Here is a 456,664-nt window from a genome sequence, read left to right on the forward strand (position 1 = left end):
CGCGGCGGAGCCGCTGTCGGACGCAGCCTGGACGAAGAAGGTGTCCTGCATCTGGCGGGCCGGGTGCCCCCGAATCGGGGGCGCAGCCCCCGCCCCCACCACCGCCTCAGTCCACCAGGTCCCGAACCACCGCATCGGCCAGCAACCGCCCCCGCAGGGTCAGCACAGCCCGCCCCTCCCCATAAGGCCCCTCCGCAAGCAGCCCCTCCCCCAGCGCCCGCCGGGAAGCGGCAAGCCCGTCCGCCTTCAACAGCGACAACGGGCACCCTTCCCGAAGCCGAAGCTCCAGCAGAATCCGCTCGACCCGCCGGTCCTCCGCGCCCAGCACCTCGCGCCCGGCCCCCGGCGACCGCCCCGCCGCCAGAGCTCCCGCGTACGCCCCCGGGTGCTTGACGTTCCACCACCGCACCCCGCCCACATGGCTGTGCGCCCCGGGCCCGGCGCCCCACCAGTCGGCCCCGCGCCAGTACAGCTCGTTGTGCAGACACCGCCCGGCTTCCGTCGTCGCCCAGTTGGAGACCTCGTACCACTCGAATCCGGCGGCCCCCAGCACCTCGTCGGCGATCAGATACCGGTCCGCGTGCTCGTCGTCGTCGGTCATCGGCACCTCACCGCGCCGGATCCGCCGCGCGAGCTGCGTGCCCTCCTCGACGATCAGCGCGTACGCGCTGACATGGTCGGGCCCGGCCCCCACGGCTGCCGCCAGCGAGGCCCGCCAGTCCTCGTCGGACTCCCCCGGCGTCCCGTAGATCAGATCCAGATTCACATGCTCGAACCCGGCCGCCCGCGCCTCCGCGACGCACGCCTCGGGCCGCCCCGGCGTATGCGTACGCTCCAGCACCTTCAGCACGTGCTGCCGCGCGCTCTGCATCCCGAAGGAGATCCGGTTGAAGCCTCCCTCGCGCAGCTCCGCCAGATACGCCGGGTCGACGGAGTCGGGATTGGCCTCGGTGGTGACTTCCGCCCCCTCGGCAAGCCCGAACTCGTCCCGTACGGCCGCCAGCATGGTCACCAGATCGCCCGCGGCAAGAAGCGTCGGCGTACCGCCCCCCACGAAGACGGTCTGCACGGGCCGCGGGTCGTCCCCCATCACCTTCCGCGCGAGCCGGATCTCGTCGACGACCATCTCGGCGTAGTTGTCCCGGGAGGCCAGCACACCGCCCGAGCTGCGCAGCTCGCTCGCCGTGTAGGTGTTGAAGTCGCAGTACCCGCAGCGCGTGGCGCAGTAGGGCACGTGCAGATAGAAACCGAGCGGCCGCGCACCCGCGCCTTCGAAGGCGGCAGGGGGCAGCGCCCCGTCCTCGGGCATGGGCTCACCATCGGGCAGTACGGAAGGCATGCCCCCATTGTCCGTCACCCGCGGCCGTCACCCGGCCGCGGTCACTCGGCCCGGAGCACCAGCAGCGCCAGATCGTCGTCGAGCGGCTTGTCCCCGAAGTCGTACACAGCCCGTCTGATCCGCTCGGCCACCCCTTGCGCGGTCAGTCCCGCGCACCCGGCCAGTACCTTCGTGAGCCCGTCCGCGTCGTCGAACATCCGCGCCCCGGCGCGCCGCTCGGTGACCCCGTCGGTCACGCACAGGAGCGTGTCGCCCGGCAGCAGATCGAAGCTCTCGCTCTCGTACGTGACGTCGTCGACGACGCCGATAAGGACTTGCGGCGCCGCCGCGGGCTCCACGCTCCCGTCGGGATGCAGCAGCAGCGGCAGCGGGTGGCCGGCGCTGGCGAGGGTGCAGCGCACTCCGCCGCCGGGGCCCTCCAGCGGCACGAGCTCTCCGTAGAGCATCGACAGGAAGCGGGACTGCGGGCCTTCGGACAGGTCCTGCCCGCCGGCCACGGCGACCATCCGCGCCGCGGCCTCCGCCGTCTCCATCGCCTCGTCGACCAGCAGCTTGTTGAGGCGGTCGAGGACCTCGGCGACCGCGTATCCCTCGCGGGCCAGGAGCCGCAGCCAGGGCCGGGCGAGGCCCGTGACGACCGCCGCCTCGGGGCCGCTGCCCTGTACGTCACCCAGCGCGAAGCACCAGCGGGTGCCGGAACCCGAGCCGGGAAAGACGTCGTAGAAGTCGCCGCCCGCGAGGCCTTCGCCCCTCGGCTCGTACACCAGCGCACTGTCCACACCGGGGATCTCGGCGACCGAGCTCGGCAGCAGTCCCCGCTGGAGGACCCGGCTGATGGTGGCCTGGCGGGTGTACTGCCGCGCGGAGGCGATGGCAAGCGCCACCCGGCGGGCGAAGTCCTCGACCAGACCGGCCACCTCGTCGGGGGTACGCGTCAGTCCCTCGCGACCCAGCATCAGCGTGCCGAGCGGACGCCCTCCCGCGATCAGCCGGTACGCGAGCGCCGCCCCTTCGATCTCGGTCGGATCGCCTATGGGCGGCCAGGGCACGGCCACTCCGCCGCCGCGCGCGGACTCCAGAAGCCTCGGCGGCTCCTTCTCCAAGGCGATGCGCAGCTCCTCGATACGGCTCTCGCGGGCGTGCCAGACCCGGGAGAGCCGCGGCGAGCGCAGGGTGCCGCCCGACTCCGGTTCGAGCCAGATCGCACACCAGTCGGCGAGCCGGGGCACCAGGAGCTGCCCGGCCAGCGCGGCGATCATGTCCTCGTCGAACTGTCCGGCCAACAGGTCGGAGGCCTCGGCGAGGAAGGTGAGCGCGCCCCGGTTGATCCAGTCCCGGTCGTCGCGACCGGAGCGCCGGGTGGCGGGCGCCAGGATTTCGGCGGCCCGCAGACCGCGCTGGAGCATCTGGTCGCTGCCGGGGGCCGGGTGCGGTTCGCCCGGGTCGACGACGAGGCTGGCCCAGACCGTCTTCAGTCCGGTGCGGTAGGTGATTCCCCAGCATTCGGCCAGCGTCCCGACGAGACGGAGTCCACGCCCGTACTCCGGAATGCCCCGCTCCGACTGCGCTGCTTGCGCCTCGTTGCGTACGGCTCGTGAGGGATGGTGGTCGGAGACCTCCAGGACCAGGGAGGGCAGGCCCGCGAGGTCGTCGGGCGGCGCCTCCTCCAGCCGGCAGAGCAGCTCGACGGTGGTCCCGGCGTGCACCACGGCGTTGGTGGTCAGCTCGCTGACCACCAACGCGGCGTCGTCCGCGAGCCGGTCGGTGAAGCCCGCGGCCGTCGGCAGCCCGAGCGCGGTCCAGTCGGCCAGTGCGGCGCGTACGAAGCGCCGGGCGGCCGACGGAGCCATCGGGTTGCCGGGAAGACTCGTGCGTGCGACAGAGGGCACGTCAACACCCGCTTCAGAAGCGTGAGTTGAGGGGATAGTGATATCCCGCTGCATTGGAATGGACCCCACGTGCGGCTCCCTGACCAGTTCTAGCAATGCGCCGCTTGCGACACCGACAGAGTGACAGACTGAGCCTGCCCATAAGCACCGAGTCACCGAAGTGGGCCAACATGAACGAAGAAAGTGCTATGCCTCTCTCCGGCGGCGACTGGGTCCGCGCCTCGGAGCTCCGACCGCTGCTCGCCGCGATGACGGCGCTGCGCGACGGGGACTTCCGTATCCGGCTACCCGAAACCCATGAAGGTATGCCGGCCGAACTGGCCGCCGCCTTCAACCACATCGCCGTACGGAACCAGCACTTCACGGACGAGCTCACGCGCGTACGCCGCGAAGTCGTCCGGCACGGCCGCCTCGACGAACGACTCTCGGCCAGCCCCGGGCAGGGCGCCTGGGCCGCCGGTGTCTCCAGCGCGAACACGCTGCTCGACGCCCTGGTGGTCCCTGCGGCCAACGCGACGCGCGTCCTCGACGCGGTGGCCGGCGGCGATCTGACCCAGCGGGTCGACCTGCACGACGGCAACCGCCAGCTGCGCGGCGATCTGCGCCGGCTCGGCCGCGCCGTCAACAAGATGGTCGACCAGCTGTCCCTCTTCACGGGTGAAGTCACCCGGGTGGCCCGCGAAGTGGGTACGGAAGGACGGCTCGGCGGACGCGCCAAAGTCCAGGGCCAGGCGGGCAGTTGGCGCGATGTGACGGAGGCCGTCAACACGATGGCGTCCCGCCTCACCGCCCAGGTGCGCGACATCGCCGCGGTGACCACCGCGGTGGCCCGGGGCGACCTGACCCGTACGGTCACGGTCGAGGCGACCGGTGAGCTCCTGGAGCTGAAGCTCACCGTCAACACGATGGTCGACCAGCTCTCCGCCTTCGCGGACGAGGTCACCCGCGTGGCCCGCGAGGTCGGTACGGAAGGGCAGCTGGGCGGCCGCGCCCAGGTCCGCGGTGTGTCCGGGGTCTGGAAGGACCTCACGGACAACGTCAACTTCATGGCCTCCAACCTCACCTCCCAGGTCCGCAACATCGCCCAGGTCACCACCGCCGTCGCCAACGGCGACCTGTCGCAGAAGATCACCGTCGACGCCCAGGGCGAGATCCTGGAGCTGAAGCTGACCATCAACACGATGGTCGACCAGCTCCTCGCCTTCGCGGACGAGGTCACCCGCGTGGCCCGCGAGGTCGGCACGGAAGGAAACCTCGGCGGGCGCGCCCAGGTCCGCGGTGTCTCCGGGGTCTGGAAGGACCTCACCGAGAACGTCAACTTCATGGCGGACAACCTCACTTCGCAGGTCCGCAACATCGCGCTCGTCTCGACCGCCGTCGCCCAGGGCGACCTCGGCAAGAAGATCACCGTCGAGGCGAAGGGCGAGATCCTCCAGCTGAAGTCGACGATCAACACGATGGTCGACCAGCTCTCCGCCTTCGCCGACGAGGTCACCCGCGTGGCCCGCGAGGTCGGCACGGAGGGAAACCTCGGCGGCCAGGCCCAGGTCCGCGGCGTCTCCGGGGTCTGGAAGGACCTCACCGACAACGTCAACTTCATGGCCTCCAACCTCACCTCCCAGGTCCGCAACATCGCCCAGGTCACCACCGCCGTGGCCAACGGCGACCTCTCCAAGAAGATCGAGGTCGACGCGCGCGGCGAGATCCTGGAGCTGAAGGACACCATCAACACGATGGTCCAGCAGCTGCGCGCCTTCGCGGACGAGGTCACCCGCGTGGCCCGCGAGGTCGGCACCGACGGCCGGCTCGGCGGCCGCGCCCAGGTGCTCGGTGTGTCCGGGGTCTGGAAGGACCTCACCGACAACGTCAACTACATGGCGGACAACCTCACTTCACAGGTCCGCAACATCGCCCAGGTGGCGACCGCGGTGGCCCAGGGCGACCTCTCCAAGAAGATCGACGTGGACGCACGCGGCGAGATCCTGGAGCTCAAATCCACCATCAACACCATGGTGGACACGCTCTCCTCCTTCGCCTCCGAGGTCACCCGCGTGGCCCGCGAGGTCGGCTCCGAGGGCCAGCTCGGCGGCCAGGCACGGGTCGAGGGTGTGTACGGCACCTGGAAGCGTCTGACGACGAACGTCAACGAGCTCGCCCTCAACCTCACCACCCAGGTGCGCGCGATCGCCGAGGTCGCCTCCGCGGTGGCCCAGGGCGACATGACCCGCGCCATCACCGTCGAGACCCGCGGCGAGGTCTCCGAGCTCAAGGACAACATCAACCTGATGGTGTCCAACCTCCGCGAGACCACCCGCGCCAAGGACTGGCTGGAGTCGAACCTGGCCCGTCTGGCCGGGCTGATGCAGGGCCACCGCGACCTGATGGAGGTCGCCGACCTCATCCTGCGCGAGCTGACCCCCCTGGTGAACGCCCAGTTCGGCGCCTTCTTCCTGGCCGATCCGGACGCCGACGGCTCCCTCTCCCGTACGACCAGCTCCATCAAGGGCCTGGCCTTCATCGCCGGTTACGGATCCGCTCAGGGCGCCACCGTCGACACCCACGGCATGCCGGGCCACGGCCTGGTCCGCCAGGCGGCCCTGGAGAAGAAGCGCATCCTCGTCGAGGAGGTCCCGCCCGAGTACATCAAGATCAACAGCGGTCTGGGCGAAGCGACCCCGGCCTCCGTCGTCATCATCCCGATCCTCTTCGAGGACAAGCTGCTCGGCGTCATCGAGCTGGCGTCCTTCTCCCGCTTCTCCGACGTCCACCTGGCCTTCTTCGACCAGTTCGTGAACACCATCGGCGTCGCGATCAACACCATCATCGCCAACTCCCGTACCGAGTCCCTGCTGAGCGAGTCCCAGCGTCTGGCCATCCAGCTCCAGGAGCGCTCGAACGAACTCCAGGGCCAGCAGGCGGAGCTCCAGCGATCGAACGCCGAACTGGAGGAGAAGGCGGCCCTGCTCGCCACCTCGTCCCAGTACAAGTCGGAATTCCTCGCGAACATGTCGCACGAGCTGCGCACCCCGCTCAACTCGCTCCTCATCCTGGCCCGGCTGCTCTCGGACAACCCCGACAGCCATCTCTCCGACCAGGAAGTCCAGTTCGCGACGACGATCCACCGCTCGGGCTCCGACCTCCTCCAGCTGATCAACGACATCCTCGACCTCTCCAAAATCGAGGCCGGCCGGATGGACGTACGCCCCAAGAAGCTCCCCCTCATCAAGCTCCTCGACTACGTCCATGCCACCTTCCGCCCCATCACCCTCGACCGCGGCCTGGCCTTCGAGGTGGCGGTCGCCGAGGACGTGCCGCGCGAGGTGTACTCCGACGAACAGCGCCTCCAGCAGATCCTGCGCAACCTCCTGTCCAACGCCATCAAGTTCACCTCGGCGGGCCGCGTGGAACTGCGCGTGGGCCGGGTCAGGGATCCCGACGACAAGCTCCTCAAGGGCACCGACGACCTCATCGCCTTCTCGGTGCGGGACACCGGCATCGGTATCGCCGCGGAGAAACTCCCGGTGATCTTCGAGGCGTTCCAGCAGGCCGACGGCACGACGAACCGGAAGTACGGCGGCACGGGCCTGGGCCTGTCCATCAGCCGTGAGATCGCGGGTCTCCTCGGCGGGCGCATCATCGCCGAGAGCCAGCCCGGCAAGGGCTCGGTCTTCACGCTGTACGTCCCCATGGTCTACCCGGGCCATGTGATGGCCCCCGAGGGCAGCGCCCACACCCACGAACTCACGCTCACCGCACCGGAACGGCTCTCCTCCGACCACGTCCTGCTCCCGGACCAGGACGACGGCTGGCCGACGACCACGAAACTGGAAGAGTGGCGTTCGGGCCGGGCGGGAACTGTTCTGCCGGGGCGTCGCGTCCTGATCGTCGACGACGACATCCGCAATGTCTTCGCCCTGACCCACGTACTGGGCCGGGTCGGGATGCCGGTCCTCTACGCGGAGAACGGCAGGGAAGGCATCGAAACTCTGGAGCGCAACCCTGACATCCAGCTGATCCTGATGGATATCATGATGCCGGAAATGGATGGGTACGAAACGATCGAAGCCATCCGCCGCAGCCCGCTCTGGACCGACCTGCCGATCATCGCCCTCACCGCGAAGGCGATGCCGGGAGACCGGGAGAAATCCATCGCCCAGGGCGCAAACGAGTACGTGCCCAAGCCTGTTGATGTGGACCGTCTGCTGTCCGTCGTCTGCGCTCTCCTGGACCCTGAGGGTGAGAGCGAGGATCCGGATGACACCATCTCGGCCGATCCCGTAGTCCCAGGACAGACGAGCGGCGCCGGGGAGCCCGCCGTCCCTCCGCCGAACCAGTGAGGCAGACGAGAGCATGACCACAGAGGTACCGACCGCACATGACCGGGCGAGCATCCTCCTCGTCGACGACATGGAGGACAATCTCATCGCCCTTGAGGCGGTCCTCGGTTCCCTCAACGAGCCATTGGTACGCGCACGTTCGGGCGAGGAGGCGATGAAGGCCCTGCTGCGGCAGAGCTTCGCGGTGGTCCTCCTCGACGTCCGGATGCCCGGCATGGACGGTTTCGAGACGGCGTCCAACATCAAGCGGCTCGACCAGACCAAGGACACCCCGATCATCTTCCTGACCGGGTCCGAGGGCGACGGCGGCTATGCGTTCCGGGGGTACGCCACGGGGGCCGCCGATTTTCTGACGAAACCTTTCGACCCCTGGGTGCTGCGCGCCAAGGTGAACGTCTTCATCGATCTGCACCGCAAGAACCGGCAGTTGGAGCGGATGCTCGCCCAGGAGCAGGCGCAGCTGGGCCAGTTCGCGGAGCGCCTCTCGGTGATCGAGAGCCAGCTGGCCGTCGGGGACCGGGGCGAGGACCCCGAGGTGCGCCGGCAGCTCGCCCGGATGGAGGAGATCCTGGCAGAACTGCGGCGCGGGCGGGGCCAGTAGCCCCGCCCGCGCCGCACCTGCCGCTGTCTGTCCGCTCCCGGGCTCAGGCCTCGCGCGATCCGGCGTACATGTCCTCGATGAGGCTCTTGTACTCACGCTCGACGACCGGCCTCTTCAGCTTGAGGCTGGGCGTCAGTTCGCCGTGCTCGATGTCCAGATCGCGCGGCAGCAGACGGAACTTCTTGATGGTCTGCCAGCGCTGCAGCCCCTCGTTCAGCCGCTTCACATAGCCCTCGACGAGCGCCAGGGTCTCGGGCGCCGCCATGACGTCGGCGTAACTCTTCCCGCCGAGCCCGTTCTCCTTGGCCCAGCCCATGATCGTCGGCTCGTCGAGCGAGATGAGGGCGGTGCAGAAATTGCGGTCCGCGCCGTGCACCAGGATGTTGGAGACGAACGGGCAGACCGCCTTGAACTGCCCCTCGACCTCGGCCGGCGCGATGTACTTGCCGCCCGACGTCTTGATGAGGTCCTTCTTGCGGTCGGTGATCTTCAAGTACCCGTCCGCGGACAGCTCACCGATGTCCCCGGTGTGGAACCATCCGTCGCTCTCCAGGACTTCGGCGGTCTTCTCCGGCAGCCCGTGGTAGCCCTGCATGATGCCGGGGCCACGCAGCAGGATCTCGCCGTCGTCGGCGATGCGCACCTCGGTGCCGGGGAGCGGCTTGCCGACCGTGCCGGTGCGGTAGGCCTCGCCCGGGTTGACGAAGCTGGCGGCGCTGGACTCCGTCAGGCCGTATCCCTCGAGGATGTGGATCCCGGCGCCGGCGAAGAAGTAGCCGATCTCCGGTGCGAGGGCGGCGGACCCGGAGATGCAGGCGCGCAGGTTCCCGCCGAACGCCTCACGGATCTTGGAGTAGACGAGCGCGTCGGCGACCTTGTGCTTGGCGGAGAGGCCGAAGGGCGCGCTCGCGTTGCCGGTGCGGCGGAAGTTGTCCTGGGTGACCTTCGCGTACTCGCGCGCGACCTCGGCCGCCCACTGGAAGATCTTGTACTTCGCACCGCCGCCGGCCCGCGCCTTGGCCGCGACCCCGTTGTAGACCTTCTCGAAGATCCGCGGCACGGCGGCCATGTAGGTCGGCTGCACCACCGGCAGGTTCTCGATGATCTTGTCCACGCGCCCGTCCACGGCGGTGACATGACCGACCTCGATCTGCCCGGAGGTCAGCACCTTGCCGAAGACGTGCGCGAGCGGCAGCCAGAGGTACTGCACATCGTCCTGGGTGACGAGCCCGGTCCCGGCGATCGCCTTCGCCATGTACGACCAGTTGTCGTGCGGCAGCCGCACGCCCTTGGGCTTGCCGGTGGTCCCCGAGGTGTAGATCAGCGTCGCGAGCTGGTCCGCCTCGATGGCCCCGATACGCTCCTGCACCGCTTCGGGGTTCTTCTCCAGGTACGCCGCTCCGCGGGCCTCGAGCTCCGCCAGGGTGAGCACCCAGCCGCTCTCGTCCGCATCGACGCCCTGCGGGTCGATGACCACCACATGGGTGAGCTCGGGAAGGTCGGCCCGCCGCTCCAGCGCCTTCGCCAGTTGCGCGGCGTCCTCGGCGATCAGGACCCTGCTCCCGGAGTCGGAGAGGATGAACGCCGACTCCTCGGTGTTGGTCGAGGGGTAGATCGTGGTGGTGGCCGCACCCGCGCACATCACCCCGAGGTCGGCCAGAATCCATTCGACCCGGGTGCTCGCGGCGAGCGCGACGCGGTCCTCGCTCTGCAGTCCGAGATCGATGAGGCCGGCAGCGATGGCGTACACCCGCGTGGCGGCCTGCCCCCAGCTCAGCGACTTCCACTCGTCGGCGCCCGCCCCGGGCGCGGCCGGCACCGGGTACCGGTAGGCCTCCGCATCCGGTGTATCGGCCACGCGCCGGGTGAAGAGGGTCGCCACGGAAGGCGGTCGGTTCTCGATCAATGTCTGTGTGTCGCTCACGACGTCGTCCTCCGGGCCCGCGGCAGTTCTGCGCGACTGGCTGGTATTTAACTGGCGAGTAACTAGTGATCAGAGTAGAGCGCCGGGGTCCGCCACGTAAGAGGGGGGTTCATAACGAACGGGCCCCTGCGCTGCTGCGCAGGGGCCTGTTCGCGGGATGGGCCGGCTCAGATGTGGATCAGTGCGTTCAGGCCCGCGGTGATGTCGGCCACGACGTCGAGGTCGACGCCGACGTTGGCCTGGGTGTTGACGCTGGCGTCGGCCGTGGCCGAGCCGGTGCCGTGGTGCTTGCCGGGACCACCCTTGTGGTGGCCGTGGCCCGCCGAGTGACCACCGACGGTGGTGTGGTCGACGGCACCGATGTTCAGCAGACTGCCGACGCTGACACCGACACTGCTGTCGCTCTTGACGAGCGGCCCCTCGTCGGCGGAAGCCGAAGCGGCACCCGCACCTACGAGCAGAGCAGCGGCAAGGGCCGTACCGGCACAACGGGCAATTACGTTGGGATTCATGGTTGCCGCCTCCTTCAAACAGGATCGGTAACCCGAATTCCAGGAACGTAACGCAGAAAATTCTACTCAGGCGATCAAACACCCGGTGAGCCCATTAAGCAGATAGAAGCGGGCCCGGTGCATTGCACCGGGCCCGCTTTGAATTCACGCTGCCACAGCTCGAGGAAGCGGCAGTGCGTTAAATCGGGGAGATCAGCCGCCGAGCGGCAGGCCACCCATGGTCGGGCCCGCAGCGTTGCGCGCGCCGACGACGCTCTTGGCGGCAGTGTCCTGCGTGGCCTTCAGCTTGTCGGTCGCCTTGGTGACGGCACCGACGACAGCGTCGATGTTGATGTTCGGCTTCTTGACGACGTTCTTCGAGACCGTGTCGCTCTGGACCAGGTTGTCGGAACCAGCGGCCGTCATGCCGTTGCTGTTGTCCACGTCGTCGGCGAAGGCCGGCGAGGCAACGCCGAGGGCCATCACAGAGCCGGCGACAACAGCAGCAACCTTGGCGTCCGTCACGGTCACGACCGTCGTGCCGCCCGAGCGTCTTGCTGGCCGCTCGGAACACCGCTTTCAGTATTCGTAACGGGGGGACCTGGTCTGCGGAAACTATTAATCCGGGCCCTTTTTGCTGATCACCCAAATGCACGCAGGAGCTTTTCCAATGCTCACACAACCGCAAAAAGCGCCCGTCCGTGTCCGGAGGGCGCTTTTGCGGGGGTATTGAACTGCGGCGGCCTACTTCTTCGCCTTGCCCCCGGAGTCGTCGCTGGAGAGGACCGAGATGAAGGCTTCCTGCGGGACCTCCACGCTGCCGACCATCTTCATGCGCTTCTTGCCCTCCTTCTGCTTCTCGAGCAGCTTCCGCTTACGGGAGATGTCACCGCCGTAGCACTTGGCGAGGACGTCCTTGCGGATGGCGCGGATGGTCTCGCGGGCGATGACGCGCGAGCCGATGGCGGCCTGGATGGGGATCTCGAAGGCCTGGCGCGGGATGAGCTTCTGCAGCTTGGCCACGAGGCGCACCCCGTACGCGTAGGCCGCGTCCTTGTGCGTGACGGCGGAGAAGGCGTCGACCTTGTCGCCGTGCAGCAGGATGTCGACCTTGACCAGGCTGGCCGCCTCCTCGCCGGTGGGCTCGTAGTCCAGGGAGGCGTAACCGCGGGTCTTGGACTTCAGCTGGTCGAAGAAGTCGAAGACGATCTCCGCGAGGGGCAGCGTGTAACGGATCTCGACGCGGTCCTCGGAGAGGTAGTCCATGCCCAGGAGCGTGCCGCGGCGGGTCTGGCAGAGCTCCATGATCGCGCCGATGAATTCGCTGGGGGCGAGGATCGTGGCCTTGACGACCGGCTCGTAGACGTCCGAGATCTTGCCCTCGGGGAACTCGCTCGGGTTGGTGACCGTGTGCTCGGCCCCGTCCTCCATGACGACGCGGTAGACCACGTTGGGAGCCGTCGCGATCAGGTCGAGCCCGAACTCGCGCTCCAGGCGCTCGCGGATCACGTCCAGGTGCAGCAGGCCGAGGAAGCCGACGCGGAAGCCGAAGCCCAGGGCCGCGGAGGTCTCCGGCTCGTAGACCAGGGCCGCGTCGTTGAGCTGGAGCTTGTCGAGGGCCTCGCGCAGGTCGGGGTATTCCGAGCCGTCCAGCGGATACAGACCGGAGAAGACCATGGGCTTCGGGTCCTTGTAGCCGCCCAGGGCCTCGGTGGCGCCGTTGTGCAGGGAGGTGATGGTGTCACCGACCTTGGACTGCCGTACGTCCTTCACGCCGGTGATGATGTAGCCCACCTCGCCGACGCCGATGCCGTCGGAGGGGGTCATCTCGGGGGACGAGACGCCGATCTCCAGCAGTTCGTGGGTGGCGTTCGTGGACATCATGCGGATGCGCTCGCGCTTGTTGAGCTGGCCGTCGATGACCCTGACGTAGGTGACGACACCGCGGTACGAGTCGTAGACCGAGTCGAAGATCATCGCGCGGGCGGGGGCGTCCGCCTTGCCGACCGGGGCCGGGACGTCCCTGACGACACGGTCGAGCAGTGCCTCCACGCCCATGCCGGTCTTGGCCGAGACCTTGAGAACGTCCTCGGGCTGGCAGCCGATGAGGTTCGCCAGCTCCTCGGAGAACTTCTCGGGCTGGGCGGCCGGCAGGTCGATCTTGTTGAGCACCGGGACGATGGTGAGGTTGTTCTCCATCGCCAGGTAGAGGTTGGCGAGGGTCTGCGCCTCGATGCCCTGGGCGGCGTCGACGAGCAGAACCGTGCCCTCACAGGCGGCGAGCGACCGGGAGACCTCGTACGTGAAGTCCACGTGACCAGGGGTGTCGATCATGTTGAGGATGTGGGTGCTGCCCACTCCCTCGCCGCCGGTGGGCGCCCAGGGCAGCCGTACGGCCTGGGATTTGATCGTGATGCCGCGCTCGCGCTCGATGTCCATACGGTCGAGGTACTGAGCACGCATCTGCCGCGGGTCGACGACTCCGGTCAGCTGGAGCATCCGGTCGGCGAGCGTGGACTTGCCGTGGTCGATGTGCGCGATGATGCAGAAATTGCGGATCAGCGCCGAGTCGGTACGGCTCGGCTCGGGCACGTTGGTAGGAGTCGCGGGCACGCAGGGTCTCGTCTCGGGCGATGGTGGGCAATCGATACGTAGCTGCCATCGTCCCACGATTGGCGACCAGGGCCTGGTTTGGGCTGGTAGGGGGACGGCTGGTAACGTAGACAGCTGTGTCTGTTGTCCTCACGGACGCTGGACACTCATCGAAAATCATCGAACCTGAAAAGGCTCTTTCGTGGCGAACATCAAGTCCCAGATCAAGCGCAACAAGACGAACGAGAAGGCGCGCCTGCGCAACAAGGCCGTCAAGTCCTCGCTCAAGACCGCGATCCGCAAGGCCCGTGAGGCCGCTGTCGCGGGCGACGTCGAGAAGGCCACTGTGGCCGCTCGCGAGGCGTCGCAGAAGCTCGACAAGGCTGTCAGCAAGGGTGTTCTGCACAAGAACGCCGCTGCCAACAAGAAGTCGGCCATCGCCAAGCGCGTTGCCGGTCTCTCTGCCTGATCAGGTTCCGATCCGTCGGTCTGGATCCAGCGGCCCCTCTACCGCTCCGGACCGGCATCCCGCCTCATACACGGCCGCGTTCGCCACGCGCGTATGAGGCAGCACAGCTTGTACGACGAGGCCCCGTTGCCGCCCTTCCCCAGGGCGGAAAGCGGGGCCTTCGTCGTGCGCCCGGCTGCCTACTGACGGGGCCTGCGGGCCGCGTGGGCCACGGCGACGACCGCCTTCTCCAGTGCGTACTCGGGGTCGTCACCGCCACCCTTGACGCCTGCGTCGGCCTCGGCGATCGCCTTGAGCGCGTCCGCTACGCCGTCCGGTGTCCAGCCGCGCATCTGCTGCCTGACCCGGTCGATCTTCCACGGGGGCATGCCCAGCTCCCGCGCGAGATCCGCGGGGCGGCCGCCGCGGGCCGAGGAAAGCTTGCCGATGGCGCGCACGCCCTGTGCCAGAGCGCTGGTGATCAGTACGGCGGCCACACCGGTCGACAGCGACCAGCGCAGGGCCTCCAGGGCATCGGCTGCGCGCCCCTCGACGGCCCGGTCGGCGACGGTGAAGCTGGAGGCCTCGGCGCGGCCCGTGTAGTACCGGCCGACGACCGCCTCGTCGATCGTGCCCTCGACGTCCGAGCAGAGCTGGGAGACGGCGCTGGCGAGCTCGCGCAGATCGCTGCCGATCGAGTCGACCAGCGCCTGGCAGGCCTCGGGGGTGGCCGAGCGGCCCAGGGTGCGGAATTCGGAGCGTACGAATGTGAGCCGCTCGGCCGGCTTGGTCGTCTTGGGGCAGGCGACCTCGCGGGCCCCGGCCTTGCGGGCGGCGTCGAGCAGCCCCTTGCCCTTGGCTCCGCCGGCGTGGAGGAGGACCAGGGTGATCTCCTCGGCGGGCGCGTCCAGATAGCCCTTGACGTCCTTGATCGTGTCCGCGGAGAGGTCCTGGGCATTGCGGACGACGACGACCTTGCGCTCGGAGAAGAGCGAGGGGCTGGTCAGCTCGGCGAGCGTGCCGGGCTGGAGCTGGTCGGGCGTGAGATCGCGTACGTCCGTGTCGGCGTCGGCGGCCCGTGCGGCCACCACCACCTCGCGCACGGCGCGGTCGAGGAGCAGGTCCTCCTGCCCCACGGCGAGGGTGACGGGGGCGAGAAGATCGTCGGTCGAACTCTTTCTGGTGGCCATCGCGGTCCAGCATCCCATGGGGCACTGACAGTCCCGTACGTGACGGAGAATGGGCAGGTGAGCGACGTACGACGACATGTGCTTGTGCTGCCGGACCGGGATGCGGCCGAGGAGGCGGCGGGCGAGCTCGCCGACCGTTTCGGGGTCGGCGAGGAGCCGCAGCTGGTGCGTGACGCACTGGCCGGCGAGGACGACGCCGAGGACGCGCAGTGGCTTCTCGTGATCGAGGATCCGGGCGGCCGGCTCGATCCGGCGGACCTCGACGCCTTCGCGGCGGAGTACGAGGGGTGGCTGGAGGCCCCTTAACCGGCCTTCTTCACGATCTGGATGTCCAGGTCGATGGTGATGCTGTTGCCGACCACCGCGATGCCACGGGCCAGCATGGTCTGCCAGCTGACCGTGAAGTCGTCGCGGTGCAGTTCGGTGGTGGCGCGGCAGGCCGCGCGGGTCTCGCCCTCCATGCCGTTGCCGAGGCCGAGGTACTGCGTCTCCAGGGTGACCGTGCGGCTCACGCCGTGCAGGGTGAGCGCCCCGGTCACGCCCCAGCGGGTCCCGCCGCGGTGGATGAAGCGCTCGCTGTAGAACTCCAGCGTCGGGAAGCGCCCCACGTCGAGGAAGTCGCCCGAGCGCAGGTGGTCGTCGCGCATCTGGACATTGGTGTCGATGGATGCCGCGTCGATGATGACGTGCATCGCGGAGTTCTCCATACGGTCCGCGATGCGGACGGCGCCGGCAAAGGTGTTGAACCTGCCGTGGATGCGGGCGAGACCGATGTGACGGGCCGTGAACCCGATCTGGGAGTGCATCGGCTCGATGTCCCAGTCACCCGGCTCGGGAAGCACGGGTGGCGGGGTGATCTGGAGGCTGACGTCACCGAGGCCGGAGTGGCCGCTCTCGTTGACGGTCACGTTCGCGTGGTACGGGGTGAAGCCCTCGGCGGTGACGGCCAGTCGGTACTCGCCGCCGGGGACGGTCGCCATGACACTGCCGAAGGGGTCGGTCTCACCGCCGACGACCTTGCGGCCGACGCTGTCGGTGAGCACGAACTCGGCCTGCTGGACGGGCTCGTTGACCGGGTCGATGACACGGCAGCTGAGGACTCCGGCCCGGGGCGGTATCTGCAGACCCCCCAAAATCCCGCCGCCACGTGTCACTCCGCTCGAACGCTTGCTCAGCAGTCGACTGAACACCTTCACACACCCCCGGTATCGAACTACCCCGTACAACCCTCATTACCGAAGATGTATTCGATCACTGCTGGGGCGTTCTGGGCAAACAGAGATGCTTCCGCCCTAGTCGTACCGGAAGGTAATCTTCCGCACAGTGGGGACCTGTTCGAGCACGAGACCGAAGTGGTCGCGATAGGCGGCGAGGATCTCGGCGTCGGACCCCAGAAGCTCCTCGTGGCGCTCGCCGTTCACGGTGGTGACCAGCTTGTCGCCGCTGAGGGTGATGCGGCCTTCCTCGGTGAGCCGTGAGCAGACCAGGGACCGGGTGAAGTGCGAGGCGGGCGAGGTGCGGTTGAACCAGGCACCCACCTCGAACTCGTCGAGATCACGACGGTGCAGGTCGACGCGGTACTGCGGCTTGCCGTCCCGGTGGACATCGAGATCGCCGTTGGGTGCGTCGAGAATCGCGAACCGGCCGCCGGGGTCGTCCTGTTCACGGTCCGTGCCGAGCGCGAGCGGGAAGTGGCTGTGCTCGCCGAAGCCGACATCGACGAGCCAGGGGCCCGAACCGTCCTCGCCGTCCACGCGCAGAGCGAGGTGGTCGAACGGGATGCCCAGCTTTCCGCCGGGGCCGAACACCCGGGCCTGCAGCAGGACGACCCGGTAGCCCAGGGCCCGCAGCAGTACGGCGAATGCGCCGTTGAGTTCGTAGCAGAAGCCGCCTCGGCGGGCCGACACGATCTTGTCGAGAAGAGGCTGGTCGGCGAGCACGATGTCCTCGCCGAGATGGATCGAGAGATTCTCGAACGGAACGGCCAGCAGGTGCTTGTGGTGCAGCACGCGCAGGAGTTGGGCGTCGGCCTGCAGATGGCGGACCGCGTCGTCGCCCGCGTCGATGCGGTCCAGATACGCGAGGATCTGCTGACGGTCCGGTGGCTGCGAGGTGTCCATGGGGCCAGTCTCGCCCTCGGGCGCCGTCGTGCGCCACGGGGGCCGCCCGGGTCAGCGGCCCGCGGGTATCGCGGTCAGGGCCGGTGCCGGACCGGTCACCGCGATCGCCCCGTCCCGGTCCGTGCGGAGCACCAGGGCGCCCTCGGCGCGGAGCGCCCCGAGGGTGAGGGGCGACGGGTGGCCGTAGGGGTTGTCCTCGCCGACCGAGATCAGCGCGAGCCGGGGGTGCACGGCACGCATCAGCGCGGGGTCCTGGTGCGCCGATCCGTGATGGGCGACTTTCAGCACATCGACCGGTGGCAGCGCGGGAAAGCTGCGCAACAGGCCGCGTTGTGACGGCGGTTCGAGGTCCCCGAGAAGGAGCAGGGTCAGTCCCGCTGTGCGGACGAAGAGCGTGACGCTGGCGTCGTTGGGCCCGTCGGGGACGGGGGCCGGTGCGCCCGGAGGCCAGAGCACCTGCCAGTCGAGCGGGCCGATACGGCGCCGCTCCCCAGGGGCCGCGCGCGCGACGGGCACATGGGCCGCGGCTGCCGTCCTGCGGACGAACGCGCTCTGGTCCTGCGGGTCCTGGAAAGTGGTCGTCTCGATCAGACCGACGCTCCGGCCGCGCAGGACACCGGGCAGGCCCGCCACATGGTCGGCGTGGAAGTGGGTGAGGAGCAGGAGCGGGACGCGGGTGATGCCGAGGTCGCGCAGACAGCGGTCGACCAGGCGGGGTTCGGGGCCGGTGTCGATGACCACGGCGGTCCCGTCGCCTGCGGCCAGGACCGTGGCGTCACCCTGGCCCACGTCGCACATCACGAACCTCCAGCCGGGCGGCGGCCAGCCGGTGACGATGCGGGCGAGCGGGGCCGGACGCAGGATCGCGAGGACCAGCAGAAGTGCGCAGCCCGCACCGATCCAGGGGTGACGGCGCAGACGGCGGGCGGTGAACAGCACGGCGACGGTGACCGCGGCGAGCAGCAGGGCGCCTCCCCAGCCGCCGGGCCACCGCACCTCGGCGCCGGGCAGCGATGCCCCCTTGCGGGCCACGGAGGCGATCCAGCCCGCGGGCCACCCGGCACAGCGGGCCAGCAGCTCGGCGACCGGCATCGCCACGGGGGCCGCTGCCAGTGCCGCGAAGCCGAGGACGGTCGCAGGACCCACGGCGAGTTCGGCCAGAAGGTTGCAGGGGACGGCGACCAGACCGACCCGGGAGGCAAGCACGACGATGACGGGCGCACACACCGCCTGGGCCGCGGCGGCCGCGGCCAGCACCTCCGCGAGACGGGGCGGGACACGGCGGCGCTGCAGCGCACCGCTCCAGCGCGGAGCAAGGGTGAGCAGGGCCCCGGTGGCCAGTACGGAGAGCAGGAAGCCGTAACTCCTGGCCAGCCAGGGGTCGTACAGCACCAGCAGCAGTACGGCGGCGGCCAGTGCGGGGATCAGTGAGCGACGCCGGCCCGTGCCGATGGCCAGGAGTGTGACCAGTCCGCAGGCGGCGGCCCGCAGCACGCTGGGGTCGGGGCGGCAGACGGTCACGAAGGCGAGCGTCAACGCCCCGCCGAGCAGCGCGGTGGTACGCAGAGAGATGCCCACGCGGGGGGCCAGGCCGCCGCGTTCGGCCCGCAGAGCCCGGCCGGGCGGACCGATCAGCAGGGCGAGAACGAGCGTGAGGTTGGAACCGGACACGGCAAGGAGATGGGTGAGGTCGGTGGTCCGGAAGGCATCCTGAAGGTCCGGTGGAATCCGGGAGGTGTCCCCGACGACCAGTCCTGGCAGCAGGGCGCGTGCATCGGGGTCCAGCCCCTCGCTTGCGCTGCGCAGCCCGGCACGGAGGTCTCCGGCCGTGCGCTGGAGGGCACTGGGCGCCGCGATGATCCGCGGTGGCTCGTCGCCCGGCACCCGGAGCACGGCGGCAACGCGGTCGCCGTCGCGGAGCGGGGGTGCGAGACGGGCGGTCAGCCGCAGCCGGGTGGACGGCAACAGCCGCTGCCAGCCGGCGCCATGGGCGATGACCAGGACCGGGGTCCGTACGCCGGAGGCCGAACCGTCCCGTGCCGTCACGCGGGTGACGTCGGCGCCGACGACGATCGAGGCGACCGTCGCGCGGTCCCCGCGCACCCGTGGCCGGGTCGGGCGGGGATCGGACGTCACGGTCAGCTCGACGTCGGCCCGGGCGTACTGGCGGGCCAGGGCGGGCACCGGGCCCCGGCGCACATCGGCGCCCTGCAGCCCGGCGGAGGCCGCGCCCGCCGCCGCGCAGAGAAGGACGGCCGCGACGGCCGGGGCACGGACCGATCCGCGCCGGAGCAGCAGAACGGCCCCTGCGGCACAGGCCGTTGCCACCGCCGCGGCCAGAGCCCACCACCCCGGTTCCGCCACCGTCAGCGCCGCCGTGGCCCAGACCGCGAGGGCGGGTGGTAGGAGGCGACAGTCGGCGGGGCCCTCCTGATGCGGGTCGGATGCGCCCAGGCGATGTGCGGAAGCGGTGTGGACGGCAGAGCGGGTCATAGCCGCACGAGGGGCGACAGATCGCTGAACCGGCGGTCACCGATCCCGTTCACCTCGCGGAGTTCGTCCACGGAGCGGAAACCGCCGTGCTGCCTGCGGTACTCGACGATGTGCTGGGCCAGTACGGGACCGACCCCGGGCAGGGTGTCGAGCTGTTCGGCAGTGGCGGAGTTGAGACTGACCGGGCCGGCCGGGGCGCCCGGCGCACCGGACCCTGCCGTGCCCGGAGCGGGGGCATCCTGCGGCAGCGGGCCACCCACCACCACCTGTTCACCGTCCATGAGCAGACGCGCCCGGTTGAGCCCGGGTGCATCCACATCTCCCTTGATCCCGCCTGCCGCACGCAGCGCGTCGGCGACCCGGGATCCCGTCGGCAGCCGGTGGATCCCCGGCCGTCGGACCTTGCCGCTCACGTCGACGACGATCTGGCCGCCCTGTGGTTCCTTCGGAGCCGGACCGGGAGACGGCTGAGGCAGCGGCTGCGCTTCCGCACCGGCCGGGCGGCCGCCCACCGCTTGGGGGACGCGTACGGACTGGGGCCGCCCGGACCAGAAATGCTGGACGGCGAAGCCCACGGCGATGATCAGTACGACGCCGAGCGCGGCCAGGGTCCTGGGAGCAAGCCCGCAGCGTGCCTGCACCCACACCGGCAGCCTCTCCCGCAGCGCGGCCCACCCGCCGGCAGGCGACGGCGGAACACCGGGCTCCGTCCGCTCAGGAGCAGCCGGAGCTGACGCCGACGCAGGGGCAGGGGCAGGAGCAGGAACCAAAGGCGGCCCCGGCGGGGCTCCCGCACGCGGGAACAGCGTCTCCGCCCGCCCCCGCATGGCCAGCTCGGATGCGTACACCCGCTGTCGGCGCCGGGTCCGCGCCGGGCGGACGCGACCGTCCGAGGCCGGCGCACGACCGGGACCGCTGGTTTCTGAACGTGATCGAAGTGCCATGGCAGAAGACCGTAGGCACCTCGGCGCATTCCTGCCGATCATGGCCAATTACTGTGGAAAAGGCAGCAGTTGTGGATAACACCGCCACTCTCACGGGTGAGTCAGCGGTACGAGACCACAGCCGCGAGCAGCCCGGGCCCCGTGTGCGCACCGATCACCGCGCCCACCTCGCTGACATGCAGGTCGACCAGTCCGGGCACTCTCTCCCGCAGCCGCTCGGCAAGCGCTGCCGCCCGCTCCGGAGCCGCGAGATGGTGCACGGCGATGTCGACCGGAGCCGCCCCCGCACGGTCAGCGGCGATCTCCTCCAGCCTGGCGATGGCCTTGGACGCCGTACGCACCTTCTCCAGCGGTTCGATGCGGCCCCCGTTGAGCTCCAGGAGCGGCTTCATCGCAAGTGCCGAACCGAGCAGCGCCTGGGCTGCCCCGATCCGCCCGCCGCGCCGCAGATAGTCCAGGGTGTCGACATAGAAATACGCGAAGGTTCCCCCGGCGCGCTTCTCCGCCGCGGCCACCGCCTCGTCCAGCGATCCGCCCGCATCCGCGACGTCGGCGGCGGCCAGCGCGCAGAAGCCCAGCGCCATCGCGACCATGCCGGTGTCCACCACTCTGACCGGCACCGGAGCGTTCTTCGCGGCCAGCACGGCAGCGTCGTGGGTACCGGAGAACTCGGACGACAGGTGGAGGGAGACGATCGACTCCGCTCCCGCCTCCGCAGCCGCACGATAGGTGGCCGCGAAGGCCTCGGGACTCGGTCTCGACGTGGTCACCGAGCGCCTCTTCTGCAGCGCCTGCGCCAGCGAACGTGCCGAGATCTCCGTGCCCTCCTCCAGGGCCTGGTCCCCCAGAACCACAGTCAGCGGCACAGCGGTGATACCGCGCTGCACCAAGGTCTGCGGCGGCAGGTAGGCCGTTGAATCGGTGACGATCGCGACATGGCGGGACATGAGCGGGAGGTTACCCGCCAGGGGCGCCCCACGGCAGTGCGGGCCGTCACAGTGATCCACTTCAGGACGACTTCAGGCGGTGCTCTCCGGCCGCGAGGACTTCTGCCACGGGTAGTTCGCACGCGGCTGGCTCTGGTCCCTTCCGTTGATCGCCTGAGGCGGGGTATCCACCGGAGAACCAGCCGGGGCGGCCCCGCCCGGAGCGGCCTCGCCCCGAACGCCCTCGGTCTCCACCGGAGTCCAGTGCCGCAGCGCCCCCGCCTCGACGTCGATCTGCGCGACCAGCATCTCCAGGTCGTCGTCGGCGAACCTGCGCGCCCGGTCCCGGGTCACCCACCGCAGCGAGTCCGCCGAGTGCGTGATCCTTTCCGTACGCTCCCGGAGTCCGGGCAGCCGCTCGCCGAGCCGCGCCTTGTCCGGCTCGCGCTCCAGCCGCCTCAGTTCCTCGTCCAGCTCATGGCCGTGCTCGCTGAGCCGCGCGAAGAGCCCGAGCGACTCCTGCAGCGAGGCGTCCTCGGCCGCCCCCGCCTGGAGCGCGTCCTGGGTCGCCCGCATGGAGGTCCGCAGAGACAGCCTGAGCTGCGCGACCTCACCGCCCACCCCCGGCTGTCCGTAACTCTTCGCCCGCAGCGTCGTGTCCTCCACGGTGCGCCGTGCCTGGGTGACGGTGCGCTCCACTCCGCGCTTGGCGGCGGTGACCACCTTGACGGTCACGAACACCCCCAGCGCCACAAAAGTGATGAAGAGCAGCGCCAAGATCGCGATGACGGCTTCCATGGGCGCCCCTCGGCTAGCGGTTTCGGGTCACTCCACGGTAAACGGAACAGGCAGGCCGAGGGTTCCATCGGAACCCCCAACCTGCCCGTAGGGGAAAGCCCTCACACCCTGCCGCGGGAGTTACGCGGGAACGATGTTCACCAGCTTCGGCGCCCGCACGATCACCTTGCGGATGCCCGCGCCTCCCAGTGCGGCGACGACTGCCGCGTCGGCCAGCGCCAGCTTCTCCAGCTCCTCGTCCGTGATCGAGGGCGAGATCTCCAGGCGCGCCTTGACCTTGCCCTTGATCTGCACGACGCAGGTCACGGTCTCGTCCACGACGTACGCCGGGTCCGCCACCGGGAAGTCCTGGTGCACCACGGACTCGCTGTGACCCAGCTTGCGCCACAGCTCCTCCGCGATGTGCGGGGCCAGCGGAGCGATCAGCAGCACCAGCTGCTCGGCGACCGGTCGCGGCAGCGGGCCGCCCGCCTTGGTCAGGTGGTTGTTCAGCTCGGTGACCTTGGCGATCGCGGTGTTGAAGCGCAGCCCCGTCATATCGGCACCGGCGCCGTCGATGGCCTTGTGCAGGGCACGCAGCGTGTCTTCGCCGGCCTCCGTGTCGACGACCGTGACCTCGCCCGTCGTCTCGTCGACGACGTTGCGCCACAGCCGCTGCAGCAGTCGGTACTGACCGACGACGGCACGCGTGTCCCACGGACGCGAGACGTCCAGGGGGCCCATCGCCATCTCGTACAGACGCAGGGTGTCCGCGCCGTACTCACCACAGATCTCGTCCGGAGTGACCGCGTTCTTCAGGGACTTGCCCATCTTGCCCAGGACCCGGCTGACCTTCTCGCCCTCGTAGAAGAACGCGCCGTCGCGCTCCTCGACCTCGGCGGCCGGCACCGCGATCCCGCGGCTGTCGCGGTAGACGAAGGCCTGGATCATGCCCTGGTTGTACAGCTTGTGAAAGGGCTCCACGGACGAGATGTGGCCCAGGTCGTGCAGCACCTTGGACCAGAACCGCGCGTACAGCAGGTGCAGCACCGCGTGCTCCGCGCCGCCGACGTACAGGTCGACGCCGCCGTGCGGCTGGCCCTCGCGCGGGCCCATCCAGTACTGCTCGATGGCCGGGTCGACCAGCTTCTCGCTGTTGCGCGGGTCCAGATAGCGCAGCTCGTACCAGCAGGAACCGGCCCAGTTGGGCATGGTGTTGGTCTCGCGGCGGTACTTCTTCGGCCCGTCGCCCAGGTCCAGGGTGACGTTCACCCAGTCCTCGTTGCGCGACAGCGGCGGCTCCGGGACGGTGTCCGCGTCGTCGGCGTCGAAGGTGCGCGGCGAGTAGTCCTCGACCTCGGGCAGTTCCAGCGGCAGCATCGACTCGGGCAGCGAGTGGGCGATGCCGTCCTCGTCGTAGACGATCGGGAAGGGCTCGCCCCAGTAGCGCTGGCGGCTGAACAGCCAGTCGCGCAGCCGGAAGTTGACCGTGCCCTCGCCGATGGAGCGCGCGGCCAGCCAGTCGGTGATCTTCGCCTTGGCCTCGACGACGCCCAGTCCGTCCAGCGAGATCTCATCGTTGGCGGAGTTGACCAGCTTCGCTTCGTACGAGGCGAAGGCGTCGTCCCAGACCGAGGCGTCCGTGCCGCGGTCGTCCGAGGGCTGCACGACGCAGCGCATCGGCAGCTCGAAGGCGCGCGCGAAAGCGAAGTCGCGGGTGTCGTGGGCGGGTACGGCCATGATCGCGCCCGTGCCGTAGCCCATCAGCACGTAGTCGGCGATGAAGACCGGGACCTGCTCGCCGCTGACCGGGTTGGTCGCGTACGCGCCGGTGAAGACGCCGGTCTTCTCCTTGGCGTCGGCCTGGCGCTCGACGTCGGACTTGGAGGCGGCGAACGCGCGGTACTTGGCGACGGCCTCGGCCGGGGTGGCGTGGCCGCCGGTCCACACGTCGTGCGTGCCCTCGGGCCAGGCGGCCGGGACGATGGCGTCGACCAGCTCGTGCTCGGGGGCCAGCACCATGTAGGTGGCGCCGAACAGGGTGTCCTGGCGGGTGGTGAAGACGGTGATCTTCTCGGGGCCCGCACCCACGGCGAAGTCGACCCGGGCGCCCTCGGAGCGGCCGATCCAGTTCCGCTGCTGCAGCTTGATCGCCTCGGGCCAGTCCAGGCCGTCCAGGTCGTTCAGCAGCCGGTCCGCGTAGGCGGTGATGCGCATGTTCCACTGGCGCAGCTTGGCCTTGAAGACGGGGAAGTTGCCGCGCTCGGAGCGGCCGTCGGCGGTCACTTCCTCGTTCGCCAGTACGGTGCCCAGGCCCGGGCACCAGTTGACGGGTGCATCCGAGGCGTACGCCAGCCGGTACTCGCTCAGGACGTCGGCGCGCTCAGCGGCGCTCAGCGCACTCCAGGAGCGCCCGCCGGAGACGGCGCGCTCCCCGCTCTCGAACTGCGCCACCAGCTCGGCGATCGGCCGCGCGGTCTGCGCCTCGGTGTCGTACCAGGAGTTGAAGATCTGGACGAAGATCCACTGGGTCCACTTGTAGTACTCGGGGTCGATCGTCGCGAACGACCTGCGCTTGTCGTGGCCCAGACCCAGCCGGCGCAGCTGGACCTTCATGTTCTCCATGTTGGCCTCGGTGGAGACCCGGGGGTGCGTGCCGGTCTGCACCGCGTACTGCTCGGCGGGCAGGCCGAAGGCGTCGAAGCCCAGCGTGTGCAGCACGTTGTGGCCGGTCATGCGCTGGTGGCGGGCGTAGACATCGGTGGCGATGTAGCCCAGCGGGTGTCCGACGTGCAGGCCCGCACCGGAGGGGTACGGGAACATGTCCATGATGAACTTCTTGGGCCTGGCGGCCAGTGCGGCGTCGCCGCCCAGCTCCCCGTCACCCGGGTTCGGCGCCTCGTACGTGCCCTCGGCGTCCCAGAAGTCCTGCCAGCGTGCCTCGATGTCGGCCGCCATGGCAGCCGTGTAGCGGTGGGCGGCGGCCGTCTCGGCGGCAGCGGAATTCTCGCTCATGATCCTCAAAGCTCCATCGATCGTCTCTGCCAGCAGCGCCTGCTTCAGGAAATGAAAAAACCCCTCACACAGGAGGGGGCGCCGCACCGACTTGGTTCGTGGTCAGTGCGGCTCGCTAAGCAGAAGGCGTACGGCACGCATGGCGTCAGGGTACCGCAGGCCCCGCGGCGCCCGCACAGGCGTATCGCGGGGGCGAGGTTACTCCGCGTACCGGGCCCTTATGGGGCAAGCGTCCAAACGCCGTACTGCCCGGTACGGGGCGAGCTAGCGTGCCGCAACGGGACTGCATTGCCGAAACGAAACATTCGGAACCTCTGGAGTCGCCTCCCATGAACGCCCACATCCCCCGTCGCGTCCTCCCCGTCGCGTTACTCCTCCTCGTCCCCCTGTTCGCGCTGGCAGGGAGTGACGAGGTCCGTGCCGCACTCGACTTCACCACCGGCGTCCTCACCCTGGTCTCGCTCACCGCCGCCGTCGTCTGGGGGCTGATCGCCACCGACCGCCTGCTGCTCTCCTCCCGGCAACGACTGGTCGCCCAGGCCGTCCACCGCACCGTCTCGGTCGGCTCGATCGTCTTCCTGATCCTGCACATCACGGTCAAGATCGCGCTCGGTCATACGGGCCTGATCGGCGCCCTCATCCCCTTCGGCCTCGGCTTCAGAGGCACAGCCGGCCTGATCGGCCTCGGCTCGCTCGCCGCGTATCTCATGATCACCGCAGGCGCGACGGGCGCCCTGCGCAGCGCCTTCGCCGCCCCCGGGGGGATCGCGGTCCGCTGGCGCGCGCTGCACATGCTGGCGTATCCGGCCTGGTGCACGGGGCTGCTGCACGGCCTGTACGCGGGCCGGCCGCCCAAGACCTGGGTGGTCGTGATGTACGCCCTCTCGCTGACCGCCGTCACCGGCGCGCTCTCCCTGCGTACGCTGCCCCGCCGCACCAAGCGCCGTATCGCCGACCGCATCACCGCGCTGGCCAGGCCCGCTCCCGCCCCCCTCGTCCAGGAGCCGCCGCCTGCCGCCGAGGCCCCGCCGCCCGCACAGCCCCGGCCCGAGCCCTGGCCGGATCCGGGCCCCGCGGCCCCCGCTCCCCCGCTGTACGCGTCCCCCACGCACCCCGCCCCCGGGCTCCCCTCCTCCGCCCGCTGGCCCGCCCCCGCCCCGCCGCCGCCCGCCCAGGCTCCGCCGTACCGCCCCCCGTACGACACCGGCCTTTCCGCGTACGACACCGAACCCCCGTCAGGACCCTTCCAGGCCCCCGCGCCCGGCGAGCCCTGGCACACCCCCGCAGGAGACCGACCGTGAACGTCCCCCTCCCCGACGTCCCCGAGGTCCGTGTCGTCGGGCTCCCCCAACTGACCTCAGGATTCGACCTCGTCGAGCGGCTCGATCTGTCCCTGCACCTCAAGGTGCACGGCCCGCTGAAGCCCCTGACCGGCGAGCACGTGGCCCAGCTCGCCGACGCGATATCGCTCCGCGGCCGGGGCGGGGCGGGCTTCCCCTTCGGCGAGAAATTACGCGCGGTCGCGAAATCCGCGATCCGCCGCGGGGTGCGCCCCGTGATCGTCGTCAACGCCAGCGAGGGCGAGCCGGCCTGCCGCAAGGACACCGTCCTGGTCAACCGCGCCCCTCATCTGGTCCTGGACGGGGCTCTCCTGGCCGCCGAAGCCATCGGCGCCCGCACGCTGGTGGTCGGCCTCACCCGTAACTCCACCGAGGCATCCATGCGCCGGGCCTTCAGCGAGCGCGGCCTGGCCGACCGGCGCGGCCGCTCGCTGCGCGCCCGGATCATCCGCACCCCCGAACGCATGGTCTCCGGCGAGGCATCCGCCCTGATCCGTGCCATCGACGGCGGCCCCGCCCTGCCGCCGGGCCGCCGCACGCGCGCGGCCGAATCGGGCGTGGGAGGCGCCCCCACCCTGCTCTCGAACGCGGAGACCTTCGCCCAACTCGCCGTCGCCGCGCGCCTGGGACCGCAGCGCTACGCCCACACCGGCCTGCCCACCGAGCCCGGCACCGTGCTGCTGACAATTTCCGGCGCGGTCGCCCGCCCGATGGTCGTCGAGGTCCCCACCGGAGTCCCGCTGCGTTACGTCCTCCAGCTGGCCGGCGCCCCGCCCCTGCCCCAGGGCGTGCTGACCGGCGGCTATCACGGCAGCTGGCTGGACGCGTCCGCCGCGCACGACGCCACGGTCTCCCGGGCGTCGCTGGCCGCACTCGGCGGCGCGCTGGGCGCGGGCGCGATCCTCCCGATCGGCTCCGAGACCTGCCCGCTCGGCGAGGCACTGCGCATCGCCAACTGGCTGGCGGCCGAGACCGCGGGCCAGTGCGGCCCCTGCAAACTGGGGCTGCCCGCAGCCGCGGGCGGCCTCTCCGACGTACTGAACGGCGGTGGCCCGGCAGCCCTGGAGGCGCTGCGCGAAGTCACCCAGGCCGTGAAGGGCAGGGGCGCCTGCAAACACCCCGACGGCTCGGCACGCTTCCTCGCCTCCACCGTCTCCACCTTCACCGACGATCTCGCCGCGCATGTGCTCGGCGGTGGATGCGGCCGGGAAACACTCGGCGTGCTGCCGCTGCCGGGACCCGAGGGTTACGCGGAGAAGTCCCTGCCCAGCGGCGAGAAACTGGCCGTCGACTGGACGCTCTGCCAGGGCCACGGGCTCTGTGCCGACCTCGTCCCCGAGCTCATCAGGCTCGGCCCCGACGGCTACCCGGCGCTCGCCGACGCCTCCGTGCCGGTCCACTTGAGGGGGCGTGCGCAGCGCGCCGTACGCCGGTGTCCGGCGCTCGCACTACGGATCGAACAACCGCCCGCCGAGCGCGCACCCCTCCCCGCGCTCCCCGCCGCCGACCGCAAGGCCCTGGGCAGCGGCCGGAGTTGACGGCATACGAGAAGAGGGCCACCCGATCCGGGTGGCCCTCTTCTTCACTGTGGAGCTAAGGAGAATTGAACTCCTGACCTCCTGCATGCCATGCAGGCGCTCTACCAACTGAGCTATAGCCCCTCGATGCGTGCCTCTTTCGCGGGTTTCCCCTTCGGCTTCGCCAACATTACACGGTCGCTGCGGGCCGCCAAAATCCATATCCCCGCCCCGGCCGGCTCCACCCGGCACGCCCGGTACTGTCGCCCTTCGTGACCGTGATCGCACTCCCCGTAACGCGCCTGCGCTCCCTTCCCACCGCTGCCGCAGCCTGCCTGCTCTCCTTCACGGTCTTCTGGTGCGCACAGCGCGCCGCCGACGTCTCGATGATCGACCTGATGGTCTACCGGGCCGAGGGCGGAGCCGTCCGCGCAGGCCAGGACCTCTACGCCATGCGCACCACCGCCGCCCGCCTCCCCACGACGTATCCGCCCTTCGCAGCGCTGCTGTTCACCCCGCTCACGCTGCTCGGCGTCGCGGAGATGCGGGCACTCGTGACGCTCGAGAACCTCGCCCTGCTCGTCGCGCTCGTCCATCTCTCGCTGCGGCTGGCAGGCCGCCGGGCCCCGGAATCCACGCTCTGGATCTCGGCACTGGCCGTCTGGTGCGAACCCGTCTGGACGACGCTGCGCTACGGACAGATCAATCTGCTCCTCGCGGTCGCCGTCCTCTGGGACCTCACCCGCAAGGACGGCCACCGCTGGGCCGGAGTCGCTCTCGGTCTGGCGGCCGCCGTGAAACTCACCCCGGCGTTCTTCGTGCTCCACCTCCTGCTCGCGGCGGTCGTACGACGCCCCTGCCGGCGCCCGGCGGCGCTGGCCGTTGCGGTCTTCACCGCCGCGACCTTCACGGCGGCGGCCGTCCTTCCGTACGACTCGCAGCGCTTCTGGACGGATGCCGTCTTCACCGCGAGCCGGGTGGGCCACGCCGAGGACACCGCCAACCAGTCGCTGCGCGGGGTCCTGGCGCGCCTGCTGCACACCGGCGATCCGGGCCTGTGGTGGGCTGCTGCCGCCGCACTGGCCGCCGCGGCCGGGCTGACGGTGGCCGTACGGGCCGAGCTGCGCGGGGAGCGCGCCGCGGCGGTCGCCGCCTGCGCGGCCACCGCCCTACTCGTCTCGCCGGTCTCCTGGTCCCACCACTGGGTCTGGTGCGTCCCGGTCCTGGTGCTCCTCGGTACGTACGCACGGGGCCCGGCGGCTGCGGCCTGGCTGCTCTTCTGCAGCTACGCCCTGTGGTGGGTGCCGCACGGCCCCGCGCGTCCTGAACTCGCCCAGAACATTGGCCAGATGACGCTGTCCGCGCTCTACCCGCTGACGGCGGTGGCCCTGCTGGTGGGGTTGTGGCGCGCTCAGGCCGTGGCGAAGGAGTAGAACCGCTTGAGGGTGCAGTGCTCGTCGAGCAGCCGCCCGTAGATCGGCTCGCCCTCAAGCTCCCGGTAGGTCTCGATCGGGTCGCCCTTTATGACCAGCGCCCGCGCGCATTCCTCGCACCAGTACTGGAAGTCGGGGTTGATCGGGTCCATGTCCCTGACGATGGGCGTACCGCTGCCGCACCAGTCGCATTTTCTCCTGTGTGCACCCACGTCAGTTCCAGCTGTGGCCGCAGGCCGTGCATACGCAGGAGGTGCCGCCGTTGTCCCCGAGGACCTGGGCGACACGGACGGAGCCGCAGGACAGGCACGTCAGCTTGCTCGCGGGCATGCGCTCTCCCTCCCCGTCTCGGACCGTCGTCCCCCTCCGGCCGTCCGATTCTGCCATGGCCCCGCAAGGGGGTCAGCGGCGTCGGCGTACCAGTCCGGCCACACCACCGGCGATCGCCGCGATTGCCAGCGCAACGGTGCATACCCAGAGCGCATCGGCGGACGCATGCGCCCCCGGCGCATCCAGCCGGTTGAGGAAGAGTGTGCCGAAGGCCGCGACGCCGATCAGCTGTCCCAGCTGGGTGACGGTCGCCAGCAGCCCGCTGGCATCCGCCGCGTCCTCGGGCCGTACGTTCGCGAGCGCGCCCGCGAAGGTGGGGCTGAAGGCGGCGGAGAGCCCCGCACCGATCCCCGCGTACGCGACGAAGATCCAGACGCCTCCGTTGCTCCCGTCCTTGAGGACCCGTCCCACCGCCAGCGCCGATACGGCGGTCAGCACGAACCCGGCCGGTATCAGGTGCTTGAGAAGCACGGCCGGCCAGCGCCGCCAGGTCAGCCCGACCGCGCCGAAGACCACCGCGGTCGGGGCGAAGGTCAGTCCGGCACGCATCGCGCTGTAGCCGAGCCCGCCCTGGATGTGCAGGGTGAGCGCGAAGAGGAAGCCAGCGTTCACCGCCATGACCGCCATGATCCGTGCCACCGCCAGGCCCATGCCGGGAATCCTGAGCACCCTGGGTGCGATCAGCGGGGCGCCCCCGCGCCGCGCCAGGGCGGATTCGTAGGCGAAGAAGGCGGCGAAGAGCACCACGCTGGATCCGAGCGAGAACCAGGACCAGAGGGGCCAGTCGAGCTCCTGGCCGAGAACCAGCGGAACGGTGAGCAGGCAGACGGAGGCGGCGAGAAGGACGAGACCCGGCAGATCGAGACCGCGGGAGCGCTCCGGCTCCTGACGGCGGTCCTTGGGCAGGACTCGGGCGCCCAGAACCAGCAGCGCTGCCCCCATCGGTACGTTCACCAGAAAGACCGGGCGCCAGCTCGCACCGAAGAGGTCGGCGCTGACCAGCACACCGCCGACCACCTGACCGGCAGCGGCGCCGGTGGCGAGCACCGCGGAGTAGAAGCCGAGGGCCCGCATCCGGGCAGGTCCGGTGAAGTTGCGCTGGATGAGCGAGAGCACCTGGGGGATCATCAGGGCCGTGCCGGCGCCCTGGACGAACCGGAAACCGATCAACTCCCCTGTCCCCTGGGCCAGTCCGCAGGCGAGCGAGGCCAGGGTGAAGAGCGCGAGACCGCCGAGATACATCCTTCGATGGCCCAGCAGATCACCGAGTCTGGCTCCGGTGATCAGCAGCACGGCGTAGGCGATGGAGTATCCGGCGACGATGAGCTGCAACCCGGCGCCCGAAGCGTGCAGTTCGGTGCGGATGGTGGGGGCGGCGACATTCACGATGAAGACGTCCAGGAGCGCCATGAACTGGGCCGCGAGCACGACGGCGAGCAGCCACCCGGACCGTTTGTCAGTGCCAGGGGCTTTACTGAGTACAGGAGTTGCCGGGGTCGTTGTCGTCATGATGTCGAGCGTGACGGCGATCCGGTACAGGTAATGAGAGCCCAGCGATGCTGGTACTGACAGCACCTGGCAACGATGGGGCTCTGCAGGGACCATGGGGGTGTGACGACGATGGCCGCATCGAAGGATCGCAGACGACTGGAGTTGGCCGCGTTTCTGCGCAGCCGCAGGGCAAGGGTGACACCGGCGGACGTGGGCATGCCCGGAGGGCTGCGGCGCCGCACCCCCGGACTGCGCCGCGAGGAGGTCGCACAGCTCTCGGGCGTCGGTGTGACCTGGTACACCTGGCTGGAGCAGGGCCGGCCGATCAACGCCTCGGCCCAGGTCCTGGACGCCGTCTCGCGCACGCTCCGCCTCGACGAGGCCGAGCGCGAGCATCTCTACCAACTGGCCGAAGTCCCCTTCACCCCGGACCGCGAGCGGGACGCCTCGTCCGTCGGTGCCGACATCCAGGGCATCATCGACGCCCTCGACCCGCACCCGGCCGTCGTCTACAACGCGCGCTACGACATCCTCGCCACCAACCCCGCCTACCGCGATCTCTTCAACGTCCCGGAGCTCACCGAAGGCGGCTCGCGCAATGTGCTGTGGACCCTCTTCACGGTCCCTGAGTGCGACTGCCCGGTCCTCTTCCGGGAGAAGGAACTGCCCGTGATGGTCGCGACGCTGCGCGCCTCGTACGGCCGCCATGTGGGAGAGCCCGCCTGGGAGTCCTTCGTCGCCCGCCTCTCGGCCTCCAGCCCCTTCTTCGCCACGCTCTGGCAGAGCGGTGACGTGGTTCCGCCGGGCCCGCGAATAAAGACCTTCCGCCATGATTCGGTGGGCGAGATCCGGATGACGTCGGTCTCGCTCTCGATCAATGGAATGCCCGAGTGCAGGATCGTCGCGTACACCCCGAGCGATGACGAGAGCAGCCTGCGGACCAGGACACTGCGCGACAACAGGGTGAAGCTCTGGGCCTGAGCCGCGGGGATGGAAAACAGAAGATCCCGGCGCCTTCGGTGGAAGGAACCGGGATCTTGATTGTGGAGCTAAGGAGAATTGAACTCCTGACCTCCTGCATGCCATGCAGGCGCTCTACCAACTGAGCTATAGCCCCGCTGTTCGCTGTGTGCTCCGCACTTTCTGCGGTTCCGCGCTGCGAACAAGAGGAACTTTAGCCTGTGACCAGCCGGAAAGTGAAATCCGCTAGTCGTCGTCCCCGAGCACCGGTTCCGGAAGGGTTCCGGCGTTGTGCTCCATCAGTCGCCAGCCGCGTGCGCCCTCGCCCAGAACCGACCAGCAGCAGTTGGAGAGCCCGCCCAGGCCCTCCCAGTGGTGGGACTCCAGACCGAGCAGCCGGCCGATGGTGGTGCGGATCGTGCCGCCGTGGCTGACCACGACGAGCGTGCCGCCGTCGGGCAGTTTGTCGGCGTGCGCGAGCACGACCGGAGCGGCCCGGTCGGCGACCTCGGTCTCCAGCTCGCCGCCGCCCCTGCGCACCGGCTCGCCGCGCTTCCACGCGGTGTACTGGTCGCCGAAGCGCGCCACGATCTCCTCGTGGGTCAGCCCTTGCCAGTCGCCCGCGTACGTCTCGCGCAGGCCGGAGTCGTGCGTGACCTCCAGACCCGTGACGGCCGCCAGCTCGCCGGCGGTGGCCGCGGCCCGCTTGAGGTCGGAGGCGATGATCGCGTCCGGCTTCAGCGAGGCGAGCAGCCTGGCCGCCCGGGAGGCCTGGGCCACGCCGGTCTCGGTCAGCTCGATGTCCGTGGAGCCCTGGAAGCGACGCTCCAGATTCCACGCGGTCTGGCCGTGCCGCCACAGGACGATGCGGCGGCCCCGGCCGCCCTTGGTGCCGTTCAGCTCAGCTCACCGTCCATGTCCAGGCCGCTGCCGGGGGCCTGCCCGTTGAGCTCGGCGTGCTCCGCACCCTTGCCGCGGGTCTTCACCGCGTCCTCGGGGAGGGGCAGCTCGGGGCAGTCTTTCCAGAGCCGCTCGAGGGCGTAGTAGACACGCTCCTCGCTGTGCTGGACGTGGACGACGATGTCGACGTAGTCGAGGAGGATCCAGCGGGCGTCGCGGTCGCCTTCACGGCGCACCGGCTTGGCGCCGAGCTCCTTGCTGAGGCGCTCCTCGATCTCGTCGACGATCGACTTGACCTGGCGGTCGTTGGGCGCGGAGGCGAGCAGGAAGGCGTCGGTGATCGACAGCACATCGCTGACGTCGTACGCGGTGATGTCGTGCGCGAGCCGGTCTGCGGCCGCCTGAGCGGCGGCGTTGATGAGCTCGATGGAGCGGTCCGTGGCGGTCACAAGCAGGCTTTCGTCGGCGGTCGTGTAGACCTCAAGGGTCTCACGTACCGCCGACGACCCGGTCAGGAAGTCTTGATCTTGTAATCCTGACCGAGAACGACCGTGACATCGGCGTTCGGGGCGGCTGTGCCCTTCTTTACCGCGCCGGCGGAAAGCCCCAGTGTCTTGGCGACCTCTTCCGCCTTCGCCTTGTCCGCTACGTCACCATAGGTGACCTGCGACGATGCGACCGAACTCGTCTTTCCGGCGTCCACGAAGGCGTACCCGCCGTTGACGACCGTGACCCTCGCGGACTCCTTGGCGCCCGACTTTCCGGTGGCGTCCTTGATCCCCACACGGGTCGTCGAGTCCTTGTCCGGAGCCTTCACGGCGCCGCCCAGGATGTCCTTGACCACACTGTTGCTCGCCGCCGCGGTGAGCGTGCCGTCGGACTGGACCGGCAGCAGCGCCGTCTTGTACGCACCCTTCTTGGCGTGCTCGGCGAGCTTGGCGAGCGTGGCTCCCAGGTCGGCGTCCGTCAGAGAGGGGTCCAAGACCTGGTTCAGGTTCTTGACCACGGTCGTCGCGGCCTCGGGCACGGAGGTGAACTTCTTCAGTACGGCCTGCATGACCTGCCCGAGACGCTGCAGCTGCGCCGCCTCGGCCTCGCCGGGTGCCCGGTAGGTGGCGTACGCGACGGCCATCGTGCCGCTGAGCGACTGGGCCTTGCCCTTCTTCACCAGGGGCTGGGCGCCCTTCTTGGTGTCGGGCACCTGGATGTCGGTGTCGACCTCGATGGCGCCGACGGCCTCGACCAGGTTCTCCAGATAGGGGGTGTCCAGCCGCCAGGTGCCGCCGATCTTGGCGCCGAAGAGCGTGTCGAGCGATTCCCTGGTGCCGTCCGAACCGTCGTCGTCCACCGACTTGGCGAGCGTCGTGGAGGTGCCGTCGTCGGTCGTCACCATGAGCGAGTTGGGGAGCAGGACGGTGCTGCCCTGCTGGGTGGTGGTGTTGTCGACGAGCAGCAACGTGGAGGTGGGGGCGCCCTGCTTGTGCAGGTGCATCACGATCACGTCGCGCTTCTCCGCGCCCGTGGCGACCGCACCCTTCTCCTCCTTGGAGCCGGCAAGACCGGGGATCTTGTCCGTGTACCAGAGGTAGCCCGCACCACCGACGACCAGCAGGGCCAGCACGACTATCAGCGAGGTGACGCGGTTGCGGCCGCGGCGCTTGGCCTCCTCGCGCCGCTCGGAGCGGCTCTCGGTGAACGCCAGCCAATCGATGACGTCCTCGGAGTCCTCGTCGGGCTCTTCGGTGAAGGCGAACTGGCCGGTGTCGTACTCACCGCCGCCGGGGGCGGGCCGCCGCTGCTCGGGCACGGTCGGCTGCGGTGCGGGCGGGGCCTGCTGGGGCTGCTGACGCTGCTGCTGCGGTTGCTGCTGCGGAGGCGCGGCCCACTGCTGCGTGCTGTCGACCGCGGGCTGCTGACCGGTGCCGTAGTCCTGGCCATAACCGTCGTACCCCGGCTGCTGGTACGGCTGTTGAGGCTGGGGGTGCTGCTGCGGCTGGGCGTACGGGTCGTAGCCGTACCCCTGCTGCGGCGGCTGCTGCACGGGCTGGGACTGCTGGGACTGCTGGGGCTGCTGCTGCTGCCCGTACGGGTCATAGCTCTGGTACACCGGCTGTCCGTACTCGTCGTACCCGACGAGCTGCATCGGCTGCCCGTACTGGTCGTACTGGACGTACGGGTTCTGTCGGTCGTTCAACGGTGCCCCTCTCCGCGGCTCATTCGCCGCGGTACAGCTGGCGCTTGTCGATGTAGCGCACCACACCGTCCGGAACCAGGTACCAGACCGGATCTCCCTGCGCGACGCGCACGCGGCAGTCCGTCGACGAGATCGCCAGTGCCGGCACCTCCACCAGGGAGACACCGCCCTCGGGGAGCCCGTCGTCCGTCAGGACGTGACCCGGCCTGGTCACGCCGATGAAGTGGGCGAGCGCGAAGAGTTGTTCCGCGTCGCGCCAGGTGAGGATCTGGGAGAGCGCGTCGGCACCGGTGATGAAGAACAGGTCCGCGTCGGTGTTGGCGTCGCGCAGATCCCGCAGGGTGTCGTGGGTGTACGTCGCCCCGCCGCGGTCGATGTCGATGCGACTGACCGAGAACTGCGGGTTCGACGCCGTCGCGATGACGGTCATCAGATAGCGGTCCTCGGCCGGGGACACCGCCTTGTGGCTCTTCTGCCACGGTTGTCCCGTCGGTACGAACACCACCTCGTCCAGATGGAACTGCGAAGCCACCTCACTGGCGGCCACCAGGTGCCCGTGGTGGATCGGGTCGAAAGTCCCGCCCATCACGCCGAGACGCCTCTTCTGCTCTCCCATGCGTGCAGACCCTACTGGTCGTGGCTGAGGACCAGGAATCAGCGGTCGCGGTTGAAGCGCGTGGTGATCCACAGAAGGAGGATCAGAGCGACGAAGGCGCCACCGCCTGTGATGTAAGGGCTGAGCGATTCGTGGTTTCCGCCCTTTTCGGCACCCTCTGCGAGGGACACGAGGCTGGCGGCGGTGGTGTGGAGGCTCATCGGCAGGACCTATCCGGGAGTCGGAGCGGGAACTTCAACTTCGGCACATCGTATGCGGGCCCTGCGGGCACGCTCACGCCGACTCAGTCGTTGTTGCGGTATCCACGCAGCAGAATCCAGGCAAGCAGCCCAGCTCCGACAATCGAGACGACGAGCACCACACGGATCACATTGCCCGGGCCCTGCGCATCGGATGCGGCCGCAAGCAGCGCCAACTGGTCTGACATGTCGGGTGTGCCTCTCAGAGTTTGTCCACAGCCCCCGGCTCAACGGTAGACCCAGGGCATACGCTGAAGGCCGTCAGGGGGACGAGCAAGGACTCGCAGACAACAGGGGGACCACCGATGACCGACGACACCAGCGGGACCACCGGCAGCAGCGACAAGGTGCCCAGCAGGCAGCGCAAGCGCTTCCCCGGCATCTCCTCGCGCGCCTACGAGCACCCCGCGGACCGCTCGGCACTCGTCGCGCTGCGCAAGCTCACGGGCTTCGACACGGTCTTCAAGGCGCTCAGCGGTCTGCTGCCCGAGCGGAGCCTGCGGCTGCTCTTCCTCTCCGACTCGGTGCGCGTGAGCGACGCCCAGTTCTCCCACCTCAACGACATGCTGCGGGACGCCTGTTACATCCTGGACCTGGAGAAGGTCCCGCCGATGTACGTCACGCAGAACCCGCAGCCCAACGCCATGTGCATCGGTCTGGACGAGCCGATCATCGTGGTCACCACGGGTCTGGTCGAGCTGCTCGACGAGGAGGAGATGCGCGCGGTCATCGGCCACGAGGTCGGCCACGCCCTCTCCGGGCACTCCGTGTACCGCACCATCCTGCTCTTCCTCACCAACCTCGCGCTCAAGGTCGCCTGGATCCCCCTCGGCAACGTCGCGATCATGGCGATCGTGACGGCGCTGCGCGAGTGGTTCCGCAAGTCGGAACTGTCCGCGGACCGGGCCGGGCTGCTCGTCGGCCAGGATCTCAAGGCGTCGATGCGCGGGCTGATGAAGATCGCCGGCGGCAACCACCTGCACGAGATGAACGTGGACGCGTTCCTGGAGCAGGCCGAGGAGTACGAGGCGGGCGGCGATCTGCGCGACTCCGTACTGAAGATCCTCAACATCCTGCCGCGCACCCACCCCTTCACGACGGTGCGCGCCGCCGAGCTGAAGAAGTGGGCCGAGAGCCGCGACTTCCAGCGGATCATGGACGGGCACTACCCGCGGCGCGACGCGGACAAGGACACCTCGGTCTCGGACTCCTTCCGCCAGTCGGCGTCCAGTTACGCCAGCGACGTACGCAACTCCAAGGACCCGCTGATGAAGCTGGTCGGCGACATAGCGGGCGGTACGGCGGACATGGGCGGGAAGCTGCGCTCCAAGTTCACCGGTGGCAACGGCGGAAACAGCGGAAACGGCGGATCGGGCAGCACCGGGACGGCCAAGGGCGAGGCTACGAACGGCGAGGAGCCGGGCTCGGCTGAGAGCTAGCCGCGAGCGTCCCGCACAGCGAGGCGGTGGCCTGCCCGGTGGCGTACGGATCCGTGCCCGCCGGTCCCTGGGCCGTCGCCTGCTTGCCGGCGAGCAGCGGCCTCAGCACGGCGGCCGCATCGTCCGAGCAGGCCTGCGGACCGGCCTGTACGTACGCGATCCGGAGCTCCAGCCGGTGCTGGCGCAGGTCCTCCTGGTCGAAGCGGAAGTGCAGCTCACGGCGGACGGTGAACAGCGAGACGCCGGTGGCGGCGCCGGTCCCCGCGCCGGCGGGCCGCAGCGCGTACGTGAAGGTGTGGTCCGCGACCACTTCGAGCACACCCGCGCTCGCCTCCGCGTAGGCCAGCGTGCCCTGTACCCGTACCCGGTCGGCGAGTGTCACCTTCGACGCGTCGAAGCGCACCAGCCAGCCGGTCGCCGCATGACGCCCGTCGTCGGCCGGTGCGTCGAAGCTCCGGTCGAACTGCTCGAACTGGTCCGGGGCGAGCAGCACCCGGACCGGGCGCACCACGCCGCCGATGAGCACATCGGGATCGAGCGAGGACTCCACGATGTAGTCCTTGGCGGTGGTCAGCGCGGTCGTGACCTGGCTGTCGGCGAAGTGGTCGGTCCGCCGGACCGCGGGCAGATTGACCCCCTCGGCGCCGATCCTGAACTGGGCGGCCGGGCTGCGCGCGAAGAGGTCGGCGGCACTGCCGCCCTGGACCGCGCCCTGCGGCGCCAGCGGGATCACGGTCATCCGGGCGGGTTCGGCCTTCGGGGTCTCCGGGGTCACGTAGGGGTGGCGCACGCCCATGTAGATCGCCGTGCCGAAGGCCATCAGCAGGAGCACCACCAGGACGAAGGCCTGCTTGGGTCCGCTCCGCAGCGAGAAGGCGGAACGGCTGCGCACGGCCCGGGCGTGGTGGCCCATCCGCTCCTGGGCGGAGAATTCCTGCAGCCGGGCAGCGCGGACGAACGATTCGTCGAAGACGACGGACCGGTACTCGTCCTCGCCACCGCTGGGGAGGCCTTCAGGTGTTCCCTCGGGTGGCTCTCCGCGCCCCGTCATACCTTCAGAGTAGGTCGCGGAACGGGAAGGTAAACGCCCTGGTACACGACAAGTTCGGACGAGTTCTCACGCGGCGGCTCAAGGGGTGCGCGGGACCGCGGACACAGCGGGCACGGAGTAGTCCGCGGATGCCGAAGGGGCCGCCGCTCCCGGCGTATCGATCCCGCTGGACGCGGGCAGCGGCACCTGGCTGTCGCGGCTGGCCGCGGCGCCGCGGTAGACCGCGGCGAAGGCCAGCGCGACCATGCCCACACCCAGCACCAGAGCCAGCATCCAGGCGATGGGCCGGTGCCAGCGGGCGGAGCCGCGGTACGGGCGCAGCACGCCGCCGTGCCGTCCATAGGGTCCGGTGTCCGGGGCGTTCAACTCCCCCGCGCCGTACGCGTCGTAGCCGACGCCGCGGCGGTAGTCGTCGTAGGGGTCCTCGTCGCCGGGTATACCGCCCGCCCGGGCCCGGGCGGCCTCGGCCGCGGCCCGCGCCTCCGCGGCGGCCAACAGCCGCTCCACGGCGCTCGGTTCATGTATCGCGGCGGCCCGTACGAACTCCTCGTCGAACACCACGGAGGCGAATTCGTCGTCCGCACCCCCGCGGTCGTCGTCGGGCCTGTTCCCCACGTCGTCCGGCACGGATTCAGAGTAGACCGGGACGGGCGTTTTGGGCAGGGAGAGTACGAAGTTGACCGCCCCGAAGGCCTGTTAGCGGATGTGGCCGTCCCCGGTCACGATGTACTTCGTCGACGTCAGCTCGGGCAGTCCCATCGGGCCACGCGCATGCAGCTTCTGCGTGGAGATCCCGATCTCCGCCCCGAAGCCGAACTGGCTGCCGTCGGTGAACCGCGTGGAGGCGTTCACCGCGACCGTCGTGGAGTCCACGAGCTGCGTGAAGCGCCGTGCCGCCTGCTGCGAGGTGGTGACGATCGCCTCCGTGTGCCCCGAGGTCCACAGCCGGATGTGGTGCACGGCCGCATCGAGCGAGTCGACGACGGCCGCCGCGATGTCGTACGAGAGGTACTCCGTCTCCCAGTCCTCGGGCGTGGCCGCCACCACCGTCGCCTTGGACCCCTCGGCGTAGGCGACGAACCGCTCGTCGCCGTGGACCGTCACACCCGCCTCGGCCAGTGCCTCCAGCGCCAGCGGCACGAAAGCATCGGCGATGTCCCGGTGGACCAGGAGCGTCTCGGCCGCGTTGCAGACCGAGGGCCGCTGCGCCTTGGAGTTGATGAGGATCTCGACCGCCATGTCGAGGTCGGCAGCCGCGTCCACGTACACATGGCAGTTGCCGGTGCCGGTCTCGATGACCGGGACGGTCGACTGCTCGACGACGGTACGGATCAGGGAGGCGCCGCCGCGCGGAATGAGCACGTCCACCATGCCGCGCGCCCGCATCAACTCCCCCACCGATTCCCGGGATTCGCCCGGCACCAGCTGCACGGCGTCCGCGGGCAGCCCGGAGCCCCCGACGGCGTCGCGCAGCACCCGTACCAGCGCCGTGTTGGAGGCGTACGCGGACGACGAGCCGCGCAGCAGCACCGCGTTGCCCGACTTCAGGCACAGCGCGGCGGCGTCCACCGTGACGTTGGGGCGGGCTTCGTAGATGATCCCGACGACACCCAGCGGCACCCGCACCTGGCGCAGATCGATGCCGTTGGGCAGCGTGGAGCCGCGTACGACCTCGCCGACCGGGTCGGGCAGGGCCGCCACGTCGCGCACATCGGCGGCGATGGCGCGCACCCGCTCGGGGGTGAGGGTGAGCCGGTCGAGAGCCGTCTCGGCGGTGCCCGCGGCCCGCGCCTTCGCCACGTCCGCCGCGTTCGCCTCGACGATCTCGGCGGTCCGCACCTCCAGCGCATCGGCCATGGCCAGCAGCGCATCGTCCTTGGCGGCACGTGGCAGCGGTGCCAGATCGGCCGCTGCGGCGCGGGCGCGGTAGGCGGCCTGGATGACCGGGGACTGGTCGGAGAGCGGCGAGAGCGAGGTCATGCACGCAGACTAATGCGCCCGCTCCGGCCGTCCGACCGCAATCCCAGCCTCCGAGACAGCCTGCGAGACTCAGAAGGGGTGGACGCCCACCGGCGCGGCCGGCGGCGGTCCGTACCCCTCGGCGATCCGCTGGTGGTACGTCTCGCGGTCGATGACCTCCAGGCCGACGATCTTCCACGGGGGCAGCTGTGCGGTCTGCCGGTGCTCGCCCCACAGCCGCAGGGCGACGGCCGCCGCGTCGTGCAGATCGCGCGCCTCCTCCCAGTAGCGGATCTCCGCATGGTCGCCCGCGTACCGGCTGGTCAGCAGGAACGGGTGGTCGTGGGCGAGCTGTTCGAGGCCGCGCCTGACCTCCTTCAGCGGGGCCTCGGCCCCGGAGACGCTCAGCGTGATGTGCCACAGCTTGGACAACGCTGTGGTCTCCGCGGACTCTCCCCGCGAGCCCTCGTCGGGCTCCGACTGCGGGCTCTCCTCATAGCCGGTTCCCGCACCGACGCTGGTCAGGGTCCGCTCCCCGGCCCCTCGGGGCGGTGACCCCGGGCGCGCTCGTCTCACCGGCGGCCTCCTGTGCTGCTGTGTTGTGGCGTGCTGCTTGTGCCCCCGAGACAAAGTTGACCAGCCCGACGGGGGTCACGGGGCGGTTTCCGTAAAGGTTCCTGTCAAAAGGCTGGACTTTCAGCCGTTTCAGGGCTTCAGCAGGACCAGATCGTCTCTGTGTACGACTTCACGCTCGTACGCGGGGCCGAGTTCCTTCGCCAGGTCCCGGGTCGAGCGGCCGAGCAGCTGGGGCAGCTCCTTGGCGTCGAAGTTGACCAGACCGCGGGCGATCGCCCGCCCCTGGGTGTCGCGCAGCTCGACGGGGTCGCCGGCGCTGAACTCGCCCTCCACGGCGGCGATTCCGGCCGGCAGCAGCGAGGAGTGCCGCTCCAGGACGGCCCGCACCGCCCCGTCGTCGAGCGTCAGGGCGCCCTGCGGGGTCGAGGCGTGCTGCAGCCAGAGCAGCCGGTCGGCGGAGCGGCGTCCGGTGCGCAGGAAGTACGTCCCCGTGGAGCGGCCCGCGAGGGCGTCCGCGGCCTGCGAGGCCGAGGTCAGTACGACCGGGATGCCGGCGGCGGCCGCGATCCGTGCGGCCTCCACCTTGGTGACCATGCCGCCGGTACCGACGCCCGCCTTGCCCGCGGAGCCGATGGTGACGTGCGCGATGGACTCGGGGCCCGCGACCTCGTCGATACGGGTGGTGCCGGGCTTGGAGGGGTCGCCGTCGTAGAGCCCGTCCACGTCCGAGAGCAGGACCAGCAGGTCGGCGCGGACGAGATGGGCGACGAGGGCGGCGAGGCGGTCGTTGTCGCCGAAGCGGATCTCGTCGGTGGCCACCGTGTCGTTCTCGTTGACGATCGGCAGGGCGCCCATGGCCAGGAGCTGGTCCAGGGTCCGGTAGGCGTTGCGGTAGTGGGCGCGGCGGCTGGTGTCGTCGCTGGTGAGGAGGACCTGGCCGACCCTGATCCCGTACCGCGCGAAGGAGGCGGTGTAGCGGGCGACGAGCAGCCCCTGGCCGACGCTGGCTGCGGCCTGCTGGCGGGCGAGGTCCTTGGGACGGCGGGTCAGTCCGAGCGGCGCGAGCCCTGCGGCGATCGCACCGCTGGAGACCAGGACGATCTCTTTCTCGCCGCCGCTGCGCACCTTGGCGAGTACGTCGACGAGTGCGTCGACGCGGTCGGCGTCGAGCCCGCCCGAAGCGGTGGTGAGGGAGGAGGAGCCGACCTTGACGACAATCCTGCGGGCGTCAGCGACACCCTGCCTTGCGCCTGCCACCGCGTTGCCCCGTCCCTGCTGTCCGACCCTGGAGTCCCGGCCAGCAGCGTACGTGAGGCTGCGGGCCGGGTGCTCCGGGTTATCAGCGGGTGGGACGGTGCTTCAGCTGCGCACGGAAGGAGACGCAGTCCTCGTACTTCGGCAGCAGTCCCTGCGCCTCGGCTTCGGCGAGCGTCGGCGCCTGCTCGTCCTTCGGGGAGAGCAGCGGTGCGATGTCCGCCGGCCAATCGATGCCCAGATCGGCGTCGAGCGGATTGATGCCGTGCTCGCGGGCGGGGGCGTACCCCTCGGAGCAGAGGTAGACGACGGTCGCGTCGTCGGTCAGCGCGAAGAAGGCGTGGCCGAGGCCCTCGGAGAGGTAGACCGCGTGGTGGGTCTCGTCGTCGAGACGGACGATCTCCCACTGCTTGTACGTCGGGGAGCCGGTCCGGATGTCGACGATCACGTCGAGGATCGCACCGCGCACGCACTTGACGTACTTGGCCTGGCTGGGCGGGACATCCGCGAAGTGGATGCCGCGCAGGGAACCACGCTTGGAGACCGAGCAGTTGGCCTGGACGAGGTCGAGGTCCTGGCCGGTGGCCTCACGGAAGTCCGCGCCGCGGAACCACTCGTGGAAGCTGCCCCGGTCGTCGGGGAAGACCTTCGGCTCGTGGACCCAGGCGCCTTCGATGGAGAGAGGTCGCATGATGTGTCGCAATTCCTTTGTGCGTCTTTGTCCGTGGAGGGGTGCTGTGGAGGCTACTTCACCAGAGTGCGCTTGATCCGCCCGGCCACCCGGCGCAGCAGCGACCGCTTCCTGGGCGCGGGCTTGGAGCCCTTCCCGGCAGCGTTCACCGCCGCCGTCGTGGTGACGGTCGCCGTGCCGTCCGCGGTGACGGCCAGGGCGACCGGCAGCACCGTCCAGCGCGGGGCGCCGCGCTTGGCCGACGGCAGTCCGAGCTCGATGCGCACCCGGCGGCCGGCGAGGGCTGCGGACGGCAGGGCGGCCGACAGGACGGCGCTCTCCGCGCCCTCGGCCAGCGTCGCGTCCGCCTCGACGGGCGTGCCGCCCCCGGGCGAGGTGAAGCGCACCTGCACCGCTTCGGTCCCCGACACGGCGATGCGCAGCGGCAGTTCGATACGGCCGTCCTCGATGGTCACGTCCTTCGGGGTGATCGCCTGGACGTCCTTGGTGAACTTGCTGGTGGCCTGGTCGACGTCGAGCGACAGATTGCCCGGGCCGTCGGTCCAGTACGGAAGGACCAGACGGCGCGGCTCGCCGGTGAGCGCTCCCCTGCGACTGTCGGTCACGCTGTCGGGGTGCAGGGAGCCGAGCCGGGCGGTCTTGGTCCAGGCGGCGATGTTCACCCGCAGGAAGACGTCCCAGATGCTGCTGGAGAGCGGTGCCCCGTTGGCCCCGGTCTCCGGATCGATGGTCGCCCGCACCCGGAGGAAGAAGCGGAAGGACCCGTCCTCGTTCTCCTCCCGCACCCGGGTGAGCTCGACCGGCTGATAGAACTCCGCGGCGGAATCCCGCTCCCGTACGACCAGGTCGACGCTGTTGCGGTCCAGCGCGAACGCGACGTCGGCCCCGAGCGCGGTGAACGTCTCCAGGCGGTCCCCGTCGTCCTCGCGGCGGAAGGCGAGCGGCTTGTCCTCGTACGTGTACTCGGCGGTGAAGCCGGCCTTGAGCTTCCCGCCCTCCCAGTCCAGGCTCTCCAGCCGCCCGACGGGCCGCATCTGCGCCTCGCACTCGGCGAGTTCGATCAGCTCGGGAAGCTTGTCGGCGACGATCAGCTGGACCACGGCCTGCTGGATCGGGGACATGCCGCCCACCACCCCGGGGCCGAAGCGCTCGTCGACGACGGCGCGGATCTCGGTGAAGAGCTCGGCGCGGTAGTCCTCCGGGAGGTTCAGCAGCCGCTGCCCGCGCAGCCGTTCGACCATCTCGTTGCGCAGCCAGCGGCGGTGGAGCATGTCGCGTACGGAACCGGGCTCGGTGTGCCGGTCGACGACGTCCAGGGCCTCGCGGAGGTTTTTGAAGTAACCCACCGGGTCGAAGCGCTGGAAGCCCGCGTTCGAGGCGTCCTCGCGCTTGATGTGGTAGTAGCAGAGGTAATCGCTGAGCACGGCGACATTGGAGGCCAGCAGATAGGCCTCGGCGACGAAGACATGGTCCTCGAGCCGCCTGCGGCCCTCCTTGAAGCGGAGATCGTGCCGGTCCAGGAATTCCTTGCGGAACATTTTGTGCGGGGTCAGGCTGCCGATGAGTCCGGAATTCCTGACGGACATACGCGGCTGATTCGTACGGAAAAGCGCGAGCGGGACGGGACGCCCCTTCCCTGCCATTTTGCCCAGGATGACATCGGCCTCGTTCTCGACGCCGTACGCGTACATCCGCTCCAGCGCCTCGTCGCCGAGCCAGTCGTCGTTGTCGACGAACATCACGAACTCGCCCTTGGCGGCGGCGATCCCGACATTCCGCGGCTTTCCGGACCAGCCGGAGGGCTCCTGGTGGATGACCTGCATGTGCGGGTGTTCGGCGGCGAGCGCGTCAAGGCGGGCCGGCGTCCCGTCGGTCGAGCCGTCGTTCACGAAGATCGCTTCGTACTCGTCGTCCGGCAGGCTCTGGCGGAGCAGCGAGGCGATGCAGTCCTCGATGTACTCGCCCGGGTTGTACACCGGGATGACCACGCTCACCTTGACGGCCATGCAGAAACCTCATCTGGAATCAGGGTCTTCGGCGCCGGATCGAAGCAAGTGCGCCCGACCCCAAGGATATCCGCTGAAAACATGAACTCCGCCGGGCCCGAGAGGGCACCGGCGGAGCAATGGGTCACACTGTGTATTTACTGTGCGACGGACCGCTTTCGCGTCCCGTCAGGAAATCGCCTCGATCTTCCGGCGCACGTCGGTGAATGCCGAACGCGAGCGCCGCAGATTACGGGCACGGATCAGACCCGGCCAGAAATCGGCACGGAGCAGCGAGTCCGGAGAAACAGCGGTCTTGCGCGACAGAATTTCCGCGGGAACGTCCTGCGGATCGGAGACGACGTACTCCTCCAGAATGGAGTCGTACTTCGACTTCAGTACGGTGCTCTCCGGGTCGGCACCGAAAATGAGCACCTGACCGGTCGGCGCGGTGTCCACCTCGACGACCACCAGGTCGGGCCGGAAGCGCCGGAGCACGGTCGCCACCTTGTAGACGTCGCCCGTCCACGCATCGGTGTGCCGGTCCCGGGCGGCCTCGTCGATATTGCGCGGCAGCATGTCGTCGAGGACGATCACGCTCGACCAGTGCGAGTGGCGCTCGACGTTCATGAAGTCGCGCAGCGCGTACTCGAAGATGTGCATGCCGTCGATGAACGACAGTTCCAGCTTCGGGTCGCCGCCGAGCAGATGCAGCGGATCCCTGCGGGCCAGCGCACGGAACGGATTGCGGCCGGTCCGCAGATGCAGCAGCGGGTCCTTGCGGGCAAAGAAGTCGTCGCTGGTCGCCTTGACCAGGTGGACGTCGCAGCTGAGCGAGGTCACCACCTTGAAGGCAGGGTCGACCGCAACCGTCGGAACCCGGGAAAGGGCCAGGCTACGACCGTCGTTGACCCCGATCTCCAGATAGTTCCGGGGCTTGTACACATGGTGAAGTTTGCGCAGAAAGTCATGGCGGTGCAGTGGAAACAGCCCCTTCGCCAAAAGTCAACTGGCTTGATTCCGGATGAACTTACTGCGTACTGGGGCCGCCCGTAAACACCTGCAGGTCAGTGACGTGGGAGAAGATCGGGAAAGGCTTCGCAAAGTGCCTCTGACCAGTCCCTGATCGGCTCGATTCCTGCCGCAGCCCAGCGATCATGGCCCAGCACGCTGTATGCGGGACGCGGAGCAGGCCGCACAAAAGCCGAACTGGTGGTCGGCCGTACGCGCTCGGGGTCGGCACCCAGCGCCTCGAAAATGGCCCGGGTGAAGCCGAACCAGGTCGTCTCGCCGCTGCTGGTGCCGTGGTAGACACCGGCCGGCGCGGTCCCCGCGAGCGCGCCCTGACCGAGGCGGACGAGGCGGTCGGCGAGGTCGGCGGTCCAGGTGGGCTGGCCGCGCTGGTCGTCCACGACGTCCAGGGTGTCCTTGATGCCTTCGAGCTTGATCATCGTACGGACGAAGTTGGGGCCGCCCGCGCCGTACAGCCAGGCGGTGCGGACCACGTATCCGGTCTCGGGGAGCAGTTCCAGGACCGCCTCCTCCCCCGCCAGCTTGGTCCGTCCGTACGCGCTGCGCGGTCCGGTGGGAGCGTCCTCGGCGTACGGCTTCTCCCCGTCGCCCGCGAAGACGTAGTCCGTGGAGACCTGCAGCAGCACGACGCCCTGCTCCGCGCAGGCCTCGGCGAGGCGACGCGGCCCGTCCCCGTTGATCGCGAGCGCCTCGGCCTCGCGGGATTCGGCGTCGTCGACGGCCGTCCAGGCGGCGCAGTTGACCACGGCGGCGGGGCGGTGCTCGGCGAGAGCGGCACGCACGGCGGCCGCGTCCGTGATGTCCAGCGCCGCACGGTCGAGCCCCACGGCCTGCACCCCGTCCCCGGCCAGCCTGGCCAGGACGTCCTGCCCGAGCATTCCGCCCGCTCCGGTGATCAACCACGTGCCGCTCATACCGCTCCCGCTTTCCTCATGTTCCTGCGTACGGCACCGAGCCTAGGGGGTGTCCGGCGGATCATGCCGCGGTCGCGCCGGTCTGGCACGCACACCTGCCGCGTTGTCGTCAATCACCATCGCTCCGCGATGCCTCAATCCTCCGCCTTGCAGCTGCACGCACCAGACCACCGCTCACCAGCAGTGAAAGCATCAACGCCGAGCAAGAGCGACCTGATCCGCCGGACACCCCCTAGTCAGCCCAGCACATACCCGAACCACGCGGCCGTGGCAGGCGCGCCCAGTGCCTTCGGGCCGAAGAGCAGCGCGGCGTCGGTGGTGAGGCCTTCGGGGCGGCCGCGCAGCAGCCAGACGGCGCCGTTCTTGGCGTCCTCGTACGTCGCCGATGCGGCCAGGTCGGCGTATCCGTTGCCGTTGATGTCGACGAGGTGGACGGCGGAGCCGAAGGCATCGCCCTTTTCGGCAGCACCGGGGACCCCGGCGGTGTCCTGGCTGAAGGACTGGGAGCCCGTCCCGGTGAGCCCGCCCTTACTCCCCTTCAGCACGGTCACCGCGCCCGTGCCTTCGATGGTGCCGATCGCCTCGCCGGGCGCGCCCACCGCCACGTCGTCGATGCCGTCGCCGGTCACGTCGCCGACGGCCACGGATTCGCCGAAGCCGTCCTCGCCCTCGGAGGCTCCGGGAACTCCCGCGGTGTTCTGGTTGATCGTCGAAGTGCGGCTGCTGAGGCCGGACGCCGCACCGTAGGCGACCACGACATTGTTGTTGGTGTCGCCTGCGACGAAGTCGTCATAGCCGTCGCCGTTCACATCGCCCAGCGCGGCGGTCCCGTTCGCCCCCGGGGGCCTCTCGTCGCTGGCATGGGCCGAGAGCCCGGAGGCGCTGCCGTAGACCAGATAGGTGTTGTCGCTGCCCTCACCGCTGTACGCACCGATCGCCAGGTCCGCGTACCCGTCATGATTGACGTCCCCGCTCACGGCCGTGGTGATCTCGGTGGCCGAGGCCGCGTCGGTCGCGGTGGTGCTCGCGGGCTTCCCCGCCCGGGAAATGGGCCCGTTCCAGACCACCGCGCGCGTGCCGGAGGGATCGTCCATCCCTATGTGGATGGTGTCGAAGAGCGCGAGGTCGGTTCTGCCGTCCCCGTTGAAGTCGCCTGTCTGCGAGAGCGAGCCGTAGTGCGGTACGGCGGTGCCGCCCGAGAGCCCGTTCGCCGAGCCCCAGACGATGACCGAGTCCTCGCCGCCGCCTCTGTTGCTGATGACCAGGTCCGCGTAGCCGTCGCCGTCCAGGTCGCCGTGGGAGAGGGCGTAGCCGAAGCCGACTCCTGTCTCCGGGTCGCCCGGGATTCCGGCGGTGGCGCGGCTGATGATCGTGCGGCTCGCGGTGGACAGACCGTGCGGACCGCCGTAGGTGACGGCCGCGTACCCCGCGTCTGCCAGACCGCTCACCGTGCCTCTGGTGCCGCTGATCGCGAGGTCCGCGTAACCGTCACCGTTGAAGTCGTCCTGTACGGAGGCCTTCTGGACCGGGGCCTCCGTGACCGCGGATGCCGCTCCGGTGCCGCCCGCGACGAGGAGTCCGGCAGCACCGGCTGCGAGCAGGGACAGACGCGTTCGGTTCCGTTGCATGGAACAGCCTTCCGAAGACATGTATGGGCCACCCAAAAGGACACGCCGGGGCGGAAGTTGGTTGCACGGAAAAGGAGTGCAGTCTTCCGCCCCGGCGTGCGGGGGTCCCTCACAGGTCGCGTCAGCTGAGCGCGGCGCGCTCCTTCAGCGGCTCCCACCAGGCGCGGTTGTCGCGGTACCACTGCACCGTCTCGGCCAGGCCCTGCTCGAAGCTCTTGCGCGGTACGTAACCGAGCTCCTCGCGGATCTTGGTGCAGTCCACCGAGTAGCGGCGGTCGTGGCCCTTGCGGTCCTCGACGTACTCCACGCTCTCGTCCCAGCTCGCGCCGCACGCGTCGAGCAGCAGCCCGGTGAGCTCCTTGTTGGAGAGCTCGGTGCCGCCGCCGATGTTGTAGACCTCGCCCGCGCGGCCCTTGGTGCGGACCAGCTCGATGCCCTGGACGTGGTCGTCGATGTGCAGCCAGTCGCGGACGTTGGCGCCGTCGCCGTACAGCGGGACCTTCTTGCCGTCCAGCAGGTTCGTCACGAAGAGGGGGATGACCTTCTCCGGGAAGTGGTGGTGCCCGTAGTTGTTGGAGCAGCGGGTCACCCGCACGTCGAGACCGTGCGTGCGGTGGTACGACAGCGCGATCAGGTCGCTGGACGCCTTCGCCGATGAATACGGCGAGTTGGGCTCCAGCGGGTGGGTCTCGGGCCAGGAGCCTTCGTCGATCGAGCCGTAGACCTCGTCCGTGGAGATGTGCACGAAGGTCTTGATGCCGGCCCGGTGGGCGGCGTCGATCAGGGTGTGGGTGCCCACGACGTTCGTACGGACGAACTCGGCGCCCCCGTCGATGGAGCGGTCGACGTGCGACTCGGCTGCGAAGTGCACCACCTGGTCGTGGTCGGCCATCAGCTTGCCGACGAGCTCGGGGTCGCAGATGTCGCCCTCGACGAAGGCGAAGCCGGGGTGCTCGCGCACCTCGTCGAGGTTGGCCGGGTTACCGGCGTACGTGAGCGCGTCGAGCACCGTGATCGCCACGTCGCCCGGGCCCTGGGGGCCGAGCACCGTACGGACGTAGTGCGAGCCGATGAAGCCGGCGCCGCCGGTCACCAGGATCTTTGTCGTCATGAAGAAATCTGCACCTTGCTGTGGTCGCCGAGCACGAGTCGGTGGGCTGCGGGGTTACGGGGAGCGGGGGTCACCTCGACGTCGCGGCCGATGAGCGAGGCCTCGACGCGGCGTACGCCCGTGATGGAGGCGCCCCTCAGGACGATGGAGTACTCGATCTCGCTGTCCTCGATCCGGCAGCCGTCGGAGACGGAGGTGAAGGGACCGACGTACGCGTCGCTGATCACCGTGTCCGCGCCGATGATCGCGGGTCCGACGATGCGCGAGCCGGTGACCCGGGCGCCCGCCTCGATGCGGACGCGGCCGATGATCTCGCTGGCCTCGTCGACGATGCCTTCGACGGCCGGCTCCACGGTCTCCAGGACGGACCGGTTGACCTCCAGCATGTCGGTGACATTGCCGGTGTCCTTCCAGTACCCGGAGATGGTGGTGGAGCGGACGTCGCGCTTCTCGTCGATCAGCCACTGGATGGCGTGCGTGATCTCCAGCTCGCCGCGGCCGGACGGCTCGATGGACCGCACGGCCTCATGGATGGCCGGGGTGAAGAGATAGACGCCGACCAGCGCCAGGTCGCTCTTGGGGACCTTCGGCTTCTCCTCCAGGGCCACCACACGGCCGCCGGCGTCGAGCTCGGCGACACCGAAGGAGGTGGGGTTGGGGACCCTGGTGAGCAGGATCTGCGCGGCGGGGCGGTCCGCCCGGAATTCCTCGACCAGTCCGGTGATGCCGCCGACGATGAAGTTGTCACCGAGGTACATCACGAAGTCGTCGTCGCCCAGGAAGTCCTTGGCGATGAGCACGGCATGGGCCAGGCCCAGCGGCGCGTCCTGCGGGATGTAGGTGACCTTCACGCCGAAGCGGGATCCGTCACCGACCGCCGCGCGGATCTCGTCCGCGGTGTCGCCCACGACGATCCCGATCTCGGTGATGCCCGCGTCGGCGATGGCCTCGATGCCGTAGAAGAGCACCGGCTTGTTGGCCACCGGCACGAGCTGCTTGGCCGAGGTGTGCGTGATGGGGCGCAGGCGGGTGCCCGCACCGCCGGAGAGTATGAGTGCCTTCACGATTCCTGTTCCATCCGCAGTCGTGGCCGGGAGTTCATCATTCGTCCCTCGAATTCTATCCGCGCCATATGAGAAGCGGCTGTGGCCGCCTGCGCGAATGAGCACAGACGGCCACGGTCGATCACACAGCGTTATATTTCGTTCAGCCTGCGACGGCTGTGTCGACCCCGGTGGCGTCGACCCCGGTGGTGTCGGAGTCGTTGAGACCCGGGGCCGCGAGGGGTTCCGCGGCCCGCTGCTCCAGACGCTGGTTGCGCCCCTCCGCCTTGACGGCCAGGTCGCGTACCGCAGCGTTGAACTGCTCCATCGACGTCGGCTCGTCCGGGCCGAGCAGGTACTGCTTCAGCTCGCGCCGCTCGCCGGCCAGCGGGTCGGTGGCCGAGCCGTTGATCGCGTCGAGCAGCGCGTCGATCTCCACTGCCGAGTTGGAGAGGATGACGGCGGCGCGCACGGCGGTGTTCTGCCGCTTGAACTCGTCGACGCCCAGCTCGGCGGAGTCGGTGACCGCGTACGGCTTGCCGCTCGCGATGAAGTCCGAGACGACGCTGGAGATGTCGGAGACCATGCCGTCGGACTCGTTGAAGCAGTCGTAGAGATGGGGCTCGGCGCCGGTGACGACCTTGTGCTCCCACCACCCGAACGAGTCCCAGTACGCCGCGTTCCACTGCCTCTTGAGGGTGGCGATCTCCTCTTCGCGGGCCGGGTCGGCGAGCGCGACGCGCGATTCCTCGGCCTCGTCGCCCGCGTTCTCCACCGCACCGGCCAGCTCGGCCAGCCTGGCCCGGATGCGGACCAGTTCGGCCTGGGCCGCGACACGGTCGCCCTGTCCCGCGGCGGCCTCCTTGGCCCAGCGGGCGTCGGTGGCCCGCTCGGCCGCGGCCTTCTCCACCATCGCGGTGATACGGGCGTGGGCGCCGGCGGCCTTGGCGCTGCGGGTGCCGGTGAAGGGGTGCGGCTTGTAGAGCACCCGTACGGGCCGGTCGGCGGCGAGCAGCCGCTTGACGATGTTCTCGCCGGCCAGCAGCAGGGAGGTGTTGCCCGGGTTGTCGTCCCAGCCCTCCCAGGTGGGGGCGTACAGCACGGTCGGGACGGTGCGCCTGGGGGCGCCGGTCCAGGTCGCGATGGGCGCCAGCTGCGGGCGGCCCACCTCGACGATGTCCTCGTCGCGCACGCCGACATCGGCCAGGGCGTAACGGTCGCGGCCGGCCCGGCCCGCGGTCCACACCTCGTCGTACACCTTGCTGAACGGGTTGACGCTGGCGAGCTTGTCGCTGTCGCCGTGCCCGATGAAGACGTGCTTCATGCTGGGCACCCGGAGCAGGTGGATGTTCTTGCCGACGTTGGCGGCGTACAGCGCCACGCGCACCGTGGAGAGGTTCATGTTCATCAGGTGCACCCCGCCCGGCACACAGATGACCGGCACCGCGGTCGAGCCGAGCTGCGGGACGATGTTGCGCTCGCGCAGGATGATCAGCGGCCGGCCCTCGACGCGGCTCATCGTCTCCAGCCACATGTTGGCCTGGTAGGCGGATTCCTTCGAGCCCGAGAAGTACAGCACCACGGTGGGCCGGTACTCGGTCAGCCACTTGTCGATGACCTTCAGCACCGCGGGGGCACCGGGCACCCGGCGGCCCTTGCGGATGTACGGCAGCAGTACGGCGATGTAGAGCGCGCCGAGGCCCAGGGTGAGGCCGATGCCGACGTATCCGTAGGTGTGGTTGCCGGCCTGGGCCGCGATCAGGAGTCCGGCGACCGCGAAGATGTCGAGGTGGAGCACCTTCTCGGCTGCGCGGTCGAGCAGGCTGTTCGGCGGTGCGGGCGGGATACGGATCCCGGCGAGGTCCACGTTGCGGGTGACCACCGGCATGGTCCGGCGCAGCCGGATGAGGGTGGTCAGGGTGCCGTGGGCCGCCTGGATGCCGTAGAAGACCAGGAAGCAGGCGACCGCCGCGTAGTAGACGTTCGTCTCGGCGAGGTCCAGGCGCGCGAGCAGCAGGATGAGCAGCAGCTCACGCAGCAGAAAGCGGATCGACAGCCCGGCCCGCACCTTGGCCAGACGGTTGATGAGATAACTGCCGCGCTGGTGCAGATACCAGTCGGCGGCATACGTCACGACGGTGGCCGCGGCGAAGAACCAGATATTCGGAATCAGCGCGGCGATCATCACGCACGGGTAGCCCAGCCCCATGAGGACTGCGGCAACGAGCTCTGCGCCACTGCCCACACGGGCCAGTCGAATGGCTGTCGAAATCACTTAGAAACCTGCTCCAGGGGGGTCACACTTTGTGGGTTATGTGAAGGTGGAGCTTCACGAATTCGGGCCTCTGCGATCGGCGCGGGAAGCGATCACAAAGGCCCGATGAATTCACTAATTCAGCGATTATTACACATCTTCCTGTCGGTCCAGGACCGAGGCCAGGGCTGCTTCGAAGTCGGAGGTCTCGCTCGCCTCGCGCGTCGGGTCCTGCTGCCGTACGTCGATGACGTGGCCCGTGAGCTCGGAGAGCAGCACGTCGAGGGAGGTGCGGGCCACCGCCTCGGAGGACAGCAGGGAGCCCTCGGGCTCCTGGCCGAACGCCTTGGTGCGCATCGGCGTGGCGGTGCGCTCGGGATTGACGCAGTTCACCCGGATCGAGTCCGCGGCCCACTCGTCGGACAGCGCCTGGGTGAGGTTGACCATGGCGGCCTTGGTGGAGGAGTACAGGCTGTACTCGGCGCGGCCGCGGGTGTAGCTGGAGGAGGTGTAGAGCAGCAGCTGGCCCTGGGTCTCGGCCAGGTACTTGTACGAGGCGCGGGCGATCTGCACCGGCGCCAGGTAGTTGACGCGCAGCGCCTCTTCGATGGTGGCGTTGTCGGTCTCGGCCAGCTTGCCGATACGCAGGACGCCCGCGGTGTTGACGACGAAGTCGACGCGGCCGGTCTCGGCGTACGCCTTGGAGAGCGCGTCGTCGACATGCTCCGGGTTGTCGACATGGGTGCCGGTGGTGGAGCGGCCCAGGGCGTAGACGCTGGCGCCGTAGCTCTTGGCGAGGTCCGCGATGTCCGCGCCGATGCCGTACGAACCGCCGAAGACGACCAGCGTCTTGCCTGCGAGCAGTTCGCGGTAGGCGGCCTCGTCGGCCTGGCGGGGGGCGGCGGTGGAGGCCAGCTGGAAGAGCTTGTCGGCGATGAAGACGTCGACGGGCTGGGTGACCTTCATGTTGTACTCGTCGCCCGCGACGACGTAGATCGGCACGTCGGGCAGGTACTTCAGGACCACGGTGCAGTCGTCGGTCGCCTGGAAGTTCGGGTCTCCGTCGGCGATCTCGTACGCCCTGCGGATCGTGGAGAGCTTGAAGGCCTGCGGGGTCTGGCCGCGGCGCAGCCGGGAGCGGTCGGGGACCTCGGTGATGAACTCGCCGTCCTCACCGTGCGTACGGGTCACGATGATCGTGTCCGCGGACGGGATGGCGACGTCGACGGCCTGGTAGCGCTCCAGCGCGTCCACACAGTCCTTGATCACGCGCTGCGACAGCAGCGGACGGACCGCGTCATGGAAGAGGACGTTGCGGTCCTCGCCCTCCGCGAGCCCCTCGCCGAGGGCCGAGATGGCACGCTCGGTGGTCTCGTTGCGGGTCGAGCCGCCCTCGATGATCCGGGTGACCTTGGTCAGCCCCGCCTTGGCGACGATCTTCTCGACGTCCGGCACATAGCCCGGCGCCATCAGCACGATCACGTCGTCGATGTCTTCGGCATTCTGGAAGATCGAGAGCGTGTGCTCGATGACAGCCTTGCCGGCGATCTTCAGCAGCTGCTTGGGGATGGACAGACCCACGCGCTGACCGGTACCACCGGCCAGCACGACTGCTGTAGTGCGGGGCTTGGTTGCTTTGTGCTGCACAGACACAGACGACCTACCTTGCGATGACGAGGGAACAAGTGCGATCGTCGCACTCTCCGTGACCGTCTCGCAAGGCGGACGCCAACCGCCCACAACCCTTGCGATACCGGGCGTTCACCCCCTGGTCAGGGCAGCACCCCGATCACCGTCACCACAGGGCGTGACTGACGCCACATCCATGGATGCCCGGCTCATCGCAATGAACCGGACATCCAGGACAAGCCCCTGCTGGAAGGGCTTGAACTCGTCGTATTCCTTCTGCGACTCGTCCCGCTCCGCCTCGCGGACCACTCCTCCACGCCCCCCTCGCAGCGCTCGGCCCCGGAGGGGCCTCACACGCTTCGAGCGGCTGCGCCGGACTCCGTCCGCCGGGCTCGGCCTAGAAGGGCTTGAACTCGTCGTATTCCTTCTGCGACTCGTCCCGCTCCGCCTCGCGGTCCTTGCGACGCGTGGTCGCGGGGCGCGGCGCCTCCAGGCGGTGGTCCTCGCCGCGGCGGCCCAGCATCTCGGCGCCGGCCGTCATCGACGGCTCCCAGTCGAAGACGACGGAATTCTCGTCCGAGCCGATCGCGACCCCGTCACCGGACTTCGCGCCGGCCTTGAGGAGCTCGGTCTCGACGCCGAGGCGGTTGAGGCGGTCGGCCAGGTAGCCCACGGCCTCGTCGTTGTTGAAGTCGGTCTGGCGCACCCAGCGCTCCGGCTTCTCGCCGCGCACCCGGTAGATGCCCTCTTCGTCCAGCGCGACGGTGAAGCCCGAGTCGTCCACGGCCTTGGGCCGGATGACGATACGAGTCGCCTCCTCGGCCGGCTTGGCCGCACGCGCCTCGGCGATGATGCCGGCGAGCGCGAACGACAGCTCCTTGAGGCCGGTCCGTGCGACGGCCGACACCTCGAAGACCTGGTACCCGCGCTCCTCCAGCTCCGGCCGGATCATCTCCGCCAGGTCCTGCCCGTCCGGGATGTCGATCTTGTTGAGAACGACGATGCGCGGCCGGTCGTCGAGCCCGCCGTACTGCTTCAGCTCGGCCTCGATGACATCGAGGTCGGAGACCGGGTCGCGCTCGGACTCGAGCGTCGCCGTGTCCAGTACGTGTACGAGCACCGAGCAGCGCTCGACGTGCCGCAGGAACTCCAGGCCGAGGCCCTTGCCCTGGCTGGCACCGGGGATGAGCCCCGGCACATCGGCGATGGTGTAGACGGTCGAGCCCGCGGTGACGACACCGAGGTTCGGGACCAGGGTCGTGAACGGGTAGTCCGCGATCTTCGGCTTGGCGGCGCTCAGCACCGAGATCAGCGAGGACTTGCCCGCGCTCGGGTATCCGACCAGCGCCACGTCGGCGACGGTCTTGAGCTCCAGGACGATGTCCCGGGACTCGCCGGGCTCACCGAGCAGCGCGAACCCGGGCGCCTTGCGCCGCGCGGAGGCCAGCGCGTGGTTGCCCAGGCCCCCTCGCCCGCCCTGACCGGCGACGAAGGTCGTGCCCTGACCGACGAGGTCGGCCAGTACATTGCCGTCCTTGTCGAGGATGACCGTCCCGTCCGGCACGGGCAGGACCAGGTCCTGCCCGTCCTTGCCGGAGCGGTTGTCGCCGGCGCCCGGCTGGCCGTTGGTGGCCTTGCGGTGCGGCGAGTGGTGATAGTCGAGCAGAGTCGTCACGGCCTGATCGACGACGAGGATCACGTCGCCGCCGCGCCCGCCGTTGCCGCCGTCGGGTCCACCGAGCGGCTTGAACTTCTCACGGTGTACGGAGGCGCAGCCGTGGCCTCCGCTACCCGCGGCGGCATACAGCTCGACGCGGTCCACGAAGGTGGTCATGGGTGTGCCTCCAGGAACAGGGAAAAACAGGGGTTCAAACGTCTATAACACGACAAAGGCGGACCGGTATTCCCGCTGCGCAGTGCACAACGGGAAACCTGGTCCGCCTTCGACTATCGCTCTACAGCAGTGACGCGGCCCGAAATCAGGCTGCGGCGACGACCGGAACGATGTTGACGACCTTGCGGCCACGGTGCGTGCCGAACTCGACCGCACCGGCGTTCAGCGCGAACAGGGTGTCGTCGCCACCGCGACCGACGCCCGTGCCCGGGTGGAAGTGGGTGCCGCGCTGGCGGACCAGGATCTCACCGGCAAGCACGACCTGACCGCCGAAGCGCTTCACGCCGAGCCGCTGAGCATTGGAATCGCGCCCGTTCCGAGTGGAAGATGCGCCCTTCTTGTGTGCCATGTCTCAGTCCCTTCCCTTACTTCGCAGCCGCGGGGATGCCGGTGACCTTGATCGCCGTGTACTGCTGGCGGTGGCCCTGGCGACGGCGGTAGCCGGTCTTGTTCTTGTAGCGAAGAATGTCGATCTTCTGGCCCTTGTGGTGGTCCACGACCTCGGCCGTGACCTTGATACCGGCCAGGACCCACGGGTCGCTGGTCACAGCGTCGCCGTCGACAACGAGCAGCGTAGAGAGCTCTACGGTGTCGCCAACCTGGGCGGTGGGAATCTTGTCAACCTCAACGATGTCGTCGACAGCAACCTTGTGCTGACGACCACCGCTGCGCACGATGGCGTACACGGATCTCTCTTTCGCTCGGAACCGGTACCTCTGAAGCCAGCCGCCCGCGCAGGCCAGAAGCCCACGACGATCCGGATTGGATGGACGGCCTCCCCCGCGAGAATCGCCGGGAGGTGAGTTGCTCAAAGGTGCGACGCTTAGGGAAACACGCCGACGGTCCAGGTTACGGGGCCCGGTCCGGGGGGTCAAACCAGGCTGTGCGCCCCGGTTTGACCTGAGGCGGTCGCCATACTGGACTGGCCCTCTCGCGCGCGCACTTATGAGGTCCGTCCATGCCACGCCCCGCCGCCTTTTCCGGTCGCCCCTGGCTGCTTCTGCCCCTGATCGTCTGCGGGGTGTACGTACTGCTGCAGTTCGCGGCCGGATCCTCGTGGACGCTCTATCCCGACTCCTACCGCTACGCCAGGTCCGCGGAGCAGCACCTCGGCGCCTCCAGGGCCGAAGCACACCGCACCGCGCTGGCGGCGTACTGCGCGAGCCGCGCCGATGCGGCCGCGGCGACGCACCGCCTCGACCCCCTGGCCACCGGGCAGCCGTCCACCGGGAGCGCGAGCGCCTGTGTCGCACGCTGGGCGGACGCGCCGGACATCACCACGGGTGACTCCAGATACCAGGCGATCTTCTCCTCGCGCCCGGGCTATCCGCTCCTCGCCGCCCCGTTCATCGCGGCCTTCGGGGTGCTGGACGGAATGCGGGTGCTGGGGGTGGTCCTGGCCCTGGCCGGTTCGCTGCTCGTGCTCGGAGTGCTGCGCAGCGCCGGGCTCCCGCCTCCCGCCGCCGTTCTCGGCCAGATCGCCTTCCTCGTCACGCCTCTCGGCTGGTGGAGCCTGCAGGCGCTCAGCGAGGGACTGGTGACGGTCTGCGTCCTCGGCGTGATCTGGGGCGGGCTGCTGCTGATGAACAAGCGGCCCCTGCCCGGGGTGCTGCTGTTCGCCGGCTCCCTCGCCGCCTGCACGGTCACCCGATACTCCACGGCCCTGGTCCTCGCCGCGCTGATCGCGGCGACGGCGTTCATCACCTGGTGTGTACGCCGGTCCAGGGGCGCCCTGCTGCTGACCGCGGTGGCGGGCGCCGGCGCGGCTGTCGTGGCGCTCACGATGAGGCTGCTCGACCTGCCGTCCACGCAGGTCACCCTGCAGGACACCTTCACCCGCCACTTCCGCTCCCCCAAAGTGCCCGACCCCTGGTCCCGCCTCGCCGACCTCGGTCTGACGTACTGGCGGCACTGGCTGGCCGAGCAGACCGCGATGCCCTTCTTCCTCGTACTGACGGCGGCTGCGATCTGGGCGCTGTGGCGGTACGGCCGCGGTCTGACCCCGCTCGCCTGCGCCGCGTTCCTCACCGGCGTCTCGCAGATCACCGCCCACCCGCTGGCCCAGGAAGCCGACCGGCTCGGCGTGCTGATGTGGGTTCCCGTGGTGCTCGGGGCGCCGCTGATCGTCCTCTCCCTGCCGGACTTTTCATCGGGCCGTATGGCCCGTACGGTCCGAGGTCCCGCCTCAACCGTGGAGCCGTCCCGTGCCGATGCCGCAGATTCCCGATGAACTCCTGGCCAACGTCGCCCGCAGGGCAATCGCGCGCGTGCCTCGCGCCAGACGGCCGTTCATCGCGGAGCGGATCGTGGGGGTCTCAGGGCACCGTATAAACGACACGCGGCTCAAGGCCGACGTGCTCGCGGAGGCCGCCGAGGCCCAGCTCTCCCGGGGCGAGACACCTCGCCATCTGATCCAGGCCTACGCCGCCGAGCTCGTCTGCGCGGACGAACACTTCGCCGCGGGCCGCGTCAAGGAAGCGGCGGCCTCCGCCGCCAAGGCGCTGCTGCTCGCCTCTCACAAGGTGGCCCACTTCAACGGGCTCTCCTCGCCCCTGGCCGAGTCGCCCTCCCGGTTCTCCGCTCCCCTGCGCCGGAGCCGGACCATCACGGCCGTACAGACCAGGCGCACACGGCGTGAGCCTGCTGCTCCGCTCCCCACCGACCGCCCGGTGCGCGTGCTCTTCGCGTACAGCAGCAACGCCAACTTCCTCCCGCTGATCACCAGCCACTTCACCGAGCACCCCGGCACCAAGATCCGCACCCTCGACACCGCATCCGATCCCCGACTCGCGCCGCTGGCCAAGGGGATGGGCCGGATGATCGAGCGCTCGCTCGGCGGCCAGGCCGCATACGGGCGGCAGGCCGAAGCCGTACTGCGCCCCCATCTGGACTGGGCCGACGTCGTGTTCGTCGAATGGTCCACGGCGGCGGCGGGGTTCTTCACCCTGGTCGATCCGGGGACGACCCGCGTGATCGTGCGGCTGCACAGCTTCGAGGCGTTCACGTACTGGCCGCAGATCACCGGCTTCTCGCGGGTGGACGACCTGGTGTTCGTCAGCGAACATCTGCGGGACCTGGCGGTGGAGGCGGTGCCCCGGCTGAAGAAGCCCGGCGGACCGCGGACCCATGTCGTCGCCAACGCCGTCGAGTTGCCCCGGTTCGCGCTGCCCAAGCCGCCGGAGGCCCGCTTCACCATCGGTCTCGTCGGCGTCGGCCAGGTGGCCAAGGACGCACGCTGGGCGCTGGAAGTGCTGCGGCTCGTACGCAAGCGGGATCCGCGCTACCGGCTCCAGCTCGTGGGGGGACTCCCGGACCCCGAGAGCAGCCCTGCCACCCGCGCCTATCACGAGCTGTTCCTGGAGGAGCTCGCACCGCTCGAAGCGGCCGGCGCGGTCACCCGGGTCGGGCATACCGCCGATGTGCCGGGCGCGCTGACGCGGATCGGCACCCTGCTCAATTCGTCCGTACGCGAAGGATGGCCGCTCAGCGTCGTCGAAGGGGCGGCGAGCGCCGCCGTGCCCGTGGTGCGCGACTGGCCGTTTTTTGCCGGCGCGGAACACGGCGCCCGCACGGTCTTCCCCGCCGACTGGGTCGTCACCACACCCGCCCAGGCCGCGGAGCGGATCCTCGCGACGACGGCTTCGGAGGAGGGCTGGCGCAGCGCCGGGGCCGCGGCCGCCGCGCACGCGATGGCCGCCTGGGACTGGGAGGCGGTGGTGAGCAGCCGTTTCGACGAGCTGCTGCTGGGTGCGGAGGCGAACGTAAACTCACCAGTCGACGACGCCCCCGGAAAGGCAGAAATTAAGTGAACTACAGGGTCCAGCCCACCGCCCAGGTCGACGAGACGGCCGAGATCGGTTCCGGCAGCAGCGTCTGGGAGCTCGCTCAGATCCGTGAAAAGGTCAGCCTCGGCGAGGGATGCGTGGTCGGCCGCGGCGCGTACGTCGGGCCCGGCGTGCAGATCGGCAACAACGTAAAAATCCAGAACTACGCCCTCGTCTACGAACCCGCCGAACTCGCGGACGGCGTCTTCATCGGTCCCGCCGTGGTGCTCACCAACGACCACAACCCCCGCTCGGTCGACCCCGACGGCAAGCAGAAGCGCGGCGGCGACTGGGAGGCCGTCGCCGTGAAGATCGCCGAAGGGGCCTCACTCGGCGCCCGTTCGGTCGCCGTCGCTCCGGTCCACATCGGCCGGTGGGCCCTGGTCGCCGCCGGTGCCGTGGTGACCAAGGACGTCCCCGACTTCGGCCTGGTCGTCGGTGTTCCGGCCCGCCGCGTCGGCTGGGTCGGCCGCGCCGGAGTGAAGTTGGTCGAGCGCGAGGGCGAACCGGGCCTGTGGGAGTGCCCGAAGACCGGTGCGCTGTACCGCGAGACCGGATCGGACACCCTCGTAGAGGGCTAACCCATCGGTTTCCCATCGACTTGATTAAGGAATGATTGATTCCGCCCAAGGCCTCCGTTACCGGACATTCACATCTCGTACACTCGTCCCATTCTTGGGACGACGTGCAGGGAGTGACCCTCCGTCTCAACGGGGGGCAGATCTCATGGACCGGAAATCGCGTCGCACCGCTCTGGGTGTGTTCGGCGTCAGTACTGCGGCACTTGCCGGTTACACCTTCAGGGGCGGAAAGAAGTCGGAGGCGGCGGCACAGTCACCGTCACGGCCTGCGACCGCATTTCGCGCACCCGGCTCAAGAGACGCGCGGAAGCTGCTCAATTCGTGGGGAATACCCCAGGCGGGGACACACCTCACCAACGACCGCAAGCCCGGGATACACGGCTACGCCTCGGCCACCTCGGTGGCCCGTGGCGGAGCCGTGGATTTCCATGTCTCGGTCGACCGTCCGCAGAAGTTCACCGTGGCGGTGCACCGCATAGGCCGGCAACAGCCTTCCGGGACCGAACCGTTGGCAAGCAGCCCCGCACTGGACGGACACCGGCGCGCCATCCCCGAAGCCGCGGCCGGCACCGGTCTCATCGCCTGCGACTGGCCCTCCTCCTGGCGGCTGCACATTCCCCAGGCGTGGACGTCCGGCCTCTATCTGGCCGTGTTCACCGCCGAGGACGGGTACCGCGGGTACACCCCCTTCGTCGTACGGGACACCGGGCGCCGCTCGGACATCCTGGTGGTCGTCCCGTTCACCACGTACCAGGCCTACAACATCTGGCCGTTGAACGGGCGTACCGGCAAGAGCCTCTACAAGGGGTACAAGAGCCCGGGCAATCTGGGCGGCGCCCCGGAGCGCGCCGCCAAGGTCTCCTTCGACCGGCCGTACCACCACTCGGGAATTCCTGCCTGGTTCGAACTGGACGCGGGTTTCGCCCAGTGGGCGGAAGGCCACGGTTACGACGTCACCTATGCGAGCAGCATCGACCTTCACCAGGGTCGCGTGGACACGTCGCGCTACAAGGCCGTGGTCTTCCCCGGCCATGACGAGTACTGGTCGAAGCCGATGGTGGATTCCATAAAGAAGTCCGATGCGGACGGAACCCATCTCGCCTTTTTCGCATCCAACAACATCTATTTCCATGTCCGGCTGGAAGCATCGGCGCGCGGAACGGCCGGACGCGTGGTCGCCTGCTTCAAGAAGGACAACGATCCGGAGCTCGACACGACCGGTGCGACCATCCGGTGGCGCAAGGTCATCGACGACGGGAGCCTGGCCGAGCAGGGCGTGATCGGGACGCAGTACAACGGGATCGTGAAGACACCCGTACCGCTGGTCGTACGCAAGAGCGACCACTGGATCTGGGCCGGGACCGGCCTGCGCGACGGCGACGAACTCCCTTACCTGGTGGGCATAGAGGCCGACGGGTACGACCCGCTGATGCCCAGCCCCACCGGCTACCGCCGCACCCTGCTGTCCCACTCGCCGTACATCGACAAGCGGCCGGATCAGCCGCCGAACAACCTCCAGTCCACCTGCATCAGCGAGAACAAGCACGGCGTGCTGCGCTTCGCCGCCGGCACCTTCTTCTGGTCCCTGGCGCTCATGGACAAGAGACTGCCGAGCGAACAGGTGGGCAAGGTGACCAAGAACCTCCTCGACCGGATGGTCAAGCCCGCTCAGCAGTAGGGGTGTTCCGCCGCCGCGCCCACTCCATCCCCGGCTCCACCGCGTACCGCATGACACGGCGTACGGGCCGGGTGCACAGCAGCGTCACGACCGTCGCCGCCGCCAGCGTCACCGCGACCTCGCCCAGCGGGGTCGCGAGCGAAGCCCTGTCGTACCAGCCGAGGTTGGCCGCGCCCCGGATGACGAACCCGTGCAGCAGATAGCCGTAGACGGTGCCGGCGCCCAGGCCGGTCATCCACAGCCGGCGGCCGGGCACCCAGGCGAGGAAGCACGCGCTGAGGATCAGTGCGCAGCCGAAGAGGACCAGGGTCATCAGGGCGCCCATCCAGGCGGGCGACCCCAGTTCGTGGGCGCTGTAGCGGTGGAAGAACCACGACGTCGTCATACGGGGGGCCGCCCAGTACGACACCGCCAGCGCGAGGAGGCAGACGGGCACGGCGGCGATCCGCACGCTCCAGCGGCGGACCAGCGCGAAGTGGCGCGGCTCCAGGTTCAGCCCCAGGACGTAGAACGGCAGGAACTGCAGCACCCGCTGGAGTTGCAGATCGTCGCCGACACCGGTCGCCATCGTGGCGAGCGCCGCCACGCCGAGGGACACGGCCACGGGCCACCGGACCTGCTGCCAGAACGGCGTGGTCAGGCGCCAGAGGAAGAGCGCGGGCAGGAACCAGAGCAGCCAGTACGGGTCGGCCGGGGTGAAGGGGAACGAGCCGTCCTTGGTCGCGCGGTGGAAGAGCGTATAGGCCACTTCGAAGACCGCGTACGGCACCACAAGGCTGGTGACCAGCCTCCACACCCGGTCCCGCCGCAGATCGAAACCGCGGGAGAAATAGCCCGCGACGATGATGAACACCGGCATGTGGAAGGCGTAGACGACGGTGTACAGCGCCTCGACGATGCGTCCGCCTCCGGGCAGGGGCTCCCAGGAGTGGCCGATCGCCACCAGAACGATCGCCAGGTACTTCGCGTTGTCGAAGAACGGGTCACGCCGCTTCGCCGGACGACCGGCCGAAGGCGTCGAGGGCGTCACGGCGGTGCGCGCGTGCGGTATCGGTGAAGTCACAGGGGCCACTCGGGCACCCTAGCCGCCGCTGTGCCCCCGCTGTCATGCACCTGTGCGAAGGGCCGGATACACCGGAATTGCCCGGTGTATCCGGCCCTTCGCCGGTGGCGGGGATCAGCCGCCGATGACGACGCGGCGCACGCCTTCCCAGCGGGCCGGGTCCGTGGTGCGGCGGCCGTCGACCAGGACGCGGACGTCCGGCAGGTCGGTGGCGGCCAGTTCGCGGTACTCCGCGTGGTCGGCCTGGAGGATCGCGGCGGTGACGGTCTCGCCGGCGTGCGGGGTCAGCCCGTGCGCGGTGAGCTCGTCGGCCGTGTACATCGGATCCGAGACATAGACCGTCGCGCCCCGCGCCTTGAGCGCCTCGACCGTCGGGAAGACGCCGGAGAAGGCCGTCTCCTTGACTCCGCCACGGTAGGCGGCACCCAGCACCAGGACACCGGCGCCGGTCAGGTCGCCGTAGGCGGCGGCCAGCAGGTCGACCGCGTACCCGGGCATCTCGGCATTCGCCTCACGCGCCGAGCGGACGACGGTCGCCGTCGGGTCGTTCCACAGGTACATCCGCGGGTAGATCGGGATGCAGTGGCCGCCGACGGCGATGCCCGGCTGGTGGATGTGGCTGTACGGCTGCGAGTTGCAGGCCTCGATGACCTTCAGGACATCGATGTTCTGCTGGTCGGCGAAGCGCGCGAACTGGTTCGCCAGACCGATGTTGACGTCGCGGTACGTCGTCTCGGCGAGCTTGGCGAGCTCGGAGGCCTCGGCGGTGCCCAGGTCCCAGACGCCGTTGGGGCGCGGCAGGTCCTCGCGTACGTCGAAGTCCAGCACGGCCTCGTAGAACTCGACGCCGTGGGCGGCCGAGGCCTCGTCGATGCCGCCGACCAGCTTGGGGTAGCGGCGCAGGTCGGCGAAGACCCGCCCGGTCAGTACGCGCTCGGGGGAGAACACCAGGTGGAAGTCCTCGCCCGCCGTGAGGCCCGAGCCCTCTTCCAGCATCGGGGCCCAGCGGGTGCGGGTGGTGCCGACCGGCAGGGTGGTCTCGTACGAGACGAGCGTGCCCGGCTTGAGGCCGGCCGCGATCGCCTTGGTGGCGGAGTCCATCCAGCCGAAGTCGGGCGTGCCCTCGGCGTCGACGAAGAGCGGCACGACGACCACGACGGCGTCGGACTGGGCGACCGCGGCCGTGGTGTCGGTCGTGGCGGTGAGCAGCCCCGCGCCGACCGTCTCCTTGAGCTTGACGTCGAGGTCGTGCTCGCCCGGGAAGGGTTCGGTGCCGGCGTTGACCAGCTCGACGACCTTCTCGTTGACGTCGGCGCCGATCACCCGGTGGCCCTTGGCGGCGAACTGCACGGCGAGCGGCAGTCCGATCTTGCCGAGGGCGACTACACAGATGTTCATAGGGAGTTACTTCCTCTTGGAGCGCGTGGCGCGGGTCAGCAGGGAGCGCAGTCGCGACCCCAACGGTGTCTTGGGCAGGTAGAGCGGACCGGTGGCGAGCACCATGCGGCCCTTGGCGTTGACGGTCACCGCGGCCCGGTACGGATTCGCACCGCGCCCCCAGCGTCGTGCGAGCGGCATCGGCAGGTCCTGGCCGCGCACCGGGATCTCGTACGTGGAACCCGCGACGTCCACATAGACGCGCACCCCTCGCGACATGGACTGCCGCTGCAGGGGGATGCGGGCCCGCAGGATCGTGGCCGTGTCCCCGTCCGCGGGCTCATGACCGAACCGGCCCTCGGCAGCGGCGAGTTCATGCCCGTCGGGCAGCCTTCGGGCCCGCGCCTTGTCGGCGCTCGCGGGCATCGCGCCCTGAGCGAGGCGGACGACCAGGGATTCCGTGTCGCCGGTCACCCCTGCCCGTATGACGAGGGAGAGCGACAGCTCATCGCCGTCCTGCTCCCAGCCCGATTCGAGCAGCTCCGTGCCTGCGGCGAGCCGGCCGGGAACCTTCTCGCCCACGAGTTCGAAGTCCCGGTCCTTCAGGCCGAGCCGGGGGTCCCGGAAGCCGGGATAGCGGGCGAAGGCCCGGTCGCCCTCCAGGTGGAACGCGGGCGCACCGAGGGCGTACTCCTCCGTGATCGCACGGCAGAGCTCATCGACGGCGCCGGCCTGGGCCAGCCGCAGGCGGGCGCGCTGCTGGACACCCAGCCAGTCGCTGATCCCGTCCGTCAGATAGGCGTCGGCCAGGCGCTTGATGCCCGCGCAGACCTCGTCCCGCGTCTCCGCGTCCAGGTCGGGGAAGTCCTTGTGGATCAGCTTGGACAGTTCCCACTTGAAGTGGCGCTTGAATATGGCGTCGCGGTGGGGACCTGCCTCGATCAGCCCGGCCGTGTGGTCCATGATCTTCGCGGTGCAGCGCAGCCGGGCCAGGTGATTGGCCCGGTAGGTGATGTTGCTGGCGTCGCCTCGCTTCACCGCGTAGTAGCAGGTGTAGTCCGCGACCACGGAGATCTTGCGGGCGCGGACACATGCCTCGATGGTGAACGGCTGGTCGCTGCCGACCGGGACGTCCTCGGGGAAGCGCAGCTTGTGCTGCTCCACGAGCTCACGCCGGAAGAGCTTGGTGTTGGCGAGCGCGAAGGGCAGTTCCTTGCCGTACAGACTGACGTCCGGGTCGTTCTCCTTGTAGAGCGACTGGCGCACATAACGGCCGTTGGTGCCGACCATCTTGCCGACCACGACGTCGGAACCGTTCTCGTCGGCGCAGGCCACCATCCGCTGCAGCGCCTCTTCGCCCAGATAGTCGTCGGAGCCGATGAAGTAGACATAGCGCCCCGTCGCCTGCTCCAGAGCCCTGTTGCTCGGCACCGCGGGTCCACCGGAGTTGGCCTGGTGGATCACCTTGACGGTGTCCGGGTAACGCTCGGCGAAGCGGTCGAGCTCGGCGCCGCTGTCGTCGGTCGAGCCGTCGTCGACGGCGACGACCTGAAGGCGGTCGAGGCCGATGCTCTGGCCGACGAGCGAGTTCAGGCACTCGGTCAGGTACGGCATCGTGTTGTACACGGCCACGACGACCGTCACATCGGGAACCACGGGGGTGGTGCTCACGGTGTCACCTCGGCACTCTTGCGCTTACCTCCGGGAAGCAGCCTCGAGTACACGCTGTCGAGCACCAAGGCCTGGGCTTCCCACGTCCACTGGTCGAGCAGTCCCGGTTCGTCGTAGACGTCCCGGTACTTCTTCGGTTCCGCCAGTACCGCCGTCGCCGCGCGGACGTAGTCGTCCACGTCCTCGGCCTTGAAGACCTCGCCCTGACCGGTCTTCGCGACCATCTCGCCCATCGTCTTCACATCGCTGACCACGAACGGCAGTCGTGCGTGCGAGTACTCGAAGAACTTCGTGATCAGCGCGATCTCGTGGTTCGGCCAGTGATGGATCGGGATGACCCCGAAGTCCGCCGTGGAGAGGAAGGGCACGACCTGGTAGTGCGGCACGTACGGAAGGATGTGCACCCGGTCCGCGACACCCAACTCCTGGGCGCGGTCCGCCAGTTCCGTCATGTACGCCGAGGTCGGACGCAGCACCACGAAGGCGACGTGCAGTTCCGGTATCCGCGGCAGCGACTCGACCATGATGTCGAGACCGCGCTGCGGGGCCGCCGCACCGCTGTACACGGAGAGCGGCACGTCCGGACCGATACCGCACAGCTCGCGCAGATCCGGTACGGGCTCGGCGGCCTGCTCGGGCGAGACCTCCGCGTCGGGGGCGTTGAGCACGACCTCGGGCGTGGCACCGAGACCGTGCCGCTCGACCAGCATGTCGGCGAGGGTCGCGGAGACGGTCGTCACGGCGTCGGCGTACTTGGCGTACGACTGCTCGTGAAGGATCTGCGCGACGTGCCAGCGCGGGTGCGGGCTCCAGGGCTTGATGCCCGGCAGGAACTCGTGCGCGTCCCAGACGAGCTTGACGTCACGCTTGCGCGCACGCGCCCGCAGCGTGGCACGCGCGCCGACGCCCAGCATCCGGAAGTCGTTGGCGTGGATCAGATCGGGCTTCAGCTCGTCGATCACCTTGCCGTAGGCGAGCTCCATGTCGAGCAGGAAGGGGTCGAGCTTGCGCCAGGCCCGCTCCCCCATCAGCCGCTGCCACATGGACGTGGTGAACCGGTCGAGCGGTGCGTCCATCTGCTTGCGGCGCTTGTCCAGCGCGCGCGTCTGCCGGTGGCGCGCTCCGACCCAGCCGCTGAGCACCTTGGCACTGATCCGGGGCACCACAAGGCGTGCCTTGCCCACGGACGACTTGGCCGAAGTCGCCTCGATGAGGCGGATGTTGAGATCGGCCCGCCAGGCCTTCATCTTCTGCTTGCGGTAGCCGGCCAGCGGACCGGGGCGGTACGCGAGCGGGGCGCGCAGCGGCGCGCGGCGGTACTCGTAGCGCCGCCTGTTCATCGGCCCGGGCACCGGGATCAGCCGGACCTCGGCGTCGCCGAGCTTCCAGGTCTGCTCGCTCTTGCCCGGAGACTTGCCGAGAAGGATCACGTCCCAGCCGGCATCTGCCGCCGAACGTGCCTCCTTCTGCACCCGGGAGTCGCCGTTCACGCCGTTGTCGACCAGCATGACGATCCGGCCGCGGCTGCCGACGCGCGGCTCCGGGAGATTTTCAGACGCCATCAGATGCGGGTTCCCTCGTCTGGACCGTCATTCCGGTCTTGGCGGATTCCAGCACCGCCGCGGCCACCTCGACCGTACGCAGTCCGTCGCGCAGTGTGCAGATGTCCCGGTCCTCGCCGCGTACCGCATCGCGGAAGAGCTCGTGCTCGACCAGCAGCGGCTCGCGCTTGGGGATCGCGTAGCGGATCATGTCGCCCTCGGAGACTCCGCGGAACGCCTGCAGCGCCTCCCACTCCGTCGCCACGGCGGCGTTCGAGTGGAACGTCAGGTCCGCGGTGAGGGTGTCGGCGATGAAGGTGCCGCGCTCGCCGGTGACCGAGGTGAAGCGCTCCTTGAGCGGGCTCAGCCAGTTGACGAGGTGGTTGACCATGGTGCCGTCGGTGAGCAGGCCCACCGCGGAGACCATGTCCTCGTGCGCGCGGCCGCTCTTGTGGACGGTGTGGGCGGAGATCGAGACGTACTGCTGTCCGGTCACCCAGCCCGTCAGGTCGATGTCGTGCGTCGCGAGGTCCTTGACCACGCCGACGTCGGCGATGCGATGCGGGAAGGGGCCCTGACGGCGGGTGACCACCTGGAAGACCTCACCCAGCTCGCCCGCCTCCAGACGGGTGCGCAGGGACCGCAGCGCCGGGTTGCAGCGCTCGATGTGGCCGACGCCGGCGACCAGGCCGCGGGTCTCGAAAGCCTCGACGAGGCGGCGGGCGCCCTCGACAGTGTCGGCGACGGGCTTCTCGATCAGCGCGCAGACGCCGGCTTCGGCGAGCTTGAGGCCGACCTCTTCGTGCAGTGCGGTGGGGCAGGCCACCACCGCGTAGTCGATGCCGAGTTCGAGCAGTTCCTCGACGGTCGACAGCACGGGGGCACCCTGCGCCCAGCCGTTCTTGTCGCCCATCGGGTCGACGACGCCGATCAGCTCCACGCCCTCGAGACCGGCCAGCACGCGTGCGTGGTGGCGGCCCATCGAGCCGAGGCCGACGAGTCCGGCTCTGAGAGGTGCGGTCACTGGTTGTCCCCCAGCTCGTTCACGGCAGCGGCGATGCGCTCCAGGTCGTCCGCGGAGAGCGAAGGGTGCACCGGCAGCGAGACGACCTCGGCCGCGGCGCGCTCCGTCTCGGGCAGGTCCCAGCTGCGGCCGGCCTTCTGGTCCGGCTCCCAGTACGGCTTCAGGCGGTGGATCGGGGTCGGGTAGTACACGGCGTTGCCGATGCCCGCCTCGGAGAGCTTCGCCATCGCGGCGTCGCGGTCGCCCTGTATACGAACGGTGTACTGGTGGTACGCGTGCCGCACACCCTCGGCGAGCGGCGGCGTGGTGACGGCCGGAGCGGTGATGTGCTGGTCGAGGTAGGCGGCGTTCGCCTGGCGCTGCGCGGTCCAGCCGAGCACCTTGCCGAGCTGTACGCGGCCGACGGCGGCCGAGACGTCCGTCATGCGCATGTTGGCGCCGACGATCTCGTTGGCGTACCGCTGCTCCATGCCCTGGTTACGGAGCAGCCGCAGCGTGCGCGCGATCTCCGCGTCGGCGGTGGTGACCATGCCGCCCTCGAGGGAGTGCATGTTCTTGGTCGGGTAGAAGCTGAAGGTGCCGCCGTCGCCGAAGGCGCCGACCGGCGTGCCGTTCAGAGCCGCGGTGTGCGCCTGGCAGGCGTCCTCCACGACCGCGAGCTTGTGCTTCTGCGCGATCGGCATGAGCTTGTCCATCGCGGCCGGGTGGCCGTACAGGTGGACCGGCATGATCGCGGCGGTGCGCGGCGTGATCGCCGCCTCGACGGCGGCCGGGTCCAGGCCGAAGCTGCCGGGCTCGATGTCGGCGAAGACGACGTCGGCGCCGACCAGGCGGACCGCGTTGGCGGAGGCCGCGAAGGAGAAGGACGGGACGATGACCTCGTCACCGGGTCCGATGCCCAGGGCGAGCAGAAGAAGGTGGAGGGCAGAGGTGCCCGAGTTGACGGCGACGCAGTGACGGCCGTCGACCAGCTCGGAGAAACCTTCCTCGAAGGCGGCCACTTCGGGGCCCTGGACGACGCGGCCGCTGCGCAGTACGCGTACGGCGGCCTCGATCTCCTCTTCGCCGATCACTGGCCGGGCAGCAGGGATCGGCTCCCTGATAACGCTCGACATGGACGTCCTCCTTCAACACCGCAAGAGCTGTGAATGGCAAAGGTTTCGAGGCGGTCGGACGTCTGACGAGGCCCTGCTACCCCCGGCGCATGGCCGACTCTGTACCAATTTTTTGCGCACAAACCACCCACTCCCCCCAAAGGGGATGACCTGCGCAGGGTCTTTTGGGCCGGTCTGTGGTGAAACGACCCGGCCCGCCCGATCGGAGTATCCGTGGCCAAACCACAGGCGGCAGCGATCGGCGACACATTATCAGGGTTTTCATAGCAGGTTTCGTGGAGGTAAAGGGCAAAACCACGGAGAACGCCGAAGAGGTGCGGTCCCCCACAGGGCACCGCACCTCTTCGTCACTGTCTGGACGGCTCCGGTCAGTCCTCGGTGGAGGCCGAGACCGCCGGCAGCGCCTGCTGCTCGGCCGCCGCGGTCTTCTTCGTGGCCGCCTTCTTCGCCGTCGTCTTCTTCGCGGCCGTCTTCTTCGTCGCCGCCGCCGTCTTCTTGGTGGCGGCCTTCTTGGCCGTCGCCTTCTTGGCGGTCTTACGGGCGGCCGTCTTCTTGGCCGGAGCCTCCGGCTCCGCCTCGGCGGACGGGGCGTCGACCACGACCACCGCGGCCTCGGCCGTACCCGAAGGGGAACCCGCGGGAGCGGTCGCCTTGCGCGTCGCCCTGCGGCGGGCACGCGGCGGAGCCGCATCGGCCGGCGCCTCGTCGGCGACGGGCGCGGCCACCGGCTCGGGAGCGGTCTCGGCCTTGGGGGTCTCCGTCACGACGACCTCCGCGACCTCCTCCGCGACCTTGGGCGCACCGGCCGGAGCCGAGGCCTTGCGGGTCGCGCGGCGGCGGCCACGGGCCGGAGCGGCCTCGACGACCGGCTCGGGCTGCGTCTCGACGACCGGCTCGGGAGCGGACTCCACGACCGGCTCGGGCTCGACGACCGGCTCCGGCGCCGCCTCGACGACGGGCTCGGCCGCCATCTTCGGCGTACCGGCCGGGGCCGACACCTTGCGGGTCGCCCGGCGGCGGCCACGGCCGCGACCGGCGGCGGCCTCCGCCTCGGCGGCGCTGCTGTACAGCTCCTCGTCCGGGGCGAACGGCTCCGGAAGCGCGACGGGCTCCGCCACCTCGGCGGCCAGCTCGGCCTCCGTCTCGTGCGTCTCGTACTCGTCGTGGTCGTGCTCGTGCGTGTGCTCGGTGTGGTCCGCGTGATCCGAACCGCCCCTGCCGCCACGCTTCTTGGAGCGCTTGCCGCCACCGCCGCCGCCCGAAGCCGTCGGCTGCTCCATGTGCACGATGACACCGCGACCGTTGCAGTGGACACAGGTCTCGGAGAAGGACTCGAGGAGACCCTGGCCCACGCGCTTGCGCGTCATCTGGACCAGGCCCAGCGAGGTGACCTCGGCCACCTGGTGCTTGGTCCGGTCACGGCCCAGGCACTCCAGGAGCCGGCGTAGGACCAGATCGCGGTTGTTCTCCAGGACCATGTCGATGAAGTCGATGACGACGATGCCACCGAGGTCGCGCAGCCGCAGCTGGCGCACGATCTCCTCGGCCGCCTCGAGGTTGTTCTTCGTGACGGTCTCTTCGAGGTTGCCGCCCTGACCGGTGAACTTGCCGGTGTTGACGTCGACGACGATCATCGCCTCGGTCTTGTCGATCACCAGCGAGCCGCCCGAGGGCAGGTAGACCTTGCGGTCCAGCGCCTTCATCAGCTGCTCGTCGATCCGGTACGTCGCGAAGACGTCGACCTCCGAAGTCCAGCGCGAGAGCCGGTCCTTGAGGTCGGGGGCGACGTGTGCGACGTATCCGTAGATCGTCTCCCACGCCTCGTCACCGCTGACGATGACCTTCGAGAAGTCCTCGTTGAAGATGTCGCGGACGACCCGGACGGTCATGTCCGGCTCGCCGTAGAGCAGGGTCGGGGCGTTGGACGCGCCGCCGCTCTTCGCCTTCTTCTGAATGTCCTCCCACTGCGCCTGCAGACGCTCCACGTCACGGCGCAGCTCGTCCTCGCTGGCGCCTTCCGCGGCGGTACGGACGATGACGCCCGCGTCCTCGGGGACGATCTTCTTGAGGATGGTCTTCAGGCGCGCGCGCTCGGTGTCGGGCAGCTTGCGGCTGATCCCGGTCATCGAGCCCTCGGGCACGTAGACCAGATAGCGGCCGGGCAGCGAGACCTGGCTGGTCAGGCGGGCGCCCTTGTGGCCGATCGGGTCCTTGGTGACCTGCACCAGGACCGACTGGCCGGACTTGAGCGCGGTCTCGATGCGGCGCGGCCCGTGGGCCATGCCGAGCGCCTCGAAGTTGACCTCACCGGCGTACAGGACGGCGTTGCGGCCCTTGCCGATGTCGACGAACGCGGCCTCCATCGAGGGGAGCACGTTCTGGACCTTGCCCAGGTAGACGTTGCCGACGTACGAGGTCGACTGCTCCTTGTTGACGTAGTGCTCGACGAGGATGTTGTCCTCGAGGACGCCGATCTGCGTGCGCTCGCCGTGCTGGCGCACGACCATCACGCGCTCGACGGCCTCGCGGCGCGCCAGGAACTCCGCCTCGGTGATGATCGGCACCCGGCGGCGGCCCTGCTCGCGGCCTTCGCGGCGGCGCTGCTTCTTGGCCTCCATGCGGGTCGAGCCCTTGATGGACTGGACCTCGTCGAAGCCGGTGCCGGGCTCGCGCTCGGCTTCCTTCTTGCGGGGCTCACGGACCTTGACGACCGTACGCTCCGGGTCGTCCGACCCCGACGTACCGTCGTCGCCCGAAGCATCTCCGCTGCGACGGCGCCGGCGACGGCGGCGACGGCTGCTGGCGGAACCCGACGCGGAGCTGTCGTCCTCGTCGTCCTCCGGCTCCTCGGCCTCGGTCTGCGCCTCGGCGTCCTCGGACTCGCCGTCCGCGTCGTCGTCGTTGCGCTCGTCGGAGTCGGCGCTCTCGCCCCGGCGACGGCGGCGGCCTCCGCGGCGGCGGCGGCGCGAGGGCCGGTCGCCGTACTCGTCGGTCTCCTCGGCGTCCTGGCTGTCGTCGGCCTCGGCCTCGACCTCGACCTCCGGCTCCACCTCGGTGGCAGCCTCGGCTGCGGGCGCCTCCACGGGAGCGGGAGCCGCCTCGACGGCTGCCTTCTCGGCCTCGGCGGGCTCGCCGCGCCGGCGACGGCGGCGGCTGCTGCGCGAACCGGCCTGCGGCGCGGGCTGCTCGGCGGGAGCGGCGGCCTCGACGGCCGTCTCCTCCACCACTTCTTCCTCGTCCTCGACCTCTGCGGGCCGGGATGCGGCAGCCGCGGCGGCGGACTCCAGGGTCTGGAACATCGGCTCGGTGAAGACCGGGGCCTGGAACACCGCGACGGCGGGGCGCTGGGCCCTGCGGCGCGAGCGCCCGTTCTCCTCCGGCTGCTTCTCCTCGGCCTTCGCGGTGAACTGCGGGGCCTCGGCGCGACGGCGCTTGCGGCTGCGCGACGGCGAGTCGTTCTCCTCGGCCAGCGTCTCGGCGACGGCCTCGGGCAGGCTCTCACCGGCCGGCTCGGACTGCGGGGCGGCGGCGGGCGAGGTGGCCCGGCGGCGGTTGCGGCCACGGGGTGCGGGCTCGTCGCTCATGACGGCCGGGGCCTCGGCGGCCACGGGCTCGTCGCTCACCGCGGCAGCGGTCTCGGCGGCAGCGGCCTTGGGCGCACCGGCAGGCGCGCTCGCCTTACGGGTCGCACGGCGGCGGGAAGGAGCGGCAGCGGGGGCCTCGGCCGGCTCGGCCTCAGCGGCGGGAGCGGCGTCCGGCACAGCGGCCACGACGATCTCGGCGGGCTCGGCAGCCTTGGGGGCGCCGGCGGGCGCACTGGCGGAACGGGTCGCACGGCGGCGGGAACGCGCCGGAGCAGCAGCCTCGACCGGCTCGGCGGCGACTTCCTGCGCCACGGTCTCCGCGGGCGCGGGGGCCGCTGCGACCTCGACGACCCCGGCGGCTTCTGCGGCCTTGGGCGCACCGGCGGGCGCGCTCGCCGAACGGGTCGCACGGCGGCGGGAACGCGCCGGAGCGGCGGTCTCGACGGCGGGCTCCGCGTTCTGCGCGGGCTCGGTGTTCTCTGCGGGCTGCTCCGCGGCTACGGCGGCCTCGGCCGTCGGCGCACCGGCCGGCGAGGAGGCGCGGCGGCGGTTGCGGGTACGGGGTGCGGGCTCGTCGCTCGCGACGGCCGGGGCCTCGGCGGCCACGGGCTCGTCGCTCACCGCGGCAGCGGTCTCGGCGGCAGCGGCCTTGGGCGCACCGGCGGGCGCGCTCGCCTTACGGGTCGCACGGCGGCGTACAGCAGGCGCGGAAGCCTCGGGGGCCTCGGCCGCGGTACCCTCCGCGGCCGTTATGGCCGGCGCAGCCGACTCGGCTGCTTCGGCCGATCCGGTGGCCCCGCCGACCGGCGGACCGGCCGGACGCGACGCCGCACGGCGCCGACGGCGCGGCGGCAGCGTGTCGCTGGGTGAGGTGTGGTCTTCGGTTGCTCCGGCGTTGCCGGATTCTTCTCGCTCGAGCATGCGGGCGGTTCTCCCGTCACGCTCCCGGGCGCCGCGTCTGTGTCCGGTCCGCTGCGGTCCGCGTCATGTGCGCGGTTCCGCTCGTCCGGGGCGCGGGCGCCGCACGGGAGCTGATGTCTGGCTCGCCGGTTCCGTACGCTCTTTTGCGTACGGCCTGGCGAAAGTCTCCTGGTCAGTGCGCTGCCCGACCCAGGTGGCTCCCGGATACAAGGGCTGCGCTACAACGACTGTCCTTACGCGGCGGGACCATCCGGCGCCGTCGCGGCGGCAGTCCCGGCGGCCGTGGGTGGAGCGGCCGGGGCAGCCTCGCGGTCGGGCGCGAGCGGGTCGGTCACCGTGCCGGACTCTTCGTCGAAGAGCCCCTGCGCCAGCCTCGTCACCGCTGCGGGGACGGGCGGCGCCAGGTCGGCCACAACGTGGAGACCGGACAGGACGTCGTCGGGTCGTACAGCAGGTGTCACGTGCCGAACAACCAGCCGCAGTATCGCACAAGGCCCGTCCACCGGCCTATCAGGCTGTGGACGAACGACCTGCAGATCCGCTACGGCACCCCGCGCGTCGAAGGTCCGCAGACCGTTCTTCGCACGCCGCTGGACCTCGACCGACTCCGCCGCGTTGAAAGCCGCGACGGCCTTCTCCGCGTCCTCGAACTCGACGCCGTTCAGGGTCATTTCCCATACGGACGCGGTCAGCCGGTCGGCGAGACCTGACGTCCGTGCCTCGACCGCGTCGACGATGTCGAGGCCGGTCGGCATCGACTCGTCGAGGAGCAGTCTCAGCTTCTCCGGGTCCCGCGCCTCGGTGAGGGCGATCTCCAGGAATTCGGACTCGCTGCCCGTGCCGGTGGGTGCGGCATTGGCGTAGGACACCTTGGGGTGCGGGGTGAAGCCCGCCGAGTACGCCATGGGCACCTCGGCACGGCGCAGCGCCCGCTCGAAGGCGCGCTGGAAGTCACGGTGGCTGGTGAACCGGAGGCGGCCGCGCTTGGTGTAGCGCAGTCGGATGCGCTGCACCGCCGGTGCGGGCGGCGGGCCTTCGGGCTGTCGCTTGCCCAGTGGTTCTTCTCCTCGGTGCGGGACGGAGGCGGGAGGCGCACCGTCCTACGGCGGGGTTCCCGGGGCACCGGCCTGCCGGTTCACCCCTGCTTGTGCAGGGAGATCTCGGGTTCGGGTGCCGCCTCGGGGACAGTCGTTGTACTACCCAGAGTACGCGCCCGGGCCACTGATGGTTCCCGGGCCTCCACCGGGGCCGCTCCGCCGAAGAGCGCCCGCCACATCTCACGCCTGGTGTCCCGCACGGTCTGCCGTACGGACGCGAGCGCCGCCCGCACCCCGCGTCCCGCCTCGGCGACCGCCCGGCCGACGGGCGCGAGGACGTAGGTGCGACTCCACCGCCAGGTCGCCCGCACCGGCCGCCCCACCAGATTCCAGCCGAGCCACTTCAGCCCGCGCCCGATGGCCCGCGAGATGTACCCGGCGATCCGCCAGCAGACGCCGATCGCCTCGCCGATCTCCCGCACGACCACGCGCAGCCCCCGGCCCAGCGGCACCAGGACGTACCGCCACAGCACGATGAAGGGGAAGGCGATCGCGATGCCGAGCGGGGTGAGCACGAAGCGGTACGTCTGCACGCCCAGCCATCCCAGGACCGCCCCGAGGCCGAGCACGGCCCAGGTGATCGCACGGCCGACGGGCGCCAGGATCCACGCGTACACCCAGCGGGCGACCGGCACCACCACGTACCGCCAGAGCGCGACCCACGGCCAGACGAACAGCGCCCGGCCCACCCACCCGAGCGCGATCCCCGTCCAGCGGCCCAGCGCGGCGATCGCGTGTCCGACGGGCGTCAGCACCCAGCGGTAGAGCCAGCGTGCGGGGATTCCGACGAGGGTGCGGCCGAGCCAGCCCAGGGCGATTCCCGTCCCGCGGACGACGGCGGCGATGCCGTGTCCGAGCGGCGTCAGGACGTACCGGTACAGCCAGCGCGCCGGCGGGACGACCACGTAGCGCCAGAGCGCGACCCACGGCCAGACGAACAGCGCCTTCGCCACCCAGCCGAGCGCCCGCCCCAGCGGCGTCAGCACATAGCGGTGGAGCCGGCGCCCCACCCAGGAGAGCGCATCCCACACCACGCGCACCGGGAGCACGACGAGCAGCACCACGATCCGCACCGGAATGCGGATCGCCGCGGTCAGACAGCCCTCGGGCTCGGGCCTGCGCTCCAGTTCCACTGTGTTCCCCACGTCTCCCCAGACGAAGCGGCCCGGTCACGGAGTTCCGTGACCGGGCCGCCAATTCTCTTACCGGCGAAGCTACTTGACGACCGTCAGCGGCAGCAAGGTCTTACCCGTCGGGCCGATCTGGATGCTCGTGTCCATCTGCGGGCAGACGCCGCAGTCGAAGCACGGGGTCCAGCGGCAGTCCTCGACCTCGGTCTCGTCGAGCGAGTCCTGCCAGTCAGCCCAGAGCCACTCCTTGTCGAGACCGGAGTCCAGGTGGTCCCAGGGCAGGACCTCTTCGTACGTGCGCTCACGCGTCGTGTACCAGTCGACGTCCACACCGAAGTCCGGCAGCGTCTTCTCGGCGGCCTGCATCCAGCGGTCGTAGGAGAAGTGCTCGCGCCAGCCGTCGAAGCGGCCGCCACTCTCGTAGACGGCGCGGATGACGGAGCCGATGCGGCGGTCGCCGCGCGAGAGCAGGCCCTCGACGATGCCGGGCTTGCCGTCGTGGTAGCGGAAGCCGATCGAGCGGCCGTACTTCTTGTCCCCGCGGATCTTGTCGCGGAGCTTGGTCAGGCGGGCGTCGGTGTCCTCGGCGCTCAGCTGCGGTGCCCACTGGAAGGGCGTGTGCGGCTTGGGCACGAAGCCGCCGATGGAGACGGTGCAGCGGATGTCGTTCTGCCCGGAGACCTCGCGGCCCTTGGCGATGACGTTGGTCGCCATCTCGGCGATCTGCAGGACGTCTTCATCGGTCTCGGTGGGGAGGCCGACCATGAAGTACAGCTTCACCTGGCGCCAGCCGTTGCCGTACGCCGTGGAGACCGTACGGATCAGGTCCTCCTCCGAGACCATCTTGTTGATGACCTTGCGGATGCGCTCCGAGCCGCCCTCGGGCGCGAACGTGAGGCCGGAGCGGCGGCCGTTGCGGGTGAGTTCGTTGGCCAGGTCGATGTTGAAGGCGTCGACGCGGGTGGAGGGGAGGGACAGGCCGATCTTGTCCTCGGTGTAGCGGTCGGCCAGCCCCTTCGCGACCTCGGCGATCTCGCTGTGGTCCGCGGACGACAGCGAGAGCAGCCCGACCTCCTCGAAACCGGTCGCCTTGAGACCCTTCTCGACCATCTCGCCGATGCCGGTGATGCTTCGCTCCCGTACGGGGCGCGTGATCATGCCGGCCTGGCAGAAACGGCAGCCGCGGGTGCAGCCGCGGAAGATCTCTACGGACATCCGCTCGTGGACGGTCTCCGCGAGCGGTACGAGCGGCTGCTTCGGATACGGCCACTCGTCCAGGTCCATGACAGTGTGCTTGGAGACCCGCCACGGAACCCCGGACCGGTTGGGTACGACACGGCCAATACGCCCGTCCGGCAGGTACTCGACGTCGTAGAAGCCCGGGACGTACACCCCGCCGGTCTTCGCGAGCCGCAGGAGCACCTCCTCGCGGCCACCGGGACGGCCCTCCGCCTTCCAGGCGCGGATGATCTCGGTGATGGCCAGGACGGCCTGCTCGCCGTCGCCCAGGACGGCGCAGTCGATGAACTCGGCGATCGGCTCGGGGTTGAAGGCGGCGTGGCCTCCGGAGAGCACGATCGGGTCGTCGATGGTGCGGTCCTTGGCGGCGAGCGGGATGCCCGCCAGATCCAGGGCGGTGAGCATGTTGGTGTAGCCGAGCTCGGTGGAGAAGGAGAGCCCGAAGACGTCGAAGTCCTTCACCGGCCGGTGCGCGTCCACCGTGAACTGCGGGACCTGGTGCTCGCGCATGAGCGCTTCCAGGTCGGGCCAGACGCTGTACGTGCGCTCGGCGAGGACGCCTTCGCGCTCGTTCAGCACCTCGTAAAGGATCATGACGCCCTGGTTGGGGAGTCCGACCTCGTACGCGTCCGGGTACATCAGCGCCCAGCGGACGTCGCACGCGTCCCAGTCCTTGACGGTGGAATTCAGCTCCCCGCCGACGTACTGGATGGGCTTCTGGACGTGCGGAAGAAGCGCTTCCAAGCGGGGGAAGACCGACTCGACAGGCATGGTGGCGTCTCTCATGAGCGGGCAGGGGTGACCATCCAGCGTACCCCGCGCGCGGAAGCCTCCTTCCACACTTCCGGCAGCTCGCGTTCGCGGTCGGCCGCCGCCGCCTCTTCCTGCCCGTACAGAAGACCCCAGGTGAAGGCCGTCTCCCCCGCCGCGTGCGCCTGGATCGCCAGCGTGCGCAGGGCCTCCCTGGCCACGACGCTGTCCTGGTGGTCGCCGAGGACGGTCTGCACCGCCTTCATGCGCTTCGCGAAGCGTTTCGCGGATGTGCCGAGTGCGGGGGCCGCCGCTTCTCCCGCGTACCTGGCGCGTTTGGCCGCTTTACGGGCCTCGTGCAGCGCCAGGTCGCGTGCGGCTCCCGGGGGCAGGGTGAGCGCGTGCTCGATGCGAGTGGCGAGGCGGGCGTGGTCCTTGAGGACCGCCTTCGGCAGCGCCTTGACCGCGGGCTGTGCGGCGGCGGGCAGCAGCGGGGGCGCGGCGAGGAGCGCGTCGAGCGTCTCCAGGAGGGCGAGGTAACGCCGGCCGTCGAGTACGGCGAGGGTGTGGCGGCGCGATCCGGTGCGGTGGGCCACGGTCCAGATGCGCAGGCGGCCGCGGACGGGGCCGAGCAGGAGGGTCCTGGGGACGGTGTCGATGCGCGCGGTGAGGCGTTCGGTGAGCACCTCCTGGTCGCGGTCGATGCCCAACTCGCTTGCCAGCCACTTGAGTTCCTCGCCGATCGGGTCGGTGACGGCGCGGTCGACGATCTTTCCGTACGTACGGAGCGCGCTGCGCAGCCGGCGGGTCGCGACGCGCAACTGGTGTACGGAGTCGGGGAGATCGCGCCGTACGGCCGGGTCGTACGCGAGGATCGCGTCGACCTGGGCGCGGAGGTAGGCCAGGACGTGACCGCCCGCGGAGTCCTGCGCCGGGGCGGCCTCGCTCCGGGGCGCGGGGATCGCAGGGGCGGTCTCGGCGAGGGCACGGGCGAGCTTGGAAGCGGAGGACGAGCGGCGGATGCCGGCCTTGCGCAGGCGCTTCTCCACGGCGTCCAGGACGGCCGGGTCGGCGTCGTCGGCCAGTTCGACCTCGATCTCCGTCCAGTGCGACTCCCCCGGGCCGCCGGCGAGCCGCTCGGCGCGTACGGCGTCGATGCTGAGCTCCGCGATCAGCGTGCCGTCGGCCGCCGTCAGATGCCGTACGTCGCGGGAGGACAACAGGCGTACGACAGGGACCAGTTGGGCGTCACGGGTACGGGAGCGGGCGAGCCCGGCCAGGGCACGCGGGACCATGTCGGAGAGCGGGGCCCGTATCTCGTCGCGCACGTCCGGGGCGACCGGGAACTTCAGGTGCCAGCCCGCGTCGTCACCGCCGGTGCGCCGGCGCAGTGTGAGCGAGGCGGCGGCCAGCCGCTGGTCGGTGGTGTCGTAGTAGACCGCGTCGAGTTCGGCGACGCCTTTGTCGATGACGGCCGAGACTCCGGGGACTCGGGTCAGGTCGGGCAGCTGGTTGTCGTCGGTGGCTTCGTACTTCCGCTCGATCTCGCGCTTCGTGTCCGCCATGGACCGAATTTACTCGGGCCCGCATGGCGGAGTCCATGGCTCCAACTGCGCGTGGCCTGCTCGAACTGCTGGGGGTCCGGGGGTCGCCCCCGGGGAAACGCAGCGTGCCCCGGCGTCAGGCTGTCATCGGGCGTTGCACACGGATCGACTGGAGCAGACCGATCGCGACCCAGACCGCGAACATGGACGAGCCGCCGTAGGAGACGAAGGGAAGCGGAAGGCCGGCGACGGGCATGATGCCCAGCGTCATGCCGATGTTCTCGAAGGCCTGGAACGCGAACCAGGCGATGATCCCGGCCGCCACGATCGTCCCGTACAGCTCGGTGGTCTCGCGGGCGATCCGGCAGGCACGCCACAGCACGACGCCGATGAGGACGAGGATGAGACCGGCCCCCACGAAGCCGAGTTCCTCGCCCGCGACGGTGAAGACGAAGTCCGTCTGCTGCTCGGGGACGAACTGCCCGGTGGTCTGCGAGCCATGGAAGAGGCCGGTGCCGGTGAGGCCGCCCGAACCGATGGCGATACGCGCCTGGTTGGTGTTGTAGCCGACGCCCGCCGGGTCGAGCGCCGGGTTGGCGAAGGCGGCGAAGCGGGCGATCTGGTAGTCGTCGAGGAGGCCGAGCTGCCAGACCGCGATCGCGCCGAACGCGCCCGCGGAGAGCAGTCCGAGCACCCAGCGGTTGGAGGCGCCGGACGCCAGCAGGACGCCGAGGACGATCATCGCCATCACCATGACCGAGCCGAGGTCCGGCATCAGCATGACGATCATTATCGGGACGGCGGCCAGGCCGAGGGATTTGGCCACCGTGCGGTGGTCGGGGTGGGCCTGGTCGCCCGCGTCCACCCGGGAGGCGAGGATCATCGCCATCCCCAGGATGATCGTGATCTTGGTGAACTCGGAGGGCTGGAGGGAGAATCCGCCGCCGATGACGATCCAGGCGTGGGCGCCGTTCACGGTCTGTCCGAGCGGGGAGAGGACCGCGAGGATCAGGACGACGGAGAGGCCGTAGAGGATCGGGATGGCGCCGCGCAGCGTGCGGTGGCCGAGCCAGATGGTGCCGATCATCAGGGCGAGGCCGATGCCGGTGTTCATGACGTGGCGCAGCAGGAAGTAGTACTGGTCGCCGTGGGTGAGGCTGGTGCGGCCGCGGGTCGCCGAGAGGACCAGCGCGGAGCCGATCCCGGAGAGGGCGAGCGCGGCAAGGAGCAGCGGCCAGTCGAGCCTGCGGACCACGGAGTCGCGGGCCGCGAGCTTGGACCAGGCGCCGCGCTCGGGTGCGTAACGCGAGACGGAGAAACCGGCCATGGTCAGTCCCTCCTGCCGATGCGTGCGGCGAGCTGCTGGTCGCCGGTCTTGGCCGGCGCCTTCTGGGAGTCCGGGTCGTAGTCGCTGATCTTCGGGGAGTCGATCGAGCCATCCGAGGCGATCTTCGGCAGGGACTTCTGGGGGGTGGGGAGCAGTGCCTTCTTGTTGTCCACGGAGCCGTCGGACTGGACGCCGTACAGCGCGTTGTAGATCTTGCGCACCGCCTCACCCGAGGCTCCGGAACCCGTACCGGCCTGGGCGATCGTCATGACCACCGTGTAGTCCTTGGAGTACGTGGCGAGCCATGACGTCGTCTGCTTGCCGTAGACCTCGGCGGTACCCGTCTTGGCGTGCAGCTCGATCTTGTCCTGCGGCCAGCCCTGGAACTTCCAGGCGGCCGTACCGCTGGTGACGACGCCTGCCAGGGCCTTGTCCATGCCCTTGAGCGTGGCCTTGCTGACCGGGAGCTTCGCCTTGACCTTCGGCTTGATCTCCTGGACCGACTTGCCGTCGGCGCTGACGACCGCCTTGCCGATGGTGGGGACGTACTCGGTGCCGCCGTTGGCGAGCGCGCCGTAGATCATGGCCTGCTGGACCGGGGTGACGAGGGTGTCACCCTGGCCGATGGAGTAGTTGATCGAGTCGCCCTCGCGCATCTTGTTGCCTTCGAGGCAGTTCTCGTACGCGATCTTCTCGACGAAGGTCCCGTTCTTCTTGCCTTGCTGGCACCAGATGTTCTTGTTGGCCTTCCAGAACCGCTGCTTCCACTCGCGGTCGGGGACGCGGCCTGTGACCTCGTTGGGCAGGTCGACGCCGGTCTCCTTGCCGAGGCCGAACTGGTGGGCGGCCTTGTAGAAGTAGTCCTTGGGCTCGCCCTTCTTCGGGTTGATGCCGCCGTCCTTCTTCCACTGCGCGTCGGCGAGACCGTAGAAGACGGTGTCGCAGGAGACCTCGAGGGCGCGGCCGAGCGAGATGGGGCCGAAGTTCTCGTTCTCGAAGTTCTTGAACACCTGGTTGCCGACGCTGTACGAGCTGGTGCAGGGGTAGCCGCCGTCCCACACGTAGCCCGCTTCGACCGCGGCGGCCGTGGAGACCACCTTGAACGTCGAACCCGGCGCGGACTGACCCTGTATGGCCCTGTTGAGCAGCGGGTAGTCGGAGTTCTTGCCGGTGAGCTTCGCGTAGTCCTTCGCGGAGATGCCGCCGACCCAGGAGTTGGGGTCGTACGTCGGCGCGGAGGCCATGGCGACGATGCGGCCGGTCTTCGCCTCCATCACGATGGCGGCGCCGGAGTCGGCCTTGTAGTTCGTGCCCGTGATCTTGTCGAACTGCTTGCGGGCGATCTTCATGGCGGCGGCGAGCTCGTACTCGGTGACCCGCTGGACCCGGGAGTCGATGCTGGTGACGAGGTTCGCACCGGGTTGTGCGGAATCGGAATCGGCCTCGCCGATGACCCGGCCGAGGTTGTCGACCTCGTAGCGGGTGACGCCCGCCTTGCCGCGCAGCTGCTGGTCGTACTGGCGCTCCAGGCCGGAGCGGCCGACCTGGTCGGAGCGCAGGTAGGGCGATTCGGAGTCCTTGGCCTTGGTGATCTCGTCGTCGGTGACGGGCGAGAGGTAACCGAGCACCTGGGCGGTGTTGGACTTGCCGGGGGCGGGATAGCGGCGCAGCGCCTGGGGGTCGGCGGAGATGCCGGGGAAGTCCTCGGAGCGCTCGCGGATCTGCAGTGCCTGCTGGGTGGTGGCCTCGTCGGTGACGGGGATCGGCTGGTAGGGGGAGCCGTTCCAGCAGGGCTTGGGGGTCTTGGAGTCGCAGAGGCGGACCTTGTCGATGACGTCCTTGGGCTTCATCTTCAGGACGCCGGCGAGGCGGGTGAGGACGGCCTTGCCGTCGTCCTTCATCTTCAGCAGGTCGGTGCGGGACGCGGTGACCACCAGGCGGGTCTCGTTGTCGGCGAGCGGCACACCGCGCGAGTCGAGGATCGAGCCGCGCACGGCGGGCTGGACGACCTGCTGGACGTGGTTGTTCTTGGCCTCGTCGGTGTACTCCTGGCCGTTGCGGACCTGGAGGTACCAGAGGCGGCCGCCGAGGGTGAGCAGGAGGGAGAAGACGAGGATCTGGATGACGACGAGCCGGATCTGGACCCGTGAGGTCCGCCCCGTTTCGGGGATGTTGGTCATTGCGGGGCCCCCGTCGTTGTCTTCCGGCCGGAGGTCCGGGGGGTGCCCCCGGGAGAATGCAGCGTCACAGCCGCTTGACCCCCTTGATACGTCCGGCCTTGGCCGCCCGGGACTTGGCGGCCTTCATCCGGAATCCCCCGCGCTGGTTGCCGATCCGCAGACCCGTGCCGGCCGACGAGATCCAGCCTGCGGCGACATTGCTGCTGCCGCCCTGGGTGTCGGCGAGCGGGTCGTTCTCCGCGCGTCTGGCCAGCGCCATGATGAACGGGACGGTGAAGGGTGCAAGCAGCAGGTCGTAGACCGCCGCGCTGAACAGCAGTGAGCCCAGGCCCACATGGCGGGCCGCGGTGTCGCCGACCAGGGCGCCCACACCGGCGTACAGCAGGGTGGTGCCGATCGCGGCGGCGACCACGACGAGCATCGGCACGGTCGCGGACCGCATCCGGCCGCTCTCGGGCTTGGCGAGACCGGCGAGGTAGCCGATCACGCACAGCACGAGCGCATAGCGCCCTGCGGCGTGGTCGGCGGGCGGGGCGAGGTCGGCGAGGAGTCCCGCGCCGAAGCCGATGAGGGCGCCCGTGACATGTCCGTAGACCATGGCAAGGCCGAGGACGGTCAGCAGGAGCAGGTCCGGTACGGCGCCGGGGAGTTGAAGTCGGGCGAGCACGCTCACCTGGATCACCAGGGCGACCACCACCAGTGTGGCCGAGAGCAGCATCCGGTTGACACGCATGCGGATCAGCTCCTACTGCTGGGGATAGCCGGCGGTGCCCGTGGGCGTCGCCGTGACGGTGACGGTCGGGGTGGGCTTCGGCTTGGCCGGTTTCTTGGGCAGGACCTCGTCGCGCGGGTTGGTGCGCGGGGCCTGGACGACGACACCGACGATGTCGAGCTTGGTGAAGCCGACGTACGGCCGTACATAGACGGTCCGGGTCAGATCGCCGCCCGAGGGGTCGACGCGGGTGACCACACCGACCGGGACACCGGGCACGAACGGCTTGTCCGACTGGGAGCCGAAGGTGACGAGGCGGTCGCCGGGCTTGACCTTGGCCTTGCCGTTGAGCAGCTGCACGGAGAGCGGGCGGTCGCCCTGGCCGGTGGCGAAGCCGAGTTCGTCGGTGTTCTCCATGCGGGTGCCGACGGTGAAGTCGGGGTCGTTGGCGAGCAGTACGGTCGCGGTGGACGGGCCGACGGTGGTGACGCGGCCGACGAGTCCGTCGCCGTTGAGCACGGTCATGTCGCGCAGGATGCCGTCGTTGGATCCGGCGTCGATGGTGACGGTCCAGGAGAAGCCCTGGGCTGCTCCTATGGCGATGACCTGGGCGCCCTTGATGCCGTACTGGCCCTCGCCCGCGGTCTTGAGCATGGTGTCGAGCTGGCGCGTCCGGCTGCGGTTGCGGTCGTCGCTGCCGAGCTTCTGCTTCAGAGCGGCGTTCTCACGCTCCAGTGCGGAGATGCGGTTGTGGCGCTCTCCGGAGTCCCGTACGGCGCCGATCGCGTTGCCCACCGGGTCGACGGCGGATGCGACGCCGTTCTCTACCGGACCGAAGACGGTGGCGGCGGCCTGCCGGGCGCCGTCGACCGGGGAGTCCTCGCCGCCGCGGATGTCCACCGTGATCAGCGCGAACGCGATCGCGATCAGCAGCACCAGGAGCAGCCGGCTCTCTCGTGTGTCCCTCACGTGCGGAGGCCGTGCCTTCCTCGTCGGGGTCGTTGTGCACTTTTGTATATCAACGATCCGCCGTACGAGTCGGCAGTGGGCCGTACGGCGGATCGATGTGTTCCGTTATCGGCGGGGCTGTGCGTCCAGCACCTGCTGCAGTGCCTCGAACTCCTCGACACACTTGCCGGATCCGAGCGCGACGGAGTCGAGCGGGTCCTCGGCGATGTGGATCGGCATGCCCGTCTCGTGGCGCAGCCGCTCGTCGAGTCCGCGCAGGAGCGCGCCGCCGCCGGTGAGGACGATGCCGCGGTCCATGACGTCGCCGGAGAGCTCCGGCGGGCACTTGTCCAGGGTCGTCTTCACCGCGTCGACGATCGCGTTGACCGGCTCCTCGATGGCCTTGCGGACCTCGGCGGCCGAGATCACCACGGTCTTGGGGAGTCCGGAGACGAGGTCGCGGCCGCGGATCTCGGTGTGCTCGTCCTTGTCCAGGTCGAAGGCCGAGCCGATGGTGATCTTGATCTGTTCGGCGGTCCGCTCACCGAGAAGGAGGGAGTACTCCTTCTTGATGTGCTGGATGATCGCGTTGTCCAGCTCGTCGCCCGCGACGCGGATCGACTGTGCTGTGACGATTCCGCCGAGCGAGATCACGGCCACCTCGGTGGTGCCGCCACCGATGTCGACCACCATGTTGCCGGTGGCCTCGTGGACCGGCAGGCCCGAGCCGATGGCCGCGGCCATGGGCTCTTCGATGATGTGCACCTGGCGGGCGCCGGCCTGGGTGGAGGCCTCGATGACGGCGCGGCGCTCGACACCTGTGATGCCGCTGGGCACACAGACGACCACGCGCGGGCGGGCCAGGTAGCGGCGCTTGTGGATCTTGAGGATGAAGTAGCGGAGCATCCGCTCGGTGATTTCGAAGTCGGCGATCACGCCGTCCTTCAGCGGCCGTACGGCAACGATGTTGCCCGGCGTACGGCCGATCATCTTCTTCGCCTCGGAGCCCACCGCGAGGATCCCGCCGGTGTTGGTGTTGATGGCGACGACGGAGGGCTCATTGAGAACGATCCCTCGACCTCTGACGTACACCAGCGTGTTGGCAGTCCCGAGGTCGATAGCCATGTCACGGCCGATGAACGACATTTTCGAGTTCCCTCTGTTCCCCATGAGGATGCGTCGGGCCTTCCCAAGTGGAGCGATTGGCTTTTTGGTAGGCGAGGCGAGCGCTGCGGGCTTGAAGGCTCCATCGTAGTGCGACCGGTACGACCGCGGCGCGAGGGTCCTTCGCCAGTTGGACGGAACGAGTGCCCGCCTCCACCATGGTGACGCTGTGTCGGAGGCTAGCGTTCCCGGGATCGTCATACATATACCGAAGGGCGACCGAATTAATTCGGTCGCCCCAGGTCATGAGCGCTATATGGCTGACGTTCCGTCAGAAAGAGGAGGGGAAGAAGATCTTCAGTTCTCGCTCTGCGGACTCCTCGGAGTCCGAGGCGTGGATGAGGTTCTCCCGGACGATCGTCCCGAAGTCCCCACGGATGGAGCCAGGGGCCGCGGCAATCGGGTCCGTGGGGCCGGCCAGGGCGCGGACGCCCTCGATGACCCGGTCGCCCTCGACGACGAGAGCGACGATCGGGCCCGACGCCATGAACTCGACCAGGGGCTCGTAGAACGGCTTGCCCTTGTGCTCGCCGTAGTGCGCTTCCAGGGTGTCCTGGTCGAGGGTGCGCAGCTCCAGCGCCGAGATGGTCCAGTTCGCCTTGCGCTCGATACGGCCGATGACCTCGCCGATCAGGCCACGGCGTACGGTGTCGGGCTTGAGCAGGACAAGCGTGCGCTGGCTCACGGTGCGGGCTCCTTCAAGGTGCGGTGTGCGGATCTCAGAGGCTACAGGGCGACACCCTGCACCCATTACGCAGCGTCAGGTTCGGCGGATGCCTGGGCCGCCCAGCGGGCCTTTGCCTCGTCGATCTTGCGGCCGTAGGTCACCGAAGCCCACCACAGGGCCGCGAAGACCACGCCGAGGATGAACATCATCGGGACCACGAAGCCGCTCGCGATCAGCGCGATCTGCAGGCCCCAGCCGATCTGGACCGCACCGGGGCGGCTGAGCATGCCGCAGAGCAGGACCGAGAGCAGCATCGCGATGCCGCAGACCGTCCAGACCACCGCGCCCGAGATGTCGCCCTTCATAGCGACCAGGCCCGCGAAACCGATGACGAAGAACTCGCCGATCAGTGTGGATGCACAGAGCGTGCGCATGTGTCAGCCCCTCCCGAGGAGCAGTCGGGCCTCGCCGACCGTGATGACCGAACCGGTGACCAGGACGCCCGCTCCGGCGTACTCGTCCTCTTCCTCCGCGAGGGTGATCGCCGCTTCCAGGGCGTCGTCCAGGCGGGGTTCGACGACGACGCGCTCGTCGCCGAAGACCTCGACGGCGATCGCGGCGAGGTCGTCCGCGCTCATCGCGCGGGGCGTGGAGTTCTGCGTGACGACGATCTCCGCGAAGATCGGCTCGAAGGCCTCCAGGAGGCCTCGCACGTCCTTGTCGCCACTGGCCCCTACCACGCCGATCAGACGCGAGAAGTTGAACGCCTCCGTGACGCCCGCCGCGGTCACCACCGCACCCGCCGGGTTGTGCGCGGCGTCCAGGACGACGGTCGGCGAGCGGCGCACGACCTCCAGGCGGCCCGGGGATGTCACCGAGGCGAAGGCCTTGCGGACCGTCTCGATGTCGAGGGAGCCCGCGTGCTGGGCGCCGATGCCGAAGAACGCCTCGACCGCCGCGAGGGCGACGGCCGCGTTGTGCGCCTGGTGGGCGCCGTACAGAGGAAGGAAGATCTCCTCGTACTCGCCGCCGAGGCCGCGCAGCGTCAACTGCTGGCCGCCGACCGCGATCTCTCGGGTGGTGACCCCGAACTCCATGCCCTCGCGGGCGACCGTCGCATTGACCTCGACGGCCTTCTTCAGCATCACCTGGGCGGCGTCCACCGGCTGCTGCGCCAGGATGACCGTCGCGTCCTGCTTGATGATCCCGGACTTCTCGACGGCGATCTCGCCGGGGGTGTTGCCGAGGCGGTCCGTGTGGTCCAGGGAGATGGGGGTGACGACGGCGACCGACGACTCGATGACATTCGTCGCGTCCCAGCTGCCGCCCATGCCGACCTCGACGACCGCGACATCGACCGGCGCGTCCGCGAAGGCCGCGTACGCCATGCCGGTGAGCGCCTCGAAGAAGGAGAGGCGGTGCTCCTGGGAGGCGTCCGTCATCTCCACGTACGGCTTGATGTCCGCCCACGTCTCGACGAAGCGCTCGGCGGCGATCGGCACGCCGTCCAGGCTGATGCGCTCGGTGATCGACTGGACGTGCGGCGAGGTGTAGCGGCCGGTGCGCAGCTCGAAGGCGCCGAGGAGCGTCTCGATCATGCGGGCCGTCGACGTCTTGCCGTTGGTGCCGGTGATGTGGATGGAGGGGTACGCCCGCTGGGGGTCGCCCAGGAGGTCGAGGAGTGCTTCCATCCGTACGAGGGACGGGTCGAGCTTGGTCTCGGGCCAGCGGCCGAGCAGCTCCTGCTCCACCTCGCGCAGCGCCTTGTCGACCTCGGGGTCGGCCGGGCGGGCCGGTACCTGGTCGCCCTGCGGGGTGCCCGACTGGGTGCGCAGGGTACGGCTTCCTGCCTCGATCACCGCCAGGTCGGGATCGCGGTTTGTCTCTGCGTCGACGATCTCGTCGAACCTGTCGTCCATGGGCTCCGGCTCACTCACACCCCTCAGTCTACGGAGCCCCTCGGACACTCGATGTCGGGACCAAAGTCCCACGCGTTTCACAGCATCGACAGGCAGACTGGTCGATCATGGACATAGGTATCGATCTCGGCACTGCCAATACGCTGCTCTACGCCCGCGGCCAGGGGATCGTGCTCAACGAGCCGTCCGTGGTGGCGGTTCACGGGGACAGCAGAAAAGCCCTGTCGGTGGGCACCGAGGCCAAGCAGACCATCGGGCGCACGCCCGGTTCGATCACCGCGATCCGGCCGCTGCGGGACGGGGTCATCAGCGACTACGAGGCCGCCGAGGAGATGATCAGGCACTTCGTGCGCAAGGCCGTGCCCGGCCGGCGGCCGCGCACCCGGATGGTGGTCTGCGTGCCCAGCGGGGTGACCCCGGTGGAACGCCGCGCCATCGTGCACGCCTCGCAGCGGGCCGGGGCGAAGTCCGTCCATCTCATCGAGGAGCCGATGGCCGCGGCGATCGGGGCGGGGCTCCCGGTGTCGGATCCGCGCGGGTCGATGGTCGTCGACATCGGCGGCGGGACGACGGAGGTGGCGGTGATCTCGCTCGGCGGGATCGTCACGTCGCAGTCGCTGCGGGTGGGCGGTGACCGTCTCGACGCCGCCATCACCGACTACGTACGCAAGGAGCACGGGCTCCTCATCGGCGAGCGGACCGCAGAGGACGTGAAGGTCGCGATCGGCTCGGCGTGGCCCGTGCCCGGAAACGCTGAGCTGGAGGAACTGACCTTCACGGTGCGCGGCCGCGAGAAGGTCCGCGGACTGCCCAAGACCGTGGATCTGCGGGCGCGGGAGGTGCGCGCGGCGCTGGACGAGCCGGTGGAGGCGATCATCGCGGCGGTGCGGGCGACGCTGGAGGAGTGCCCGCCGGAGCTCTCGGGCGATGTCATGGAGTACGGAATCGTGCTGACCGGAGGCGGGGCGCTGCTGCCCGGGCTCGATCTGCGGATGGCATCGGCGACCGGGATCCCGGTGTTCGTGGCGGACGATCCGCTGGACTGTGTGGTGCTGGGCGCGGGCAAGTGCGCGGAGGACTTCGAGGGTCTGGAGAAGGTGCTGCGGGCCGCGTGAGAGGCGCGCTCAGGAGGGGAACCGGGCCACGACGCGGTACGTACCGTCTTCGCGGCCCGTGGTGAGCGTGCCGCCGACGCTGCTCATCCGCTCCTCCATCGAGAGGTGCCCGGTGCCCGTGGAGACCGGGGCGCGGGAGGGGGCTGCGGCCGGGAGGGGGTTGCTGATCTCCGCCCGGTCGGCGGTGACCGTGACGGTGACCTGCTCGCCGGGGGCGTGCTTGGCCGCGTTCGTCAGGCACTCCTGGACCACCCGGTGGAACGCGGCCTGGCGCAGCGGCGACAGGGCCCTGGCCTCCTGGGCGACGGTCAGCCGTACGGGACTGCCCACCCGTCCGCTCTCGGCGGCCAGGGCGGGGAGGCCTTCGAGGCCCGGGGTCGCGCCGCGTTCGTCCGTACGCCGCACGATGATCTCGTTGAGGAGGAGATGGGCGCTGCGGGCCGTCTCGGAGAGCTCGTCGAAATCGGCCTCGTGGGCCGTGCCCCGGGAGCGTACGGCCAGCACCTCCGAGCGCACGGTCAGCATGGTCAGCTCGCGTCCGACCAGGTCGTGGACGTCGCGGGCCACGGCCTGGCGCTCTTCCTGGACGGCGTGGAGTGCCGCGGTCTCGGCGCGCTGGGCCTCCAGTTCGCGCACCAGGTCCTGGCGGTAGGCGGCGATGCCGACGGCGGCGGCGAGCACCCCGATCGGTACGACCAGGCTGAGGAAGGAGCTGAGGGTGTCGCCTCGGTTCTCGGGCCAGCCGGGCATCGCGAAGAGGGCGCAGGCCAGCGCGATGTAGAGAGCCGTAGCGGTGATTCCGGCCCGGCGGCCACGGAAGCGGCCCAGCGAGTAGAGCGCGAACTGGATCAGGGTCACCTGGTGCAGCCAGGCCAGGAAGACCAGAGCGACGAGGTACGTCAGCCAGGGTGCGCGGCGCCGCAGCAGCAGGGAGGCGGCGCCGATGGCGAGTACGCAGGTCGCCGTCAGCCCGGTGAGGGAATTGTCGGCCGCCGCCAGACCGGGTACGTCGAGGATCATCAGCGCGAAACAGCTCGCGGCGGTGAGGACGTCCAGCGCGAAGGGGCTGCCCGCGTACCGGCGCAGGAGCGCGGCGGTGGAAGCGGGCATCTCGGGCATGCGTTCCATCATCCAAGGTCTTTGGACCCATTTCGACCCGCTTAGGTCACTGATCGAGTGATATGCCGCACCCCTGGGTCCGGCTCGCCCGGATGCAGGACGCCGAGTCCTCCGCCGACAATGCAGAGGTAAGGAGGCCCGAGAGCCATGCTCACTGTGCTCGTCGTCGAGGACGACCCGGATGTCGCGCTGCTGCTCTCCGTGCTCTTCAAGCGCAGCGGCTGGCGGACGGTGCACGCGGCCGACGGGCGGAGCGCGCTGCGGCTGCTGCACGAGACGAATCCCGATGTGATGGTCCTGGACATCGGGCTGCCGGGTCTGGACGGCTGGCAGGTCCTCGAACGCGTACGGGACATGAGCGATCTCCCCGTGCTGATGCTCACCGCGCACGGCCAGGAGTCGGAGCGGGTGCGCGGACTGCGGGCCGGCGCCGACGACTATCTGACCAAGCCCTTCTCCAACCAGGAGCTGGTGGCCAGGATCGAGGCGCTGCTGCGGCGGGTGCCCGCGCACGCGGCGCTGCCGAGGACGTACGACGACGGGGTGCTGACCCTCGACGCGGTGACCCGGCAGGCGATGTGGCGGGAGCGCCCGCTGGAACTGAGCGATCTGCAGTTCCGGCTGCTCCATGCGCTCGCCCAGCAGAAGGACACCGTCGTCACCCCGGAGCAGCTGCTCGGCAGGGTGTGGGGCGACGCGGGCGGCGGCAGCGGGGACCGGGTGAAGTTCGCGGTGCTGCGCCTGCGGCGCGCGATCCAGGAGCTGGACCCGGACGCCGATCCCATCGAGTCGGTACGCGGCGTGGGCTACCGCTACCGGACCTGCTGACCCTGCGCTCCCCCCTTCCCTGCGCGATGATCGATCCGTGGTCGACACCGCCTCCCTCTACGACCCGGGCGCCACGCCCCCGGGCAGCACCCGGTTCTCGTCCGTCGCGGACTGGCCGGCCGGCGAGAGCGTCCACCGGCTGCTGCGGCGCCTCTTCCGCACCCTCGCGGGGCCGGAAGGGCCCGCCCCCGCGAGCGGCGATCCGTACCTCCCCTACCCGCAGGACGTGCTGCGCCTGACCGGCGCCCTCTCCGCCTTCGGTACCGCCCGCAGCGCCTCCACCGCGCCCGTGGCGGTGCGGTTCACGGCCCCGGGGCAGCTGCCCCGCTTCCTCGTGGTGACGGCGTTCCGGCCGCCGTGCCCCGCGGACGACGACGCGATCATGCTGTACGCCGCCGACATCACCCAGGCGGAGGAGGCGCACGCGCAGCTCGCGACCGAGCGCGTCCAGCTCCACACTCTGCTCGACTCGCTCGACACGGGCATCCTGCTCACCGACGGCGACTTCCGGGCCCTGCACATCAACCGGCGGGCGGCCGAGTGGCTCGGTCTGCCCTTCCCCGTGCCGCTGTCCCGGATCCACGTGCCCGCGCTCGTGAGGACGGTCTCCGAGAGGCTCGTCGACCCGGCGGACTTCCAGCGGCTGGTCGATCTCTCGCGCCCCGGGAACCGGGCCGCCTTCCGCGATCTCCACTTCACGGACGGCACGATCAGGCGCATGTACTTCCGGCCGGTGTACGCCGGGACCGAACGGCTCGGCAATCTCTGGGTGCTCGAGAACATCACCGACCAGTACGCCGTGGAACGAGCCCTGACCGAACGCGCCGAGGCACTGGCCGAACTCGCCGACCAGCGGGCCCGTTTCACCTCGGCGGTCAGCCACGCACTGCGTACGCCGCTCACCTCCATCGCAGGCTTCGCCGAGCTGCTCACCACCACCGAGCCGGGACAACTCCCCACCGAGGAACAGCAGTTCGCCGCCGGGATCCAGCGCAACACCGCACTCATGCAGTCCCTGATCGAGGACCTTCTGCTGGTCAGCGGGCTCGAAACCGGGTCGCTCCCGCTGCACATCGCCTCGCTGGAGGTGACCCACCTGCTCGCAGGGGCCGCCGAGGAGGTCCGCGGGACCGCGCGGTCCAGAGACGTACGCGTGGAGCACCTGGCCCCGCCCCGCCTGCCGATCCGCTGCGACCGCGACCGGCTGCACCATGCCCTGGTCAACGTGCTGAAGAAGGCCGTACGGTTCGCCGCCGAGGGCAGCGAGGTGCGGATGCGGGCCGAGGCCGAGGCCGACGGGAGCGCCTGGAACATCACCGTGCACAGCGGCGGCCTGGCCGTCTCCGAGAGCGAGCTCGACGACCTGGCCCTGGGCCGGCTCCTCGACCCGAGCACCGGCGCCGCCGACGTCCTCGGTCTCGCCGTGACCCGTGCGGTCGTCGAGGCGCACGGGGGCAGCCTGCGGGCCGTGCGCGCGCAGGAGGGCGGGATCACCTTCCTCCTGCGGCTGCCCCGGGGGCTGAAGGACCCCGCCCGACGCGCCTGACCGCCCGACGCCCCCTCCCGTCGTAGCGTCGGGGCCGGTTCCGATCCCCGCCCCCGGGAGGCCGTGCATGCAGGACGAGTACACCGACGATCTCGCCGCGCTCTACGCCCCGGACACGCCCCCGCTCGCCCTGCGTTCCCGCCAGGCCGTGATCCCGCTGAAGCTCCCCTGCCGGGCGTACGAAGCGTGTGCCGCGCTCCTCGCAGCCCTGGAACACGACGAGCCCGACGCGTATCCGCAGCTGGCGGAGCGCGACGTCCACCCGCTCGACTCCGCCGCACTGAGCGCCGCGCTGAAACGCTTCTCCGACGACCCGGATCTCGACCGGCTGGACACGCTGATCGTGCGCATCGGCGCCCCGGGCCGCCTCCGGCGCCTGATCCTCGGCATCACGCTGTACCGCGACGCCCCCGCGCCCGCCCTCCTCTTCGCCCGCGTCTTCGAGTCCACGGAGCTCCACGAGACGCGCTTCAGGCACGCCGCCGAGGTCACCCGGCTCGCCGAGCTGATCGATGTCCTGGAGGACGGGGTGATGCTCACCGACGGCCGGTACAGGCTGCGGCTGATGAACTCCGCTCTGGTCGACCTCGCGCACCTGCAGGACGTCGCCCCCTTCGAGCGCGGCACCGACGTCCACCGCGTCGAAAGGGCCATGCTCCGGCTGCTCGCCGATCCGTCCGACCCGCGGCTGCAGTCCGTCGACCGCCTCGTCGAACGGTGCGCGCCGCACTCCGAGCCGTTGAAGCTCGCCGACGGGCGCACCGTCCGGCGCACCTACGTACCGCTCTTCAGCGGGGACACCTACATCGGCAACCTCTGGCTCTTCCGCGACCTCACCGAGCAGCAGAACGCGCTCGGCGTACTGCGGGAGCGCAACCAGGATCTGACCCAACTGGCCGACGAACGCGCCCGGTTCACCGCCGCCGTCTCGCACGACCTGCGCACCCCGCTCACCACCATCAGCAGCTTCTGCGAGCTGCTGGCCACCGACGAACAGTCCCCGCTCACCGAGGAGCAGCTGCGCCACCTCGGCGTCATCGAGAAGAGCGCCGCACGGATGCTGCGGATCATCCGCGACCTGCTGGTCATCACCAGCCTGGAGAACCACGCGCTGGAACTGGAGCTCGCCGACGTCGACGTGCCCGGGCTCTGCACCACGACCGTCGCCGAAATGGAGCCGCTGGCGGCCGCCGCACACCTCACGCTGCGCTGCGACGCCGGGGCAGGGCCCGTCCTGAGCGCCGACCGCTACCGCCTGCGGCAGGTCCTCGACAACCTGCTGGGCAACGCGATCAAGTTCACCCCGGCGGGCGGCGAGGTGTCCCTGAGCTGCCGGTACGAAGCGGCCCGCCACCAGTGGGTGCTGACCGTCGCCGACACCGGCATCGGCATCCCCGGGGACCAGCAGGCCGACATCTTCGACCAGTTCCAGCGCGCCTCGAACACCGGAGGCCATCAGGGCAGCGGTCTCGGTCTGTCCATCGCCCGCGGTCTGGTCGAACGGCACGGCGGCACCATCGCCCTGACCAGCACGGTCGGCATGGGGACGACGGTCACGGTGACACTGCCGCTAACGCCGGTGGAGCCCGGTCAGAGGTGAGCGGGGGCGGATCGCGCTCCGGATGGCAGGGACCGCCGACCGCCCCGATCATGGCCTTATGAGCCATCCGGACCCCGCCGCCGGCATCCCCAGCGCCTTCGAGATCGGACTGCGCGACCACCACTCGCACTTCGATCTCATCGAGCTGCTCGCCCTGCTCCCCTTCGCGAGCGGCGCCGAGCCCTGGTCGCGCTCGGCCAGCCTGGACCGGGTGAGGTCCGGCGGGATCCAGCTCCCCGAGGGCGCCGAGATCGTACGCCACAGCCGCGACAAGAACCGCGCCTGGATGCTGGCCCGCGGCAAGGGCTGGACGGTGCGGATCAGCCGCTGGTTCGCCGAGGACACCAAGATCACGGTCACCGCCGTCGAACTGGCCACCGCGGAGCGCATCCTGGCCGAGCTCGTCGAAGCCCTGGAGGACACCGAGCCGCCGCCGGCCGGCACCACCGAGATGGGCTTCTGGTACTGGTCGGCCGACCGCGGCGGGGTCCACAGCAAGCGCCGTATCGAAGCGGTCGAATGGTCCGAGGCCCACACCAACTACAGCGCCGAACCCGCCCGTCAGCTCTCGCTCCTGATGGCCATGGACCCCGAACAGGTCAGCGGCCGCCTGCTGCTTCTGCACGGCCCGCCCGGCACCGGCAAGACGTCCGCGCTGCGCTCGCTGGCGCTCGCCTGGCGCGACTGGTGCCAGATCGACTGCGTACTCGACCCGGAACGCCTCTTCGACGACGCCGGCTATCTCATCGGCATCGCCATGGGCGAGGAGGGCGAGTCCGACGCGGACGACGAACGCTGGCGGCTGCTGGTCCTGGAGGACTGCGACGAACTGATCCGCGCCGACGCCAAGTTCGCCACCGGGCAGTCCCTGGCCCGCCTCCTCAACCTCACCGACGGCATGCTCGGCCAGGGCCGCAAGGTGCTGGTCGCCATCACCACCAACGAGGACCTGGGCCGGCTGCACCCGGCGATCGTCCGCCCCGGCCGCTGTCTGGCCCGTATCGAAGTCGGACCGCTCAGCCGCCAGGAGGCCGGGGTGTGGCTCGACGGCGCGGCCACCGCTCCCGAGGAGGGCGCGACACTGGCCGAGCTGTACGCGCTGCGGCGCGGCGGCGACCCGCTGCTGCCGGGCGATCCGCGTCTCCCGAACGGCAACTACCTCTGAGGCGTACGAGACGCGGGAAGGCCCCCGGATCGCATGGATCCGGGGGCCTTCACCTGTGCGTACTGTGCGTACTAGGCCTTCGGCAGGCCCTCGATCTGTGCGGTGATCCGCTCGATGTCGGCGTCCGCCTTGGTCAGCCGGGCACGGATCTTGTCGACCACGTTGTCCGGAGCCTTGGCCAGGAAGGCCTCGTTGCCGAGCTTCTTGTTGGCGTCCGCCTTCTCCTTCTCGGCCGCGCCCAGGTCCTTCGTCAGACGCTTGCGCTCGGCCTCGACGTCGATCGTGCCTGACAGGTCCAGGGCGACCTTGCAGCCCGCGATCGGCAGCGAGGCGGTGGCGTGGAAGTCCTCGCCCGCGGGCTGCAGTCGCAGGACCTGGCGGATGGACGCCTCGTGCGGAGCCAGCGCCGTCCCCGTCAGGTCGAGCTCGGCCGGGACCTTCTGGCCGGGCTGCAGGCCCTGGTCGGAGCGGAAGCGGCGGACCTCGGTGATCACCTGCTGGACGAGGGCGATCTCCTGCTCTGCTGCGGTGTCGCGGAAGCCCGAGTCGACCGGCCAGTCGGCGATGACCAGCGACTCCTTGCCGGTAAGCGAGGTCCAGAGCGTCTCCGTGACGAAGGGGACGATCGGGTGGAGCAGGCGCAGCAGCTTGTCCAGGACCTCGCCGAGGACGCGGGCGGAGACCTTCGCGGGCTCGCCGCCCGCGAAGAAGGTGGTCTTGGACAGCTCGACGTACCAGTCGAAGACCTCGTCCCACGCGAAGTGGTAGAGGGTGTCGGCCAGCTTGGCGAACTGGAAGTCGTCGTAGTACGCGTCCGCCTCGGCGACGACCGCGTTCAGGCGCGAGAGGATCCACCGGTCGTTCGCCGACATCTGCTCGGCGTGCGGCAGTTCGCCCTCGACGGTCGCGCCGTTCATGAGCGCGAAGCGGGTCGCGTTCCAGATCTTGTTGGCGAAGTTACGGGACGCCTTGACCCAGTCCTCGCCGATCGGGACGTCGGCGCCGGGGTTGGCGCCGTTGGCGAGGGTGAAGCGGACGGCGTCGGAGCCGTACGCGTCCATCCAGTCGATCGGGTCGACGACGTTGCCGAAGGACTTCGACATCTTCTTGCCGTTCTCGTCGCGGACGAGACCGGTGAACGCGACCGTCTTGAACGGGACCTGGTCGTCCATCGCGTACTGGGCGAACATCATCATCCGGACGACCCAGAAGAAGATGATGTCGTGGCCGGTGAGCAGGACGTCGGTCGAGTAGAACTTCGCGAGGTCCGGGGTCTGTTCGGGCCAGCCCAGCGTGGAGAACGGCCACAGGCCGGACGAGAACCAGGTGTCGAGGACGTCCTCGTCCTGGGTCCAGCCCTCGCCCGTCGGCGGCTGCTCGTCGGGACCGACGCAGACGACCTGGCCCTCGGGGCCGTACCAGATCGGGATGCGGTGGCCCCACCACAACTGGCGTGAGATGCACCAGTCGTTGAGGTTGTCGACCCAGTCGAAGTACCGCTTCTCCATCTCCTTGGGGTGCAGCGCGACCCGGCCGTCGCGGACCGTGTCACCGGCGGCCTTGGCGAGCGTCTCGACCTTGACCCACCACTGGAGGGACAGGCGCGGCTCGACGGTCGTCCTGCAGCGCGAGCAGTGCCCGACGGAGTGCGTGTACGGGCGCTTCTCGGCGACGACCCGGCCCTGCTCGCGCATGGCCTCGACGATGGCGGAACGGGCCTCGAAGCGGTCGAGCCCCTGGAACGGTCCGGGGACCGTGATGATGGCGCGCTCGTCCATGACCGTGATCATCTCGAGGCCGTGGCGCTGGCCGATCGCGAAGTCGTTCGGGTCGTGGGCGGGGGTCACCTTGACCGCGCCGGTGCCGAATTCCGGGTCGACGTGGGCGTCGGCGACGACCGGGATCGTACGGTCGGTCAGCGGCAGCTTGATGCGCTTGCCGATGAGGTGGGCATAGCGGGCGTCGTCGGGGTGGACGGCGATCGCGGTGTCGCCCAGCATCGTCTCGACACGGGTGGTCGCGACGACGAGGGTCTCGTCGCCCTCGCCGTACTTCAGCGAGACGAGCTCGCCGTCGTCGTCCTGGTAGTCGACCTCGATGTCGGAGATCGCGGTCAGACAGCGCGGGCACCAGTTGATGATGCGCTCGGCGCGGTAGATCAGCTCGTCGTCGTAGAGCTTCTTGAAGATCGTCTGGACGGCCTTGGAGAGGCCCTCGTCCATGGTGAAGCGCTCACGCGACCAGTCGAGACCGGCACCGAGGCGGCGCAGCTGGCCGAGGATCCGGCCGCCGTACTCCTCCTTCCACTGCCAGGTCTTCTCGACGAAGGCCTCGCGGCCGATGTCCTGGCGCGACTTGCCCTCTTCGGCGAGCTGCTGCTCGACCTTGTTCTGGGTGGCGATGCCGGCGTGGTCCATGCCGGGCAGCCAGAGGGTCTCGTAGCCCTGCATGCGCTTGCGGCGCGTGAGGGCGTCCATGAGCGTGACCTGGAAGGCGTGGCCCAGGTGGAGGGCGCCGGTGACGTTCGGCGGCGGGATGACGATGGTGAAGGGAGGCTTGTCGCTCTTGGCGTCGGCCTCGAAGTAACCGCGCTCAACCCAGCGCTCGTACAGCTTCCCCTCTACCTCGGCCGGTGCGTACTGGGTCGGCAGTTCTGGGTTGCTGTCTGCGGGCTGCTGCTGAGCGATGTCGGTCACGGGGCCAGTTTAGAGGTGTCACCGGGCCGTCATGAAACGGGAATCTTCGGTAACGATGCACCCCCTGCCACCCCACGCCCCACAGGCGTCCGCGAGGATGTTCGCATCGCATAAGTTTCTGGAGGGGGAACCCAGACCATGAGCCACAACCAGCCCGGCCCGTACGACCAGCAGCCGCAGGGCCAGCCGAACCCTTACGGCCAGCAGCCGCAGCAGCCCCAGGGGCAGCCCGGCTACGGCTACCCGCAGCAGGCCCCGCAGGGCGTCCCGCCGCAGCAGCCCCAGGGCCAGCCCGGCTACGGCTACCCCCAGCAGCAGCCCCAGGCCCCGTACGGCCAGCAGGCCCCCTACGGCCAGGTCCCGCCCCCGCCGGACGGCCCGCGGTCGAAGAGCAAGGCGCCCCTCATCGTGATCGCGGCCGTCGTGGCGGTCGCCGTGATCGGCGGCGGCGTGTGGCTGCTGACCAAGGGCAACAGCAGCAGCGACGGCGGTGGCGGCAGCGGCTCGGTCACCTCGGACGGCAAGAAGTACACGCTCGTCGCCCCGGCGACGGTCATCGGCGGCACGTACAAGAAGAGCGCCGACGGCGACTCCTCCAGCAGCGACCTGACGGACAGCGACGTGAAGGACTTCGAGAGCTGGGGGGTCGCCGACCCCAAGGCGGCCAACGGGTCCTACACATCCGGCTCGGCGACGACGCAGAAGATTCTGGGCTTCAGCGGGGTCTACGGGACCGTCAAGGACCCCGAGAAGGTCATCGACGCCATGTTCGCGAAGGTCAAGTCCGAGTCGGACAAGGACAAGGGCGACGCGAAGACCAAGGGCGAACTGGTCGGCAGCCCCCAGGCCTTCACCCCGGACGGATTCAAGAACGGCATCATGAAGTGCCAGGAGGCGAAGGTCACCGAGACGAGCACCGGTGGCAAGTCCTTCTCCGTCCCCATGTGCATCTGGGGCGACAACAGCACGATCGCGTACGTCAACAACATGGACCTGGGCGCGATGATGGGCACGGGCAAGAGCCAGTCGCTGGCGGACGCCGCGGCACTTGCTGCCAAGCTCCGCAACGATGTACGTGTCGAGGCCAAGTAAGCAGGAGGAACCCCGCCGATGAGCCACAACCAGCCGGGCCCGTACGGCCAGCAGCCCCCGCAGCAGCCCGGCCCGTACGGCCAGCCGCCGCAGGGCCAGCCCGGTCCGTACGGCCAGCAGCCCCCACAGCAGCCCGGCTACGGCCAGCCGCAGCAGGCCCCCCAGGGTGTCCCGCCGCAGCAGCCGCAGGGTTACGGCTACCCCCAGCAGCCCCCACAGCCGCCGCAGGCGCCGTACGGGCAGCAGCCCCCGTACGGCCAGGCCCCGCCTCCGCCGCAGGCCGCCAAGAAGAAGACGGGCCTCATCGTCGTCGCGGCCGTGGTGGCGCTCGCGGCGATCGGCGGCGGTGTCTACTTCCTGACCAAGGGCGGCGGCGACAGCGGCAGTTCGGTGTCTCTGACCGCACCGGACACGCTCCTCGGCGGCCAGTTCAAGAAGACCAGCTCAGGCAATGGCCCGGCCATGAGGAGCCAGGACGTCAAGGAGTACAACTCCTGGGGTGTCAGCGACCCCAAGGGCGTCCAGGGGAAGTACGGAGCCGGTTCCGGCGCGACACAGAAGCTCCTGACCTTCAGCGGGGTGTACGGCGACGTCAACGACCCCGAGAAGGTCGTCGACGCGCAGTTCGTGAAGCTCAAGTCGGTGATCAGCACGGACAATGGGACGACGAAGACCGAAATGGTCGGCGCCCCGAAGGCCTTCACACCCGACGGGTTCAGCGACGGGGTCCTGAAGTGCCAGGAGAGCAAGCTGAGTTCCTCCGGTACGGGAGAGGGTGCCGTCACCGTGCCGTACTGCGTCTGGGCCGACGACAGCACGGTCGGCTTCGTCAGCACCACCGACGCGGCCGCCATGGCGGCAACGGGCAGGAGCGGGACGCTGGAAGCAGCCGCTGCCAACGCGGCGAAGATCCGCAGCGAAGTCCGCGTCGACAAGTAAGCAGCGCTCCGAGCCCGGAACGCACCGCATTCGGAGGGGAATCCCACCCATGAGTTACAACCAGCCGGGCCCGTACGGCCAGCAGCCCCCACAGCAGCCCGGCCCGTACGGCCAGCCGCCGCAGGGCCAGCCCGGTCCGTACGGTCAGCAGCCCCCACAGCAGCCCGGCTACGGCTACCCGCAGCAGGCCCCCCAGGGCGTCCCGCCGCAGCAGCCCCAGGGCCAGCCCGGTTACGGCTACCCCCAGCAGCAGCCCCAGGCCCCGTACGGCCAGCAGCCTCCCTACGGACAGCAGCCCCCGTACGGACAGCAACCCGCGTACGGATACGGCCAGGTGCCGCCCCCGCCGCAGGCCCCCAAGTCGAAGACGGGCCTGATCGTCACCGCCGTCGTCGTGGCGGTCGCGGTGATCGGCGGCGGTGTCTTCTTCCTCACCAAGGGCGGCAGCAGCGGTTCCAGCAGCAACAGCGACGTCGCGGACACCACCAAGGGCTACAAGCTCGTCGCCCCCATCGGGGTCGGCGCGTACTCGAAGAGTGCACTGGCCACCGCGGCCAAGCCCATGACCGACGCCGAGAAGGCGAAGGCCAAGGAGATCGGCATCGACGACGCCGAGCAGGCTAGCGGGACGTACACGGCCGGTTCTGCGGCCGACGCCAAGATGCTGTCCTTCACCGGGTTCTACGGCGAGGTCAACGACCCCGCGAAGGCCATCGACGACGCCTTCTCGCGGGGGACGGCCGGCGGCGGGACGGCCAGTGGCGGCACGTCCAAGCTCATCGGCAGCGCCAAGGTCTACCAGCCGTCCGGGTTCTCGGGCGCCCTCATGAAGTGCCAGATCTCCGAGACGGCCCTGAGCACCTCGGTGAAAGCGAAGAGCATGCAGATCCCGATCTGCATCTGGACCGACTACAGCACGGTCGGCATCCTCACCGCCGTGGACCCCGCGCAGGTCACAGGCGGCGGCAGCGGGATGTCCACCGACGACCTCGCGGAGCTGACGGCCAAGATGTACAACGCGGCACGCGTCAAGAAGTAGCCGCCGGCAGAGACAACACGCAGGGGCGCCCGGCCAGTTGGACTGGCCGGGCGCCCCTGTGTCGTACGTGTGCCGCGCGCCTACGCGGACTTCTCGTGCCGCCCGTCGTTGCCGATGATCCGCGGCTCGCGCGGGACCAGCGTCGGGTTCACGTTGTTGCGGACGACGTCCGCCGTGATGACGACCCGGGCGACATCCTTGCGGGACGGCACCTCGTACATCACCGACTGGAGGACTTCCTCCATGATGGCGCGCAGACCGCGCGCGCCCGTCTGGCGCAGGATGGCCTGGTCGGCGATGGCTTCGAGCGCCTCGCGGTCGAACTCCAGCTCCACGCCGTCGAGTTCGAAGAGCCGCTCGTACTGCTTCACGAGCGCGTTGCGCGGCTCGATCAGGATCTGCAGCAGCGCTTCGCGGTCGAGGTTGTGGACCGAGGTCAGGACGGGCAGCCGGCCGATGAACTCGGGGATCATCCCGAACTTCACCAGGTCCTCCGGCATGACCTCCTGGAACTGGTCGCTCGCCTCGATCTCCCGCTTGGAGCGGATGGTCGCGCCGAAGCCGATGCCCTTCGCGCCGGAGCGGGACTCGATGATCCGCTCCAGCCCGGAGAAGGCGCCGCCCACGATGAACAGGACGTTCGTCGTGTCGATCTGGATGAACTCCTGGTGCGGGTGCTTGCGTCCGCCCTGCGGCGGGACCGAAGCTGTCGTGCCCTCGAGGATCTTCAGCAGCGCCTGCTGGACGCCCTCGCCGCTCACATCGCGGGTGATCGACGGGTTTTCGCTCTTACGGGCGACCTTGTCGATCTCGTCGATGTAGATGATGCCCGTCTCGGCCTTCTTGACGTCGTAGTCGGCGGCCTGGATGAGCTTCAGCAGGATGTTCTCGACGTCCTCGCCCACATAGCCGGCCTCCGTCAGCGCCGTCGCGTCCGCGATGGCGAACGGGACGTTGAGCATCCGGGCGAGCGTCTGCGCGAGCAGCGTCTTGCCGGAGCCCGTGGGGCCGAGGAGCAGGATGTTGGACTTGGCCAGCTCGATGGCGTCGTCGCGCCCCTGGGCGCCGCCGTTCTCACCGGCCTGGACGCGCTTGTAGTGGTTGTACACCGCGACCGAGAGGGCCTTCTTCGCGGGCTCCTGGCCCACGACGTAACCCTCCAGGAACTCATAGATCTCGCGCGGCTTGGGGAGTTCCTCCCACCGCACCTCGGAGGTCTCTGCGAGCTCCTCCTCGATGATCTCGTTGCAGAGGTCGATGCACTCGTCGCAGATGTACACACCTGGACCCGCGATGAGCTTCTTCACCTGCTTCTGGCTCTTCCCGCAGAACGAGCACTTGAGCAGGTCGCCGCCATCACCGATGCGTGCCACGAGGTGCTTCCCCTTCGCCTGGGACCCGCTCGCGATCAAGCGGATCCTGGTGCCTCATATCCGACGGTACCTTGCCGGGCCCCCCGTTCGGGCCCCCCTTGGCAGGGTTCACTTTGACGTGGACCGTGCCAAGGGGAGGCAGAGCTCCTCAGAGCCGTCAGGCGAGCATGCCCGCCGCGGTCTTGCGAGTCGACACGATCTGGTCCACCAGACCGTACGCGAGAGCGTCCTCGGCCGTGAGGATCTTGTCGCGCTCGATGTCGTCCCGGATCTTCTCGATCGGGGTGGAGGAGTGCTTGGCCAGCATCTCTTCCAACTGGGCGCGCATACGCAGGATTTCGTTGGCCGCGATCTCCAGGTCGGAGAGCTGCTCGCGACCGGTCGACGAGGACGGCTGGTGGATCAGCACACGGGCGTTCGGGAGCGCCATGCGCTTGCCCGGCGTACCGGCGGCGAGCAGGATCGCGGCGGCGGAGGCCGCCTGACCCATGCAGACCGTCTGGATGTCGGGCTTCACGAACTGCATCGTGTCGTAGATGGCCGTGAGGGCCGTGAACGAGCCGCCGGGGCTGTTGATGTAGATCGAGATGTCGCGGTCCGGGTCCATCGACTCCAGGCACAGGAGCTGCGCCATGACGTCGTTGGCGGAGGCGTCGTCGATCTGCACGCCGAGGAAGATCACGCGCTCCTCGAAGAGCTTCGCGTACGGGTCGTACTCACGCACGCCCTGCGAGGTGCGCTCGACGAAGCGCGGGACGATGTAGCGGTTGTCCACCTGCGGGCCGGTGTAGAGGCCGTTGGCGGAGGCATTGACCTGGAAGTTGCTCATAAGAGGGTTCACCATCCTGGTGGCGTTCTGCGTCTGTGGTCGTCGGTCGGGCAGTGCGGCGTACGTACGGAGCCTCAGGCCCCGGTGCCGCCGCCGCCCGGAACGCCCGAGGCGGAGGTGATGATCTCGTCGATGAGGCCGTAGTCCTTGGCCTCTTCCGCGGTGTACCAGCGGTCGCGGTCACCGTCGCGGATGATCGCTTCCATGGTCTGGCCGGAGTGCCGGGCGGTGATCTCCGCCATGCGCTTCTTGGTGCGCAGCAGCTGCTCGGCCTGGATCTTGATGTCCGACGCGGTGCCGCCGAGGCCGGCCGAGCCCTGGTGCATCAGGATGTCGGTGTTCGGGAGCGCGAAGCGCTTGCCCGCGGTGCCGCCGGTGAGCAGGAACTGGCCCATCGAGGCCGCGAGGCCCATGCCGATGGTGACCACGTCGTTCGGGATGTACTGCATGGTGTCGTAGACCGCCATGCCTGCCGTCACCGAGCCGCCGGGGCTGTTGATGTACAGGAAGATGTCCTTGTCGGGGTCGGCCGCGAGAAGGAGCAACTGTGCGGTGATCTTGTTGGCGATGTCGTCGTCGACCTGCTGGCCGAGGAAGATGATCCGCTCGCCGAGCAGTCGGTTGTAGACCTGGTCGCCGAGGCCACCACCGAAGTTGGGCTCGCCGGCGGCGTAAGGCATCAGATTCGTCACGTATCCACCTGCTCGTCTCTGACGGCTTCTACCGTCTCAGCGTCTTTATTCAGGAAGGCCCGGACACTCCCGTGCTCTCCTATTCATGGACCCTAACGCGCAGGTAGGACAACGCCATCCCGCTTCCCGAACTGTTCGCTCGGAGCGCAAGCTAGCGCCCCCCTGAGGGCCTGTGCGTGTGTACGAAAACGGGCCCGGACGCGTGCTGCGTCCGGGCCCGTTCCACGGGTTCAGGCGGAGGCTCAGGCCTCGGTCTTCTCCTCGGACGGGGCGGCGTCCTCGGCCACGGCGTCCGTGGTCTCGGCGGCCTCGTCCTCGTCGTCGCTCAGGTCGACGACCTCACCGTCGGTGTCCTTGACCGTGGCGGCCTCGACGACGACCGCGAGGGCCTTGCCGCGGGCGACCTCGCCGACGAGCATCGGAACCTGGCCGCCTTCGACGACGGCCTGGGCGAACTGGTCGGGGGACATGCCGGAGGAAGCAGCGCGCCGCATGAGGTGCTCGGTGAGCTCCTCCTGGTTGACGTTCAGCTTCTCCTTGTTGACGAGCTCATCGAGGATGAACTGCGTCTTGATGCCCTTCTCGGCCTGCTCCTTGGTCTCGGCGATGAACTCTTCCTCGGTCTTGCCCTGGATCTCCAGGTACTTGGCGAGGTCGAGGCCCATCTGCTCGAGCTGGTGGTGCTCCAGGTTGTGCTTGCGGGTGTTGATCTCGTCCTCGAGGAGCTTCTCGGGGATCGGGACCTCCGCCAGCTTCAGCAGCTCGTCGAGGACGCGCTCCTGGGCCTGGGTGGCCTGGTCGTACTGCTTCATGTTCTCGAGGCGCGAGCGGCTGTCGGCGCGCAGCTCCTCAAGGGTGTCGAACTCGCTCGCCAGCTGCGCGAAGTCGTCGTCCAGCGCGGGGAGTTCACGGGCGGCGACGGCGGACACCTTGACGGTGACCTCGGCCGGCTTGCCCTCGGCGGATCCGCCCTTGAGCTCGGAGGTGAAGGTGGCCTCGCCACCGGCCTCCAGGCCCTTGACGGCCTCGTCGATGCCTTCGAGCAGCTCGCCGGAACCGATGGTGTACGAGACACCCTCGGCGACGCCGTCCTCCAGGACCTCGCCGTCGACCTTGGCCTCGAGGTCGAGCGTCACGACGTCGCCGTCTTCGGCGGCGCGCTCGACCGGGTTGGTGGACGCGAAGCGACCACGCAGGTCCTCGACGGCCTTGTCGACGTCCTCGTCGGAGACGGAGACAGCGTCGACCTCGACCTCGATACCGGTGTAGTCCGGGATCTCGATCTCGGGCCGGATGTCGACCTCGGCGGTGAAGGCCAGCAGCTCGCCGTCCTTGAGCTCGGTGATGTCAACCTCGGGCTGGCCGAGAACGTTCAGCTCACCCTCGTTGACAGCCTCGGTGTAGAACTTCGGGAGCGCGTCGTTGACGGCTTCCTCGAGCACAGCACCACGGCCGAACCGCTGGTCGATGACGCGGTTCGGGATCTTGCCCTTACGGAAGCCCTTCACCGTGACCTGCTGGTTGATCTTCTTGTACGCCGCGTCGAGGCTGTCCTTGAGCTCCTCGAAGGGCACCTCGATGCTGAGCCGAACCCGAGTCGGGTTCAGGGTCTCCACGGCGCTCTTCACGGTTGGGTCTCCTTGGTGGGCTGATTTTGGGATTCTGCCCGGTTCAGAGACACGCGGGCACGCAGCTTGCATAGTAACGGCAAGCGGTCGATGACCCACAATGCGATCTTGATCGTGGGCCTGGAAGGCCTGGGGGGCCTGATGTGGTCGGGGTGGCCGGATTCGAACCGACGACCTTCCGCTCCCAAAGCGGACGCGCTACCAAGCTGCGCCACACCCCGTCGGTGCGAGACGTAGGGTACATGCCCGCCCGTAGTGGGGTGGCTGCATTTATGCGGTGTGCGGGAAGGGCGTGTGACCCGCTACGATGCATCTCGTGCCGCGGTCGTTCCGACCTGCGGTGCGCTTGTGCGGGCGTAGCTCAATGGTAGAGCTCCAGTCTTCCAAACTGACTACGCGGGTTCGATTCCCGTCGCCCGCTCCATACGGACTTCGGCCCGGCCGGTGATCACTCACCGGCCGGGCCGAAGTCGTTTCAGGCCGAGCGCCTCAAAACTTGATCTGGTTGATCGTGTCCGCTATCGAGTTCAGGAACCGGTCGATCGACGGGGCCATGCCCGTGGACGCGAGGAAGAAGCCGAAGAGTACGGCGACTATCGCCGGCCCGGCCTTGATGGAGCCCCCTCGTATCAACACCACCAGGACGATTGCCAACAAGAGCACCACGGACAGTGAAATGGCCACAACTGATCACACCCTCGGTCGGTCCGCCGTTCCGGCCCGGAAGCGCGCAGCCCAGCACGCATCCGCATGTTCCATCGTGCCACCAACGAGCCTGTGGTTGTTGCCTGGTGACGAATCGTCGCCGATCGGATCACGCCATCCGCGCGCTCGGTGCGCGCCGGGCGCACACGGGGTGTGAGGGCGCCCCCTGGCGCGACGCGGCGTCACGTATACCCCTTGCAGCAGTGAATATGCATGCCGAATATAGAGAGAAGCGAGGGTGCTGAAATGCCCCAATTAAGGGGGCTTCGGGCGAGCATAGTCGGACATAATTGATGAACCCGGGAAGAGTTTTACGGAATCCCGAGTGCAACGCTAGGGTGCGTCGAATGGTTCACGCTCCCCCCGGATATCAGCGAGCTCCGCTTCCCCCGGCAAAGAAGCCGGAACTCGACGCCCCAAAGACGCTGAACACACGGCGCGATGCCTTCTTCGACAACGCCAAGTACCTGGCGATCGTGCTGGTGGCCATGGCCCACTCGTGGGAGCCCGTCATGGACGGCAGCCGCGCGACGCGCGCCCTCTACATGGTCGTCTACACCTTCCACATGCCGGCCTTCATCGTCATCTCCGGCTATTTCTCCCGGACCTTCGACATGCGGGCGGACCGGCTGAAGCGGCTGGTCACCGGTGTCGCGGTGCCCTACGTCGTCTTCGAGGTGACGTACTCGCTGTATGAGCGGTGGATGAGCAATCCGCAGCACGAGATCAGTCTGCTCGACCCCTTCTTCCTGACCTGGTTCCTGGCCGCCCTCTTCATCTGGCGGCTGACGACGCCGCTGTGGAAGCTGGTGCGCTGGCCCGTGCCGGTCGCGCTCACGATGTGCGTACTGGCCTCGGTCGCCCCGAGCATCGGGCCCGACTTCGATTTCATGCGGGTGCTGCAGTTCCTGCCGTTCTTCGTGCTGGGGCTCAATCTGCGGCCCGAGCACTTCGCGATGGTCCAGCGGCGTGCCGTGCGGGTGGCCGCCGTACCGGTGTTCGCGGGTGCGCTGCTCTTCGCGTACTGGGCTTCGCCCCGGATGAGTCTGCGGTGGTTCTACCGCAGTTTCGCGGTGCAGGAGCTGGCCGTGTCCTGGTGGGTCGGGATCCTGGTGACGCTGGCCCTCTTCGGCTGCTCGCTGGTGCTGACCGCGTGCTTCCTGGCCTGGGTGCCGCGCCGCAGGACGTGGTTCACGGTCCTGGGCGCGGGCACGATCTGCGGCTATCTGCTGCACGGACTGCTGATCAAGACCATCGACTACACCGGGTGGTTCGAGAAGTACCACTGGCTGAGCGAACCGCTCGGCGAGGTCGTGGTGACGCTCTCGATCGTCGTCGCGGTGACCGCGTTCTGCACGCCGCCGGTACGCAGGGTGATGCGATGCGTCACCGAACCGGAGATGAACTGGGCCTTCCGTAGGCCGAGTTGAGCAGGTGGCGTGAAATCGACTGGTTTGGTTACGCGGCCACCCGTGCGTAGGCCGGGGCGGTGAGCGCCGTCATCCTGGACGCGATCTGCGGGGCGGTGGCGCGCGGGAGGCTGTCGGCGATCTCGCCGTCGGCCAGGAAGAGGACGCGGTCCGCGTAGGCGGCCGCCGCGGGGTCGTGGGTGACCATGACGACGGTCGCGCCGAGCCGGTCCACCGCGTCGCGCAGGAGGGCCAGGACCTCGGCGGCCGTCGTGGTGTCCAGGGCGCCCGTCGGCTCGTCGGCGAAGATCACGTCGGGGCGGGTGACCAGGGCGCGGGCGATCGCCACGCGCTGCTGCTGGCCGCCGGAGAGTTCGCCGGGGCGGCGCTTCCCCTTGCCGTCCAGCCCTACCTGGGCGAGGAGTTCGGCCGCGCGTCGGCGGTCCTGGCGCTCTCCCGCCAGCCTCATCGGGAGCAGGATGTTCTGCTCGACGGTGAGGGACGGCAGCAGGTTGAACGCCTGGAAGACGAAGCCCAGGCGGGAGCGGCGCAGGGCGGTGAGCTTGTTCTCGCTCATGCCGGTGATCTCGGTGGAGCCGAGGCGCACCGACCCGTCGGTGGGCCGGTCCAGGCCGGCGGCGCACTGCAGGAACGTCGACTTGCCTGAGCCCGAAGGGCCCATGACCGCGGTGAAACTGCCCCGCGGGAGAGAGATGTCGACGCCGCGCAGGGCGTGGACGGCCGAGGAGCCGCGGCCGTACTGACGGCGCACACCGCGGAGTTCGACCGCCCAGTCGGTGACCGCGCCGGCCGCACCGGGCGCACCGCCCGTGCTGGTGGCGTGCAGGTCGCCCCGGTCCCGCTTGCCGCGTCGCAGCCCCATGGTGTTGTCCGCCTTCCGGATCCGCCCGATGTCTGTGTTTCTACGCTTCGACGCTACGGATCAAGGGGGCCGGGGAACCATGGCGGCTGCTGGCGGATCGGGGGTGGGGAAAGCCCTACCAAGGGGCCCGCCTCCGGGTCAGAGGACCGGGCCCGCGTCGCTGTCGCGGCAGATCAGCAGCAGCGCGCGGTCGTCGTTGACGTCCTTGGCCACCGCCTCGATCAGGTGCCAGGCCGCGCCCTCGAAGGTCGAGGACACATAGCGGTCCGCCTCCCCCGTCAGCCGGTCCATGCCCTCGCTGATGTCGCGCTCCGGCGATTCGACCAGGCCGTCCGTGAACATCATCAGGACGTCGCCCGGGCGCAGGCTCCCCTTGACGGGGTCGAACTGCGCCCCGTCGTAGACACCGAGCAGGGGCCCCTCCCCCGACTTCTCCTCCCAGCGGCCGCTGCCCGCGTGCAGCTGGAGGGCGGGAAGGTGGCCCGCGGAGAGCAGTTCGTAGTCGCCGGAGTCCAGGTCGAGCACCAGGTGGATCGAGGTCGCGAAGCCCTCGTCCCAGTCCTGGCGCAGCAGATAGCCGTTGGCCGCGGGAAGGAATCCGTGCGGGGGCAGCGAGCCGAGGAGGCCGCCGAAGGCGCCGGACAGGAGCAGGGCGCGGGAGCCCGCGTCCATGCCCTTGCCGGAGACGTCCGTGAGGACCACTTCGAGGGTGCGGCCGCTGTTGCCCGTACGGGCGGCGACCACGAAGTCTCCGGAGAAGGACTGGCCGCCGGCCGGGCGCAGGGCCATCTCGCGGTGCCAGCCCTGCGGGAGGCGCGGCAGCTTGCTCTGTACGCGGATCCGCTCACGGAGGTCGAAGAGCATGGTCCCGCCGCGCCGCCACGGAACCCCGACCCGGCTGCGGAACTGCGCGATGAGCAGCCCGAAGAGCCCGCAGGCCGCGACCGTGAGGACCGTTCCCGGGGTCACCCTGCCCGGGCCTTCCGTGTACGGGCCGAGCAGCACGGACTCCACGATGAGCGCCGCCGCGGCAGCCGCGTACAGGCCGAGCAGGCTCGCGGGGCGCAGCAGCAGACCGCCGGCCACGATGGGCAGGACCAGGGCTGAGGGTGCGCACCAGACGGGCATCGCCATCGTCAGCGCGGCGATCGCGGGGACGGTGAGGAGCAGTGCGGACAGGGCCATCCACTCGGAGCCGTCGCCGCGGAAGTAGTCCACACCGGATTTGCGCACGCCGACCCTGACCCGATGCAGCCTCATGCGCATCCGGGCCGTGAAGGACTCCGCTCCGCCGCCGGTCATTCCTCGGACCTTATCCACCCGGGCCGGGTCCGCGCAGGGGGACCCCTGTGACATTGCGTTCGAAATCGGCTCGCCCGGCGCGGTGGGTCCTGGTAGGCATGGCATATGACGACCGAGCTGCGGGTGCTGCGTCCGGACGAATGGGCCGACTGGTACGGCAAGTTGGAGCGCGCCTTCGGAGGCGTTCTGGAGTCCGACGAAGAACGTGATCTCTACCGGGACCTGACCGAGCACGAGAGGTTCATCGGCGCCTGGGACGGTGACGAGTGCGTCGGGACCGCCGGGGTCTTCCGCTTCCGGGTGAGCGTGCCCGGCGGGGCTTTCGTGCCGGCCGCCGGCGTGACCATGGTCAGTGTCGCCGCGACGCATCGCCGGCGCGGGGTGCTCACCTCGATGATGCGCAGGCAGCTGGACGACGTACGGGCGTGGGGCGAGCCCCTCGCCGTGCTGACCGCCTCCGAGCCGGCGATCTACGGGCGCTTCGGCTACGCGGCCGCCACCCGCCAGTTGAAGGCGGAGATCGATACGCACCGTGTGACCTTCACGATGCCCCCAGGGGTCGACGGCGTACGGCTGCGGTATGCCGATCCGCGGGCGGCGGCCGCGCAGTGCGAAGCCGTCTACGCGGCGTCGATCGGCTCACGGCCCGGAATGCTCGCCCGCACCCCGGGCTGGGAGCGGCTGCCGCTGCTCGACCCGCCCGCCGACCGCGAGGGCGCGTCGCCGGTCCAGTGCGTGCTGGCGGAGCGGGACGGGGAGGTGGTGGGGTACGTACGGTTCCACACCAAGCCCGAGTGGGATGTGAGCGGGCCCAAGGGGACGGTGACGCTCCGGGAACTGGACGCCCTGGACCCGGTGGCGTACGCGGCGCTGTGGCGCTTCCTCTGTTCGATCGACCTGACGTCGACCGTGCGGGTGGGCAACCGCCCCGTCGACGACCCGTGGCAGTACCTCGCCTCCGACATCCGGCGGTGCGCGCTGCGGGAGCGGGACTCGCTGCATGTGCGGCTGGTGGAGGTGGGGGCGGCGCTGGAGGCGCGGACGTATCAGACGCCGGTGGACGTGGTGTTCGAGGTGGACGACGCGTTCTGCCCGTGGAACAGCGGGCGTTGGCGGCTCAGCGGGGACGCGAAGGGGGCTTCGTGCACGCGGACCGGGGATGCGGCCGATCTCGCCCTGTCCGTGCGGGAGTTGGGTGCGGCGTATCTGGGCGGGGTGTCGCTGTCGGCGCTGGCGGGGGGCGGTCTCGTACGGGAGGTGCGGGGCGGGGCGCTGGGCGAGGCGTCAGTGGCCTTCGGCTCCGATGTCGCGCCCTGGCTGCCTCACGGCTTCTGACAGGTGGGGCACCAGAAGAGGTTGCGGGCCGCGAGAGGCGCCGTGCGGATCTCGGTGCCGCAGAGGTGGCACGGCATGGACGCCCGGCGGTAGACGTAGACCTCGCCGCCGTGGTCGTCCACCCGGGGGGCGCGGTTCATCGCCTCCGGGGTGTGTTCGGGGCGGACCGTGTCGATGCGGTTGTGGCGTACGCCTTCGCGCATCAGGGCGGCCAGGTCCGCCCACATCGCGTCCCATTCCGCGCGGGTGACGTCCTTGCCCGCGCGGTACGGGTCGATGCCGTGGCGGAAGAGGACCTCCGCGCGGTAGACGTTGCCCACTCCTGCCACGACCTTCTGGTCCATGAGGAGCGCCGCGATCGTCGTGCGGGAGCGGGAGATACGGTGCCAGGCCTTGTCCGGGTCGTCCCCGGGACGCAGCGGGTCCGGGCCCAGGCGGGCGTGTATCGCCTGCTTCTCCGCGTCCGTGATCAGGGCGCAGGTCGTGGGGCCGCGCAGGTCCGCGTAGTCGGATTCGCCCAGCAGGCGCAGGCGGACCGTGTCCGTGGACGGCGGCGCGGGGGTCGTACCGAAACCCAGCTTGCCGAAGAGGCCCAGGTGGATGTGGATCCAGGCGGGGCCGTCGAAGCCGAGGAAGAGGTGTTTGCCGTGCGCCTCGGTGGACGTCATGGGGCGGGCGTCGATCAGTGCGGCGCCGTCGGAGAACTTTCCCTGCGGGCTGGACGCACGCACAGGCCGGCCGCCGAACCTCTCGTAGTGGTCGGCGGCCAGTCGGTGGATCGTGTGACCCTCGGGCACGGGGGTTTCTAGGCCTCGGGCTGCGGGTGGTGGGCCGGGACCGGGGGGAGGACGCCCGTCTGCTCGTACGCCGAGAGCATGTCGATACGGCGCTGGTGGCGCTCCTCGCCCGTGAAGGGGGTGGCGAGGAAGATCTCGATGAACTTCGTCATCTCGTCGAGGGTGTGCATCCGGCCGCCGATCGAGATGACGTTGGCGTCGTTGTGCTCACGCCCGAGCGCCGCTGTCTCCTCGCTCCAGGCGAGGATCGCCCGTACGCCCTTGACCTTGTTCGCGGCGATCTGCTCGCCGTTGCCGGACCCGCCGATCACGATGCCGAGGCTGTCGCTGTCCGCGGCCGTCTTCTCGGCGGCACGGAGGCAGAACGGCGGATAGTCGTCCACGGCGTCGTAGATGTGCGGACCGCAGTCCACGGGCTCGTGGCCATGGGCCTTGAGCCACTCGACGAGGTGGTTCTTGAGTTCGAAACCGGCATGATCGGAGCCGAGGTACACGCGCATGTGTCGAGTGTGGCATGGCGGGTAGGCGCGACGCCTGGTCGGGGCACGTATGGCGCGCCCCGTCTCCGACATTAAGGACAGACCGCATGGCGACCACTCCCCCTGTCGAGGTTACGGAACGCCCGCCGGCCGGGGACTCCCCCGACGGTCTCCAGGCCGGGCTGAAGAACCGGCATCTGTCGATGATCGCGATCGGCGGCGTCATCGGGGCGGGCCTCTTCGTCGGTTCGGGTGCGGGTATCGCCGCCGCCGGGCCCGGGATCCTGCTCTCGTACGCGCTCACCGGGCTGCTCGTCGTGCTCGTGATGCGGATGCTGGGCGAGATGGCCGCGGCCGACCCGGTCTCGGGGTCCTTCTCGACCTACGCGGACCGCGCGCTCGGGCGGTGGGCGGGCTTCACCATCGGATGGCTGTACTGGTTCTTCTGGGCCGTGGTGCTCGCCGTCGAGGCGACCGCCGCGGCGACCATCCTGACCGGGTGGGTGCCGGGCATCCCGCAGTGGGGCTGGGCGCTGCTGGTCATGCTGGCGCTGACGGGGACCAATCTGGTCTCGGTCGGGTCCTTCGGGGAGTTCGAGTTCTGGTTCGCCGGGATCAAGGTCGTGGCGATCGTCGCCTTCATCCTCATCGGGGCGCTCGCCATCTTCGGACTGCCGCCGGGCGACGACGCGGTGGGCATGGCGAATCTGACGGGGCACGGCGGATTCCTGCCGAACGGGCCCGGGGCGATTCTCTCGGGGATGCTGCTGGTCGTCTTCAGCTTCATGGGCTCGGAGATCGTCACCCTCGCGGCCGCCGAATCACCCAATCCGGTGGACGCCGTCCGCAAGGCCGTCAACAGCGTCATCTGGCGCATCGCGCTCTTCTACATCGGGTCGATCCTGGTGATCGTGACGCTGCTTCCGTGGGACTCGGCGGCCGTGAAGGAGAGCCCGTACGTCGCCGTGCTGGACTCCCTCGACATCAAGGGCGCGGGCACCATCATGGACATCGTCGTCCTGACCGCCGTGCTCTCCTGCCTCAACTCCGGTCTGTACACGGCCTCCCGGATGGCCTTCTCGCTCGGGCAGCGCGGGGACGCGCCGAAGTCCTTCGCGACCGTCAACAGGGGCGGGGTGCCGGCCGTGGCGATCTGGGCCTCGGTCGCCTTCGGGTTCGTCGCGGTCGGCTTCAACTACGTCTCGCCGGACACCGTGTTCAAGTTCCTGCTGAACTCCTCGGGCGCGGTCGCGCTCTTCGTCTGGCTGGTCATCTGCCTCTCGCAGCTGCGGATGCGGCGGAAGATCGAGCGCGAGACTCCTGAGCTGCTGACCGTGAAGATGTGGCTGTACCCGTATCTGACGTACGCGACGATCGCGCTCATCCTGTTCGTCGTCGGATACATGGTGTACGACAAGGACGGGCGACCCCAGATGATCATGTCGGTCCTGGTGGGCCTGCTGGTGCTGGGAGTTGCTCTGGCGCGCGAGCGCAGCCGCGCTCAGAGCGGGGTGAAGGACGACATCACCCCGTCGTAGGTGCGCAGGGCGGAGGTCTCGGTGCTCGCGTCGTACCAGATGTTGACCTGGTACGACTTGCCTCCGGCGTCGAAGCCCGTCTGGCGGGCCTTCCAGGACGTGCCGTTCTGGGTGAAGAAGTACTCCCAGATGATCGCGGGCCGGTCCTTGAACGTGGTGTTCTCCAGCCGGATCTTCTTGTAGCCGGGGACGTCGTGCGAGCCGCGTTCGGCCTTGATCCACTGGGTCATGAGGTCGCCGCCGGAGGCGAGCCCGTATGTCCCCGAGGTCTCCTGCAGCCCGTCCGGCGAGTGGTAGTGGACGTTCGACGGGGACTTGGCGTTGCGCGTCCAGCCCTTGGGCGGCGTCCAGGCGAAGCCGGTCTCGCTCTGCGTGCCGGGCGGGACGGCGGCTGTCGTGGTCGGGGGGCGCGAGGTGCCCGCGACCGTGGGGGCGGGCGAACTGGTGCTGCCCTTCGAGGAGTTGCCCGAACCCGGGTCCCCTGACGTGAGGATCATGACGACGGCGACCGCGGCGGCCGCGGCCGCCGTGGCGGCCACCAGGATGCGGTTGCGCCTGCGGTTGCGGCGGGTGCCGGAGTCCGGCGCGGACGGTGCGCGTGGGGGCGGTACGGTCCTGCGCACGGTCAGCGTCGGGTCGCCCGAGGGACCTGGCCGGGGCTGCGACTGCGGCCCCGGCTGCGCCTGGGGCGGCGCGGAGCTCTCCTGGGACGACGGCGGGTGCTCGGCAGCCGCCTGCGGAGGCGGGGGCGCGGGCCTGGTGGGCGCCGACTGGGTGGGCAGGGCGTCCTGGGGTACGGGGGCGGGCGCCCGGACCGTGGGCGGTGCCGCGATCGGCTCCAGGCGCTCGTACACCGCGTCCAGGCTGGGGCGCCGCTCCGGTTCCTTGACCAGAAGGGCCGCCAGGACGGGGGCCAACGGGCCCGCCGCGCTGGGCAGTTCGGGCTCCTCGTACAGCACCGCGTGGAGCGTGGCGAGCGTCGTGGGCCGCGAGAACGGCGAGGTGCCGGCGACCGCGGCACAGAGCGTGGCGCCCAGCGACCAGAGGTCGGACGGCGGGCCCTGCGGGCGGCCGCCGACCCGCTCGGGGGCCATGTAGTCGGGCGAGCCGACCAGCATGCCGACGACGGTGAGCGAGGTGGTGTCCTGGATGGCCGCGATACCGAAGTCGGTGAGGACGATCCGGCCGGTGGGGCCGAGCAGGACGTTGCCCGGCTTGATGTCCCGGTGCAGCACGCCCACCGCGTGCACCTCACGCAGCGCGGCGACCAGCCCCATGCCGACCCTGGCCGCCTCGCGCGGGCTCAACGGGCCGTCCTCGATGAGGACTTTCTCCAGGGAGCGCGAGGCGACGAGCTCCATCACGATCCACAGCCGGTCGCCCTCCTCGACCACGTCGTAGACCCTGACCACGTTCGGATGGTCGATCCTGGCGGTCGCACGGGCCTCGCGCAGGGTCCGCTCGCGCCGGATACGGCTGTCCTCGGCGTCGAGATCGTCGATGCGCATTTCCTTTATCGCCACACGCCGGTCGAGTATCTCGTCCGCCGCCTGCCACACACGCCCCATCCCTCCCTGGCCGATGATTTCGCCCAGTCGGTAACGGGTCGCGATCAATAACCCCTGCACCCCGCCGCTCACATTCCCCGGCATTCACGCCCACCCCCTCAGTACCAGCTGTGATCAGCACAGAAGCATGAACTTGCCACCATGACAGCATAGTTCTACGAGATCTTGTGGTACCCCTTCAATACTGCTGCATCCTGCGCGGTTGAGGGGGATGGGGAAATGCAAGGAAAACGTTTCGGGGCGTTAATTGCCGCCACTGCTGCGGCTGTTCTATTTCTGCCTTTCACGGCTGCCGCCGACGACCCGGGAAGCGGTCAGGGCGGCAAGGCGGGGCCGAGCGTGCCTGCCGGGGTGAAGCTGACCACCGAACTGCCCAAGCAGATCAAGGTGGACAACAAGGCGGGGACGACGAGTGGTCTGACCGCGAAGGTCTCCAACGGCGGGACGAAGGACAGCGGTCCGATCACGCTGTCGGTGCTCGGCCTCGGCGGGATGAAGATCACGGGGGTCGACGGCTGCATCGCGATCCCGAAGGGGAGGCTGCTCAAGGGGGTCAACAGCGGATTCGCCTGTGTCATGGACAACTTGGCGGCGGGCAAGAGCAAGTCGTACCAGGTGTCGGCGACTTATGACCTGAAGGCCAAGGGCCAGATCTGTCTGCCGGTGACCGAGGGCACCAGCGAGAAGGTCTTCTGGCAGCAGGGTCCGATCCCCTTCGGGACGACGAAGCCGACGCCGAACGCGCCGGACACTCCGCTGCTGCTCGGCACGGACAACGTTCCGGCCGGTCCCGCGCAGCCTTCCGAGGCTCCGGGTTCGGGCGGCGGACTGCCCAAGACGGGGGCCGGGGTGGCTCTGCCCGCCGGGCTCGTCGGCGGGGCGCTGCTGCTGGTGGGCGGCGGCGGGATCTGGTGGACCACCAGGTCGCACAGGGCGGCGCGTCACTGATCAGTGCGTACGGACGTACGAGAGAGGGCCCGTGTCCCTTGGGGGATGCGGGCCCTCTTCGGTGCTCAGGTGCTCGGGTGCTCAGGTGCCTGGCGTCAGCCGCGGCGTCCTGCGAGCTTCCAGGCGGACGGCAGCGCGCCCATGGCGAGGGCCGCCTTCACGGCGTCGCCGATCAGGAACGGGGTCAGGCCCGCCGCGACGGCGGCGGTCAGGGACATCCCGGTGGAGAGGGCCAGGTACGGGACGCCGACGGCGTAGACGAGGGCCGAGCCGAGGACCATCGTGCCCGCGGTGCGCAGCACCGAGCGGTCGCCGCCGCGGCGCGCCAGCGCACCGACCACGGTGGAGGCGAGCAGCATGCCGAGGACGTAGCCGAAGGTGGCGCCGCCCGGACCGGAGGTGCCGTTCTGGAACCACGGCATGCCCGCCATGCCGACCAGCGCGTACAGCGCGAGGGCCAGGAAGCCCCGGCGGGCGCCGAGGGCCGCGCCGGTGAGCAGTACGGCGAAGGTCTGGCCTGTGATGGGGACCGGGGACCCGGGGATCGGGACGGCTATCTGCGCCGCGATGCCGGTGAGTGCGGCGCCGCCGACGACCAGGGCCGCGTCCACGGCGTACCGGACACGCGTGGCGGGCATCGCGGGCAGCAGGTCGGCGAGGACCGCTCCGGGGCGGGTGGTGGCAGCAGTGCTCATCGGGACTCCGCGGTGGCTGGCAGGTGGGGACAGGGTGACGTTAGCCGACAGGCCAGGGCGCGATCACCATCTGTGGCCCACAAAGCGGAGGTTGGGACCTTGGTGGGGTTCGCACAAAGAGCGGGAAGTACACCTCGGCGGGAGTGACGCTGGTCACTGGAGGTCCAAGGGGGTGTATCGGTTTTGCGGAACGGGGCAGTCCGTGGGGAGACTGTAGGTTCCCGATAAATCATCCGAGAGTGACGAGCACCATGTCCGACGCACCGCCCGCCGGCCCTCCCACCGGGGCCGAGCCCCTCTCCCACGGACTCAAGCAGCGCCACCTGACCATGCTCGGCCTCGGCGGGGTGATCGGCGCCGGCCTGTTCGTGGGTTCGGGTGCGGGGATCGAGGTCGCGGGCCCGGGAATCGTGCTCTCGTATCTGTTCGCGGGCACCCTCGCGATGCTGGTGATGCGGATGCTCGGCGAGATGTCGGCGGCGATCCCCGCCTCCGGGTCCTTCTCCGTGCACGCCGAGCGTGCGCTGGGGCGCTGGGCCGGATTCACGGCGGGGTGGCTCTACTGGTTCCTGCTGGTCGTCGTGCTCGCCGTGGAGGCGACCGCGGCGGCGCAGATCGCCAATCAGTGGGTGCCGGGGGTCGCGCAGTGGCTCTGGGTGCTGATCTTCATGGTGGTCTTCACCGTGGCCAACCTGGCGGCCGTGAAGAACTTCGGCGAGTTCGAGTTCTGGTTCGCGGCGCTGAAGGTCGGGGCGATCGTCCTCTTCCTGATCCTCGGCACGCTCGCGGTCTTCGGCCTGCTCCCCGACACAGATCCCGTGGGCCTCACCAACCTGACCGGCCAGGGCGGCTTCCTGCCCAACGGCTGGCACGGCGTCGTCTCCGGTGTCCTGACCGTCGTCTTCGCCTTCGGCGGCCTGGAGGTCGTCACGATCGCGGCGGCCGAGACCGACGACCCGGCGCGCGCGGTCAGCCGTGCGGTGCGCAGCGCGGTCTTCCGGATCCTCTTCTTCTACGTCGGCTCGATGCTGGTCATCGTGACCGTGCTGCCGTGGACGGCGCAGCACGCGGGGCTCTCCCCGTACGTCACCGTGCTGGACGCGATCGGCATTCCGTCGGCCGGGACCATCATGAACATCGTCATCTTCGTGGCGCTGCTCTCGGCCCTGAACGCCAACCTCTACGGCTCCTCGCGCATGATCTTCTCGCTGGCCGAGCGCGGTGAGGCACCGCGCGGGCTGCTCAAGGTCTCGGGGAACGTCCCGCGCCGTGCGGTGCTCGCCTCGGTGGCCTTCGGCTTCGTCTCCGTACTGCTCAATCTGAAGTGGCCCGACTCGGTCTTCCTCTACATGCTGAACGCGGTCGGCGCGGTGCTGCTCTTCGTCTGGGCGATGATCGCCGCCTCGCAGCTGCGGCTGCGGCGCAAGATCGAGCGGGACACCCCAGAGCTGCTGCAGCTGCGCATGTGGGCGTTCCCGTGGCTGACCTGGGCGACGCTGGTCGCGCTCGCGGCCGTATTCGTGCTGATGCTCACCGACCGGGCGGCGCGGCCGCAGTTGCTCTGGTCGCTGGGGGCGACGGCCGCCGTGCTCGTGGTCGCAGGCCTGAGAGAGCTGCGCGGTCGGGAGCCGCGTGGTCACCGTCGGTGAGCCAGGTGTCCGCATAGCGGGCGTTCACTACCGTTGAGCGGTGCACGACTTCAGACTGTGGGACCGTCCCCCGTCTCACGTACTGAACAGGCACGACCATGACTCGGACAACAGCGCCCGAAAAGGCGAAGACTGATACGACCCCGGAGACCCCGGAGGAAGCGTCGGGTTCCGCCCTGACGCACGGTCTCAAGCAGCGTCACCTCTCGATGATCGCCCTCGGCGGCGTCATCGGCGCCGGCCTCTTCGTAGGCTCCGGCGCAGGCATCGCAGCGGCAGGTCCGGCCATCGTGCTGCTCTTCGCGGGTGCTGGTGCGGTCGTCATGCTGATCATGCGGATGCTCGGCGAGATGTCCGCGGCCCGCCCCGCGACCGGCTCCTTCTCGGTGCACGCGGAGAAGGAGATCGGCGCCTGGGCCGGGGTCACCTCGGGCTGGATGTACTGGATCATGCTCTGCTGCGGCGTGGCCGCCGAGGCCACAGCGGCCGGCGCGATCATGCACGGCTGGGCCGGCTTCATCCCGGCATACGGCTGGGTCGCGATCTTCATGGTCTTCTTCTGTCTGACCAACCTGGCCGCCGTGAAGAACTTCGGCGAGTTCGAGTTCATCTTCTCGGGCATCAAGGTCCTGGCCATCTCGGCCTTCCTGGTCATCGGCATCCTCGGCATCTGCGGCGTCTTCGGCGACGCGCCGGGCGACGCGTACCTGACCGGCGACGGCGGCTTCTTCCCGACTGGTACGTCGGGCCTGATCGCCGGGCTGCTGACCGCGGTCTTCGCGTACGGCGGCCTGGAGACGGTCACCATCGCCGCGGCCGAGTCCGACCACCCGCGCAAGAACGTGGCGCGCGCCGTACGCACCGCCGTGTGGCGCATCGCGATCTTCTACGTCGGCTCGATGGCTCTCATCGTCACCCTGGTCCCGTGGGACGACCCGAACGTGGCCAAGAACGGCCCGTACGTCACCGTGCTCCAGGACCTGGACATCCCCGCCGCCGCCACGATCATGAAGATCGTGGTCCTGATCGCGCTGCTCTCCGCGATGAACGCCAACATCTACGGCGCCTCGCGCATGTCCTACTCGCTGGTCGCCCGAGGCCAGGGCCCCCGCTTCCTGGGGAAGGTCGTCAAGGGCGTCCCGATGCCCGCCGTGATCGCCTCCTGCGTGTTCGGCTTCGCGGCCGTCGAGGCCGGAGTCCTGTGGCCCGACACGGTCTTCACCTGGCTGATGAACACCACCGGCTGCGCCGTCCTGGTCGTCTGGGCCTTCATCTGCTTCACCCAGCTGAAGATGCGCCGCCGCCTGGAGCGCGAGTCTCCCGAGCTGCTGACCGTGAAGATGTGGGGCTTCCCTTATCTGACCTGGGTCGCGATCGTCGCGATCGCCGGAGTCTTCGTCGCGATGGCCACCACGTCCGGCGGCCGCGACCAGCTCTATGTCTCGGCCATCCTGGTCGCCGCGCTGGCCGGCGGGGGCTACGCCAAGCAGCGCCGCGACGCCGCGAAGTCGGCGTACGCCGCCTGATCCCGTAACGCCACGCACCACCACGACACCCCCTGGACCCCTCGGTCCAGGGGGTGTTTTTTAATGCTGCTAGCCTGCACTTGCACATTGGTTGCAATAACTAGCAGGTAGCAGCAGTCGGAGGGCTCGGCCATGGCGACGTACACACTTCCTGAACTTCCGTACGACTACGCGGCACTCGAACCGGTCATCAACCCGCAGATCATCGAGTTGCACCACGACAAGCACCACGCGGCGTACGTGAAGGGCGCGAACGACACCCTGGAGCAGCTCGCCGAGGCGCGCGACAAGGACCAGTGGGGGTCGGTCAACGGCCTGGAGAAGAACCTGGCGTTCCATCTCTCCGGCCACATCCTGCACTCCATCTACTGGCACAACATGAGCGGCGACGGGGGCGGCGAGCCCCTCGACAAGGACGGCGTGGGCGAGCTCGCCGACGCGATCGCGGAGTCCTTCGGATCCTTCGAGAAGTTCAAGGCCCAGCTGACCAAGGCCTCGGCGACCACGCAGGGTTCGGGCTGGGGCGTCCTCGCGTACGAGCCGCTCAGCGGGCGCCTGATCGTCGAGCAGGTCTACGACCACCAGGGCAATGTCGGCCAGGGTTCGACCCCGGTTCTCGTCTTCGACGCCTGGGAGCACGCCTTCTATCTGCAGTACAAGAACCAGAAGGTGGACTTCATCGAGGCGATGTGGCGGGTCGTCAACTGGCAGGACGTGGCGAGGCGTTACGCCGCGGCCAAGGAGCGGGCGGACGTCCTGCTGCTGGCGCCGTGAACCAGTGAGGCACTAGGAACGTCCTGCTCGTGATCGTCTTCTCAACTGTCGCGTGCAGGCGGATGGAACGGGTGGCCCCCGCGAGGACATGACTCGCGGGGGCTGTCTGTTTTCCTCCTGTCGCGCCCCTCCCCGGCGTCATAGACTCCGGCCTCCGGAGAGCCGAGGAGGCAGCATGGCGAGCTCCAGGGAACTGTCGTGCAGCACGTGCAAGAAACGCGAACCGCACCGCTGGCTGAACACCGCCGAGAAGAAGCAGCTCAGGGCGGCGACCGGCCGGAAATACGTGGACGACTTCCTGGTCTGCTCGGCCCCCGGCTGCGGCACCCTGCGCACCGGTCTCAGCGAGAATCCGTTCGATCAGCCGCGGAAGCTGCGCCCTCCGGAATGACCGCTCCGGTGGTGCCCCACACCGTGAACTCCCTTGCCAGGCCCGTCTCGTGGAGGCGGGCGAAGGGAGTGAAGGGGACTCCGCACTCGGTCTCGCCGCGGTCGAAGTTCCAGCTCTTGTGGAGCTGGAAGCGATAGCCGCAGACGGTCGGGCCGCGCTCGGTGACCCGGACCGTTCCGGTGAGGCGGTATTGGATTCCGCGCAGCGCCAGCCACCAGTCCGTATCGGCGCTGCGGGAGATCAGGACGCCGCGCCAGACCGTGTCCGCCTCGTAGGTGCCGGGGACCTCGGGTGCCTCTGCGAGCCAGCGGGCCAGCTGGGTGTCGACCGCGCGGTGGACGGGCGGCAGGGCCAGGACCGCTTCGGCCTCGATGCGGTACGGGGCGCCGGTGGCCGCCAGATAGTGGCGCATCGCGCCGGCCGCCTGGCGCAGCCCGATGGCCTGCCAGAGGGCGGCGAGGGCACGACACCCTGCCCGTACGACCCGGTCGGTCGGGCGCACGGGCAGGGTGGCAAAGGGGGCATTGCCGTTCGGAAGGGCGGGGTCGTCGCGGCCGCCGTCGCTGCCGATCTTCATACGGCGACCGTAGGACAGATCGGGCGCCTCCGCCCGCTCAGCGGGTCGGCTGCCGGTGGGCCGTCAGTCGAAGATCGGGCCCTGGGTGCGGGTGCGCTTGATCTCGTAGAACCCGGGGATGGAGGCCACGAGCAGGGTGCCGTCCCAGAGCCTGGCCGCCTCTTCGCCCTTGGGTGCGGGGGTGACGACCGGACCGAAGAAGGCGATCTGCTCGCCGTCCGCGCCGGGGACCGCGATGACCGGGGTGCCGACCTCCTGGCCGACCTTGTCGATGCCCTCCTTGTGGGAGGCGCGCACCTGGGAGTCGTAGGTGTCCTTGTCGGCGTACTCGATCAGGTCGGCGGGCAGGCCGACGTCGGCCAGGGCGCCGGCGATCGCTTCGAGGGTCGGGCCCTCCTCCTTGTTGTGGATGCGCGTGCCCAGCGCGGTGTACAGCTTGCCGACGACCTCGTCGCCGTGCAGCTCACGGGCCGCGGTGACCACGCGGACCGGACGCCAGCCCTTGGGGCCGAGAAGCTCGCGGTAGCGCTCGGGCAGGTCGTCGATCTTGTCCTCGTTGAGGACGGCCAGGCTCATGACGTGCCAGCTGACCTCGACCGGACGGACCTTCTCCACTTCGAGCATCCAGCGCGATGTCATCCAGGCCCAGGGGCAGAGCGGGTCGAACCAGAAGTCGACGGGGGTCTTGCTCTCAGACATGTCTCTCCTCGGAGCGCGCGGATCGGTCTCGACGGACGGAACGTACGGGAGGGGCCAGGGCATTCCCGGGTGCTGGGTGCCGGAGGTGCATGGGAGTATTCGAACCACGGAACGTATACACAAAGGAGTGCCCGTGCCCGGTGAGAATCTGTCCCGTGACGAAGCCCGGGAGCGGGCCGGACTGCTGTCCGTCGACGGGTACGAGGTCGTGCTCGACCTGCGGTCCGCGGTCGGGGAAGGACCGGCACAGGGGCCCCGCACCTTCCGGTCGGTGACCACGATCCGCTTCCGGTCATCGACGGTGGGCGCCTCGTCCTTCGCCGACCTGGTCGCGCCGTCCGTGAACGCGGTGACGCTCAACGGGCAGCCGCTGGACGTGGCGGCCGTGTTCGACGGGGTGCGGATCGCGCTGGACGGGCTGCAGGCCGAGAACGAGCTGGTCGTGGACGCGCAGTGTGCGTACAGCCGCACCGGTGAGGGCATGCACCGCTTCGTCGACCCGGAGGACGACGAGGTCTATCTGTACACGCAGTACGAACCGGCCGATGCGCGCCGAGTGTTCGCCAATTTCGAACAGCCGGATCTGAAGGCGCCCTTCCGCTTCGAGGTGACCGCGCCCGACGGGTGGACGGTCTGGAGCAACGGGGCGGGCACGGCCGGGGACGGCGGGGCGTGGAGCTTCGAGGAGACCAAGCCCATCTCCACGTACATCACGTGTGTCGTCGCCGGGCCCTATCACTATGTGACCGACAGCTACCGGCGGACCTTCGAGGACGGCACGGAGCTGGAGATCCCGCTCGGGGCGATGTGCCGCAAGGGGCTCGCCAAGCACTTCGACGTCGACGACATCTTCCTGGTGACCAAGCAGGGGCTCGACTTCTTCCACGAGCACTTCGACTACCCGTACCCCTTCGGCAAGTACGACCAGGCCTTCGTGCCGGAGTACAACCTCGGGGCGATGGAGAACCCGGGGATGGTGACCTTCCGCGAGGAGTACATCTACCGCGGGAAGGTGACCTCGGCGTCGTACGAGCGGCGGGCCAACGTCATCCTGCACGAGATGGCGCACATGTGGTTCGGCGACCTCGTCACCATGGTGTGGTGGGACGACCTGTGGCTCAAGGAGTCCTTCGCGGACTTCATGGGGACCTTCTCGATGGTGGGCGCGACCCGCTTCGAGAACGGGTGGATCACCTTCGCCAACAACCGCAAGTCGTGGGCCTACCGGGCCGACCAGCTGCCGTCCACGCACCCGATCACGGCCGACATCCGTGACCTGGAGGACGCCAAGCTGAACTTCGACGGGATCACGTACGCCAAGGGTGCGAGCGTGCTGAAGCAGCTCGTCGCGTACGTCGGACAGGACGCCTTCCTGGAGGGCGCGCGGCGCTACTTCAAGCGGCACGAGTACGGGAACACGCGGCTGGGCGATCTGCTGGCGGTGCTCGAGGAGACCAGCGGGCGCGACATGACGACGTGGTCGCAGTCGTGGCTGCAGACGGCGGGGGTCAACTCCCTTACTCCGGTCGTCACTTACGACGCGGCGGGGAAGATCACCGAGCTGGCCGTGGTGCAGGAGGCGGCGGAGTCGCACCCGGAGCTGCGGCCGCACCGGGTCGCAGTGGGGCTCTACCGGCGCGAGGCCGGGTCCGACGAGCTGGTGCGGTACGCGCGCGCCGAGGTGGATGTCGCCGGGGCGCGTACGGTCGTGGGCGAGCTGGCCGGGGCCGAGAAGCCCGATCTGGTGCTGGTCAACGACGACGACCTGACGTACTGCAAGATCCGCTTCGACGAGGGGTCGCTGGAGACGCTGCGGAGTCATCTGGGGGACATCACCGACCCGTTGGCGCGTGCGCTGTGCTGGTCGGCGCTGTGGAACCTGACGCGTGATGCGCTGATGCCGGCGCGGGACTTCGTGGGTCTTGTGCTCAAGTTCGCGGGGCGCGAGACGGACATCGGTGTGCTGCAGATGCTGCACTCCTGGGCCCAGTCCGCACTCATGCACTACGCGGCGCCCTCGTGGCGCGAGGAGGGCGGGCGCGAGCTGGCGGAGGGCGCGCTGCGGGAGCTGCGGGTCGCCGAGCCGGGGAGCCAGGAGCAGCTGACGTGGGCGCGGTTCTTCGCGGCGGTGGCGGCGAGCGATGCCGACTTCCAGCTGCTGCAGGGGCTGTTGGAGGGGTCGGCGAAGATCGACGGGCTCGATGTCGACCAGGAGCTGCGGTGGGCGTTCCTGTCGCCGCTCGCCTCGCACGGGCTGGCCGACGAGGGCGTCATCGGCGCCGAGCTGGCGCGGGACAACACCGCTTCGGGCAAGCGCCACCAGGTGCGGTGCCTCGCCTCGCGGCCGTCGGAGGCGGTGAAGGCGCAGGCGTGGGCTGCGGTCGTGGAGTCCGACGCGCTCTCCAACACGCTGGTGGAGGCGACGATTTCGGGCTTCGAGCAGGCGTCGCAGCGGGCGCTGATCGCGCCGTACGGGGAGAAGTACTTCGCCGCGATCGAGCGGGTGTGGGCTGAGCGGTCGATCCAGATCGGGATGCTCGTGGTGAAGGGGCTCTTCCCGGGGCTGCAGGATGACCGGGCGACGCTGGATGCGACGGATGCGTGGCTGGCGGGGCATGAGGGTGCGGCTCCCGCGCTGCGGCGGCTCGTGCTGGAGGCTCGCGACGACCTCGCGCGGAGCCTGCGGGGCCAGGCCTGCGACGAGGCGGCGGCGGTCTGACGGGGTAGGGCGGGGCGGGTGCGGACGCGGCTGGCCTGCGGCGCCGTTCCCCTACCCGCCCCTTCCCGAACCGGGGCTACGCCCCGGACCCCGTAAGCGACCTTCGGCCGCTTGTCCTCAATCGCCGGACGGGCTGCGTTTTGCTGAACCTGGCTCGCACGCGCGGCAAAAGAGCATGCACCCGCGCACGCAGGCGGACAGCGGGCAACTTCAGCGGTGCGGGTCCGCCCCCGACTCGTTCGGCGTAATCGACCCTGCGTGATCGACCCCTGACGCTGCGATATCAGCGCAGGTCCCCGCCCCCTATCGGCACCCGAACACCCTTGCTTTAGGACGGCGTTGTCCGCAATTGTCGACGGCCGTGTAACAGGGGTTAGCGACCGGGATCATCGCGGGAATCCCCCTCGCATGAACCACAACACCCCCCTCTCCCCCCGCCCCCTCAGCCACCTCTCCGACGTACAGCGACGCGTCCTCTCCGCCGCCCAGCTCCGCGCCCACGGCGTCAGCGCCGCCCGGTCCGCCGCCAAGTGCCGGCCCGGCGGGCCCTGGCAGCAGCTCCTGCCGGGGGTTTTCGTGCTGCACCCGGGACCGCCCACCAGCGAAGAGCGGCTGCACGCGGCGCTGTTGTACGCGGGGCGGCCCGCCGAGGGCACGGCCAGGACCGTGCCGGCACAGCCTGTACCGGGGCAGCCCGCGGCGGAGGTCGTGCCGGTGGCGTACGGCGACACGATGGTCACCGGGCTCGCGGCGCTCGCGCTGCACCGCTTCTCCTCCGCTCCCCCGCTCCTCTCCCTGGACCGCATCGACGTCCTGGTCGCCAGGACCCGGCGGCTGCGCTCCACCGGCTTCGCCCGCCTCATCCGTGCCCACGCACTCCCCCGGGCGCAGCAGATCACCGGCGTGCCCGTCGCCCCCGTACCGCGCGCCCTCGCGGACGCCGTCGCGCAGCTCACCGACGCCAATGCCGTACGGCGCCTGCTGACCGAGGCCGTACGCGGCGGACACTGCGAACCGGCCGCCATCGTCAAGGAGTTGAACCAGGCGCGGCTGCTCACCCGCGCCCATGTCGTCGACGCCGTGGACTCGCTCCTCGCCGAGGGCCGGGCCATCGCCGAGGACCGGCTGTACGCGCTGGTGCGCGAGCACGGGCTGCCCGACCCGCTCTGGAACGTGGATCTGCGCCTGCCCGGCGGCCCGCACCTGGGCGGTGTCGACGCGTACTGGGCCGATCAGGCCGTGGCCCTGGAGCTGGACACCAGGGCGCCCCGCCATGACGAGGACGCCATGTGGTCGGAGTACGCCCGCAAGCGCGAACACCTGGAGCGGCTCGGCATCACGGTCGTGCACATCACGCCGAAGAAGCTGCGGGACGCGGCCGAGCAGCAGGCGACGGTCGTACGGACCGCCCTGATGGCGTCCGGGGACCGCGAGCCCGCCGCGTACGTGGTCGTACTCCCCCGATAGCCCCGGTCAGTGCGCGGCCGCCCGCCCCAGCAGCGGCCGCTCGCGCCACAACTCCAGCCCTACGTCGACGAGTTCGACCCGCTGGAGCTCGTCGACCGCCGCCAGGGGGTGCCAGGCGGCGAGGTCGGTGGAACCGCCCTCCTCGGGGCGCAGTTCCCCGCCGGTGATCCGGCCCTCGTAGACGATGCGCAGCCCGTGGAAGTCCGCGAACATGCCGAGCTTGCGCGGATAGCGCCGGGTGATCGAGTCGATACCGAGCAGCCGCACGGGCTCCACGGTGTAGCCGGTCTCCTCGTCGACTTCACGGACGACCGTGTCGATGGGGTCCTCGGCGTGGTCCATTCCACCGCCCGGCAGCGTCCAGCGTTTGGTGCCGTCCCCGGCCACCCAGCGGGCGAGGAGTACCTGTTCGTCGCGTACGCAGACGGCGTACGCCGCCACCCTGAGCTCCTTGTTCATTTGTTGAGGCTAGGGGGTGTCCGGCGGATCAGGTCGCCCTTGCTCGGCGTCAAACCTTTCGCTGCTGGTGAGCGGTGGTCTGGTGCGTGCACCTGCAAGGCGGAGGAGGGCGGCAACGCGAATGGGGTCTCCCCTGCTCTTTAAGAGCTTGGGGAAGTTGGCAACTGACGACAACGCCGCAGGTGTGCGCCCGCCGCGAAGCGGCTGATGTCACTGCGACCGGCGCGACCGCGGCATGATCCGCCGGACACCCCCTAGTACGGGAGCGGCGGGTTGGCTGGGGAGTAGTCGGGGGCGGACCAGCGGAGGGGGGCGGCGGACGGGGTCTGGACGGTCTCCTCGATCGTGAAGTGCATGCGGCGCTCGCCGGTCGAGGCGTCGAAGGCAGTGCGGGCACGTCCGGTCAGCTGGAGTGTGCTGCCGGAGGTCCAGTCGAGGAGGAGGAGTCCGGCGCGGGGGTCGGTTTCCAGGTTTCCGAGGGTCAGGAACATCGCGTTGCCGGGATAGTCGCGCCAGCTGATCACCGAGGGGGACTCCACGGTGACGAACCCCGGATTGCCGCCGCGATGGCTGGCGTCCACGCCGTCGGCGGCGACGGTGGCGATGAAGAAGGTGTCGGCGGCGCGGAGGAACTCCTCCTGGTCGGGGGTGAGTTGTCCACCGCGCCGCGCGGCACCGGCCTGTGGGAGTTCCGCGGATGCGAGGAGATCGCGGCGCTGGATGTACTTGGGGCAGTTGGCGAAGACCTCGTCGGCCTCGACGGCAAGGCCGCGCGGGGTGGTGCGGGCTGTTCCGTTGAGCCGCATACGGCGGCGGGTGCGCGGGTCGAGGGCGATGGTGCCGACCGGTCCTTCGAGGGCGCCGGACAGCGGGTCGTCCTCGCGCGGGCCGCCGGTCACCGAGATCTGGCGGGGGCCCGTGGCCCGTACGAAACCGGGAGGTCCGGTGAGCAGCGAGGCCCACATCCGGCCCGCGCCGTCCGCCGCGCCGATCACCAGCATCGGCTGGAGTCCGAGGAAGGCCGCGGCCACGGGCTTGATGTCCTGACCGATGGAACGGCCGACGTGCTCGGCCTGCTCGCGGAGACCAAGGCGGTCCTGCACGGCGCGTGATCCCTGGTGGTACGTGGCCACGGGGGGCCTCCTTCTAGAAGAAGCCGCAGGTGGGTGCGGTGGCGGAGGGGGCGGGGGCCTCCTCCGCGCCGGTCGGGGCGTAGATCTCCAGACGGGTGCCGTCCGGGTCGCGGAAGAAGATGCCGCCGGAGGCGCCGCCCTCACGGTGGGCGACCACGCCCTCGTAGGCGAACTCGGTCCCCTGGGCGCGGAGTTGCTCCTCGGCGGCCCGGACGTCCTCGATCGCCGGGACCTCGAAGGCGAGGTGGTGGAGGCCTGCGCGTGCCGGGTCGTAGGCGGCGCCCGCCTGCTGCCAGAGCGTGAGGACGAGGGCGCCGTCCTGACCGAGGAAGGCGTAGCGGCTCTCGCCCTCCTTGCCTTCGCCGATCACCTGGAAGCCGAAGAGGTCTGCGTAGAAGGCCAGCGAGCGGTCGATGTCGGTGACGTTCAGGCCGATGTGGCCGGTTCGCAGCGTGCTGGGCATGGAGTGCCTCCGTCGATGGGATATCTAACCTCTCATTTTGATTTTAGAGGTTAGTGGCGGCGAGCGTCAACCGGTCACGTACGCTTGAGTGGTTAGCGTGGAAAGGAAGCAAGCCATGACCGTCGCCGACCCCCGCCCGCTCACCGGCGAGCCGGTCTCCCTCGACCTGCTCAACACCCTCTGGATGCACGAAGGCGTACGGCAGGACCTGCTGACCGGCGTCGACGGCCTCGGCACCTGGCTGGCGAGCACAGGCCTCGACGGCCGTTTCGCCGCCGACGGGGCGACGCTGAAGAATGTGCTGAGCGCGCGCGAGGCGCTGGCCGGGGTCGTCGCGGGCCCGGACGACGCCCACGCCGTCGCGCGGCTCGATGCCGTACTGGACCACGGCCGCATCCGCGCCACGCTCACCGCCGAAGGGCCCGGCGAGCGGCCCGAGTTCGCGGACCCCGCCTGGGGTGCGGCCTGGACGGCCGCCCGCGACTATCTCGACCTGGTGCGCGCCGCCCCCGACCGGATCCGGTCCTGCGCGCACGAATCGTGCATTCTGCACTTCTTCGACACTTCGCGGAACGGCACCCGCCGCTGGTGCTCGATGGCCGGCTGCGGCAATCGCGCCAAGGCCTCACGGCACTACGCGCGCACCCGCGACCACTGACGGCAACCACCGCCCCGTACGCACCAATTGCACCGCCATGCCCCCGATGACGCATGGCGGAAATACGCCATGGCTCCATCCCGCCACGGTCAACTCTCCCCAAAACAGGTCGTCTAGGTAAAGCTGAGCGGTCATCCGGCACCGTATTCCGGACCCTAATCGACACCTCCAGGGATGCTGATGACCTCCGAATCCCCTCGCTCCATACCCGGGGCGAGACGCGCGGCCCGTATAGCGGCCGCAGCCGGTCTGGTGGCCGCACTGGCCGCCTCCGGCGCCGCCCCCGTGTTCGCCGCGAACACCGACGACCCGGCCCCGGCCACCCCGAAGTCCTCGGCCGACAAACTCGGTTCGTCCGACCAGAAACTGCTCGACGAAGCCCAGGCGAAGGGCGAGAAGACCATCACGGTCATGGTCGCCACCGCCCCCGGCGCCACCGAGCAGGTGAGCAAGCAGCTCGACGCGGTCCAGGGCGCGAGCGTCGGCAAGACCGACGACAAGCTCGGTTACGTACGGGCGACGATCCCCACCGCGAAGGCGGACGCGGCGATCAAGGCGGCGGAGAAGCTGTCGGCCGTCAACGGCATCGACCTCAAGCACGCGGTCGAGCTGGACGACCCGACGCCGGCCGCCGACACCGCCAAGGGCGCCAAGTCGCAGGCCAGCTCCGGTTCGTACGGCGCTCCGGGGAAGGACACCCCCGCGAAGAACCCGTACAACCCGTCCTTCGAGACGGGCGCGGTCGACTTCGTGAAGCAGCACCCCAAGGCCGACGGCCGCGGAGTGACCATCGGCATCCTCGACTCGGGCGTCGACCTCGGCAGCCCGGCGCTGCAGAAGACCTCCACCGGCGAGCGCAAGATCGTCGACTGGGTGACCTCGACGGACCCGATCCTCGACGGTGACGGCAGCTGGCGCGCGATGGTCACCTCGGTGACGGGCCCGACCTTCACGTACGGCACCCGGACCTACAAGGCCGCTGCGGGCTCGTACCAGATCAGCACCTTCAAGGAGGCCGTCACCGCCGGCGGTGACGAGGCGGGCGACGTCAACCGTGACGGCGACACCACCGACAGCTGGGGCGTGCTGTACGACGCCAAGGCCGGCACGGTGACCGTCGACGTGAACGACAACGGCGACTTCACCGACGACACCCCGATGAAGCCGTACAAGGACGGCTTCCAGATCGGGTACTTCGGCAAGGACGACCCGGCGACCGACGTCGTCGAGCGCATTCCGTTCGTCGTCGAGATCCGCAAGAGCGTCCCGATGGACCCCTACGGCGGCGACTGGGTCGGCAAGAAGGCCGACTTCGTCAACATCGGCATCATCGCCTCCGAGCACGGCACGCACGTCGCGGGCATCACCGCGGCCAACGGCCTGTTCGGCGGCAAGATGAACGGCGCCGCCCCCGGCGCGAAGATCGTCTCCTCGCGCGCCTGCACCTTCGGTCCGGGCTGCACGAACGTCGCGCTGACCGAGGGCATGATGGACCTCGTCGTCAACCGTCACGTCGACATCGTCAACATGTCGATCGGCGGCCTGCCGGCGCTCAACGACGGCAACAACGCGCGCGCCCTGCTCTACAAGCGCCTCATCGACACCTACGGTGTCCAGCTGGTCATCTCGGCCGGCAACGAGGGCCCGGGTGTCAACACCATCGGTGACCCGGGCCTCGCGGACCACGTCATCTCGGTCGGCGCGACCATCTCCAAGGAGACCTGGGCGTCCAACTACGGCTCGGGAGTCTCCAAGTCGTACAACATGATGCCGTTCTCCTCCCGCGGCCCGCGTGAGGACGGCGGCTTCACGCCGACGCTCTCCGCCCCGGGTGCGGCGATCAACACGACGCAGACCTGGCTGCCCGGTTCGCCGGTCAAGGAGTCGGGTTACTCCCTGCCGGCCGGCTACTCGATGCTCCAGGGCACCTCGATGGCCTCCCCGCAGGCGACCGGCGCGACCGCGCTGCTCATCTCGGCCGCCAAGCAGCAGCACATCGAGCTGCCCCCGGCCGACCTGCGCACCGAGCTCACCTCGACGGCCAAGCACATCCAGGGTGTTCAGGCGTACGCCGAGGGCGCGGGCCTGATCAACATCCTGGGTGCCTGGGACGCGATCAAGGACGGCGCGACCGCCCACGAGTACACAGTGCAGGCCCCCGTCAGCACCGCGATCTCCTACGCGCTCGCGACGCCGAACGTCGGCACCGGCGTCTACGACCGCGAGAGCGGTCTGAAGGCCGGCCAGAAGAAGACGTACGACGTCACCATCACCCGCACCACCGGTCCCGACCGCGCGGTGAAGCACAAGCTGTCGCTGAAGAACAACGACGGCACCTGGCGCATCCTGGGCGACGACGAGGTCGCGCTGCCGCTGGGCACGCCGGTCACCGTCAAGGTCCAGGCCCACCCGGGCTCGGGTGGCGTGCACAGCGCCATCCTCGAGGTGAACGACAAGCGCACCGAGGGCGTCGACCAGCAGATCATGGTCACGGCCATCGTCTCGACGCCGCTCGCCTCGCCTTCGTACACCTTCAAGGACTCGGACTCGGTGCAGCGCAACAGCACCAAGTCGTACTTCGTGACCGTCCCGGCGGGCGCCAAGACCCTTGAGGTCGGCATGAGTGCGCTGCGCTCGGGCAGCCAGACGCGGTTCATCGCGATCCACCCGTACGGTGTCGCGGTCGACGACACGTCGACGCCGAGCTGCTACCCGAACTACGACAACCCGGCCAACACCTGCCGTCCGGACCTGCGTTCCTACGCGAACCCGACGCCGGGCGTCTGGGAGATCGAGGTCGAGTCGCGGCGCACCTCGCCGTACCTCGACAACCCGTACAAGCTGGACGTCGCGCTCCTCGGCGCCTCCTTCGACCCGGCGGTCAAGGTGATCCCCGAGGCGAAGATCGGCACCCCGGCAGCGGTGGACTGGAAGGTCACCAACAACTTCGCCGCCATCAGCGGCGGCAAGCTGAAGGGCGGCTCGCTCGGCTCCGCGAAGGTCGCCAAGCCGACCATCGCGCAGGACGAGACACAGACCTCCACGGTCACCATCGGTGCGGGCGTCGAGCGTCTGGACGTCGCCATCGGCGGCGTCTCCGACAACTCGGCCGACCTGGACCTGACGGTCTACAAGGACGGCGTGCAGGTCGCCCAGTCCGCGGACGGCGACTCGGAGGAGGCGGTCAGCCTCGCCAAGCCGGCCGCCGGTACGTACACCATCGAGGTGGCGGGTTACTCGGTCCCGGCCGGGACGACGACCTTCAACTACCGCGATGTGTACTACGCCCCGTCGCTGGGCTCGGTCTCGGTCGACTCCTCGAAGGCCATCACGCTGGCCAACGGTGCATCGGCCCAGGTCAGCGCCAACGTCACCGTCGCCGGTGCGGCCCCCGAGGGCCGTGAGTTCTTCGGCGAGGTGCAGCTGCTGAACGGCCGCGGCACCGTCGCGGGCTCCGGCAGTGTCCAGATCGAGAAGGTCACGCCGTAACGGCGGAGTCTTCCTGAGCGGTACGGCAGCGGGGCGGGCGCTCTTCGGAGCTCCCGCCCCGCTGTGCGATCCCCGTCACCTTCGCCGTCCGGTCCCCGGACAATGGATTGGACAAGGCGCCCGGGGACATACGCATCATGGAACAACACGCTGGTCAGCAGTCACGTACGGAGGAGTCACCGTGAGGGTCGGAATCGTCGGAGCCACCGGTCAGGTCGGCACAGTCATGCGCAAGATCCTCACGGAGCGAAACTTTCCGGTGAAGGAGCTGCGGCTGTTCGCCTCGGCGCGCTCGGCGGGCACGGTCGTGGACGGTGTGACGGTCGAGGACGCCTCCGTCGCCGACTACTCCGACCTGGACATCGTGCTCTTCTCCGCCGGCGGCGCCACCTCCCGGGCGCTCGCGGAGAAGGTCGCCTCGCAGGGTGCCGTCGTGATCGACAACTCCTCCGCCTGGCGCGGTCACCCCGAGGTCCCCCTCGTGGTCTCCGAGGTCAACCCGCACGCGATCCGCAACCGCCCCAAGGGCATCATCGCCAACCCCAACTGCACGACCATGGCCGCGATGCCGGTCCTGCGCCCCCTCCACGACGAGGCCGGTCTGACCGCGATGGTCGCCACCACCTACCAGGCCGTCTCCGGTTCCGGCCTGGCCGGCGTGGCCGAGCTGCACGGCCAGGCCTGCAAGGTCGCCGAGGCCGCCGACCAGCTGACCTTCGACGGCGGGGCCGTGGACTTCCCCGAGCCCGCCGTCTACCAGCGCCCCATCGCCTTCAACGTCGTGCCGCTCGCGGGTTCGATCGTCGACGACGGCTCCTTCGAGACCGACGAGGAGCAGAAGCTCCGCAACGAGTCCCGCAAGATCCTGGAGATCCCCGAGCTCAAGGTCTCCGGCACCTGCGTCCGCGTCCCGGTCTTCTCCGGCCACTCCCTCCAGGTCAACGCCCGCTTCGAGCGCCCCCTGAGCGTGGAGCGCGCCTACGAGCTGCTGAAGGACGCCCCCGGCGTCGAGCTCTCGGAGATCCCGACCCCGCTCCAGGCGGCCGGCAAGGACGCCAGCTACGTGGGCCGCATCCGCACCGACGAGACCGCCGAGAACGGCCTCGCGCTCTTCCTCTCGAACGACAACCTCCGCAAGGGCGCCGCGCTCAACGCCGTCCAGATCGCCGAGCTCGTCGCCCTGGAGCTGCAGGGCTAGCTCTCCTGGGGCTCTGCGCCCCTGCGCACCTCGAACTGGAAGCAGCCGTACTCGACGGCCCTGATGTGCACCAGGGCCACCTCCGGGTCGGCGAACGCTTCCGCGAGGGCGCTGTCGAATCCCTCGGCGGCCGTCTCCGGTATTTCCAGGAGGCGGCCGCCGGCTATGTGTCCCTCGGCGTTGTAGCGGCGGAGCGTGCGCAGGGCGCCGGGGCGGCTGAAGGGGTACTCGACGAGGTCGGCGGCCGGACCCCCGCACTCGTCGGCATGGATGAACACCGGGCCCTGCTCGTCGTACGCCCCCGGCCTGGCCCAGGTCTCGGCCGCCCAGCGGCGCAGCGGTGCGTACGAGACGAGGGCGATCTCCTCGCCGGCCCGGACGGGCCGCAGGCAGCAGCGGAGCGGCGAGCCGCCTTCGGTGGCGGTGTACGGAACGCAGGGGCGGTCCGCGTCGTCGGTGGCGCGGAGTTCCTTGAGGGCCGCCGGGGAGATCGGGAGTGCGGTGTAGTTCGTCATGACTCCAGACTCCTTCCGGCGGGACGCCGTTTCCGGCGGTATTCGGACGCGGTGCTCGGTGGCGGTCGGCTGCGCTCAGGCCTTGGAGACCCGGGCCCGGGCGCGCTCGGGGTACCGGGCGGTGAAGGCCGCGGCGACCGCGAAGCCCGCCACCTGGACGGCGGTGGAGACTCCGCTGCCGAGGTCATTGGCGTACACGGCGATCAGGACCGCGGCCGTCACGGTGAAGGAGGCCGCCCAAAAGGCGGTGATCACCACATTGATGCGGCGGAAGAGCGGGGTGTGCCAGACCTCCTGCGGGGCCTGCTTGCGGGCTATGCCGGTGGTGAAGGGGCGGCCCACGGCGAGCGTCGCCCAGGCGGTCACCGCCAGCCAGCCGAAGGAGAGCGTCCCGCTGTAGTCCTGGAGGCCGCTGTCCGGGCGGGCGAAGGCGAAGGCGGTGAGGGCCGTGAAATAGGCGACGGTGCTGATCTCCAGGATCTTCGCTCCGGCGGTCTCGCCGGCCTGCCTGTCCTTGATCAGCAGCCAGGCACCGAGGGCGAGAGCGGTCAGCGCGCCCCACTGCCAGCCCGCGGAGGAGACGACGGCGAAGGCGATCCACGGGATGAAGCCGCGCAGGTAGTTCATGAGAGAGCCCCTCGTTCGGTGATCCGGCCGCGCATTCCAAGTTCGACATGTCAAAAGTAGAAGGTCCTGTATTGACGTGTCAAGAGTGGAAGGTAAAGTGATGTCCATGAGCCTTCGTCACGCTGTTCTCGGACTGCTCGCCGAAAAGCCGGCCAGCGGCTACGACCTGATGAAACTGTTCGAGTCCTCGCTGGCCAACGCCTGGCCCGCGACCCAGAGCCAGGTGTACGGAGAGCTGGGCAAGCTCACCGACGCCGGCCTCATCGAGGTGGCCTCGGAAGGCCCCCGCGGGCGCAAGGAGTACACCCTCACCGAGCCGGGCCTCTCCGAGCTGCGGCACTGGCTGACCGAGGTCGAGCCCACCCGCGTCCGACGGAGCGATCTGCTCCTGCGCGTCTTCTTCCTCGGCGTCCTCACCCCGCTGGAGGCCAGGACGTATCTCGCGACCGAAGCGGCCAGGGCCGAGCGGCAGAGAAAGGCACTGAAGGAGCTGGACTCCTCGATCGACTGGGGCGACGACCCGATCTCGGTGCACGGGCGTCTCGCGCTCGAGTACGGACTGCGGATCAGCGCCGCCCAGGAGGAGTGGGCCCACTGGGCTGCCGAGCAGCTCGGGTCCCCCTGAGTTCAGCCGAGGGAAATACCCTCTGCTCCGGCCCCTCCCGGCGTGGAAGGATGGCCGGAAACGTCACATACCGAGGAGATGCCCAGGTGCCTGGCACGAATCTGACCCGCGACGAGGCGCAGGAGCGGGCGCGCCTGCTCACCGTCGACTCGTACGAGATCGACCTCGATCTGAGCGGCGCACAGGAGGGCGGCACCTATCGGTCCGTGACCACCGTGCGCTTCGAGAGCGCGGAGGCCGGGGCCGAGACGTTCATCGACCTGGTCGCGCCCGCGGTGCACGAGGTCGTGCTGAACGGCGACGCGCTGGACGCGGGCGCGCTCTTCAAGGACTCGCGCATCGCGCTGGCCGGACTGCTCTCGGGCCCGAACGAGCTCAGGGTCGTGGCTGATTGCGCGTACACCAACACCGGTGAGGGGCTGCACCGCTTCGTCGACCCGGTCGACGAACAGGCCTATCTCTACACGCAGTTCGAGGTGCCGGACGCACGGCGCGTCTTCGCGTCCTTCGAGCAGCCGGACCTCAAGGCGACCTTCCGGTTCACCGTCAAGGCCCCCGAGGGCTGGACCGTGATCTCCAACTCGCCGACGCCGGAGCCCAAGGACCACGTGTGGGCCTTCGAGCCGACGCCGCGGATCTCCTCGTACATCACCGCCCTGATCGTCGGTCCTTACCACTCGGTGCACAGCAGTTACGAGAAGGACGGGCAGTCGGTCCCGCTCGGCATCTACTGCCGTCCCTCGCTGGCCGAGTTCCTCGACTCGGACGCGATCTTCGACGTCACCCGGCAGGGCTTCGACTGGTTCCAGGAGAAGTTCGACTACGACTACCCCTTCGCCAAGTACGACCAGCTCTTCGTCCCGGAGTTCAACGCCGGTGCGATGGAGAACGCGGGCGCGGTGACCATCCGCGACCAGTACGTCTTCCGCTCGAAGGTGACGGACGCGGCGTACGAGACGCGCGCCGAGACGATCCTGCACGAGCTGGCGCACATGTGGTTCGGCGACCTGGTCACCATGGAGTGGTGGAACGACCTGTGGCTGAACGAGTCGTTCGCCACGTACACCTCCATCGCCTGCCAGGCGTACGCGGAGGGCTCCAAGTGGCCGCACTCGTGGACGACCTTCGCCAACTCCATGAAGACGTGGGCGTACCGCCAGGACCAACTGCCGTCCACCCACCCGATCATGGCCGACATCCGCGACCTCGACGACGTGCTCGTCAACTTCGACGGGATCACCTACGCCAAGGGCGCGAGCGTCCTCAAGCAGCTCGTGGCGTACGTCGGCATGGACGAGTTCTTCCGGGGCGTGCAGGCCTACTTCAAGGCGCACGCCTTCGGGAACACCCGCCTCAGCGACCTGCTCGGCGCCCTGGAGAAGACCTCCGGGCGTGACCTGAAGACCTGGTCGAAGGCATGGCTGGAGACCGCCGGCATCAACATCCTGCGCCCCGAGATCGAGGTCGACGCCGACGGGGTCTTCACCTCGTTCCACGTCAAGCAGGAGGCGCCCGCGCTGCCCGCCGGTGCCAAGGGTGAGCCCACGCTGCGGCCTCACCGCATCGCCATCGGCTTCTACGACCTCGACGCGGACGGCAAGCTCGTCCGTACGAACCGCATCGAGCTCGACGTCGACGGGGAGCGCACCGAGGTCCCCGTCCCCGCCGGGACGAAGCGGCCCGACGTCATCCTGCTCAACGACGACGACCTCACCTACACCAAGGTCCGCCTCGACGAGGAGTCGCTGCGGGTCGTCACCGCGCACCTCGGCGACTTCAGCGAGTCGCTGCCGCGCGCGCTGAGCTGGGCGTCCGCCTGGGACATGACGCGCGACGGCGAGCTGGCCACCCGCGACTACCTGGCCCTGGTGCTTTCGGGCGTCGGCAAGGAGTCGGACATCGGTGTGGTGCAGTCGCTGCACCGCCAGGTGAAAATGGCGCTCGACCTGTACTCCGCACCGGAGTGGCGCGACGCCGGTCTGACGCAGTGGACGGACGCCGCGCTGGCGCACCTGCGGGGCGCCCAGCCGGGCAGCGACCACCAGCTGGCCTGGGCCAGGGCCTTCGCCGCCACGGCCCGCACGCCCATCCAGCTGGACCTGCTGCAGGGGCTGCTGGAGGGCACGGAATCGGTCGAGGGACTCGCCGTCGACACCGAGCTGCGCTGGGCGTTCGTGCAGCGGCTTGCCGCTGTCGGGCGCTTCGACGCGGAGGAGATCGAGGCCGAGCTCGTACGCGACAAGACGTCGGCCGGCGAGCGGCACGCCGCGTCCGCTCGGGCCGCGCGGCCCGTCGAGGCGGCGAAGGCGGAGGCGTGGGCCTCCGTCGTGGAGTCCGACTCGCTGCCCAACTCCCTGCAGGAGGCCGTGATCGGCGGCTTCGTGCAGACCGACCAGCGCGAGCTGCTCGCCCCGTACACGGAGAAGTACTTCGCCGCGGTCAAGGGCGTGTGGGACTCGCGCAGCCATGAGATGGCGCAGCAGGTCGCGATCGGGCTCTACCCGTCGCTGCAGGTGTCGCAGGCGACGCTGGACGCGACGGACGCCTGGCTGGCGTCCGCCGAGCCGTCGGCCGCGCTGCGCCGGCTGATCTCGGAGTCGCGGTCGGGTGTGGAGCGGGCACTGAAGGCTCAGGCGGCGGACGCGGCGAACGGGTAGGGGCTGCTGGGCGGGGTGGGCCGGTGCGGGCTCCGCTGCGCGGGGCCTGTTCCCCCACCCCGCCCCTCAATCCCCGGCGGCGCTAGATATTGCGCGCCCGCAGCGCCGCCGCACCCTCCTCCGTCAGCACCCCGTGCAGACGCATCCGCGCCACTCCCCCGTCGGGGAAGGTGTCCAGGCGTACGTGCGTCGCGATCGCCTGGGACGGCAGGGCGAAGCGGTGGAGGGTGTCGGGCTGGAGCTTGGTGCGCGGGATGATCTCGAACCACTCCCCCGACTCGCCGTTGCGGCCGCTCAGCGCGATCCAGCCGGCCGAATTGCCCTTCAGGTACGCCGTGTCGATCTCCACCGCGCGAATCGCGCCCTGGGCCGCCAGGCGGAAGCGGACCCAGTCGTTCGTACCGCGCACACGGCGCCTGCGGTTCTCCCAGCCGTCGTCCATCTTGCGCGAGGTGCCGGGCAGGATGATCTGCGTCGGTGAGGAGTAGAAGCGGTCCGATGCGTCCTCGCACGCGCCTCCGTTGAGGACCGAAATCAGGTCGATCGTGCCCAGCAGGTCCAGCCACTCCGGGTCCGGGACGACCTCGCCGTGCACCCGCAGCCGGGCCACGCCTCCGTCGGGGTGCTGGTTGAGGCGCAGGTGGGTCCAGCGGCGGGTGGAGGTGATCTCGAAGCCGTTGGCGGCGTGACCCCGTACGGGCGTCGGCGGGATCAGCTCCTCCCACTTCACGTCGTCGGCGAGCAGTTCCTCCGGGCTGGGCGAGCCCTCCACCGACGCGGCCAGGACCGACACCCGCTGCGGGTAGTTGCCGCGGAAGTGAGCGGTGTCGACGACGATGCCGCGGATCACGCCGGGAGCGCCGAGCCGGATCAGCGCCCAGTCGTGGTCCTCGGGCGCCGGGAAGGGGTCGGCGTCGGTGCCCCGGCGGCGGCGTGTCTCCCAGCCGTCCATGATCTTGCCTTTGTGGCCGAAGCGCTCGGGGTCGAAGACCGCCGCCTCGCGGACCAGGAGATTCTCGCGCTCGGCGAAGAACTCGTCGTTGGCGGCGACGACTCCGGCTCCCAGTCGGCGGTCGGCCAGGTCGACCAGTTCCGTGAAGGGGTGCTCGAAGGTGCGGTAGTCGGCGTACGGGTCGCCTCCGCCATAGGGGGCTGCGTCGTTGGCGTGCGGGTTCTCGGCGTGGTGGTCCGGCTGCGTCGTCATGCCTTCGACTTTCGCAGCCCACGACATCACAGGTCCATCGAAAGTTTTCGTATGGTTCTTTCAGCTGTGCTGAACGTTCTGGAGGGCGGTGAGCACCCGCGCCACCGCCGTCCCCTCCTCCGACCCCCTGCGCACCGCCGCGATCACATGGCGGCGCGGCTGGTCGGCGCTGAGGACCCTGGTGACCACTCCCGTACGGCGTTCCGCGGCCGCCATCCTCGGTACGAGCGCGACCCCCATGCCCGCCTCCACCATCGCCAGGATCGCCGTCCACCCCGCCGCAGAATGCGCCTGCTCCGGTACGAATCCCGCTGCCTCGCAGGCCGTTCTGGTGATCTCCGACCAGGGGCCGCTGCCCCCGAAGATCCAGGGTTCGTCCGCGAGATCGGCCAGGCGCAGGCCGGGCGTCGCGGCCAGCGGGTGGGCCGCGGGGAGCGCCACGTCCAGGGGGTCGGCGAGCAGGGGCACGCGGGTGAAGCGCGCGTCCCTGGCCGTCGGTGCGTGCGCCGCGAGGGACAGCGCCAGGTCCACGTCCCCGGCCGACAGGAGCGCGTACGACTCCGCGGCCTCCGCCTCCCGGACCCGTACCTCCAGCGCGGGATGCGATGCGCGCAGCGCCCGTACCGCCGGAACGACCAGCGCGGGCACGGCAGTCGAGAACGCCCCGACCCGCACCTCGCCCGCCTCCCCCTGGAGATAGCCCGACAGCTCGGCGTCCGCCCGCTCCAGCTGGGCGAAGACGGCCTCGGCGTGGCGCAGCACGAGATGCGCCGCGTCCGTGAGGCGGACGCGGCGGCCGTGCGCTTCGAGGAGCGTGACACCGAGCTGTTTCGACAGGTTGGAGAGCTGCTGCGAGACGGCCGACGGCGTCATCAGCAGCGCCTCGGCCGTCGCGGTCACGGTGCCCTTCTCGTTCAGGGTCCGCAGGATGTGCAGCTTCTTGATGTCCCAGTCGGTCATGGGGCGCAACCTACCTACCTGCGCGCGCCGAGGGTGACTCCGCCGAGGATCAGCGCCATGCAGGTCAGCTGCAGGGGGCCTGTGCTCTCGCCGAGCAGGGGGTACGACAGGAGCGCCACGCAGACCGGCTGGAGGTAGTAGACGACTCCGGCGCGGGCGGCGCCGATCGTCGCGATCGCCTTGTTCCAGGCGAAGAAGGCGAGGGCGGAGGAGAAGACTCCGACGTACAGGAGCGGGCCCACCGTGCCGGTGGTGGGGGCGAAGCCGCCTTGGGCGGTGAGGCTGATGACGTACGCGGGGAGCAGCATCAGCGCGCCGAGCACGAAGGTGGTGAACAGGAAGGCGGGGCCGCTCAGTTCGGCCGGCTTGCGGCGCAGGAGCGCGCTGTACGAGGCGAAGCAGCAGGCCGCGGCGAGCATCCAGAGGTCGCCGGTGGAGAAGTCGGGGGTGAACGAACCCTTGCCGACCAGGAGGATCACCCCGGTGCAGGCGATCAGCATTCCTGTGGTGCGGCGGGCGCCGAGGCGCTGTCCGCCGAAGCGCTCGATGACGGCCATCAGGACCGGCGATGCAGCCATGATCATGCCCATGTTGCCTGCGGAGGTGGAGAGTCCGGCCTGGTTGACGAGGGTGTTGTAGACCGTCACGCCGAGGAGCGAGGCGAGGGCGATGAACCCGAAGTGGCGGCGGATCAGGGCCCGTTGGCGCCAGGCGGACCTGGCGGCGAAGGGGGCGACCGCAACGAGGGCGACGATCCAGCGCCAGAAGGCGGCCTGGACGGGGGGAACCGAGTCGTGGAGTGCGCGCGAGGCCACGAAGCTGCCGGACCAGACGACCGTGGCGAGGGCGGCGAGTGCCAGGCCGACGCCTGCTGCGGAGTTTCCCGTACGGGGGCGGGGGCGGGCGGGGCTCTGGGTCGTGGTCGCGGTGCGGTCGGGGGCCAGGACAGCCACGGTGTATTCCTCCTCGGTGGGTGATGCCCCTACCGTCGCAGCCCGGAAAGCATCGCGTCCATCGAAACTTTTCGCGCATTCCTTTCAGTTTCACTGAAAGGTTTACGAGCTGCGAGCTGCCCGGAGAGCGTCGCCCCGAAAGCGATCGCCATCCCCGTGACCTGCAGCGGGCTCAGCGTCTGGCCGAGTGCGGCCCATCCGATGACGGCCGCCGTGAGCGGCGAGAGCGGGCCGAGGAAGGTGACGGAGGTGGCGGTGAGTCTGCCGATGCCGCGGAACCAGAGCCAGTACGCGACGGCCGTGTTGACCAGGGCGAGGTACCCGTACCCGACGAGGTTGCCGCCGTCCAGCGCGGGCGGCGCACCCTCCGCGAGGAAGGCGACCGGCGCGATGAGCAGCCCGCCCGCGGTGAGCTGCCAGCCGGTGAGGGCGAGCGGGCCGACACCGTCGGGACGGCCCCAGCGCTTGGTGAGGACGGTGCCCGCGGACATCGCGGCAGAGGAGGCGAGGGCGGCCATGACGCCGACGAGGTCGAAGGCGCCCGCGGACTTGAGCACCACCAGGCTGACGCCCAGCGCGGCCGCGACACCGGTCAACAGGGTCCGGGTGGTGGGGCGTTCGGAGAGCAGGAGAGCGGCCAGAGCGGCGACGAAGAGCGGGCCCACGGACCCGACGACGGCGGCCATTCCGCCGGGCAGGCGGTAGGCGGAGAGGAAGAGGAGCGGGAAGAAGGCGCCGATGTTCAGGGCCCCGAGGGCCGCCGACTTCCACCACCAGGCGCCGCGCGGAAGGGTGCGGGTGACGGCGAGGAGGGCGAGCCCGGCGGGCAGGGCACGTACAAGAGCGGTGAACAACGGCCGGTCGGGCGGGAGGAGTTGGGTCGTCACGGCGTAGGTGGAGCCCCAGGAGACGGGGGCGAGGGCGGTGAGGGCGACGGTCGCGGCGCGGTTCATGAGCGGGTCCTTTTCCGAGTGGGGGTTACGCGGCTGCCGCGACCCGGGCCGGGCGGGAGGAGCCCGCCGCGACCACGGGGGCCGTCGGGTGAACGGCGGCCTTGGGCAGCGCGCGCTCCAGCCGGAGCAGCAGCACGGCCGCCGCCAGCGAGGTCAGCGCCAGCAGCAGCCAGGGCAGCCGGCCGTCGACGTCGAGCAGTGCGGTGAACAGCGAGGGGGCGACAGCGGCGGAAAGGGACCAGGAGAGCTGGTACGCGGCCATGTAGCGACCCCTCAGTTCGGCAGGAGCCGCAGCCACGGACAGGGCGCCGGCCGCCGGGCTGTGGACCAGTTCGCCGAGCGTGTAGAGGACCGTGACGACGAGCAGGGCCGCGCCGATCACCCACGCCGAGCCGGGGCGGAGCGTGCCGAGGACCACCAGAGCCACGAAGGACGAAGCGAAGAGCACCGAGCCCAGCGCCGCCGACCGGGTGCGCCGTGCGCCCCGCCTCCGTACCCGCGCGGCCACCAGCACACCGCCCGCCGCGCACAGGATCGTGTTGAGCGTGAAGGCGGCGCCCGACATCGCGGCGGGGCCGCGCAGCCAGGTGGTGATGTAGAGCGGGAAGAGGATGGCGAGGGCCGCATAGCCCAGCGCGTTCAGGAAGTTGGCGAAGGTCAGGGCGAGGAAGGGGCGGTCGCGCAGGACCAGGCCGTAGCCCGCCTGGGCGCGGGCGGCAGGGCCGGCGGGGGCGCGCCGGATCACGCGTACGCCGCGCATCAGCAGGGCCGCCGCCGCGAAGCTCACCGCGTTCAGCCAGGCGGCCGCGGTGAAGCCGGTGTCACCGGCGAGGGCCACGATCAGCGAGGCGAGCAGGGCGCCCGCGCCGAGGCCGCCGTTGCGCAGGGCGCGCGAGGAGGCCTGGAGGCGGTCACCGTCGGCGCCCTGGGCGATCTCGCCGATCAGCGACTGCTGTACGGCGGGGAAGGCCCGGTCGCCGAAGGCGGTCATCAGGGCGACGGCGGCGAAGGCGGGGAGCGAGTGGGCGAAGGGATAGAGAAGGAAGCCCGCGCCCCGGATCCCGTACAGGACGAGCTGGACGCGGTGGGCGCCGAAGCGGTCGACCGCCGAGCCCGCGAGCGGCAGCGCGCCGAGCCCGACCAGGCCGACGACGGTCAGGACCAGCCCGACCGCGGCGAAGGAGAGGCCGGTGACGTGGTGGAAGAAAACCAGGCTGAAGGGGACGTACATGCCGGAGCCGGTCGCGTCGACCGCCATGGCGAGAAGCATCCGGCGTTCGCCGGGTATGCGGGTGGTTCGAGACATCGGGTGCTCCCCCAGTGGCGGAAGTTGCTTGATGGGAAGTAGCTTACCGCTAAGCGACTTACCGTCAAGCTACTTTCTTGCAAGCGATCGATACTTGGGCGACACTGGATGCCATGAGCAAGGACCCCGTGGACGCGATCACCGCGCAGTGGGCCGCAGTGCGGCCCGATCTCCAGACCGTCCCGATGGCCGTCTACGGCCGCATCTACCGGATCGCGCGCACCATGGGCGACCGGATGGAGCGGGAGTACGGACGGTTCGCCATCTCCCGCGGCGAGTTCGACGTGCTGTCGACGCTGCGGCGCTCCGGAGAGCCCTACACACTCTCGCCACGCCAGCTCTCCGCGACGCTGATGCTGACCACCGGCGGGATGACGGGCCGGCTCGACAAGCTGGAGAAGGCCGGGCTGCTGCGCCGCGAACCCGATCCCCACGACCGGCGCGGACTGCGCGTGGTCCTCAGCGACAAGGGCCTGAAGGTGATCGACGAGGCGGTGGCGGCCGGCCTCGAAGTGCAGCGCGAGGTGCTCGGCGCGGGGCTGGACGACGATCAGGCGCAGCAGCTCTCGGAGCTGCTGAAGCTGCTGCTCGCGGCGGAGGAGAAACACTGAAGGCGCGGGCGGGCCGCGTGGTGAAGCGGCCCGCCCGCGCCTTCAGGAAAAGCAGGGCGGAGCTGGATAAAGCGTGGTGCGTCAGGCCTTCTTGGACTTGTCGAGCACCATGACCAGTCCGGCGATGATCACGAACAGGGCGATCGGCGCGACCACGAAGAGACCGATCGTGTCGATCACACTCAGGCCGGGACCCGGGTCGTCACCGTCGTCGCGCGTGAGCGCGAGCGCGGGGGACGACATGAGCAGCATCATCAGCGTCGTACCGGCTGCTACGGCTCCGGCGCGCAGGGCGTTCTTCTTGTCCACGACCCAAACGTAGCGAACGCCTAAGAAGGACGCGCGTCCGGGGGTGCCGTACGGGGTGCGAACTCGCTCAGGAGCCGGTGCAGCCGGGGCGACGTCGCCAGCTCTTCCAGGGTGACGGGGCGGCCCGTCGCATCGGCGACGGGCAGACGCCAGTTGGGGTACTGGTCCCAGGTGCCGGGCAGGTTCTGCGGGCGCCTGTCGCCCACCGCGTCGGGGAGCCAGATGCCGATCATCCGGGCCGGGGTGCGCAGCAGGAAGCGGTAGACCGCGCGGATCTCGCCCTCCTCGTCGCCCGCGCCCTCGGGGAGCATGCGCAGCCGGGTGAGGTACGCCAGCCAGTCGGCGACCTCCGCCTTGTCCTCGGTCTGCTCCTGGGCGAGCGGGCGGGTCAGGAGACCGAGGCGGTGGCGCAGGGCGACATGTTCGCCGGTGAGGCGGGCGGCGGTGGACGGCAGGTCGTGGGTGGTGGCGGTGGCCACGCAGCCCGTACGCCACTGCTTCGGGGGCAGCGGCCGTCCCGTGCCCGTCCAGTCGCGCTCGAACCAGAGGACCGAGGTGCCGAGGATGCCACGCTCGGACAGGGTCTCGCGGACGCCCGGTTCCACCGTCCCCAGGTCTTCGCCGATGACGGCGGCGCCCGCCAGGTGGGCCTCCAGGGCGAGGACGGCGAGCATCGCCTCGGCGTCGTACCGGACGTAGGTGCCGGCGGTCGGGGGCCCGCCCTGCGGGATCCACCAGAGGCGGAACAGGCCCATGACGTGGTCGATGCGCAGGGCTCCCGCGTGGCGCAGGAGTCCGCGCAGCAGATCGCGGAACGGGGCGTACCCGCCGGCGGCCAGGACGTCGGGGCGCCAGGGCGGCAGGCCCCAGTCCTGGCCGCGGGCGTTGAAGGCGTCGGGCGGGGCGCCGACCGACATGCCTGCGGCGACGGCATCCTGCTGGGCCCAGGCGTCGGAGCCGTCCGGATGGACTCCGACGGCCAGGTCGTGGACCAGGCCGATCCCCATCCCCGCGTCGCGGGCGGTCTGCTGGGCGGCGGCGAGCTGGGTGTCGGTGAGCCAGGCCAGCCAGGAGTGGAAGTCGACGCGCTCGGCGAGTTCGCTGCGGGCGCGGGCGGTCTGCGCGGAGCGCGGGTCGCGCAGGGCGGCGGGCCAGGTGTGCCAGTTGGGGCCGTGCACCTCGGCCAGCGCGCACCAGGTGGCATGGTCGTCGAGCGGCTGTCCCTGCTCGGCGAGGAAGTCGGCGTAGGCGGCGCGGCGGCCGGGTCCCAGAGGCACGCCGCGGATCAGCTCCAGGGCTTCGCGCTTCAGCGCCCACACCGCGTCGCGGTCGATGAGCGCGTCCTCTTCGAGGACGGATGCGCGCAGGACGGCGGCCTGTTCGAGCAGCGGGGCCAGGTCCGCCGTCAGGTAGGCGTACTCCTCGATCGCCTCGATGCGCAGATGTACGGGATCGGGGAAGCGCCGGGACGAGGGGCGGTAGGGCGACGGGTCGGTGGGGTCGCCCGGCACGGCGGCGTGCAGCGGATTGACCTGTACGAATCCGGTGGCGTGCACCCGGCCCGACCAGGCGGCGAGTTCGGCCAGATCGCCCAGGTCGCCCATGCCCCAGGAGCGCGCGGAGAGCAGGGAGTACAGCTGGACCAGGAAGCCGTGGCTGCGGGCGGGCGGCTGCGGTACACCCTCGGGGGCGACGACCAGGGTGGCCGTGGCGGTGCGTCCGTCGGGGGCCCGGGCCTGCAACCGGTGCACGCCGAGCGGGAGTCCGGCGGCGCGGGACAGCGTGGCGCCCTGCTCGGTCTCGACGCGCAGCACGGTGCCTTCGGGCAGCCCGCGCAGCGCCTCGGGCTCCGCCGCGCCCCGTACGACCACGGTCGGCGGCAACAGGCGCCCGGACGCGGCCTGTTGGGCCCGGTCCAGCGCGGCGCGGATCGCGGCGGGGGTCGAGGCGTCGACGCCCAGCGCGGCGAGCACGGCGACGACGGTGGCGTCGGGGACCTGGACGGTGACGTCACCGGACGGCGCGTAGGAGGTGGCGACTCCGTGCAGCTCCGCTAACCGGGCCAGGGCCATTCAGAGCCCCGCGGCGGTTCCGTACGAGGTGGGTTCGCTGGTGAGGGGTGTCATATCGGCGAGTGGCGGTTCGCTGGTGAGAGGGGCCACATCGGAGAACGCGGGCTCGCTGGTCAGCGGCAGCTCCATGGAGCTGGTGGTGCACAGATCCGCGTACTCGGGAAGGTCGGGGAAGTCCGGGAGGGCGGGCTGGACCGGCTGCGGCACCTGTTTGGAGAGTGCGGACAGCAGAAGCTGAGCTGATGCGGCCACGACTGGCCTCCTGTACGTGTCGACGACGAGGACGCATGCAGCCCTACCCAGCAGGCGCGGACGCATCCATGTGCAAAGGGACAACGTGCGCCGGGTCACATTCCGTTCCCCCGGCGGACGGTGCGATTGTCACAGCACGCCGGGCAATTCCGGCACACCGGCCACTTGCGTTGACACTCCCCGCCCCGCGGTGGTGGGGTCGGCAGTCACGGAACCCGGGAGGCGACGGCGAGAGGCGGGAGAAGTGCAGCTCGGTCGCAGAAGAAGGACGACGGCCGTCGCGGTCGCCATGCTCGGCGGGCTGCTCGGCGTCGCACCCGTCGCCGTCGCCGCCCCGAACGACCCTGACACCGGCTCGGACGCGGGCGCCGCCACGGCCAAGGACCGCACCGACAGCGCGCTGCCGCCCGTGTGGCCGCGCCCTCAGTCGATGCGGGCCGCGGGGCAGTCCTTCGCGCTGGGCTCCGAAGTGACGCTGGAGGCCGCGCCCGACGCCGATCCGTACGCCGTCGAAGCCCTCAGGGACGTCCTGGCGCAGGCGGGCGTACGGACCGTGTCCACCCGGCTCCCCGGCCACGGCCCGCTCGTGCTCCTCGGCGGGGCCGGCGCCGAGGACGGCCTGCGCGCGCTGCGCGCCCCCGACCGCGCCGATCTGCCCTCCGGCGGCTACCGCATCGCCTCCGGGCAGGCCGCAGGGCGCGACACCGTCGCCCTCGACGGCGTCGGCCCGGACGGGCTCTTCCACGCCGTCCAGACACTGCGCCAGCTGATCAGGGGCGGCGAGGTCCCGGGCGTGGCCGTGCGCGACTGGCCGGGGACGGCCGTACGCGGCATGACCGAGGGTTTCTACGGACAGCCGTGGACCCGCGAACAGCGCCTGGCCCAGATCGACTTCATGGGCCGTACGAAACAGAACCGCTACCTCTACGCGCCGGGCGACGACCCCTACCGCCAGGCCGGCTGGCGCGACCCCTACCCCGCCGCCCAGCGCGCGGACTTCCGCGCCCTGGCCGAGCGCGCCGCCCGCAACCACGTGACGCTCGGCTGGGCCGTCGCGCCCGCGCAGGCCATGTGCATGTCCTCGGACGACGACCTGAAGGCGCTCAAGCGCAAGGTCGACGCGATGTGGGCGCTGGGCGTGCGCTCCTTCCAGCTGCAGTTCCAGGACGTCAGCTACAGCGAGTGGCACTGTGCGGCGGACTCCGACACCTTCGGCTCGGGTCCCGAGGCCGCCGCGAAGGCGCAGGCGCGCGTCGCGGGCGCCCTCGCCCGGCACCTCGCCGCCTCTCACCCCGGCGCCGACCCGCTGTCGCTGATGCCGACCGAATACTTCCAGGACGGCACGACGGACTACCGGCGCGCGCTGGCCGAGCAGTTGGACCCCGGCGTGCAGGTGGCGTGGACCGGTGTCGGCGTCGTGCCGAGGACGATCACCGGATCCGAACTGGCCGGTGCGCGCGCCGCGTTCAAGCATCCGCTGGTCACCATGGACAACTACCCGGTCAACGACTACGCGCCAGGCCGGATCTTCCTCGGCCCCTACACCGGCCGTGACGCCGCCGTCGCCGGCGGCTCGTCCGCCCTCCTCGCCAACGCCATGCAGCAGCCGTCGGCCTCCCGCATCCCGCTCTTCACGGCCGCCGACTACGCCTGGAACCCCAAGGCCTACGACCCGCAGGAGTCGTGGAAGGCGGCCGTCGAGGACCTCGCGGGCGGCTCCGCGAAGAGCCGCGAAGCCCTCACGGCGCTCTCCGCGAACGACTCCTCCTCCGTCCTGGGCGGGAGCGAGTCCGCCTATCTGAAGCCGCTGATCGCCGCCTTCTGGGCTTCGCGTACGACGACCGACCGGGCGGCGCAGGACAAGGCCGCACGGGACCTGCGCGCCGCCTTCACCGTCATGAGCGAGGCGCCGAAGCGGCTCAAGGACACGGCGGGCGGGGCGCTCAAGGGCGAAGTGGGGCCCTGGATCGATCAGTTGGCGCGGTACGGGCGGGCGGGCGAACTCGCCGTCGACATACTGCAGGCGCAGGCGCACGGGGACGGGGCCGCGGCCTGGAAGGCGCAGCTCGCGCTGGAGCCGCTGCGGAGGGCAGCCAGGAACAGCACGGTCACCGTCGGCAAGGGCGTGCTCGGGCCGTTCATCGACCGGGCCGCCGCGGCCTCCGATGCCTGGACGGGCGCGGACCGCACGGCGGGCACCGTCACCCACGACGCGACGTCCTACACGGTCGCCTTCGACCGCGTGCACCCCCTCGATGCGGTCACCGCTTCGGTCGTCCCCCGTACCCATGAGAACGCCTCGGTCGAGGCACACGTTCCCGGGCAGGGCTGGCGCAGGATCGGCGCCCTCTCCCCCGCGGGCTGGACCCAGACGGCGGCCAGGGGGCTGGGGGCCGACGCGGTCCGCGTCACGTGGGCGGCAGGTCAGGAGGCTCCGTCCGTACGCCATCTGACGCCGTGGTTCGCGGAAGGGCCGCAGGCCGCTTTCGCCCTCGTACGGGACGAGGCCGACGCCGAGATCGGCGGCGGCCCCCAGCGGGTGCAGGCCAGGCTCACCGCCGAACGCCCCGCCGATGTGCGCGGCGCGCTGAGCGCCAAGGCGCCCAAGGGCATCCGTGTCGAGGTCCCGGAGCAGGCGACGGTCCCGCGCGGCGCCCGTACGACCGTCCCCTTCGACGTCACGGTCGACCCGAAGACCCCGGCCGGCGCATACCGCGTCCCGGTCACCTTCGACGGCGAGGAGCGCACCCTCACCGTGCGGGCCTATCCGCGCACCGGGGGCCCCGATCTGGCCCGCGCCGCGAGCGCGACCGCGTCCTCCTCAGGGGACGAGACCCCGGACTTCCCGGCTGCGGCAGCTTCCGACGGCGACCCGAAGACCCGCTGGTCCTCGCCCGCCGAGGACGGCGCGTGGTGGCAGACGGACCTGGGCAAGCCCGTACGCCTGGGGCAGGTGGTGCTGCGCTGGCAGGACGCGTACGCGAGCGCCTACCGCGTCCAGGTCTCGGCGGACGGCCGCACCTGGCGTACGGCGGCCACGATCAGGGACGGCAGGGGCGGCACGGAGTCGGTCCGTATGGACGCGAAGGACACCCGCTTCGTCCGCGTCCAGGGCGACCGCAGGGCGACGCGCTTCGGCTACTCGCTCTTCTCGGTGCAGGCCTACGCGGTGGCCGGGTGACCCCCCTGTACCCATGAGCGGGGGAAACCCGGCACCACCACAGCAAAAGCCCGGATCCTCAGGCTGAGATGCCGTCGATCCGGGCCAGGGCGTCGTCCGCGCCGAATGGTTGCAGGTAGGGCAACCAGCGCGGATCCCGGTGCCCGGTCCCGATGATGCGCCACGCGAGCCCGCTCGGCGGTTCGGGCTGATGACGCAGTCTCCAGCCCAGTTCCAGCAGGTGCCGGTCGGCCTTGACGTGGTTGCAGCGGCGGCAGGCCGCCACCACGTTGTCCCAGCGGTGCTGTCCGCCGCGGCTGCGCGGAATGACATGGTCGACGCTGGTTGCGACGCCACCGCAGTAGGCGCAGCGTCCGCCGTCGCGGGCGAAGAGCGCACGGCGGGTGAGAGGAACGGGCCCCCGGTAGGGGACCCGCACGAACCGCTTGAGTCGTACGACGCTGGGAGCGGGGACGATGCGGGTGGCACTGTGCATGAAGGCGCCGGATTCCTCGAGGCAGATGGCCTTGTTCTCGAGGACGAGGACGAGCGCGCGGCGGAGCGGTACGACGCCGAGGGGCTCGTACGACGCATTGAGGACCAGGACGTGCGGCACGGTGGATGCCTCCTTGTACGCCGGCGGCGCGTGGCTCGCGCCGGGACGATCTGGCTTCAGTCTCTCCTCATGCCTGGTCGAAGCGCCACCATCACCAGGTAACGGGCTCGAGGTGTTTTAGACCACAGCAGGGTTATCCCCAGGTGAGGGGCGTCTCTCCCCCACGCACGACAACAAGCCTGTGTCTGTCCCCCGTTAGGGTGGAGGGTCTGCCCGCACATACGGAGGTTTCAGCCGTGAGTGAGCCCCGAACGGCCGCCACCCTCGATCAGGCCCAGACGACGGCGAACAACGCCGCCGGCTGGGTCGAGCAGAACTGGTCCACCTGGCTCTCGGTCGGCCTGCGCATCATCCTGATCCTGGTCATCGCCATGGTCCTGCGCACCGTCATCCGCCGCTCCCTGACCAAGCTCATAGACCGGATGAACCGCCACGCGACGGCGGTGGAGGGCACGGCCCTCGGCGGTCTGCTGGTCAACGCGGAACGCCGCCGCCAGCGCTCAGAGGCGATCGGCTCGGTGCTCCGTTCGGTCGCGTCCTTCGTGATCCTCGGCACAGCGGCTCTGATGATGCTCTCCACGCTCCAGATCAATCTGGCCCCGCTGCTCGCCTCGGCTGGTGTCGCGGGTGTGGCGATCGGTTTCGGCGCCCGCAATCTGGTCACGGACTTCCTCTCCGGAGTCTTCATGATCATGGAGGACCAGTACGGGGTCGGGGACTCGATCGACGCCGGGGTCGCCTCCGGCGAGGTGATAGAGGTCGGCCTGCGCGTGACGAAGCTGCGCGGTGACAACGGCGAGATCTGGTACGTACGCAACGGCGAGATCAAGCGCATCGGCAACCTCAGCCAGGGCTGGGCCACGGCGGCCGTCGACGTACAGGTCAAGCCCACAGAAGACCTCGACCGGCTGCGCGAGGTGATCGGCCAGGTCGCCGAGGAGCTCGCCAAGGCGGAGCCGTGGAACGAGCGCCTGTGGGGTCCGGTGGAGGTACTCGGCCTCGACTCGGTCCTGCTGGACTCGATGATCATCCGGGTCTCGGCCAAGACGATGCCCGGCAAGGCGCTGGGCGTGGAGCGCGAACTGCGCTGGCGCCTGAAGCGCGCCCTGGACGACGCGGGCATCCGCGTGGTCGGCGGCCCGGTCCAGGTCGACACCGAGGAGCCCCCGGTGGACTCGGCAGCCGCGATGGCGGCCCCTTCGGCGCTCGCGAACCCGACGTCCCCCCAGTCCCTCGCGACGAACCCGATCCCGCCGCCCACCATCTCGAAGTAGGCCGCTCCCGACGGCGCGCACCGTGCCCCGTATCTCCGTAGGTAACGCTTTGGTTGCCTGTGGGGTACGGGGCATTGACGTGCGGCTGACGTGCGGCCTACGTTCCTCTCACTGAATAGGAAAGTTTCCTAACAGTGCCCGAGGGGTGGGTGGGGCAGGTGGCCGGAGGAACGATCCCGGGTACACCGCGTGTACTGCGGGCCATGAACGACCGCGCCGCGCTGGACCTGCTCCTTGAGCACGGCCCGCTGTCGCGGACCCGGATCGGCAAGCTCACCGGGCTCTCCAAGCCGACCGCGTCGCAGCTGCTCGCCCGGCTCGAAGCCGCCGGGCTCGTCGTCGCGACCGGGACCAGCGAGGGCCGTCCCGGGCCCAACGCCCAGTTGTACGCAGTGAATTCGCGTGCAGCTTACGCCGCCGGGCTCGATGTGAACCCCCAGCGGATCAGGGCCGCCGTCGCCGACGTCACCGGGCGCACGGTCGGCACCTTCAAGCTGGAGACACCAGGGCGGCGCAATGTCAGCGCCGTGCGCCAGGTCGTCGACGCGCTCGACGGGGCGGTCAAGGCCGCGGGGCTCTCCCGGGGCGACGTACGGCGCGTGGTCATCGGCACCCCCGGCGCCTTCGACCCCAGCACCGGGCGCCTGCGCTACGCCTCCCACCTGCCCGGATGGCACACGCCCACGCTGCTCGACGAGCTGGCCGCCGCGCTGCCCATGCCGGTGGAGTACGAGAACGACGTGAACCTCGTCGCCATCGCCGAGCAGCGCCTCGGAGCCGCCCAGGGCCACGAGGACTTCGTCCTCCTCTGGAACGAGGAGGGCGTCGGCGCCGCCGTCGTCCTCGGTGGCCGGCTGCACCGCGGCTTCACCGGGGGCGCGGGAGAGGTCGGGTTCATGCCCGTACCCGGTGCGCCCCTGATGCGACAGGTGACCAAGTCCAACGCCGGCGGGTTCCAGGAGCTGGCCGGCTCCCACGTACTGGTGCGCCTCGCACGGGAGTTGGGGATCGACGACATCGGGAGCGGCGAGTACCCCGAGGTGGCCGCGGCCCTCGTGGAGCGCGCGGTGCGGACGGAGTCCGGCCCCTACCGGCAGCTCCTGCAGACGTACGCGACCGGGCTCGCCACCGGGCTCGCCTCGATCGTCTCCGTGCTCGACCCCCAGCTCGTCGTGCTGTCCGGTGAGGTGATCACCGCCGGGGGCGAGGAGTTGCGCGATCTGGTGGAGAGCGAGCTCGGTGAGCTCGCCGCCTCCAGGCCCCGGCTCGTGCTCGGCGACGTACAACAGCATCCCGTTCTGCGCGGCGCGCTGGAGAGCGCGCTCGCCACCACCCGCGACGAGGTCTTCGACACCTCGACCCGCTAGGCCCACAGACCCCCGCACCGCCCCCGTACAGCCCCAGAACCGCCAGAGGGAGACCCTGTCATGCCCAGAAACCGCCGCCTGGCCGCAGCCGGAGTCACGGCCGCCGCCATATCCCTGCTCGCCTCCGCCTGTACGGGGTCGAACGACGCCGGTGCCACCGACGACGCGTCGAAGGACACCACCATCACCTTCTGGCACGGCTGGAACGCCCCGGGCGAGGTCAAGGCGATCCAGGCGAACGTCGCCGCCTTCGAGAAGGCGCACCCCAACATCCATGTGAAGGTCGTCGGCGGCCTCAACGACGACAAGATCAACCAGGCGGTGCGCGCGGGCGGTTCGAAGGCCCCCGACGTGGTGTCCTCCTTCAGCACCAACAACGTCGGCCAGTTCTGCTCCTCCAAGTCCTTCATCGATCTGAACCCCTTCCTCAAGAAGGACAAGATCGACCCGGCGAAGACCTTCCCGAAGACCATGAACGAGTACACCCAGTACCAGGGCAATCAGTGCACGCTGCCGCTGCTCGGTGACGCGTACGGGCTGTACTACAACAAGACGGCCTTCGACGCGGCCGGCATCAAGGAAGCGCCGAAGACCTGGTCGCAGTTCCTCGCCGACGCCAAGACGCTCACGAAGACCAAGGGCGACAGCTTCGAGCAGCTCGGCTTCATGCCGACCTACCACGGCTACGAGTCGACGACCGAGCACTACTTCGGCCAGTGGTCCCCGACCTACTTCGACGCGAGCGGCAAGTCGAACATCGCCAAGGACCCCGCTCTCGTCAAGGGGTTCACCGAGCAGAAGAAGCTGGTCGACGAGCTCGGCGGCTTCTCCAAGCTGGAGAAGTTCCGGTCCGGCTTCGGTGACGAGTGGGGCGCCAAGCACCCCTTCCAGACCGGCCAGGTGGCCATGCAGCTGGACGGCGAGTGGCGGCTCGGCATGACCCAGGACGCCAAGGTGAAGTTCGAGGTCGGTGTGGCCCCGCTGCCCGTCCCCGACGACCAGGCCGACCAGTACGGCAAGGGGTACGTCACCGGAACCATCGTCGGCATCCCCGCCACCTCCACGAAGCAGAACGCCGCGTGGGAGCTGGTCAAGTTCATGACCACCAACACGGACGCGGTCGTGAACTTCGCCAACGCGATCCACAACGTGCCCTCCACCTTCGAGGCGCTCAAGTCGCCGAAGCTGAAGTACGACCCGCGCTTCAAGACCTTCCTGGACATCGCGCAGAACGCCCACAGCACCACCACCCCCGCGTCCCCCAACGGCGGCGCGTACCTGGTGTCGATCCAGAACCTCGGCTTCGCCTTCGAGAAGGGCAAGCAGAAGGACCTCCAGGCCGGTCTGCAGCAGACCGCCACGGAGATCGACAAGGCCATCGAGCAGGCGAAGTAGCCTGAAATGAGCGCCACTTACACGCTCCGTTCGAAGCGCCGCCGTTCGGCGCTCCGGACGCTGGCCTTCATGTCTCCCTGGCTGATCGGCTTCGGTGTCTTCTTCGCCTACCCGCTGATCTCCACGGTCTACTTCTCCTTCACGCAGTACAACGGCATCGGCGCCCCGACCTTCAGCGGCCTCAAGAACTGGGACTACGTCTTCAACGACTACCCGCTCTTCTGGCCGGCCCTGCGCAACACGCTGTGGCTGGTCGTGGTGATGGTCACCTGCCGGGTCGTCTTCGGTCTGGGGATCGGGCTGCTGATCACCAAGATCAAGACGGGCACGGGGTTCTTCCGCACCTTCTTCTATCTGCCCTACCTGGCCCCGCCGGTCGCGGCGACGATGTCCTTCGTCTTCCTCCTCAACCCCGGTACGGGCCCGGTCAATTCAATCCTGGAGAAGGTCGGGATCTCGGCCCCCGGCTGGTTCACCGACCCCACCTGGTCGAAGCCCGCGCTCACCCTGCTCGCGGTGTGGGGCATCGGCGACCTGATGGTCATCTTCATGGCGGCACTCCTCGACGTACCTCGTGAGCAGTACGAGGCCGCCTCACTGGACGGCGCGTCGGCGCTGCAGCGGTTCCGCTTCGTCACCCTGCCGAACATCTCGCCGATCGTGATGTTCGCGGTCGTCACCGGGATCATCCAGACGATGCAGTACTACACCCAGCCGCTCGTGGCGGGGAAAGTCGCGTCCGGCACCATCGGCGGCTCGGGCCAGCAGTTCGAGCCGGGCTACCCCGACAAGTCGACGCTGACGCTGCCGCAGCTGGTCTACAACCTCGGCTTCCAGACCTTCAACTACGGCGCGTCCTGTGTGGTCGCCCTCGTGCTGTTCGCCCTCGCCATGGTCTTCACCGCACTGCTGATGCGGCGTCGCGGCGGACTGATCCAGGCTGGTGAGTGAGTTGACGCAAGTACTCGACACCCCGCGTGTCACCGAGCGGGCGGACAACCCTGCCGCCCGGGTGGCCCGCCGCAAGGCGGCCCTGGAGTGGATCGCCGTGCACGCGCTCGGCGTCGCCGCGGCACTCTTCTTCGTGCTCCCCTTCGTGTTCGTGGTCCTGACCTCGCTGATGAGCGACCAGCAGACCCTGACACGCGACCTGGTCCCCACCCACTGGGAGTGGTCCAACTACCGCCAGGTGCTGGACACTCCGGGCTTCCTGAGCTGGTGGCGGAACACCCTCCTCTACGCGGTCCTCGGCACCGTGCTCACCGTCGCGTCGTCGCTCCCCGTGGCGTACGCCCTCGCCAAGTTCCGCTTCCGCGGCCGCAATCTGTCGATGATGCTCGTCATCTCGATGATGATGCTGCCGCCGCAGGTCATCATCATCCCGATGTACCTGTTCTGGGCGAAGCAGCTCGATCTGAGCGGGACGCTCTGGCCGCTGATCATCCCGATGGCCTTCGGCGACGCGTTCTCCATCTTCCTGCTGCGGCAGTTCCTGCTGACGATCCCCAACGAATACCTCGATGCGGCCAAGGTCGACGGGTGCAGTGAATTCCGTACGCTCATCAGGGTCATCGTGCCCATGGCCAAGCCGGGCATCGCCGCCGTCGCGCTCTTCCAGTTCTTCTACGCCTGGAACGACTACTTCGGCCCGCAGATCTACACCTCGGAGAACCCGGGGGCCTGGACGCTGAGTTACGGCCTCGAGTCCTTCAAGAGCGCACACCACACCGACTGGAATCTGACCATGGCCGCGACCGTACTGGTCATGGCCCCCGTGATCCTCGTCTTCTTCTTCGCACAGAAGGCTTTCGTCGAGGGCGTCACACTGACCGGAGTAAAGGGCTGATTGACATGAAGCTCGCAGTAGTGGGGGGCGGGTCCACCTACACCCCCGAACTCATCGACGGCTTCGCCCGGTTGCGGGACACGCTGCCGATCAGTGAACTGGTCCTCGTCGACCCGGCCGCCGACCGGCTGGACCTCGTCGGCGGGCTCGCCCGCCGCATCTTCGCCAAGCAGGGCCACCCGGGCACCATCACCACCACGTCCGACCTGGACGCGGGTGTCGCGGACGCCGACGCGGTGCTGCTCCAGTTGCGGGTCGGCGGGCAGGCGGCGCGCCTCCAGGACGAGACGTGGCCGCTGGAGTGCGGCTGCGTCGGCCAGGAGACGACGGGAGCGGGAGGCCTGGCGAAGGCGCTGCGTACCGTCCCTGTGGTCCTGGACATCGCCGAGCGCGTACGCCGCTCCAACCCCAATGCCTGGATCATCGACTTCACCAACCCGGTGGGGATCGTGACGCGTGCGCTGCTGCAGGCCGGCCACAAGGCGGTCGGCCTGTGCAACGTCGCGATCGGCTTCCAGCGGAAGTTCGCGGCGCAGCTGGACGTGGCGCCCTCCGAGGTCTTCCTCGACCATGTCGGCCTCAACCACCTCACCTGGGAGCTGGGCGCACGGCTCGGCGGCCCCGAGGGCAAGGACGTCCTGCCCCAGCTGCTCGCCGAGCACGGCGACGCGATCTCCCACGACCTGCACCTGCCGCGGTCGGTCGTGGACCGCCTCGGCGTGGTCCCCTCGTACTACCTGCGCTACTTCTACGCACACGACGAGGTCGTACGGGAGCTGGGCACCAAGCCGTCGCGTGCCGCCGAAGTGGCGGAGATGGAGCGGCAGTTGCTGAAGATGTACGGCGACCCGACGCTGGACGAGAAGCCGGAGCTGCTCGCCCAGCGCGGCGGCGCCTTCTACTCGGAGGCGGCCGTCGACCTGGCGTCTTCGCTGCTGGTCGGGGGAGGTTCGAGGTACCAGGTGGTCAACACGTACAACAACGGCACGCTGCCCTTCCTCCCCGACGACGCGGTGATCGAGGTCCAGGCGACCGTCGACGGGACGGGTGCCACACCGCTCGCGGTCCCGGCGCTCGACCCGCTCTACTCCGGCCTCATCGCCAACGTCACCGCCTACGAGGACCTGGCGCTGGACGCCGCACTGCGCGGCGGCCGCGACCGCGTCTTCAAGGCGCTGCTCTCCCACCCGCTGATCGGCCAGTACGCGCTGGCCGACGACCTCACGGACCGGCTCGTCGCGCACAACCGGGAGCACCTCGCGTGGGCGTGACGGCAAGTGTGCTGGCGATCGATGCCGGCAACAGCAAGACGGACGTGGCGCTGATCGCCACGGACGGAACCGTCCTGGGGACGGGGCGGGGCGGCGGGTTCCAGCCCGCTTCCGTGGGAGTCGAGGCCGCGGTGGACGTGGTGGCGCAGGCGGTGGAGAAGGCGGTCGCCGCGGCCGCTCCGCCGTACGCCTCCCATGTCTCCGCCTGTCTCGCCAACGCCGATCTCCCGGTCGAGGAGCGGGAGTTGGCGGCCGCGCTGCTCGCACGCGGCTGGGGTGCGACGGTGGAGGTGCGCAACGACACCTTCGCGATCCTGCGCGCGGGCATCGAGGAGCCGCGGGGCGTCGCGGTCGTCTGCGGCGCCGGCATCAACTGCGTCGGCATGACCCCGGACGGCCGCACGGCCCGCTTCCCCGCGATCGGCCGGATCTCCGGCGACTGGGGCGGGGGCGGCGGCCTGTCGGAGGAGGCGCTGTGGTGCGCGGCACGGGCGGAGGACGGGCGGGGCGGGCCGACGGCTCTCGCCCGCACGCTCCCCGGCCACTTCGGACTGCCGACGATGTACGCACTGATCGAGGCGCTGCACCTGGGCCACATCGCGCCCGAACGCCAGCACGAGCTGACGCCGGTGCTGTTCGCGACGGCGGCGGCGGGCGATGCGACAGCCAGGTCCCTGGTTGACCGCCTCGCGGAGGAGGTGGTCGCCATGGCGACGGTGGCGCTGACGCGCCTGGACCTCCTCGACGAGGCGGCGCCGGTGCTGCTGGGCGGCAGCGTACTGGCGGCACGCCACCCGCAACTGGACGACCGGATAGCGGAGTTGATGGCCGCGCGGGCGCCGAAGGCGACGATCCGGGTGGTGACGGAGGCCCCGGTGATGGGGGCGGCCCAACTGGGCCTCGACCATGTGGGGGCTTCGGCGGCGGCGCATGCGCGGCTGAGGGCGGCGTACGCGTAACGCCGTCTCTAACGCCGAGGCGAGGTGGGCGGCTCTCCGGCAAACGGGTTGCCGTGGCCGGGAAGTTGCCCACCCGGCGGCACATGGCGCAGCCTGCCTGTCCGGTCGGCCGCCAGGGTGAACCCGGCGGCCTCCAGCAGGGCCGTGTACCTGCTCGTGGAGCGTCGGCTGTACCTGACCCCGAAGGGAATGAGGCCCATCATCAGGGTCCAGGCGACGCCGCCGATGATGAAGGATTCCGCGTCCGGACCAAGCTGGAGGGCGACGCACGCGGCCAGCACGGTGCCACCGACACCGGCGATGATCAGCTTCTGCTTCTCGGTGAGCCCGGCGGTGAGGTCCAAAGTGATCCGGGCCTCGAGCAGTTCGACGGCCTCGGGCGCGAGGGGCGGGAGTGCGCCCCCGTCCGCGGCGTCCGGGTACCGCGCCCGGTCCCGCGCGGCACGCTCCCGGGCCTGCGGGCTGGGGTCGGGCACGATCAGGATCGTGTACCCCTGTCCCTGGGCCCCGCCTCCCTGCCAGGCGTTCGCGTACTCGTACCCGAACTGCTGCGCAACGGCCGCGAGTTGAGTGACCTTGTCCACGGACCCCATGCCGCTGACGACCCGAACCGGCTCCCCGCTCGCCATTTGGCTCAGCATCTTCTGTACGTACCGACTGCTCATGAGGCCCCCACCACCGAGAAGTGGGGACAGCCTCGCACGAGGGCGGGTCCCATGTGAGCGCGGACCGCACCGAATTGACGCGACTTTTACGGTCGCATCAGCGGCCTCCTCCGCTCCTTCCGCACCTCTCGTCCCTCAGTCAGACGACCCCGTGCGGTCGCGACGGCCGTTCGACCCGTATGAGGTCAGATGCCGGTGGAGAGCGCCACGTGCCTCCATTCCCCGAGTTCACGCCGTACGAGATCGAGCTTGGCCTCGACGCGCTCGACCGCGTCCGCGCCCAACTGCAGCCGCAGCGGCGGTTCCGCGGCCTCGGTGATGTCGACGATGGCCTTGACCCCCTTCACCGGATCTCCCGGCTGCAGGCCATCGTTCCGGCCCATCGCCTCGCGCACCGGTCCCGCGCCGGCGGTGTAGTCCTCGATGGAGGCGGGTTCGACGTGCAGGCTGGCGGCATTGAGGAAGTCGGTGCGAAAGCCCCCCGGCTCCACGATCGTCACGTGCACGCCGAGCGGCGCCAACTCCCCGTGCAGCGCCTCGGAGATTCCCTCGACGGCGAACTTCGTCGCCCCGTACAGCCCCACACCCGGCGCGGTGGCGAAGCCGCCGACCGAGCTGATGTTCAGGACGTGCCCGGACCGCTGGGCACGCAGCGTCGGCAGGGTGGCCCGCAAGGTGTTGAGCACGCCGAAGACATTCACGTCGAACAGGTCCCTGGCAGCCTTGTCGGAGACCTCCTCGACCGCGCCCACCAGCCCGTAACCGGCGTTGCCGACCACCACGTCGATCCGCCCGAACGCCGCGATCCCGGCCTGCACCGCACCCTCCAGCTCCTCCTGCCGGGTCACGTCCGCGCTCACCGCCAGCAGCCCCTCCGGCTGGTCGGGATACGCGTCGAGCACCGCTGCCGCGTCCCTGGCCGTGGCGATGACGCTGTGCCCCCGGTCCAGCACCTGACGGGTGATCTCCGCGCCGAGTCCACGCGATGCACCGGTGACAAACCAAACGCTCATGCTCTCCCCCAAGTCCCAGCATTCCCATGGCCCGACGGGTGGACGGGCCGACAGCTGAACGCTAGAAGCTAGAGTCGGGTCTAGATCAAGGGCTGGACGACAGGGGGCGGCCACTGATGGACCTGAGCATCGGCGAGGTGGCGGAACGCAGCGGGCTGAGCGTGCACGCACTGCGGTTCTACGAGCGCGAGGGCCTCTTCGCCAATCCCGTGCGCCGCCTGTCCAACGGCCGCCGGATCTATCACCCGGAGGATCTGGAGTGGCTGGCGATCTGCACGAAGCTGCGCTCCTCCGGCATGTCACTGGCCACGATCCGCCAGTACGTCGAGCTGGCCCGCCAGGGCTCGGGCAATGAACACGAGCGGCTCGAGCTGCTGCGCGAGCACGCACGCCACGTGGAGGCCCAACTCCGCGAGCTGAACGAGGCCTTGGAAGTGATCCGGTTCAAGGTGCGGATCTACGAGGACCACCTCGCCCGGGGCGAGGCCGACCAGCTCTGGAACCCGTCCCACCAGGACACCGCCCGCGCGGACACCGGCCAGGAGCGGGACGGGGCCTGAAGCCGAGCGGCCGTCCTGCCCGGCGGGGCCCGCTCAGGCGACCCAGTGCGGACGCCGGTCCGCGGAGGCGGGCGACAACCCCTGGGCGAGGGCGGCGGCCATGCGGCGTACCGCCTCGCGCAAGGTGTCGGGGTCCGTGGTGTACGGGATACGGAGCCGCTGCTCGAAGAGGCCGGGGTCGGTGGCGAAATAGGCGCCGCCCTCGATGCGTACACCGTGCTCCAGCGCCATCTCGGCGAACGCCGAGCCCACAGGCTCGCCCAGGTCGACCCAGAGCGAGAGCCCGCCGGGCGGTGACCGCCAGGTCCACTGCGGGATGTGTTCGGCGAGGGCGTCGGACAGCGCGGCGCGCTGCAGACGGGCCTGTTCCAGGCGGGCGGGGAGCAGGTGGTCGGCGCGCTCCAGCAGTTCCAGCGCGAGGAGTTGGTCGATGACCGAGCCGCCCATGTCGGTGGCGACGCGCTGTCCGGCCAGCTCGGTGACGAGCTTCGCGGGGGCGCGCAGCCAGCCGATGCGCAGACCGCCCCAGTGGGTCTTGCTCATCGAGCCGAGGGTGATGACCTGCCCGGACGGGCCGTACGACGCGAGAGGCAGCGGTGCGGGGACGTCGAGGGCGAGTTCGGCGAGGGTCTCGTCGACGATCAGCCAGGTCCCGGAGCGCTGGGCGCCGCGCAGGACGCGTCCGCGGTCCTCCTCGCCCATCAGGCACCCGGTCGGGTTGTGGAAGTCCGGGATGAGATAGGCAAGTTGGGGCACGGTCTGGCGCAGGGTCGACTCGACGATCTCGATGTCCCAGCCCTCGTCGGTGACAGGGACGGAGACGGTACGCAGCCGGGCGCGGCGCATGGCGTCCAGGGCGTTCGCGTACGACGGGTTCTCGGCCATGATGCGGTCGCCGGGCCGCCCGAGCAGCCCGAGGACCAGCGAGAGCGCGTGCTGGGCGCCCGAGGTGACGAGGATCTGCTCGGGGACGGTGGCGAGCCCGCGCCGGGTGAAGCGCTCGGCGACGGCGGCGCGGAGTTCGGGCAGGCCGTAGGGGTGGTAGCCGGGGGTGTGCGCATGTTCGGCGAGCTGGGGGCCGACCTGGGCGAGGGCGTCGGTGAGGGCCTGCTCGGGGAGGCCGGGGGCAGCTCGGGCGAGGTCGATGGCGGTGTCGAGCGGCCCGAGGAGGCGCGTGATCCCGCGGTGGGTGCGGCCCTCGGGGAGGGTCGTCCAGGTGCCGGCCCCTTGCCGGCTGTGTGCGTACCCGCTCTCGCGGAGCAGGTCGTACATGGCGGTGACGGTGGTCCGGCTGGTGCGGAGCGCGGCGGCGAGCTCGCGCTCGGCGGGGAGGCGGACGTGCAGGGCGATGCGGCCGTCGAGGACGAGAGCGCTGGCGGCCTGGGCGAGGTGGCGGTAGGCGGGGCGGGCGTCGGCGGGGTCGGGGAGCATCGCGGCGAGCTGTCGACTGCCCAGGGTCCGATCCATACCACTCTCCGAGAATTGGCCATGCAGTCCGGGCCAATGACTTTACAGACTGCCGCTCATTGGCCCTGCTCCACCCAAGAGACGGCAGCACATGAACCAGACGATCACGGACCGCTTCGAGCGCGACCGGCAGCGCACCCACGAAAGCGACCGGCCCCGGCGCACTCCCCGCCCGCTCCCCCCGCTGACGTACGTCGGCCTCACGGAAAGCCCCCTGAGGCGCCTGCCCCAGCTCTTCGCGGGCCTGGCGCTGTACGGATTCAGCCTGGCGCTGATGATCCGCTCCTCGCTGGGCCTGAGCCCGTGGACGGTCCTGAACGAGGGCCTGATGCAGCGCACATCACTGAGCTTCGGCACGATCACGGCGCTGGTGGGCATCGCCGTACTGCTCCTGTGGATCCCGCTGCGCCAGCGCCCGAAGTTCGGCACGGTGGCCAACATCCTGGTCCTGGCGGTCGCATCGGACCTGGGCCTGGCCCTGATCCCGGACGGCCGGTCCCTCCCGTCCCGGCTGGCCCTGCTCCTCGCGGGCATCGCGCTCAACGGCCTCTCGATCGCGGTCTATGTGGGCGCCCGCTTCGGCCCGGGTCCCAGGGACGGCCTGATGACGGGCACGTCGGCGGCGACGGGCCGCTCGATTCGCGCGATCCGCACGGCGATCGAGATCACCGTGCTGGTGGCTGGCTGGCTGCTGGGCGGAAGCGTGGGTGCGGGCACGGTGCTGTACGCCCTGGCGATCGGCCCGGTCACCCAGCTCTTCCTGCCCTGGTTCGCGTACCGGAGCGCAACCGACCCGCGATGAGCCGAGACACTCACCTCGATATGCGGTCATATTTCTTCGATCACCGTGTTTGTTCACCTTCGTGATCGTTTCGACTTCGGAGCGGGGCACGCTCCTTGGTCATCCGGGCGCCTGCGCCTGTTCAGAGAAGGCAGCGAAACAGCTGTGGAATCGAAGAATCCGCCCGTCCACCACGGGCCTTGGCTGGTCACCGCGTTTCAGACGAAGGCACGTGAGGACGCGGAGAGAGAGCTGGTCCAGTCGATCCGTGAGCTGCGGGCCCGCATCCTCTTCGATCACGGCCGACGTCCGGCGTTCCGGGACTCGGCGGGTGCGCACGTCGACGACCAGGACCTGGACTACGGGGCGTGGCACTTCGTCGCCCGCCGGGAGCCGGAGGGGCCGCCGGTCGGTTACGTACGGCTGTCCACCCCACAGAGCGGGGAAACGTTTCAGTCGCTCAGCTATCTGGGGGCGGAACGTTACGGCGAGGTGCTCAGGGAGCACGGCTTCGGTCCCGGGGAAGTCTTCGAGCACAGCCGCCTGGTGGTGGAGCACCACGCCCGCAAGCTCGGCCTGGGCGTGTATCTGAACGCGATGGCGATCGGCGCCGCACAGTATCTGGGTGCGAAGGCGATGATCGGCACCTCGGGTACGGCGGACGGGCAGGATCGTTTCCACCACCGGTTCGGTTTCCGTCCGGTGGACGGGACCCGCCGGTACGTCGAGCAGTACACCGAGGACGTGGTGGTGCTCCTCTACCAGGCCAGGGACGGCGCCGGTCAGTACACCGCCCTGGTCGACGAGCTCCAGGGCACCTTCCCCAGCATCATCACCCCACCTCGGCAGGTCCGGCTCTCGGCCCGTCGCCCGCACCACGCGCACCCGCCCGCGGCCCTCGCCGCCCATCGTGCGGCGGACGAAGGCGTGTGGCAGCCGGTGCTGTACCAGCCTGCGGACGACGGCGGTTACAGCGCACTGGCCGCCCTGCTGGGGTCGGGACAGGTCGCCGAGGTGTGCGACACCATCGACACCCAGCTGACGGAGCTGGTCACCAGCCGGCAGCCGGAGCGCCGCTTCGCACCGGACGAGCTGCGTACGGCCCTGGACGAGCAGCTCGCGGGCCGCGCGACCTGGGAGTACGGCGCCTGGGCCTGGTACCCGTGGGCCCGGCGACTGGTCCACGTACTGCCCCGCGAGGAGTTCCGGCTGGTACGCACCGACCGCAACCGCGGCCGGATCGACCGCCGCGAGCAGCGTGATCTCTTCACCCGTCGCATCGGCATCATCGGCCTGTCCGTGGGCAGCAGCGCGGCGCTCACCTTCGCCATGGAGGGGATCGGGGGCGCCTACCGGCTCGCCGACTTCGACGAGCTGAGCCTGTCCAACCTGAACCGGCTGCGGGCCGGGGCCCATGAGCTGGGGCTGAACAAGTCGGTCATCGCGGCCCGGCAGATGCTGGAGATCGACCCGTACCTGGACATCGAGATCTTCCCGGCGGGACTGACCGACGAGACGATGGAGGACTTCTTCCGCGGCGGCAGCGGCAGCGATCGCAGCGGCGCCATCGACCTCCTGGTCGAGGAGTGCGATGCCCCGTACGTGAAGTTCGCCGCCAGGGAACGGGCGCGCGCGCTCGGCATCCCGGTGGTCATGGACGCCAACGACCGGGGCCTCCTCGACGTGGAGCGCTTCGACCTGGAACCCGAACGGCCGCTGCTGCACGGGCTCCTCGGCGAGACCACCTCCGAGGACCTGCGGCATCTCACCTTCGCGCAGAAGGTCGACGCCATCCTGACCATGGTCGACCGCGACCGGATCAGCCCTGAACTGGCCGCCGCCATCCCCCAGATCGGCGCCACGCTGAGCAGCTGGCCCCAGCTCGCCTCCGGAGTGGCCCTGGGCGGTGCGCTCACCGCGCACGCCGCCCGCCGCATCCTGCTCGGTTCGGAATGCCCGTCGGGGCGCTACTACACCGACTTCGACACCCTGATCAGCGCAGAGCGGAGCACGGTCGCATGACCCTGACGCAGGACCTCCCCGTGGCAAGCCTCCAGGGCACCGGTCTGCCCGTGCCCTTCGCCGTGACCGGAACCGGCGTCCACCTTCCTCCGGCGGTCGTCACCAACCAGGACCTCACCCGGCTTCTGGACACCACCGACGAGTGGATCGTCGACCGCACCGGCATCCGTGAGCGCCGCCGCCTCGCTCCCGAACTGGCCACCTCCGACATGGCCTCGGACGCCGCCCGCCCCGCCCTGGCCGCGGCCGGTCTCACCCCGGCGGACCTGGACGCGATCATCGTCGCGACGTACACCTGGGACCAGCCGCTGCCGTCGACCGCGCTGATCGTGAAGGACGCCCTCGGTGCCTCACGCGCGCTGACCCTGGACATCACCCAGGCCGCCTGCGCCAACGGCATCCAGGCCGTACTCCTCGCCGCCCACCTGCTGCAGAACCCCGCGTTCACCCACATCCTCGTCGTGGCCGCGGACTGCGCCTCCCGCGTCACGGACCCCGCGGACCGCACCACCGGGGTCTTCTTCGGCGACGCGGCCGCGGCGGCCGTCCTCACCCGTACCGGCACCCACGGCTCGGGGCTGCTCTCCTTCGACCTGGGTTCCCATCTCGACTACGGCGTCCAGATCCCCGCCGGCGGCTCCCGGCTCCCCACCAGCGACGCCACCGCGTCAGCCGGGAAGCACCACCTGGCCATGGACGGCCGGGCCGTCTGGAACACGGCGACCGCCCGCATTCCCCAGAGCATCACCAACGCCGCACGCCACGCCGGACTCTCACCCGACCAGATCCAGCACTTCTTCCTGCACCAGGCCAACCTCAACATCCTCACCGCGACCATGAACCAGCTCGGCGTCCCGCTGGACCGCGCCCCCATCACCCTGGACCGCATCGGGAACACCGGGGCCGCAGGCACCTTCACCGCCCTCCACCACGCCCTCACCCACGGCGAGCTGAAGCCCGGCGACACCTACGTCCTCTCCGCCATCGGAGCCGGCTTCCAGTGGGGCACTCTGTGCCTGCGGCACGGCTGAAAGGGGCCGAACGGGAACCGAATTGATCCCTGCGGCGTATTCATGGTGGGGAGGCAGCGGGGGCTGAGGGCACCAGGTTGATCAAGATCCAGTCAATCCTGGTGTGCATGTCAGCACCTGCGGCCATACTGCTCGCCGGAGCAACCGTCCACGACCCAGGGGGAGGTCAACGTGGCACACCCGCCGACCACGGGCGCAGAAGCACCCGCGCCGGTGCAGTCCAGCGCACCCGTGCCCGCACCGGCGCCCGCGCCGCGGCGCAGCGCCTGGTCAGAGTCGGTGGACCAGCTGCGTGCCGCCGCTGTCACCGAGCCCGGGCGGCTGCGGATCATCGGGGCCGTGATCGCCGTGCTGGTCGTGGCCTTCGGGGCCGTGGCCGCGTTCGAGATCTCCGACCGGTCCGCCGCCGCCGACGACGTGGTCAGCCGCAGTCAGCCGCTGAGCGCCGACGCCGCCAACATCTACCGGTCGCTGGCCGATGCGGACACCGCCGCCGCAAGCGGGTTCCTGGCGGGGGCGATCGAGCCCGCCGATGTGCACGCCCGGTACGACAAGGACATCGCCACCGCGTCCCGGCTGCTCGTGAAGGCCGCCGCCAACACCGACAGCTCCAGTGATTCCGGTCAGCAGATCGCCCAGTTGAACGAGTGGCTCCCCCGGTACACCGGGCTCATCGAGCGCGCCCGCGCCAACAACCGGCAGGGGCTCCCCCTCGGCGGCGCCTATCTGCGGTACGCCAACCAGCAGATGACCACCCAGCTGCTGCCCGCGGCAGAGAAGCTGTACGACGCCGAGACCGGCCGACTGTACGAGGACTATGACTCGGCCGAGGTCTGGCCCTACTTCGCGATAGCGGTCGGGCTCCTCGCGCTGGGCGGACTCTTCTACGCACAGCGGCGTAACTACCGCCGTACCAACCGCGTGTTCAACCACGGGCTCGTCGCCGCTTCCGCAGCTTCCGTCGTCGTACTGCTGTGGCTCGTCGTCGGGCATGCCGTCGCCCGGTCCGATCTCTCCACCTCCCGGACCCACGGGCAGGAGTCGTTGAAGGTGCTCAACGACGCCCGCATCAACTCGCTCAAGGCGCGCGCCAACGAGAACCTCACACTCGTGGCCCGCGGGGCCGTGCTCACCAAGGACGGCAAGCAGGATCAGTACGAGGCCGATTTCGGCGGCGAGATGAAGTCGCTGCTCGCCGGTCTCACCCAGGCGAAGGGGCTCGCCAAGGACGACTCGACGGGCTTCGCCCCGGTGAAGCTCGCCACCGACAGCGCCGTCATCTGGAAGGGGCGGCACACCGACGCCCGCAAGACCGACGACAACGGCGACTACAACGGAGCGCTGGAAGCCGTCATCGGGCTGAAGGATCCGAAGAACTCGACCGGGGCGTGCTTCGACCAGGTGGATGCCGCCATCCAGAAGGCGATCGACCACGAGCAGCAGCAGTTCACCACCGCCGCCCAGGACGGGCGCGACGCGCTGACCGGGCTTCCCATCGGCGCTGCGGTGCTGGCCGTTCTCGGGGCCGCGGGTGCGGCCGTCGGGATCAGCCGCCGGCTTTCGGAGTACAGGTGAGGAGGGACACGCCGATGGCGAAGAAGCCGAGACTGCGCGGCTGGGGCGGCGTCACGGGGATGGCCGCGGCCTGTGTGCTGACGGCTGCCGTGACTCTGGGGCCGATCGCCTACGGAAGCGGGGGCGGCGACGACGACGGCGCCCGGCTCGGGGGGCAGGGCATCGGGCAGGGCGTTGCCGTACAGGCCGACGACTGCACCGATCCTGAGGCCAGCCTGACGCCTTCCGGTGCCGACGGGCCCACCATCGACAAGATCAAGCAGGCCGGGAAACTGGTCGTCGGGGTCGACCAGAACAGCTTCCGGTGGGGTTACCGCGATCCCGCGACGGGCTCCCTCGAAGGCTTCGACATCGATCTCGTGAAGGCCATCGCCCAGAACATCCTGGGAGATCCGGACGCCGTGATCTATCGCGCCATCCCGACCAACCAGCGCATCGACGCCATACAGAAGGACAAGGTCGACATCGTCGTGCGGACGATGACGATCAACTGCGCCCGGATCAAACAAGTCGCCTTCTCCACCGCCTACTTCCAGGCCGGACAGCAGGTTCTTGCGCCCAAGGGGTCCTCGATCACCGGGTACGACGACTCGCTCAAAGGCAAGAGGGTCTGTACCGCCACCGGGTCCACCGCGTACGACGCTCTGAAGGCGAAGTCCTTCGGGGCCGTCTTCGAGGACACCGCCGACGTCAAGCGCACGGTGCCCAACCAGCTGGACTGTCTGGTGAGGCTGCAGACGGGCGAGGCCGACGCCGTCGTGACCGACAACGCCCTCGCCGCCGGGCAGGCCGCGCAGGACCCGGCCGTCGAGCTCAAGGACAAGCCCTTCACCACCGAGTACTACGGAGTCGCCACCAAGATCGGCAAGGATGATCTGGTGCGGCGCATCAACCAGGTGCTGGTGGACTACCGCAAGGGCGGCTCCGACAGCCCGTGGATGAAGGCCTATCGCACCTGGCTCGCCAGTGACCTGAAGGGGATATCGGGGCCACCTCCCCCGAAATACCGCTGAGCATAAGCTGAGTTGAGGGTGGGGAAACGCAGGATGAGAGCTGGCAGCAGCAGAGCGGAGAGGTGATCGATGGGCGTCGCGGGTTCCACTGGGCCGGTAATGGACCGGGACGAGGTGGACCGTGCGCTGGCGCGGCTCGGGGCGGAGCACGAGGCGATCGAGAGTTCGCTGCTCGCGCTCCAGGACCATGCGGGCCGCAGACTCCTCGAAGGGGCCGCGCTGACCGGTCTCACCAAGGACCGCTGGGCTTCCACCGAGCAGTCGATCACCCTGCTCTGGGCCTACTTCGACGCCTACGCCGGTGCACTGGACGATGCGCGCGGTGTGCGTGAGCGCAAGCGGTGGCCCGGGCGCGAGGAGCTCGTCGAGCTCACCGACCTGCTGCGCGGCCAGGGCGTCACGCTCTCCGGTGCCGCCACCCACTCGGCGCCGACCATCGGCGCGGGGATCTCAGGGCCCGCCAAGCTCACCGAGCGGTTCACGCTCGTGGAGCTCGTCTCGCGGATGAACGAGCTGTACGCGAAGTCACTGGACATGGTCGTCGCATCGGACTCCGTATGGTCCGCGCTGCCCGCCCGGATAGATCTGCTCAGTGCCGAGCTGGGGCGCACGAGCTCGCTCGCCCACTCCGTCGGCGTACGGCCCGGGGAACATCCGGCCGGGGACGACCTGGAGGCGATCACCGCCGAGCTCACCGCGCTGCGCGCCCAGGTGATAGCCGACCCGCTGGCCTTCTGGCAGTCCGCGCCCGGGAGTTCGGCTCCCGGCGGCGGCCGGCCCGACACCGCACGGTACGACCGTGCGGCCCGGGCGCTGGAGGAGATCCGGCGTGAGATCGAGGCCGTCCTGACCGTGCGCCAGGACGCCGAACAGCGGCTGCTGCAGCTGAGGGACGTCCTCTCCCGGGCCGACAGAACACTGACCGAGGCCCGTTCCGCGCGTGGAGAAGTGCTGGCGAAGATCGCCGCATCCGAGGTGCCCGCCGTGAGCGGACCGCCCACCGTGCTGCAGGAGCGCCTCGCCACCGCGGCCGAGTACCGGCGCCACGCGCAGTGGCACCGGCTCTCGCCCCTGCTGGAGACCCTGGAGCGCGAGGCCGAGGACGAACTGCTGCGCGCCCGCGAGTCGTTGAGCGCCGTCACCGCGCCGCTGGCCGTGCGTGCCGAACTGCGCGGGCGGCTCGACGCGTACAAGGCCAAGGTCGCCCGGCACGGCATGGCCGAGGATTCGCTGCTCATCGAGCGGTACGACGTGGCGCGCCGGATGCTCTGGAGCGCGCCCTGCGATCTGCGCGCGGCCGAGCAGGCGGTGCTGCGCTATCAGCAGGCAGCGGCGGAGGTACTGGTGCCACGGCAGTCCGGGCCCACTGACCGCAGGGGGGATCACGCATGAGTGAAGAAGAGCAGCAGAAGTGTCAGCGGCCCGACTGCGAAGGCAGTTACGAGGACATGGGCGGCGGGGAACTGTACTGCGACGCCTGCGGGCTCGCCCCCGACGGGCCGTCCACCGGTACGAGCGGCACAGGAGGTTCGAGCAGCTCCAGTAACTCCAGCAGCTCCGCCTCCGCCGAAAGCCGTGCGTCGGCCTGTCAGCGGCGCGGCTGCGAAGGCACGTACGAGGACATGGGCGGCGGCGAGCTGTACTGCGACACCTGCGGGCTCGCCCCCGTCGTGTCGCCCACCGGCATGGTCACCTCGCCGCCGACCGGGATCGCGGCCGGCGGGCGCGGCAGCAGCAGGGGCAGCAGCTCCAGTTCGCGGGCCTCCTCGCGCGCCTCGTCCCGGTCGTCGTCGCGCTCGTCGACCTCCCGGCGCTCCGTCTCCGGGCGTCTTTCGCGCGCGCTGTCGGGGGCGAGCGGCTCGCGGTCCGTCACGGTCCGCGCCTCCGGCGCGTCGGCGAGCGCCTCGGGCCGCAACCGCCTGGGCGCGGGCCTGGTCTCCATCCCCGAAGTGCCGCGCCCCGACCCGCAGTCCGCGGTGATGGAGAACCCCGAGGTCCCCGAGCGCAAGCGGTTCTGCTCCCGCTCCGACTGCGGCGCACCGGTGGGCCGCGCACGCGGCGAGCGGTCCGGCCGCACCGAGGGGTTCTGCACCAAGTGCGGCCACCCGTACTCCTTCGTGCCCAAGCTGACCACCGGCGACATCGTCCACGGGCAGTACGAGGTGATGGGCTGCCTGGCCCATGGCGGGCTCGGCTGGGTCTATCTCGCCGTCGACCGCGCGGTCTCCGACCGCTGGGTCGTACTGAAGGGCCTGCTCGACACCGGCGACCAGGACGCCATGGCCGCCGCCATCTCCGAGCGCCGCTTCCTCGCCGAGATCGAGCACTCCAACATCGTCCGCATCTACAACTTCGTCGAGCACCTCGACCAGCGCACCGGCTCCATGGACGGCTACATCGTCATGGAGTACGTGGGCGGCAAGTCGCTGAAGGAGATCGCCAACGACCGGCGCCAGAGCGGCGGCAAGCGCGACCCGCTCCCGGTCGAGCAGGCCTGTGCGTACGGCATCGAGGCCCTGGAGGCGCTCGGCCACCTGCACAGCCGCAACCTTCTCTACTGCGACTTCAAGGTCGACAACGCGATCCAGCAGGCCGACCAGCTGAAGCTCATCGACATGGGCGCGGTCCGCAGGATGGACGACGACGAGTCCGCGATCTACGGAACCGTCGGCTACCAGGCCCCCGAAGTCGCCGAGGTGGGCCCCTCGGTCGCCTCCGACCTCTACACCGTGGCGCGCACCCTCGCCGTGCTGACCTTCGACTTCCAGGGCTATACGAACGTCTTCTCCGACTCCCTCCCCGACCCCGACAACATCGAGGTCTTCCGGACGTACGAGTCCTTCTACCGCCTCCTGGTGCGGGCCACCGACCCGGACCCGGCCCGCAGGTTCTCCTCCGCGGCGGAGATGACCGAGCAGCTCACCGGCGTCCTGCGCGAGGTCGTGGCGATCCAGTCGGGCCGGCCGCGCCCCGCGCTCTCCACCCTCTTCGGACCCGAGCTCAGGGTCACCGACTCGACGCTCTTCGCCGAACTGACCGATGATGTCTCGGCGTTGGGCGCGCGCGTCCTCCCGCCGCCCCGGCGCGCGCTCAAGCGCGGCAGGGCGACGTACGCAAACGGCGACAGCCGCGCGAACGGCGCGCCCGCCGCCATGGCCACCGCCCTCGCGACCGCGGGACCTCCGCCACCCCAGCTCCCGCCCGCCGGCTACGTCCCCACCCAGACCGTGATCCCGGCCCCCCGCCATCCGGCGGCCGGCGTCGACCTCAGCGGCTCGCGGCCCCATCCGGCGACGACCCCGTTCACCGCCACGCTCGACACCCGCGCCACCTCGCTCGCGCTCCCCGTGCCCCGGGTCGACCCGAACGACCCGAACGCCGGCTTCCTGGCAGGCCTCCTCGCCTCCGCGCCCACCGAGGTCATCGCCGCCCTGCAGGCCGCACCGAGCGGTTCGCTGGAGCTGCGGCTGCGCCAGGTGCGCGCCTGGCTGGAGAACCTCGACCTGTTCACGGCCGTCGAGGACCTCCAGCAGCTGGAGGTGCAGCACCCCGACGACTGGCGCGTCGTCTGGTACCGCGGCCTGGCGTCGCTGGTCACCGGCGACCACGAGACGGCGGCCCTCGCCTTCGACGCGATCTACGACGCGTTCCCCGGCGAGCCCGCCCCCAAGCTGGCGCTCGGCGTCTGCGCGGAGGTCCTGGGCCAATTGGACAATGCCGCCGAGTACTACCGCCTCGTGTGGGCCACCGACCCCAGCTATGTGAGCGCCGCCTTCGGTCTGGCCCGCGTTCAGCTCGCGGCCGGTGACCGCGTCAGCGCCGTACGGACCCTGGAATCCGTCCCCGAGGCGTCGATCCACTTCACGGCCGCACGCGTGGCCGCCGTGCGGGCCAGGCTCCGGCGGCGTAATCCCGACGAGCCGCTCCTCGACGACCTGCGGGCGGCAGCCGCGCAGGTGGAAGCGCTGCAGGGCTTCGGTCTCGACGCCGTGCGCCGCGAGCAGTTGTCCACCGAGGTACTGGGCACGGCGCTCGACTGGGTACTCTCCGGGGGCCGCGGCGGCCAGGTCGTCGAATCAGCGACGCTGCTCGGCCAATCACTCGACGAGCGGGGCCTGCGCCTCGGTCTGGAACGTTCGTACCGGGTACTCGCCCGGCTCGCCCAGCGGGGCGAGGAGAGGATCGACCTGGTGGAGCGGGCCAACCGTTTCCGCCCCCGGACGTGGGTGTGAAGTGATGTCGCAGACGAACCAGCCGGTCGCCACGGGGCGTTGCCCCGGCTGCGAGGAGCCTGTGGACACGGGCGACTTGTTCTGCGGTGCGTGCGGATACGACCTGTCGGCGGTGGCCGCGGCCACGCCCCAGGCCGACCACCCGACCGTCGCGATCAACGGCGCGGCAGCGGCGGCCTCCTGGCCCCCGGCCCCCGCCGAGACCGCCTCCGCGGCCGTACAGGCTCCGTCGGACCTCTCCGGCACGACGTCGGGCGGCACCGAACTGCCCTCTGCCGTACGGACCGACGACCCGCCCGCGCCCGGCGAGTACCCGCTGCCCGACCCGCGCACGGTGGAGCCCACACCCGCCGCGGGCACCAAAATCTGCGTCGCCTGCCGCTCCGGCCGTATCGACGAGGACGGCTACTGCGAGAACTGCGGCCACGCGCAGCCCCGCGAGCGCGACCACATGGAGGAGGAGCTCGGCGCGGTCGCCGCCGTCTCCGACCGCGGGCTGCGCCACCACCGCAACGAGGACGCGTACGCGGTCTCCTCGACGGCCCTCCCTGACGGCTCCCCCGCCGTGATCGCCGTCGTCTGCGACGGGGTCTCATCGGCGACCCGCCCCGACGAGGCATCGGCGGCCGCCGCCGTGGCCGCCAACGAGACGCTGCTCGCCGCGCTCCCCCGGGGCACCCACCCCCAGCAGGCGATGCACGAGGCGATCCTGGCGGCCGCCGAGTCCGTCAACTCCCTTGTCACCGAGCCGGGCCAGGCCCAGGAGCACGACCCGAACCGCCACACCAACGCCCCCGCCTGCACCATCGTCTCGGCGATCGTCGCGGGCGGCCTGCTGGTCGTCGGCTGGGTCGGCGACAGCCGCGTCTACTGGGTGCCCGACGACCGCACCGCCCACCCCTCGCGCCTCACCGAGGACGACTCCTGGGCGGCGCAGATGGTCGCGACCGGCCTGATGAACGAGGAGCAGGCGTACGCGGACGAGCGCGCGCACGCCATCACGGGCTGGCTGGGGGCCGACGCGTACGAGCTGGAGCCGCACACCGCTTCCTTCAAGCCCGACAGGACGGGTGTGGTGGTGGTCTGCACGGACGGCCTGTGGAACTACGCGGAGGCCGCCGAGGAGATGGCCGCCGCGGTCCCGGCCGATGCCGGCGCCCGCCCGCTGCACTGTGCGCAGGTCCTGGTCGGCCATGCGCTCGACGGCGGGGGCCACGACAACGTAACAGTGGCCGTACTGCCGTTCCTGGTGCCTCCGACAGGGGCAGGATCCGCCTACGACGGCGCGTGAAATCCCTCTTTATCTTCCTTGTCCGCTTAAGGAGCCGGTGAAATGGCCAACTTCTCCAAGTCCAACGTGCCGCAGTTCTCCGTGGACGTGTACCAGAACGAGTACCTCCCGGAGGGCGGCCGCGAGGTCAACGCCATCGTCACGGTCACCTCGACCGGCGGGGGCACCAGCGGCGCCTCGCTGACCGGTGCGGGCGCGTCCCCGTCCTCCATACCGGGACAGGTGTCCGGCGCCGCCGTGGTGATCATGGTGGACTGCTCGGGGTCGATGGACTACCCGCCGACGAAGATGCGCAACGCCCGCGACGCCACGGCAGCCGCGATCAGCACGCTGCGCGACGGCACGGCCTTCGCGATCATCGGCGGTACGCACATCGCCAAGGAGGTCTACCCCGGCAACGGCGGCCTTGCGATAGCCGGCGACGCCACCCGCGGTCACGCCAAGGACGCGCTGCGCAAGCTGAGCGCGGGCGGCGGGACGGCCATCGGCACCTGGCTGCGGCTGGCCGACCGCCTGCTGGCCTCGGCGGACGTACCGATCCGGCACGGCATCCTGCTCACCGACGGCCGCAACGAGCACGAGTCGCCCGAGGACCTCAGGGCCGCGCTCGACGCCGCCGCGGGCCGCTTCACCTGCGACGCCCGCGGTGTGGGTACGGACTGGGAAGTGAAAGAGGTCACAGGCATCGCCTCGGCGCTGCTCGGCACCGCCGACATCGTGGCCGACCCCTCGCATCTCGCCGCGGACTTCACGCAGATGATGGAGAACGCGATGGGCAAGGAGGTCGCGGACGTGGCACTGCGGCTCTGGACCCCGGTCGGCGTCGAGATCAGGTTCGTGAAGCAAGTGGCGCCCACCGTCGAGGAGTTGACGCTGCGCCGCACCGAGGTCGGACCGCGCGCCGGGGACTACCCCACCGGCTCCTGGGGCGACGAGTCCCGCGACTACCACGTGTGCGTCGCCGTCCCCGAGGCCGGAATCGGGCAGGAGATGCTGGCCGCCCGCGTCTCTCTCGTACTCCCCGATCCTCTCGGCGGTACGCCGCAGACGCTCTCGCAGGGTCTGGTGCGGGCGGTCTGGACGGACGACATGGCGGCCTCGACCTCCATCAATCCGCAGGTCGCGCACTACACAGGCCAGGCGGAACTGGCACAAGTCATCCAGCAGGGCCTGGATGCCCGCAAATCGGGTGATGCGGACGGCGCGACGGCCAAATTGGGGCGGGCGGTTCAGCTCGCGGCGGCCTCGGGGAACGCAGATACTGCGAAACTGCTTTCGAAGGTGGTCGACGTCGTCGATGAGGCGACAGGTACTGTGCGGCTGAAGGCGAAGGTCGCGGAAGCGGACGAGATGACTCTCGAAACACGCTCCACCAAGACTGTTCGCGTAAAGAAGTAGAAGGGGATCGACTCCATGGCGACCTGCCCGAACGGACACCAGTCGGGTTCCGACGACTGGTGCGAGGTCTGCGGCCATCGCATGGGCGCCGTGCCGCCGCCCCCTCCGCCCCCGCCGTACGGGGGTGGCGCGCCCCAGCAGCCCGGTTACGGATATCCGCCGCAGGGCGGCGATCCCACCGCCCAGGCAGAGCTCTGCCCGCAGTGCCGTACGCCCCGCGAGGCGATGGCGCCGTACTGCGAGGAGTGCCGCTGGAACTTCCTCACCAACACCGCGACCTCCTACACCCCGCTGGCACCGCAGCCGCCGCAGCCTTCACCGGGGCTGAACCTGCCGCCGGGCTTCCAGGCCCAGCAGGCTCCCCCGCCGCCGCCCTCGTTCCAGCAGCAGCCTCCGCAGCAGCCCGCGCCCGGGACCGCTCCGGATCCGTACGAGTACCAGAGCTCGCGCCCCTCGCAGATGAACCGGCCGGCCGAACCGCTGAACGCCGATCCGTCGATGCGCCAGAGCCCGCCGCCCCCGCCGCCCGCTTTCCAGCAGCAGCCGGGTCCGCCCCCGCAGGGATTCCAGCAGCAGGCGCCCCCGCCTCCGCCCGCCTTCCAGCAGCAGCCCCCGCAGCAGCAGTTCCAGCCGCAGCAGCAGGAGTTCCAGCAGCAAGCACCCCCGCAGCACACGGCGCCGCCGCAGCAGCCGAACGGCGACGACTGGTTGCTGCCCCCGCCGTCACAGCAGGAGCAGCAGCAACAGCAGCCCCCGCAGCAGGAGTTCCAGCCACAGCAGCAGGAATTCCAGCAGGCGCCGCCGCATCAGCAACAGCCTCCGCAGCACCAGGAATTCCAGCAGCAGGCGCCGCCGCATCAGCAACAGCAGCCGCCGCAACAGGAGTTCCAGCAGCAGCCCCAGCACACGCAGCAGCCCCAGGGATCGCTCGCCTGGTCGGCCACCATCGGCCCCGACCGCGAGTACTTCATGGCGATGATGCACCGCAGCGGCCCCGACGCCGCAGGCCTCAACCTGCCCGCGTACTCCCCGGAGCAGCAGCGACCGCTGCTCGGCAACCAGGTCACCATCGGCCGCCGCCGCCACTCCACCGGCGAGTCCCCCGACATCGACCTGTCGGTCCCGCCGGAGGACCCGGGAGTCTCGCACCAGCACGCGGTTCTGGTGCAGCAGCCGGACAACAGCTGGGCGGTCGTCGACCAGAACTCCACCAACGGCACGACGGTCAACGGCGGCGAGGAGCCGATCCAGCCCTACGTCCCCGTCCAGCTCCAGGACGGCGACCGGGTCCACGTGGGTGCCTGGACGACGATCACGATCCACCTCGGCTGAGGGTCCCGCCCAGCTCCCACACATAGGGACCGCCCGGATCGTCCAGCCAGGCCCACTGGCCGCCGCCCCGGAGCGTCACCCCGAATCTCTCCCTCTGCGGGCGCTTCTCGCGCTCCCAGAGGGAGAGCGCTTCCTGGGGGTCCAGGCTGCCCGCGGTCAGCGTCAGCAGGAAGCGGAACAGCCCGTTCTGCAGCGCCTTCCGAGGCAGCCCGCCGATGTGCTGGTACACGCTCTCGCCCCCGCCCCGCAGCGGCACGAAATACGCGGGCGTGTCCAGGAACCGCCCCTCCGCGTGCGTCGCGTCCCGTACCTCCAGCAGGATCAGCCCGGTGGAGAGCGGCGCCAGAATCCGCGCGCCCGCCCGGCACTGCGCCAGCCATGCGTGCGGTACGGAAGGGAGCGTGCAGGTCGCGATGATCCGGTCGTACGGAGCCCGGGCCCGACACCCGCGCGCCCCGTCCCCCGCCACCACCTCGGGCGCGAACCCCGCTGCGGCCAGATGGGCCCGCGCCGATTCCGCGATCTCCACATCGAGTTCGACGCTCGTCACACAGCGCTCGCCGAGCCGGTGCGAGAGCAGCGCCGCGTTGTACCCACTGCCCGCCCCGATCTCCAGCACGGCGTCACCGTCCCGCACTTGGAGGTCCTCCAGCATCCGGGCCATCAGCGAGGGCTGGCTGCTGGAGGAGACGAGCTCGCCGTCGCGCATCCGCGTCGCCAGGGGTTCGTCCGCGTACACGCCCTTGAGCCAGCGCTCGCGGCGCACGGGATCGGGATCCTCGCCCCAGAGCCGCTCGGGGACCCCGGGCCGCCCCGTGAAGAAGTACGGCACGAAAAGATGCCGGGGCACCTCGGCGAAAGCAGCCCGCCAGGCGGGATCGGCCAGGCCACCGCCCCGGACGATTCCGCGCACCAGGGCTTCCCGCAATTCCCGGTGTGTGCTCATGTGTCCACTGTGCGCCGTCATGGTCGTAGGACCAAGGTCCTCCGCCGCGCCGTCTGAGACGATGGTGGTGTGACAGAGATCCCGCACGGCACCCTCCAGGAGCAGACCTTCTACGATCTGGTCGGCGGCGAGCCGACCTTCCGCCGGCTGGTCCACCGCTTCTACGAAGGCGTCGCCGAGGACCCGCTGCTGCGCCCGATGTACCCGGAGGAGGACCTCGGCCCGGCCGAGGAGCGCCTCGTCCTCTTCCTGATCCAGTACTGGGGCGGCCCGCGCACCTACAGCGACAACCGCGGCCACCCCCGCCTGCGGATGCGCCACGCGCCCTTCGCGGTCGACCGGGCGGCGCACGACGCCTGGCTGCTCCATATGCGGGCGGCCGTCGACGAATTGAAGCTGCCGGCGGAGTACGAGGAGCAGCTCTGGCGGTACTTGACCTATGCCGCGGCCTCCATGGTGAACACCGAGGGCTGACCACGCTGGGCTGACCACCGCACACCACCCCGTCACGCGATGCGGAATCCGGACTTCATACGCCGCATTCCGGTCACGATCGCGTCAAGGTCGCCCTGCAAGCGGTTACCCCGGACCCCTGCTGTCTGAAAGCATCCCGAAAGACGTTTCGGGGGCGTGGGTCGAGGGGGCCGTGTGACGGGGTTTGTTTTTCTGCGGGTGCGTGCGCACCGGCTTCTGCTGGCAGCAGCTCTGCTGGCCGTCCTTCTGACCACCTCGGTGCTCGCCACCCTGGCCGCGTTCTCCGGCTCCATCGGTGACGCGGGCCTGCGCAACACCCTGCACGCCCGCAGCGCCGCGGCGGCCACGCTGGTCGTCAAGGCCGAGCTGCCGCCCGACCGGCAGAAGGCGGCGGACGCGGCCGTACGACGCCATGCGGCCGAGGCGTTCGACGGGCTGCCCGTCACCGTACGGAAGCTGTCCCGGTCGGGTCCCTACGCCCTGCCGCGCACGCTCCAGGCCCCTTCGGCCCGCGGCGGCGACCCCGATCTGACCTTCTTCTCCTCGATCGACCGCTCCCGGGTACGGCTCGCCTCCGGGAGCTGGCCGCACGCCACCACCTCGGGCGCCGTGCAGACCGCGCTCCCCGCGACCGTGGCCAAGCTGCTCAAGCTGAAGCCGGGCGCCCACCTCACGCTCATCGACCGGCTCGGCGCCAACAAGAAGGTGCAGGTGCAGGTCACCGGCGTCTACCTGCCTGCCGACAGCTCCGAGCCGTACTGGCAGCTCGACGACCTGGGCGGCCGCGGCACCCGGACCGTCAGCTTCACCACGTACGGCCCGCTGCTCACCGACCCCGGCGACCTCGCGACCGGCCGCGTCAGCGCCGGCACGACGGCCTGGCAGGCCGGAGCCGACTTTTCCAGGATCACCACCGACCGGATCGACCGGCTGACGGCGACGGCCACCGCAGCACCGAAGAAGCTGACCGGCGACAAGGCGTTCGCCGGCGCGGGAACCGTGACCACCGAGCTGCCCGAGGTCCTCGGCCAGGCGAAGCGGGCGCTGCTCGTCTCCCGTTCGACGCTGCTGATCGTCGCGCTGCAGCTGGTGATGCTCGCCGGTTACGCACTGCTGCTCGTGGCCCGTCTCCTCAGCTCGGAGCGGGCGGGCGAGAGCGAAGTGCTGCGCGCACGCGGCGGGTCCAAGGCCCGTATCACCGCGCTGTCCGCGATCGAGGCGCTGCTGCTCGCCGTCCCCGCCGCGCTGTGCGGCCCGCTGCTCGCCGGTCCGCTCACCCGGCTCCTGGGCGGGCAGGGCGCACTGTCCCGTATCGGGCTGAAGCTGGACTCCGGCGCGAGCGGCACCGTCTGGCTGGTGGCGGCGGTGGTCGCGCTCGGCTGCGCCGCGGCCGTCGTCGCGCCCGCGCTCTCGGCGGGCCGCAGCAGCCGCGGCCGGGCCGCATCGCTGCCCGCCCCGGTGCGTGCGGGGGCCGATGTGGGTCTGCTGGTCATCGCCGGTGTCGCGTACTGGCAGCTGGACCGCCAGACTTCCGGCAGCGGTGCGCTGAGCGGCGACCAGAGCGGCAAGCTCGGCATCGACCCGCTCCTGGTGGCCGCGCCCGCACTCGCGCTGCTCGCCGGAACCGTCCTCACCCTGCGTCTGCTGCCACCCGTCGCGAAGCTCGCCGAGCGCAGGGCCGCAGGCGGTCGTGGGCTTCCCGCGGCGCTCGCGGGCTGGCAGTTCAGCCGCCGGCCGCTGCGCAACGCGGGCCCGGTCCTGCTGCTCGTGCTCGCCCTGTCGATGGGCATCCTGGCGATCGGCCAGGGCGCCTCCTGGGACCGTTCGCAGTCCGACCAGGCCGACTTCCGCTCGGGCGCCTCCATCCGGGTGCTGGGCAGCGACACCACCCAGTTCGGTCAGGCCGGTCTCTACGGTGAGCTGCCCGGCGTACGGGACGCGGCGCCGGTCTCCCGCTCCTTCGTCAGCCTCTCCGGCAGCAAGCTCGCGACGGTCCTCGCCGTCGATCTCGCCCACGCCCCGGACCAGTTGATGCTCCGCGGCGATCTCGCCGGCCGGCAGCGCGCGAAGCTGCTGCGGTCCATCACCGCCAAGAAGGCCGCCGCCGTCGGTGCGCTGCTGCCCGGGGACACCTCGGCGGTACGCCTGGAGCTCCGCCTCACCTCCGTCAACGCTCCGCAGGGCAGCTCGACCCAGGGGCTGACCATCCCGGTGTCCCTGCTCGTCGAGGACCGCTACGGACTGCCGTACCGGCTGCAGCTCGGCAACCTCCCCGCCGACGGCCGGCCCCACGTCCTGACCGCCGACGTGGCGAAGGCGGCCGAGTCGCCCGCGGGCAGGGCCGCGCAGCCGCTGCGGGTCACCGGCCTGGAGACCGATCCGTCCCAGGCGACGGAGTCCGAGACCGACCGCCTCGACGTCAAGGGGATCCGCTCCGTCACCGCCACGGGCACGGAGCGCCCGGTGACGCTCCCCCGGCTCGCGCAGTGGAGGGCCGTGGATTCCACGTCCGGAGGCCTGGATCCGATCCCCGACACCAAAATCCCGCTCTCCTCCCCGGCAAAGTCTCTCCTGTCCCTCACGTTCACGACGGATGCCGCCTCGTTCGCCACCTGGCCCCCGCCGCCGACGCAGACCATCCGCGTCGCCGCGGTGCGTCCCCCCGCACCACGGCTGACCGCCCTCGCCACCGACAGCTATCTGCGCTCCACGGGGGCCAAGGTCGGGGACACGGTGGACGTGACCCTGGGCGGCCAGTCCCCGAAGGTGCGGATCGTGGGCTCCGTACGTGAACTTCCGACCACCGGAACCGGCGCCTCCGGACAGTCCACCGCCCAGCAGAGTGCCGACCAGAACCAGGGCGGCGCACTGCTGCTCGATCTGAGCGCGGTCAACCAGGCGATCGCCGTGACACCCGACGCCTCGGTCGCCCCCACCGAGTGGTGGCTGTCGACCGACCGCGGCAAGGGGGCTCAAGTGGCCGCCGCCCTGCGGGAGAGGCCCGACATGGACCCCGGCCAGATCGTGGTCCGCGACGAGGTCGCCGAGGAGCTCCTCGACGATCCGCTCGGCGCGGGACCGCAGTCCGCGCTCACCGCGGCTGCCCTGGTCGCCGCGGCCCTGGCCGCGGTCGGCTTCGCGGTGAGCGCCATGGGTTCGCTGCGCGAGCGGTCCGAGGAGTTCGCCGTACTGAAGGCACTGGGCGCCCCGCGCCGCCAGTTGGCGCGGATGATCGCCGCCGAACAAGGGGTGCTGATCACCATCGCCCTGACGGTGGGCCTGGCCCTGGGCACCGTACTCACCAGAGCCGTCGTCCCGCTGATCGTGCTGACGGGCCAGGCCGCCCAGCCGGTGCCCCCCGTCCTGGTCCAACTGCCCGCGGGGCAGGTCGCCTTGACGCTGCTCTCCGTCGCCGCCGTACCCCTGCTGATCGTCGCCGCGATCGCCATGCGGCGCACCGATCCAGCCGTGTCCCTTCGCCACCAAGGAGGCAACTGACATGCCGGCACCAGCTGTTGCCCCCTGGGTACGGACCCGGCTGCGCACCGCACCGGGCGCAGCGGCCGCGCTCGCCGTGCTGGTCCTGCTGACCAGTTGTCTCGCCGCGGCGTTCCCGCGCGGCGTCGACACCTACGAGGACAAGGGCCTGCGGCACGCCGTCGCCACGGCCTCGGCGTCCAAGGCCGTCATCGGGGTGTCCGTACCGGGCAACGACCTCAGGCTCGACCCGGACGAGCGCGATGCGAAGATGCGCCCCGACTCCATGGCCAAGCTCTACCGAGGGCTGACCCGGACGATCCCCGCACCCCTGCGGGTGGACGAGAGCCAGGCGGCGTACGGCACCCGCTCGGTAAAGCCGCTCACCACCACCGACCCCTGGCTGCCCAGGCCCGAGGGCCTCCAGGCGCAGATCAGCGTCGCTTCCCAGTCGAACCTCTCCCAGCACGCCCGGGTCGTCGAGGGCCGGCTGCCCACGACGAAGGGCCCCGTCTCCGCCTTCTCACCGGAGGGCGAGGCCGCGGTGACCTCCGCGACCGCCAAGTCGCTGCACATCAAGGTGGGTTCGGTGATCCACACGCCGACCGAAAGGGGCAACGAGGTCGGCTTCCGTATCACCGCGATCGTCGAGCCGCTCCAGCCGCAGGGCAGCTACTGGTCCGTCGACCCGACCCTCCGCACGCCCTCACTGGTCCCTGTCCCCTCGAAGGACCCGGTTCCGCTCAGGTACTGGCTGGGCGGCCTGCTCCTGGCGCCCGAGGCGGCCCCGATGCTCCTGGGGGCCGCCGCAAATCCGGAGCTGTACTGGAACCTGCCTCCGGTCACCACGGGCCTGCCCTCGCACGAACTGGACCGGCTGACCTCGATGGTCGCCTCCATGGAGAGCGGGCCGCTGCTCCAGAACATGAAGCGCGTCACCGGTGAGCTGACCGAACTGACCACCGGCCTCGAGGAGATCTTCGACTCGTACCGCACGATCCGGGACTCCGTCAGTCCGGTGGTGGCCGTCGCCGCCTTCGGCACCGGGACGGTGGCCGCGATCGTGCTGCTGATGGCGGGCGGTCTCGCCACCGCACGCAGGCGGTCCGAACTGGCCCTGCTGCGCTCGCGCGGCGGATCCCTGCCGGGCATCGGCGGGCGCCTGGTCGCGGAGACCGCTGTGGTCGTGGTCCCCGCCGCGGCACTGGGCCTCGCGGCCGCCGTACTGGCCGTGCCCCAGGGCCGGATGGGCAGCGCCCTGCTCTGCTCGGCCGTGGTGGCCGCGCTCGCCACGCTCGGCCTGCCGCTGCGCGCGATGGGCGAACACCGCAGGCCGCAGGTGAACGGCGACCGCCAGGACGTCGCGTCGGCCCGGCCCTCCCGACGCCGTACGGTCGTCGAACTGACCCTGCTCGTCCTGGCCGTCGGCGCCGTCGTCGCCCTGCGCAGACGCGGCACGGCGGCCGGGGCCGACCAGCTGGTGAGTGCGGCCCCGGTGCTCGTCGGGATCATCGCCGCGCTCGTTCTCGTACGCCTGTATCCGCTGCCTCTGCGCTGGGCCGCACGCCCTGCCGCCCGGATGCGTACGGCGATCGGGTTCCTGTCGCTGGCCCGGGCCGGACGTTCCGCCGGGAGCGGGGCGCTGCCGCTGCTCGCGCTGCTGACCGCGCTGACGACGGCGGCGTTCGGCGGCTCCGTGCTGGCCGGGGTCGCGGACACCCGCGACCGGGCGGCGCTGATGAGTGTCGGCGCGGATGCCAGGGTCAGCTCCCTCGGAACGCTCCCCGCCCGGCTGGCAGATCGGGTCTCCAAGCTGCCCGGGGTCACGTCCGTGGTCCAGGTCGACACCGAGTACGACACGGTCTTCTCCGATGCGGATACTCACGCCCCGGTCCTGGGCGTGGACCCGGCCTCCTATGCCGAGCTCGCCCGCACCACCGGCCTCGGTGCTTTCCCCGCAGGGCAGTTGGCGCACCGGGGAGGCGAATCGGGCACGCTGTCCGCCCTCGCTTCGCCCGCGGTCGCCGCGCATCTCGGCCGTGGTCCCGTGACGGTCCGGGTGGGCGGTTACAACCGCACGCTCAAGATCGTCGCCGTACGCGATCGCACACCAGGCCTGCCGGGCGAGGACTTCCTGGTGGTCGACGCTTCAGGGCTCGGCAGACCGGCCCCCAACAACCTCCTGATCACCGGGGACCCGGACAGCAAGGCGCTGCGGGCTGCCGCACACGGCGTGCTGGGCGGCGTACAGATCCGCGCCGAGGAGCGCGGCACGCTCGTCGACTCGCCCGTGCAGTCCGGCGCCGAGCGGATGTACACCCTTGCCGTCCTGGCGGGCGCGGGCTTCGCCGCTCTCTCCCTGCTGCTCGCCCTGCTGCGGGCGGCCCCCGAGCGGGCCGCGCTCCTGGCCAGGCTGCGCACGATGGGCCTGACCCGGCGCCAGGGCCGCAGACTGCTCGTCATGGAAGCCCTGCCGCAGGCACTGCCGGCCGCGGTCGGCGGGGCGCTCACCGGATGGGCGGCGATCCGGCTGCTCTCGTCCGGGGTGAACCTGGACGGACTCGCGCTGGCCGGCGGCACGCTGGTGCCCGAAGGCGGCGCACAACTACAGCCCGACACATGGTCGTTGGCGATCCCCGCACTCTGTGTGGTGGCGCTGGCCGTGGGCGTGGCCGCTCTGCAGGCCTGGTGGAGCGGACGGCGTGGATCGATCACCGAACTCAGGGCAGGGGACGCACGATGACCGACACCTCGACGACGACACTCGCCGATCTGGAACAGCGCGCATCGGCGCTCCGCAACAGGCCCTCCTACGGCCATGACGCACTGATCGCCTGCGACCGTCTGGTACGGATCTTCTCCACCGACGGGGTGGAGGTACAGGCCCTGCAGGGGCTCGATCTCCTGGTCAACCAGGGCGAGTTGATGGCCCTGGTGGGCGCTTCGGGCAGCGGCAAGTCGACGCTGATGAACATCCTGGCCGGCCTGGACGTGCCGACCGCGGGCGCGGCCAGTGTCGCGGGCTGCGATCTGCTCGCCATGGACGCGAAGGCGCGGCTGCGCTACCGCCGCGACGCGGTCGGCTTCGTCTGGCAGCAGACCGCGCGCAATCTCCTGCCGTACCTCACGGCGAGCCAGAACGTGGCGCTCCCGATGCAGCTGCGCGGCCGCTCCGCCAAGCGCGCCGAGCGGGCCGAGTCGCTGCTGACGATGCTGAGCGTCGCGCACTGCAAGGACCGGCGCCCGCACCAGATGTCGGGCGGCGAGCAGCAGCGCGTGGCGATCGCGGTGGCGCTGGCCAACGAGCCTTCCGTACTCCTGGCGGACGAGCCGACCGGCGAGCTGGATTCGCACACCGCCGAGCAGATCTTCGGTGCGTTCCGCACGGCCAACGAGGAGTTGGGCACGACGATCGTGATCGTCACCCATGACCAGGCGGTGGCGGGCGAGGTCCGCCGTACGGTCGCGATCCGCGACGGCCGCACGTCCACGGAGGTGCTGCGCCGCACGCATGTGGACGCGGCGACCGGCGAGGAGTCGGTGGTGGCGCGCGAGTACGCGATGCTGGACCGGGCGGGCCGACTCCAGCTCCCCGCGGAGTACACCGCGGCGCTCGGGATGGAGCACCGGGTGGCGCTGGAACTGGAGTCGGACCACATCGGCATCTGGCCGGACGGTTCAAGCCCGTCCGGCGATTGAGGACATCCTGAACAGAAGCCCCATTCACCCGCGCCAAGGCCCCAACACCCGCCCGGCGTCAGCTACTTGGCGTCGGCCCGCACCATGTCCGCACACTTCTCGCCGATCATCATCGTCGTGATGCACGGGTTGACGGTCACCAGCTCCGGCATCACCGACCCGTCGCACACCCGCAGTCCCTGGACCCCCTTGACCCGCAGCCTGGCGTCCACCGGCGCCATCACGTCGTCGTCGGCACCCATCTTCACCGTGGAAGCCGGGTGGTAGACGGTGTTGTGGGTCTTGCGGATGTAGTCGAGGAGCTCGTCGTCGGTGCGGACATCGGGCCCCGGCGCCAGCTCAGCGCCCTTCCACGCGCTCAGCGCGGGCTGCTCGGCGATCCGGCGGGCGAGCTTCAGTCCGTACGTCATGACGCGTTCGTCGTGCTCATGGGTGAAGTAGCGCGGGTCGACCATCGGCTTGTCCCGGTAGTCGCGGGTCCGCAGCCGCACCGTTCCGCGTGAGCGCGCCTGCGTCACATTGGGCGTGAGGCAGAAGGCGTTCTCGGTGGTCGGGTAGCCGTGCCTGGCGGTGTTCATGTCGAACGGCACCTGCCCGTAGTGGAACATCAGGTCGGGCCGCTCCAGGCCCTCTTCGGTGTCGGCGAAGATACCGATCTCCCACCACTGGGTGGAGGCCGTGGTCATGGGCTGCACGGCCTCCCACATGATCACGCCCTCGGGGTGGTCCTGCAGGTTCTCGCCGACGCCCGGGGCGTCCACCACGACGTCCACGCCGACTTCGCGCAGATGGGCCGCGGGTCCGATGCCGGAGAGCATCAGCAGCTTGGGGGTGTCGATCGACCCGCAGGAGACGATGACTTCGCGCCGGGCGGTGACCGTACGGCTGTGAACGAGGTCCGGGTCGAGATACTCCGCGCCCGTACACCTGCGGTCGGCGTCGATCAGCAGCCGCTTGGCGCGCACCCCGGTGCGTATGGTCAGATTCGGCCGCTTGCCCATGATCGGGTGGAGGTAGGCCACCGAGGACGACTGGCGGACGTTGTTCTCGTCGGAGTTGATCTGGAACCAGTTTGCGCCCCTGACGACCGTCTCGCCGGAGTTGAACTGCGTGGTGGGGATGCCCTCTTGGGCACAGGCCTCCAGGAGCGCCGCACCGCAGGCGTCCGCGGACTTCACGTTGCGTATCTTCACCGGGCCCGTGCGGCCGTGGTGGGCGCCGGGCGCGTCGTTGGTCTCCAGGCGCTTGTAGAGGGGGAAGACGTCGTCCGCGCCCCACCCCGTACAGCCTGCCGCCGCCCAGCCGTCGAGGTCCTGCGCGGGGGCCCAGAAGGCGATGCAGGAGTTGTGCGAGGAGCAGCCGCCGAGGACTTTGGCGCGGGCGTGGCGCATGAAGCTGTTGCCCTTGGGCTGCGGCTCGACGGGGTAGTCCCAGTCGTAGCCGGAGTCCAACAGGCCCATCCACCGGTCGAGTTGGAGAATGTTGTCGTCACCGACGTCCGAGGGGCCCGCCTCCAGGACGCAGACGGTGACCGAGGGGTCCTCGCTGAGCCGGGCGGCGACGACGTTTCCGGCCGTGCCGCCGCCGACGATGACGTAGTCGAACGTTTCCGTGTCGAATTCTTCAGAGGACATGCTCGGTCTCCCTTTCGGCGGCGACTGCGGCGTGGCTTTCGAGGACTCCGGTGCGCCCCCGCTGCACGAACCAGTAGTAGGCGAAGCCGCCGAACAGGACGATCCCCACGATGAGGAAGGCGCCCCAGCGCAGGTACCAGTGGTACGGCGCGGCCGCGTTGTAGACCTCGGGGCGCGGCCAGGCGAGGTTGAGGGTCATGACGCCGCCCCAGACGACGGCGACCAGGTTGACGGGCAGACCCCAGCGGCCGAGCGAGAACTTGCCTTCGCCGGCCGGGGTCCACTTGCCGCGCAGCCTCGCCACCAGCATGGGTGCGGTGACCAGCAGATACGCGACGTAGATCATGATGATGCCGATGGAGGTGACCACGGAGAAGATCTGCGGCTGACGGATGTTCACCAGCAGTACGGCCAGGGCGAGTACACCGACGATGACCGCGGGCAGCACGGGCGTCTTGAAGCGCGGGCTGACCTTCGCCATCAGGGATGCGGCGGGCAGGTTGTTGTCGCGGGACATCGCGAAGGCGAGCCGGATGGCGGCGGTGTGCACGGCGAGCGCGCAGACGGTGACCGCGATCAGGACGCACCAGAGCATCAGCTTGCCGCCGGTGTCGCCCAGTACGTCCAGGACGACGTACTGCAGCCCGTCGGTGGTCAGCCCCTTGCCGTCGAGGCTGCTGACGCTCATCAGCGCGAGGATCAGGATGAGCCCGCCCAGCACGAAGGAGGCGAGCAGCGCGCGCAGGATGGCACGGGGCGCGTTGCGCGAGGGGTCGACGGACTCCTCGCCGAGGGAGGCCGCGGTGTCGAAGCCGTACATGACGTACGCGGAGGCCAGCGAGGCGGTCAGGAAGGCGCCCATGTAGCCGAAGGTCTGGCCGTGCCCGCCCCCGTGGCCGTGCGTGTCGAGTACGACGTCGGGGCCGCGTACGACGTGGACGGCGAAGAGCACGATCAGGACGACGGTGGCGATCAGTTCGAGGAAGACGCCTGCCGTGTTGATACGGGCCATGAGCTTCACGCCGAAGGCGTTGACCAGGGTGGTGAAGAGGATCAGGACCGCGGCCAGGATGACGGCGTTGGTGGCGACGTCGTACTTCCCCGTGCCGTCACCGACGATCTGGAAGGCCGCGGATATCTGCGGCAGCGTCGCCTGGTAGGCGAGGGCGACGGCGGCGATCGACACGATGGAGGCGATCAGCATCATCCAGCCGGCGAGCCAGCCGACATGCGGGCCGCCGAGCTTCTTCGCCCAGTTGTAGACGGAGCCCGCGACCGGGTAGCGGGCGGCGAGTTCGGCGAAGCAGAGGGCGACCATCAGCTGGCCGACGAAGACGACGGGCCAGGACCACCAGTAGGCGGGTCCGCCGAAGCCGAAGCCGAAGTAGAAGAGCTGGAAGGTGCCGGTGAGGATCGATATGTAGCTGATGCCGGCGGCGAAGGTGTGGAAGTTGCCCAGCGTGCGCTTGAGTTCGGGTCTGTAGCCGAACTCGGTGAGCTCGGCATCATCTTTGGTCATGCTCATGACCAGACTCCAAGTGTGCAGGGGTGTGGGGGGTGTTGAGGCGGCATTACGGGGCTGCGCTCAGCCCGCGAACCAGTGCTGCGGCTCCGGTGCGGTGTTGCGCCAGATGTGCTTGGTCTCCTGGTACTCGGCGAGCCCGGCGGGACCGAGTTCACGGCCCGTACCCGACTGCTTGAAGCCGCCCCATTCGGCCTGGGGCACGTACGGATGGAAGTCGTTGATCCAGACCGTGCCGAGCCGCAGGCGGGCGGCGACGCGCGCGGCCTTCGCCTCGTCGGTGGTCCAGACGGCGCCGGCGAGTCCGTACACCGTGTCGTTGGCGAGGCGCACGGCCTCCGCCTCGCCGACGAAGCGCTCGACGGTCAGGACGGGCCCGAAGGACTCGTCGCGCACGACGGACATCTCGCCGCGGCACTCGTCGAGCACGGTCGGCGGGTAGTAGTAACCCCCGTGCAGCGCAGGGTCGTCGGGCCGCTCGCCGCCGCACCGCAGCACGGCACCCTCGGCGATGCCCGCGGCGACGTACGCCTCGACCTTCTCGCGGTGCGCGGCCGAGATCAGCGGTCCGGTCTCCGCCTGCTCGTCGAACGGGCCGCCCAGCCTGATCAGTTGGGCCCTGCGGACCACCTCGTCCACGAAGCGGTCGTGCAGCGAGTCCTCGACGAGCAGCCGGGCACCTGCCGAGCAGACCTGACCGGAGTGCAGGAAGATCGCGGTCAGCGCCATGTCGACGGCCGTCTCGAAGTCGGCGTCCGCGAAAACGATATTGGGGTTCTTGCCGCCGAGTTCCAGGGCGGTCTTCTTCACGGTGGGCGCGGCGGCGGCCATGATGCGGCGCCCGGTCAGCAGCCCGCCCGTGAAGGAGACCAGGTCCACGTCGGGGTGCTCGGAGAGCGGCGCCCCGGCCTCGGGTCCCGCGCCGAGCACCAGGTTGGCGACGCCGTCGGGCAGCCCTGCCTCCTGGAGCAGCTTCATCAGGTGGACAGCGGTGTGCGGGGTCAGTTCGCTGGGCTTCAGTACGAAGGTGTTGCCCGCGCCGAGCGCCGGTGCGACCTTCCAAGCGGTCTGCAGCAGCGGGTAGTTCCACGGGGTGATCAGCCCGCAGACCCCCACCGGTTCCTGCACCACACGGCTGTCGACGACCGGATTCCCGGTGTCGACCACCCGCCCGGCCTCCTGTGCGGCGACCAGATTCCCGAAGTAGCGGAAGCAGTTGGCGATGTCGTCCATGTCGTACGCCGACTCGACGAGCCGCTTGCCGGTGTCGAGGGACTCGGCGCGCGCGAGCAGGTCCTTGTCGCGTACGAGCAGATCGGCGACCCGCAGCAGCAGGGCTGCCCGCTCGGCCACCGGCGTACGGGGCCAGGGCCCGTGGTCGAAGGCGTCACGGGCGGCGGCGATCGCGGCGGCGGTGTCCTTGGGGCCTGCCTCGTCGACGGTCGCGACCAGCGAACCGTCGGCGGGGCACCGGATGTCACGGGTCCGCCCGTCGACGGCGGCGGTCCACCGCCCACCGATGAAAAGCTCGGGCATGTCTCGGATCCTCCGGAGTGTGCTGGGACAGGGCCGTTCCGGGCCCTGCCCCTTCTCACGGGGATCATTCCGATGAACTCACCCAAAGTGACAACGGCCACTTTGGGTACACGCCTCTTGCGCGGCGCCCGGCTATGCGGGCGTGACGCTCAGCCCGCCGGGCGCCGACGCCTTGCGGACGGCGATCGATCCGTACGGGGTGCGCAGCCGCAGCCACATGCCGGCGGCCAGCAGGACGAACGACTGGTCCTCGCCGGGCCCGCCGGCGGCGGCCATCGCCCTGACGGGGCGCAGGAAGCCGAGCGACTGGGCGGCGTGGGCGGCCCGTACGGGAAGCTCGGTGGTCCCCAGGGTCCGGGACCAGATCTCGCGGCCGATGCGGTCGAACTCCGCGCGCGTCCGGTGCTGGGGCGGCAACTGCTCGCTCCGCGTGCGGAATTCGGCGACGACCGCCGCGATCTCGGTCCGTACCGCATCCGGCGAGGGCAGCCCGTCGATCTGCTGCCAGCCGCCGCGGGGCGGCAGCACTCCGGCCCACGGGGGGCCGGTCACGGCGGCGGGGACCTCTGCCGTACCCGCCGACTCGTCGACGGATTCGAGCAGTTCACCCGCGGAGACGGTCGTATCGAGGTCGACCGGGTCCGCGAGCCGCGCCGTGCGGATGGCCAGCACCTCGAAGGACGGCGGCCGCCCGAAGACGGCGACCGCGCCGTTCGCCGCCTGCAGCCGCACCGCGGCGGCGCGGTCGTAATGGATCAGCCGGGCGAGGAAGGCGGCGAGATCCGCAGCCTCCCCCGCGTCGGCGAACGCGAGCCGCACGCTCATGCGGCGAGCGCTCCCGGCTCGTCCAGATACTCCTGGAGGAACAGCTTCTCCTCGGCGGTGATCCGCCGCGGAACCTGCGCCTGCAGGTTGAACGGCACCACCACGGTCGAAGCCCTCACGTATACCTGCTCGGGGTCCTTGACCTCGTAGGCGATGGTGAGCGAGGCGGCGCCTATCTTCGTCACCCACGACTCGATGGTCACCGGCGCGTGCCGGTGGACCAGCGGCCGCACATAGTCGATCTCGTGACGGGCCACGACGGACCCGCCCGAGAAGGACGGCGACCCGTCCCCCGGCGCCAGCCGGAACATGAAGTCGATGCGCGCTTCCTCCAAGTACCGCAGGAAGACCACATTGTTGACATGCCCGAAGGCATCCATGTCCGACCAGCGCAGGGGGCACGAGTAGATGTGTCGCACGATCAGCCTCGGGTCAGCTTCTTGTACGTGGCACGGTGCGGGCGGGCGGCGTCGGCGCCGAGGCGCTCGATCTTGTTCTTCTCGTACGACTCGAAGTTGCCCTCGAACCAGTACCACTTGGATTCGCCCTCGTACGCCAGGATGTGCGTGGCGACCCGGTCCAGGAACCAGCGGTCGTGGGAGATGACCACGGCCGCACCCGGGAACTCCAGGAGCGCGTTCTCCAGCGAGGACAGGGTCTCGACGTCCAGGTCGTTGGTGGGCTCGTCGAGGAGCAGCAGGTTGCCGCCCTCCTTGAGCGTCAGCGCCAGGTTGAGACGGTTGCGCTCACCACCGGACAGCACGCCCGCGGGCTTCTGCTGGTCCGGACCCTTGAAGCCGAACGCGCTGACGTACGCACGCGAAGGCATCTCGACCTGGCCGACGTTGATGTAGTCCAGCTCGTCGGAGACGACGGCCCACAGCGTCTTCTTCGGGTCGATGTTGGCGCGCGACTGGTCGACGTAGGAGATCTTGACTGTGTCGCCGACCTTGATGGCGCCGGAGTCCGGCGTCTCCAGGCCCTGGATCATCTTGAACAGCGTGGTCTTGCCCGCACCGTTCGGACCGATGATGCCGACGATGCCGTTGCGCGGCAGCGTGAAGCTGAGATCGTCGATCAGCACCTTGTCGCCGAAGGCCTTCGAAAGGTTCTCGACCTCGACGACGATCGAACCGAGGCGCGGGCCCGGCGGGATCTGGATCTCTTCGAAGTCCAGCTTCCGCATCTTGTCGGCTTCGGCGGCCATCTCCTCATAACGGGCGAGACGGGCCTTGGACTTGGTCTGACGCCCCTTGGCGTTGGACCGCACCCACTCGAGCTCTTCCTTGAGGCGCTTGGCGCGCTTCTCGTCCTTCTTGCCCTCGACCTTGAGGCGGGTGGCCTTCTTCTCCAGGTACGTGGAGTAGTTGCCCTCGTAGGGGATCGCGCGGCCGCGGTCGAGCTCGAGAATCCACTCGGCGACGTTGTTCAGGAAGTAACGGTCGTGAGTGACGGCGACGACGGCGCCCGCGTACTTCGAGAGGTGCTGCTCCAGCCAGTTCACCGACTCGGCGTCGAGGTGGTTGGTGGGCTCGTCGAGGAGCAGCAGGTCGGGGGCCTCGATCAGCAGCTTGCAGAGCGCCACACGACGCTTCTCGCCACCGGAGAGGTTGGTGACAGGCCAGTCGCCGGGCGGGCAGCCCAGGGCGTCCATGGCCTGCTCCAGCTGCGCGTCCAGGTCCCACGCGTTGGAGTGGTCCAGGTCCTCCTGCAGCTTGCCCATCTCTTCGAGGAGCGCGTCGGAGTAGTCGGTCGCCATGAGCTCGGCGACCTCGTTGAAGCGCGCCAGCTTGCCCATGAGTTCGGCAGCGCCGTCCTGCACGTTCTGCAGTACGGTCTTGCTCTCGTCGAGCTTCGGCTCCTGCATGAGGATGCCGACGCTGAAACCGGGCGAGAGGTACGCCTCACCGTTGGACGGCTGCTCCAGGCCCGCCATGATCTTCAGCACCGTGGACTTACCGGCGCCGTTGGGGCCCACGACACCGATCTTCGCGCCGGGCAGGAAGTTCAGGGTGACGTCGTCGAGAATCACCTTGTCGCCGTGCGCCTTGCGCGTCTTGCGCATGGTGTAGATGAACTCAGCCAAGAGAAACCGTCCGGCAATAGATGTGTGGGCAGATACACCCCAGTCTGCCGTACGTCCATCCCCTGACGAAAACGGCCCCGGTACGCCAAGGGCATACCGGGGCCGCGGTGAACGACTGACTACTCAGCGTTGCCCGTGCTCTTCTTGCGGCGGAGGAGGAAGACCGCGCCGCCGCCCAGGACCACCAGCGCGATCGCGATGCCCGCGATCATCGGGGTGGCGCTGGAGGAACCCGTCTCGGCGAGGTTGTCCGTACCGCCCGTGGTGGCGCCGCCGACCGAGGCCGGGCTCGGCTGCGGTGTGGGCGTGCTGCCGCCGGTCTGGGCCGCGGTCTTGCAGTCCAGGACGCCCTGGAACTCCTTCTTGAAACCACCGGGCCCGGTGATCGTGAAGTCGTACGCCTGGTCCTCGGCGACCGGGATGGTCACCGTGCGCGACTGCCCGGCACCGATCGTGTAGGACGTGCCCGCCAGCTCGAAGGTGAAGTCCTCGTCGCCGGTGTTGGCGGCGGTGATGTCCACCCCGCCCTTGGCGCAGTTCTTCTGGGCGGAGACGGCCGGGATGGCGCCCTGCTTGCCCCAGGTCGCGGTGGCACCGGCGGAGACGGTCGACTCGCTCGATCCGGCGAGGATCTGCGTCTGGCTTCCGGTCCCGCTCGCGAAGGCCCGGCCGACCGGCACCCGGGTGGTGGCCTGCACGGTCAGCGAACCGCTGCCGGGCTGGGCGTTCGCCGGGACGTCGAAGAACAGCTTGGCGCCGTTGCCCACCGGAGCGGTCACGGGCTTGCCGGCCGCGTCGACCACCGTGACACCGCTGTCCGCGAGGCCCGCGCCCTGCGCGACGGTGACGCTGTCGGCGTCGGTGTGCACGGTGACCGGGCCCAGCTTCTCGCCGGCCTTCCCGGAGACCGCGGTCCGGTCGAGGGTCAGCGAGGCCTTGGGCTCGCCGACGTTCGCCGCCTTCGCCGCCTCCGTGGTCAGCCAGTCGGCCAGCATCTCGGCCTGCTTGTCGCCCGCGTCGACCTTCACGTGGTCGGAGTAGCGCCAGATCGCGACCTGGGTGCCGGCGGCCGCGGTCTTCTCGCTCAGCTCACCGGCCCCGGCTTCCTTGGCGAGCTTGGCAAGATCGTTGACCTGCGGGAAGGAGTTCTGCAGGATCCAGCGGATCTTCCCGGCGTCACTGTTGGCGCCGAGCGAGGTCTGGGCCCAAGGGGTCTCCAGGTACGGCGCCTGCTGCTTGGTCGGGTTGTGGATGTCGATGCAGTACGTCGACAGCTTGCCGCCGCCGTTCACCGTCATCTCGAACAGCCCGGCCGACACCTTGCGGTCTCCGCCGTCCTCATGGATCACGGCGCTGTCGTACGTCTTCAGACCGTCGATCGTGGCGGCCGCACCGCCCAGTTGCTGCACCGGCGGAGCGTCGTCCGCAGCGGCCGCACCCGCTCCGGCCACCACACCCGCCCCGATCAGACCCGATACGACGATCGCGGTGGTGAAACGGGCGACAGCCCGCCTGCCTATGGCAGAAAACACAGAATTCCCCTCCGGGCGAGGCTCTTTCGCGCGGTGCGCGCAGTGGGGAGTGCCTCGCCTGCAGACTCAAATGCCTCAGTGAGTACCCGCAGATCCTAGAGACGCAGCCGCAGCGGAGTCCCCCTCAATGCGCGCTACAACCATTCCGACTCGGAATCGTTATCGCGTAACACCCCACCCAACACCCCCTCCCACCAGGGCCGATTGCCGCATTTTCACGTCCGGGCCGCAAACGGAACAGAATCTTTCGGGCGCTCCGTCAGAAATGACTCCACTTTCACGACCCGTTTGAATGCCGAGGTTCCGCGCGCGAGATCGTGCCCCACCGTCACCGCGTCGACATCCGCCGAGCACCGCCAGCGCCCGTCCCTCTCCTCCTCGCGCACCCGCAACCTGCCGTGCACGATCACGGGTTCGCCGATGGAGAGGGAACTGGAGAGATTGGCGGCGAGAGCCCGCCGCGCCCACACCGTGTAGAAACTGGGCGGCACATCCACCCACTGCTCCTGCTGCCGGTCCCAGCGTCGCGGCGCCACCGCGAGCCGGAACCGGGACACTTCGCCGTCCCCACTGCCGTGCTGCTTCACTTCCGTGGCGACATTGCCCACCAGCGTCACCAGAGTGTCGTTGCTCATCTCGGCCTCCCCGTCGGGCTCTTGCCCGGTCCTCGCCCTGTCCCAGCCCTGCGATCGATCTGTGATCCCATGCTGGACCGGACCGGGAAAACCCGCCGGAGCCTGTGGATTACTGCCCGGTTGTGGACAACCCCGCCACCGTCGCGTACTGCTCCCGCACCTCGCGGTAGCGCAGCAGCTCCGCCGAGATGGGGTCCAGGACCTTCGCCCGCCCGCACCCGGCCGCAGCCTCGCGCAACCGCCGCTCGGTCTCCTGCCCGTACCGCCGGGCCGGGCCGCGCGCCGCCGCCGAGCACGCCCATTCCACCAGCGGCCCACCGATCGTCCCGGCCAGCAGCACGAGCAGGGGCGTCTTCAGCGATACGTCTAGCAGCCCGCAGACCGCGGCGAACAGCCAGAGCACACCGAGCACTTGGTGCACCGACATCAGCACCTGGGCGAGCACCGCGCTGGGCCACCAGGCGGGCCGCACCGGCCGCCCATTGCCCGCCGCCTCGACCGCCAGCACGTCCAGCGCCGCCGGCAGCTTCTCGGCGCCGCGCACCGCCGCCTCGCGCACGGCCTGCGCCCAGGGCGCGGGCAGCCCGGCGGACGCGTCGTCCGCGACGGTACGTACCGCCTGCTCCACCCGCTGCCTGGCGGTCAGTTCCGTCTCGGGCGCCTCGGTCTCCGGCTCCACCAGCGGCTCGGGGCCGCCGGGGGCGCGCGAGGCCTCGTACCAGCGCCAGAGCCGCAGCCAGGGGGTCCCGCACGCCTTGACGGCGTTCCTGCGCCACTCCCGCTCCGCCGCCTCGCCGGCGGCCACCGCCCCCACCGCCTCGCCGAGACCCGCGCCGAACTCCTCACGGGCCAGCTCGTCGAGACCCGGATGCCCCTCGGCGACGTACACCGGACGCAGCTCCTCGGCCGCGGCGTCCACGTCGGCGGCCAGCCGCCGGGCCGCCGCCCCGCGCTCACCCACGAACTGGCCGAGCATCTCGCGCAGTTCACCGACGCCGTCCCCGGTCAGCGCGGAGAGCGCCAGCACGGTCGCGCCCGGCTCACCGTGCTCGCCGAGCGCCATCCCGTCCTCGTCGAGGAGCCTGCGCAGATCGTCGAGCACCTGGTCGGCGGCGTCGCCCGGCAGCCGGTCGACCTGATTGAGCACCACGAACGTCACTTCCGCGTGGCCCGCGAGGGGCCGCAGATAGCGCTCGTGCAGCGCGGCGTCGGCGTACTTCTCCGGATCCACCACCCACACCACCGCGTCGACCAGCTCCAGCGCCCGGTCGACCTGTTCCCGGTGGACGGTGACCGCCGAGTCGTGGTCGGGCAGGTCGATCAGCACGAGCCCGTGCAGTTCGTCGCCCGGTCCCGCCCCCTGCCACGGCCTGCGCCGAAGCCGCCCCGGGACGCCCAGCCGGTCGAGCAGCCCTGCCGCACCGTCCGTCCAGCTGCAGGCGACGGGCGCCGAGGTGGTCGGCCGGCGCAGACCGGTCTCCGAAATGGTCACCCCCGCAAGGGCGTTGAAGAGCGTGGACTTGCCGCTGCCGGTCGCACCGGCGATCGCGACGACGGTGTGCTGCGAGGAGAGCCGCTGCCGGGCGGCCGCCTCGTCGAGCACCCGCCCGGCCTCGCCGAGAGTCGTGCCCTCGAGCCGTGTCCGCGAGAGCCCGACCAATTCCCGCAGAGCGTCGAGGCGTACGCGCAGATCACCGGTGTACGAGGTCGGGCGCGGCAGATCCGCGTACGCCTCGGGCAGCGGCCGCGCCATCCCCTCGCGCGCGGTGCCGCGATCGCTGGCGCGCCGGGCGATGAACCCGTCGTCCCAGCCCTTCGAGGGGCCGCCCCCGGCGCCCTCCTCAGCTACCTCAACAACTACTTCAGCCTCAACACCAGCTACAACCTCATCCACATCTGTCATCTCAACAACCTCAGCCGTGTCACCGGTCGCCGTCGTCCCGCTCACCACTCACCACTCCTTCTTCAGCAACGACAGCGCGGCAATCAGTTCGGCCTGCGACTCGGGCCCGACATCGAGCGCGTCGAGCGGCGCGAGCCGCCGGTCGCGCTCCCCGTCCAGCACCTGGTCGATGCAGTCCCCGACCAGCACCGCGCCCTTGTCCCGCAGCCTCAGCGCGCCCTGCGCGCCGATCCGCATCGCCAGACGCTCACCCGCGCGGCGCGCGCGCCGGCCGCCGAGCAGCGCGGCCGCGAGCAGCGCGGCCACCGACTCGGGGTCGGGCGCCGCCGAGCGCTCCAACTGCCGTACCTCTTCCTCCGCGAGCTCCTCCAGGACGCGCCGCCAGCGCCGTACGATCACGCCGATCCGCTCCCGGGACTCACCGGCCCCGGGGCCAGGGGCGCCCAACTCCGCGCGCTGCCAGGCCTCGCGCACGCCCTCGTCGGCGGCGGCCACGGCGCACTCCAGGAGCGCGGTCAGGCTCTCCACGAGCGCGTCGAGCAGTTCGCCCGCGGTCGAGTCGACCGGGTAGCCGCGCCAGCGGGTCCTGGCGTCCCCGGCGAGCACCGCACCGGCCTTGAGCTCGCGGCGTACCCGCTTGCCCTCGCTCCCGTACGCCTCCTCGACCGTCGCCGCGAGCCGCACGGCCGCGGCGTACTGACCGGAGACGGCCGCGGCCAGCTCCGGCATCCGCGAGTGCAGCGAGGAAATGACTCCGCTCGCCGTCCGGTCCAGCGCCTGCTGGCGGGCAGCGGGATCCTGCGCCCGATGGGTGAGCCAGGCCCGCAGCGGCGCGACGGCGGTGGTGGGCAGCAGCCCGCTGCCGCCGCCTGCGGACTCGGGCAGTTCGGGAATGGTGAAGCGGGGCACTTCCCCGAGTCCGGCCCGGGTGAGCAGCGCCCCGTACTGTCGCGCGACTTCCGCGATCACCTGATGGGGCACCCGGTCGAGGACGGTCACGAGCGTCGCGTTGTACTCCTTGGCGGTACGCAGCAGGTGCCAGGGCACCGCGTCGGCGTACCGCGAGGCCGTGGTCACCAGCACCCACACATCGGCGGCGCAGATCAACTCGGCGGCCAGCGACCGGTTCCCGGCCACCAGCGAGTCGATGTCCGGTGCATCCAGCAGGGCAAGCCCGCGCGGCAGCGTCCCGGCCACCTCGACCTTCAGCTCACACCCGGGGACGACCCGCTCCCCGTCGCCGTCCTCCCCCGGCTCCTCCTGATGAGGCAGCCATACGCGGGTGAGCTGGGGCAGCACCCGCAGCCCCGCGAACCAGTGGTGGTCGTCCGGGTGGCAGACCAGCACCGGAGTCCGCGTGGTGGGCCGCAGCACGCCCGCCTCCGTCACGCGCCGCCCCACCAGGGAGTTGACGAGCGTGGACTTCCCGGCACCGGTGGAACCGCCGATGACGGCGAGCACCGGCGCGTGCGGATCTCTCAGCCGGGGCACCAGATAGTCGTCGAGCTGCGCGAGCAGTTCGGTCTGCGTCTGCCGCGCGCGCGGCGCCCCGGCGACAGGAAGCGGAAGGCGCACGGCGGCCACCCGGTCGCGCAGGACGGAGAGAGCGTCGATCAGCTGGGGCCGTACATCCAAGGTCACCACATGGGAAGAATGCCCGTTTTTAGTCCCTTTTTGAAGCGTATGGCCGTTTCTGCGCGCCGATCAGGGCCATCCAGAGGCATCTGGAACGCTTCAGGCACCCGGGACAGACGGGACGAGTGGGACAGGGGCATAACGAGTGCACAACACCCGGCGCGTGAGGCGCAAAAAGCGCTGCAAGAATCGCACCTGCCTGCGATTATCGGTTCGCTTCACTGAACCTCCACATCGTGCCACGGAGGTGAAGCAACCGGGACGAGGGGAACGGAGCCCTATCCTTGTCCCCGGCAAGGTCACGCGCCCGTCCAACCCGGTGCTCCAGGCCGCCGAGGCCACCATCCGGCCCCCGTAGCTCAGTGGATAGAGCAGGTGCCTTCTAAGCACTTGGCCGCAGGTTCGAGTCCTGCCGGGGGCACACACGCCCAACCCTGCGAGGCCCTCCCACCGGGAGGGTCTTTTTGCTGGTCACGGGACCATAGCGCCGGGCGGGTATCGACAACGTAAGCGCCGGCCCCTCCCCTGGTCACGGCGGATCGGGACCGACGCTGTCCGGCTGTCACCGGGTTTTTGCGAGTGGCTGGGTCGAATACGGGTCGAAGTTTCCGGCGGTGGGTCAGCCGGCGTCGGCAGCGTCGGGGAGGTCCCCGGCAGCCTCAAGCCGCTTCTTGAGATCGGGCAGCTGCCCATCAACACAGCGGGCGTAGGTGGCGAGCAGCACAGGCACGCTGTTGCCGGCCCACTCGGCTACCTGCGCGGGCGGGATGCCGTCGTTGAGCCACTTCGTCAGACGGGTGTGGCGGATGTCGTAGATCCGCTTCCCCATCGGCGACTTGTACCCCCGATCGGTCAGCTCCGCCTTGCGGACGCTCCTCCATGCCCGACGGGTCACAGAGCCAGCGAGGAACCCTCCGTTCTCGCCCTGGAACAGCCGGTCGCCGGGCTTGAGCTTCCGCTCCTGGATGTGCGCTCGGAGGATTCTTGTCAGAGCGAGTCGACCGGGCACGACGCGGGTGTCGTCCTCGGCGCGCCCCTTCAGCCCGCGCTCTTCGCGGATCTCACCGTCGTCGGTCCAGTTCTTTCCGACCTCCGGTTACGCGGTGTGGAACAGCACATCGCACCACTGATCTTCAGCGCCCGCAGGGGGCAACGTGACGTCCTCCACATACAGCGCCACGGCTTCCTCGGGGCGTGGCACGGTGTAGTAGACCGTGGCGAAGTACCCGTACAGCCTCCGGCCGCCGCGGGGTCGTCTCCGGATACTGGCGAGCATGCGCGCCATCCGTTTCGGATGGATCAGAGACCGCCGGTCAACCGCGTTGGACGTCTGTGGGGTCGCGCCTCTCCCCTTGGGGAGCGGGTTGCTGTCCAGGGTCCGGTGCTTGATGGCGTACTCCATGGCCACGTTCAGCACCCGGCGATTGCGCTTGACGGAGCTAGCTGCCGCCCGCTTGCCGTCGAGCTTCATGTCGACGGCCCGGAGGGTCTCCTCAACCTTGGCCGGGTCCCCTCATGCGGCCATGGAAAGGGTGTTGCGTTCCACCCACTTGAGGATCGCGGCTACCTCGGAGGGTGCCTCGTTCCGGCGTCCTTTGTTGAACGCGAACTCCCGCAACGCGGTGCGTACATCGACCGGCTTGAAAGCGGTCGGTTCTGTGCGCAGCAGAGCGATGGTCGTCGCCATCAAGACCTTGGCGGTGACCTTGCGGCTGTTGCCTGCCGTTCGATCCCGACCGTCTGGTCAGGCCAGGCCTGAAAACAACCGGTCAGCTACAAGACAAGCTATCCGGGGTGTCCAGAAACAGACGGGCTAGCCGGCGGGGCCGACTCTCCAAGTTGCACGCCATTCCCCTCAAGCAATCAGGGACCGGTTAGTCGAGAGACCGGGTCAGGGTCAGGGTTCCACGACACCATCTGCTGAACCATGCTGGAAGTTGGAAATCTTTGAGATTCCTGGCCAGCTCGGTTCTAGTGAACGGCTCACCCCTGTTACTCATCTCTACTCCAGGCATCCTCGACTGGTCACGCGTTGCAATTACCCGCGCAAACCAGGCAAGCCCGTGAATTCCCTGCACCACTTCATGGAACGCGTGCAAGCTCGGCGAGCTGTACTCGTACAGCGCACACGAAATCCAGAGCAGGAGCGGGCGAAGCCTTCCCTCTGCATCAATCTCAACCAATTGCTGAGGAGTGACTTCTTTCAGGAACTTCGAGAGGTCTTCCAGAGTCTCAGATAGCCCCTCGGGATCATAACTGCACCACTTACCGAGATCTTGAGTCGCCGCCCAGTCGATTAGAGGGAAATCTCCTGTACCGCCCCCCAACCAGACAGCTTGAAGGATCTCCACAGAAAGCGGCCCAGCAGAATACTCCCCAAATATCCCAAGATGGGTCAACCAGCCAGGAGGCTTGGGGAAATCAAGTCCACCAATTTCGACGACGCCATCTTGAAGTAGGTACGCCTGTACCACAACGTCTTCCGGCCATTCAGTTGCGTAAATTCGCGACGCCAAGTCTGCCATTTGCGGAACCCAGCCCGCATCAAAATAGCCGCTTCTCTGCGAAACAGAAAAGCGGGCCCACCGCGCCAGAACCGCACGAGCTGGGCCAGAATCGCCATTATCAATTCCCGAAACGAGAAGCGAGTACAGTCGATTTCGCGGATCGCGATAAAGATCAAAGACCTCAGCCGACGAAACACTCGTATCATTAATGGGTGTTCGGTTCCAGAACTCGAACAGGGCTGCGAATATTGCATCGGTTGTGCGCTTGGGCATTGGGGCCGCATTAAGCACTCTGAGACTCAGCGACACGTAATTGCTCGCGGTCGCTTTACCAAGGGAGCGTGTCTTGTCAAGCAACCCGGAGACAATTGCCTCCGCCCCTCGATCATGCTTCTCATCCGCGCACTGAACGATTACATCAGCCAGGACCGAGCTTGAGTCCCGTTCGTAAGCTTTCACTACTTCGCCCACCAAATCCGTCATGGAGTCAGCTCTACGGACAATCTCTTCCGCCGAGAAATACTCCATGAAGGTTCGATGCGTGAATCCGAAGATTCGCTCGCCTCGATCTGTAGTTCCTTGCGAAGTCAAAAGCCATGCGCGATCCGCACAGAAATCCAGAAACGCCTGAGCACGGCGAGCCCCTTCCTCTTGTTCCACGGACCCCGTATCCGTGAAGAAGTTGGAGATAACTTTTCGCAGTTGCCCCTCCTCAACACCGCTTTGAGCTGATTGGCTCCTATAGAAGAAGTAGGCGAGATCCTGCATGAGTCGAGTTCCATATTGGCGATGATCCATAGGCTGTTCGATCTGCCGCATTGAGTCCCAACGCTGGAAAAGTAGATCTGCGCAGGATTTGTATACCTCTCGTCTATTGTGAGGGATGTAACCTCGTGCACGATAGAGAGCGCAGAGCAACGACAGCATCAACGGGTTGGTGCAGACATCGTGAATATTTTGCGATTCACGCCGAAATGCTTCCTGTTCCTCCTCGCTCCTATCCGTCGCCGAGAACCATTTACGGACGTACTCCTCGACCTGCTCTTCGCTGAAGTCATCAAGCTCATAAAGGGTAAATTCATTGGCCCGAAATGGCGCCTTTTGGTAACCCACGCGGCGCGCCGTAACCAGAATAGATGAAAGCGGATACCTCACCGCAAATTGCTCAATAGCCTTAACGAAAGTCAACCTTCGATTTATATCAATAATCTCATCAATTCCATCAAATACAACTAGCGCCCTCCCAAGGGTGAGGATGTCTCCAAGGGTAGATTTTTCAATGTCGAGCTGAAGGTTTTCGCGAATTGAGCGAGTTATCGCGTCGAGAATGTAGGTACTCGAATCTGCACCTGCGAATTCTCGACATTGTATGACCAGCGGTGCAAAGTCGCTACCATCCGCAGAGCTGGAAGAGCTTACTTTATGAACCAAGTGCTGCACCATAGTGCTCTTGCCAACGCCGGGATTCCCGATCACGACACAGCGGGGTCGGTTAAATGGGCGGGCCAAGAACTCATCGGTTCTGAGATCCGTGGAATTGTGTCGACGCAGGCTTCGGGTTACATAAAGGACGCCGTTATCAAATCGAAAAGACTCCTGTGCGTGACCAAAGGTGTGAGCCAGATTGACCTCTGAATAAAAGCCCGCCGAAGCCGTACGCACGTCGTATAGCGCAAGGCGTGCGGATTCGAATCTACGTCGATCCCCCGCGATATCCGCGAGTTCGCGGAATGCTACGTTCGCGGGCTGGAGACGTCCTTCAATTAGCGAGGTGGAACCTACGTAGGAAGACAGTCTTTTCTGCTCATCGGCAGTGACAAAGGATGAGAGTTCAGCCATTGGGAATACCTGATCCAGGGACCCAACCAGAAGAGACCAGAGCAGTCCAGAGAGGTTTGACCAGTTGAAATTATTCTTGTCGCAATGAATTTCAACCAGTGAGCCGAAAGCATCCTCAAATTCCTCAACGACTGTCACGTATGCACCTTCCGCCCTACTGCCAAACTTGACAATTAGGAGGAATTGCGTGAGAGCCGTACACTCTGGCGACTCCATCAGTTCGACGATCTGGTTCACTTGATCCTGAGTTAGAATCGTCGCCACTTCGCCACTAGCGGGATCGTTCAGAGTTAGCCCACCTCGATAATCTATCTCCTCATCCCAGACGGGAAAGTGATGGCTGCCCAAGGCGTCATTGGACGTGCTCCCGCCAGTGAGTGATTTGAAGGATTTCTGCACGACGCCACCAGCGAGTCGTCCAGCTATTCCTGCCATCATGGGGTCCACAGATTCTCCCGTGCGCAGCGCCGAAAACACCCACGTTAGCTCGCGAACCAAGTGGAGAGGAGGCGTTTGGCAACGTTCGGCTGCTGCCTCTCTCCAGCCATCGGTGAACCTGCCAGTGGGCGATACGCGGGCACGACGTGGTGGTCCCGCCGCGCCTCCTGACGTAGCGGCAGGTTCGGCATGCCGTGAGCCCTGCTCAACAACCCCGTCGTGAGGCCAACCGAGCGCTCCGAGAGGTCGCAGAGAGTCTCTCCCCCGAATACATCCCGCAGTCGAGTGTGAGTCCTCCGGCTGAGGAGGTATAGATGCTGGTCCACGCCAAGATCCCGCTGTACTGGATCACTCTCTTCTAAGCACTTGGCCGCAGGTTCGAGTCCTGCCGGGGGCACACACGCCCAACCCTGCGAGGCCCTCCCAACGGGAGGGTCTTTTTGCTGGTCACGGGACCATAGCGCCGGGCGGGTATCAACAACGTAAGCGCCGGCCCCTCCCCTGGTCACGGCGGATCGGGACCGACGCTGTCCGGCTGTCACCGGGTTTCTGCGGGTGGCCGTGTCGAATACGAGTCGAAGTTTTCGACGGCGGTCAGCCGGCGTCATGAACGTCGGGAAGGTTGCTCATGTGGCGGCGCAACAACCGGAGTGCCAAGTCATGGTGATACCTCTCAGCCAGAGCGAGCGGTGTCTGACCACCGGGAGCGCCCGACAGCCTCGGGTCTGCGCCGTATGCCAGAAGAACGGCCGTGGTGGCCACAGTGAGCGGGCCCCCACTTTGCAGTGCGCTGTCACCTTCGACGTCGATGGCGTGGAGCAACAGCGTCATTCCCCGATAGATCTCATTGGGATCAGCGCCGTCGTCCAACAACCGGGCCAGGAGCTCAACGTCCTGCAGTTCAACGGCCTGGCGGACTGGCGACCACTCATCTTCCGGAGGCTCTGCGCTGTAGCCCGGGGCGGCGGAGGTGGTCACGAGCCCTCCAGGCGAGTCCTGGTGCCCTGGACTGCTGCACTGAGATACGGCCTGGCCTTCGCGATCGCGGTGTGCACCCCGCTGCCCGACTCGGCTGGCAGGTCACGTTGTTCTGCCTCATACACGGCGCCGGAGTGGTGAGCGACCTCCCGGACGAGCCGCGATGGCGCGCCCAGGATCTCCAAGTGGCGTGCCCCGTCGAGTGGGTGGAGGCCTGCGTCCCGCGCGAGTGGAGCTACGGTCCGAGTGTGCAGCCAGCGGTTCCCGAGTGAGGGCAGCAGAGACTTGGCCGCTCCCTGGGGCGTGTCCGGTGCAGAACGCATGCTGGGCACGGTAGCCGAGTCATCCGGTGGGCCGACGGGACGGCACCGGACGTTCCTGATCATCACGCGGACAGAGTTTCCCTACGTCATTCAAGACGGCCTGAAGCGAGTCCGCCGACGTCAGCCGTCCGGGGCCCCGGGCACGCACGCCCAACCCGGCTCAGCTCAGTTGCTCGGCGAGGCCGACGATGATGCCTTCCGGGCCTCGGACGTAGCAGAGCAGGTAGCTGTCCTCGAAGCGGGCCATCTCGCCGACCAGTTCGGCGCCGTGAGGGCGCAGGCGGGCCACCGTGTCCTTGATGTCGTCCACGGCGAACATGACGCGGTGCGTGCCCAAGATGTTGTGGGGCTTGTTGCGCGGCTCGGTGCCGGTCGCCGTTGGGCTGCGGTACTTCGCCAGTTCCAGGCGGCTGTGGCCGTCCGGGGTCCGGACCATCGCGATGTCGCAGTGGACGCCGTCGAGGCCGGTGCACTGGTCGGCTACCGGGCCCTCTACCTGCGCCCTGCCCTCCAGCTCCATGCCCAGTTCCACGAAGAACGCGACTGCGGCATCCAAGTCCTCGACGACGATGCCGACGTTGTCCATCCGCTGGATTGCCATGGTGGATTCTCCTTCTTTCTCGTGCGGCCGGTGGTGGCCGCTGATGCCCCTGGGACGGAGCCGGGGGCGCGTTCTCGACATGCCCCGAGCGACGGACTCCGAAAAATCCGGGCGCGGCTCAGGTTCGGTTCCGTGCGTCGTGACCGCGCGCCGCCATGAGGAGCAGGACCAGGCCCGCGAAGCCGATCAGGAGCGTCGTCCACTGAGGCAGGCCGGCTGCCCGCAGGAGGGCGGCGGCGCCGAAGCTCGTGTTCCATCGCGCCTCCGTGATGGCGGAGCCGAAGCCCTGGATCACGAGGATGGCTCCGAACAGCCACAGCAGTCCTCCGCGTGAGTTGGTGTTCGTCCTCACTAGCTCTTCCTCCCAGTGTCGGCATTTCGTTCCGATGCGCTTGCATCACATCGTGCCGTGGCACCGGATATGATGCAAGTGCATCAGGATGAGCGAGGAGTGGACCGTGCCCAAGCAGGTCGATTACGAGGAGAGGCGCCGGCACATCGCCGAGGCGGTCTGCACGCTGATCGCGTCTTCCGGCATGGAGGCCGTCAGCCTTCGTGACGTCGCCGCTCAGGCCGAGGTGTCCATGGGCTCTGTCCAGCGGTGCTTCCGTACCAAGCAGGACATGCTGCTCTTCGCTCTGGAGCACATCAGCCAGCAGGTCGGCGAACGCGCCAACCGGCGTATCGCCGCGACCTCCACGCCCCAGGCCGCTGCGACCCTGCTCTCCCACACCCTGGCCGAAGTCGCCCTGCTGGACGAGGGGTCAGCGACGCAGGCTCGGGTGTGGATGGCCTTCGTCGCTCAAGCGCCTGCCGGCGAAACGCTGACCGCGGTGCTGCGCGAGACCTATGGCAAGCTCCACGACCTCGTCGTGTGGCTCATCCGCTACGGGCAGGACACGCGGGAAGTCCGGCGGCAGCTGGACGTCGAGCTGGAGGCGCACACGCTGCTCGCCCTGGCCGACGGGCTCACGGCCCACGTCCTGGCCGGCCATCACACCTCGGCTGCGGCGTCGGCCGTCCTCCAGCGCCACATCGATCAGCTGCTGGAACAGCCGCCCGCCGAGGACTGACACCGCTGCCTACGTGGCCTGCTGCGCGCCGGGGATCGCGCCGAGCGGGTTCGACCTGTGGGCACCGCGCCTCACGCCAGGGACGAGCCTGCCGTCAGGGCGAAGGACGCCGTCGTCACGGCCGTACGGGCCAGGTGGAGGCGGTTCCACCTTGCCTCGAAGGCTGCGCGGGTCTCGCTCGCCGACGCGGTCGACTTCTCGAGCGCCACGTTCAGCGGGATGTTGCCGGCGATCGTCACCAGGTGGCTCACCGCGGCGCACACCAGGCCGGCGACGAGCAGCAGGCGGGCGTCGTCCGTGCGTCCGTCCACGGGGACGGCCAGGGCGGCCGCAGGGAGTGCCACGAAGCCCAGGAAGACCAGCAGGAACACGGGGCCCGGCACCTTGTCGTTGATGCGGCGCATGGCCGCCACGAACTGCTCGTCGTCCAGGAGCTTCAGGCCGGGCATGACACCCGACGCGAAGGCGAACATGAAGCCTGCGTAGAGCCCGGTAGCGATAACGGCGAGGACGAGCAGCGTGGTGGCCATGCGAGACATGATGGCCGGGGCGGACGGATTGTGCAGCCGGTTATGGGGGCTGCTTCAGCCCTTCAGCCCGTTCGCCTCCTTTATCGCCGTTGCCAGGTCTCGCACCTGGCTGTCCTCCGAGGTGTTGGCCAACACCTCGGCGCGGTCGGCGAGTTCGCTCAGGCTCGGTGCGGACGGCAGGGACCTGCCCCGCAGTTCGTCCGCGAAGTAGGCGGCCAGCGCTGCCACTTGGAGGCGGGTGCTCGTCTCGGACCAGAGTGTGTTCTGCAGGGCGTCCGTCTCCACCATTCCGCTCTGCTCGTGCGGAGCCCGGTCCTCGGGGTCCAGCCAGCGGACGCTCGCCGTCGCCACATGGCCACCGGCCCCCTCCCGCAGGCGTACCGCGTACAGCGCCGTCACCGTGTGGCCGGGGCCCACCTCGCCGCCGTCCACCCCGTCGTTGCGGAAGTCCTTGTCGGCGACCTTCCGGTTGTCGTAGCCGATCAGCCTGAACTGCTGCACCGTCTGCGGGTCGAACGCCACCTGCGCCTTGGCGTCCCTGGCCGTCAGCTCGATGTTGGCGGGGAGCTGGTCGCAGAAGACCTTGCGGGCCTCCGCGCGGGAGGCGACGTACGTCGTGTGGCCGTCGCCCTTGTCGGCGAGGCGTTCCATCAGCGCGTCGCCGTAGTCGCTGCCCACGCCGACGCCGAAGAGGGTGATGCCGTGGTCGCGGCGTGCCCCGTCGATCCGCTTGAGGATCTTGTCGGCCGACGTCTCGCCGGTGTTGGCGAGTGCGTCCGAGAGGAGGACGACCCGGTTGGTGGCGCCCTTCCTGTGGCCCTCGACCGCGACGTCGTAACCGGTCCGTATGCCCGCCTCCAGATTGGTGGAGTCGGTCGCCTCCAGGCTGTCGACGATGTCGTGGATACGGTTCCTGTGGTCCTTCACGCGGGTCATCGGCAGCCGCGTCTCGGCCCGGTCGCTGAAGGTGACGATGGCGATCGAGTCGTCGTCGCGCAGCTGGTCGGTGAGGACGCCGAGCGAGTCCCGCACCAGGTCGAGGCGGCTGCTCTCGCCCATCGACCCGGAGATGTCGACGACGAAGGTGAGGGCGGCGGGCGCGCGTTCGGCACCCTCCGCCTGACCTCGGGTGGCGAGTCCGACCCGGACCAGCGACCAGCCGTCGCCGCCCGTCCTGGCGCCGTCGACCGTCACCGTGAAGCCGTTGCCGTCGGGGCGCTTGTAGTCCTGCCGGAAGCTGTTGACGAACTCCTCGGGCCGTACGGTGTCGGCCGCCGGGAGCTTTCCGTCGGCGAGGGTGCGGCGTGCGTAGCCGTACGACGCGGTGTCCACGTCGAGCGCGAAGGTGGAGAGGTAGTCGGGTGCGGGTGTCGGCGCGATGTCCTTCTGTTCGCCGTCCGCGCCGTTGGCGCGGTCCGTGTCCGCCGCTCCTGTCGGCTGGGCGGGGGCGGGCAGCGGGCCGTTGTAGCCCCCGCCACCGCCCCCCTTGCTGCTGCTCTTGCTTCCGTCCGAATGGCTGCCGCCCGCCCCGCATCCGGCGGTGAGCAGCATCCCGCCGGCCAGCATCGCGGCCAGCACACCCCTGTAGGTCTTTCCGCTGAGCTTCATGTCCATGAGACTCGCGAGGCCCCTTCATGGAGCCGACGAAGGAGTTGCGGCTGCGTCTCGATGCGGACACAGCAGTCACGGACCGGCTACGAGACGATGTCCTTTCGGGCGAACCCCCGGAAAGCCAGGGCGAAAAGCACGATTGCGTACGTCACCGAGATCGCGGACCCCTTCAGCATTCCGCCCCATTCGAGGTGCGGCTGCAGCGCGTCCGCCCAGGCGAACTGCCAGTGCGCGGGCAGGAAATCGCGCCAGGAACCGAGCGCGGTCACCGCGTCGAGCACATTGCCCACGATCGTCAGACCGACCGCTCCGCCGACCGCGCCCAGCGGTGCGTCCGTCTTCGTCGAGAGCCAGAACGCCAGGGCGGCGGTGACCAGTTGGGAGACGAAGATGAACGCCACCACGATCAGAAGCCGTGGAATCGCCTCGCCGGCCGTGATCGACCCGCCGGTCGGCAGCTCCAGGGGACCCCAGCCGTACGCGACCGAGCCCGCGATCAGCGCCACGAGCGGCAGCAGCACCATCGCCGCCAGGCTGAAGCCCAGGGCCACCGTCAGCTTGCTCAGCAGCAGCCGCACCCGGGGCACCGGGGCGGCGAGCAGATACCTCAGCGAGGACCAACTGGCCTCCTGCGCCACGGTGTCGCCGCAGAACAGCGCCACCGGCACCACCAGCAGGAACCCCGCGGAAACGAAGAGACAGGTCGCGGCGAAGTTCGCCCCCGACGCGGTGGCGGTGTCCATCAGCGTCACGCGCCCGTCGCGCCCGCTGGGCGTCCCGCCGATCGCGAAGGCGGCGATCAGGATGAACGGCAGCGCCACGAGCACCGCCCCCATGACCAGGGTCCTGCGCCGCTTCCACTGCCGCATCGCCTCGACGCGCAGCGGCAGCGTGCGGTGGGGGTGGTAGCCCGGCGCGGTCTGTACGAGTGGGTCGCGGGTGTCGATGGTGCTCATTCGCCTCCTCCTCCGATCAGCGTGAGGAACGCGTCCTCGAGACGGCGGTGCGGTCCCACAGCGGTCAACGGCACGTCCAGGCGCACCAGTTCGGTGATGAGCTCGGCGGGGCTCGCCCCGTCGAGCCGCACCAGGAGCCCGTCCTCGGTCCGTACGGCGGATCCGATCCCCGGCAGTACGGCCACCTTCTCGGCCAGCACCTCCGTGAACTCCGTCTCCGCCATGACCAGCAGGGTGTCCCCGCTGCCGGTGATCTCGGCGACGGGTCCGGCCTGGATGAGCCGGCCCCGGTCCATGACGACCAGATGCGTACAGGACTGCTCGACCTCGGCGAGGAGGTGGCTGGAGACGATCACCGTGCGGCCGTCGGCCGCGTACCGGATCATCACGTCCCGCATCTCGCGGATCTGCGGCGGGTCGAGCCCGTTGGTCGGCTCGTCGAGGATCAGCAGGTCGGGCAGACCGAGCATCGCCTGGGCGATGGCGAGCCGCTGCCGCATTCCCTGCGAGTACGTACGCACCGCACGCTCCAGGGCGTCGCCGAGCCCGGCGATCCGCAGTGCGTCCTCGACATGCGAGTCCTCGGCCGGCCTGCCGGTCGCCTTCCAGTACAGGTCGAGGTTCTCGCGCCCGGTGAGGTGCGGCAGGAATCCGGCGCCCTCCACGAAGGCCCCGACGCGCGAGAGGACGGGCGAGCCCGGCTGGATGGCGTGCCCGAAGACCCGGATGTCGCCGCCGTCGGGGGTGATGAGCCCCATCAGCATGCGCAGGGTGGTGGTCTTGCCCGCGCCGTTGGGCCCGAGCAGCCCCAGGACCTGCCCCTTCTCGACGCGGAACGACAGGTCACGAACCGCGTACCGGTCGGAGGACTTGGAGTACTTCTTGGTCAGTCCGGTGATCTGGAGCGGCACCACGGCCAGCTCGGCATCTGGTGCCGGCACGGACTTCCTGCGCGTGACCAGGAGGCCCGCCGCGATCACCAGCGCCAGGGCGGGCAGCCCCCACACCCACCACGGCAGCGGGGCCGCGGCGGTCTTCACCGCAGGGTCGGTGGGCACACTCAGCCCGCTGCTCCCGTCGAGCGCGATGCTGTACGTCGCCGGGGCGGCCGGGGACGCGTACCCGAGGTCCGTCGAGGCGAGCACAAGACGCAGCCGGTGACCGGAGTCGACCTGGTGATCCACGGCGGGAAGGGTCAGTTCGACGGTCCTGCCCGCGCCACCCGTGCCGGTGATCCGCACCGGGGCGACCAACTGGCTGGGCAGCACCTGCTGCTTCCCGTCGGGCCCGACGTCGTACACCTTCCCGAAGAGCACCGTCTCGTCGCTGCCCTCGGACTTCACCTTGACCTTGACGGTCGGTGTCCCGGTGATCCGCAGGTTCTGCTTCAGCGGCGCCGAGTCGAAGTGCGCGTACTGCCCGGGGAAGTCGAGCGAAAGCCCCACGCCCAGACCGGAGAGCTGCGACAGCGCGCCCACACCCGGGACCGCGGAGATCGCGGGCGGGTTGCCGCCCGCGGGGTTCTCGACGCGCTGCTCGCGGCCGGTGAGCGCGACCGTGCGGTCCCCGCCGACCAGACCCGGATAGCTGTCGGAGCTCGCGCCCCTCAACTGGGCCGCCCCGTCGGTCGAACTGACCCCGCCCGTGCGCGTCACCCGGAAGGCAGGACCGGTGCCGACGCCCTTGTCGTCCTTCAGATACCGCCCGAACCAGTCCGCGATCCGCCCGTCGACACGGCTCGTCTCGCGGTCCCCGCCGTCGTGCCCGCCCGCGATCCAGTCCACGGCGACAGGCGCGCCGTTCGCCTTGACCGCCTTCGCGGCGGCGTCGGCCTGCCCCAGCGGGAACAGCGAATCGGTCTGCCCCTGCACGATCAGCGCGGGCACCTTGATCCGGCTGCCCACGGCCTGCGGACTGCGCTCCTCCAGCAGCTTCGTCGCCGCCGCGTCCGGCTTCCCGGCCACCGCGACCCGCTGGTACATGTCGCACAGCTGCTTCTCGAAGTGCGAGCAGCCACCGCCGGTGTTGATGAAGATCCCGGCCCAGAGCTTCTTGAAGACCCCGGCCGGGAAGAGCGCATCCGCAAGATTCCAGTACGTGATCTGCGGGGCGACGGCGTCCACCCGCGAGTCGTACCCCGCCGCGAGCAGCGAGATCGCACCTCCGTACGAAGAACCGGTGACGCCGACGCGCGGGTCACCGGCCTTGTCCAGCTGGACCTCCGGCCGCTTCGCCAGCCAGTCGATCAGTCGCGAGACGTCCTTGACCTCGCCGTCCGGATCGTTGAGCCCGACCTTCCCGGTCGACTTCCCGAACCCCCGCGCGGACCAGGTCAGTACGGCATATCCGTCCCGCGCGAGCTTCTCGGCCTGCCCCTTCACATCGGCTTTCGAGCCGCCGAACCCGTGCCCGATCAGTACGGCGGGCCGCCGTCCGTCGCCGCCCGCGGTGAAGTACGAGGTGTCGAGCGACACCCCGTCCACCGCCATCGTCCGGTCCTCGCGGTGCACGGGCGCGGGCCCGTCGGAGGCGACGGCCGTCCACGTCCCCGCCCCCACGAGGACGGCGAGCGCGGCGACCGTACCGGCGACAACCCGGCTGCGCCTGCTGCGGGGCTTGCGTAGCTTCATAACTGTCAACCCTAAGCGGCAGCTATGACACCCGATGCTGCCATCAGGTGGAGCTCGCGGTAGCACTCGGGGAGTACGGGGCCACCACCCCGTACCGCAGCAGGAGTAGAGAGGCAGCGCCCATGTCCGATCACCTGGAGATCCGCCGCGCGACCGACCCCGCCGAGCTCGTCGCGGCCCAGCACCTCTTCGACGGTCCTGCCCGCCACGAGTGGTCCCTGGCCTTCCTTGCGGCCCCCGGCCATCTGATGCTCCTCGCGTACGTGGAGGGGCGGCCTGCCGGGTTCATCACGGGCATCGAGATGCTCCACCCGGACAAGGGATCGGAGATGTGCCTGTACGAACTGGGCGTGGACGAGCCGTACCGCAGACGCGGTATCGCCCGCGAGCTCGTCGCGACGCTGGCGGAGGTCGCGCGCGACCGCGGCTGCTACGACATGTGGGTTCCCGTCGACGCGGACAACGAACCGGCGCTGGCGCTCTACCGGGCGACGGGCGCACAGCCGGACGGCGCGATCGCGATCCTGACCTGGGAGTGGGACTGAGGTGCCGCGGGCCCTACGATCACGTCCATGCCCTCAGCCCTGGTCCTGATAGACCTGATGCCCCGCATCGTCGCCCTGCCCGTCGCCCCGCACTCCGGCGAGGAGGTGCTGGCGCGCTGCCGGCTCCTGGCCGACGCGTTCAGGGCGGACGGCCGCCCGGTGGTGCTCGTACGGGTGGACCGCCCGGGCGTCGCCGAGCAGCCTCCGGGCAGCGGCTTCGCCGAGGGTCTCGTACAGCCCGGCGACATCGAGATCGTCAAGCACACGGTGGGGGCGTTCCACGAGACGGGCCTGGACGGGGAGTTGCGCAAACGCGGCGTGGACACCCTGGTCCTCGGGGGGCTGGTCACCACCATGGGCGTGGAGTCGACCGCGCGGGCGGCGAGCGACATCGGCTACGAGCTGGAGTTCGTGGCCGACGCGATGTCGGGGCTCGCGGCGGACGAACACGACTTCGCGGTGGAGCGGACCTTCCCCCGGTTCGGTGAGGTACGCAGCACCTCGGCCTACCTCTGAGACCCGCCCGCTCAGGTGCGCACCCACAGACAGAACGGGTGCCCCGCCGGGTCGAGATGGACCCGTACGTCGTCCTGCGGCTGATGGCCGGCGAGCCTCGCCCCTGCGGCGACCGCGTGGGCACTCGCACCGTCCAGATCGTCCACCTCGATGTCCAGATGCAGCATCATCTGCTGCTCGCGGGGATCGGCGGGCCAGACGGGCGGTACGTAGTCGGGCTCGCTCTGGACGGAAAGGCCGGTCCCACCGCCCTCGGGTACGAGCTTGACCCAGCCGGGCTCCTCCTGCGCGACCTCCCAGCCGAGGAGCCGCCGGTAGAACGCGGCGAGCTCCGCGGCGTCCGGCGCGTCGAGGACGACGGCGGTGAACGTCATACGCGGCCGGGGGGTCACTCGCCCTCCTCGACCAGGAGCAGCCGCGCATAGTTCCCCAGGGACCGCTGATAGCGCGGCAGATGCGGCGCGAGCGCCCCGAGCGCCAGCGATACGGCTTCGCGCTCCCGGCCCACGTCGGTCAGCGCGAGTGCGAGGAACGCCCTTACGGCATCGTCGAGTTCGTCGCTCGCGGCGTGCACCTCGGCGGTGAGCAGGACGACGCTCTCGTCCGAGCGCCCCAGATTCCGCAGCGAGCTGGCCATCTGGATCACCGCACGCCGCCGACGGATCCCGGAGAGCCCAGCCTTCAGCGCCTCCTCGTACAGAGGCACGGCAAGATCGGAGTGCCCGGTCGAGTCGAGGGCGGCGGCGCGCTCGAAGATCCCGACGGGCTCTCCGTCCGGCAGCTCCGCCACGAGCCGGTCGACGATCGCCCGGAACTCCTTCTCCTCGTACGAGTCGATGGACGCATAGGCGTCGACGATGCGCTGGTCCCAGTCCGCGTTCATTGCGCCACCTTATGGATCACCTCCTGCGGCGTCCATGTCATACCTGCTGAGTAGAGATCCGTGCGTCCGTGCTCGACAGCAAGTCGGCGGACCCGACGCAGGGCCGCATGAAGGAGGAGATCGGCACGGCCACCGTCTCCATCACCTACACGAAGTTCGGCCCTGCCAAGCGCGTGCCCGTACCGCCGGCCTCGGACACTGCCGACCTGACGGCCGCCATAAAGAAGGCCGCGAAGAACAAGCCCTGACCTGCCCGCGTGGAGTCACAGCGGCAGGAGGCCCGCGGACGTGGGGCGGAATCCGCACGCCGCGTAGAACGGTTCCAACCCGGCCTCGTAGTCGACGTGCAGCCAGTGCGCACCGCGCGCCCGCGCCTCGTCGGCGGCCGCGTGCACGAGCCGGACGCCGAGCCCTCGCCGGCCTTCGTCGGGATGGACGGTCGTGTCCAGGATGAAGGCGTGCACGCCACCGTCGCCCGCCACATTGACGTACCCCACCAGCCGCTCGCCCCGATGCGCCGCGATCCAGACGAGGCTCCGCGCCATCACCGGCGCGAAAGCCGTCGTCATGTGCCGCATCATTCCGTACGGTTGCGCGCCCGGTGCGCGGCCACTGTCGTACGGCTCGCGCAGGTGTTGGAGCAGAAGCGGCGGCTGCGGTTGCGCGACTGGTCCACGAAGAAGCGCGCGCAGCCCGTCGCCCGGCAGCGGCCGACCGTGACCTCCGGGGCGCCGCTCGCGACATGGGCGAGCGCCGCCGCGCAGGTACGGCCCAGCCAGCGAGCCGGGGGTTCGCCGTCGGGGGCGTAGTGGAGGTGGGCGGTGCCGGGGCCGTCGTGGGCGCTGAGGTGGAGGCGGGGCGGGAAACGGGTCAGGAGCTGGTTGACGGCGGTGACATCGCCCCCGTCGGCGACCGCCGCCACCGCTGCGCGGAGCGGGGCCAGCAGGGGTGCCAGTTCGGCCCAGGCGGTCAGGGTGACCTGGTGTTCGTTCATCATCTGCCGTGTGTGAGTGGTCAGTTCGGCCTCCGACCCGGCGTTCGCCACCTCCACGGCCACCCGTGCCACGTTTCCCATGTAGTCCTCGTAACGCACTTGACCGCCTACCTCTCCGCTGCGACCGTAGCCACCATGATGCTTGATGCCGCCTACTCGGCGCGCACACTCCAGCGGGCCGGCCAGTGGGATGCCGCACTCGCGCTGCTTCCTTACACCTCCGAAACCGCCGCCGTGCGCGCCGAGATACTCGTCGACCGGCACACCTGGCGGCTCGATCCCGTCGACGAGGCGCTCACCGCCGTCCACGGAACGAGCGAGGCGCAGCCGCGGACCGCAGCCTTCCTCCTGGCCCAACTGGAGTACTACCGCCGGATGTTCGGTCTCGGCACACAGCCTCTCTGCGACGACCCCGTCGAGGTGTTCGCCGCACTGCCGCCCACGGGCTGGGCGGTCTTCTGGTGGTCCGTGGCCCAGGAGAACCTCCGCCAGGACAAGGACGCGGCCGCCGAGGGACTGGCCCGGGCGCGGGCGCTCGCCGTCGCGGACGGGGACCTCTTCCTGGAGTCGTACGCCGTACGCCACGAAGGCGCGCTGCTCCACTTCGAGAAGGGCGACCCCGCACGCGGCCTCCCCCTCCTGCGCCGCTCGCTGAACCTGCGCGCGGCCTGCGGGGCACGTCCCCAAGCAGCCGCGGCACAGCGGACGTTGGCCGAAGCCCTCGGCCCGGGCGAGGAGAGCGACGAGCTCCGGGAGATCTCCGCGGCGACCGCCGACGAACTGGGGCTGACCTGGCTCAAGCGGGCCGAGGACTGACCCTCCACGGCTGGGCGAGGGCGGCGATCAGGGCGCGCGCCGGGCCGCCTTCGCCCAGCCGTGTGTGCAGCACTTCCGTACGATGCGCGATCCGGGGCGTCACGATCCGGATCGCGACCGTCCCGGGGAGCGCCTCCGCGACCGTGGCGGGCAGCACCGTCAGGCCGTGGCCCGCCGCCACCAGGGCGCCGAGTGCGAGGACGTCCGTACCGTCGATGACCGTGTACGGGCGGAAGCCGTCGACGCGTGCGGTGGCCCGGAGTTGGGCCAGCGGGATGCCGGTGTCCGGGGCGTCGATCCAGTGCGCGTCGGCCAGGTCGGACAAGCCGACCGCGCTGCGCGTGGCGAGCGGGTGGCCTGCCGGGAGCAGTACCGCCAGGGGCTCCTCCGCCACCGGCGCGGTCGTCAGAGCGTCCGCGTCCGGGACCGGCAGCGGGTCGGACGGGGCGGCGGCTCCGTCCACGAAACCCAGGTCGGCCTCGCCTGCCATGACCGCCCCGGCCACCTCGGCGCGCGACACCATCCGCACAGTGGATCCCGAGGGCAGCAGGGCGGCCAGGCGCCCGGTGAGCGCGAGCGGCGTGCAGCCCACGGTCAGGGTCTTCGCCGGCCCGGCACCCAGCCGGGCCATGTCCGCCCGGGCCGCGTCCAGACGCAGGAGCAGGGGACGGGCGTGTTCGAGGAGCCGGGCACCCGCCTCGGTGGGGGCGACCGGGCGTCGGGTGAGGAGCGGGGTGGCGAGGTCCGCCTCCAGTGCGGCGATGTGCTGGGAGACCGCGGACTGCGTATAGCCGAGGACGCGGGCGGCCTCGGAGAAGGAACCGTGGTCCACGACCGCCGTGAAGGTGCGCAGGAGGTGGGTGTCCATGAGCATCAGTATTGCTGATGCCGCATGCAGGAATCATCGTTGGACGTGATGTGGGCGGCGGGGCGATGCTCCTCGTATGCCGAATCCCGTACGCAATCGCCCGGCCCGCGTCGCTCTCGTCGGCGACAGGTCGCCCCACGTCCGCTCACACACCCGCATCCCTGTCCTGCTCGATGCCCTGCGCGAGCGGGACCGGCTCGACCTGGACGCGTACTGGATCCCCACCGAGGACGTGGAAACCGGCGGCGTCGAGGGCTTCGACGCCGTCTGGCTGCTGCCCGGCAGCCCGTACCGCAGCGAGGCGGGCGCGGTGGCCGCCGTCCGCACGGCCCGCGAGCACAAGATCCCTTTCCTCGGTACGTGCGCGGGCTTCCAGCACGCGCTCCTGGAGTACGCCCGCACCGTCTGCGGCCTCACCGAGGCCGGCCACGCCGAGAACGACCCGGACGCCGAGGACCAGGTCGTCGTCCCGCTGGCCTGCTCACTCGTCGGCCATGAGGGGACGATCCGGCTCACGGCCGGCTCGCTGGCCGGTGAACTCCTGGGCACAGAGCAGAGTTTGGAGCGATTCCACTGCGCGTACGGGCCCAACCCGCTCCACCTGGACACGCTCCGCGAGCACGGCCTGCGCTTCACCGGCAGGGACAGGGACGGCGAGGTCCGCATCGCCGAACTCCCCGGCCACCCCTTCTACCTGGCCACACTGTTCCAGCCGGAGCTCGCAGGGAACGGCACGCGGGCGCATCCGCTGATCCGCGGCTGGGCGCGTGCGGCGGCCGAACACGCGTGAGCCCCCGGACCCTTGCAGGTCAGGGGGCTCAGGCAACACGCAGCGGTCAGTGGTTGCGCGGGAAGCCCAGGTCCACTCCGGTCGCCGCATCCGCCGGGTCCGGCCAGCGGGTGGTGACGACCTTGCCGCGCGTGTAGAAGTGCACGCCGTCGTTGCCGTAGATGTGGTGGTCGCCGAAGAGCGAGTCCTTCCAGCCGCCGAAGGAGTGGTAGCCCACCGGGACCGGGATCGGGACGTTCACGCCGACCATGCCGGCCTCGATCTCCAGCTGGAAGCGGCGGGCCGCGCCGCCGTCCCGCGTGAAGATCGCGGTGCCGTTGCCGAACGGGGAGGCGTTGATGAGGGCGACACCCTCCTCGTAGGTCTCCGTGCGCAGTACGCACAGCACCGGGCCGAAGATCTCGTCACGGTACGCGTCCGAGTCCGTCGGTACGTGGTCCAGGAGCGAGAGGCCGATCCAGTGGCCCTTCTCGTGGCCCTCGACCGTGAAGTCCGAGCCGTCCAGGACGACTTCGGAGCCCTGGGCCGCCGCGCCCTTCACGTACGAGGCCACCTTGTCGCGGTGGGCGGCCGTGATCAGCGGGCCCATCTCGGAGGCCGGGTCGTTGCCGGGGCCGATCTTGATCTTCTCGGCGCGCTCCTTGATCCGGGCCACGAGGTCGTCCGCGATCGAGCCGACCGCCACGACCGCGGAGATCGCCATGCAGCGCTCGCCCGCCGAGCCGTACGCAGCCGAGACCGCGGCGTCCGCCGCCGCGTCCAGGTCCGCGTCGGGGAGGACCAGCATGTGGTTCTTGGCGCCGCCGAGTGCCTGGACGCGCTTGCCGTTCGCCGAGGCAGTGGTGTGGATGTGGCGGGCGATCGGCGTCGAGCCGACGAAGGAGACGGCGGCGATGTCCGGGTGGGCGAGGAGCGCGTCGACCGCGACCTTGTCGCCGTGCAGGACGTTCAGGACGCCGTCCGGCAGGCCCGCCTCGGACGCCAGCTCGGCCAGCTTGACCGCGGCCGAGGGGTCCTTCTCGCTCGGCTTCAGCACGAAGGTGTTGCCGCACGCGATGGCGATGGGGAACATCCACATCGGCACCATCGCGGGGAAGTTGAAGGGCGTGATGCCCGCGACGACACCGAGCGACTGGCGGATCGACGACACGTCGACCCGGCTGGAGACCTGGGTGGAGAGCTCGCCCTTGAGCTGGGTGGTGATACCGCAGGCCAGCTCGACGATCTCCAGGCCGCGGGCCACCTCGCCCAGCGCGTCCGAGTGGACCTTGCCGTGCTCGGCGGTGATCAGCTCGGCGATCGCGTCGCGGTTGGCGTCGAGCAGCGCGCGGTACCGGAAGAGCACCGCGGTGCGGGCCGCGAGGGAGGCTGTGCCCCAGGTCGCGTACGCGGCCTTCGCCGTGGCGACCGCCGCGTCGACCTCCTCGACCGAGGCGAGCGCGACCTGCGTGGTCACCTCGCCGGTCGCCGGGTCGGTGACCGGACCCCAGTTGCCCGACGTGCCCTCGACGGCCTTGCCACCGATCCAGTGGTTGACGGTCTTCGTCGTCATGATGACTTGCTCCTCAGTACCTTTTAGAGATGGCGGCGTCGGGCGGCGACTTGCCTGTCGTACTCCTCCCGGGCCTTGACCGCCGACGGGCGGGTCGCGGTCTCGGCCACGGGCACATCCCACCACGCCTGGGCAGGGGGCGGGCCCGACACTGTGTCTGCCGTTTCGGTCTCCACGTAGACACATGTGGGAACGTCGGCCGCCCGAGCCGTGGCCAGGGCTTCGCGCAGGTCGTCGCGGGTCTTCGCGCGTAGTACGGACATGCCCAGGGAGGCCGCGTTGGCCGCCAGGTCGACGGGGAGCGGATCGCCGGTCGCATAGCGATACGCCGTGCCCAGGCGCTCCGCTCCGACCGACTCCGAGAGGCCGCCGATGGAGGCGTATCCGTGGTTCTGCAGGATGACGATCTTGATGGGGAGCCCCTCCTGGACGGCCGTGACGATTTCGGTCGGGTTCATCAGATACGTACCATCGCCGACCAGCGCCCACACCGGCCGCCCGGGCGCCGCGAGCTGGACGCCGATCGCGGCGGGGATCTCGTAGCCCATGCAGGAGTAGCCGTACTCGACGTGGTACTGGTCGCGGGAGCGGGTGCGCCAGAGCTTGTGGAGGTCGCCGGGGAGGGAGCCCGCGGCGTTGATGAGGATGTCGTCACCCGTCACCAACTCATCGAGCACACCCAGGACTTGGGCCTGGGTGGGACGGGCGTCCGCTGCCCCGCCCCCGTAGGCGGCGTCGACCCGTGCCTCCCACTCCGCCTTCGCGTCCGCGTGCCGCGCCGCGACCCGGTGTCCGTCCAGCGCCGACGTCAGCGCCTCCAGCGCCGCGCGCGCGTCCGCGACCAGCGTGAGCCCCGCCATCTTGTGGGCGTCGAAGGGCGCGATGTTGAGGTTGAGGAAGCGGACGCCCGGGGCGGAGAAGAGGGTCGCTGACGCAGTCGTGAAGTCGGACCAGCGGGTGCCGACGCCGATCACCAGGTCGGCCTCGCGGGCGAGCCCGTTCGCGGTCGCCGTCCCCGTGTGACCGATCCCGCCGACGTCGGCGGGGTGGTCATGGCGCAGCGACCCCTTGCCCGCCTGGGTCGAGGCGACCGGGATGCCGGTGGCGTCGGCGAAGGCGCGCAGGGCGTCCTCGGCTGCGCTGTGGTGGACGCCGCCGCCCGCGACGACCAGGGGCCGGCGGGCGTCGCGGATCGCACGGGCCGCCTCCGCCAGTTCGTACGGCTCGGGGGCCGGCCTGCGCACATGCCAGACGCGGTGCGCGAAGAACTCCTCGGGCCAGTCGTACGCCTCCGCCTGCACGTCCTGCGGCAGGCAGAGCGTGACGGCACCCGTCTCCACCGGGTCCGACAGGACCCGCATCGCGGCCAGCGCGGCAGGGATCAGCGCCTCGGGACGGGTGATCCGGTCGAAGTACTTCGAGACGGGCCGCAGACAGTCGTTGACCGACACATCGCCCGCGTAAGGGACTTCGAGCTGCTGCAGCACCGGGTCGGCCGGACGTCCCGCGAAGGTGTCGCCGGGCAGGAGCAGCACCGGCAGGTGGTTGATGGTGGCGAGGGCGGCCCCGGTGACCAGATTGGTGGCGCCGGGCCCGATCGAGGTGGTGACGGCGTGCGCGGACAGACGCCCGCTCTGGCGGGCGTAGCCGACGGCCGCATGCACCATGGCCTGCTCGTTGCGGCCCTGGTGGTACGGCATGAGCTCGGGCCCCGCCTCCACCAGCGCCTGCCCGACGCCCGCCACATTGCCGTGCCCGAAGATGCCCCAGGTGGCTCCGACGAGCCGATTCCGTACGCCGTCCCGCTCGGTGTACTGCGCGGCCAGGAAGTTGATCAGCGCCTGCGCGGTGGTGAGCTTCACCGGTACCTCTCCTCGTGATCGGGGTGGAAGCTGATCTGCCACTCGCGCAGCTCGCCGGGGCCTGCCATCACATTCAGGTAGTACATGGTGCGGCCCGGCGGCGCGATGGAAGGCCCGTGCCAGCCGTCGGGGATCAACACCGCGTCGCCGGTGGCGACTTCGGCGAGCAGATCGGTGCCGCCCTCGCGGGAGGGCGAGACGCGCTGGTAGCCGAGGCCGCCGTCCTCGAACTCGTAGTAGTAGATCTCCTCCAGTACGGACTCGGCGCCCGGGCGGTGCTCGTCGTGCTTGTGCGGCGGGTAGGAGGACCAGTTGCCGCCGGGGGTCAGGACCTCGACGGCGATCAGCCGGTCGCAGTCGAAGCTGTGGGCGGCGGCGAAATTGTGCACGCGCCGCGCGCAGTTGCCGCTGCCGCGCTCTTCGACGGGTACCTCCGGCGCGGGGCCGTAGCGGGCGGGGAGTCGTCGCCCGCACCTCGCTCCTGCCAGGGCGAAGCGGCCTCCCGCACCGGAGGCGATCTGGGCGTGGGCGTCGCGCGGTACGTACACGAAGTCGCTGACTCCGTCGAACACACCTGTCCTGCCCCGCAGTTCGAAGATCTCCCCGTCGACGAGGACCGTACAGCCACCCTGCAACGGCAGCACGATCCACTCGCTGTCGCCCGCGGAAAGAAGATGTGAACCTCCGGCGTCGAGTTCGAGCACGCGCAGCGAGGAGTGGCCCCAGCCGGCCCGCTTGGGGTCGATATCGAGGGCGTACGGGCCTCGGGCCGCGCTTCCCGCCCGTACGACGAGCTGGTCGTCCTTCATGATCGCCTCCTGTGGGGCGGAGAGAGTTAGAGCAGTCCGACGGCGGTGTCGACGGCCGCCGCCACGTCCCCGTCACCGGGGTAGAGCAGCGAGCGTCCGGCCACCAGCCCCTGAACTGTGGGGAGTTGGAGCGCCTTGCGCCATTTCTCGTACGTACCGTCCTGGTCGCCACCGGTCTCGCCGCCCAGCAGCACGGCGGGCAGGGTCGAGGTCTCCATGACGCGGGCCATCTCGTCGGGGTCGGCGGTGACGGGGACCTTCAGCCAGGTGTACGCGGAGGTGCCCGCGAGCCCCGATGCGATGGCGATGGAGCGGGTGACGGCGTCGGCGGTGAGGTCGGTGCGGAGCGTCCCGTCCGCCCGGTCCCGGTGGCAGATGAACGGCTCGACGAAGACGGGGAGCCTGCGGGCCGCCATGGCGTCGATGGCGCGGGCGGTGGAGTGGAGCGTGGTGAGCGATCCGGGGTCCTCGTAGTCGATACGGAGCAGGAGCTTGCCCGCGTCGAAACCGAGGCGGGAGAGGTCCTCGGGGCGGTGGCCGGTGAACCGGTCGTCGAGCTCGAAGGAGGCTCCGGCGAGCCCGCCGCGGTTCATCGACCCCATGACGACCTTCCCCTCCAGGGCGCCGAGGAGGAGCAGGTCGTCGAGGATGTCGGCGGTGGCCAGCACGCCGTCGACGCCGGGTCTGGAGAGGGCGAGGCAGAGGCGTTCGAGCAGGTCGAGGCGGTTGGCCATGGCGAGTTGGCGGGCGCCGACGGCGAGGGAGCCGCGGGCGGGGTGGTCGGCTGCGACGATCATCAGCCGGCCGCTGTCGCCGAGGAGCGGGCGACGGGTGCGGCGGGCCGCGGCCTCCGCGACGGCCTCGGGGTGGCGGCTGCGGATCGCGACGAGGTCGGCGACGGAGATCACGGCCGTGGGGTCCCCCCGTCCAGGAGCGCCTCGACCTCGGGCGGGTAGGGCATCGCGGTGGAACAGGCGAGGCGCGATGCGACGATGGCGCCGGCGGCGTTGGCGTACCGGACCGTGCGGTCCAGGTCCCAGCCGGAGAGCAGGCCGTGGCAGAGCGCACCGCCGAAGGCGTCGCCGGCGCCGAGGCCGTTGACGACTTCGACGGGGACGGGCGGGGCTTCGACGGTGGTGCCGTCGCGGTGGAGGGCGAGGACGCCCTTGGGTCCTTGCTTCACGACGGCGAGTTCGACGCCGTGGTCGAGCAACGCGTGGGCGGCGGCGAGGGGTTCGCGCTCGCCGGTCGCGATCTCGACTTCGTCGATGTTGCCGATGGCGATGGTGGTGTGGGCGAGGGCGGCGGCGTAATGAGGGCGCGGGTCTTCCCCGCCCCAGAACATGGGCCGCCAGTCCAGGTCGAACACGGTGGCGCTACGGGTCGCCTGCGGAGGGCCGGATTCCCCCACCCCGCCCCTTCCCGGCTGTGACATTTTGCGGCTCCGCCGCGGGGGGGCTCCCGCCCCGGACCCCGAGCCCCGGAGAGCGGGGGCTCCGCCCCCTGCACCCCCGAACGCGGCCTCCGGCCGCGTGTCCTCAATCTCCCCCAAGCTCTCAACTTCGTTCGAGCAGGGGGGACCCCCTTGACGGGCTTGATTTTGCTGAACTTCACTCAGGAGACCGGGGTCCGGGGCGGAGCCCCGGCGGGGGTGAACACCCGCCCCCCTCGCCCGCATCGCAGCCAGCGTCGCCCCCCGGCTGGGCTCCGCGCACAACCCCGTCCCCGTCACCCAGAAGATCCGCGCCGCCCGCACAGCCTCCAGGTCCAGCTCCCCCTCCTCGATCACCAGATCAGGAGCCACCGGCTGCCGGTAGAAGTACAGCGGAAAATCGTCGGGCGGAAAGATCTCGCAGAACGTCACCGGCGTCGGCAGCCCGTCCACCACCCCCACCCACCGGTCGTCCACCCCGAACTCCCGCAGTTCCCGCCGCAGATACTCCCCGAACGGATCCGCCCCGGTCCGGGTGATCACCGCGACCCTGCGCCCCAGCCGCGCCGCGGCGACCGCGACGTTCGTCGCCGAGCCGCCGAGGAACTTCCCGAACGTCTCGACCCGCGCGAGCTCCACACCCACCTGGAGCGGATACAGATCCACGCCGATCCGGCCCATCGTGATCAGGTCGTACACCCGCACGCCCTCCTCGTCGCCGCCGCCAGGACTGCCACCGCCCCCCAGGTCTAATCCCTCCCCCACCCCCTGTCAACGCAATGTCCGGACATTCGGACCAACCCTTGACACCCCTCCCGCCCCCCGTCCAGCCTGGCCACATGACGCGTATCCGGATCGGTTCGGCCCCCGACTCCTGGGGGGTCTGGTTCCCCGAAGACCCCGCCCAAGTCCCCTGGCCCCGCTTCCTCGACGAGGTCGCGGACGCGGGCTACGAGTGGATCGAGCTCGGCCCCTACGGCTACCTCCCCACCGACCCCGCCCGCCTGGCCGGCGAGCTCGCCGCCCGCGGCCTCCGCGTATCCGCCGGAACCGTCTTCACCGGCCTCCACCACGGCCCCGCCGTCTGGGACGCCACCTGGAAACACGTCGCGGACGTCGCCGCACTCGCCCGGGCCACGGGCGCCGGCCACCTCGTCGTCATCCCGTCCTTCTGGCGCGACGACAAGACGGGCAAGGTCATCGAGGACCGCACCCTCACCCCCGCCCAGTGGCGCCAACTCGCCACCCAGACCGCCCGCCTGGGCCGCGAGGTCCAGGACCGCTTCGGCCTGCGCATCGCCGTCCACCCGCACGCCGACACCCACATCGACACCGAGGCGAACGTCAGCCGCTTCCTGGATGCGACCGACCCCGACCTGGTCTCGCTCTGCCTGGACACCGGCCACTACGCCTACTGCGGCGGCGACAGCGTGCAGCTCATCAAGACGTACGGGGAGCGGATCGGCTATCTCCACCTCAAGCAGGTGGACCCGGCCGTCCTCGCCCAAGTGCGCGCGCACGAGACCCCGTTCGGCCCCGCCGTCGCCCAGGGCGTCATGTGCGAACCCCCGAACGGCATCCCCGCCCTGGAACCGGTTCTGGCCGCCGCCCGCGCGCTGGACCGCGAGGGCGGCCTCTTCGCCGTCGTCGAGCAGGACATGTACCCCTGCCCGCCCGACCGCCCGCTCCCCATCGCCCGCCGCACCCGTGCCTTCCTGCGCTCCTGCGGAGTTTGACCTGTTGTTCGAACTCTGAGTCGACAACGAGGAGCAGCACATCTTCATGCGTACGCAATGGACAGCGGCCGCCGTCACCGCCGCGGCCGTACTCGCCCTGATGTCCACCACCGCCCACGCCGGCGAGCAGGTGCCCACCGCCGACACCGCAGCCGCCTGCGCCTTCTACGACGGTGACGCGCTCACCGTGTACGGGCAGCGCGGCGAGAGGGTGTCGCAGATCCAGTGCATGCTCGCCAACCGGCGCTACCTCCCCTGGAAGGCGGTCGACGGGATCTTCGGCGACCGGACCCTGGCGGCCGTCGAGCGCTTCCAGCGCGACCATCCGCCGCTGGCCGCGGACGGCATGGTGGGGGCGCTCACCTGGAACGCGCTCTGGTACGCGTAACCACCCCACCCCAGGAGCCGGATCAGGGCCGCACGGCCCGGATCCGGCTCTTTCCCTTTTGTCGTACAACACCCCATGTGACGCATGTGTCACAGCAGTTACCCTCCCGTCACGCATGTCTCCATTACGCGGGCTTTCCGTCACAGGAGATCGACAGCCATACCTCCGACCTCACTCTCCGTCGTTCACCGGGCACAGGCTGAGTGATCGCCAGCGTCCGTGCCGCGACTCCCCCGCCGGCCCCCAGGCCGACGTCGCGGCGTACGCAGGGAGGTGCCCGCATGACCGACCGAAGGCTCTGGTCCTACAAGGAGATTGCAGCTCACATCCGGGTGCAGCCGGACACGGTGCGCTCGTACCGCAAGCACGGACTGCTCCCGCCGCCCGACCTCGTGGAGAACGGAAAGCCGTACTGGTTCGCGGACACGATCCGCGCCTGGCAGGCCCGCCGGCCGGGCACGAGAGGCAGCAGGGACAAGTACTGATCCGGCCGCCCGGGGCCTGCACCGGCGTAACGCCGGTGCAGGCCCTGCGGGTTCAGCGCTGGGGTTCGACGACCGTCACACCGCCCGCGCCGCCACGCGCCGTCCCCATCGCCGAGAGGGCGGCGGGGGCCTCGTCCAGGCCGATCACCGAGGTGACCAGCAGGTCGGGGCGCAGGGCGCCGGAGGCGACCATCGCCATCATCGGGGCGTACGCGTGCGCCGCCATCCCATGGCTGCCGAGCAGCTCCAGCTCCCAGCCGATCACCCGTTCCATGGGGATCACCGGGTCCCCCGCGGCCGACGGCAGCAGGCCGACCTGGACGTGGCGGCCTCGCCTGCGCAGGCTGCCGACAGAGGCCGCGCAGGTACGCGCAGAGCCCAGCGCGTCCAGCGAGAGATGGGCTCCGCCGCCGGTCAACTCCCGTACCGAGGACGCCGTATCGCCACCCTCGGCCAGTACGCACTCCACCGCCCCGAACCGCCGCGCCAGCTCCAGCGCCCCCGGCGCCACGTCCACCGCCACCACCCGCGCGCCGGAGGCCGCCGCGATCATGACCGCGGAGAGGCCGACCCCGCCGCAGCCATGGACCGCCACCCACTCGCCGGGGGCGACGCGCCCCTGCGCGACCACCGCCCGGAACGCCGTCGCGAAGCGGCAGCCGAGGCCCGCCGCTGTGGCGTACGCGAGGTCGTCGGGGAGCGCGATGAGATTGATGTCGGCGTTGTCCAGGGCCACGTACTGGGCGAAGGAACCCCAGTGGGTGAAGCCCGGCTGCGTCTGGCGCTCACAGATCTGGTGATCCCCTGCGGCGCAGGACGCGCAGCGGCCGCAGGCGCAGACGAAGGGGACGGTGATCCGGTCGCCGGGCAGCCAGTTGGCGACCTCGGAGCCCACCGACTCGACGACACCGGCGAGTTCATGGCCGGGGACGTGCGGCAGCGTGATGTCCGGGTCGTGGCCCATCCAGCCGTGCCAGTCGCTGCGGCACAGCCCCGTCGCCTCGACGCGGATCACGGCGCCGTGGCGCGAGGGCTCGGGATCGGGGACATCCCGTACCGCGGCGGGCTGTCCGTACTGCTCGTAGACCACTGCGCGCATCATCCCGACACCGTACTCACCAGGCCGTTCACCAGGATTCCGCGCCCTGGATCGGCCCGTTGGGCATCGTCCTCGCGCCCCTCCCCGCCCGGATCCTGAGCGCGATCAGCGGGAACACCAGTACGGAGACCATGCCCGCCCCGACGAGCGCCGCCGCCTCGCCCGCGTCAAGGACCTTGTCCTCGACGCCGATCGTGGTGATCGCCACGACCAGCGGCAGCGCGGTCGAGCCGAAGAGGGTGAGCGCCTTGCGGTCCTTGCGGCTCAGGTCGCGCGGGGCGAGGAACCAGATCGGTCCGCCCCGTACGACGAGGAACAGCACCAGGAACACGGGCAGCAGGATCAGCGCACGGCCGCCGTCGAGCAGCGCGCGCAGGTCGAACTCGATCCCGGTGACGATGAAGAAGATCGGTACGAGGAAGCCGAAGCCCATCGCCTCGACCTTCTCCAGGATCTCCCCGCTGCTCTCGGGGACCGCGCCGTGCAGGACGAGGCGGGTGACCATCCCGGCCGCGAAGGCGCCGAGCAGGACGTCGAGACCGAGCGCCTGGGAGAGTCCCAGCATCGCCGCGAGCACCAGCACCACGAAGCGGACCGCGAACTGGCCGCTGGAGTGGAGGGTCTTGGCGATCACGCTCGCGAACCAGGGGGCCTTGGGCCGCATCGCCCAGAAGACCGCACCCGCCGTCAGCGCGGCGAAGGCGGCGAGCAGGGCGGTCGATTCGCCGGGGTTGCGGCCGCTGAGCAGGAGCGCCATCGCGATGATCGGCCCGAACTCCCCCACCGCGCCGACCGCCATCATCACCGAGCCGAAGCGGCTGTGCAGATCGCCGGAGTCGCGCAGTACGGGCAGCACGGTGCCCAGTGCGGTGCTGGTCAGCGCGGTGCCGATGTAGACGCCCTTGCTGAAGCCGCCGCTCGAGAGCAGCACGCCGATCGTCAGGCCGAGTACGAGCGCGATGACCCAGGCCCAGCCCGCCCGTTTCAGCGTGTCGCCGCGGACCTTGTCGAACTCGATCTCGTAACCGGCCAGGAAGATCAGCATCGCCAGGCCGAGTTCGGAGAGTCCGTCGGTCGCCGCGTCCGTGTGGGCCCAGTTCAGGACGTCGGGGCCGATCGCGATGCCGAGCAGGATCTCGAAGATGACGAGCGGCACGGGCAGCCAGCGGCCCACCCCGTAGGCGAGGAGCGGTGCGAGCACGGCGATGGACATGATCAGGACCAGCGTCCCCGTATGCGACATATGGGGTATTTATCATAGGCTCCGGACAAGTTGGCCCATAGTGGAGGGAATCCGCGTGACGCAGCACATCGATCCCGGCGGTCCGTCAGCAGCGCCTCAGGTACGGCCCGGTCTGTGGAAGCGCTGCCTGTGGGGCGGACTCGCACTCTGGGTGCTGACAGCGATCGTCACGTACGCGACCCAGAACACGACCCTGCTCCCGACCCTCATCCTGCTCGGCTCGTTCCTGACGCCGACCGTCTTCGTGCTCTGGGCATACGAGCGCCACGGCTCCGACTTCGGCGTGAACCTGCTCCTCGGCTGCTTCGTCACCGGCGGCATCCTCGGGGTGCTGGGCGCCTCGGTCATGGAGTACTACCTGCTCCACCCGTCGGCCTGGATGTTCCTCGGCGTCGGGCTGATCGAGGAGGCGGTGAAGCTTCTCGCCCTGATGTTCGTGCTGCGGCGCTATCCGAGGGTCCACGGAATGCGGGCCGGCCTGGTGCTCGGTGCGACCGTCGGCTTCGGCTTCGCGGCCTTCGAGAGCGCGGGGTACGCCTTCAACGCTGCGGTCACCATGCGCGGCATCGATCTGCGCTCGCTCCTGGAGACGGAAATCCTGCGCGGACTGCTCGCACCCTTCGGGCACGGCCTGTGGACGGCGATCGCGGGCGGGGTGCTGCTCGCCTTCCGCAAGCCGGATGGGCGCTTCCGCTTCACCGGTCCGGTCGTTGTGACGTATGTCGGCGTCGCGGTCCTGCACGCGCTGTGGGACTCGATGCACGGCATCGCGATCTGGCTGGTCGCGAAGATCACCGCGAGCAGCTGGGACCGGCAGCTCTTCGCGCTCGGCTACATCCCCACGCCGACGGACGAGCAGAAGCACCTGTTCACGCTCTTCTCGGTGGGCGGGCTCGTCGTGATCACGGCCCTCGCGCTGCTCTGGCTGCGGTCGCTGTCTCGACGCGATACCCCCTAGGGGTATAGTGTGGCGGGTGTCAGGGGGTCGCGGGACCTACCGCAGGACCACTGGCGCACCATGGGTACGTACATCCCTGAAGAGGAGAACGAGATGACCGCCGAGACCGAGATCCCTCAGACTGCCCCGACCGCCGGTTCCTGCTGCGGCGGCGGATCTTGTGGCCCCTCCGGTTCCGCCGAGGTCGAGGTGGGCGCGGTCACCGCCGTCTACCAGGTGACCGGCATGACCTGCGGCCACTGCGAGGGTGCCGTCTCCGGCGAGATCTCGGAGCTTCCCGGGGTGAGCTCGGTGAAGGCCGTGGCCTCGACGGGCCAGGTGACCGTGGTCTCCAAGGCCCCGCTGGACGAGGAGGCCGTGCGCGCGGCGGTCGACGAGGCGGGATACGAGCTCGTGGGCCGGGTCTGACGCACCAGCGCAACACCGCACCGACCCTCCGGGCCGTACCCGACCAGTTCCATACTGGTGGTGTACGGCCCGGTCTCGTTTTGGAGCACGTCAGTGGAAACGCCTCAGGTCCCGCAGGTCGAGCTCGTCGTCGGCGGGATGACCTGCGCCTCGTGCGCGGCCCGCATCGAGAAGAAGCTCAACCGCATGGACGGGGTCGAGGCCACCGTCAACTACGCCACGGAGAAGGCCAGGGTCGCCTTCGGCGACGGGGTCGAGGTGGCCGATCTGATCGCCACGGTCGTGAAGACCGGGTACACGGCCGAGGTCCCGGCACCCGTGGACGCCTCATCCGAGGACGCGGCAGCCGGTGAGACCACCCCCGATCCCGAGCTTGCCGCGCTGCGTCAGCGGCTCCTCGTGTGCGCCGTGCTCGCGCTGCCCGTCGTCCTGATCTCTATGGTCCCGGGCCTCCATTTCGACAACTGGCAGTGGCTCGCGCTGACCCTCGCCGCCCCCGTCGTCGTCTGGGGCGGCCTCCCCTTCCACCGGGCCGCCTGGACCAACCTCAGGCACGGCGCCGCGACCATGGACACCCTGGTCTCGGTGGGCACACTGGCCGCCTTCAGCTGGTCCCTGTGGGCGCTGTTCATCAGTGGATCCATGGACATCTACCTCGAAGTCGCCTCCGGGGTCGTGACCTTCATCCTGCTCGGGCGCTATCTGGAGGCCCGGTCCAAGCGGAAGGCGGGCGCCGCCCTGCGCTCGCTCCTGGAACTGGGCGCCAAGGACGTGGCGGTCCTTCACGGGAGTACGGAGGTACGGATTCCGGCCGGCCGCCTCTCCGTCGGCGACCGCTTCGTCGTACGGCCCGGGGAGAAGATCGCCACCGACGGGCGGGTCGTCGAGGGCAGTTCGGCCGTGGACGCCGCCCTGCTGACCGGGGAATCGGTGCCGGTGGACGTCGGTGCCGGGGACCTTGTCACCGGGGCGACGGTCAATGTGTCGGGCCGCCTGGTCGTCGAGGCGACCCGGATCGGCGCCGACACCCAACTGGCGCGGATGGCGCAGCTGGTGGAGGACGCGCAGAACGGCAAGGCGCAGGTGCAGCGGCTCGCCGACCGTATCGCCGCCGTCTTCGTGCCCGTGGTCCTGGTGATCGCGGCGGGCACGCTCGCGGGCTGGCTGCTGGCGGGCGGGAGCGGGACGGACGCCTTCACCGCCGCCGTGGCGGTCCTGATCATCGCCTGCCCCTGCGCCCTGGGCCTCGCCACTCCGACCGCCCTCATGGTCGGGACCGGCCGGGGCGCCCAACTCGGCATCCTGATCAAGGGTCCCGAGGTCCTGGAGTCGACCCGGCGCGTGGACACCGTCGTACTCGACAAGACGGGGACCGTGACCACCGGGCGGATGGCGCTGGTCGCCGTACATCCCGTACTGGGAACGGACGAGACGCGATTGCTGCGGCTGGCCGGGGCCCTGGAGCACGCCTCGGAGCACCCGGTCGCCCGCGCCGTCGCGGCGGCCGCCCAGGAACGGACCGGCAGCCTGCCTGCGGTGACCGGCTTCACGAACGTCCCCGGGCTCGGCGTGCACGGCACGGTGGAGGGGCACGAAGTGCTGGCCGGGCGCGGTCGGTTGCTGGTGGAGGCGGGCATCGAGGTGCCGCAGGCGCCGGCCGAGGGGCGTACGGCCGTGTACGTCGCCTGGGACGGGAAGCCCCGCGGAGTCCTGGCCGTCGCTGACACGGTGAAGGAGACCAGTGCGGAGGCCGTACGGAACCTGCGCGGCCTGGGGCTGCGGCCGGTCCTGCTGACCGGGGACGGCCGTGCGGTCGCCGAGGCGGTGGCGGCCGAGGTCGGGATCGCCCCCGAGGACGTCCACGCCGAGGTCCTGCCGGAGGAGAAGGCCGCCGTCGTCGCTCAACTGCAGGCCGGCGGCCGGACGGTGGCGATGGTCGGCGACGGCGTCAACGACGCGGCCGCGCTGGCCACCGCCGATCTGGGCCTGGCGATGGGGACGGGCACGGACGCGGCCATCGAGGCGGGCGACCTCACGCTCGTACGGGGAGATCTGCGCACCGCCGCCGATGCGATCCGCCTGTCGCGCAGGACCCTCGCCACGATCAAGGGCAATCTCTTCTGGGCCTTCGGCTACAACGTGGCGGCGCTTCCGCTGGCCGCCGCGGGTCTGCTCGATCCCATGATCGCGGGAGCCGCCATGGCTTTCTCGTCCGTATTCGTTGTCACCAACAGCCTCAGGCTGCGATCCTTCACGTAGTGCACGCGCGGCTTCACAGCTCGCACACGAATGAGACGTGGATCACACATAATTGGGGGTAACCATTGGGCCCCCTCGTGAGTCTTAGTGGGCGATGCCAAGGATGTCTTGGGGGACGTCCGTGGAATGTCTTGGGGGACGTTCCAGGCAATGCGTAGGCCGGGGCACGTCCGGCGGGGAGCTTGAGCGGCCCTCCCGCACGGTGCGTACCCCGGCAGACCGCACACAGAGACCGGCTGCAGCCAGCAGACGCCCGGCCCGGATCCCGTGGGGGGAATCCGACCGGGGGAATGGGAAGCGCCCCGATCGTCGACCCGTGGGGGGATCGGCGGCGGGGCGCTTTCCGCTTACTGCGCTCGCCCCGGGGCGAGCCGTAGTCAGCTAGCTGTTCAGCGGCCTTCGACCGGGACGAACTCCCGCAGGACCTCGCCCGTGTAGATCTGGCGCGGGCGGCCGATGCGCGAACCCGGCTCCTTGATCATCTCGTGCCACTGGGCGATCCAGCCGGGGAGCCGGCCGATCGCGAAGAGCACGGTGAACATCTCGGTCGGGAAGCCCATCGCCCGGTAGATCAGACCCGTGTAGAAGTCGACGTTCGGGTAGAGGTTGCGCGAGACGAAGTACTCGTCGGAGAGCGCGTGCTCCTCCAGCTTGAGCGCGATGTCCAGCAGCTCGTCGGACTTGCCGAGGGCCGAGAGGACGTCGTGCGCGGCAGCCTTGATGATCTTCGCGCGCGGGTCGAAGCTCTTGTAGACCCGGTGGCCGAAGCCCATGAGCCGGACGCCGTCCTCCTTGTTCTTCACCTTGTTGATGAAGGAGTCCACGTCGCCGCCGTCGGCCTGGATGGCCTCCAGCATCTCCAGCACGGACGCGTTGGCGCCGCCGTGCAGGGGGCCCCACAGGGCGCTGATGCCGGCGGAGATCGAGGCGAACATGTTCGCCTGCGAGGAGCCGACCAGACGCACGGTGGAGGTCGAGCAGTTCTGCTCGTGGTCCGCGTGCAGGATGAGCAGCTTCTCGAGCGCCGAGACGACGACCGGGTCCGGCACGTACTCCTGGGCCGGGACCGAGAAGGTCATGCGCAGGAAGTTCTCGACGTAACCCAGGTCGTTGCGCGGGTAGACGAAGGGGTGCCCGATCGACTTCTTGTACGCGTACGCGGCGATCGTCGGCAGCTTGGCGAGCAGCCGGATCGTCGAGAGGTGGCGCTGCTGCTCGTCGAACGGGTTGTGGCTGTCCTGGTAGAACGTGGACAGCGCGGACACGACCGAGGACAGCATGGCCATCGGGTGCGCATCACGCGGGAAGCCGTCGAAGAACCGCTTGACGTCCTCGTGCAGCAGCGTGTGCTGGGTGATCTCGTTCTTGAAGGTCGACAGCTCGTCGACCTTCGGAAGCTCACCATTGATGAGCAGATAAGCCGTCTCCAGGAAGCTGCTCTGCTCGGCGAGCTGCTCGATGGGGTACCCGCGGTAGCGCAGGATGCCCTGCTCGCCGTCGAGGTAGGTAATGGCGGATTTATAGGCGGCGGTATTGCCATATCCGCTATCGAGGGTCACCAGACCGGTCTGGGCCCGGAGCTTCCCGATGTCGAAGCCGGTGTCGCCGACGGTGCTGTCGATCACCGGGTAGGTGTACTCGCCATCGCCGTACCGCAGTACTACAGAGTTGTCGCTCACGTCATCCCTCACCGACGTAGTGCCTCTTCTTCGAGGTGCCCTGACTGTCTCTACCATCCCCCACTTGGCTCAGCAGAGTGCACTCGGGGTCGCCCATTGGGCTAATTAGCGGCACTCAGTGCCGCCAACCTGCTCATCCTGCCCCCTTCGCCCCGGTTCCGGAAGGGCGGGGTGAGGTTTCACACGATCTCCGCTACCTGCCACCGCCTGACAGCCGGTGATCCAGTGCGGTAAAGCGCCTGCCTGCGGAAACCGTACGGACAGCCTGCCCGATCGCCTTCCGCGACCCTACGAGGACGACGAGCTTCTTGGCCCGGGTGACCGCCGTGTAGAGCAGATTGCGCTGGAGCATCATCCAGGCGCCGGTGGTCACCGGAATCACCACCGCCGGATATTCGCTCCCCTGGGAGCGGTGGATGGTGACGGCGTAGGCGTGCGCGAGCTCGTCCAGCTCGTCGAAGTCGTACCCCACTTCCTCGTCTTCATCCGTCAGCACCGTGAGCGTCTGTTCGTCCACGTCCAGCGCGGTGACGACGCCCACCGTGCCGTTGAAGACTCCGTTCGCGCCCTTGTCGTAATTGTTGCGAATCTGGGTGACCTTGTCGCCGACGCGGAACACCCTGCCGCCGAACCGCTTCTCCGGGAGGTCCGGCCTGGCGGGCGTGATCGCCTGCTGGAGCAGCCCGTTGAGGTTCCCGGCGCCCGCGGGTCCCCGGTGCATCGGCGCGAGCACCTGGATGTCCCTGCGCGGGTTCAGGCCGAACTTCTGCGGGATGCGGCGGGCCGCCACGTCGACGGTCAGCAGACCCGCCTCCTCGGTCTCCTCGGCGACGAAGTGAAAAAAGTCGGGCAGGCCCTGGGTGATGGGCTGCACCCCGGAGTTGATGCGGTGGGCGTTGGTGACGACACCGGACTGCTGGGCCTGGCGGAAGATCCGGGTGAGCCTGACATTCGGTACGGGACTGATCGCCGCGAGGAGGTCGCGCAGCACCTCGCCCGCCCCCACCGAAGGCAGTTGGTCCACATCGCCGACCAGGAGCAGATGCGCGCCGGGGGCGACCGCCTTGACGAGCTTGTTGGCGAGGAGCAGATCGAGCATGGACGCCTCGTCGACCACCACCAGATCGGCGTCGAGCGGCCGGTCCCTGTCGTACGCGGCGTCCCCGCCCGGTTTCAGTTCGAGCAGGCGGTGGACCGTGGAGGCCTCGGCACCGGTGAGCTCGGCGAGGCGCTTGGCGGCCCGTCCGGTGGGGGCGGCGAGCACCACTTTCGCCTTTCTGGCGCGGGCCAGTTCGACGATGGAGCGGACGGTGAAGGACTTGCCGCAGCCGGGGCCTCCGGTGAGGACGGCGACCTTCTCGGTCAGGGCGAGCTTCACCGCCGCCTCCTGCTCGGGGGCGAGCGTGGCGCCCGTACGCCCCGCGAGCCAGCTCAGCGCCTTGTCCCAGGCCACGTCCTGGAAGGCCGGCATCCGGTCCTCGTCGCCGCGCAGGAGGCGCCCCAGCTGGGCGGCGAGGGAGATCTCGGCCCGGTGGAAGGGCACCAGATACACGGCGGTGATCCGCTCCTGGCCGCCCTCCTCCTTGCCGGGCACCTCTTCCCGTACGACACCCTCTTCGGCGGCCAGGGCGTCCAGGCACTCGATGACCAGGCCCATGTCGACCTGGAGGAGCTTCACCGCATCGGAGAGGAGCTGCTCCTCGGGGAGGAAGCAGTGGCCCTGGTCGCTGGACTGGGAGAGGGCGTACTGGAGGCCGGCCTTCACCCGCTCGGGGCTGTCGTGCGGGATGCCGACGGCCTGGGCGATGCGGTCGGCGGTGAGGAATCCGATGCCCCAGACGTCGGCGGCCAGGCGGTACGGCTCGTTCTTCACGACGGAGATCGAGGCGTCGCCGTACTTCTTGTAGATGCGCACGGCGATGGAGGTGGAGACCTCGACGCTCTGGAGGAAGATCATCACTTCCTTGATCGCCTTCTGTTCCTCCCAGGCGGCGGCGATCATCTTGGTGCGCTTGGGGCCGAGGCCGGGGACCTCGACGAGACGCTTGGGCTCCTGCTCGATGATGTCGAGCGTGTCCGTGCCGAAGTGCGTGGTGATGCGGTCGGCCATGACGGGGCCGATGCCCTTGATCAGGCCGGAGCCGAGATAGCGGCGGATGCCCTGGATCGTGGCGGGGAGAACGGTCGTGTAGTTCTCGACGGTGAACTGCTTGCCGTACTGCGGGTGGGAGCCCCAGCGGCCCTCCATGCGCAGCGACTCCCCGGCCTGCGCGCCGAGCAGCGAGCCGACGACGGTGAGCAGATCGCCCCCGCCACGGCCGGTGTCGACCTTGGCGACCGTGTAGCCGTTCTCCTCGTTGCTGTACGTGATCCGCTCCAGGACCCCTTCCAGCACTGCCATGTTGGACATGTGGCCGACGGTATCGCCCGGGTCGGACAGCGGGCACGGGCCTGTGGAAAACCTGTGGCCTGCTCGGCCCCCGTACAGTCGTCTCCTTGACCTTGGAAAGCAGGAGAGACATGCAAGCCGAGTACGAACTGCTGGTCGTGGGCTCCGCCAACGCCGACCTGGTGATCGGCGTCGAGCGCCGGCCCGCCGCCGGCGAGACGGTCCTCGGCGGCGACCTCGCCGTCCACCCCGGCGGCAAGGGTGCCAACCAGGCGGTCGCCGCCGCCCGCCTGGGAGCGCGCACCGCACTCCTCGCGCGGGTCGGCGACGACGCCAACGGCCGCCTCCTGCTGGACTCCCAGCGTGCTTCGGGCGTGGACACGGCGGGTGTGCTGGTCGGCGGCGCACCCACGGGCGTCGCGCTGATCACGGTCGACCCGAGCGGCGACAACAGCATCGTGGTCTCCCCCGGCGCCAACGGCCGCCTCACCCCCGAGGACATCCGGGGCGCGGGCGAGCTGATCGCGGCGGCGAAGGTCGTCTCGGCGCAGCTGGAGATCCCCCTGGAGTCGGTGACGGAGGCGGTCCGGATGCTGGCACCCGATGCCCGCTTCGTACTGAACCCGTCCCCGCCGATGCCGCTGCCCGCCGAGCTCCTAGCGGCCTGTGACCCGCTGGTCGTGAACGAGCACGAGGCCAGGGTCGTGCTCGGCGAGGCGGCGGGGAAAAGCCCGCAGGACTGGGCACGCGGCCTCCTCGCGCTGGGTCCGCGCTCGGTGGTCGTCACGCTGGGCGCGGAGGGCGCGCTGACCGCGGACGCCTCCGGTGCCTTCGCACACGTACCGAGCCTGAAGGTCGACGCGGTGGACACCACGGGCGCCGGCGACGCGTTCACGGCGGCGCTGGCCTGGCGGCTGGGCCGGGGCGAGACGCTCGCCGAGGCGGCGGCGTTCGCGGTACGGGTGGGAGCGGCGGCGGTGACCAGGGCGGGCGCCCAGGAGTCGTACCCGACGGCCGAGGAGCTCGCCGCCCGCTGAGAGCGGGAAATTTAAGGGGGCCCGGTCTTGCGACCGGGCCCCCTCCCGCATTCCCCTCCCCTTTTTTCCCCCTCCACACAGGACTCCCATATCCCCCCGGATCCCCTCCCGGAAGCCCTGATGCCAAGTAAGACCCACGTGACCCAGACAGGGTTGTACGACTGCACGGAGTTATTTTTCCGGAATCCCGGAATGCCGACATTGACGGTCAGTCGTAGCGTTTCAGGCATGAGCGACGATTCGATGCAAAAGGATGTCCTGAGCGAGCTCGGCGACGACAAGCTCCAGGAGATCGCCGGACTGCTCGGTACGGACACGGCGGGTGCGGAGTCCTTCGTGGGCACGGCGGTGTCCGCACTGTCGGGCAGCGAGGTGCAGGAAGCGGTGGCCGAGGTCCCGGCGGCGGTCGCGGAGCCCGAGCCTCAACTGGAGGGCGTGGCCGCGCTGGGCGGCGGCCTGGGCGGCGCGATGATGGGCGGCATGCTCGCGAAGATGAGCCGCCCGATCGCCAACGCTGTGGCGAAGAAGACGGGCCTCCCGGCGGCATCGGTGACACGAGGGATCGAGATCCTGCTGCCGGTGATCATGGCCGTGGTGACCAAGCGAGCAGCCTCCGGCAAGGCGACGGGCGCCGCAGGGACCGCGAAGGGCGGCGGCCTGGGCGACCTGCTGGGCTCGATCCTGGGCGGCGGCAAGAAGTAGCCGGCCCGCGGCCCGGCGGAGGAAAACCGCGGGCGGCGTCGCGCTCCGCATGGATACAGTCCACTCAGCCCGATGTCGTTCAGCGGCCCAGGACGTCGCACGCGGGTTCGCCCCGCAGCGGAAACCCCGGTTCGAATCCGGGCGTCGGCCACCAGAATGTGCGCCATGGGTGCGTCATTCAAGAAGGCCAACGCGGTCCGGCTGCGAGCGCTGGAGCAGCATGCCGCCGCGCGCTGGCCTGAGATCGCGGAGCTGAGCATCCTCGCGAGGGGAGAAGTTGTCCGCCTCAGCGTGTCCTGGACCGGCGAAGAGCGCGAGCGCCCCGGCAAGTTGTGCCGCCTCCGCGAGACGGCCCACCCTGATTTCTGGACCTTCGCGCTCTACTCCTACGCGGAGAAGAGCTACCGGCCGAGCGCGCTGCCCTCGGGAGCGTGGACAGGTTCTCCTGAGGAGATCCTCGACCACGCCTGCGAGCGCCACCTCGGGGCGTACATCCCACCGGCCCGGCTACCGGACGCCGAACTCGCCCACGACGCGGTCGTCCACGCCCTCGTCGACGCCGTCCCCGAGCTCTACGAAGACCTTCTCCTTCACCTCTACAACGAGCACGAGGTCCTGACGCATGTCTTCTTCGCCCTCGACGTCACGCCTTTCGTGATCAACGCCTGGCGCGAGGGACGGTCCGAACTGACCGCCCGGTGCCTGGAGTTCCTCGAACGCGCCATGACCTGCGACGACCCGGACACCCGCAGCGTGGTCGGCACTTCCTTCGTCTATCAGGTCGGCCCCTGGGACCCGCGGATGGCGGCCTTCATCAGAACGTGGCCGCCCGCACTGCTGCGGAACGCCGATCTGCAGGCACCGGAGGCCGGGCTGCGGGTCCAGCGGAGCTAGCGGGCATGCTCGTCGACGCCGTATCGCTTGACCTCAAGCAAAGTTGAGCTTCTAGCCTCGTGGTCATGGGCAGCACCCGACCGAGAGGCCTCACGATGACCACGACCGCCGTTCCCGAGACGTACCGCAACGCCGTCATCGCCCACATCATGATCGAGGGCGCTCGCGCGGCGATCGACTTCTACGTGGAGGCGTTCGGCGCCGAGGAGTTGTTCTGCCTCAACACTCCCGACGGACGCATCCTGCACGCCGAGATCAGCGTCAGGGGATCGACCATCATGCTGGGCGACGCCGAGGGCCCGCTCTTCAGCGCACCCACCCCCGTCGGCGGCACCAACGTGGCCCTGCACGTCTACGTCGACGACGTCGATGCACTCACGCAGCGGGCGGTCGCGGCCGGGGCCGAGCTGTTGCAGGCGCCGGCGGATCAGTTCCACGGTGACCGTACGGCCATGCTGCGCGACCCCCACGGGCATGTCTGGATCTTCCTCACGCACCTGGAGGACCTCACTCCGGATGAGATCGCCCGCCGGGCACGGAAGATGATGTCGTCACCGCCGGCGTAGCCGCACGGCCTCAAGGGAAGCGTTCGACCCGGCACCCCGCTGTTGACGGGTGCCGGGTCGAATCCACGCCGGGAACCGAACGTCCTAGAGCGCGTGCTCGACGAACCGCTCCGCCGTCTCCTTCAGGAGTTCCAGGCCGTCCCGCGCCCACAGCACGTCGTTGAAGAGCTCCACCTCGATCGCGCCCGTGTAGCCCGCCGCGTCCACACGGCCGCGCCACTCGCGCATGTCGATCGATCCGTCGCCGATCTGACCCCGGCCGTTCAGGACGCCCTCGGGCAACGGCGTGGTCCAGTCTGCGAGTTGGAAGGTGTGGATGCGGCCCGCCGCGCCCGCCCTGGCCACCTGCGCCGGGGCCTGGTCGTCCCACCAGATGTGGTACGTGTCGACCGCCACGCCCACCTGGTCCGCCGGGAAACGTTCCGCGATATCCAGGGCCTGCGTCAGGGTGGAGATCACGCAGCGGTCCGCGGCGTACATGGGGTGGAGCGGCTCGATCGCCAGGCGGATGCCTCGCTCTCCCGCGTACGGAGCCAGTTCCGCGATCGCGTCCGCGATGCGTTCCCGTGCTCCGTGCAGGTCCTTCGAGCCCGCCGGAAGACCGCCCGAGACCAGGACCAGGGTGTCCGTGCCGAGCGTGGCCGCCTCGTCGATCGCCGTGCGGTTGTCGGCCAGTGCTGCCGCGCGTTCCTTCGGGTCGATCGCCGTGAGGAAGCCTCCCCGGCACAGCGTCGTGACCGTCAGGCCCGCGTCGCGCACCAGCTTCGCCGCCGATTCCACGCCGTAGTTCTGCACCGGTTCGCGCCACAGGCCGATGCCCGGGATGCCGAGCTCTGCGCAGGCCTCCACCAGGGTGGGGAGCGGGAGTTGCTTCACCGTCATCTGGTTGATGGAGAAGCGGGTCAGATCGTTCGCTGCGGTCACTGCGGGACTCCGTGGACGGTGAGGAGCGACTTCATACGGGACTCCGCCACCGCCGGGTCAGGGAACAGGCCCAGGCCGTCGGCGAGTTCGTACGCCTTCGCGAAGTGCGGGAGCGAGCGGGCCGACTGGAGGCCGCCGATCATGGTGAAGTGCTGCTGGTGGCCCGCCAGCCAGGCCAGGAACACCACTCCTGTCTTGTAGAAGCGGGTCGGCGTCTGGAAGAGGTGACGGGAGAGCGCGACCGTGGGGTCCAGCAGGTCGCGGAAGGCCGCGTCGTCGCCGCGGTCCAGGTGGCGGACCGCTTCGGCTGCCACCGGGCCCAGCGGGTCGAAGATGCCGAGGAGCGCGTGGCTGAAGCCTCGGTCGTCGCCCTCGATCAGTTCGGGGTAGTTGAAGTCGTCGCCCGTGTAGCAGCGCACCCCGTCGGGGAGGCGGCGGCGCAGATCGACCTCGCGCTCGGCGTCCAGGAGCGAGACCTTGATGCCGTCGACCTTGTCGGGGTGCGCGGTGATGACGGCGAGGAAGGTCTCCGTCGCCTCGTCCAGGTCCTCGGAGCCCCAGTAGCCGTCGAGCGCCGGGTCGAACATCGGGCCCAGCCAGTGCAGGATCACCGGCTCCGAGCACTGGCGCAGGAGGTGGCCGTAGACCTCCAGGTAGTCGTCGGGGGTCTTGGCCGCTGCGGCGAGCGCGCGGGACGCCATCAGGATCGCCTGGGCGCCGGTCTCCTCGACGAGGGTGAGCTGGTCCTCGTACGCCTCGATCACGTCGTGCAGCGTCGCCTCGCCGGGAGTCAGCTGGTCGGTGCCGACGCCGCAGGCGATCGCGCCGCCGACGGCCTTCGCCTCGGCGGCGGAGCGGCGGATCAGCTCGGCGGCGTTCGGCCAGTCCAGGCCCATGCCGCGCTGCGCGGTGTCCATCGCCTCGGCGACGCCCAGGCCGTGCGACCACAGGTGGCGACGGAAGGCGAGGGTGGCGTCCCAGTCGACGGCCGCCGGGGAGTCCGGGGAGATGTCGGCGTACGGGTCCGCGACGACGTGGGCCGCCGAGAAGACCGTACGGGAGGCGAGCGCGGCGCCTCCCGGCTGGAAGGCGGTGGGTGCGGTGCGGGGCGCGTAGGTGTACGTGGTGCCGTCCGCGCGTGGGAGCAGGAGGCTCACAGCTGGATCTCCGGGACGTCGAGGCGGGTGCCCTCGGCCGACGACTTGAGGCCCAGCTCGGCGAGCTGGACGCCGCGCGCGCCGGCGAGGAGGTCCCAGTGGTAGGGCTCGTCGAGGGCGATGTGGCGCAGGAAAAGCTCCCACTGGACCTTGAAGCCGTTGTCGAAGTCCGTGTTGTCCGGGACCTCCTGCCACTGGTCGCGGAAGGAGTGCGTGACCGGGAGGTCGGGGTTCCAGACCGGCTTCGGGGTGGAACTGCGGTGCTGGACACGGCAGTTGCGCAGGCCTGCCACCGCCGAGCCTTCGGTTCCGTCCACCTGGAACTCCACCAGCTCGTCGCGGTTCACGCGGACGGTCCAGGAGGAGTTGATCTGGGCGATCGCGCCGCCCTCCAGCTGGAAGATCCCGTACGCGGCGTCGTCGGCCGTCGCGTCGTACGGCTTCGACTGCTCGTCCCAGCGCTCGGGGATGTGGGTGGCGGTGAGCGCCTGGACCGTGGTGACCCGGCCGAAGAGCTCGTGCAGGACGTACTCCCAGTGCGGGAACATGTCGACGACGATGCCGCCGCCGTCCTCGGAGCGGTAGTTCCAGGAGGGGCGCTGCGCCTCCTGCCAGTCGCCCTCGAAGACCCAGTAGCCGAACTCTCCGCGGATGGAGAGGATCTTGCCGAAGAAGCCGCCGTCGATGAGGCGCTTGAGCTTGAGCAGGCCGGGGAGGAAGAGCTTGTCCTGGACCACGCCGTGCTTGATCCCGGCGGCCTGCGCGAGCCGGGCCAGCTCCAGGGCGCCTTCGAGGCCGGTGGCCGTCGGCTTCTCGGTGTAGATGTGCTTGCCGGCCGCGATCGCCTTGCGGATCGACTCCTCGCGGGCCGAGGTGACCTGGGCGTCGAAGTAGATGTGAACCGTCGGGTCGGCGAGGACCGCGTCGAGGTCGGTGGACCAGTGCTCGATGCCGTGCTTCTCGGCCATGGCCTTCAGCACGTGCTCGCGGCGGCCGACCAGGACCGGCTCGGGCCACAGGACCGTGCCGTCGCCGAGGTCGAGTCCGCCCTGTTCGCGGATGGCGAGGATGGAGCGGACCAGGTGCTGGCGGTAGCCCATCCGCCCGGTCACGCCGTTCATGGCGATCCGCACTGTCTTACGTGTCACGTCAATCCCTCTCCCGCAATCCCACCACATGAGCCATAGCAAGCGCTTTCTACGCGCTAGAAAGCTAACCTGCGACCGACGGGTCGGACAAGTGCCAATCGGTAATCAATGACAGTCGGCAAGTTGCTCGGAGGAAGAGGCAGAGATGACGACGACGCTCGCGGACGTGGCCGCACGGGCCCGGGTCTCCCCGGCGACGGTCTCCCGCGTCCTGAACGGCAACTATCCGGTCGCCGCCTCCACCCGCGAGCGCGTGCTGCGGGCGGTGGACGAGCTCGACTACGTACTGAACGCGACCGCCAGCTCGCTGGCCGCCGCCACGTCCGACCTCGTCGGCATCCTGGTCAACGACATCGCCGACCCCTTCTTCGGGATCATGGCGGGCGCGGCCCAGTCGGCGATCGGCGGCCAGGAAGGGACCGGCAGGGGCGGCGGCGAGAAGCTTGCCGTGGTCTGCAACACGGGCGGATCGCCCGAGCGGGAGCTGACGTATCTGACGCTGCTGCAGCGGCAGCGCGCGGCTGCCGTGGTGCTGACCGGTGGGGCGGTCGAGGACCCTGAGCATGTCGCCGCGGTCTCGGCCAAGCTCGCGAAGCTGGCGGACGCGGGGACGCGTGTGGTGCTGTGCGGGCGGCCGCCGATGGAGGGCGGTGGGGAGTCCGGCGGGTCTTCCGTGCTGGCTACGCTGAGCTTCGACAATCGGGGCGGAGGGCGTCAACTCACCGAGCATTTGATCGAGTTGGGGCACCGGAGGATCGGGTACGTCGCCGGGCCAGAGGAGCGGACGACCACGCGTCACCGGCTGGAGGGGCACCGCAAGGCGCTGGACGCGGCCGGGATCAAGGACGATCCCCGGCTGGTGATGCACGGGCCCTACTCCCGGCGGTCGGGATTCGAGGCGACGCGCGAACTCCTGGACAGGGAGCCCGAGTTGACCGCCGTCGTCGCCGCGAACGACACCGTGGCGCTGGGGGCGTGTGCGGCGGTGCGCGAGCGGGGGCTGCGAATTCCTGAGGACATCTCGGTGGCCGGCTTCGACGATCTGCCGTTCTCCGTCGATGCGGTGCCTGCGCTGACTACCGTACGGCTGCCGCTGTACGACGCGGGGGCTTGGGCGGGGCGGCTTGCGATGGGGGCTGAGGCGCCGCCTGTGGGTGGGGTTGCCGTGGTGCAGGGGGAGCTTATGGCTCGGGCCTCTACGGGGGTTCCTGGGCGGTGAGGGGTGGGTGCGGGTGCCGCTGCGCGGGGCTTGTCCCCTGGCCCGCCCCTTCCCGCTGTGACATTGCGCGGCTCCGCCGCGGGCGGGGCTGCCGCCCCGGGCCCCGCTTTCGGGGGCTCCGCCCCCGGACCCCCGCTCCTCAATCGCCGGAGGGGCTTGATTTGGCTGGTGTGGGCTTGATGGTGCGGGCCGGTTTGGGTTTTGGCTGGTCTGGCTTGAATGTGGCCGCAGGGGGTTGATTTGCGTCCTCCACCCGCCCTACCGTTGACGCAGTCAAAGAAATCGGCCCTGGGTGGACACCGTGCCCGTACCTGAGATCCGCGCTTTCAACCGCTTCTACACCAACCTCATCGGCGCGCTCGACTACAGCAAGCACCTCTACACCCCCTACACCCTCACCGAATCCCGCGTCCTGTACGAACTCGCTCACGCGCCGCGCACCGACGCCGCCGACCTGCGGGCGGAACTCTCGCTCGACGCCGGGTACTTGAGCCGACTGCTCGCCAAGTTCGAGCGCGAGGGGCTGGTCGAGCGGGCGCCCTCCGTGCTCGATTCGCGGCGCCAGCGCATCACGCTCACGCCCGCCGGGCGCGAGGCCGCGGCCCTGCTCGACGAGCGGTCGCGGGAGGCCGTCAACGCGATGCTCGCCAAGGTCGATCCGGGCGAACGCGACCGGCTCACCGAGGCCATGCGGTCCGTGCGCGAGATCCTGCAGCGGAGTCGTGGCCAGGAAGCCGCGCGGCCCGCGCTGCGCGAACCGGGGCCCGGCGACCTCGGGTGGATCGTGCAGCGACACGGGGCCCTGTACGCAGCCGAGTTCGGGTGGAACACCGAGTTCGAGGGGCTGATTGCCCGGATCGTCGCCGACTTCGCCCAGGACCACGACCCGTATCTGGAACGGGTGTGGATCGCGGAGCTGGACGGCAGCCCGGTCGGCGGCGTCATGTGCGTACGGGACGATGCCCCGGGGACGGCACGGCTGCGGCTGCTGCTCGTGGAGCCGTCCGCGCGCGGGCTCGGCGTGGGGCGCCAACTGGTCGACGCCGTCGTCGCGTTCGCGCGCGAGGTCGGATATCGCGAGCTCGTGCTGTGGACCAACGATGTGCTCGCATCCGCACGCAAGATCTATCAGGGCGCCGGGTTCACCCTCGTCGCCGAGAAGCCGCACCGCTCCTATGGGGCGGATCTGGTCGGACAGGACTGGCGGCTCAGTCTCTCGGAAGGAACAGTGCGTTGAAGTTCGCCTTCTCCACCCTCGGAGTGCCAGGGCTGCCCATAGCCGATGTCGTACGCCTCGCCTCCGGCGCCGGCTACCAGGGCGTCGAGCTCCGGGCCCACCCCGAGGAGCCCCTCCACCCGGGGAGCACAGCGGCCGAACGGGCCGTCGCCGTCGAGGAGTTCGCGCGCGGCGGGATCGAGATCCTCGGTGTGGCCGGGTACGTGAAGGTCGCCGCCGAGGGCGACGACACGGAGGCCGAGCGCGGTCTTGCCGAGCTCGTCGACCTCGCCGCCGACCTCGGCGCGCCCTACGTCCGTGTCTTCCCCGGCGGCGGCGACCAGCCGCAGGACGTTGCGGATGCAACGGCCGCACGGAGGCTGGGTTTCGGGGCCGAGATCGCCGCCGACAAGGGCGTGACGATCCTCCTGGAGACGCACGACTCGCACCGTACGGGCGTCTCCGCGGCCCGCGTACTGGGTCCCGTCGGGCACAAGAACGCGGGCGCCCTCTGGGACGTCATGCACACCTGGCTGGGCGGTGAGGACCCCGCCACCAGCCATGCCGTACTCGCCCCTCACCTCGGATACGCGCAGGTCAAGGACATCGCATCGGCCGAGGACAAGACCCCGCTCGCCCTGGGGGCCGGCGTCCTGCCGCTCGCCGAATGCGTGGCGATCCTCAGCTCCGAGAGCCCTGAGGGCTGGCTGTGCTGGGAGTACGAGAAGCGGTGGTATCCGCAGGCAGCAGATCTGCCGGGGATGCTGGTCGCGGGGCGCGAGCACCTGGAGCGGTTGATCGTGCAAGCGCCGGACGGTAAATAGAGGTCAGAGCTACTCCTCCCACCAGGAGCGCCGCCGCGCACCAGTCCAGCGCGGTCAGGCGCTCGTGGAGGAAGAGCGCCGCCGACGACATCCCGAAGACCGGCACCAGGAGCGTGAACGGCGCCACCGAGTTGGCGGGGTGGTGACGGAGCAGGAAGCCCCACGCGCCGAAGCCGAGGACCGTGGAGATCCAGGCGACGAAGACGATCGTGCCCACGCCGCTCCAGTCGAGCCCCGACAGGGCGTCCGCGTCCGCGCGCGGGCCCTCGAAGAGCAGGGACAGCGCGAGCAGCGGGAGCACGGGCACGGTCGAGACCCAGACCATGAAGTTGAGCGCGTCGGGCGGGGCGGCCTTACGGGTGAGTACGTTCGAGACGCCCCAGAAGGCCGCCGCCACGACCACCAGGACGAAGCCGAGCGCGGCCCCGTCGATCCCCTCGCCGACCGCTGCGACACCGATGCCCGACAGGGCGATCGCCATGCCGAGCACCCGGACGCGGGGCAGCCGTTCGCCGAGTGCGGCGGCCGCGAACAGCGCCGTGAAGACCGCCTGGACCTGCAGCACGAGGGAGGGCAGGCCGGCCCCCATGCCCTGGTCCATGCCGATGAAGAGCAGTCCGAACTTGCCTACGCCCAGGGCGAGTCCGACACCCACGATCCACTTCCAGGCGACCTTGGGGCGGCCTACGAAGAAGACCGCGGGCAGTGCCGCCACCAGGAAGCGCAGGGCGGAGAAGAGCAGCGGCGGGAAGTGGGCGAGGCCGATGTCGATGACGACGAAGTTGACCCCCCAGACGGCGGTGACCAGGACGGCGAGAGCGATGTGCGATGGGCGCATGAGTCGATGATCCGCGAGCTCGACCCATTAGCACCAGCGCGGATGTCTTCATGGTTGGATTGAGCAACGCTAATGAATCCTGGGAGGCCGCCGTGCTCGATCTCGCCCGGCTGCGCGCGCTGCACGCCATTTCCGTCCACGGTTCGGTGGCCGCGGCCGCGACCGCACTCGGCTACACCCCCTCCGCCGTGTCCCAGCAGATCACCAAGCTGGAGCGGGAGACCCGCACCACGCTCCTGGAGCGCCGCGGCCGGGGCATCGCGCTCACCGAGGAGGCGCTCCAACTGGCCGCCACCGCCCAGGAGCTCCTCGCGATCGTCGAGCGCGCGGAGACGACCCTGGAGGAGCAGCGCGGCGAGCCCGCCGGCCGGCTCTCCATCGCCGCCTTCGCCTCCTCCGCACGCGGCCTGCTCCCCGGCGTGCTGGCCCAACTGGCCGCCGATCACCCCGCGTTGGAGGCCCGTCTCAGCGAGGTCGACCCACATCTGTCGGTCGGTCTCGTCGCACGAGGCGTGGTCGATCTCGTGGTGGCGCACGACTGGGACATCGCCCCACTGCCGACCCCCGAGGGCGTCGAGCAGGCCGTGATCGGCGACGACCCCTGCGATCTGCTCGTACCGGCCGCACATCCGCTGGCCGGGCGCGCGTCCGTACGGCGCGAGGAACTGGCCGGCGAGCTGTGGGTCTGCCAGCCACCCGGCCGGGTCTGCCACGACTGGCTGGTGCGGACGCTGCGCGCGATCGGCGAGGAGCCGGACATCGCGCACACCGCCGAGGAGAACCACACGATCGTCGCCCTGGTCGCCGCCGGGCTCGGCATCGCTGTCGTTCCGCGGCTGGGGCGCGGTCCACTGCCGGAGGGGGTCGCCGCCGTACAGCTGGATCCGCTTCCGGTGCGGCGGCTGTACGCCCTCTGGCGTACGGGGGCGGCCAGGCGGCCCGCGATCACGGAGACCGTACGGGTGCTCCAGGAGCACTGGGCGCGCTAGTTCACACCCGTACCGGACCCTGCGGATGTGAAGGCCGGACGGGGATCCTGCGGGGAACCGGCGAGGAGCGGCCGCCGTCCAAGTGCCGTACTGCTGGTGAGTATCCGCAGAGCGGTGTCGGCCTCGCTGCTGGCTGCGCGTGCCGACTCCCCTCTCCAACCGCCTGCGGCCAGCAGCACAGCCGCCACCGGTGCGCCCCCCTCCAACAGCGCCGGTGGCGGCTCCCTTTTCTGCGCGCCCTCTTGACCCGGCAGTTACTTTCCGACTATTCGTGCATCTTGGAAGTTTCCTTCAACTCCTTGCACCGCATGGCCGGAAGGAGCACCAGTGCCCCACCGCACCTCCAGACGCACCCTGCTCGCCGCTACCGCGGCAGCCGCCGCAGCAGCCGCGACAGGCATCACCCCCGCCCAGGCGCACGATCACGGCCACGACAGCGACCACGAGCGCGACCGCCGGCTCAAGCAGCTCATCGCCCGGATGAGCATCGAGGAGAAGATCGGCCAGCTCTTCGTGATGCGGGTCTACGGGCACTCCGCCACCGCCCCCGACCAGGCCGACATCGACGCCAACCTCAGCCAGCTGGGTGTCCGCACCGCCGCCGAACTGATCGCCAAGTACCACGTCGGCGGCATCATCTACTTCGGCTGGGCGCACAACGTCCGCGACCCGCACCAGATCGCCGCACTCTCCAACGGCATCCAGCGCGCCGGCCTCTCCCAGCCCACTCCCCTCCCCCTCCTGATCGCCACCGACCAGGAGCACGGCATCGTCTGCCGCGTCGGATACCCCGCCACTCTCTTCCCCGGCGCGATGGCGCTCGGCGCGGGCGGTTCGCGCGACGACGCCCGTACGGTCGGGCGGATCGCCGGGGCCGAGCTGGCGGCGATCGGCATCAGGCAGAACTACTCCCCCGACTCCGACGTCAACATCAACCCGGCCAACCCGGTCATCGGTGTACGTTCCTTCGGCTCCGCCCCCGCCTCCGTGGCCCGGATGGCCGCCGCCGAGGTGCAGGGCTACCAGAGCTCTTCGGTCGCCTCGACGGCCAAGCACTTCCCCGGCCACGGCGACACGAGCGTCGACAGCCACACCGGCATCCCGCTCATCACCCACACCCGCGAGGAGTGGGAGCGGATCGACGCTCCGCCCTTCAAGGCCGTGATCGCCGCCGGGATCGACTCGATCATGACGGCGCACATCCAGTTCCCCGCGCTCGACCCGAGCAACGACCCGGCGACGCTCTCGCACCCCATCCTCACCGGGATACTGCGCGGCGAGCTCGGCTACCGGGGCGTGATCATCACCGACGCCCTCGACATGAAGGGCGTACGCGACAAGTACGGCGACGCCCGCGTTCCCGTACTGGCGCTGAAGGCGGGCGCCGACCAGCTCCTGAACCCTCCGGACCTGGCCACCGCCTGGAACGGGGTCCGGGCGGCGGTCGACAGCGGCGAGATCACCGAGGCCCGCCTGGACGAGTCGATCCTGCGCGTACTCCAACTCAAGGCCCGCCGGGGCCTGTTCACCCACCCCTACGTCTCCGAACGCGCGATCGACCGCACGGTCGGCACCCGCTCGCACCTCGCCACCGCCGACCGGATCGCGGAACGCACGACGACCCTGCTCCTGAACAGGGGCGCCCTGCTGCCGCTCTCCCGCCGCCGCCAGAGGAACCTCCTGGTGCTCGGCGCCGACCCGGCGTCCCCGTCCGGCACGACCGGCCCGCCGACGACGGTACTGGGCAGGGCGTTCACCGAACTCGGCTTCACCGCCACGGTGTTGTCCACGGGAACGCTCCCCACGCAGGCGCAGACCGACGCGGCGGTGGCGGCCGCCCACGGCAAGGACGCCGTGGTCATCGGTACGTACAACGCGGGTGCGGGCGGCGCCCAGTCCACGCTGGTGGCGGCGCTCGTGGCGAGCGGGGTGCCGGTGGTCCAGATCGCGATCCGCAATCCGTACGACATCGCCGCGCTGCCCACGGTGGGCGCGGCGCTCGCCACGTACAGCTGGACGGATGTCGAACTCCGGGCCGCGGCACGGGTGATCGCCGGCGTGGTCGAACCGCGCGGAAAGCTGCCCGTTCCCGTCCCCCGGGCGGACGACCCCGCCCAGGTGCTGTATCCGGTCGGCTACGGACTGTCGTACTAGACGTACGCTCCGTGCATCTGGCGTGGCCCCGCCCCGGCGGGTCACGCTGGATGCAGGTATGGGGGGTGTACTTGTGCACAGGCTCGGAGTCTGGTTTTTGGGGCTGCTGTGCGTCGCACTGATGGGAGCCCTGAGCTCCTGCCAGCAGCCGTCGGGGGGCGGTTCGCCGCAGAAACTCCAGGAGTCGCCGCAGCCCACGGGGTTCGGGGCGACGTTCCTGGGGACGCAGGAGTGCAGCTCGCGCGGAAAGGACTTCCGCGAGGTGTCCTGCACCAGTGAGAAGGCGTACGCACGCGTGCTCGTCCGCTACGAGGGGAGCAGAACGACCGGGCCCGCCTGCCCGGGACCGACCGACTTCGTCCTGTACATCGCGGAGACGACCCCCGCACTGGCCGAGGGCGCGAACGCGGCCCCGGACGCGAGCGCGACACCGTCGCCCGTCGCACGCGGCTACGCCTGCATGCGCACCCTGGAACCGCCGCACCCCGGCGACCCGGGCAAGGGCGGCGGCCCGCGCACGGTGGTCGGGGACTGCGTCTACAACGCGGGCAAGGGCCAGGTGAAGGAGACGGCCTGCGACGGAGCGGGCGAAACGCAGCCGGAGTTCAAGGTGATGACGTCGGTGGCACGGCGTGCCCTGTGCCCACCGACGACCAAGCTGTACGTACAGCTGGGCGGCACGAAACCGGTGGGCTGCGCGCGGCGGGCGTGAGACCTGCCGGCCCGGGGCCTGTCCGGCAGATTCTGCCGGACAGGCCCCGTGCCACTGTGTGTTCAGCGCTTGAGCAGGAAGGTGAAGTCGCCGGAGAGCCTGCCGGTGAGCCGGACCGCCGACACGAGCTTCCCTTCGGTGAGGAGCTTCTCCACCCGGCCTCGTGAGAGACCGCAGCCTTCTGCGATCAGTCGCACCGGGCGGACCGGAATCCGTGCCGCGAAGCGGACCGCGACATCGATCACGTCGCTGTCCAGGTGATCGGGTCCGACGGTGTCGAGACGCCAGGCGCCGTCCCAGTCGAGGGCGATGCGATTGCGGTGCTGCACGGCCGGATTCTGGAGCAACTCGGCTGCCAGAACAGGGTCGTTGGCGTGCAGCCTGTCCAGGAGCTCAGGTCGTACGGAGCGCACGTTCATCCGCTCGAAGACCGTCAGCTTCGCCGTTTCCCCGCACCCGGTGCAGAGCACGAGGAGCCAGGCGTCGAGAAGCTTGTGATGGGCGTTGACGCGAAATTTTCCGTCGGCCATGAAGCGTTCCGACGCGCACGTGTGGCAACGGCGGATGACCAGCGGCAGGCAGGTGGGAGCGACCACCCAGGTGTGGAGCACAGGGATACACCGGTTTCAGTGAGAGTCCGCAGCAAAAAGCAGCGCGTCCGCGTAAGCGCGGCGCGCGACCAGTCAGCGTTCGGGGGGTCTCACAGGGTGTACAAGGGTGTGTCCTCGGCTAGGCGACTCGGTTCGGCAGCAAGGTAGTTGCCCGCGTTGGCGTCGCGCCACCGATTTACGGCCGGCGCCCGGCCCGCGCCTCTGGTGAGGTGCGGGCCGGGCGGGACGCTACGGGCGCAAGGACGGTTCGCGGTCCAGGCGCTGGGCGTCGAGCTTCGCGTCGTACGAAGCCAGCGGCTTGGCCTGGGCCGGGTCCGACTGGACCGCGGCCGGGGCCACGCCCGCCCACTCCAGGATCCGGGCGGTGGCGAGGGCCTTCTGGTCGGGGGCCAGGCCCGCGACGTTGGCGCCGTGGTTGAGGCCCGGCGCCGTGAAGACGTAGCTGTCGTCCGCGTGACGGCCGACGCTGAAGCGCTCGGCGCCCCACGGGTCGTTCTGGCCGTAGACGAACAGCATCTGGTGGGCGTTGTGCTTCACCCAGGAGTCGACGTCCCGCATGACGCCCCGCTCGAAGCGCATCGGGATGTCGGCCGGCACGAAGTGGCGCGGCGGCTGGTAGCCGTAGCGCGAGAGGTTGCCGAGCCAGGGCTGGCGGATGTCGGGCGAGCCGAGCTGGGTGCCTGCCTGGTAGTAGTACGGCGTGTACGGGGACAGGCCCTGGTCGGTGTAGAAGGAGAAGCCCGAGATCGTGTCGATGGAGTCCCAGATCGCCTGGTCCGTGGCGTGCGGGGCATCGGCCGGGATCGACGCGCAGTCGGCGAGCAGGCTGTACTGCCAGAAGCCCCAGACGTAGTCGAGGACGACTGCCTCATAGGCCTTGTCGAGGGTGCCGACGGTGGTGAAGGTGAAGTTGTTCGCGGCGGCGTACTCCGCGTACTTCTTCTCCAGCGGTGCGCGCCGCACCAGCGCCTCGCGCTGCACGGCCTGCAGCTTGTCGCGGCACTCCTTGGTGCCGACCTGCTGGAAGAAGCGGTCGTAGGCCGAATCCTCGTTGTTCACCACGTCGTTGGGGGCAACGTAGGCGACTACGCCGTCCATGTCACGCGGGTAGAAGCGCTCGAAGTAGGTGGCGGTCATGCCGCCCTTGGAGCCGCCGGTCGTCAGCCAGTTCTTGGAGTAGATCGGCTTCAGCGCCGTGAAGATGCGGTGCTGGTCGCTGGCCGCCTGCCAGATGTCCAGCTTCGTCCAGTCGGCGGGCTGGGGGCGTGACGGGGTGAAGTAGCGGTATTCCAGGGATATCTGGTTGCCGTCGACGATCCGGGTCGGCTCGGAGCGGCTGGGGGTGGTGGAGACGTTGTAGCCCGAGGTGAAGAAGACCGTGGGCCGGCTGGTGTCCTTGTGCAGCAGGGTGAGCCGCTGCTGGAAGGTGCCCTTGGAGGGGTGCCGGTGGTCGATGGGCTGGGTGTAATTGAGGACGAAGTAGCGGTAGCCGGTGTACGGCTTCTCCTCGATGAGGCTCATTCCCGGTATCGCGAGGATCCGGTCCTTGATGTCCGGCTCGGCGGTGGTGACCGCTCCGGCCGTCGACACTCCTGCCGCACTCACGGTGCCTATGAGCACCACGAGCGCCAGCAGCCATCTGAGCGCCTTGCGCATTCGCCCTCCCCTGGGGTTCACGAGATCACGACTGACAGACCTGGTGAACCTAGCGGCAGCAACAGGGGGCTCGCCAGACCCAGTTGACACTCAGAGGATCAACTCGGTGGATCAACTCGGCCGATCAGCAGAGGATCCAGCCCGTGGTGCCCGACTTCCCCGAGACCGTGCCCACCGCCCGTACGCAGCGCGCGCCGTCGCGGACCTTCACCGGGCCCGCGTACTGGGCGAACCTGCCGCTGTCGACGACCGCCCTGCTCCCGCGCGCCTGCAGCGAGACCGACATCGGGCGCTTGGCTCCGGGCGACTTGGCCACCGCGACCGCGCAGGAGTAACTGCCGCTGCGGTAGACGTCGAGGTGGCCCGTCGCGAAGGCCACCGACTTCACCCGCTGACCCGGGCAGCCGGACGCGGCGTGCGCGCCCTGTGGTGGCGCCAGCAGTTCCAGGGCCCCAGTCGCCGTCAGTACGGCCAGTCCGAAGACCAGCCTCCTGCGCACACCACCGTCGAACACAACTTCCCCCTGGGCCACATGAGCGTATGTGTGTACGACGCGTGGCGTGGGCGCGTGGTTGCAGGCGGCCCGGTGCCAGGTTGGGGACAACCAGAACCACCCACCCGGGGTCCAACGGGACAGACCGCGCGAATGGTTGCGCGCGAAGGGCAGGACTTGCCATGGTTCACATGCGTACAGCGGGCCGCATCGCCGTCACGGCCGCACTCCTCACAGCGGTTGCGGTGGTTCCGGCCGCCGCGTCCACGACCACCTCGTCCCCCCGCCCGCCGGCCCCTTCGGTCAGCGGCAGCCCCGAGGTCGCGTACAACAGGGTCGCCGACTTCTACGGCACCTACATCGACGCCGGTTACGGCGAGGGCGGCGTAGCTGCCGGCAGGCTCTCCGACAGCCTGCGGAAGTTCTACCTGACGCCGAAGCTGCGCAGGCACCTCGCCGCCTGGGAGAACAGGAACCACGCGGACGGCGTGCTGCGCGCGCAGAACGTCCCGCGCGCGTGGAAGGTGACGCCGGGCGACAGCGGCATGGAGCACACGTGGTCGACGGTGCGGCTGACGTGGGGCTCGCCGAGGCACCCGGCGTACACGTACCTGGACGTCCAGTCGGACCTGGCGACGAAGAAGATCTCCTGGATCAGGGAGGCGGGACCGCGGCGCTGAAGCCGGGGCGCGGGCGGGGCCCCACGAGGGCTCCGCCCCGGACCCGCTTGAGGGGCTTGATGCCGCCTACGCCCCCACGGGCTCCTCCTCGCCCACGAACGTCCGCCACAGCCGGGCGTAGTCCCCGTCCAAGGCGAGCAACTCCTCATGCGTGCCGTCCTCCACGACCCGCCCGTGGTCCATCACGACCACCCGGTCCGCCCGTGCCGCGGTCGTCAGCCGGTGCGCGACCACCAGCGTCGTACGCCGCCCCGCGATCCGGTCCGTCGCCAGATTGACCTGGGCCTCGGTGGCCAGGTCGAGCGCCGCCGTCGCCTCGTCGAGCAGCAGGACGTCCGGGTCGACCAGCTCCGCGCGTGCCAGCGCGATCAACTGCCGCTGTCCTGCCGAGAGATTGCGCCCGCGTTCGGCGACCTCGTGCAGATACCCGCCGTCCAGCGTGGCGATCATGTCGTGTGCGCCGACCGCGCGGGCCGCCGCCTCCACCTCCGCGTCGCTCGCGGCGGGGCGCCCGTACGCGATCGCGTCGCGCACCGTCCCCGGGAAGAGATACGCCTCCTGGGGCACGACCCCGAGCCGGTGCCGGTAGGCCGTCATGTCCAGCGTCCGCAGGTCCGCGCCGTCGGCGGTGACCCGCCCGCCCGTCGGGTCGTAGAACCGCGCCACCAGCTTGACCAGCGTGGACTTGCCCGCACCCGTCTCACCGACGAAGGCGACGGTCTGCCCGGCGGGGATCCGCAGGTCGATGCCCTTCAGCGCCTCCTCCTCGTCCCCATACGCGAAGTGCACGTCCTCGAAGGCGATCTCGCCGCGCAGGGATGTCACGGGAGCAGGGTCCGCCGCGTTCTGCGTGGACGTGGGCTCCTGCAGCAGTTCCTGGATGCGCTTCAGGGAGACCGTGGCCTGCTGGTATCCGTCGAAGACCTGGGAGAGCTGCTGCACCGGGGCGAAGAAGAGGTCGATGTAGAGGAGGTACGCGACGAGCGCACCCGTCGTCAGCGTGCCCGCCTCGACGCGGTGCGCGCCCACGATCAGGACGGCAGCGGCGGCCACCGACGACAGGAGCTGCACGAAGGGGAAGTACACCGAGATCAGCCACTGCCCGCGCACCCGCGCCTGACGGTAACTGTCGCTGCCGGCCGCGAAGTCGGCGCTGCCCCTGCCCTCGCGGCGGAAGGCCTGCACAATGCGCAGTCCCGACACCGACTCCTGCAGATCGGCGTTGACCAGCGCGACCCGCTCGCGGGCCAGTTCGTACGCCTTGACGCTCTTCCTCCGGAAGAAGAACGTCCCCACGATCAACAGGGGCAGCGTGGCGAAGACGACCAGGGCGAGCTGCACATCGAGGACGAGCAGGACGACCAGGATCCCGAAGAAGGTGACGACGGAGACGAAGGCGGTGACCAGACCCGTCTGCAGGAAGGTCGCGAGCGCGTCCACGTCCGTGGTCATCCGGGTCATGATGCGCCCGGTCAACTCCCGTTCGTAGTAGTCGAGTCCGAGGCGCTGAAGCTGCGCGAAGATCTTCAGGCGCAGGGTGTAGAGCACCCGCTCTCCGGTACGCCCGGTCATCCGCGTCTCCGCGGTCTGCGCGAGCCACTGCACGGCGACGGTGCCCAGGCCGAGCCCGGCCGCCGCCCAGACCGCACCCAGCGCGAGCTTGGTGACGCCCTCGTCGATGCCGTGCCGGATCAGCACCGGCAGCAGCAGGCTCATGCCCGCGTCGATCGCGACGAGCAGCAGGCTGATGAGCAGGACGGGGCCGAAACCGCGCAGCAGGCGCCGCAGGCCGTACGACTCCTCGGGCTTCACGGCCCGGTCCTCGTCGACGTCCGGGGTGTCGTTCGCGGGCGGGAGGGCCGCCACCTGCGCGAGCAGTTCGGGGGTCGCCGGCATCCCGCCGGGAGCGGCCTCGTCGGCCTTCTCCTCGCGGATCCAGAGCGGGGGCGTGATGCCCCGCTCGGCGTCGAACTCGGCGTCCAGCTCGTCCCGTACGGACGTGTCCTCGACGATCGCGGCCGGCGCGACGTGCCCCGGTGAGACCCCGCCCAGCTCGTCGGGGTCGGTCAGCAGCCGCCGGTAGAGGGCGGAGCGGCGCTCCAGCTCCTCGTGCGTACCGATGTCGGCGAGCCGGCCTTCGTCGAGTACGGCGATGCGGTCGGCGAGATTGAGGGTGGAGCGGCGGTGGGCGATGAGCAGGGTGGTGCGGCCGGCCATCACGCCCTTGAGCGCCTCGTGGATCTCGTGCTCGACGCGGGCGTCCACGGCGGACGTGGCGTCGTCGAGAAGGAGCAGTCGGGGGTCGGTGAGGATGGCGCGGGCGAGCGCGACGCGCTGGCGCTGGCCGCCGGAGAGGGTCAGTCCGTGCTCGCCGACCTTGGTGTCGTACCCGGCGGGCAGCTCGGCGATGAACCGGTCGGCCTGGGCGGCGCGTGCGGCGGTGAGGATCTGCTCCTCGGTCGCGTCGGGGAGGCCGTAGGCGATGTTGGCGCGGACGGTGTCGGAGAACAGGAAGCTGTCCTCGGGGACCATGCCGATAGCGGCGCGCAGGGACTCCATGGTCAGCTCGCGGACGTCGCGGCCGCCGACCAGGACGGCGCCGTGGGTGACGTCGTAGAAGCGCGGGAGCAGGAGCGAGACGGTGGACTTGCCGCTGCCGGAGGAGCCGACCACGGCGACGGTCTCGCCGGGGGCGATGGAGAGCGAGAAGCCGTCGAGGACGGGGCGGCCTTCCTCGTACCCGAAGGACACGTCGTCGAACTCGACGGTCGCGGGGGCGTCGGCCGGGAGCTCCTTCGTGCCGTCCTCGATGGACGGCTCGGTGTCGATCAGCTCCAGTACGCGCTCGACGCCGGCCCGCGCCTGCTGCCCCACGGTGAGCACCATGGCGAGCATCCGGACGGGTCCGACGAGCTGGGCGAGGTAGGTGGAGAAGGCGACGAAGGTGCCGAGCGTGATCTCGCCGCGGGTGGCGAGCCAGCCGCCCACGGCCAGCATCGCGACCTGCCCGAGGGCGGGCACGGCCTGCAGTGCGGGGGTGTAGCGCGAGTTCAGCTTGATGGTGCGCAGGCGCCCGGCGAAGAGCCGCTCGCTGACGGCGCGCAGCTTCCCGGTCTCCTGCTCCTCCTGCCCGAAGCCCTTCACGACGCGTACCCCGGTGACGGCCCCGTCGACGACTCCTGCGACGGCGGCGGCCTGCCCCTGGGCGTACCAGGTGGCGGGGAAGAGGCGGGTGCGGCTGCGCTTGGCGATGATCCACAGGGCGGGGGCGACGGCGAGCGCGATGAGGGTGAGGACCGGGGAGAGCCAGGCCATGATCCCGAGGGAGATCACGAAGAGCAGGACGTTTCCGATGGTCATCGGGAGCATGAAGAGCAGGCCCTGGATGAGCTGCAGGTCGCTGGTGGCGCGGCCGACGACCTGCCCGGTGGACAGCTCGTCCTGGCGGCGACCGTCCAGCTTCATGATCGTCCCGTACATCTCGGTACGGAGGTCGTGCTGGACGTCCAGGGCCAGGCGGCCGCCGTAGTAGCGCCGGATGTACGTCAGTACGTACACGACGACGGCCGCCGCTATCAGCGCCCCGGTCCACACGGCCAGCGACCGCGAGCCGTCACCGATGACGTCGTCGATGATCACCTTGGTGATCAGCGGCACCAGGGCCATGACGGCCATGCCCGCCAGTGAGGAGCCGAGCGCGAGCACGACGTTGGTCCGGTAGCGCCAGGCGTAACCGATGAGCCGTCGTGCCCACGTCTGCTGTGCGGCGTCGTCCGCCACTGGTGCCTCCCGTTGTCGATCCCACCGAAGGGCTCCAACGCGGCCACCAGCGGATTTCATCCCGCTGCAACAAAAGTTCGGACCAGAGACCTAGGACCGCGGCACCGGCGGGGCGACTTCCCGGGGCACGGCGGGCGTGGCGACGGTGGCCTTCAGCGCGGTCGTGGTGTTGAGATCGCGGTGGATGACGCGGGCCACGGCCTGGATCGTGTTGACGCCGTCGGTCATGGTCCTGTTGTCCTGGGTGAGGACGGTGATCGTGTAGTCGTGACCCTTCCCCTTGAAGGCCCCGATGGAGTGCACACGCCACCCGTGGGTGGACCGCTGGAGCCACCCGTTCTTGACCTGGACGGTGGTGCCGCTCGGGGCTCCGGCGGGGGTGCCCCACCGCTGGGAGGACACGACCTTCTTCATGAGCCCGAGCTCGTAGGCGCGCGAGTTGTCGCTGAGCACGGAATTCTTGGCGGTGAGGAGCGCGAGCAGCCGCTGCTCGTCACGGACGGTGATCTGGGTGAGCCCCCAGTACCCGCCGGACCCGGGGACGGTGTGCGTCATCCCGGCGGCCTTGAGGAATCCCTTCACCTTCGTCACCCCCAGCTGCTTCCAGAGGGCCGTGGTGGCGTTGTTGTCGGACTTGGTGATCATGGCGGTGGCCAGGCCGGTCTCGCGCGATGTCAGATATTTGTTGGTCTTCTTGTGGTCCCAGAGCAGGGTGGCGAGCACCGTGGCCTTCACGACGCTGGCCGAGTCGTACTTCGTGTCGGGACGCAGGGTGCAGGTGGTTCTGGTCGTGCGGTCGTAGAGCCCTACGGACACGGCCGGGGTACGCCCCTTGAGCGCGGCGGCGATGTCCTTGCTGAGCTTGGCGGCGAGCCCGGCCTTCGCCGAGGTGCAGGCGACGGCGGGAGTCGCGGCAGCGGCCGGAGTCGCGGCGAGAGCGAGCGGCGCGGCGACCCCGGCGGCCACGGAGACGGCGAGGGCGGCGCGCGCCCGGCGGGATATGCGGTGCTGGTGCGGTGATGTCATGACAGGGCCCCGGTCTGTGCGTGGTCGGCGTACGGGCGTCCCCCATGGCCACGCCCGTCACAGATGACTCACGACCAGCCGAAAAGTTGTACGACCAGGGCTCGGACGTACGAAAGTCAGTGGGGCTCCCCCCTGCAGGTCAGGGCCCGTCGAAAGTCGTCGAGGGCCGGCTCGAGCTCGCCGGACGTGACGCGGAAGGCCGCCCGGTCCATCAGGGCCTCGGCCTGCGCCGAGGATCCGTCCCCCGGTCGCCGCTGGTCCAACTGGCCTGCCAGGGCCACCCCTTCGTCGTACAGGGAGCGCACCTTCTCCTTCTCCGCGAACAGATGGGAGCGGGCCTCCCAGCACACGGCGGACCGGACCGTGAGGACCCGGTGCTTCCGCACCAGCTCGGGCAGGTGTCCGCCCGGGTCGGCGGTGGCCAGAACCGCCAAGGTGTCCACCTCATCGCGCAGAGCGGTGCGGCTGTCGAAGTAGCGATCCCTGACATCGGGCGACCAGCTCATCGGCGTCGCCCCCGAAGGCGGCCGGGGTACGCCCGGTGCCGGCCGCTCGCTGTCGGCACCGGAGAAGCAGAGCAGGACCGCCCAGAAGGACCGCTGGCATCCGCTCCAGGACGCGTGCTCACCCGTGGCGGCCAGCTCCGTCAGCGCGGCCACCCCCTCCTGCCGTACGGCGGCCGCCCGTGCGCTCCGACCGCAGGTCTCCAGCAACCGCGCGTATCCGATGAGGGCGTGGAGACGGCATGCCATCGCGCCTCGGTCGTTCGCCACCTCGAAGGCTTCCATGCCGACGAGCGTCTCGAACGCGGCGACCGCTTCGCCGGAGCGGCCCGCGTCGGCGAGGGCGGCGATCCACTCGACGAGCGTTCCGCTCCCGGGGCCGCCGGGCAGCGCCGCTACATACTCGCCCATCGCATCGGCCGATTCGGCGTAACTGCCTTCCTCGGAGAGTCCCATGGCCCATGCGTGCAGCCCTTGGGCCACGGGCTTCGGCTCCGACTCCGACTCCGACTCCGACGACAGTGCGGCCTGCGCGCGCCCGATGGCGAGCATCTCGGCGCGCACGGCGAGGCCCTCGACGCGTCGGCCCTGGGCGTACAGCCGCCGCTGACAGTTGTCGAGCGCCCCGTACAGAACATCGCCGCGGGCAGGTTCGGCCGGATCGATGGTGCGTGCCGCGGCCACCGCCTCCTCGCACAACGCGAGTGCGTCCGGGCGCCATTGACCGGTGCTGGTGTTGTAGCTGAGCCGCAGCAAGGCCTTGACCAGGCGCGGCAGATAGGAGGCGGGGCTGACCTGGGCCAGCACCCGGCAGGCGTCGACCTCCTCCTGCGGGGTGCGCCGTCCGGAGGCGAGCAGTACGTTCCTGGCTCGCAGAATGTCGTCCTGATCCACTTGCCCCACGTTGTCCACAGCGGAGATTCTGCGGCTCGACCCGAAGCCCGAACAAGCCCTGTCCGCTGTGCTGTTCGTCCTACGCGGAAGGCCCCTGACCTGTCATGATGGTGCTGTGATGGCGCAAGCAGGATCCGTACGGATGATCGTTCTCAACGGCGGGTCCAGCGCCGGGAAATCCACCATCGCCCGATGTCTGCAGGATCTGCTGCCGGACCCGTGGCTGACCTTCGGGACCGACACCTTCGTGGACGCCCTGCCTCCCGCCCTGCTGGACCCGGACGGTGCGGGGATCGAGTTCGGCCCGGACGGTTCGGTCGTGGTCGGGGGCGCCTTCCGGGAGTTGGAGCTGGCCTGGATCGCCGGGGTCGTGGCGATGGTGCGGGCGGGGGCGCGGATCGTCGTCGACGAGGTGTTCCTGGGCGGGGCCGAGTCCCAGCAGAGGTGGGAGAAGGCACTCGACGGGGAGCCCGCGCTCTGGGTCGGCGTGCGGTGCGACGGTGCCGTCGCCGCTGAGCGCGAGGCCGCGCGCGGCGACCGGGTCGCCGGAATGGCCGCCGCTCAGGCGGAGTTGGTGCATCTCGGGGTGCGGTACGACATCGAGGTCGACAGTGCGCTGGCCGGAGCCCTGGAGTGCGCCCGCACCATCGCCGCCCGCCTGACATGTCCATGAACCTGTTACGCAATCGCCCCAGCAAGTTCATACAACGCAACACTCAGCCATGTCACTCTCTCGGTCAGCGCGTTGTCAACGCGCGTAGAAAGCAGACCGGTTCACCTGCCCCGCCAGGAGAGGACAGCCCCACATGCCTGCCTCGCACATACGTCGCTGGAGAAGTCTGACCTTCGCGGCGTCCACGCTGCTCATCGCCCTCGCCGTACCGGCAACCGGCGCCGGCGCCGCCCCGGCCACGGCCGCCGCCCCCACCGCGACCGCCGCCGTCACCACGTACGACGACACCTACTACGCGAACGCCATCGGCAAGACCGGCTCGTCCCTCAAGACCGCGCTGCACACGATCATCAGCAGCCAGACCAAGATCTCGTACGACGCGGTCTGGAACGCCCTGAAGGTCACCGACCAGGACCCGAAGAACTCCAGCAACGTCATCCTGCTCTACAGCGGAATCTCCCGCGCCAAGACCCTCAACGGCGGCAACAGCGGCAACTGGAACCGCGAGCACGTATGGGCCAAGTCCCACGGCGACTTCGGTACGGCGACCGGTCCCGGCACCGACCTGCACCACCTGCGCCCGGAGGATGTCGCGGTCAACGGCATCCGCGGCAACCTGGACTTCGACAACGGCGGCAGCGCGGTCACCAACGGCGGCGGCAGCCTCGTCGACTCCAACTCCTTCGAGCCGCGCGACGCGGTCAAGGGCGACGTGGCCCGCATGATCCTCTACATGGCGGTCCGCTACGAGGGCGGCGACGGCTTCGCCGACCTCGAACCCGACGACATCGTCAACAACGGCAGCAACCCGTACATCGGCCGGCTGTCCGTGCTCAAGCAGTGGAACGACGAAGACCCGCCGGACGCCTTCGAGCAGAACCGCAACCAGGTCATCTACGCGACCTATCAGCACAACCGCAACCCGTTCATCGACCACCCCGAGTGGGTGGAATCGATCTACTAGGCGGTCCCGCCGCCAGGACTCCGCCCCGGCCGTCCGCTCATGGACGGCCGGGGCGGTGCGGCCGGGGCGGCCGAGGCCGGGCCTCCGCCGGGTGCTGCTACTTGCTCACCGCGAACCGCATCAGCGAGTGTTCGTCGCCCTGCTTGATCGTCCCGGTCTCGTTGATCACCTGGAGCTTCCAGACCGTCCCGACCCGGATCGCCTTGGCGACCGCGCACCCGTTGTCCTTGGTCAGCATGGACGGCCAGATCTCGGCGACCTGCTGGCTGGCGCCACCGGTGGCGTCGTAGACCTTGAACGAGATGTTCCGCGCGTTCTTGAAGGCGCTGCGCTTCTTGTACGCGGCGGCGACGAAGACCAGCGAGGTGATGTTCGACGGGATCCGGGCGAGGTCGACGGTGACCGTCTCGTCGTCGCCGTCTCCGTGGCCGGTCTGGTTGTCGCCGCTGTGCACCAGGGAGCCGTTGCCCAGCGGGTCGAGCGAGTCCAGGCCGGCCAGGCGTACGGGCTCGTCGCCCTGCATCGCGATCGCGATCAGGTCGAGGTCGGTGCCGGCCTTCGCCTTCACCTTGCCCAGCAGACCGCCGCTGCTCCCGACGGTCGGGTCCCAGGCCACCCCTATGGACAGGTGCGTGACGCCGTCCAGATCGGCGGGCCCGTCCTCCTTGGTAAGCGTGATCATGGGTCCTGCTCCCTACTCTCTGCTTCTCTGCGTACACCCGGCGCACCGCATCGGGGGGAGGGCACCACAAAGGCACCCTCCACCTGACAACAACTCCGTCGCATGCGCACAAGTTCCACCCCGGGGCAGGCGCCTCCGACGGCGGCCCCTCTGGATATCAGTCCTCGGCGATGTGCGTGGGCGCGAACATCCGCAGCACCGCAGGGAGCACGACCACCGAGGGGCCGGGCTCCGCGAGGGATTTGGCCAGGTCCTCGGTGAGCGATTCCGGTGTCGTACGGACCGCCGGGACGCCGAAGGACTCCGCCAGGGCCACGAAGTCGGGGCGGGAGAGCTCGGTCGCCGTGGCCTGGCCGAAGGCGTCCGTCATGTACTCGCGCAGGATGCCGTAGCCGCCGTCGTCCACGATGAGCCAGGTGACCGGGAGGTCGTACTGACGGGCCGTGGCGAGCTCCGCGATGGAGTACATCGCGCCGCCGTCGCCCGACACCGCGAGCACCGGCGTCGTACGGTCGGCCGCCGAAGCCCCGATCGCCGCCGGAAATCCGTACCCGAGACCGCCCGCGCCCTGCGCCGAGTGGAGCGCTCCGGGCCAGGCGGACCAGGCCCAGTACGCCAGGATCGTCATGTCCCAGAAGCTGGGCGACGCGGCGGGCAGCGCCTCGCGCACCGAGGCGAGGATCTGCCGCTCGAAGGTCAGGTCCTGGGCGTCGATACGGGACTTCACCTTGGCCAGGACCTCGGCGACCGCCTCCGCGGCCGTCTCGTCCGGGCGGGGCTCGCACTGTTCAAGGAGCTCCGAGAGCGCGATGCGCGCGTCCGCGTGGATGCCGAGCGCCGGGTGGTTCGACTCCAGCTTGCCGAGGTCCGCCTCGATCTGGATGACGCGGCCGCGCGGGGCGAACGTGTGGTAGTTCGAGGAGAGTTCACCCAGCCCCGAGCCGACCACCAGCAGGACGTCGGCCGACTCCAGGAAGTCCGTCGTGTGGCGGTCCTCCATCCAGGACTGGAGGGAGAGGGGGTGCTCCCAGGGGAACGCGCCCTTGCCGCCGAAGGTCGACACCACGGGGGCGTTCAGCTTCTCGGCGAGCGCGCGCAGCTTGCCCGAGGCGTCCGCGCGGACGACGCCGCCGCCCGCGATGATCGCCGGGCGGGTCGCGTGGGACAGCAAGTGGGCTGCCACCGCGGCCAGTTCGGGGCGCGGGTGCAGCTCGCGCGGCGTGGCGTCCATCGCCGTGACCGGGGGGAGCGTCGTCTCCGCCAGCAGCACGTCCTGGGGGATCTCGACCCAGACCGGGCCGTGCGGCGCGGTGAGCGCCGACTCCCAGGCCGCCGCGATCGCGGAGGGGATCTGCGAGGCGGTACGTACGGTGTGGACCGACTTCACGATGTCGCGGAACGAGGCCTGCTGGTCCCGGAGTTCATGGAGATAGCCGTGCCGTCCGCCGCCCAGGCCGGCCGTCGGGATCTGGCTGGAGATCGCGAGGATCGGGGAGGACGCGGCCGCCGCCTCCTGCAGCGCGGCCAGGGAGGTGAGGGCGCCCGGTCCGGTGGACAGCAGCAGGGGTGCGACCTCGCCGGTCACCCGGCCGTACGCGTCCGCCGCGAACCCCGTGTTGTTCTCGACGCGCAGGCCCACGTACGACAGCGAGGAGCGGCGCAGCGCGTCGAACATGCCGAGCGCGTGCTGGCCGGGGAGCCCGAACACCGTGGTGGCGCCCAGCCCCTGGAGGGACTCGACGACCAGATCGCCGCCGTTGCGCCCGGGCGGCGGGTTGAGCGCGGCCGCGAGCTGCTCAGGGGTGAGGTGCGGGATCTCGTCGTGGTGGTGGTCGTGGGGGCTCACTTGGTACGCGCCTCGGCAATCTGACGGGACATGATCGTGGTCAGTTCGTACGCCGTGTGGCTGGCGGCGACCGAGGTGATCTCCGCGTGGTCGTACGCCGGTGCCACCTCGACCAGGTCGGCCGAGACCAGGTTGCACGACGACAGGCCGCGCACGATTTCGAGCAGCTCGCGCGAGGTCAGGCCGCCCGCTTCCGGGGTGCCGGTGCCGGGCGCGTGCGCCGGGTCCAGGACGTCGATGTCGATCGAGATGTAGAGCGGGCGGTCGCCGATGCGCTGGCGCAGCTGGTCGGCCACCTCGTCCACGCCGCGGCGCATGACGTCGGCGGAGGTGACGATCCCGAAGCCCAGCTTGGCGTCGTCGGTCAGGTCCTGCTTGCCGTACAGCGGGCCGCGGGTGCCGACGTGCGAGAGGGCGGAGGTGTCGAGGATGCCCTCCTCGACGGCCCGGCGGAACGGGGTGCCGTGCGTGTACTCGGCGCCGAAGTACGTGTCCCAGGTGTCCAGGTGCGCGTCGAAGTGGAGCAGCGCCACCGGGCCGTGCTTCTTGGCGACCGAGCGCAGCAGCGGCAGCGCGATGGTGTGGTCGCCGCCGAGCGTCATCAGGCGGGCGCCCGTGGCGAGCAGATCGTCGGCCGCGGCCTCGATCGTGTCGACGGCCTCGTTGATGTTGAACGGGTTCGCCGCGATGTCACCGGCGTCCGCGACCTGCGCGAGCGCGAAGGGTGCGGCGTCCTGTGCCGGGTTGTACGGGCGGAGCAGCCGCGAGGCCTCGCGGATCGCGTTGCCGCCGAAGCGGGCCCCGGGGCGGTAGGAGACGCCGGAGTCGAAGGGCACGCCGACCACGGCGACGTCGGCCGTACCGACCTCGTCGAGGCGGGGCAGCCGGGCGAAGGTCGCGGGTCCTGCGTACCGCGGGATGCGGGAGGAGTCGACGGGGCCGCGGGGCTGCTGCTCGTTGCTGCTGGTCATGGTGGGTGCCCTTCCGGGTGGTGCGGGTGGTGCTCTGTCAAGAATGCACCGGCCCACTGACAGGACTGCCGTCAGCGGGCCGGTGCGTGCCTCAGGCCGGGACCTCGGCGGCGGTTTCCGGCTCGCTGTCCGCACCCCGTCCGGCCAGCCGCTCGCGCCAGGCGGCGAGCACGGCGGGGTCGGTCGGGGGTGTGGCCAGGGAGACGGCGATGTAGGTGACGAGGGAGGCGAGGAGGCCGTAGTAGACGGGCTCGTTGGCGAGGACGCCGTACACCCGCATCAGGACCAGGACGGCGAGTCCGCCGACCACGACCGCCGCGAGCGCGCCGTGCACGGTGCCGCGCTTCCACAGCAGCCCGCCGAGGATCGGCACCAGGAGGCCGCCGACGAGCAGGTCGTAGGCGACGGTCAGGCCCTCGACCACGCTGTTGAGCTGGATCGCGATGACGATCACGGCGACGCCCATGACGAGGATGAAGACGCGGTTGCCCTTGACCTCGTCGCGGCCGTCGGCGGGAGGTTCGCCGCCGGTCAGACCGCGCAGCTTCGACCAGATGTCGTTGTTGGCGACGGTGGCGCAGGCGATCAGCGCGCCGGAGGACGTGGACATCACGGCGGCCAGGGCGGCGGCGAGCACCAGGCCCCGCACGCCCATGGGGAGTTCGTCCTTGACGATGGTCGCGAAGGCGTCGTCCGGGTTGGCCAGGTTCGGGTAGAGGACCTTCGCCGCGGTGCCGATGACCGCTCCGGCGATGGCGTACAGCAGGCAGTACGTACCGGCGACCGTGCCGCCGGTCCGCGCGACCTTGTCGCTGCGCGCGGTGAACACCCGCTGCCAGATGTCCTGCCCGATGAGCATCCCGAAGGTGTAGATCAGGACGTACGTGAAGATCGTCTCGCCGCCGATGCCCAGCGGGTCGAAGTAGGAGGTCGGCAGCTCGGCCTTCATCTCACTGAAGCCGCCCGCGCGGAACACGGCGATCGGCAGCAGCAGGATCAGGATGCCGACGGACTTCACCACGAACTGCACCATGTCGGTGATCGTGATCGACCACATGCCGCCGAGCGTCGAGTACGCCACGACGATCGCGCCGCCGAGGATGATCGCGACGGTGCGGTCCATGTCGAAGATGACGTCGAAGATGGTCGCGTAGGCGATCGTCGACGTGACCGCGAGCATCAGCGTGTACGCCCACATGACGACGCCGGAGATCAGTCCGGCCCGGCCGCCGTAGCGCAGGTCGAGCATCTCGGAGACCGTGTAGACCTTCAGGCGGGCGATGCGCGCGGAGAAGAAGACGCTCAGCGCGAGGAGGCCGAGGCCGATGGTGAAGACCATCCAGGCGCCGGAGAGCCCGTACTGGTAACCGAGGCCGACGCCGCCGATGGTCGACGCGCCGCCGAGGACGATGGCCGCCATGGTCCCGGAGTACATCGCGGGGCCGAGGCGGCGGCCCGCGACCAGGAACTCGGATTTGGACTTGGCGCGGCGCATGCCCCACCAGCCCATGGCCAGCATGCCGGCCAGGTAGATGACGATCACCGCATAGTCGATGGCCATGGGGGCCCTCCTTCGCGCACCTCGGTGGCGTGTCGTGCAGAGACGGTTCGGGACCCGGCACGTGCTCGCGGGGACATACGCCCGTACCCGTGGCTGCCGGTCGGCACGACCTTAGGTGGCCGGAAAGCAACACTGAAGTGTACGTTTCCTCCACTCGCCCCCTGCTGATGTGGATGGACCGTCCATGCCGGACCCCGCCTCTCCCCCCACCTCCCCCGTCCCGCTCGCGGCCCTGCTGGCGCGCGATGGCCTCGGTCTGCGGCAGCTCGCGGGGCCGCCGGACGCGGAGGTGCACTGGGTGCACACGAGCGAGATGGCCGACCCGTATCCGTATCTGCTCGGCGGCGAACTGCTGCTGACGGCGGGGGTGCAGCTGTCCGACCCGGACCTGTACGTCTCGCGGATCGTCCAGGCGGGCGGGGCGGCGCTGGGCTTCGGGGTGACGCCGGTGTACGACACGGTGCCGCCGGCCCTGGTGACCGCCTGCGACCGGCACGGGCTCGCCCTCGTCGAGGTCCCGCCGCCGACGCCGTTCACCGCGATCGCCCGCGCGGTCTGGAGCCTGATGGCGCAGGCCCGCCACCGCGAGCTGCGCCGCGTGACAGAGGCCCAGCAGGGCCTGGCCGCGGCGGCGGCCCGCCCTGCCCCGATCCCGGCCGTGCTGCGGCAACTGGCGTCGCGGCTCGGCGGGTGGGCGGGGCTGGTGGGGGCGGACGGTTCGGTGCCGTACGAGGCGGGGCCTGCGCCGACGGCGGGAGTGCGGGTGTCGCTGATGGCGCTGGCGGAGGTGGTGCGGCCGGTGGAGGCCGGGGAGATCCACCCCCACCCCACGCCGGCGGGCCCCCACCCCACTTCGGCCACCGACACCACCGCCGGGATCCACCTCACCGCGTACGCCCTCCCCGGCGACACCACCCTCTGCGTCGCCACGCCCCACCGTGAACCCGGCGACCACACCGTCGCCGGGGTCGCCGTCGTCCTCCTCTCGCTCCTCACCGCCGAGCGGCAGGGCGCCGACGAGGCCGCCCGGTCGTCCGCGCTCGTACGCATGCTCCTCGGCGAGGAGGCCGCGACCGTCGCGCCCACGCTCGGGGACGCCCCCTGGACCGTCGTGCACGCCCGCGGAGACGGCCCGCCGCCCGCGCTCGGCAGCCCCCTGGCGGACGTGCGGCAGCAGACCGTACGGTTCCTCCTCCCCGCCGGCCAGGAGGCGGCCCCCCACCCCGGCTGGACCCTCGGCATCAGCGCACCCGCCGACCCCGGCGACCTCCCCGCCGCCGACGCCCAGGCCGCCCGCGCCCTGCGCCGGGCCGAGGCCACCCGGACGGCCCTGGTGCGCCACCGCACCTCGGGGCTCGCCGCGCTGACCGACCCCGACGAGGCCGCCGCGTACGCTCGCACGCTCCTCGCCCCGCTGGGCGAGGGCCCGCTCCCCGGGACCCTGCGCACCTGGCTGTCCCTGCACGGCAGCTGGGACCGCACCGCCGTCGCCCTCGCCGTGCACCGCAACACCGTCCGCCAGCGCATCGCCCGCTGCGCGGCGCTGCTCGACGCCGATCTGGACGACATGGACGTCCGCGCGGAGCTCTGGTTCGCGCTGCGGAGTGCTGAGGCTCACCCTGGACACTCTGGACAGAAAGAATGACTGGCGGGTAACTTTTAACGCTGAGCAAGCGCTTAGGTGAATCAACGAGGAGGCTCCCCCGTGCGCCGTACCGTATTCAACGAGGACCACGAGGCGTTCCGGGAGACTCTCCGCGCCTTCATCGAGACCGAGGTCGCCCCCGTCTACGACGAGTGGTTCGCTGCGGGTCAGGCGCCGCGCGAGTTCTACTACAAGCTGGCCGAGCTGGGCATCTTCGGGATCCGCGTCCCCGAGGAGTTCGACGGCGCGGGCATCGACTCGTACAAGTTCGAGGCCATCATGTACGAGGAGACCGCCCGCGCTGGCGTCTCCTTCGGCGGCTCCGGCGTGCACGTGCTGCTCGGCCTGCCGTACATCAAGATGCTCGCCACCGACGAGCAGAAGAAGCGCTTCCTGCCGAAGTTCGTCTCCGGCGAGGAGATGTGGGCCCTCGCGATGACCGAGCCGGGCACCGGCTCCGACCTCGCGGGCATGAAGACCACCGCGAAGCTCTCCGAGGACGGCACGCACTACGTCCTCAACGGCGCCAAGACCTTCATCACCGGCGGTGTGCACGCCGACAAGGTCATCGTCTGCGCCCGTACCTCCGCCCCGCGCGAGGACGACCGCCGCTTCGGCATCTCGCTCTTCGCCGTCGACACCAAGTCCGAGGGCTACTCGGTCGGCCGCAAGCTCGACAAGCTCGGCCTGAAGGTCTCCGACACCGCCGAGCTCGCCTTCGTGGACGTCAAGGTGCCCGTCGAGGACCTCCTCGGCGAGGAGAACAAGGGCTTCTCCTACCTCGGCCTGAACCTCGCCTCCGAGCGCTGGGGCATCGCCTTCGGTGCGTACGCGCAGGCAGCCGCCGCCGTCCGCTTCGCCAAGGAGTACGTCCAGGACCGCACGGTCTTCGGCAAGACGGTCGCCTCCTTCCAGAACACCAAGTTCGAACTGGCCGCCTGCCAGGCCGAGGTGGACGCGGCCCAGGCCGTCGTCGACCGCGCCCTGGAAGCCCTCGACGCGAACGAGCTGACGCCGGCCGAGGCCGCCTCCGCCAAGCTCTTCTGCACCGAGGTCGCGCACCGCGTGATCGACCGTTGCCTGCAGCTGCACGGCGGCTACGGCTTCATGAACGAGTACCCGATCGCCCGCCTGTACGCGGACAACCGCGTCAACCGCATCTACGGCGGCACCAGCGAGGTCATGAAGATGATCATCGCCAAGGACATGGGTCTCTAAGGACCACTGAGAACTCCCCCTGTGTCCAAGCCACTTGAGTCACTCCTCGATCTGCTCGACCTCGAGCGGATCGAGGAGGACATCTTCCGCGGCGAGAGCCGCTCGGCCCTCGTGCCGCGGGTCTTCGGCGGCCAGGTGGCCGCCCAGGCCCTGGTCGCCGCGGGCCGCACCGTCCCCGAGGACCGGCCGCCGCACTCGCTGCACGCGTACTTCCTGCGCCCCGGCGACCCCGGCGTACCGATCGTCTACACCGTGGACCGCATCCGCGACGGCCGCTCCTTCACCACCCGGCGCGTCGTCGCGATCCAGCACGGGAACCCGATCTTCCACCTCTCGGCGTCCTTCCAGACGTACGAGGACGGGCTTGAGCACCAGACCTCGATGCCGGACGCACCGGACCCCGAAACCCTGCCCACCGCGGCCCAGATGCTCCCCCGCCACCTCCCCGCGAACGTGGCCCAGCGCCTCGTCGAGGCCCGTGGAGCCGTCGATCTGCGGTACGCGGACACCCCGCCGTGGGGCAGCGTCGGCACCCCGCGCGAGCCGCGCTCGCAGGTCTGGTTCCGTACGAACGGCAAGCTCGCGGACGAGCCCCTGCTGCACGTCGTGCTCGCCACCTATGTCTCCGACATGACCCTGCTCGACTCGGTGCTGCTCGCGCACGGCCGGGGCGGCTGGGCGGTCGGCGATGTCGTCGGCGCCTCGCTCGACCACGCGATGTGGTTCCACCGGCCCTTCCGGGCGGACGAATGGCTGCTGTACGACCAGGAGTCGCCCTCCGCGTCGGGCGGCAGGGGTCTGGGCCAGGCCCGGATCTACACCCGGGACGGACAGCTGGCGGTCACGGTGATCCAGGAGGGCGTCGTCCGCATCCCGCGCGACTGACCGCAGAACCGCCCGATAACGGGCATACTGCGCACTTATGACCGAAGAGCAGACCGAGGCGCCGCAGGCCCCGGAGAGCACCACCACCGTCATCGTCGCGGCCGTCGCCAATCTGGGCATCGCCGTGGCGAAGGCCGTGGCCGGCGTCATCAGCGGTTCCAGCGCGATGCTCTCCGAGGCGGCCCACTCCGTCGCGGACACGGTCACCGAGGTGCTGCTGCTCACCGCGCTCAAGCGGAGCGAGAAGCCCGCCGACGAGGAACACCCCCTGGGGTACGGCGCCGAGCGCTATCTCTGGGCGATGTTCGCCGCCGTCGCCACCTTCGTCGGCGGTGCGGTCTTCTCCGTGTACGACGGCATCCACACCCTGGTCCACGGCGAGGAGCTGGGCGACCCGCTCGTCTCGTACATCGTGCTCGCCGTCTCCTTCCTCCTGGAGGGCTACTCGCTGCGCACCGGCATCAAGCAGGTCCGCGGCGAGGCCGCCCGCCTCAAGGCCCCGGTCAGGTACTACCTGCGCCACACCCCCGACACCGCCGTGAAGGCCGTGGTCCTGGAGGACTCGGCGGCGCTGGTCGGTCTGCTCCTGGCGGCGGGCGGTCTGCTCGGCGGCCAGCTGACCGGATCCGGCGTCTGGGACGGCATCGCGTCGATCCTGATCGGCGTCCTGCTGGTGTACGTCGCCTGGGAGTTGGGCCGCTCCAACGCCAAGCTCCTGATCGGCCGGCCGCTGCCGGAGCGCATGCGCTCGGCCGTACGGGAGGAACTGCTCTCCGTCCCGCACATCATCGACGTACTGGAGCTGACCACCCTGCTCCAGGGCCCCAGGGAGATCCTGATCGCGGCCAAGATCGACTTCCGGGACGTCTCGACGGCCGAGGAGATCGAGTGGGCCTGCGAGGAGGCCGAGGAGCAGCTGCGCGAGCGCTTCCCGGCCATCCGCAGGGTCTATCTCGACCCGACGCCGGGGCTGTATCAGACGAGGCCCGCGGCGCCCAGCAGGTAGGCGGTCATGGGGTCGTAGAAGCGCGGGTCGGTGACGTGATCGTCGAGCGGCACGGTGACCTGGAGGGTGCCTTCCGCCTCGCCGATGAACAGCGCCGGGTCGTTGCAGTCGGCGTACCCGATCGAGTCGAGCCCGCGCTGCCCCGCGCACCCCGCCCAGCCGTGGTCGGCGACGACCAGATCGGGCAGCGGCCGCCCCTCGCGCGCGAGGGCGTCGAGGATCGCGGCCATCGGCGCGGGCGAGTGCGTGTGCCACAGGGTCGCGCCGCGCTCCAGCATCGCCACGTCCGCGAACTGGAAGACCATGCCCTCGTCGGCGCCGAGCCCGCCCGGAATCCGTACGATCTCGGCTCCCGCCGCGCGCAGTGCGTCCGCGGTGGCGCGGTGCACGTCGAGCAGCCCGCCCGGGTGGCCTGTGGCGAAGAGCACCCGCTCCTGGCCGTCGGCGGCCTTGCGCAGCCGGGCGGCCATCCGCTCCAGGGCGTCGACGGTCAGCTCGGGGTCGATGGTGTCCTGGCCGCTGCGGTGCTCCGGGTCGTCGACGACGCCGCAGCGCTCGGCCATCACGGCGAGGACGTCCTGCTCGTCGGTCCAGCGGTCGCCGAGCTCCAGGCCGAGCCAGAAGTTGCGGTCGCCGTTGGCGAGCTTGCGGTAGTGGGAGAGGTTGTTGTCGCGGGGGGTGGCGACCTCTCCGGCGATACGGGTGCGGACGAGGTGGTCGACGAGTTCGGCACGGCTGGGAATCCCGGATATCGGCATGGGCCCATTGTGCCGCGCGGGGCGGGCCGGGTGCTTCCGGCTCAGCCCGACAGTGCGGCGAACGCCCCGTGCGCCAGGCGGCGCAGCAGCGCCTCGGTGGCGGGGCGGCCGAGGGGGCCGAGGTGGGGGGTGGAGTTGAGGAGGCCGAAGACGGCGTGGACGGCGACGCGGGCCTCCGCCTCGGGGGCCGTGGGGTGGATTTCCCGTACGACGGCGACCCACAGCTCCACGTACTGGCGCTGCAGCTGGCGCACCAGCTTGCGGTCGCTGTCGCGCAGCCGGTCGAGCTCGCGGTCGTGGAGGGTGATGAGCGGGCGGTCGTCGAGGGCGAAGTCGATGTGGCCGTCGATGAGCGCGGAGAGTACGTCGCCGGGGCCGCCCCCGGTCTCGGCCACGCGCCGCTTGCCGCCGTCCAGGAGGCGGCCGCTGATGCCGACGAGCAGCTCGGCGAGCATCGCGTCCTTGCCGGCGAAGTGGCGGTAGAGCCCGGGGCCGCTGATACCGACCGCGGCGCCTATCTCGTCGACGCCCACGCCGTGGAATCCACGGGCGGCGAAGAGGCGGGCGGCCTCTTTGAGGATCTGCTCGCGGCGGGTGAGGGCGTCGGTCCTGGTGGTCATGGATTCGATTCTAGACAGTGGGGGTTAGCGAGCGTTAACCTGAAGTCGGATTGTTAACGCTCATTAACAGAGCAAGGGGGCTCGAAGCGATGCAGCAGGCACCGGTGCTGGCCAGTGCGGCCGACCCCGCCTCTGAGGCCTGGCAGGCCAACGAGGCGGCGCACGAGGCGCTGGCCGAGGAGCTGCGGGCCAAGCTGTCCGCGGCCCGGCTCGGGGGCGGCGAGAAGTCCAGGGCCCGGCATGTGGCACGAGGGAAGCTGCTGCCCAGGGACCGGGTGGACGGGCTGCTCGACCCCGGTTCCCCCTTCCTGGAGCTGGCGCCACTGGCGGCCGACGGGCTGTACGGGGGCGCGGCACCAGCGGCCGGGGTGATCGCCGGGATCGGGCGGGTCAGCGGGCGCGAGTGCGTGATCGTCGCCAATGACGCCACCGTCAAGGGCGGTACGTACTACCCGATGACGGTGAAGAAGCACCTCAGGGCGCAGGAGGTGGCCCTGGAGAACCGGCTCCCCTGCATCTATCTGGTGGACTCGGGCGGCGCCTTCCTGCCCATGCAGGACGAGGTCTTCCCGGACCGGGACCACTTCGGCCGGATCTTCTACAACCAGGCCCGGATGTCAGGCGCCGGGATCCCGCAGATCGCCGCCGTCATGGGCTCGTGCACGGCGGGCGGGGCGTATGTGCCCGCGATGAGCGACGAGGCCGTCATCGTGCGCGGCCAGGGCACGATCTTCCTGGGCGGACCGCCGCTGGTGAAGGCGGCGACGGGCGAGGTCGTGACGGCCGAGGAGCTGGGAGGCGGCGAGGTCCACTCCAAGGTCTCGGGCGTCACCGACCACCTCGCCGAGGACGACGCGCATGCGCTGCGGATCGTACGGACGATCGCCTCGACGCTGCCGGACCGGGCTCAACTCCCCTGGTCGGTCGAGCCCGTCGAAGAGCCCAAGGTCGATCCGGCGGGGCTGTACGGCGCGGTGCCGGTGGACTCCCGGACCCCGTACGACGTGCGGGAAGTGATCGCCCGGGTCGTCGACGGCTCGCGGTTCGCGGAGTTCAAGGCGGAGTTCGGGACGACGCTGGTGACGGGCTTCGCGCGGATCCACGGCCATCCGGTGGGGATCGTCGCGAACAACGGCATCCTCTTCTCGGAGTCGGCCCAGAAGGGCGCGCACTTCATCGAACTGTGCGACCAGCGCGGCATCCCGCTCGTCTTCCTCCAGAACATCTCCGGCTTCATGGTGGGCCGGGACTATGAGGCGGGCGGCATCGCCAAGCACGGCGCCAAGATGGTGACGGCGGTGGCGTGCGCGCGGGTGCCGAAGCTGACGGTGGTCGTCGGCGGGTCGTACGGAGCGGGCAACTACTCGATGTGCGGGCGGGCTTATTCGCCGCGCTTCCTGTGGATGTGGCCGAACGCCAAGATCTCGGTGATGGGCGGCGAGCAGGCCGCCTCGGTGCTCGCGACGGTGAAGAAGGACCAGATCGAGGCGCGGGGCGAGAGCTGGCCGGCCGAGGACGAGGACGCCTTCAAGGACCCGATCCGCGCGCAGTACGAACAGCAGGGCAACGCCTACTACGCGACGGCCCGGCTCTGGGACGACGGGGTCATCGACCCGATGGAGACCCGCCAGGTGCTGGGTCTCGCTCTGACCGCCTGTGGCAACGCGCCGCTGGGCGACCGCGGCTACGGCATCTTCCGGATGTGATGAGGATGGGAATGCTCGGCATGTTCGGTTCAGTACTGGTCGCCAACCGGGGCGAGATCGCCGTCCGCGTGATGCGCACGCTGCGGGAGCTGGGGGTGCGGTCGGTCGCCGTGTTCAGCGACGCGGACGCGGAAGCCCGTCATGTGCGGGAGGCGGACACGGCGGTCCGGATCGGCAGCTACCTGTCGGCCGACGACCTCGTGGACGCGGCCCTGCGCGCGGGCGCCGAGGCGGTCCACCCGGGATACGGCTTCCTCGCGGAGAACGCATCGTTCGCGGAGGCGTGCGAGGCGGCGGGATTGGTCTTCGTCGGCCCGCCGGCGTCCGCGATCGCCCTCATGGGCGACAAGATCCGGGCCAAGGAGACGGTGTCGGCGTACGGAGTGCCGGTCGTGCCCGGCGGCTCCGGACCCGAACTGGAGGAGATCGCCCGCAAGTTGGGCATGCCGGTGCTGCTGAAACCGTCGGCGGGCGGCGGTGGCAAGGGCATGCGGCTGGTGCGCGACGAGACGCTGCTGGGCGAGGAGATCGAGGCCGCCAAGCGCGGCGCGCTGAACGCCTTCGGCGATGACACGCTGCTCGTGGAGCGGTGGATCGACCGCCCGCGCCACATCGAGATCCAGGTCCTGGCGGACGCCCACGGGAACGTGGTGCACCTGGGCGAGCGCGAGTGCTCGCTGCAGCGCCGGCATCAGAAGGTCATCGAGGAGGCCCCTTCCGTGCTTCTCGACGAGGTGACGCGGGCCGCGATGGGCGAGGCGGCGGTGCAGGCGGCGCGGAGCTGCGGTTATGAGGGGGCGGGGACGGTGGAGTTCATCGTCCCGGGCGACGACCCGGCCTCGTACTACTTCATGGAGATGAACACCCGCCTTCAGGTCGAGCACCCCGTGACGGAGCTGGTGACCGGCCTCGACCTGGTGGAGTGGCAGCTGCGGGTCGCGGCCGGCGAGGAACTCCCGTACGGCCAGGACGACATCACGCTGACGGGCCATGCGATCGAGGCACGCATCTGCGCCGAGGACCCTTCCCGCGGTTTCCTCCCCTCCGGAGGCACCGTCCTGTCGCTGAGCGAGCCCCAGGGGCACGGGGTGCGGACGGACTCGGGCCTGAGCGAGGGCACGGAGGTCGGCAGCGCGTACGACCCGATGCTGTCGAAGGTCATCGCGTACGGCCCGGACCGCGCGACCGCGCTGCGCAAGCTGCGGGCGGCACTGGCGGAGACGGTGACGCTGGGCGTGCCGACGAACGCGGGCTTCCTGCGGCGGCTGCTGGCTCATCCGGCGGTGGCGGCAGGCGAGTTGGACACGGGCCTGGTGGAACGCGAGGCGGACGGTCTGGTGCCCGACGGGGTCCCGGACGAGGTGTACGCGGCTGCGGCGGCGGTACGAGAGGCGGCCCTGGCCCCCGTCACGCCTGCCGGAGGCTGGGCGGACCCCTTCTCAACGCCGAGCGGCTGGCGGCTGGGCGGCGAGGCGGTGCGGGTCGGGCACTGGCTGCGTATCGCGGGCCAGGAACCCGTACAGGTGGCGGGAGTTGGCCGGGTCGAGGACCGGAAGGTCTCCGTCACGGTCGACGGGACGGTCCACACGTTCCACCGGGCCGGGGACTGGCTGGGCAGGGACGGCGACTCCTGGCACGTACAGGACCACGACCCGGTGGCGGCGGCGCTGAAGGGCGCGGGCGGCTCGGGAACGGGCAGCCTGACCGCGCCGATGCCCGGGACGGTCACGGTGGTGAAGGTCGCCGTGGGTGACCAGGTGACAGCGGGCCAGGGCCTGTTGGTGGTGGAGGCGATGAAGATGGAGCACCTGATCTCCGCGCCGCATGCGGGCACGGTGACCGAATTGGACGTGCGTCCGGGCACCACGGTCGCCATGGACCAGGTGCTGGCCGTGGTCGCACCGGAGGAGGACGCGAAATGACGCTCCCGATGGTCGTACCGGCGCAGGACCTCCCGGCGAAGGTCCGGATCCACGAGGTCGGCGCGCGAGACGGCCTGCAGAACGAGAAGAGGACCGTCCCGGTCGAAGTGAAGGCGGAGTTCATCCACCGCCTGGCCGAAGCGGGCCTGACGACGATCGAGGCGACGAGCTTCGTCCACCCCAAGTGGGTGCCCCAACTGGCGGACGCCGAAGAGCTGTTCCCCCTGCTCGGGGACATCGAGGGCGCAGTACTGCCCGTCCTGGTCCCGAACGAACGGGGCCTGGACCGCGCGCTGGCCCTCGGCGCGAGCCGGATCGCGGTGTTCGCGAGCGCCACGGAGTCCTTCGCCAAGGCCAACCTCAACCGGACGGTCGACGAAGCGCTCGCGATGTTCGCCCCGGTGGTGGCGCGGGCGAAGGCGGAGAAGGCCCACGTGCGCGGCTACCTCTCGATGTGCTTCGGCGACCCCTGGGAAGGGGCGGTCCCGGTGGCCCAGGTGGTCCGGGTGGCGAAGGCCCTCATGGACCTGGGCTGCGACGAGTTGAGCCTGGGCGACACGATCGGCGTGGCCACGCCGGGCCATGTCCAGACCCTCCTCGCGAACCTCAACGAGGCAGGCGTGCCGACGAGCTCCATCGGCGTGCACTTCCACGACACGTACGGCCAGGCGCTTTCCAACACCCTGGCCGCGCTCCAGCACGGAGTGACCACGGTGGACGCATCGGCGGGCGGCCTGGGCGGCTGCCCGTACGCCAAGTCCGCCACCGGAAACCTCGCCACCGAAGACCTCGTGTGGATGCTCGAAGGCCTCGGTATCGACACCGGGGTCGACCTGGGCCGGCTCACCGCCACGAGCGTGTGGCTGGCCGACGAACTGGGCCGACCGAGCCCGTCCCGCACAGTCCGAGCCCTCTCCCACCAGGAGCAGTGAGAATCCCATGGACCACCGCCTCAGCCCCGAGCACGAGGAACTCCGCCGCACAGTGGAGGCGTTCGCGCACGATGTGATCGCCCCGAAGATCGGCGACTTCTACGAGCGCCATGAGTTCCCGTACGAAATCGTCCGCGAAATGGGGCAGATGGGCCTCTTCGGCCTCCCCTTCCCCGAGGAGTACGGCGGCATGGGCGGCGACTACCTCGCGCTCGGAATCGCCCTGGAGGAACTGGCCCGCGTCGACTCCTCGGTCGCGATCACCCTCGAAGCCGGGGTCTCGCTCGGCGCGATGCCGATCTTCCGTTTCGGCACGGAGGAGCAGAAGCGCGAGTGGCTGCCCCGGATGTGCGCGGGCGAGGTCCTGGGCGCCTTCGGCCTCACCGAGCCGGAGTGCGGGAGCGACGCGGGCGGCACGCGCACGACGGCCGTCCTGGACGGCGACGAGTGGGTGATCAACGGCTCGAAGTGCTTCATCACCAACTCGGGCACGGACATCACGGGCCTGGTCACGGTCACGGCGGTGACCGGCCGCAAGGACGACGGCCGCCCCCGTATCTCCTCGATCATCGTCCCGTCGGGCACCCCCGGCTTCACTGTCGCAGCCCCGTACTCAAAGGTGGGCTGGAACGCCTCGGACACCCGTGAACTGTCCTTCCAGGACGTCCGCGTGCCCGCGGCGAACCTCGTCGGCGAGGAGGGCCGCGGCTACGCCCAGTTCCTGCGCATCCTCGACGAGGGCCGGGTGGCGATCTCGGCGCTCGCGACGGGCCTGGCGCAGGGCTGCGTGGACGAGTCCCTCGCGTACGCCAGGACGCGCAAGGCCTTCGGCCGCCCGATCGGCGACAACCAGGCGATCCAGTTCAAGCTCGCCGACATGGAGATGAAGGCCCACACGGCCCGCCTGGCCTGGCGCGACGCGGCATCGCGCCTGGTGGCGGGCGACCCCTTCAAGAAGGAGGCGGCACTCGCCAAGCTCTACTCCTCGACGGTGGCGGTGGACAACGCGCGCGAGGCGACGCAGATCCACGGCGGGTACGGCTTCATGAACGAGTACCCGGTGGCCAGGATGTGGCGCGACTCCAAGATCCTGGAGATCGGCGAGGGCACGAGCGAGGTCCAGCGGATGCTGATCGCAAGGGAGATGGGCCTCCCCGCCTGAAGCACGCACATTTAAGCGGGAAGGGGCGGGTCGGGGGACACACTCCCGCCCTTTCCCCCGCTCCGGAATACGTTCGACACCCCGCCGACCCCCCTGGCAGAGTCCATCCATGGACACGCGCTTCTGGCCCCTGTACGGACTCCGCCTCACCACCCCCCGCCTGGAGCTCCGCCTTCCCGACCTCCACGACCTGGACGCGCTCGCGGCGGTCGCCGCCGACGGGGTGCACGATCCGGACCGGATGCCGTTCAGCGTGCCGTGGACCGACGCCGAGCCGGAAGCCCGCGGCCGGGCCACGTACCAGCACGTCCTCTCCACCATCGCGGGCTGGACGCCGGCCGACTGGAACCTGAGCCTCGTCGTCCTGCACCAGGACAAGGTCGTCGGCCGGATGGACCTGATGGCCAAGGAGTTCGCGACGACCCGTGAGGTCCTCACCGGGTCGTGGCTGGGCCTCGCCCATCAGGGCCAGGGCATCGGCACCGAGATGCGCGCGGCCGCCCTGCACCTCGCCTTCGCCGGGCTGGACGCCCGCAGCGCCACCTCGGGGGCGCTCAGCGACAACGCGCAGTCGCTCGGCGTCTCGCGCAAGCTCGGCTACCGCGACGACGGCACGGAGACTCTGTCCGTACGCGGCGAAGCGGTCACCCTGCAGCGTCTGCGCATCGACCGCGCCGACTGGGAGGCCCGGCGCGCGGTCGACGTCACGGTCAGCGGGCTCGAAGGGTGTCTGGCCCAGTTCACCGGGTAGCCGGGGCGGGCAGAGGGGACCCTCTGGACAGATAACAAGGTTAGGCTAACCTACCTTGAAACTTGCCCGGTGGCCCACCGCCACGTATGGAAAGCAGAGCCCTGCCATGCCCTCCTCCACCCGCGCTTCCCACTTCTCCCGTCGCGGCATCCTCGCCGCCGGTGGTGTCATCGGCATCGGTGCCGCTCTCACCGCCTGCGGGAGCGACGACAAGAAAAAGTCGGGCAGCGCCGCCGAGGACTCCGGGCCCTGGTCGTTCACCGACGACCGCGGTACGAAGGCGAGCACCAAGGCGACGCCCAAGAACATCGTCGCCTTCACCGGCACCGCCGCCGCCCTCTTCGACTACGGCATCCAGGTCAAGGGCGTCTTCGGCCCGACGAAGACCGCCGACGGCAAGCCCGATGTCCAGGCCGGCGACATGGACATCGCGAAGGTGGAGATCCTCGGCAACGTCTGGGGCGAGTTCAACGTCGAGAAGTACGCCGCCCTCGCGCCCGACCTCCTCGTCACCGACATGTGGCAGAAGGACGCGCTCTGGTACGTCCCCGACGAGTCCAAGGCCAAGATCCTCAAGCTCGCCCCCTCCGTCGCCCTCTGGGCCGCCGAGGTCGACATGGCCAAGGCCCTGGCGCGCCGCGCCGGCCTCGCCACGTCCCTCGGCGCGGACATCACCACGGCGAAGTTCACCGACGCCAAGGCCGCCTTCGAGAAGGCCTCCGCCCGGCTGCGCGCCGCCGCCAAGTCCAAGCCGAACATCAAGGTCCTGATCGGCTCCGCATCCAAGGACCTGCTGTACGCATCGGTCCCCAAGATGTCCGCGGACACCCTCTACTTCCAGAACCTCGGCGTGAACTTCATCGAGCCCAAGGCCAACGCCCAGGGCTTCTTCGAGGAGCTGAGCTGGGAGAACGCCGACAAGTACAAGGCCGACATCATCATGATGGACAACCGGTCATCGGCCCTCCAGCCCTCCGCCCTCACCTCGAAGCCCACTTGGGCCGCGCTCCCCGCGGTCAAGGCCGGCCAGGTCATCCCGCGCACCACGGAGCCGATCTACTCCTACGCCAAGTGCACCCCGATCCTCGACGACCTCGCCAAGGCCATCGAGAACGCCAAGAAGGTGAGCTGACCCGCCAGTGACGACTGCCGCCGCCCCGACGACTGCCCCCGAAATCGCGCCGTTCCGCCTCTTCGGCCTCTCGGTCGTCGGGGCGCGGCGGCTCAGCCCCAACCTCGTCCGCGTCACCTTCGGCGGCGAGGAGCTGAGGGACTTCCACGCGGGGGGCCGCGACCAGAGCCTCTCGCTCTTCCTCCCCCACCCCGGCCAGACCGAGCCCGTGCTGCCGCCGCTCGAGGCGGGGGACGACTGGTATCCGCAGTACCGGGCGATGCCCGATGGCGTACGGGCCGTGATGCGCTCGTACACGGTGCGCGCCCAGCGCCGCCGGCCCGACGAGGTCGACATCGACTTCGCCATCCACACCGACGGCGGCCCCGCCTGCCGCTGGGCGCTCAAAGCCGCCCCGGGCGACCGCGTCACCGTCCTCGGCCCCGCCGTCGCCGCCAACACGGCCGTACGTTTCCAGCCGCGCGCAGGCACCGACTCCGTCCTGATCTGGGCCGACGAGACGGCCCTGCCCGCCGCCGCCGCGATCCTGGAGTGGCTCCCCGCAGGCACAACCGCCCGCGTCTGGCTGGAAGTTCAGCACACCAAGGACCGCCAGGCCCTCACCACCGCAGCCGACGCCCGGATCACCTGGCTCGTACGGGACGAGGGCGCGCCCCCGGCCGTCGAAGCCGTACGCGAGGCCGCGCTGCCCGGCGCGCGCCCCTATGTCTGGATCGCGGGCGAGTCGGGGTCGGTGAAGGCGCTGCGCCGCCATCTCGTGCGCGAACGCGAGGTCGACCGGCGCGACATCACCTTCGTCGGCTACTGGCGGCGCGGGCTCAGCGAGGAGCAACTGCGCGAGGAGGCAACCGCGTAACGGCCGCTGCGCTTTCCGGGGACACCCGGACCCCGAGCGACCACTCCGGAGGGGGTGGGGGTGCGAAGTGAAGTTAGGTTAGGCTAACCTAACTAACGCTTCGCACCCCCACCCCCTTCTCCCTGCCCGGAGGACCGTTACATGCGCTCACACCTGCTCAACGACACGACCGCGGAGCTCTACCGCCGCTCCGCGACCGAAGCAGTCGAGCGGGTGGCAGCCCAACTCGCCGCCACCAAAAGCCCCTTCACCGGCATCTCCCCCGACGCGCTCTCCCCGGCCGTCGACGCCGTGGATCTGGACAGGCCGCTGGGCGACACCTCTGCCGCTCTCGACGAACTCCAGGAGGTCTACCTCCGCGACGCCGTCTACTTCCACCACCCCCGCTACCTCGCCCACCTCAACTGTCCGGTCGTCATCCCGGCCGTCACCGCCGAAGCGGTGCTCTCCGCCGTCAACTCCTCCCTCGACACCTGGGACCAGAGCGCCGGCGGCACCCTGATCGAGCGCCGCCTCATCGACTGGACCGCAGGCCGCATCGGTTACGGACCGACCACCGCCGACGGCGTCTTCACCAGCGGCGGGAGCCAGTCCAACCTCCAGGCCCTGCTGCTCGCCAGGGAGGAGGCCAAGGCCGAACACCCCGCCGACCTACGGGTGTTCACCTCCGAGGCCAGCCACTTCTCCGTACAGAAGTCGGCCAAACTCCTCGGCCTGCCGCCCGAGTCGGTCGTCTCCATCCCCGTCGACCACACCAAGCGCATGCAGACCGTGGCCCTCGCCCGCGCCCTGGAACACTGCGCCGCCGAAGGCGCGGTCCCCATGGCCGTCGTCGCCACCGCCGGCACCACGGACTTCGGCTCCATCGACCCGCTGCCCGAGATCGCCACGCTGTGCGCGCAGTACGGCGCCTGGATGCATGTCGACGCCGCGTACGGCTGCGGACTGCTCGTCTCCCCCACCCGCCGCCACCTCCTGGACGGCATCGAACGCGCGGACTCCGTCACCGTCGACTACCACAAGTCCTTCTTCCAGCCGGTGAGTTCGAGCGCGCTCCTGGTGCGCGACGGCGTCACCCTGCGCCATGCGACGTACTACGCGGACTACCTCAACCCGCGCTCGGCGCCCGTGCCCAACCAGGTCGACAAGTCCCTCCAGACCACCCGCCGCTTCGATGCGCTCAAGCTGTGGATGACGCTTCGCGTGATGGGCGCGGAAGGCATCGGCGGGCTCTTCGACGAGGTCGTCGACCTGGCCGCGCAGGGCTTCGAACTCCTCGCCGCCGACCCGCGCTTCGACGTCGCCGTCGAGCCGCAGCTCTCCACGCTCGTCTTCCGCTTCATCCCCGCCGACGTCACCAGCCCCGCGCTGATCGACCGCGCCAACCTCTATGCGCGCAAAGCGTTGTTCGCCTCGGGCGAGGCCGTCGTCGCCGGCACGAAGGTCGGCGGCCGCCACTACCTCAAGTTCACCCTGCTCAACCCGCAGACGACCGTCGCCGACATCGAGGCCGTCCTCGACCTGCTCGCCGGACACGCCCGCCAGTACCTGGGAGACTCCCTTGTCCACGCTTCCTGACCAGAACCAGCAGCAGCCCCTCGACTTCATCGCGATCGGCCTCGGCCCCTTCAACCTGGGCCTCGCCGCACTGACGGACCCGATCGACGAGCTGAGCGGCCTCTTCCTCGAATCCAAGCCGGACTTCGACTGGCACAGCGGCATGTTCCTGGAGGGCTCCACCCTCCAGACCCCGTTCATGTCGGACCTCGTCACCCTCGCCGACCCGACCTCGCCCTTCTCCTTCCTCAACTACCTGAAGGAATCAGGGAGGTTGTACTCCTTCTACATCCGCGAGAGCTTCTATCCGCTCCGCGAGGAGTTCAACGACTACTGCCGCTGGGCGGCCGCGAAGATCCCCGCGATCCGCTTCAACGAGACGGTGAGCGAAGTGAGTTACGACGAGGGCGACGCGCTCTACTCCGTACGGACGGCGAGCGGCGCCACCCACCGAGCCCGCAAACTGGTCCTCGGCACCGGAACCCCGGCGTACATCCCCGAGTCCTGCCGCGGCCTCGGCGGCGACCTGATCCACAACTCCCGTTATCTGGAAGCCAAATCGGCGCTCCAGGAGAAGGAGTCGATCACGATCGTCGGCAGCGGCCAGAGTGCGGCCGAGATCTACTACGACCTCCTCCAGGACATCGACGCGCACGGCTACGCCCTGAACTGGGTCACCCGCTCACCGCGCTTCTTCCCCCTCGAATACACCAAGCTCACGCTGGAGATGACGTCCCCGGAGTACGTCGACTACTTCCACGCGCTGCCCCCGGCGACCCGCGACCGCCTCAACACCGCCCAGAAGAACCTCTACAAGGGCATCAACTCCGAGCTCATCGACGCGATCTTCGACCTGCTGTACGCGAAGAACCGCCGCGGCCCCGTCCCGACCCGCCTGATGACCAACACCGCGCTGGACAAAGCCAGTTACGACCACGGCACCTACACCCTCGCCCTCCGCCAAGAGGAGCAGGGCAAGGACATCAGCCTCGCCACCCAGGGCCTGATCCTCGCCACCGGCTACAAGTACGAGGTCCCCGGCTTCCTGGCTCCCGTCCGGTCCCGTATCAACTGGGACGACCAGGGCCGCTTCGACGTCCACCGCAACTACAGCATCACCCCGGACGCCTCGATCTACGTCCAGAACGCCGAGCTGCACACCCACGGCTTCGTCGCCCCCGACCTCGGCATGGCCGCGTACCGCAACTCGTGCATCATCCGCGAGCTGCTCGGCGGCCAGGAGTACTACCCGGTCGAAAAGACCATCGCCTTCCAGGAGTTCGCAGCATGAGCACCCCCCACATCACCTTCCGCCCGCTCGACCCCCTCACCGACTCCGAGACGGTCCACGGCTGGGTCACCCACCCCAAGGCCGCCTTCTGGCTGATGCAGAACGCGACGCTCCCCGACGTCGAGCGCGAGTACATGGCGATCGCGGCATCGGAGCACCACGACGCGTACATCGGCCTCCACGACAACACCCCCGCCGTCCTCATGGAGCGCTACGACCCGGCCCATGTCGAGCTGAAGGGCCTGTACGAGGCCCAGGAGGGCGACGTCGGCATGCACTTCCTCGTCGCCCCCACCGACACCCCGGTCCACGGCTTCACCCGCGCCGTGATCACCGCGGTCATGGCGGAGCTCTTCGCCGACCCCGCCACCCGCCGCGTCGTGGTCGAGCCCGACGTGCGCAACACCGCCGTCCACACCCTCAACAAGGCCGTCGGCTTCGAGATCGTCCGCGAGCTCCAAAAGCCGGAGAAAACCGCCTACTTGAGCATATGCACCCGCCAGAGCTACGAAGAGGCCACGCGATGACCGACCACCTCACCCCCGCCCTCTGGGCCGAGGCCAACCGCCTCCTCGTCCGCAAGGCACTCGCCGAGTTCTCGCACGAACGCCTGCTCGCCCCCCGCCCGCTGGGCGACGCCCGCTACGCCGTGACCAGCGACGACGGCGCGACCGAGTACCGCTTCACGGCCACCGTCCTCACGCTCGACCACTGGCAGGTCGAAGCGGACACGATCTCCCGCCACCGCGACGAGTCCGAACTGCCCCTGGACGCACTGGACTTCTTCATCGAGCTGCAGGGCGCACTCGGCCTCTCCGCGGAAATCCTCCCCACCTACCTGGAGGAGATCTCCTCCACCCTCTCCGGCACGGCGTACAAGCTCACCAAGCCGCACATCACCGCCGCCGAACTGGCCCGCTCCGACTTCCAGTCCATCGAGACCGGCATGACCGAGGGCCATCCCTGCTTCGTGGCCAACAACGGCAGGATCGGTTTCGGCGCGGACGAATATCTCGCGTACGCACCCGAGACGGCGGCCCCCGTCCACCTCGTCTGGCTGGCGGCCCGCCGCGACCGCGCCACCTTCACGGCGGGCGCGGACCTGGACTACGACACCCTCATCCGCACCGAGCTCTCCGCCCGCACCCTGGCCCGCTTCGAGCGCACGATGGTGACCCAGGGCCTCGACCTGGCCGACTACTTCCTCCTCCCCGCGCACCCCTGGCAGTGGCAGAACAAGCTCGCCGTCACCTTCGCCGCTGAGGTCGCCCAGCAGCGGCTGGTCCATCTGGGCCCGGGGGACGACGCGTACCTCGCCCAGCAGTCGATCCGCACCTTCTTCAACACCACCGACCCCTCCAAGCACTACGTCAAAACGGCCCTCTCCGTCCTCAACATGGGCTTCATGCGCGGACTTTCGGCCGCCTACATGGAGGCCACCCCTGCCATCAACGACTGGCTGGCCCAGCTGATCGCCGCCGACCCGACGCTCACAGCGACGGGCCTCACGGTCATCCGCGAGCGCGCGGCGATCGGCTACCACCACCGCCAGTACGAGGCCGCCACCGCCAAGGGCTCCCCGTACCTCAAGATGCTCGCCGCCCTGTGGCGCGAGAGCCCGGTCCCGTCCCTGGCCCCCGGCGAGAGCCTGGCCACGATGGCCTCGCTCCTCCACACGGACCGCGAGGGCGCGTCCTTCGCCGGCGCACTGATCGCCGCGTCGGGCCTCTCCCCCCAGGAGTGGCTGCGCAGCTACCTCACGGCCTACTTCACCCCGCTGCTCCACAGCTTCTACGCGTACGACCTGGTCTACATGCCGCACGGCGAGAACGTGATCCTCGTCCTCAAGGACGGCGCCGTACAGCGCGCGATCTACAAGGACATCGCCGAGGAGATCGCGGTGATGGACCCCGACGCGGTGCTGCCCCCGGCGGTCGAGCGGATCCGCGCGGACGTCCCCGAGGACATGAAGATCCTCTCCCTCTTCACGGACGTCTTCGACTGCTTCTTCCGCTTCCTCAACGCCACCCTCGTCACGGAGGGCGTCCTGGAGGAGAAGGACTTCTGGCGTACGGTCGCCGACTCGGTCCGCGACTACCAGGCGGCGCATCCCGAACTGGCGGACAAATTCCGGCAGTACGACCTGTTCGCCCCCGAGTTCACACTGTCCTGCCTCAACCGTCTGCAACTGCGCAACAACCAGCAGATGGTCGACCTCGCGGACCCGGCAGGAGCCCTCCAGCTGGCAGGCACCCTGCAGAACCCGATCGCCTGAGCACGCCGGTGGCCCCGGGGAAAGCTCTCCCCGGGGCCACCCACAGCGCTCTCCTCCTAGCCCGCGGGCCAGGGCACGACGGGCGACCGGTAGTAGTCGATCCCCAGGGCGGTGAACCGCGGCCCCTGCTGGGCCAGCCGCGTCTTGTACGCGTCCCAGTTGTGCGTGGAGACAGGCGACCAGCCGAGCTCGGCGATGCCCGGCAGACGCGGGAACGCCATGAACTCGATCTCGTCGCTGTTGGTCAGCGTCTCCGTCCAGATCGGCGCCTCGACGCCCAGAATCGAATTGGCCGGTGCCCCCTTGAGGAAGGTCGCAGGGTCCCAGTTGTAGGACGTGTCGACCTCGACCAGACCCGCCCAGTCCTGGCCGAGCGGGGTGTTCGCGTCGTATTTCATGTCCAGGTAGGCGCGGTTGGCGGGCGACATGACCAGCTTGGTGCCGGCCTTCGCCGCCGCCACCACGTCCGCCTCGTCGCCCTCCGTGCCCCAGTACTGCGCGACCGCGCCCTTCACCGGGCTGCCACCGACGAGCTGGTGCCAGCCCATCACGGTCTTCCCGTGCTTCTGGACGATCGCCTGCGCCTTCTCCATGTACGTCCGGTAGTCCTCGTGGCTCGTCGAGTGCGCCTCGTCGCCGCCGATGTGGATGTACGCGCCGGGGGTGATCGCCGCCAGCTCGCGCACCACGTCGTCCATGAAGTCGTACGTCACCGGCTTCCCGGCGCACAGCGAGCTGAATCCGACCTCCGTGCCGGTGTAGAGCGGGGGCGCGACGCCGTCGCAGTTGAGCTCCGCGTACGAGGCGAGTGCCGCGTTCGTGTGGGAGGGGGTGTCGATCTCGGGGACGACCTCCAGATAGCGCGAGGCCGCGTACCGGACGATCTCCTTGTAGTCGGCCTGCGTGTAGTAGCCGCCCTTGCCGCCGCCGACCGCCGTCGATCCGCCGTAAGTGGCCAGCCGGGGCCAGGAGTTGATGGCGATGCGCCACCCCTGGTCGTCGCTCAGATGGAGATGGAGCTTGTTGATCTTGTAGAGCGCCAGCTGGTCGACGTACCGCTTGACCTGCTCGACGGTGAAGAAGTGCCGCGAGACGTCGATCATCGCGCCCCGGTAGGAGTAGCGCGGCGTATCGGTGACGGTGCCGCCCGCGATCTTCCAGGGGCCGCTCTGGCGGGTGTCCTTCTCGACCGAGGCCGGCAGCAGCTGGCGCAGCGTCTGCACGCCGTGGAAGAGCCCGGCGGGTTTACGGGCGGTGATCGTGACGCCGTGCGCGCCGCTGACCAGGCGGTAGCCCTCGTCGCCGAAGCCCTTCTCGTACGCACTGATCCGCAGCCGGATCCCGTCCTGGGAGCCGTTCCCCCCGGCGGTGACCGGCAGCCGGAATCCGGTGGACGGCCGCAGCACCCCGGCCAGGTACGAGCCGATCGCGCGCACCTCGCGCGACCCTTCGACCTGGATCCGGGTCCGGCTGGTGAGGGCGTACGCGGATCCGCCCGGCGCGACCGAGGCGGGGGCAGGGATGATCTGGTCGAGCGGACGGACCGACGGGGTGGCGGCGGGGGCGTGCGTGGCGCCCACGCAAGAGATTCCGGCCGCGGCGACCAGCAGCAGCGAACCGAGCAGGCGGGGAAATGTTCTGTGCTGTCTCACAAGCGGGTCCCTTTCGACGCTTTCGACGGGGTCACGCGACTGTGGTGAAGGGCAACCGAACGCCCACCATGGGACCCGTCCGCCCCACTCGCGGTCAAGGTGTAGACCACTTCGTTCTGCCGGCCGGTGCGACAATCCTGTGCATGGCGGAAATCATCCAGAAGGACGGCACCTGGACGTTCGACGGGGACACGGTGCGTATCGTGCCCGGCCGCGACAAGGGCGTGAGCCTGCTGCGCCAGACCGTCGGTGAACTCGCCGTCCCACTCGGCGCGTTGGCGGGGATCAGCTTCGAGTCAGGCAAGAAGGGCGGCCGCCTTCGACTGCGGCTGCGCGACGGCGCCGACCCGCTGCTGCAGGTGACAGCCGGCCGCCTGGAAGGCTCCAGCGACCCGTACCAGCTGGCCGTCGAGCCCGACCGCTCGGGCGTCGCCGAGTACCTCGTCGACGAGGTCCGCAACGCCCTGCTCCTCGACCAGGTGCCCACAGGCCCGGTCGACCGATTCCTGCTTCCCGGACCCGCCGTCCCCGTCTCGGCCGCCGCCGGGGACGGCTCCGTCACCTTCGACGGCGAGCAGATCCGCCTGGAGTGGAACTGGAAGACCGAGGACTCCAAGCGCTCCGCCGGGCCGGTGACGATCCCGCTCAGGGACGTACAGAAGGTGAAGTGGCAGCCGTGCGCCGGGCTGGAGAACGGCTTCCTGCGCTTCGTCGTCCCGCAGGCCGCGACCGCCGCGCCCGCCAAGTACGACCCGTACGCCGTCGAGCTCTGGGGATTCAAGAAGGACCCTCTGATGGCGCTCGTCGGGGCGGCGGTGGCCGCGCGCCTCGACCGGGGACTGCCGGAACTGCCCGCACCCGCGCCCACGCCCACGCCTGCGCCTGCGTCCGCCCCCGCTCCCGCCCGTCCGGAACCGGACGCCGGCGACCACGACGCACTGCTCCGTCGCCTGCGCGAGCTCGGCGAGCTCCACCAGGCCGGAATTCTCGATGACGGAGAGTTCAAAGAGGCGAAACAGGCCATCCTGAAGCGACTGCACTAGCCCCGACAGAGCCGATTGCCACCCCTCCTGCCCGAAAGCGGGCAGAAATCTTGCAAAGCGCCCCACGGGCCCGCAGTATCAGCGGGTGCTCGAAACACGTCCGTCATACGACGACCTCATCGATCACCTGGTCCGCTCCACCACGCTGCAACGTGGTGAGGCCGCCCGGGTGATCCTCGACGTGCTCGCGTATTTCGACGAGACGACCGAGGAATACGTCCGCCGCCGCCATCGTGAGCTGCAGGCACGCGGACTGAACAACCCGGACATCTTCGAGCGGATCTCGGAGGAGCTGCCTCATCGTGCAGTGGCGCCCCCCGAGCTCTCCCTGCGGCAGCTGCGCCGCATGATCTACGGCTAGAACGACCCGGAGGAACGATATGTGCGGAATCGTCGGATACATCGGCAAGCGTGATGTGGCGCCGCTGCTGCTGGAGGGGCTGCAGCGACTGGAGTACCGCGGTTACGACTCCGCGGGCATCGCCATCACGGGCCCCAAGGCCGCCGGGCTCAAGACCGTCAAGGCCAAGGGCCGGGTCCGCGAGCTGGAGTCCCGTGTCCCCAAGCGCTTCGCGGGGACCACCGGCATCGCCCACACCCGCTGGGCCACCCACGGCGCACCGAGCGACGAGAACGCGCACCCCCACCTGGACAACGAGGGCAAGGTCGCCGTCGTCCACAACGGCATCATCGACAACGCCACCGACCTGCGCGCCAAGCTGATCGCCGACGGCGTCGACTTCGCCTCCGAGACCGACACCGAGGTGCTGGTCCACCTGATCGCCCGCTCCACCTCCGAGACGCTGGAGGAGAAGGTCCGCGACGCACTGCGGATCGTCGAGGGCACGTACGGCATCGCCGTGCTGCACGCCGACTTCTCCGACCGCATCGTCGTCGCCCGCAACGGCTCGCCCGTGGTGCTCGGCATCGGCGACAAGGAGATGTTCGTCGCCTCGGACGTCGCCGCGCTGGTCTCGCACACCCGCCAGATCGTCACGCTGGACGACGGCGAGATGGCGACGCTGAAGGCCGACGACTTCCGTACGTACACGACCGAGGGCACCAGCACCACCGCCTCGCCCACGACCGTGGAGTGGGAGGCCGCCTCGTACGACATGGGCGGCCACGACACGTACATGCACAAGGAGATCTCCGAGCAGGCGGAGGCCGTCGACCGCGTCCTGCGCGGCCGGATCAACGACCGGTTCGCCACGGTCCGCCTGGACGGGCTGAACCTGGACGCCCGTGAGGCGCGCGGGGTGCGCCGGATCAAGATCCTCGGCTGCGGCACCTCGTACCACGCGGGCCAGATCGGCGCCCAGCTCATCGAGGAGCTCGCCCGCATCCCCGCGGACGCCGAGCCCGCCTCGGAGTTCCGCTACCGCAACCCGGTGGTCGACCCCGACACCCTGTACGTCGCGGTCTCCCAGTCCGGCGAGACGTACGACGTCCTCGCCGCGGTCCAGGAGCTGAAGCGCAAGGGCGCCAAGGTCCTGGGCGTCGTGAACGTCGTCGGCTCCGCCATCGCCCGCGAGGCGGACGGCGGGATGTACGTCCACGCGGGCCCGGAGGTCTGCGTCGTCTCCACCAAGTGCTTCACCAACACGGTCGTCGCCTTCGCGCTCCTCGCGCTGCACCTGGGCCGCATCCGCGACCTCTCGGTCACCGACGGCAAGCGGATCATCGAGGGCCTGCGCCGGCTGCCCGGCCAGATCGACGAGATCCTCAAGACCGAGGGCGAGATCAAGAAGCTGGCGAAGCACTACGCCGAGGCCAAGTCGATGATGTTCATCGGCCGGGTACGCGGCTATCCCGTCGCCCGCGAGGCCTCGCTGAAGCTCAAGGAGGTCTCGTACATCCACGCCGAGGCCTACCCCGCCTCCGAGCTGAAGCACGGCCCGCTCGCGCTCATCGAGCCCGCGATGCCGACGGTCGCGATCGTCCCCGACGACGACCTGCTGGAGAAGAACCGGGCGGCGCTGGAGGAGATCAAGGCGCGCAGCGGCAAGATCCTCGCGGTCGCGCACCAGGAGCAGGAGAAGGCGGACCACACGATCATCGTCCCCAAGAACGAGGACGAACTGGACCCGATCCTGCTGGGCATCCCGCTCCAACTCCTCGCCTACCACACGGCGTTGCACCTGGGCCGCGACATCGACAAGCCGCGCAACCTCGCCAAGTCGGTCACGGTCGAGTAGCACCCGCGTACGCAGACAAGGCAGACAAGGCAGACAAGAGCGACCCCCGTGCGCGCCACCATGCGCACGGGGGTCGCTCTCGTATGCGCCGATGCCGCCCATTGCACCGGCGCGTGTGGCTGCTCAGCCGGCGGCCGTCACCCCCCGGCCGGCAGCACGTCCAGGAACCTCCGTGGGCCACTTGGCGAGCGCGGCCGTCGCCCCGTACCAGGCGGCGAGTCCGGCGACCGCGGCCACCCAACCCCCCACCTTGGCCAGGCTGTTGTTGTCGGCGAAGGCCGCCACGGCCAGCAGGACCAGCGAGGCGAAGAAGAGTCCGTACGTCCCCTGCGAGAGCAGTCCGCTGCCCGCCGCGCCCAGGGTCAGGCTGAGGGCGAGCAGCGCCCACAGCAGCAGGAAGAGTCCGGCGGCGTGCGCCGAGACCGTGGTGTCGGAGGCGGCGGCCCAGGTGAACCAGAAGGCGCCGAGCCCCGCGAAGGCCGTACCGGAGAAGGAGTTTCCGGCCCGGAACTCGAAGAGTCCCGCGATGAACAGTGCGATACCGCCGACGAAGGTGGCGATCGGAACGGCGTTGGCTGTGGTCACGCCGTCGATGACACCTGTGGCTCCGATACCGAAGGCCAGCAGGGTGAGGCCCAGAGCGAGATGGCCGAGAGTCGATGTGGTGCTTCCCGCAGAGACGTCGTTGTCCACGGCGGGCTCCCTTCAAGTGCAGTGATGCTGCTTCCCAGCGACCGTTATGTACCCTTCACAAGGGCACAATCCACCTCTACGCGCTGGTAGTTTTCGCACTGTCAAGCGGGAGTTGACGCCAACTACGGGACTGTGCCACCAGGTTCAGGGAATGACGATGACCGGCCGCTGCGCACGCCGCGCGAGCCGCCCGGCGACCGACCCGAAGATCCGGCCCACGATCCCGTGCGTGGAGCCCACCACGATCGCGTCGGCCGAATACTCCCGGCCGACCTCTTCCAGCTCATGGCAGATGTCGCCGCCGCGCTCGACCAGGATCCACGGCACCTCGGACAGATAGTCCGCACAGGCCAGTTCGAGTCCGAGCACTTCGGTGCGGTGATCGGGGACGTCCACGAAGACGGGGGGCTCGCAGCCCGCCCACACCGTGGTCGGCAGCCGGTTGGCGACATGGACGATGATCAGGCCGGAGCCGGATCTGAGCGCCATGCCGATGGCGTACGCGAGCGCGCGCTCGCTGGAGGTCGACCCGTCGAAGCCGATGACGACCCCGTGCCGGAAGGCCGGGTCGCAGGCGTGACGTGTCTCTTCTGCCGCCTGGAGGTCCGACGCGGGGTCGGCTACCTGCTTGCGGTCTGCGGGTTCGGAGTATTCGTAACCGGCCATCGGTGTCTCGGCGAAGGAGATCCTCTGAGGAGGGAACGGGACGATCAAAGAGCTAGTCGGCAGTGGAGTTGTGTCCGGGAATCATCTTCCCAACCCCATACCCCCAAGGGTACGGCGACACTCCTCTCCTGCCCAGAGCCTGCCGAACCACTCCGGCGTTCCAGGGAGCATGCACGAGCAGGCCCCCCTTAGGCAATGCCTTGTGGCATTTACAGCTTTGTCCCCTTCCCCGCCGCCCGGGCGCCCCTCAGTGACCGCAAGCGCTTGCACCCCGTTATGCAAGCGGTTTGTCCCACCACCGCCCAGGGAGCACAGGGAGCCCGCCGTGTCAGCACCGCCGACCGTCCCCGCCCCGTCGAGCGGCCGCCGCCGTGCCCCAGGACCGCCGCCCCCCGCGACTCCCCCCGCCGCGCCCCCGGCGCCGCTGTCGGATTCCGGCTCCGAGGTCGTCCGCTGGGCGGCATTCAGCTGCGTCCTGGTCCCTGTCGTCCTTGTCGTGTACGGAACCGGGTTCACCCCCGCCCTCCTGGCCGCTCTCGGGCTCGCCGCCGTGACCGTCTCCGTACGACTGCTGCTGCTCCGCTCCGAGCGCACCGCGGCGCAGATCGCCGCCGAGCAGTCCGCGCCCCATCGGGGCCGGCACGGGCGCACGGGCTCCGGGGCGCACCGGGGCGGCCGTCACGCCGGGGAGCATGCGCCGGAGGGCTGACTGATTCGCACACACGCCCCCGCTGTTTTCAGCCAACTTCACCGCACGGCCACGAGCTTGGCGGAATGACCCGCCAACCCCCGTGCCACCAGGGATGAATGGCCATTTGCACGGCGATGCACCCTACGGGGACGGGCCATGCGCGTGAGGCGTACTTCCCTGCGCGGCCTGTGAGTGGAACGCTTCGTGATCGAATGCTTCACGCCAAGTTGCCATGTCGACATAGTGCCGTGGGCTGAACTTGTCACGGCACCACCACGGGACACAGTAGATTCGATCATGGCCAGAGGACGGCGGGGGATCTTGTGCAGGACCGAGGGGCAGCAGCGTGCAGGAGCAACAAGCTCGCAATGAGCAGGGAGCCGTGAGCAACGAGGGGGGCTTAGCGCCATGAGCCAGGGCCAGAGCCAGAGCCAGGACTCCATCGCCGCACCGGAGGCCGCACGGAAGCTCTCGGGGCGTCGCCGCAAGGAGATCGTCGCTGTGCTGCTGTTCAGCGGCGGCCCCATCTTCGAGAGTTCCATTCCGCTCTCCGTCTTCGGGATCGACCGCCAGGACGCCGGGGTTCCGCGCTACCGGCTGTTGGTCGCCGGCGGCGAGGAGGGACCGCTGCGGACCACCGGCGGACTCGAACTCACCGCGCCCTACGGCCTGGAGGCGATCGCGCGGGCGGGCACCGTCGTCGTACCGGCCTGGCGGTCGATCACCTCGCCACCACCGTCGGACGCGCTGGACGCGCTGCGCCGTGCGCACGAGGAGGGCGCGCGCATCGTCGGTCTGTGCACCGGCGCGTTCGTCCTTGCGGCCGCCGGCCTGCTCGACGGCCGCCCGGCGACCACGCACTGGATGTACGCGCCGACGCTCGCCAAGCGCTATCCCTCGGTGCACGTGGACCCGCGTGAGCTCTTCGTGGACGACGGCGACGTGCTGACCTCCGCGGGGACCGCGGCCGGAATCGATCTGTGTCTGCACATCGTGCGCAGCGACCACGGTACGGAGGCGGCCGGTGCACTCGCCCGCCGCCTGGTCGTACCGCCGCGGCGCAGTGGCGGCCAGGAGCGCTATCTCGACCGGTCGCTGCCCGAGGAGATCGGCTCCGACCCGCTCGCCGAGGTCGTGGCCTGGGCGCTGGAGCACCTCCACGAGCAGTTCGACGTGGAGACGCTCGCCGCGCGTGCGTACATGAGCCGCCGCACCTTCGACCGGCGGTTCCGCTCGCTGACGGGCAGTGCGCCGCTGCAGTGGCTGATCACCCAGCGGGTGCTGCAGGCCCAGCGCCTCCTCGAGACGTCCGAGTACTCGGTCGACGAGGTGGCGGGCCGCTGCGGATTCCGTTCCCCGGTGGCCCTGCGCGGCCATTTCCGGCGGCAGCTGGGGTCCTCCCCGGCCGCTTACCGGGCCGCGTACCGCGCCCGCAGGCCGCAGAGCGAGCCCCCGGCGATGGCCGTGACCGGCGCCGGAGCCGCCGAGACGGTGGTCTCCCAGACCCGCCGGGCGGCGGCCGCGACCGCCCCGTCGGGTCCGGCGGCGACGTCCCCGGCCCCACCGGACCCGGGCAAACCGAGCTCCGATACGTACGCTCCGGGGCGTGCGGCGGTGCCTGGACCGCGGAGTGCGCCATAAGGTAGACGCATGAACGATCGCATGGTGTGGATCGACTGCGAGATGACCGGGCTCTCGTTGACGGACGACGCACTCATTGAGGTGGCCGCGCTGGTCACCGACTCGGAGCTGAACGTGCTCGGTGAAGGGGTGGACATCGTGATCCGCCCGCCCGCCGAGGCGCTGGAGACGATGCCGGACGTGGTGCGCAAGATGCACACCTCGTCCGGCCTCCTGGACGAGCTGGAGCAGGGCACCACCCTCGCCGAAGCCGAGGAGCAGGTCCTGGCGTACGTACGTGAACACGTCAAGGAACCGGGCAAGGCTCCGCTCTGCGGGAACTCGGTCGGCACCGACCGCGGCTTCCTCCTGCGGGACATGCCCGACCTGGAGGGCTACCTCCACTACCGCATCGTCGACGTCTCCTCGATCAAGGAGCTGTCGCGGCGCTGGTACCCGCGGGCGTACTTCAACAGCCCGGCCAAGAACGGCAACCACCGGGCGCTCGCCGACATCCGTGACTCGATCACGGAGCTGCGCTACTACCGGGATGCGGTCTTCGTCCCGCAGCCCGGACCGGACTCGGACACCGCGAAGGCGATCGCGGCGAAGCACGTCCTGCCTGCGGAATAGCCTGGGCGAAGGGCCCTGGAAAAGGGGGGCGCGAGCACCCTCCGGGACCCTGTAGACTTCTTCTCGGCCGGTCGGAAACGACATGGTCATGGTGGGTATAGCTCAGCTGGCAGAGCACCTGGTTGTGGTCCAGGATGTCGCGGGTTCAAGTCCCGTTACTCACCCTGAACGATCAAGGCCCGACCTGTGAGAACAGGTCGGGCCTTCGTCATGTCCCGAACGTTTCGCGCGCGGCCAGGGCTACGGCCGCCTCCGGGGTCAGGGCGCGGCCCGCCGCGTACTCCTCCGCATAGCGCTGTGCTCCGAGTGCCTCGCTCAGGCGCGCGGCGCAGGCCCGGCGGAAGGCGGAGGTCTCCAAGGCGCCCAGCTGAGGGAGGCCTGCCGCCGGCCAGAGCCGGGAGGAGGCGCCGAGGAGGCGGGCCGCACCGGCCGGTTCCGCGCCGTGGGCCAGCGCCGCGGCGAGGAGGTCGACGGCGGCCGCCGTGCCCAGGACATCGTGCAGCCGCCACTTGGCGGCCAGCGCGCCGCGGGCGAAGGAGGCGGCGCGCTCCGCGCTGCCGAGGCCGAGCTCGGCCAGGCCGCGGAAGTAGTCGCCCCAGGCCCGCATCCACAGCTCGCCGCGCGCCTCGCATTCGGTACGCAGCTGATCGGCGGCCCGCGCCGCACGGGAGAAGGCGCCCTGGCCGGCCAGCAGGTAGGCCCGCAGCGCGAGGGAGAGCAGCCGGAAGAACTCCGCGCCGCCCCCGCCGCCTGTGGGCACCAGCGAGCGGGCGGCCTCACCCCGTACGGCAAGACTCGCGCCGGCCAACGGCAGCAGGCGCCCGGCGAAGGCCGCGCCGACCTCCTCCGCCGCGTCCAGGTCGTCCTGGGTGAGGGTGACGAGCGCATGGGCCCAGGCCGCGAGCGACCGCTCGGGGCCCGGGGCGTCCTCGCCGGCCAGGGCCCGCTCCAGATAGCGCCGGCCTTCCTGTGCGTGGCCGCAGGCGTACCAGAAGAACCAGAGCGAGCCCGCCATGTCGAGGACCGTCCGCCGGCCCGGCACCTCCAGACCGTGCTCCAGCGCGATCCGCAGATTGGCGTGGTCGGCCGACAACCGCTCGGACCAGGCCTGCTGCTCGGGCCCCAGCCACTCGGCGTCACCGCGCCTGGCCAGCCAGCGGAAGTAGTCGTGGTGGCTGTGGCGCACCGCGTCCGCCTCGCCCAGTTCGGCGAGCCACTGCGCGCCGAACTCCCTTACGCCGTCGAGCATCCGGTACCGCGCTCCGGGGCCCGCACCCTCTTTCCGTACGATCGACTTTTCGGTCAGCGTGCCGAGCAGCCGCAGGACCTGATCGCCCTGGAGCGGCCCGCCGTGGCAGACGAACTCCGCCGCCTCCGCGTCCCAGCCGCCCGCGAAGACCGCGAGCCGCGCCCAGAGCAGCCGCTCCAGCGGCGTGCAGAGTTCATGGCTCCAGCCGATCGAGGTGCGCAGGGTGCGGTGGCGGTCCGGGCGGGACTGCGGGGGCACGGCGGGGAGCACGGACCGCAGCCGGGCGGCGAGTTCGATGGCGAGCGGGATGCCGTCCTGCCCGGCGCAGACCTCGGCGGCCAGACTCCGGCCTGCCTCGCCGCGTACGAGGTCCGGGTCGGCCCGCGCGATGAAGAGCTCCACCGCGTCCTGCGGCGGCAGCGGGTCGATCACCAGGATCTGTTCACCGGGGGCGCCGAGCGGCTGCCTGCTGGTGGCCAGAATCGTCAACCATGGCTGGTCGGACTGGAGTTCGGTGATCGCGCGGACGCATGCCGCGCGCAGATGTTCACAGGTGTCGAGGATCAGCAGCGCCGCCGGTCCGGCCGACTCTGCGGCCAGGGCGATGGTCCCGGGCAGCAGCGCCGGGTCGCGCAGCGCGGCCAGCTCGACCAGCCGCACCCCGCCGGGGTACGCCGCCCCGGCCTCCTGTGCGGCCCGCAGCGCGAGCCGGGTCTTGCCCACTCCGCCGGGTCCGGTCAGGGTGACCGGCCCCGTGCCGGCCGCCAACAGAGCACCGAGGGCGTCGAGTTCCTCACGCCGCCCGATGAACCGATCGGCATCCGGGAGCGGTTCGCCCTTGCGTGCTCCGGGCAATGAGGCAGCCACCTCTCCCCCTCGACGTGCCCCGATGTGCTGGAGATCACCATAGCCACTCCCGCGCGCACCGGGCCCGGCGTAGCGTAAGGAGCGTGACTACGGCTCTGACCGCGGTCGGGCGGATGCGCCCGGGCGATCATTTCTTCCTGGGGTACGGCACGGACGAGGAGCGCGACGCGGTTCTCGCCTCCTTCGTACTGGACGGACTGGCCAGCGGACACCGCTGCCTGTTCCTGGCCCCCGTGGACGCCCCGCCCGACGTCACCCTCGGCTTCCTGGAGCACAGCGGGATCGACCTGCTGGGCGCCCTCGCGGAGCGGCGCCTCGTCGTGGACACCCAGCTCGCGACGGCCGACGGGCTGTGGGACGTGGACGACCTGGTGCGGCGCGAGGCCCGGCGTGCGGTCGACGACGGGATGCTGGGGCTGCGGGTGTCGATGGAGATCCTGCACAGCAGCGCCGGGTCCGCCTTCAAGACGCTCAAGGACAGCGAGGTCCTGCTCGACCAGGTCTTCGGCACCCACCCGGTCCTGGGGATCTGCCTGTACGACCGCCGGGTCTTCGGCCGGCGGGAACTGGCGCCGCTGGACGAACTGCACCGGGGGCAGGTGGGCCCCGACCCGGTCTGGAAGGACGAACTGCTCCTGATCACCAGGACGTTCAGCCCGCCCGGTCTGGCCCTGACGGGTGACGTCGACGACTCGAACGTATCGGCACTGGCCCGGGCGCTCCACGCGGAGGTGCTGCGCGCGGAGTGCCGGGCGGTGACGGACACCCGGCTGGATCTGAGCGGACTGGGATTCGTGGACGTGTGCGCCCTGCGGCTGCTGGTCTTCACCGCACTGGGTCTCTCGGCGGCCGGCGGGCGCAGACTCGTACTGCACGGCGTCGCACCGCATGTGCGCAAGGTGATGCGGGTGACGGGGTGGGACCGGGTTCCCGGGCTGGAGCTGACCACATGAGGCGGGACGAGTTCGTCCACCAGGCTCTGCGCTACGCCTCGGACGAGGAGTTCCTTGCGGGGACCGAGCCCTTCGTACGCGACGGGCTCGCCGGCGGGGACGCGGTGCTCGCGGTGGTGAAGCGCCGGAACATCGGCCTGCTGCGCGACGCGCTCGGTGGCGGGGCGCGCGACGTGGAGTTCATCGACGCCGACGACTGGTACGGCTATCCGTCCCGGACGCTGGGGCGGTACCACACGTACTGCACCGAGCACGGGACGACCGCGACGGGCGGCGCACGCCGGGTGCGGGTGATCGGCGAGCCCGTCTGGTCGCGCCGCAGCGAGCTGGAGACGCGCGAGTGGATGCGCTACGAATCGCTGCTCAATGTGGCCTTCGCCCGGAGCGGGCACTGGATCCTGTGTCCGTACGACCAGCGGGACCTGAGCGAGCACGTACTGACGACCGCCGCCCGGACCCACCCCGAACTCGCCGCACCCGAGGGTGACTTGGCGGTGAGCGACGCCTATGCGCGCCCCGAGGACTTCTACGCCGAGTCCGACGCGGGACCGCTCGACCCGGCGCCGGATCCCTCTCGGGAGGTCACCTTCGACCGCCGGGAATCGGTGACGGCACGTCGTGCCGCGGGCGAGTTCGCGCGCCGCGGCGGGCTGTCCGAGGAGCGGGTGCGCGAGGTGATGTCGGCCGTGCACGAGAGCGCGCTGAACGCCCTGCGGCACGGCGGGGGGCACGCGGTGCTGCGGCTGTGGGCGCGGCCCGCGTATCTGGTCTTCGAGATCGCGGACAGCGGTGTGCACGCCCCGGTCGAGGCTCTTTTCCCCGGGCATCTGCCGCCCCGGGCGACGGCCGCCTCGGGCCATGGGATGTGGCTGGTACGGCAGTTGAGCGACCTGGTGGAGCAGCGGATCGCCCGGGGCGGATCGGTCGTACGGATGCACTTCAGGGTCTGAGCAGCTTCAAGAGCTGAAGCGTGTCACCAGTTCGGTGGGCAGTACGATCTGCGGTCGCGGCTGTGTACGTACCTCGCCGGGGCGGCGTGCGGCGATCTCCGAGAGAAGAAGTCTGGCCATCGCGCGGCCCATTTCCTCGATCGGCTGGCGCACGCTGGTCAGCGGCGGGTCCATGTGGCGGGCGATCGCCGAGTCGTCGTAGCCGATGAGCGCGACGTCGCCGGGGATAGTGCGCCCGCGCTCGCGCAGCACCTGCCTGGCGCCTGCCGCCATCACATCGGAACCGGCGAACACGGCGTCCAAGTCCGGCCTAAGGTCCAGGAGTTGGGTCATGGCGCGGCGCCCGCCCTCCTCCGTGAAGTCACCGGAGGCCTGCAGGGACTCGTCGGTGTCCAGGCCGGCGGCGGCAAGGGCCTTGCGATAGCCCTCGACGCGGCACTGGGCGCCGTACACGTCGAGCCGGCCGGTGATGTGCGCGATGGTGCGGCGGCCGCGCGAGATGAGGTGTCCCACGGCGCTGCGGGCACCCTCCAGGTTGTCGGAGTCGACGGAGGGCAGCGTCTCGTGGTCGGAGCGCCGGCCGCTGATGACCGCGGGGATGTCGAGCTGCTCCAGGAGATCGGGCAGCGGGTCGTGCGCGTGCACCGATACGAGCAGTACGCCGTCCACCCGGTGCGCGGCCAGATACTGCGCGAGCCGGTCGCGCTCACGGTCGTTGCCGACCAGCGTGAGCAGCAGCTGCATCTCGGTGTCGGCCATCGCCGATCCGACGCCGCGCACTATGTCGGAGAAGTACGGCTCGGCGAAGAACCGGGTCTCCGGCTCGGGCACCACCAGGGCGATCGCGTCGGTGCGATTGGCCGCCAGGGCGCGGGCCGCGCGGTTCGGTACGTAACCGAGTTCGTCGACCGCCGCCTGGACCGCTTCGCGGGTGCGGTCGCTGACCCGCGGCGATCCGTTGATCACCCGGGACGCGGTGCCGCGCCCCACCCCCGCGCGGGCCGCGACTTCTTCGAGCGTGGGACGCCCCCCGCTCCGTACTCGCGCTGCCGTCATGGCTGCCTCCCGTTCGCGGCCAATTTCTCACAGTCGGATAACTGAACCAAGTCCTGGCGTCAGGAACCTTGACACTCCAAACCCGAACGGCGACTCTTCAACACATCACGCATGGGAGCGCTCCCACCCTGGCCTCCCCCTTCAGGACCCGCACGTAACACACCGCACCTTGTAGCCGCACTACGAAGCAGCACTCTGTAGGAGGACGCAATGTTCACGCGTACCCGCACGACCAGGAAAGTGGTGGTCCTCGCGGCCGTCGCGGCCTTGGGCACCGCTCTGCTGTCCGGATGCTCCAGCGACGACGGGGGCTCCGGCACCGGCTCCAAGGGCAGCTCGGACAGCAAGGGCAAGACGACGATCACTCTTGGTCTGTTCGGCACGTTCGGCTTCAAGGAGGCCGGGCTGTACGCGGACTACGAGAAGCTGCACCCGAACATCAAGATCCAGCAGACGGTCATCACCCGTAACGAGAACTACTACCCGGCGCTGGTCAACCACCTGACCACCGGCAGCGGGCTCGCCGACATCCAGGGCATCGAAGTCGGCAACATCGCCGAGGTGACCGGGACCCCGGCCCTCGCGGCCAAGTTCGAGGACCTCTCCAAGGCGCCCGGGGTCAACAAGAGCGACTTCCTGGACTGGAAGTGGGCGCAGGGCACCACCAAGGACAGCGCCACAGTCGGCCTCGGCACGGACGTCGGTCCGATGGCGATCTGCTACCGCAAGGACCTCTTCAAGGCGGCCGGGCTCCCCACCGATCGCGAAGTGCTCGCCAAGAAGTGGGCGGGCGACTGGTCCAAGCTCGTCGCGCTCGGCAAGCAGTACCAGGCCAACGCCCCGGCCGGGACCACCTTCCTGGACTCCGCCGGCGGTCTGCTCAATGCCATCACCAGCAGCGAGAAGGCCAAGTACTACGACAGCAGCGGCAAGGTCACCTACAAGGACAACCCCGCGATCAAGGCTGCCTTCAACCTCACCGCGGAGGCCGCTTCGGCGGGTCTGACCGGCAAGCTCCAGCAGTTCCAGCCGACTTGGAACCAGGCGATAGCCAACAGCAAGTTCGCCGCGATCTCCTGCCCGCCGTGGATGATCGGCACCCTCAAGGGTGCGGCCAAGGCCACGGACGCCGGCAAGTGGGACGTGGCGCAGGCGCCGAAGGGCGGCAACTGGGGCGGTTCGTTCCTGGGCGTCCCCAAGTCCGGTAAGAACACGGCCGAGGCCGCCAAGCTCGCCGCGTGGCTGACGGCCCCCGCCCAGCAGGCGAAGCTCTTCGTGGCCCAGGGCTCCTTCCCGAGCGCCCAGACCGCGTACTCCCTGCCTGACGTGACCGGCGCCAAGAACCCCTTCACCGGTGACGCCCCGATCGGCACGATCTTCGCGGCGGCCGCCAAGTCCGCCCCGGTCCAGGTCATCGGCCCGAAGGACGCGATCATCCAGCAGGGTCTGTCGGACAACGGCGTGTTCCTCGTGGCATCCAAGGGCAAGTCCGCCGCGGACGCCTGGAAGACGGCCACCGACACCATCGACAACAACCTGGAGAAGTGACCGGTATGGCCACCCGGCACCACATCGCCGCGCCCCCCTTGAAGGAGGGGGGCGCGGCCCCGGCCGGTTCCCCGGCAGGGACCCCCGAATCGCCGGACGAGACCCGCCGGCGCGAGCGCCTTTCGCGCCGCTGGCGGCGGGACGTGCGCTGGAGTCCGTACGCCTTCGTCTCCCCGTTCTTCGTCCTCTTCGTCGCCTTCGGGCTCTTCCCGCTGATCTACACGGGCTGGGCCTCGCTGCACACGGTCGAGATGATCGCGCCCACCGACATGCAGTGGTCGGGACTGCACAACTACTCCCGGATCTTCGGCGACCACTTCTTCTGGAACGCGGCGCGCAACACCCTGACCATCGGGGTCATCTCCACCGTCCCGCAGCTCCTGATGGCCATGGGCCTGGCCCATCTCCTCAACTACAAACTGCGTGGCTCGACGTTCTTCCGCACCGTGATGCTCGCTCCGTACGCCACCTCGATCGCAGCGGCCACCCTCGTCTTCGCGCTCCTCTTCGGACGCGACTACGGAATGATCAACTGGCTCCTGCACCAGGTCGGCATCGGCGCGATCGACTGGAAGAACGGCACCTGGACCTCCCAGTTCGCCGTCTCCACGATCGTCATCTGGCGCTGGACGGGCTACAACGCGCTGATCTACCTGGCGGCGATGCAGGCCATTCCGCACGACCTGTACGAGTCGGCGGCGCTCGACGGCGCTTCGCGCTGGCGGCAGTTCATCCATGTCACGCTGCCCTCGCTGCGCCCGACGATCCTGTTCACCGTCGTCGTCTCCACCATCGGCGCCAGCCAGCTCTTCGGTGAGCCGCTGCTCTACGACCAGACCGCGGGCGCCTCCGGCGGCGGCGAGCACCAGTTCCAGACGCTCGGGCTCTATCTGTACGAACAGGGCTGGGTCAACGGTCACCTGGGCCGGGCATCCGCCATCGCCTGGATGATGTTCCTGATCCTTCTGGTGATCGGGGCGGTCAACTACGTCATCTCGCGCCGGCTGCGCGCCAGTAGCTAAGGAGAACCGGCCGTGACAACGACCGTGCCCACGCACCGCACACCCAAGACCAGGGCGATACGCAAGCCAGGAGCCTCCCGCGCCGGCGGCCAGCTGAAGGCGGGTCCGCTCGGTTATGCCGTGCTGATCCTGTTCACCCTGGGCTCGCTGCTGCCCCTGATATGGACGGCGATAGCGGCGTCCCGCAACAACAACCGGCTCTCGCAGACCCCGCCGCCGATGTGGTTCGGGGGCAACCTCTTCGACCACCTCAAGTTCGCCTGGACCGACGCCAATCTCGGCAAGGCGATGCTCAACACCACGATCGTGGCGGGCACTTCGGCCGCCGTGATCGTCATGCTCTCCACGATCGCCGGATTCGCCTTCGCCAAGCTGCGCTTCCGCGGCCGCAACATCCTGCTCCTGGTGATCATCGGGACGATGATGGTGCCGCCGCAGCTCAGCGTGATCCCGCTCTACATGATGGTCGCCAAGCTCCAGTGGGCCGACCAGCTGCAGGCCGTGATCCTGCCGTCCCTGGTGAGCGCCTTCGGTGTGTTCTTCATGCGGCAGTACCTCCTGCAGGCGCTGCCCGACGAGCTGATCGAGGCCGCCAGGGTGGACGGCGCGAGCAGCTGGCGCATCATCTGGCACATCGTGTTCCCGGCGGCCCGCCCCGCGATGGCCGTGCTCGGCATGCTCACCTTCGTACAGACCTGGAACGACTTCCTGTGGCCGTTCCTCGTCCTCACCCAGAACGGACAGCCCACCGTCCAGGTCGCCCTCGCCGGTCTCGGCCGCGGCTTCACCCCGGACCAGTCCGTGATCATGGCAGGCGCACTGCTCGGCACACTTCCGCTGCTGCTGGTCTTCGCCCTCTTCGGCAAGCAGATCGTCGGCGGCATCATGCAGGGCGCGGTCAAGGGCTGACCGCGCAGGGCCCCACCCCCAACTCCCCTTCCGTACATACTCATTTGGGAGCGCTCCCATGCCTGAAAGCTTTCCCCCCGGTTTCCTCTGGGGCGCCGCCACGTCCGCCTATCAGATCGAGGGGGCGGTACGCGAGGACGGCCGCACCCCCTCCATCTGGGACACCTTCAGCCACACCCCCGGCAAGACCGCGGGCGGCGAGACCGGCGACGTGGCCGTGGACCACTACCACCGCTACCGCGACGACGTGGCGCTGATGGCGGAGCTCGGCCTGAGCGCGTACCGCTTCTCCGTCTCCTGGTCGCGCGTCCAGCCGACCGGCCGCGGCCCCGCCATCCAGCGCGGTCTGGACTTCTACCGGCGCCTGGTCGACGAGCTGCTCGACAAGGGCATCAAGCCGGCCGTGACGCTCTATCACTGGGACCTGCCGCAGGAGCTGGAGGACGCGGGCGGCTGGCCCGAACGCGAGACGGCGTACCGCTTCGCGGAGTACGCGCACATCATGGGCGAGGCGCTCGGCGACCGCGTCGAGCAGTGGATCACCCTCAACGAGCCCTGGTGCAGCGCCTTCCTGGGGTACGGATCCGGTGTCCACGCCCCCGGGCGCACCGACTCGCTCTCCACGCTGCGCGCCGCCCACCACCTCAACCTGGCGCACGGCCTGGGCACCAAGGCCCTGCGCGCGGCCATGCCGGCCCGCAACACCGTCGCCGTGAGCCTCAACTCCTCGGTGATCAGGCCGCTTTCGCCCTCGCCCGAGGACCTGGACGCGGTCCGCCGCATCGACCACCTCGCCAATGGGATCTTCCACGGCCCGATGCTGCACGGCGCGTACCCCGCGACCCTCATCTCGGACACCGTCCGCCTCACGGACTGGAGTTACGTCCAGGACGGCGACCTGGCGACGATCCACCAGCCGCTGGACGCCCTGGGCCTGAACTACTACACGCCCACCCTGGTGTCGGCTGCGCCCGCCACCCCCGGCACCCGACGCGCGGACGGCCACGGCGCCAGCGAGCACTCTCCCTGGCCGTGCGCCGACGACGTCGCGTTCCACCAGCTGCCGGGCGAGCGCACCGAGATGGGCTGGACCGTGGACGCCTCGGGCCTGCACGACCTGATCATGCGCTACACCCGCGAATCGCCCGGGCTGCCGATCTACATCACCGAGAACGGTGCGGCGTACGACGACAAGCCGGGCGCCGACGGCACGGTCCACGACCCGGACCGCATCCGCTACCTCCAGGCACACCTGGACGCGACCCACCGGGCGATCAGGGACGGCGCGGACGTCCGCGGCTACTACCTCTGGTCCCTGCTGGACAACTTCGAGTGGTCCTACGGCTACAGCAAGCGCTTCGGCGCGGTGTACGTCGACTACGAGACCCAGGTCCGCACCCCCAAATCGAGCGCGTACTGGTATGCGGATCGCGCGCGCACAGGCGAACTACCGCAGACTCCCGCCGCCTGACGGGACCTCATCCAGCGGCGTGGCGCGGGGGCAAGCGGATGCCCCCGCCCCACGCCGCTGCTAATTTCCCTTTATGTCCACTCATCTCTCTTATGTCCTAGTTGACGGCTGAGCCGCCATGGGCATTTTCCGCGACCACCCCGAACTCACGCTGTTCCTCTGTCTCGCGGCCGGCTATCTCCTCGGCAAGCTGCGCGTAGGCCCCCTCACCCTCGGCGGCATCTGCGGCACGCTGATCGTCGCCCTGCTGATCGGCGCGTGGACCAAGGTCGAGATCTCGGGCGACGTGAAGACGATCTTCTTCGCGCTGTTCATCTTCGCTCTCGGCTACATGGCGGGGCCTCAGTTCTTCGCCAACCTCAACCGCAAGAGCCTGCGCTTCTTCGCACTCTGCGGGATCGAGGTGGTCACGGTCGTGGCCATCGCGTACGGCCTGGCGAAGGCCTTCGACCTGGACGTCGGTACGGCCGCGGGCATCCTGGCCGGTGCCGCCACCGAGTCCGCGGTCGTCGGCACGGCGACCGAGTCCATCGGCCAGCTCCCCGGGCTGACGCCCGAGCAGATCAGCACGTACCAGGGCCATGTGGCCACCGCGTACACCGTCTGCTACCTCTTCGGCCTGATCACGATCGTGATGTACACGAGCCAGATCATGCCGATGCTGCTGCGCATCAACCTGCGCGACGCGTCCCGCGAGCTGTGGGACAAGACCCGTGGCACCAGCGGAAGCCTGGAGGCCGACGAGCGCGAGTCCCTGCCGGGTCTGGTCGGGCGCACCTATCTGGTCACGACCGCCGACGGCCGCAGCGTCGGCCAGCTGGAGTCCGGGCTGCACGGCCGGATCACCATCGAGTCCGTCAAGCGCGGCTCCACCTTCCTCGACCCCACGCCCGAGCTGGAGCTGACCCTCTCCGACCTGGTCCTCGTCGTCGGCCGCCGCGCCAACACGATCGAGGCGGGGCGCGAGATCGGCCCCGAGACACCCGGCGTGCCCGGCCTCGACTCGCCGCTCGCCACCCAGCAGGTCGCGCTCACCGACAAGGCCGTCGAGAACATCACCATCGACGCGCTGCAGAAGAGCCACCCGGAGTTCTACAAGGACGGGGTGTACGTCACCGACCTGGCCCGCGGCGACCAGCACCTGCCCGCCAACGGCGAGACCGTCATCCACCGCGGTGACGTGCTGACCCTGGTGGGCGCCCGCTCCGGCCTCAACAAGCTGGCGAGCCGGATCGGCGCGATCGTCAAGAACGACGCGACGGACTTCGTCTACCTGGGCCTCGGCATCGTCGCCGGCTCCCTGCTCGGCCAGATCGTGGTCACCTTCGGCGACATCCCGATGTCGCTCGGCACCGGCGGCGGCTGCCTGATCTCGGGCCTGCTCTTCGGCTGGTTCCGCTCCAGGAAGCAGACCTTCGGCGCGTTCCCGCCCCAGGCCGCCACCACCATCAAGGACCTGGGCCTGGCGGTCTTCATCGCCTGCACGGGCCTGGTGTCGGGGCCGCAGGCCTGGCCGCTGCTCAAGGAGTACGGCGCGCTGCTGCCGTTCGCGGGCATCGCCATGGTCCTCGTCCCCGCGACCCTCTCGCTGATCGTCGGACGCAAGCTCCTCAACATCGAGAAGCCCCTCCTGATCGGCGCCATCGCGGGCCAGCAGTGCTCGACCCCCGCGATCACCTCGGTGACCCAGGTGGCCCAGAGCTCCATCCCGATGCTCGGCTACACGATCACCTACACGCTCTCCAACTTCCTCCTTCCGCTGACCGGGCCCCTCCTGGTCGGCATTCTCGGAGCCGGAGCCGGATCATGATCGATTTCCTCAACAGAAACATCTTCTCGCCCCACCCCGAACTGCTGGTCTTCCTGGTCGTCGCCCTCGGCTTCCTGGTCGGCAAGGTCCGCTACAAGGCGATCGCGCTCGGCGCCGTCACCGGCTGTCTGGTCGCGGGGCTCGTCCTCGGCGCGCAGTTCAAGATCGAGATCGACGGCACGGTGAAGAACCTGTTCTTCATCATGTTCCTGTTCGCGCTCGGCTACCGCGTCGGTCCGCAGTTCTTCCGCGGACTGAAGAAGGACGGCCTGCCCCAGGTCGTCAACGCCATCGTCGTCTGTGTCACCGGCCTCCTCGCCTCCTGGCTGTTCGCCTCGATGCTCGGATACGGACCCGGGCTCGGCGCCGGCATGATGAGCGGCGCGCTCACCCAGTCCGCCGCCATCGGCGTCGCCCAGGACGCGATCAGCACGCTCCCCGGCCTCAGCTCCGCCCAGGTCAAGTCGGAGTCGAACCTGGTCGCCGTCGGCTACGCGGTCACGTACCCGCTGGGCACGATCCTCTGCGCGATGCTGCTCGCCAACGTCCTGCCCAAGCTCTACCGCCGCGACCTGGCCGCCGAGTCCACCGCACTCGCCGCCGAACTGGACGCGCCGAGCACCGACCCGGATCTCGGCGAGGGCTACTACGAGGCGGTTCTGCGGGCGTACACCATCCAGCGCCCCGACCTCGTCGGCCGCACGATCGACGACTTCGAGAAGCAGCAGCAGGAGCTCGGGCGCCGCGTCTACATCACCCGCGTACGGCGTGAGGGACAGGTCCTCGAACACGATCAGCAGACCGCGCTGATGGAGGGCGACATCGTCGCCGTAAGCGCCATCCGCGGCGACCTCGTCGCCTTCGACGCCCGTACGCACGTGGGCGCCGAGACCGACGACGTCGAACTGCTCGGCTATCAGACCGAGTCGCTGCACGTGGTCGTCTCCGAGAAGGACCAGATCGGCAAGACCATCGCCGAGCTGCGCAAGGAGCCCTTCATGGTCGGCGTGTACGTCGACAAGCTCTACCGGGCGGGCTCCCCGTTCCCCTACCGCCTCTCCACCCAGGTCGAGCGCGGCGACACCATCATCCTCACCGGGCCCAAGCGCCTGGTCGACCCGGCGGGCAAGGCGCTCGGCAAGCCCGTGCCCACCAGCTTCGCGACCGACATGGTCTGGGTGGGCATCGGCATCTTCCTCGGCGGCTGCCTCGGCATCCCCGCGCTGACCGTCTCCGGGGTGCCCATCTCGCTGTCCACCTCGGGCGGCGGACTCATCATGGGTCTGATCTTCGGCTGGATCCGCGGCAAGTACCCCACGTACGGCAATGTGCCGCCCGGCGCCCAGTGGTTCATGGACACCCTCGGGCTGTGCATGTTCGTCGCGGTCGTCGGCATCAACGCCGGACCGAGCTTCACCAGCGGTCTCTCGTCGGCGGGCTGGGGTCTGCTGATCTTCGGCGCGGTCATCACGATCATCCCGCTGCTCGTGGGCTTCCTCGTGGGCCACTACATCCAGAAGATCCGCTTCCCGATCCTGATGGGCGTCCTGGCCGGCGGCCAGACCACCACCGCGGCGATCGGCGCGATCAACGAGACGTCGCGGTCCCAGATCCCCACCCTCGGCTACACGATCCCCTACGCCATCGGCAATGTGCTGCTGACGGTCTGGGGCGCAGTCATCGTCCTCCTGAACCACTGACCCGGGAGCCACCGTGCCCAAGACCACGTTCACCCGTGAAGAGATCCAGTCCTTCGCCCAGCTCAGCCCGTTCGAGCTGAAGGACAAGTTCATCACCATCGCCCAGGCCGCCCAGGCGGACAAGCCGGGCCAGAAGGAGAAGTCCAGCGCCCAGATGCTCAACGCCGGGCGCGGCAACCCCAACTGGATCGCCACCGGCCCCCGTGAGGCCTATCACGCGCTCGGTTACTTCTCGCTGGCCGAGTCGCGCCGGGTGTGGACCGCCGACAACCTCGGCGGCATGCCGGAGAAGAAGGGCTCGGGCGAGCGCTTCGACACGTACGTACGCCAGCACGCCGACCTGCCGGGCATCGAGCTGCTGCAGAGCTGCATCGAGTACGCCGTCGAGCGCTTCGGCTTCGACCGCGACGACTTCATCCACGAGCTGACCGACAGCTCGGTGGGCGACAACTACCCGGTCCCCGACCGGATGCTGGTCCACGCCGAGAAGATCGTGCGCGGATACGTCGGCGACGAGATGTTCAACAGGAAGCCGCCGCAGGACAATCTGAGCCTGTTCGCGACCGAGGGCGGCACCGCCGCCATGTGCTACATCTTCGACTCGCTGATGAAGAACGGCATCCTGCACAAGGGCGACAAGATCGCGCTGATGACCCCGGTCTTCACCCCGTATCTGGAGATCCCCGAGCTCGACACGTACGAGTTCGAGGTCGTGCACGTCAAGGCCTCCCTCTTCACCGAGACCGGCGTACGCGAATGGCGCTACCCCACCGAGGAGGTCGCCAAGCTGGAGGACCCGGACGTCAAGCTGGTCTGCGTGGTCAACCCCAGCAACCCGCCGTCGCTGGCGCTCTCCGAGCGGGTCGCCAACCAGATCAAGGACATCGTCGCCACCAAGAACCCGAACCTCCTCTTCGTCACCGACGACGTCTACGGCACGTTCGTCGAGGGCTTCAGGTCGCTGGCGGCCGACATCCCCCGCAACTGCCTGCTGGTGTACTCCTTCTCCAAGCACTACGGCTGCACGGGCTGGCGCCTGGGCGTCATCGGCCTGCACGACGACAACGTCATCGACGAGATGCTCGCGCGGCTGCCGCAGGACGAGAAGGACCGGCTCGCCAAGCGGTACGGGACGCTCACCCTGGAGCCCGAGAAGATCAGGTTCATCGACCGTCTGGTCGCCGACTCCCGACAGGTGGCGCTCAACCACACCGCGGGGCTCAGCCTCCCCCAGCAGGTCATGATGATGCTCTTCTCGCTCTTCGACATGCTGGAGGAGGGGCAGGCGTACAAGCACAAGATCCGCGCCATCGTGAACCAGCGCCTCGACCTGCTCCTCGAAGGCGCCCAGATGAAGATCGCCGACGACTCCCAGCGGGCGGGTTACTACATCGAGCTGGACCTCCTCGCGGAGGCCGAGCGGACCCACGGCAAGGCCTTCGCGGACTTCCTGGAGAAGACGTACGAGCCCGTCGACCCGCTGTTCCGTCTCGCCGAGCAGACCTCGGTCGTGCTGCTCAACGGCGGCGGCTTCGACGGGCCCGAGTGGTCGGTGCGCGTCTCGCTGGCCAACCTCGACGACCTGGACTATCTGAAGATCGGCCACCACCTGCGCGAGATCTTCAAGGACTACGCGGAGGAGTGGCAGGCGTCGGGCGGCAAGGCCTGACCCCTTCCCACCTCGCCGAAGGGCCCCGCACCCACCAGGTGCGGGGCCCTTCGGCATGACCCCGGCCGGGTGGGGGGAGTGGTGCGGCCGGGGCCCGCTGGGGTGGGGTGTGCGGGCTACTTGGTGTAGGCGCCGAGTGCCTTCGTGAAGGCGAGCGGCTCCTGGACGATCGAGGAGCAGGTCGGGTCGGCGTAGTTCTTCGCGCCGCCCGAGCACTGCTGGTCGCGGGCGCCGGACCACATCGCGAGCCGGCCCAGGCCCTTGGTCTTCGCCCATGCGGCGAGCTGCGTGGCGTCGTCGACCTTGAAGATCTCGGCGGCGACGTCGTTCACGCCGATCATCGGGGTGACGGCGACGGCGTTCCAGGCAGCTGCGTCGGAGAGTCCGAGAACTCCCTTGATCTGGGCCTGCGTTGCGGTCGCCGCCTGCTCGGCGTACGTACCCATGTCGCCGGAGTAGGAGCCGCCGTAGTCCATCGCCATGATGTTGACGGCGTCGACCTTCACGCCGTTCGTCTTGGCGTTGGCGACCAGGTTCACGCCGTCCTGCGTCAGGCCCTCGGGCATGACAGGCAGGGTGAAGGAGACGTCCAGGCCCGAGTGGGCCTTCTGGAGCTGCGCGATGGCCTGGGCGCGGCGGGTGTTGGCGGCGGTGTCGGAGAGCGTGCCGCCCTCGATGTCGAAGTCGACCTTGGTGAGCTTGAACTGGTCGATGGCCTTGCCGTACGCGGCCGCCAGGTCCGAGGCGGAGGAGCACGCCGAGGCCAGCTCGGTGCCCGAGGCGCCGCCGAAGGAGACCCGGACGTCGCCGCCCTTGGCGCGCAGCGCCTCGATCTGCGAGGCGACCTTGTCCTCGCCGAGCGCGGTGACGCCGCCCCACATCGGGGTGCAGCCGCTGCCCGAGGTGATGAAGGCCAGGTTGAACTCCTTGACCCCGGTCTTGGTGGCCGTGTCGAGCAGGTCGTACGTCGGGTAGAGCGAGGTGTCGACGTACGGGGCGAAGCCCGCACCCGATGACGTGCCGGTACCGGTGCCCGTGGACTGGGTCGGCGTCGCCGTCGGGGAGGCCGTCTTGGTCGGCTCGGTCGTCGGCTTCGACGACGCGGAGGCCGAGGGGGTGGGCGTCGGGGCGTCGGTCGGGCGGCCCGTGGGTTCGGGCGTCGCGCCGCTGTCCACCGAGCACTTGGCGCCGTCGATGAGACAGCCGATCGGGTCGCCCGCGCTGCCGCTGGCCGAGGTCACGAAGCCCACGGTGAGGGACTTGCCGGCCGCGATCCCTGTCCTGTCCCAGCTCGCGGCGGTGACCTTGACGTGCCGGCCGCTGACGGAGGACTCGGCGTTCCAGAGCGAGCCGAGCTTGGTGCCGGCCGGCAGGTCGAACTCCAGCGTCCAGTCGGTCAGCGCCTTGTCGGAGTCGTTGGTGATGACGTACTGACCGGTGTAACCGCCGTTCCAGTCACTGGTCTTGGTGTACGCGGCACCGACGGAGGCGGCCTGCGCCGTACCCGTCAGCGCGAAGGCGGCACCGCCGGCCACGGCCGCGGCGACGACCGCGCCTATGGCCTTGGTCTTGCCGCTCACTCTGCGCCGGTGCGTGGTCGTGCTCATCGCGTGCCTGCCTCTGCATTACGGAAGTGGGGGATGTGGGGGGGGGTGGGTGCGGCAGCACGCTAGCGGCTTCGAAACGGACAATTGAGCTGTTTGGGGCGGTCGTTGCGCTTCTTAGGACGGGCTTAAGGAAGGGAAAGGGGGTGATTAATAGTCTGTACCACGAGGGTCAGACACCGGCAGCCCTGCGTGACGTACCGCGCCGCTTCCTGCGCACCCGGTGCCCTCGTCCGCCGCCCGCCCTGCGCCCGCCGTCGAGCGCGATCCAGATGCGGACCTCGGTCCCGCCGAGGACCGAGCGTCCGATGCGTACGTCGCCGCCGGTGGACTCCGCGACCCGGCGGACGATGTCCAGGCCGAGGCCGGTCGAGCCGGCCTGCGCACCGCTGTTGCCGCGCGCGAGGGCGGCGGCGGGGTCGGATATCCCACCGCCCGCGTCCGAGACCAGCACGATCACGGCGTCGTCGCCGTTGTGGACGTCCACCGAGAGGGCGGTGCCCTCGGCGGTGTGGCGGAAGATGTTGCCGAGCAACGCATCGAGCGCGGCGGCCAGTTCGGCGCGCGCGACCGGAATGCGTACCGGACGGTCCACGCCCGCGAGCCGCACCTCACGTCCCTCGTCCTCGGCAAGCGCCGACCAGAAGTCCATGCGCTGCCTGATCACCTCCGAGGCGTCGCACCCGGCACCCGCACCGGCGGGCTGGGTCTGCGGTTTGGCCTCACGGGCGGTACGGATGATCGTGTCGACCTCGCGCTCCAGCTGCTCGACGGCCGCCCGGGTCTGCTCGGCGGCGGGTCCCTCGCCCAGGGACGCGGCGTTCAGCCGCAGCACGGTCAGCGGGGTCCGCAGCCGGTGCGAGAGGTCGGCCGCCAACTCCCTTTCGTTGGCGAGGAGTTGTACGACCTGATCGGCCATCGAGTTGAAGGCGACGGCGGCCGAGCGCAGTTCGGTCGGCCCCTCCTCGGGAACGCGCGCCCCGAGCTTGCCCTCCCCCAGGTCCTGGGCCGCGCCCGCGAGCCGCTGGGCGGGCTGCACCATCCGTACGCCGAGCCGGTCGGCGACCGCCACCGAGCCGACGACCAGCGCGAGCCCGACGCCCGCGAGGACCAGCCAGGAGGTGCCGACGCCGTTGGAGACCTCACCCTCGGGCACGAACACCTCGATGACCGCGATCTTGCCGCTGGGCAGCGCGGTCGGCTGGAGCAGGACGGACCCGCCCTTCACCGAGGCGATGACGGCCTGGGCGCGCGCCGCCTCGATGTCCTTGGCGCTCGCCCGCCCTTCACCCATCTCCAGCCCCTTGGAGCCGGCCTCGGCCGAGGCCGGGATGTGCAGCGCGATCCGCCCGTCGGCGCCCGCCTCGGTGCTGGCGGTGGCCTTCTCCAGGGCGACGCGGTCGGTGGTGATGGAGAGCGTGGGGCCGAGGGCGGCCGCCTGCCGCTCGGCGTTGGAGAAGGCACGGTCGCTGGCCATCTCCTTGATGACGAGCGCGAGCGGCACCGCGAAGGCGATGACGACCATCGCCGTCACCGCCAGACACACCTTGACCAGCGCCCATCTCATCGCAGCGGCTCCAGCTTCACTCCGACCCCGCGCAGGGTGTGCAGATAACGGGGCTTGGCGGCGGTCTCGCCCAATTTCCTTCGCAACCAGGACAGATGGACATCAATGGTCTGGTCGTCGCCGTACGACTGCTGCCACACCTCGGCGAGCAGCTCCTTTCGCGCCACGACGACACCGGGGCGCCCCGCGAGGAACGCGAGCAGGTCGAACTCGCGCCGGGTCAGATCGAGTTGCCCCCCGTCGAGCTCGGCCTGGCGGCGCAGCGGATCGATGGAGAGACCGCCCACCTGGATCACCCTCGACGGCGGTTCGCCGCCGGCCGTGGCGCGCGAGCGGCGCAGCACGGCGGCCATCCGGGCGGAGAGGTGCTCCACCGAGAAGGGCTTGGTGAGGTAGTCGTCCGCGCCGTCGTTGAGCAGCCGGACGATCTCCGCCTCGTCGTCGCGCGCTGTGGCGATGATCACGGGTACGTCGGTGATTCCGCGCAGCATCTTCAGCGCCTCGGACCCGTCGAGATCGGGCAGCCCGAGGTCGAGAATGACCACGTCGAAGCTGAAATGGGCCACCTCGCGCAGCGCCTCCAGGGCCGTGCCGACGCTCCGTACGGTGTGGGAGGCCTCGGTCAGGTGCCGGATGAGGGCTGAGCGTACGAACTGGTCGTCCTCGACCACGAGCACACTTGCCATGGGCGGCACCGTACGCCATATGGGGGACCCCCGGGCGACCTCGGCCGTCACGGGACAGCAGCGGTGCGGGTGGTGCAGGATGGGCCGGATGCGACGCGGACTCATACACACCCTGGCCTGGACGCTCGCCACCGGCGCGGCGGTCACGCTGTCGTGGTGGGGGGTGCGGACGGTGATGTCGGGCACGGTCTACGACCCGCCCCGGGCGGTCCCCTTCGCCCAGGACGCGCAGGCACTCGGCTCCTCCACGCAGCGCCCCGGAGGGCCTCCGTCGCTCACCAAGGCGGAGGGGACCGGCAGCAGCGCCGAGCCGTCGCAGTCGCCCGGCACCCGGCGCTCGGCCGGCCCCGGCCGTGGTCCCGGCGCATCGAAGTCGGCGGGCTCGTCCCCTTCGGCCTCCTCGCCGGGATCTTCGTCGCCGCCGGCGTCGTCGGCGTCGACCTCGAGCGAAGTGAAGAGCTATCCGGTCACCGGCGGCCGGGTCGTCTTCGACCTGGGTGCCTCGTCGGCGGAACTGGTCTCGGCCACGCCCACGGCGGGCTGGAAGATGCAGGTCTGGAAGCAGACGGAGTGGATCCGGGTGACCTTCACCCAGGGCAATGAGTCGAACTCGGTCTTCTGCACGTGGAACGACCACCCCCCGACGGTCGAGGTGGACAACCGCTAGAAAGTCCGCTCTACCGGAAGACGCCGGGCGGCGGCGCGGGCGAGGGGGCGGCACTCGCATCGGTGACGGCGACGGCTCCCCCGGTGAAGTCGGCCAGCGCGCGCCCGTGTTCGACCCTTCCCGGGTGCGGATCTCCCGCGATACGGCGGGTGAGTTCGGCGACGGGCAGCGGCAGGGCCGACCCCACGAGGACGGCGTTGCCGAACCGGCGCCCGCGCAGCACGGTCGGGTCGGCGGCCAGGGCCAGTTCGGGGAAGACCGTGGCGGCGGTCGCGATCTGGCCGCGCAGATGCGCGAGCGGAGGCCCGTCGGCGAGATTGGCCGCGTACCACCCGCCCGGTTTCAGGGCCCGCCGTACGTCGGCGAGGAACTCGGCGGAGGTGAGGTGCGCCGGGGTCCGGGCGCCGCTGAACACATCGGCGATGACCAGGTCCGCCCACCCGTCGGGGATCTTGGCGAGCCCCGCCCTGGCATCCGTGGACCTGACCCGGATCCGGGCGGTGGCGTCCAACGGGAGTGCGCGGCGCACCAGTTGGACAAGGGGTCCGTCGATCTCGACGACCTGCTGCGTGGAGCGGGGCCGGGTGGCGGCGACGTACCGGGCGAGAGTGAAGGCGCCCCCGCCGAGGTGGAGAACCTGGAGCGGCTGCGGAAGGGGCGCGACGAGGTCGGCGACGTGGCCGAGCCTGCGCTGGTACTCGAAGTCCAGGTGGCGCGGGTCGTCCAGGTCCACGTGGGACTGCGGAGCCCCGTCGAGAAGAAGGGTCCAGCCGCGGGGACGGTCCCGGTCGGGTATCAGCTCGGCGAGCCCGCCGTCGACGGCCTCGACGACGGATTCGGGGGCAGCCCGCCCTTGACGCTTGTTCTTAGCCACGGACTCAAACTAAGCCCGTCCGGCGATTGAGGACAACGCGGCCGAAAACCGCGTGCACCCCCCGCTACCTGCACCCATCCGCGGCCTTGATCAACCGCGCCGCCTCGCCGAGCGCGGCCCGCAGCACGTTCGGATCGGTGACCGGCGCGTCCTGCACGGGAGGCAGCAGCCACGCCCCACCCGTGACGGGCGGCTCGGCAGGGATACGAAGCCCCCGCCCGTCCGTCTCCGTACACGCACTGCCGGGCATGTCCCACCCCGCGGCCGTGCCCGGCGGCACCAGGAAGCCGAGGGTGTCGCAGGCCCCGTCGTGCAGCACCGGCCCCACCTCGGCGGGCGCGGCGGCGCGCCGCAGGATGTCCACGGCCTCCAGCCCCTGCCGGGCCGGAACGGTCACCAGGTCGCAGCCGTCCGGCGCCGACGCGGACGCCGATGGTGGCGCACTCGACTCCCGGGTGGGCCTGTGCTGGGCAGTCGTGGCGTGTGTCACCGAACCGCTGATCTCCATACCGGCCTCCAACAAGGCAACCCCTCCGCATCCGTGGCGGTCTGCGCAAGGTTCAACGCGCCGACGCGTCAAGGGCTACGGCACCACGCCGCCGTAAAGGATGGCAGTTCATGGCAGATCACGGGTGAGATATCCGTTTTGTAGGCAAACACGGCATGAGGGGCCGGGCGCAACCGGTACGTTCCCGGCAGCACCATCCCGCCAGAGAGGGCTCGGCCATGGCGACGACACGGGCAGCAAAAGCTCTGCACAACTCCGCTTTCCGCCGCCTGCGCGGCGCACGCTCCCCCGGCGAGTTCGCCGCGGCGGTCCGCAGGTCCGCGCGGGAGATCGGCGAACAGGTCGCGTGCGACGCCCGCTACATCGGACGGGTCGAGGCAGGCGAGATCCGCTGCCCCAACTACGCCTACGAGCGCGTCTTTCTGCATATGTTCCCGGGTTTGACCCTCACCGATCTGGGGTTCTCGGACCGGGAGACGGTGCGCGGCAGGGGGGCGCGTGAAGCGGACGACGCGCCCATGCCGCACCCCACGAGCCACACAGTCCAGAACCACGAGGAGAGCGACGTGCTGCGTCGCGCATTCATGACCAACGGCTCCGCCGCGATGGCCGCCGTCTCACTGAGGCTCGGCCCCGGTCCCGCACCCGAGCAGGCGGCCCCCCACCGCGTCGGCGAGAGCGAGGTGCAGGCTGTCGAGGCGGCCGTACGGCAGATCCGGCTGCTCGACGACCGGCACGGCGCCGACGGGCTCTATCACCGGGCCTCCCAGCCGCTGCGCACGGCGTACGCACTGCTCGACGCGGGGACGGCCCGGCAGAGCGCCTCCGACCGGCTGCACGCGGGCGCCGGCGAACTGGCCATCTCCGTCGGCTGGTTGGCGCACGACTCGGGCCGCTTCGACGACGCGCGCTCGCACTACGCGGAGGCCCTCGCCACCGCCCGGATGTCCGGGGATCCGGCGGTCGAGGCACACGCCTTCTGCAACATGTCCTTCCTGGCACGCGACGCCGGGCGGCCGCGCGAGGCGGTCCGCTCCGCGCAGGCAGGACAGCGGGCGGCGAAGCACCTGTCCTCGCCGCGGCTGCTCTCGCTGCTGACGCTGCGGGAGGCGGGCGGCTGGACCGGGCTCGGTGACCGTACGGGTTGCAAGGAAGCGCTCGCCGACGCCAAGTCCCTTTTCTCCCGCGGCACTTCGGACGCCGACCCGGAGTGGATGAGCTTCTTCGTCGAGGCGGAGCTCGAACTCCTCGAAGCGCAGTGCTGGTCGGCCCTGGGCGACTGGGCCCTGGCGGCCCGCCACGCGTACCGCGCCGCCTCGCTCCAGGACCCGCACTTCGCGCGCAACCTGGCCCTCTACCGGGCGGAGCTGGCGGACGACCTGGCCCGGGCCGGCTCGCCCGACCGGGCGGTCGCGGCCGGACACCAGGTGCTCGATCTGCTCGAAGGGGACCAGGTCAGATCGGAGCGGATCCGGGCGATGCTGGCGGGGACCGTACGGGTGCTGCTGCCGCACCGCAGGGCGGCCGGGGTGCCGGAGTTCCTGGAGCGCCACGCGGCGTGACCCCTCCTGGCGGCGGCTACTGCTCCAGATGCCCGGTGTCGTTCCAGCGCTCGATCGCCGGGGCGCCGTACGCCCACCCGAGCACCGACAGCGAGGTCGGGGCGAGGCGGATGCGGGCGCCGAAGTCCAGGTCGTCGCCGAGCCAGCGCGCACCGAGGGCCCGCAGGATGTGGCCGTGCGCGAAGACCAGCACATCGCGGCCGCCGGACCGGATCTCCTCGATCACCGCGTCCACCCGGGCGGTGACGTCGGCGACCGACTCCCCGTCGGGGACACCGTCGCGCCAGATGAACCAGCCCGGCCTGATCGCCTGGATCTCGGGCGGCGTCAGGCCCTCGTACGCGCCGTAGTGCCACTCCATGAGCGCGTCGACCGTCCGGGCGCGCTCCCCGAAACCGGCCAGCTCGCAGGTCTCGCTCGCGCGGACGAGGGGGCTGGTGAGCACATCGGTGTCCGCAAGCGCGTCCCACGGCGACCGGTGCAGCCGCTCGCCGAGGAGCTTCGCGCCGCGGCGGCCCTCCTCGAGGAGGGGGATGTCCGTCCTGCCGGTGTGCCTGCCCGAGAGCGACCACTCGGTCTGCCCGTGCCGGGCCAGCAGCATGCGCGGTGCCACGACGGCTCCACTCCCTACTCATCGTGCCTGTTGTTCTTGTTCCATCATCCCGTACGTGGCGGGGAGGCAACCTCGGCGGCGATCCCGGCGTCAGAGGAGAGGACAGGGCGGAGGTCGCCCGCGTTGACTCAGGCCGTACATTTGAACGCTGGGCGACCGCCCTCGTTTGCACACACGATGGAGAGCGTTCGGATGCCGTACAGCGAGCCCCGCACCAGGCCCCGCTGGTGGACCGAACTGCTGCTCATAGCGGTCGTCTACTCCGCGTACTCGGCGGGACGCCTGCTGGCCAGGGGAAACACGCAGGACGCGATAGATCACGGCCTGGGCATACTCAAGGCCGAGAAGCTCCTCCATCTCAACCTCGAACACCCGCTGAACCGCTTCCTCACGCACACCCCGGCCGTGGGCATACCGGCCGATTTCATCTACGCCTCACTGCACTACCTGGTCACCCCGGTCGTGCTGGTCTGGCTCTTCCGCCGCCGCCCCGTCCAGTACCGCGCGGCCCGCACCTGGCTGATGCTCTCCACCCTGCTCGGCCTGATCGGCTTCACGCTGCTCCCGACCTGCCCTCCGCGGCTGCTCGACGCGAGCGAGGGGTTCGTCGACACGATGGCCCAGTTCAGCTCGTACGGCTGGTGGGGCACCGGGGCGAGCGCGCCGCGCGGCATGAGCGGAATGACGAATCAGTTCGCAGCGATGCCGAGCCTGCATGTCGGCTGGGCGCTGTGGTGCGGGGTGGTGCTCTGGCGATACGGACGAACCCCGCTGACCCGCGTCCTGGCCGTCGCGTACCCGCTGACCATCACTTTCGTGGTGATGGGAACGGCCAATCACTACTTCTTCGACGCAGTCGCGGGAGCGGCCGTGATGGGCGTCGGCTACCTCCTCGCGAAGCCCGCCCTGGCCTTCACGGACCGGCTGCGCGCCCGCTTGTCCCCAGCCACAACTCCCGCCCCGTCGCCGATTGTCAGTGCCGGATGCAAGACTTCCGCGAGTGAGCGCATCCCCGGCCAGCGGACCTCCTCCGCAGATTCCACCGAGTCCGTCGACACCGCCACCGACGGCTCTTCGCCAGCGGCTCGCTGAGCTGCGCGGCCCCGCGGTCGCGCCCCAGCCGATGGACGCCCGCGCGCTGGCCGCGCTCGCGGCCAACCCGGGATGCAGACGGCGGGCGCTGCTCGACGGCGCCGGAGTGAACAAGGCCGTCCTGGCGCAGGCACTCGGTTCGCCTTCCGCCTTCGGACAGTCGCAGTTCGCCTTCATGCGGGGCAATGCCTTCGAGGCCAAGGTCAAAGCGGACGGCGGCGCGGAGCTGATGCGCCTGCTGTACGGACAGCTGGGCGGCCCGGACGAGCCGGATCCGGCGACCGTACGCACCCCCGACCTCGCGGCGGCGGGCCCGCAGGGCCGCGCGGCCCGCACGGCCCTCGCGCTGCGCGAGGCGACGGAGGCGGGTGCGCAGGCCGGGGCCTGGACCTTCCTCGACCACCCGATGCTGGCCCTGGAGGTGGCGGGCTCCCCCGCCTATCTGGAACCGGACGCGGTGGTGGTGGCGCCCGACGGCCGCTGGACGGTGGTCGAGATCAAGTCCTTCCCGATGATCGATGCGGCGGCGGACGCGGCGAAGGTGGGCGCGGCGGCGCGGCAGTCGGCGGTGTACGTACTGGCGCTGGAGCGGGTGGCAGGGCACACGACGGGGGCTTCGGTCCACGACCGGGTGCTGCTGGTCTGCCCGAAGGACTTCTCGAACCTGCCGACGGCGTCGGTCGTCGACGTACGCAAACAGCTGTCGGTCACCCGCCGCCAGCTGACCCGCCTCACCCGGATCGAGGACATCGCGGCGGAGCTTCCGGAGGGGACGACGTTCGACCCGGAGCTCCCGGCGGAGGAGCTGACGGCCGCGGTGGAACGGGTGGAGGCGGCGTACGCCCCCGAGTGTCTGTCCGCGTGCGAGCTGGCGTTCCACTGCAGGGACCGCTCGCGGGAGGCGGGGGCGGTGGAGGCGCTGGGCCGTGGTGTGCGGGGTGAACTGGGAGGTCTGCGCACGGTCGACGCGGTCCTGTCGGCGGCACGGGGCGAGTCGGGCGACCCCACGGACCCGACGGTGTCCGCCCTGCGCAGGGCGGCGGAGCTCCGGGCCGAGGCGCTGAACGGAGCGGCATGCTGACCCCCTCCTGGGGCTCCGCCCCGGACCCCGCGCCTCAAGCCCCTCCGACACCCGTACAAGCGAGCCGAGTTGAGCAAATTCAAGCCCGTCCGGCGCTTGAGGAGGCCACACCGTGTCGCTGATCAGCACGCTCGCCCGGCTGGAAGCCGTCGAGGCCGGCCGGGCTCAGCCCATGGCCACCGTCCGCCACCGCCACCTCTCCGACCGCCCCCTCGTCCTCGTCCCCCTCACCACCGCAGGTGAGGCCGGCGCCCCCCTCGGCGCCCTCGTCGGGACGGACCGCAGCGCCCCCCGCCTCCTCACCGTCACCCAGCCCCGCGACCGCGACCTCCGCTTCGCCTTCCTCGCGGAGCTCGCCGAGACGGTCCTCCCGTACATCGACGGTTACGCCGACGACATCGAGACCGCCGAGCGCAACGAAGTCGACCCCGAGACCGGCAAGAAGGCCAAGGTCGAGGTCGAACTCTGCGCGGACGCACCCCAGTTGATCGTCCCCAGCCGCGCCGGCATCGACTTCGTGCGCCTTCTCGGCCGCTCCATGCGCTTCCGCCGCACCGCCGAAGAGGACCCCGAGACCCCCTACCCCGCACCGCCACGCGTCCCGCTCCTCGGCCGCTGGCTGACGCACTACGGAGAGCGCGCCCGCATCCCCGGCTCCTCCCTCCTCCTCTCGGCGACCGACCTCCTCAACCGTCACTGGGCAACGGGCCAGTCCACACTGGAGGACCAGCACCTGGGCGCCCTCCTCGCCTGGATCGACCCCCCGGAAGGCAAGCGGGGCGCCCAGGCCGCCCTCCATGCCGAACTCGCACGCGACGCCGCGGGCCAACTGCTCTGCCCGCCCGCGGGCCCGGCCACGGATCCCGCCTTCGACAACAAGCTCCTCGCCCCCGCCATCGAGCGCCACGACCGCGCCCGCCAGGCCCTGGCCACCGCCGAGGACGGCCTCGCCGCCGACGCGCACCTCGCCGAACTCGCCGCCGCCGAGCGGCAGATCCGTACGGTCCTCGAAGCCGTGATGCGCCCCACCTGGGACGCGGTCTGGCGCTCCGTCGACCACCTGCGCACCCTCCCCGAGGGGACCCGCGCCACCGAGCGCTGGACCCGTGACCGGTGGTCCTTCACCGGCCACCGCGACCGGGTGCGCGCGGGAGAGCCCCCGCAGCCCCGCCGCGACGACGCCGTCACCGCCGCCCAGAAGCTCGCGTCCCGCGAGACGGCACAGGCCCAACTGGACGCCCAGGAAGCCCTGGACGACCCCCTCGTCATGGCGGGCCGCCGCCTCGCCGGCGAGGCCTTCGCGGGCGAGGCGGTCGATGTGACCATGGCCTGGAGCGAGTCCAAGCGCCCCTCGCCCCGCCCGCTGATCGCCTTCCGTACGGACGACGCCCCGCATCTCGCCGAGCGCGCCAAGGTCCACCGCTCCCTCGAAGGCAAGCCGCAGAGCGCCGAGTTCGTGCGGTACGAAGAGGAGGACGGCATCCTGATCCTGCGCCTGGTCAACGGCATGGGCCGCGCCAAGGACCCCGCTCCGGGAACGGTCCCCGAGAAGGGCGACCGGATCGTCTGGACCCTCTTCGAGCATTCCTCGCGCGGCGGCCCCGACCTGCCCGCCCAGGAGGACACCCCGTGGACCCACGGCGGCCCGCCGGGCGCGGCGGCGGACACCCGGGAAGCCGCAGACCCCGTCACCCCGGAGGACGTCCTGTGACCTTCGACCCCGGCGCCGAAGCCGCCCGCGCGACGAAAGCCATCCTCGAATCGACGCTGCACGCCACGGCGCGCGGCGTCGTGGTCGACTCCCCGCCGGGCGCGGGCAAGTCGACGCTCGTGGTCCGCGCGGCCCGCGAACTGGCCGCCGCAGGACGCCCGTTGATGGTGATCGCCCAGACGAACGCCCAGGTCGACGACCTCGTGCTGCGCCTCGCCGACAAGGACCCCGACCTCCCCGTGGGCAGGCTCCACAGCAGCGACCCCGACCCGTACGACAAGGCGCTCGACGACCTCCCCAGCGTCCGCAAGTCGTCCAAGGCGGGCGACCTGACCGGCCTGGACGTCGTCATCTCCACCGCCGCGAAATGGGCGCACGTCAAGAACGTCGACCCGTGGCAGCACGCGATCGTCGACGAGGCCTACCAGATGCGCTCCGACGCGCTCCTCGCCGTCGCGGGCCTCTTCGAACGGGCCCTGTTCGTGGGCGACCCGGGCCAGCTGGACCCGTTCTCGGTGGTCGGGGCGGACCAATGGGCAGGCCTGTCGTACGACCCGTCGGCGAGCGCCGTCTCCACGCTCCTCGCCCACAACCCGGACCTCCCGCAGCACCGCCTCCCGGTCTCCTGGCGGCTGCCGGCCTCCGCCGCGCCCCTGGTCTCCAGCGCGTTCTACCCGTACACCCCCTTCCGCAGCGGTACGGACCACGGCGACCGCCGCCTCACCTTCGGCGTCCCGTCGGACGGCACGGCGCCCGACCGGGCCCTGGACGAAGCGGCGGAGTCCGGCTGGGCCCTGCTGGAACTCCCCGCCCGCCACACCCCCCGCACCGACCCCGAGGCGGTACGGGCGCTCGCCCACACGGTCCGCCGCCTGCTGGACCGCGGCGGCGCGGCCCTCAGCGAGCAGTCCCCCGACCCCGTCCCGCTCACGGCCGACCGGATCGCGGTCGGCACGGCCCACCGCGACCAGGCGGCCGCGGTACGGGCGGCGCTCGCGGAACTGGGCGTCACGGGCGTCGCGGTGGACACCGCCAACCGCCTCCAGGGCCGCGAGTTCGACGTCACGGTGATCCTGCACCCCTTGTCGGGCCGCCCCGACGCCACGGCGTTCCACCTGGAGACGGGCCGCCTCTGCGTCCTGGCATCGCGCCACCGCCACGCCTGCATCGTGGTCTGCCGCGAGGGCGTCGCGGAACTCCTGGACGAACACCCCTCGACGGAGCCGGTGCACCTGGGCGTGACGCTGAAGTTCCCGGACGGCTGGGAGGCGAATCACGCGGTCCTCGCCCACCTGGCCGAGCACCGGATCCCGTACCGCCCCTAGAAGGCAGGCCGCAGGCCCACTTGCGCGGCGCTGGACAATGGACGGTGGCCATCACGGCATCACGAAGGAGCAGCACCCCATGGCGGAGTCCGACCAGAGCGAACACCTGCGGCGGATGCGTCCCGCGCCTCTCCTCTTCGAGCCCTCGGAGGCGGCCGGTGACGCCGAGCACTTCTTCGACCTGGAGTCGATAGACGACCCCGCGGCGCTGCTCGGCCGCGCCACCGAGCTCACCCTGGCATTCCGCGCCGCAGCCGACCGCGCCACCGAGTTCCAGGCGATCGCCGCCGCCCAACTGGCCGACCCCCGCCGCTTCGACCGCCTCACCGCGGCCGACATCGCGGACCGCGCCCAGTGGACGGAGGACTACGCGAAGAAAATGATCGACTTCGGCCGCGACCTCCTGAGGAACGGCACCCAGGGCGCTTCCTGAGGATCGCGCTCCATAGCCGGGTGGCATATGCCGGACTGCAAGATACTCCCCACCGTCCCGCCCTGTCCCGGTTTCCGCCAACCCTCAGAAACGGAACAGTCACGGCCGGTAGATGTAGGTCCATGAGCGACGTCTTCTCCCTCCTCCGCGACAGCACCCACGACAGCGACCGGCACCAGGCCGCCCAGGTGACCCCGGCCGGTGCCGCCTGGCTCGCATCCGCCGCCACCTACCCGCGCTCCACGCTCTCGCTCTGGGAGTCCCGCCCCGTCGCCCCGGTCGTCCTGCCCTGCGGATCGGTCTTCGACGTGGTCAATGTGCCGTCGATCTTCGGCCGACGGATGCTCGACGCCTTATGGGCGGACGGTCCGGGGTGCGGCCCGGTGGCCACGCACCGGGGCCGGATGCTGCTCTTCACCGCCCCGGGCACCGCCCAGCGGCTGCCCTCGCTCCTCGACTGGGAGGAGTGGGGTTCGGCCGTGCCGCCGCTGCTCTGTCACGGCACCGGCGACGCCGTGACCGTACCGTCGCCGACCAGCAACAACACCCTCTCCGGAGCGCGCTGGGTGGTCGCCCCCGACACCCGCCACCCATGGCTCCCCGGACCCGAGGTGATGCTCTGGGCGTGCGTGCGCGCAGCCCGTGCGACCTCGTCCTCCGCCGTGCGGATATCGATTTTTCCTCCGGCCGATCAGGATGCTAAGGTCTACGACGTCACCAGGCGCCGTTAGCTCAGTTGGTTAGAGCAGCTGACTCTTAATCAGCGGGTCCGGGGTTCGAGTCCCTGACGGCGCACAGACGGAGAAAGCCCCTCGCAGGTTCACCTGCGAGGGGCTTTTTCGTACGCCCACGCCCGCTCCTACACCCACGCCACGCGTCAGAGCTTGCCGGGGCTGACCCTGACCGTCCACGCCCCCGACGGCGTCCGGTCCGTCACCTGAACCTTCGTCCCGTCGCCCGGCACCGTGAAGGTCTCCCCGACCTGCATCGGCGCATCGGCCAGCGCCGGATAGACCGACTGGTCCCAGCAGGCCCCCGTCCCCGGGTGCGTGTCGATCACCTCGACGGGCCCGCCGCCCGATTCCGTACCGCTGTGCACCCGGTACAGGAGCACGCCCTCCGTGCAGGTCGAGCGGTCGTTGCCGGTGGCGGAGCGGGCCTCGATGGCGATCGCGCTGTCGTCCCCGGTACGTACGACCGCGAGCCGCGTCGCACCCGCACCCGCACCCGCGCCCCGCGTGGGCGCCGCCTCCAGCGAGTCCAGGGTGAGCCGCCCGCCGCCGCCCCGCTGCACGCACGCGACCTGGCGCGGTTCGAGCCAGCCCAGCTTCCACTTGTGCCAGCCGAAGAAGTCCGGGGCGAGCCCGAACTGGCTGCCCATGACGTCCCAGTCGCCGACGTAGGTGTCCCAGTCGCCGTTGCCGTCCGTCGGGCGGTGGTAGAGGTCCGCGAGGTCGAAGACGTGCCCGGTCTCGTGGGCCAGCACATTGCGGTCCGGCGGATGCTGCTCGAAGACGGTGACCAGGCGCTTGAGGTCGTGGCCGTCGGCGCGCATCGGGGTGTCGAAGTTGACGACCTTCGTGGCGTCGGCGTTGACCCCCGGGGCGTCCGGGTCGGCGACGAGATAGACGATGTCGTACTTCCCGAAGTCCACCGAGGGGTCCGCAGCGGCCACCGCGTCCCGCAGATAGGCGGTGCGCCGGTCGGGGTCCCAGTCCCGCTGTATGTCGTACGAGGTCGCGGACTCGGGCATCTGGATCCACTGCTTCAGCGGATGCGGGCGCAGCGTGAACTTCCCGTACGAGGCGCGCTCGAAGAAACGGCTGGTGGAGGGGAAGTAGTCGCCCGCGATGTCCTGCGGGGTCGACTGGGGCTCCGAGTCCGGGAAGGACAGGAAGATCATGACCGCGTCGAGGGGCTTGTCCGGGCGCGCGTACGCATCGTTCCAGCTGTCCAGGCCCAGCGAGTGGTGCGCGCCCGTGCGCGGCAGCGCGCAGGGGCCCGCCGCGGACGCGGCGACGGCGGGGCCCGCAGCCAGGGTGATGGCGGCGAGCGCCAGCAGGGAAGTGAGGCCGGCCGCCGTACTGCGCAGGCGGCGGTCCACTCCCCCGGGTGTCGGATGACGCTCCACGTCGACCTCCGGGTAACGGATGCGGAACACCTCACCCACACTGTGGTGATTTGAGAGGTTTCGCACTGTTCCGATGCCCCAGTCGAGTGACTGGCCGAACACCCCGGCACTTCACGGAAAGTCACAATCGATCACGAGCGATGGCCGCCTCGACCACACCCGCGCAGAAACGATCGACCGCGCGCACAGGGTGCTCCGCATCACGGCGGGAGTACGGTGGCGGAGCTGGCTGGGCCCTTGTGCCAGCCTCTATGATCGGCACACTTTCCTCGCTGGATTCCATCTGTACGAAATCAACTGCCCTGCGGGAGCGAGCGGTGAGCGGAACCCCCGACGGACCGAGCCCGGCATCCGGAACACCCCGTGCACCAGGGCTTCCGGTCACGGAGCGTCATTCCGTCGGCCGGACCGCGTCCGAGCTGCGCGACTACCGCGCCGCCTTCCACGCCGCCCAGCTCGCGATGGCCGTGGTCGACCGCGAGGGCCTGGTCGTCACGGCCAACGAAGCGCTCGCCGCGCTGCTCGGCACCAGCACCGCCGCCCTCGCCGAGCAGCCCGCCGCCGACCTCGTCGACCTGGCCGCCGACGCCCGCACCTGGCACGCCTACCGCGAGGTGCTGCGCGGCCGCCGCTCCCGCTTCCGCTGCACCCGCCGCCTCAAGCACCCCGACGGGCACTCGCTCTGGGCGGAGGTCAGCGTCGCACCCGTACCCGACAGCCCGAGCGTGCTCGTCTCGGTCGCGGACATCAGCGACCGGCGCGAGCTCCAGGCGCGGCTGCGCCACCTCCAGATGCACGACCCGGTGACCCGGCTGCCCAACCGCACGCTCTTCTTCGAGCGGCTCTCCGCCGCCCTGGACTCCTCCGCGTACGGGCACAGTGGCACCGGCAGGATCGGCCTCTGCTATCTGGACCTCGACGGGTTCAAGGCGGTCAACGACACCCTGGGCCACCGCACCGGGGACCGGCTGCTCAGCGCCGTCGCCGCCCGGCTCACCGCCTGCGCCGACCAGGCCGGATACACCCGCAGCAGCGGTCACCTGGTCGCCCGGCTCGGCGGCGACGAGTTCGCCCTGCTCGTCGAGGACTCCACAGGTACGGAGCAGCTCGCCGACCTCGCCCGGTCCGTGCTCGTCAGCCTCCAGGAGCCCTTCGACCTGGCCGGCCAGCGGCTGTCGGTGTCGGCGTCGATCGGGGTGGTGGAGCGGGTCGCGGCGGGCACCACGGCGACCGGCCTCATGCAGGCCGCGGACACGACGCTCTACTGGGCGAAGGCCGACGGCAAGGCCCGCTGGACCCTCTTCGACCCGGAGCGCAACGCCCACCGGATGACCCGGCAGGCGCTCACCTCCACGCTGCGTCCGGCCGTCGAGCGGGGTGAATTCACCCTGCAGTACCAGCCGTTGGTCGGCATGGAGGACGGCGTCGTGCGGGGGGTCGAGGCGCTGGTGCGCTGGCGGCACCCGCAGTTCGGCATGCTCGCGCCGAATCGGTTCATCGGAATCGCCGAAGAGGACGGCTCGATCGTCCAACTCGGCCGCTGGGTGCTGCGGACCGCCTGCCGGCAGGCCAGGCAGTGGCAGCTCGACCACCCGGACGAGGCGCCGCTGTTCGTGAGCGTCAACGTCGCGGTGCGCCAGGTCTGGGACTCCGACCTGGTTGCCGATGTGGCCGGGGTCCTCGCGGAGACCGGACTCGCCCCGGAACTCCTGCAGTTGGAGCTGACCGAGTCCGCCGTGATGGGCTCCGCGGGCCGCCCGCTGCAGGCCCTGCAGGCGCTCAGCGACATGGGCGTGCAGATCGCCATCGACGACTTCGGGACCGGCTACTCGAACCTGGCCTACCTCAGCCGGCTGCCCGTCTCCGTACTGAAGCTGGACGGTTCCTTCGTACGCGGCTTCCAGTACGAGGAAGGCGGCACGCACCCCAACCCGGCCGACGAGGTGATCGTCGAGACGCTGGTCCAGCTGGCGCACCGGCTGGGCCTGACCGTCACCGCCGAGTGCGTGGAAACCCCTGAACAGGCGGCGCGGCTGCGGAGAATCGGCTGCGACACCGGTCAGGGGTGGCTGTACTCGCGTGCGGTCGCGCCGGAGAAGATCGACACGATGATCGGGGTCAGCCCGCTTCCGGCCTGACCCCGAATCATCGTGCCCCTGTGGGGGGGGTCTCAGGTGGTCATGGTCACCGCGTCAGCAGGCGCCGAGGTCGGTCCAGACACCCCACTGGCCTGTGGTGCCGGGCTGCTCGCCCTGGGTCCACCACTGGGCCTTCCAGGTGTGGCCGCCGTACGAGACCGTGTTGCCGCCCGTGTACGTCGCCGCCTTGTCCCAGGCCGGCGCCGTGCAACTGCCGGTCGGCGGGGTCACCGAGGGGCTCGGGCTCGCGGTGGCGGTGGGCGTCGGGGAGGGGCTGGCGGTCGCCGTGGGCGTCGGGTCCGGGGTCGAGGACGGGGAGGAACCGACGGCCGTGACGATCTGGTTGAGCAGGGTGGTGTTGTTGTCCAGGCCGAGCAGGGAGTACATCATCGCGCCCGCGAGTCCACGGCTGTGGGCGTAGTCGGCGCGTGCCTGGATCGACTTCTGGTCGAGGCCGGTGAAGAACTCGCCGTCCTTGTAGAAGTACGAGGCCTTGGCGGCGTCGTCCCAGAAGGTGGTCGCCGGGTTGTCGACGATCCCGCCGAGCTCCTTGTAGTACGCGATGCCCGCCTGCTGACTGAGCGAGCGCGCGGCCGAACCGCCGGTCGCCGTCTGGGCGAGGCCGTTGGTGGTGCCTGCCGGGACGCCCTTCCAGCCGCGGTAGTAGAACTCGTAGCCGAGGGTCAGCTTGTTGGCGGGGAAGCCGCCCGTGATGCCGTAGACGGAGTCACCGTCGAGCCAGGCGTCGATCGCATTGGCGATCGAGTACTTCTCGGTGCCGGGTGCGATGACGTCCGTCGGGTCGTTGGCACCGGAGGTGAGCGGCGACTGGTGGTACGTAGGCCCGTCGCCGTCCCAGGCGCCGTGCATGTCGTACGTCATGATGTTGGCGTAATCGAGGTACGCGCCGATCTTGTCCGTCTCGATGTTCTTGATCTTGTCCTGGCCGGCCGGGAGCGCCGCCGTCAGGAGGTACTTCTTGCCGCCGTGCGCGGTGCCGTACGCGTCGAGCTGCTTGCGGAACTCGGCGAGCAGGAGCGTGAAGTTCTGCTTGTCGGCGGGGTCGGTGTGGTTGCCGAGGTGGCCGCCGGCGGAGGCCGGGTACTCCCAGTCGATGTCGATGCCGTCGAAGATCCCGGCCGCTGCGCCCACGCCGCCGTAGCCGCCGTCGACGGGCAGGTCGCCCTGGATGTACTGCTTGATGCAGGAGGCGACGAGCTTCTTGCGGCTCGCGTCGGACTTGGCCGCATCCGAGAAGTACTTGCTGTAACTCCAGCCGCCGATCGATATGTTGATCTTCAGCTTGGGGTACTTCGCCTTCAGCTCCTTGAACTGGTTGAAGACGCCCACGATCGGCTGGTCCCACTTGTCGGCGGTGCCGTCGACGCTGTCGGCCGCGGAGAAGGACTTCTGGTAGTCGGCGTACGAGTCACCCGCCCCGTCACCGGCGCTTGCGTTGTTGTCGTCCCCCGCCGCCTTGTTGGCCTCGAAACAGGTGAGGTCGGTGGGGTGGATGTTGCCGAAGGAGTAGTTGATGACGTCGAGCTTGCCCGCGATGCCCCGGGTGTCGAGCTGCTTGGGGTAGAAGGCGTTGCCGTACACGCTCCACTGGTCGTAGTACGCGATTTTCACGCCACCGGTGGAAGGGGTCGCCGCGGCCTCGGCGGTGGAGCCGAAGCCGACCAGCGCGCCGAGGGCGCCGGTGGCGAGCGCGGCGGTGGTCAGGGCCGCGATCAGGGGTCTGCGGGAGCGCACTTACAGCCTCCGGGGGGAGCGGGCGAGGTTGGTCGTGAGGTAGAGATAGCGACCTCTTGGACACCGCGTCAATGGTCTGAACCAAAATGAGGACTAGACCAATCTGCCGATGAAACCGCTTACAGCGGCTGGGTGTTGGGCGCACAAAAACCGCCCGCCACCATGGGTGACGAGCGGTTTAAGGCTGACTTAATGGATCTTGGCGGGCTGCGCGGAGGGCACTCGGTGGTCTGGACCAGCCGGTTCCGGTAACCCAGGATTTACTCCGCCGCAGGCAGCACCGGCAGACCGTAGGCATCGGCGATCAACTCGTACGAACGCAGCCGGATGTCGCCGCCATGCGCATTCGCGGTGATCATCAACTCATCGGCGCCGGTGCGCTTCTGCAGGTCGTCGAGCCCGGACCTGACCTCGTCCGCGGTGCCCTTGATGACATTGGAGAGCCAGCTGTCGGCGAACTCCTGCTCCATGGGGCTGAAGGTGTATGCGGCGGCTTCATCGGGGGTCGGAATGAGCCCGGGCCTCCCGGTGCGCAGCCGGATCATGGAGAGCGCCCCGGTCAGGACCTGCCGGTGCGCCTCCTTCTCCTCATCGGCCGCGAGGGCCGAGACGCCGATGAGGGCGTACGGGGCGTCGAGGACGGCGGAGGGCCGGAAGGAGTCCCGGTAGAGGTCGAGGGCCGGGATGGTGTTCTGCGCCGAGAAGTGGTGCGCGAAGGCGAACGGCAGCCCGAGGGTGCCGGCGAGCCGCGCACTGAAACCGGAGGAACCGAGCAGCCAGATCGGGGGCCGACCGGAGGGACCCTGGACGGGCCCGGGGACGGCGTGGATGCGCGAGTACGGGTGCCCGTCGGGAAAGTCGTCGTCGAGGAAGCGGGTCAACTCACTGAGCTGCTGCGGGAATTCGTCCGCACCCTCGTGGAGGTTCTCGCTGCGCCGGAGGGCCGCAGCGGTGGCGCCGTCCGTGCCGGGCGCCCGCCCGAGCCCGAGGTCCACGCGCCCCGGAGCCATGGCCTCGACGGTGCCGAACTGCTCGGCGATGACGAGCGGCGCGTGATTGGGCAGCATCACACCGCCGGACCCGAGGCGGATCCGGCTGGTGTGGGCGGCGAGGTGCGCGAGAAGGACGGCGGGAGAGGACGAGGCGACACCGGGCATGGAGTGATGCTCGGCGACCCAGTGCCGGTGATACCCCCGGCTCTCGGCGAGCTTGGCGATCTCGACCCCGGTCTGGATGGCCTGGGTGGCGGTGCGCCCTGCCCCGACGGTGACGAGGTCCAGTACGGAGAGGGGTACGGGGGCGTTCCCGAGTGCCGTGCCCTTGATCGCGTCCACCGTGATTGCCCTTTTCTGCCGTCGGTACGTACGCAGGACGACAACTGGGGGCAGCCCCCGTTTATTCCCGACGGCGGGCGACCGGTCGGGGGTGGGGTCGGGGGCAGGCTCCTACCCGGTGGCTCTTGTCGGGGTCGGGAGGGTGGGCCCCCCTGCCGACCGATACCTGGAGTGTGGCGTTTCCGGGGCGGAGTAAAGGGCGCGACTGCGTCGCGTCGGCTACGCCGATTCCGCTGCGCTCCACCCTTGACACCACCCCTCCACCGCAAAAAATTGGCGGCTATCGGTCGGCAGAGGGTCCTGGCCGCATAAGGGGAGGGCAGGCCTGCGGTGCGGTCAGCCCGTGGCCGAACGGCACCCGACGGGGGCCGGGCCGGTGGCCCGGTCCGCCACCCGCACCGGGGCGGGCGAACCACCGCACCCGCTGAGCACGTGGCGCGGGTCAGCTCGGCGGGTGCGGGACGGCGGACCAGACTCCCGGGGAGCGATTCGTGCCCCTAACTGAACACACACCCACCCCACGCCCGACGAGCAGCAGACACACACGCATCGTTGCAGGTCACAGCCCTGCACTCCGAGGACAGGATGGTTGAAGACTCAAGTGGGTCACCTAAGGGGCACCCCACCGCTTCTCCCCACCCAAAACAGCGACCAGCGGGGCATGAAGTCCCGCCCCACGACCGCCTCTTGACGCCGAACCGAGAGCGGCAGCCCCATGCAAAGGGTGCGACCTCGACCCCCGGCGCGGGGAGCGGAGCTCCACCTTGGATGCTGTGACGCGAACCGCCCCGCCGAAGTGCCCCGCAGACAAACCCTTCAGCTCATCCGGTCCGCACGAGCAGCGCGGTGTACGCGAAGCATCAGCCCCAACGCGGCAGCAGCCAGCCGGACGAGCCCCCAAGGGCTCGGCCTACGACGCGCAGCGTCGTACATCACTCACACCAACAACAAACCAACCCGCGCAACAGCCCCACCCACCCGAAGCCCACCACCCACCCGGCACCCGACGCCCCCTACTCAGGCCGCGCGAACAGCCGCCCCAGCGACTCCGACCACACCCGGCGGTCCACCAGCCGCAGGCCCTCCCACACCGACACCTGGTTCGCCGTGAGCACCGGCTTGCCCAGCACCTGCTCCAACTCCCGTACGTACGCCGCCGTGTGCAGCGCCGTGTCCGGCAGCAGGACCGCTTCCGCGTCCCGCGCGTCGCCCGCCAGCGCCAGTTCCAGCACCTCGTCGCGGCCCCAGGTGCCGACCTCCGCCGCCGTGATGATGCCGCTCGACCGTGCCGAGACCACCTCCACGCCTCCCGCCTTCAGGAAGTCGGCGAAGAGGCCGGCCACATCCGCCGGGTACGTCGCCGCCACCGCCACCCGCGTCGCGCCCAGCGCACGTACCGCGTGTGCGAAGGCGAAGGACGTGCTGGAGGCCGGGAGGCCCGCCGCCTTCGCGAGCCCCCTGATCTGCTCCCTCGCGCCCTCCCAGCCGTACACGAAGCTGGCGCTCGTGCAGGCCCAGACCACCGCCTCGGCCCCGGACAGGCGGAGCTCCTCGACCCCGGCCGACAACCGCTCCGCCGCGCCCATCTCCAGCAGGGCGTCGACCCGGTGCGCGTCCTCGCCGATGTCCGTGTGCACCAGGGGCAGCCGCACTTCGGACGAGGCGAGCATCAGCTCGATGCGTTCGTAGTCGTCCTCCGCCGAATGTCCCGGGTAGAGGAATCCGATCGCTGTCATGTCGTCCAGCCTCCCTGTTCTTCCGGCCCGGCGGGCTCCGGTGCGGGTTCGGTCACGGGTGCGGGCCGTTCTGGCGCCGAGGCCAGCAGGAGCTGCTGGTACGGACCCACCGCGTGCGCCCCTATCGACCGCAGCGCCGCCCACATCGTGACCTGGTTCGCCGAGAGGACCGGCATCCTCAACTCGGCCTCCAGCTGCGGGATCACGTCGTACGTGGGCAGGTTGGTGCAGCTGATGAAGAGCGCGTCCGCCGCGCCCACCACCGCCTCCCGCGCCATGTCGACCACATCGCGGTACGGGACCTTCCAGATGTGCCGGGTGAGGCCCAGGAAAGCCCGTCCCGTCACGGCTATCCCGGCCTCGGCGAGATAATCCTCCAGCGAGGAAGTCACCGACTCGGTGTACGGGGTGACCAGTGCGATCCGCCGCACCCCCAGCTCCTCGAAGGCCTGCAGCAGCGCCCCCGAGGTGGTGACCGACGGCAGTTCGCCCGCCTGCGTCATGGCCTCGCACATCGCGCGCTCCCCGGCGAGCCCGCCGACGAAGCTGCCGCTGGTGCAGGCGTACGCGATGATCTGCGGCTCCACCGCGATCAGCGCCCTGACCGCCTCGCTCAGCGTCTCGTGCTCGCTGACGAGCCTGGCGAGGTCGAGGGAGACTTCCACCGGGACGAAGGGGGTACGTGTGAGGTGCAAGGAGACTTCGTCGGGGACCCAGCGCCACAGTTCCCGGTCGAGTGCGAAATCGAAAGGGGCCACGACTCCGACACCGCGCTGCGGCTGGGGTCCGCCCAGAAAGGAGATTTCCATTTACCTGCCCCCAACTGACATACGTGAGGCGGCCGTTCTTGGTGGTGCACTGCTCATGCAGACGGTAGGGGCACGCCACGAGCCCGGTCAATCCGTACATCTCAGACGTTGCTTTGTGCTTACTCTGACGAAATCCTGACGACCTCCGTCGAAGGCTGCACCCATGTCTGAGATCACCCTTCTGGTACTGGACGCCGAGCCGCCGCCCCGCCTGGGCGCGCTGACCGGCCGGGTCCGCATCGAGCACGCCGACGAGCAGACGCTCGCCTCCCAACTCCCCTCTGCCGACGTTCTGTTGGTGTGGGACTTCCTCTCCGATGCCGTACGCCGTGCCTGGCCCGGCGAGGGCCCACGGCCCCGCTGGGTGCACACCGCGAGCGCCGGCGTCGACCATCTCCTCTGCCCCGAGCTGGCCGCATCCGACACCCTGGTGACCAACGCGCGCGGCATCTTCGACCAGCCGATCGCCGAGTACGTCGCCGGGCTCGTCCTCGCCTTCGCCAAGGACCTCCCCGGCACGCTCGAACTGCAGCGCCAGCGCCGCTGGCGCCACCGTGAGACCGTGCGCCTCGCCGGCACCCGGGCAGTGGTCGTCGGGTCCGGACCCATCGGCCGGGCGATCGGGCAGACCCTCTCCGCGCTGGGCGTGAAGGTGGCGCTGACCGGCCGCACCGCGCGCGGTCAGGTGCACGGGCCCGAGGATCTGCCGCTGCTGCTGACCCGCGCGGACTGGGTGATCTGCGCGGCGCCGCTGACCGACACCACCCGTGGCATGTTCAACTCCCGTACGTTCGGGGCGATGCAGCCCTCCGCGCACTTCATCAACGTCGGGCGCGGGGCGCTCGTCGTCGAGAACGACCTGCTCGAAGCGGTCCGCAGGCGGTGGATCGCAGGGGCCGCCCTCGACGTCTTCACCGACGAGCCGCTGCCCCCGGAGAGTCCGCTCTGGGACGTGCCCGACCTGATCGTGTCTCCGCACATGAGCGGCGACACGGTCGGCTGGCGCGACGATCTGAGCACCCAGTTCCTGGAGTTGTACGAACTTTGGGCCGCCGGGAAGCAACTTCCGAACGTGGTGGACAAGAAACGTGGGTACGTCCCCCTGCATGACTGATCTCACCCGCCTCACCGCACTGCAGCTCCTCTCCGGCTACGAGAACGGCGCGTTCACCCCCGTCGACGTCACCCGCGCCGTGCTCGCCCGCGCCGAGGAGGTGCAGCCCCAGGTCAACGCGTTCGTCCGCTTCGAGGCCGAAGAGGCCCTGGCGCGGGCGGAGGAGTCGGCCGGGCGATGGCGGCGCGGGGAGCCGCAGGGGCTGCTCGACGGGGTGCCGGTCACGGTGAAGGACATCCTGCTGCAGCGCGGCGGGCCGACCCTGAAAGGGTCGAAAGCCCTTGATCCGCGCGGCACTTGGGCCGAGGACGCGCCGTCCGTGGCCCGGCTGCGCGAGCACGGCGCGGTCTTCGTGGCCCGTACGACGACCCCCGAGTTCGGCTGGAAGGGCGTCACGGACTCGCCCCTCTCCGGTGTGACGCGCAACCCGTACGCCGTCGACCGCACCTCCGGCGGGTCCAGCGGCGGCAGTGCCGCGGCCGTCGCGCTGGGCGCCGGGCCGCTGTCGCTGGGGACGGACGGCGGGGGGTCGGTCCGTATACCGGCGTCGTTCTGCGGCATCTTCGGGTTGAAGCCGACGTACGGCAGGGTGCCCATCTATCCGGCCAGCGCCTTCGGCACCCTCGCCCATGTGGGGCCGATGACGCGGGACGCGGCGGACGCGGCGCTGATGATGGACGTCATCTCCGCACCGGACAGCCGCGACTGGTCGCGTCTCGCCCCGCCGACCACCAGCTACCGCACCCACCTGGGCGAGGGCGTGAAGGGGCTGCGGATCGCCTACTCCCCCGCGCTCGGCGGCCAGGTCGCGGTGCGGCCCGCGGTGGCCGCGGCGGTACGGGGCGCGGTCTCGAAGCTGGCGGAGCTGGGCGCCTACATCGAGGAGGCCGACCCGGACTTCGCGGACCCCGTGGAGGCCTTCCACACCCTGTGGTTCAGCGGGGCGGCCCGCGTCGTGCAGCCCTTCGGCCCCGCCCAGCGCGCCCGACTCGACCCCGGGCTGCGGGAGATCACGGCCGTGGGAGCCCGACTCTCGGCGCTGGAGTATCTGGCGGCGGTGGACGTACGGATGGAACTGGGGCGCCGGATGGGCCTCTTTCACGAGACGTACGACCTGCTCATCACCCCGACGATGCCGATCACCGCCTTCGAGGCGGGAGTCGAGGTCCCCAAGGGTTCGGGGCACCGGCGGTGGACGGGGTGGACCCCGTTCACGTACCCCTTCAACATGACGCAGCAGCCCGCGGCCACGGTCCCCTGCGGGGTCGACGCGGACGGGCTGCCGATCGGTGTGCAGGTGGTGGGTGCCCGGCACCAGGACGAGCTGGTGCTGCGGGCCGCCCACGCGCTCTACGAGTCGGGGGCGGCCGCTATCCCGCCGCCGGCGGTCCCTGCTCCAGCCGCCGGAAGCTGAGCGTCTCGCCCAGCGCGCCCGCGCGCCAGAGGTCCTGGCAGGCCTCGGCCATCCGGTCGAGGCCCTCGACCACCGTGCCCCAGACGATGCCGGGCACCCAGCCCGCATCCCCGTTGAGCAGCAGGTTGTTGCGCTCGTAGAAGAGGGCGAGGTCGACCACAGGGGTGGGCTCGCGGCCACCCGACTTCCTCGTGTAGCCGTGCGAGGAAGTGCCCAGCGAGAGCTCGGAGAAGGTGAAGTAGCAGAGGTCGCCGGGGATGGGGGTCACGGTCGGGTTCTCCAGCGGCGGCTCGTGCTCCGCGAAGCCCGGGAACAGGGCATATATCTCATTACGCGCATATTTCGCATGGAACACATCCCCGCCCAGCGGCAGTGCATCCCACACCGCCGCACAGGTGACCGGGGCCATGTCGTCGAGGAGTTTCGCGGTGCAGCTCACACCGCGCTTGTCGAGCGAGACTTCGATGAATCGATCGGTCATCCCCCTGGGCTACCCGAACCTGCGGCCGGCTACCCCGAAAATTGTTGGGCATAACTTCACTGGGGCCGGGTAGCCGCGCGGCCATGGCTCCACCACCGAGGAACGATCCGAAGAGCAACACCCCGATCACGACGCGTCGATCCGTGCGTCGCCGCTCCCTCCTGTTCGGCACGGCTGCCCTGGGCGCTGCGGGGGCGCTCGGGGCGGCCGGCTGCGCCAAGGTCCCGTCAGGGAACACTCTGGCGCGGCTCAAGTCACAGGGGACCGTGCGGCTGGGCATCGCGGGCGAGGTGCCGTACGGCTACATCAACGACCAGGGCGAGTTCACCGGCGAGGCGGTGGAGCTCGCGAAGATCATCTTCAAGCGTCTGGGCATAGCCCACGTGCAGCCGGTCGCCACCGACTTCTCCTCCCTCATACCCGGCCTCAACTCCCAGCAGTTCGACGTCGTCTCGGCCGGGATGTACATCAACAAAGAGCGCTGTGCGCAGGTCATCTTCGCCGACCCCGAGTATCAGATGCTGGATTCCTTCATCGTCCGCAAGGGCAATCCGAAGAACCTGCACAACTACGAGGACGTGGTGAAGCGACACGCGAAGTTCGGCACCGGCACCGGTTACGCGGAGATCGCCTACGCGGTGGCCGCCGGCTACCGCGAGAAGGACATCGTCATCCTGCAGGACCAGGTGGCGGGCCTCAACGCCGTCGAGTCCGGCCGGATCGACGTCTTCGCCGGTACCGCGCTCACCGCCCGCAGCGTGGTGAAGAAGTCCAGCAAGGCCGAGGCGACAGAGGCCTTCGCCACCGTCATCGACGGCAAGAAGAAGATCGACGGCGGCGGATTCACCTTCCGCCCCACCGACACCGAACTGCGTGACGCCTTCAATGTCGAGATCCACAAGATGAAGAAGAGCGGCGAACTCTTCCGGGTCCTGCAGCCGTTCGGCTTCACCAAGGCGGAGATGACCACGCTGACGGCCAAGGAGCTGTGCGCATGACGTCAGGACTGTGGCAGCACTGGGTACTCCCAGGCATCTGGATCACCATCCAACTGACCGTCTACAGCGCCGCGCTGGCGACCTTCGTCGCGTTCGGCGTCGGGATGGCCCGCACCCACCGCTCGCGCTTCGTGCGCTTCCTGGCGGGTTTCTACACCGAGATCTTCCGCGGCACCTCGGCCCTGGTCCTGATGTTCTGGATCTTCTTCGTGATGCCGAACCTCTTCGGCTGGGCGCTCGTCCCGATGTGGGCCGCCGTCCTGGCACTCGGACTGAGTTACGGGGCGTACGGCGCCGAGATCGTGCGCGGCGCCCTGAACGCCGTCTCCCCCGCCCAGCGCGAGGCGGGCATCGCGCTCAACTTCACGCCGTGGCAGCAGATGAAGCTGATCCGCCTTCCGCAGGCGATCCCCGAGATGATCCCGCCGTTCTCGAACCTCCTCGTCGAGCTGCTCAAGGGCACCGCCCTGGTCTCGCTGCTCGGCGTCGGTGACGTGTCGTTCGCCGCGTACCTGGTGCGCCTCGCGACCCAGGAGAGCCAGCAGATCTACGCGATCACGCTCGTCATCTACTTCGTGATCGCCTTCCTCCTCACCCGGGGGATGCGCCTGCTCGAGCGCAGGACCAAGGCCACTCTCGGCCTGACGACCGTGGCCGCCGGAGGTGCCAAGTGAACAGCTGGGACTGGTCAGCGGTCTGGGACTTCATGCCGCGCTTCTGGGACGGCCTGCTGGTCTCCCTGCAGATCCTCGCGCTGGGCTCGGTGCTCTCCTTCGCACTCGGCCTGGTCTGGGCGATCGCCTTCCGGGCGCCGACACGCTTCATCCGGTGGCCGGTGAACCTCATCACCGAGTTCATCCGCAACACCCCGCTGCTCGTGCAGCTGTTCTTCCTCTTCTTCGTACTGCCCGACTGGGGCATCCAGTTCTCCGCCCTGACCACCGGCACGGTGGCGATCGGCGTGCACTACTCGACGTACACCGCACAGGTCTACCGGGCCGGCATCGACGCCGTCCCCGTCGGCCAGTGGGAGGCGGCCACCGCGCTGTCCCTGCCCACCGGCCGCACCTGGACGGCGGTGATCCTCCCGCAGGCGATCCGCCGGGTGGTCCCCGCGCTCGGCAACTACGTCATCGCGATGCTGAAGGACACCCCTCTGGTCGTCGCGATCAGTGTGCTCGACCTGCTCGGCCAGGCCCGCCTGGAGAGCTCGCACACCTTCCAGTACACCGAGCCGCTGACCGTCGTCGGCGTCGCCTTCATCCTCATCGCCTATCCGGCATCTCTTCTTGTACGAGCCCTGGAGCGCCGCCTTGTCCGCTGAAGCCACCCCCGCGCCCAACCCCGTGCCCACTCCCGATCCGGCCGTGAAGGAGCTGATCCGCTTCGACAACGTCACCAAGCGATTCGGCCAGAACACGGTCCTGGACAACCTCTGTTTCTCCGTACAGCCGGGCAAGCACGTCACGCTGATCGGACCTTCCGGTTCCGGTAAGACGACGATCCTGCGCCTGCTGATGACGCTCCTCAAGCCCGACGAGGGCACGATCCACGTCAACGGCGATCCGCTCTTCCCCGCGCCCGAGAAGCAGGTGCGCGAGGTACGGAAGCACATCGGCATGGTCTTCCAGCAGTTCAACCTCTTCCCCAACATGAACGTCCTGCGGAACATCACCGAGGCCCCGGTCCGGGTCCTCGGGATGGACAAGGACGAGGCCGCCGAGCGCGCGAAGAGCCTGCTCGACCTGGTAGGACTCGGCGACCGCGTCGATGCCAAGCCCAGTCAGCTCTCCGGCGGCCAGCAGCAGCGCGTCGCCATCGCGCGGGCGCTCGCGATGCGCCCGCAGGTGCTCCTGCTCGACGAGGTGACCTCCGCGCTCGACCCCGAGCTGGTCGCGGGCGTACTCGACGTGCTTCGGGACATCGCACGCACCACGGACATCACCATGCTCTGTGTGACCCACGAGATGAATTTCGCCCGGGACATCTCCGACGAGGTCCTGATGTTCGATTCCGGGAAGGTGATCGAGTCCGGTTCTCCGGAGAAAATCTTCAGCGACCCGGGACACGAACGTACGCGCGAGTTCCTGAGCGCGGTCCTCTGACCTCCCGATCCCGCGATAAATCGTGACCCTGGCATATGCCACGGTGGCGCACCCCAGCGTATGGCCCTGGGGTGCGCCACCATTCTCGTCAACACCCGCCCCGTTGAGGGGTCTTGGCGGCTATCGTGGGGTGCGAGCAAACGGTCACAACCTGTAGGGGGAACCGTGGCGCTGAAGCCCGAGCCGACCGCGCCGTTCCATTCGGTGCAGTACGCACTCCGCGTGCTCGAGTCGATCTCGAAACACGGCGGGGGTGTCACCGACACCCAGATCTCCCGCGAAACCGGTCTGCCCACCGTCCATCTCACCTCCCTGCTGCTGATGCTGCGCCGCGAGGGGTACGTCGAGCAGACCGCCGACGGCGCGTACGTCATCGGCGACTCGCTCGTCCTGCTCGGTTCCGGCGCCACCCGGAAGGCGGCCCTGGAGGCCAAGCTCCAGGAGACCCTCACCGAGCTGCGGGACTCGCTCGGAGCCGCGGTCTACATCAGCCGGTACCTCGACGGCGAGGTCAAGATCACCCAGGTCGCCGACGGTCCGCGTACGCCGGCGGTGCACGAGTGGGTGGACTTCCGCTCCTCGGCCCACGCCAGCGCCGTGGGCAAGTGCCTGCTCACCCAGCTCGACCAGAACGGTCGCCGCGACCACCTCTCCCGCCACAAGATCGCCCGGCTGACCTCCAAGACGATCACCAACGAGCGGGTCCTCTTCTCCAAGCTGGACAGCCAGCCGGCCACGGTCCCCGTGCTCGATCTCCAGGAGTACGCGGTGGGCACGGTCTGCGCGGCCGTACCGCTGACGGCGGGTGCGGCCGTCGGCTGCCTGGCCCTCTCGCTGCCGCTGGAACACGCCCACCGGCTGCGCGCGGCGGCGGACACGCTGAACCGGCGGGCCGCGCCGGTGGTGCTCTCGCTGGCGATCTAGGCCCGGGCGGGGAACTGGTTTGGAGCACCCCTGCGGACCAGGTATTCTTCTCTTGTCACCAGGCGCCGTTAGCTCAGTTGGTTAGAGCAGCTGACTCTTAATCAGCGGGTCCGGGGTTCGAGTCCCTGACGGCGCACAGACGGAGAAAGCCCCTCGCAGGTTCACCTGCGAGGGGCTTTTTCGTGTCCGCACGCTCAGGCCTTGAGGTAGGCGAGCACCGCCAGGACCCGGCGGTGCGTGTCGTCCGCCTGCGGCAGCCCGAGCTTCCCCAGGATGTTGCCGATGTGCTTGCCGACCGCGGCCTCGGTGACGACGAGCGCCCGTGCGATCGCCGCGTTGGACTTCCCTTCGGCGACCAGGCCGAGCACCTCGCGCTCGCGCGGGGTGAGCTTCTCCAGGGGATCGCGGTGGCGGCGCAGCAGCTGCCGTACGACCTCGGGGTCGACCACCGTGCCACCGCCCGCGACGGACTCCAGCGCGGCGACGAACTCCTCGACCTGCCCGATGCGGTCCTTGAGGAGATAGCCGACGCCCGTGCCGTCGCCGGTGTCGAGCAGTTCGGCCGCGTAGGACCGCTGGACGTACTGACTGAGAACGAGGACCGGCAGCGACGGCTGTTCGGCGCGCAGGGCGAGGGCGGCGCGCAGCCCCTCGTCCTGGAAGGCGGGCGGCATCCGTACGTCCGTGACGACGATGTCCGGACGGTGGGCGGCCACCGCGGCGGGCAGCGCCCCGGCGTCCCCGACCGCGGCGACGACCTGGTGCCCGAAACGCGCGAGCAGTCCGGTCAGGCCCTCGCGCAGCAGCACACTGTCCTCGGCGAGCACTACGGACAGGGGCGGCACGGGATCTCCAGTCGCAGGACGGTCGGCCCGCCGGGCGGGCTGGTGATCGACAGTGTGCCATCGAGCACGGCGAGCCGGTCGGCCAGGCCGGTCAGGCCCGTGCCTCGCGACGGGTCCGCCCCGCCGCGGCCGTCGTCGCACACGACCGCCTCAAGGCGTCCGCGCCGGTGGTGTGCGGTGACCTGGGCTTGCTGTGCCCCGCTGTGCTTGGCGACGTTGGCGAGCGCTTCGAGAAGGGCGAAGTAGGCGGCGGTCTCGACCTGTTGGGGCAGCCGGGGCAGGTCGATGTCCGTGTCGACGGGCACGGCGGAGCGGTCCGCGGCGTCCTCCAGGGCGGCCCCGAGTCCGTAGTCCGTGAGCACCTGGGGGTGGATGCCCTGGATCAGATCCCGGATCTCGACGAGCACTTGGCCGGCCTCGTCGTGCGCTCCGCCGATCCGGTCCGCGAGCGGTCCGGGCGGTGCGTCCATCCGCAGCAGCCCCAGCGTCATGGTGAGCGCGACGAGCCGCTGCTGCGCACCGTCGTGCAAGTCCCGCTCGATGCGACGCCGTTCGGCTTCGAAGGAGTCGACGAGGCGGGCGCGTGAGCGCACCACCTCCGCCTCCTTCGGGGCGAGCAGCAGCCGGGTGAACGCGGCCCGCGCGCCCGCGAGTGCGCCGAGCGGATACAGCAGTACGGCGAGGAGCGCGACCCCGCCGGCCGCCAGCGCGAAGGCCGCCGGGTAGGAGTCGACGAGCCAGATCTTGACGACCTTGGCCTCGTGGCCGTCCAGGGCGAGTTGCACCGGCGCGAGCATCATCCCCGCGGGCGCCAGCAGCGCGACGCCGACGGCGAGGAGGTCGAGCGGCCAGAGCACCAGTGCGTGCAGCAGCGCGTACGCGAGCTCCCGCCAGGTGGCCTGCTCGGTGAAGCGCAGCCGCGCCCACGCGAGAAGCCCCGGTTCGGCGGGGTCGCGGTGCGGGCTCGGCGCGGGCGCATCCTCCGCGATCCGCAGCCGCCTGCGCTCGACGGCGGCCAGCGGCACCCCCACGAGCAGGAGCAGCGGCAGCCCGACGCCCACCAGCGAGAAGACCGCGAGCAGCACGATCGCGACCAGCGCAGGGATCCCGGTGAGCGCACCGCTCAGCAGATACGCCGCCGAGCGCCAGGGCCAGCGGGTGCGCAGATACCGAGGCCCGGTGAGGGCCTGCCAGGGGGTGTTCATGGCGGTAACGGTAAGGGCCGGGAACCGCCTCCGACCAGCCGCCCAGTGGGCGCTTCGGGGGTAGGCCCAGCCCTACCCCCGTCCCTTCCCGCACTCCCCAGACATACGTTTTACACACTCGTACTAGACAACCGTTTATGACGCCCGTACAGTCACTGTCATGAAGAACCCGACGAGCACCACAGCAGCCGCAGGCACCGCAGGCCGCAAGGAATGGACCGCCTTCGTCGTCCTCCTGCTGCCCCTCCTCCTGGTCTCGATGGACGTCTCCGTCCTGTACTTCGCGGCCCCCTCCATCACCCGCGAGCTCGACCCCAGCGCCACCCAGCAGCTCTGGATCTTCGATGTGTACGGATTCGCGCTCGCCGGACTCCTCATCACCATGGGCTCGCTCGGCGACCGCATCGGCCGCCGCAAGCTCCTCCTCTTCGGAGCCGCGGCCTTCGGCCTCGCCTCGGTCGGGGCGGCGTACGCACAGAGCGCCGAAATGCTCATCGCCGCACGGGCGTTGCTCGGTATCGGCGGTGCGACCCTGATGCCCTCGACCATGGCGCTGGTCCGCAACATGTTCACCGACGAGAAGCAGCGCACCAAGGCGATCGGCATCTGGTCGGGCGCCATGGCCGGCGGGATCGCGCTCGGTTCGGTGATGAGCGGCATCATGCTGGAGCACTTCTGGTGGGGCTCGGTCTTCCTGATCAACGTCCCCGCGATGGTGCTCCTGCTGATCCTGGTGCCGGTCCTGGTCCCGGAGTTCAAGGACCCGAACCCGGGCCGCTTCGACCTCGTCTCCATCCCGCTCTCGATGGGCTCGGTCCTCCCGGTCATCTACGGCCTCAAGGAGATCGCGTCGAACGGCTTCAGCGTCCCGATGATCCTGCTCATCGCCCTGGGTGCCGCGCTCGGTTACGTCTTCGTACGCCGCCAGCGCACCGCACCCCACGCGATGATCAACCCTTCCCTCTTCCGTGACCGCCGCTTCGGCGCCGGCATCAGCCTCAACACCATCGCCGCGCTCGCCATGATGGGCTCGGCGCTCTTCACCACGCAGTACCTCCAGCTCATCCTCGGCATGAGCACCATGGAGGCCGCGTTCTGGTCGCTCGCCCCCTCGATCGCCGTCGGGATCGCCGCGCCGACCGCAGGTGCGCTCGGCCAGAAGTACGACCGTGCCTACGTCATGGCGGGCGGATTCCTCATCGGTGCCGTCGGGTTCGCCCTGTTGATCCTCAGCGGAACCGACTCCCTGTGGATCGTCCTCGTCGGCGCGGGCATCATCAGCTGCGGCATCGTGACGGTGATGGTCCTGGTCACCGACATGGCGCTGGGTACGGCTCCGGTGGAGAAGGCGGGCTCGGCGGCCTCGCTCCTGGAGACGGGGCAGGAGTTCGGCGGGGCGCTGGGCATGGCGGTCCTGGGCTCGATCGCCACGGCGGTCTACCGCTCGGACATGCCGTCCTCCGCTCCTTCGGCGGCCCGGGAGACCCTGGGCGGCGCGGCGGCGACGGGCGACGCGGGTCTGCTGCACACGGCCCAGGAGGCCTTCGTGCACGGCATGCAGTACGCGGCGGTCGGCGGGAGCGCGGTCCTGGTGGCGGGAGCGGTGCTGACCCTGACCGTGCTGCGGGGCGTCGGATCAACTCCCGTACCGGCTAAGGAGACCAAGGAGCTTGCGGCCGTCGCGTGAGCACCGACCGTACGAAAACGGAAAGGGCCGACCGTCTCCCCGACGGCCGGCCCTTCCGGCATTCCTACTCTCCTTCGGCCTACTTCTTCAGCGCCTCCAGAACGGCTGCCGCCTGGTGGTCGGCGCCCAGCCTGTTGGGGTGGAAGGGGATCGCCAGGCCGAGCGGGGTCGCGGAGAGCGGGACGATGCCCTCGACGTACTTCACGCCCGGCGCCTGGCAGACATCGTGGCCGATGGACCCCGTGTAGGTGTCGACGAACTCCACGTCCGCCTCCTTCGCGGCCTGCGCGACCGCCCCGTCGAGCTCCTTGAGCTTCGCGCCGATCCACTGGAGGTCGTCGTCGAGCACCTGGAGGTACGGGTAGCAGCCGTGGTTCAGCGGCGCTCCCGCCAGATAGTCGACGGCCAGCACCCTCGCCTTGGGCGAACGGTCCTTGATCGCCTTGAAGGTGTCGCGGAGCACCGGCACCACCTTCGCGATCCGCTGCGACATCTCGTCCGTGCCATCCGGCTTCACCCAGTTCGCCTTGCACCCGCCGCCGAGCGGGGCGGGCAGATGCGCGCCGGGGACGAGTTCCAGCTGGGGCAGCAGATTGATGCAGCCCTTGAGCGCGCCGGCGAGGCCGATGTCGTTGCCGCCGATGCCGATGGTCACCAGGTCGGTGGTGGGCGTCAGCCGCTTGAACTGCTCGTCGTTGGTGCCCCAGGCGAGACCGGGGATGATGTTGACGTCCTGCTTCTTCGTCATCTCCACGGTGGTCGCGCTGCCGCAGGTGGCGTCCTTGAAGGAGGGCACGCCGATCGCCTTGGCGACCTGCTTCGGATAGTTCCAGCTCGACTGCGCGCAGCCGCTTGGCGCGTACGTGGAGTCGATGCCGATCGGCGTGACGTCGGCGGACCAGGAGTCCCCGAGGGCGACGTACTCGTTGTACTGCGGCCCTCGGCCCGGGTCCGCATGGGCGGGGGCGGCGGCGAGGGCGCAGGCGGCGACGGCGAGCGCGAGCAGGGCGCGGGACGGCTTCATCCCTGCATCAAGCCACCGATGGGCCCGCGCACGGGGTACGCCCGGCCCGGATTCACCCCTGCGAGTCGCGCGGCTCAGCCGACTGTGCGATCACCCCGTACGGGCTGACCCGTTTCGGCCCGGTCGAGCAGCTCCTCCCGCCCCCGCTCGCGGTACTCGGCCCGCAGCCCCGCCACGTCTTCCCCGGTCAGCTTCCGGTACGTCCCGTCGGGCGCCCACCAGACCTCGTCCGCGCTCCCCGCGAACCCTTCCGCGCGCAGGGCGACCCGGTGCACCTTGTTGGTGGCGGTCACCGGCATCTCCCGTACGAGGCGCACGAAGCGGGGTGCCATCTTCGTCCCCAAGTCGCCCTGCGCACGCAGGAATCGAGCGAACCTCTCCGCGTCGAAAGCGACCCCCTCCCGGAGCGCCACCGCCGCCATCACCTGGTCTCCGGCCACCGGGTCCGGTACGGCGTACACCGCGACGGCGGCCGCGTCCTCCCACCGGGCCAGGATGTTCTCGATCATCGCCGCGGCCAGGTTCTCGCTGTCGACGCGCAGCCGGTCGTCCGTGCGGCCCGCGAAGTACAGGAATCCGTCCGCGTCCCTGAAGAAGAGGTCGCCGGTCCAGTACCAGCCACCGCGCCGCCGGGCCGCGTCCGCGGCGTCATTGCGCCAGTACCCCTCGAAGGGATTGGGGCCGCGGTTCACCAACTCCCCTATCGCTTCAGCGCCGTTGAGCAGCTGTCCGCCCGACCCGAAGCGGGCGACGGCGCGCTCCCGGCCCGTCTCCGGGTCGACGACCGCCAGCTGGTCGCCGGGCTGTGCCCGGCCCACCGCGCCCGCCGGGGTGTCCGGGGTCCGCTGTACGGCGGCCCCGCCCTCCGAGGATCCGTACCCCTCCACCAGCGGCGCCCCGAACCGCGCCTTGAAGCGTGCCGCGTCCACCGCGCCCGCCTCCGTGCCGAACCCCATGCGCAGCCCGTGCTCACGGTCGTCACCGCGTTCGGGAGTGGCCAGGAGGTACTGCACGGCCCGCCCCACATACGTGAAGTAGGTCGCCCCGAACTTCCTTACGTCGCCGAGGAATCCGGACGCCGAGAACCTCTCCCGCAGCGCCACGGACGCGCCGCCCGCCAGCGCGGGCGCCCAGTTCGCGATCACCGCGTTCCCGTGGAACATCGGCATGCACACATAGTGGACGTCGTCCCCGGTGACCTTGAACTGCCGTACCAGCGACTGCCCGGCGGCGGCCAGCCGCCCCTGGGTGCAGATCGCCGCCTTGGGCGCACCGGTCGACCCCGACGTGAAGTACAGGAGCATCCGGCTGGCGGGCTCCACGACCCTGGCCACGGCGTCGCCCGGCTTGGCACCCGCGTAGGGGGCGAGGAGTTCCTCGTACGCATCGGTCCCGGTCACCAGCATGCGTACGCCCGGGAGTTGGAGCCCGTCGAGGAGTCCGACGCGCTCGCGCGAGGTGACCAGCACCCGGCACTCGGTGTGGACGATGTCGCGCGCCAGCTCCGCCCCGCGCCGGGTCGGGTTGATGCCGGCGACGGCGACCCCCGCCAGGGCCGCGGCGCTCAGCCACAGGGGAAATTCGGGGGTGTTGTCGAGCAGCACCCCGAGATGCGGCTGGGCGCCCCGCGGCAGCAGGTCCACGAGCAGCGCGGCCCGCGCGGCCGCGCCGGCCGCCACCTGGTGATGGCTCAGAGTGAGGCTGTCCGCCCGCAGCCCCACTCTGCCGTCACCCCATTGGCGCTCTACGAGCTCCGCGACGGTACCTGCGCTCCCCATGGAATCCATGGGGCAGCACGGTAATTGACGGACCGTCAGAACGATACGTCCGCGCAGGAGTAGAAGGCGTTCGCCGTGTCAGCGACGGTCCAGACGGCCAGGATCACATGGTGACCGGTCTTCTGGGTGGGGATCGTGCCCTGCTGGGAGAGCGTGGCCGGGGGCCGCGCACCCCCGTACGGGACGGTCATGAACGGCTGGGAATCGAGCGCCGCCCTGGTCAGCGGCTTGGAGTCGTCCCAGCCGTTCTTGGTGATGAAGTACTTGAAGTCGGTCGTCGAGTGCATCGCGGTGAACTGCCAGCGGAAGGTGTACCCCTGCCCGCCGGTCAGCTTGGTGGTGGGCCAGGCGCCGCCGCCCGGTGTCTTGGCCGCGTCGAGTGCGGCGAAGTTGGTGTGCCCGGCGGAACAGATCGATCCGTCGGCGGGCCCGGCGCCGGGGAAGCCCTTGAGCCCCTCGACACTCTGGGGTTCGTACTGGATGGCACCACAGCCGGTCACGGTGCCGTTGGCGCAGAGCTTCTGACGGCTCATGGGCTGATCGGTGTAGCCGTGGCTGCTCGCGGGGGAGGTGGCGAGCAGGGACACGCCTGCGACGGCGAGGCCGACAACGGCCACGCCGAGTTGCTTCTTCATACCGCTCCTCAGAGAACGTGGGGGTGTTCTTCTGCACGTGCGGTCTAGACCAAGTCCCAATGTATGGACGTCACTTGAACATGTCCATACCAATGCCGGAACTTCGGCCGTTACGAAGAAGCCCCGGGCTGCCGCCCCGTGTAGAACGCCACCGTCAGATCCTTGACGAGAGCTTTGCGCTCGTAGTCGTCCAATTCGACGAGTCCGCGGTCCGTCAGCCGCGTCACGGTGTCGTCGACCGCGTCCACCACCGAGGTCAGCACGGCGTCCCGGTGCTTGGCGTCGATCGCCGCCACCCGCCGCCGCTGCATCGCGGCGGCCACCTCGGGCGCGTACTCGATGCGCGTCGGCTGCGCCGAGAAGACGTCGATGCCCACCGGCGCCGCCTCCGCCTTCAGCAGCCGGGTCAGCGCGTTGCCGACCGCTTCGGCGTTGCGCAGCGTCGGCGCGTCGGCCTCCGCGTGGAAGGCGTCGGCCGGGAGCTGCGAGAGCACCCGCGCCATCGACGCCTCGACCTGCTCGCGCAGATACGCCTGATGGTCGGCGACCGCGAACGTCGCCCGCGCCGTGTCCCTGATCCGCCACACCACGAGCACCACGACCTGCAGCGCCGTGCCCTGCGCGTCCACCGCGGGCATCGGCTCGCTGCGCCAGTGCCGCAGCCGCACATCCACCCGGCGGCGCAGCAGCAGCGGGCTCAGCCAGACCAGACCGGTCCGCCGCACGCTCCCCCGGTAGTCCCCGCAGAGCGTCAGCACCCACGCGTGCCCGGCCCGCCCGCGCCCGAGCCCGCCGAACGCGAAGAGGAGAACCGCCGCCAGCACGGCGAGCGCGGCGGCCTGACCGATCGCCAGACCGTCGTACGGATACGACTCGATCCCGAGCGCCCCGGTCACCGGCGCCCCGATCACCCCCGCCCGCCACAGCGCCGCCACGATCCCGGCCAGCGCGGCACCACCGGTGAAGACCGCGAGCCAGCCGGGCAGCACGGGCCCGGGCCGTTCGGCGAGCCGGGCGTCGGCGGGCGGTGCGGGCCTGGCCGGGTAACGCGGCGCGGACGCCGGGCGGCGCACGGCCTTCGGCTTCGCCGCCAGGGTGCCGTCCGGCTCCGGGTCGTCCCGGAAGAGCAGGTGCACCGGGATCTCGGTCGTGGACTCGTTGAGGATGACCGAAGTCCGTCGTACGGGCTCAAGGGAATTCATCGCTGCCTCCGTCATGCGAACAACCGCCGCCAGGTTTCGGGGCCGGGGTAGCCATCTGCCGCTCCGCCGCGCCAGCCCTGCGCGCGCTGGAAGGCCTCGACGTTGCGCCGGTCCGCCTCGCCCCAGCGCGGTCCGGGACCCGAGGTGTAGTACGTGCCGAAGCCCTTCTTCACCAGCTGCTTTCCGAGCGCGGTGACCTGGGCGTTGCTCTGCCCCGGCCGGAAATAGCCCCCACCGGGGAAATCCCGGCCTACAGAGCCCTGGGCCGAAGGGGAACTGCTCCCGCCGCTCCCCGGGCTGCCGCCCTGTCCCGCCTTGGGAATGCTCCGGCCGCCGCCTCCGGCGAGCAGCCCCCAGGTGGCGGGCCCCGGCAGCCCGTCGGCCGCCGAACCCTTCCAGCCCTGCGCCTTCTGGAAGGCCTGGGTGGCGAGCCGGTCGGCGTTGCCCCAGCTGGGCCCGGGACCCTGCTGGTAGAAGCGGGTGCCGCCGCGCGCGACGAGCATCCGGCCGAGCTGGGTGACGTAGGCGTTCTTGGCGCCCGGGCCGAAGTACTTCGTCCCCGGGAAGCGGGCCGAGGTTCCGGCGCCGCTGCCGCCCGTGCTCCCGCCGATCAGGCCCTTGTAGCGGTAGGCCACGTAGCGGCTGGAGTTGCTCCAGTACGCGTACGGGGTGATCTGCCGGCGGGCGTGCGGCCTCGTCTCCTCGTACGCGACGTACGAGGTGTGCGAGGCGTCGGCCCAGCCGCCGAAGATGGTCACGTGCGAGCCCTTGGTGGGGTTGGCGGGATTGTGGAAGAGCAGGATGTCGCCGGGCTGGAGATCGGAGGCGGCTATCCGCGTCCCGTACTCGGCGAGGCTGCCCGTCCACTCGCTGCCGTCCAGGTTCCAGGCCATCGAGACGAAGCCCGAGCAGTCCTGCCGGTACCCGTCCGCATAGAACTTGTCCATGCTGTACGGGACCTGCGCGCCCACCCAGAGCTGCGCCCTGGTGATGATGTCGGACCGGGTGGTGGAGGGCAGCTTGCGGGCCAGCGGGTGCTGGGCGACGGCGGCCTGGGGGCTGTCGGGCTGTGCGGCGGTCGGGGAGGTGCGGGCGGCGGCTTCGGTGACCCCGGTGCCGCCGAGCACGACGCCTGCCGCGGTGAGGAGGACCAGCGCCCTGCGGGCGCCGTGCGCGGAGGGGTGGTCCCCGTTGCGCAGCGCCCGGCGCTGCTGGATGCATCCTTCGCACCCGCAGTCGTGAGCGGGTTCGTACTCCTCGAAGACCGGCAGCATCATGCGCGTCCCCTCCGCAATGTCGTGACGTAACTTCACGAGCGTCAGCTTCTCAACTGTCGCCGCATATCGCACTTTGACGGATGAAAAGGATGAAACCCCGACAAATCGAACCTTCGCACGCACGGCGAGGTGCGGAGCACGGCTCGCCGTGCGGTAAAGTTCTCCAGGTCACCAGGCGCCGTTAGCTCAGTTGGTTAGAGCAGCTGACTCTTAATCAGCGGGTCCGGGGTTCGAGTCCCTGACGGCGCACAGACACCTGAGGCCCCACCAGTACCGCTGGTGGGGCCTCGGTCGTTTCGTGCCGGCCGTCCCGCGTCAGTCGTCGGCCTTCTGGAAGAGCTCTTCGGTGTCCGCGTCGAAGCGGACGCTGTACGAGATGTCGTCCGTGTCCCCGCCCTGCTCGTGCCCGCCGATCACCCCGACGACCTTCCCGTCCGCGGTGACCCACGGGCTCCCGCTGGTCCCGCCGCTGAAGCCGGGGCAGCCGATGATCCACTGCTGGTCGGTGTACGCGCGGGCCGTACCGGTACAGGTGACCGGCACCTCGAAGTCGGAGGGGTATCCGGTGACGGTCACCGTGCTGTCCGGGGCCTGGTCGATGCCCAGGGCGTACGCGCCGACCACGTCCTGGATCCGCACACCGTCCTTCGGCTCGACGGCCGCGAAGCCCACGTCCGCGTCCTCGTCCCCGCCGTAGTTCCACTCGGGGGCCGCGGATGTCCAGGCGATGTCCCACTCCCCGTACGGCGCCACTCCGTCGTGATAGCCGGGAACGAAGGTCAGATCGCGGATGGAGATGCCGTCCAGGCAGTGCGCCGCCGTCACGAGCATGTCGCGCCCCTCGCTGCTCACCACGCTCGCCGTGCAGCTGTGGTCGCCGTCCTCCATCGAACCGTGGAAGAGCGCGCCGACCGGGGCCGTGGAGGCCACGCTCCACACCATGCGCGAGTCACCGCGCGCCGCGGTCACGCCCGCGCTCTGCGGGCCGGCGAGCAGTGATGCGGCGAGCGCGAGCGCCAGGGTCGGCATCCGATGGGTCACCCCAGCATCATGCCGAACGATTCTGAACGCCGCCTTTGCAGCGCCCCGTCATCACCAAAGCAACGTTCTCACCTCACCCGTCTCAACCTCTTCACGCGACCGCCACAAAGACCCCTCATCTCGCCTGCATGCCCGGTAAACAGTTCGTTTCACCCTTGCGTTCAAGCTGGAGGTCGGACAATCTGACCAGGAGCCAATGGCCTCAATGGGGCACAAACGTAAAGGAGTTGGGGGGCGTCTGGGGGCTGTGCGGGGATTGGGGACCCCGTTCAAGAACAGATGTGCGGACGATCATCACGCAACCGGAGGATGGTCTTCCCGCGTCTGTACGGACGGCAGCCAGCCACCAGTGATTGCGTCCGGGAAGGTTCGAGGGGGCCTGTCCGGGCGGAAGTGGAGACCGACCGAACACGCAGCCAGCTTGCGTGCGGGGGGATGACTCATGACGTCGACGCCTACCGGCGCCCGACGGGGCGAAGACCCGTCCCAGACCACCCAGTTGCGGGTACCTCAGCAGCTGCGGACCGGCGGACGGAGTCCTCGGCCCGCCAAGGCCCTGCCTCGTTACGACTACGAGCACTACAGCCGGCTCGCGGGGCCGCTGACCCAGCCCGACCCGACCCGGCCATACAGGGTCCAGTACCGCACGCTGCTCTCGCAGGAACCGCACCGCTTCCGCGCCGCCCTGCTGCTCGGCGCGGCCCCGCTGCTCTCGCTGGGTCTGCTGGCCTGGCTGATGCAGCCGGAGCACTGGACCCAGCGCGACTACGCCTCGGACACGCTGAAGGTCCTCGACCTCGTCATGCTCGTCTCGATCGGCCTGATCGAGTTCTTCCGCTGCATGAACGTCCTGTCCAACGCGCACGCCACGCTCGTGGCGAGAGACCCGGTCCCCGTGGTGCCCGAGATGGGCACCAAGGTCGCCTTCCTCACCTCCTTCGTACCCGGCAAAGAGCCCCTGGAGATGGTGACGAAGACCCTGGAGGCCGCGGTGAAGATCCGTCACCGGGGCCTGCTGCATGTCTGGCTGCTCGACGAGGGCGACGACCCCGCCGTCAAGGAGGTCTGTGCGCGGCTCGGAGTCCACCACTTCTCCCGCAAGGGCGTCGCGCAGTGGAACCAGCCCAAGGGCCCGCACCGCGCGAAGACCAAGCACGGCAACTACAACGCCTGGCTCCAGGCCCACGGCGGCGACTACGACTTCTTCGCCTCCGTCGACACCGACCACGTACCGCTCCCCAACTACCTGGAGCGGATGCTCGGTTACTTCCGCGACCCGGACATCGGCTTCGTCATCGGCCCGCAGGTCTACGGCAACTACGACTCCTTCGTGACGAAGGCCGCGGAGTCCCAGCAGTTCCTTTTCCATGCCCTGATCCAGCGTGCGGGCAACGCGTACGGCGCACCGATGTTCGTCGGCACCTCCAATGCCGTACGCATCAAGGCGATCAAGGGCATCGGCGGCCTGTACGACTCCATCACCGAGGACATGGCCACCGGCTTCGAACTGCACCGCGCCAAGAACCCGGAGACGGGCCGCAAATGGCGCTCGGTCTACACCCCCGACGTGCTCGCGGTCGGCGAGGGGCCCACGGCCTGGACGGACTTCTTCACCCAGCAGCTGCGCTGGTCGCGGGGGACGTACGAGACGATCCTCAAGCAGTTCTGGAAGGGGCCCTTCACGCTCCCGCCGGGCAAGTTCTTCAACTACACGATGATGATCATCTTCTACCCGATGTCCGCGATGAACTGGATCCTGGCGGCGCTCAGTTGCGCCCTCTTCCTGGGCATGGGCGCATCGGGCGTACAGATCGATCCGTCGGTGTGGATGATGCTGTACGGCAACGCCTCGGCCCTCCAGATCGGCCTCTACATCTGGAACCGCCGCCACAATGTCTCCCCCCACGAACCGGAGGGCTCGGGCGGCCTGGCCGGCATGGTGATGTCCGCGCTCTCCGCGCCGGTCTACGCCCGCTCGCTCTTCGACGCCGTGCTGCGCCGCAAGAGCACGTTCGTGGTGACGCCCAAGGGCGACTCCTCCAGCCCTGACACCCTCTTCGGCACGTTCCGGATCCACCTCTTCTTCATCCTGGTCTTCGGCGGGTCCCTCGCCGCATCGTTCGTTTTCGGCCACAGCCATCCGGCGATGCTCACCTGGGCCTCGCTCGCCCTGCTGATGACCGCGTCGCCGATCCTCATCTGGCGCTGGACCATGCGCCAGGACAAGAAGAAGGCGAAGGCCGGGCCGCAGGACCGGGAGCACCCGCCGCAGCCGGGGCCGCCCAAGCCGCCGGCCGCGCCGCACGCACCGCAGCAGAAGCCCACCTGGGCGTCCGGCGACCAGACCATGCAGATCGCCCTTGGGGGACGTAACAAATGAAGTACCGTCCAAGCCGCCGTACCCGCCGACTGGCGATCACGACGGCGGTGGTCCTCGCGCTGGCGGGAGCGAACGGGCCCTGGCTGTACCGGGTCGGAACGGACAAGTACCACACCTACACGATCAACAAGCCCGAGTACAAAGCGGACAACGGGCACTGGGCGACGCTGGACATCCCGTCCGAGTACAAGATCAACACGATCCACGCCGCCCTGCTCCACACCGGCAAGATCCTGCTGGTCGCGGGCTCCGGCAACAACCAGAAGAACTTCGACGCGAAGAGCTTCCGGTCGGTGCTCTACGACCCGGCGAAGGACACCTTCAAGAACATCCCGACCCCGAAGGACCTGTTCTGCTCGGGGCACACCCAACTGCCCAACGGGGACCTGCTGATCGCGGGCGGAACCAAGCGCTACGAAAAGCTCAAGGGCGACGTCACCAAGGCCGGCGGCCTGATGATCGTGCACAACGAGGACCCGGACAAGCCGATCACGCTCCCCGCGGGCACGCGCTTCACGGGCCGGCAGAACACGAAGACCTTCGTCTCCAAGGACCCCGTCCTGGTCCCCCGAGCCACGAAGGTCTTCGACAAGGCGACCGGCAAGTTCCTGCGCAACGATCCGGGCCTGGGGCGGATCTACGTCGAGGCGCCGCTGTCCGGGCAGAAGTACGAGACCGGCACGCAGGACAACTACCGGGTCGCAGGTCTCAAGGGGTCGGACGTACGCAACGTATACGGGATGGCGCAGAAGCTCGCCCTCGACAAGAAGGACTTCCAGGGCATCCGCGAGGCGTACGAGTTCGACGCGAAGGCGGAGAAGTACATCACCGTCGACCCGATGAACGAGGCCCGCTGGTACCCGACGCTCACCACCCTCTCGTCGGGGAAGATCCTCGCATTGTCCGGGCTGGACGAGATCGGCCAGCTCGTCCCCGGAAAGAACGAGGTGTACGACCCGACGACGAAGAAGTGGACGTACACGAAGGGGATCCGCCAGTTCCCCACGTATCCGGCGGTCTTCCTCCTCCAGGACGGCAAGCTCTTCTACTCGGGCGCGAACGCGGGCTACGGGCCGGACGATGTGGGCCGCGACCCCGGCGTCTGGGACGTCGAGACGAACTCCTTCGTGAAGCTGCCCGGTCTCGGCGACGCGTCCGACATGGAGACGGCGGGCACGGTGCGGCTGCCGCCCTCGCAGAGCCAGAAGTTCATGGTGCTGGGGGGTGGGGGTGTCGGCGAGTCGGCCGCGTCCTCCGCCAAGACCCGCATCATCGACCTGAGCGTCCCCGACCCGTCCTTCAAGGACGGCCCCTCACTCGACCAGGGCACCCGCTACCCCGCGTCCTCGATCCTGCCCGACGACTCGGTGCTGATCACCGGCGGCTCGAACGACTACCGGGGCCGCGGCGGCTCCAACATCCTCCAGGCGCGGCTGTACGACGCGACGACCGGGCGGATGCGGCGCGTTGCCGACCCCGAGGTGGGGCGGAACTACCACTCGGGGTCGGTCCTGCTGCCCGACGGGCGGGTGCTGACGTTCGGCGGCGACTCGCTCTACTCCGACCAGGGCGACACCAAGCCGGGGGTCTTCGAGCAGCGCATCGAGATCTACACGCCGCCGTATCTCTACCGGGACGGGCGTCCGGAGCTGGGGGCGGGGCCGGGGTCGCTTGCGCGGGGCGCGAGCGGGGTGTTCAGGACGGCGCACGCGGATGCGATCAGGTCGGCGCGGCTGATCAAGCCGAGCGCCTCGACGCATGTCACGGACATCGACCAGACGTCGATCGCGCTGGAGGTGAAGAAGGCGTCGGGCGGGGTGCGGGTCACTGTGCCGGCCAACAAGAATCTGGTCCAACCGGGTTGGTACATGCTGTTCGTGACGGATGATCAGGGAACGCCTTCGGAGGCGCGGTGGGTGCGGGTGCCGTAGGGGCGCAGGAGCTCTCCCCCACCCCGCCCCTTCCCGAAACCGGGGCAGCACCCCGGCCCCCGCCGCACGCGGCCTACGGCCACGTGTCCTCAATCGCCGGACGGGCTGGATCTTGCCGAACTCGGATCACAAGTGCGGACACCCGCACAAGCAAGCCCACGCCAGGCAAAATCAAGCCCGTCCGGCGATTGAGGACCGGGGTCCGGGGCGGAGCCCCGGGAGGAGGCGCGCCCACCCGCCCCCTACTTCGTATTGCGGGCCAAGCCCAACGCGTACTCTGCCCACCAGTCCCCCGCCTTGGGCCCGCCCTTGCAGTCCCCGTCCGACTCCCCCGGCCGCTTCACCCACAGGTACGCGTCCACCAGCGGATCGACCGTCGCCGTCGACGGGGGCTCGCCCAGCGCCCGGCCCGGCGGATTGCACCAGTTCTCGTTCGGGTCGCCGCCCGTATAGGGGCCGTTGCCATTGCGGCTCGTGTCGATCACGAAGTGTTTGCCGCCGACCTTCGCGGACAACGCCTTGCCGAACTCCGTACTGGCCCCCGTCGTCTGGAAGTTGGAAACGTTGACCGCGAATCCGTCGGCCTCCGCGATCCCCGCCCGCTGCAGCGGCTGGAACAGTGCGTCGGGCTTCTGCCAGCCCGCGTTCCCCGCGTCGAGGTAGACCTTCACCGAGGGCTGCTGCTTGAGCCGCTCGACGGCCTTCTTCAGCAGGTCGTACCGCTCCTCGTGGAACTCCTGGGGCGTGCACTCATTGACCATGTGCAGCACCGCGTCCGGCTCCAGGATCACCGTCGCCGGCCGGTCCCCGATCCCCTGGGCCACCTTGTCCACCCACGCGCGGTACGCGTCCCCGTCGGACGCGCCGCCCGCCGAGTGCTGGCCGCAGTCGCGGTGGGGGATGTTGTAGAGCACCAGGAGCGCGTCCCGGTCGGCCTTCTCCGCAGCCTCCGTGAAGCCCCGCGCCTCGGCCTGCGGATCGTCGGGGCCGATCCATTCGCCGGTCGGCTGCGAGGCGATCTTCCGGATCAGAGCGGCGTTCTTGCTGTCGCCGCCCTTCGTGTACGTGGAGACCTGCTGAGCCGCGTTCCCGTCGGGGTTCACCCAGAACGGGTCGTCGCCCTTCGGCTGCTGCGAGACCGGGGGCGACGTCGTCCCCTTGCCGGAATCACCGCCGTCCGACGAGGAACACCCCGCCAGCAGAACCACGGCCCCCACAGCCCCCAGTGCGGCCTTCCGCGCATAACTGCCGTACATCCACTCCCCCTTGGGTGCACTCGCGGCACACACTGTCCCGTCCACTGTGACATACGACTTCGGACAACAGTGGGGTCCGGCTTCTTCGTCTATGACCTGTTACGGGAGCGCCATCACCACGCACAGCGACAGATTCACGACATGGCGTCAAATAGCCTCTAGGCCAGGGCAGTTGAACGTCCTACAGTGTCTGAAGTGGCCCCGGTCCCTGGCCCGCCAAATATGCCACTGGTCTTCCTTGCACCTCCCGTGCCGGTGCCGGACTTCTCCCGCAGTCCGTGCACCCGCGGTCGAGGACCAGCCCGGCCGGCGACTCCCGGGGGGAGCAGTACGTCGGCCGGGCTGCGTTTACGCGCGTCACATGGCCCCGGTCTCACGATGCCTTCGGCACATCCGTCAGGTACGCGGAGACCACGACGTTCGCCGAGTAGGCCTCCTCCTCCCTGTCATATGTCCCGCCGCAGGTGATCAGCCGCAGCTCCGCCCGCCCGCGCTTGTGCGCCCCGTACACCTTCTGCGGGTCGAAGTGGTCGCGCTGGACGACCTGGACGTCGTCGATGGTGAACTCGGCGACCGTGCCGTCGACCCCCGTCACCCGGACCTTCTCGCCGGGCCTGGCCGAGCTCAGTCCGTAGAAGACGGCCCGCTTGTCCCTGGTGTCGACATGGCCGACCAGCAGGGCGGGCCCGGAGGCTCCCGGCCGGGTGCCCTCGTCGTACCAGCCGACCGTGCCCGGAGACGCGAAGGGCGGCGGGTCGACCCCGCCGCTCGCGTCGAGCCCCCGGGCCATGACCGGCGCGGTGATGCCCACCGATGGGATGTCCACGCGCTGCGGCTTCGCACCGCGCAGAGGCTCGTGCGCCGGCGGCAGCGGCACCTCCAGCGGGCGCCCCACCGCCGCCACGTCTCCCGTGGCCGGGGCCGAACTGCCGCTGCCGGAGCCGTCGCCGATGTTCTTGCCCCAGAGCCAGAGCCCGAGGAGCAGGACCGCCCAGGCGACTCCGGTCAGCAGCCTGCCCGAACCCGACGAACGGGAGTCGGACATGTCACTTGCTGCCCTGTCGGCGGCGGCGCACGCTCCGCCCGGCGACAGCCACGGCCGCGACTCCGGCCAGGCCGAGGCCGATCAGCGCGTGCCGGGTGCCGGGTGCCTCCTCCTTGGCGCCTTCGGACGCGAGCAGCGCCGCACCTCCGCCGCCCGCGTGCACGGGGGCGACGGGCGAGGCGGTGGCCCGGATGACGGTGATGGTCCCGCTGGCCCTGCCGGAGCTGTCCTGGCAGTTGACCGTGACGGGGTACTCGCGCGCCGTGGCGTCGGAGCGGATCTTCATCTCGGCGAAGAGCCCGCCGTCGGCGGCCGGGGCGAACTGCGCCTCGGAGACGAACGCGTCCGAGGTGCCGACGGCGTTCTCGCCGCTGCACACGCTCACCCGGAGGTCCACCACCCCGCCGGGCGCGATGACGGACGGGGTGACGGTGACACTGCCGGTGGCCTCGGATTCCGCACCGGCGGCGGACACGGGGAGCAGGACCGCGGCACCGACCGCCGCGGCACAGAATGTGACACGAGATATACGCATAGTGAACCTCCTGGTACTTCGAAGGCTCACGTGCTAAGGCCGTGCCCGCATCCCCACTAGCCCGTTCGGGCGAGAATGCGGGCGCGCGGCGGTCTCAGATCAGGTCGACGAGGTCCGCGATCGAGTCGGCGATGTGGGTCGGGCGGAACGGATAGCGGTCGATGTCCGCCTTGCCGGTGAGCCCCGTCAGCACCAGGAAGGTCTCCATCCCGGCCTCAAGACCCGCCAGCACATCGGTGTCCATCCGGTCGCCGATCATCGCGCTGGACTCGGAGTGCGCGCCGATGGTGTTCAGCCCGGTGCGCATCATCAGCGGGTTCGGCTTGCCCACGAAGTACGGGTCCTTGCCGGTGGCCTTGGTGATCAGCGCGGCGACGGACCCGGTGGCGGGCAGCGCGCCCTCGGCGGAGGGGCCGGTCTCGTCGGGGTTGGTGCAGATGAAGCGGGCACCGTCGTTGATCAGCCGTACGGCCTTGGTCATGGCCTCGAAGGAGTACGTCCGCGTCTCGCCGAGGATCACGAAGTCGGGCTCGTGGTCGGTGAGGATGTACCCGGCGTCGTGCAGGGCGGTGGTCAGCCCGGCCTCGCCGATGACGTACGCGGTGCCGCCCGGGTTCTGCGCCTCGACGAACTTCGCGGTGGCGAGCGCGGAGGTCCAGATGTTCTCGACGGGGACGTCCAGGCCCATCCGGCTGAGCCGGGCGTGCAGGTCGCGGGCGGTGTAGATCGAGTTGTTGGTGAGGACCAGGAAGGGCTTCCCGGAGTCGCGCAGCCGCTTGATGAAGGCGTCGGCGCCGGGGATGGGGGTGCCCTCGTGGATGAGGACACCGTCCATGTCGGTGAGCCAGGATTCGATCGGCTTGCGCTCTGCCATGGGACGGGACTCCTGCCGTACGCGGTGAAACTGAAGCTGGGGACGCCGGTCGCACCGCTCTGTGCCCCCCGACGCCCCCAGACTAATCAAGATGCGGTGATCTTGACCCCGTCGATCACCCAGTACCAGTTGTTGCCCCCGGTGTAGCGGAAGCGGACCTGGGCGGTGGAGGCCCCCGCGGGGACCTGGAGGGTGAGGTTCTCGGTCCTGGAGGAGGTGTCGGCGGTGTACGCCTTCACGCCGACCGGGGTCCCGCCGCCGTAACTCACCAGGACCTCGCCCTTCTGCGGGGCCTCCTGGCGGTAGAAGGTCGTGTACGTGAGCGTGGCCGCGCGCCCGGCCGTGACGGGGAACGCGGGGCTGATCAGCGTCGAGTCGAAGGACCCGGTGACGGCCTTGTCGGACCACTCGTCGCCGTCCGCGACGGCGAAGACGTTCCGGGCCCGGATGTTGGATTCGCGCTGCTGGTCGCGCTCGGCCTTGGTCCAGAACTCGTCGGTGGTGAAGGACCAGCCGCGCCACTCGGTGACACCGCCGGTGCCCATCGCGGTGTTGTCGACGGACCAGCCGGCCGGCGGGGTGTGGGTGAAGCCGATGACACCGGCGCCTATGCCCGACTCGTCGACAGGGGTGTGGAGTTGGGGACGCAGGGCGTCGAACGCGTCGGGCGCGGGCTGCTGGAGGGGGCGCCCGTCGAGTCCCCAGGCGGGGTCGATGGCGATGCCGAGGTGGGCGAGGGCGGAGACGGCGACGTCGGGCATCTTGATGTCGTAGCGGGTCGAACCGGCGCTGATCCCGGCCCCGTTGGCGATCAGGAACGTCTGGCGCTCCTGCCAGCTGGAGCCGCCGTGGCCGCCCGGGTCGGTGTGGCCGTGGTCGGCGGTGATGAGAATGAGCCAGCTCTCGTTCGCGTACGAGGCACGGGACGTGACGGCGGCGACGAACTTTCCGACCGAGGCGTCCACGGCGTGGATCGCGTCCAGGTACTGCTGGCTGGCGGCCCCGTGCGCGTGCCCCGCCTCGTCGACGCCGTCGAGCTGCACGAAGTGCGCGTCGGCGGAGCCGGAGGCGAGCTGGGTGACGAGGCGCGAGGTGGTGCCGGTGTCGTACTCGGCGCTCGGGGTGTTGACGCGGGTGTCGACCTTCGCGGAGAAGACGGTGGTGGTGATCGGGTTCCAGGAGGCGATCGCGTACGTGCCGAGGCCGGGCTTCGCGGTCTCCGCGCGGGTGAGGAAGTCGGGGTACTGGGTGAAGTCGCTGCCGGTGAAGTTGTTGTCCTTGACGTGGTGCTTGTCCGGCCAGACCCCGGTGATGATCGTCGACCAGCCGGGCCCGGAGAGCGTGGGGGCGAGGGGGTTGGCGTACAGCGGGCTGGCGGCGGTGAGGCCGCCGGCCATCAGGGCGCCGAGATGCGGGGCGTCGGCGTCCTTGATTCTGCTCAGCAGGGTGCCGTCGAGGCCGATGACCAGGACCTTGGGGGTCTTGGCCGCGGCGCGGGCGACGGAGCCGAGGGGACCGGCGACGGTGGCGAGGGCGGCGGCGCCGACGAGGAGGGAGCGGCGGGACAGACGGGCAGACACGGTGTCCTCCGGGTGGGAGTGGGGGGCGTCCCAACACCCCTGCGTATCCAAGGGTGTTGAGACACTGGGACTAGACCCGTTATCTTTCCGCTACAGATCGCCGGAGACCAGATACTGAGCGGTGAACGCTGGATTAGCTGTGCGTGGCGGACTTCCAACCCTCCACGTACGAGGCGAGGTTCTTGGAGATGTCGGCCCAGTCGGGCTGGAAGATCTCGACGCCGCTCATGAGCTGGGTGAGCGCGGTCGCATTGGCGTCGGTGGCCTTCACGTCCGTACGGGAGGTGAAGCCGCCGCCTATGGAGCTGACCTCCTGCTGCTGCTTGGCGTCGAGCATGAAGTCGAGGAGCTTCTTGCCGTTGGCGGTGTGCGGGGCCTTGGCGACGAGGCCGGCGGCGTACGGGAGAGCGAAGGTGGTGGGCTTTCCGCCGGCCTTCGCCGGGAACCAGATGCCGAGGTTGGGCATGGTCTTGGCCTGCGCGTAGTTCATCTGCACGTCACCGTTGGCGACGATGATCTCGCCCTTGTCGACCTTGGGGGCGAGCTTGCCGGTGGAGGCGGAGGGGCCGACGTTGTTGGACTGGAGCGTGCCCAGGTAGGAGAGGGCGGCGTCCTTGGAGCCGAAGTCGTGCATGGCCTTGATGAGGACGGCGGTGCCGTCGCCCGCGACGCCGGGGGTCGAGTACTGCAGCTTGCCCTTGTACTTGGGGCCTGTCAGCTCGTCCCAGGTGGTGGGGGCGGTCTTCAGCTCCTTCTTGTTGTAGATGAAGCCGAAGTAGTTGTTGACGACGGAGGTCCACTTGCCGTCGGCGGACTTGGAGGTGGCGTCGACGTTCTCGGATCCCGCGGGCTTGTAGCTCTGCAACAGCCCCTTCTCGTCGGCCTGTTGGATGAACGGCGGGAGGGTGACGATGACGTCGGCCTGGGTGTTGGACTTCTCGCGGACGGCGCGCTGGACCATCTCGCCGGAGCCGCCCTCGACGTACTTGACCTTGATGCCGGTCTTCGCGGTGAAGTCCTTGAAGACCTGGTCGTACCAGCCGTCGCCGTTCTCGCCCTTGAGCCCGTCGGCGCTGTAGACGGTGACTTCCTTGGCGTCGGAGGCACCGGCGGAGCCGCCGCAGGCGGTCAGGGAGCCGGCGAGGACGAGGGACCCTGCGAGGGCGGCGATCGGCTTGATGTGGTTGCTGCGCATGGCGTGGTTCGTCTCCTGAAGTGAAGGGGGGTTCATCGGAAGGAAGCGCGGTTGCGGATCCGGGACACGGCGAACAGCACGAGGAGCGTCGTCCCCATGAGGACCACCGAGACGGCCGCACCCGTGAAGAGGGACCCCCGGTCGGTCGCCGCGAAGATCTGGACGGGGAGCGGTGTCCAGTCCGGCGGGTAGAGCATCATCGTGGCGCTCAACTCGCCCATGGACAGGGCGAAACAGAGCCCCGCGGCCGCGGTGAGCGAGGGCAGCAGAAGCGGCAGCTTCACTCGCCACAGGACGTACGCGGGCCGGGCCCCGAGAGAGGCCGCGGCCTGTTCGTACATCGGATCCAGACGCAGGATGGCGGCCGAAACCGACTGATAGGCGAACGCCGTGACAAGAATGGTGTGCGCGAGGATGACGATGGTGGACGTGCCGTTGAGGATGACCGGCGGCTTGCTGAACGCGACGAGCACGGAGAGCCCGACGACGACGGAGGGCACGGCGACGGGCAGCATGAACAGCCCGTCGAGGAACCGGCGTCCGCCCTTCTTGAGCGCAGCCGCGGCGAGGGCGGCCCAGGTCCCGACGGTGAGGGCGAGGAGGCTGGCGCTCAGGGCGGTGACGAGGCTGGTGGTCAGCGCCTGGAGGGACTCCCCGCGTACGGCCGACTGGTAGTGCTCGCCGGTGAATCCGGAGGGGAACGCGCCCGACCAGTGCCCCGCGAACGAGGCGGCGAGGATGACGAGAAGGGGCAGGGCGAAGAGGGGGAGGAACAGGACCGCGAAGAGTCCCCAGGTCGTCCACTTGCCCGTACGGCTATGCACCAACACGGCGGCTCACCACCCGGTAGATCGAGTAAAGGCCCACGGATATCGCGACGTTGACGACGGCGACGACGCAGGCGGCGGGATAGTCGGACTCGAGGATGGCTTTGGAGTAGACGAGCATCGGAAGCGTCGTCACGCCCTTGGCCCCGGTGAAGAGGACGATCCCGAACTCGTTGAGACACATGACGAGGACGAGGCTGCCGCCGGCGGCGAGCGCGGGCAGCGCCTCGGGCAGGATGACCCGCCGCACGATGCGGGCCGGCTTGGCGCCGAGCGAGGAGGCGACTTCCAGCTGAGCGGTGTCGAGCTGGGAGAAGGCGGCGAGGAGCGGCCGCATCACGAAGGGGGTGAAGTAGGTGATCTCCGCGAGGAGGACCCCCCAGGGCGTGGTCAGGAACTGGAAGGGCCCGCTGTGAGCGCCTGTCGCTCCGGTCCAGACGCCGTTGGCCATGCCGACGGTGCCGTAGATGAACAGCAGCGCGAGGGTGATGAGGAAGGAGGGGAAGGAGAGAAAGACGTCGATGAACTTGGCGACGGCTTTCCCGCCGGGAAAGGGGACGAAGGAGATGACGAGCGCGAGAAAGAACCCGAGCACGAGACACCCGACGGTGGCGCCGACGGCGAGCCAGACGGTGGTCCCGAGGGCTTCGCGGAAGGAGTCGGAGGCGAAGACGAGCCGGTAAGGGGAGAGGGAGGTCCCTCCGCTGTCGGGCCGGAAGGACTGCTGAACGACGAGCCCGAGCGGATAGAGAAAGACCAGCGCCAGCAAGACAACGGGCGGCAAAGCCCAGACCCACCGGGGCACGTGGCGCGAGCGCGGGGGCGGCGGGGGCGTCCCCAGATCCCCGTGCGGCCCCTGCCCGGCCTGGACCGGTGCGGCCCCGGGCGTCCCCAGATCCCCGTGCACGACTTGCCCGGCCCCGACCGGCGCAACTTTGGGCGGGAGCGCCCCTACATCCGCGCGCTCGACCTGCCCGGCCCCGACCGGCGCGGCTCCGCCCTGACCCGGCACCGACGCACGCTCCGAAGGCTGCTCACCTCCGCCCTGGTCCGCGCCGGCGAAGCCGGCTGCGGCGCCACGGCCTGCGGCCGCCGACGGCGAGTCATCCCCCACAGGCGAACCCGCACGGTCCCCACCTCCCGCACGGGCGGTGCGGGTGGGAACCCCCCGGCCGAAGGCCGGACCCGACCGACCACCCTCGCCCCCGGCAACACCCGCCGCAGACGCCACCGCACCCGCACCCGCACCCGCCGACGGCGAGTCACCGCCCACGGGAGAGCCCGCACGGTCCCCACCTCCCGCACGGGCGGTGCGGGAGGGAACCCCCCGGCCGAAGGCCGGACCCGACCGACCACCCTCGCCCCCGGCGACACCCGCCGCAGGCACACCCCCGGAGCCCCCCGCAGGGCCAGTCGCCTCAGACATCCGAGCCCCCCACCCCCGCGGCAAGCAGCACCGCATCGTCAGCCGCAAAGTGCACCGTGACCTCATCCCCCAGCGCAGGCGTAACCCGCAGCTCCCTGAGGTCGGCCTTGATCCGGTGGCCGCCCACATCGACGTACAGCCGATGCGTGGACCCACGCCACTGCACCTCGGCGATGGACCCGCTCAACGCGTTCGGCCCCTCCCCCAGCCCGACCAGGTGCGGCCGCACACACAGCGTCGCCTTCGCGCCGACCGCGATCTCGTCGGTGGCGACCTCCAGCGGCGTCCCTCCGAAGGAGACCGAGCCGCCCGAACCCACCTCCACCGGAAGCAGATTCGCGTTCCCGACGAACGATGCGGTGAACTCGCTCCGCGGCCTCCGATAGAGGTCCTGCGGAGTCCCGCAGTCCTGGAGCCGCGCCTTGTCCATGACCGCGATCCGGTCCGCGAGCGTCAGCGCCTCGACCTGGTCATGGGTGACGTACAGAATCGACACATCGGGCAACTCTCGGTGCAGCCGCGCCAGTTCGGCCAGCATCCCCGACCGCAACTGCGCGTCCAGCGCCGACAGCGGCTCGTCCAGCAGCAGCACCCCGGGCCGGATCGCCAGCGCCCGCGCAATGGCGACGCGCTGTTGCTGACCACCGGACAGCTCCCGCGGGTAGCGACCCGCGTACGCCCCCATCCCGGTCATCTCCAGCGCTTCCGCCACCCGCCCCGCGATCTCGCCCTTGGCGACCTTCTGGGCCCGCAGCCCGAAGGCCACGTTGTCGGCGACCTTCATGTGCGGGAAGAGCGCGTACTGCTGGACGACCATCCCGATGCCCCGCCGGTGCGGCGGAAGCGAGGTGACATCACGCCCGCCGATCAGCACCCGCCCCGACACCGGCTGCACGAACCCGGCGACCGCCCGCAGCGCCGTCGTCTTCCCGGACCCCGAGGGCCCGAGCAGGGCCATGACCTCCCCGGGCTCCACCACCAGATCCAGCGCGTCGAGAACGACGTTCTTCCCGTACGCGACCGAGACCGAGTCGAACCGAATCCCACTGCTCATGAGGACTCCAACCCCCGCAGCAGATCGGGCAGTTCGGCCACGGACCCGAGCACATGCCCGGCCCCGTTCTCGACCAGCTGCTCCCTGCCGTGCGCCCCGGTGAGCACCCCCGCGACGACCCCCGCCCCGGAGCGCGCACCGCTGAGCATGTCGTACGAGGTGTCCCCCACCACGGCGACCTGCCGGACCGAATCCGCAGCGCCCGACCGCAGGAACGCGGCGAGCACCATGTCCGGGTACGGCCGCCCGCGGCCACCCGCGTCGGCGGGGCACAGCGTGAAGTCCGCCAGCTCCTCCCACCCGAGCGCCGCCAGAATCGCGTCCTGCGTGACGCGGGCAAATCCCGTACTCAGTACGACACTTCGCCCTTCCCCCCGCAGCCGCTCGATCGCGGCCCGCGCGCCCGGCACCGGGGCGATCAGCCCTCCGGCGACCCGCTTCCCGTACGCCTCCTCGAAGGCCTCGTTGGCCGCGCGCGCCTTCTCCTCGTCGCCGCCGAAGAGGTGCCTGAAGACGGAGATCTTCGACTCGCCCATCGTGGCGCGCACGTACCCGATCATCGACTCCGGGTCGGCGCCCATCCGTTCGGCCGCCGCCGCGAACGCCTCCTCGACGAGACCGCCGTCGGCCACCGTGGTACCGGCCATGTCGAGCACGACCAGCGGATACTTCTCTGCACCCATGTCCATAACTCCCTTACCAGCCCAGCTCGTTGGCAGTCGTCTCGCCGATGGCGGGCGAGCAGGTCATCCCGCGCCCGCCGGGCCCGGTGACCAGCCACACCCCGTCGCGCACCTGCTCCCGGTGAACAACGCGCGTCGTGTCGGTGCACTGCGCGTACACCCCGGCCCAGCGGTGGCGGATCTTCGGCAGCGGCCGCCCGAGGAAGCGCTCGGCGACCCGCGCCACATGCGCGTACGGCTCTTCCCGCACATCGAAAGCAAAGGGATGCTCGTACTCGTGGGTGTCGCCGATGGTCAGCCCGCCGTCCTTGCGCTGCACCATCAGGAGCTGCATCTTGTGCGCGGCGGCGACCGGGTCCTGCGCCTGTCCGGCGTTGAGCGCGTCCAGCGCCTCGCCCGCGTAGGCGGGGTAGTAGCGGAAGGAGTCCGCGTCGGCGACGGATGTCGTCAGGGTCTCCCCCAGCGGTTCGGTCTGCATCATCTGCAGCCGTACGCGCCGCACCGGCAGCTTCGGAGCAAGCTCGCGCACGAGCCCGCCCAGCCAGGCGCCGGTGCACAGCACCACCACGTCGCCGGTGTGGACGTCCCCGTGGTCGTCGCGCACGGCGCGCTCGCCGAGCACCTCTCGGACCTCACGGCCACCCAGATACGCGTACCGCCCCGACGCCAACAGCGCCTTTTTCAGCTCCAGTTGGGCGACACGCGGCTCCACGGCAGCGTCCCGCTCGCACCACAGCGCGGCGTCGAAGTCGCCCTTCAGCGCGGGATTGATCTCCCGCGCCTCATCGGCGCTCACCACCCGGTAGCCGCGCGCACCCGCATCGTCGCGCTTCAACGCGGCCTGGGCGACGGAGAGTTCGAGCTCACCGCGTACCGGCGTCAGGGAGCCGTTCCCCCGGAAGCCGAGCCCCGGGACCCGCTCCCCGATCTCCTCCCACAGCACCCGGGCCCGCAGCGCGGTCTCCAGCTCCTCGCCGCCCGCGCGCCCACTGACCCACACCTGCCCGAAATTCCGCAGGGACGCGCCCCGTGCCTCGCTCTCGCGCTCGATCTGTACGACCTCGTGGCCGCGTTCCACTGCGTGCCAGGCGTGCATGGTTCCCACGACGCCGGCTCCAACGACTATGACTCTCACGGCGGCTACGCTCCTCGGGGGGAGTGACCCACTGCCGACCTCTCGGCAACGGCACGGTGAACAGCCCCCCAAGGCTGGCCTAGACCCGTTACGGGTCTGTTATCAACGCGAGTCGAGCCGCGTCGTAAAGCTGAACCGATCGCCCCGGAACAAGGTCCGCACCCGCTCCAGCGGCAGCCCTCCCGTGTCCCGCGACAGCCGATGGATCAAGAGCATCGGCAGCGCCGGCGGCGTCCCGATGAGCAGGGCCTCGCGCGGAGTCGCCAGTACGGTCTCGATCCGCTCGTCCGCGTCCCCGAAGACGATGCCGAGCCGCTCACCGAGATACGTGTAGAAGGACGAGTCGGGCTCGAAGTCCACATCGAGCCGGGGCGCGCGGGCCACCGCGATGTACGTGCTCTCCAGCCCCACCCGCTCGTCGTCGGCGAGCAGCACCCGCTCCAGATGCCAGACCTCGTCGCCCCGCCCGAACCCCATCTCGGCGGCGAGCGCCTGCGGGCACGGGAAGCGGTCGAGGGAGATCAGATGGCGTCCCGGCCGCCGCCCCTGTCTGCGTACGCCTTCGGTGTAGCTCGCCAGCGACAGCGGCTGTTCCAGCTTGGGCCCGGCCACCACGGTGCCGCGCCCCTGCCTGCGCAGCCGCCCTTCGAGGAGGAGCTCGCGCAGCGACTGCCGTACGGTCTCGCGCGAGACCTCGTACCGCAGGGCCAGATCCCGCTCGGTCGGCAGCAGCCCGCCTTCGCCCAACTCGTTGATCAGCAGGGCGATTTGAGCCTTGACCGCGTAGTACTTGGGGATGCGGCCGTGCTCCGGGATGCCGGAGCGGACGGGTGCACCGGGTGCCTGGTCATTCGGGTAGTCCACGTCCGGATGTTCTCATCCGAATCTGAACGCAGCGGCGCCCGCGCCACCGGTACTGCTCGGCTGGGGCGACGCGGGCACTGCTTCCGGAAGGTGGTGGGCCGGCTGGTCAGCGCCTCTTCATACGAAGGCGCCGAGAACCCACCACAAGAGCACCGCCGCCGAGGAGGAAGGCGCCGGCGGTGGCCCCAAGCCCGAGCAGGGAGCTCGGGCCCGTCTCTGCGAGCTCGGCGCTTCCGACGCCGGGCGTGATCCCGGCGGCGGGGCCGAGGATGGTGAAGCGGTAGTCGTTCGACTCGCCGACCCAGTCGCCGTCGTCGCCCTGGCGCTGTACGACAGCGGCGTTGGCGACGATCTCGTTGGGGGCGGTGTCGCTGGTGAAGGCGAGCCGTACCTTCACGGTGAGGGTCTGGCCCGCGGCGATGACGAAGCCGGGGAAACCGTCGTCGAAGACGCCGACGTGCTCGTCCTCGTCGGTGGCCTCGAAGGGGATGGGGCGCCAGCGGCCCGCACTCTCGTCGTAGAACTCCATCTGGGCCTGCGGGGACTTCAGGGTGCGGTCCCGGTCGATGAAGACGACCACCGGATGGATGTTGTGGCAGGTCTCCTTGGCGGTGTTCGTCATGTCGATGTACCAGGTCTTGAAGCCACCGCCCGCGTTGTACGTGGTCGGGCCGCCGTGGATCTTGGTGTCGACCGGAAACTCGGTGCTCGCCGTGTCGCCGCAGACCGGAGCCTGATCGGCCTTCTGGACCTCGTCCTGCGCCACTTGGGGCAGCGTGGCCACCGGGTTCTTGCGCGGATTGGGCACGGCCTGGGCCGTGGTGTCGCCCGACGTGTCGGCGGGAGCGTCCTCGACGATGGCCGGCGTGACGTCCTGTCCGGTGGTGGCGTCGCCGACGATGTCCTTGGCCGGCTGCGCGTCGGGCCGGGCGATGGGCGGGGTCACCGGGCTCTCCGCCTCACCCGTCGAGGCGCTCGGCATGTCCGCCGCCGGCTGGTCCGTCGTCGGCCGGCCCGTCGTCGGATGGTCGACCGGGGAAGCCGCCTGATGGTCCGTGGGGGCGGGCTGCAGCGGCTGCACGCCGTTCACGGTCTCGTCGGATGCCGTCGTCGATCCGGTGCCGGCGGCGCAGTCCGTGCCCTGCTGGGCACCCAACAGCGCGGTCACTACGCAGACTTGCTGGTCGAGGAGGCCGCCCTCGGCTGCCACGGCGGACGTCGCACCGATGGCCGCGGGTGCCAGTGTGGCCGCGGTGACCCCGAAGGCAATCGCACTGCGCAGTCGCATGAATAACCCTTGCTCACGAGCGTAGGAGTCTCACCGGGTGATCACCCGGTCGTGTTCCGTGACACTCCCACGCGCGCGCGGTCGGCCACGAACGCCACGTACCCGTACGGCCGAATAGCCCTCGAACTCCCCTCGGTCAGCCCATTTTCAGTCATTTCCGATTGGCGGCAAACGCCACGGTTCCGCGACCAAATACGGGGGCGAGCACCAACTGTGCGGCCCCTTCGGCGACCATGCCCCGTCCGCCGCCGACAGCCGCGACCGGTACGGCGCTCACGCCCCCTTCCCTGCGGGCCCGTTCCTCCAGGACAGCTCCAACTCCCCTTACAAACAGGTCCTGATGTGCGTCGATGGTCCGCCCGCCGAGCAGCACCCGGTCGATGTCGAGCAGCCCGGCGAGGTTGGCGGCGCCCGCTCCCAGGAACCGTGCGGCGGCGGCCGGATCCCCCCGCTCGACCGCCCCCAGACAGAGCGCCTCGATGCAGCCGCGCCCTCCGCAGCCGCATGGCGGGCCGCCGAGAAGGATCGTCTGGTGGCCGAATTCACCCGCCCCGGTGCGCGCTCCCCGGTAAAGCGCGCCCCCGAGGACGAGCCCGGCGCCGAGTCCGCTGCCCAGGTGCAGATACGCGAAGGAGCCGTCGACCCCCGGCGCGCGCAGCGCGAGGCCGAGCGCGGCGGCGTTGGTGTCCTTGTCGAGCACCACGCTCGTCCCGAGCCGCCGGGCCAGCATCTCGCGCAGGGGCACGCCGTTCCACTGCGGGAACCCGGTGACCCGGTGCAGCACGCCCGCCTCATGGTCGAGGGGGCCCGGTGTGGCCAGGCCCACGCCGAGCACGGGACCGCGCCCGGCACCGGCACCTCCGTCGGCGCCGGTCAGCGCCTCGACCTCGCGCACCGCGGCGTCGACGACCGCGGCCACCCCGGCCCCGAAGTCCAGCGCGCCCCGCCGCTCGCCGACGACCGTGCCCGCGAGGTCGACCAGCACCGCGGTCACCTCGTCGCGGTCGAGGTGGAGCCCGACCGCGCGGCCCGCCCCGGGCACCAGCCGCAGCACCGTACGCGGCTTGCCGCCCGTGGAGGCCCGGCGCCCGGCCTCCTCGGCGAGGCCCTCGCCCCTGAGCCGGGCGGTGATCTTGCTGACGGCCTGCGGCGTGAGGCCTGTGCGCTCGGCCAGCTCCAGTCTGCTGATGCCGCTCGCAGCCGCCATCCGCAGCAGATCCAGTACCAGCGCGGCGTTGTGGCTGCGCAGCGCCGGGAGGTTCGCCCCACTGTTGTCCCTGTTCACAGAGACATTGTCCACTGCGCTTGCACTTTGGCAACAGCGTTGCTTAAGTGGATGTCATGACTGATCTCCAAGACCTCCGCGTGGGCCTCGTCGGCTACGGCCTGGCGGGCTCCGTGTTCCATGCCCCCCTGATCGCGGCCACCGAGGGTCTGGTCCTCGACACGGTCGTCACGTCGAACCCGGAGCGGCAGGAGCAGGCCCGCTCCGAGTTCCCCGACGTGCGCTTCGTCGACTCCCCCGACGACCTGTGGCAGCACGCGGACGATCTCGACCTGATCGTCATCGCGTCCCCGAACAAGACGCACGTCCCCGTCGCGACGGCCGCCCTCAAGGCCGGCCTCCCGGTGGTCGTGGACAAGCCGATCGCCGGTACGGCAGCCGAGGCCCGCGACCTCGCGGCCCTCGCCGAGGAGAAGAACCTCCTCCTCTCCGTCTTCCAGAACCGCCGCTGGGACAACGACTTCCTCACCCTCCAGGCCCTCATCGCCGACGGCGAACTCGGCGAGATCCAGCGCTTCGAGTCACGCTTCGAGCGCTGGCGCCCGCAGCCCAAGGGCGGCTGGCGCGAGTCCGGCGACCCGAGCGAGATCGGCGGGCTGCTGTACGACCTGGGCAGCCACGTGGTCGACCAGGCGCTGGTGCTCTTCGGCCCGGCCGTCTCCGTCTACGCAGAGTCGGACGTACGCCGCCCCGGCGCCCATGCCGACGACGACACCTTCATCGCCATCACCCACGAGGGCGGGGTCCGCTCGCACCTCTACGTCTCGGCGACGACGGCCCAACTGGGCCCGCGCTTCCGCGTGCTCGGCTCTTCGGCGGGTTACGTGAAGTACGGCCTCGACCCCCAGGAGCAGGCCCTGCGCGACGGCAAGCGCCCCGCCACGGCCGAGGGCGGCTGGGGCGAGGAGGCGGAGTCGCTCTGGGGCCGCGTCGGCTCCGGCGAGTCCCCGCTCACGGGCGGCGGGCGCCCGGTGCGGACGCTGCCCGGCGACTACCCGGCGTACTACGCGGGCATCGCCGAGTCCTTGCGTACGGGAGCGAACCCCCCGGTCTCCGCACACGAGGCCGCGGCCGCGCTGGACGTCCTGGAGGCGGCGCGCCGCAGCGCCGCCGAGGGAATCACGGTGCAGCTGTGAGCGCGCCGACGGTGGCCGAACTGGAGGCGCAGGAGCGGGACTTGACGCTGCCCCGCTTCACCTACGAGGACGCCTGGGCACTGGGCACGCTCCTGACCGACCTGGCGCGCGAGCGCAACGCCCCGGTGGCGATCGACATCCACCGGGGCCCGCAGCAGCTCTTCCACGCCGCCCTGCCCGGCTCGTCCGCCGACAACGACGCCTGGATCGGGCGCAAGCGCGCGGTGGTGGCGCGGTACGGCGAGAGCTCGCTGCTGGTCGGCACGCGCTTCCGCGACAAGGGCAAGAACTTCGATACGGACTCGCGCCTTGACCCCAACTCCTTTGCCGCACACGGGGGTTCGTTCCCGGTGGCGGTCGAAGGCGCGGGGGTGATCGGCACGGTGACGGTCTCCGGGCTGCCGCAGCTGGAGGATCACGCCATGGTGGTGGAGGCACTGAAGCGCTTCCTGGCGGCCGGTTCCGGCGCTACATCGCGCTGAGCATCTCCTCCACGCGCCGCCAGGTGTCGGCCGCGGCATCCGCGTCGTAGGTCTCGCGGCCCTCGAAGAGGTAGGGGTGGCCGGCGCCGGGATACACGACGAAGTCGTGCCGTACGCCGGAAGCCTTCAACTCTGCCTCGATCTCGGCGCATTGGGCCGGGGTGATGACGTGGTCCTCGTCCCCTACGGTGAAGAGCAGGCGCCCGGTGATGCCCGCGGTGAGGGTGAGGGTCGGCTCCGGGGTGGAGAGCGGGATGTCGGTGACGGTCAGCCAGCCCGGGTAGACGACGGCGGTCGCGCGCAGCGGCAGGCGGGCGGCGGCGAGGTAGGCCATGTGCCCGCCCGCGCTGAAGCCGACCATGCCGATGCGGTGGGCGGCGCCGTGGTGTTCGTTCAGGTGGCGCATGGTGGCTTCGACGTCGGCGAGGACGCCGTCGCGGGTGAGGAGAGTCAGCAGCTCGAACCCGCGCTTGCGGCCGGCCTCGTCGCCGGCGAGGGCGGCGCGGGGCTGGGTGCGGTGGTGGAAGTCGGGGGCCACGACGGTGTGGCCGAGCGCGGCCAGGCGCCGGGCGGTCTCCTGAATGTTCTCGTCGAGGCCGAAGAGCTCCGGGGCGAGGATGACGCCGGGGTGGCCGCCCGGGGCGTCGGGCGTGGCTATGTAGGCGTCCATGCCGTCGATGTCGGTCCAGGCGGCGTGTGTGGTGGTCATGGGGGTGACGATATGCGGTCAATTGGCTGCGGGGCGGGCGGAGTTGATGCCTTGACCATGGGTTTGCCGAAGGACGGGCTACTCCCCCCACCCGCCCCTGCCCGAAACCGGGGGCAAGCCCCCGGGCCCCCGTTTCGGGGGGTGCCGGAGGCGAAGCCCCCGCCTGCCGAGGCCACGGGGGTCTGGGGCGCCGGCCCCAGCCTCGGGAAGGGGCGGGTAGGGGACAGCGCCGCAGGCGCCCCGCCCCCGGCCCACCCCGCCGCCCCCACCCCCGCTACGCCCCCTTCAGCTCCTGCCGCTGCCGCCCGAGGCCCTCGATCTCCAGCTCCACCACATCCCCCGCCCGCAGATACGGCTTCGGATCCGGCTGCCCCAGTGCGACCCCCGCCGGCGTACCGGTGTTGATCACATCGCCCGGGTAGAGCGTCATGAACTGGCTCAGGTAGCGGACGACCTCCGCGACGGGGAAGATCTGGTCCCCGGTCGTCCCGTCCTGCTTCAGCTCGCCGTTCACCCACAGCTTCAGACCCAGCGCCTGCGGATCCGCCACCTCGTCGGCGGTCACCAGCCACGGTCCCAGCGGGTTGAACGTCTCGCAGTTCTTGCCCTTGTCCCACTGCCCGCCGCGCTCGATCTGGAAGGCGCGCTCGGACACGTCGTGGGCGACGGCGTACCCGGCGACGTACGACAGCGGATCCTCATCCGCCCCCACGTATCGCGCCGTGCGCCCGATGACGACCGCCAGCTCGACCTCCCAGTCGGTCTTCTCCGACCCCCTGGGCACCAGCACCGTGTCGTCGGGGCCCACCACCGTGTCCGGGGCCTTCATGAAGAGGATCGGCTCGGCCGGGATCGCCGCGCCCGTCTCCGTCGCGTGGTCGTGGTAGTTCAGCCCGATGCACACGATCTTGCCGATCCGGCCCAGCGGAGGGCCGATCCGCAGCCCGTCCGCGTCGAGGACCGGCAGCGCGCCGCCCGCGGCCGCTTCCCGTACGCGGGCCAGTGCGCCCGCGTCGGCGAGCAGCTCTCCGTCGACATCCGCGACGATCCCGGACAGATCACGCAGCGTTCCGTCCTCGTCGAGCAGCGCGGGACGTTCGTTCCCGGCCGTTCCCACTCGCAGCAGCTTCATCGTCAGTCAACTCCCTGGGCTAGAGATCGTCCGGGCCGACGAGTAGCGGTCATCGGAGGACTGGTCGATCCTCTAAGCCAAGCGTCCAGTCCGCAAGACCCTGTTCACCACCCGGACCTCTACATCGGGGTGGCGAGGACCGCGGCCGAAGGCGCGACGTCCCGGTAAAGGTAGGCCCTTTCCACCGCAGACCAGGTCGTACTGGTGACGACGTAGAGCGCCGCCGCGAGCGGTACGAACCCCACGGTGAACAGCGTCATGAAGGACATCAGCGGCATCACCTTGGTCATCGCGCTCATCGCCCCGGCTCCGGGAACATCGGATGAACCCGGCGCCGGTGCGGTGGCCGCGCCGGCCGCCATCATCTTCTTCGTACGCCGGTAATTGAAGGTGGCGACCGCCGCCACGACCACGAACAGCACCAGATAGACGACCGCCTGCGACCCGAAGGGACCGCCGTGCGCGAGCGCGTCCCGCCAGGTCCCGCCGAGCGGGCTGCCGAGCAGGGAGTGCTCGAGGAGGACGTTCGGCTTGCCGCCGATGCTGCCGGACTCGAAGAGGTGGTACATCAGGAAGAAGGCGGGCATCTGCAGCAGGCTCGGCAGGCAGCCGGCGAGCGGCGAGACCTTCTCCGCCGCGTAGAGCTCCATCGTCGCCTTCTGCAGCTTCTGCGCGTCCTTGCCGTGCTTCGTGCGCAACACGGCGAGCTGCGGGGCGAGCGCGGCGCGGGCCCGCTGGGCGCTGGCGGACTGGCGCGAGAGCGGGTGGATCGCGAGTCGTACGCACGCGGTGAACAGGATGATCGCGGCGGCCATGGAGGCGCCGTGGAAGAGCGGGTCGAGCAGGTCGGCGAGGTGCGCGACCAGACTGGCGAAAGCGGACATGAATGCGGACACGGGAGCCCTCCGGAGGGTCTCGTCAAAGGCCGGACAGACAGGAGTTGTCGGCGTGACGGACCGCGGAGAGCGGAGAAGCAGAGGTAGGTGGTGTCCTACGCGGCCGTCGGGACGAGCCGTCCCGGAGCTCGGGGCCTGGGCCGGCCCGACGCGTCGGGATCGCGCTGCGGCAGGAAGGCGGTACGCCGTTCCCGGTCGCGGATGGCGGTGCGGATACGGGTCCGCGGCACGGCGGGCACATTGCGCGAGGCGACCAGCGCACAGGCGGCCAGCGCGGATCCGACCGCGGCGGTGGCGGCGAGCGCGACCGCGGAGGTGAGGGTGCCGCCTTCGGCGAGCATCACCTCGGCGAGCAGGAAGAGCAGCAGCCCGGCTGCCGACACACGTACCCGTCGACCGACCATGAAGCTCCCCCCTCTCCCGCTCACCGGATCAGGCGCGATGACATTCGAACCTTCAGCCGTTATACACGACTGCTCCGAACCGGCTCCACCGGATCCGACGCCAGTACCTCGGAGTCCGGCCGCGGGTCCTGGCCGGGCTTGTCCGGGTGCGCGTACGTCACGGCGAGCGCGACGGCGAGGTTCGCGGCCAGCGCCACGATCCCCGCGTTGACGCCCCACACCGGATCGTTGTCGCTGAAGACGAACGCGCAGACCACCGCGACGCCCACCACCAGTCCGCTCCCCGCGGCCAGGAGGGTCAGCCGCCGCCAGACGAGGCCGAGCAGCAGCATCGGCAGGAGCTGGGCCATCCCCTCGTAGGAGATGAGGGAGAGGCGGACCAGGGTGTTGGGTGCCGTGTACGTCATGACCAGGGCGAGCGAGCCGGCGATGACGACCACCACCTGCGAGGCGCCCTTCTGGCGCTCGCGCCAGCGCGGCAGCAGCGAGAGCACGCTGCGGCCCCACATCGTCCCGATCACCAGCATGAAGACCGCCATGGGGACGACGGACGACAGCGCGGCGGCGACCCCGATGACGCCGACGGCCCACGCGGGAAGTGAGTCGACGACCAGCTTGAAGAGGGCCAGGTTCGACTCGGCGCCGACGAGGCCCGGCACGACGAAGAGGGCGGCCATGCCGAGCAGCATCGGCACGAAGAGAAGGATGTTGTACGCGGGGAGCCAGACGGCGTTCTTGCGCAGGACGTCCGCGTTGCGCGCCCCGAGGTACCCGGCGACGGTGGTCGGGAAGATCACCACGGTGAGGGAGTTGAGGACGGTGGTCGTGGCGTACCAGGCCTGGCCGAAGCCGCTGTCGCCGTGGCCGGGGAAGGTCAGCCAGTCGTTCTTCTCCGCGACGAGGCGGTCGAGGAAGGGGCCGTAGCCGCCGAAGTAGTGCTGCGGCACGTAGAAGGCGAGGAAGCCGAGCGTCCCGATGACGAGCACGTCTTTCAGGACCGAGACCCAGGCGCTGCCCTTGAGCCCGCTGACGACGACGAAGCCCGTGGTCACGGCGAAGGCGATGAAATAGGCCCAGTTGAGGCTGATGGAGCCGTAGGAGATCGTCGAGACGACCACGCCCATGCCGGTGATCTGCAGCTGGATGTACGGGAGGAGGAAGACGGTGGCGAGGACGGCGACGACCGCGCCGAGCCATGGTCTGCCGTAGCGATGGCTGATCATGTCGGTGATGCCGACGAGGTTGTGCTGCCGTGCGTACGACCAGAGCATCGGTCCGACGACGTACCCGACGGCGTATCCGCAGGACATGTACGCGACCACATAGAGCACCGGCGCCCCGTAGTTGTAGCCCCAGCCCGCGGCGCCCAGATAGCTGAAGCTGGTGTAGCCCTCGCCCGCCATCAGCACCCAGATGAAGACGGACCCCAGGCTCCGCCCGCCCACGGACCAGGCGGTCAGGCCGCCGCCGCGGCCGCCGCGTACGGCGAGCAGCCCGAGCAGGACCGTCCCCACCATGAAAACTCCGAAGACCGAGGTCGCGATCGCCGCTTCCCCGCTCATCGGCGGTCACCCCGGCGCGCGAGCGCGACGAACACGGGGGTGAGGACGGTCGCCCCCATCAGCCATACGAAGAGGAAGGGCAGCCCGAGCAGGACGGGCTGTACGCGGTTGACGAACGGCAGGGCGCCCACGAACAGCACGTAGGGCACCAGCAGCCACAGGAGATGAGGGCGACGTCTGAGCACGTCGGCCACGCTATCGCGGGCGCTTCGACTGCAACTTCGCCCACACGACGAGGCGGTACTTGGACGTGTACTCGGGGGTGCAGGTGGTGAGCGTCAGATAGCGCCCGGCGTCGCTGTAGCCGTAGCTCGGTTTGAGGTTGCTGCGCGGCACGGCGGCGATGACGCCGCCGTCGCGCGAGGAGGTCTGCGGCAGTGCCTTGTCGACGACGTACGTGAAGACGACCTCGCGGGTCTCGACCACGACGGTGTCCCCGCGGTCGAGCCGGTTGATGTAACGGAAGGGCTCCCCATGGGTGTTGCGGTGCCCGGCGAGAGCGAAATTCCCGCTTTGTCCGGGCATGGCGGTCCCCACGTAATGCCCCACATACCCCTTGTTGAGCACATTCTGCTTCCCCACGCCCTGGGCGATGGGGGCGACGACACCCAGCTTCGGAATGCGGATGACGGCGAATGCCTGGTCCCAGCTGGGCGCCTTCCGGCTCTGTACGGCACCACGCGACCCGCCCGTGGCGCCGGGCGCCGGAGCCCCACCGCTCCCGTCGCCGGCCGAATCGTCCGAGCCGTCCGAACCGTCCGAGGGCGATGCCGGGGAAGCGGAGGGGGCGGGCCCGTCCCACTCCCGTTCCAGCGCCTGCACCTTGTGCCCGGCGGCGGCGCGCGCCTCCCGGTTGGTCCACCACAGCTGATGGACGACGAGCAGCAGCACCACGAGCCCAAGGGTCACCGCCGCCTCGGCCCCGGCCCACAGCCCGCGCGCCACACCCGCACGCCGCCGGGAGGCGTGCCGCTGCACCACCACCGGTATTCCCGCTATCCGCTCCCGCACGGCGCGCACGATAGGCGCTGCCCCGCCAACTCGCCAGAGCGGGGCGCCGGGGGGCGCCCCCCAGCCCACATCGACCCCGCACCCTGACCGCGTCCCATCACGCGGCAGTACGGTGTGAGACATGCGCCCCGACACGCCTGCCGACCACATCGCCGAAGCCGAGCGCCTGCTGCGCACCGCGGCGCAGTACCCGGAGGACCAGGAGCCGCTGCTCCTCCACGCCGCTGCCCATCTGGAACTGGCCGACGACCGCCCCCGTGCCACGACGCTCTACGACCGCCTGCTCCAGTCCTCGCCCTCCCCCGACGACCCCGCCCTCATCAAGGCCCTCCAGGCGGCCAACCTGTGGGAGTACGGCCACGAGGCGGAGGCCCGCGCGATCATCGCGGGCGTACGCACCGCGTCCCCGGACAGCGCGGCCGCCTGGGCGGTGATCGCGCAGACCCTGGAGACCCACGACGAACTGGAGCCGGCACACACCGCCTTCACCGAAGCCGCGGAGAAACTGATCGACCCCGCGGAGCCGATCCCGTACAACTCCCGCCCGCTCCTCACGGGCCGCCACCGCGTGCGGCGCCTGCTGGCGCTCCCGCACGACGAGTGGGACGCGCTGGCCGACACGGCGCACACCTCCCCGGTCCCGCTGGACGAACTGCACGACCCGAAGCGCCTGTGGGCACTCGGCTCGGACAACCCGGAGGAGCTGCGGGCCGAAATCAGGCGCCTGCAGGCGGAGTTGGGCTCGTTCAGAGCCGAGCTCTCGCGCCCTTTCCCGGTGGCGATCCTGCACTGGTCGGCGAGCGAACTCATCGAGCTGACGGCGGCGTACCCGCGCCTGGGCGACGAATACCCCACGTATGAGGCGCACTTGCTGGACGTGGAAACGTCACTGCGCGAACTGTCCGCGACGGGCACGCAGAACCTGGGCATCGTGACGGGCACGGTCCCGTCGTACGAGGCGTTCGCGGCATCGGAGTCCAGCGACCCGGCGGACGTGGACCTGCTTCCCCAGTACGCGACGACGCTGGCGGCGAGGGGCCGGGCCGTCCCGTGGCCTCCGGCGCGCACGGGGCCGTGCTGGTGCGGGTCGGGGAACGCGTACCGGGAGTGCCACGGATCCCCGACGCCGTAGACCCCAACGAGGCGTGCCGTCCGGCGACTTGATGCCGGACGGCACGCGCTGCCAGAAGGAGTGGAGCAGACATGATCAAAGGCCTGGGCAAACTTGAGGTCATCACCCTGTTCGCCGAGGACCTGGCTGCCACCAGGGCCTTCTACACGGATGTGTTCGGCCTGGAGGTGGTCTACGAGAACGACGACTCCGCCGTCATCAAGTTCGACAACCTCATGATCAACGTACTGACCGTGGCCAACGCCCCCGAGCTGGTCACCCCTTCCCCCGTCGGCGGCACCGACGCCGCCCCGCGCGCGCTGTTCACCATCGAGGTGGCGGACGCCGACACCGTCTGCGCCGCGCTGGAACAGCACGGCGTTCGGCTCATCAACGGCCCGGTGGACCGCCCTTGGGGCCGGCGCACGGCAGCGTTCGCCGACCCCGCAGGCCATGTGTGGGAGATCGCCCAGATTCTGTGAGGCCGACCGCGCTGCACCCACTGAGGGACGGAGACCGGAACATGGCTGTGTGGGACCAGGCCGGTGCCCTGCTCGGCGTCATCGTCGGGGCCGGCGGGTCGTACATCGCGGCCGGCCTCAACGAGCGGAGCCGGTGGCGCCGGGCACGCGAGGAGCGCTGGGACGAGAAGAAGTTCCATACGTACACGACCTATGCGCACACCTTGAAGGCCCAGCTCCGGGTCGCCGAACGCATCGGCGCCGCGCGCGCCTGGCACGAGGCCGTGTGGAACGTCGAGTTGTACGCCCGGGGGCTCAAGGTCGAGCCTGCCGGGTGGGCATCCGCGGTGCGGCGGACGGGCCTGGCACGCGACGCGTTCTACGCGTGCGCCAGGCACGACCTCGCCATCGAGGGGCCGCCCCCGCCCTCGGGCAACTGGCCCCGCGTCTGGCAGCAGGACGATCCCCACTAGGACCTGATCCACGCGACCCCGACGACGAGAGCCGCGCCCAGCAGCGCGGCGGCAACTTCCGCCGCCGCGACGGAGATCAGGGTGGAACGGTCGGTGACCGCCCAGTCCCGGCCCGCGAACAGGGGGACGTTCGTGATGAGCTCCTCGTCGTACTCGAAGGTCAGGCCCTCGATCTCGCCCGCCCCCTGCTGTCCGCCGGGCAGGCCCCAGGTCCCCCGGCACGGGCCGTCCATGTCGCACCGGACGTAGCCTTCCGTCTTCGTGTTGTGCCCGTCCACATACCGATAGGCGTTCTTCGCGGCGAACCACAGCGGCAGCGTGAGTGCGCACAGGCAGACGATCATCAACGCCCTCTGCCACGGCTTGAGCCCGGTCATCAGGTCCGCGCTCCATGTCAGTGGGCCCACGCCCCACACCCCATCTTCCCTACGGGCGGCGGCGTGCCGCACGCGTCTGGAAGGGAGGGTAGGCCTACGCAGCGGTCAGCGCGCCCCTCGCTCTGCCGCCGCATGCCACCACCCGGGCGGGGAGGGCGCGGTGATCGTCGCGGTCGGCTGGTCCGGGTGCAGGCCGAGGTGTCGTAGGGCGTCGGCCGGTACCCGGACGGTGAACCAGCCGTGCCAGTGGCCGTCCTGACCGATACCGCAGGCGAGGTCGCAGCGGATCTCCGCCGGGTCGAAAGGCATCCAGTCGATACCGCGGTCGCGCAGTCAAGCCCGCGTGGCCGCCATCGGGGCCGGGCGGCCCGGGAGGTTCTCGTACGACGCGATGGTGATCCGGTCCGCGTTCGGTGTCTCCATGGCGTTCATGATGAGGGGCTTTCGCGCAGGTGGGAAGCGGGGGTGCCATGACCTGGCACGCGCGGCGGAAAATGCCTCCGCCCCAGGCCCGCACCCGTGAGAGCATCGCGTCCATGTCACGTACAGATATGCCGTCCGCCTGGGACGAGCGCAGCATGCTCGCCACCTTCCTCGACTACGCGAGGGCCACCGCCGTCGCCAAATGTGAAGGCGTCTCCGCGGAGAATGCCGCCGCCGCTCCGCTGGCCGGTTCGCCGCTGATGAGTATGGGCGGGCTGATCAGCCACCTGCGGTGGGTCGAGCACTGGTGGTTCGAGGTCATCTTCCTCGGCGAGGAGGACCGCGGGCCCTGGACGGACGAGGACCCCGACCGGGAGATGCGCATCGGCGCGGAGCTTCCCCTGGCCGACCTGCTGGCCGAGTACGAGGAACAGAGCGCCCGCTTCCGTGAGTTGGTCGCCTCGACCGACCTGGCGGCCACCGCGAAGCGTCCGGTCAGGGACGGCACGCACGTCACCCTCGGTTGGGTGATCATGCACCTCATCGAGGAGACCGCCCGGCACAACGGGCATCTCGACATCCTGCGCGAGCTGGCCGACGGAACCACCGGCGACTGATACTCCGGACCCGCCGTCACGCCTCCGTGGCGCGGAAAGTCCGTCCCAGCAGGGCCGCGATCGTCACCGCACCGAAGATCACCGCCGTGAAGAAGGCCCAGGCCAGCGGCCACAGGTCCGGCGAGTCCTGCTCGGGGTGGGAGTCGAACGAGGCGAACATCAGGGCGGCGGGCGGCACCGCGGGCAGCAGCATCGCCCAGACCACATGGTCGCGGTGGCCGAGGTACGCGGCCAGGAGCAGCAGGGTCACCGCGAGCAGGGTGACGCCCAGGCCGGTGACGGGAGTTGTCTCGTCGTACGGGTGGGCGGCGGTCGCGCGGTTGCGGGTGTCCCAGGGGATGAAGAGGAGATACGCCCCCGCGGAGACGAGGGCGGCCGCCAGCCGGATCAGCCATCGCTCCGCGGCGGAGCGGGTGGACAGCGGGCTCAGGAATGCTGCGGTGTCTGTCTCGGCCATGCCTTCAGGGTGACCTTCCCGGGCGGGTGCGGACAGAGTACGCGTACTCAACGGAAGTTCGTGTCGCGTGCGGCGCCCGGCGCCACCCGGGGCCACCGCGACCATGCGGCACCGGGACTAACCGCCGTCCCGTTCGGCCGCTTCCGCGATCCGCTTGATGTTCGCCAGGCGGCTGTCCCAGTCCGCCGCGAGCGAGGACATCCAGCGCGCCGTCGCGTCCAGCGCGGCGGGCCGCACCGCGTACCGCACCTCGCGCCCGACTCTGCCGCCGGTGACCAGCCCTGCGGCGTCCAGGACCGCCAGGTGCTTGACCACCGCCTGGCGGGACACGGGGAGTTGACCGGCGAGCGTGGTCGCGGTCGCCTCGCCGTGCGCCGCGAGCCGGTCCAGCAACTGACGCCGGGTCGGATCCGCCAGCGCGGCGAGTACGCCGTCCACCAACTCGACGGCGCCGCGCCGCCCTTCGTCGCTCACGCCGGCGACTTCTCCGCGCGCTCCTTGAGCGCGCCGATCTCCAGCGGCCAGCCCTGGGAGTGGTCCTTCAGGTTCTGGCTGCGCAGCTCCTGGGATCCGGCCAGCGCCTCGAACCCGCTCTCGACGACGCGCAGGCGCGTCCCCGCGCCCTCCGGGGTGAGCGTGAACTCCACGAGGGTGCTGTTCTCCACGCGCAGCTCCTCGCCGGGGAAGGCGCTGGTCCAGCGGTACGCCAGGTAGTTCGGCGGCTCGACCTTCTCCACTCGTACGGGAAAGTCCCCGTGCTCGGGATGCTTCGCCACCAGCGTCTCGCCCTCCCTGGCCACGGTGCCGGCCAGGCTCGCCTTGTCCGCCACCCAGAACCCGGGCTGGGCCACCAGGGTCCAGACGCGCTCCGGGGATGCCTCGATCAGGGTTTCGCGTTCGATCCGGTCCTCGCTCATGCGGGTCTCCTTCATCGCGCTTCGATTGAGTGCAACTACAGAGTTGCACATCGATCCGCGCTGCGCAACCGCAGAGTTGCACCTGGTGGATTCGTAAATGAAGTAAATGAATCGTAAAGGCCCCTGTTATTCTGTGCCGACTCCCCTGATCCCAGAAGGACTTCGCATGACCATGCCCACGAACAGTCCCGAGTCCCCCTGGGGCCCGCCGCCCACCGGACTCCCCGGGATGCCGCAGCCTCCGATGCAGCAGCAGCCCCGCAACGGTCTCGCGGTCGCCGGACTCGTCGTCGGCATCGTCGGCGTCCTGTTCGGTTTTCTCTTCTTCATGTTCTGGCTGTCGGGACCGCTGGGCATCCTCGCCCTGATCTTCGGGATCGTGGGACTGGGCCGCGTACGCAAGGGCCAGGCCGACAACAAGGCCATGGCGATAGCCGGCACCGCCCTCGGCGGCGTGGCCACCGTGCTCGCCGTCATCGGGCTAGTCATCACCGTCTTCATCGTGAAGGACGTCGCCGACGACCTGAAGGACATCGACTCCGTGAAGGGCAGCCCGGCCGCCTCCGCCCCCGCCGACGGTTCCGAATCGGCCTCGCCCTCCGCTGAACCGGCCGGCGACAAGCCGCTCGCCTTCGGGCAGGCGATGGCGTACGAGGACGGGCTCAAGGTCACCGTCGGCAAGCCCGCCAAGTACACGCCGGACGAGTTCGCCGCCGGACACAAGAAGGGCAACATCGCCCTCCAGGTGAAGATCACCATCGTCAACAACACCAAGAAGCCGGTCGACATCACCCTTGCCCTGCCGAACGCGAAGGACGCGGCCGGCGAGGAGCTGGAGATGGTCTTCGACGGCAAGTACGCGAGCAAGCCCTTCACCGGGAAGCTGCTGCCGGGCAAGCAGGCCGTGAACCGGTTCACCTTCTCCCTGTCCGCCGCCGCGGCCAAGGAGCTTCAGGTCGAGCTCTCCCCCGACCTGGATCACGACGACGGCATCTGGGTCGGTCCGCCCGCCAAGTAGGCGTGCGCATACGGCATGTGGCTCTCGCCCGTGCCATGTCACGTTTGCGCGTCCTTCCCTCGTCCTACCGGCAACAGAAGCAATTCAGCTGCCGGAACAGGACGAGGGAAACGCCATGACCACCTTCACATCACCGCGCGCCGCAGCCGCGGCCCAGACCCAGGCCCAGGCACAACAGCGGGGCCTGTCACCGCGGTTGGCCGTTGCCGGATACGCACTGGCGACCATCGCGTACGTCGTCGCCAACCGCTCGACCCCGCGGCCCGACGCCCCGGGAAGCGAAGTGCTGGAGTACGCGCAGCAGCACGGAACCGCCGTCAACGCCGGGTCCGTGCTGCTGGCCCTGTCCGGAGTGCTGGTGGTGGCCGTCGCGGCCGCCTTCCGCACGCGGCTGCGGGCGGCCGGGGCCGGAATCGCCCTGAGCGGCGGGGTGTTGGCCGGGATCGCGCTGATCACCAGCGCGGTGTTCGGTCTGCTGGGCGGCCGGTTGGCCGCCGACGCAAGCCCCGCGCACGCCCGCGACCTGGCCGACCTGGCGTTCTGGTCCGGCGGAGCCGCCTTCGCCGGTTCCTTCGCCCTGCTCGCCATCGGGGTCTCGCTGGCCGCACGCCGGACGGGAGCCCTGCCGGGCGCGATGCGCGTGATCGGGCTGGTACTGGGTGCGGCCGGGGTCGTCTCGGTTCTCTCGGTGGTCATCGACCCGCTCGCGTACGCCCTGCCGCTCGTACGCTTCGGCGGGCTGCTGTGGCTGGTGTGCGCGGCGGTCCTGCTGCGGCGCCGCGCATGACGGAGCGCGGTCCGTACGACGGGGGTGCCCGTGGCCGTCTCAGTCGGCTGCGGGCGCCGCCATGTCGCCGCGCAGGATGCTGTAGTGCACGCCGTCGCGCCACCGGCCGTCGCGGAAAGACACGCTGCGGGCCACGCCCTCCCGGGTGAAACCGGCCTTCTCCAGGGACCGCTGCTCCGCGATGTTCCCCGTCTCCGTGTCGGCCTCGATCCGCACCACCGGAGTATGCGCGAACAGGTGGGCCACCAGCTCCTGTTGGGCCCGGGTGCCGACGCCCCGGCCGCAGGCGTCCGGCAGCAGCTGGATGCCGATGTTCCAGTGGTACGCGCCGCCCCAGGCCGGGATCTTCCGCCAGGCCACGAAGCCGAGGCCCTCCGCGCCCGCCGTCACGACCAGCGCCCCGCCGTCGTCGCCCAGCAGCGCGTTCTCCTCCCACCTCCGCCGCCAGAGACGGGGATCGCGCCAGCCGGTCCAGGAGAATTGTCCGGCGGCCTCCGGATCCGTCATGAACCGCTCGAACAGCGGGAGGTCGTACTCCTGGACAGGGCGCAGCGCCACGGGGTCGTCGCTCATTCCCGGCAGACTACTTCCCGGCGCCATGCGTTCACGGTTTCATCACAACTTCGGCCGTACGACCCTGAGGGCGTACCCCGCGCTGGGAGCATCGGTCTCTTCGGGTGACATGAAATGCCTTGGGGGGCACGTGACTTCGGACCGTACGCAGAAGAGACGCGGGCGGGCGGCCGTGGGGGCGGCCGCGCTCGCGCTGGTGCTCGCCGGGTGCGGAGGCGGCGACGGCGACGCGAAACCCGCCGCCACGACCGCGTCCGCCGCGCCCGTCAAGGCGACCGCCTCCACTCCCGCGCCCGGCCGGGTGCTCAAGCTGGCCGACGACACAAAGCAGGCGCGGGCCGGGAAGCGGCTGGTCCTGGACGTACTGGCCAATGACCGGGTGACCCTGGAGGCCGGGGAGAGCCATGACCTCGCCACGGAGTTCGGCTCCACGGACCTCACGGTGGCCGTCGGCCGGCCCGCCGGTCACGGGACCGCCGTCGTGGACGGGACCACCGTCGTCTACACGCCGACCGTCGGGTACGGGGGCGAGGACGAGTTCACGTACCGCGTGACGGTGAAGGGCGAGCCCCCGCTGTCGGGGACCGCCACCGTACGGATCACGGTGGACGGCCCTTCGCCCTCGCCGACCCCTAAGGCGACACAGAGCGCCAAACCCAAGGTCTACTACCGCAATTGCGACGCGGCCCGCGCCGCCGGAGCCGCGCCCGTGCGCGTCGGCGACCCGGGGTACGGGCGGTGGCTGGACCGCGACGGGGACGGGATCGGCTGCGAGACGAAGGGCGGGGGCTCCGGCGGGAGCTCCGGTGGCTCCACCGGCGGGAGCGGGGGCGGCGGAGCCACGTACTACAAGAACTGCGCAGCCGTACGGGCCGCCGGCGCCGCGCCCATCCACGTCGGGGACCCGGGGTACGACCGCCACCTCGACCGCGACGGGGACGGGGTCGGCTGCGAGTGAGGCGGCGGGCCCCGTTAGCCTCGGCCATCTCGGGGGTCCGTAGACCAGGAGGATGTCGTCATGGCGAAGGTTCCGGCAGCAGTTGTCGCGGCGGGCGGGCTCGTCGGCGGGTACGCCGTCGCCCGGTGGACCAGGAAGCGGCAGCTGGGCGGGGCCGTGCTGGCCGCCGCCGGCGCGGTCGCCGCGCGCGACTGGCAGCAGGCGGCCGGGACCCGGACCGCCGTGGCCCTGAGCGGCGCGTACCTCGCCGCCTTCGCCGGCTCGCACCCGCTGGCCAAGAGGGTCGGGGCATGGCCCGCGGTGTTCGGCGTCGCGGGTGGCATCGCCGCCGCCTCCGCGGTCACCACCACGGTGGCCCGCAGGCGCAGGCGCTAGGGGGTGTCCGGGCCTAGCCGCCCACCGCCTGCGTGACCGAATAGATCAGCAGGCCCGCCAGGGCGCCGACCACCGTGCCGTTGATCCGGATGAACTGCAGGTCACGGCCGATGTGCGCCTCGATCTTCTTCGAGGTGTGGTCGGCGTCCCAGCCCGCGACCGTGTCCGAGATGAGCGAGGTGATCTCGGTGCGGTACGTCGTCACCACGTACACCGCGGCCTCCTCCAGCCAGCCGTCCACCTTGGCCTGCAGCCGCTCGTCCGTGGACAGCCGCGCACCGAGCGACATCAGCGAAGCCCGGGCGCGCAGGCGCAGTTCGCTCTGCTCGTCCTCCGCCGCCGAAATGATCATGGTGCGTACGGAGGACCACGCGGACGCGATCACGTCCTGCACCTCGGGCCGGCCCACGATGTCCGACTTCAGCCGCTCCACCTTGGCCCGCGTCTCGGTGTCCGACTGGAGGTCGGAGGCGAAGTCGGCGAGGAAGCGGTCGAGTGCGCCGCGCGCCGGGTGGCCCGGCATGTCACGCATCTCCGTGACGAAGCGCAGCAGTTCCTTGTAGACGCGGTCGCCCACCTTGCGGTCGACGAAACGCGGGGTCCAGCCGGGGGCGCCGCCCTGGACCGCGTCCATCACCGAGTCGGCGTGCAGCGTCAGCCAGTCGTGGGCGCGGGCGCAGATCAGGTCGACGACGCGGCGGTGGCCGCCGTCCGCGACGACCTTCTCCAGCATCTTGCCGACGCCGGGGGCGACTTCGGCCGCGTTGGCACGGCGGGTGATCGCCTCGCCGACCACGGCCTGGACGTCGGAGTCCCTGAGGACGGTGAGTGCGCCGCGCAGCGCGGTGGAGAGCTCGGCCGTCACCCGGTCGGCGTGTTCCGGTTCCGCCAGCCACGCTCCCAGACGGCGTCCGATGCCGAGCGCGCGCAGCCGGGAACGTACGACATCACCCGAGAGAAAATTCTCGCCCACGAAGGAACCGAGAGACTCCCCGAGCTGGTCCTTCTTGTTGGGAATGATCGCGGTGTGCGGGATGGGAAGACCGAGCGGGCGCCGGAAGAGCGCCGTCACGGCGAACCAGTCGGCCAGCGCGCCCACCATGCCCGCCTCGGCGGCCGCGGCGACGTAACCCGCCCAGGAACCGGCCCCGGTGTTCTTCGCCCAGGTGGCGAGTACGAAAATCAAGGAGACGATCAGAAGCAGGCCGGTGGCCGTCGCTTTCATCCGGCGCACCCCGCGGCGCTTCTCCTCGTCGGCCGCGCTGAAGGCAAAGGAGCCCAGCGGGGCCGGGGCGCCCTGGTCCGGGGTGCCGGTCCCTCTCGTACGTTCCATCCGCTCCGCCCGTCCGTCCATGCGCGACCCCCGTACGTATTGTCCCTGCCTGAGCTACTCCCGGGACGCACGCCGAGTTCCCAAGGAGACCCCTGATATGACCCTGAGACCCCTGAGTCGCGGTTACATTCTGCTCGCCGCGCTGGTGGCGCTCGTGGTCGCCGTGTCCGCAGGGATCGTCCTGGTCGCCCGTACGCCCGCATCCGCGGTCCGCTCCCAGCTGGCGAAGCCGCCGGTGTGGGTCGGGACCTGGGCCGGAGCACCGGCCGGTGCGGAGCCGGGGACCTCGCGGGGCCTTCCCGGGAGCACCGTACGCAACATCGTGCACACGAGCGTGGGCGGCACGGCTGCGCGCATCACCCTGTCGAATCTGTACGGGATACGGGCGCTGCGGATCGGCCGGGCCACGGTGGGCACCGTCCGCGTCACCTTCGACGGCTCCACGCGGGTGACGATTCCGGCCGGGCGGCTGGTGGTGTCCGACCCGGTGCGGGTGAAGATCGCGGCGGACGCGGACCTGGTGGTGGACGTGCTGACGGCCTCGGGCGGCGGGCCCGTCACGTACCACCCGCACGCCCAGCAGCTGTCCGCGCTGGTGAGCACGGGTGGCTTCGAGGTCGAGACCTCGTACTGGCGGTATCTGACCGCGGTCGACGTCCTGACGAACCGGGCCGACAGCACCGTCGTCGCCTTCGGGGACTCCATCACCGACGGCTACCAGTCGAGCGTGGGCGCCGACCGCCGGTGGCCCGACGTGCTCGCCGACCGGGTGGCGGGCCGCTTCGGAGTCGTCAACGCGGGCATCGCCGGGAACCGTCTGCTGACCGACGGGCGCGGCGGACGCAGCGGGCTCGCCCGGTTCGACAGCGACGTGCTGGGGCGCAGCGGGACGTCGACCGTGCTGGTCGCGCTCGGGATCAATGACGTACTGCACGGAAGCGACGCCGCGTCGATCACGGCCGGCCTGCGCAAACTGACCGCGCGGGCGCATGCGCGCGGCCTGCGGGTGGTCGGGGCGACGCTGACACCGTTCGGCGGGTATGCGCGGGCGACGGCGCGGCGTGAGGCGGTCCGCGAGGCGGTCAACGCGGCGATCAGGTCGGGGAAGATCTTCGACACGGTCGTCGACTTCGACCGGGTGGTGCGGGATCCGTACGCGCCGGTGCGGATGCTGGAGCGGTACGACTCGGGGGACCATCTGCATCCGGGCGATGCGGGATACCGGGCGATGGGCCGCGCGGTGTCGATCGCCGGCCTCTGACGGTGCCCGGCCCGCGGTGGCCGCTGCGCGGGCTGTCCCCCACCCCGCCCCTTCCCGGCTGTGACATTTGCGGCTCCGCCGCGTGGGGGGGCGTCGCCCCCGGACCCCCTTGTCGCGGCCTTCGGCCGCGTACGGGGGTGCAGGGGGCGAAGCCCCCGCCCGGCCCACCGGAGTGGAAACCCCCTCAGCCCAATTCCTTGCGCTCCGCCTTCTTCGCCTCCCGGAGCCGCTGCCGCTCCGCCCGAGTGATCTTGCGTTCCACCCCGACCCCGCCCATCAGCGCGAACCCCGTCACCGTCACCCGCGGCGACCCCGGCGTGCCCTCGCCCGTCGCCTCGTCGCCGAAGCCGCCCATGATGCCGATGCCCTTGACCGTGACCGTCAGGTCCGGCGGGACGGTCACCCCGATCCCGCCCATCAGCGTGAAGCAGCGGATCACCACATCGCGGTCCGCGAACCGCGCCTCGCGCAGGTCGATATCGCCGCCGCCCATCATCGCGAACGCCGTGAATTTCCGGCCCACCGTCCACGGGCCCTTACGGCTGAAGCCTCCCCAGAAGGCGAACGCCCCCGACGAGGAGACCGTGCCGCCGATCCGCTCCGCCCAGCCGCCCTTCGCCGCGACCTCGGGCGCCGCGCTCCCGGCGACCGTCCCCGGCGCGGGCAGGTCCCGTACGAGCGGCTCCAACTCCCCATGCGTACGCGCCTTGTAGGCCGCGTCCAGCCGGTTCTCGAACTCCTCCATGTCCAGGCGGCCCTCCGCCACGGCCTCCCGCAGCGACTCGGCGACCCTTTCGCGCTCGGCATCGGAGGCGCGCATCTCGGGGAGTTCAGAAGTCATGGGCGCCAGCCTAGTAAACCCCGCGATCCGCGTACATCTTTGCGATCACCGCCTCGATGTCCGGTTCCCGTACGGAGAGATCCACCAGCGGGTACGAAGCCGCGATCTCCGCGACGATCGGCGCCGCCGAAGCCGACGCGGGGAAGGCCAGCCACTGCCGCGGACCCTCCACCTTCACCACCCGCACCGACTCCGCCCGCACCGGCGGAAGTTCGCGCTCCAGGTCCACCACCAGCATCCGCTCGCTCTCCCCCGACCCCACCTCGTGCAGCCCGGCCAGCGAGCCGTCGTACATCAGCCGCCCGTGGTCGATGACCATCACGCGCTTGCACAACTGCTCGATGTCCTGCAGATCGTGCGTGGTCAGGAGCACCGTCGTCCCGCGCTCGGCATTCAACTCCCGCAGGAATTCCCGCACTTTGGCCTTCGAGACGACATCGAGCCCGATCGTCGGCTCGTCCAGATACAGCACCTCGGGATCGTGCAGCAGCGCCGCCGCGATGTCCCCGCGCATCCGCTGACCCAGCGAGAGCTGGCGTACCGGCACCTCCAACAGCTCCTCCAGATCGAGGAGTTCGACACACCGCTCCATGTTCTCCCGGAAGCGCGCGTCCGGGATCCGGTACATCCGGTGCGCGAGCCGGTACGAATCCCGCAGCGGCAGGTCCCACCACAGCGTCGTGCGCTGCCCGAAGACGACCCCGATGCGCTGCGCCAGCTTCGTCCGCTCGCGCGACGGATCGAGGCCCGCCACCCGCAGCCGGCCACCGCTCGGGGTGAGGATGCCCGTCAGCATCTTGATGGTGGTCGACTTCCCCGCACCGTTGGGGCCGATGTAGCCGACCATCTCCCCGCGCGCGACGGTGAAGCTGATGCCGTCGACCGCCCGCACCTCCGTCTTCTCGCGGCGCCAGAGCCCCGCCTTGCGCCGTACGTCGAAGACCTTCTCGAGGCCGTCCAGTTCAATGAAGTCCGCGTCCACGGCCACCCCTCAACTCCCTCTCAGCTTCCTGTACTCCGGTACGAGCGGAGCCCCGCCCGCCACGCGAGACCCGCAAGCCCCAGACACACCACCGCCACCACCGGCGGCATGAAGGCGAACCACTGCGGCACGTCCAGCGGATACGGCCGCCCCAGCACATACAGCGCGGGCAGCCAGTTGACGAAGGCCAGCGGGATCACAAAAGTCACGCCCCGCACCAGGTCCTGGGCGAAGACCGTCGGCGGGTACTGAAGGAGCGTCGTCCCGCCGTACGTGAAAGCGCTCTGCACCTCCGACGCGTCCTGCGCCCAGAACTGGAAGGCCGCCCCCGCGATGAACACCGCCGCGAAGATCGCCCCGCCGGACAGCAGCATCACCGGCACGAGCAGCACCTTCACCGCCGTCCAGTCGATGTCGAGCACCACCAGCGCATAGCCCAGCACGAGCGCCCCCTGCGTGACCCGCCCCAGCCGCCGCAGCGCGAAACGGTCCGCGGCGACCTGCGCGAGCACCGGCGCCGGGCGCACCAGGAGCGTGTCAAGCGTGCCGTCGCGGATGCGCCTGCCGAGCCGGTCCATCGACCCGAGCGCCAGGTCGGCGAGGCCGAAGGAGATGCCGGACGCCCCGTACAGGAAGGCGATCTCCGGGAGCGAGTAGCCGCCCAGCGAATCGACGTGACTGAACATCAGCAGGATCGCGACGAAGTCGAAGGCGGTCGCCGCGAAGTTGCCGAAGGCCGTCATCGCGAAGGAGGCCCGGTAGGCCATCGTCGAGCGCATCCACATCGAGACGATCAGCCCGTATGTACGGACACCGGCCACGACCCTGTTCTCCACCAGCCGCCCCTCAGCCACCTTGCACCACCACTTTCCTGGTCGCCGCGGACTGCAGCATCCGGCCCGCGACCAGCAGCACCGCCGCCCAGCCGAGCTGGAAGGCGTACGCACCGACCAGGCCCCACCCCGTGTGCTTGCCGAGCAGGACGTCCGCCGGGATCTGCAGCAGCGCCGACCAGGGCAGCACCCTGGCCAGCTCGCCCAGCGCCCCGGGGAAGACGTTCAGCGGCAGCAGCATCCCCGAGAAGAACAGCGCGACCAGCGAGGTCATCTGCGCGACACCCGCCCCGTCGAGGAGCCAGAAGGAGGTGAGCGCCACCAGATAGCGCACCGCGAAGCTGACCACCACGCCCAGGAACACCGAGACGAGAAAGGCAATCCACACGAAAGGGTTGACCGGAAGCGCGAGATCGAAGGCGAGCGCCCCCAGCGCCATCGGCAGCGTGCCGCGCACCAGCAGCTGATAGGCGGCCCGCCCCAAGTCTCCCGCCATCCACCACAGTTGCAGGTCGGCGGGCCGGTAGAGATCGATGGCGATGTCGCCGCTGCGGACCCGCTCGATCAGATCGTCCTCGAAGCCGCCGCCCATCATGGCCATGGTCGCCAATACCGCCTGCCCCAGCCACACATAGGTCAGGGCCTGGGCCTCGTCGTACCCTCCGAGGTGCGGCCGCTGGTCCCAGAGCGCGATGTAGGTGTACGCCACGATGAACCCGAAGACGGTGTTGGTGAACACCCCGGCGAGCGTCGCCATCCGGTAGGTCGCGTGCCGCCGGAACCCACCCGTCGCGACCAGCGCATACAGCCGTACCACCAGGTCCCCTCCGTTCGCGCACCAAAGCGCAAGACCTTAGTCCAGCGGAGCGGGCCGCCGCGACAGGTTTTCACGTCCGGCCCAGGGGTCCGTGGGATAGCCACCGGAGAAGTGCAGTATGGGCGCATACCATCCCATTACGGCCGGAGAGACATGAGCGACGAGCAGCCGGACCAGCAGCACCCGGGCTGGACACCCCGGGACCTCACCGCCTCCGGCCCGGGCCAGGAGCCACATCCCGCTCCCGGACAGGGCGGCAAGCCAGGAAAAACGAAACGCCCCAAGCGCACGGGCTGGCGCCGCTTCGTCCCCCGCTGGCGCTGGGTCCTCGGCAGCGTCCTCGGCTTCCTGCTGCTCTGCATCGGCCTGTTCTTCCTCGGCTACGCCCTGGTCCCCATCCCCGACCCGAACGACGCGGCCACCGCCCAGTCCAACGTCTACCTCTACGCCGACGGCAAGACCCAGCTCGCCATCGACGGCGCGGTCAACCGCGAGGACGTCCCCCTCAGCCGCATCGCCCTCACCACCCAGCACGCCACGCTCGCCGCCGAGGACCGCAACTTCTACAACGAACGCGGCATCTCCATCACCGGCACCCTGCGCGGCCTGTTCAACACCGTCACCGGCAAGGGCAAACAGTCCGGCTCGACCATCACCCAGCAGTACGTGAAGAACTACTACCTGGGCCAGGAACAGACGATCGTCCGCAAGATCAAAGAACTGTTCATCTCCATCAAGGTCGACCGCAACGAGTCCAAGGACGAAATCCTCGCCGGATACCTCAACACCAGCTACTTCGGCCGCAACGCCTACGGCATCCAGGCCGCATCCCAGGCCTACTTCTCCAAGGACGCCGACGAGGTCACGCTCTCCCAGAGCGCCTTCCTCGCCACCCTCCTCAACGCACCGAGCGCCTACGACGTCGCCGCGCACCCCGAGAACAAGCCCGCGGCGAAGGCCCGCTGGCAGTACGTGATCAACGGGATGCTCAAGGAGAAGTGGATCACGCAGGCCCAGCACGACGAGGCCCGGTTCCCCGACATCCCCGCCGCCCACCCCTCGGCCGGCCTCTCGGGCCAGCGCGGCTACATCGTCGAAGCCGTCAAGAACTACCTCGACACCGCCGACATCGTCTCCACCGACGAACTCGCCGCCGGCGGCTACCGCATCACCACCACCCTGCAGAAGTCCAAGCAGGACGACCTCACCAAGAGCGTCAAACAGCAGGTCACCGAGAAACTCGGCAGCACACCGGCCGACAGCTACGTCCAGATCGGCGCCGCCTCCATCGAGCCGGACAACGCCAAGGTCCGTGCCCTGTACGGCGGCACGGACTACCTCAAGCACTACATCTCCAACGCCACCCGCCGCGACTTCGCGGTCGGCTCCACCTTCAAGCCGTTCATCTTCACCTCGGCGGTGCAGAACAACTCCACCACCCAGGACGGCCGCACGATCACCCCGTACACGATCTACAACGGCAACAGCCAGCGCGAGGTCCAGGGCCCCGACGGCCCCACCGGCTACGCCCCGCCCAACGAAGACGGGCGCGACTACGGCAACATCACCGTCTCCACCGCCATGGACAACTCCGTCAACGCGGTCTTCGCGCAGATGGCCGAGGACGTCGGCACCGACAACGTCTCATCGACCGCCACCGACCTCGGCGTACCGAAGAAGACGGTCAACCTCAACCCCGGCCCCTCCATGGCACTCGGCGTCGCCCAGGTCAGCCCGCTCGACATGGCACACGCGTACGCGACCCTCGCCAACCACGGCAACTTCCGTCCGTACACCTTCGTCGAGAAGCTCACCAAGAACGGCGACCCGGTCACCCTCCCCGGCGAGGACGACAGCCAGAACACCCCGCGCGACGCCGCCGACACCACCACCTCGATGCTCACGAGCGTCGTCCAGAACGGCACCGGATCCGCGGCGAGCGTCCCCGGCTGGCAGGTCGCGGGCAAGACCGGCACCATCGACGACGACAAGGCCGCCTGGTTCGCCGGCTACACCCCGAAGCTCGCCACAGTCGTCGCGATGATGGGCGAGGACCCGAAGAACGGCAACCAGAAGCCGCTGTACGGAGCACTCGGCCTCAGGCGCATCAACGGCGGCGGCCCGCCCGCCCAGATCTGGGGCCAGTACACGGCCGGCGCCCTCGCGAACACCACCCCCGTCCGCTTCGACCTGGAGCTCCAGTCCGGCGCATCGCCCGAACCGACCCTCTCGCCCTCGCCCTCGGAGACCCCGACGGAGTCGCCGACCACCGAGCCGCCGTCGGAGACTCCGACCACCGAGCCGCCGACCACCGAGCCGCCGTCGCCGTCCCCGACGGACTCCCCGACGTTCCCGACGGAGAGCCCGACGTTCAGCTTCGGACTCCCCGACCAGAACGGCACCGGCGACAAGAACCAGCGCTAATGCCCCGAGGTCGCCTTCAGCCCGACGACGGCGACCAGCAGCAGACAGACGAAGAAGATCCGGGCGGCGGTGGCAGGCTCACCGAGCACCACCATGCCGAACACCGCCGCACCGGCCGCACCGATTCCGACCCAGACCCCGTACGCCGTACCGATCGGCAGGGTCTTGGTGGCCTGCGACAGCAGGAACATGGAGGCGACGATCCCGGCGCCGGTGAGAAGGCTCGGCACCAGCCGCGTGAATCCTTCGGTGTACTTCATCCCGATCGACCAGGCGACCTCGAGCAGACCGGCGACGACGAGCAGAACCCACGCCATGACGACGAACCTCCGTGTAGGAACAACAGGGGTGCGTCGTCTTTACGGAACCCGGTACGGCGCGTCTCGTCGGGGTCCCTCAAACGTAGCAAACAGCCACAGAAAGCGCCGCTACAGGTACAAGCCGGTCGTGCCCTCGTCCACGCGCTCGGACGCGACAGCGTGCAGATCCCGCTCCCGCATCAGGACGTACGACACCCCGCGCACCTCGACCTCGGCACGGTCCTCCGGGTCGTACAGCACCCGGTCCCCCGCCTCCACGGTCCGCACGTTCTGGCCGACCGCGACCACCTCGGCCCAGGCCAGGCGCCTGCCGACCGCGGCCGTCGCCGGAATCAGAATGCCGCCGCCCGAGCGCCGCTCGCCCTCAGGCGTGTCGGACCGGACGAGCACGCGGTCGTGCAGCATCCGGATGGGCAGCTTGTCGTGGGTGGTGTCCTTGTTCACGGGGCTCACGGGTTCGAACCTACCCGCCCGCGAAGCCGCTGTTCACAGAAGGGGTCAGGCCCGACGGCGCCTGGCCGAGAAGGCGAGCAGCCCCACCAGGCCCACGACCATCACCGCCACCGGAACGACCCGCTCCAGGCGAGGCGCACCGTCCTCGTCCACGAACTGCGACCGCACATCGCTCACGGTCCGGTTCACGGCGACGAAAGCGCGGCCGGCGGTCTGGTCCACGGCCGAGGCGACCTTGGCCTTCGCGTCCCCGATGACCGTGCTCGGGTGCAGCCGCACACCGATCTCGTCCAGGGTGACCGCCAACTGATCGCGCCGGCTCTTGATGTCCGCCTCGATCTGCGCAGGGGTCCTTGCGTCCGACACATCCGACACTGCGCTGCCTCCGTCGTCGTATCCGGTAGTCGTAGGTCGACAGTCTGTCAGCTCACGGCGCACCGCACCCCACGGCACCCCTATTACGCTCGACGACGTACGCACATCTCTTCTCGATGGGACCCCCGATGAGCGAGCGACTCACGACCGGCGACACCGCCCCGGCCTTCACCCTCCCCGACGCGGACGGCAAGAACGTCTCGCTCGCGGATCACCTGGGGCGCAAGGTCATCGTCTACTTCTACCCGGCCGCCCTGACCCCCGGCTGCACCAAGCAGGCCTGCGACTTCACGGACAATCTGGACCTCCTGGCCACCGCCGGATACGACGTCATCGGGGTCTCCCCCGACAAGCCGGAGAAGCTCGCGAAGTTCCGCGAGAAGGAGTCCCTGAAGGTCACCCTGGTCGGCGACCCGTCGAAGGAGACCCTGGAGGCGTACGGCGCGTTCGGCGAGAAGAAGCTCTACGGCAAGACGGTGACGGGCGTCATCCGCTCCACGATCGTCGTCGACGAGGCGGGCAAGGTCGAGCACGCCTTCTACAACGTCAAGGCGACCGGCCACGTAGCCAAGATCATCAAGGACCTCGGCCTCTGAAGACAAGTGACCGAAGTCCCACTCAGGTGGGACTTCGGTTTGCGATCGCCATGAGTGTGCAGATGTTTCTCTTATAGACGCGAAAGCCGACGAGAGGAACAGGACCATGGCCGCCGAAGGCCCCGAGAGCCAGGCCGACCCGGAAGCGGTCAAGCGCCACCGGACTCTCTTCCGTGCGATCAAGCGACGCGAAAACCCGAAACTCCGCCGCACAGACATCACCGTCACCGATGAAGCGGCGGTCAAGCGGGCCGTCAAGGCGGCCTCGCTCGGCAACGCGATGGAATGGTTCGACTTCGGGATCTACGCCTACCTGGCGTCCACCATCGGCCATGTCTTCTTCTCCGGCGCCGGAGACACCGTCCAGCTGCTGTCCTCGTTCGCAACATTCGCAGTCGCGTTCCTGGTACGCCCCATCGGCGGCATGGTCTTCGGCCCCATGGGCGACAGGATCGGCCGCAAAAAGGTCCTCGCCCTCACGATGATCATGATGGCGATCGGCACCTTCGCGATCGGCCTGCTTCCCTCCTACGCCGCGATCGGCTTCTGGTCCCCGGTCCTCCTCATCCTCTTCCGGATGCTCCAGGGCTTCTCGACCGGCGGCGAGTACGGCGGCGCCTCGACCTTCATCGCCGAGTACGCCCCCGACAAGCGCCGCGGCTTCTTCGGCAGCTTCCTGGAATTCGGCACCCTGGCCGGCTACGTCGGCGCAGCGGGCCTGGTCACGATCCTCACCACGGTCCTGTCCACCCCCGACATGAACTCCTGGGGCTGGCGCATCCCGTTCCTGGTGGCGGGCCCCCTGGGCCTGGTCGGCCTCTACCTCCGGCTGAAGCTGGACGAGACCCCGGCCTTCCAGAAGCTGGAGAACGAGAACGCCCGCGCGAGCGAGGCGGCGGACGTGGTGGAGACCTCGGCAACGGCAGACCTCGGCAAGATCTTCAAGGACTACTGGCCGTCCCTCGTCCTCTGCATCGCCCTGGTAGGCGCGTACAACGTCACCGACTACATGCTGCTCTCGTACATGCCGACGTACCTCTCGGACGAGCTCGGCTACAGCGAGACGCACGGCCTGGTGATCCTGCTGGGCGTGATGGCCTTCCTGATGCTGATCATCAACCAGGTCGGCAAGCTCAACGACCGCTTCGGCCGCAAGCCGCTCCTGATGGCGGGCATGCTGGGCTTCTTCTTCCTCTCGCTCCCCGCGTTCCTCCTGATCGGCCAGGGCTCGATCCCCGCGATCGTGGCGGGCATGCTGATGCTCGGCCTCTCCCTGGTCTGCCTCCTGGGCACGATGTCGGCAGCACTCCCGGCCCTCTTCCCCACCCAGGTCCGCTACGGCTCGCTCTCGGTCGGCTACAACCTCTCGGCCTCGCTCTTCGGCGGTACGACCCCCCTGGTGATCACCGCCCTGATCGCCTGGACGGGCTCGAACCTGATGCCGGCGTACTACTCGATGGCGGCGGCCCTGGTAGGCGTGATCGCGGTGGCCTGCATGAAGGAAACGGCCCAGAAGCCCCTGGCCGGCTCGCCCCCCTCGGTGGAGACAAAGGCAGAGGCAGAGGAACTGGTCCACGCCCAGACCCCGGACCCCAAGTTCTGACGCACGCCCCCTTCCCGGACGGCCCGCCCCGCGTACATCAAGTGGGGCGGGCTGTTCCGTTTTTCGGACGTGACCATCCGATAAACGGTTCGTTACTCCGTACGAGGCTGCGAACGCGCGGCCGGATTCGGAGGGGCAACCGACATGGCCGACTCATTGGACAGAGCGAAGCTGATCGAGGCCGTCGCCGCATCGAAGAACTGGACTGACCTGATGCGCCGTCTCGGCCTGAAGACGAGCGGTGGGCGACACCGCACCCTCAAGAAGAGGGTCCAATCGCTCGGGATCGACACCAGCCACTTCCAGCAGCGGAGCCCCTTCCGCAAGTACACGGACGAAGCCATATCGGCAGCCGTCACCACGTCGTCGACGTTGCGTGAGGTGGTGACGAAGCTCGGAGCCCCGCCTGCGACCGGCACCCTCTCGCACATCAGGCGACGCATCGCGGCGGCGGGCATCGATGTCAGCCACTTCCCGGGACTCAATAGCCCGCAGGCCGACGAACTCCCCTTTACCGAGCAGGAACTGCGGACCACCGCTGCCCTTTCCGAGAGTCTCCGCGGTATGGCGCGCGAACTCGGTCTGGCCGAGGGCGACAGCCGATCGCGTGCTGCGCTGGGGCGGCTGGTCAAGGAGTTGGGGATCCACACCACCCATTTCCGAAACGCCCGTCTGGCGATCGACGAAGAAGCGCTGCGGACAGCTGTTCCCGAGGCCGCCAGCTACGCGGACGTCATGCGCACGCTCAACCTGGAGCCGAACGACACGAACCACCGCCGTATTCGTCGGCTGTGTATCCAACTCGGCCTCGACACCACCCACTTCAAGCGTCGCTCGTGGGCCTCGACGAGTTCAGGAGGCTCTGCGACATTGCACGTGCCCAAACTGATCGCGCCCCAGACCCTCGTCGTCATGAAGCCGGGCTCTGCGCGCGCAAACCGGCCGCGCCTCCACCGCGCTCTGCAGGAGATCGGCGTCGCCTATCAGTGCGCCTCGTGCGGAAACCCCGGCGAGTGGCTCGGGCGGCCGATGACTCTCCAGATCGACCACATCGACGGTAACTGGCTCGACAACCGGGCCGGCAACCTCCGGTACCTCTGCCCGAACTGCCACGCCCTGACCGACACCTGGTGCCGCAACCGTAAGAAAGGACGACAGGCGGTCGAGTAGCCCACCGCCTTGATGCCCCACCGGTCTCGGAAGTCGGTCGCCCGGTACGATGACAGCGACTGGCGGCCGTGTCGGAACTGGAAAGACGAGCTGGGTTTAGGTCCCAGTGGGTTAACACCCGTGTGGGTTCGAGTCCCACCGGCCGTACAGAGCAGAAGAGGTCCGCCCCCGTCTCAGCGGGGGTGGACCTTTTCGCCGTCAGCCCAGCAGCTCCCTGACCACCGGAACAAGTGCCCGGAACGCCTGGCCGCGGTGGCTGATGGCGTTCTTCTCCTCCGCGCTCATCTCCGCGCAGGTTCGCGTCTCGCCGTCGGGCTGGAGGATCGGGTCGTAGCCGAAGCCTCCCTTGCCCGCCGGGGTGTGGCGCAGGGTGCCCAGGAGGCGGCCCTCGACCACGCGCTCCGTGCCGTCGGGGAGGGCCAGGGCTGCCGCGCAGGCGAAGTGGGCGGCGCGGTGTTCGTCGGCGATGTCCGACAGCTGGGCCAGGAGCAGGTCCAGGTTGGCCTGGTCGTTGCCGTGCGTGCCCGACCAGCGGGCCGAGAAGATGCCGGGGGCGCCGTTCAGGACGTCCACGCAGAGGCCCGAGTCGTCGGCCACCGCGGGCAGGCCCGTCGCCTGGGCGAGGGCGTGGGCCTTGAGGAGGGCGTTCTCGGCGAAGGTGACGCCGGTTTCCTTCACGTCGGGGATTTCGGGGTACGCGTCGGCGCCCACGAGTTCGTGCGGGAGGCCCGCCCCGGCGAGGATCGCGTGGAGTTCGGTGACTTTCCCGGCGTTGCGGGTGGCGAGGATCAGACGGCTCATGGGGGCGATTATTCCGCCTCGCAGGCCTTGGCGAGGTCGAGCCCGGCGTCGACCATCGCCGGGGCGTCATCGGCATCCAGGGCATCGCCGATGTTGAACACCGCCTGCTGGACGTCGGCGTCGTGGAGGTCCTCGCCGCCGTGGAGCACGGTGAGCTGGTTCCGTACTTCTTCGGGGGACGCGATGGTCGTCACGGAATTGATCGCCAGGGACCGCAGCGTGCGGGTCTTCCGGCAGTCCTCGGCCCTGGGGTCGTCCGTGTCGGAGACGCAGCTGTGGAGGAGCAACGCGCCGGCGACGGCCACGACGATCAGCACTGCGGCACAGCTGCGACGGCGCATACGGTCAGGCCCCCCTGGCGGTCTACGAGGTGCAGACCTTACCCAGCTCCGAAGCCGCATCAGCGACCGGGCCGATATCGGGGGTCTTGTCGCCGCTCTTGATCGACGAACGGACGTTGTCCACCGCCGTGTTGAGGCTGTCGATCGCCTTGGAGAGGTCCGCGTCGTCGGTCTTGTCGTTGAGCGACTTGAGGTTCTTGGTGATGTCGTCGAGAGCCTCGGACGCCTGCGTCGGGTCGTTGGCGGCGTTGGAGACGGCCTGCTGGAGGTTGTTGACGTTGGAGGCGACGGCGTCGGCGGTCTGGACGCAGTCGACCGCCTTGTCGACCGCGCTGCAGCCGACGACACCGGTGAGTGCCAGAGCGGCAACGACTGTGGTGGCAAGTGCGATTCGGCGCATGGCTCCCCCGGTTCGGACAGACGGACGGGCGCACGGTTCGATCCGCGCGCCCGTGTCTGGGATGACGTGAAGAGAGTCTTCTTGGTTGCTTCTTTACTCGCCGAGCGTCCGGCCGAGCGCCTCGACCTGGAGCGCGGTGAGGTCCGCGCAGCCGCCGGTGGCGAGGTCGAGGAGCGCGTTGAGCTCCTTGCGGTCGAAGGGCTCGGCCTCGGCGGTGCCCTGGACCTCGACGAAGCGGCCGTCACCGGTGCAGACGACGTTCATGTCGGTCTCGGCGCGCACATCCTCCTCGTAGCAGAGGTCGAGGAGGGGGGCGCCGTCGACGATCCCGACGGAGACGGCGGAGACGGTGCCGGTCAGCGGCACGCGGCCGTGCTTGATGGCCTTCTTGGACTGACCCCAGGCGATGGCGTCGGCGAGGGCGACGTAGGCGCCGGTGATGGCTGCCGTACGGGTGCCGCCGTCGGCCTGGAGGACGTCGCAGTCGAGGACGATCGTGTTCTCGCCGAGCGCCTTGTAGTCGATGACGGCGCGGAGCGAGCGGCCGATGAGGCGGGAGATCTCGTGGGTGCGGCCGCCGATCTTGCCGCGTACGGATTCGCGGTCGCCGCGGGTGTTGGTGGAGCGGGGCAGCATCGAGTACTCGGCGGTGACCCAGCCCTCCCCGCTGCCCTTGCGCCAGCGCGGTACGCCTTCGGTGAAGGAGGCGGTGCAGAAGACTTTGGTGTCGCCGAAGGAGACGAGGACGGAGCCCTCGGCGTGCTTGCTCCAGGCACGTTCGATGGTGACCGGGCGGAGCTGTTCGGGGGTGCGGCCGTCGATGCGAGACATGGCGTCGAGCCTAGCGGGCCTGGTGGTGGGGCCGAGCGCCCCCCGAGGGGCGGCGACGAAAGACCCAAGACGGACTTATGAGACAATTACTACCGTAAGAGTAAAGAAGTAAATTGTTTATGCGGAAAGGCAGTCATGACCGTCGATCTCCGGCAGGCCCCGACCGAGTCGTCCGAGTCGTCCGACCGCTTCTCCTCGGTCACGGTCCTGGAGGGATCCCCGCACGGGATCCTGATCGCATCGGCCGACCACGGCGGCACCGCCGTGTACGCGAACCAGCGGCTCTCCGAGCTGTTCCGTACGCCGGTGCCGATGGAGCCCGGCGGTATCGCCGCCGCCTCACGCCTGCTGTTCGACCGCAACAGCGAGCCCATGTCGTTCGACGATTCACCGATGGGCATCGCCCTGCACTGCCGGCGCGCGACCCGCGCCGAGGTCCAGTACCGGGTGCCCGGCGAGCCGCCGCTCTGGCTGGACATCAGCGCCAGCCCCCTGGAGTGCACCTACGGCGGGCAGCCGCTGGCCGTCTCGTACATCCACGACGTCTCCCACCAGCGGCACGCGGCCGCCGAACTCGACGAGGCGAACCAGCGGCTGGCCGACCAGCTGGAGGATCTGACCTGGGTGCACGGTCTGACCGAGCGGCTGACGGGCCTCGGGTCGCTGGAGAGCGCGCTGGAGCAGGTGCTGGAGGAGGGCGCGACGCTGCTGCACGCCGACATGGGGGTGGCGTGGCTCTGGGACGAGGAGAACCAGACGACGCCCACGCAGGTGACGTTCGGGCTGCCGGACGCCGGCAGGGAGGGGATGCACTGCTCACTCGGGGACCTGTCCCAGGACCCCTTCCTGCTGGACGAAGTGGCCGACGGCAGCGGCACGCTGATCATCGAGGACGTGGCGACGGACCCGTCCTGCGACGAGCAGCTGCGCGAGCTGGGCCGCGCCGCGGGGTTCCGCAGCGTGTACGCGCTGGCGCTCTCGACCTCGGACGGGAGGCGCCTCGGCCTGGTGGGCTGGGCCTTCAAGCGGCCGGGCCGCCCGACCCTGCGCAGGCGCCAACTCGCCAACACCTACTGCCGGTTCGCGGGCCAGATCGTGGAGAACACGCAGCTGTACGAGCGCGAGCGGCGCATCGCGAGCACCCTGCAGCAGTCGATGCTCGCCCAGACGCTCCCCGATGTCGAAGGGGTGCAGATAGCCGCGTGCAGCCTGCCCGGCGCGCACGGGATGCAGGCGGGCGGCGACTGGTACGACGTGGTGGCCCTGCGCGACGGCAAGGTGGCGCTGGCGCTGGGCGACGTGATGGGCAAGGGGCTCGGCGCGGCGACGGCGATGGGCCAGCTGCGTACGGCACTGCGTGCGTACGCCCTGGTGGAGGGCGAGGACCCGGTGGCGGTGCTGACCGACCTCAACGCGCTCACCCAGAACATGGCGCTGACCGATATGACGACGGTCCTCTACATGACGGTGGATCCGGCCGAGCACGTGGCGCGGGTGGTCTCGGCCGGTCATCCGCCACCACTGCTGATCGACCAGTCGGGTGCCTCGTTCGTACGGGCGGGACAGGGCGTCCCGCTGGGCGTCGTGGACGACTGGCACGCGGAGGCGACGGAGGTGCCGCTGCCGCCGGGTGCGCTGCTCGTGATGTACACGGACGGTCTGGTGGAGCGGCGGGGCGAGGACCTGGGGACGGGGCTGGAGCGGCTGCGGCGTGCGGCGCTCAACGCCCCTTCCGAGGTGGGCGAGTTGTGCGCGCACCTGGTGGAGGAGTGCCTGGACGAGGGGGCGAACCCGGACGACGTGGCGATCCTGGCGGTGCGGGTCAGGTAGCGGTTGCGTACGCACACAGAAGGGCCTGTTCCGGTCGGTCGGAACAGGCCCTTCTGCGGGTTTGTGGCTGCCTACTCCATCATGTCTTCGATGTCGGCGGCGATCGGGTCGGCGTCGGTGCCGATGACGACCTGGATCGCGGTGCCCATCTTCACGACGCCGTGGGCGCCGGCCGCCTTGAGCGCGGCGTCGTCGACGAGCGCGGGGTCCTTGACCTCGGTACGCAGGCGGGTGATGCAGCCCTCGACCTCTTCGATGTTCTCGAGTCCGCCGAGCCCGGCGACGATCTTCTCAGCCTTGGTGGCCATATCTGACTCCTGAGTGTCTTTTCGTGGCCCGGCGATCCGGTCCGTTTCATCACGGTAACGCACGTTTGGACCACTTACGCGGGCGTTATGTGACCGTCCGTCACAGGATGGCGACTAGAGCACCGCCCCGTTGAACACAGTGGTCTACACCAGTGTACGGCCCGCCCCAGGAGGACGCCGATGAGCACCAATCCATCCGCCGCGCAGGTGCCCTGGTATCAGGGGCTTGTCGGTGGGCTGCAGAAGATGGGGCGCAGTCTGCAGCTCCCGATCGCCGTTCTGCCGGCGGCAGGCATCCTCAACCGGCTGGGCCAGGACGACGTCTTCGGTCCGACGGGCCTGGGCTGGAACAACGTGGCCAAGGTCTTCGCCGGAGCGGGTGGTGCACTGCTCGACTCCTCCCTCGGCATGCCGCTGCTGTTCGCGGTGGGTGTCGCGATCGGCATGGCGAAGAAGGCGGACGGTTCCACCGCCCTCGCGGCCGTGACCGGCTTCCTCGTCTACTACGCGATCCTGCAGAAGTTCCCCACCGACTGTGCGGACGGCGCGGTCATCGCCGGCAACCAGTGCGTGGACTACGCGGCCAAGACGGCATCGGCGGCGGGCTTCCAGAACCCCGGAGTCTTCGGCGGCATCATCATCGGCCTGCTCAGCGCCTTCTTCTGGCAGCGCTACCACCGCGTGAAGCTGGTCGACTGGCTCGGCTTCTTCAACGGCCGTCGCCTCGTCCCGATCATCATGGCGGGCATCGCACTGTGCTTCGCGGTGATCTGCCTCTGGGTGTGGCCGCCGGTCGGTGACGCGCTGACGTCGTTCGCCCAGTGGATGTCGGACCTGGACTGGGTCGGTTCGGGCATCTTCGGTGTCGCCAACCGTGCACTGCTCGTCATCGGCATGCACCAGTTCCTGAACACCTTCATGTGGTTCCAGTTCGGCGACTTCACCAAGCCGGACGGCACCGTGGTGCACGGTGACATCACCCGCTTCCTGGCGGGCGACCCGACGGCGGGACAGTTCACCTCGGGCTTCTTCCCGATCATGATGTTCGCCCTCCCGGCGGCCGCGATGGCGATCGCGCACTGCGCGAAGCCGCACCGCCGCAAGGAGATCACCGGCATGATGATCTCGGTGGCCCTGACCTCCTTCGTCACGGGTGTCACCGAGCCGATCGAGTACTCGTTCCTCTACATCGCCCCGCTGCTGTTCGCGATCCACGCGGTCCTGACCGGTGTCTCGATGGCGGTCACCTGGGCGCTGGGCGTGCACGACGGGTTCAGCTTCTCGGCAGGGTTGATCGACTACGTCATCAACTGGAGCCTCGCCACCAAGCCATGGATGATCATCCCGATCGGCCTGGTCTTCGCGGCGGTCTACTACGCGCTGTTCCGGTTCGTCATCACCAAGTTCAACCTGAAGACACCGGGCCGTGAGGACGACGAAGTCGCGGAGCAGATGGAGCGCGACAACGTGAAGTAACAGACGGACGGCTTCAGCCTCCCGTCATCCGGAAGTCCCAGTTCCGTAAAGGACTGGGGCTTTTCGGTGTTTCTGGTGCGGTGTGTCCAGCCCCACAGATATGAGGGGGTTCCTTTATTCCGCCTTCACCATGTACAACAGGTCTACACCACTGAGTGGTGTAGACCACCTGGATGCTGCTCCGTCCCCCGACGTCCGCAGGCAGCACCCCGGCGTACATGGAGGAAGTTGATGAGTACGGCCACCGCTACGGCGGCTCCCGCAAAGAAGCGGGGATCGGGCCTGTTCCAGGGCCTGCAGAAGGTCGGTCGCAGCTTGCAGCTGCCGATCGCTGTCCTGCCGGCGGCAGGCCTCATGGTCCGTCTGGGCCAGCCGGACGTCTTTGGCGCCGACGGTCTCGGCTGGGACAAGGTCTCCGCGGTCTTCGGCAACGCGGGCGGTGCCATCACCGGCGCCCTGCCGATCCTGTTCTGCATAGGCGTGGCGATCGGTTTCGCCAAGAAGGCCGACGGCTCCACCGCGCTCGCCGCGGTCGTCGGATTCCTCGTCTACAGCAAGGTGCTGCAGGCCTTCCCGGTCCACGAGGCAGTCGTCAACACGACGGCGAACAAGGGCGTCGACGTCGCAGCGGTCTTCAACGACCCCGGCGTCCTGGGCGGCATCATCATGGGTCTGCTCACCGCGGTCCTGTGGCAGCGGTTCCACCGCACCAAGCTCGTCGACTGGCTCGGCTTCTTCAACGGCCGCCGTCTCGTCCCGATCATCATGGCCTTTGTCGGCGTCGCTGTCGGCGTCTTCTTCGGTCTGGTCTGGGAGCCCGTCGGTGAGGGCATCACCCACTTCGGCAACTGGATGACCAGCCTCGGCTCCGGTGGCTCCGCCCTCTTCGGCGGCGTCAACCGTGCCCTCATCCCGGTCGGCATGCACCAGTTCGTCAACACGGTCGCCTGGTTCCAGATCGGTGACTTCACCAACTCCGCCGGCGACGTCGTCCACGGCGACATCACCCGCTTCATGGCCGGTGACCCCTCGGCCGGCATGTACACCTCGGGCTTCTTCCCGATCATGATGTTCGGCCTCCCGGCCGCCGCGCTCGCCATGGCGCACACCGCCCGTCCCGAGCGCCGCAAGGCCGTCCTCGGCATGATGATCTCGATCGGTCTGACCTCGTTCGTCACCGGTGTGACCGAGCCCATCGAGTTCTCGTTCATGTTCATCGCGCCGCTGCTGTACGTGGTCCACGTGCTGCTCACCGCCGCGTCGATGGCCATCACCTGGGGCCTCGGTGTCCACGACGGCTTCAACTTCTCGGCCGGTCTCATCGACTACGCCCTGAACTGGAACCTCGCGACCAAGCCATGGATGATCATCCCGATCGGGCTCTGCTTCGCAGCGCTCTACTACGTGATCTTCCGGTTCGCGATCGTCAAGTTCGACCTCAAGACCCCGGGCCGCGAGCCCGAGGAGGAGATCGAGGACCTCACCAAGGCGTAAGCCTCGGGCAGTGTCATGACGAAGGGCCCCGGAACCACTTGGTTCCGGGGCCCTTCGCGTGGGCGCGTACGCCTCAGATCTCGTACACCGCGCCGGGAACGGCCAGTTCGGCCTCTCCCCCGTACACCGCACGCGCATCCGCCAGGTTCCGCTCCGCGTCCGTCCACGGCGGGATGTGGGTCAGCACCAGGCGGCCCGCCTTCGCGCGCTCCGCGTGGGCGCCCGCCTCGCGGCCGTTGAGGTGCAGGTCGGGGACGTCCTCCTTGCCGTGCGTGAAGGAGGCCTCGCAGAGGAACAGGTCGGTTCCGTCGGCCAGTTCGTGCAGGCTGTCGCAGACTCCCGTGTCGCCGGAGTACGTGAGGGACTTGCCGTCGTGCTCGATGCGGATGCCGTACGCCTCGACCGGGTGGCAGACCTTCTCGATGCGGACCGAGAAGGGGCCGATCTCGAAGGAGCCCGGCTTCAGGGTGTGGAAGTCGAAGACCTCGGCCATGGAAGTGGGCGAAGGAGTGTCGGCGTACGCCGTGGTCAGGCGCTGGTCGGCACCTTCGGGGGCGTACACGGGGATCGCGTCGCAGCGGCCGCCCTCGTGGCGGTAGTAACGGGCGACGAAGTACGCGCACATGTCGATGCAGTGGTCCGCGTGGAGATGGCTGAGGAAGATGGCGTCCAGGTCGTACAGACCGATGTGACGCTGCAGCTCGCCGAGGGCGCCGTTGCCCATGTCGAGGAGCAGCCGGAAGCCGTCGGCCTCTACGAGGTAGCTCGAGCAGGCCGATTCCGCGGAAGGGAACGACCCCGAGCAGCCGACGACAGTGAGCTTCATAGGGAGGGAACCTCCGTGGACGGGCAGGCGACGGGGGTTGAGCGTCTGTTGAGCGTAAGGCGCGAAAGGGGGGCTCGCTCCTTTGCGGCCTGCCGTTGTGGGGCAACTCACCTGCGTTGTCACCGGTTCGGGTGGAGGTAGCGTCAGCGGCATGGATACCTCTTGGTTGCTGGCGCTGATCGCCGTCGTACTGATCGCGCTCGTCGCCGCCGTCATCGACGGGCGGGGTCGGGCGGGCGGGGGCCGGAGGCCCGGCGGACGCACCCGGCCGCCGGGGAGGGCGCGGGGTCCACGCCAGACGGGAAGGAAGCGGCCGGGGCCCAAGCGGGCTCCTGTGGCAGGGGAGATCTGGTGGGCCAATGTGCCGTACGAGGACGGGCCCGGGGCCAAGGACCGGCCGTGTCTGGTGCTGTCGGTGCGGGGCGAACAGGTGCGGGTCGCGAAGATCACCAGCAAGTACCACGACGAGCGGCCCGGGGTGATTCCGCTGCCGCCTGGGGCTGTGGGTGATGCGCGGGGGCGGACCAGTTTCCTGGAGACCGATGAGCTGCGGGATGTCGCGGTGTGGGAGTTCCGGCGGCGGGTGGGGGTCGTGGACCCGACCCTGTGGGACCAGGTCCGCCACCTCGCGGGCTGACCGGGGGCGGGGGCCGCTGCGCGAGGCTCTCCCCCACCCCGCCCCTTCCCGAAACCGGGGCTTCGTCCCGGACCCCGGGCCCCGGTAAGCGGGGGCTTCGCCCCCTGCACCCCCCGATCGCGGCCCTGCGGCCGCTCGTCCTGAAGCGCCGGACGGGCTGCTGATTTTCCTACGCCCAGAGCTGTCCCTGCAGCGTCTCGATCGCCGCCTCCGTCGTCTCCGCCGTGTAGACGCCCGTCGACAAGTACTTCCAGCCGCCGTCGGCGACCACGAACACGATGTCCGCCGTCTCGCCCGCCGCGACCGCCTTCTTGCCCACACCGATCGCCGCGTGCAGCGCGGCCCCGGTGGAGACCCCCGCGAAGATCCCCTCCTGCTGGAGGAGTTCGCGGGTGCGGGTGACCGCGTCGGCCGAGCCCACCGAGAAGCGTGTGGTCAGGACCGAGGCGTCGTAGAGCTCCGGGACGAAGCCCTCGTCGAGGTTGCGCAGGCCGTAGACCAGGTCGTCGTAGCGCGGTTCGGCCGCGACGATCTTGATGCCCTCCACGTTCTCGCGGAGGTAGCGGCCCACCCCCATCAGCGTGCCCGTCGTGCCCAGGCCCGCCACGAAGTGCGTGATGGAGGGGAGGTCGGCGAGGATCTCGGGGCCCGTGGTGGCGTAGTGGGCGCCCGCGTTGTCCGGGTTTCCGTACTGGTAGAGCATCACCCAGGTCGGGTTCTCCGCCGCCAGTTCCTTGGCCACCCGTACCGCCGTGTTGGAGCCGCCCGCCGCGGGGGACGAGATGATCTCCGCGCCCCACATCGTGAGCAGGTCGCGGCGCTCCTGGGAGGTGTTCTCCGGCATGACGCAGACGATGTTGTAGCCCTTGAGCTTGGCCGCCATCGCGAGCGAGATGCCGGTGTTGCCGCTGGTGGGCTCCAGGATCGTGCAGCCGGGGGTCAACCGGCCGTCCTTCTCCGCCTGTTCGACCATGTGGAGCGCGGGGCGGTCCTTGATCGAGCCGGTGGGGTTGCGGTCCTCCAGCTTGGCCCAGATGCGGACGTCGTCCGACGGGGACAGGCGCGGGAGGCGCACCAGCGGGGTGTTTCCTACGGCGGCCAGGGAACTGTCGTAGCGCATCGGGCTCAGACCATGCCGCCGGCCACGGCCGGAAGGATCGTGACGTTGTCGCCGTCGGTGAGCTTGGTGGAGATGCCGTCGAGGAAGCGGACGTCCTCGTCGTTGAGGTAGACGTTCACGAAGCGGCGGAGCTTCTCGCCGTCGACGATGCGCGCCTGGATGCCGTTGTGCCGGGTCTCGAGGTCGTCGAGCAGGTCGGCGAGGGTGGCGCCGCTGCCCTCGACGGCCTTGGCGCCGTCGGTGTAGGTGCGGAGGATGGTCGGGATGCGGACCTCGATGGCCATGGCTGGACTCCAGTCGGGAGGAGAGGGAAGGCGGGGGCGCGCACGGCTGGGCCGCGGGGCGGTGCTTGTGGTGCGTGGGCGGGCGGGGCCGGGCTCACACTTCGGCGCGGCAGCAACACATGGCGCTCGACAGTCGGCACAGGTCGACGTGGAGGCGCGCAACGAGCAGCAGCGTGCCCGGCGTCTTTTCGCTCACGTCGTGGAGAACCATGCGCTCATCGTATCGATTCCCGGTCCTGATTTCGGAGTCGCGTCTTGAGGGGTGGGACGGAAGCGTCCAATTAGTGGACGATCTTGATTTCTTCCTCCGTGACCTCGCCGTCGACGATGCGGTACGAGCGGAACTGGAAGGGGCCCGCGTCGTCCGCGTCCGCCGTGGAGACCAGGACATAGTGGGCGCCCGGCTCGTTCGCGTAGGTGATGTCCGTGCGCGAGGGATAGGCCTCGGTCGCCGTGTGCGAGTGGTAGACGATCACCGGCTCCTCGTCGCGGTCGTCCATGTCGCGGTAGAGCTTGAGGAGGTCCGCCGAGTCGAACTCGTAGAAGGTCGGCGAGCGGGCGGCGTTCAGCATGGGGATGAAGCGCTCGGGGCGGCCCTCCCCCACCGGGCCCGCGACGACGCCGCAGGCCTCGTCGGGGTGGTCGGCGCGCGCGTGCGCCACGATCTGGTCGTGGAGGGTCCGGGTGATGGTCAGCATGCCGAGAAGGATAAGCAAACGGGCCGCCGCGTACCGGATTCCGGTACGCGGCGGCCCATCTGGTGAGATGCCGCGGTGTCAGCCGCGCTTGGCGAAGGCCGCGCCCTGGGGGCTGCGCTTCTTCAGTACGACGTACGAGACGGCCAGTATCGCGCCCCACACCGGAGCGGCGTAGAGGGAGACCCTGGCGTCCTTGTCGATGCCCATGAGGACGATCACCATCAGGATGAAGGCGAGCGCGAAGCCGCTGGTCCACAGGCCGCCCGGTGCGCGGAACGTGGAGACGGGCAGTTCGCCGCGGTCGGACTTCAGGCGGTAGCGCATCTGGCAGACCAGGATGACGATCCAGGCCCACATGCCGGAGATGGTGGCGAAGGAGACGACGTAGTTGAACGCCTCGCCGGGCCACTGGTAGTTGATCCAGACGCCGACCATCATCAGCGCGGCCGAGACCGTGGTGCCGATCAGCGGGGTGCCGGACTTGGTGAGCCTGGTGAAGGCCTTCGGGCCCTGGCCGTTGAGCGCGAGGTCGCGCAGCATGCGGCCGGTGGAGTACATGCCCGAGTTGCAGGAGGAGAGCGCCGCGGTCAGTACGACGAAGTTGACGATGCCCGCGCCCGCGGCCATGCCCATCTTGTCGAAGGCGTCGACGAACGGGCTCCTGCCCGCCGCGAAGTTCGTCCACGGCACGACCGAGAGGATCATGATCAGCGCGCCGACGTAGAAGACGGCGATGCGCCACGGGACGGTGTTGATGGCCTTGGGGAGGACCGTCTTGGGGTCCTTGGACTCGCCCGCCGTGACGCCGACCAGTTCGACGGCGAGGAACGCGAACATGACCATCTGCAGGGTCATGAGGGTCGAGCCGATGCCGTGCGGGAAGAAGCCGCCGTCCGACCACAGGTGGGTCACGGAGGCGGTGTCACCGGCGTCGGAGAAGCCGAGGGTGAGGATGCCGGCGCAGATCAGGATCATGCCGACGATCGCGGTGACCTTGACCATGCTGAACCAGAACTCGAGCTCGCCGAAGAGCTTCACGGAGATCAGGTTCACGCCGTAGAGGATGACCGTGAAGACGAGGGCGGAGAGCCACTGGGGGATGTCCCACCAGTACGTCATGTACGTGGCCGCCGCGGTGACCTCGGTGATGCCGGTGACGACCCAGAAGAGCCAGTACGTCCAGCCGGTCACGAAGCCCGCGAAGGGGCCGATGAACTCGCGTGCGTATTCGGAGAAGGATCCGGCCACGGGGCGGTACATGAGGAGCTCGCCGAGCGCCCGCATGATGAAGAAGATGACGAGGCCCGCGATGGCGTAGGCGAGGATCAGGCTGGGGCCGGCCTTGGAGATGCCCTTGCCCGCTCCGAGGAAGAGCCCGGTGCCGATCGCGCCGCCGATGGCGATCATCTGGATCTGGCGGGCGCCTAGCCCGCGCTGGTAGCCGCCGTCGCCGTCGGAGTCTTCGGCCTCACTGCTGTCGTGGACCTGATCGACCTGCACTGAGGTCATGGTGATGCGCCTTTCTCCATGCCGACCCGGCCGTACTCGCGTACTGGCTCGGACCGACTGTGACGATCCTTGAGGGATGTGGATGGAGTGCCGCCGGCGGTCTGCCGGCTGTAGCGCCCTCGGGGAACAGGGGTGGCGTCCCCGAGCGGTCGAGAAGATTTACCACGGCCTCATAAGTGATCATCTTGGGCACATGTGGCGCACACCACTGGAAGAACCAGACAAAGCGGCATTACCGCAGCAAAGGTCTTTGCAGTAGTGACGTGATCGTTATGCGGAATTGAGGGTCCGCTGAGCGAACAGCGCCTTACGGCATGAGCGTTTCGATCAAGGTCTCCTGGAGCGCCCCGAGCCACAGATACGCCATCACCATCGGCTTGCGCGGGTCGTCGTCCGGGAGCCGGTAGAGCCCGCGGTCGTCCTCGTCGTCGGAGACCTCCAGCCGGGTCCCGATCGTCAGGCGCAGGTCATTGAAGGCGCCGAGCCAGTGGAGCGAGTCCTCGGCGGAGAGGGTGACGTCGGATGCGCCGGCCGCGTCCAGGGTGCGGATCATCGCGAGCGCGTCCTCGCGCTTGCGGGTGCGCAGGTCGTTCTCCGTGAAGCGCCTGAACTCGGCGGAGTGCTCCGGGTTCTCCTCGCCGTACGCATCCGGGAACAGTCGGGCCAGCGCCGGGTCCGACGGGGGTTCGCTGGGCCCTTCGGCGAAGAGCGCCGCCAGGGGGTCCTCGCCCTCGGCCGGTTCGTCGCCGGGGCCGACCAGTTCGAGGAGCTGCACGGCGAGCGAGCGCAGGATGGAGATCTCCACCTCGTCGAGCTCGACGGTCGCGCCGCCGCCGGGGACGGGTTCGAACTGCCCGGCCATCAGTTGCGGTCCTGGGTCATCGTCGCCCACAGTCCGTACCCGTGCATGGCCTGCACATCGCGTTCCATCTCCTCGCGGCTGCCGCTGGAAACGGCGGCCCGGCCCTTTTGGTGCACGTCGAGCATCAGCTTGTGGGCCTTGCCCTTGGAGTAGCCGAAGTAGCTCTGGAACACATAGCTGACGTAGCTCATGAGGTTCACGGGGTCGTTGTGGACGAGCGTCACCCAGGGGACGTCGGGTTCGGGGACGGCGAAGGTTTCCTCCGACTCGGCCGATTCGGGACGTTCGATCTCTACGGGAGCGACACTCACCCCTCCCATGCTGCCACCACGGGGAGGGCACCGCACACATGGGCCCCTAGATCTCGTCACTCTGACGAGATAGGGGTAGCATCCGTCCTATGAACACTGCGGACCTTGGACTGCCGGTGGATGTTCCGTCGACAGCCCTTTTCACGGACCAGTACGAGCTGACCATGCTCCAGGCCGCCCTCAAGGCCGGCACCGCCGAGCGGCGCTCCGTCTTCGAGGTCTTCACCCGCCGGCTGCCCGAGGGGCGGCGCTACGGCGTCGTGGCGGGCACGGGCCGGGTCCTGGACGCTGTCGAGAACTTCCGGTTCGACGAGCCAGTGCTCGCCTTTCTGCGCGAGAACGGCATCGTCGACGCTCCGACCGCCGAGTGGCTCGCCTCGTACCGCTTCAGCGGCGACATCTGGGGCTACCCGGAGGGCGAGGTGTACTTCCCCGGCTCCCCCCTGATGCGGGTCGAGGGGTCGTTCGCGGAGTGCGTGCTCCTCGAGACCGTGATCCTGTCCATCCTCAACCACGACTCGGCGATCGCCGCCGCGGCCTCCCGGATGTCGGCCGCCGCGGGCGGGCGGCCGCTGATCGAGATGGGCGCGCGGCGCACGCACGAGCTGGCGGCCGTGGCCTCCGCGCGGGCCGCGTACGTGGGCGGCTTCTCCACGACGTCGGATCTGGCCGCCGGTTTCCGGTACGGAATCCCGACCGTGGGCACCAGCGCGCACGCCTTCACCCTGCTCCACGACAGCGAGCGGCACGCCTTCACGGCGCAGGTCGACTCGCTCGGGCGCGGGACGACGCTGCTCGTGGACACCTACGACGTCAAGGAGGCCGTACGGACGGCCGTCGAGGTCGCCGGGACCGATCTGGGCGCGGTGCGCATCGACTCCGGTGACCTGCTGCTCGTCGCGCACAAGGTGCGGCAGCAGCTGGACGCGATGGGGGCCACCGCGACGAAGATCGTGGTCACGTCGGATCTGGACGAGTACGCGATCGCCTCGCTGGCGGCCGCGCCCGTGGATGCGTACGGCGTCGGCACGCAATTGGTGACCGGCAGCGGGCACCCGACCTGCTCGATGGTCTACAAGCTGGTGGCGCGTGCCGCCTCGGCCGACCCCTCGGACCCGCTGGTTTCGGTCGCCAAGAAGTCGATGGGCGGCAAGTACTCGGTCGGCGGCCGCAAGTGGGCCGCGCGGCGTACGGACGCGGAGGGCTTCGCGGAGGCGGAGGTCGTCGGCACCGGGCCCGTACCGGCCGAGCTGGTGGACAGCCAGCTCCTGGTCGAGCTCGTCAAGGGCGGCGAGGTCGTGGCACGTGAGCCGCTGGACGCGGTGCGCGAGCGGCACCTGGCGGTGCGGGCGACGCTGCCGATGTCGGCGATCCAGCTCTCCCGGGGCGAGCCGGTCATCCCGACCGAGTACGCCTGACCCTCGCGGCACGGGGGCTGACGCTCGCCCCAAATGCCCACTGCCGCAGGGGCGTTGGAGTCTCTACGCTGGACTCGCCGCCCGCTGTCCGCGCACTGTCCGCCCTCTTTCTCCCGATGAACCTCCGATGAAGGACACCGCCCATGCACCGCGCCTTGATCGTCGTCGATGTGCAGAACGACTTCTGCGAGAACGGGTCCCTGGCCGTCGCGGGCGGTGCGGATGTCGCCGCCGCGATCACCGACCTGATCGGGCAGGCGCCGGCCTGCTACCGGCACGTGGTCGCCACGCGTGACCACCACGTGGACCCCGGTGACCATTTCTCGCAGAACCCGGACTACGTCCACTCCTGGCCCGTGCACTGCGTCGCCGGGACGGAGGGCGTCGGCTTCCACCCGAACTTCGCGCCGGTCGTCGCCTCGGGGGCGATCGACGCGGTCTTCGACAAGGGTGCGTACGCGGCTGCGTACAGCGGCTTCGAAGGGCTCGACGAGAACGGCCAGACGCTGGCGGACTGGCTTCGGGCGCGGGAGGTGAGCGCGGTGGACGTGGTGGGCATCGCCACGGATCACTGCGTGCGGGCCACGGCGCTGGATGCGGTGCGGGCCGGGTTCGCGGCCCATGTGCTCCTTGACCTCACGGCGGGGGTCGCCGAGGAGACCACGGAGCGGGCGCTGGAGGAGATGCGGGGCGCGGGCGTCGAGCTGAGCGGTAAGCCGGTGGTGTGAGCGGGGGCGGCGTCGCCTTCGGGGGCTCCGCCCCCGGACCCCCGCTCCTCAATCGCCGGAGGGGCTCTATTTCGCCATCCTGAGCGCCCTTATCGGGTGCCACAGCTCCTCCGCGGCCTCCGGTGCCGTGCGCCAGATCAGGCCGTCCGGGTGGTGCAGCACCGCCGTGATCTCGTCCGGTGTCGGCGGCTGGCTGTTGCCGCGCAGGTAGACCGCTCGCAGGCCCAGGTTCCGCAGCCTCGTCAGGGCGCGGGCGCGGTTGCCCGCGTGCACCAGTATGCGGATCCTGTGGTCGTCGACCGGAAGCGTGAGGGCGACCACCACGCTGCCGCCCGGAAGTCTGGCGAATCCTCCACCAGGCATGTCATTCATCTCCCCCGTGAGACGTCGCGTCAATAAGGCTTCGTAGGACGCACCTAAACACGATCGGCCGCCACCCCGCTAGAGGGCGACGGCCGATCATGGTTTGACCTGCGGTTATGCGATTCAGCGGTGTGAAGCACCGACCGAAACGGTGATCGTCGAGCCGCTCAGCGGCTGGTTGACGACCGTGATCCGGGTGTTCGTGTCAGTAACCTTCACGCTTCCCGTCTTGTTCTCCTCGTACCAGTAGGTGCCCTTGTGGTCGTCGAAGACCGGGACGCCCAGCTGCGGCGCGATGCGGGTCGCCACATCGGCCTTGTGGAGGGTGAAGCCGGGAACCGGGTACCAGCCGAAGGCCGCGTCGAACGGCTGGATCTTGTTGCGGAGCACCGTGCCGTCCGCCCACTTCAGCGGCTTGGCGTGCGCGTCGATCGGCAGGATCAGGCCCTGGCCGGGGTGCGCGCTGACGTTGTTGTCCGCCTGCGAGGTGTCCCACTGCCAGATGACCAGACCGGGACGGTAGGAGTAGTACTCCACCCAGTCCGGACGCGTCGTGGCGAACCCGAAGTTGTACGGGCCGACCTTCAGCGTCTGGTCGTAGCTGACGTACTGGCGGTTCTCGGCGATGTAGTACTGCGGGTAGTCGTTGGTGAACGACTCACCGATGCGCGAAAAGCCCTTCGCCGTCCAGCCGTTGTCGTCGCCCTCGGCGTTGTCCGTGAAGAGCGCCGCACCGTCCGCGGTGACCGAGATCGCGTCGGCCGCGAAGCCCTTCTGGGCCACGCCGCCGTCCGAGGTGTAGCGGAAGCGGACGTCGATCTTCTTGCCGGCGTAGGCGTTGAGCGGGTACGAGAGCTTCTTGTACGCGCCCGAGACGTCGGTCAGGGCCGGCTGGTCGCTGCCGTCACGGGTGATCGTGGCGCCGTCGGCGGTGCCGTCGATCGGCGTCCAGTTGGCGCCGCCGTCCGTGGAGACCTCGGTGTAGAGGTAGTCGTAGTCCTTCTCGATGTCCCACCAGCCCGAAAGGTCCAGGGAGGCCGACGTCTTGCCCGTCAGGTCGACGGAGCGCGTCAGGGTGTTGTTGAGGTTGTCACCCATGCCGCTCCACCACTGCTTGGAGCCCTCGGCGGGCTTCACGACGGTGGTGGTGACTGCCTTGTCGGGCAGCGAGACGACGAGCGCCTGCGGGTTCTTGGTGTTGTACTCCGAAACGCCCAGCTTGTGCGTGGAGTTGGTGGCCGCCTTGGCCTTGTCGTAGTCGAGCCAGCCCAGCTGCAGCTTGTCCCAGGCGGTCATGTCGCCCGGCAGGTTGCCGATCGCGTTCTGGGCGGTGCCCAGCCAGGAGCCCGCCGACATCAGGGACCAGAAACCGACCGAGTTCTCGGCGGTGTTGGTGGTGTCGTACAGGTCCGGGAGGCCCAGGTCGTGGCCGTACTCGTGCGCGAAGACGCCGAGGCCGCCGTTCTCGGGCTGCATCGTGTAGTCGCCGACCCAGATGCCGGTGGAACCGATCTCGGTGCCGCCGGCCTTGTTGTCGGCCGGGCCGGTCTTGCCGGCTCCGGTGCCGTAGGCGTAGCTGCGGTGCGCCCAGAGTGCGTCCGTGGCCTGGACGCCGCCGCCTGCGGACTCGTCCTCGCCGGCGTGCACGATCTGGAAGTGGTCGATGTAACCGTCCGGCTCGTTGAAGTTGCCGTCGCCGTCGTAGTCGTAGCGGTCCCACTGGTCGTACTGGGCGAGGTCCGCCTTGATCTGGGCGTCGGTCTTGCCCTGTGCCTTCTGGTCGGCCGCGTAGGCGGTGACGCCGTCGCGGACCAGGTCCATCACGTTGGCGCAGTTGCTGGCGCCGCAGTAGTTGGAGCCGTAACGGGCCTCGTTGTACGGGACCTTGACCCACGCGGAGACTTCACCGTCGACCGAGTAGCGGCCCGACGAGGTCTTCTCGTAGTAGGTCTTGAGGGAGTTGACTCCCTTGCCCGTACCGAAGTACAGGTCCGAGAAGTGCTTCTGGTTGTAGTCCGCCTGCCAGGCCGTGCTGTTGTCCTTCGCACGGTCCGGCGCGGCTATCTCGTTGTGCGCGGGGCCGGGGGCGCCGCCGTACTTCTTGACGGGCGGCTTGGGGCCGTCGCCGTCCGGGTCGAACATCGTGGTGTTGTCGACCTGGGTGCCGAACTCCGCGAGGACCGTGAAGATCTTGTCGGTCTTCTCGCGGCCGAGCTCGACGTACTTCTTGTCACTGAGCTTGACGACCTTGGAGGCGCCGCGCTGCTGCACCTGCTTGGAGCCGGATATGACCTGCTCGAGCGCGGCCTGGCGCTCCTTGTCCTGCTGCTTGCTGAACGGGCCGTCGAGGTCGTCCTTCTGGCCGTTCATGGTGCCCGGGTCACGGCGGTCGATGCCGGCCGGGGCCTTGTTGTCCGCCTGCGCCGAGCTCATCGCCGATCCGGTCGCGGCGGTCGCCGCGAGGGTGATGAGGACGGCGGTGGATCGCAACGCCCGTCTCTTCGTGGTCACTTAGAAGTTCCCCTCCTCCGTGGCGCAGGAGCGCCACGTGTCACATGTGACGCCATTTGACCGGAGGTGAGGAAGAAATAACAGATCTTGACGTGAGTGCGGTGACTGCATTATGCGAAAGGGCGTTCCGTTATCCGAACACGGTCACGACCTCCCGCCCATGCCCCCGCGCACCGCTCAACCGGCGCGTCCGTCTCGCCAGTTGGATGGCGGTATGACTCCGTGCGCCCCCCATGCCTCCCCACCGTGGGTTAGGTCACGCTTACCAAGCGTTCCGCTCGGGCATCCGTCGGAATAGAGTCGCTCGACGGAATGCTTTGCAGAGTCGAGACCGACTTGTTCCCTCATCGCTGTCCCGAGGACGGATATCGCCATGCCGCGTCCGACTGCCGCACAGCTCTCCTACGGTTCGGCCACCGTCATCTTCTCGACCGTCGCCATGCTCCTGCTCTCCCGCACGGAGACAGGCGTCGGCGTCGGCGTCATCGTCCTTGCCGCCCTGGTTCTCGGGCTGCTGGTCGCGCTGACCGTACCCATGCCGAAGGCGGCGCGCGCGGTCCTGGAAGACCACGCCGCCGCCTCCGTCCCACCTGCCCGGGTGCCGCAGCCCCGTACCTCCCGTACGGGTGCCGAGCGAGTCAGTGAGCCCTCGCTGCGGCGTTGAGTACTGAGCGTCCGGGGGCTGCTAGCCCGCCGACACCACCACGGTCTTGCCCGCCTTGTCGTGCAGGCCCTGCTTGTACGGCTTGTCGACGAAGCTCCAGCCGCCACAGATCAGGGTCCAGACGCACGCGCAGCAGAACACGGCGGGCAGCCAGAGCACCGCTGCCCGCACGAAGGCGGTCTGCATCGTGGGGATGGAGCCGTCGTTGAGGTTGGCGACCCGCAGCTTCATGACGCGCTTGCCGACGGTCTGACCCTGCTGCTTGACGGTCATGTAGACGTCGTAGCCGATGTAGAGCACCGCGGCGAGCACGCTCTGCGCGGCCTGGCGGCCGTAGTTGATGTGGTCCGTGTCGTACTTGAACCCGCCGAAGATGAGCAGGATCAGCCAGATGACCGCCGAGATGATCACGATGTCGATCAGCCGGGCCAGTACGCGCTTGCCGCTCTCGGCGAGCGGCGGCATCCCGGCGAGCGGGTCCGCGTCTCCGTAGCCCGCGCCGCCGCCGTAGGCGTTCGGGTCGTACGGCGGGGGCGGGGCGTTGTCGTACGGCGAACCGTACGGCGAACCGGACGGCGGGCCCTGGGGCGGTGGAGGCGGCGGGGGCGTCTGGGACGCGCCGTACGGGTCGCCCGACGGCGGAGTGTTGTCCTGCGGCTTCTTGAGGAACGGGTCGTCCTCGGGCGGCTGGGTGCTCATGGCCCGAGTCGAACGCGACCCGGGCCCCGACGCCATCCGGTCGAGGCCGTACGAGTGACGAGCTGTCAGCTCGCCGCGACGAAGGTCCCGGCCGCCTTGTCGTGCCAGCACTGGCGCCACGGGCGGTCGAAGAGGCACCACAGGACGTTGAGGACGCCGATGGCGATCAGCCCCAGGACCCCGTAGACCAGCCAGCGGCGCAGCGCCGCGGCGAAACCGGGGGGCTCGTGCGACTCGATGCCCCGTACGTCGAGACCGCAGAGCTTCTTGCCCAGCGTGCGGCCCCATTTGCCGGTCGGTACGGCCTCGTACAGCACGCCGAGGACCAGGAAGGCCCCGAGCACGATGCCGAGGTACGTCGCCGTGGTCCCGTCGAGCAGCCAGACCGTGACGGTCTGGCCGGAGAGCTTGGCCTCGTCGATCTTGGCGTTGATGTGGTCGGTGGCCTTGGTGACGAAGGGGGCCGCGATCGCGCCGACGGCCGCGCCCAGGACGAGCGTGTCGATCAGCCGGGCGGCCAGGCGCTTGCCGAGACCGCCGGGCCGGGCGTTGGACTGGGCCTGGGCGAGCTGCGCGAAGGGGTCGAGGGTCGGGGGCTTCCAGGGGGCGGCCTGCTGGGACCCGCCCTGCTGCGCTCCCGCCTGCTGGGGCCCGGGCTGCTGCGGCGCCTGCTGCTGGACGTCGGGCTGGGCCAGCTGATGGACCTGCTGCGCCCAGGACGCCGCACCGCCGCCGGGGCCGGGCGTCGTGGGTGAGTTCAGCGCCTCGGGGTGGGGCTGCTGGGGCTGGGGCGGTACGGGGAGCGGGGCGGGCTGCGCCTGGGCGGGGGCCGGCTGCTGCGGGGCGGACGGGGCCTGCCCCTGCGGGAGCGACCGGATGGCCATGGTGCCGTCGGTGCGGTTCGTGGCGGCGGACGCGCCCCGGGGGCGCACGGCGCGGATCGCGGTGGTGCGGTCGGGCTCGGGTTCCGGACTCTGCGCGGGCTCCGGCTCGGGGCGCTGGACGCGCCGGATCAGGGCCGTGCCTTCCGAGGCCGGCTGCCGTACGGGAGGAAGCGCGGCCGGGGTCGGCGACGCCGGGAGCGCGGCTGCCTGCTGTTGGGCCGCCTGCTGCTGGGCCGGAGTCTGGGCCGCTCCGCGCGGGTCCTGTGCGGGAGCCTGCGACGGCACGGGGCCGCCCCAGGAGACCCGCTGGTCGCGCTCGCCGCCGAATCCGGTCTGCCGTGCGGTGTCGGCCTGCCAGGCGGAGGCGGGCTCCTGCCGGCTGTCGTACTCCGGCTCCTCGTCGAGGAACATCGGCCCGGTCTCCTCCGCCGGAGGAACGGCGGGTGCGGGCGCGGGTGCGGGCGCGGCAGCAGGTGCGGACGTGCCGGTGGGCGCGGCCGGCGGCGCCTCGCCGTCGGTCGGCGCGGGACGGCTCGTACCGGGGACCCAGGACCCACCGTTCCAGAAGCGGACATATCCCGGAATTGAGGGATCCGGATAGTAGCCGGGTGTGGGGCTGCCGTCTCCGGTGGCCGGGGTGGGGGCGCTCATCACCGTGGTCCCGTATCTCCTAGAGGCCTTGTTTCAAAGGACCACATCTATCAGACCGCTGTGCACCGGCGGGCCGGTCCTGCCGTATGCGCCACTTTCCGGGCATCGGAAAGTTTCCTGAAATCAGTCCCGAAACCCGCGTAATGAACTCCGGCCTGCGCGCTCTCACCTGTAGCGGCCCGCTCCGGGCCCGCACAGGACGAGAGGAACCCGCGTCATGAACACCGTCGTCGAACGCGAACTCGAGCTCAAGCTGGTGCTGTCGCCCGAGCGCAGCATCCCCGTGCCGGCCAGGCTGACGTATCGCACGGACGATCCGTACGCCGTGCACATCAGCTTCCACATCGCCTCCGACACCCCCGTCAACTGGACCTTCGCGCGCGAGCTGCTCGTCGAGGGGGTCTTCCGGGCGTGCGGTCACGGCGATGTGCGGATCTGGCCGACCAAGGTCGAGGCGCGCAACGTCATCTGCATCGCCCTGACCTCCCCGGACGGGGACGCTCTGCTCGAAGCGCCCTCGGCGCAGGTCTCCGCCTGGATGGAGCGCACCCTGCGGATCGTGCCTCCGGGTTCGGAGACCGCGCAGCTCGGGATCGACGAGGGGCTGGCGGAGCTGCTCGCTCCGCTGCCCGCCGACGATCTCTGGCTGCGGGACCCCTGGCCCTCCGACGAGTCTGCCCCGGAGGAGGGTGCGTGAGACGCGGCCGTGTACGGCCTGCGGCGGGCTCAGAAGACCTTGCCCGGGTTGAGCAGTCCCAGGGGGTCGAAGGCGGCCTTGATGCCCTGGTGCAACTCGACCGAGACCGGGCCCAGTTCGCGGGCCAGCCACTCCTTCTTCAGTACGCCCACGCCGTGTTCGCCGGTGATCGTGCCGCCGAGTTCCAGACCGAGCGCCATGATCTCGTCGAAGGACTCGCGGGCCCTGCGGGACTCGTCGGCGTCCTCGTGGTCGAAGCAGACCACCGGGTGTGTGTTGCCGTCGCCCGCGTGGGCGCAGACGCCGATGGTGAGGTCGTACTTCTCGGCGATGACCGCCGTGCCTTCGATCATCGCTCCGAGCTGTGAGCGCGGCACACAGACGTCGTCGATCATCGTGGCCGACTTGACGGTCTCCAGCGCCGTGAGGGACATCCGGCGTGCCTGCAGGAGGAGTTCGGACTCGGCGGCGTCCTCGGCGGGGACGACCTCGGTGGCTCCGGCGGCCGCGCAGAGCGCGCCGACGGCTCCCAGGTCGGCGGCGGCGTCGGGGGTGTCGAAGGCCGCGAGGAGGAGGGCCTCGGTGGTCTCGGGGAGTCCCATCTGCGCCATCTTGTTGACGGCCTGGATGGTGGTGCGGTCCATGAGTTCGAGGAGTGACGGGGTGTGCCCCTCCTCCATGATCCGGCAGACGGCGTCGCAGGCGGCGGCCGCGGAGGGGAACTCGGCGGCGAGCGCCAACTGCCTGGGCGGGGCGGGCTTGAGGGCGAGTACGGCGCGGACGACGATGCCCAGGCTGCCCTCGGAGCCGACGAACAGCCGCGTGAGGTCGTAGCCCGCCACACCCTTGGCCGTACGGCGGCCCGTGCTCAGCAGCCGGCCGTCGGCGAGCACGACATCGAGGCCCAGTACGTACTCGGCCGTCACTCCGTACTTCACACAGCACAGCCCGCCCGATGCCGTGCCGATGTTGCCGCCGATGGTGCACATCTCCCAGCTGGAGGGGTCCGGCGGGTAGTAGAGGCCCTGCTCGGCGACGGCGCGTGAGAGGACGGCGTTCACGACGCCGGGCTCGACGACCGCGATCCGGTCGACGGTGCTGATCTCCAGGATGCGGTCCATCTTGGTGAGCGAGAGGACGATGCAGCCGTCGCTGGCGTTCGCCGCCCCGGAGAGGCCCGTGCGGGCGCCCTGCGGGACGACGGGGACGCGCAGGGCCGTTGCCGTGCGCATGACGTGCTGGACCTGCTCGACGGTGCGCGGGAGCACCACGACGGCGGGGGTGCCGGACTCGCAGAAGCTCGCCATGTCGTGTGCGTACGAGGCCATGACGTCCGGGTCGGAGATCAGCGTCTCTGCGGGAAGGCCCGTGCGCAGCTGGTCGAGAAGATCATTCATGCCTCCAGCCTCGCACCCGCAGCCATCGGTGTGAACCTCCCCGTTCCTGCTCTCTCAGGGCCAGCTGTCGATCACACACAGACGCAAGGTGATCAAGCCCGAAGACATATGGATCGAGGAGCAGAGAAACATGAACAAACTCAGACCTGGAACCCTGCGGAGATCGGTCCGGCACACCGCCCTGACGGCCGTCGCAGGGACCGTGCTGGCCACCGGCATCATCGCCGGCCCCGGCACCGGCAGCCCCGAGGCCGCGAGCCATGTGGACGCTCCGACCGTCGCGGGCGACCCGGCCGTCGACGGGACCGACCTGTACGCCTTCACCAGCCCGGACGCCCCGGACACCGTCACCTTCATCGCCAACTACCACCCGGTCATCCCGCCGGGGAACCCTGCGGGCTTCGAGCCGTTCGCGACCCGTACGCACTACGACATCAACATCGACGCGTCGGGCGACGGCAGGCCCGAGACCACCTACCGCTGGGACTTCTGGGACGAGGACCTGCGCGCGTTCTCGGTCGGCGGCGCCGCCTTCGGCCGGGTCGCCTCCCTGGACTCGCCCAACCTGAAGTTCCGTCAGCACTACTCGCTGAAGCGGATCGCGCAGGGGCACGAGGAGGTTCTCGTACGGGACCACGTCGCCGCCCCGCCGCACGCGGGCCTCGTCCAGATGCCCGACTACGGGGCGCTGCGCACCGAGGCCACCACCGCCCTGAAGGGCGGCGGCCGGACCATGGCCGGGCAGTCCGCGGACTCCTTCATCTTCAACGCCGGGGTCTTCGCCCTGCTCAAGGCCGGTGCGCCGGTGCTGCCCCCGGTCAACCCGACGGTCCTCACCAACGTCGACACCATCGCGCTGCAAGTACCCAAGAGCGAGGTCGCGCTCGGCGGGAACCCCGCCCGCAACCCGGTGATCGGCGTCTGGTCCACGGCGGCCAGGCACTCGCTGGATCTGAGCAAGGACCTGCGCAAGGACCTGCGCAGGGGCGCGGGGACCTACCGGCAGGTGGGACGGATGGGCAATCCCTTCTTCGGCGAGAGCCTCTTCCAGGACGGGCTGCCGACCGGCACCCGCGGCGGGCAGGCCGACCGGTTCAACTGGGCGACGCCCGACAGCGACCACAAGGACGCCGGTCTGATGAAGGCCGTGCGGGACCCGGACACCCCCGTGCCGTACACCGGCTCCACGGCTGGATCCCGGTGCCCGCCGTCCCGCGCACGGACATCGAGGAGCTGTTCCTCACCGGCATCCCCGGAATCAACTCGCACAGCATGAACCAGGACGCGTCCGGCCTGGTGCCCGCCGAGGAACTGCGGCTGAACCTGAACACCCCGGCGCGCGCGAAGACCAGCCCGCTGGGACTGCTCGGCGGTGACCCGCAGGGATGGCCCAACGGGCGCCGGCCCGCCGACGACATCGTGCCGGTCATCTTCCGGATGCTGATGGGCGAGCCCGGCGCCAAGGGGGCGGCGCAGCTGGTGCCTTCGGTGACGATCGGGAGCGGCAAGCCGTTCCTGCGCACCTTCCCGTACCTGGCGACGCCGCATGCGTTTGCGTAACCGGCGCAGCGCACTGACCGCGGCCGCGGCACTCGCCGCGGCCGTCGGCGGACTGCTGGCGCTCGGCCCCGACCTCGCGCCGGGGCCGGGCCCGGTCGCAGCGCCCAGGGCCGAGGGCGGTGCGCTGGCCGCGGCCGGAGCACCCGCCCCGGCCGGTGAGCTGGCGGCGACGGTGGAGACGCGGCGCGGCTGGCTGCGCGAGCACCCGGACGACGCCGCCTCCTGGGCGGTGCTCGGCTCCGCGCGGATCGAGCAGGCCAGGCGCTCCATGGACCCGGCGTACTACCCCAAGGCGGAGGCGGCGCTGCGGCGTTCGCTCGCGGTGGCGCCCGCCAACCCGGACGCGCTGACGGGCATGGGCGCGCTCGCCGACGCCCGGCACGACTTCGGGGCGGCGAAGGCCTGGGGCGAGCGGGTGCGGGCGGCGGCGCCCGACCGGTGGAGCGTGTACCCGGTCCTGGTGGACGCGTACACCCAGCTCGGCGACTACCCGGCGGCGAGCCGTGCCGTACAGCGGCTGCTCGATCTGCGGCCCGGGCTTCCCGCCTTCACGCGTGCGGCGTACGAGCTGGAGATCCACGGCCGCACCGAGGAGTCCGCACTCGCGCTGCGGGAGGCCCTGGATGCCGCCAACTCCCCGGCCGAGCGCGCCTTTTGCCTGCAGCGGCTGGGTGAGCTGGCGTGGCAGCGCGGCGACGTACGGGGCGCGCTGCGCCTCGACGACGATGCACTGCGCACCGATCCGGAGCACCACGCGGCGCTCGTCGGCCGGGCGCGGGCGCTGGCGGCGCTGGGGCGGACCGGGGCGGCGCTGCGGGACTACCGGACGGCGGTGGACCGGGTTCCGCTGCCCGAATACGTACTGGAGCTGGGCGAGTTGTACGAATCGCTGGGGCGCGCCCATGAGGCGCGGACGCAGTACGCGGTCCTGCGTGCGGAGGTGAAGCTCTTCGCGGCGAACGGCGCGCGGGACGATCTGACGCTGGGCCTGTACGAGGCCGACCACGGGTCCGCCGCAGCGGCGGTACGCGACCTGGAGCGCGAGTGGGGCCGCAGGCGGAGCGTGCTGGTGGCGGACGGCCTGGGGTGGGCGCTGCACCGGGCGGGACGGGACGCGGAGGCGCTGGAGTACGCGCGGGCGGCGGGTGCGATCGGCACGCGCAGCGCCCTGTTCGCCTACCACCGGGGCGAGATCGAGCGGTCGCTGGGGATGCGCGCCGCGGCCCGGACCCACCTGGGCGAGGCACTGCGGCTGAACCCGCACTTCTCGCCGCTGTTCGCGCCGCGGGCGCGGAAGGCGCTGGCGTCATGAGAGCGGCGCTGCGCCGGGCGGCAGTGGTGGCGGGCGCCGCGGTGACGCTTCTCCTGTGGTGTCAACTTCCGGCCCAGGCACACCCGTTGGGGAACTTCACCGTGAACCACTACCACGGGCTGCGGGTCCTCCCCGACCGGATCGAGGACGACGCCGTCATCGACCGGGCGGAGATCCCGACGCTCCAGGCGGCGGGTGCCGTACGCGCCGATGGCGGGCCCGCACGCCATGCGGCCCTGGTCTGCTGGGAGTTGGGGCGCGGGCTGCGGGCCGACGCGGGCGGGCGGGCGCTGGTGTGGCGGGTCGATGCGAGCCGGATGGAGCTGCGGGCGGGACAGGCAGGGCTGGAGACGAGCCGTATCAGCTGCCGGTTGAGCGCCGCCGCAGACCTGAGCCACCCGGCCGACATCACCTTTGCCGACCCCTCCGACGCCGGCCGTGTCGGCTGGCGCGAGATCACCGCGCGGGCCGCGGGCGGGGCGCGGCTGAGCGGCTCGGACGTTCCGGTACGGAGCGCCTCGGGGCGGCTCGGCCGCTATCCGCAGGAGCTGCTCGGCGACCCGCTCGACGTACGGACCGCACGGCTGCGGGTGGGGGCCGGGGCGGGCGCGGGTGCGGTGCCCGCCGCCGGGGCCCCGGGCGCGGGCGGTCGGCCGGGCGGGGCCGAGGGGTGGATGGCGGGGATGGACGGGCGGCTGGCGGCGCTGAGCGCGACCGACCGGCTGACGCTGCCCGTCGGGCTGGCGGCCGTCCTGCTGTCGCTGCTGCTCGGGGCCGCGCACGCCGCGCTGCCCGGGCACGGCAAGACCGTGATGGCGGCGTGCATGGCCGGGCGGCGGGGAGGCGTGAAGGACGCGGTCGCGGTGGGCGCGACGGTGACGTTCACGCACACCGCCGGGGTGCTCGCGCTGGGTCTCGTACTGACGGTGTCGGCATCACTGGCCGCCGACCGGATGCTGAGCTGGCTGGGTGTGGCCAGCGGGGCGCTGGTCGCGGGGGTGGGGGTGATGCTGCTGCGGGGGGCGCGGCCCGAGAACGTACCCGGGCACACGCACACACACGACCACGGCCACGGGCATCACCACCACCCCGCGCCCTACCGCCGCCGCACCCTCCTCGGCATGGGCATCGCCGGCGGCCTCGTCCCCAGCCCGTCGGCGCTGGTGGTGCTGCTCGGCGCGATCACCCTGAACCGTACGGCCTTCGGTATCGGCCTGGTGCTCGGCTATGGCGTCGGCATGGCCGCCGTACTCACCGCGGCAGGGCTCCTGGTGGCCAGGTTCGGCGACCGGACCCAGGGGATGCTCGGCCAACGGATGCGGTGGGTACGGCGGTTGAGGCCGTGGACTCCCGTGCTGACGGCCTCTCTGGTCGTCGCGGTCGGGGCGGGGCTCGCCCTGCGGAGTGCGGGGCAGTTGCTCTACTGAGCCGCTGTCCCGATGAGTGCGTTACGGGAGACGAGCGCGGCCAGCGCCGCCTCGTCGAGCCCCTTGGTCCCGGCCGGGCGGAGGGGCAGCACCATGTAACGGGACTCCGAGGTGGAGTCCCAGACCGTGATCGCCGTGCTGTCCGGCAGGTTCAGCCCGAACTCGGCCAGGACGGCCCGGGGTTCGCGTACGACGCGCGAGCGGTAGGCCTCGCTCTTGTACCAGCTGGGGGACGGGCCGAGCAGCCCCAGCGGGTAGCAGGAGCAGAGGGTGCAGACGATGACGTTGTGGACGCGGTCGGTGTTCGCGACGACGCGCAGCCGCTGGGGCTGCACTCCCCCGCTCGCGTAACCGAGCTCTGCGACAGCCGAGTTGGCGTCGTCGAGCAGTCGCGTACGGAACGCCTCGTCGACCCAGGCGCGGGCGACGACGCGGGCTCCGTTGGCGGGGGAAGCGCCGTTGAGGAAGGCGTCGATCGCCTCGTCGAGGGCGCCGCCGGTGACGAGGCCCCGCTCCTCCAGGAGGGTCTCCAGGCGGCGCACCTGCCGGGAGATCCGGGCGTCGGAATGCGTACCGCTCACGGCTTCTCGTCCTCCTCGGGCTCCAAGTAGCTTTCCCACAGGTCGAGTACGACATGGTGGTCGCCCTCGCCCCACAGATCACGCGCCGCGAACCTGACCGCGTACACCGGCTCCACGGGGAAGTCGTCGCGCCCCTGCGCCCGGATGTCGGCGAGCGGGTGGCTGCCCTCGGGCTCGACGACGACGCCGCTCTTTCCACGGGCGTAACGCGGCAGGCGGGTGTGGTGCACGGGGTCGCGGTGTGTGGTCCGTACGCGCGCACCCGGGGCGAACCGTCCGCCGGCCGTCGAGCCGTCAGCCATCGAGCTCGCCCGCCGCGATGACGCCCTTGCGCTCCAGGAGCGCGACGATGCCGTGGAACCAGCGCTCGTAGTAGGAGGCGGCGAGGTACTCGGCGGGCGGCATGGACTCGACGGCGTCGCGGAACTCGTCGAGGTTGTAGACCTGTTGGGCGATCAGCGCCCGGTTGAGGCCGAAGACGCGGGCCTCCCAGTCGGCGTGGAAGGGCTCACTGTCGTCGGTGGTGTCGAGGGCGCCGAATCCCTGCATCCCGCCCACGTCATTGATCCTGGCCATGGGACCGAGCCTAGCGGCGGTCGACGCTCAGCCGAAGGGGTCGGCCGACCAGGGGGAGTCAGTGGCGGCGGCGGGGACGGGGGCGACCTGCGGGAGGCGTGGTGCGGGCGCGGAGATCTGCTCCTGGTGCTTGCCCGGCGGCATGTAGCAGGGGGTCACCACGCTCAGGATGAGCTGGTCGTGCGGCGGGCCCTCGGCGCCGACGTCCACGAAGAACCCGCTCTCGCGGTGCCGGGCGTACAGGAGGAGCGCCTTCCAGTCGCCTTCGCGGTAGTCACTGACCTTGTAGCCCTCGGCTTCCAGCTTCTTCCTGAGTACGCGGTCTCCTCGGCCAGCAGGTCGAGCAGAGCCCGGACGTCGTATTCGGCCTTCGCCTGGCTCTTCACCGGCAGCGGGGCGTTCTTGCCGTCGTCGTTCATGCACCCTCCGGTGGCGAGCAGGACGAGAAGCGCTGCTGAGGAAAGGGCGCGGCGCAGGCATGGCCGGGCCGAGGTCGTACGCAGGGTCATGGCCATGGTCAGTTGTCGCCGCCCTCGCCGCCGACCTTCTTGCGGAGGCCGTGCGGGGCGCTGCCCCACAGGCTGCCCGTGTCGGCCAACTGCCCTGGTATCGCAGATCCGTTGAGCGAGGTGGAGGCGGCCGCGATGTCGCGCTCCTCCGGCTCGACGTTGATGCTTCCCTGTTCGGCCATACCGCGCGCTCCCCCCTGATCATCTGACGCGAGGGGTCAGAGCAACGGAAGAGGCCCGGCCCGCAGGAGCGCGGACCGGGCGTAACTCTCGTACCGGAATTACAGGTTGCCGCGCTTCTCCTGCTCGCGCTCGATCGCCTCGAACAGCGCCTTGAAGTTGCCCTTGCCGAAGCCCATCGAGCCGTGGCGCTCGATCATCTCGAAGAACACCGTCGGGCGGTCCTGGACCGGCTTGGTGAAGATCTGCAGCAGGTAGCCGTCCTCGTCGCGGTCGACCAGGATCTTCTGCTCGCGCAGCGTCTCGACGGGGACGCGGGTCTCGCCCGCCCACTCGCCCAGCGTGTCGTAGTAGGAGTCGGGGGTGTCGAGGAACTGCACGCCCGCCGCGCGCATAGCCTTCACCGACGCCACGATGTCGTTCGTGGCGAGCGCGATGTGCTGGACGCCCGCGCCGCCGTAGAACTCCAGGTACTCGTCGATCTGCGACTTCTTCTTCGCGATCGCCGGCTCGTTGATCGGGAACTTGACCTTGAGCGTGCCGTCGGCGACGACCTTCGACATGAGGGCGGAGTACTCGGTGGCGATGTCGTCGCCCACGAACTCCTTCATGTTCGTGAAGCCCATGACCTTGTTGTAGAAGGCCACCCACTCGTTCATCTTGCCGAGCTCGACGTTGCCGACGCAGTGGTCGATCGCCTGGAAGGTGCGCTTGGCGGGGGGCTCGACCATCGGGTCGGCCGCCGCGAAGCCCGGGAGATAGGGGCCGGTGTACGCGCCGCGCTCGACCAGGGTGTGGCGGGTCTTGCCGTACGTCGCGATCGCCGCCAGCACCACGACTCCGTGCTCGTCCTTGACCTCGTGCGGCTCGGTGAGGCCGGTCGCCCCGTGCCCGACCGCGTACGCGTACGCCGCCCGCGCGTCCGGGACCTCGATGGCCAGGTCGACCACGCCGTCCCCGTGGGCCGCGACGTGGTCGGCGAGGAAGCGGCCGTGGTCGGTGGTGGCCCGGATGACGGAGGTGAACACGAAGCGGGCCGAGCCGTTGGTGAGGACGTACGAAGCGGTCTCGCGGCTGCCGTTCTCCGGGCCCGCGTAGGCGACCAGCTTCATGCCGAAGGCGGTGGAGTAGTAGTGCGCGGCCTGCTTGGCGTTGCCCACGGCGAAGACGACGGCGTCCATTCCCTTGACCGGGAAGGGGTCTGCCTCGCGCGCGGTGGTGGGGGTGGTTGCAGAGGTGTGCTGCGTCGTCTCAGTCATAGGGGAAGCGTCTCCCCCGGCCGCAGGGTGCGCAATAGTTTGCGTTTTTGGTGGGCATTCTGCCCAGCCGATGGGCAGGATGAGGGCGCTATCTGTACAGAGTGACCAAGTGTGGAGGGGTGCGATGGGCATCGATGCGCTCGACGGGCGACTGATCCTGCTGCTGGCGCGGGAGCCGCGGATCGGGGTGCAGGAGGCGTCCCGGCGGCTCGGGGTGGCGCGCGGGACCGTACAGGCGCGTCTCGACCGGCTTCAGTCGAATGGCGTCATCCGGGGGTTCGGACCTGAGGTGGATCCGGCCGCCCTCGGGTATCCCGTCACGGCCTTCGCCACGCTGGAGATCAAGCAGGGGCAAGGCGCGGACGTCCGGGCGCACTTGAGCGGGGTGCCGGAGGTCCTGGAGCTGCACACCACGACCGGGCACGGGGACATGCTCTGCCGGCTCGTGGCCCGTTCCAACGCCGATCTCCAGCGGGTGATCGACCTGGTGGTGGGTTTCGATGGCATCGTCCGGGCTTCCACGGCGATCGTCATGGAGAACCCCGTTCCGCTGCGGATCATCCCGCTCGTGGAGCAGGCGGCAGGAGATACCTGACCCGACCCGGGCGGAGAAGCGGACCGGGAGGTGTGCGGCGTGAACTTCTGGGAGTACATCGGCAACCGCCATCAGCAGCTGCTGGCTGATGCGTACCAACACGCGAGCGCCGTATTCCAGTGCATGATCGTCGCGACCGTCCTGGGGGTGCTGATCGGCATCGTCTCGTACCGCAGTGAATGGGGCGGCAGCTTCGCCACCATCACCACGTCGACGATCCTGACCATCCCCTCGCTGGCCATGATCGGCCTGCTGATCCCCATCGTGGGCCTGGGGGTGGCCCCCACCGTCATCGCGCTGACGCTGTACGGGCTGCTCCCCATCGTCCGTAACTCGATCGTCGGGCTGCGCGGTGTCGACCCGGCCCTGATCGATGCCGCGAAAGGCATCGGGATGTCGCGCGTCGCCCGGCTCGTGAAGGTGGAGCTGCCGCTCGCCTGGCCGCCGATCCTCACCGGCATCCGCGTCTCCACGCAGATGCTGATGGGCATCGCCGCGATCGCCGCGTACGCCTCCGGGCCCGGCCTCGGCAACGAGATCTTCCGCGGGATCGCCTCGCTGGGCAGCAAGAACGCGCTCAACCAGGTGCTCGCGGGCACCCTCGGCATCATCGTCCTCGCCCTGATCTTCGACGCCGTGTACGTCCTCGTCGGACGCCTGACCATCCCGAGGGGGATCCGTGTCTGAGACATCCGCGACATCCACCGAGACCGCGGAAGCGCCCGCCGCCACCACCGGCGCGACCATCGAGCTGGAGAACCTCACCAAGCGCTACCCGGGCACCGGCGAACCGGCCGTGGACAGCGTCAACATGGAGATCAAGGCCGGCGAGCTCGTCATCTTCGTCGGCCCTTCGGGCTGCGGCAAGTCCACCACCCTGAAGATGATCAACCGGCTGATCGAGCCGACGAGCGGGCGGATCCGCATCGACGGCGAGGACGTCACCGACATGGACCCGGTGAAGCTCCGCCGGAAGATCGGGTACGCGATCCAGTCGTCCGGGCTCTTCCCGCACATGACCGTCGCCCAGAACATCTCCCTCGTGCCGAAGATGATCGGCTGGCCGAAGGCGAAGGTCAAAGCACGGGTGGAGGAGATGCTGGACCTGGTGGGTCTCGACCCCGGCGAGTTCCACGGGCGCTATCCGCGCCAGCTCTCCGGCGGGCAGCAGCAGCGCGTCGGGGTGGCGCGGGCGCTGGCCGCCGATCCCCCCGTACTGCTGATGGACGAACCCTTCGGGGCCGTGGACCCCATCACCCGTGACCACCTTCAGGACGAACTGATCCGGCTGCAGCGGGAGTTGCACAAGACGATCGTCTTCGTCACCCATGACTTCGACGAGGCCATCAAGCTCGGTGACCGGATCGTGGTGCTGCGGGAGCGCTCGCAGATCGCCCAGTTCGACACCCCCGAGGCGATCCTCACCAACCCCGCCGACGACTTCGTGTCGGGGTTCGTGGGGGCGGGCGCGGCACTGAAGCGGCTCAACCTCACCCGCGTACGGGACGTGGGGATCACCGAGTACCCGACGGTGACCGTCGACGACCCGCTGCAGGACATCTTCAACAAGCTGCGCGCCGCCAACACCAACGAGCTCCTGCTCCTCGACAAGCGCGGGCGGCCCTACAAGTGGCTGCGGCGCGGCGACCTGATGCGGGCCCGCGGCTCGCTGGCGCGTGCGGGCACGCTCGTACACGACACGGTGACGCGGGATGCGACGCTGCGCGACGCGCTGGAGGCCGTACTGACCGACAACGCGGGCCGCGTCGCGGTGACCGGCCACCGGGGCGCGTACGAAGGCGTCGTGGACATGGAGACGCTGATGAACTCCGTCCACGAACTCCTGGAGGCCGACCGGCTCGACGCCGTGGAGCACCAGCACGAGCTGGAGGAGCAGCGCGCCGAGCAGGTCCACCACGCCCAGGAGGGCGACGGAGGGGAGCCGGAGGCGTGAGTACCCAGAAACGGGAGCAACGGCCCGAGGGCGAACACGAGGTGAAGGGGCTCGCCTTCAGGGACGAGGGCGTGGGCGAGCAGGAGGCGCCGCTCGTCGCGGAGCCGGCGAAGAGGGCGCGGCGCATCAGCACGCTCAAGCTGGTGCTGCTGCCCTCGGTGCTCATCCTCATCCTGCTGGCCACCTGGATCTGGTTCCAGCGGGCCGACCTCGACACGATCTCCGAGACCGCGCTCTCCAACGGAAACGTGTGGAAGTGCTTCAAGCAGCACGTCCAGCTGACCGTGATCTCCACCTTCTTCGTGCTGATCATCGCGATCCCGCTGGGCATCCTGCTGACCCGCAAGGCGTTCCGCAAAGCCGCCCCCATCGCGATGACCTTCGCCAACATGGGGCAGGCGACGCCGGCGATCGGGCTCCTGGCGCTGCTGGTGATCTGGATGGGGATCGGCGAGAAGCCGGCCCTGATCGGCATCATCATCTACGCCGTGCTCCCCGTGCTCTCCAACACCATCGCGGGCCTCAAGGCGAACGACCCGAACCTGATGGAGGCGGCGCGCGGCATCGGAATGTCACCGCTGGGCGTGCTCACCAAGGTCGAACTGCCCCTGGCCGTACCGCTGATCCTCGCGGGCGTGCGGACCGCACTGGTCCTGAACGTGGGCACCGCGACCCTCGCCACCTTCGGCGGCGGCGGCGGACTCGGCGTACTGATCACCACGGGCATCACCAACCAGCGCATGCCGGTGCTGCTGCTCGGCTCGATCCTGACGGTGGCCCTGGCCCTGCTGGTGGACTGGCTGGCCTCGCTGGCCGAGATCCTGCTCTCGCCGCGCGGTCTGGAGGCGCGCTCATGAGAACAGCACGGACTTTCCGTCGTACGAAGAAGACCGCGGGCCTCCTCGCCGCCACCGGGGTACTGCTCGCCGGGTGCGGCCTGACCAGCGGTTCGCCGATGGTCGACGACGTGGTGCCCGGGTCGGTCGGCAAGGGGCTCCCGCTGAAGGGTGCCGACATCACGGTGGCGTCGAAGGAGTTCACCGAGCAGCTGATCCTCGGCGCGATGATGGGCATCGCGTTCAAGGCGGCCGGTGCGGACGTCCTCGACCGGACCGGTATCCAGGGCTCGATCGGCGCGCGTGCGGCGATCGAGAACGGCGACGCGGACGCGATGTACGAGTACACGGGCAGCGCCTGGATCACCTATCTCGGCAACTCCACGCCCATCGCCGACCCGCAGAAGCAGTGGCAGGCGGTGCACGACGCCGACCTGAAGAACGGCATCACCTGGCTGCCGATGTCCGCGCTCAACAACACCTATGCGCTGGCGACGAACGCGGCCAACGAGAAGAAGTACGGGACGAAGACCCTCTCCGACGTGGCCGCGCTCGCGAAGTCGAACCCGTCGGCGGTCACCCTGTGCGTGGAGAGCGAGTTCGCCAACCGGGCGGACGGGCTGCCCGGCATGGAGAAGGCGTACGGGATGAACATCCCCGCCGGGAACATCACGCAGATGGACACCGGCATCGTCTACACCCAGGTCCAGAAGGGCGCCTGCACCTTCGGCGAGGTGTACACCACCGACGGCCGGATCCAGGCGATGAACCTGACCGTGATGAAGGACGACAGGCACTTCTTCCCCAACTACAACGCGGCACCCGAGATCAACAGCAAGGCGCTGGAGAAGAACCCGGCGATGGCCGAGGTCATCAACCCGATCAGCGCGAAGCTCAACAACGCGGTCGCGCAGTCGCTGAACGCCAAGGTCGACGTGGACGGGCAGGACCCGCACGACGTGGCGCTGGACTGGCTGGTCAAGGAGGGCTTCGTCAAGAAGGGAAGCTGAGCGCCGGGCGGGGGGTCAGCAGCTGGGGATCTTGCCGCTGCCCTTCTCCAGCGCGGTCAGCGAGGCGACCGCGTCCTTGAGCGTGGAGACCGGGATCAGCCGCATCCCGGCGGGGAGTTCGGACGTGGCGTCCGCGCACTCGGCCTTCGGTACGAGGAAGACGTGCGCGCCGTCCCGGGCGGCGGCCTGCGTCTTCAGGGCCACCCCGCCCACCGCGCCGACCTCGCCGGAGTCGGTGATCGTGCCCGTACCCGCGATGGACTTGCCACCGGTGAGGTCGCCGCCCGCGCCGTCGCCGTCGAGCTTGTCGATGATGCCGAGGGTGAAGAGGAGGCCGGCGCTGGGGCCGCCGACGTCGGCCAGGTTCAGGGTGACCTTGGCCTTGCTCGCGCTGTCGCCTACGAAGCTCAGGGCGGCCGCGGTGGCGGCGTCCTGGGACTCCTTCATCTCGGCGAGGTTGTGCTTGTTCGCTTCTTCGCTGTTGTCGCCCGCCGGGTAGACGGAGTCGCGGGGCATCACGGCCCGGTCCGTACGGAACCAGCTGTCGACGACGTCGGACAGGCGGACGTCTGCCTCCGGGCCCGTCGCCAGGATCGTCACCATGCGGAGCTCGCCGGTGGTGGTGCGGGTGGGGGCACCACTGATGGTGATCACCGGTTTGCCTCTGTCCTCGCCGAGCACGTCGGTGGTCTGGCCGGGCTGCGCGACGGAGAACGGCAGGGGCGCGAAGGCGGCCGCGCCGAAGAGGGCGAGGACGGGGAGGGCACATAGCGCGAGGGCGCGGGGGCGCGTGAGGCGGGTGAGCACGGGGTCAATCTATCGGGCGGGGTCGGGCGGGGCCCGCGCCCCGGGGGCTCCGACCCCGGAACCCCCGGGGCACAGATCGCGCACACCCCTGGCATGGGCTTGATCTCGGCCTACCTCAGCGCGTCCGCGACCTCCTTCGCCGCCTCCACCACCCTCGGGCCGACCCGCTCGGGCACCGCCTCCGCGAGCATCACCACGCCGACGCTGCCCTCCAGGCCCGTCACCCCGACCAGCGGGGCGGCGGCTCCGGAGGCGCCTGCCTCCAGCTCGCCGTGGGTGAGCGTGTAGCCGGGGCCGTCCGCCAGGCCCCCGGCGCGGGCGGTCAGTATCGCCCTGCCCGCGGCTCCGCGGTCCAGCGGGTGGCGGAAGCCGGCCCGGTAGGCGACGTGGTAGTCGGTCCAGGTGGGCTCGACGACCGCGACGGCCAGCGCGTCCGTGCCGTCGACGAGGGTGAGGTGGGCGGTGGCGCCGATGTCCTCGGCGAGGGAGCGCAGCGCGGGCAGCGCGGCTTCCCGTACGAGAGGGTGCACCTGACGGCCCAGGCGCAGCACGCCCAGGCCCACGCGGGCGCGGCCTCCGAGGTCGCGGCGTACGAGCGCGTGCTGTTCGAGGGTGGCGAGCAGTCGGTAGACCACGGTGCGGTTGACGCCGAGTTTGTTGGACAACTCGGTGACGGTCAGGCCGTGATCGGTGTCGGCGAGCAGTTTGAGGACACGAAGTCCACGGTCGAGCGTCTGAGAGGTCTCCGCGGTCACGACGCCCACTCCTTAGGGGTGAGTCGCGGCGGTGAATCTGCGGTGTGTCGCACCACCGGTCCCATCGGCGATGCGCGCAGAGCCGCCGGCAGGCCATGGCACCGGCTGCGCTCCGGGGCGGCGCTGCCACGGGGCGTGTGCGTTTCGGGGACATTAGCGAGCTGGTCCGCTCAGCGGAAGACTCCGTCCAGAATCCGGGCAGTTATGAGGGAACGGCATCCCGATTGCCCCGGGATGCCGCCCCTTTTTGATCAGTGCGTGGCCAGGTCAGCGCATTCGCGTGGCCCACTCCTGGACCTTGGTGATCCGCGTCTGGATCTGGTGCGCGGTCGCCTCCGCGCTGGGCGGACCGCCGCAGGCCTTGCGCAGTTCCGTATGGATGACGCCGTGCGGTTTGCCGGTCTGGTGGGTGTAGGCCGAGACCATCGTGTTGAGCTGCTTGCGCAGTTCGAGGAGCTGCTTGTGGGTGACGACGGGGCGCGCCTCGGCCGGCTTCTCCAGGAGGTCGGCCTCGTTCGCCGGCTTCTGGCGGCTGTGCGCGATCTGGCGCGTCTGGCGCTTCTGGAGGAGGAGTTGGACCTGGTCGGGTTCCAGGAGGCCGGGGATGCCGAGGTAGTCCTGCTCCTCCTCGCTGCCGGGGTGGGCCTGCATGCCGAACTCGGCGCCGTCGTACAGCACTCGGTCGAAGACGGCATCCGACTCGAGGGCCTCGAAGGGGAGTTGTTCCTCGGTCTCCTCGTCCTCCAGCTTCTCGGCGTCGGCGAGGAGCTTGTCCTCCTCCGAGAAGGGGTTCTCCTCGTCGTTGCCCTTCTTGCCCTTGTCGAGCACGTGGTCGCGCTCGACCTCCATCTCGTTGGCGAAGTCGAGGAGCATCGGGATGGTGGGGACGAAGACGGACGCGGTCTCGCCGCGGCGGCGGGAGCGGACGAAACGGCCGACCGCCTGGGCGAAGAACAGCGGGGTGGAAATGGTGGTGGCGTACACGCCGACCGCGAGACGCGGAACGTCCACGCCCTCCGACACCATGCGGACGGCGACCATCCAGCGCGAGCCGTCCTCGGTGAACCGGTCGATCTTCTTCGAGGCGGCCCGCTCGTCGGAGAGGACGACGGTGACCTTCTCGCCGGTGACCCGCTTCAGGATCTTCGCGTACTCGCGGGCGGATTCCTGATCGGTGGCGATGACGAGCCCGCCCGCGTCCGGGATGCCCTTGCGGACCTCGGTGAGGCGGGTGTCGGCGGCCTTCAGGACATTGGGGATCCAGTCGCCGGTGGGCGAGAGCGCGGTGCGCCAGGCCTGGCTGATGGCGTCCTTGGTCATCGGCTCGCCGAGGCGGGCGGCGATCTCGTCGCCGGCCTTGGTGCGCCAGCGCATGTTGCCGCTGTACGAGAGGAAGATGACGGGGCGGACGACGCCGTCGGCGAGGGCGTTGCCGTAGCCGTAGGTGTAGTCGGCGGAGGAGCGCCGGATGCCGTCGTTGCCCTCTTCGTACGCGACGAAGGGGATCGGGTTGGTGTCCGAGCGGAAGGGTGTGCCGGTGAGCGCGAGGCGGCGGGTGGCCGGGTCGAACGCCTCCTGGCAGGCCTCGCCCCAGGACTTGGAGTCACCGGCGTGGTGGATCTCGTCGAGGATGACGAGGGTCTTGCGCTGCTCGCAGCGGTTGCGGTGCAGCATGGGGCGCACGCCGACACCGGCGTACGTCACGGCGACCCCGTGGTACTCCTTGCTCAGCGGGCCCGCGCTGTAGTCCGGGTCGAGCTTGATCCCTATGCGGGCGGCCGCCTCGGCCCATTGCTTCTTCAGGTGCTCGGTCGGCGCGACCACGGTGATCTGCTGCACGACGTGGTGGTGCAGCAGCCACGAGGCGAGGGTCAGCGCGAAGGTGGTCTTCCCGGCGCCGGGCGTCGCCACGGCGAGGAAGTCCTTGGGCTGCTCCTGGAGGTACCGCTCCAGGGCACCCTCCTGCCAGGCACGCAGCTTGCTGGCCGTGCCCCAGGGGGCGCGGCCGGGGAAGGCGGGTGAGAGGTGGTGGGAGGCGGTAGTAGTCACGGTCTCCGTTTCGGTGCGCGCGGTCTGGGCGGGGCGGGTGTTTCAGGCGGGCCGCCCGTACGACAACCGGGCCACCCTACCGGGGCCCGGACGGAGGACGCCCCGGGCATCGCCGTGACCTTGCACGGTGCGACCCAGGTCACAACCGAGACCTCCCCCCACCCCGCCCCTTCCCGCTGCGACATTGCGCGGCTCCGCCACGGGCGGGGCCGCACCCCCGCCCCCGCTTTCGGGGGCTCCGCCCCCGGACCCCCGCTCCTCAATCGCTGGAGGGTCGCACACCGGGGCCCGGGGGGTCTGGGGCGTAGCCCCCCACGCGGCGAAGCCGCAAATGTCACAGCCGGGAAGGGGCGGGTAGGGGAACGGCGCCGCAGGCGCTAGCCCGCCGCGCCCCGCTCCCTGAGCCGCGTCGCCACCCACATCCCCACCACCGCCACCCCCGCCATCGGCAGGAACACCGCCGCGAACGCGCCCGGGTGCGATGCCGACGACGCGTCGTGGAGCGCCCCCACCGCTCCCCCGCCCAGCGCCGCGAACATCGCTCCGCCCACCGCGAGCAGGATCACGTTCGACAGGCCGTCGGAGATCTGGAGGGCGGCGGAGTTCTCGCCCGCCTCCTCCGGCGCCGAGAGCTTCAGCAGGAGCACGCTCGTCGAGGCGATCACCATGCCCATGCCGAAGCAGCCGATCGCCCAGGCCACCGCAACGATCCACACCGGCACCGACTCGATCAGCACGCTGGGAGCCAGCGCGATGGCCACCACCACGCACAACATGCCGAAGACCAGCAGGCTCTGACGGTACGGCTCCAGGCGCGGCCGGGACTGCACCCAGGAGCCCAGCGCCCACGTCCCGCCGCCGACGGCCAGCGAGAGGCCCGCCATCGTCGGGGAGAGGCCCCTCTGGGTGACCAGCATCAGCGGCACGAAGGCCTCCGCCGCGATGAAGGAGCCCGCCGCGATCCCGCGCAGGAGTACGACGGAGGGCAGGCCCCGCGCCGCGCGGTAGGTGCCTCGCGGGAGCAGGCCCAGGACCGCGGGGACCAGGAAAGCGGCGCCGGCCGCCGCCGGGATCAGGGAGAGCCAGCGAAGGTCCTCCCCCGCGTACTGGAGGAGCGCCGCGCCCAGTGAGACCGCGAGCGCGAGCCTGATGCGGCGGCGGTCGAAGGGCGGGACCGGGGCGGTCGGGTCCGCCGGGCCCGCCGCCATGCGGCGGATCGCGGGCAGGGCGAGGGCGAGGGGGAAGACGACCAGGACCGGGATGCCGATGAACACCCAGCGCCAGCCCAGGTGTTCGGTCACCGCCCCGGAGACCAGCGGGCCTACCACCGAGGGCACCACCCAGCTCGCCGCGAACCCCGCCATGATCGCCGGGCGCAGCCGCTCGGAGTAGGCGCGGCTCACGACGACGTACAGAGCGACGATCACCAGGCCGCCGCCGAGGCCCTGCACCGCGCGGCCCGCAATGAACAGCCACATCGTCGACGCCGTGCCGGAGAGCAGCAGCCCGGCCCCGAAGGCGGCGATCCCGGCGGCCAGCGGCGCGAGCGGGCCGCGCCGGTCGGCCCACTGGCCGGAGAGGACCATGGAGAAGAGGGACGTCGTGAAGTACGCGGAGAACGCGAAGGCGTAGAGCGAGACACCGTCCAGTTCGCGCGCCGCGACGGGCATCGCCGTGCCGACGGCCGTCGCCTCGAAGGCGATCAGCAGGACGACGGTGATGATGCCGATCGAGAGCGCGCGGTGGGTCCTGCCGAGGATCCCGGTCTCCTGAGCGAGGGGCTGCACGGGTATCTCGGCGGTCGCGACCTCGGCGTCGCGTGGTTCCAGGACGGTCATGGGCTCAGAGTAAGGGGCTAAGCCGCCCTTGAACCCTGTCGCGAGGAGGGCCTCGACCCGTCCTTTGGTCCTACGACCATGAACGGCGTATGGCAGTCCCGTTGCAGCACCGCCCGCACCCTTGAGCCCCCGGACACCGTCTGCCTATGGTCGAGTCGTTCGAGTGCACCTGGCCGTGTGCCCGAGTGGTTGAGGGATTCGCCTGCAAAGCGAAGCACACGGGTTCGATTCCCGTCACGGCCTCGATCCAGAACTCACGGCGAAGTGGCTGCCTCCATGGTGCGGAGGCGGCCACTTCTCTGCGTACGGGCGTACGGACGTACGGGCCTACGGGCTACGCCTGAGCCGCCGCCTGTGCCGCCTTGGCCATCTCCCTCACGTGCTCCTCGTCCTCCGTGGAGAGCGACGTCTGCACCAACTGGCCGCCGAACTGCGCCAGTTCGGGGATCACCTTGTCGCGTGCGGCCGTCTTCACCAGCACGAAGAGGGCAGCCGCACCCGGGCGCAGGTTCTCGCTGACCTCCTTCATGAAGTCGTCGTTCACCCCGGTGTCGGTGACGGCCCCGCCCGCCGCGCCCGCCGCCGCACCCACGGCCGCGCCGAGGAACGGGACGAGGAAGAGCAGGCCGATGACGCCGCCCCACAGCGCACCGCCCGCGGCGCCCGCGGTCGTGTGGTTCACCGTCTGGTGCAGCTTGATCTTGCCGTCGGACTCGCGGCGCTCGACGACGACCGCGTCCTCCAGCTCGACGAGGTGTTCGCGGTTCATGGCGAAGAGCTTGTCGCGCACCTGGTTGGCGGTGGCGAGGTCGTTGTAGGCGACGACGAACAGATTGCTCATGCGGACTTGCTCCTCTTCGGGATGCGGTAGGTCAGGTACGACGGCACCCACTATAGGAATAAATGCGCAATTAGGTCGTATAGGACAGATAAGCACCCCTTCACAGACCCTCCACAACTGCCCCGCCATCTGCGATCATCGCGTCCATGACAGATCAAGGGCGGCGTGGGCTCGGCGTGTTCATCGGCGTGTGGCTCGTCGTGGGGCTGCTGCCGGGAGTGACCGTCGGAGCGGGCAGCGACGTGTTCCTCTCGGCCGTGCTGGCCATCATCGTCTTCGGCATCCTGACCAAGATCGTCCTGATCGCCCCGACGTCCGAGAGGCCCGCCGCACCGCTTCCGGTACTGGCGGGCCTGGCCATCGGCGGATTCATCGAGGACGTGCTGATCTGGCTGCTGATACGGCAGTTGGCCGACCAGCTGGACGCGGGCCTGCGGCTGGACGGATACGGGACGGTGATCGCCGCGGCGGCGGTCGTACGGGCCTCCATCTGGGCAGCGCTGTTCCTGCTGCCGGGACGGAAGCTGCGCGAGCCCGTGACCGACTGACCCGCGAGCCCTCCTCACCCGCCGGCGAAGACCCTCGCCGCCGAGGTCCCGATGCCCGTCGGCGCCGACGGCAGCGGCCGGATGCCCGGACGGTCGGCCAGCAGCTCCGCCTCGCCGTAACGGCGCGTGCCCCGGTGCCAGTTCAGGATCGCCACGATCCAGTCCTCCAGCTCGCGCACATGGTCGGCGAGGGCCTTGCGCCCCTCGGCATCGAGGTCGAAGTCGTCGTACAGGAGAGGGAGTTCATGTTCGGCGACGTGCTGGAACTGCCGCATCCGCTCCCGCATCAGGTCGTCGACCACCGCGAGCGCCGCCTCGTAGTCGCAGCCGAAGAACGTCTGCACCACCAGCAGGGCGTTGTGCACCTCGCCCTCGAACTCGATCTCCTTCTGGTACGAGAAGACGTCGTTGAGCAGCGCCGCATAGTCGGCGGCGGCGCCCTCCAGTGAGCGCATCGGGCCGCTGTTGTAGAGCGCGGCCGGGATGACATTGCCGCGGCGCAGGCGGGCCAGCGCCATCGTGAGGTCCGAACCGAAGGTGGCGCGGCGCATCTCGATGTAGTCGACCGGGTCGGGGACCCGGTGCTCCGCCTGGTTGGCGAGCTCCCAGAGCCAGCTGTCGAGCATCGTGTCGACGGCGCCCCGGAAGTACCGCCTCCCTTCGGCGTCCAGCGGGCCCGCCGTACGCGCCCACAGGTCGGCCAGGCCGCGCTCCATCGGGTCCATGGGGACGATGGGCGACTCGCCCTCGATCACCATCAGGGCCGCCAGGCGGTCCTTGGAGAGCTTGGCCGCCAGGAGGCTGCGGGACTGGCCGAGGACGAGCGGGTAGAAGTCGTCGGCGTACGTCCCCCACGTCAGCCACTCGGACGACAGCTCCAGCTCCTCGGGGGTCGCGTCCGGGTCGATGCCCGCCGAGCAGAGCGGGAAGTCGTAGCCGATGAGCTTGTGCTCGTCCCAGATGCCGTCGAGCATCCCCATCCGGTGCGCCCAGGCGACCGTCGCGGCCCGAGCCCCTTCGAGGTGCGGGCTCATCGAGAGCGGGAACGGCACGTCGAAATCGAGGAGTCGGGACGGGCCGGTCCGCTGGAAGGGGACATGGGCGTGGGAGCGGAGGCGGCCCAGACCGCTCGCCCCGATCAGCGCCCTGATGTCCGCGGCCGAGGTGCCGGGGCCCGACAGTGCACCGACCTCGAAGCCCCGGTCGGCCCGGCCCTCCGGGTAGCGTCCCGAGGCGGCGTGCCACTCGTGGCCGCCCGACTGCCAGTCCTGCAGGCCCTTCACGTAGAGCAGCGTGTCCGCGACACCCTGCGGATCGACGCCCTTCTCCACGAATTCCGGGGCCAGTTCGGTGAGGGCGGTGTGCTCGAACTGCTGCAGGCGCGAGGTGATCAGGTCGTTGACCGCGTCCGCCGCCTCCTGCGTCGTACAGCCCAGAAAGGTCTCCAACACCAGGACACCGTTGGAGAGTTCACCCTCGTCATGGATCTCGCGGTCGTACGAGAACAGGTCGTTGCGCAGGTGCACGCCGTCCGAGAAGGCGTCCTTGAGGACCCGCAGGGGGCGAGAGGCGGCGATGGGGGCGGGGATCTCGGCGGTGACGTACTCGACCAGGCCCGCCGACCAGGGCGCGCCGCCCACCTTGCGGCGCATCTCGATGTACTCGACGGGGTTCGAGATGCGGCCCGCGTTGATGTTGGAGAGCTCCCACAGGGATTCGTTGAGGAGGTGCTCGGTGGACTCCGCGAACCGCGCCCGCCAGTCGAGCGACATGGACGGGACGGTGCGGGCCCAGAGGTCCGCCAGACCCGCCTCGACGGGGTTCTGCGGCTCGGGGAAGCCCGCGGACAGGTCCATGGGCATGAACGCCGGGAGCCGGTCCAGATAGGCCTTGCCGCCCTCGCGGTCGTGCGTGTACTTGAAGAGCTTCAGGAAGTGGTCGTCGAAGAAGAAGACCCAGACGTACCAGTCGGTGACCGTCGCCAACTCCTCGGCGGTGCAGTCCGGATGGGCCCACGAGCACAGCAGTGCGTAGTCGTGGGAGTCGAGGTCCTTCTCCTCCCAGACCCCCGAGCCCTCCAGCATCCCCATGTCCCGCGCCCACTGCTTCGTGTGGGCCCTCGCCTCTTCGAGGTGGGGATTGAGCCGTGCCGGGTGAGGCAGATAGAACTCCGGCATGACAAAACTCTTCGCCACTGCGGTCCGGCCTTTCCCACGAGGTCACTGAACGCGGTCAGCACTACCCGTGGCCCGGCGCGGCCATCCGCTCAGAGCTGGTGATCTGCCCAAACGTATGACTCGGGCAGCAAATCCCGGACAGGGACCGCCCGTACGTGCTCACCGTCCCCGCCGCCGCGACCGCCCCCGAGGAGCACCCGGATCTCCGGGAAGTAGTCGAGCAGGACCTGGCGGCAGCGGCCGCACGGCGGCACGATCCCCCGGCCTCCATCGCCGACCGCGACGATCGCCGTCAGGTCGTACGCGCCCTGGGCGGCGGCCGCCCCGATGGCGACCAGCTCGGCGCAGGGGCCGCCGGTGAAGTGGTAGACGTTCAGGCCGGTGACGATCCGGCCGTCCGACGTGCGCACCGCCGCGGCCATCGTGTGGTTCTCACCGCGGCAGCCCGTGGCCGCCAACTCCGTTGCCGCCGCCACGAGTTCACTGTCACCACTCATGGAGCCGTCGTCACCACGGCCGCCTGCGGCCGGATCGGCAGTCTGCTGACCGGGCGCCCGGTGGCTGCCCGTACGGCCGACGCGACCGCCGCCGGAGAGGCCACCACGGGGGCCGCGCTCACCGGCTTCGCGCCGAAGGGGGCGACCACGTCGCGCTCCTCGACCAGCTTCACGATGCGGATGTCCGGGGCGTCCAGTGCGGTCGGCAGGGCGTAGCCCGTGAGGTCGGGGTGGCGGACGACTCCGCGCGTGGTGCGCAGGTTCTCGGTGAGCGCCGCGCCGACGCCGAGGGTCACTCCGGCCTCGATACGGGCCGCCAGCTGACGGGGGTTGAGGATCCGGCCCACGTCCTGGGCGACGGCCATCTCCACCACCCGTACGGAACCGAGCTCGATGTCCACGTCCACGACCGCGCGGATCGCACAGAAGGCGAGACCCACGAAGGCGTCGCCCTGGCCGTTCTCATCGAGCGGCTCGGTCGGGTGGGGCCGGCACTGGGCGGTGGCCCAGAGCTCCTTGCCGTCCAGCGCTTCGGTGACGGTGGTCGAGAGCACACCGTCGTAACTCGTGATCTTGCCGTCGGCGATCTGCAGCAGCTCCGTCGACATCCCGAACTTGTGCGCCAGGGGCTGGAGAAGCTGGGTGCGCACCATCTTGGCGGCCCGCTCGACCGCGCCGCCCGAGACCCAAGTGTGGCGCCCGTGCGTCGCGGGCCCGGCCGGCGGCTGATCGGTGTCGACGGAGGCGACGTGCACCTCTTCGATGCCGAGGGTCTCCTGGACGATCTGCCGGGCGAGCGTGGTGAAGCCCTGACCGGTCTCGACCGCCGCGCAGATCACGGTCGCGATCCCGTCGTGCACCTTCACGGTGGCGGTGGAGACCTCGTCCTGGCCCTCGGCGCCGAGCATGTGGACCATGCCGACGCCATAGCCGACTCCACGGCGTACGGCACCGGGCTCGCCCGCGCCCTCGGGGCCTCCGGGCAGCAGCCACTCGTCCTCGGGGGTGTCCATGGGCAGCTCGGGCAGCGGGAAGTCCCGTACGGCGCGCAGCAGTTCGGCCACGGGGGCCGGGCAGGTGACGGTCTGTCCCGTGGGCAGCAGGTCGCCGGTGGCGAGGACGTTGCGCAGGCGCAGCTCGGCCGGGTCGATGGACAGCTTGGCGGCGAGCTTGTCCATCTGACCCTCGTACGCGGCACACACCTGCAGGGCGCCCTCGCCCCTGACGTGACCGGACGGCGGGTTGTTGGTGCGTACCGCCCAGCCCTCGATAAAGGCGTGCGGCACGACGTAAGGCCCGCAGGCGAAGGAGACAGCGGCGGCGAGCGACTCGGACGAGGCGTCGGCGTACGCGCCCGCGTCGAGGAGGATCTGCGCCTCGACCTTGACCAGGCGGCCCTCGGCGTCCGCGTGGTGGCGGTAGCGCAGGATCGTCGGGTGGCGGTGGGCGTGGCCGAGGAAGGACTCCTCGCGGGTCGCGGCGAGCTTGACCGGGCAGCCGGTCTTCAACGCCAGGAGTCCCAGCGGGAGTTGGAAGCCGCTGTCCTCGCGGTCGCCGGTCGCGCCCGGCACCCCGGTGACGACGACCTTCACCCGGTCCGGCTCCAGGCCGAAGCAGGCGGCGGCCAGATCGCGGTCGGTGTGCGGGTCGGTGGACGCGGTGTAGAGCTCGACGCCGCCGTCGGGGCGGGGCACGGCGAGACCGGCCTCGGCGCCGATGGGGGCGGTGTCCTGGCGGCCGATGCGGTAGAGCCCCTCGACGACGACGTCGCCGGTGACGTCCGGGTCGCCGTAGCGCAGCGGGATGTGCCGGATCAGATTGCCGTCGGGGTGCAGCGGCTCGGCGGCGAAGGCCTTCTCCGGGTCGGTGACCGGCTCCAGGACCTCGTACTCGACCGCGATGGCCGCCACCGCGAGGCGCGCGGTGTCGGGGTGGTCGGCGGCGACGGCGGCGATCGGCTCGCCGTGGTGGCGTACGAGGTCGGAGGCGAAGACGGGGCGGTCGGCGACGGTGCGGCCGTGCGCCGTGTCGCCGGGGATGTCGGCGTGCGTGACGACGGCCCGCACGCCCGGCATGGCGGCGGCGGCCGAGGTGTCGATCGCGGTGATCCGGGCGTGGGCGTGCGGAGAGCGCAGGATCGACGCCCAGAGCAGGCCCTCGGCCCACAGGTCGGAGGCGTACGGGAACGTGCCCTCGGCCTTGGCGCGCGAGTCGGCGGACGGGAGCGACGCGCCGAGCCCGTGGGCGGGCGGCTCCTGCTCGGTGGCGCCCGGCTCGGTGGCCGTCGCGGTGGCCGCGTCGTTGCTCACGCCATGCCTCCGTCATGCAGGTGCGGTTGCTGCTGGACGCTGCCCGCGCCCGGGGGTGCCTGGTGCGGGATCCGGGCTTCCTCGGCGCTCGCGCCGGCGGCCGCCTCACGCCCGGCGACGACTTCGGCCACGGCGTCCAGGACGCCCCGGTAGCCGGAGCAGCGGCAGAGGTTGCCGCAGAGCGCCTGGCGGGTTTCGAGCTCGGTGGGGGCGTGGTTGCCCTCGAGGAGGTCGTGGACGGTCATGGCCATGCCGGGGATGCAGAAGCCGCACTGGACGGCCCCGCACTGGGCGAGGGCGCGCTGGACGTCGGAGGGTTCGCCGTCGGTGGCGAGCCCTTCGACCGTACGGACCTCGGATCCGGCGGCGGTGGCCGCGGGCACCAGGCAGGAGGCGACGAGCCGCCCGTCGACCTGGACGTTGCAGGCCCCGCACTCGCCCTGCGAGCAGCCGTCCTTGGCCCCGGCGAGGCCGAGGCGCTCGCGCAGGACGTAGAGCAGCGATTCGCCGATCCAGGCGTCGGTGACGGGCCGGTCGGCGCCGTTGACGCGCAGGACGTAGGAGGCGGGGGTGTGCTCGCTGTGGAGGGCGGGGAGCGCGGGCTCGGAGTCGGGGGTGGGAACCTCGGCGTCGTCGGCGCTGTCGTACGCCGTGTCCTGCTCGGGCTCCTGCGCCTGCTCGGGCTCCTGTGCCTGCTCCGGGTCCTGTGCCTGCTCCGGTACGAACTCGGCCGCCGCGCCGGGCTCCTCGGGCTCGGGCTCGGCCTCGGTCTCGGCGGGCGCGAACGCCTCGTCGGGTACGGGCGTTCCCTGCGCCGGGGTCCCGTCGCCCGCCACCGCCCAGGGGGCAGCGGCGCCGCCCGGCAGGGTCGCCGGGGCCTGGTGCGTCGTGAAGTCCGTGACGGGCGTGCCCCCGGGCGGGGTGCCCTGCGCCGCCGGATCGGGCCTCGGGTCGAAGTCCCCGGCGGGCATGTCCCGCACCGCCCAGGGTGCGGCCGCACCGCCCGGCAGGGTGGCCGGTCCGCGGAGCGTCGACATCGTGAACTCGCCGGAGTCCTCGGGGACTTCACCCTCGGCGACCGGGATCGTCCACTGCCCCGTGAAGTCACTGGCGACGGGCGGAGCCTGCGGTTCGGGCTGAGTTTCGTGCTGCGGCTCGCGCTGCGGTTCGGGCTCGGGCCCTGGCTCGCTGAACGTCCACTGCCCCGTGGTCCCGTGGTCCTGCACCGGGGCGGAAGCCGGCTCCGGCTCGGGCCACTGCTGTGCCGACGCCGTCACGGGCACCGACCAGGAGCCGGTCGCCGCCGGGTCCGTACCGGCCGCGGGGGTCAGCGGCAGGATCATCGGCGGTACGTAACCGTGCCCGGGAGCCGCGAGCGGCGAGCCCGCGGGGCCCGCCCAGTCCGTGTCTCCGGCGTACTCCGAATACGCGGGCAGCTGGACGAAGGCCGTCGCCTCGGAGTCGTACTCGCCGCCCTGCGGGACCGGCTGCCAGCCGCCGTGCCCGTTACTGTGCCCGTTGTTGGCGTTCTCGTCGTTCGTGGTCATGCCAGCGCCCTCCCCAGTGCTCGACGGGCCAGTGCGGCGACGGTCCGCCGCAGATGAGTGACGGCCGGGGACAGCGGTGGCGCCTGTTCCTCGCCGTCGGCCGGGACCTGGTCCGGGATGCAGGCGGCCGCGACGTACTCCCCGAAGGCGTGCAGCGCCTCCGGTGCGAGCGCCGGCCGCTCCGTTCTCATCGCGGTCCAGTCGATCACCGAGGCGATCCACTGCTCGGCCTCCAGCGGCCGCAGCGGCATCGGGGCGATGGCGCCGACCGCGCACCGCACGCCGCGTCGCGCCGGGTCGAGGACCAGGGCGACCGAGGCGGTGGCGCGGCCCGGTCCGGTCCGCCCCGTCGCCTTCAGGAAGACCTGCGGGGCGTGCAGCAGCGGAACCCGTACAAAACCCACCAACTCGGCGGGTTCCAGCATGTCCCGGCCCGCGAGCAGATGCGAGACCGGAGTCTCGCGGCGCGCTCCGCCGGGCCCCGCGATCACCAAGGTGGCTTCCAGCGCGGCCAGTACGGGCAGCGCGTCGCCGGTCGGTGCGGCGGTGACGATGTTCCCGCCGAGCGTTCCCGCGTTACGGATCTGGGGCGGGCCCGCGGCCCGTGCGGCCGCCGCGAGCGCGGGGATGAGCGCCGCGAAGTCCGGCCGCCCCATCCGTGCGTGCGTCAGTCCCGCGCCGAGCAGCGCGTGTCCGTCCTGGTAGTGCCAGCCGCGGATCTCGCTGATGCGGCCCAGGCCCACGAGGCCCGCGGGCCTCAACAGACCCGCGTTCACGGCTGCCATGAGGTCCGTGCCGCCCGCGACGGGCACGGCGGCGGGCATGGCGGTGAGTGCCGCCACCGCCTCGTCCAGCGAGGCAGGCAGCGTCACGGCTGCCGCCGCCTGCGGTACGTACGTGCTCAACCCAGCTGCCCCTTCCAGGTCCGTCCCGGCAGTCCGCCGCGCTACGGCCGTACGCTACGTGCTCACGGGCCGGACGTGGCAACTCTGGCACATCTTCGGATCGGCCCGACGCGAGGGTCCGCGAAGGAATGATCCGTACCGGTCCACGCCGATGGTCCGATTCGCACGTCTTGTTCCGTACGGCCGTCAACGATCCCAGGATCGCGCCCGCGGGACACGCACCTTCCCCTCACGCTCACACGTTTGGGGGCGCCCCCTCGATCGGGCGTCCGAGCACGCCCGGCCGCTGCTGCCAGGGCAACGGGCCGCCGGGCGGCCGGTAGTCGACGCCCAGAGCGTCAAGTCGCCCGTAGTGGGCGCCCATTCGGCTCTCGAAGTCCGCGTAGTCGCGCTCCGCGGACGCGGGCAGGTCGGACCAGGCGACCTCCGCGAAGGCGGCCAGGCGCGGGAACGTCTGGTAGTCCACGCGGGCCTGGTTCTCCATCACCTCGGTCCACACATTGGCCTGTACGCCGATGACATGGGCGGCGGCCTCCGCGCTCAACTGCGGCGGTACGGGCTCGAAGCGGTAGACGTCCTCAAGGGTCCGTACGTACGCGATCGGCACCGGCTCCTGGTCCCCGTCCGCCTGCCGGTAGTCGAGATAGACCTGCGAGTGCGGGCACATGACGACGTCGTGCCCGGCCTCGGCGGCGGCGATCCCGCCCTCGTAACCGCGCCAGGAGGAGACGGCGGCGCCGGGCGCGAGCCCGCCCTCCAGGATCTCGTCCCAGCCGATGAGACGGCGGCCGCGCTCGGCGAGCCAGCGGTCGAAGTGCCGGATGAACCACGACTGCAGTTCGTCCTCGTCGGCCAGACCGAGTTCCTTGATGCGGGCCTGGGCGGCCGGAGAGGCCTTCCACTGCTCCTTGGGGCACTCGTCGCCGCCGACGTGGATGAAGGTCGAGGGGAAGAGGTCGAGCACCTCCTCGAAGACGCCCTCGTAGAAGCGCAGGACCGCCTCGGTGGGGGCGAGGACGTTGGGGTTGATGCCCCAGGTGTCCCAGACGGTGAGGGCGGACGTGTCGACGACGTCGGTGTTGCCGAGCTCGGGGTAGGCGGCGATGACGGCCTGCGAGTGGCCCGGGATCTCGATCTCGGGGACGACGGTGATGTGGCGCTCGGCCGCGTACGCGACGATCTCGCGGATGTCGTCGTGGGTGTAGTAGCCGCCGTGCGGGGTCTCGTTCCAGAGCTCGGAGGCCCGGTGGCCCCACTTGGAGCGGGCGCGCCAGGCGCCGACCTCGGTGAGACGGGGGTGGCGCTCGATCTGGATGCGCCAGCCCTGGTCGTCGGTGAGGTGGAAGTGGAAGACGTTGAGCTTGTGGGCGGCGAGGAGGTCGAGGTAGCGCAGGACGCCGTCCTTCGGCATGAAGTGCCGCGAGACGTCGAGCATGAGGCCGCGCCAGCCGAAGCGGGGGCTGTCCTCGATGGTCCGGTACGGGACGGCGTGCACCGCCCCCTGGCGTACGGGCGCCTTGCGGAAGGCGTCGGAGCCCAGGAGTTGACGGAGCGTCTGCGCACCCCAGAACACGCCGGCCGCACTGCCGCCGCGGATCTCGATGCCGCCTTCGGAGACGTCGAGCCGGTACGCCTCGGGACCGAGGGTGTCGTCGACGCGCAGGACCACCGCGTTCGCCGCACCCTCCTCCCCCGGCGGAAGCGGCAGTCCGAGGGCGGCGCCGAGCGTGGCGCGCAGCCATCGCTCGGTGGTCTCCGTGCCGGGTCCGGCGACGAGCCGGGTGTCCGCGGCGAGATGGAAGGTGTGGTGACCGGGGCCTTCGACGGCCCGGGGGGCCGGAATCAGATCCATGGCCCCCACCCCACCCGACCCGCCCGAGAACGGTCAAGAGGTCTACACCACTCCGTGACCAGGTGAAGCGCCCTGTGCAACGCCGACGGCCCCCGCGGGGCGCGAAGGCGCGTCACGGGGGCCGTACGAAACCTGCTCGGGACCCGACCGCGGCCCCGGGGCCGGGACTACTTGTCCTTGCCGCCCTTGTCCTTGTCGCCGCCGCCGGCGCCCATGGACTCGTAGATCTCCTTGCACATGGGGCAGACCGGATACTTCTTCGGGTCGCGCCCCGGGACCCAGACCTTGCCGCACAGCGCGACGACGGGGGTGCCGTCGAGCGCGCTCGCCATGATCTTGTCCTTCTGGACGTAGTGCGCGAAGCGCTCGTGGTCGCCGTCACCGCTGGACACCTGTGGCGTCGGCTCTACGAGGGTCCCCGTACCTGCCCCGCGCTCGGGCTCAAGAGTGCTCATAACTGCCAAGGGTACTAAGCGTCCGGGGGTTCAGTTGAGCGACGGGTCGTCGGGGTACGTCGCGATCATCGCCAGGCCGCTGCGCTGGCGCCTCAGTACCGCCCGCCAGAGGCTCTCCGGGCGGGGTGAGGAGATGTCCCCGGGCTCGGAATCGACCACGTACCAGGCACCGTCCTCCAGCTCGCCCTCCAGCTGGCCGGGGCCCCAGCCCGCGTAACCGGCGAAGATCCGCAGTGAGCCCAGGGCGGCGACCAGCAGTTCGGGGGGAGTCTCCAGATCGACCAGGCCGATCGCCCCGAACACCCGCTTCCAGCCGAGGGGACCCGAGCCGCCGGGGATCACCGCCACACCGAGCGCCGAGTCCAGCGAGACCGGGCCGCCGCGGAAGACCACGCCGGGCTCCCCCGCGAGCGTCTCCCAGCCCTCCAGGATCGAGCCGACCTCCACCGGGGTGGGGTGGTTGAGGACGACACCGAGCGAGCCGTTGCCGTCGTGGTCGAGGAGCAGCACCACGGCGCGGTCGAAGTTCGGGTCCGCCAGGGCAGGCGTGGCCACGAGCAGCCGCCCGGTGAGCGAGGACACCTCCGTCATGGCAGACATGATCCCGCATCTTCGCCTTCCGCGGGGAGCGGTTCGGGGGCGCACCGGAGGCGCACACCGCCCGTGGCGGGCCCCGCACACAGCGTGCTGTAGCAAAGCCATGACATCAGGAGACCCCCCTTGGCCTTCCGTAGCGTGGGTAGTCGCCCCTTACCCTTGAAAGCTGTCCCCCCGTCCGTCCCCCTTCCGGAACGCGAGATTCATGACCGTCACCGACGATGTACTGCTTGTCCACGGCGGAACCCCGCTGGAGGGCGAGATCCGCGTGCGCGGCGCGAAGAACCTCGTGCCGAAGGCCATGGTCGCCGCCCTGCTGGGCAGCGGTCCGAGCCGGCTGCGCAATGTGCCCGACATCCGTGATGTGCGGGTCGTACGGGGCCTGCTGCAGCTGCATGGCGTGACGGTCCGCCCGGGTGAGGAGCCCGGCGAACTGGTCCTCGACCCGTCCCACGTCGAGTCCGCCAATGTCGCCGACATCGACGCCCACGCGGGGTCCTCGCGGATCCCGATCCTCTTCTGCGGCCCGCTGCTGCACCGGCTCGGCCACGCCTTCATCCCGGGCCTGGGCGGCTGCGACATCGGCGGCCGGCCGATCGACTTCCACTTCGAGGTGCTCCGCCAGTTCGGCGCGACCATCGAGAAGCGGGCGGACGGCCAGTACCTGGAGGCCCCGCAGCGGCTTCGCGGCTGCAAGATCCGGCTGCCGTACCCCTCGGTCGGCTCGACCGAGCAGGTGCTGCTGACGGCCGTACTGGCCGAAGGTGTGACGGAGCTCTCCAACGCGGCCGTGGAGCCGGAGATCGAAGACCTCATCTGCGTACTGCAGAAGATGGGCGCGATCATCTCCATGGACACCGACCGCACGATCCGCATCACCGGGGTCGACAAGCTCGACGGCTACACCCACCGCGCCCTCCCGGACCGCCTGGAGGCGGCCTCGTGGGCGTCGGC

403 protein-coding genes, 12 tRNA genes, 3 pseudogenes and 1 riboswitch (1 of these 419 cut by a window edge) are annotated in these 456,664 nt (G+C 70.0%); of the genes and pseudogenes, 176 read left to right on the forward strand and 242 right to left on the reverse strand.

From position 1 onward, the window contains the following. Positions 1-106: 106 nt before the first annotated feature. Positions 107-1,339, reverse strand: a complete 1,233-nt coding sequence (gene hemW / locus AB0H78_RS08105) for a radical SAM family heme chaperone HemW (protein WP_363233450.1) — start codon at positions 1,337-1,339, stop codon at positions 107-109. A gap of 41 nt (positions 1,340-1,380) precedes the next feature. Then, positions 1,381-3,189 carry a SpoIIE family protein phosphatase gene (locus AB0H78_RS08110; protein WP_363234064.1) on the reverse strand — a complete coding sequence of 603 codons (1,809 nt, stop codon included), beginning with the start codon at positions 3,187-3,189 and terminating at the stop codon, positions 1,381-1,383. A gap of 287 nt (positions 3,190-3,476) precedes the next feature. Here AB0H78_RS08110 and AB0H78_RS08115 point away from each other — a divergent pair, with 287 nt between their 5' ends. Continuing rightward, entirely contained in the window at positions 3,477-7,565 is a 4,089-nt protein-coding gene (locus tag AB0H78_RS08115; RefSeq protein ID WP_363234065.1) for a HAMP domain-containing protein, read from the forward strand. A gap of 13 nt (positions 7,566-7,578) precedes the next feature. After that, the gene (locus AB0H78_RS08120) at positions 7,579-8,166 is read left to right on the forward strand and encodes a response regulator (protein WP_363233451.1); all 588 of its coding nucleotides are present in this window, start codon (positions 7,579-7,581) and stop codon (positions 8,164-8,166) included. Positions 8,167-8,209: 43 nt separating this feature from the next. Here the strand turns inward: AB0H78_RS08120 and AB0H78_RS08125 are convergent, their stop codons facing one another. The 4 genes from AB0H78_RS08125 to lepA all read right to left on the reverse strand — a co-directional run bounded on the left by AB0H78_RS08125 (position 8,210) and on the right by lepA (position 13,194). Further along, a complete protein-coding gene (locus tag AB0H78_RS08125; RefSeq protein WP_363233452.1) occupies positions 8,210-10,090 on the reverse strand; it encodes a long-chain fatty acid--CoA ligase in 1,881 nt (626 codons plus the stop codon). A gap of 167 nt (positions 10,091-10,257) precedes the next feature. Further along, positions 10,258-10,602, reverse strand: coding sequence for a hypothetical protein (locus AB0H78_RS08130; RefSeq protein ID WP_363233453.1), 345 nt, complete (start codon positions 10,600-10,602; stop codon positions 10,258-10,260). Positions 10,603-10,794: 192 nt separating this feature from the next. Beyond that, a complete protein-coding gene (locus tag AB0H78_RS08135; RefSeq protein ID WP_363233454.1) occupies positions 10,795-11,106 on the reverse strand; it encodes a hypothetical protein in 312 nt (103 codons plus the stop codon). 219 nt (positions 11,107-11,325) lie between these two features. Continuing rightward, positions 11,326-13,194 (reverse strand): translation elongation factor 4, encoded by a 1,869-nt coding sequence (gene lepA, locus AB0H78_RS08140; RefSeq protein WP_363233455.1) that lies wholly within the window; start codon positions 13,192-13,194, stop codon positions 11,326-11,328. A gap of 181 nt (positions 13,195-13,375) precedes the next feature. Between lepA and rpsT the strand changes: the two genes are divergently transcribed. Then, on the forward strand, positions 13,376-13,642 hold the full coding sequence (rpsT, locus tag AB0H78_RS08145) for a 30S ribosomal protein S20 (RefSeq protein ID WP_363233456.1): 267 nt from the start codon (positions 13,376-13,378) through the stop codon (positions 13,640-13,642). A gap of 179 nt (positions 13,643-13,821) precedes the next feature. Here the strand turns inward: rpsT and holA are convergent, their stop codons facing one another. After that, entirely contained in the window at positions 13,822-14,811 is a 990-nt protein-coding gene (holA, locus tag AB0H78_RS08150; protein WP_363233457.1) for a DNA polymerase III subunit delta, read from the reverse strand. 57 nt (positions 14,812-14,868) lie between these two features. Here holA and AB0H78_RS08155 point away from each other — a divergent pair, with 57 nt between their 5' ends. Beyond that, a complete protein-coding gene (locus AB0H78_RS08155; protein ID WP_363234066.1) occupies positions 14,869-15,117 on the forward strand; it encodes a hypothetical protein in 249 nt (82 codons plus the stop codon). Here AB0H78_RS08155 and AB0H78_RS08160 read toward each other — a convergent pair. The 7 genes from AB0H78_RS08160 to leuS form a co-directional block, all read right to left on the reverse strand. After that, a complete protein-coding gene (locus tag AB0H78_RS08160) occupies positions 15,114-15,929 on the reverse strand; it encodes a YceI family protein (RefSeq protein WP_363234067.1) in 816 nt (271 codons plus the stop codon). The two genes, AB0H78_RS08155 and AB0H78_RS08160, sit on opposite strands and share 4 nt — an antisense overlap. A 174-nt stretch (positions 15,930-16,103) precedes the next feature. Continuing rightward, positions 16,104-16,931, reverse strand: coding sequence for an arylamine N-acetyltransferase (locus AB0H78_RS08165; RefSeq protein WP_363233458.1), 828 nt, complete (start codon positions 16,929-16,931; stop codon positions 16,104-16,106). A gap of 51 nt (positions 16,932-16,982) precedes the next feature. Then, the gene (locus AB0H78_RS08170) at positions 16,983-19,424 is read right to left on the reverse strand and encodes a ComEC/Rec2 family competence protein (protein ID WP_363233459.1); all 2,442 of its coding nucleotides are present in this window, start codon (positions 19,422-19,424) and stop codon (positions 16,983-16,985) included. Next, complete coding sequence (locus tag AB0H78_RS08175) at positions 19,421-20,368, reverse strand: ComEA family DNA-binding protein (RefSeq protein ID WP_363233460.1); 948 nt, start codon at positions 20,366-20,368, stop codon at positions 19,421-19,423. Before AB0H78_RS08175 ends, AB0H78_RS08170 begins: the two co-directional genes overlap by 4 nt. A gap of 101 nt (positions 20,369-20,469) precedes the next feature. Next, positions 20,470-21,315, reverse strand: a complete 846-nt coding sequence (locus tag AB0H78_RS08180; protein WP_363233461.1) for a DegV family protein — start codon at positions 21,313-21,315, stop codon at positions 20,470-20,472. 72 nt (positions 21,316-21,387) lie between these two features. Then, positions 21,388-22,092: a hypothetical protein gene (locus AB0H78_RS08185; RefSeq protein WP_363233462.1), complete on the reverse strand. Its 705-nt coding sequence runs from the start codon at positions 22,090-22,092 to the stop codon at positions 21,388-21,390. Positions 22,093-22,212: 120 nt separating this feature from the next. Next, positions 22,213-25,086, reverse strand: coding sequence for a leucine--tRNA ligase (gene leuS / locus AB0H78_RS08190; RefSeq protein WP_363233463.1), 2,874 nt, complete (start codon positions 25,084-25,086; stop codon positions 22,213-22,215). 329 nt (positions 25,087-25,415) lie between these two features. On the opposite strand from leuS, the gene AB0H78_RS08195 reads away from it, so the two are divergent. Beyond that, positions 25,416-26,387, forward strand: coding sequence for a hypothetical protein (locus AB0H78_RS08195; protein WP_363233464.1), 972 nt, complete (start codon positions 25,416-25,418; stop codon positions 26,385-26,387). After that, a complete protein-coding gene (locus tag AB0H78_RS08200; RefSeq protein WP_363233465.1) occupies positions 26,384-27,964 on the forward strand; it encodes an NADH-ubiquinone oxidoreductase-F iron-sulfur binding region domain-containing protein in 1,581 nt (526 codons plus the stop codon). The genes AB0H78_RS08195 and AB0H78_RS08200 overlap by 4 nt, the downstream gene beginning before the upstream one ends. A gap of 50 nt (positions 27,965-28,014) precedes the next feature. Here AB0H78_RS08200 and AB0H78_RS08205 read toward each other — a convergent pair. Continuing rightward, positions 28,015-28,087 (reverse strand) — tRNA-Ala (locus AB0H78_RS08205). A gap of 128 nt (positions 28,088-28,215) precedes the next feature. Between AB0H78_RS08205 and AB0H78_RS08210 the strand changes: the two genes are divergently transcribed. Beyond that, positions 28,216-29,376 (forward strand): glycosyltransferase 87 family protein, encoded by a 1,161-nt coding sequence (locus AB0H78_RS08210; RefSeq protein ID WP_363233466.1) that lies wholly within the window; start codon positions 28,216-28,218, stop codon positions 29,374-29,376. Here the strand turns inward: AB0H78_RS08210 and AB0H78_RS08215 are convergent. Both AB0H78_RS08215 and AB0H78_RS08220 read right to left on the reverse strand, forming a co-directional pair. Beyond that, positions 29,355-29,588, reverse strand: a complete 234-nt coding sequence (locus tag AB0H78_RS08215; RefSeq protein ID WP_206962541.1) for a hypothetical protein — start codon at positions 29,586-29,588, stop codon at positions 29,355-29,357. The genes AB0H78_RS08210 and AB0H78_RS08215 overlap by 22 nt on opposite strands. Before the next feature lie 190 nt (positions 29,589-29,778). Then, positions 29,779-31,215 (reverse strand): MFS transporter, encoded by a 1,437-nt coding sequence (locus tag AB0H78_RS08220; RefSeq protein WP_363233467.1) that lies wholly within the window; start codon positions 31,213-31,215, stop codon positions 29,779-29,781. Between the two features lie 111 nt (positions 31,216-31,326). On the opposite strand from AB0H78_RS08220, the gene AB0H78_RS08225 reads away from it, so the two are divergent. Continuing rightward, the gene (locus AB0H78_RS08225; protein ID WP_363234069.1) at positions 31,327-32,178 is read left to right on the forward strand and encodes a helix-turn-helix transcriptional regulator; all 852 of its coding nucleotides are present in this window, start codon (positions 31,327-31,329) and stop codon (positions 32,176-32,178) included. Positions 32,179-32,241: 63 nt separating this feature from the next. Here AB0H78_RS08225 and AB0H78_RS08230 read toward each other — a convergent pair. From AB0H78_RS08230 to AB0H78_RS08260, 7 genes are all read right to left on the reverse strand, one after another. Next, positions 32,242-32,314 (reverse strand) — tRNA-Ala (locus AB0H78_RS08230). Positions 32,315-32,403: 89 nt separating this feature from the next. Then, positions 32,404-33,057 carry a histidine phosphatase family protein gene (locus AB0H78_RS08235; protein ID WP_363234070.1) on the reverse strand — a complete coding sequence of 218 codons (654 nt, stop codon included), beginning with the start codon at positions 33,055-33,057 and terminating at the stop codon, positions 32,404-32,406. Then, on the reverse strand, positions 33,054-33,506 hold the full coding sequence (gene rsfS / locus AB0H78_RS08240) for a ribosome silencing factor (protein ID WP_363233468.1): 453 nt from the start codon (positions 33,504-33,506) through the stop codon (positions 33,054-33,056). The genes AB0H78_RS08235 and rsfS overlap by 4 nt, the downstream gene beginning before the upstream one ends. A 62-nt stretch (positions 33,507-33,568) precedes the next feature. Further along, complete coding sequence (locus tag AB0H78_RS08245) at positions 33,569-35,251, reverse strand: LCP family protein (protein ID WP_363233469.1); 1,683 nt, start codon at positions 35,249-35,251, stop codon at positions 33,569-33,571. A gap of 19 nt (positions 35,252-35,270) precedes the next feature. Beyond that, complete coding sequence (gene nadD / locus AB0H78_RS08250) at positions 35,271-35,867, reverse strand: nicotinate-nucleotide adenylyltransferase (protein WP_363233470.1); 597 nt, start codon at positions 35,865-35,867, stop codon at positions 35,271-35,273. 38 nt (positions 35,868-35,905) lie between these two features. Then, the gene (locus AB0H78_RS08255; protein ID WP_363233471.1) at positions 35,906-36,067 is read right to left on the reverse strand and encodes a hypothetical protein; all 162 of its coding nucleotides are present in this window, start codon (positions 36,065-36,067) and stop codon (positions 35,906-35,908) included. 83 nt (positions 36,068-36,150) lie between these two features. Beyond that, positions 36,151-36,294, reverse strand: coding sequence for a hypothetical protein (locus AB0H78_RS08260; protein ID WP_363233472.1), 144 nt, complete (start codon positions 36,292-36,294; stop codon positions 36,151-36,153). Between the two features lie 117 nt (positions 36,295-36,411). Between AB0H78_RS08260 and AB0H78_RS08265 the strand changes: the two genes are divergently transcribed. Continuing rightward, positions 36,412-37,545, forward strand: a complete 1,134-nt coding sequence (locus tag AB0H78_RS08265) for a M48 family metallopeptidase (protein ID WP_363233473.1) — start codon at positions 36,412-36,414, stop codon at positions 37,543-37,545. On the opposite strand, the gene AB0H78_RS08270 is transcribed toward AB0H78_RS08265, so the two are convergent. From AB0H78_RS08270 to rplU, 17 genes are all read right to left on the reverse strand, one after another. After that, positions 37,508-38,596 carry a hypothetical protein gene (locus AB0H78_RS08270; RefSeq protein ID WP_363233474.1) on the reverse strand — a complete coding sequence of 363 codons (1,089 nt, stop codon included), beginning with the start codon at positions 38,594-38,596 and terminating at the stop codon, positions 37,508-37,510. The two genes, AB0H78_RS08265 and AB0H78_RS08270, sit on opposite strands and share 38 nt — an antisense overlap. A gap of 78 nt (positions 38,597-38,674) precedes the next feature. Further along, a complete protein-coding gene (locus AB0H78_RS08275; RefSeq protein WP_363233475.1) occupies positions 38,675-39,223 on the reverse strand; it encodes a hypothetical protein in 549 nt (182 codons plus the stop codon). A gap of 69 nt (positions 39,224-39,292) precedes the next feature. Then, positions 39,293-40,576 (reverse strand): glutamate-5-semialdehyde dehydrogenase, encoded by a 1,284-nt coding sequence (locus AB0H78_RS08280; RefSeq protein WP_363233476.1) that lies wholly within the window; start codon positions 40,574-40,576, stop codon positions 39,293-39,295. Positions 40,577-40,645: 69 nt separating this feature from the next. Then, complete coding sequence (locus AB0H78_RS08285; RefSeq protein ID WP_363233477.1) at positions 40,646-41,131, reverse strand: hypothetical protein; 486 nt, start codon at positions 41,129-41,131, stop codon at positions 40,646-40,648. Positions 41,132-41,260: 129 nt separating this feature from the next. Then, on the reverse strand, positions 41,261-42,388 hold the full coding sequence (gene proB / locus AB0H78_RS08290; RefSeq protein ID WP_363233478.1) for a glutamate 5-kinase: 1,128 nt from the start codon (positions 42,386-42,388) through the stop codon (positions 41,261-41,263). 82 nt (positions 42,389-42,470) lie between these two features. After that, the gene (gene rfbC, locus AB0H78_RS08295) at positions 42,471-43,076 is read right to left on the reverse strand and encodes a dTDP-4-dehydrorhamnose 3,5-epimerase (protein WP_363233479.1); all 606 of its coding nucleotides are present in this window, start codon (positions 43,074-43,076) and stop codon (positions 42,471-42,473) included. Positions 43,077-43,129: 53 nt separating this feature from the next. Beyond that, complete coding sequence (locus tag AB0H78_RS08300; protein ID WP_363233480.1) at positions 43,130-45,082, reverse strand: glycosyltransferase; 1,953 nt, start codon at positions 45,080-45,082, stop codon at positions 43,130-43,132. Between the two features lie 168 nt (positions 45,083-45,250). Then, positions 45,251-46,042, reverse strand: coding sequence for a class I SAM-dependent methyltransferase (locus AB0H78_RS08305; protein ID WP_363234071.1), 792 nt, complete (start codon positions 46,040-46,042; stop codon positions 45,251-45,253). Between the two features lie 86 nt (positions 46,043-46,128). Beyond that, positions 46,129-47,007, reverse strand: a complete 879-nt coding sequence (gene rfbD, locus AB0H78_RS08310) for a dTDP-4-dehydrorhamnose reductase (protein ID WP_363233481.1) — start codon at positions 47,005-47,007, stop codon at positions 46,129-46,131. A gap of 236 nt (positions 47,008-47,243) precedes the next feature. Next, positions 47,244-48,635: an FG-GAP repeat protein gene (locus tag AB0H78_RS08315; protein ID WP_363233482.1), complete on the reverse strand. Its 1,392-nt coding sequence runs from the start codon at positions 48,633-48,635 to the stop codon at positions 47,244-47,246. A 121-nt stretch (positions 48,636-48,756) separates the two neighbouring features. After that, positions 48,757-49,746, reverse strand: coding sequence for a dTDP-glucose 4,6-dehydratase (gene rfbB, locus AB0H78_RS08320; protein WP_363233483.1), 990 nt, complete (start codon positions 49,744-49,746; stop codon positions 48,757-48,759). Further along, the gene (locus AB0H78_RS08325) at positions 49,743-50,810 is read right to left on the reverse strand and encodes a glucose-1-phosphate thymidylyltransferase (protein WP_363233484.1); all 1,068 of its coding nucleotides are present in this window, start codon (positions 50,808-50,810) and stop codon (positions 49,743-49,745) included. Before AB0H78_RS08325 ends, rfbB begins: the two co-directional genes overlap by 4 nt. Positions 50,811-50,952: 142 nt before the next feature. Beyond that, positions 50,953-53,064, reverse strand: a complete 2,112-nt coding sequence (locus AB0H78_RS08330) for a hypothetical protein (protein ID WP_363233485.1) — start codon at positions 53,062-53,064, stop codon at positions 50,953-50,955. Positions 53,065-53,193: 129 nt separating this feature from the next. Continuing rightward, positions 53,194-54,696: a bifunctional cytidylyltransferase/SDR family oxidoreductase gene (locus AB0H78_RS08335; RefSeq protein ID WP_363233486.1), complete on the reverse strand. Its 1,503-nt coding sequence runs from the start codon at positions 54,694-54,696 to the stop codon at positions 53,194-53,196. 373 nt (positions 54,697-55,069) lie between these two features. Beyond that, positions 55,070-56,506 (reverse strand): GTPase ObgE, encoded by a 1,437-nt coding sequence (obgE, locus tag AB0H78_RS08340; RefSeq protein WP_363233487.1) that lies wholly within the window; start codon positions 56,504-56,506, stop codon positions 55,070-55,072. Between the two features lie 145 nt (positions 56,507-56,651). Then, entirely contained in the window at positions 56,652-56,915 is a 264-nt protein-coding gene (rpmA, locus tag AB0H78_RS08345) for a 50S ribosomal protein L27 (protein ID WP_329117224.1), read from the reverse strand. Between the two features lie 16 nt (positions 56,916-56,931). After that, entirely contained in the window at positions 56,932-57,252 is a 321-nt protein-coding gene (gene rplU, locus AB0H78_RS08350) for a 50S ribosomal protein L21 (protein WP_363233488.1), read from the reverse strand. A gap of 272 nt (positions 57,253-57,524) precedes the next feature. Between rplU and AB0H78_RS08355 the strand changes: the two genes are divergently transcribed. The 4 genes from AB0H78_RS08355 (at position 57,525) to AB0H78_RS08370 (ending at position 62,649) form a co-directional block, all read left to right on the forward strand. Then, on the forward strand, positions 57,525-58,796 hold the full coding sequence (locus AB0H78_RS08355; protein ID WP_363233489.1) for a hypothetical protein: 1,272 nt from the start codon (positions 57,525-57,527) through the stop codon (positions 58,794-58,796). Next, the gene (locus tag AB0H78_RS08360) at positions 58,771-60,375 is read left to right on the forward strand and encodes a hypothetical protein (protein ID WP_363233490.1); all 1,605 of its coding nucleotides are present in this window, start codon (positions 58,771-58,773) and stop codon (positions 60,373-60,375) included. Before AB0H78_RS08355 ends, AB0H78_RS08360 begins: the two co-directional genes overlap by 26 nt. Further along, positions 60,372-60,971, forward strand: coding sequence for an acyltransferase (locus tag AB0H78_RS08365; protein ID WP_363233491.1), 600 nt, complete (start codon positions 60,372-60,374; stop codon positions 60,969-60,971). The genes AB0H78_RS08360 and AB0H78_RS08365 overlap by 4 nt, the downstream gene beginning before the upstream one ends. A 145-nt stretch (positions 60,972-61,116) precedes the next feature. Beyond that, positions 61,117-62,649, forward strand: a complete 1,533-nt coding sequence (locus AB0H78_RS08370) for a N,N-dimethylformamidase beta subunit family domain-containing protein (RefSeq protein ID WP_363233492.1) — start codon at positions 61,117-61,119, stop codon at positions 62,647-62,649. On the opposite strand, the gene AB0H78_RS08375 is transcribed toward AB0H78_RS08370, so the two are convergent. From AB0H78_RS08375 to AB0H78_RS08465, 19 genes are all read right to left on the reverse strand, one after another. Further along, positions 62,630-63,679, reverse strand: coding sequence for an acyltransferase family protein (locus AB0H78_RS08375; protein WP_363234072.1), 1,050 nt, complete (start codon positions 63,677-63,679; stop codon positions 62,630-62,632). The two genes, AB0H78_RS08370 and AB0H78_RS08375, sit on opposite strands and share 20 nt — an antisense overlap. A gap of 147 nt (positions 63,680-63,826) precedes the next feature. Next, positions 63,827-65,110: a nucleotide sugar dehydrogenase gene (locus AB0H78_RS08380; protein ID WP_363233493.1), complete on the reverse strand. Its 1,284-nt coding sequence runs from the start codon at positions 65,108-65,110 to the stop codon at positions 63,827-63,829. Between the two features lie 6 nt (positions 65,111-65,116). Then, positions 65,117-66,760, reverse strand: a complete 1,644-nt coding sequence (locus AB0H78_RS08385; protein WP_363233494.1) for a glycosyltransferase — start codon at positions 66,758-66,760, stop codon at positions 65,117-65,119. Further along, positions 66,757-68,322, reverse strand: a complete 1,566-nt coding sequence (locus tag AB0H78_RS08390; protein WP_363233495.1) for a glycosyltransferase family 4 protein — start codon at positions 68,320-68,322, stop codon at positions 66,757-66,759. Before AB0H78_RS08390 ends, AB0H78_RS08385 begins: the two co-directional genes overlap by 4 nt. Then, complete coding sequence (locus tag AB0H78_RS08395) at positions 68,312-69,325, reverse strand: Gfo/Idh/MocA family oxidoreductase (RefSeq protein WP_363233496.1); 1,014 nt, start codon at positions 69,323-69,325, stop codon at positions 68,312-68,314. The genes AB0H78_RS08390 and AB0H78_RS08395 overlap by 11 nt, the downstream gene beginning before the upstream one ends. After that, on the reverse strand, positions 69,322-70,440 hold the full coding sequence (locus AB0H78_RS08400; RefSeq protein ID WP_363233497.1) for a DegT/DnrJ/EryC1/StrS family aminotransferase: 1,119 nt from the start codon (positions 70,438-70,440) through the stop codon (positions 69,322-69,324). Before AB0H78_RS08400 ends, AB0H78_RS08395 begins: the two co-directional genes overlap by 4 nt. A 368-nt stretch (positions 70,441-70,808) precedes the next feature. After that, positions 70,809-74,945 carry an Rne/Rng family ribonuclease gene (locus AB0H78_RS08405; protein WP_363233498.1) on the reverse strand — a complete coding sequence of 1,379 codons (4,137 nt, stop codon included), beginning with the start codon at positions 74,943-74,945 and terminating at the stop codon, positions 70,809-70,811. Between the two features lie 233 nt (positions 74,946-75,178). Then, positions 75,179-75,958: a TIGR03936 family radical SAM-associated protein gene (locus tag AB0H78_RS08410; protein ID WP_363233499.1), complete on the reverse strand. Its 780-nt coding sequence runs from the start codon at positions 75,956-75,958 to the stop codon at positions 75,179-75,181. A gap of 122 nt (positions 75,959-76,080) precedes the next feature. Further along, positions 76,081-77,187 (reverse strand): hypothetical protein, encoded by a 1,107-nt coding sequence (locus AB0H78_RS08415; RefSeq protein WP_363233500.1) that lies wholly within the window; start codon positions 77,185-77,187, stop codon positions 76,081-76,083. Between the two features lie 69 nt (positions 77,188-77,256). Next, the gene (locus tag AB0H78_RS08420) at positions 77,257-79,182 is read right to left on the reverse strand and encodes a TIGR03960 family B12-binding radical SAM protein (RefSeq protein WP_363233501.1); all 1,926 of its coding nucleotides are present in this window, start codon (positions 79,180-79,182) and stop codon (positions 77,257-77,259) included. An 11-nt stretch (positions 79,183-79,193) separates the two neighbouring features. After that, positions 79,194-80,726: a CYTH and CHAD domain-containing protein gene (locus AB0H78_RS08425; protein WP_363233502.1), complete on the reverse strand. Its 1,533-nt coding sequence runs from the start codon at positions 80,724-80,726 to the stop codon at positions 79,194-79,196. 115 nt (positions 80,727-80,841) lie between these two features. Beyond that, complete coding sequence (gene rodA, locus AB0H78_RS08430; RefSeq protein ID WP_363233503.1) at positions 80,842-82,032, reverse strand: rod shape-determining protein RodA; 1,191 nt, start codon at positions 82,030-82,032, stop codon at positions 80,842-80,844. A gap of 2 nt (positions 82,033-82,034) precedes the next feature. Further along, positions 82,035-84,212, reverse strand: a complete 2,178-nt coding sequence (gene mrdA / locus AB0H78_RS08435) for a penicillin-binding protein 2 (protein ID WP_363233504.1) — start codon at positions 84,210-84,212, stop codon at positions 82,035-82,037. A gap of 64 nt (positions 84,213-84,276) precedes the next feature. Next, positions 84,277-84,945 carry a rod shape-determining protein MreD gene (gene mreD / locus AB0H78_RS08440; protein ID WP_363233505.1) on the reverse strand — a complete coding sequence of 223 codons (669 nt, stop codon included), beginning with the start codon at positions 84,943-84,945 and terminating at the stop codon, positions 84,277-84,279. A gap of 12 nt (positions 84,946-84,957) precedes the next feature. Then, positions 84,958-85,893 carry a rod shape-determining protein MreC gene (gene mreC, locus AB0H78_RS08445; protein ID WP_363233506.1) on the reverse strand — a complete coding sequence of 312 codons (936 nt, stop codon included), beginning with the start codon at positions 85,891-85,893 and terminating at the stop codon, positions 84,958-84,960. A gap of 105 nt (positions 85,894-85,998) precedes the next feature. Further along, the gene (locus AB0H78_RS08450; RefSeq protein WP_329117242.1) at positions 85,999-87,018 is read right to left on the reverse strand and encodes a rod shape-determining protein; all 1,020 of its coding nucleotides are present in this window, start codon (positions 87,016-87,018) and stop codon (positions 85,999-86,001) included. Between the two features lie 289 nt (positions 87,019-87,307). Further along, the gene (gene ndk / locus AB0H78_RS08455) at positions 87,308-87,721 is read right to left on the reverse strand and encodes a nucleoside-diphosphate kinase (protein WP_363233507.1); all 414 of its coding nucleotides are present in this window, start codon (positions 87,719-87,721) and stop codon (positions 87,308-87,310) included. A gap of 65 nt (positions 87,722-87,786) precedes the next feature. Continuing rightward, a complete protein-coding gene (locus AB0H78_RS08460; RefSeq protein WP_363233508.1) occupies positions 87,787-88,137 on the reverse strand; it encodes a DUF4233 domain-containing protein in 351 nt (116 codons plus the stop codon). A 3-nt stretch (positions 88,138-88,140) separates the two neighbouring features. Further along, a complete protein-coding gene (locus AB0H78_RS08465) occupies positions 88,141-89,622 on the reverse strand; it encodes a folylpolyglutamate synthase/dihydrofolate synthase family protein (RefSeq protein WP_363234073.1) in 1,482 nt (493 codons plus the stop codon). 107 nt (positions 89,623-89,729) lie between these two features. Here AB0H78_RS08465 and AB0H78_RS08470 point away from each other — a divergent pair, with 107 nt between their 5' ends. Continuing rightward, positions 89,730-90,737, forward strand: a complete 1,008-nt coding sequence (locus tag AB0H78_RS08470; RefSeq protein WP_363233509.1) for a rod shape-determining protein — start codon at positions 89,730-89,732, stop codon at positions 90,735-90,737. Between the two features lie 9 nt (positions 90,738-90,746). On the opposite strand, the gene AB0H78_RS08475 is transcribed toward AB0H78_RS08470, so the two are convergent. Continuing rightward, positions 90,747-91,856: a histidine kinase gene (locus AB0H78_RS08475; protein WP_363233510.1), complete on the reverse strand. Its 1,110-nt coding sequence runs from the start codon at positions 91,854-91,856 to the stop codon at positions 90,747-90,749. 147 nt (positions 91,857-92,003) lie between these two features. On the opposite strand from AB0H78_RS08475, the gene AB0H78_RS08480 reads away from it, so the two are divergent. The 4 genes from AB0H78_RS08480 (at position 92,004) to AB0H78_RS08495 (ending at position 96,995) form a co-directional block, all read left to right on the forward strand. After that, positions 92,004-92,684, forward strand: a complete 681-nt coding sequence (locus AB0H78_RS08480) for a response regulator transcription factor (protein ID WP_363233511.1) — start codon at positions 92,004-92,006, stop codon at positions 92,682-92,684. Between the two features lie 37 nt (positions 92,685-92,721). Then, positions 92,722-94,230: a PAS domain-containing sensor histidine kinase gene (locus AB0H78_RS08485; RefSeq protein WP_363233512.1), complete on the forward strand. Its 1,509-nt coding sequence runs from the start codon at positions 92,722-92,724 to the stop codon at positions 94,228-94,230. A 67-nt stretch (positions 94,231-94,297) separates the two neighbouring features. Continuing rightward, the gene (locus AB0H78_RS08490) at positions 94,298-95,830 is read left to right on the forward strand and encodes a HAMP domain-containing sensor histidine kinase (protein WP_363233513.1); all 1,533 of its coding nucleotides are present in this window, start codon (positions 94,298-94,300) and stop codon (positions 95,828-95,830) included. 58 nt (positions 95,831-95,888) lie between these two features. Next, positions 95,889-96,995 (forward strand): DUF5925 domain-containing protein, encoded by a 1,107-nt coding sequence (locus AB0H78_RS08495; RefSeq protein ID WP_363233514.1) that lies wholly within the window; start codon positions 95,889-95,891, stop codon positions 96,993-96,995. A gap of 71 nt (positions 96,996-97,066) precedes the next feature. On the opposite strand, the gene AB0H78_RS08500 is transcribed toward AB0H78_RS08495, so the two are convergent. Continuing rightward, positions 97,067-99,691 carry a valine--tRNA ligase gene (locus AB0H78_RS08500; protein ID WP_363233515.1) on the reverse strand — a complete coding sequence of 875 codons (2,625 nt, stop codon included), beginning with the start codon at positions 99,689-99,691 and terminating at the stop codon, positions 97,067-97,069. 138 nt (positions 99,692-99,829) lie between these two features. Between AB0H78_RS08500 and AB0H78_RS08505 the strand changes: the two genes are divergently transcribed. From AB0H78_RS08505 to AB0H78_RS08515, 3 genes are read left to right on the forward strand one after another with little or no spacing between them, the layout of a single operon-like run. Then, on the forward strand, positions 99,830-100,783 hold the full coding sequence (locus tag AB0H78_RS08505; RefSeq protein ID WP_363233516.1) for a hypothetical protein: 954 nt from the start codon (positions 99,830-99,832) through the stop codon (positions 100,781-100,783). Positions 100,784-100,801: 18 nt separating this feature from the next. Continuing rightward, positions 100,802-101,722 (forward strand): hypothetical protein, encoded by a 921-nt coding sequence (locus tag AB0H78_RS08510; protein ID WP_363233517.1) that lies wholly within the window; start codon positions 100,802-100,804, stop codon positions 101,720-101,722. A 49-nt stretch (positions 101,723-101,771) separates the two neighbouring features. After that, positions 101,772-102,761 carry a hypothetical protein gene (locus tag AB0H78_RS08515; protein ID WP_363233518.1) on the forward strand — a complete coding sequence of 330 codons (990 nt, stop codon included), beginning with the start codon at positions 101,772-101,774 and terminating at the stop codon, positions 102,759-102,761. An 80-nt stretch (positions 102,762-102,841) separates the two neighbouring features. Here AB0H78_RS08515 and clpX read toward each other — a convergent pair whose 3' ends face one another. The 5 genes from clpX to AB0H78_RS08540 all read right to left on the reverse strand — a co-directional run bounded on the left by clpX (position 102,842) and on the right by AB0H78_RS08540 (position 107,504). Next, positions 102,842-104,134, reverse strand: a complete 1,293-nt coding sequence (clpX, locus tag AB0H78_RS08520; protein WP_363233519.1) for an ATP-dependent Clp protease ATP-binding subunit ClpX — start codon at positions 104,132-104,134, stop codon at positions 102,842-102,844. Positions 104,135-104,291: 157 nt separating this feature from the next. After that, complete coding sequence (locus AB0H78_RS08525; protein WP_363233520.1) at positions 104,292-104,978, reverse strand: ATP-dependent Clp protease proteolytic subunit; 687 nt, start codon at positions 104,976-104,978, stop codon at positions 104,292-104,294. Positions 104,979-105,037: 59 nt separating this feature from the next. After that, entirely contained in the window at positions 105,038-105,643 is a 606-nt protein-coding gene (locus AB0H78_RS08530) for an ATP-dependent Clp protease proteolytic subunit (protein ID WP_363234074.1), read from the reverse strand. A 254-nt stretch (positions 105,644-105,897) separates the two neighbouring features. Continuing rightward, positions 105,898-107,283: a trigger factor gene (gene tig / locus AB0H78_RS08535; protein ID WP_363233521.1), complete on the reverse strand. Its 1,386-nt coding sequence runs from the start codon at positions 107,281-107,283 to the stop codon at positions 105,898-105,900. Positions 107,284-107,427: 144 nt separating this feature from the next. Then, a tRNA-Pro gene (locus AB0H78_RS08540) sits at positions 107,428-107,504 on the reverse strand. 129 nt (positions 107,505-107,633) lie between these two features. Here AB0H78_RS08540 and AB0H78_RS08545 point away from each other — a divergent pair. After that, positions 107,634-107,707: transfer RNA gene (locus AB0H78_RS08545), tRNA-Gly, on the forward strand. 65 nt (positions 107,708-107,772) lie between these two features. On the opposite strand, the gene AB0H78_RS08550 is transcribed toward AB0H78_RS08545, so the two are convergent. Next, positions 107,773-107,967, reverse strand: a complete 195-nt coding sequence (locus AB0H78_RS08550) for a hypothetical protein (protein WP_329117281.1) — start codon at positions 107,965-107,967, stop codon at positions 107,773-107,775. A 368-nt stretch (positions 107,968-108,335) separates the two neighbouring features. On the opposite strand from AB0H78_RS08550, the gene AB0H78_RS08555 reads away from it, so the two are divergent. After that, positions 108,336-109,418, forward strand: a complete 1,083-nt coding sequence (locus tag AB0H78_RS08555) for an acyltransferase family protein (RefSeq protein WP_363233522.1) — start codon at positions 108,336-108,338, stop codon at positions 109,416-109,418. 28 nt (positions 109,419-109,446) lie between these two features. Here the strand turns inward: AB0H78_RS08555 and AB0H78_RS08560 are convergent, their stop codons facing one another. Both AB0H78_RS08560 and AB0H78_RS08565 read right to left on the reverse strand, forming a co-directional pair. After that, positions 109,447-110,280 carry an ABC transporter ATP-binding protein gene (locus tag AB0H78_RS08560; RefSeq protein WP_363233523.1) on the reverse strand — a complete coding sequence of 278 codons (834 nt, stop codon included), beginning with the start codon at positions 110,278-110,280 and terminating at the stop codon, positions 109,447-109,449. 138 nt (positions 110,281-110,418) lie between these two features. Continuing rightward, positions 110,419-111,582: a PP2C family protein-serine/threonine phosphatase gene (locus tag AB0H78_RS08565; protein WP_363233524.1), complete on the reverse strand. Its 1,164-nt coding sequence runs from the start codon at positions 111,580-111,582 to the stop codon at positions 110,419-110,421. Between the two features lie 105 nt (positions 111,583-111,687). Here AB0H78_RS08565 and AB0H78_RS08570 point away from each other — a divergent pair, with 105 nt between their 5' ends. After that, positions 111,688-112,917 (forward strand): GNAT family N-acetyltransferase, encoded by a 1,230-nt coding sequence (locus AB0H78_RS08570; protein WP_363233525.1) that lies wholly within the window; start codon positions 111,688-111,690, stop codon positions 112,915-112,917. Here AB0H78_RS08570 and AB0H78_RS08575 read toward each other — a convergent pair. Further along, the gene (locus AB0H78_RS08575; protein ID WP_363233526.1) at positions 112,905-113,714 is read right to left on the reverse strand and encodes a DNA-formamidopyrimidine glycosylase family protein; all 810 of its coding nucleotides are present in this window, start codon (positions 113,712-113,714) and stop codon (positions 112,905-112,907) included. The genes AB0H78_RS08570 and AB0H78_RS08575 overlap by 13 nt on opposite strands. An 8-nt stretch (positions 113,715-113,722) precedes the next feature. Then, positions 113,723-114,214 carry a ribose-5-phosphate isomerase gene (locus tag AB0H78_RS08580; protein WP_363233527.1) on the reverse strand — a complete coding sequence of 164 codons (492 nt, stop codon included), beginning with the start codon at positions 114,212-114,214 and terminating at the stop codon, positions 113,723-113,725. Between the two features lie 86 nt (positions 114,215-114,300). Here AB0H78_RS08580 and AB0H78_RS08585 point away from each other — a divergent pair, with 86 nt between their 5' ends. Continuing rightward, positions 114,301-115,731: an amino acid permease gene (locus AB0H78_RS08585; RefSeq protein ID WP_363233528.1), complete on the forward strand. Its 1,431-nt coding sequence runs from the start codon at positions 114,301-114,303 to the stop codon at positions 115,729-115,731. Here AB0H78_RS08585 and AB0H78_RS08590 read toward each other — a convergent pair. After that, on the reverse strand, positions 115,695-117,383 hold the full coding sequence (locus tag AB0H78_RS08590) for a protein kinase (protein WP_363233529.1): 1,689 nt from the start codon (positions 117,381-117,383) through the stop codon (positions 115,695-115,697). The two genes, AB0H78_RS08585 and AB0H78_RS08590, sit on opposite strands and share 37 nt — an antisense overlap. 135 nt (positions 117,384-117,518) lie before the next feature. Here AB0H78_RS08590 and AB0H78_RS08595 point away from each other — a divergent pair, with 135 nt between their 5' ends. Further along, on the forward strand, positions 117,519-118,247 hold the full coding sequence (locus tag AB0H78_RS08595; protein WP_363233530.1) for a hypothetical protein: 729 nt from the start codon (positions 117,519-117,521) through the stop codon (positions 118,245-118,247). A 95-nt stretch (positions 118,248-118,342) separates the two neighbouring features. On the opposite strand, the gene AB0H78_RS08600 is transcribed toward AB0H78_RS08595, so the two are convergent. Beyond that, the gene (locus tag AB0H78_RS08600) at positions 118,343-118,942 is read right to left on the reverse strand and encodes a biotin transporter BioY (RefSeq protein ID WP_363233531.1); all 600 of its coding nucleotides are present in this window, start codon (positions 118,940-118,942) and stop codon (positions 118,343-118,345) included. A gap of 251 nt (positions 118,943-119,193) precedes the next feature. Between AB0H78_RS08600 and AB0H78_RS08605 the strand changes: the two genes are divergently transcribed. The 4 genes from AB0H78_RS08605 (at position 119,194) to AB0H78_RS08620 (ending at position 123,282) form a co-directional block, all read left to right on the forward strand. Beyond that, positions 119,194-120,591: an amino acid permease gene (locus AB0H78_RS08605; RefSeq protein WP_363234075.1), complete on the forward strand. Its 1,398-nt coding sequence runs from the start codon at positions 119,194-119,196 to the stop codon at positions 120,589-120,591. 98 nt (positions 120,592-120,689) lie between these two features. Then, a complete protein-coding gene (locus AB0H78_RS08610; protein ID WP_363233532.1) occupies positions 120,690-122,117 on the forward strand; it encodes an amino acid permease in 1,428 nt (475 codons plus the stop codon). Positions 122,118-122,249: 132 nt separating this feature from the next. Further along, positions 122,250-122,891: a superoxide dismutase gene (locus AB0H78_RS08615; protein WP_363233533.1), complete on the forward strand. Its 642-nt coding sequence runs from the start codon at positions 122,250-122,252 to the stop codon at positions 122,889-122,891. A 175-nt stretch (positions 122,892-123,066) separates the two neighbouring features. Next, the gene (locus AB0H78_RS08620) at positions 123,067-123,282 is read left to right on the forward strand and encodes a hypothetical protein (protein ID WP_363233534.1); all 216 of its coding nucleotides are present in this window, start codon (positions 123,067-123,069) and stop codon (positions 123,280-123,282) included. Here the strand turns inward: AB0H78_RS08620 and AB0H78_RS08625 are convergent. After that, positions 123,233-123,859: a hypothetical protein gene (locus AB0H78_RS08625; protein ID WP_363233535.1), complete on the reverse strand. Its 627-nt coding sequence runs from the start codon at positions 123,857-123,859 to the stop codon at positions 123,233-123,235. The genes AB0H78_RS08620 and AB0H78_RS08625 overlap by 50 nt on opposite strands. 63 nt (positions 123,860-123,922) lie before the next feature. Further along, positions 123,923-124,558 (reverse strand): DsbA family protein, encoded by a 636-nt coding sequence (locus AB0H78_RS08630; protein ID WP_363233536.1) that lies wholly within the window; start codon positions 124,556-124,558, stop codon positions 123,923-123,925. A gap of 133 nt (positions 124,559-124,691) precedes the next feature. On the opposite strand from AB0H78_RS08630, the gene pepN (AB0H78_RS08635) reads away from it, so the two are divergent. Together pepN (AB0H78_RS08635) and AB0H78_RS08640 are read left to right on the forward strand one after the other, a co-directional pair. Beyond that, positions 124,692-127,277 carry an aminopeptidase N gene (pepN, locus tag AB0H78_RS08635; protein ID WP_363233537.1) on the forward strand — a complete coding sequence of 862 codons (2,586 nt, stop codon included), beginning with the start codon at positions 124,692-124,694 and terminating at the stop codon, positions 127,275-127,277. 408 nt (positions 127,278-127,685) lie between these two features. Continuing rightward, positions 127,686-128,744 carry a hypothetical protein gene (locus AB0H78_RS08640; RefSeq protein WP_363233538.1) on the forward strand — a complete coding sequence of 353 codons (1,059 nt, stop codon included), beginning with the start codon at positions 127,686-127,688 and terminating at the stop codon, positions 128,742-128,744. Between the two features lie 6 nt (positions 128,745-128,750). Here AB0H78_RS08640 and AB0H78_RS08645 read toward each other — a convergent pair whose 3' ends face one another. The 3 genes from AB0H78_RS08645 to AB0H78_RS08655 form a co-directional block, all read right to left on the reverse strand. Further along, positions 128,751-129,203 (reverse strand): NUDIX hydrolase, encoded by a 453-nt coding sequence (locus AB0H78_RS08645; protein WP_363233539.1) that lies wholly within the window; start codon positions 129,201-129,203, stop codon positions 128,751-128,753. Positions 129,204-129,457: 254 nt separating this feature from the next. Then, the gene (locus AB0H78_RS08650) at positions 129,458-130,336 is read right to left on the reverse strand and encodes a pyridoxamine 5'-phosphate oxidase family protein (protein WP_363233540.1); all 879 of its coding nucleotides are present in this window, start codon (positions 130,334-130,336) and stop codon (positions 129,458-129,460) included. 13 nt (positions 130,337-130,349) lie between these two features. Then, complete coding sequence (locus AB0H78_RS08655; RefSeq protein ID WP_363233541.1) at positions 130,350-130,799, reverse strand: VOC family protein; 450 nt, start codon at positions 130,797-130,799, stop codon at positions 130,350-130,352. A gap of 115 nt (positions 130,800-130,914) precedes the next feature. On the opposite strand from AB0H78_RS08655, the gene AB0H78_RS08660 reads away from it, so the two are divergent. The 3 genes from AB0H78_RS08660 to AB0H78_RS08670 all read left to right on the forward strand — a co-directional run bounded on the left by AB0H78_RS08660 (position 130,915) and on the right by AB0H78_RS08670 (position 136,144). After that, positions 130,915-131,457, forward strand: coding sequence for a CGNR zinc finger domain-containing protein (locus AB0H78_RS08660; protein WP_363233542.1), 543 nt, complete (start codon positions 130,915-130,917; stop codon positions 131,455-131,457). A gap of 180 nt (positions 131,458-131,637) precedes the next feature. After that, complete coding sequence (locus AB0H78_RS08665) at positions 131,638-134,946, forward strand: S8 family serine peptidase (RefSeq protein WP_363233543.1); 3,309 nt, start codon at positions 131,638-131,640, stop codon at positions 134,944-134,946. Positions 134,947-135,127: 181 nt separating this feature from the next. Beyond that, complete coding sequence (locus AB0H78_RS08670) at positions 135,128-136,144, forward strand: aspartate-semialdehyde dehydrogenase (protein WP_363233544.1); 1,017 nt, start codon at positions 135,128-135,130, stop codon at positions 136,142-136,144. Here the strand turns inward: AB0H78_RS08670 and AB0H78_RS08675 are convergent. Together AB0H78_RS08675 and AB0H78_RS08680 are read right to left on the reverse strand one after the other, a co-directional pair. Further along, positions 136,141-136,659, reverse strand: a complete 519-nt coding sequence (locus AB0H78_RS08675) for a DUF1203 domain-containing protein (RefSeq protein ID WP_363233545.1) — start codon at positions 136,657-136,659, stop codon at positions 136,141-136,143. The two genes, AB0H78_RS08670 and AB0H78_RS08675, sit on opposite strands and share 4 nt — an antisense overlap. A gap of 75 nt (positions 136,660-136,734) precedes the next feature. Continuing rightward, on the reverse strand, positions 136,735-137,286 hold the full coding sequence (locus tag AB0H78_RS08680) for a hypothetical protein (protein WP_363233546.1): 552 nt from the start codon (positions 137,284-137,286) through the stop codon (positions 136,735-136,737). 106 nt (positions 137,287-137,392) lie between these two features. On the opposite strand from AB0H78_RS08680, the gene AB0H78_RS08685 reads away from it, so the two are divergent. After that, positions 137,393-137,911, forward strand: a complete 519-nt coding sequence (locus AB0H78_RS08685; protein ID WP_363233547.1) for a PadR family transcriptional regulator — start codon at positions 137,393-137,395, stop codon at positions 137,909-137,911. An 86-nt stretch (positions 137,912-137,997) separates the two neighbouring features. Continuing rightward, positions 137,998-140,568, forward strand: coding sequence for an aminopeptidase N (gene pepN, locus AB0H78_RS08690; RefSeq protein ID WP_363233548.1), 2,571 nt, complete (start codon positions 137,998-138,000; stop codon positions 140,566-140,568). An 82-nt stretch (positions 140,569-140,650) separates the two neighbouring features. Here pepN (AB0H78_RS08690) and alc read toward each other — a convergent pair whose 3' ends face one another. The 5 genes from alc to AB0H78_RS08715 all read right to left on the reverse strand — a co-directional run bounded on the left by alc (position 140,651) and on the right by AB0H78_RS08715 (position 145,944). Continuing rightward, the gene (gene alc, locus AB0H78_RS08695) at positions 140,651-141,772 is read right to left on the reverse strand and encodes an allantoicase (protein ID WP_363233549.1); all 1,122 of its coding nucleotides are present in this window, start codon (positions 141,770-141,772) and stop codon (positions 140,651-140,653) included. Between the two features lie 60 nt (positions 141,773-141,832). Next, positions 141,833-142,732 carry a LysR substrate-binding domain-containing protein gene (locus AB0H78_RS08700; protein WP_363233550.1) on the reverse strand — a complete coding sequence of 300 codons (900 nt, stop codon included), beginning with the start codon at positions 142,730-142,732 and terminating at the stop codon, positions 141,833-141,835. Positions 142,733-142,746: 14 nt separating this feature from the next. Next, positions 142,747-143,592 (reverse strand): DMT family transporter, encoded by an 846-nt coding sequence (locus AB0H78_RS08705; RefSeq protein ID WP_363234076.1) that lies wholly within the window; start codon positions 143,590-143,592, stop codon positions 142,747-142,749. Between the two features lie 122 nt (positions 143,593-143,714). Then, a complete protein-coding gene (locus AB0H78_RS08710; RefSeq protein WP_363233551.1) occupies positions 143,715-144,638 on the reverse strand; it encodes an EamA family transporter in 924 nt (307 codons plus the stop codon). A gap of 25 nt (positions 144,639-144,663) precedes the next feature. Beyond that, on the reverse strand, positions 144,664-145,944 hold the full coding sequence (locus AB0H78_RS08715; protein WP_363233552.1) for an MFS transporter: 1,281 nt from the start codon (positions 145,942-145,944) through the stop codon (positions 144,664-144,666). A gap of 113 nt (positions 145,945-146,057) precedes the next feature. On the opposite strand from AB0H78_RS08715, the gene AB0H78_RS08720 reads away from it, so the two are divergent. Next, a complete protein-coding gene (locus tag AB0H78_RS08720) occupies positions 146,058-146,555 on the forward strand; it encodes a MarR family transcriptional regulator (RefSeq protein WP_363233553.1) in 498 nt (165 codons plus the stop codon). 81 nt (positions 146,556-146,636) lie between these two features. On the opposite strand, the gene AB0H78_RS08725 is transcribed toward AB0H78_RS08720, so the two are convergent. From AB0H78_RS08725 to AB0H78_RS08735, 3 genes are read right to left on the reverse strand one after another with little or no spacing between them, the layout of a single operon-like run. Then, positions 146,637-146,864 carry a hypothetical protein gene (locus AB0H78_RS08725; protein WP_363233554.1) on the reverse strand — a complete coding sequence of 76 codons (228 nt, stop codon included), beginning with the start codon at positions 146,862-146,864 and terminating at the stop codon, positions 146,637-146,639. Between the two features lie 20 nt (positions 146,865-146,884). Further along, positions 146,885-148,936, reverse strand: a complete 2,052-nt coding sequence (malQ, locus tag AB0H78_RS08730; RefSeq protein WP_363233555.1) for a 4-alpha-glucanotransferase — start codon at positions 148,934-148,936, stop codon at positions 146,885-146,887. Next, the gene (locus tag AB0H78_RS08735) at positions 148,937-149,188 is read right to left on the reverse strand and encodes a hypothetical protein (protein WP_363233556.1); all 252 of its coding nucleotides are present in this window, start codon (positions 149,186-149,188) and stop codon (positions 148,937-148,939) included. Positions 149,189-149,432: 244 nt separating this feature from the next. On the opposite strand from AB0H78_RS08735, the gene AB0H78_RS08740 reads away from it, so the two are divergent. Further along, positions 149,433-152,369: a beta-N-acetylglucosaminidase domain-containing protein gene (locus AB0H78_RS08740; RefSeq protein ID WP_363233557.1), complete on the forward strand. Its 2,937-nt coding sequence runs from the start codon at positions 149,433-149,435 to the stop codon at positions 152,367-152,369. A 58-nt stretch (positions 152,370-152,427) separates the two neighbouring features. Here AB0H78_RS08740 and AB0H78_RS08745 read toward each other — a convergent pair whose 3' ends face one another. Beyond that, the gene (locus tag AB0H78_RS08745; protein ID WP_329117371.1) at positions 152,428-152,964 is read right to left on the reverse strand and encodes an HNH endonuclease; all 537 of its coding nucleotides are present in this window, start codon (positions 152,962-152,964) and stop codon (positions 152,428-152,430) included. A gap of 236 nt (positions 152,965-153,200) precedes the next feature. Here AB0H78_RS08745 and AB0H78_RS08750 point away from each other — a divergent pair, with 236 nt between their 5' ends. The 7 genes from AB0H78_RS08750 (at position 153,201) to AB0H78_RS08780 (ending at position 161,076) form a co-directional block, all read left to right on the forward strand. Continuing rightward, the gene (locus tag AB0H78_RS08750; protein WP_363233558.1) at positions 153,201-154,238 is read left to right on the forward strand and encodes a mechanosensitive ion channel family protein; all 1,038 of its coding nucleotides are present in this window, start codon (positions 153,201-153,203) and stop codon (positions 154,236-154,238) included. Between the two features lie 203 nt (positions 154,239-154,441). Then, positions 154,442-155,605, forward strand: a complete 1,164-nt coding sequence (locus AB0H78_RS08755) for an ROK family transcriptional regulator (protein WP_363233559.1) — start codon at positions 154,442-154,444, stop codon at positions 155,603-155,605. Between the two features lie 60 nt (positions 155,606-155,665). Beyond that, positions 155,666-157,000: an ABC transporter substrate-binding protein gene (locus AB0H78_RS08760; protein WP_363233560.1), complete on the forward strand. Its 1,335-nt coding sequence runs from the start codon at positions 155,666-155,668 to the stop codon at positions 156,998-157,000. A 6-nt stretch (positions 157,001-157,006) separates the two neighbouring features. Further along, positions 157,007-157,951, forward strand: coding sequence for a sugar ABC transporter permease (locus tag AB0H78_RS08765; RefSeq protein WP_363233561.1), 945 nt, complete (start codon positions 157,007-157,009; stop codon positions 157,949-157,951). A 1-nt stretch (position 157,952) separates the two neighbouring features. Continuing rightward, on the forward strand, positions 157,953-158,846 hold the full coding sequence (locus AB0H78_RS08770; protein WP_363233562.1) for a carbohydrate ABC transporter permease: 894 nt from the start codon (positions 157,953-157,955) through the stop codon (positions 158,844-158,846). Positions 158,847-158,851: 5 nt separating this feature from the next. Further along, on the forward strand, positions 158,852-160,117 hold the full coding sequence (locus AB0H78_RS08775) for a 6-phospho-beta-glucosidase (protein ID WP_363233563.1): 1,266 nt from the start codon (positions 158,852-158,854) through the stop codon (positions 160,115-160,117). Further along, complete coding sequence (locus AB0H78_RS08780; RefSeq protein ID WP_363233564.1) at positions 160,108-161,076, forward strand: BadF/BadG/BcrA/BcrD ATPase family protein; 969 nt, start codon at positions 160,108-160,110, stop codon at positions 161,074-161,076. The genes AB0H78_RS08775 and AB0H78_RS08780 overlap by 10 nt, the downstream gene beginning before the upstream one ends. An 8-nt stretch (positions 161,077-161,084) precedes the next feature. Here the strand turns inward: AB0H78_RS08780 and AB0H78_RS08785 are convergent, their stop codons facing one another. Beyond that, positions 161,085-161,741, reverse strand: a complete 657-nt coding sequence (locus tag AB0H78_RS08785) for a hypothetical protein (RefSeq protein ID WP_363233565.1) — start codon at positions 161,739-161,741, stop codon at positions 161,085-161,087. A gap of 185 nt (positions 161,742-161,926) precedes the next feature. Further along, positions 161,927-162,754, reverse strand: coding sequence for an oxidoreductase (locus AB0H78_RS08790; protein ID WP_363233566.1), 828 nt, complete (start codon positions 162,752-162,754; stop codon positions 161,927-161,929). 116 nt (positions 162,755-162,870) lie between these two features. On the opposite strand from AB0H78_RS08790, the gene AB0H78_RS08795 reads away from it, so the two are divergent. Then, a complete protein-coding gene (locus AB0H78_RS08795) occupies positions 162,871-163,314 on the forward strand; it encodes a MerR family transcriptional regulator (RefSeq protein ID WP_363233567.1) in 444 nt (147 codons plus the stop codon). A 33-nt stretch (positions 163,315-163,347) separates the two neighbouring features. Here the strand turns inward: AB0H78_RS08795 and AB0H78_RS08800 are convergent, their stop codons facing one another. Then, the gene (locus AB0H78_RS08800; protein WP_363233568.1) at positions 163,348-164,781 is read right to left on the reverse strand and encodes a PLP-dependent aminotransferase family protein; all 1,434 of its coding nucleotides are present in this window, start codon (positions 164,779-164,781) and stop codon (positions 163,348-163,350) included. Positions 164,782-164,872: 91 nt separating this feature from the next. On the opposite strand from AB0H78_RS08800, the gene AB0H78_RS08805 reads away from it, so the two are divergent. The 10 genes from AB0H78_RS08805 (at position 164,873) to AB0H78_RS08850 (ending at position 179,456) form a co-directional block, all read left to right on the forward strand. Continuing rightward, positions 164,873-165,583, forward strand: coding sequence for a hypothetical protein (locus AB0H78_RS08805; RefSeq protein ID WP_363233569.1), 711 nt, complete (start codon positions 164,873-164,875; stop codon positions 165,581-165,583). A gap of 144 nt (positions 165,584-165,727) precedes the next feature. Continuing rightward, on the forward strand, positions 165,728-167,584 hold the full coding sequence (locus AB0H78_RS08810) for a ThiF family adenylyltransferase (RefSeq protein ID WP_363233570.1): 1,857 nt from the start codon (positions 165,728-165,730) through the stop codon (positions 167,582-167,584). Next, positions 167,581-168,615: a ketoacyl-ACP synthase III gene (locus AB0H78_RS08815; protein WP_363233571.1), complete on the forward strand. Its 1,035-nt coding sequence runs from the start codon at positions 167,581-167,583 to the stop codon at positions 168,613-168,615. Before AB0H78_RS08810 ends, AB0H78_RS08815 begins: the two co-directional genes overlap by 4 nt. A gap of 231 nt (positions 168,616-168,846) precedes the next feature. After that, on the forward strand, positions 168,847-170,190 hold the full coding sequence (locus AB0H78_RS08820; RefSeq protein WP_363234077.1) for a hypothetical protein: 1,344 nt from the start codon (positions 168,847-168,849) through the stop codon (positions 170,188-170,190). Between the two features lie 14 nt (positions 170,191-170,204). Further along, positions 170,205-171,203 carry a glutamate ABC transporter substrate-binding protein gene (locus AB0H78_RS08825; protein WP_363233572.1) on the forward strand — a complete coding sequence of 333 codons (999 nt, stop codon included), beginning with the start codon at positions 170,205-170,207 and terminating at the stop codon, positions 171,201-171,203. A gap of 69 nt (positions 171,204-171,272) precedes the next feature. Next, positions 171,273-172,595 (forward strand): hypothetical protein, encoded by a 1,323-nt coding sequence (locus tag AB0H78_RS08830; protein WP_363233573.1) that lies wholly within the window; start codon positions 171,273-171,275, stop codon positions 172,593-172,595. Positions 172,596-172,825: 230 nt separating this feature from the next. Next, positions 172,826-175,435: a tetratricopeptide repeat protein gene (locus AB0H78_RS08835; RefSeq protein WP_363234078.1), complete on the forward strand. Its 2,610-nt coding sequence runs from the start codon at positions 172,826-172,828 to the stop codon at positions 175,433-175,435. Positions 175,436-175,439: 4 nt separating this feature from the next. Continuing rightward, positions 175,440-176,726, forward strand: coding sequence for a PP2C family serine/threonine-protein phosphatase (locus AB0H78_RS08840; protein WP_363233574.1), 1,287 nt, complete (start codon positions 175,440-175,442; stop codon positions 176,724-176,726). Positions 176,727-176,768: 42 nt separating this feature from the next. Next, the gene (locus AB0H78_RS08845) at positions 176,769-178,124 is read left to right on the forward strand and encodes a VWA domain-containing protein (protein ID WP_363233575.1); all 1,356 of its coding nucleotides are present in this window, start codon (positions 176,769-176,771) and stop codon (positions 178,122-178,124) included. Positions 178,125-178,139: 15 nt separating this feature from the next. After that, positions 178,140-179,456 carry an FHA domain-containing protein gene (locus tag AB0H78_RS08850; protein ID WP_363233576.1) on the forward strand — a complete coding sequence of 439 codons (1,317 nt, stop codon included), beginning with the start codon at positions 178,140-178,142 and terminating at the stop codon, positions 179,454-179,456. Here the strand turns inward: AB0H78_RS08850 and AB0H78_RS08855 are convergent. After that, entirely contained in the window at positions 179,437-180,402 is a 966-nt protein-coding gene (locus AB0H78_RS08855) for a methyltransferase domain-containing protein (protein WP_363233577.1), read from the reverse strand. The two genes, AB0H78_RS08850 and AB0H78_RS08855, sit on opposite strands and share 20 nt — an antisense overlap. Positions 180,403-180,471: 69 nt before the next feature. Between AB0H78_RS08855 and AB0H78_RS08860 the strand changes: the two genes are divergently transcribed. From AB0H78_RS08860 to AB0H78_RS08875, 4 genes are all read left to right on the forward strand, one after another. Further along, complete coding sequence (locus AB0H78_RS08860) at positions 180,472-180,876, forward strand: globin (RefSeq protein ID WP_363233578.1); 405 nt, start codon at positions 180,472-180,474, stop codon at positions 180,874-180,876. A 174-nt stretch (positions 180,877-181,050) separates the two neighbouring features. Beyond that, the gene (locus AB0H78_RS08865) at positions 181,051-184,374 is read left to right on the forward strand and encodes an ABC transporter permease (RefSeq protein ID WP_363233579.1); all 3,324 of its coding nucleotides are present in this window, start codon (positions 181,051-181,053) and stop codon (positions 184,372-184,374) included. 1 nt (position 184,375) lies between these two features. Continuing rightward, positions 184,376-187,096: an ABC transporter permease gene (locus AB0H78_RS08870; protein WP_363233580.1), complete on the forward strand. Its 2,721-nt coding sequence runs from the start codon at positions 184,376-184,378 to the stop codon at positions 187,094-187,096. Next, positions 187,093-188,052 (forward strand): ABC transporter ATP-binding protein, encoded by a 960-nt coding sequence (locus AB0H78_RS08875; RefSeq protein ID WP_363233581.1) that lies wholly within the window; start codon positions 187,093-187,095, stop codon positions 188,050-188,052. The genes AB0H78_RS08870 and AB0H78_RS08875 overlap by 4 nt, the downstream gene beginning before the upstream one ends. A gap of 62 nt (positions 188,053-188,114) precedes the next feature. Here the strand turns inward: AB0H78_RS08875 and AB0H78_RS08880 are convergent, their stop codons facing one another. The 10 genes from AB0H78_RS08880 to AB0H78_RS08925 form a co-directional block, all read right to left on the reverse strand. Next, a complete protein-coding gene (locus AB0H78_RS08880) occupies positions 188,115-189,686 on the reverse strand; it encodes a GMC family oxidoreductase N-terminal domain-containing protein (RefSeq protein WP_363233582.1) in 1,572 nt (523 codons plus the stop codon). Further along, positions 189,676-191,211 carry an APC family permease gene (locus tag AB0H78_RS08885; protein ID WP_363233583.1) on the reverse strand — a complete coding sequence of 512 codons (1,536 nt, stop codon included), beginning with the start codon at positions 191,209-191,211 and terminating at the stop codon, positions 189,676-189,678. Before AB0H78_RS08885 ends, AB0H78_RS08880 begins: the two co-directional genes overlap by 11 nt. Positions 191,212-191,271: 60 nt before the next feature. Then, positions 191,272-192,744 carry an aldehyde dehydrogenase family protein gene (locus tag AB0H78_RS08890; protein WP_363233584.1) on the reverse strand — a complete coding sequence of 491 codons (1,473 nt, stop codon included), beginning with the start codon at positions 192,742-192,744 and terminating at the stop codon, positions 191,272-191,274. A 132-nt stretch (positions 192,745-192,876) separates the two neighbouring features. Then, positions 192,877-193,569, reverse strand: coding sequence for a hypothetical protein (locus tag AB0H78_RS08895; protein ID WP_363233585.1), 693 nt, complete (start codon positions 193,567-193,569; stop codon positions 192,877-192,879). Next, a complete protein-coding gene (locus tag AB0H78_RS08900; protein WP_363234079.1) occupies positions 193,566-193,991 on the reverse strand; it encodes a thioesterase family protein in 426 nt (141 codons plus the stop codon). Before AB0H78_RS08900 ends, AB0H78_RS08895 begins: the two co-directional genes overlap by 4 nt. After that, positions 193,991-195,655, reverse strand: a complete 1,665-nt coding sequence (gene ettA / locus AB0H78_RS08905; protein ID WP_363233586.1) for an energy-dependent translational throttle protein EttA — start codon at positions 195,653-195,655, stop codon at positions 193,991-193,993. The genes AB0H78_RS08900 and ettA overlap by 1 nt, the downstream gene beginning before the upstream one ends. 119 nt (positions 195,656-195,774) lie before the next feature. Then, complete coding sequence (locus tag AB0H78_RS08910; protein ID WP_363233587.1) at positions 195,775-197,187, reverse strand: LAETG motif-containing sortase-dependent surface protein; 1,413 nt, start codon at positions 197,185-197,187, stop codon at positions 195,775-195,777. 215 nt (positions 197,188-197,402) lie between these two features. Continuing rightward, a complete protein-coding gene (locus tag AB0H78_RS08915; protein ID WP_363233588.1) occupies positions 197,403-197,822 on the reverse strand; it encodes a single-stranded DNA-binding protein in 420 nt (139 codons plus the stop codon). Positions 197,823-197,931: 109 nt separating this feature from the next. Next, positions 197,932-199,725 (reverse strand): GTPase, encoded by a 1,794-nt coding sequence (locus AB0H78_RS08920; RefSeq protein ID WP_363233589.1) that lies wholly within the window; start codon positions 199,723-199,725, stop codon positions 197,932-197,934. Between the two features lie 48 nt (positions 199,726-199,773). Continuing rightward, positions 199,774-201,360, reverse strand: coding sequence for a dynamin family protein (locus AB0H78_RS08925; RefSeq protein ID WP_363234080.1), 1,587 nt, complete (start codon positions 201,358-201,360; stop codon positions 199,774-199,776). A 348-nt stretch (positions 201,361-201,708) separates the two neighbouring features. On the opposite strand from AB0H78_RS08925, the gene AB0H78_RS08930 reads away from it, so the two are divergent. Then, positions 201,709-201,781: transfer RNA gene (locus AB0H78_RS08930), tRNA-Arg, on the forward strand. A 198-nt stretch (positions 201,782-201,979) separates the two neighbouring features. On the opposite strand, the gene AB0H78_RS08935 is transcribed toward AB0H78_RS08930, so the two are convergent. The 7 genes from AB0H78_RS08935 to AB0H78_RS08965 all read right to left on the reverse strand — a co-directional run bounded on the left by AB0H78_RS08935 (position 201,980) and on the right by AB0H78_RS08965 (position 208,398). After that, complete coding sequence (locus AB0H78_RS08935; protein ID WP_363233590.1) at positions 201,980-202,189, reverse strand: hypothetical protein; 210 nt, start codon at positions 202,187-202,189, stop codon at positions 201,980-201,982. A gap of 267 nt (positions 202,190-202,456) precedes the next feature. Next, positions 202,457-202,831: a hypothetical protein gene (locus tag AB0H78_RS08940; RefSeq protein ID WP_363233591.1), complete on the reverse strand. Its 375-nt coding sequence runs from the start codon at positions 202,829-202,831 to the stop codon at positions 202,457-202,459. Positions 202,832-202,873: 42 nt separating this feature from the next. Beyond that, a complete protein-coding gene (locus AB0H78_RS08945) occupies positions 202,874-203,047 on the reverse strand; it encodes a hypothetical protein (protein ID WP_363233592.1) in 174 nt (57 codons plus the stop codon). A gap of 187 nt (positions 203,048-203,234) precedes the next feature. Further along, a complete protein-coding gene (locus AB0H78_RS08950; protein ID WP_363234081.1) occupies positions 203,235-206,144 on the reverse strand; it encodes an NACHT domain-containing protein in 2,910 nt (969 codons plus the stop codon). A 594-nt stretch (positions 206,145-206,738) separates the two neighbouring features. Further along, the gene (locus AB0H78_RS08955; RefSeq protein ID WP_363233593.1) at positions 206,739-207,122 is read right to left on the reverse strand and encodes an ankyrin repeat domain-containing protein; all 384 of its coding nucleotides are present in this window, start codon (positions 207,120-207,122) and stop codon (positions 206,739-206,741) included. 483 nt (positions 207,123-207,605) lie between these two features. Beyond that, complete coding sequence (locus AB0H78_RS08960; RefSeq protein WP_363233594.1) at positions 207,606-208,046, reverse strand: VOC family protein; 441 nt, start codon at positions 208,044-208,046, stop codon at positions 207,606-207,608. A 118-nt stretch (positions 208,047-208,164) separates the two neighbouring features. Further along, positions 208,165-208,398, reverse strand: a complete 234-nt coding sequence (locus AB0H78_RS08965) for a hypothetical protein (RefSeq protein WP_363233595.1) — start codon at positions 208,396-208,398, stop codon at positions 208,165-208,167. 106 nt (positions 208,399-208,504) lie between these two features. On the opposite strand from AB0H78_RS08965, the gene AB0H78_RS08970 reads away from it, so the two are divergent. Then, entirely contained in the window at positions 208,505-209,119 is a 615-nt protein-coding gene (locus tag AB0H78_RS08970) for a TetR family transcriptional regulator C-terminal domain-containing protein (RefSeq protein ID WP_363233596.1), read from the forward strand. A gap of 71 nt (positions 209,120-209,190) precedes the next feature. Here the strand turns inward: AB0H78_RS08970 and AB0H78_RS08975 are convergent, their stop codons facing one another. The 4 genes from AB0H78_RS08975 to AB0H78_RS08990 all read right to left on the reverse strand — a co-directional run bounded on the left by AB0H78_RS08975 (position 209,191) and on the right by AB0H78_RS08990 (position 214,846). Next, positions 209,191-209,649 (reverse strand): anthrone oxygenase family protein, encoded by a 459-nt coding sequence (locus tag AB0H78_RS08975; RefSeq protein WP_363233597.1) that lies wholly within the window; start codon positions 209,647-209,649, stop codon positions 209,191-209,193. 54 nt (positions 209,650-209,703) lie between these two features. Further along, complete coding sequence (locus AB0H78_RS08980) at positions 209,704-211,257, reverse strand: von Willebrand factor type A domain-containing protein (RefSeq protein WP_363233598.1); 1,554 nt, start codon at positions 211,255-211,257, stop codon at positions 209,704-209,706. An 86-nt stretch (positions 211,258-211,343) separates the two neighbouring features. Next, positions 211,344-212,216 (reverse strand): ABC transporter permease, encoded by an 873-nt coding sequence (locus tag AB0H78_RS08985; protein ID WP_363233599.1) that lies wholly within the window; start codon positions 212,214-212,216, stop codon positions 211,344-211,346. After that, positions 212,213-214,846 carry an alpha/beta fold hydrolase gene (locus tag AB0H78_RS08990; protein WP_363233600.1) on the reverse strand — a complete coding sequence of 878 codons (2,634 nt, stop codon included), beginning with the start codon at positions 214,844-214,846 and terminating at the stop codon, positions 212,213-212,215. The genes AB0H78_RS08985 and AB0H78_RS08990 overlap by 4 nt, the downstream gene beginning before the upstream one ends. A 122-nt stretch (positions 214,847-214,968) precedes the next feature. Between AB0H78_RS08990 and AB0H78_RS08995 the strand changes: the two genes are divergently transcribed. Both AB0H78_RS08995 and AB0H78_RS09000 read left to right on the forward strand, forming a co-directional pair. Continuing rightward, positions 214,969-215,391 (forward strand): GNAT family N-acetyltransferase, encoded by a 423-nt coding sequence (locus tag AB0H78_RS08995; RefSeq protein ID WP_363233601.1) that lies wholly within the window; start codon positions 214,969-214,971, stop codon positions 215,389-215,391. Positions 215,392-215,418: 27 nt separating this feature from the next. Next, positions 215,419-215,907, forward strand: coding sequence for an isochorismatase family protein (locus tag AB0H78_RS09000; protein WP_363233602.1), 489 nt, complete (start codon positions 215,419-215,421; stop codon positions 215,905-215,907). Positions 215,908-215,918: 11 nt separating this feature from the next. Here the strand turns inward: AB0H78_RS09000 and AB0H78_RS09005 are convergent, their stop codons facing one another. Together AB0H78_RS09005 and AB0H78_RS09010 are read right to left on the reverse strand one after the other, a co-directional pair. Continuing rightward, positions 215,919-216,299, reverse strand: coding sequence for a VOC family protein (locus AB0H78_RS09005; RefSeq protein WP_363233603.1), 381 nt, complete (start codon positions 216,297-216,299; stop codon positions 215,919-215,921). Then, positions 216,296-216,790 carry a tetratricopeptide repeat protein gene (locus AB0H78_RS09010; RefSeq protein WP_363233604.1) on the reverse strand — a complete coding sequence of 165 codons (495 nt, stop codon included), beginning with the start codon at positions 216,788-216,790 and terminating at the stop codon, positions 216,296-216,298. The genes AB0H78_RS09005 and AB0H78_RS09010 overlap by 4 nt, the downstream gene beginning before the upstream one ends. Positions 216,791-216,858: 68 nt before the next feature. Here AB0H78_RS09010 and AB0H78_RS09015 point away from each other — a divergent pair, with 68 nt between their 5' ends. Beyond that, positions 216,859-217,038, forward strand: coding sequence for a hypothetical protein (locus AB0H78_RS09015; protein WP_363233605.1), 180 nt, complete (start codon positions 216,859-216,861; stop codon positions 217,036-217,038). Positions 217,039-217,053: 15 nt separating this feature from the next. Here the strand turns inward: AB0H78_RS09015 and AB0H78_RS09020 are convergent, their stop codons facing one another. Beyond that, entirely contained in the window at positions 217,054-217,359 is a 306-nt protein-coding gene (locus AB0H78_RS09020; protein WP_363233606.1) for a GNAT family N-acetyltransferase, read from the reverse strand. Between the two features lie 8 nt (positions 217,360-217,367). After that, positions 217,368-217,865: a CGNR zinc finger domain-containing protein gene (locus AB0H78_RS09025; RefSeq protein ID WP_363233607.1), complete on the reverse strand. Its 498-nt coding sequence runs from the start codon at positions 217,863-217,865 to the stop codon at positions 217,368-217,370. A 54-nt stretch (positions 217,866-217,919) separates the two neighbouring features. Here AB0H78_RS09025 and AB0H78_RS09030 point away from each other — a divergent pair, with 54 nt between their 5' ends. Next, positions 217,920-218,600 (forward strand): hypothetical protein, encoded by a 681-nt coding sequence (locus AB0H78_RS09030; RefSeq protein ID WP_363233608.1) that lies wholly within the window; start codon positions 217,920-217,922, stop codon positions 218,598-218,600. Here AB0H78_RS09030 and AB0H78_RS09035 read toward each other — a convergent pair. Further along, positions 218,581-219,468 (reverse strand): LysR family transcriptional regulator, encoded by an 888-nt coding sequence (locus AB0H78_RS09035; RefSeq protein ID WP_363233609.1) that lies wholly within the window; start codon positions 219,466-219,468, stop codon positions 218,581-218,583. The genes AB0H78_RS09030 and AB0H78_RS09035 overlap by 20 nt on opposite strands. A 76-nt stretch (positions 219,469-219,544) precedes the next feature. On the opposite strand from AB0H78_RS09035, the gene AB0H78_RS09040 reads away from it, so the two are divergent. Further along, entirely contained in the window at positions 219,545-220,258 is a 714-nt protein-coding gene (locus tag AB0H78_RS09040; protein WP_363233610.1) for a hypothetical protein, read from the forward strand. Between the two features lie 46 nt (positions 220,259-220,304). Here AB0H78_RS09040 and AB0H78_RS09045 read toward each other — a convergent pair whose 3' ends face one another. From AB0H78_RS09045 to AB0H78_RS09065, 5 genes are read right to left on the reverse strand one after another with little or no spacing between them, the layout of a single operon-like run. Next, on the reverse strand, positions 220,305-221,810 hold the full coding sequence (locus AB0H78_RS09045) for a CoA-acylating methylmalonate-semialdehyde dehydrogenase (protein ID WP_363233611.1): 1,506 nt from the start codon (positions 221,808-221,810) through the stop codon (positions 220,305-220,307). Positions 221,811-221,833: 23 nt separating this feature from the next. Then, on the reverse strand, positions 221,834-223,672 hold the full coding sequence (iolD, locus tag AB0H78_RS09050) for a 3D-(3,5/4)-trihydroxycyclohexane-1,2-dione acylhydrolase (decyclizing) (RefSeq protein WP_363233612.1): 1,839 nt from the start codon (positions 223,670-223,672) through the stop codon (positions 221,834-221,836). Next, positions 223,669-224,481 carry a 5-deoxy-glucuronate isomerase gene (gene iolB, locus AB0H78_RS09055; RefSeq protein ID WP_363233613.1) on the reverse strand — a complete coding sequence of 271 codons (813 nt, stop codon included), beginning with the start codon at positions 224,479-224,481 and terminating at the stop codon, positions 223,669-223,671. Before iolB ends, iolD begins: the two co-directional genes overlap by 4 nt. Before the next feature lie 26 nt (positions 224,482-224,507). Continuing rightward, a complete protein-coding gene (locus AB0H78_RS09060; RefSeq protein ID WP_363233614.1) occupies positions 224,508-225,389 on the reverse strand; it encodes a deoxyribose-phosphate aldolase in 882 nt (293 codons plus the stop codon). Further along, positions 225,386-226,594, reverse strand: coding sequence for a 5-dehydro-2-deoxygluconokinase (locus tag AB0H78_RS09065; protein ID WP_363234082.1), 1,209 nt, complete (start codon positions 226,592-226,594; stop codon positions 225,386-225,388). Before AB0H78_RS09065 ends, AB0H78_RS09060 begins: the two co-directional genes overlap by 4 nt. A 158-nt stretch (positions 226,595-226,752) precedes the next feature. Between AB0H78_RS09065 and AB0H78_RS09070 the strand changes: the two genes are divergently transcribed. The 3 genes from AB0H78_RS09070 (at position 226,753) to AB0H78_RS09080 (ending at position 228,522) form a co-directional block, all read left to right on the forward strand. Further along, positions 226,753-227,649, forward strand: coding sequence for a sugar phosphate isomerase/epimerase (locus AB0H78_RS09070; RefSeq protein ID WP_363233615.1), 897 nt, complete (start codon positions 226,753-226,755; stop codon positions 227,647-227,649). 46 nt (positions 227,650-227,695) lie between these two features. Continuing rightward, positions 227,696-228,037, forward strand: coding sequence for a peptidoglycan-binding protein (locus tag AB0H78_RS09075; protein WP_363233616.1), 342 nt, complete (start codon positions 227,696-227,698; stop codon positions 228,035-228,037). 281 nt (positions 228,038-228,318) lie between these two features. Then, positions 228,319-228,522 carry a MerR family transcriptional regulator gene (locus tag AB0H78_RS09080; RefSeq protein ID WP_363233617.1) on the forward strand — a complete coding sequence of 68 codons (204 nt, stop codon included), beginning with the start codon at positions 228,319-228,321 and terminating at the stop codon, positions 228,520-228,522. Positions 228,523-228,574: 52 nt separating this feature from the next. Here the strand turns inward: AB0H78_RS09080 and AB0H78_RS09085 are convergent, their stop codons facing one another. Together AB0H78_RS09085 and AB0H78_RS09090 are read right to left on the reverse strand one after the other, a co-directional pair. Further along, positions 228,575-229,621 carry a zinc-dependent alcohol dehydrogenase family protein gene (locus tag AB0H78_RS09085; RefSeq protein WP_363234083.1) on the reverse strand — a complete coding sequence of 349 codons (1,047 nt, stop codon included), beginning with the start codon at positions 229,619-229,621 and terminating at the stop codon, positions 228,575-228,577. Positions 229,622-229,649: 28 nt separating this feature from the next. Then, positions 229,650-230,864: a cation:proton antiporter gene (locus tag AB0H78_RS09090; protein WP_363233618.1), complete on the reverse strand. Its 1,215-nt coding sequence runs from the start codon at positions 230,862-230,864 to the stop codon at positions 229,650-229,652. A 55-nt stretch (positions 230,865-230,919) separates the two neighbouring features. On the opposite strand from AB0H78_RS09090, the gene AB0H78_RS09095 reads away from it, so the two are divergent. The 3 genes from AB0H78_RS09095 (at position 230,920) to AB0H78_RS09105 (ending at position 234,489) form a co-directional block, all read left to right on the forward strand. Continuing rightward, on the forward strand, positions 230,920-231,822 hold the full coding sequence (locus tag AB0H78_RS09095) for a PrsW family intramembrane metalloprotease (RefSeq protein ID WP_363233619.1): 903 nt from the start codon (positions 230,920-230,922) through the stop codon (positions 231,820-231,822). A gap of 93 nt (positions 231,823-231,915) precedes the next feature. Continuing rightward, complete coding sequence (locus AB0H78_RS09100; RefSeq protein WP_363233620.1) at positions 231,916-232,230, forward strand: cation transporter; 315 nt, start codon at positions 231,916-231,918, stop codon at positions 232,228-232,230. Positions 232,231-232,368: 138 nt separating this feature from the next. Then, positions 232,369-234,489 carry a heavy metal translocating P-type ATPase gene (locus AB0H78_RS09105; RefSeq protein WP_363234084.1) on the forward strand — a complete coding sequence of 707 codons (2,121 nt, stop codon included), beginning with the start codon at positions 232,369-232,371 and terminating at the stop codon, positions 234,487-234,489. Positions 234,490-234,878: 389 nt separating this feature from the next. Here AB0H78_RS09105 and AB0H78_RS09110 read toward each other — a convergent pair whose 3' ends face one another. Continuing rightward, positions 234,879-236,168 carry a citrate synthase gene (locus AB0H78_RS09110; RefSeq protein ID WP_363233621.1) on the reverse strand — a complete coding sequence of 430 codons (1,290 nt, stop codon included), beginning with the start codon at positions 236,166-236,168 and terminating at the stop codon, positions 234,879-234,881. 193 nt (positions 236,169-236,361) lie between these two features. Further along, positions 236,362-238,578: an ATP-dependent RecD-like DNA helicase gene (locus AB0H78_RS09115; RefSeq protein ID WP_363233622.1), complete on the reverse strand. Its 2,217-nt coding sequence runs from the start codon at positions 238,576-238,578 to the stop codon at positions 236,362-236,364. 110 nt (positions 238,579-238,688) lie between these two features. On the opposite strand from AB0H78_RS09115, the gene AB0H78_RS09120 reads away from it, so the two are divergent. The 5 genes from AB0H78_RS09120 (at position 238,689) to AB0H78_RS09140 (ending at position 241,756) form a co-directional block, all read left to right on the forward strand. Continuing rightward, positions 238,689-239,594, forward strand: a complete 906-nt coding sequence (locus AB0H78_RS09120) for a ribokinase (protein WP_363233623.1) — start codon at positions 238,689-238,691, stop codon at positions 239,592-239,594. A gap of 228 nt (positions 239,595-239,822) precedes the next feature. Then, positions 239,823-240,296, forward strand: coding sequence for a DUF937 domain-containing protein (locus tag AB0H78_RS09125; RefSeq protein WP_363233624.1), 474 nt, complete (start codon positions 239,823-239,825; stop codon positions 240,294-240,296). Positions 240,297-240,363: 67 nt separating this feature from the next. Further along, positions 240,364-240,446, forward strand: a tRNA-OTHER gene (locus AB0H78_RS09130). A 15-nt stretch (positions 240,447-240,461) separates the two neighbouring features. Further along, positions 240,462-241,190 (forward strand): hypothetical protein, encoded by a 729-nt coding sequence (locus AB0H78_RS09135; RefSeq protein ID WP_363233625.1) that lies wholly within the window; start codon positions 240,462-240,464, stop codon positions 241,188-241,190. Between the two features lie 65 nt (positions 241,191-241,255). After that, complete coding sequence (locus tag AB0H78_RS09140) at positions 241,256-241,756, forward strand: VOC family protein (RefSeq protein WP_363233626.1); 501 nt, start codon at positions 241,256-241,258, stop codon at positions 241,754-241,756. Between the two features lie 84 nt (positions 241,757-241,840). Here the strand turns inward: AB0H78_RS09140 and AB0H78_RS09145 are convergent, their stop codons facing one another. The 3 genes from AB0H78_RS09145 to AB0H78_RS09155 are packed head-to-tail and all read right to left on the reverse strand — an operon-like array spanning position 241,841 to position 244,985. Continuing rightward, the gene (locus AB0H78_RS09145) at positions 241,841-242,638 is read right to left on the reverse strand and encodes a sugar phosphate isomerase/epimerase family protein (RefSeq protein WP_363234085.1); all 798 of its coding nucleotides are present in this window, start codon (positions 242,636-242,638) and stop codon (positions 241,841-241,843) included. Positions 242,639-242,676: 38 nt separating this feature from the next. Beyond that, positions 242,677-243,837, reverse strand: coding sequence for a dihydrodipicolinate synthase family protein (locus AB0H78_RS09150; RefSeq protein WP_363233627.1), 1,161 nt, complete (start codon positions 243,835-243,837; stop codon positions 242,677-242,679). Further along, positions 243,834-244,985, reverse strand: a complete 1,152-nt coding sequence (locus AB0H78_RS09155) for a Gfo/Idh/MocA family oxidoreductase (protein WP_363233628.1) — start codon at positions 244,983-244,985, stop codon at positions 243,834-243,836. The genes AB0H78_RS09150 and AB0H78_RS09155 overlap by 4 nt, the downstream gene beginning before the upstream one ends. A gap of 145 nt (positions 244,986-245,130) precedes the next feature. Here AB0H78_RS09155 and AB0H78_RS09160 point away from each other — a divergent pair, with 145 nt between their 5' ends. The 3 genes and pseudogenes from AB0H78_RS09160 to AB0H78_RS09170 form a co-directional block, all read left to right on the forward strand. Beyond that, positions 245,131-246,204 carry a LacI family DNA-binding transcriptional regulator gene (locus AB0H78_RS09160; protein ID WP_363233629.1) on the forward strand — a complete coding sequence of 358 codons (1,074 nt, stop codon included), beginning with the start codon at positions 245,131-245,133 and terminating at the stop codon, positions 246,202-246,204. A gap of 301 nt (positions 246,205-246,505) precedes the next feature. Next, entirely contained in the window at positions 246,506-247,441 is a 936-nt protein-coding gene (locus tag AB0H78_RS09165) for a bifunctional helix-turn-helix transcriptional regulator/GNAT family N-acetyltransferase (RefSeq protein ID WP_363233630.1), read from the forward strand. Continuing rightward, positions 247,438-248,220 (forward strand): annotated as a pseudogene (locus AB0H78_RS09170) (sugar phosphate isomerase/epimerase family protein); the annotation flags it as partial. The gene AB0H78_RS09165 and the pseudogene AB0H78_RS09170, both read left to right, overlap by 4 nt. Here the strand turns inward: AB0H78_RS09170 and AB0H78_RS09175 are convergent. Further along, positions 248,102-249,082 (reverse strand): EamA family transporter, encoded by a 981-nt coding sequence (locus tag AB0H78_RS09175; RefSeq protein ID WP_363233631.1) that lies wholly within the window; start codon positions 249,080-249,082, stop codon positions 248,102-248,104. The pseudogene AB0H78_RS09170 and the gene AB0H78_RS09175 sit on opposite strands and share 119 nt — an antisense overlap. A 92-nt stretch (positions 249,083-249,174) precedes the next feature. Here AB0H78_RS09175 and AB0H78_RS09180 point away from each other — a divergent pair, with 92 nt between their 5' ends. The 3 genes from AB0H78_RS09180 to AB0H78_RS09190 all read left to right on the forward strand — a co-directional run bounded on the left by AB0H78_RS09180 (position 249,175) and on the right by AB0H78_RS09190 (position 252,937). After that, entirely contained in the window at positions 249,175-250,071 is an 897-nt protein-coding gene (locus tag AB0H78_RS09180) for a LysR family transcriptional regulator (RefSeq protein ID WP_363234086.1), read from the forward strand. 327 nt (positions 250,072-250,398) lie between these two features. After that, positions 250,399-252,225, forward strand: coding sequence for a glycoside hydrolase family 3 protein (locus AB0H78_RS09185; protein WP_363233632.1), 1,827 nt, complete (start codon positions 250,399-250,401; stop codon positions 252,223-252,225). A gap of 121 nt (positions 252,226-252,346) precedes the next feature. Next, positions 252,347-252,937: a hypothetical protein gene (locus AB0H78_RS09190; RefSeq protein ID WP_363233633.1), complete on the forward strand. Its 591-nt coding sequence runs from the start codon at positions 252,347-252,349 to the stop codon at positions 252,935-252,937. Between the two features lie 62 nt (positions 252,938-252,999). Here AB0H78_RS09190 and AB0H78_RS09195 read toward each other — a convergent pair whose 3' ends face one another. From AB0H78_RS09195 to AB0H78_RS09205, 3 genes are all read right to left on the reverse strand, one after another. Further along, on the reverse strand, positions 253,000-253,548 hold the full coding sequence (locus tag AB0H78_RS09195) for a DUF1062 domain-containing protein (protein WP_363233634.1): 549 nt from the start codon (positions 253,546-253,548) through the stop codon (positions 253,000-253,002). A 228-nt stretch (positions 253,549-253,776) separates the two neighbouring features. Then, a complete protein-coding gene (locus AB0H78_RS09200) occupies positions 253,777-255,204 on the reverse strand; it encodes a S28 family serine protease (protein WP_363233635.1) in 1,428 nt (475 codons plus the stop codon). Between the two features lie 124 nt (positions 255,205-255,328). After that, the gene (locus AB0H78_RS09205; RefSeq protein WP_363233636.1) at positions 255,329-255,718 is read right to left on the reverse strand and encodes a hypothetical protein; all 390 of its coding nucleotides are present in this window, start codon (positions 255,716-255,718) and stop codon (positions 255,329-255,331) included. A gap of 170 nt (positions 255,719-255,888) precedes the next feature. On the opposite strand from AB0H78_RS09205, the gene AB0H78_RS09210 reads away from it, so the two are divergent. Further along, entirely contained in the window at positions 255,889-256,377 is a 489-nt protein-coding gene (locus AB0H78_RS09210; protein WP_363233637.1) for a hypothetical protein, read from the forward strand. Positions 256,378-256,443: 66 nt separating this feature from the next. On the opposite strand, the gene AB0H78_RS09215 is transcribed toward AB0H78_RS09210, so the two are convergent. The 3 genes from AB0H78_RS09215 to AB0H78_RS09225 form a co-directional block, all read right to left on the reverse strand. Beyond that, entirely contained in the window at positions 256,444-260,157 is a 3,714-nt protein-coding gene (locus tag AB0H78_RS09215) for an ABC transporter ATP-binding protein (RefSeq protein WP_363233638.1), read from the reverse strand. 90 nt (positions 260,158-260,247) lie between these two features. After that, entirely contained in the window at positions 260,248-261,183 is a 936-nt protein-coding gene (locus AB0H78_RS09220) for a serine hydrolase (protein WP_363233639.1), read from the reverse strand. A 116-nt stretch (positions 261,184-261,299) separates the two neighbouring features. Then, entirely contained in the window at positions 261,300-262,580 is a 1,281-nt protein-coding gene (locus AB0H78_RS09225) for a hypothetical protein (RefSeq protein ID WP_363233640.1), read from the reverse strand. 142 nt (positions 262,581-262,722) lie between these two features. On the opposite strand from AB0H78_RS09225, the gene cpt reads away from it, so the two are divergent. Both cpt and AB0H78_RS09235 read left to right on the forward strand, forming a co-directional pair. Next, entirely contained in the window at positions 262,723-263,253 is a 531-nt protein-coding gene (gene cpt, locus AB0H78_RS09230; RefSeq protein WP_363234088.1) for a chloramphenicol phosphotransferase CPT, read from the forward strand. A 133-nt stretch (positions 263,254-263,386) separates the two neighbouring features. Next, a complete protein-coding gene (locus AB0H78_RS09235; protein WP_363233641.1) occupies positions 263,387-264,217 on the forward strand; it encodes an endonuclease in 831 nt (276 codons plus the stop codon). Positions 264,218-264,314: 97 nt separating this feature from the next. On the opposite strand, the gene AB0H78_RS09240 is transcribed toward AB0H78_RS09235, so the two are convergent. From AB0H78_RS09240 to AB0H78_RS09255, 4 genes are all read right to left on the reverse strand, one after another. Beyond that, positions 264,315-264,899, reverse strand: coding sequence for a TerD family protein (locus AB0H78_RS09240; RefSeq protein ID WP_363233642.1), 585 nt, complete (start codon positions 264,897-264,899; stop codon positions 264,315-264,317). A 157-nt stretch (positions 264,900-265,056) separates the two neighbouring features. Continuing rightward, on the reverse strand, positions 265,057-266,745 hold the full coding sequence (locus AB0H78_RS09245) for a thiamine pyrophosphate-binding protein (RefSeq protein ID WP_363233643.1): 1,689 nt from the start codon (positions 266,743-266,745) through the stop codon (positions 265,057-265,059). Beyond that, complete coding sequence (gene speB, locus AB0H78_RS09250) at positions 266,742-267,716, reverse strand: agmatinase (RefSeq protein WP_363233644.1); 975 nt, start codon at positions 267,714-267,716, stop codon at positions 266,742-266,744. Before speB ends, AB0H78_RS09245 begins: the two co-directional genes overlap by 4 nt. Positions 267,717-267,807: 91 nt before the next feature. Next, positions 267,808-269,277, reverse strand: coding sequence for a sodium:solute symporter (locus tag AB0H78_RS09255; RefSeq protein ID WP_363233645.1), 1,470 nt, complete (start codon positions 269,275-269,277; stop codon positions 267,808-267,810). Between the two features lie 184 nt (positions 269,278-269,461). Between AB0H78_RS09255 and AB0H78_RS09260 the strand changes: the two genes are divergently transcribed. From AB0H78_RS09260 to AB0H78_RS09275, 4 genes are read left to right on the forward strand one after another with little or no spacing between them, the layout of a single operon-like run. Beyond that, positions 269,462-270,922 carry a PucR family transcriptional regulator gene (locus tag AB0H78_RS09260; RefSeq protein ID WP_363233646.1) on the forward strand — a complete coding sequence of 487 codons (1,461 nt, stop codon included), beginning with the start codon at positions 269,462-269,464 and terminating at the stop codon, positions 270,920-270,922. A gap of 60 nt (positions 270,923-270,982) precedes the next feature. Then, positions 270,983-272,140 (forward strand): acyl-CoA dehydrogenase family protein, encoded by a 1,158-nt coding sequence (locus AB0H78_RS09265; protein ID WP_363233647.1) that lies wholly within the window; start codon positions 270,983-270,985, stop codon positions 272,138-272,140. 21 nt (positions 272,141-272,161) lie between these two features. Then, a complete protein-coding gene (locus AB0H78_RS09270) occupies positions 272,162-273,025 on the forward strand; it encodes an acyl-CoA thioesterase II (RefSeq protein WP_363233648.1) in 864 nt (287 codons plus the stop codon). A 37-nt stretch (positions 273,026-273,062) separates the two neighbouring features. Further along, complete coding sequence (locus AB0H78_RS09275; protein ID WP_363233649.1) at positions 273,063-274,031, forward strand: cation diffusion facilitator family transporter; 969 nt, start codon at positions 273,063-273,065, stop codon at positions 274,029-274,031. Here AB0H78_RS09275 and AB0H78_RS09280 read toward each other — a convergent pair. Next, entirely contained in the window at positions 274,001-274,789 is a 789-nt protein-coding gene (locus tag AB0H78_RS09280; protein WP_363233650.1) for a phosphatase, read from the reverse strand. The genes AB0H78_RS09275 and AB0H78_RS09280 overlap by 31 nt on opposite strands. 41 nt (positions 274,790-274,830) lie before the next feature. Next, on the reverse strand, positions 274,831-275,409 hold the full coding sequence (locus tag AB0H78_RS09285) for a TetR/AcrR family transcriptional regulator (RefSeq protein WP_363233651.1): 579 nt from the start codon (positions 275,407-275,409) through the stop codon (positions 274,831-274,833). Between the two features lie 89 nt (positions 275,410-275,498). Here AB0H78_RS09285 and AB0H78_RS09290 point away from each other — a divergent pair, with 89 nt between their 5' ends. From AB0H78_RS09290 to AB0H78_RS09340, 11 genes are all read left to right on the forward strand, one after another. Continuing rightward, the gene (locus AB0H78_RS09290) at positions 275,499-277,115 is read left to right on the forward strand and encodes a carboxyl transferase domain-containing protein (protein ID WP_363233652.1); all 1,617 of its coding nucleotides are present in this window, start codon (positions 275,499-275,501) and stop codon (positions 277,113-277,115) included. Between the two features lie 20 nt (positions 277,116-277,135). Further along, the gene (locus tag AB0H78_RS09295; RefSeq protein WP_363233653.1) at positions 277,136-279,037 is read left to right on the forward strand and encodes a biotin carboxylase N-terminal domain-containing protein; all 1,902 of its coding nucleotides are present in this window, start codon (positions 277,136-277,138) and stop codon (positions 279,035-279,037) included. Next, a complete protein-coding gene (locus tag AB0H78_RS09300) occupies positions 279,034-279,969 on the forward strand; it encodes a hydroxymethylglutaryl-CoA lyase (protein WP_363233654.1) in 936 nt (311 codons plus the stop codon). The genes AB0H78_RS09295 and AB0H78_RS09300 overlap by 4 nt, the downstream gene beginning before the upstream one ends. Before the next feature lie 7 nt (positions 279,970-279,976). Next, a complete protein-coding gene (locus AB0H78_RS09305) occupies positions 279,977-281,131 on the forward strand; it encodes an acyl-CoA dehydrogenase family protein (protein WP_363233655.1) in 1,155 nt (384 codons plus the stop codon). Positions 281,132-281,240: 109 nt separating this feature from the next. Next, positions 281,241-281,882, forward strand: coding sequence for a GNAT family protein (locus AB0H78_RS09310; RefSeq protein ID WP_363233656.1), 642 nt, complete (start codon positions 281,241-281,243; stop codon positions 281,880-281,882). A gap of 106 nt (positions 281,883-281,988) precedes the next feature. After that, a complete protein-coding gene (locus AB0H78_RS09315) occupies positions 281,989-283,014 on the forward strand; it encodes an ABC transporter substrate-binding protein (RefSeq protein ID WP_363233657.1) in 1,026 nt (341 codons plus the stop codon). A 7-nt stretch (positions 283,015-283,021) separates the two neighbouring features. Continuing rightward, positions 283,022-283,870, forward strand: a complete 849-nt coding sequence (locus AB0H78_RS09320) for a siderophore-interacting protein (RefSeq protein WP_363233658.1) — start codon at positions 283,022-283,024, stop codon at positions 283,868-283,870. Positions 283,871-284,011: 141 nt separating this feature from the next. Further along, complete coding sequence (locus tag AB0H78_RS09325) at positions 284,012-285,448, forward strand: aspartate aminotransferase family protein (RefSeq protein ID WP_363233659.1); 1,437 nt, start codon at positions 284,012-284,014, stop codon at positions 285,446-285,448. Further along, on the forward strand, positions 285,432-286,718 hold the full coding sequence (locus tag AB0H78_RS09330; RefSeq protein WP_363233660.1) for a lysine N(6)-hydroxylase/L-ornithine N(5)-oxygenase family protein: 1,287 nt from the start codon (positions 285,432-285,434) through the stop codon (positions 286,716-286,718). Before AB0H78_RS09325 ends, AB0H78_RS09330 begins: the two co-directional genes overlap by 17 nt. Then, the gene (locus tag AB0H78_RS09335) at positions 286,715-287,245 is read left to right on the forward strand and encodes a GNAT family N-acetyltransferase (protein ID WP_363233661.1); all 531 of its coding nucleotides are present in this window, start codon (positions 286,715-286,717) and stop codon (positions 287,243-287,245) included. Before AB0H78_RS09330 ends, AB0H78_RS09335 begins: the two co-directional genes overlap by 4 nt. Further along, positions 287,242-288,993, forward strand: coding sequence for an IucA/IucC family siderophore biosynthesis protein (locus AB0H78_RS09340; RefSeq protein WP_363233662.1), 1,752 nt, complete (start codon positions 287,242-287,244; stop codon positions 288,991-288,993). Before AB0H78_RS09335 ends, AB0H78_RS09340 begins: the two co-directional genes overlap by 4 nt. A gap of 56 nt (positions 288,994-289,049) precedes the next feature. On the opposite strand, the gene AB0H78_RS09345 is transcribed toward AB0H78_RS09340, so the two are convergent. Beyond that, positions 289,050-290,645, reverse strand: coding sequence for a beta-N-acetylhexosaminidase (locus AB0H78_RS09345; protein ID WP_363233663.1), 1,596 nt, complete (start codon positions 290,643-290,645; stop codon positions 289,050-289,052). 143 nt (positions 290,646-290,788) lie between these two features. On the opposite strand from AB0H78_RS09345, the gene AB0H78_RS09350 reads away from it, so the two are divergent. From AB0H78_RS09350 to glmS, 3 genes are all read left to right on the forward strand, one after another. Beyond that, complete coding sequence (locus tag AB0H78_RS09350; protein WP_363233664.1) at positions 290,789-291,688, forward strand: DUF4429 domain-containing protein; 900 nt, start codon at positions 290,789-290,791, stop codon at positions 291,686-291,688. 85 nt (positions 291,689-291,773) lie between these two features. After that, positions 291,774-292,049, forward strand: coding sequence for a hypothetical protein (locus AB0H78_RS09355; RefSeq protein WP_363233665.1), 276 nt, complete (start codon positions 291,774-291,776; stop codon positions 292,047-292,049). A 19-nt stretch (positions 292,050-292,068) separates the two neighbouring features. Further along, a complete protein-coding gene (gene glmS, locus AB0H78_RS09360; RefSeq protein WP_363233666.1) occupies positions 292,069-293,886 on the forward strand; it encodes a glutamine--fructose-6-phosphate transaminase (isomerizing) in 1,818 nt (605 codons plus the stop codon). A gap of 123 nt (positions 293,887-294,009) precedes the next feature. On the opposite strand, the gene AB0H78_RS09365 is transcribed toward glmS, so the two are convergent. Beyond that, positions 294,010-294,579 carry an acetate uptake transporter gene (locus AB0H78_RS09365; RefSeq protein ID WP_363233667.1) on the reverse strand — a complete coding sequence of 190 codons (570 nt, stop codon included), beginning with the start codon at positions 294,577-294,579 and terminating at the stop codon, positions 294,010-294,012. A 144-nt stretch (positions 294,580-294,723) separates the two neighbouring features. After that, positions 294,724-295,245: a universal stress protein gene (locus AB0H78_RS09370; protein WP_363233668.1), complete on the reverse strand. Its 522-nt coding sequence runs from the start codon at positions 295,243-295,245 to the stop codon at positions 294,724-294,726. Positions 295,246-295,570: 325 nt separating this feature from the next. Here AB0H78_RS09370 and AB0H78_RS09375 point away from each other — a divergent pair, with 325 nt between their 5' ends. From AB0H78_RS09375 to AB0H78_RS09390, 4 genes are all read left to right on the forward strand, one after another. Beyond that, on the forward strand, positions 295,571-295,954 hold the full coding sequence (locus tag AB0H78_RS09375) for a hypothetical protein (RefSeq protein WP_363233669.1): 384 nt from the start codon (positions 295,571-295,573) through the stop codon (positions 295,952-295,954). A 390-nt stretch (positions 295,955-296,344) separates the two neighbouring features. Beyond that, complete coding sequence (locus AB0H78_RS09380; RefSeq protein WP_363233670.1) at positions 296,345-297,577, forward strand: helix-turn-helix domain-containing protein; 1,233 nt, start codon at positions 296,345-296,347, stop codon at positions 297,575-297,577. A 9-nt stretch (positions 297,578-297,586) separates the two neighbouring features. Next, complete coding sequence (orn, locus tag AB0H78_RS09385; RefSeq protein ID WP_363233672.1) at positions 297,587-298,189, forward strand: oligoribonuclease; 603 nt, start codon at positions 297,587-297,589, stop codon at positions 298,187-298,189. 91 nt (positions 298,190-298,280) lie between these two features. Further along, positions 298,281-298,353: transfer RNA gene (locus tag AB0H78_RS09390), tRNA-His, on the forward strand. Between the two features lie 44 nt (positions 298,354-298,397). On the opposite strand, the gene AB0H78_RS09395 is transcribed toward AB0H78_RS09390, so the two are convergent. After that, positions 298,398-300,305 (reverse strand): regulator, encoded by a 1,908-nt coding sequence (locus AB0H78_RS09395; RefSeq protein ID WP_363233673.1) that lies wholly within the window; start codon positions 300,303-300,305, stop codon positions 298,398-298,400. An 83-nt stretch (positions 300,306-300,388) separates the two neighbouring features. Here AB0H78_RS09395 and AB0H78_RS09400 point away from each other — a divergent pair, with 83 nt between their 5' ends. Together AB0H78_RS09400 and AB0H78_RS09405 are read left to right on the forward strand one after the other, a co-directional pair. Further along, positions 300,389-301,258 (forward strand): MEDS domain-containing protein, encoded by an 870-nt coding sequence (locus tag AB0H78_RS09400; RefSeq protein ID WP_363233674.1) that lies wholly within the window; start codon positions 300,389-300,391, stop codon positions 301,256-301,258. Beyond that, positions 301,255-302,208 carry a sensor histidine kinase gene (locus AB0H78_RS09405; RefSeq protein ID WP_363233675.1) on the forward strand — a complete coding sequence of 318 codons (954 nt, stop codon included), beginning with the start codon at positions 301,255-301,257 and terminating at the stop codon, positions 302,206-302,208. The genes AB0H78_RS09400 and AB0H78_RS09405 overlap by 4 nt, the downstream gene beginning before the upstream one ends. A 6-nt stretch (positions 302,209-302,214) precedes the next feature. Here the strand turns inward: AB0H78_RS09405 and AB0H78_RS09410 are convergent, their stop codons facing one another. Next, complete coding sequence (locus tag AB0H78_RS09410; protein WP_363233676.1) at positions 302,215-303,264, reverse strand: LacI family DNA-binding transcriptional regulator; 1,050 nt, start codon at positions 303,262-303,264, stop codon at positions 302,215-302,217. 210 nt (positions 303,265-303,474) lie between these two features. Here AB0H78_RS09410 and AB0H78_RS09415 point away from each other — a divergent pair, with 210 nt between their 5' ends. The 7 genes from AB0H78_RS09415 to AB0H78_RS09445 all read left to right on the forward strand — a co-directional run bounded on the left by AB0H78_RS09415 (position 303,475) and on the right by AB0H78_RS09445 (position 313,393). Then, positions 303,475-304,812 carry an extracellular solute-binding protein gene (locus AB0H78_RS09415; protein WP_363233677.1) on the forward strand — a complete coding sequence of 446 codons (1,338 nt, stop codon included), beginning with the start codon at positions 303,475-303,477 and terminating at the stop codon, positions 304,810-304,812. Positions 304,813-304,817: 5 nt separating this feature from the next. Next, positions 304,818-305,834, forward strand: a complete 1,017-nt coding sequence (locus AB0H78_RS09420) for a sugar ABC transporter permease (protein ID WP_363233678.1) — start codon at positions 304,818-304,820, stop codon at positions 305,832-305,834. A gap of 12 nt (positions 305,835-305,846) precedes the next feature. Then, complete coding sequence (locus AB0H78_RS09425; protein WP_363233679.1) at positions 305,847-306,743, forward strand: carbohydrate ABC transporter permease; 897 nt, start codon at positions 305,847-305,849, stop codon at positions 306,741-306,743. Between the two features lie 58 nt (positions 306,744-306,801). Continuing rightward, positions 306,802-308,214, forward strand: coding sequence for a GH1 family beta-glucosidase (locus AB0H78_RS09430; protein ID WP_363233680.1), 1,413 nt, complete (start codon positions 306,802-306,804; stop codon positions 308,212-308,214). A gap of 118 nt (positions 308,215-308,332) precedes the next feature. Next, positions 308,333-310,024: an aspartate-alanine antiporter gene (gene aspT, locus AB0H78_RS09435; RefSeq protein WP_363233681.1), complete on the forward strand. Its 1,692-nt coding sequence runs from the start codon at positions 308,333-308,335 to the stop codon at positions 310,022-310,024. Continuing rightward, the gene (aspT, locus tag AB0H78_RS09440; RefSeq protein WP_363233682.1) at positions 310,021-311,724 is read left to right on the forward strand and encodes an aspartate-alanine antiporter; all 1,704 of its coding nucleotides are present in this window, start codon (positions 310,021-310,023) and stop codon (positions 311,722-311,724) included. The genes aspT (AB0H78_RS09435) and aspT (AB0H78_RS09440) overlap by 4 nt, the downstream gene beginning before the upstream one ends. Positions 311,725-311,737: 13 nt before the next feature. Continuing rightward, a complete protein-coding gene (locus AB0H78_RS09445) occupies positions 311,738-313,393 on the forward strand; it encodes a bifunctional aspartate transaminase/aspartate 4-decarboxylase (RefSeq protein ID WP_363233684.1) in 1,656 nt (551 codons plus the stop codon). Between the two features lie 116 nt (positions 313,394-313,509). On the opposite strand, the gene AB0H78_RS09450 is transcribed toward AB0H78_RS09445, so the two are convergent. The 3 genes from AB0H78_RS09450 to AB0H78_RS09460 all read right to left on the reverse strand — a co-directional run bounded on the left by AB0H78_RS09450 (position 313,510) and on the right by AB0H78_RS09460 (position 317,250). Then, positions 313,510-315,000 (reverse strand): cellulose binding domain-containing protein, encoded by a 1,491-nt coding sequence (locus AB0H78_RS09450; RefSeq protein WP_363233685.1) that lies wholly within the window; start codon positions 314,998-315,000, stop codon positions 313,510-313,512. 169 nt (positions 315,001-315,169) lie between these two features. Next, complete coding sequence (locus AB0H78_RS09455; protein WP_363233686.1) at positions 315,170-316,564, reverse strand: HAMP domain-containing sensor histidine kinase; 1,395 nt, start codon at positions 316,562-316,564, stop codon at positions 315,170-315,172. Next, positions 316,561-317,250: a response regulator transcription factor gene (locus AB0H78_RS09460; protein ID WP_363233687.1), complete on the reverse strand. Its 690-nt coding sequence runs from the start codon at positions 317,248-317,250 to the stop codon at positions 316,561-316,563. Before AB0H78_RS09460 ends, AB0H78_RS09455 begins: the two co-directional genes overlap by 4 nt. A gap of 79 nt (positions 317,251-317,329) precedes the next feature. Between AB0H78_RS09460 and AB0H78_RS09465 the strand changes: the two genes are divergently transcribed. Then, positions 317,330-317,917 (forward strand): hypothetical protein, encoded by a 588-nt coding sequence (locus AB0H78_RS09465; RefSeq protein WP_363234089.1) that lies wholly within the window; start codon positions 317,330-317,332, stop codon positions 317,915-317,917. A gap of 10 nt (positions 317,918-317,927) precedes the next feature. Here the strand turns inward: AB0H78_RS09465 and AB0H78_RS09470 are convergent, their stop codons facing one another. Together AB0H78_RS09470 and AB0H78_RS09475 are read right to left on the reverse strand one after the other, a co-directional pair. Next, positions 317,928-318,791: a fused MFS/spermidine synthase gene (locus tag AB0H78_RS09470; protein ID WP_363233688.1), complete on the reverse strand. Its 864-nt coding sequence runs from the start codon at positions 318,789-318,791 to the stop codon at positions 317,928-317,930. Positions 318,792-318,855: 64 nt separating this feature from the next. Continuing rightward, complete coding sequence (locus AB0H78_RS09475) at positions 318,856-319,299, reverse strand: hypothetical protein (protein ID WP_363233689.1); 444 nt, start codon at positions 319,297-319,299, stop codon at positions 318,856-318,858. Between the two features lie 218 nt (positions 319,300-319,517). Here AB0H78_RS09475 and AB0H78_RS09480 point away from each other — a divergent pair, with 218 nt between their 5' ends. Beyond that, the gene (locus tag AB0H78_RS09480; protein ID WP_363233690.1) at positions 319,518-320,861 is read left to right on the forward strand and encodes a hypothetical protein; all 1,344 of its coding nucleotides are present in this window, start codon (positions 319,518-319,520) and stop codon (positions 320,859-320,861) included. Between the two features lie 16 nt (positions 320,862-320,877). Here AB0H78_RS09480 and AB0H78_RS09485 read toward each other — a convergent pair whose 3' ends face one another. Further along, the gene (locus tag AB0H78_RS09485; protein WP_363233691.1) at positions 320,878-321,474 is read right to left on the reverse strand and encodes a histidine phosphatase family protein; all 597 of its coding nucleotides are present in this window, start codon (positions 321,472-321,474) and stop codon (positions 320,878-320,880) included. A 192-nt stretch (positions 321,475-321,666) separates the two neighbouring features. Between AB0H78_RS09485 and AB0H78_RS09490 the strand changes: the two genes are divergently transcribed. The 7 genes from AB0H78_RS09490 to AB0H78_RS09520 all read left to right on the forward strand — a co-directional run bounded on the left by AB0H78_RS09490 (position 321,667) and on the right by AB0H78_RS09520 (position 327,911). Then, a complete protein-coding gene (locus AB0H78_RS09490) occupies positions 321,667-322,566 on the forward strand; it encodes a phosphatase PAP2 family protein (RefSeq protein WP_363233692.1) in 900 nt (299 codons plus the stop codon). Beyond that, complete coding sequence (locus AB0H78_RS09495; RefSeq protein ID WP_363233693.1) at positions 322,475-323,647, forward strand: hypothetical protein; 1,173 nt, start codon at positions 322,475-322,477, stop codon at positions 323,645-323,647. Before AB0H78_RS09490 ends, AB0H78_RS09495 begins: the two co-directional genes overlap by 92 nt. 112 nt (positions 323,648-323,759) lie before the next feature. After that, positions 323,760-325,358, forward strand: a complete 1,599-nt coding sequence (locus AB0H78_RS09500; RefSeq protein ID WP_363233694.1) for a hypothetical protein — start codon at positions 323,760-323,762, stop codon at positions 325,356-325,358. Next, complete coding sequence (locus tag AB0H78_RS09505) at positions 325,355-326,683, forward strand: AAA domain-containing protein (protein ID WP_363233695.1); 1,329 nt, start codon at positions 325,355-325,357, stop codon at positions 326,681-326,683. Before AB0H78_RS09500 ends, AB0H78_RS09505 begins: the two co-directional genes overlap by 4 nt. A 79-nt stretch (positions 326,684-326,762) precedes the next feature. After that, positions 326,763-327,116 carry a hypothetical protein gene (locus AB0H78_RS09510; protein ID WP_363233696.1) on the forward strand — a complete coding sequence of 118 codons (354 nt, stop codon included), beginning with the start codon at positions 326,763-326,765 and terminating at the stop codon, positions 327,114-327,116. 122 nt (positions 327,117-327,238) lie between these two features. Further along, positions 327,239-327,847, forward strand: coding sequence for a bifunctional DNA primase/polymerase (locus AB0H78_RS09515; RefSeq protein ID WP_363233697.1), 609 nt, complete (start codon positions 327,239-327,241; stop codon positions 327,845-327,847). Further along, positions 327,838-327,911: transfer RNA gene (locus AB0H78_RS09520), tRNA-Lys, on the forward strand. The genes AB0H78_RS09515 and AB0H78_RS09520 overlap by 10 nt, the downstream gene beginning before the upstream one ends. Positions 327,912-327,993: 82 nt before the next feature. Here AB0H78_RS09520 and AB0H78_RS09525 read toward each other — a convergent pair. Further along, a complete protein-coding gene (locus AB0H78_RS09525) occupies positions 327,994-329,268 on the reverse strand; it encodes a M6 family metalloprotease domain-containing protein (RefSeq protein ID WP_363234090.1) in 1,275 nt (424 codons plus the stop codon). A 230-nt stretch (positions 329,269-329,498) separates the two neighbouring features. Here AB0H78_RS09525 and AB0H78_RS09530 point away from each other — a divergent pair, with 230 nt between their 5' ends. Continuing rightward, positions 329,499-331,385, forward strand: a complete 1,887-nt coding sequence (locus AB0H78_RS09530; protein ID WP_363233698.1) for an EAL domain-containing protein — start codon at positions 329,499-329,501, stop codon at positions 331,383-331,385. A 54-nt stretch (positions 331,386-331,439) separates the two neighbouring features. Here AB0H78_RS09530 and AB0H78_RS09535 read toward each other — a convergent pair whose 3' ends face one another. The 4 genes from AB0H78_RS09535 to AB0H78_RS09550 form a co-directional block, all read right to left on the reverse strand. Beyond that, on the reverse strand, positions 331,440-333,140 hold the full coding sequence (locus AB0H78_RS09535; RefSeq protein ID WP_363233699.1) for a glycosyl hydrolase family 18 protein: 1,701 nt from the start codon (positions 333,138-333,140) through the stop codon (positions 331,440-331,442). Between the two features lie 260 nt (positions 333,141-333,400). Then, the gene (locus tag AB0H78_RS09540; RefSeq protein WP_363233700.1) at positions 333,401-334,474 is read right to left on the reverse strand and encodes an LLM class flavin-dependent oxidoreductase; all 1,074 of its coding nucleotides are present in this window, start codon (positions 334,472-334,474) and stop codon (positions 333,401-333,403) included. Between the two features lie 1,013 nt (positions 334,475-335,487). Then, positions 335,488-336,210 carry an aspartate/glutamate racemase family protein gene (locus AB0H78_RS09545; protein ID WP_363233701.1) on the reverse strand — a complete coding sequence of 241 codons (723 nt, stop codon included), beginning with the start codon at positions 336,208-336,210 and terminating at the stop codon, positions 335,488-335,490. Next, entirely contained in the window at positions 336,207-337,019 is an 813-nt protein-coding gene (locus tag AB0H78_RS09550) for a decarboxylase (protein ID WP_363233702.1), read from the reverse strand. The genes AB0H78_RS09545 and AB0H78_RS09550 overlap by 4 nt, the downstream gene beginning before the upstream one ends. 163 nt (positions 337,020-337,182) lie before the next feature. Here AB0H78_RS09550 and AB0H78_RS09555 point away from each other — a divergent pair, with 163 nt between their 5' ends. Both AB0H78_RS09555 and AB0H78_RS09560 read left to right on the forward strand, forming a co-directional pair. Further along, positions 337,183-338,133, forward strand: coding sequence for a D-2-hydroxyacid dehydrogenase (locus tag AB0H78_RS09555; protein ID WP_363233703.1), 951 nt, complete (start codon positions 337,183-337,185; stop codon positions 338,131-338,133). After that, complete coding sequence (locus tag AB0H78_RS09560; RefSeq protein ID WP_363233704.1) at positions 338,126-339,547, forward strand: amidase; 1,422 nt, start codon at positions 338,126-338,128, stop codon at positions 339,545-339,547. The genes AB0H78_RS09555 and AB0H78_RS09560 overlap by 8 nt, the downstream gene beginning before the upstream one ends. On the opposite strand, the gene AB0H78_RS09565 is transcribed toward AB0H78_RS09560, so the two are convergent. Continuing rightward, positions 339,504-340,028 (reverse strand): DUF3830 family protein, encoded by a 525-nt coding sequence (locus AB0H78_RS09565; protein ID WP_363233705.1) that lies wholly within the window; start codon positions 340,026-340,028, stop codon positions 339,504-339,506. The genes AB0H78_RS09560 and AB0H78_RS09565 overlap by 44 nt on opposite strands. A 143-nt stretch (positions 340,029-340,171) precedes the next feature. Here AB0H78_RS09565 and ehuB point away from each other — a divergent pair, with 143 nt between their 5' ends. From ehuB to AB0H78_RS09595, 6 genes are all read left to right on the forward strand, one after another. Beyond that, on the forward strand, positions 340,172-341,026 hold the full coding sequence (gene ehuB / locus AB0H78_RS09570) for an ectoine/hydroxyectoine ABC transporter substrate-binding protein EhuB (protein ID WP_363233706.1): 855 nt from the start codon (positions 340,172-340,174) through the stop codon (positions 341,024-341,026). Beyond that, on the forward strand, positions 341,023-341,700 hold the full coding sequence (gene ehuC, locus AB0H78_RS09575) for an ectoine/hydroxyectoine ABC transporter permease subunit EhuC (protein WP_363233707.1): 678 nt from the start codon (positions 341,023-341,025) through the stop codon (positions 341,698-341,700). The genes ehuB and ehuC overlap by 4 nt, the downstream gene beginning before the upstream one ends. Positions 341,701-341,732: 32 nt before the next feature. After that, complete coding sequence (gene ehuD / locus AB0H78_RS09580; protein WP_363234091.1) at positions 341,733-342,350, forward strand: ectoine/hydroxyectoine ABC transporter permease subunit EhuD; 618 nt, start codon at positions 341,733-341,735, stop codon at positions 342,348-342,350. After that, entirely contained in the window at positions 342,340-343,131 is a 792-nt protein-coding gene (ehuA, locus tag AB0H78_RS09585) for an ectoine/hydroxyectoine ABC transporter ATP-binding protein EhuA (RefSeq protein ID WP_363233708.1), read from the forward strand. Before ehuD ends, ehuA begins: the two co-directional genes overlap by 11 nt. A gap of 165 nt (positions 343,132-343,296) precedes the next feature. Continuing rightward, complete coding sequence (locus AB0H78_RS09590) at positions 343,297-344,055, forward strand: IclR family transcriptional regulator C-terminal domain-containing protein (RefSeq protein ID WP_363233709.1); 759 nt, start codon at positions 343,297-343,299, stop codon at positions 344,053-344,055. 62 nt (positions 344,056-344,117) lie between these two features. Beyond that, positions 344,118-344,191, forward strand: a tRNA-Lys gene (locus AB0H78_RS09595). A gap of 58 nt (positions 344,192-344,249) precedes the next feature. Here the strand turns inward: AB0H78_RS09595 and AB0H78_RS09600 are convergent. Next, positions 344,250-344,882 (reverse strand): response regulator transcription factor, encoded by a 633-nt coding sequence (locus AB0H78_RS09600; RefSeq protein ID WP_363234092.1) that lies wholly within the window; start codon positions 344,880-344,882, stop codon positions 344,250-344,252. Further along, positions 344,882-346,105 (reverse strand): sensor domain-containing protein, encoded by a 1,224-nt coding sequence (locus AB0H78_RS09605; RefSeq protein ID WP_363233710.1) that lies wholly within the window; start codon positions 346,103-346,105, stop codon positions 344,882-344,884. The genes AB0H78_RS09600 and AB0H78_RS09605 overlap by 1 nt, the downstream gene beginning before the upstream one ends. Before the next feature lie 160 nt (positions 346,106-346,265). Here AB0H78_RS09605 and AB0H78_RS09610 point away from each other — a divergent pair, with 160 nt between their 5' ends. After that, positions 346,266-347,792, forward strand: a complete 1,527-nt coding sequence (locus AB0H78_RS09610; RefSeq protein ID WP_363233711.1) for an MFS transporter — start codon at positions 346,266-346,268, stop codon at positions 347,790-347,792. A gap of 79 nt (positions 347,793-347,871) precedes the next feature. Here AB0H78_RS09610 and AB0H78_RS09615 read toward each other — a convergent pair whose 3' ends face one another. The 5 genes and pseudogenes from AB0H78_RS09615 to AB0H78_RS09635 form a co-directional block, all read right to left on the reverse strand. Next, positions 347,872-348,816, reverse strand: coding sequence for an SGNH/GDSL hydrolase family protein (locus tag AB0H78_RS09615; RefSeq protein WP_363233712.1), 945 nt, complete (start codon positions 348,814-348,816; stop codon positions 347,872-347,874). 74 nt (positions 348,817-348,890) lie between these two features. Then, the gene (locus AB0H78_RS09620) at positions 348,891-350,594 is read right to left on the reverse strand and encodes an AMP-binding protein (RefSeq protein WP_363234093.1); all 1,704 of its coding nucleotides are present in this window, start codon (positions 350,592-350,594) and stop codon (positions 348,891-348,893) included. Between the two features lie 35 nt (positions 350,595-350,629). Further along, positions 350,630-351,229 carry a lytic polysaccharide monooxygenase gene (locus AB0H78_RS09625; RefSeq protein ID WP_363233713.1) on the reverse strand — a complete coding sequence of 200 codons (600 nt, stop codon included), beginning with the start codon at positions 351,227-351,229 and terminating at the stop codon, positions 350,630-350,632. A 110-nt stretch (positions 351,230-351,339) separates the two neighbouring features. Continuing rightward, a pseudogene (locus AB0H78_RS09630) lies at positions 351,340-352,410 on the reverse strand (SPFH domain-containing protein); the annotation flags it as partial. A gap of 32 nt (positions 352,411-352,442) precedes the next feature. Continuing rightward, positions 352,443-353,708 (reverse strand): peptidoglycan-binding protein, encoded by a 1,266-nt coding sequence (locus AB0H78_RS09635; protein WP_363233714.1) that lies wholly within the window; start codon positions 353,706-353,708, stop codon positions 352,443-352,445. Between the two features lie 175 nt (positions 353,709-353,883). Here AB0H78_RS09635 and AB0H78_RS09640 point away from each other — a divergent pair. Further along, positions 353,884-353,957 (forward strand) — tRNA-Lys (locus AB0H78_RS09640). A gap of 66 nt (positions 353,958-354,023) precedes the next feature. Here the strand turns inward: AB0H78_RS09640 and AB0H78_RS09645 are convergent. Then, positions 354,024-354,749, reverse strand: coding sequence for a trypsin-like peptidase domain-containing protein (locus AB0H78_RS09645; RefSeq protein ID WP_363233715.1), 726 nt, complete (start codon positions 354,747-354,749; stop codon positions 354,024-354,026). 442 nt (positions 354,750-355,191) lie between these two features. Here AB0H78_RS09645 and AB0H78_RS09650 point away from each other — a divergent pair, with 442 nt between their 5' ends. Together AB0H78_RS09650 and AB0H78_RS09655 are read left to right on the forward strand one after the other, a co-directional pair. Continuing rightward, a complete protein-coding gene (locus AB0H78_RS09650) occupies positions 355,192-357,129 on the forward strand; it encodes a cellulose synthase catalytic subunit (RefSeq protein ID WP_363233716.1) in 1,938 nt (645 codons plus the stop codon). Beyond that, positions 357,126-359,060, forward strand: a complete 1,935-nt coding sequence (locus AB0H78_RS09655) for a kelch motif-containing protein (protein ID WP_363233717.1) — start codon at positions 357,126-357,128, stop codon at positions 359,058-359,060. The genes AB0H78_RS09650 and AB0H78_RS09655 overlap by 4 nt, the downstream gene beginning before the upstream one ends. 242 nt (positions 359,061-359,302) lie before the next feature. Here AB0H78_RS09655 and AB0H78_RS09660 read toward each other — a convergent pair whose 3' ends face one another. The 14 genes from AB0H78_RS09660 to AB0H78_RS09725 form a co-directional block, all read right to left on the reverse strand. After that, entirely contained in the window at positions 359,303-360,316 is a 1,014-nt protein-coding gene (locus AB0H78_RS09660) for a glycoside hydrolase family 6 protein (protein WP_363233718.1), read from the reverse strand. 373 nt (positions 360,317-360,689) lie between these two features. After that, entirely contained in the window at positions 360,690-361,361 is a 672-nt protein-coding gene (locus tag AB0H78_RS09665) for a class F sortase (protein ID WP_363233719.1), read from the reverse strand. 1 nt (position 361,362) lies between these two features. Next, on the reverse strand, positions 361,363-361,896 hold the full coding sequence (locus AB0H78_RS09670) for a hypothetical protein (protein ID WP_363233720.1): 534 nt from the start codon (positions 361,894-361,896) through the stop codon (positions 361,363-361,365). A 94-nt stretch (positions 361,897-361,990) separates the two neighbouring features. Continuing rightward, positions 361,991-362,770, reverse strand: coding sequence for an HAD-IIA family hydrolase (locus tag AB0H78_RS09675; protein WP_363233721.1), 780 nt, complete (start codon positions 362,768-362,770; stop codon positions 361,991-361,993). Positions 362,771-362,856: 86 nt separating this feature from the next. After that, positions 362,857-364,350, reverse strand: a complete 1,494-nt coding sequence (locus AB0H78_RS09680) for an alkaline phosphatase family protein (RefSeq protein ID WP_363233722.1) — start codon at positions 364,348-364,350, stop codon at positions 362,857-362,859. A gap of 133 nt (positions 364,351-364,483) precedes the next feature. Further along, the gene (locus tag AB0H78_RS09685) at positions 364,484-365,545 is read right to left on the reverse strand and encodes a 2-aminoethylphosphonate ABC transporter substrate-binding protein (protein ID WP_363233723.1); all 1,062 of its coding nucleotides are present in this window, start codon (positions 365,543-365,545) and stop codon (positions 364,484-364,486) included. A 32-nt stretch (positions 365,546-365,577) separates the two neighbouring features. Further along, positions 365,578-366,375 carry an ABC transporter permease subunit gene (locus AB0H78_RS09690; RefSeq protein WP_363233724.1) on the reverse strand — a complete coding sequence of 266 codons (798 nt, stop codon included), beginning with the start codon at positions 366,373-366,375 and terminating at the stop codon, positions 365,578-365,580. Next, positions 366,362-367,213 (reverse strand): 2-aminoethylphosphonate ABC transporter permease subunit, encoded by an 852-nt coding sequence (locus tag AB0H78_RS09695; protein ID WP_363234094.1) that lies wholly within the window; start codon positions 367,211-367,213, stop codon positions 366,362-366,364. The genes AB0H78_RS09690 and AB0H78_RS09695 overlap by 14 nt, the downstream gene beginning before the upstream one ends. A gap of 577 nt (positions 367,214-367,790) precedes the next feature. Beyond that, positions 367,791-368,852: an ABC transporter ATP-binding protein gene (locus tag AB0H78_RS09700; RefSeq protein ID WP_363233725.1), complete on the reverse strand. Its 1,062-nt coding sequence runs from the start codon at positions 368,850-368,852 to the stop codon at positions 367,791-367,793. Then, entirely contained in the window at positions 368,849-369,541 is a 693-nt protein-coding gene (locus AB0H78_RS09705; RefSeq protein WP_363233726.1) for an HAD family hydrolase, read from the reverse strand. The genes AB0H78_RS09700 and AB0H78_RS09705 overlap by 4 nt, the downstream gene beginning before the upstream one ends. Positions 369,542-369,548: 7 nt before the next feature. Beyond that, positions 369,549-370,670 carry a TIGR03364 family FAD-dependent oxidoreductase gene (locus AB0H78_RS09710; RefSeq protein WP_363233727.1) on the reverse strand — a complete coding sequence of 374 codons (1,122 nt, stop codon included), beginning with the start codon at positions 370,668-370,670 and terminating at the stop codon, positions 369,549-369,551. Positions 370,671-370,772: 102 nt separating this feature from the next. Next, positions 370,773-371,534 (reverse strand): GntR family transcriptional regulator, encoded by a 762-nt coding sequence (locus tag AB0H78_RS09715; RefSeq protein WP_363233728.1) that lies wholly within the window; start codon positions 371,532-371,534, stop codon positions 370,773-370,775. 106 nt (positions 371,535-371,640) lie between these two features. Next, complete coding sequence (locus tag AB0H78_RS09720; RefSeq protein WP_363233729.1) at positions 371,641-372,822, reverse strand: hypothetical protein; 1,182 nt, start codon at positions 372,820-372,822, stop codon at positions 371,641-371,643. A 151-nt stretch (positions 372,823-372,973) separates the two neighbouring features. Beyond that, complete coding sequence (locus AB0H78_RS09725) at positions 372,974-374,107, reverse strand: ROK family protein (RefSeq protein WP_363233730.1); 1,134 nt, start codon at positions 374,105-374,107, stop codon at positions 372,974-372,976. 56 nt (positions 374,108-374,163) lie between these two features. Here AB0H78_RS09725 and AB0H78_RS09730 point away from each other — a divergent pair, with 56 nt between their 5' ends. Further along, positions 374,164-375,243: a Gfo/Idh/MocA family oxidoreductase gene (locus AB0H78_RS09730; protein ID WP_363233731.1), complete on the forward strand. Its 1,080-nt coding sequence runs from the start codon at positions 374,164-374,166 to the stop codon at positions 375,241-375,243. Beyond that, positions 375,240-375,725 carry a heme-degrading domain-containing protein gene (locus AB0H78_RS09735; RefSeq protein ID WP_363233732.1) on the forward strand — a complete coding sequence of 162 codons (486 nt, stop codon included), beginning with the start codon at positions 375,240-375,242 and terminating at the stop codon, positions 375,723-375,725. The genes AB0H78_RS09730 and AB0H78_RS09735 overlap by 4 nt, the downstream gene beginning before the upstream one ends. On the opposite strand, the gene AB0H78_RS09740 is transcribed toward AB0H78_RS09735, so the two are convergent. The 7 genes from AB0H78_RS09740 to AB0H78_RS09770 all read right to left on the reverse strand — a co-directional run bounded on the left by AB0H78_RS09740 (position 375,712) and on the right by AB0H78_RS09770 (position 381,439). Then, a complete protein-coding gene (locus AB0H78_RS09740) occupies positions 375,712-376,434 on the reverse strand; it encodes a dienelactone hydrolase family protein (RefSeq protein ID WP_363233733.1) in 723 nt (240 codons plus the stop codon). The two genes, AB0H78_RS09735 and AB0H78_RS09740, sit on opposite strands and share 14 nt — an antisense overlap. A gap of 274 nt (positions 376,435-376,708) precedes the next feature. Next, entirely contained in the window at positions 376,709-377,566 is an 858-nt protein-coding gene (locus tag AB0H78_RS09745; protein ID WP_363233734.1) for a fumarylacetoacetate hydrolase family protein, read from the reverse strand. A 119-nt stretch (positions 377,567-377,685) separates the two neighbouring features. Continuing rightward, on the reverse strand, positions 377,686-378,462 hold the full coding sequence (yidC, locus tag AB0H78_RS09750; protein WP_363233735.1) for a membrane protein insertase YidC: 777 nt from the start codon (positions 378,460-378,462) through the stop codon (positions 377,686-377,688). Positions 378,463-378,557: 95 nt separating this feature from the next. Beyond that, complete coding sequence (locus AB0H78_RS09755) at positions 378,558-378,866, reverse strand: DUF6412 domain-containing protein (protein WP_363233736.1); 309 nt, start codon at positions 378,864-378,866, stop codon at positions 378,558-378,560. 59 nt (positions 378,867-378,925) lie between these two features. Further along, on the reverse strand, positions 378,926-380,428 hold the full coding sequence (locus AB0H78_RS09760) for a sodium:solute symporter family protein (RefSeq protein WP_363233737.1): 1,503 nt from the start codon (positions 380,426-380,428) through the stop codon (positions 378,926-378,928). After that, positions 380,425-380,622, reverse strand: a complete 198-nt coding sequence (locus AB0H78_RS09765) for a DUF3311 domain-containing protein (RefSeq protein ID WP_363233738.1) — start codon at positions 380,620-380,622, stop codon at positions 380,425-380,427. Before AB0H78_RS09765 ends, AB0H78_RS09760 begins: the two co-directional genes overlap by 4 nt. 1 nt (position 380,623) lies before the next feature. Further along, positions 380,624-381,439, reverse strand: coding sequence for a class E sortase (locus AB0H78_RS09770; protein WP_363233739.1), 816 nt, complete (start codon positions 381,437-381,439; stop codon positions 380,624-380,626). A 121-nt stretch (positions 381,440-381,560) separates the two neighbouring features. On the opposite strand from AB0H78_RS09770, the gene AB0H78_RS09775 reads away from it, so the two are divergent. From AB0H78_RS09775 to AB0H78_RS09785, 3 genes are all read left to right on the forward strand, one after another. Continuing rightward, positions 381,561-382,571, forward strand: coding sequence for an SEC-C domain-containing protein (locus AB0H78_RS09775; protein WP_363233740.1), 1,011 nt, complete (start codon positions 381,561-381,563; stop codon positions 382,569-382,571). Between the two features lie 71 nt (positions 382,572-382,642). Further along, a complete protein-coding gene (locus AB0H78_RS09780; RefSeq protein ID WP_363233741.1) occupies positions 382,643-383,032 on the forward strand; it encodes a VOC family protein in 390 nt (129 codons plus the stop codon). 41 nt (positions 383,033-383,073) lie between these two features. Beyond that, positions 383,074-383,484, forward strand: coding sequence for a hypothetical protein (locus AB0H78_RS09785; RefSeq protein ID WP_363233742.1), 411 nt, complete (start codon positions 383,074-383,076; stop codon positions 383,482-383,484). Here the strand turns inward: AB0H78_RS09785 and AB0H78_RS09790 are convergent. Both AB0H78_RS09790 and AB0H78_RS09795 read right to left on the reverse strand, forming a co-directional pair. Then, positions 383,481-383,891, reverse strand: a complete 411-nt coding sequence (locus AB0H78_RS09790; RefSeq protein WP_363233743.1) for a hypothetical protein — start codon at positions 383,889-383,891, stop codon at positions 383,481-383,483. The genes AB0H78_RS09785 and AB0H78_RS09790 overlap by 4 nt on opposite strands. Before the next feature lie 75 nt (positions 383,892-383,966). After that, positions 383,967-384,170, reverse strand: a complete 204-nt coding sequence (locus AB0H78_RS09795; RefSeq protein ID WP_363233744.1) for a hypothetical protein — start codon at positions 384,168-384,170, stop codon at positions 383,967-383,969. Positions 384,171-384,397: 227 nt separating this feature from the next. Here AB0H78_RS09795 and AB0H78_RS09800 point away from each other — a divergent pair, with 227 nt between their 5' ends. Further along, positions 384,398-384,901 (forward strand): DinB family protein, encoded by a 504-nt coding sequence (locus AB0H78_RS09800; protein WP_363233745.1) that lies wholly within the window; start codon positions 384,398-384,400, stop codon positions 384,899-384,901. Between the two features lie 16 nt (positions 384,902-384,917). Here AB0H78_RS09800 and AB0H78_RS09805 read toward each other — a convergent pair whose 3' ends face one another. The 3 genes from AB0H78_RS09805 to AB0H78_RS09815 all read right to left on the reverse strand — a co-directional run bounded on the left by AB0H78_RS09805 (position 384,918) and on the right by AB0H78_RS09815 (position 386,275). Further along, positions 384,918-385,358: a hypothetical protein gene (locus tag AB0H78_RS09805; RefSeq protein ID WP_363233746.1), complete on the reverse strand. Its 441-nt coding sequence runs from the start codon at positions 385,356-385,358 to the stop codon at positions 384,918-384,920. Positions 385,359-385,475: 117 nt separating this feature from the next. Next, positions 385,476-385,832 carry a metalloregulator ArsR/SmtB family transcription factor gene (locus AB0H78_RS09810; protein ID WP_363233747.1) on the reverse strand — a complete coding sequence of 119 codons (357 nt, stop codon included), beginning with the start codon at positions 385,830-385,832 and terminating at the stop codon, positions 385,476-385,478. Beyond that, complete coding sequence (locus AB0H78_RS09815) at positions 385,829-386,275, reverse strand: SRPBCC domain-containing protein (protein ID WP_363233748.1); 447 nt, start codon at positions 386,273-386,275, stop codon at positions 385,829-385,831. Before AB0H78_RS09815 ends, AB0H78_RS09810 begins: the two co-directional genes overlap by 4 nt. Before the next feature lie 166 nt (positions 386,276-386,441). Here AB0H78_RS09815 and AB0H78_RS09820 point away from each other — a divergent pair, with 166 nt between their 5' ends. Together AB0H78_RS09820 and AB0H78_RS09825 are read left to right on the forward strand one after the other, a co-directional pair. Beyond that, the gene (locus AB0H78_RS09820) at positions 386,442-387,293 is read left to right on the forward strand and encodes a DUF4190 domain-containing protein (RefSeq protein WP_363233749.1); all 852 of its coding nucleotides are present in this window, start codon (positions 386,442-386,444) and stop codon (positions 387,291-387,293) included. A gap of 115 nt (positions 387,294-387,408) precedes the next feature. Continuing rightward, complete coding sequence (locus AB0H78_RS09825) at positions 387,409-388,080, forward strand: DUF4386 domain-containing protein (protein ID WP_363233750.1); 672 nt, start codon at positions 387,409-387,411, stop codon at positions 388,078-388,080. A gap of 39 nt (positions 388,081-388,119) precedes the next feature. Here AB0H78_RS09825 and AB0H78_RS09830 read toward each other — a convergent pair whose 3' ends face one another. Continuing rightward, positions 388,120-388,653: a GNAT family protein gene (locus AB0H78_RS09830; RefSeq protein WP_363233751.1), complete on the reverse strand. Its 534-nt coding sequence runs from the start codon at positions 388,651-388,653 to the stop codon at positions 388,120-388,122. A 130-nt stretch (positions 388,654-388,783) separates the two neighbouring features. Between AB0H78_RS09830 and AB0H78_RS09835 the strand changes: the two genes are divergently transcribed. Further along, positions 388,784-389,611, forward strand: coding sequence for an excalibur calcium-binding domain-containing protein (locus tag AB0H78_RS09835; RefSeq protein WP_363233752.1), 828 nt, complete (start codon positions 388,784-388,786; stop codon positions 389,609-389,611). A 60-nt stretch (positions 389,612-389,671) separates the two neighbouring features. Then, the gene (locus AB0H78_RS09840; protein ID WP_363233753.1) at positions 389,672-389,986 is read left to right on the forward strand and encodes a hypothetical protein; all 315 of its coding nucleotides are present in this window, start codon (positions 389,672-389,674) and stop codon (positions 389,984-389,986) included. 13 nt (positions 389,987-389,999) lie between these two features. Here the strand turns inward: AB0H78_RS09840 and AB0H78_RS09845 are convergent, their stop codons facing one another. Beyond that, the gene (locus AB0H78_RS09845; protein ID WP_363233754.1) at positions 390,000-391,319 is read right to left on the reverse strand and encodes a DUF445 domain-containing protein; all 1,320 of its coding nucleotides are present in this window, start codon (positions 391,317-391,319) and stop codon (positions 390,000-390,002) included. A 97-nt stretch (positions 391,320-391,416) separates the two neighbouring features. Here AB0H78_RS09845 and AB0H78_RS09850 point away from each other — a divergent pair, with 97 nt between their 5' ends. After that, entirely contained in the window at positions 391,417-392,580 is a 1,164-nt protein-coding gene (locus tag AB0H78_RS09850) for an SGNH/GDSL hydrolase family protein (protein ID WP_363233755.1), read from the forward strand. A gap of 184 nt (positions 392,581-392,764) precedes the next feature. Here AB0H78_RS09850 and AB0H78_RS09855 read toward each other — a convergent pair whose 3' ends face one another. The 4 genes from AB0H78_RS09855 to AB0H78_RS09870 form a co-directional block, all read right to left on the reverse strand. Then, positions 392,765-393,421 (reverse strand): DUF1707 domain-containing protein, encoded by a 657-nt coding sequence (locus AB0H78_RS09855; RefSeq protein ID WP_363233756.1) that lies wholly within the window; start codon positions 393,419-393,421, stop codon positions 392,765-392,767. Between the two features lie 10 nt (positions 393,422-393,431). Beyond that, positions 393,432-394,403 (reverse strand): ATP-binding cassette domain-containing protein, encoded by a 972-nt coding sequence (locus tag AB0H78_RS09860; RefSeq protein ID WP_363234095.1) that lies wholly within the window; start codon positions 394,401-394,403, stop codon positions 393,432-393,434. A gap of 20 nt (positions 394,404-394,423) precedes the next feature. Beyond that, a complete protein-coding gene (locus AB0H78_RS09865) occupies positions 394,424-395,188 on the reverse strand; it encodes an ABC transporter permease (RefSeq protein ID WP_363234096.1) in 765 nt (254 codons plus the stop codon). Positions 395,189-395,249: 61 nt separating this feature from the next. Beyond that, the gene (locus AB0H78_RS09870; protein ID WP_363234097.1) at positions 395,250-395,993 is read right to left on the reverse strand and encodes an ABC-2 family transporter protein; all 744 of its coding nucleotides are present in this window, start codon (positions 395,991-395,993) and stop codon (positions 395,250-395,252) included. Between the two features lie 213 nt (positions 395,994-396,206). Between AB0H78_RS09870 and AB0H78_RS09875 the strand changes: the two genes are divergently transcribed. Beyond that, positions 396,207-398,477: a transglycosylase domain-containing protein gene (locus tag AB0H78_RS09875; RefSeq protein ID WP_363233757.1), complete on the forward strand. Its 2,271-nt coding sequence runs from the start codon at positions 396,207-396,209 to the stop codon at positions 398,475-398,477. On the opposite strand, the gene sugE is transcribed toward AB0H78_RS09875, so the two are convergent. The 3 genes from sugE to AB0H78_RS09890 form a co-directional block, all read right to left on the reverse strand. Next, positions 398,474-398,794, reverse strand: a complete 321-nt coding sequence (sugE, locus tag AB0H78_RS09880; RefSeq protein ID WP_363233758.1) for a quaternary ammonium compound efflux SMR transporter SugE — start codon at positions 398,792-398,794, stop codon at positions 398,474-398,476. The genes AB0H78_RS09875 and sugE overlap by 4 nt on opposite strands. A gap of 30 nt (positions 398,795-398,824) precedes the next feature. Then, a riboswitch (guanidine-III (ykkC-III) riboswitch) is annotated at positions 398,825-398,888 on the reverse strand. A 17-nt stretch (positions 398,889-398,905) separates the two neighbouring features. Next, positions 398,906-399,202: a co-chaperone GroES gene (locus AB0H78_RS09885; protein WP_363234099.1), complete on the reverse strand. Its 297-nt coding sequence runs from the start codon at positions 399,200-399,202 to the stop codon at positions 398,906-398,908. 93 nt (positions 399,203-399,295) lie between these two features. After that, positions 399,296-399,616: a DUF3618 domain-containing protein gene (locus AB0H78_RS09890; RefSeq protein WP_363233759.1), complete on the reverse strand. Its 321-nt coding sequence runs from the start codon at positions 399,614-399,616 to the stop codon at positions 399,296-399,298. A 137-nt stretch (positions 399,617-399,753) separates the two neighbouring features. On the opposite strand from AB0H78_RS09890, the gene bcp reads away from it, so the two are divergent. From bcp to AB0H78_RS09910, 4 genes are all read left to right on the forward strand, one after another. After that, positions 399,754-400,221 (forward strand): thioredoxin-dependent thiol peroxidase, encoded by a 468-nt coding sequence (bcp, locus tag AB0H78_RS09895; RefSeq protein ID WP_363233760.1) that lies wholly within the window; start codon positions 399,754-399,756, stop codon positions 400,219-400,221. 106 nt (positions 400,222-400,327) lie between these two features. Next, entirely contained in the window at positions 400,328-401,824 is a 1,497-nt protein-coding gene (gene proP / locus AB0H78_RS09900; RefSeq protein ID WP_363233761.1) for a glycine betaine/L-proline transporter ProP, read from the forward strand. A 144-nt stretch (positions 401,825-401,968) separates the two neighbouring features. After that, positions 401,969-402,994 (forward strand): HNH endonuclease, encoded by a 1,026-nt coding sequence (locus AB0H78_RS09905; RefSeq protein WP_363233762.1) that lies wholly within the window; start codon positions 401,969-401,971, stop codon positions 402,992-402,994. Positions 402,995-403,056: 62 nt separating this feature from the next. After that, a tRNA-Leu gene (locus tag AB0H78_RS09910) sits at positions 403,057-403,141 on the forward strand. A 51-nt stretch (positions 403,142-403,192) separates the two neighbouring features. Here AB0H78_RS09910 and rdgB read toward each other — a convergent pair. The 4 genes from rdgB to rph all read right to left on the reverse strand — a co-directional run bounded on the left by rdgB (position 403,193) and on the right by rph (position 405,367). Then, on the reverse strand, positions 403,193-403,795 hold the full coding sequence (gene rdgB / locus AB0H78_RS09915) for an RdgB/HAM1 family non-canonical purine NTP pyrophosphatase (protein WP_363233764.1): 603 nt from the start codon (positions 403,793-403,795) through the stop codon (positions 403,193-403,195). An 8-nt stretch (positions 403,796-403,803) separates the two neighbouring features. Further along, positions 403,804-404,136 (reverse strand): hypothetical protein, encoded by a 333-nt coding sequence (locus AB0H78_RS09920; RefSeq protein WP_363233765.1) that lies wholly within the window; start codon positions 404,134-404,136, stop codon positions 403,804-403,806. 22 nt (positions 404,137-404,158) lie between these two features. Further along, positions 404,159-404,536 carry a hypothetical protein gene (locus AB0H78_RS09925; RefSeq protein WP_363233766.1) on the reverse strand — a complete coding sequence of 126 codons (378 nt, stop codon included), beginning with the start codon at positions 404,534-404,536 and terminating at the stop codon, positions 404,159-404,161. A gap of 93 nt (positions 404,537-404,629) precedes the next feature. Beyond that, the gene (gene rph / locus AB0H78_RS09930; RefSeq protein ID WP_363233767.1) at positions 404,630-405,367 is read right to left on the reverse strand and encodes a ribonuclease PH; all 738 of its coding nucleotides are present in this window, start codon (positions 405,365-405,367) and stop codon (positions 404,630-404,632) included. A gap of 135 nt (positions 405,368-405,502) precedes the next feature. Between rph and AB0H78_RS09935 the strand changes: the two genes are divergently transcribed. Further along, the gene (locus AB0H78_RS09935; protein ID WP_363233768.1) at positions 405,503-407,197 is read left to right on the forward strand and encodes a GAF domain-containing SpoIIE family protein phosphatase; all 1,695 of its coding nucleotides are present in this window, start codon (positions 405,503-405,505) and stop codon (positions 407,195-407,197) included. A gap of 71 nt (positions 407,198-407,268) precedes the next feature. Here AB0H78_RS09935 and AB0H78_RS09940 read toward each other — a convergent pair whose 3' ends face one another. Next, positions 407,269-407,541 (reverse strand): PTS glucose/sucrose transporter subunit IIB, encoded by a 273-nt coding sequence (locus tag AB0H78_RS09940; RefSeq protein WP_363234100.1) that lies wholly within the window; start codon positions 407,539-407,541, stop codon positions 407,269-407,271. Between the two features lie 144 nt (positions 407,542-407,685). On the opposite strand from AB0H78_RS09940, the gene AB0H78_RS09945 reads away from it, so the two are divergent. Together AB0H78_RS09945 and AB0H78_RS09950 are read left to right on the forward strand one after the other, a co-directional pair. Further along, positions 407,686-408,981 carry a PTS transporter subunit EIIC gene (locus AB0H78_RS09945; protein ID WP_363233769.1) on the forward strand — a complete coding sequence of 432 codons (1,296 nt, stop codon included), beginning with the start codon at positions 407,686-407,688 and terminating at the stop codon, positions 408,979-408,981. 231 nt (positions 408,982-409,212) lie between these two features. Continuing rightward, on the forward strand, positions 409,213-410,475 hold the full coding sequence (locus AB0H78_RS09950) for a PTS transporter subunit EIIC (RefSeq protein ID WP_363233770.1): 1,263 nt from the start codon (positions 409,213-409,215) through the stop codon (positions 410,473-410,475). Positions 410,476-410,548: 73 nt separating this feature from the next. On the opposite strand, the gene AB0H78_RS09955 is transcribed toward AB0H78_RS09950, so the two are convergent. Beyond that, on the reverse strand, positions 410,549-411,301 hold the full coding sequence (locus tag AB0H78_RS09955) for an MBL fold metallo-hydrolase (protein ID WP_363233771.1): 753 nt from the start codon (positions 411,299-411,301) through the stop codon (positions 410,549-410,551). Between the two features lie 151 nt (positions 411,302-411,452). Between AB0H78_RS09955 and AB0H78_RS09960 the strand changes: the two genes are divergently transcribed. Then, on the forward strand, positions 411,453-411,938 hold the full coding sequence (locus AB0H78_RS09960; protein WP_363233772.1) for a type II toxin-antitoxin system PemK/MazF family toxin: 486 nt from the start codon (positions 411,453-411,455) through the stop codon (positions 411,936-411,938). 169 nt (positions 411,939-412,107) lie between these two features. Here AB0H78_RS09960 and AB0H78_RS09965 read toward each other — a convergent pair whose 3' ends face one another. The 7 genes from AB0H78_RS09965 to clpS form a co-directional block, all read right to left on the reverse strand. After that, complete coding sequence (locus AB0H78_RS09965; protein WP_363233773.1) at positions 412,108-413,058, reverse strand: cysteine synthase; 951 nt, start codon at positions 413,056-413,058, stop codon at positions 412,108-412,110. Positions 413,059-413,063: 5 nt separating this feature from the next. Further along, complete coding sequence (locus tag AB0H78_RS09970) at positions 413,064-413,342, reverse strand: MoaD/ThiS family protein (protein ID WP_363233774.1); 279 nt, start codon at positions 413,340-413,342, stop codon at positions 413,064-413,066. Positions 413,343-413,436: 94 nt separating this feature from the next. Further along, a complete protein-coding gene (locus tag AB0H78_RS09975) occupies positions 413,437-413,553 on the reverse strand; it encodes a putative leader peptide (protein WP_363233775.1) in 117 nt (38 codons plus the stop codon). A 70-nt stretch (positions 413,554-413,623) separates the two neighbouring features. After that, positions 413,624-414,040 (reverse strand): M67 family metallopeptidase, encoded by a 417-nt coding sequence (locus AB0H78_RS09980; protein WP_363233776.1) that lies wholly within the window; start codon positions 414,038-414,040, stop codon positions 413,624-413,626. Between the two features lie 78 nt (positions 414,041-414,118). After that, positions 414,119-415,549, reverse strand: coding sequence for an amino acid permease (locus AB0H78_RS09985; protein ID WP_363233777.1), 1,431 nt, complete (start codon positions 415,547-415,549; stop codon positions 414,119-414,121). A gap of 307 nt (positions 415,550-415,856) precedes the next feature. Beyond that, positions 415,857-416,411: a DUF2017 domain-containing protein gene (locus AB0H78_RS09990; RefSeq protein ID WP_363233778.1), complete on the reverse strand. Its 555-nt coding sequence runs from the start codon at positions 416,409-416,411 to the stop codon at positions 415,857-415,859. Beyond that, positions 416,411-416,731 (reverse strand): ATP-dependent Clp protease adapter ClpS, encoded by a 321-nt coding sequence (gene clpS / locus AB0H78_RS09995; protein WP_363233779.1) that lies wholly within the window; start codon positions 416,729-416,731, stop codon positions 416,411-416,413. Before clpS ends, AB0H78_RS09990 begins: the two co-directional genes overlap by 1 nt. 80 nt (positions 416,732-416,811) lie before the next feature. Between clpS and AB0H78_RS10000 the strand changes: the two genes are divergently transcribed. After that, a complete protein-coding gene (locus tag AB0H78_RS10000) occupies positions 416,812-418,140 on the forward strand; it encodes a nicotinate phosphoribosyltransferase (RefSeq protein ID WP_363233780.1) in 1,329 nt (442 codons plus the stop codon). Between the two features lie 143 nt (positions 418,141-418,283). Then, positions 418,284-418,868 (forward strand): isochorismatase family protein, encoded by a 585-nt coding sequence (locus AB0H78_RS10005; RefSeq protein ID WP_363233781.1) that lies wholly within the window; start codon positions 418,284-418,286, stop codon positions 418,866-418,868. 66 nt (positions 418,869-418,934) lie between these two features. Here AB0H78_RS10005 and AB0H78_RS10010 read toward each other — a convergent pair whose 3' ends face one another. Next, positions 418,935-419,231 (reverse strand): hypothetical protein, encoded by a 297-nt coding sequence (locus AB0H78_RS10010; RefSeq protein ID WP_363233782.1) that lies wholly within the window; start codon positions 419,229-419,231, stop codon positions 418,935-418,937. Positions 419,232-419,354: 123 nt separating this feature from the next. Beyond that, the gene (locus AB0H78_RS10015) at positions 419,355-421,742 is read right to left on the reverse strand and encodes an immune inhibitor A domain-containing protein (protein WP_363233783.1); all 2,388 of its coding nucleotides are present in this window, start codon (positions 421,740-421,742) and stop codon (positions 419,355-419,357) included. A 373-nt stretch (positions 421,743-422,115) separates the two neighbouring features. On the opposite strand from AB0H78_RS10015, the gene AB0H78_RS10020 reads away from it, so the two are divergent. Beyond that, a complete protein-coding gene (locus AB0H78_RS10020) occupies positions 422,116-422,406 on the forward strand; it encodes a hypothetical protein (protein WP_363233784.1) in 291 nt (96 codons plus the stop codon). A 21-nt stretch (positions 422,407-422,427) separates the two neighbouring features. Here the strand turns inward: AB0H78_RS10020 and AB0H78_RS10025 are convergent, their stop codons facing one another. Both AB0H78_RS10025 and AB0H78_RS10030 read right to left on the reverse strand, forming a co-directional pair. Next, entirely contained in the window at positions 422,428-423,105 is a 678-nt protein-coding gene (locus AB0H78_RS10025) for an RDD family protein (protein ID WP_363233785.1), read from the reverse strand. 65 nt (positions 423,106-423,170) lie between these two features. Then, positions 423,171-424,640 carry an RDD family protein gene (locus AB0H78_RS10030; protein ID WP_363233786.1) on the reverse strand — a complete coding sequence of 490 codons (1,470 nt, stop codon included), beginning with the start codon at positions 424,638-424,640 and terminating at the stop codon, positions 423,171-423,173. Positions 424,641-424,857: 217 nt separating this feature from the next. Here AB0H78_RS10030 and AB0H78_RS10035 point away from each other — a divergent pair, with 217 nt between their 5' ends. Continuing rightward, complete coding sequence (locus AB0H78_RS10035; RefSeq protein WP_363233787.1) at positions 424,858-425,337, forward strand: SsgA family sporulation/cell division regulator; 480 nt, start codon at positions 424,858-424,860, stop codon at positions 425,335-425,337. A 29-nt stretch (positions 425,338-425,366) separates the two neighbouring features. Here the strand turns inward: AB0H78_RS10035 and AB0H78_RS10040 are convergent, their stop codons facing one another. After that, complete coding sequence (locus AB0H78_RS10040) at positions 425,367-426,734, reverse strand: FAD-linked oxidase C-terminal domain-containing protein (protein ID WP_363233788.1); 1,368 nt, start codon at positions 426,732-426,734, stop codon at positions 425,367-425,369. Between the two features lie 130 nt (positions 426,735-426,864). Here AB0H78_RS10040 and AB0H78_RS10045 point away from each other — a divergent pair. The 3 genes and pseudogenes from AB0H78_RS10045 to AB0H78_RS10055 all read left to right on the forward strand — a co-directional run bounded on the left by AB0H78_RS10045 (position 426,865) and on the right by AB0H78_RS10055 (position 431,033). Continuing rightward, positions 426,865-428,294: pseudogene (locus tag AB0H78_RS10045) on the forward strand (DUF4331 domain-containing protein). Beyond that, positions 428,281-429,606, forward strand: a complete 1,326-nt coding sequence (locus AB0H78_RS10050) for a tetratricopeptide repeat protein (RefSeq protein ID WP_363233789.1) — start codon at positions 428,281-428,283, stop codon at positions 429,604-429,606. The pseudogene AB0H78_RS10045 and the gene AB0H78_RS10050 overlap by 14 nt, the downstream one beginning before the upstream one ends. Beyond that, positions 429,603-431,033, forward strand: a complete 1,431-nt coding sequence (locus tag AB0H78_RS10055; protein ID WP_363233790.1) for a nickel transporter — start codon at positions 429,603-429,605, stop codon at positions 431,031-431,033. Before AB0H78_RS10050 ends, AB0H78_RS10055 begins: the two co-directional genes overlap by 4 nt. Here the strand turns inward: AB0H78_RS10055 and nthA are convergent. The 6 genes from nthA to hppD form a co-directional block, all read right to left on the reverse strand. Beyond that, positions 431,027-431,614 carry a nitrile hydratase subunit alpha gene (gene nthA, locus AB0H78_RS10060; protein WP_363233791.1) on the reverse strand — a complete coding sequence of 196 codons (588 nt, stop codon included), beginning with the start codon at positions 431,612-431,614 and terminating at the stop codon, positions 431,027-431,029. The two genes, AB0H78_RS10055 and nthA, sit on opposite strands and share 7 nt — an antisense overlap. After that, the gene (locus tag AB0H78_RS10065) at positions 431,611-431,916 is read right to left on the reverse strand and encodes an SH3-like domain-containing protein (protein WP_363233792.1); all 306 of its coding nucleotides are present in this window, start codon (positions 431,914-431,916) and stop codon (positions 431,611-431,613) included. The genes nthA and AB0H78_RS10065 overlap by 4 nt, the downstream gene beginning before the upstream one ends. Further along, on the reverse strand, positions 431,909-432,190 hold the full coding sequence (locus tag AB0H78_RS10070) for a hypothetical protein (RefSeq protein WP_363233794.1): 282 nt from the start codon (positions 432,188-432,190) through the stop codon (positions 431,909-431,911). Before AB0H78_RS10070 ends, AB0H78_RS10065 begins: the two co-directional genes overlap by 8 nt. Before the next feature lie 27 nt (positions 432,191-432,217). Continuing rightward, on the reverse strand, positions 432,218-432,613 hold the full coding sequence (locus AB0H78_RS10075; protein ID WP_363233795.1) for a hypothetical protein: 396 nt from the start codon (positions 432,611-432,613) through the stop codon (positions 432,218-432,220). A 94-nt stretch (positions 432,614-432,707) separates the two neighbouring features. Beyond that, positions 432,708-432,881 (reverse strand): hypothetical protein, encoded by a 174-nt coding sequence (locus AB0H78_RS10080; RefSeq protein ID WP_363233796.1) that lies wholly within the window; start codon positions 432,879-432,881, stop codon positions 432,708-432,710. A gap of 99 nt (positions 432,882-432,980) precedes the next feature. Beyond that, the gene (hppD, locus tag AB0H78_RS10085) at positions 432,981-434,138 is read right to left on the reverse strand and encodes a 4-hydroxyphenylpyruvate dioxygenase (RefSeq protein ID WP_363233797.1); all 1,158 of its coding nucleotides are present in this window, start codon (positions 434,136-434,138) and stop codon (positions 432,981-432,983) included. A 124-nt stretch (positions 434,139-434,262) separates the two neighbouring features. Between hppD and AB0H78_RS10090 the strand changes: the two genes are divergently transcribed. Genes AB0H78_RS10090 through AB0H78_RS10110 form a run of 5 tightly spaced genes read left to right on the forward strand, consistent with a single transcriptional unit; the run spans position 434,263 to position 438,533 of the window. Then, complete coding sequence (locus AB0H78_RS10090; RefSeq protein WP_363233798.1) at positions 434,263-434,733, forward strand: Lrp/AsnC family transcriptional regulator; 471 nt, start codon at positions 434,263-434,265, stop codon at positions 434,731-434,733. A 39-nt stretch (positions 434,734-434,772) separates the two neighbouring features. After that, on the forward strand, positions 434,773-435,420 hold the full coding sequence (locus tag AB0H78_RS10095; RefSeq protein ID WP_363233799.1) for an ABC transporter permease: 648 nt from the start codon (positions 434,773-434,775) through the stop codon (positions 435,418-435,420). Continuing rightward, a complete protein-coding gene (locus AB0H78_RS10100) occupies positions 435,413-436,687 on the forward strand; it encodes a betaine/proline/choline family ABC transporter ATP-binding protein (protein ID WP_363233800.1) in 1,275 nt (424 codons plus the stop codon). The genes AB0H78_RS10095 and AB0H78_RS10100 overlap by 8 nt, the downstream gene beginning before the upstream one ends. Beyond that, positions 436,684-437,544 carry an ABC transporter permease gene (locus tag AB0H78_RS10105; RefSeq protein ID WP_363233802.1) on the forward strand — a complete coding sequence of 287 codons (861 nt, stop codon included), beginning with the start codon at positions 436,684-436,686 and terminating at the stop codon, positions 437,542-437,544. Before AB0H78_RS10100 ends, AB0H78_RS10105 begins: the two co-directional genes overlap by 4 nt. Continuing rightward, on the forward strand, positions 437,541-438,533 hold the full coding sequence (locus AB0H78_RS10110; RefSeq protein WP_363233803.1) for a glycine betaine ABC transporter substrate-binding protein: 993 nt from the start codon (positions 437,541-437,543) through the stop codon (positions 438,531-438,533). Before AB0H78_RS10105 ends, AB0H78_RS10110 begins: the two co-directional genes overlap by 4 nt. A 15-nt stretch (positions 438,534-438,548) precedes the next feature. On the opposite strand, the gene AB0H78_RS10115 is transcribed toward AB0H78_RS10110, so the two are convergent. From AB0H78_RS10115 to AB0H78_RS10130, 4 genes are all read right to left on the reverse strand, one after another. Continuing rightward, entirely contained in the window at positions 438,549-439,340 is a 792-nt protein-coding gene (locus AB0H78_RS10115; protein WP_363233804.1) for a S16 family serine protease, read from the reverse strand. 110 nt (positions 439,341-439,450) lie between these two features. Continuing rightward, the gene (locus AB0H78_RS10120; protein WP_363233805.1) at positions 439,451-440,095 is read right to left on the reverse strand and encodes a helix-turn-helix domain-containing protein; all 645 of its coding nucleotides are present in this window, start codon (positions 440,093-440,095) and stop codon (positions 439,451-439,453) included. 267 nt (positions 440,096-440,362) lie between these two features. Further along, positions 440,363-442,144: a DEAD/DEAH box helicase gene (locus AB0H78_RS10125; RefSeq protein WP_363233806.1), complete on the reverse strand. Its 1,782-nt coding sequence runs from the start codon at positions 442,142-442,144 to the stop codon at positions 440,363-440,365. A 377-nt stretch (positions 442,145-442,521) separates the two neighbouring features. Then, positions 442,522-443,982 (reverse strand): MFS transporter, encoded by a 1,461-nt coding sequence (locus AB0H78_RS10130; protein WP_363233807.1) that lies wholly within the window; start codon positions 443,980-443,982, stop codon positions 442,522-442,524. A gap of 171 nt (positions 443,983-444,153) precedes the next feature. Between AB0H78_RS10130 and AB0H78_RS10135 the strand changes: the two genes are divergently transcribed. Beyond that, positions 444,154-444,225 (forward strand) — tRNA-Cys (locus AB0H78_RS10135). 91 nt (positions 444,226-444,316) lie between these two features. On the opposite strand, the gene AB0H78_RS10140 is transcribed toward AB0H78_RS10135, so the two are convergent. Beyond that, positions 444,317-444,823: a DUF1269 domain-containing protein gene (locus AB0H78_RS10140; protein ID WP_363233808.1), complete on the reverse strand. Its 507-nt coding sequence runs from the start codon at positions 444,821-444,823 to the stop codon at positions 444,317-444,319. A gap of 146 nt (positions 444,824-444,969) precedes the next feature. On the opposite strand from AB0H78_RS10140, the gene AB0H78_RS10145 reads away from it, so the two are divergent. Next, the gene (locus AB0H78_RS10145; RefSeq protein WP_363233809.1) at positions 444,970-445,371 is read left to right on the forward strand and encodes a hypothetical protein; all 402 of its coding nucleotides are present in this window, start codon (positions 444,970-444,972) and stop codon (positions 445,369-445,371) included. A 14-nt stretch (positions 445,372-445,385) separates the two neighbouring features. Here the strand turns inward: AB0H78_RS10145 and AB0H78_RS10150 are convergent, their stop codons facing one another. From AB0H78_RS10150 to AB0H78_RS10185, 8 genes are all read right to left on the reverse strand, one after another. Next, positions 445,386-447,548 carry a germacradienol/geosmin synthase gene (locus AB0H78_RS10150; RefSeq protein ID WP_363233810.1) on the reverse strand — a complete coding sequence of 721 codons (2,163 nt, stop codon included), beginning with the start codon at positions 447,546-447,548 and terminating at the stop codon, positions 445,386-445,388. Between the two features lie 89 nt (positions 447,549-447,637). Then, positions 447,638-448,045, reverse strand: coding sequence for a cytidine deaminase (locus AB0H78_RS10155; RefSeq protein ID WP_363233811.1), 408 nt, complete (start codon positions 448,043-448,045; stop codon positions 447,638-447,640). Further along, complete coding sequence (locus AB0H78_RS10160) at positions 448,042-450,354, reverse strand: xanthine dehydrogenase family protein molybdopterin-binding subunit (RefSeq protein ID WP_363233812.1); 2,313 nt, start codon at positions 450,352-450,354, stop codon at positions 448,042-448,044. Before AB0H78_RS10160 ends, AB0H78_RS10155 begins: the two co-directional genes overlap by 4 nt. Then, positions 450,351-451,901, reverse strand: a complete 1,551-nt coding sequence (locus AB0H78_RS10165; RefSeq protein WP_363233813.1) for a 2Fe-2S iron-sulfur cluster-binding protein — start codon at positions 451,899-451,901, stop codon at positions 450,351-450,353. Before AB0H78_RS10165 ends, AB0H78_RS10160 begins: the two co-directional genes overlap by 4 nt. Beyond that, entirely contained in the window at positions 451,898-452,806 is a 909-nt protein-coding gene (locus AB0H78_RS10170; RefSeq protein ID WP_363233814.1) for an FAD binding domain-containing protein, read from the reverse strand. Before AB0H78_RS10170 ends, AB0H78_RS10165 begins: the two co-directional genes overlap by 4 nt. A 235-nt stretch (positions 452,807-453,041) precedes the next feature. After that, positions 453,042-454,658, reverse strand: coding sequence for a beta-N-acetylhexosaminidase (locus tag AB0H78_RS10175; RefSeq protein WP_363233815.1), 1,617 nt, complete (start codon positions 454,656-454,658; stop codon positions 453,042-453,044). Positions 454,659-454,825: 167 nt separating this feature from the next. Beyond that, on the reverse strand, positions 454,826-455,113 hold the full coding sequence (locus AB0H78_RS10180; RefSeq protein ID WP_363233816.1) for a DUF3039 domain-containing protein: 288 nt from the start codon (positions 455,111-455,113) through the stop codon (positions 454,826-454,828). 30 nt (positions 455,114-455,143) lie between these two features. Beyond that, complete coding sequence (locus AB0H78_RS10185) at positions 455,144-455,704, reverse strand: YqgE/AlgH family protein (RefSeq protein ID WP_363234101.1); 561 nt, start codon at positions 455,702-455,704, stop codon at positions 455,144-455,146. A gap of 211 nt (positions 455,705-455,915) precedes the next feature. Between AB0H78_RS10185 and murA the strand changes: the two genes are divergently transcribed. After that, positions 455,916-456,664, forward strand: partial view of a UDP-N-acetylglucosamine 1-carboxyvinyltransferase gene (murA, locus tag AB0H78_RS10190; protein WP_363233817.1) — the 5' portion only. 592 nt of this gene lie beyond the right edge of the window; only the first 749 of its 1,341 coding nucleotides appear in the window; it begins with the start codon at positions 455,916-455,918; its stop codon lies off the right edge, out of view.

Origin of the sequence: Streptomyces sp. NPDC050738 (assembly GCF_040654175.1) — a bacterium.
In the GTDB taxonomy this organism is placed as follows: domain Bacteria; phylum Actinomycetota; class Actinomycetes; order Streptomycetales; family Streptomycetaceae; genus Streptomyces.

Bases quoted from the DNA above. Each gene is read 5' to 3' on its own strand.
- hemW (WP_363233450.1), bottom strand. From the start codon at position 1,339: ATGCCTTCCGTACTGCCCGATGGTGAGCCCATGCCCGAGGACGGGGCG.
- AB0H78_RS08110 (WP_363234064.1), bottom strand. From the start codon at position 3,189: ATGGCTCCGTCGGCCGCCCGGCGCTTCGTACGCGCCGCACTGGCCGAC.
- AB0H78_RS08115 (WP_363234065.1), top strand. From the start codon at position 3,477: ATGACGGCGCTGCGCGACGGGGACTTCCGTATCCGGCTACCCGAAACC.
- AB0H78_RS08120 (WP_363233451.1), top strand. From the start codon at position 7,579: ATGACCACAGAGGTACCGACCGCACATGACCGGGCGAGCATCCTCCTC.
- AB0H78_RS08130 (WP_363233453.1), bottom strand. From the start codon at position 10,602: ATGAATCCCAACGTAATTGCCCGTTGTGCCGGTACGGCCCTTGCCGCT.
- holA (WP_363233457.1), bottom strand. From the start codon at position 14,811: ATGGCCACCAGAAAGAGTTCGACCGACGATCTTCTCGCCCCCGTCACC.
- AB0H78_RS08165 (WP_363233458.1), bottom strand. From the start codon at position 16,931: ATGGACACCTCGCAGCCACCGGACCGTCAGCAGATCCTCGCGTATCTG.
- AB0H78_RS08170 (WP_363233459.1), bottom strand. From the start codon at position 19,424: ATGACCCGCTCTGCCGTCCACACCGCTTCCGCACATCGCCTGGGCGCA.
- AB0H78_RS08175 (WP_363233460.1), bottom strand. From the start codon at position 20,368: ATGGCACTTCGATCACGTTCAGAAACCAGCGGTCCCGGTCGTGCGCCG.
- AB0H78_RS08180 (WP_363233461.1), bottom strand. From the start codon at position 21,315: ATGTCCCGCCATGTCGCGATCGTCACCGATTCAACGGCCTACCTGCCG.
- AB0H78_RS08185 (WP_363233462.1), bottom strand. From the start codon at position 22,092: ATGGAAGCCGTCATCGCGATCTTGGCGCTGCTCTTCATCACTTTTGTG.
- leuS (WP_363233463.1), bottom strand. From the start codon at position 25,086: ATGAGCGAGAATTCCGCTGCCGCCGAGACGGCCGCCGCCCACCGCTAC.
- AB0H78_RS08195 (WP_363233464.1), top strand. From the start codon at position 25,416: ATGAACGCCCACATCCCCCGTCGCGTCCTCCCCGTCGCGTTACTCCTC.
- AB0H78_RS08220 (WP_363233467.1), bottom strand. From the start codon at position 31,215: ATGACGACAACGACCCCGGCAACTCCTGTACTCAGTAAAGCCCCTGGC.
- AB0H78_RS08225 (WP_363234069.1), top strand. From the start codon at position 31,327: ATGGCCGCATCGAAGGATCGCAGACGACTGGAGTTGGCCGCGTTTCTG.
- nadD (WP_363233470.1), bottom strand. From the start codon at position 35,867: ATGGGAGAGCAGAAGAGGCGTCTCGGCGTGATGGGCGGGACTTTCGAC.
- AB0H78_RS08255 (WP_363233471.1), bottom strand. From the start codon at position 36,067: ATGAGCCTCCACACCACCGCCGCCAGCCTCGTGTCCCTCGCAGAGGGT.
- AB0H78_RS08260 (WP_363233472.1), bottom strand. From the start codon at position 36,294: ATGTCAGACCAGTTGGCGCTGCTTGCGGCCGCATCCGATGCGCAGGGC.
- AB0H78_RS08265 (WP_363233473.1), top strand. From the start codon at position 36,412: ATGACCGACGACACCAGCGGGACCACCGGCAGCAGCGACAAGGTGCCC.
- AB0H78_RS08270 (WP_363233474.1), bottom strand. From the start codon at position 38,596: ATGACGGGGCGCGGAGAGCCACCCGAGGGAACACCTGAAGGCCTCCCC.
- AB0H78_RS08280 (WP_363233476.1), bottom strand. From the start codon at position 40,576: ATGACCTCGCTCTCGCCGCTCTCCGACCAGTCCCCGGTCATCCAGGCC.
- rfbC (WP_363233479.1), bottom strand. From the start codon at position 43,076: ATGCGACCTCTCTCCATCGAAGGCGCCTGGGTCCACGAGCCGAAGGTC.
- AB0H78_RS08300 (WP_363233480.1), bottom strand. From the start codon at position 45,082: ATGGCCGTCAAGGTGAGCGTGGTCATCCCGGTGTACAACCCGGGCGAG.
- rfbD (WP_363233481.1), bottom strand. From the start codon at position 47,007: ATGAGCGGCACGTGGTTGATCACCGGAGCGGGCGGAATGCTCGGGCAG.
- AB0H78_RS08315 (WP_363233482.1), bottom strand. From the start codon at position 48,635: ATGCAACGGAACCGAACGCGTCTGTCCCTGCTCGCAGCCGGTGCTGCC.
- rfbB (WP_363233483.1), bottom strand. From the start codon at position 49,746: ATGACGACAAAGATCCTGGTGACCGGCGGCGCCGGCTTCATCGGCTCG.
- obgE (WP_363233487.1), bottom strand. From the start codon at position 56,506: ATGACCACCTTCGTGGACCGCGTCGAGCTGTATGCCGCCGCGGGTAGC.
- rpmA (WP_329117224.1), bottom strand. From the start codon at position 56,915: ATGGCACACAAGAAGGGCGCATCTTCCACTCGGAACGGGCGCGATTCC.
- AB0H78_RS08355 (WP_363233489.1), top strand. From the start codon at position 57,525: ATGCCACGCCCCGCCGCCTTTTCCGGTCGCCCCTGGCTGCTTCTGCCC.
- AB0H78_RS08370 (WP_363233492.1), top strand. From the start codon at position 61,117: ATGGACCGGAAATCGCGTCGCACCGCTCTGGGTGTGTTCGGCGTCAGT.
- AB0H78_RS08380 (WP_363233493.1), bottom strand. From the start codon at position 65,110: ATGAACATCTGTGTAGTCGCCCTCGGCAAGATCGGACTGCCGCTCGCC.
- AB0H78_RS08390 (WP_363233495.1), bottom strand. From the start codon at position 68,322: ATGGCGTCTGAAAATCTCCCGGAGCCGCGCGTCGGCAGCCGCGGCCGG.
- AB0H78_RS08400 (WP_363233497.1), bottom strand. From the start codon at position 70,440: ATGTCGAGCGTTATCAGGGAGCCGATCCCTGCTGCCCGGCCAGTGATC.
- AB0H78_RS08405 (WP_363233498.1), bottom strand. From the start codon at position 74,945: ATGCTCGAGCGAGAAGAATCCGGCAACGCCGGAGCAACCGAAGACCAC.
- AB0H78_RS08420 (WP_363233501.1), bottom strand. From the start codon at position 79,182: ATGCCTGTCGAGTCGGTCTTCCCCCGCTTGGAAGCGCTTCTTCCGCAC.
- AB0H78_RS08425 (WP_363233502.1), bottom strand. From the start codon at position 80,726: ATGGCGGACACGAAGCGCGAGATCGAGCGGAAGTACGAAGCCACCGAC.
- rodA (WP_363233503.1), bottom strand. From the start codon at position 82,032: ATGGCCGGTTTCTCCGTCTCGCGTTACGCACCCGAGCGCGGCGCCTGG.
- mrdA (WP_363233504.1), bottom strand. From the start codon at position 84,212: ATGACCAACATCCCCGAAACGGGGCGGACCTCACGGGTCCAGATCCGG.
- mreD (WP_363233505.1), bottom strand. From the start codon at position 84,945: ATGCGTGTCAACCGGATGCTGCTCTCGGCCACACTGGTGGTGGTCGCC.
- AB0H78_RS08450 (WP_329117242.1), bottom strand. From the start codon at position 87,018: ATGTCGTTCATCGGCCGTGACATGGCTATCGACCTCGGGACTGCCAAC.
- AB0H78_RS08460 (WP_363233508.1), bottom strand. From the start codon at position 88,137: ATGCGCACGCTCTGTGCATCCACACTGATCGGCGAGTTCTTCGTCATC.
- AB0H78_RS08465 (WP_363234073.1), bottom strand. From the start codon at position 89,622: ATGGACGACAGGTTCGACGAGATCGTCGACGCAGAGACAAACCGCGAT.
- AB0H78_RS08470 (WP_363233509.1), top strand. From the start codon at position 89,730: ATGGACATAGGTATCGATCTCGGCACTGCCAATACGCTGCTCTACGCC.
- AB0H78_RS08475 (WP_363233510.1), bottom strand. From the start codon at position 91,856: ATGCCCGAGATGCCCGCTTCCACCGCCGCGCTCCTGCGCCGGTACGCG.
- AB0H78_RS08480 (WP_363233511.1), top strand. From the start codon at position 92,004: ATGCTCACTGTGCTCGTCGTCGAGGACGACCCGGATGTCGCGCTGCTG.
- AB0H78_RS08490 (WP_363233513.1), top strand. From the start codon at position 94,298: ATGCAGGACGAGTACACCGACGATCTCGCCGCGCTCTACGCCCCGGAC.
- AB0H78_RS08495 (WP_363233514.1), top strand. From the start codon at position 95,889: ATGAGCCATCCGGACCCCGCCGCCGGCATCCCCAGCGCCTTCGAGATC.
- AB0H78_RS08505 (WP_363233516.1), top strand. From the start codon at position 99,830: ATGAGCCACAACCAGCCCGGCCCGTACGACCAGCAGCCGCAGGGCCAG.
- AB0H78_RS08510 (WP_363233517.1), top strand. From the start codon at position 100,802: ATGAGCCACAACCAGCCGGGCCCGTACGGCCAGCAGCCCCCGCAGCAG.
- AB0H78_RS08515 (WP_363233518.1), top strand. From the start codon at position 101,772: ATGAGTTACAACCAGCCGGGCCCGTACGGCCAGCAGCCCCCACAGCAG.
- AB0H78_RS08525 (WP_363233520.1), bottom strand. From the start codon at position 104,978: ATGGTGAACCCTCTTATGAGCAACTTCCAGGTCAATGCCTCCGCCAAC.
- AB0H78_RS08530 (WP_363234074.1), bottom strand. From the start codon at position 105,643: ATGCCTTACGCCGCCGGCGAGCCCAACTTCGGTGGTGGCCTCGGCGAC.
- AB0H78_RS08555 (WP_363233522.1), top strand. From the start codon at position 108,336: ATGGTTCACGCTCCCCCCGGATATCAGCGAGCTCCGCTTCCCCCGGCA.
- AB0H78_RS08560 (WP_363233523.1), bottom strand. From the start codon at position 110,280: ATGGGGCTGCGACGCGGCAAGCGGGACCGGGGCGACCTGCACGCCACC.
- AB0H78_RS08565 (WP_363233524.1), bottom strand. From the start codon at position 111,582: ATGACCGGCGGCGGAGCGGAGTCCTTCACGGCCCGGATGCGCATGAGG.
- AB0H78_RS08570 (WP_363233525.1), top strand. From the start codon at position 111,688: ATGACGACCGAGCTGCGGGTGCTGCGTCCGGACGAATGGGCCGACTGG.
- AB0H78_RS08580 (WP_363233527.1), bottom strand. From the start codon at position 114,214: ATGCGCGTGTACCTCGGCTCCGATCATGCCGGTTTCGAACTCAAGAAC.
- AB0H78_RS08585 (WP_363233528.1), top strand. From the start codon at position 114,301: ATGGCGACCACTCCCCCTGTCGAGGTTACGGAACGCCCGCCGGCCGGG.
- AB0H78_RS08590 (WP_363233529.1), bottom strand. From the start codon at position 117,383: ATGCCGGGGAATGTGAGCGGCGGGGTGCAGGGGTTATTGATCGCGACC.
- AB0H78_RS08595 (WP_363233530.1), top strand. From the start codon at position 117,519: ATGCAAGGAAAACGTTTCGGGGCGTTAATTGCCGCCACTGCTGCGGCT.
- AB0H78_RS08600 (WP_363233531.1), bottom strand. From the start codon at position 118,942: ATGAGCACTGCTGCCACCACCCGCCCCGGAGCGGTCCTCGCCGACCTG.
- AB0H78_RS08605 (WP_363234075.1), top strand. From the start codon at position 119,194: ATGTCCGACGCACCGCCCGCCGGCCCTCCCACCGGGGCCGAGCCCCTC.
- AB0H78_RS08610 (WP_363233532.1), top strand. From the start codon at position 120,690: ATGACTCGGACAACAGCGCCCGAAAAGGCGAAGACTGATACGACCCCG.
- AB0H78_RS08615 (WP_363233533.1), top strand. From the start codon at position 122,250: ATGGCGACGTACACACTTCCTGAACTTCCGTACGACTACGCGGCACTC.
- AB0H78_RS08620 (WP_363233534.1), top strand. From the start codon at position 123,067: ATGGCGAGCTCCAGGGAACTGTCGTGCAGCACGTGCAAGAAACGCGAA.
- AB0H78_RS08625 (WP_363233535.1), bottom strand. From the start codon at position 123,859: ATGAAGATCGGCAGCGACGGCGGCCGCGACGACCCCGCCCTTCCGAAC.
- AB0H78_RS08630 (WP_363233536.1), bottom strand. From the start codon at position 124,558: ATGTCTGAGAGCAAGACCCCCGTCGACTTCTGGTTCGACCCGCTCTGC.
- AB0H78_RS08640 (WP_363233538.1), top strand. From the start codon at position 127,686: ATGAACCACAACACCCCCCTCTCCCCCCGCCCCCTCAGCCACCTCTCC.
- AB0H78_RS08645 (WP_363233539.1), bottom strand. From the start codon at position 129,203: ATGAACAAGGAGCTCAGGGTGGCGGCGTACGCCGTCTGCGTACGCGAC.
- AB0H78_RS08655 (WP_363233541.1), bottom strand. From the start codon at position 130,799: ATGCCCAGCACGCTGCGAACCGGCCACATCGGCCTGAACGTCACCGAC.
- AB0H78_RS08660 (WP_363233542.1), top strand. From the start codon at position 130,915: ATGACCGTCGCCGACCCCCGCCCGCTCACCGGCGAGCCGGTCTCCCTC.
- AB0H78_RS08665 (WP_363233543.1), top strand. From the start codon at position 131,638: ATGACCTCCGAATCCCCTCGCTCCATACCCGGGGCGAGACGCGCGGCC.
- AB0H78_RS08675 (WP_363233545.1), bottom strand. From the start codon at position 136,659: ATGACGAACTACACCGCACTCCCGATCTCCCCGGCGGCCCTCAAGGAA.
- AB0H78_RS08680 (WP_363233546.1), bottom strand. From the start codon at position 137,286: ATGAACTACCTGCGCGGCTTCATCCCGTGGATCGCCTTCGCCGTCGTC.
- AB0H78_RS08685 (WP_363233547.1), top strand. From the start codon at position 137,393: ATGAGCCTTCGTCACGCTGTTCTCGGACTGCTCGCCGAAAAGCCGGCC.
- alc (WP_363233549.1), bottom strand. From the start codon at position 141,772: ATGACGACGCAGCCGGACCACCACGCCGAGAACCCGCACGCCAACGAC.
- AB0H78_RS08700 (WP_363233550.1), bottom strand. From the start codon at position 142,732: ATGACCGACTGGGACATCAAGAAGCTGCACATCCTGCGGACCCTGAAC.
- AB0H78_RS08710 (WP_363233551.1), bottom strand. From the start codon at position 144,638: ATGAACCGCGCCGCGACCGTCGCCCTCACCGCCCTCGCCCCCGTCTCC.
- AB0H78_RS08715 (WP_363233552.1), bottom strand. From the start codon at position 145,944: ATGTCTCGAACCACCCGCATACCCGGCGAACGCCGGATGCTTCTCGCC.
- AB0H78_RS08720 (WP_363233553.1), top strand. From the start codon at position 146,058: ATGAGCAAGGACCCCGTGGACGCGATCACCGCGCAGTGGGCCGCAGTG.
- malQ (WP_363233555.1), bottom strand. From the start codon at position 148,936: ATGGCCCTGGCCCGGTTAGCGGAGCTGCACGGAGTCGCCACCTCCTAC.
- AB0H78_RS08755 (WP_363233559.1), top strand. From the start codon at position 154,442: ATGAACGACCGCGCCGCGCTGGACCTGCTCCTTGAGCACGGCCCGCTG.
- AB0H78_RS08760 (WP_363233560.1), top strand. From the start codon at position 155,666: ATGCCCAGAAACCGCCGCCTGGCCGCAGCCGGAGTCACGGCCGCCGCC.
- AB0H78_RS08765 (WP_363233561.1), top strand. From the start codon at position 157,007: ATGAGCGCCACTTACACGCTCCGTTCGAAGCGCCGCCGTTCGGCGCTC.
- AB0H78_RS08775 (WP_363233563.1), top strand. From the start codon at position 158,852: ATGAAGCTCGCAGTAGTGGGGGGCGGGTCCACCTACACCCCCGAACTC.
- AB0H78_RS08785 (WP_363233565.1), bottom strand. From the start codon at position 161,741: ATGAGCAGTCGGTACGTACAGAAGATGCTGAGCCAAATGGCGAGCGGG.
- AB0H78_RS08790 (WP_363233566.1), bottom strand. From the start codon at position 162,754: ATGAGCGTTTGGTTTGTCACCGGTGCATCGCGTGGACTCGGCGCGGAG.
- AB0H78_RS08795 (WP_363233567.1), top strand. From the start codon at position 162,871: ATGGACCTGAGCATCGGCGAGGTGGCGGAACGCAGCGGGCTGAGCGTG.
- AB0H78_RS08800 (WP_363233568.1), bottom strand. From the start codon at position 164,781: ATGGATCGGACCCTGGGCAGTCGACAGCTCGCCGCGATGCTCCCCGAC.
- AB0H78_RS08805 (WP_363233569.1), top strand. From the start codon at position 164,873: ATGAACCAGACGATCACGGACCGCTTCGAGCGCGACCGGCAGCGCACC.
- AB0H78_RS08815 (WP_363233571.1), top strand. From the start codon at position 167,581: ATGACCCTGACGCAGGACCTCCCCGTGGCAAGCCTCCAGGGCACCGGT.
- AB0H78_RS08825 (WP_363233572.1), top strand. From the start codon at position 170,205: ATGGCGAAGAAGCCGAGACTGCGCGGCTGGGGCGGCGTCACGGGGATG.
- AB0H78_RS08830 (WP_363233573.1), top strand. From the start codon at position 171,273: ATGGGCGTCGCGGGTTCCACTGGGCCGGTAATGGACCGGGACGAGGTG.
- AB0H78_RS08835 (WP_363234078.1), top strand. From the start codon at position 172,826: ATGGGCGGCGGCGAGCTGTACTGCGACACCTGCGGGCTCGCCCCCGTC.
- AB0H78_RS08840 (WP_363233574.1), top strand. From the start codon at position 175,440: ATGTCGCAGACGAACCAGCCGGTCGCCACGGGGCGTTGCCCCGGCTGC.
- AB0H78_RS08845 (WP_363233575.1), top strand. From the start codon at position 176,769: ATGGCCAACTTCTCCAAGTCCAACGTGCCGCAGTTCTCCGTGGACGTG.
- AB0H78_RS08850 (WP_363233576.1), top strand. From the start codon at position 178,140: ATGGCGACCTGCCCGAACGGACACCAGTCGGGTTCCGACGACTGGTGC.
- AB0H78_RS08855 (WP_363233577.1), bottom strand. From the start codon at position 180,402: ATGAGCACACACCGGGAATTGCGGGAAGCCCTGGTGCGCGGAATCGTC.
- AB0H78_RS08870 (WP_363233580.1), top strand. From the start codon at position 184,376: ATGCCGGCACCAGCTGTTGCCCCCTGGGTACGGACCCGGCTGCGCACC.
- AB0H78_RS08875 (WP_363233581.1), top strand. From the start codon at position 187,093: ATGACCGACACCTCGACGACGACACTCGCCGATCTGGAACAGCGCGCA.
- AB0H78_RS08880 (WP_363233582.1), bottom strand. From the start codon at position 189,686: ATGTCCTCTGAAGAATTCGACACGGAAACGTTCGACTACGTCATCGTC.
- AB0H78_RS08885 (WP_363233583.1), bottom strand. From the start codon at position 191,211: ATGAGCATGACCAAAGATGATGCCGAGCTCACCGAGTTCGGCTACAGA.
- AB0H78_RS08890 (WP_363233584.1), bottom strand. From the start codon at position 192,744: ATGCCCGAGCTTTTCATCGGTGGGCGGTGGACCGCCGCCGTCGACGGG.
- AB0H78_RS08895 (WP_363233585.1), bottom strand. From the start codon at position 193,569: ATGAGCGTGCGGCTCGCGTTCGCCGACGCGGGGGAGGCTGCGGATCTC.
- AB0H78_RS08915 (WP_363233588.1), bottom strand. From the start codon at position 197,822: ATGAGCAACGACACTCTGGTGACGCTGGTGGGCAATGTCGCCACGGAA.
- AB0H78_RS08920 (WP_363233589.1), bottom strand. From the start codon at position 199,725: ATGACAGATGTGGATGAGGTTGTAGCTGGTGTTGAGGCTGAAGTAGTT.
- AB0H78_RS08935 (WP_363233590.1), bottom strand. From the start codon at position 202,189: ATGGGGAAGCGGATCTACGACATCCGCCACACCCGTCTGACGAAGTGG.
- AB0H78_RS08940 (WP_363233591.1), bottom strand. From the start codon at position 202,831: ATGAAGCTCGACGGCAAGCGGGCGGCAGCTAGCTCCGTCAAGCGCAAT.
- AB0H78_RS08945 (WP_363233592.1), bottom strand. From the start codon at position 203,047: ATGGCGACGACCATCGCTCTGCTGCGCACAGAACCGACCGCTTTCAAG.
- AB0H78_RS08950 (WP_363234081.1), bottom strand. From the start codon at position 206,144: ATGATGGCAGGAATAGCTGGACGACTCGCTGGTGGCGTCGTGCAGAAA.
- AB0H78_RS08960 (WP_363233594.1), bottom strand. From the start codon at position 208,046: ATGGCAATCCAGCGGATGGACAACGTCGGCATCGTCGTCGAGGACTTG.
- AB0H78_RS08975 (WP_363233597.1), bottom strand. From the start codon at position 209,649: ATGGCCACCACGCTGCTCGTCCTCGCCGTTATCGCTACCGGGCTCTAC.
- AB0H78_RS08980 (WP_363233598.1), bottom strand. From the start codon at position 211,257: ATGAAGCTCAGCGGAAAGACCTACAGGGGTGTGCTGGCCGCGATGCTG.
- AB0H78_RS08985 (WP_363233599.1), bottom strand. From the start codon at position 212,216: ATGAGCACCATCGACACCCGCGACCCACTCGTACAGACCGCGCCGGGC.
- AB0H78_RS08990 (WP_363233600.1), bottom strand. From the start codon at position 214,846: ATGAAGCTACGCAAGCCCCGCAGCAGGCGCAGCCGGGTTGTCGCCGGT.
- AB0H78_RS08995 (WP_363233601.1), top strand. From the start codon at position 214,969: ATGTCCGATCACCTGGAGATCCGCCGCGCGACCGACCCCGCCGAGCTC.
- AB0H78_RS09000 (WP_363233602.1), top strand. From the start codon at position 215,419: ATGCCCTCAGCCCTGGTCCTGATAGACCTGATGCCCCGCATCGTCGCC.
- AB0H78_RS09010 (WP_363233604.1), bottom strand. From the start codon at position 216,790: ATGAACGCGGACTGGGACCAGCGCATCGTCGACGCCTATGCGTCCATC.
- AB0H78_RS09020 (WP_363233606.1), bottom strand. From the start codon at position 217,359: ATGACGACGGCTTTCGCGCCGGTGATGGCGCGGAGCCTCGTCTGGATC.
- AB0H78_RS09025 (WP_363233607.1), bottom strand. From the start codon at position 217,865: ATGGGAAACGTGGCACGGGTGGCCGTGGAGGTGGCGAACGCCGGGTCG.
- AB0H78_RS09030 (WP_363233608.1), top strand. From the start codon at position 217,920: ATGATGCTTGATGCCGCCTACTCGGCGCGCACACTCCAGCGGGCCGGC.
- AB0H78_RS09035 (WP_363233609.1), bottom strand. From the start codon at position 219,468: ATGGACACCCACCTCCTGCGCACCTTCACGGCGGTCGTGGACCACGGT.
- AB0H78_RS09040 (WP_363233610.1), top strand. From the start codon at position 219,545: ATGCCGAATCCCGTACGCAATCGCCCGGCCCGCGTCGCTCTCGTCGGC.
- AB0H78_RS09045 (WP_363233611.1), bottom strand. From the start codon at position 221,810: ATGACGACGAAGACCGTCAACCACTGGATCGGTGGCAAGGCCGTCGAG.
- iolB (WP_363233613.1), bottom strand. From the start codon at position 224,481: ATGAAGGACGACCAGCTCGTCGTACGGGCGGGAAGCGCGGCCCGAGGC.
- AB0H78_RS09065 (WP_363234082.1), bottom strand. From the start codon at position 226,594: ATGGGCCGGATCGGCGTGGATCTGTATCCGCTCCAGGTGGGTGTGGAG.
- AB0H78_RS09070 (WP_363233615.1), top strand. From the start codon at position 226,753: ATGACGCGTATCCGGATCGGTTCGGCCCCCGACTCCTGGGGGGTCTGG.
- AB0H78_RS09075 (WP_363233616.1), top strand. From the start codon at position 227,696: ATGCGTACGCAATGGACAGCGGCCGCCGTCACCGCCGCGGCCGTACTC.
- AB0H78_RS09080 (WP_363233617.1), top strand. From the start codon at position 228,319: ATGACCGACCGAAGGCTCTGGTCCTACAAGGAGATTGCAGCTCACATC.
- AB0H78_RS09085 (WP_363234083.1), bottom strand. From the start codon at position 229,621: ATGCGCGCAGTGGTCTACGAGCAGTACGGACAGCCCGCCGCGGTACGG.
- AB0H78_RS09090 (WP_363233618.1), bottom strand. From the start codon at position 230,864: ATGTCGCATACGGGGACGCTGGTCCTGATCATGTCCATCGCCGTGCTC.
- AB0H78_RS09100 (WP_363233620.1), top strand. From the start codon at position 231,916: ATGACCGCCGAGACCGAGATCCCTCAGACTGCCCCGACCGCCGGTTCC.
- AB0H78_RS09105 (WP_363234084.1), top strand. From the start codon at position 232,369: ATGACCTGCGCCTCGTGCGCGGCCCGCATCGAGAAGAAGCTCAACCGC.
- AB0H78_RS09115 (WP_363233622.1), bottom strand. From the start codon at position 238,578: ATGTCCAACATGGCAGTGCTGGAAGGGGTCCTGGAGCGGATCACGTAC.
- AB0H78_RS09120 (WP_363233623.1), top strand. From the start codon at position 238,689: ATGCAAGCCGAGTACGAACTGCTGGTCGTGGGCTCCGCCAACGCCGAC.
- AB0H78_RS09125 (WP_363233624.1), top strand. From the start codon at position 239,823: ATGAGCGACGATTCGATGCAAAAGGATGTCCTGAGCGAGCTCGGCGAC.
- AB0H78_RS09135 (WP_363233625.1), top strand. From the start codon at position 240,462: ATGGGTGCGTCATTCAAGAAGGCCAACGCGGTCCGGCTGCGAGCGCTG.
- AB0H78_RS09140 (WP_363233626.1), top strand. From the start codon at position 241,256: ATGGGCAGCACCCGACCGAGAGGCCTCACGATGACCACGACCGCCGTT.
- AB0H78_RS09145 (WP_363234085.1), bottom strand. From the start codon at position 242,638: ATGACGGTGAAGCAACTCCCGCTCCCCACCCTGGTGGAGGCCTGCGCA.
- AB0H78_RS09160 (WP_363233629.1), top strand. From the start codon at position 245,131: ATGACGACGACGCTCGCGGACGTGGCCGCACGGGCCCGGGTCTCCCCG.
- AB0H78_RS09175 (WP_363233631.1), bottom strand. From the start codon at position 249,082: ATGCGCCCATCGCACATCGCTCTCGCCGTCCTGGTCACCGCCGTCTGG.
- AB0H78_RS09190 (WP_363233633.1), top strand. From the start codon at position 252,347: ATGGGAGCCCTGAGCTCCTGCCAGCAGCCGTCGGGGGGCGGTTCGCCG.
- AB0H78_RS09200 (WP_363233635.1), bottom strand. From the start codon at position 255,204: ATGCGCAAGGCGCTCAGATGGCTGCTGGCGCTCGTGGTGCTCATAGGC.
- AB0H78_RS09210 (WP_363233637.1), top strand. From the start codon at position 255,889: ATGCGTACAGCGGGCCGCATCGCCGTCACGGCCGCACTCCTCACAGCG.
- AB0H78_RS09220 (WP_363233639.1), bottom strand. From the start codon at position 261,183: ATGACATCACCGCACCAGCACCGCATATCCCGCCGGGCGCGCGCCGCC.
- cpt (WP_363234088.1), top strand. From the start codon at position 262,723: ATGATCGTTCTCAACGGCGGGTCCAGCGCCGGGAAATCCACCATCGCC.
- AB0H78_RS09235 (WP_363233641.1), top strand. From the start codon at position 263,387: ATGCCTGCCTCGCACATACGTCGCTGGAGAAGTCTGACCTTCGCGGCG.
- AB0H78_RS09240 (WP_363233642.1), bottom strand. From the start codon at position 264,899: ATGATCACGCTTACCAAGGAGGACGGGCCCGCCGATCTGGACGGCGTC.
- speB (WP_363233644.1), bottom strand. From the start codon at position 267,716: ATGACCAGCAGCAACGAGCAGCAGCCCCGCGGCCCCGTCGACTCCTCC.
- AB0H78_RS09255 (WP_363233645.1), bottom strand. From the start codon at position 269,277: ATGGCCATCGACTATGCGGTGATCGTCATCTACCTGGCCGGCATGCTG.
- AB0H78_RS09260 (WP_363233646.1), top strand. From the start codon at position 269,462: ATGCCGGACCCCGCCTCTCCCCCCACCTCCCCCGTCCCGCTCGCGGCC.
- AB0H78_RS09275 (WP_363233649.1), top strand. From the start codon at position 273,063: ATGACCGAAGAGCAGACCGAGGCGCCGCAGGCCCCGGAGAGCACCACC.
- AB0H78_RS09280 (WP_363233650.1), bottom strand. From the start codon at position 274,789: ATGCCGATATCCGGGATTCCCAGCCGTGCCGAACTCGTCGACCACCTC.
- AB0H78_RS09285 (WP_363233651.1), bottom strand. From the start codon at position 275,409: ATGACCACCAGGACCGACGCCCTCACCCGCCGCGAGCAGATCCTCAAA.
- AB0H78_RS09290 (WP_363233652.1), top strand. From the start codon at position 275,499: ATGCAGCAGGCACCGGTGCTGGCCAGTGCGGCCGACCCCGCCTCTGAG.
- AB0H78_RS09295 (WP_363233653.1), top strand. From the start codon at position 277,136: ATGTTCGGTTCAGTACTGGTCGCCAACCGGGGCGAGATCGCCGTCCGC.
- AB0H78_RS09300 (WP_363233654.1), top strand. From the start codon at position 279,034: ATGACGCTCCCGATGGTCGTACCGGCGCAGGACCTCCCGGCGAAGGTC.
- AB0H78_RS09305 (WP_363233655.1), top strand. From the start codon at position 279,977: ATGGACCACCGCCTCAGCCCCGAGCACGAGGAACTCCGCCGCACAGTG.
- AB0H78_RS09310 (WP_363233656.1), top strand. From the start codon at position 281,241: ATGGACACGCGCTTCTGGCCCCTGTACGGACTCCGCCTCACCACCCCC.
- AB0H78_RS09315 (WP_363233657.1), top strand. From the start codon at position 281,989: ATGCCCTCCTCCACCCGCGCTTCCCACTTCTCCCGTCGCGGCATCCTC.
- AB0H78_RS09325 (WP_363233659.1), top strand. From the start codon at position 284,012: ATGCGCTCACACCTGCTCAACGACACGACCGCGGAGCTCTACCGCCGC.
- AB0H78_RS09335 (WP_363233661.1), top strand. From the start codon at position 286,715: ATGAGCACCCCCCACATCACCTTCCGCCCGCTCGACCCCCTCACCGAC.
- AB0H78_RS09340 (WP_363233662.1), top strand. From the start codon at position 287,242: ATGACCGACCACCTCACCCCCGCCCTCTGGGCCGAGGCCAACCGCCTC.
- AB0H78_RS09350 (WP_363233664.1), top strand. From the start codon at position 290,789: ATGGCGGAAATCATCCAGAAGGACGGCACCTGGACGTTCGACGGGGAC.
- glmS (WP_363233666.1), top strand. From the start codon at position 292,069: ATGTGCGGAATCGTCGGATACATCGGCAAGCGTGATGTGGCGCCGCTG.
- AB0H78_RS09370 (WP_363233668.1), bottom strand. From the start codon at position 295,245: ATGGCCGGTTACGAATACTCCGAACCCGCAGACCGCAAGCAGGTAGCC.
- AB0H78_RS09380 (WP_363233670.1), top strand. From the start codon at position 296,345: ATGAGCCAGGGCCAGAGCCAGAGCCAGGACTCCATCGCCGCACCGGAG.
- orn (WP_363233672.1), top strand. From the start codon at position 297,587: ATGAACGATCGCATGGTGTGGATCGACTGCGAGATGACCGGGCTCTCG.
- AB0H78_RS09405 (WP_363233675.1), top strand. From the start codon at position 301,255: ATGAGGCGGGACGAGTTCGTCCACCAGGCTCTGCGCTACGCCTCGGAC.
- AB0H78_RS09410 (WP_363233676.1), bottom strand. From the start codon at position 303,264: ATGACGGCAGCGCGAGTACGGAGCGGGGGGCGTCCCACGCTCGAAGAA.
- AB0H78_RS09415 (WP_363233677.1), top strand. From the start codon at position 303,475: ATGTTCACGCGTACCCGCACGACCAGGAAAGTGGTGGTCCTCGCGGCC.
- AB0H78_RS09420 (WP_363233678.1), top strand. From the start codon at position 304,818: ATGGCCACCCGGCACCACATCGCCGCGCCCCCCTTGAAGGAGGGGGGC.
- AB0H78_RS09430 (WP_363233680.1), top strand. From the start codon at position 306,802: ATGCCTGAAAGCTTTCCCCCCGGTTTCCTCTGGGGCGCCGCCACGTCC.
- aspT (WP_363233681.1), top strand. From the start codon at position 308,333: ATGGGCATTTTCCGCGACCACCCCGAACTCACGCTGTTCCTCTGTCTC.
- aspT (WP_363233682.1), top strand. From the start codon at position 310,021: ATGATCGATTTCCTCAACAGAAACATCTTCTCGCCCCACCCCGAACTG.
- AB0H78_RS09450 (WP_363233685.1), bottom strand. From the start codon at position 315,000: ATGAGCACGACCACGCACCGGCGCAGAGTGAGCGGCAAGACCAAGGCC.
- AB0H78_RS09455 (WP_363233686.1), bottom strand. From the start codon at position 316,564: ATGAGATGGGCGCTGGTCAAGGTGTGTCTGGCGGTGACGGCGATGGTC.
- AB0H78_RS09460 (WP_363233687.1), bottom strand. From the start codon at position 317,250: ATGGCAAGTGTGCTCGTGGTCGAGGACGACCAGTTCGTACGCTCAGCC.
- AB0H78_RS09465 (WP_363234089.1), top strand. From the start codon at position 317,330: ATGGGCCGGATGCGACGCGGACTCATACACACCCTGGCCTGGACGCTC.
- AB0H78_RS09475 (WP_363233689.1), bottom strand. From the start codon at position 319,299: ATGGAGATCAGCGGTTCGGTGACACACGCCACGACTGCCCAGCACAGG.
- AB0H78_RS09480 (WP_363233690.1), top strand. From the start codon at position 319,518: ATGGCGACGACACGGGCAGCAAAAGCTCTGCACAACTCCGCTTTCCGC.
- AB0H78_RS09490 (WP_363233692.1), top strand. From the start codon at position 321,667: ATGCCGTACAGCGAGCCCCGCACCAGGCCCCGCTGGTGGACCGAACTG.
- AB0H78_RS09510 (WP_363233696.1), top strand. From the start codon at position 326,763: ATGGCGGAGTCCGACCAGAGCGAACACCTGCGGCGGATGCGTCCCGCG.
- AB0H78_RS09515 (WP_363233697.1), top strand. From the start codon at position 327,239: ATGAGCGACGTCTTCTCCCTCCTCCGCGACAGCACCCACGACAGCGAC.
- AB0H78_RS09530 (WP_363233698.1), top strand. From the start codon at position 329,499: ATGATCGGCACACTTTCCTCGCTGGATTCCATCTGTACGAAATCAACT.
- AB0H78_RS09545 (WP_363233701.1), bottom strand. From the start codon at position 336,210: ATGACAGCGATCGGATTCCTCTACCCGGGACATTCGGCGGAGGACGAC.
- AB0H78_RS09550 (WP_363233702.1), bottom strand. From the start codon at position 337,019: ATGGAAATCTCCTTTCTGGGCGGACCCCAGCCGCAGCGCGGTGTCGGA.
- AB0H78_RS09555 (WP_363233703.1), top strand. From the start codon at position 337,183: ATGTCTGAGATCACCCTTCTGGTACTGGACGCCGAGCCGCCGCCCCGC.
- AB0H78_RS09560 (WP_363233704.1), top strand. From the start codon at position 338,126: ATGACTGATCTCACCCGCCTCACCGCACTGCAGCTCCTCTCCGGCTAC.
- AB0H78_RS09565 (WP_363233705.1), bottom strand. From the start codon at position 340,028: ATGACCGATCGATTCATCGAAGTCTCGCTCGACAAGCGCGGTGTGAGC.
- ehuC (WP_363233707.1), top strand. From the start codon at position 341,023: ATGACGTCAGGACTGTGGCAGCACTGGGTACTCCCAGGCATCTGGATC.
- ehuD (WP_363234091.1), top strand. From the start codon at position 341,733: ATGCCGCGCTTCTGGGACGGCCTGCTGGTCTCCCTGCAGATCCTCGCG.
- AB0H78_RS09605 (WP_363233710.1), bottom strand. From the start codon at position 346,105: ATGAACACCCCCTGGCAGGCCCTCACCGGGCCTCGGTATCTGCGCACC.
- AB0H78_RS09610 (WP_363233711.1), top strand. From the start codon at position 346,266: ATGAAGAACCCGACGAGCACCACAGCAGCCGCAGGCACCGCAGGCCGC.
- AB0H78_RS09615 (WP_363233712.1), bottom strand. From the start codon at position 348,816: ATGAAGCCGTCCCGCGCCCTGCTCGCGCTCGCCGTCGCCGCCTGCGCC.
- AB0H78_RS09620 (WP_363234093.1), bottom strand. From the start codon at position 350,594: ATGGGGAGCGCAGGTACCGTCGCGGAGCTCGTAGAGCGCCAATGGGGT.
- AB0H78_RS09625 (WP_363233713.1), bottom strand. From the start codon at position 351,229: ATGAAGAAGCAACTCGGCGTGGCCGTTGTCGGCCTCGCCGTCGCAGGC.
- AB0H78_RS09635 (WP_363233714.1), bottom strand. From the start codon at position 353,708: ATGATGCTGCCGGTCTTCGAGGAGTACGAACCCGCTCACGACTGCGGG.
- AB0H78_RS09650 (WP_363233716.1), top strand. From the start codon at position 355,192: ATGACGTCGACGCCTACCGGCGCCCGACGGGGCGAAGACCCGTCCCAG.
- AB0H78_RS09655 (WP_363233717.1), top strand. From the start codon at position 357,126: ATGAAGTACCGTCCAAGCCGCCGTACCCGCCGACTGGCGATCACGACG.
- AB0H78_RS09660 (WP_363233718.1), bottom strand. From the start codon at position 360,316: ATGTACGGCAGTTATGCGCGGAAGGCCGCACTGGGGGCTGTGGGGGCC.
- AB0H78_RS09665 (WP_363233719.1), bottom strand. From the start codon at position 361,361: ATGTCCGACTCCCGTTCGTCGGGTTCGGGCAGGCTGCTGACCGGAGTC.
- AB0H78_RS09670 (WP_363233720.1), bottom strand. From the start codon at position 361,896: ATGCGTATATCTCGTGTCACATTCTGTGCCGCGGCGGTCGGTGCCGCG.
- AB0H78_RS09675 (WP_363233721.1), bottom strand. From the start codon at position 362,770: ATGGCAGAGCGCAAGCCGATCGAATCCTGGCTCACCGACATGGACGGT.
- AB0H78_RS09685 (WP_363233723.1), bottom strand. From the start codon at position 365,545: ATGCGCAGCAACCACATCAAGCCGATCGCCGCCCTCGCAGGGTCCCTC.
- AB0H78_RS09700 (WP_363233725.1), bottom strand. From the start codon at position 368,852: ATGAGCAGTGGGATTCGGTTCGACTCGGTCTCGGTCGCGTACGGGAAG.
- AB0H78_RS09705 (WP_363233726.1), bottom strand. From the start codon at position 369,541: ATGGACATGGGTGCAGAGAAGTATCCGCTGGTCGTGCTCGACATGGCC.
- AB0H78_RS09720 (WP_363233729.1), bottom strand. From the start codon at position 372,822: ATGCGACTGCGCAGTGCGATTGCCTTCGGGGTCACCGCGGCCACACTG.
- AB0H78_RS09730 (WP_363233731.1), top strand. From the start codon at position 374,164: ATGACTGATCTCCAAGACCTCCGCGTGGGCCTCGTCGGCTACGGCCTG.
- AB0H78_RS09740 (WP_363233733.1), bottom strand. From the start codon at position 376,434: ATGACCACCACACACGCCGCCTGGACCGACATCGACGGCATGGACGCC.
- AB0H78_RS09745 (WP_363233734.1), bottom strand. From the start codon at position 377,566: ATGAAGCTGCTGCGAGTGGGAACGGCCGGGAACGAACGTCCCGCGCTG.
- AB0H78_RS09755 (WP_363233736.1), bottom strand. From the start codon at position 378,866: ATGGTCGGTCGACGGGTACGTGTGTCGGCAGCCGGGCTGCTGCTCTTC.
- AB0H78_RS09760 (WP_363233737.1), bottom strand. From the start codon at position 380,428: ATGAGCGGGGAAGCGGCGATCGCGACCTCGGTCTTCGGAGTTTTCATG.
- AB0H78_RS09775 (WP_363233740.1), top strand. From the start codon at position 381,561: ATGCGCCCCGACACGCCTGCCGACCACATCGCCGAAGCCGAGCGCCTG.
- AB0H78_RS09780 (WP_363233741.1), top strand. From the start codon at position 382,643: ATGATCAAAGGCCTGGGCAAACTTGAGGTCATCACCCTGTTCGCCGAG.
- AB0H78_RS09785 (WP_363233742.1), top strand. From the start codon at position 383,074: ATGGCTGTGTGGGACCAGGCCGGTGCCCTGCTCGGCGTCATCGTCGGG.
- AB0H78_RS09795 (WP_363233744.1), bottom strand. From the start codon at position 384,170: ATGCCTTTCGACCCGGCGGAGATCCGCTGCGACCTCGCCTGCGGTATC.
- AB0H78_RS09800 (WP_363233745.1), top strand. From the start codon at position 384,398: ATGTCACGTACAGATATGCCGTCCGCCTGGGACGAGCGCAGCATGCTC.
- AB0H78_RS09805 (WP_363233746.1), bottom strand. From the start codon at position 385,358: ATGGCCGAGACAGACACCGCAGCATTCCTGAGCCCGCTGTCCACCCGC.
- AB0H78_RS09815 (WP_363233748.1), bottom strand. From the start codon at position 386,275: ATGAGCGAGGACCGGATCGAACGCGAAACCCTGATCGAGGCATCCCCG.
- AB0H78_RS09820 (WP_363233749.1), top strand. From the start codon at position 386,442: ATGACCATGCCCACGAACAGTCCCGAGTCCCCCTGGGGCCCGCCGCCC.
- AB0H78_RS09825 (WP_363233750.1), top strand. From the start codon at position 387,409: ATGACCACCTTCACATCACCGCGCGCCGCAGCCGCGGCCCAGACCCAG.
- AB0H78_RS09830 (WP_363233751.1), bottom strand. From the start codon at position 388,653: ATGAGCGACGACCCCGTGGCGCTGCGCCCTGTCCAGGAGTACGACCTC.
- AB0H78_RS09840 (WP_363233753.1), top strand. From the start codon at position 389,672: ATGGCGAAGGTTCCGGCAGCAGTTGTCGCGGCGGGCGGGCTCGTCGGC.
- AB0H78_RS09845 (WP_363233754.1), bottom strand. From the start codon at position 391,319: ATGGAACGTACGAGAGGGACCGGCACCCCGGACCAGGGCGCCCCGGCC.
- AB0H78_RS09850 (WP_363233755.1), top strand. From the start codon at position 391,417: ATGACCCTGAGACCCCTGAGTCGCGGTTACATTCTGCTCGCCGCGCTG.
- AB0H78_RS09855 (WP_363233756.1), bottom strand. From the start codon at position 393,421: ATGACTTCTGAACTCCCCGAGATGCGCGCCTCCGATGCCGAGCGCGAA.
- AB0H78_RS09865 (WP_363234096.1), bottom strand. From the start codon at position 395,188: ATGTGGATGCGCTCGACGATGGCCTACCGGGCCTCCTTCGCGATGACG.
- AB0H78_RS09870 (WP_363234097.1), bottom strand. From the start codon at position 395,993: ATGGCGACGCTCGCCGGGGTGTTCACCAACACCGTCTTCGGGTTCATC.
- AB0H78_RS09875 (WP_363233757.1), top strand. From the start codon at position 396,207: ATGAGCGACGAGCAGCCGGACCAGCAGCACCCGGGCTGGACACCCCGG.
- sugE (WP_363233758.1), bottom strand. From the start codon at position 398,794: ATGGCGTGGGTTCTGCTCGTCGTCGCCGGTCTGCTCGAGGTCGCCTGG.
- AB0H78_RS09885 (WP_363234099.1), bottom strand. From the start codon at position 399,202: ATGCTGCACGACCGCGTGCTCGTCCGGTCCGACACGCCTGAGGGCGAG.
- bcp (WP_363233760.1), top strand. From the start codon at position 399,754: ATGAGCGAGCGACTCACGACCGGCGACACCGCCCCGGCCTTCACCCTC.
- proP (WP_363233761.1), top strand. From the start codon at position 400,328: ATGGCCGCCGAAGGCCCCGAGAGCCAGGCCGACCCGGAAGCGGTCAAG.
- AB0H78_RS09905 (WP_363233762.1), top strand. From the start codon at position 401,969: ATGGCCGACTCATTGGACAGAGCGAAGCTGATCGAGGCCGTCGCCGCA.
- rdgB (WP_363233764.1), bottom strand. From the start codon at position 403,795: ATGAGCCGTCTGATCCTCGCCACCCGCAACGCCGGGAAAGTCACCGAA.
- AB0H78_RS09920 (WP_363233765.1), bottom strand. From the start codon at position 404,136: ATGCGCCGTCGCAGCTGTGCCGCAGTGCTGATCGTCGTGGCCGTCGCC.
- AB0H78_RS09925 (WP_363233766.1), bottom strand. From the start codon at position 404,536: ATGCGCCGAATCGCACTTGCCACCACAGTCGTTGCCGCTCTGGCACTC.
- rph (WP_363233767.1), bottom strand. From the start codon at position 405,367: ATGTCTCGCATCGACGGCCGCACCCCCGAACAGCTCCGCCCGGTCACC.
- AB0H78_RS09935 (WP_363233768.1), top strand. From the start codon at position 405,503: ATGACCGTCGATCTCCGGCAGGCCCCGACCGAGTCGTCCGAGTCGTCC.
- AB0H78_RS09945 (WP_363233769.1), top strand. From the start codon at position 407,686: ATGAGCACCAATCCATCCGCCGCGCAGGTGCCCTGGTATCAGGGGCTT.
- AB0H78_RS09950 (WP_363233770.1), top strand. From the start codon at position 409,213: ATGAGTACGGCCACCGCTACGGCGGCTCCCGCAAAGAAGCGGGGATCG.
- AB0H78_RS09955 (WP_363233771.1), bottom strand. From the start codon at position 411,301: ATGAAGCTCACTGTCGTCGGCTGCTCGGGGTCGTTCCCTTCCGCGGAA.
- AB0H78_RS09960 (WP_363233772.1), top strand. From the start codon at position 411,453: ATGGATACCTCTTGGTTGCTGGCGCTGATCGCCGTCGTACTGATCGCG.
- AB0H78_RS09965 (WP_363233773.1), bottom strand. From the start codon at position 413,058: ATGCGCTACGACAGTTCCCTGGCCGCCGTAGGAAACACCCCGCTGGTG.
- AB0H78_RS09970 (WP_363233774.1), bottom strand. From the start codon at position 413,342: ATGGCCATCGAGGTCCGCATCCCGACCATCCTCCGCACCTACACCGAC.
- AB0H78_RS09975 (WP_363233775.1), bottom strand. From the start codon at position 413,553: ATGGTTCTCCACGACGTGAGCGAAAAGACGCCGGGCACGCTGCTGCTC.
- AB0H78_RS09980 (WP_363233776.1), bottom strand. From the start codon at position 414,040: ATGCTGACCATCACCCGGACCCTCCACGACCAGATCGTGGCGCACGCG.
- AB0H78_RS09985 (WP_363233777.1), bottom strand. From the start codon at position 415,549: ATGACCTCAGTGCAGGTCGATCAGGTCCACGACAGCAGTGAGGCCGAA.
- AB0H78_RS09990 (WP_363233778.1), bottom strand. From the start codon at position 416,411: ATGGCCGGGCAGTTCGAACCCGTCCCCGGCGGCGGCGCGACCGTCGAG.
- clpS (WP_363233779.1), bottom strand. From the start codon at position 416,731: ATGGGAGGGGTGAGTGTCGCTCCCGTAGAGATCGAACGTCCCGAATCG.
- AB0H78_RS10000 (WP_363233780.1), top strand. From the start codon at position 416,812: ATGAACACTGCGGACCTTGGACTGCCGGTGGATGTTCCGTCGACAGCC.
- AB0H78_RS10005 (WP_363233781.1), top strand. From the start codon at position 418,284: ATGCACCGCGCCTTGATCGTCGTCGATGTGCAGAACGACTTCTGCGAG.
- AB0H78_RS10010 (WP_363233782.1), bottom strand. From the start codon at position 419,231: ATGCCTGGTGGAGGATTCGCCAGACTTCCGGGCGGCAGCGTGGTGGTC.
- AB0H78_RS10020 (WP_363233784.1), top strand. From the start codon at position 422,116: ATGCCGCGTCCGACTGCCGCACAGCTCTCCTACGGTTCGGCCACCGTC.
- AB0H78_RS10025 (WP_363233785.1), bottom strand. From the start codon at position 423,105: ATGAGCACCCAGCCGCCCGAGGACGACCCGTTCCTCAAGAAGCCGCAG.
- AB0H78_RS10030 (WP_363233786.1), bottom strand. From the start codon at position 424,640: ATGAGCGCCCCCACCCCGGCCACCGGAGACGGCAGCCCCACACCCGGC.
- AB0H78_RS10035 (WP_363233787.1), top strand. From the start codon at position 424,858: ATGAACACCGTCGTCGAACGCGAACTCGAGCTCAAGCTGGTGCTGTCG.
- AB0H78_RS10040 (WP_363233788.1), bottom strand. From the start codon at position 426,734: ATGAATGATCTTCTCGACCAGCTGCGCACGGGCCTTCCCGCAGAGACG.
- AB0H78_RS10050 (WP_363233789.1), top strand. From the start codon at position 428,281: ATGCGTTTGCGTAACCGGCGCAGCGCACTGACCGCGGCCGCGGCACTC.
- AB0H78_RS10055 (WP_363233790.1), top strand. From the start codon at position 429,603: ATGAGAGCGGCGCTGCGCCGGGCGGCAGTGGTGGCGGGCGCCGCGGTG.
- AB0H78_RS10065 (WP_363233792.1), bottom strand. From the start codon at position 431,916: ATGGCTGACGGCTCGACGGCCGGCGGACGGTTCGCCCCGGGTGCGCGC.
- AB0H78_RS10070 (WP_363233794.1), bottom strand. From the start codon at position 432,190: ATGGCCAGGATCAATGACGTGGGCGGGATGCAGGGATTCGGCGCCCTC.
- AB0H78_RS10080 (WP_363233796.1), bottom strand. From the start codon at position 432,881: ATGGCCGAACAGGGAAGCATCAACGTCGAGCCGGAGGAGCGCGACATC.
- hppD (WP_363233797.1), bottom strand. From the start codon at position 434,138: ATGACTGAGACGACGCAGCACACCTCTGCAACCACCCCCACCACCGCG.
- AB0H78_RS10090 (WP_363233798.1), top strand. From the start codon at position 434,263: ATGGGCATCGATGCGCTCGACGGGCGACTGATCCTGCTGCTGGCGCGG.
- AB0H78_RS10110 (WP_363233803.1), top strand. From the start codon at position 437,541: ATGAGAACAGCACGGACTTTCCGTCGTACGAAGAAGACCGCGGGCCTC.
- AB0H78_RS10130 (WP_363233807.1), bottom strand. From the start codon at position 443,982: ATGACCGTCCTGGAACCACGCGACGCCGAGGTCGCGACCGCCGAGATA.
- AB0H78_RS10140 (WP_363233808.1), bottom strand. From the start codon at position 444,823: ATGAGCAATCTGTTCGTCGTCGCCTACAACGACCTCGCCACCGCCAAC.
- AB0H78_RS10145 (WP_363233809.1), top strand. From the start codon at position 444,970: ATGACAGATCAAGGGCGGCGTGGGCTCGGCGTGTTCATCGGCGTGTGG.
- AB0H78_RS10150 (WP_363233810.1), bottom strand. From the start codon at position 447,548: ATGCCGGAGTTCTATCTGCCTCACCCGGCACGGCTCAATCCCCACCTC.
- AB0H78_RS10155 (WP_363233811.1), bottom strand. From the start codon at position 448,045: ATGAGTGGTGACAGTGAACTCGTGGCGGCGGCAACGGAGTTGGCGGCC.
- AB0H78_RS10165 (WP_363233813.1), bottom strand. From the start codon at position 451,901: ATGACCACGAACGACGAGAACGCCAACAACGGGCACAGTAACGGGCAC.
- AB0H78_RS10175 (WP_363233815.1), bottom strand. From the start codon at position 454,658: ATGGATCTGATTCCGGCCCCCCGGGCCGTCGAAGGCCCCGGTCACCAC.
- AB0H78_RS10180 (WP_363233816.1), bottom strand. From the start codon at position 455,113: ATGAGCACTCTTGAGCCCGAGCGCGGGGCAGGTACGGGGACCCTCGTA.
- AB0H78_RS10185 (WP_363234101.1), bottom strand. From the start codon at position 455,704: ATGACGGAGGTGTCCTCGCTCACCGGGCGGCTGCTCGTGGCCACGCCT.